The organism is Methylogaea oryzae, from assembly GCF_019669985.1.
GTDB lineage: Bacteria > Pseudomonadota > Gammaproteobacteria > Methylococcales > Methylococcaceae > Methylogaea > Methylogaea oryzae.
In genome coordinates this window covers 1,379,588-1,727,500 of sequence record NZ_AP019782.1, presented here as the reverse complement: position 1 = coordinate 1,727,500, position 347,913 = coordinate 1,379,588, and the positions used below count along the sequence as shown (strand labels likewise).

The following is a 347,913-nucleotide window of genomic DNA, read 5'->3' as shown; positions in this document are numbered from 1 at the left end:
GTTTCCCAGCTCAATTTTGGCTCGGCTATATCTAGCGCTTCTTTCAAAGCACTCTGCCGAATATTTCGGTTAAAACCCGATCTTCGACGCGAGCGCCCACACAAATTATTTGACCTGAATTCTTAAAGAACCCGCGAAGCTCTCTGCCCGCGTTAGACGAACCATTCTACAGCATCCCGGCTTCGTGTCAAGCATCCTTGATTAAAAAAGTGCTCACACGCCAATTACTACATTCATACAGACGCGGTTCCCGCCTAATTGGAACCTGCGAGCCCAAGGGGACGATAGCGAAGCCGTCCGCTCCTATATAGAGGGAGCGAGATGGCCGACCGAAACCAAGGGAAGCCGGGTGGCGGCTGTTCGGCGAATAAAACGCTCAAACCGCCGCGACAATGGAATTCAGCCTTCGGGCACCGTCAAAGCGCGCTGCAACATCGCACAACGCGCGCGGTGCAGCGCCTTGGCCGCCTGCGTCGCGGCTTCGCCATTCAAGGCATTGGCGTGGTAGTCGAGCAAATCGACCGCCGGAATGCCCACCTTGCCGCCAGGCAAGGCGATGCGCCGCACCGGTAAATCCGGGGTAGTGGCATAGGCGGAACCGACCACGCAAAGCTCGCCGCTTTCCGATCGGACAAAACGCAGAGGTCGGCTCATTGGGTCATCATTCGTAGCATTGGAAGGACTAGCGACGACAGCGAAGGGAACGGCTGCCCGTCGCTATTATAGAGGGTAAGCTCAAGCCGGCCACCCCAATCGGTCCTCAGCGCCCGCGTACCCCAAGGATCCGCGCCCCTGATCGCGGCACGGCACGTGCCGCCGCGCCCAGGCCATGCCGAAGCCGCGCGGCTGCCGGCCCAGCAACAGCACATCAACAGCCGCTGCTCTCCCGGCAACAATTCTGCGGGCCGGCTTGGTCCCGAAGCGCCCGCAATGCCATCGGCGGCGAGTGGCACAAAGCCTGCAGTCGGGCCGGAACGAGCCGTGCCCATCGAACGCGCGGCCATTACCCCCCCCAACCGTGCCTAACCGAGGAAACCCATGAAACGACTCCCTAGACTCCTAACCGCCGCGGCACTCGCCATGGCCGCCGCATTCCACGTCAACGCGGACACCCGCGTCGAGGTGGGGTACATCCCCATCTTGGCATCGACCCCGCTATTCCTGCTCGAAGCCGAAGGCTGGGCCAAGACCGAAGGGCTGGAATTGAACCTGACAAAATTCGAGGCGGGCACAGCCGCTATCCAGGCCTTGGCTGCCGGCAAAATCGACGTGTTGTACGCAGGCATCGGCCCGGTGCTGGTGGCGCGCGGCAAGGGTGTCGACGCCGTGGTGGTGGCCAATTCCGCTGTGGAAGAGCTAGCCTTGGTGGCACGGGGAGAACTGGCCGAATTGAGCCGCAAGGTGCCGGCGGCGGAAGCCGTGGCCCGGTTGGCCGAAAACCGTAGCGCCGCGGTCAAAATCGCCACCCAGCCGCCGGGCTCCGTGCCCGACGTGGTGCTACGGCATTGGATAAAGAAAGTCACGGCCGTCGACTCCGCCAAAGTCGAGCTGGTCAGCCAAGGGATCGAAAAAACGCAACAAGCGCTGTTGGCCGGCGTGATCGACGCGGCCATGGTGCGCGAACCGACCATCACCGTCATCACCAAAGCCGATCCCCAAGCGGCGGTGCTGGCCCTCGGCGGCGAGATGTTCCCGGGCCAACCGGGCACGGTGGTAGCCACCCGCAGCGCCTTCGTTCGCGATAACCGAGAAGCCGTCGCCAAGCTGGTGGCGCTGCACGTCAAGGCCGTCGATGCCGTTAGAAACGACAAGGCCCGCGCCGCCAAAGCCGCCTGGGAATTCATCGGCAAGGGTTTGATCGAGGAATCGGTGCTGACCGAGGCGCTGGCCTCCCCTTCCTCCAAGTTCATCTCGGATCCGCGCTATATCGTCGAGGCAGCCCAGCGCATGCAGGACTTCCAGACGGAACTGGGTATTCCCTCCTCCGCCGCGCCCGCCGCTCAGGCATTCGACTACAGCTTTTACGACGCGGTGATCGGCAAGGTCGCCGAGCTCAAATGATGGAGCGACACCTCAAGCTTTCGGCGCTGGGGCTGCTGCTATTCTTCGCCGCCTGGGAAACGCTGGCGCGCAGCGGTATCGCCCACGCCTTGCTGGTGCCGCCGCCGTCGCGAGTGCCCGAAGCGTTGATGACCGAAATCGACGCCGGCATTTGGTTCAAGATGATCGGCCGCAGCTTCGTGCACTACGCCTTTGGACTGCTGGCCGGATCGCTGCTGGGCATAGCCATGGGAACCACGGCGGCCATTTGGCCGCGCCTCGCCGCGGCGACCGAGTGGGTCGTACGGCTGCTCCGCCCCATTCCCGCCATCGCCTGGATTCCTTTCGCCATCATTTGGTTCGGCGTCACCGAAACGGCGGCCTCGTTCATCATCGCCATCACCGTATTCTGGCTGAATTTTTTCGCCAGCTATGCGGCGGTACGCTCGGTGGACAAGGATCTGCTGGAAATGGCGCGCGCTTTCGGCCAGGGCGACTTATGGCCGCGCCTGGCCAAAGTGCTGTTGCCTGCGGCCTCTCCCGGCATCCTGGCGGGATTCCGTTCCGGCTTGGGACAAGGCTGGATGTCGGTGGTCGCCGCCGAAATGTTCGGCATTCCCGGCGTCGGCCTGCGCATGATGGAAGCCTCCGGGCTGCTGGCCACCCACGTGGTGGTGCTCTACATGCTCACCATCGCCGCCCTCTACGGCCTGTCGGATTCTTGTTTCGTTTTGCTGCAAAAAAGGATGCTGGCATGGCAGCGTTGATTTCACTCACCGCCCTCGGCGTCGCTTTCGACCAAGAACGCGAGGGCGTGCCGGTGCTGGACGGCATCGATTTAAAGGTACAGAACGGTGAATTCGTCGCCCTGGTCGGGGCGTCCGGCAGCGGCAAGTCGACCCTGCTGCGCGTCGTGGCCGGCTTGCTGCCGGCTACCACGGGCAGCGTCGCCTTTGCGGGCGGCCAAGAAGCCGGGCGGCGGCGCTACGGACTGGTTTTCCAGGAGCCGCGCCTGCTGCCTTGGCGGCGAGTGCTGGGCAACGTGGAATTCGGCCTGGAAGGACACAAGCTCTCCCGTGTCGAGCGGCAACGGCTCGCGCGGCAAGCGCTGACGCTGGTGGGACTGGCCGACTACGCCGAACGCTGGCCCCACGAACTTTCCGGCGGCCAACGGCAACGGGTGGGCATCGCCCGCGCCCTGGCCATCGACCCGGACGTGCTGCTGATGGATGAACCCTTCGGCGCGCTGGACACCGTCACCCGCAGCACCCTCCAGGACGAATTGGTCCGCATCTGGCGACAAACGGGAAAAACCATCCTGTTCGTCACCCACGACCTGGACGAAGCCGTGTTTCTGGCGGACCGCATCGTCATGCTGGCCGGACGGCCGGCGCGCATCGTGCAAGACCATTACAATCTAGCCGCCCGCTTGCGCAAGACGCCGGCCGGCGCGAGGCTAGCCCAGAACCTGGCCGAGGCCCTGGCCGACAGCTACGTGATCTAAAAGCGGCGCCGGGCGTCAGCAACGACGCCCGGCGATCCCGCGACAGGCGCTACCGAAAACCGATAAACACCGGCGACGTCCACACTTTCGCATCGTCCGCCTGCCGTGCCAGCAGGTAGACGGGGCGGAAGCCGTGCGGACCGTTGACCGCGTCCACCACCAGGCTGCCGGACACCTCTCGCGGCAGCGGCGCGTCGCTGAGCCGCTCCACAGCCAGGAACAGCTCGGTGCCACCCAGTTCGCGGCGCAGGCGGCCCGCTTCCAGCAATTCGCGCCCGTCGATTTCCCAGCGGAAGACGGGGCAATGCTCGAACGGGTTGCCGGCCAGCGGATTCCCCACCTTGGCGTAGCCGTCGATGCGGCCTTCAATGACGAGCGTGGCGCCCTCCAGCCCGCTGGCATCGATTTCCAACGCATCGGCGTCGCCATAGGTATCGGAGCGAAAACCGATAACCGTGGCGCCTTCGCGCCAGGCGTTTTCTTCCCGATGCTCGAAGCCCTGCGCCGCGTAGCCATGGATGACGGCGTTGCGCAGGGTGACGGTGCCCCGCCACTCCGCCCAGCGGTAGCGGTCGCGCACCCGCGCGCCGCCCCAGCGCACGCGGAAACGCCGTTCGGAATAACCGCCTTCCTTCTGGAAGTCTCGCTCCCAAAAACATCCGGTGTGATCCCAGGCCGACAACGAGTCCCAGCCGCCCTCGCCGAGGAAGCGGTAGTCCAGCCTCGTCGGCCCGTCATGCTCGAAGGCGTCGCCTTGCACTTGGTCGCCGACGCTGATCAACCCCACCAAGCGTTCGCCGGTGGTGGCCCAAGTGTGGCGCGCGCGCAACGCCGCGGCGATGGACGAACGGGTCAGTTCCGGCGCCAACACCCCGGTCAATCCCCCCTTGGTACCGAACACCGCCGTGCCCGGCACACCGCCGCCGCAACGCCCCCGGTGCTCGTCGCCGGCGGCCGATGCGCCCAATTGGTAGCCGCGAGCCACCGCTTCCTGATAGAACCAGGGGAAATGGCCCCAACTGGATCCCACCTCGATCAGCCTCTCCAATTGCGGATGGTGCCAGGCCAGATTGGCGCGGCGCCCGCCGACGTGGGGGATGAGCAGATGGCCCTCCGGATCGTTGGCGTAACTGGCCCACAGTTCTTCCAGCGGCCAGGCGCCCGGCACGATGTTGTGCTCGCGCATCTCCTCGTTCCATTCGAAGGAACGCGCGACCCGGCCCTGCTCGTCAAACGGGAACGCCGGCCGCCGACCGTGCAGGAACACCACGTTGTGGTCGCCGCCGGCGCAGGAGTTGCCGCACCATTCCGTGCCGGGATAGCACACGAAGCTGCCGTCCCGATGCAGCGTGCGGATCAAGTCCACCGCCCGTTCCCAGCGATCCTGGGTGATGTTGAAGTCGTTGGCGGTGTAGCCGACCACGTCCAGGCCGGCCACGTCCCGCCCGTAGGTGAGGTTGTAGCGGGTGTCGTTGGTGCCGATGGTATCGTCGGAATGGACGTGCAAATCGGCGAACCAGGCGCGCGGCACGGCCAGCGCCTCGTCGATGGTGAGATAGGCCTTGGCCGCCGCGACCGGGGCTGAACCTTCCAGATGGGCGGTGATTTCCAGCTCTCCCGCAACGTCCACCGGCAGATCGTCGATCAGGGCCACCGCCCAACCGTCCCGCGCCAGAGCCACCCGGCGTTCGCCCGCCTGCGCCCCGTCGCGGCGCAGGGTCAGGGCCACCGATCCGCCATGGTCCCAACAAACGTTGCCCCAGGCGTCCTCCGCCCTAACCCGCAACGGAACGGGCTGGCCCCGCTTCGCCAACCTCGGGCCGGTCAGCTGTAAAGCCGCCGCCGGCCCCGGCACCACGTCGAGGCGCACGTCGCCCGGCACGGCGGCGAAGCGCGAAGTGCCGAGAGGGTCCACATAGGCGCGGAAAGCGAAGCCTTTCTCGACGAAGGTCTGCACGCGGGTGCCTGGACCGCCGAAGCGCCGGTCGCCCAGGCGCACCACGACGCGGTCGCCGGGGTTGAGATAGCCGTCCACCACGTCGACCAGGATCGCCTTCTGAAACGGCCGTTCGTGCCCTTTTTGGTCGAAGCGCACTTTCAGCGACTGAACCGTCGCCGGCGGCTGGCCCGGCGCCAGGGAGCCCGGTTGATATTCCGCCGTCAGGTAATTGGCCTGGGCCGGATCGCTGGTTTGGAACAGCGCCCAATCGGAATAGAACTTAAAGGCGATCTTGAACCAGGCGCCGTCGGCGATGCCGGAAGCGCCGACCTCGTATACCAGCTGCAGTTCATGCCAGCTGCCCGCCTCCAGCGCGGCAACCGGGCAGGACAGCCGTCCCAGGAAAGGCATGGCGGCCGTGCGCGCGTAGAGGCCCGTCGGCGCCGTATATTCGCCCAATCGGGACGCGATGGTTTCCGCGGAGCGGGAGAAATCGTCAGCCATGGCGATCCCGCCCCATGCCGCCTCGCGGACGGCCGATCAATCGTTCAATCATAGTGTCCCCTCGTTCGATCGCGCCAAACCGGATGGCGCGAGGACGCGGACCGATGCAAGTTCCCCGCCAGCGTGCCGGGGACGCCAAACGGGGAACGTTCCGCCCCGCCAGGCCGACGCCGGCCAGGCCCCGTGCTGATCGGCCAACAGTCATTCAGCAGCGGCTGCTGCGGAAGCAACAATTAAACGGGGTGAGGTGCCGCGATAGCGAGAAACGGCGGAGCATTCGACATGGCACGCTTCTTGTTTTAACGATGGCGTACTTCCGTACTCGGCAACCGCCGGTGTTGTTTTTGTCTACGAAGCACCTCATGGACACGCCTAGACGACCTGCCTTCGGGCGGGTCTTTTTTTCGAGTCCGGTCGGCAACGCTTCGTGGCCCCGGCCCTGCCCCGTTTACCCGATAGCGTGTGATCCAGCCGCCCCGTGCAACGCCGATTGGCGCGCCGAAGGGGTGATGGGCGCGGTCGATTGTCGGCGCCCGAACTCGGGCCGCCGCGACTGTTCCCCTGAGCCCGCGCGGCGCTTGGCCGTCGCCGGAGTCCAGGGCTTCCGTGACACGCCCCGCCGCCAACCCGAAGGGGCGGCACCTTCCAATCATTCAAGGGACTTATGCCAATCGATACCTCCAGCATCGGATTCAGGGTCATACTTTCCATCGCCGTTCTGGTGATCGGCATGGCCTTGCTGTTTTTCCTGCTTTACGCGTACCACTACAAAAGCGAAGCCATCAATCATGAAGTCGCCGCCGCGCGCAATATCGTCACCATGGCCGAATCCGTGCGGGGGAACATCGCCAGGCAGTGGGAATATGGACTGTTTTCTCCCGGCATCCTAAGAAATGTGCCCTATACCGGCGAAGAAGACTTAAAGCAGAAGGTTTTATCCGCCGCCCCCGTGGTGGCCGCCTGGGAGTCGGCCAAAGCCATCTCCAAAGCGGGCGGGTTCGAATTCAAAACACCGCGCCAGAATCCGAGAAACCCGTCGAACCAACCGGACGAGGTCGAAGCGGCGGCGCTGGAATATTTCAGCGCCCATCCGGAACAAACCGAGTTCTATACGCAGGACAAGAAGACCAACTCCCTGCGTTATTTCCACCCGATCCGCTTGACGCAGGAATGCCTTTATTGTCACGGCGACCCGGCCCAATCCCATGCGTTTTGGCGGCGTGACGACGGCCGCGACATTACCGGTTTCGCCATGGAAGGGAAAAAGGAAGGCGAATTGCACGGCGCGTTCGAAGTCGTCAAAAGCTTGGAGGAAACCGACGCACGGCTGGCGAAAACCCTGGGCGTTTCCGCCGCGTTGGTTATCGCCCTATTGATCTTGATGCTGGCGACCATGCACTGGATAGCCGACCGGATGGTGACGCAACCCATCAACAGCGCCCTCACCCGCCTATTGCACGCTCAGGAACGAGGGGATTTGGCGTTCCGTCTGGACGAAAGCGGCAAAGACGAAATCGGGCGTCTGGGCAACGGCTTCAACCGTTTCGTGGCACGGCTGCAAGCCATTTGCCGGCAGGTCAACCACTCCATCGCCGAGGTGACGTCGACCTCGGAGCAGCTGAGCCGTGTGAGCGATCAAACCACCGAGAGCATGCACGACCTGCAGACCAAAACCGAACGCGTCGTGGCGGCCATGAACGAAATGGGCGTCACGGTGGACGCGGTGTCCCGCCATGCCCGGGCCGGCGCCGAAGCCGCCAGCCTCGCCAAGGACGAAACGCACAACGGCAAGGCCGTCGTATTGGAGACCATCGAATCGATCCACCAGCTTTCCGCCGAAGTAGAAAAAGCCGCCGAGGCCATCACGCAAGTGAAGCGCGACAGCGAGCAAATCGGCGTCATCCTGGACGTGGTCAAAGGCATCGCCGACCAAACCAATCTGCTGGCCCTAAACGCCGCCATCGAGGCGGCCCGCGCCGGCGAACACGGACGCGGATTCGCCGTGGTGGCCGACGAGGTACGCACCCTGTCCATGCGCACCCAACAGTCCACCTTGCAGATTCAAAACATGATCGAGTGCCTGCAACAGGGAACCGAACAGGCGGCGACCGTCATGACCGAGGGCCAGCAGCGGGCTCGCGACGGCGTCGCGATCGCCGCCAAGGCGGGCGATTCCCTGGACACCATCGCGCAAGCGGTGTCGTCGATCAGCGCAATGAGCGACTTCATCGCCCGCGCCGCCGCCGAACAAGCCCTGGTCGTCGAGGAAATCCACCGCAACGTCGTCGCCATCAGCGAAGAAGGCGACAAAACCACCGAGCACGCGCAGGAAACCGCGCAGCGCTGCCGCGACATGGCCCTGCTGGCGACGGAATTGAAGAAGCAAATGGATACGTTCCAAGTCTGACGCGGGCGGCGCGGCCGGTGGCGAGCCCTTCCCGTTCAGGGCGGGGCGGTGCCCCGCTGACGGCGGATACCGCCGGGCCCCATGCCTCGGCTGCGCTTGAACGCTTTTCGAAACGCGGTTTCCGATGCGTAGCCCAAACGCTCGGCCACGGCGGCGACGCTGGCCCCCTCCTCGGCGAGCCAGCGCTCGGCCAACAGCATGCGCCAAACGCAGAGGTAGGAGAGCGGCGGCTGCCCGACCACGGCGGCGAAGCGCTGCGCAAACGCCGTGCGCGACATGCCTGCAACCGCTGCCAGGGTCGCCACCTGCCAAGCCCGTTCCGGCTCCCGATGCACGGCGGCCAGCGCCCGAGCAATGCGTTGATCGGCCAAGCCCGCGAGCACGCCCGGGCGTTCCGCCGCGCCTTCCAGGTACCGGCGCAGCATGAAGACCAGCAGCACCTCGGCCAACCGGTCCAGGGCGATGCGGCTCCCGGTCTGCAGCCTATCCGCCTCGGACAGCATCAGGGTGGAGAGGGACGCCAGCTGCGCCCCGCTGGAGGAGTCGCATTCGCCGGGCAAAACGATGAGGTCGGGCAAGGTGTCCAATATCGGATTGGAACCGCCGAGGCTGAACTCGAAATAACCGCACAGCAACGTGGTGAACGCGGCGCCTGCGTCGCCGGACAAGCGGTGCGGCGTATTGCGGGGCAGCAGGGCCAAATCGCCGGCAGCCAGCGAAACGCTTTGACCGGTAGCGGCCAGCTCCAGCCGGCATCGCCCCGAACCGACGATATGAAAGGAAGCGCGCCGCTCCTGCGGCGAATCCAACGCCCAGTCCCCGCAAAAACTCGCGTGGTGGTAAATCCGCGCCCGCAGCCGAATCGTGGCGAGGATGGCGGACAACACATCGTCTGAACGATCGATCATAAAATTTGGACGATATCGTCTATGGCGTTCCGTCAGAACACCTTAGCATAGGCCCGAACGCGCGGCCACCCTCGCCCCGCCGATCGCTCCTCCCTCCATGACCAAGGAAGACCATGACGACGTTCACTTTCCATAATGCCGCCGGCGCCCCCGTCGCCGCGCGCCCCATCCTGGCGCAGGTCGAGAAGACGCTCGGCTTCGTTCCCAACCTGTTGGCGGGCCTAGCCGAATCGCCCTGCGCGCTTAAGGCCTACCTGCTGCTCACCGACTTGCTGGACGAGTCAAGCTTGAACCCGGCCGAACGCCACATCGCGGCGCTGGCGGCCAGCCAGGAAAATCGTTGCGACTATTGCGTGCCGTTCCACTCCCACATGGCCCTTTCCGTGGCCGGCCTGGACGACGCCACCGTCGAAGCGGCGCGGGCCGGCCGCGAGCTGCCCGACGCGCGGCTCGACGCCTTGGCGGCTTTCACCCGAACCCTGGTCCAACAGCGCGGCTGGGCCGGCGACGACGACATCGCCGCCCTGCTCGCCGCCGGTTACAGCCGCGCCAATGCCTTGGACGTGGTGCTGGCAATCAGCTTGAAAACCTTGTCCAATTACAGCAACCGGATTATGCGGACGCCGCTGGACGAAGCCTTTGCCGCGGAGGCTTGGACGTCTTGATAGACAACGCCGGGTTTTGCGCTTAGGACAGAAACCGAGTTTAAGGAGAATAGAATGATCAGCGCCATCGGATCGTCGACGTTTCCATACCCCGCGCCCAAAACGCCGTCTCCCGCCTACCTGGATTCCCAGCTCAAAAAATACGAGGCGCAGCTGGCGGACTGGGTCGGTTGCCCGTCCTGCAAAACGCCCGAAGGCAAAGCGAAAATCGCCGAGATCTCCGACCAGATCAGTGCCGTCAAACGGCAGATCCAGTCCGTCTCGTCCAACTCGCCGGTATCGGCCGAGAACAATCCGGCCGCCGCTGCCGCGCCCCCCGGCGACAGCCATCGGCAGGCCACCGACGCAAACGACGGGATATACAACGATTCCGCGAGTTATCCGGGCCGCCGCCCGAACGCCGTCGGCGGTTTGCTGGACGTCTATGCATAAACGGCAAACCGCCCGGCGGATCGAATTGCGGCGGCACGGCGCGAAAGGTTTGCCAAGCGCGCGTTCGCGCCGCCTCTCGGGTCGCCTTGGTGGATAATGGCGATCCCGCTTCTGCGCTAGGCCCTCGGCATAGGTGAAAACATCGTGGTCAAAATCAGCATCCTCTACCCCAATACTCCCGGCGCCCGCTTCGACTTCGCCTATTACGCCGACACGCACATGCCGCGTTCCATCGAGCTGTTGAGCGCCCATCCCGGCTTCAAGGGCGTATCGGTCGAGCGCGGCGTCGGCGGCGCGACCCCCGGTTCGGCGCCGGCCTACTTGGCCATGTGCCATTTTCATTTCAGCACGGCGGACGACTTCCTCCAGGCTTTTATGCCCCATGCGCCGGAGTTGCAGGGGGACATGCCCAACTACACCGACATCGAGCCGATCGTTCAGATCAACGAAGTGCTCATATCGCGCTAAACGCGCGGCCGTCCGGCCGAGCCGAGCCTCTTGCGGTCAGGCGGTGCGGTCGTGAAATTCGCGCCCGGCGCCGACCGCCGCGACGTAGCCGGCGCGAATCGCGAAATCGCCGAAGCGTTCCCCCGCTTGCCGCTCCCGGGCATAACGTTCGATGATGGGAGCCAGCGCGGCGACGATTTCGTCTTCGCTCTGGCTCTCCCGGTATAACTTGTTCAAGCGACCGCCGTCGAAACCCGCGCCCAAATACAGGTTGTAGCGGCCCGGAGACTTGCCCACCAAGCCGATTTCGCCCAGGTAAGGCCGGCCGCAGCCGTTGGGGCAACCGGTCACGCGGAGGTTGACCGCCTCCTCTCCCAGCCCCGCTTGCCGCCACAAAGGCTCCAGGCGATCCAGCAGCGTCGGCAACCAGCGTTCGCTTTCCGCCATGGCCAGGCCGCAGGTGGGCAACGCCACGCAGGAAATGGCCTGGCGGCGCAGGCCGCTCCACTGGGCCGGGTCGGGAATGCGGTGCCGGTCGAGCAAGGCTTGGATGCGGGGTTTGTTGGCGGCGTCGATGCCGGCGATGACGAGGTTCTGGTTGGCGGTCAGCCGGAAATCGCCCTCGTGGATACGGGCGATTTCGCGCAAGCCGCTCAGCCAGGCGGTTTGTTCCGTGTCCCTCAAGCGGCCGCTGGGCACGGCCAGGGTCGTATGCCACAAGCCGCTCGGGTCCCGCATCCAGCCGTAGCGGTCGCCGACGCGCTCGAAACGGAACGGCCGCGCCGGCTCTAACGGCCAGCCCAACCGGGTTTGCAACTCCGCCTTGAACCAGTCCAGGCCGCGATCGTCCAGGGTGTATTTGAAACGCGCATGCTTGCGGTTGCTGCGATCGCCGAAGTCGCGCTGGATGGCGAGCACCGTTTCCACGAGCGCCAGCAACCGCTGGGGCGGGCAAAAGCCGACGACATCGGCCAAGCGGGGATAAGTCGCGGGGTCGCCGTGGGTCATTCCCATGCCGCCGCCGACCGCCACATTGAAACCCTGCAGCTCGGAACCCTCGGCGATGGCGATCAATCCCAGGTCCTGGGCGAACACGTCGATATCGTTGTCCGGCGGCAACGCCAAGCCGATCTTGAATTTGCGCGGCAAGTAGGTTTTGCCGTACAGGGGCTCTTCCTCCGGCTTTGCCAGCTTCTCGCCGTCCAGCCAGATTTCCTGATAGGCGCGGGTTTTCGGCAGCAAGTGTTCGCTGAGGCAGCGGCTCCAGCCGTGCAGCTGCTGATGCAGCGGCGACAGGTAGGGGTTGTTGTGGGCCACCACGTTGCGGTTGACGTCGCCGCAAGCGGCGATGCTGTCCAACAGGACCCGGTCCAGGCCGGCCATGACGGCCTTCAGGTGCCGTTTACGCACGCCGTGGAACTGGAAAGTCTGCCGCGTGGTAATGCGCAGGGACGGAGCGGCGTAACGGTGGGCCAGCTCGTCCAGTTGCAGCCATTGCTGGGGGCTGAGCACGCCGCCGGGAATGCGCAGGCGGATCAAATAGCCATAAGCCGGCTCGAGTTTCTGCCGCTGGCGTTCGTTGCGCAGATCCCGGTCGTCCTGTTGATAGCTGCCGTGGAATTTCAGCAGCTTGGCGTCCTGCGGCGCCATGGCGCCGGTGGCCGCGTCGGCCAGGCTTTGCGCGATGGTGCCGCGCAAGTAGTCGCTGCTTTCCTTCAAAGCCTCGTCTTCGCTGAGCGGAGCGGGTTTACTCGGCATGTCGTCTCGTCCTCACGTCAGTACACGTCGCGCTGGTAACGTTTAGCGGCGTGCAATTGCTGCACATAATCCTCGGCCGACCCGTTGCCTTGACCACCCTCTTTCCGCACCACGGCGAGCAAAGCCTCGTGCACGTCCGGCGCCATGCGTTCCGCATCGCCGCACACATAGAAATAGGCGCCCTCCTCCAGCCAAGCGTAGAGAAGACGGCTGTGCTCCAACATGCGCTGCTGCACGTAAACCCTGGACTCGTCGTCGCGGGAGAAGGCCACGTCCAAGCGCGTCAACAGTCCGCTGCGCCGGTATTCCAGCCACTCGCGCTGGTAGAGGAAATCGCTGTCGAAATTGCGGTCGCCGAAAAACAGCCAGTTGCGGCCGGCGGCGCCCAGCGCCTCCCGCTCGGCCATGAACGCGCGAAACGGCGCCACGCCGGTGCCCGGCCCGACCATGACGATGGGAGCGTTCGGATCGCTCGGCAAACGGAAGTGCGGATTGCTGTGCACGTAAACCGGCACCGTCTCGCCCTCGGCCACCCGATCGGCGAGAAAAGCGGACGCCACGCCCTGGCGCGCCAGGCCATGGCTCCGGTAACGCACCACGCCGACCGTCAAGTGCACTTCGTCGGGATCGGCCCGCTGGCTGGACGCGATGGAATAGAGTCGGGGCGGCAGCTTGCGCAACAGGCCGACGAACCGCTCCGGCGCCATGCCCGGCGTCGGATAATCGCGCACCACGTCGAGGATTTCCCGGCCGTAAACGAAGTCGCGCAAAGCGGTGCGGTTTTCCGGCTTAAGCAATTCGGTCAAATCCGCCGAGCCGCATAGCTCCGCGTACTTTTGCAGGAATGGGCGGGTCAGCGTGGTGATTTCGTAATCGCCCAACAGCGCCTGTCGCAAGGCGACGTCGACGCCGTCCGCGCCGGGCACGGCGGCTTCGGCGGAAAAACCGAGGGCAGCGATGAGCTGGTCGACCCGTTCCGGCCAATTGCGGGGCACGACCCCCAAGGCGTCGCCCGGCTCGTAGCTCAAGCCGGAATCGGCGAGGGACAATTCGATGTGCCGCACCTCCTTGCTGGAGCCGCGGCCGGTCAAACGGATATTCTCCAGCAAGCGTGCAGGAAACGGGCGTTGCTTTGAATAAGCCGGCGAGGCTTCCGCCGGCGCGGCGACGACCGGCGACCGCGCGCCAGCGGTGTCGCTCCGGCCCAGGCTCGCCAGCAGGCCATCGGCCCAGGCCGTCGCGGTTTCCTCGTAATCCAGGTCGCAATCGACTCGGGCGAGCAACGGCGCGGCCCCCAAACTCGCCAGGCGTTCGTCGAAATCGCGGCCGGTTTTGCAAAAATACTCGTAGCTGCTGTCGCCCAGGGCCAGCACCGCGTAGCGCAACCCCGCCAATTGGGGCGCCCTTTTGCCCAAAAGCCATTCGTGGAAGGCTTTGGCGCCGTCCGGCGGCTCCCCCTCGCCGTAGGTGCTGACGACCACGATCAGGCAGCGCTCGCGCTTGAGTTCGGCCGTCTTATAGCTGTCCATGGACACCGCCCGCGCGTCGAAGCCCGCCTCGGTGAGCCGGCTTCGCAGCGATCGGGCCAGCCGTTCGGCGTTGCCGGTCTGGGAACCGAACAACACGGTGACGGCCGGCGCCGCCTCCGCCGGCCGCGGCGCCGGGGCGGCTTGAAGCCGGCCCTGGTCGAGCCCGGCGAAATACCCGGCCAGCCAGAGGACTTGATCCGGAGAAATGCCTTCCAGCAAGCGGGCCAGCGCTTCCTGCTGCGCCGGACTCAACGGCCCAGGTGAACGGTTCAACGTTGCCTCCTTTCCAGCGGTGTGCCGCGGCTAACTCCCAGACAAGGCTAGACCGTTATCGTCGAACACGCCTTCAAAAAGCGCCGTGCTCAAATAACGCTCGCCGGAGTCGGGCAGCACCACCACCAGGGTTTTGCCGGCGTTTTCCGGCCGCTTGGCGAGGCGCACGGCGACGGCGGCGGCGGCCCCGCTGGAAATGCCCGACAGGATGCCTTCTTCCCGAGTGAGGCGGCGGGCGAATTCGATGGCCTCGTCGTTGCTCGCCTGCTCGATGGCGTCCACCAGCGAAAGATCGAGAATCTCCGGCACGAAACCGGCGCCGATCCCCTGGATTTTGTGCGGAGCGGGCTGGAGCGGCGCGCCCGCGCGCCGCTGGGTCAGGACCGGGCTGGCCTCCGGTTCCACCGCCACGGAAATCACGGCCTTCCCCTGCCGTTTCAGGTAACGGCTCACGCCGGTAATGGTGCCGCCGGTGCCGACGCCGGCAACGAAGATGTCCACTGCGCCGGCCGTGTCGTTCCAGATTTCCGGCCCCGTCGTCGCTTCGTGGATCGCCGGATTGGCGGGATTCTTGAATTGCTGGAGCAAAACGTAGCGGCCGGGATCGGACGCGGCGATTTCCTCGGCTTTCGCCACCGCGCCGCTCATGCCCTTGGCGCCCTCGGTGAGCACCACCTTGGCGCCGTATGCCGCCAGCAGTTTGCGCCGCTCGATGCTCATGGTTTCCGGCATGGTCAGCGTCAACGGAATGCCCCGAGCGGCGGCGACGAACGCCAAAGCGATGCCGGTGTTGCCGCTGGTCGGTTCCACCAGTTCCTTGCCCGGCCCCAGCAAGCCGCGCTTTTCCGCGTCCCAAACCAGGGCGGCGCCGATGCGGCATTTGACCGAATAAGCAGGATTGCGGCCCTCGATCTTGGCCAAAACCGTGGCCGCTGCGCCGTCGACGACGCGGTTGAGGCGAACCAGGGGCGTGTTGCCGATGGAAAGGGAGTTGTCATCGTACCAGTGCGACATAGGGATTCCTGTAAAAACGGTGGGGGCGGTATTCGCCTAATGGCCTTGGGCAAACGCTAAACAACGACGCACGCCGGACAGCTGTCTCATGACCTGAGCGTCGCAACCAAACGCTTGGGATTCCCCAGCAGCGCCAAGGCGTCGAGTATGTCGAACGATAGGATATCCGCATTCGCGGCGGCGACGGCCGCCCCGCCCTCCTTTTGGATCAAGGCGATGCCGATAGCCGCGGCGTCGAGCATCTTCCGGTCGTTGCGGCCGTTGCCGATGGCCGCCACGGAAGCAGCGCCGAGCGCTGTCACGAAGTCCCGCTTCGCATCGGCCTGGGCTCCGGCCGGAAGGATTGTCAGCTTGACCGGCAACCCGGCCAATTGACTCGCCGCCAAGCCGTAGGTATCCGCCGTCACCACATGGATTTGCAAGTCGCGGGACAGCGCCGCGAGCGCCTCGGCAACGCCCGGCAACCGCGTCCCGTCCAGCGCCAGCGTCCCGTTGTAATCCAAAACGAGATGGAACAATTGCAGGTCGCCAAACCCCGGGATATTGACTTCGATCATATCGTTTCCTTAAAGCGAATAAGTGGGCGCCATTGCGCGCTGGAGGCCGGCGCTCCCGACCTCGGTGGCATGAAGCCGTTACAACCGTCGTGCCAAAGGAAAAAACCAAGGCCCGTCCGAAACTTGCGCGGCGTTACGGCGACGGCGCTGCCGCCGGAGCAACAGGATCTGCTGAATCGCTGATCGCGACGCAACAGCGCCGACCACGTCCCCGCCGCCCCGGCGCCGCCGCAGTGGTAGCGGCAGCGGCGCGACCAGCGGCTGCCGCCCGACGAACCGCGCCAGTCCCGCGCCCATGCCGGCATCCCCAACCGCACCGCCTCTCCACTCTTGGCACGGCGGATGCTTGGGTATCAGCGCCCAAACCGGCGCTCGGCGCCGCCGATCCTTGCCGACACCCCGGTAGGACGGATTTCAGCTCAAAAGGAGTGCGCCAATATGCGAGTCAATTACGATAGGAACACCGACAGCCTGACTTTGATCCTGCAGGAGCGGCCCGTGCGCGAAACGGACAAAATCGGCCCCGGCGTGGTCGCCGATTTCGCCGCGGACGGCACCCTGATCGCCCTCAAGGTGGAGCGCGCCAGTTTGCGCGTCGACGCGCCGGGGCTGGTGGAGTTCGTCGACCACGGCCTCGCCGCGGCGCCGACGTACTCCGCCGCCGCATAGCCGCCGCCGGCAGGCGCTAGGCGAAGGATTCGACTTCGTCGCGTTCCCGCAGCGCCGCGCCCGGCAACAGGCCATAACGCTGCAAACGCGCCCGCAGGATATTGCGGCTAATGCCGAGCAGGCGCGCGGTGTGCACCTGGTTGCGTTCGCAATAGTCGTACGCGGTGCGCATCAGCACCTCCTCCACCGTGTCGTACAAATGCGGCGGCGCTTGCTCAAACAACCGGCGCAAGGCGAGCTCCAAGGAATCGTCCTCCTCCGCCGGCGCGGCTGGCGCCGAACGGTACAGGGCCTGCTGTCCGGCCAAATGGAGGTCTTCCGGCTGGATGAGTCCGCCGCTGCATACGAGCACGGCGTGATGGACGACGTTTTCCAGTTCGCGGATGTTCCCGGGCCACGGATATTTCAGCAGCGCTTCCCGTGCCGGGGCGGACAACTCCGCATGCCGCACGCCCAGGCGTTCGCTGTAAACCTGCAGGTAGTGCTGCGCCAGGGGCAGGATGTCCGCCGGCCGCTGGCGCAGGGGGCTGAGGCGCAACGGCACCACGTTGAGGCGGAAATACAGGTCTTCGCGAAAGTGTCCCGCCCGCACCGCTTCCGCCAAGTCGACGTTGGTGGCGGCCACCAGCCGCACGTCCACCGGAATCGGACGGCGCGAGCCCACCCGCACCACTTCCCTTTCCTGCAGCACGCGCAGCAGCTTCACCTGCATTCCCAGGGGCAAATCGCCGATTTCGTCCAAAAACAGCGTGCCGCCTTGCGCCGCTTCAAACCAGCCGGCTTTGGTGGCGACCGCGCCGGTGAAAGCGCCTTTTTCATGGCCGAACAATTCGCTTTCCACCAGGCTCTCCGGCAACGCGGCGCAGTTGACCGCCACGAACGGCCCCTCGGCGCGCCGGCTCAGGGCGTGGACATGGCGCGCGATCAACTCCTTGCCCGTGCCGGTGTCGCCGATGATGAGCGCCGTGGCCTCGCTGGGCGCGATTTGGCGGATACGGGCCAACAGGGCGCGCGACAGCGGATCCTCGAACACCAAGGCGGTGGCTCGAATGGACAGGGCCAATGCCCTGGGTTCGGGAAAAGTCAGTACGGTGGTGTTCTCGGTGTTGTCCATGGAAAACTCTTACTGGTCGGATCCGGCATGCGGCCCATGCCTGAGCTGGTAGTTTTTTCGCTGACAACCCCCGCCTTCGCGTGCGGCAGCGGCGGCTCGATGAAAAAACGCGCCGTCCCTGGCCTAACCTCCCGCTGTCGTCCTCCCCTGATTCAGCGAATTCATTGACGGCCCTCCGTAGGCGCCGACGGCGAAACCCGCCCGTGGAGATGCCCCTTGGGCAACAACGCTACGTCGGTTGGGGAACTGGGCGGCAAAGCCCCGCCCCTCTTGCCGATATGAGACACACTGTAATGCGCCGTGCGATCCAACAGAAAGACTAAAGAACAATGTGTTTATATTGATTTTGGAATAAGACGCCATACCTCCGGTGATCGCCTCGGCTCGATAAGCGCCGGCGCGACAGCGGACGGGAAGCCGTTGGCGCGAGCCCCGGGCCTAAGGTTTCGTCGCCACCGCATACACCACGTTCGCTTCGATGCGATCCACGCCGGCGGAACTCAAGCGCGACAGATTGGCTTGTTTCACCCGGCCCAGCTGCGCCGGATCGAGCAGATCGAGGGTGCCGCGATAGCCGCTGCCCATGGCCAGCGTCCACCAGTCGTCCGGATTCGACAACGGATGGCTGGCGGATTCCGCCACGATATCCGCTTGCGCCACGCCGCCTTCCGCCAGCATGGCGCGCAATCCGTCCGGCGTGGAGATGCGATCCCAGGGGTTGAAGTCCTTGTACAGATCGGGCCGCTCGGCCCGCACCGCGTCCCAGAAATGGCCGTTGGCCGGCTCGAACAAATTCGGCCCCCAAGTGGTGATGGCCAGCCGTCCGCCGGGACGCAACTGGCGCCACAGCTCCCGCACCGCGGCGGCCATGTCCGGCACGAAAAAAATGCCGAATACGCACACGGCCGCGTCGAAACTGGCGTCCGCATAGCCCAGCTGCAACAAGTCGCCGACGCGAAATTCGATGTTGTCCAGGCCTTGCGCCTGGGCCTTGGCTTGTGCCACCGCCAACAGGCGTTCGGCCAAGTCGGCGGCCACGACCCGCCCCCCCGGCCCGACCCGCTGGGCCGCCGGCAGCGCCGACGCGCCGGTGCCGGAACACACGTCCAGCACGTTCTCTCCCGGGTTGAGATTGAGCCGCTCCACCGTGGCGGTACCGAAGCGGTTCCAAAATGAGTTGGCGGGATGGTCGAACAACTCGGCCGCGGCGTTGTAGGCTCGGGCGGCCTTGGCTTTTGCCTCTTCATGGGCGTTCATCGCGATCTCCTATGGATTTGAAAAATTTGGCCGGGGCGGGTGTGCCGCCCGCCGCAGCGACAAGGTAGACCTTGCCATCGTGGCAAAGTCAAGCGACCGGCCCGAACCACGCCCGCTTGACCTTGCCATGACGGCAAGGTTTATTCTGGGAACGCCCATCACACCGACAGGAGTCCTCCATGGTTTGTTCCAGCGCCGAACGCCTCAACATCGGCCAGGCCGCCGCCCGCTCCGGCGTATCCGCCAAAATGATCCGCTATTACGAAAGCCTCGGCCTGCTGCCGAAAGTCGGCCGCACCGAATCCGGCTACCGCCAGTACGGCGCGGCCGAAGTGCACACCCTGCGCTTCATCCGCCGCGCCCGCACGCTAGGCTTCGGCATGGCTGAAATCGCCGCCTTGCTGCAACTGTGGCAGGATCGGGAGCGGGCCAGCAAGGAAGTGAAACGCATCGCCCTGGAACGCATCGAAGACCTGGAGAAAAAAATCGGCGAAATGCAGGCGATGAAAAACACCTTGGAAAACCTGGCCCTCGGCTGCCAGGGCGACGACCGACCCGATTGCCCCATACTCGACGATTTGGCGTCGCAACGCCCGGAACTACCGAAATCAAGGCCGCTCGATCAAATCCTTCCCTAGCGTTTTTGGGAATTCCGGCCGGGAGTTAAGGGCCCGGAACGATGAGGGGAAATCCGGCGCATCCCACGCGTTTGGTATCGCCGACAAAGCTTGGGGTATCATCGTGCCTCCATAAACTGTTGTGACAGCCGGAGCCTTGTGCCATGAGGAACCCACTACAAATACTAAAAACGTCCCTCAATTACTTCCTGCTGGGATTGCTGGCGGTCATACCGCTGGTGGTCGTCATGCAAATTTCCATCTGGCTGGCCCAGTTCCTGTTGAACACCGTGTTCGACGTGAGAAGCTGGGTCGGGCAATATTGGATCACCGCCGTGGTGTTCTTCGGCGTCTACGCCTTGCTGGTCTATATCGGCTACGAGCTGACCAAGCACCGCCAATCCTTGATCGTGTCGCTGATCGACCTGGTCATCGAGCGCTTGCCTTTCCTCCGCACCGTCTACCGGGTGAGCAAAAAAGTCATCGACATGTTCCGCGGCCGCGGCGAGGAAAAAGTCCGCGAAGTGGTGTACGTGGAATATCCCAAAGACGGCGTATGGGTACCGGCCTACGTCACCAACAAGGAAGGCGAGTGCTACGTGCTGTTCATTCCCACCTCGCCCAACCCCACCAGCGGTTTCACGGTGATCGTGCACGAATCGAAAGTGGTGAAATCCCAGCTCAGCTTCGAGGAGGTCAGCACCTTCATCATCAGCGTGGGAGCGGACTACCCCAAGGCCGCAGAAGCCTGCCGCCTGCCCCACTGACCCCAGGACGGCGCCGGCGGCAAGAGGGATCCGCCGGCCCGCTTCCCTAGTCGTCGCCCGCCAATTCCAACTGCAGCGCCACCAGCGACTTGTTCACGTCCAAAATCAGCAAAACGAGCGAACCGATCAGGGAAGCCAAGGACGCGATGAACAACGCGGCGATGAACCAAGCCAGGGGCATTTCCAGCCAAACCGTCACGAACAGCGCGATGATCAACAAAGCGCCGCACAGCGCGCTCAGGATCACCAGCTCGATGGCGTGACGCAGCAAGCGGGTGCGGCGCCACAGCACGACCACCTGCGCCTTCAAACGCGCCCTGCCCGGCTCGGCCGCGGCTTGGGCCTCTTTCGCCAAGCTCCTCACCCGGTCGGTGGCATGGGCCAGCCGGTTGTTCATGGTGAGCAGCAACAAGCCCACCGCGGAAATCAATATCGCCGGCCCGATGGCGATTTTCAGCAAGGGCACGATTTCGTGGGAAAACACGGAACCTAGCCTCCCGAGCGCTTGACGTTCCAGCCCAGCTTCTTCAGCTCTTCCATCACCAGCTCGCAGTGATCGCCCTGGATTTCGATGGTGCCATCCTTCACCGTGCCGCCGGAGCCGCACTTGGTCTTGAGCCGTTTGCCCAAATCGGCCAGACCGGCGGCATCCAAGGGCGCGCCGGCGATAACCGTCACGCCCTTGCCGGCCCGCCCCTTGGTTTCCCGCCGCACCCGCACCGGGCCGCCCGCCGCCGGCGGTCCGGCCTTGCGGCACGCGCACTGCGCCACCGGCTTGCGGCATTCGGGACACATGCGGCCGTGTTCGGTGGAATAAACCAAGCCGCCTTGCAAATCGACGCTTTTGCCGCTTCCCGTTTTACGCAAAACACTCACCCTTCATTGATTTGGTTAGCCAACCGGATTGCGACGCTGGGTCAATTGAAAACCACGCCGCCCGGCGCCTCTTCGTCGGCCATCGCCGATACCGCTCGCCCGCCGCCGCGCTCGACGGCTTGCGCCAACGCCGCCTCCGCCAAACGCAAAAGCTGCATCTCGTCGCGCACCGCCGTGGACCTAGCCGTGGCGCCGATGGCGACGCAGAGCGCCGCGCCGTCCGCCGTCGCGGGCATTTCCGCCAAGCGCACCAACAACCGCTCGCCGAAATGCATGGCCGTGGACAACACCGAGTGGGGGCTGACGATAAAAAACTGGCCCTCGCCGAAATGGCAGATCACGTCTTCGGCGCGCGAGGCTTCGCGCAACAACCTCGCGGCATGGGGCAACAACGTCTTGAGCTGCTCTGGATCGTGCCCTCCTTTCCAGCCTAGGCTGACTCTCAGGCAGCTAAACGGCACGTTGTTGCGCTCCGCCAAGGCCCACTGCTCTTTCAAGCGAATCATGGCGTAACGCCGGCTGGGCAGGCCGCTGATCCGGTCGAGCATTTCGCCCGCGCCCGCCGCATCCTCGCCGTGCAAACGGGCCTGCTCCGCTTCCAGCTTGGCCTGCAAGCGAACGATGCGGGTGCCCGCCGCCAAGCGGCCCAACAGCGCCGGCACCGTCACCGGCTTGATGACGAAATCGTCGGCCCCGGCTTGAAACGCCTCCACCAGATGGCCTTTTTCCTTATGCGCGGTCAGCAGGATGAAATAGACGCCCCGGCCCTCCAGCCTGCGCCGCAGGGTGCGGCAAAGCTCGATGCCGTCGATTTCCGGCATCAACACGTCGGACAGCACCATGTGCGGCGCATGGGCGGCGATTTGCTCCAGGGCTTGGCGGCCGTCGGCGGCGGTATAGACCGTATACCCCAGGCTGGCGATCTTCTTGCTCAGCAGCATCACCAGGGCGGCGTCGTCGTCGGCGATCAGCAAACGGATGCCGCGGGCGAAATCGGGATCGGCAAAGTCGTCATGGACGCCGCTGGACAAGGCGTCCAAGGAGGAAAACGGCTCGACGTCGTCGTGAATGTGCAATTGCAACAAGCGACTCCAATCGCGCCATTCGTCCAGCATCCGATCGCCCAGGCGCACCAGCTGCTCCGGCGTGATGCCGATTTTTTCCGCCGTGGCGAACAGCCGGGGCAATTGCGCGCTGCGTTCGTGATCCGCCATGAAACAGGATGCCGCCAGCCGCGACGCCAGATGCAACAAGTAAACCAGGCTGTAAGCGCGACTGCCCACGGCGAAACCGCAGTCGTCCGGCCCCTCGTGGAGCAGCACGGTTTCGCTGAACAGTTTGGGAATGCCCCAGTCCAGCATCATCGCCGCCGTCAGCTGGTTGTGGTCCAGGGAAAAAGTTCGCCGCTCCAGCTCAAGCAATCCGTCGTCGCCGCAACCGCGGCTGCGCGCCAGGAGATCGGAATAATCGTCCGGATAAACCGTCGCCAGCCCCAAGCGGCCGACGCCGCTCAACAAGCCGCAGGTGAACAGCTCGGCGTGGGGAGCCACCGGCACCAGCGCGCCGAGATTGTTCGCCGCCAGCGCGGTGGCGGCCGAGCGCGACCAGAACGCCTCGTAGTCGAACTCGCGGCATTCCCCTTTGCGGTTGGCGGAAATCAGCGAAAACGCCAGCACCATCTGGCGCAAGGTCTGGATGCCGATGCTGATGATGATGTCCGGCGACAAGGCCACCACCGGCCTGGGGCGGGCGTACACCGGCGAGTTGGCCAGTTTTATCACCTGGCCGGCCAGGCCGGGATCCGTATTGAGGGTGCGGACGATTTCCGTCAACGCGACATTCTCCTGCCGGCACAGCTCCATCACCCGCAAGGCGGCGCCCTTGGGAGAGGGCAAACGGTCGCTGCTCCTCATTTCGTCGTAACGTTTGGGATCCATCAGGTTCGCTCCGCCTGTCCGCCAAGTTGTAACAGCGCCATGGCCAGCGCCGAACGTTCGCCCTCGACCAACGCCATTCCCTCCCGCAACGCGGCCCACTGTCCCTGCTCGGCGTACGCGTGCAATGCCGCCAGCACTTGCGCCATGCGCATGGCGCCGAAACTCTCGCTGGACGCGTGGAAATCCTTCAGCAGCAGCGGCAGCCTTTCGTAATCTTCCGCCCCCAGGGCATCGCGCAAGCCGTCGGCTCGTTGCGGCACGCTGTCGACGAATACCCCGAGGGCCTCGCCGATCGCCGCCTCGTCGTCGCCGAGAAACTCCTGCAGACGCGTCCGGTCCAGCACCGGCCCTTGAATCACCGGGGCCGCGACGGGCGGCTTTTCCGGCCCGTTCGCGACCGGCAGCCACAAGTCCAGCACTTCTTTGACCCTGGCGACGTTGATCGGCTTGCTGACGTAGTCGTCCATGCCCGCCGCCAAACACCGCTCGCGGTCGCCGGCCATGGCGTTGGCCGTCATGGCGACGATGGGGATATGCCCGCCGCCGGCCGCTTCCGCCTGCCGAATGGCGCGGGTCGCCTCGAAGCCGTCCATCACAGGCATCTGCATGTCCATGAAAATCAGGCCGTAAGCCAAATGGGCCAGGGCATCCACCGCCTCCTGGCCGTTGCTCACCACGTGGGCGGAATAGCCCAGCTTTTTCAACACGCTGACCGCCACCACCTGATTGACCGGATTGTCCTCCGCCACCAGGATCAGCCGTCCGGCGTCCAAGGCGTCGGCCGAGGCGTGGCGGGGCGCCTCCGCGGCGGACTCGGTAGACGGCACGGCGGGGACCGACGTCGGCGCCAACAGCTCCGCCAACGCCCGCCGCGCGACCGGTTGAATCAACACGCGCACGCCCATGGCGCGGGCCGCCACCGCGGCTTCCTCATCCGGCGCCGCCAGCAACAGCGCGACGTCTAGCCGCCGCGAATTCTTGGCCTCCTCCAACCGCTGCCGCGCCACCACCCCGAAAGGGTGCTTCAGCACCAGCAGCAACGGCAGCGCCTTGGCCGTGGCCGACATTTCCAACGCCTGCTTCAGCGTGGCCGCCTCCTCCACTTGGGCGCCCCAGTGTTTCAAGTAGCCATGCAGGCTCTCCCGCAAGCTCCGCCCGCCGCCGATCAGGATGACGCCCCTGCCGGCCAGCGCGGGCGCCGCGGGGGCCGGCATATCGCCGGCCGCCCGGGCGAAAGGAAGCTCCACCCAGAAAGTCGAACCGTGCCCTTCCCGGCTGTCGGCCCCGATGCCGCCGTCCATCAGCTCCGCCAAGCGCTTGCAGATGGACAACCCCAGGCCGGTGCCGCCGTAGCGGCGCGTGGTGCTGGCGTCGGCCTGCATGAAGGGCATGAACAATCGATCCAGTTGCCGGGAGGAAATGCCGATGCCGCTATCGCTGACGGCGAAACGCAAAATGACGCCGCCGTCGTCGCCGGCCCGGCTCTCCACCCGCAGCACGACCTCGCCCTGGAAGGTGAACTTGACGGCATTGGTGAGGAAATTGACCAGGATCTGGGTCAGGCGGGTCGGGTCGCCCAACAGCTGCGGCGGCGTGTCGGCGTCGACGGATACCACCAGGGACAAGGCCTTTTCGTAGGCCCGCGGCGCCACCATGGCAGCGCAATTTTCCGCCAGCGCGCCGGGATCGAAAGGGATCCGCTCCAGCTCCATCTTGCCGGCTTCGATCTTGGAGAAGTCCAGGATGTCGTTGATGATCCCCAGCAACGCCTGGGCCGAACGCTCAATGGTTTGCACGTATCCCTGCTGCTCGTGATCCAGCGGCGTGTCCGCCAGCAACTCGGCGATGCCGATGATGCCGTTCATGGGCGAACGGATTTCGTGGGACATATTGGCCAGGAACTGGCTTTTCATGGCGCTGGCGCTCTCCGCCGCCAGCTGAGCCTCCTCGATGCGCTCCACCGCGTGCCGCTGCTGGGTGACGTCGCGCACCACGCCGACGACGAAACGGCTGCCGTCGGCGCGAAAACAAGGCGTGGCGCCGACTTGTATGTGATGGTGCTCGTCTTTCGCCGTCACATAAACGCCTTCGCGGACGCTCACCCGCGCGGTGTTGAGCGAGTCTTCGCCCAGCGCCTTGAGCAAATCGATGCCGTCATCGAAACCGATGTCGCCGCCGGCACTTCCCAGCAAATCTTCCCGGCGCCGGTGAAAAAAGCCGCAATAGGCGTCGTTAACCAGGACGATGCGGCCCTGACGATCCATGACGAAAATCGGGTCGGCGACGGCGTTGATGATCCGGTCGAGAAACGTGCGCTCGTCGTCCAGGGTTCGCTTGGCGCGCTCCAACTCCTGCGCCATGCAGAAATAGCGGTTGGCATAGGCGGCGATAATCACCACGCCGATCACCAGCAGCGTTACCGTAACGACCGCCATCGCCATCAAGGCAGCATCAAAAGCCACGTTGCTCTCCTCCGGCTCGCCGCTGCGCAGGAAATAAGCCGACGCCATGGCGGTATAGTGCATACCCGACATGGCCACGCCCATCACGGCGGCGCTGACCAGGCAAGCCCACTGGGGACGCTTCACCAAACGCTGCAACCCGAACCTGGCCCACAGGGCCAGCACCGAAAACACCACCGCCACCAACAGGGACAGCGCGAACAACCGGGGCTCGTAACGCAACAACGCACTCATGCGCATGGCCGCCATGCCGCCGTAATGCATGGCGCCGATGCCCGCGCCGAGCAACACGCCGCCCCCCAGCAAGCGCGCCGCGGAAATCTCCCGCCGGCTGATGGTCGCCAGCGCCAGCGCGCTGGCGAAAATGCCGGGGATCATGGAGGCGGCGGTGGCCGTCGCGTCGTAATGCACCACGCAGGGCAACTGGAAGGCGAGCATGCCGACGAAGTGCATGGACCACATGCCGCCGCCCATGGCCAGCGAACCGACCGCCAGCCAGGCCGCGCTTTCTAACGGACCGGCCGACGACTTGACCTGATCCGCCACATACACGGCCGCGTAGGAGGAGAAAATCGCGATCAATATCGACAACGCCACCAACGAGGCGTTGTAATGCCCCACCAAGGTCAGCGCCGGATCGGGAACGCCCGGTAAAAATTCAAGATAGTCGCTGATGCTCGCCATCGTGGTCGGGAATTTCGGGAGTTGCGGTAACCGCTACCACGCGGCGTCAAATCGTTAGACGAATTATGCAACGATTGCCGGCCCTATAATACCCTCGCCGCCGGTTCTCAAGAACGTTCGGAGCAGCGCACGGAATGGCCGCACGGTCCAAATATCCAACATTGATTCTTTGCCTCGCCCTCATCGGCGCGGCGCCGCCGCTTAACGCCGCGCCGAGCGACGAGAAATCGTCCAAAAAGCACAAAGGCCGCGTGCACAACACGCCGGATATAGAAATCACCCCATCCGGCCGCTGGCATGTTTCGGAAGAATTGAATTTCTACGCCGGCCAGGGCAGCAGCAACACCACGCTGGACTACGGCCTGCCGTGGGGAGTCAATGCCGGCTTCAGCGTGCTCAACGCCGGTTTTTATTCCGCCGCGCCCGCCACCTTGTGGATCGAGCCGGACGCGCTGTTCAACCTGGAGAAACACTGGGGGCTCGCCGACGGCTGGGAACTGATCGCCGGCACGCAAACCGGCGCGGCGTTTCACCATACCGGCCTCACCCGCTTGCTGGACTTCACCTACGTGGACAGCCAATGGGTGCACCCGAGCTGGGGCACTGAGCTGCACCTGGGCGGCTACTACGCCAATGCCGCCATGGCCGGCCGCAGGCGCGACGCTTTCGGCTGGCACGCCAACCTGGAAGTGCCGTTGATCGCCGACAGGCTGGTTCTGGAAGGCGATTATCTGTCGGGCCGCAACAACGTCGGCGGTTCCACCGTGAAACTCAGCTACAGCCCGACGCGGCACTGGACCATGAGTTTCGGCGTGCAGGTGCCGGCGGCGCGCAGCGGCAACGATTACAGCGGCCTGTTCGGCGTATACTGGAACAATTGAACTTGTCCCCGGCCATCCCGTCCGGGGACAATACTCCCTTTTTTCTTCCCGGCCCCCATGTCAGAACAGCCTTACGAACTGGAGAGGCGGCGCACTTTCGCCATCATCTCCCACCCCGACGCGGGTAAAACCACCCTCACCGAAAAGCTGCTGCTGTTCGGCGGCGCCATCCAGCTGGCCGGCACCGTCAAGGGCCGCAAGGCGGCGCGCCACGCCACCTCCGACTGGATGGAGATGGAAAAGGAACGCGGTATTTCCGTGACCACCTCGGTAATGCAGTTCGAGCACATGGGCCGCATCGTCAACCTGCTGGACACGCCGGGCCACGAGGACTTCTCGGAAGACACCTACCGCACCCTGACGGCGGTGGACTCCGCCCTCATGGTCATCGACTCGGCCAAGGGCGTGGAAGAGCGCACCATCAAATTGATGGAAGTGTGCCGGCTGCGCGACACCCCCATCCTCACCTTCATCAACAAGCTGGACCGGGAAGGCCGCGAGCCCATCGAGCTGCTGGACGAAGTGGAGTCGGTGCTCAACATCCAGTGCACTCCCATGACCTGGCCCATCGGCATGGGCAAGCGCTTCAAGGGCGTGTACAACCTGCGCGAGGACGCCATCCACCTGTTCAGCCCCACCCACGGCGGCAAGATCGTCAAGGGCGAGGTGATCCAGGGCCTGGACAATCCCAAGCTGGACGAAGTGCTGGGCGACATGGCGGACGAGCTGCGCGGCGAAATCGAGCTGGTGCAAGGCGCCAGCCACGAGTTCGACCTCCAGGCCTACTTGGCCGGCAAGCAAACGCCGGTGTTCTTCGGCTCGGCCATCAACAACTTCGGCATCCAGGAGTTGCTGGACGCTTTCGCCGAATTCGCCCCGTCGCCGTTCCCGCGCCAAGCGCGGCAACGGGTGGTACAGCCGGACGAGGAGAAATTCAGCGGCGTGGTGTTCAAGATCCAAGCCAACATGGACCCGCAGCACCGCGACCGCATCGCCTTCATGCGCGTCAATTCGGGCAAGTTCACCAAGGGCATGAAGCTGTACCACGTGCGCACCGGCAAGCAGATGCAGGTGAGCAACGCCATGACGTTCCAAGCCGACAGCCGCGAGCACGTGGACGAAGCCTGGCCCGGCGACATCATCGGCCTGCCCAACCACGGCACCATTCAGGTGGGGGACACTTTCACCCAGGGCGAGAACCTCAAGTTCGAGGGCATCCCCTACTTCGCCCCGGAATTGTTCCGCCGCGTGGTGCTGAAGGACCCGCTGCGTGCCAAAGCCCTGCAGAAAGGCTTGCAGCAGCTTTCCGAGGAAGGCGCCACCCAGTTGTTCAAGCCGATGAAGAACAACGACCTGATCCTCGGCGCCGTGGGCGTGTTGCAGTTCGACGTGACGGCGTTCCGCCTCAAGTCGGAATACAACGTGGACTGCGTCTACGACGGCATTTCCGTCACCACCGCCCGCTGGGTCAGCTGCGACGATCCGAAGAAACTGGAAGACTTCAAGAAGAAATGCTTCGACAACCTGGGCGAAGACGGCGGCGGTTATCTGGTTTATCTGGCGCCCAGCCGCGTCAATTTGCAACTGACCCAGGAGCGTTGGCCGGACATCCATTTCAGCGCTACCCGAGAGCTGTAAAGCGACGCCGGTTTGCCGGGATGCTATTAATCTGAAATAATTTCCGGCGAGCGTGTCGGTCGGATACCCGCTCCAGTGGGCAGGGATACGTACCGGACAGTCGCAACCATAACCCGTTTCACTTTGAAAGGTGTAATAACAATGAAATTCGCACAATGCCTGAAGGGCGTGATCCTGGCTTCCGGTGTGATGTTTGCCGGCGCCGCGATGGCTGAAGGTGACGCAGCAATCGGTGAAAAAATCTATCAGCGCGCACTGGGCAGCGGCTGCGGCAAGTGCCATGACTCCGCATCCAACCCGAACCTGTTCGAAAGCGTGAAGAAGCTGTCCCGCGACGAATTCAAGACGGTAATGGAAAAGGGCCGCGCGGGCATGCCGCCGATCCTGGCTGCCGGCGTGATGAACCTGCCGTTCGTCAAGAGCGCCAACCTGACCGAAGACCAGGCTGTCGACGCGCTGATCGCCTACCTGAAGAAAGGCAAGTAAGACCAGGGAGCGTCCCGCACGCTTCGCTGTCTTGAACGCCGGGCCCAGTGCCCGGCGTTTTCGTTTGGTTTCCCCGCCTCCCCGCCCCGCTCGGGAACTCTTCCCGATGTCCGCCGAAAAAGCCTCGTATAAAATAGTCCTGGGCGAATCCTGCCGGCGAATGTCCGGTTAGCGCCGTGCGCCGCCGACGGGAAGCCCGCCGACGAAGCCGTCGGCAACCATACACTCCATAAATCCAATATGTTGAGGTTATGCACATGATGAAAAAAGTACTGGCCGGCTTGGCCGGCGTGGTAGCGCTCGCATCTTCCAACGCCTTCGCCGCCAGCGTCGAAATCAAAGGCGCCGGCGTCGCATTCGCCCCCGCCGTGGTTTTCGCCAACGTGGGCGACACGCTGGCCTTCCGCAACATGGCCTCCCACTTCGTCGAGTCCTATCCCGGAATGATTCCGGAAGGCGCCGCCCCCATGAAATCCGACATGGGCGCCGATTACGACTACAACGCCGTCAAAGAAGGCATTTACGTCTACAAGTGCCCGCCGCACATCGGCGCGCGCATGGCCGGCGTAGCGGTGATCGGCAAGCCGGCCAACGCCGCCGCCACCATCGACAAGATGCTGGAATCGGCTTCGGGCGAACTGAAGAAAGTCTTGGGCCAAGTGAAGGAAGAACTGCCCAAGCACGGCTTGTAATTCCCGAGCGCGGATCGCCGAAAGCAGGGCCGGATCGCCATCCGGCCCTGCTTTCGTTTATGCCCGCCCCCAGCCGCGGCCGGCGCTTAGCGGTTGCATTCCCAGGCCGATTTCACTATAAAGCCACGTCCAAGCTTCACAATAACAATGCGAGCCCAGGACCGGGCTGTTCCGCAAGCTCACATCCCGCAAAAATTCGTTGAGGAGGAACCCATGAAAATTCGTTCGATGATTTCCGTGCTGCTGCTGACCGGCGCCACGGCCGCCGGCGCCGCCAGCGATTGGCAAGCGCTGCCCGATGCCGCGCCGTCCCCGGCCAACAACCCCACCACCGGCGCCAAAGTATTCTTGGGCAAAATGCTCTATCACGATCCGCGCCTGTCGGCGTCCGGCACCGTGGCCTGCGCTTCCTGCCACAACGTAATGGCCGGCGGTGAAGACAACCGCGCCGGCTCCGTCGGCATCCGCGGCCAAGTGGGCGGCCGCAGCGCCCCCACCGTGTGGAACTCCGCCTTCAACTCCGTGCAGTTCTGGGACGGCCGCGCCGACAGCCTTGAAGCCCAAGCCAAAGGCCCGGTCACCAACCCCATCGAAATGGGCATGAAGAGCTGGGACGACGCCATCCGCGTGCTGAACCAGATCCCCGGCTACAAGCCGTCCTTCAAGGCCGCCTTCGGCAGCGAAGAAATCAACCAGGAAAAAGTGGTGCAGGCCATCGCCGCCTACGAGCGCACCCTCATCACCCCCAACAGCCCCTACGACCGCTACGTGAAAGGCGACAAGAGCGCCCTCACCGACCAGCAGGTGCGCGGCATGAACACCTTCGCCGAAGTAGGTTGCAGCCACTGCCACAGCGGCCCGGCCTTCAACGGCCCGTCCCTGCCGCAAGGCCAAGGCTTCTACATGATGTTCCCGGCCCAGCAAGACGCCGACATCGACGCCAAATATAAATTCACCGCCGACACCGGCCGCGCCCAGGTAACCAAGAACGACGCCGACAAGCACATGTTCAAGGTGCCGACCCTGCGCAACATCGCCCTGACTGCCCCTTACTTCCACAACGGCGCCGTCAAGACGCTGGACGAAGCGGTGCGCGTCATGGCCAAGCTGCAATTGGGCAAGACCCTGGACGACAAGCAGGTGGGCGACATCACCGCCTTCCTGGAAGCCCTGAGCGGCGAATTCCCCCGCCAGGACATGCCGCGCCTGCCCGGCACGCCCGGCCACACCTTCCCGTTCGAATAAGCGGGCGGCCCGACATCCGGGCTGATCGAAACCAGGCCGTTGGGGAGCGCCGCTTCCCAACGGCCTTTTTCGTCGATAAGCACTAACCGCGCACCTTGCCGTCGCGCCGGCCGAACCCGACGCAGCGGCCGCGCCCGCGAAAAACGGCGAGCCGGCCCCGCCCTCGCTCGGCCTGCCAGTTAACAAGCCGCCGTCGATTGTGCTTTAATTGCACGCTTTATCAGCTTCGGCGCCCTTCGGACGGCGCGCCGGATTAGCCACCCTGCCCAACGAGCGCTGAATGCAAGAGTTCCAAAGAATCAAGCGGTTGCCGCCTTACGTCTTCAACATCGTCAACGACCTGAAGGCCAAGGAAAGGGCAAGGGGCGAGGACATCATCGACTTCGGCATGGGCAACCCGGACCGCCCCACGCCCCAGCACATCGTCGACAAGCTCATCGAAACCGTCCACCGCGGCGACACCCACCGCTACTCGGTATCCAAGGGCATTCCGCGCCTGCGCAAGGCCATCTGCGACTGGTACCAGCGGCGCTACCAGGTGGAACTGTGCCCGGATTCCCAAGCCATCGTCACCATCGGCTCCAAGGAAGGCCTGGCCCACTTGGCGCTGGCCACCTGCGGCCCCGGCGACACGGTGCTGGTGCCCAACCCGGCCTACCCTATCCATCCCTACGGCATCGTCCTGGCCGGCGCCGACGTGCGCCACGTGCCCATGGTGCCGGGCGGCGATTTTTTCGCCGAGCTGGAACAGGCCATTAAGAATTCCTGGCCGACGCCGAAGATGCTGATCCTCAACTTCCCGGCCAATCCCACCGCGCAATGCGTGGAGTTGGATTTCTTCGAAAAGGTCATCGAAATCGCCCGCGAATACAAAATTTGGGTGGTGCACGACCTGGCCTACGCCGACATCGTCTTCGACGGTTACGTCGCGCCCTCCATCCTGCAAGTACCCGGCGCGGCGGACGTGGCGGTGGAATTCTTCACGCTGTCCAAAAGTTACAACATGCCCGGCTGGCGCGTCGGCTTCATGTGCGGCAACCGGGAACTGGTGGCGGCGCTGGCGCGCATCAAGTCCTATCTGGACTACGGCACCTTCACCCCCATCCAGGTGGCCGCCATCGCCGCCCTGGAAGGCCCGCAGGACTGCGTCGGTGAGATCTGCGAAGTCTACCGTAAGCGCCGCGACGCCCTGTGCGACGGCCTGGACGCCGCCGGCTGGGAAGTGGAACGCCCCAAGGCCACCATGTTCGTCTGGGCGCCCATCCCGGAGCAGTACAAACATCTGAACTCACTGGATTTTTCGAAAAAACTGCTGTTGGACGCGAAAGTGGCCGTGGCACCGGGCATCGGCTTCGGCGAGTACGGCGACACCCACGTGCGCTTCGGCCTGATCGAAAACGAACACCGCACGCGCCAAGCCATGCGCGGCATCAAACAAATGTTCCGCAAAGACCACGCGGTCTGACACAAAAATACGAGGGGACACACATTGAAACCGGTAAAAGTCGGCTTATTGGGACTGGGGACCGTCGGCGGCGGCACCGTCAACGTGCTCAAGCGCAACGCCAGTGAAATCACCCGCCGCGCGGGCCGCGATATCCAAATCTGCTCCGCCTCGGCGCGCGACCTGACCCAGCCGCGTATTTGCGACACCCACGGCATCACCCTCACCACCGATCCCTTCGCGGTGGTGGAAGACCCCAACCTGGACATCATCGTCGAGCTGATCGGCGGCGTGTCGCCGGCCAAGGAGCTGGTGTTGAAGGCCTTGGAAAACGGCAAGCACGTGGTCACCGCCAACAAGGCGCTGATCGCCCTGCACGGCAACGAAATCTTCGCCCAGGCGCATAAATACGGCCGCATGGTGGCGTTCGAAGCGGCGGTGGCGGGCGGCATCCCCATCATCAAGACCCTGCGCGAAGGCCTGTCGGGCAACCGGGTGGAATGGCTGGCCGGCATCATCAACGGCACCAGCAACTTCATCCTGACGGAAATGCGCGACAAGGGCCGCGCCTTCGCCGACGTGCTGAAGGAAGCCCAGGCCCTGGGATACGCCGAGGCCGACCCCACATTCGACGTGGAAGGCATCGACGCCGGCCACAAGCTGACCATCCTCGCCTCCATCGCTTTCGGTATTCCGCTGCAATTCCCCAAGGTTTACACGGAAGGCATCAGCGGCATCACGCCGGAAGACGTGTCCTACGCGGAACAACTGGGCTACCGCATCAAATTGCTGGGCATCGCCCGCCGCGCCGACAAGGGCATCGAGCTGCGCGTGCATCCGACCCTGATCCCGGCCAAGCGCCTCATCGCCAACGTGGACGGCGTGATGAACGCCATCCTGGTGAAAGGCGACGCGGTGGGACCGATCCTGTCTTACGGCGCCGGCGCCGGCGCCGAACCGACGGCCTCGTCGGTGGTGGCGGACATCGTCGACGTGGTGCGCGCGCTGACCTCCGACCCGGAAAACCGCGTGCCGCACCTGGCCTTCCAGCCGGACGCCATTTCCGACATTCCGGTGCTGCCGGTGGACGACATCGAGACCTCCTACTACCTGCGCCTGTCCGCCGAGGACAAGCCCGGCGTGCTGGCGGACGTGACCCGCATCCTGGCCAGCCATCGCATCAGCATCGAAGCGCTGATCCAAAAAGAGCCGGCCGAAGGCGCCAGCAGCCTGCCGGTGATTTTGCTCACCCATAAAGTGGCGGAACGGGAAATGAACGCGGCCATCCGCGAAATCGAGGCGCTAGCCACCGTGACCGCTCCGGTCAAACGCATTCGCATGGAAACGCTTAAATAAGCCTAAAGTAATGTGACGAAGTGCCGATTTCTACGGGGACGGGAAATCGGCAGCCAGGGCTGGCATCGAGCGTATCCGACAGGTACGCAATACCGCTAGTCCCCAGCCCATGCCAAGCCTGCAGAGCCGTCTGGAAACGGAACAAATCAAGCAGTTGTTCCGCAACTGCGACATGGCGTTTTTCGGCTCGCTGATCTGCTTCCTCGCCATCTCCTACGTATTGGCGTCCCAGGCCTCCCCCTCCGCGGGTTGGAGTCTGTGGACCGGCGCCAACCTGGGTCTGTACGTCTTGCGCATGGCCCTGGTGCGCAGTTACCGCCGCCTTCCGTCCGACACGCCGGCGCCCGGGCTGCGGCTCTGGAAAAATCTCTTCCTGCTGACCACTTTCGCCTCCGGCGTCGGCTGGGGACTCGGCACCCTGATACTGCCGGGCGTATTTACCTTGGAAATGCTGTTCATCCTGGTCTTGTTGGCGCTGACCTCTTCCGTGACAACGGCCTACAGCGTCGTCCCCTGGGCCAGCGAAGCCTTTATCGTTCCGGTCATGTTGCTGCTGGCCATCCACTTCGCCGGCAAGGGCGGCGAAATCTACAGCGTCATGGCGGCGCTGAGCCTCGTTTACGGCATCGCCATGTGCATCACCGCACGGCGCAATCACGCCTCATTCAACGACAGCCGCCGCTATGGACTGGAAAACGAAAAGCTGGCGGAAAGCCTGGCGCAATCCGAGCATAAATACCGCCTGATTCTGGACAGTCTCCAGGATGTGCTTTACCAAACCGATCTGGACGGCCGCATCACTTACGTGTCGCCTTCCATCGAACAGCTGCTGGGCTACGCCCCGGAAACGGTGGTCGGCATGCAGCTGGGCGACTTGTACGCCGACGCCCAAGGCTACCCGAAACTCCTGGATGAACTCGCCGGCTCCACCGGCAGCGGCGCCGCCGGCCATCGGGCCGAATTTCGGCACCGGAACGGAAGCGCCATCTGGACCGCCACCAACGCCCACCTGTATCGGGACAAGGAGGGCAACATCGCCGGGGTCGAGGGAGCGGTGCGGGACATCAGCGAGAACAAGCGGCTGGAGGACGAGCTGTGGCAACTGGCCAATTTCGACGCGCTCACCGGCATTCCCGGCCGCCGGCTGTTTTACGACCGGCTGGAAGTCTGCCTGGCTCAGGCCGGACGTAGCGGCATTGGCGGCGCATTGATGTTCATAGACCTGGACGATTTCAAGATCATCAACGACGAGCTGGGGCACGACGCCGGCGACCAGTACCTGTGCGAGGTTGCCAATCGCTTGTTGGAAGCCGTGCGCCAATCCGATACCGTGGCGCGCATCGGCGGGGACGAATTCACCGTGCTTTTGCCGGATGTGGGCGGCGCGGCCAAGGCCGGCGTCGCCCTGCAAAAAATCCAGGACGCCCTCGCCCGGCCCATGCTGCTGGACGGCCGCCCCCGGCCCGTCGCCGCCTCCATCGGCGTGACGCTGTTTCCCGCCGAAGGCGGCACGGTGGACAGCCTGATGAAGGCGGCCGACCAGAAAATGTACGAAATGAAGCTGCGCCGCAAACGCGAACGCAGCGGCGTTGCGCCCAGCGCCACAGCGGCATTCGCCGCAACCGCCGCGGCGGAAGAGACGGAAGCGTCCGTCGCGCTGAGCCTCTAGCCGGCGATCACCGGAGCCACGCGCAGATTGAACGTGACCGGCCCGTCGTTGACCAGCGCCACCCGCATGTCGGCGCCGAAGCGGCCGGTAGCGATGCGGAGTCGGCTGCCGCGCGCCTGCTCCACGAAATAGTCGAACAAGCGCCGCCCTTCCTCCGGCGCGGCGGCCGGGGTGAAACTGGGACGGCTGCCGGAGCGGGTGTCGGCGGCCAGGGTGAATTGCGACACCAGCAGCAGTTCGCCGCCGATGTCCTTAACGCTGAGGTTCATGCGATCCTCGGCGTCGGGGAAAATCCGGTAGGCCAGCAGCTTCTCCGCCAGGCGCCGCGCTTCCTTCTCCGTATCGCCTTTTTCCACCGCCACCAGGGCCAGGATGCCCCGCCCGATGGCGCCGACCGTTTCGCCGTCCACGCGAACGCTGGCTTCCGTGACGCGCTGGATCAAAGCGATCATCAATATCTCGGCAAGTCGGCGTCCACGTCCATGGCCCAGGCGTCCACGCCGCCCTCCAGGTTGATGACCCGGTTGTAACCCTGTGCCTCCAGATAACGGGCCACTTGCAGGCTGCGTACGCCGTGGTGGCAAATCACCACGATGTCGCGCTGCGGATCCAGTTCGTTCAAGCGGGCCGGCACCTGATTCATGGGAATGTGCAGGCTGCCTTCCAGACGGCAATAAGCGAATTCGTGGGGTTCGCGCACATCCAGCAACAGCGGCGGCGTTTCGGCCTGCTCGCAAAACGCTTTCAATTCAACGGGGCTCAATTGGCGCATGGGTAACCGGTTGGTTGGAATCAGGACGGGCGCAAAGCATGGCACAGGCCGCGGGCTTTTTCACCGATTTTCCAGCGGCCGTAACGCCTCAGGCCGGACAGGGCGAACGGCAGGCTGGCGGTGGACAAGGACAGATAGCCGTTCCAAACGCGCTCCCAAGCGGGTTGCATAACCACCTCCCCGCCCAGGCTGCGCATCCGCTCTAAATACAGCTCGACGGCTTCACGCGCCAAGGCGGCGTGGCCGCAAGCCAGGTTGTCGATAGACAGGTGCAGCTGCACGATGGTGGGATCGATGCCGTGATAACGCAGGGCGTCCACCAGATGCATATAGGTCGCGCCCAGGCCGCTCAGTTCGATGGCGAGATTGAGCCCCAGCAACTCCGGGAAGAAACACTCCGGCCATTGGCCCACGGCCAGCAGATAGGCGGGGATGACGAAAGCCGAGTCGGACAAACGGCTATCTTGGATGAACGCCTGGCTGTCGATCGGGGCGAACGACATGTCCAGGCTCTCCAGCAAGCGCCGATAGACGTTGGGATGGTTCCACTCGATGCAGCCGGCGCCGGCTTCGTCGGCGAAAGTCCGCAACAAGCGCCGCCGCACGCCGTCCGCCATGGGCTCGTTCCCCGCCGCATGCTCCAACCAGCAACCGTCCGCCAGAATGGCCGGCGCCATTTGCCCGATACCCCACAGGTACATCTCCCGCGGCAGCTTGGGGCGGCCTCGCAACGGCCGGTAACGTTCCACTTCGCGCCGGTGAATAGCGTCCACCCGCTGCTTGAAGGCGCCCGGGCTGTAGGGAAAACGCCGGCGCAATCCCCTTTGCAGGGGCGCCGCCAGCCGCGTCCACGCCAGGACTTTATCGGCGTAACCGGCGGCGACGGACAAGCTGTCGGGATAGGCCGCGCGGTTGAGCAATTGATGATAAAGCTCGCGGGCGGACGGTCCGCCTACCGGAAGCAGCGGCCGCCGGCGCCGTTGCGCGGCGGGACGTTCGCGGTCGCGGCCGGGAGCCGTTTCGGCAAGCGCCGGCGGCTCGGCGCCATCGCCCCGCAGCCAGCAACGCAGCAGCGCCAAGTCTTCCGCGCTGAACACCCCGAACATGGAACCGCCGAACTCGGCGGCCTTGAATAAGCGGCTGTCGTCCAAGGCGTCCGCCCGCACATAGGGGGAATCGAGCAAAGCCCGCCGCAAGGCCGGCAAATCGCCCGCCCGCAGCCATTCGTCCAGGCTGCGCTGCTCCAGCATGATCGCGCCGTGATGGCCGACGGCGTAAGGCAGTTTTTCCCGCAACATCGCCTCGGCCCGCCGCTCCGGCGGCTGCGCCAAGGCGGCACGCAAAGCCGCCGCGCTGGCCCGGTGGGCCTGTTCGTACAGCGCCCAACCGGCGGCCACCCCCTGCCCCGCCCCGATGGCGGCCTCGTCCAGCCGCTCGGCATAACGCTGCAGCAACGCGCGGTGCCGCCGCACATACCCCAGGGGCAGGCCGTGACGCGACAGCTGGCGCTGCAGCCAGTCCAGCCATTCGCTCCCCTGGCGGCAATGAGCTTGGCTGAAGCCGAGAATGGCGTCGAAATCCTCCATCGGAAAGCAGGACAAGGACAAAGCCGCGCAAGGTACCAGAAACGCCTCTTCGGCCAACGCGGCGCCGTCGGGGACCGGGACGCCGGCGGCGCTCAACAAAGCCCGGTACTGGGCCGCCAGGGCCAAGGCCGGCTCGTCCAGCCCGACGGCGTCCAGATAGGCCCGGAACAGCAAGGCATTGACGGGCCGGTGGCCGCGGGCCGAATGGCCGATGTCGCGCAGCCAGTCCCATTGCAGCAACGCGGCAGGGGCATGCCAACCCAGGGCCGTGGCCAAATGCGGCGCATCGTCGAGATCCGGGAGTGCGACGAACGGCCCCTCGCCGCTTCTCCCGCGGGCGGCAGGGGGAATGCCGGCGGCCAAAAACTCACGCGCCGCCGCCAACGCCTCGGCGTCGATCTGCGGGCGCGACAAGCGCAGGAACAACTGGCGCGGCATGGTCATAGCGATAAATCGGCCAACTCCGGCTTGAGCAGCAAATAATCCCCCAGGGCCAACGCATCCACCCCGGCGGTGAGGAACACCGCCAGAGCGTCCTCCACGCTGTGGGCCATGGGCTTGCCCATGACGTTGTAGCTGGTGTTGAGCAGCAAGGGCACACCGGTAAGACCGTGGAAATGGCTCAGCAGTTCGTGCAACAGCGGATTCCATTCCCGCTTCACCGTCTGCAAGCGGCCGGTGCCGTCCACGTGCACCACCGCCGGCACCCGCTGCCGCACTTCCGGCTTGAAACGCAGGGTGCGCTCCATATAAGGCGACTCCTGGTAATGCTCGAACCAGTCCGGGCCGTGCTCGTGCAGGATGGACGGAGCGAAGGGCCGGTAGCTTTCCCGGTATTTAACCACTGCGTTGAGGCGTTCGGCCATGTCGGCCGGGCGCGGATCGGCCAGCAGGGAACGGTTGCCCAGGGCGCGCGGGCCGAACTCCGCCCGCCCCTGGATCCAGCCGACGATGCGGCCCTGGGCGAGGATTTGCGCCACCGTCACGGCGATGGAGCCGGGCAGGTGGCGCAGGCTCAGACCGCTGTGGCGGGCCAGGTTGGCGATGCCATCTTCCGACAGCGTCGAACCCAGGTAAGGCGACACCGGCGCCATCGGCAAGGGCGCATCCGGCTTATCGTCGCGCAACGCCAGCCAGGCGGCGCCCAGCGCCGTGCCGTCGTCGGCCGGGGCCGGCGGCACGTACAGGCTTTGGAACGGCGTGCGCTCCAATATCCGGCCGTTGTAGGAAGAATTGAGGGCGCAGCCGCCGCCCAGGGCCAGGTTGGCGCTGCCGGCCAGGCTGTGGAAATGGCCCAGTCCTTCGCTCAGCACATCGGCGAAAAAGCGCTGGCCGGTGTGGGCCAGGTTGGCCGCCGCCAGAGGCGGCGCATCGGCGGCGCGGCGGTAGTTCTCCAGCCGCTCCAGGGCGGCGAAAAAGCCGGCGCGGACATGTTGCAGCTTGAGGCCTTCGCGCCGCACCATGCCGTCCAGCAGGCGGTAGATGTCCTCGTCCAGCTGGCCATAGGGCGCCAGCCCCATCACCTTCCACTCCTCGCCGGCCATCCAGTCGAAGCCGCACAGCTCGGTGAGCTTCATGTAGAAAAAGCCGTGGCTCTCCACGCCCCGCGACAGATAAAGCGGGCGGACGCGGCCGCCTTGATAGCGGTACCAGCCCATGGAACCGTTTTCGCCGTAAGAATCCACCACCAGACAGCCGGCCTCAGGATAAGGGCTGCCGTAACAGGCCATGGCGGCGTGGCACAGGTGATGGTCGTAATGGCGGAAAGACAGCTTCACGCCGGGAAAAGCCCTGGGCACGACGCGAGCAAGGTTCACCCCCGCCCGCCGCAAGGCATTGCCGTTGCAGGCCAGCATATGGTGCAGGCTGGGCGTGTCCATGAAGGCCAGCAGCCGCTTGAAATCCGGTCGCAGCAGCCCGCGGGCGGAGAAATAGCCCAGCAGGCCCATGAGCCGCTCGTACAAGGGCCGCTGCCGCCGCCAGTTGAACGCCACCACCAACTCCTCGGCGTCGGGGCAATAACGGCGCAGCAAGCGCGGCAACAGGTAAAGGTTGTCCGGCTCGCAGTTGAGCGCCCGCTTGTATTGCAGCGGCCGTTCAGTGGCTTCGGCGTACAGCACGGCTCCGTCCGGCCCGACGATGGCCAAGGCCGGATCGTGGTAGGTGACGCACAGGCCGAGGTAATAGCGTTGAGTCATGGGGGATCAGCCAAATTTTCCAGCCCGCCCATTCTAGCCAATATCAGCCCGGCGGCTTGCGACCAATCAGAAATCCGGTTTGGACGCGGCCGATGCCCTTGACGTCCATGGGCTCGCGCGCCTCGCAAAGGTAATGGGGCTCCAATAACCGCATGGTCGCGGCGCTGATGTGGATGCGGCCGGGCGTGCCGTGGGACTCCATGCGGCTGGCCACGTTGACGGTATCGCCCCAGAGATCGTAGATGAATTTTTTCAGGCCGATGACGCCCGCCACCACCGGGCCGGAATTGATGCCGATACGGATGCTCAAGCCGGTGCCGTATTCGCGATTGTAGGCATCGACCGCCTGCAACATGCCGAAAGCCACTTCGGCGACCGCTTCGGCGTGGTCGGCGCGGGGTTGCGGCAAGCCGGCGCAAGCCATGTAGGCGTCGCCGATGGTTTTGATCTTTTCGACGCCGTACCGCTCGGCCACTTGGTCGAAAGCCGAAAACAGCCGGTTCAGCATAGCCACCAGTTCCGCCGGCGGCGTGTGCGCCGCCAGCTGGGTGAAGCCGACGATGTCGGAAAACAGTATCGTCGCTTCGGCGAAACCGTCGGCGATGGACCGCTCGCTGGCTTTGAGCCGTTCGGCGATGGGCGCCGGCAGGATGTTGAGCAGCAGGGCCTCCGAACGCGCCTGTTCCCGCCTCAGCAACTGATGCTCCGCCTCCAGCGCCTGACGGGCTTTTTCCCGTTCGATGGTCAGGTAACGCATGGCGATGAAAGCGATGCAGGTGACCAGCGACACGTTCTCCACGTACCACAGAACGCCGTCGGCGTCCGCCCCCGCCGCCAAGTCCAAGGCGCCAGCCCCGAACACCGCAATGCAGAAAGCGCCGTACCACAACTCCGCCGCGCGCGGGCCGGCGAACACCAAGACGCAAACGGGCGACAGGAACGACCACAACACCAGCGCGCCGGAACCGGAAAATCCCCCGGCATAGTACTGGAGCGCCGCCGGCACCACGAGCAAGGCCGTCGCTTGGAACCAGCGGCACACGCCGTCCGCCTTGCGCACCAGCAAATCCGCCAATGCGGCGAAGGACAGCAACGCATAGCCGCCGGCGACGGCGGCGGCGGCGGAACGCCCGTCGACGGCGAAACGCCATGCGCCCCAGGGCGCGATGCACAACGCCGCGACGGAGATGAAAATGAGCAAGGTTTTGCTCAGGCGCTGCTGCGGCGTATCGCCGTCCCGCGCCGCCGCGTTGTCGATGCGCTGGATGAGGCGAGCCAAAGCGTCCCTCACCACGCCGCGCCCTCGTCGAACGGCAGCCGGCCGGCCGCGGCCCGGCGCAACGCGGCAAAAGCGCGCCTAGCGCGGCGCTTGCCGGGATAGCTCAGTCCGAAGCTGTGCGCCTCCTCGGCCAACACCACCCGAAAGCCGTAGCGCGTCCGTTCGGGATGCCCCCATTGGGAAACGGTGTAGCGCTCCAACCGGACGCTTTTCACTTGGGCGAAATCGACCACTTGGCAGGCGTCGCCGGTAACGAACGCCAACTTGCCGGCCTTGCCGTCGACGCCGACATAAGCACCGCCCTCCCCCCACTTCACCCGCACCGCCGCGGCGGCGTCGAACCCCGCCTGTCGCAAAGCCCGCCATCGCCGCCGCGCCGCCCAAGCGCGCCGCCAGGCGTCCCCCAGCGCCAGCGCCGCCGGCAGCAAGGGCAGCGCGATGCCCAGCGCAGCCAACAGCAAGAACCCCGGGTGGGTGCCCGCCAGCGCAACGCCGGCGACGGCCAGCAGCACGCCGAGAATATTGAGCTCCAGCAACGTGCCGCGCTCCCGGCGCGGCGGAGGTAGGAAAGCACGCTTTGGCGAGGTGGCGTTGTTGGACATGTCGGATGCCGCACAGGAAAGGTTACGAAGGAAACCGCCGGCCGTAGCCGAGGAACGATCGCCCGGCGGCGTTAACTTTAGCGGCCCAGGCCAAGCACTGCCCGGCATACCATACTAAACTAACTACAGCGTTTGCCCATGGACGGGCTTTTTTAAGCCTCCCCTAAGGATTTCGCCGCGATTTTTCCGCAGACTTGCTTCCGCCATTAAGTTCGGCCGGCGACCGTCTTGCTCGCGTCGCCGACCCTATCGCCTGGGCAAGCGTTTTTAGTGCCCGCACATCGCTGACAAAAAGAGAGAATCATGAAGTCGTCCCCCCGATCCCCCGCTCGCCGCATCGCGGCAACCCTGCTGCTTTCCTTCGGTCTCGCCGCCGGCGCCATGGCCGAATCCGTCGATCCGAGAGATCCGTGGGAGGAATGGAACCGGGATGTGCAAAGCGTCAACGACCGCTTGGACGAATACGTCATGGAGCCCGTGGCGTCAGGCTACCGCTGGATCACGCCGCAGGTGGTGGATCGCGGAATCACCAACTTTTTCAGCAACGTCGACGATATCGGCGTGTTTCTCAACGACTTCCTCCAGTTCAAGCCGCTTCAAGGCGGGCAGGACCTGGGCAGGTTCATGATCAACACCACGGCGGGAATCGGCGGCTTCATCGATGTCGCGTCCTACCTGGACCTGTTCAAGCATAAGGAAGATTTCGACCAGACGTTGGCGGTGTGGGGCGTCCCGTCCGGCCCCTACCTCGTCCTGCCTTTCTTCGGCCCCGGCACCATGCGCGGCGTGGTCGGGCTGGTCGGCGACACCGCCACCAACCCCATCAATTACGTCGCCCCCATGTTCATCCCCATGGTGACCGGCGCCATCAACGTCGCCGACCTGCGCGCCGACCTGCAAAGCACGACCAAAATCATCGACGCCGCCGCCCAAGACCGCTACGCGTTCATCCGCAACGCCTATCTGCAGGATCGAATCGTCAAGATCCACGACGGCAACCCGCCCGAGGATGAAGAACAAGCGCAGCAGGAACGGGACATCGACGCGGAAATGAGAAAGGCCGCGCCGCTGGCCCCGAAAAATCCGCACTGACCGGACATCCGAACCGCGTAGCGCATCGGCAGAGCGGGTCGGGCCACAGGCCTCACCCGCCATGCGCAAACCTATCGGCTTTCCCGCCGACCCGCCCTAAGATCCCCCAGCCATGCAGAGTGCGAACCGCGTAGCCTAGCTTTCGCCATTCCCGCGACGCCCAACGCCTGGCGGCGATATTCCGATAGCTCTTCCGATATGACCGCCTCCACTCCCGATATTTCCCTCTCCGCCTCACTCATCTGCTGCGACCTGTGCAACATCGAAGCGGAATTGCGCAACCTGGAATCCGCCGGCGTCGACTACCTGCACGTGGACCTGATCGACGGCCACTTCAGCCCGTCCCTGCCCATGGGCGTCGAGGTGGTGCAGCAGGCACGGAAGAAAACCGCCCTGCCCTTCGACGTGCACCTGATGGTGGAGAACAACGAGTTTTTCATCGAGGAAATGCTGACCGTCGGCGTGCAGCGCGTTTGCTTCCATTACGAATCGGCGCGGCACGTGGACCGGCTGCTTTGCCTGATACGCGACGGCGGCGCCAAGGCCGGCGTCGCGCTGATGCCGACGACGCCATTCTCGGTGCTGGAATATTGCGTCGACCGGCTGGATTTCGTCTTGCTGATGCTCATCAATCCCGGTTATGCCGGCCGGAAGGGCGAAAACCAGGTGCCTTATGCCCTGCGCCGGGTGGCGGATTGCCGCCGGTTTCTCGCCGAGCGGGGGCTGGACATTCCCATCGAAGTGGACGGACGGGTGGCTTTCGGCAATATCCCGGACTTGATCGCCGCCGGCGCCACCGACTTGGTGGCGGGCAGCAGCAGCGCCTTCCACAAGGGCGGAACTTTGGCGGAAAATATCGCGCGGATGCGGGCGCTCATCGCCCAGGCCGGGCCATGAGGGCCGCGGTTTTTTAAACCCTCCCAACAACGTTTGCGTACGCCGACGCCAGACATCGATCCCAACGCCCCACCCCACTCCGCCGCCCCATGACCGACGCCGCGCCAGACCGAAAACAAGACATGCTGTGCCCTTGCAGCGGCACCCGCAAAAGCAAAATATTGGCCCTCTACCAACAGGGCGTTACCGATTTGGAGAGCATTTCGCTCCGAACCGGCGCCTGTTCCGGTTGCGGCGGATGCGAGGCGGACATGCTGGCCTTCCTGGCCGAATGCGCCGAGGCGGCCGCCGAAGCGCCCATTTCCGGCGCGGGCCGGGCATAATGTGCGCAGCCGATCCACCCGCTGAATGACCATGTCCGTTCCAGCCGACGCCTCCCACCCGCAAGCGACAACGATGCCGGCAACGGCCGAAGCGTGGTTGTGGTGGTCCGGCTATTTGCTCAGCCTGGTATTGCCCTTGACCTCGCTGGCGTTCCTGTCGGGCGGGCCTTGGCCCTGGTGGCAGGCGCTGGCCTGGACCCTGCCGGTGTGGCTGCTGATCGCCGCCGATTGGCACAGTCCCAGCCTGCGGCGCGCGCCGCCGGCCGGCCTGCCCCGCTGGCCGTTCGACGCGATCCTCGTCGCTCTCGGCCTGTTGCAACCCTTGAACATCTTCGCCATGGCGCGGCTGGTGTCCCTCACCCACTGGGGCGATGCGGCGGAGGTCGCCGAAACCTTGGCCAATTTGACGGCGGTGCGCATTCTCATGGGCACCACGTCCTGCAGCGCCGCCATCGCGCCGGCCCACGAGCTGATCCACCGCCGCGCGCTTTGGCAGCGCTTGCTGGGCCGCCTGCTGTTGTGCACCGTGTTGTACGACCATTTCGCCGTGTCCCACCGACGGCTGCACCATCGCCACGTCAACGGCGAGCAGGATCCGGCCAGCGCGCGGCCGGGAGAAACCTATGAGCATTTCTTCCGCCGCACCGCCCTGCTGCAATGGCGCGCGGCTTGGGCCTTGGACCGGCGCGACGCGGCGCTGGGCGCAACGGCGGAAGCGCTGTTGCTGGCCGCCATCGGCGCGCTGTACGGGCCGTTGGCCCTGGTGATGTTCGTCTACCAGGCCCTGGCGGCGGTGCGGCTGCTGGAAGCGGTCAATTATTTCCAGCACTGGGGCTTGCGCGGCCGCAATCCCGGCGCCTGGGTGTGCGACAGCGCCGTCAGCCTGTTCGTGTTCCTCGGCCTACCGCGCCACGCCGACCACCATCGCCACGCCCTCAAGCCCTACCAGACCCTGCGTTGCGACGACCAAGGCCCGAAGCTCTGGGCGGGCTATCTGTGCATGGCTTTGCTGGTGAAAAACCGCTGCCATGTGTTTCGCGCCAAGGCGGATGCACAATTAGCGGGCGGCCCCTGACGGCCTTCCCCGCCGTCGCCGGGCGCGGCGGAAGAATTCGGCCTCGATATCGAATCCCCTCACCCTAACCCTCACCCTAACCCTCTCCCGGAGGGAGAGGGAACCCGAAGCCTTAACAAAAATATTGCCTCATGCCCAACTACGCCGCGTCCGACAAACCGCTTTTCCTTGCCTGCGAGACGCCCGACCAGGCCGAACGCATCCAGGCGCTGAGCCAACGGACGGGGATTGCCGTTTTACGGGAGGAATGGGAAGGCTTTTGCCTGAGCCTGTCGGCGGCGGGGCTATTTGAACTTTACGCACTGAGCAATCCCGCCTTGCGCATGGGGGTGGACTTCACTTCCTCCGCGTTTCTGTACCGCCTCAAGACCAGCGGCAAGAACCAGCCCTTGGCGAAAGCCGTCGGCGTCGGCAAGGGATTGACGGGAGTGCTGGACGCCACGGGCGGGCTAGGCGGCGACGCCATGGTGCTCGCAAGCCTCGGCTGCCAAGTGACCGTGTGCGAACGCCATCCCTTGATCGCGTTGCTCTTGGAAAACGGCTTGGAACACGCGCGGCGGCAGCTGGCGTTCGCCGAGCAGATTCATTTGGTCAAGGACAGCGCTTTTACTTATTTGGCTGGCATAAAGGATTATCCCCAAGTCATTTATTTGGACCCCATGTATCCCGCCAAGGAAAAATCCGCGTTGCCCCGCAAGGAAATGCAAATACTCGAGGATTTGGTGGGAGCCGACGCCGACCAGTCGGCGCTTTTCGATTTGGCCCTGAGCAAGGCCGGCGAGCGGGTGGTGGTGAAACGACCGAAAAGCGCACCGCCTTTCGCCGCGCCCACCCACAGCTTCGCCGGCACCACCACCCGTTACGACATGTATGTCACCAAGCGGACCTGAACAAAGCGCCGCGCGCTATGCGGCGTCGCGTGATTGCGGCGCGCCGGCATCGGGGAAAACCCAGCAAATACGTCATATATATCCCGTATGACATATCGGTGACATAAATATGAAAGATTGGCGTATTGGAAGCGCGGCCCATACTTAGGTGTTATATTTGGGCTGGGATGTCCGCGAGCACAGCGCCATGGGCGCCATGGGTTTCGCCGCGCCGACCATAGCTCAAAACCAACAACAAGAAGGGCTGCCATGGACTCACAGCAAACCCGCGCATTGACCGCCAGCACGGTGGCCTTCACCGTCTGCTTCGCGGTATGGACCATCTTTTCCATCATCGGCCTGCAGATCAAGCAGGAACTCGGCCTTAGCGAAACGGAATTCGGGCTGCTGGTCGGCACCCCCATCCTCACCGGCTCCCTCATCCGATTGGCCCTGGGCATTTGGACCGACCAGTACGGCGGCCGCCTGACCTTCGCGGCGGTCATGCTGTCCGCCGCCGTCGCCACGCTGCTGCTGACCACGGTGGATACCTACGTCATGTATCTGGCGGCGGCGCTGGGCGTGGGCATCGCCGGCGGCTCGTTCGCCGTGGGCATCGCCTACGTTTCCCGCTGGTACCCCAAGGAGCGGCAAGGTTTCGCCTTAGGGATTTTCGGCCTGGGCAACGTCGGCGCGGCGGTGACCAAGTTCTGCGCGCCCTTCGTCATGGTGGCCCTGGGCTGGCACGCGGTGGCGCAAATCTGGGCCTTGGTCCTGATCGCCATGGCGGCCGTATTCTGGTTCACCACCGAGGACGACCCGGTGTTGCGGGCGCGCTTGCTGGCCGGCAAGCCGCCCGAACCTTTCATCAGGCAGCTGGAGCCGCTGAAAAACCTGCAAGTCTGGCGCTTCTCGCTGTATTACTTTTTCGTCTTCGGCGCTTTCGTCGCCCTCGCCCTGTGGTTGCCGCGCTACCTGGTGGGCGCGTACGGCTTCGACGTCAAGACCGCCGGCATGGTCGCCGCCCTGTACTCCATACCGGCCAGTTTATTCCGCGCTTTCGGCGGCTGGCTGTCGGACAAGGTCGGCGCGCGCATGGTGATGTATTGGACCTTCTCCGTCTCGGCGGTGTGCACCTTCCTGCTGTCCTACCCACCCACCGAATACGTGGTGCACGGCGCCCACGGCGACATCAACTTCAGCCTGGCCATGGGACCGGCGGCTTTCATGGCCGTGCTGATCGTCTTGGGCGTATTCATGTCCTTAGGAAAAGCGGCCGTCTACAAGCACATCCCGGTCTATTACCCCAACAATGTCGGCGCCGTGGGCGGCGTGGTGGGCATGATCGGCGGCCTGGGCGGCTTTTTGCTGCCGCTCACTTTCGGCATGCTGCTGGATTTGACCGGACTGTGGAGCAGTTGCTTCATGCTGCTGTTCGTACTGGTGACCGGCGCCCTGGCCTGGATGCACTTCGCCATCCTGCGCATGCAGCACCGCGTGGCACCGGAACTGGCGAGAACGTCGCGGGATTTGCCGGAACTGGCCCACCCTTCCCCCCTGCTGCTTACCGAGTGGAATCCGGAAGACCAAACCTTCTGGGAAAAATCCGGCGAGAAAATCGCCCGCCGCAACCTGTGGATCAGCATCCCGGCGCTGCTGTTGGCTTTCGCCGTGTGGATGGTGTGGAGCGTGGTGGTGACCAACCTGCCCAACGTCGGCTTCAAATACAGCACCAACGAGCTGTTCTGGCTGACGGCGCTGCCGGGCCTTTCCGGCGCCACGCTGCGGATTTTCTATTCCTTCATGGTGCCGATTTTCGGCGGCCGGCGCTGGACGGCCATGAGCACGGCGTCCTTGCTGATTCCCTCCGTGTGGATCGGCTATGCCGTGCAGAACCCGGACACGCCTTACCTTTTGATGCTGGTGCTGGCGCTGCTGTGCGGCTTGGGCGGCGGCAACTTCGCCTCTAGCATGGCCAACATCAGCTTCTTCTTCCCGCAGGCGAAGAAAGGCACGGCCCTGGGACTCAACGCCGGCCTGGGCAACCTGGGCGTCAGCACCGTGCAGTTCGTGGTGCCGCTGGTGATCACCGCCGGGGTGTTCGGCGGCCTGGGGGGCGAACCGCAAACCTGGCTCAAGGACGGCGTCAGCAAGGCCATGTGGCTGCAAAACGCCGGCTTCGTCTGGGTGCCGTTCATCGTCGCCGCCACGCTTGCCGCCTGGTTCGGCATGAACGACATCGCCTCGGCCAAGGCTTCCTTCAAGGAACAGGCGGTCATCTTCAAGCGCCGCCACAACTGGCTGATGTGCTGGCTCTACACCGGCACCTTCGGCTCCTTCATCGGCTATTCGGCCGGCCTGCCCATGCTGACCAAGACCCTCTTCCCGGAGGTCAACCCCACCCAATACGCCTTCCTCGGCCCCCTGGTGGGCGCCCTGATGCGGCCGGTGGGCGGCTGGCTGGCGGACCAGCTGGGCGGCGCCAGGGTGACGCTGTGGAACTTCGTCCTCATGGCGATGGCGGTGTTCGGCGTGCTGCACTTCATGCCCGCGAGCGGTGCCGGCGGCAATTTCTGGGGCTTCCTCGCCATGTTCCTGCTGCTGTTCCTCACCACCGGCATCGGCAACGGCTCCACTTTCCGCATGATCCCGGTGATCTTCCTCACCGAACGGCAGCGGGAAGCGGCCGGCGCCGATCCGGCCCAGGTGCGCCGCGACGCCGCCAAGGAATCGGCGGCGGTGCTGGGCTTCAGCTCGGCGGTGGCGGCCTATGGCGCCTTCTTCGTGCCGAAGAGCTACGGCACCGCGATTGCATTGACCGGCGGGCCGGAAGCGGCGCTGTATTGCTTCATTGCCTTCTACCTGAGCTGCATCGCCATCACCTGGTGGCATTACGCCAGGAAGGATGCGGACATGCCCTGCTGAGGAGGGCGTCGCGTAGAGCGAACCTCTGCGCTCTACGCCGCTGAATGTTGATGTAGCGAATTTCGCGCTAGAGGCCGGAAAGCCGGGACGCAAAGCGTTCCGAAAGGCATTCCCACGCGACGCGTGGGAACGATAAAAAAGAAAACGAGGTCCCCCATGAGCCACTTCCTCGACCGCCTGACCTTCTTCAAAAAGAAGGTGGACACTTTTTCCGGCGACCACGGCGTCGTCACCACGGAGGACCGCGGTTGGGAAGACGCCTACCGGCAACGCTGGCAACACGACAAGATCGTGCGTTCCACCCACGGGGTGAACTGCACCGGCTCCTGTAGCTGGAAGATTTACGTCAAGAACGGCCTGGTCACCTGGGAAACCCAGCAGACCGACTATCCCCGCACCCGCCCCGACCTGCCGGACCACGAGCCGCGCGGCTGCTCGCGGGGGGCCAGTTATTCCTGGTATTTGTACAGCGCCAACCGGCTCAAATACCCGCTGGTGCGCAGCCGTTTGGTGCAACTGTGGCGGGAAGCGCGCCAGACACTGGAGCCGGTGCAAGCTTGGGCCTCCATCGTGGAGGACACCGACAAGGCCAAGCAATACAAGTCCAAGCGCGGCCTGGGCGGTTTCGTGCGGGCCGAGTGGGAAGAGCTGAACGAAATCATCGCCGCTTCCAACGTCTACACGGCGAAAAAATACGGCCCGGACCGCATCATCGGCTTCTCGCCTATTCCCGCCATGTCCATGGTGTCCTACGCCGCCGGCAGCCGTTACCTGTCCCTCATCGGCGGCGTGTGCATGAGCTTCTACGATTGGTATTGCGACCTGCCGCCCGCTTCGCCGCAGACCTGGGGCGAGCAGACCGACGTGCCGGAGTCCGCCGACTGGTACAACGCCGGCTTCATCATGCTGTGGGGCTCCAACGTGCCGCAGACCCGCACGCCGGACGCCCATTTCATGACCGAGGCGCGCTACAAGGGCACGAAAATCGTCACCGTCTGCCCGGACTATTCGGAGGCGAGCAAATTCGCCGACCTGTGGCTGCACCCCAAGCAGGGCACCGACGCGGCGCTGGCCATGGCCTTCGGCCACGTCATCCTGAAAGAATTCCACATCGACCGGCAGAGCGAGTACTTCACCCGGTACGCGCGGGAAAACACCGACCTGCCCTTCCTGGTGCTGCTCAAGCAACAAAACGATTATTGGGTGCAGGACCGTTTCCTGCGCGCCTCGGATTTCGACGGCGCCCTGGGCCAGGCCAACAACCCGGACTGGAAGACCGTCGCCTACGACGACGCAACGGGCGACATCGTCGCTCCCAACGGCTCCATCGGCTTCCGCTGGGGCGAAACCGGCCGCTGGAACATCGCGCCGCAAGCGGACGACGGCAAAGCCCGGCAACTGCGCCTGAGCCTGATCGACGCCCGCGACGACGTGGCGGCGGTGGGCTTTCCCTACTTCGGCGGCAACCAGCACTTCCACTTCACCCACGCGCCGGCCGACGCCGTGCAGACGCGTAACGTGCCGGTGCGCAAAATCACCCTGGCCGACGGCACGCAAGCTCTCGCCGCCACGGTGTTCGACCTGCTGGTGACCAACTACGGCATCGACCGGGGGCTCGGCGGCGGCAATGTCGCGGCGTCCTACGACGACCTGGTTCCCTACACCCCCGCCTGGCAGGAAGCCGTCACCGGCGTCAAGCGCCAACAGGTCGTCGCCGTGGCGCGGCAGTTCGCCGAGAACGCCGAGAAAACCCAGGGCCGCTCCATGGTGATCCTCGGCGCCGGCTTGAACCACTGGTACCACATGGACATGAACTACCGGGGCATCATCAATATGCTGATGCTGTGCGGCTGCGTGGGCCAGTCCGGCGGCGGCTGGGCGCACTACGTGGGCCAGGAAAAGCTGCGCCCGCAGACCGGCTGGCTGCCCTTGGCCTTCGCGCTGGACTGGAAGCGCCCGCCCCGGCAAATGAACAGCACGTCCTTCTTCTACAACCACACCAGCCAGTGGCGCTACGAAAAGCTGGGGGTCAAGGAAATCCTCTCGCCCCTGGCCGATCCCAAGGACTGGGCCGGCAGCCTCATCGACTACAACGTGCGTGCCGAACGCATGGGCTGGCTGCCCTCGGCGCCGCAGCTGGGTGCCAACCCGCTGAATATCGCCAAGGCCGCCGAAAAAGCCGGCAAGGCCCCGGCCGATTACGTGGTGGAGCAACTGCGCAGCGGCAAGCTGAAATTCGCCAGCGAAGACCCGGACAACCCGCAGAACTTCCCGCGCAACCTGTTCGTGTGGCGCTCCAACCTGTTGGGTTCTTCCGGCAAAGGCCATGAGTATTTTCTCAAATACCTGCTGGGCACCCAGCACGGTGTGCAGGGCAAGGACCTGGGCGCGGAAGGCGGCGCCAAACCGCAAGAGGTAAAGTGGCGCAAAGAGGCGGCGGAGGGCAAGCTGGACCTGCTGGTGACCCTGGATTTCCGCCTGTCCACCACCTGTTTGTATTCGGACATCGTACTGCCCACCGCCACCTGGTACGAGAAAAACGACCTCAACACCTCGGACATGCATCCCTTCATCCATCCGCTGTCCAAGGCGGTGGACCCGGCTTGGCAGTCGCGCTCGGATTGGGAGATTTACAAAGGCATCGCCAAGAAATTCTCCGAGCTAGCGGCGGGCCACCTGGGCGTGGAAAAAGACGTCGTCACCGTGCCCATCCTGCACGACACCCCGGGCGAACTGGCCCAGCCCCTGGAGGTGCGGGATTGGAAGCGGGGCGAATGCGAGCCGGTTCCCGGCAAGACCCTGCCCAATATCGCCGTGGTGGAGCGCGATTACCCCAACGTCTACAAGATGTTCACCGCCCTGGGGCCGTTGATGACGAAAATCGGCAACGGCGGCAAGGGCATCGCCTGGAATACCGAGGCGGAGGTCAAGCAGCTGGCCGCCCTCAACCGCACCGTCACCGAAGAAGGCATCAGCCAAGGCCTGCCGCGCATCGAATCGGACATAGACGCCACCGAAGTCATCCTCATGCTGGCCCCGGAAACCAACGGCCAGGTGGCGGTCAAGGCCTGGGAAGCTTTGGGCAAGGCCACCGGCCGCGACCACGCCCACCTGGCCCTGCCGCGCGAGGACGACAAAATCCGCTTCCGCGACGTGCAGGCGCAGCCGCGCAAGATCATCTCCTCCCCCACCTGGAGCGGCGTGGAATCCGAGCACGTCTGCTACAACGCCGGCTACACCAATGTGCACGAACGCATCCCCTGGCGCACCCTCACCGGCCGCCAGCAGTTCTACCAGGACCACCCGTGGATGCGCGCCTTCGGCGAAACCCTGTGCGTCTACAAGCCGCCGGTGGATACCCGCAGCATCGCACCGGTGCTGGGGCAAAAACCCAACGGCAACCCGGAGCTGGTGCTGAACTTCATCACGCCGCACCAGAAATGGGGCATCCACAGCACCTACACCGACAACCTGCTATTGCTGACCCTGTCCCGCGGCGGCCCCATCGTCTGGCTCAGCGAAACCGACGCGGCCAAGGCCGGCATCGCCGACAACGACTGGATCGAAGCCTACAACGTCAACGGCGCCCTGGTGGCCCGCGCGGTGGTCAGCCAGCGCGTGCCAGAAGGCATGACCATGATGTACCACGCCCAGGAAAAAATCGTGAATATGCCCGGCGCGGAAACCACCGGCGGCCGGGGCGGCATCCACAACTCGGTGACCCGCGCCACGCTGAAACCCACCCACATGATCGGCGGCTACGCCCAGCAAAGCTACGGCTTCAACTACTACGGCACGGTGGGCTCCAACCGCGACGAGTTCGTCGTCGTGCGCAAGATGGGCAAGGTGGACTGGCTGGACGAGTCCGACAAAGCAACCGGCGCAGAGGAGGCAGTGTCATGAAAATCCGCGCGCAAATCGGCATGGTGCTGAACCTGGACAAATGCATCGGCTGCCATACCTGTTCCGTCACCTGCAAAAACGTCTGGACCTCCCGCGACGGCGTGGAATACGCCTGGTTCAACAACGTGGAAACCAAGCCCGGCATCGGCTATCCGAAAGAGTGGGAAAACCAGAAGAAGTGGAAAGGCGGTTGGAAGCTCAAGCCCGGCGGCAAGATCGTCCCTTTGCAGGGCGGCAAGCTGGAAACCCTGCGCAACATCTTCGCCAACCCCAACCTGCCGGAAATCGACGATTATTACGAGCCGTTCGATTACGACTACGGCCATTTGCAAAACGCGCCGGAATCCAAGGCCCCGCCCACCGCGCGGCCGCGCTCCCTCATCACCGGCCAGCCCATGGAGAAAATCGTCGGCGGCCCCAACTGGGAGGAAATCCTCGGCACCGAATTCGAATCGCGCAGCCGCGACGTCAACTTCGACCAAGTGCAGAAGGACATCTACGGCCAGTTCGAAAACACCTTCATGATGTATTTGCCGCGTTTGTGCGAGCACTGCCTAAATCCGGCCTGCGTCGCCTCCTGCCCCAGCGGCGCCATCTACAAGCGCGAGGAAGACGGCATCGTCCTCATCGACCAAGACAAATGCCGCGGCTGGCGCATGTGCGTGTCCGGCTGTCCCTACAAAAAAATCTATTACAACTGGCAGACCGGCAAGTCGGAAAAGTGCATCTTCTGTTATCCCCGCATCGAAGCGGGCGAACCGACCGTGTGCTCGGAAACCTGCGTGGGGCGCATCCGCTACCTGGGCGTGCTGCTGTACGACGCCGACCGCATCGAAGCCGCCGCCAGCGCGGAATCCGACCAGGATTTGTACCAGGCCCAGTTGGACATCTTCCTCGACCCCAACGACCCAGCCGTATTGGCCGAGGCGCGGGCGGCGGGCATCCCCGAGTCCTGGCTGGAAGCGGCGCGGGTCTCGCCGGTTTACAAGCTGGCCATGGACTGGAAAGTGGCTTTCCCTCTCCATCCCGAGTACCGCACCCTGCCCATGGTCTGGTACGTGCCGCCGCTCTCGCCCATCCAATCCGCAGCGGAGGCCGGCGAAATCGGTTTCGGCGAGACCATCCCCGACGTGCGTTCCCTGCGCATCCCGCTGCGTTATCTCGCCAACCTGCTCACCGCCGGCAAGGAAGAGCCGGTGGCGCTGGCGCTGGAGCGCCTGTTGTCCATGCGCGCCTACATGCGCGGAAAAACCGTGGACGGCACGGTTAACAGCGCCGTGCTGGAGAAAGTCGGCCTGAGCCAAGAACAAGTCGAGGACATGTACCGCTACCTAGCCCTGGCCAATTATGAGGATCGCTTCGTCATCCCCACCAGCCACAAGGAATACGCCACGGAAACCTTCGACGCCTTCACCGAGCGCGGCGGCTGCGGCTTCAGCTTCGGCAACGGCTGCCACGACGGCAGCGGAACGAACCTGTTCGGCGGCGCCAAACAGAGCCACAAGCGGACCTTCCCCATCAAGGTGGTGGCCGAATGAGTGCCATACCTGGGAACGCGGGCGTCTCGCCCGCCCGGTGCGGCCAGGATGGCCGCGCTCCCATATTGACGCTGAAAGTGCTGTCCGCCCTGCTCGGCTACCCGCAGGCGGAAACCCTGGCCGCCCTGGACGAAATGGCCGAGGCCGTCGAACGGGAACGACTGCTCGCGCCGCCGCAAGCCGGCGCCTTGCTCGCTTTCATCGACGCTTGGCGCAGCGCCGACCTGCTGGAACTGCAGGAAAACTACGTCGCCTTGTTCGACCGGGGCCGCAACCTGTCCCTGCACATATTCGAGCATGTGCACGGCGAATCCCGCGACCGCGGCCAAGCCATGGTGGACTTGCTGGCGCTGTACGAATCCCACGGTTTCGAGCTGGCCACGCGGGAGCTGCCGGATTACATCCCCTTGTTCCTGGAATACCTGTCCCAACAGTCCCACGCAGCCGCGGCCTCCCTGCTGCGGGACGCCATGCCGGTGCTGAGTCTGTTGGGCGCGCGGCTGGCCGAGCGCGGCAGCGCCTACCATGTCTTACTCGACGCCCTGGCCGGCATCGCCGGCCAACCGGCCGAGGCGGAAGGCATTCGCCGCCGCGCCGCCGCGGAAGAGCCGGACCAGACGCTGCTGCGCATGGACGAAATTTGGGAAGAAGAGGCGGTCAGCTTCCTGGGCAACCCCAATGCCTGCCAAAAACCCTCCGCCACCGAACACCCCATCGTCGTGGCGCCGCCCCGCGCCCCCCAGCCGCACGCTCAGCCGGAGAACCGCCCATGAACCACCTCAACACCCTGCTGTTCGGCTACTACCCCTACGTGGCCCTCACCGTTTTCCTGCTCGGCAGCCTGGCGCGTTTCGAGCGGGACCAATTCTCCTGGCGCAGCGGCTCCAGCCAAATGCTGCGCAGCAAAGACATGCGGTTGGGCAGCAACCTATTCCACATGGGCATCCTCATGCTGTTCGTCGGCCACACCGTCGGCCTGCTGACGCCGCCCGCGGTGTACCACGCACTCGGCCTTTCCACTTCCGCCAAGCAAGTGCTGGCCGTCGTCGCCGGCGGCCTTTTCGGCGGCATCTGCGCCGTGGGGCTGTTCCTCCTCATCCGCCGCCGCTGGACCGATCCGCGCATCCGCGCCACCAGCAGCCGCATGGATTTTTTCATCCTCGGCCTGATCGCCGCGCAGCTGGCCCTGGGCCTGTTGACCCTGCCCGTATCCCTGTTTCACCTGGACGGCAGCAATATGCTGCTGCTGGCGGACTGGGCGCAGCGCATCGTCACCTTCCGCGGAGGTGCGGCGGATGCCATCCTTGAGGTAAGCTTTATCTTCAAGCTGCACATATTCTTAGGCACCACCCTGTTCCTGGTTTTCCCCTTCAGCAGGCTGGTGCATATTTGGAGCGCGCCCGTGGCCTATGTGGCGAGGCCATATCAAGTCGTGCGCCGACGGACCTGACACAGGAGCATCTGCCGAATGAGTAACGCAAACGCCGACATCGGCCTGGTCGGCTTGGGGGTCATGGGACAAAACCTCGCATTGAACATCGCCGACCACGGCTACACCATCGCCGTTTACAACCGCCATCACGAAATCACCGACGCCTTCGTCGCGCACTGCCGGGAGAAAGAACCCAGCCACGAGCGCGTCCTCGGCTGCGCCGAGCTGGCCGAATTCGCCCGGTCCATCAAGCGCCCGCGCAAAATCGTGCTGCTGATCAAGGCCGGCGAAGCCACCGACAGCACCATCGCCGCCCTGTTGCCCCATCTGGAAGCCGGCGACATCCTCATCGACGGCGGCAACGCCTACTGGCTGGACACCATCCGCCGAGAGAAAGAGCTGACCGCCAAGGGCTTCGAGTTCATCGGCTCCGGCGTGTCCGGCGGCGAAACCGGCGCCCGTTTCGGACCGTCCCTCATGCCCGGCGGCAGCCGCGCGGCCTGGGCGCAACTGGAACCCATCTGGACCGCCATCGCCGCCAAAATCGACCCGGAAACCGGCCTGCCCCTGGAAGGCGCGGCCAAGGGCCGGCCGGTTTCCGGCGGCGTGCCGTGCACCGCCTACATCGGCGAGAACGGCGCCGGCCACTACGTGAAGATGGTGCACAACGGCATCGAATACATCGACATGCAGCTGATTTGCGAAGCCTATTGGCTGCTGAAGAACCTGCTGGATTTGGACGCCAAGGCCATCAGCGACATTTTCCGCCGATGGGAACAAGGCCCCCTGTCCAGCTACCTCATCGAAATCACCGCCGACATCCTGCAACAGGAAGATCGCGCCGGCGGCTACCTGGTGGACAAGGTGCTGGATACGGCCGGCCAGAAAGGCACCGGCGAATGGACCGCCGCCAGCGCCCTAGAACAGGCGGCCCCGGCCAACGCCATCGCCGAGGCGGTGTTCGCCCGCTCCCTGTCCGCCCTGAAAGAGGAGCGCGTCGCCGCCAGCACAGTGCTTCAGGGACCGCCGCTGCGCACGCAAGCGGATCGTACCGCCTTGATCGACGCCGTCCACGACGCGCTCTACTGCGCCAAAATCTGCGCCTACGCCCAGGGCTTCCAGTTGATGGAACGGGCGCAGCAAACCTACGGTTGGCAACTGGATTTCGGCACCATCGCGCAGATCTGGCGCGGCGGCTGCATCATCCGCGCCCGCTTCCTGCAGAAAATCACCGACGCTTACCGGCAAAATCCCGGCCTGCAAAACCTGATGCTCGATCCTTATTTCTCCCAGGCGCTGCACGAGGGACAGGGCCATTGGCGGGAAACCCTGGTGCTGGCGGTGCGCAACGGCTTGCCGGTGCCGGCCTTCTCCTCCGCCCTGGCCTACTTCGACGGTTACCGCAGCGCCAACCTACCGGCCAATTTGCTGCAAGCGCAACGGGATTACTTCGGCGCCCACACCTACGAAAGAGTGGACCAGCCCAGAGGAAAATTTTTCCACGTGGACTGGCCCGCGCCGGATCGCCCCGAACGCCCGATCTAAATCGCACGGGACGGACAATGGGGTCTTGCTCGACGAACTCGCCGGCAACCCGGCCAAGCGCCCGCCGCCGCGCGGGCGCTTGGCCGGTCGGGGACGGCCGGATATAGCATTAAAAAGGCTGATGCGTACGGCGGCGCAACACCGAATAAAATCGCCGAAAAGAACAAGAATAACGAGAATGCAAGCATGACTTCGCAACCAAACACGCGAGTACTCATCGACCGGCCGACCATGCTGCGGCTGGGCAAAGGGATCAAATCGTTCCTCACCTCCGAAGTCGGCGCCAAAGCCAAAACCCTGGGAGCATTGTTGATCGGACTTATGTTCGCCATCAACAGCTTGAACGTCATCAACAGCTATGTCGGCCGCGACTTCATCACCGCCATAGAAAACAAAAACCTGAAAGGCTTCGTGCTGCAAGCCGGCCTGTATATTCTGGTGTTTGTCGCCTCCACCGTGGTCGCCATCCTATTCCGCTACGTGGAAGAAACCCTCGGCATACTGTGGCGAGAATGGCTCACCAAACGCCTGCTGGAACGCTATCTGGATCGGAGAAATTACTACCGCCTCTACGCCAGCGGCGAAATCGCCAACCCGGACCAGCGCATCACCGACGACGTGAAGGCGTTCACCGTCACCACCCTGTCCTTCACGCTGATGTTTCTTAACGGATCGTTCACCGCCATCGCTTTTTCCGGCGTGTTGTGGTCCATCAGCCCCATGTTGTTCATCGCCGCCGTCTTGTATGCCGGCATAGGCTCCTACGCCAGCTACTACCTGGGACGCTCCCTGGTGGGGCTGAACTACAACCAATTCGACAAGGAAGCCAATTTCCGCACGGAGCTGATCCACGTGCGGGAACACGCCGAATCCATCGCCTTGCTGCATCGCGAAGAGCGCCTCAAAGTCGGCCTGCTGCATCGCCTGGACGAGCTGACGGCCAACTTCCGCACCATCATCAAGGTCAACCGCAATCTCGGGTACTTCACCACCTGGTACAACTACCTCGCGCAGATCGTGCCGGCCTTGATCGTTGCCCCCATGTTCATTTCCGGCAAGGTGGAATTCGGCGTGGTGACCCAGTCGGCCATGGCGTTCACCCACCTCCTCGGCGCCTTCTCGCTGATCGTCACCAACTTCCAATCCATCTCCTCTTTCACCGCGGTCATCGCCCGTCTGGGCTCGCTGGAAGAAGCCATCGACCGGGGCGACAGCTGCCCCATCCCGGCGATCGTGACGTCCGCCTCCACGGCGGCGGCGACCGCCGGGCAATCGGTGATGGTGGGCGGTCTGGAAGTGAGCGAGGAAAGGGATCAGGTGGCGTTCCAAGGCGTATCGCTGCAATCGCCCCACGACGGCCGTCCGCTCGTCACCGACCTCACTTTCTCCGTGCCTTTCGGCACCCGAGTGCTCATTTCCGGCTCCAACGAAGACGCCAAAGTCGCCCTGTTCCGCGCCACGGCCGGCATCTGGAGCGCCGGCAGCGGAAAAATCATACGCCCGCCGTTCGGCGAAATTTATTTCCTGCCGGAAAGGCCCTATCTGCCCCACGTCACCCTGCGAGAATTGCTGGTCAGAACCGGGCACGAGCACGAAATATCCGACGAACGCATCATCGCCGACCTGTGCGCCTTGAATCTGGAAGCGGTGCTGACGCGAGCGGGCGACTTGGACACGCCCCACGAGTGGAACGACATGCTGTCCCTGGGCGAGCAGCAGTTAATCGCTTTCGCCCGCTTGTTCCTGGCGTCGCCCCGATTCGCCTTCCTGGAAAGGATCGGCCACGCGCTTAGCCAGGAGGATGTGGACAAGGTGCTGGAGCTGCTGTCCCGCCGTTCGATCAGCTACCTCACCACCGGCCGGCACGGCAAGCGTGACCGCGACGACCGGCTGGAAAACTACGACGCGGTGCTGGAACTGGACGCGGTGCTGGAGCTGAAAAAAGACGGTTGCTGGCATTTGAGCTCCGTGCAAAACGGCACGTTGGTTCGCTATTAGCGATGGCGCCCCGGATAAGACCGTTGCGCGATAAGGAATTCGCCCTGCTCTGCGCCACGCTGGCCTTGGCGCTGGCCGGCGTGATAGACGACGCCGGCGGCGGCCAGTTGCACGTCGCCTATGTCTATGCCGCCGCGGTGGTCCTGGCCGCATGGCATGCCGGTTCCGTCTGGGGCATCGTTTTGTCCCTGGCGTCCGCAATCAGCGGCACCCTGGCGGGACTGACAGCGGCCCAGGCCAGCGGGCAACTGCCACTGCTGGCCGCCAATCAAGCCCTGGCCTTGGGATTTTTCCTCGGCGTCGTATTCCTCACCGCCAAATGGAAAACCGCGTCGCTGCGCCGCGCCCTGCTGCAACGCACCGACCGGCTCACCGGCTTGATGAGCGAATACGCTTTCAAGGAATACTTCGCCGATGAGATCGGCAAGCTGGGACGCACCAACGGGTCCCTGGTGGTGCTCTGCATCGAATGGGAACCCGAGGATAACGCCGCCGTCGGCCGGCGCGTGGCGGACGACCTGGACTACGGCGTGGCCCGCGCGGTCAGAATGGCTGTGCGCAAAACCGACCGGACGGCCCGCCTGGGGCGCGCGCGATTCGCCGTGCTGTTGTGGGATGTCGCCGCCGAATACGTGGTTCCGACCACGGAAAAAATCTACAAGCAAATCGCGCTTGGCGCCTGCGGCCTATCCAAGCCGCTGAAATTCGCCATCGGCGCGGTTCCCTACGCCCAGCCGGTCGAGACCCATCTGGCCGCCTTGACCGCCGCCACGCAAGCGCTGGAAAACGCTCAGGACCTGGCGCTCGCCGCCCGGCAAAGCGGCGGCCAGGTCCAGCTGGCCTGCGCGCCGGTCGCGGCGCCGCCGGCCGACCGGAAGGCGGCTTAATCGCCGTCCGCCTTGCCCCGGTACACCGCCAAGCCCTCCAGCAACACGCCGGCCAGCAGAACGCCGCCGCCGAACCAGCCGCCCGCTTCCGGCGCCAGAAACAGCAAAGCGCCGCCCAACGCCACCAAGCCGATGGACGCCTTGCGGCGATGGGGATGCTTCAACAATCTTTGCATGAACGCCCTCCTGCCTTTCTCAATCAAGCCTCGTCCGGACGGCGCAGCAAGCCCACCAACACCAGGCCCGCCAAAAAGCCGCCGATGTGCGCCCAAAACGCCACCCCGCCGCCCGCACCCGCCAGGGCCGGGATTCCACCGGCCAATTGCAGAAAAAACCAATATCCCAGCATGGCGATGGCCGGCAGTTCCAACTGGGTGAAATAAAAGCCGATGGGCACCAGGGTCACCACCCGCACCTGGGGATACAGCCGCGCATAAGCGCCCAGCACGCCGCCGATGGCGCCGGAAGCCCCCACCATGGGGATCAAGGCGTTGGAATCGGCCATGAGCTGGGTCACCGCCGCCGCCAAGCCGCACAGCAGATAGAAGACGATGAAACGCACGGGGCCCATGGCGTCTTCCACGTTGTCGCCGAAAATGTAGAGGAACCACATGTTGGTGATGATGTGGAACCAGCCGCCGTGCATGAACATATGGCTCAGCAAGGTGGGCAAAGGATGGGAGTTTTCCAGGGTGCAGGCCAGGTTTTCCGTCACCGGAATGGCGGCGTCCAACGGCGCCGTGCCGAACAGGTCCGCGGGAATCAGCCCGTAGCGGCAGAGGGACTCGGCCATGGGCGCGTCCATGCCCATGCCTTGGATGAACACCCACGCCAGCGCATTGAGCCCTATCACTCCCCAGGTGGCGACGGGAGTATGGATGGTCGGATTCAGATCGCGCAGGGGCAGCATGGCTTCACCTTGGGACTTGCGGTTTCGACGCCTTCCATCCTAGCACCGCGACAGGCAAAAGGCTCGCCGGAAATGGGGCCATAACTGGTATAGTTAATGCCTGATCAACTACACAAGCAGAGGAGGTCGACCATGGAAAACGAAGGCATGTCCCAAGTCACCAAGGTCTTATTGTTGTTCGGCGCCGTCATGGTGGTGGGCTTCGTCATCGTAGGATCATCCCGAGAAACCCCGGAAGAAAAGATGCAAGCCGCTTCCCAACAAGCGTCCATGATGAGCAAACTGGCCCTGGACAAGTGCAGCAACGCCATATACGCGCACGCCAAGGAACGGGTATACACCCCCGCGGCCACGTCCAGCGACAACATGAATTACGCCAATTTCACCTGGCGCTCCAGCGGCGCGGTGAAAGATGCCGAATGCCATTACGAAACCGGCAACGGCATCACCTTACTGAAGGTGAACGGCGAAACGGTGAACATCCACGCCATCGCCCAAACCGACTCCAGTTCCACCAGCCGCCCGGCTTCGGCGGCGGGCGGGCACGGATCCGCTGCTGCCGGCGGCGGACATTAATCCAAAGGCACATCGCTGATGGGAAAACGCTCCCAGCCTTCATAGTCGAAATGCCACCACTCGGTGGGCAAACCGGTGAAGCCGTGGCGCGCCATCACCTGCTCCAGCAGGGCGCGGTTGCGTAACGCCTCCTCCGGCAAATCCATGAAGTCGCGGTGGGCCTTTTCGGAAAACTCGTCGAACGCCGAGGGCATGGCCAACTCCCTGCCCTCGGCATCCACCAGCGTCAAATCTACCGCCGCGCCCCGATTGTGCCGCGAGCCCTTGGCCGGATCGGCCACGTAGCGCTCATCCGGCAGCACCTCCCACAGCAGCTTTTGCACCGACCAGGGCCGGTAGCCGTCGAACACTTTCAAAGCCAGGCCCATGCCGGCCAATTCCTTTTGCACTTCCGCCAAGCGCTCCGCCACCGGCCGGCGCAGCAGGCAGCGGGCCGCGGGATACAATCGCCGGCCGGCGAAGTTGTTGTCCGTGGCATAACGAATGTCCAGGCGCACGTCGGGAATCGCCGAGCTCAGATCCACCAGCGGCTCCTCCGCGTGGGGCGTTTGCCAGGCCAAACCGGCCGACAACCCCAACAACCCGCGCCCGCCAATGCGGCGCAGCGTTTTCCAAGCCTTGCGAACGCCCGCCCCCCAACGGCTGACCACAGCCACCGCCAGCGCGGAAAAAACAAAACCGGGCAACAGCTCGTACACATCGAACCAGCCGCCGTGCCAGCGCCCCCACAGCAGCACCGTCGCGCCGCCCACCGCCATGCCGGCCAGGGCGCCGTCGCGCGTCATGCCCCGCCAATACAACGACAGCAGCAAGGGCGGCCCGAACGCCGCGCCGAAACCGGCCCAGGCATGGCCCACCAGGGCCAGCACCGTGTTATGCGGGTCCAGTGCCACGCCGTAGGCCGCCACCGAGACGCCCACCAGCGAGCAGCGCCCCACCCACAGCAACTCCCTGTCCCGGCAGTCCGGCCGCAACCAGTCCTTGTACAAATCCTGGGCCACGGCGGAAGACGCCACCAGCAGCTTGGAAGCGGTTGATCCCAGCACCGCCGCCAATATGCCCGCCAGGCACAGCGCCGCCACGCCGGGCGAAAACAACTGCACGGCCATGTGGATGAACACCTCCTCCGTTTCCACGCCTTGCAGGGGCCGCCGCAGCACGCCGATACCTGTGTAGCCCACCAGCACCGCCGCGGCCAGCACCGTCACCAGCCACGTCATGGCCACACGCGTCGCCAGGGGAATTTCCTCGGCGCGGCGGATGGCCATGAAACGCGACAGGATCTGCGGCTGGCCGGGATACCCCAATCCCCAAGCCAGCAGCGAAGCGATGCCGATCCAGCCCAGCGATTCGCCGTCGGGCTGGAGCCAGGGCGACAACAACGCCGGATTGAAAGCGTCCAGGGTGTCGCGGATACCGCCGGGGCCGCCGTTCAAATAAACGCCCGCCGCCGCCGTCAGCAACAACACCAGGAACATCAGGCTGCCGTTGAGCAGGTCGGCCCAGGTGGCGGCCAAAAAACCGCCGCCGACGCTGTACAACACCACCGCGCCGGCCCCCAGCGCCAACGCCAGCGGATAATCCCAGCCGAACAGCGTTTGCAGCAAACGCCCGGCGGCGACGAAGCCGGAGCCGGCGTAAAAGGAGAGGAACAACAAGATGAAAAACGCCGCCGGCGTGCGCAAAATCCGGCTGCGGTCGTCGAAACGATGGGCGAAATAGTCCGGCAAGGTCAGGGCGTCGCCCAAGCGCTCCGTCTCCCGCCGCAAGGGAACCGCCACCAGCCGCCAGTTGCCGTAAGTGCCGATCAGCAACCCCAGAGTCAGCCACACCGACTGGAATCCGGCCGCATACGCCAGCCCCGGCAACCCCATCAGCAGCCAGCCGCTCATGTCCGCCGCTTCGGCGCTGAACGCCGTCAGCCATGGCCCGAGGGAGCGCCCGCCCAGGATGAAGTCCGATAGGCTGGCGGTGCGCCGGCCGGCGACGACGCCGATCAGCAGCACAGCGATCAAGTAAACGGCGAAAGTCAGGGCAACGAGGCCGGTATGCTCGGGCAAGGTTCAACTCCCATGGAATACGCCCCGGCATTGTAATGGCTGAATGCGGCGCTTGCCCGCGTCCCGTCGACGCATCGGCATTTCCCAGTTCCGCAAACGCCCGGCCTCGGCTACCCTTAACGCAAATTTCCACAAGAGTCCCGCCGATGAACCAGCAACCGCCCACCTCCGTTCCACCGTCCGTTCTGGGCGACGACCGCTACCGCGTGCACATTTCGGCCAGCGGCACCGGTTGGTCCGGCCAAGGCCCCCACGCACTGACCCGCGACAGCGCCGATCCGGTCCTCGACGCGCTGGGCTTTTTCGTCTACCTGCGCGACCTGGACGCCGGCCTCACCTGGTCGCCGACGCCGGCGCCCCTGGGACAAAGCGCGGAAGCCCGCGGCCACGCCGCCGACGACGACACGGTGGCGTTCCGACAGCGCCAAGCGGGACTGGAAACGCTGCTGGAGGTTTCCCTGTGCCCGAACGAAACGGCGGAATTGCGCCGGCTGAGACTGTCGAACGCCTCCGACCAGCCGCGCCGCATCGCCGTCACCGGCTACCTGGAACCGGTGCTGGCCCCCACGCCGGCCGACGCCGCCCACCCGGCCTTCGCCAAGCTGTTCCTGCAAACCGCATTCGACGCGGAGCGGCAAGTGCTGCTCGCCAGCCGCCGCCCGCGCGGCCACAACGAGGTATTTCCCTGGCTGGTGCACGGCCTCGTCGGCGCGGGAGCGCTGCAATACGAAACCGACCGTCGCCGTTTTATCGGCCGTAGCCGCGACCTGACCGCGCCGCAGGCGGTGGAGATGGAAAACCTGCCCGGCACCGTCGGCAATGTGCTGGACCCGGTGTTGAGCCTGCGCCGCGTCGTCACCCTGGCGCCGGGAGAATCCCTGGAGCTGGCCTTCTACCTGGGCGTCGCGCCCGACAAAGCCCAAGCCATGGCGCTGGCCGACCGTATCGCCGCCCAAATACAGCAACAGCCTTGGCAACCGGCTATTCCGGCTTGGAATGCAGCGCCTGCCCCCGCCGAGCCACCGCGCGCCCGCCCCCATACGGAAGCCGCCGCCACCGACCCGGCCTTGCTCGCCACCCTGCACCACTGGAACGGCTACGGCGGCTTCACCCGCGACGGCCGCGAATACGTCATTCCCCTGGCGCCGGACGGCAACGGCCGCCTGCAAGGCCCGCCCCTGCCCTGGACCAACGCGGTCGCCAATCCCACCACCGGTTTTCTGGCCAGCGAAACCGGCGCCGGCTACACCTGGAGCCGCAACAGCCGGCAGCACCGCTTGACGCCCTGGTCCAACGACCCGGTGCTGGACCCCCACGGCGAAGCCTTCTACATCCGCGACGAGGACGACGGCAACTACTGGTCGCCGCTGCCCGGCCCGGTGCCGGGCGGCGCCTACGAGGCCCGCCACGGCCACGGTTATAGCCACTATCACCACATCAGCCACGGCCTGGAACAGCAAGCTTGGCAATTCGTGCCCTGCGAGGATCCGGTCAAAATCACCCGCATCAAAATCGCCAACCGCAGCGGCCGCGTCCGCCGCCTGTCGCTGTTCGCCTACCAGCAAGTGGTGCTGGGCGTGCTGCCGCAAGAAACCCGCGACAACATCGTCAGCGAATGGCACGAGAATCCGGGCGTGTTGCTGGCGCAAAACCTCCAAGGCCACGAATTCGCCGGCGGAGTCGCCTTCGCCAGCTATGCCGGCCGAGCCGACAAGCTGCACCACAGCGCCGACCGAGCGGCGTTTATCGGCGCCGGCGGAAACCTGGCCATGCCGGCCGCCCTAACCCGGCACAGCCGGCTGGACGGCCGCGCCGGCCCCGGCCTGTCGCCCTGTTTCGCCCTGCAAGCCGAAGTGGAGCTGCAACCCAACGAAACCCTGGATTGCGCTTTCGTGCTGGGCGAAGCCCTGGGCCACGAGCAAACCCTGGCGCTAGCCAAGCGCTACCACTGGCCGCTCCAAGCCGAGGAGGCCCTGCAGCACGCCCAGGATTTCTGGCGCCGCACCCTGTCCGGCGTGCAAATCGAAACGCCCGTGCCGGCGCTGGATCTCATGGTCAACGGCTGGCTGCCCTACCAGAACCTGAGCTGCCGCATCTGGGGACGCTCGGCGTTCTACCAGTCCGGCGGCGCCTACGGCTACCGCGACCAGCTGCAGGACACCGCCGCCATGATCTACTTGCGGCCGGACATCACCCGAGCCCAGATCGTGCTGCACGCCGGCCACCAGTTCCTCGAAGGCGACGTGCTGCACTGGTGGCATCAAGCCCCCCTCGAGGTGGGCCTGCGCACCCGCTTCGCCGACGACCTGCTGTGGCTGCCCTACATCGCGGCGTTCTACGTCAAGGCCACCGGCGACTGGAGCGTGTTGGACGAACGCGCGGCATACCTCGAAGCGCGACAACTGGAGGCGGGCGAAGACGAGGCCTACCTGAAGCCGGAAAGCTCCGGCCAGTGGGGCGACGTATACGAGCATTGCTGCCGCGCCCTGGACCGTTCCCTCACCCTGGGCGCCCACGGCCTGCCCCTGTTCGGCACCGGCGACTGGAACGACGGCATGAGCCGCGTCGGCCGCGAAGGCAAGGGCGAAAGCGTGTGGATGGGCTTTTTCCTGCACAACGTGCTGGGCGAATTCCTCGCGGTGTGCGAGCATCGCGGCGATAAGGCGCGCGCCGCGCGTTACGAAGCGCACCGGACCAAGCTCGCGAACGCCCTCAACGACGCCGGCTGGGACGGGGAATGGTACCGCCGCGCCTATTACGACGACGGCGCCGTCATGGGCTCCAAGGACAGCGACGAATGCCGCATCGACGCCCTGGCGCAAGCATGGGCCGTCATTTCCGGCACCGCGTCCAAGGAACGCGCCAAACAGGCCATGGACGCCCTGGAAGAGCACCTCATCTCCGACCAGGACAAGCTCATCCGCCTGCTGACTCCGCCGTTCGAAAACACGCCCCACGATCCCGGCTACATCAAGGGCTACGTCAAAGGCGTGCGGGAAAACGGCGGCCAATACACCCACGCCGCCTGCTGGGTGGCCCGCGCCATGGCCGAAGCCGGCCGCCACGAACGCGCCGCCGAACTGCTGGAGATGCTCAGCCCCATGAGCCACGCCGCCACGCCGGAAGACGTCGCCGTCTACCAAGTGGAGCCTTACGTCATCGCCGCCGACGTGTACGGCGCCGATCCCCACGTCGGCCGGGGCGGCTGGACTTGGTACACCGGTTCCGCCGGCTGGTATTACCGGGTGGTGCTGGAATCCCTGCTGGGTTTCGAACTGGCGGGCGGAGAACATATCCGCCTCAAGCCGCGCATTCCCAAATCCTGGCCCGGCTTCCGCCTGGACTACCGCCTACCGGACAGCGACACCGTCTACCGCATCCGCGTGGAAAACGCCGGCGGCACGGCCAGCGCCGCCACACTGGACGGCAAACCGGTAACGGTCAGCGACGGCGCGGCGCATATTCCGCTGAGCCGCGACGGGGCCGAACACCAGGTCGAGATAAAACTGGGTTAGAGGCAGCCCGGATAAAGCGCAGCGAAATCCGGGCTACAAACGCACCGCCCTGTTTGCCGGGAGGAAACGGTCGCGCTATATCGCCGCGACCGCCCGGCGGACGGTCGGGAAAGGCTTGGCCGCTATCCAGCTACTCTATTTTGCCGGCCATTTTCTCCACCAGACTCTTGAACGCCTCCTGATCCTGCGCCGACAGAGACGCCAGCCCTCTCGCGATGCGAGGCCCCCACGGCCCCGCCGGGCCGCGAGGCCCCCAAGGTCCTTCGCCTTCCACCCCGCGTTTGCCCCAAAACTCGGCCCAGAAATCGAACGTACGGTCGTTCACCGTCGTCCCCAGGGAAGGCGACGGGCTATGGCCGTAGAACGCGAGGGCCAGCGCGGTTCTTTTCGCCGCCAAGGTAATCGTCTCGCTTGGCGGCGCGGAGATGACCGGCGTACCCCAAATCTTTTGCCAACGCTTGAAGCGCTTCGGCAACGTGCCTGGCACTTGATTGGGCGTGGGTTCGGGATAGAGCAAATGGTCCTTCGGCACCACCGTTACCCCGGAATCGGCGGTGTAGGCCCAGTGCGAGTTCGGCCCCGGCCAGGCATTGGCCGGCGTTACCGCAGAAACCGGCGTCTCTTTGCGGAATGCGTTCAGATCGATATCGAACGTGCGCGCGCGCAAGCCAGGTTTGCCGTTGCCGTCGCCCGGCGTGGCATACCATGCGGTGGCATAGATGACGGAAGCGGCAGGATGCAACGGAATGTTCAGCAGGCGGGCGGGGTCCGAATTCGGATAACCCGGCAGCGCGTCGACGCCGTCGGTAGCGTTCCAAAAAGCGAATTCGTAGTTCTTACCATTAAGCGGGATGGTCTTGAGCGCCTGCAAGTTCTTTACCGGATCGCTAACGCTTCCGAGATCGGCCAAGGTGATTTCATTAGGATCGTCGGCGCTGTTCTCGACACTCCAGACATCGGTATTGTCGTCTTCGTCCGGAGCACCCCAGGAAATACTCCTGAAATCGATATAAACGGTACCCATAATTTAATTCCATTAAAAAATACGGCGTATTTCGGTTTGGTGCTTCCCGCGCGGCCGTACCGGCGCATTGCCGTGGACGCAGCGGGCTCGGCCCAATCATAGGCACATCCAGCCCATTTCTTTGTAAGACAGAGATTAAAATACTGTCATCCCGGGATTAAATTTGCGTAGGAAATACGCATTACCGCCGCTGGCGTTGCCTTCCCTTGACGGCATCGAACGCCGAAAAGGCCGCTGCGTGCGATGCGCAGGTTGAAACGAGGATACGCGGCCCAACATCATACCGCCGAGCCGATGGCCGCCAAGGCGTCAACCCCCGCAGGGAGATCTGCCGCAAGCCTAAACCCGCTGCGCCGCAACGGGATCGGCGCGTCGCCAAGGGAACCTAGCGGGATGCCCGGCTGTCCCACTGAAAAATACAGCCGGGACGACCATGAACAAATCGAAATTCCTTTTGGCCGCGGTGGCCTGCCTCCTCTTGGCCGGCTGCCAGCAACCGGACGGGGCCTATGCCGCGGTACACCAAATCGTGCCCGATCCGGTGATCCTGCACCTGGGCGGAGCCCTCTACCTGGCGAAAGACCGGGAAAACAACCTGTTCCTGATTGAAGCCGACGACTTCGGCGAAGCGACCATCATCAGCCGGATTTATTGAGGATTAGCGCCGCTTGATGGCGTCGAAAGCAAGCAACGCCCGCCGGCGGCTATCGGCCAAGTCGACGATGGGCAGCGGATAGGTCTCTCCCAACCGCACGCCGGCCTGCGCCAAGACGTTTGCCGGCGCCTGCCAGGGCTGGTGAATCCAGCGCGCCGGCATGCGCGCCAGCGCCGGCACCCACTGCCGCACATAATCCCCCTGGGGATCGAATTTCTCCCCCTGCAACACCGGATTGAACACGCGAAAATAAGGCGCGGCATCCGCCCCGCAGCCGGCCACCCACTGCCAACCCAAGCCGTTGTTCGCCAAGTCGGCGTCCACCAGGGTGTCCCAGAACCAGCGCGCGCCTTCCTGCCAGGGCAGGAGCAGGTTTTTCGCCAACAGCGAAGCGGCGATCATGCGCACGCGGTTATGCATCCAACCGGTCCGCCACAGTTGCCGCATGCCGGCATCCACCAGGGGAAAGCCGGTCAGCCCGCGCTGCCAGGCCCGCAATCCCTCGGCGTCGCTCTCCCACGCCATATCGGCGAAGCGCTGGTCCAAGGGCTCGGTGACGGTGCGGGGGAAGTGATACAGCAGGTAGTGCGCGAATTCGCGCCAGCCTAATTCGTCGAGGAATTTATCCAGGCCCGCCGTCGCGCCCGCCCGGTCGCCCTCGTCCAGCAAGGCGTGCACAATCTGTCGCGGACCGATCTCGCCGAAATGCAAATGGGGTGAAAGCCTCGACGTGACGGGCTGTGCCGGCATGTCGCGCCCAACGGCGTAATGCGCAAGGGCGGTGTCGATGAAGCACCGCAAGGCGGCGATGGCGCCCTGCTCGCCCGGCGTCCAGCAATCGTAGAACTCCCGATCCCAGGCGATGCGCGGCAACAGCGCTAAAGCCGCCAGGGGTTCCGAGTCCAGCTCCGCCACCGCCGGCAAGGCCGACGGCGCGGCCGGGCCGGCGGCGGGCCAGCCCAGCGCCCGCGCCGCCTTCCAATAAGGCGTAAACACCTGATAAGGCCTGCCGGCGCGCTGAATCTCCCACGGCTCGCGCAGCAAGGCGCTGTTGCCGCTCCGCACGGTAAAGCCGGCGGCGCGCAAAGCGGTCTTGACGACGCTGTCGCGGGCGATGGCGGCCGGCTCGTAGCGACGGTTCCAATACACCGACGTGGCGCCGCACTCGGCCGCCAGTTTTTGCAAGACGGACAGGGCCGGCCCGCGCCGCAGGATCAACCGGCTGCCCAGGCCGCGCAAGCGGCCGTCCAAGGCCGCCAAGCTATGATGCAGCCACCAGCGGCTGGCGCCGCCTGGAGGCCAGTCCGCCTCTTCCTCGGGGGCATGGATATAAAGCGGGACGATTCGCTCCGCGCTCGCCAAGGCGAGTTCCAAGGCGGGGTTATCCGCCAGCCGAAAATCTCGGCGAAACCAAATGATGGCCGTGTGCATTAACGGAACCTATTAGCAATAAACGCCGGCTTTCGCCGCACCGATTGGCCTATGCCGGCAAACCGGACAAACCGGTTAATTCATTATATGAGGCTGTAAATCTTCGATCAGGGTATCGGGGATCGTATAGGCATCCCGCGGACGGGGGGCTCCCTTCCGATTTGCCGCCGGTAAACGCTCGAGTCGCCAAGTCCCTTGCACCCGTTTCCGCACGGCGTTGCTCGCGACCAAAGGCTTGGCGGCGGCTTGAGCCAACGCTTCCATACGCATGGCGCTTTTGACCGCGGCACCGGCAATCGTATAGTCCATTTTCAGCGACGAACCGATATTGCCCTCGATCACCGGCCCTATGTCGATACCAAAAGCGCCGTCAATCCGCTGAAAACGGGGATCATCCCGGCGCCTCAACTGCTGCAATCCCCGCAAGGCGTCGAGACAAGCGGCAATGGCCGCATCTCCCCCGGATTGGGAAAAGTGGGCGATGAAGCCATCGCCCAAGTATTTGGCCACCTGCCCCCCGTGCTCGACGATACAGGTGGAGCAAACCTCGAGATAGCTGTTGACGACTTCGGCCAAGCTTTGGGCCGGATATTGTTCCTGCAGTTGCTCCAGCCCCGTCATGGTTCCGACGACCACCGTTTTCTCCGTCGATTGGGCCGGAATACGCAGCGGATTTATGCCGTCGGTCAACAGCTTCAATACGGCGGGTTGCGTATAACAACCGATGATGTGATGGGATTGCGCAATGTTTTGCAGCATCATGCGTATCGCCTGCATCAGGATACCGCTTTCCTCGGTGAGGCAAATCGTTTTCATGCCCCAGTCGGTAAACAAGCGTTCCTCCAATCCGTATTCCACGCTGAGCACTGTCAAATCCCGATGGCGCGGATCGTTGCGTATTTTTTCCAGCAAGTCGTCCAGCGCATCCGCCTTTCCTTCCAATATTTGGAAAAAATATTCGTGGACGGAAATCAAAATACCGGTCAAACCGACTTTTTGATTATTCATGCTCGACTGTCTACCCAGCTCGATAATGTCCGTTTCGGAGAAAGGCGCATGCATGGTGCTGACGTACACAACGCGCTTGATGCCGCCCTCGCTGTCGGCGTCCGAGAGTTCGGAACGGTCATGGGCAAGCCGCTGCATGGCCTTGGTCATGAGCCCCGTTCCCTTGGTGAGCGCTCTGAAGTCGCTCTGGGAGAGCACGGTGAGTTCGCAGGGCGAGATACAGCGCACCGTTTCCGCTCTTCGGCTCAGATGCGCCATGGCGATTTCGCCGAAATAGTCTCCCACGCCCAGCTCGCCGACTTTTTGCCCGTCCTTGATGACTTCCAGGCGGCCTGACTCGACCACATAGGCCAGTTCGGCTTCTTCGCCCTGGTGGAAGATTTCCTCCCCTTTCTCGAAACGCACCCGTTGCAAACGGGCGGTCGGCGACGACGCGAGCACCGCGATGTCGCTGCGGAAAGGAATCACCAGCGCCCAGTCGATCATGATGCGCAGATTTTTTTCCAGGCCGGGCACGACCCACAGGTTGTCCAGTCTGGACACCAGCCAGGCGGCCACGCCGCTGAAGGTCGCAACGCCGATGCGGCACAGAGAGTAAAAGCCGATGCCGTAGGGCCGGATCAATCGCTCGCGGGCGCGGAAAGGGCGCGGACTGAAGCCTTGCGACACCGCCCAAGCGTTGTAGCCGACCGCGGCCCCGATGGCTTGCCACTGAGCCGCCGACGGGTAAGGCTGTCCTTCCCCCGTATGATTGGGGGCCGCCACCCAGAGATGGGGATGGCTTTCCAGAGCCAGTGTTTCGTCCAGGGCCAAGGGCCAGGTCAAGCTTTCGGCGTTTTGGAAGCGTACCGTGGGCGGGCTGAAACTGGCGTTGATCACCATGGCGCAGCTTCGGCACCCGCCGTCGGCCAGCGTGATTTCCTGCGGCGTGACGCTGGCGACCCGCTCGCCCGGATGCAAAGTAACGCCCGCCTTCGCCAGGCAGCGATCGCGCAACGGCATGATGTCGTTCTCGAAGTCGCTATAGCGATAATCGGCGTCCTCGTAGAGATGCACCGCCCAACCGTTGCGTGTCAGCGTCGGGTAAGAAGGCTCCGCCGCGCGCAACATCTGGCAAACTTCCGCGGCGATGCCGGACGCCAGTTCTCCCGAGCCGATGATGGCGATATCCAGCACGTGGCCGGCCTCCTTGGCCGCCGCGCAAAAGTCCGCCTCCTCCACCAGATCCAGCAAGCGCTTCCTGATATTCAACGCATCGCCCACCGAATCCAGCGGAATCCCATGGGACACGATGCCGGTCACGGCCGTCACATTCGGCTTGCTCGTTTGCGCCAAAACCAGTTGGTCGAACGGCAAGCGGATGCGCTCTCCGCTGGGTCGTCGCGCGATAACCTGCCGGTTGGACTCGTCGATGCACTCCAAGCGCCCGACCACCACCTGGGTTTGCGCAACGATACGCCGGATGGGGTTGATCACATTGTTGGGCTGCACGCTTCCGCCGATCACTTCGGGCAATAACGGCGTCAGCAGGAAATTGGAATTATCGTGCAGCAAGGTGACGCGGACATTGCTATAGGCGCCGGCCAAGCGCTCGACTTTTAAAGCCGCATGCAGCGCCGCGAATCCGCCGCCGACGATCAGAATTTGCGCCTCTTGGTCCCGCGGCCTGGGCATGCGCCAATGGCCGGCGGAATTGATCAGGCACGAGAGCATGACGCCGTAAAACAGAATGTGCGACGTCAAGGTTTCCGGCAACAGCAAGGCGAAAGACACGAAGGCGAACAACAGGAAAAGCGACAACGGCCGCAGCAGGATTCCGGCGATCAGCAAAACGCCGGCGGACACTTCCACCAAGGCCATCAAAAGCGAAAAGGCTTCCGGCGCGGCGGAGAGGATCGGCACGTGATAAGTGGTGATGATGGCCAGGGCCAAGTTGGGCTGCAGGATCTTATAGGCGATCCCGAGGTACACCATGGTGATGCCGGTCAAGATCCGCATGATCGCCTGCGCGCGCGCTCGCGGTTGCGCCGCCAGCCAGGCCTGCGCCCCTTGCAGGAAGGCCGGCGTCGGGAGCGGCGGATAATGCCTGCCGGGCCCCTGCAGCAGCAGGTAAATGGATGCCCCGAACAAGGCGCCGCCGTAGGCGAGGAAATCCACGCCGAACAGTCCGCCCGCCGACAGGCCGAGCAGCATCAGCGCCACGGCGCATAAGCGCACATAAACGCCGAAAAGGATGGCCAGCCCCAGCAGCAATTCGGCCCACGGCAGCCAACCCCAACGCGCGCCGAGTTCGCCGACTTGCAAATCGGGGGCGATGAGCGTCGGCGAAGTGAACGGCGCCACACCGATGCGAGGCTCCATCCCCAAGGCGGAGGAAATCAACATCCACGCGAGGCAGACGCGCAGGATACGCGGCACATGCTCGCCGTATGAAGCGAGCCGGGCTTGCAGGTCGGGAAACAGCTCCCGGGCGCCGGTGTAGCCGAGGCGGATCCAGCCCACGATGAACACCAGGAACAGCAACACCATCGACACATTGAGGAACGAGAGTTCCGAATACAGCGACGGCTTGGGCAAGGCGTTCCACCGGGCGATCTGGTCCGGGGTCAAAATCCAGCGTTCGTGGGCGGAACATGCGCCGGCGAAGAACAGCGCCGCGGCAGCGGCGAACAGCGCGGGAGAGAGGCTCGGCGCGGCCTTGATCGCTTTCATACCCATGCCGGAATCCCCCCTCGAAAATCCAGACGACTGCCTTACCGGTAAAACCCCTTCACTTTCGGTGCGTTAGGACTTCTCCGACGAGGCGGACGAAAACGCCGCGGCGACGCTCTTCCGCTTCGCTTTAGGCAGCAAACGGAACCCCAACAGCAGCAGCAGGGCCGCCAGATAGAACAAGGGCTCCGCCATGTCTCCCTTGAATTGCCACAAATAATGGAAACTGGCCGCCAGCGCGCAGGGATAAATCAGCCGATGCAATTTTTTCCATGACTTCCCCAAACGGATTTTCGCCTTTTTTGGCGAAGTCACCGCCAACATCAACAGGATCAAATACGCCGCCACCCCGAGCCAGATGTACCGGCTTTCCCATATGTCCATTGCGATCAAGCGCCAGTCGCCGGCATGGTCCACCACGAGGTAGCCTAGGACGTGCAGCGTGGCATAAAAAAAAGCCATCAAGCCGAACATTTGCCGATAGCGGGCCATACCGCCGACTCCCGTCAGCATTTGCAGCGGCGTCACCGCCAAGGTGACGAGGAGAAAGCGCAAGGACAGGTCGCCGAGACGGATATGGAGGCCTTGGATGGGATTGGCGCCCAATCTTTCGCCGGCGATATCGGCCACCAGCCAGATCGCCGGTATGAAACAGGCGGCCAGCACCAGCCAGAATCGGTCGAAAGACCCCATCATCAGAAAAACAGCCTCAGGTTCATGTCGCTGTATAGCGACGCCACTTGGTCGCCGTAGCCGTTGAACGGTTGCGTGGCGCGGCGAGGCGTGAAGAAGCCGCTCCCCAAGCTGCGCTCGCTGCTTTGGCTCCAACGGGGATGAGGCACGGCGGGATTCACATTGGCGTAAAACCCGTATTCCTGAGGGGCGTACTGACGCCAGGAAGTAAGCGGCATGTCGCTCACCAGTTCGATTTTGGTGATCCCCTTGATGCTCTTGAACCCGTATTTCCACGGAACGACCAGGCGCAACGGCGCGCCGTTTTGCTTAGGCAACGCTTCGCCGTACATCCCGGTGGCCAGTATGGTCAAAGGATGGACCGCTTCGTCGATGCGCAGCCCCTCCACGTAAGGCCATTGCAGCATCGCCCCCTTCCGCTGATTGGGCATCACGTCCGGAGCGAAAAGCGCCGTGAATTTAACGAACTTTGCGCTCGACAAAGGCTTGGCGGCCTTGATCAAGGCCGCCAAGGGAAAGCCGATCCACGGCACCACCATCGACCAGGCTTCCACGCAGCGGAAACGGTAAACGTATTCGCGCAGGTCCTGTGCGCGAAGAAGGTCTTCCAGCCCAAATACCCCCGGTCTTTCCACTTCGCCGGCGATTTCGACGGACCAAGGTTGCGTACTCAGCGATTGCGCGAGCTTCGCCACCTCGCCTTTGTCGAAAGAGAACTCGTAATAATTGTTGTAGGTTTCCACCAGGCCCTTGGGGGTCGCCACCAAATCGGGCTGCCGGGGCACGGCCGATCCGGCGGGCGGCGGCGACGCATCCGTGGCGTTGGCGACGGCGGAAACCGCAGCGGACTGCGCCACAGCCGATGCCAATACCAGCTTGAGAATTTTCCGCCGCTCGCGAAACGTCTTTTCGTCGGTAATCTCACCGGCGCTTATATCCCGCCCAGTTTTAATAATCATTACCTGACACCAATAGCAATAGCCGCGCCTGTTATTTCTTACCCTTAGGTATCCAACTCAACAATCGGCGGATCTTGTTTTCCGTGATGAACGCCAGGGAAAACAGCTGCACGAAATTGTTCGCTTCGATCAAATCCAATCCGATGTTTTCCGGAACCACGTCTTGTTGCGTCCCGAATAGCTTGTCCCAAGCCGATAGCACGATGCCGTAGTTACTGTCGTGCTCCTTGCGCAACGTCGAATGGTGGGCGCGATGCAGCGACGGCGTAATAATCACTTTCGATATCATCTCCTCGTTGGGAACCTTAATATTGACATGGTGGAAAAACACGAAAAACAGCTCGATGATTTCGATGCACAATATCAGGTAGGCGCTGGCCCCGACGATGACGACAAACAGGCATTTGTAGACGATCTCCAGCAGCAAGTCGATGACGTGAAAGCGAAAGCCGGTGGAAACATTAAGCGTTTTATCGCTGTGATGAACCTTGTGGAAGCGCCAGAGGAACTCGTACTTATGGCCCGCCACATGCCACACGTATATGGCGAAATCGAACAAGACAAAAGTGATGAGCCACTTCAGCGGACCTTCGTCCAGCCCGCTCAACAGGCCGTGGGACGAAAATTCCTGCGCGACGAAGAATAGCGACGAGGCCCTCAACACGGTGAGTATCAGGTTGTTCACCAGGAACGCGGTGGTATTGGTTACGACCGATTCCTTATACACATGGGTTGGAAACACCCGGTAAGGCCGAAATTTCTCCAACACCAACAGCGCCGCGAAAGCAATCAACGCCAAGCCGAACAATTGCTCGCTAAACAACAGCCCGCTATCGTTGCTCATGCCTCGATCCTCCATTGCTTGTCGTCGCAAAACGTCCGGTCAGCCGAATCATGACGCCGCGCCCAGCAAATCCGTCAGCTTCTGGATTTCGTCGTTGGCCTGAACCTGGCTGGTGATGTCGTATTGCACGCCGAGATAATAGATCACCCGCTTTTTTCGGTCGAACAGGGGAACGATTTTCAAACGGTTTAAAAACAACGATCCGTCTTTTTTATAATTGCGCAGCGTCACTTCGACGGCTTCATGTTTTTCCATGGCCTCGCGGATCTGGTAGCGTCCGGGCTGCTCCCGGTCGGCGCCCTGCAAAAACCGGCAATTGTGGCCGATGATTTCCTCTTGAGAATAGCCGGTAAGCCGCTCAAACGCCTTGTTCGCGTAGACAATCGGCGCATCTTCGATATCCGGGTCGGCCAGCGTCACGCCATTCACACATTCGTCCAAAATGGCGGCAAGCACTTGCGGTATCAATCCACTGTCTTTTTCTACAACGAATGCCATGTTATATCCTCGACATTTTTGGGTAATTCAGAGCACGATCATGGCAGCATCGATAATAAGCCAAGGGGAAAACCGACGCGCACGCGCCGCTCGTTCTCCCCCCTACCCGACGACTAACCGTTCAATAACGTTTTGATGTTTTCCGCGGTGGTTTCGGCGCCATCCTCGATCGCGGTTCGTATCAGCTTCTCGAAAGGACGCATGAAAACCTCCAGCTCCAGCAATTCGAATCGGAACGTCAATTGCGTCGCCTTGTCGCCGTCGCCGTTCATGAACACGTACGATTGCTTGTAAGGTTCCTCCACGCCCTGCAACGCCAGCCTTTCGCAAGGCTGGTATTCGGTGATCTCGAAAACCGATTCGACGGTAGCGCCGTTGTCGTGGCGAACTTGCTTGGCTTTGGCTCCCACAAACACTTGCTGTCCGTCCAGCGGCGTGAACTGCAGCACCTCTACCGCCCATTTCGGATAATTCTCGAAAAAGTTCTCGCCGATATAGCGAAATACCTGCGACAACGCCCGGTTGATATGGACGCTGGCTTCTCCGGCAACGGGTTTTTTCGAATCAAATGGCAGTTTGAGTTGCATAGCGCCTCGCGCCTGTCGCTTGGTTTAATCACTCAACGCCCTGCGCACCGGCATGGGCGGCTCACAAAGCGGTTCCCTCAACGAAACTCCAGAGGCGTATGGCTGTGCCGACGCAGAGCGGACGGGGCATGTCGCAGCGTCCTCGTCATGAGAATGGCTGAAATAATGCGTTTAAGGGCAGTCTAGTACACGGCCGTACAAAAACGTGCATGCAAAATTCTTATGGAACTTTCATCGGCGCCGCCCCAATTCGCCCATGTCGCATGACTCCTCCGGCCTTGAAAAATCCCCCGGGCGACCCAACGTCTAGCGGACAGGCGCACCGCACGTCCGAACGGCATAAGCGCCACGAATTCCACCCTTTCGATCGACCAAGGAGATAGCTCCCCCATGACCACCGAAGCCAATAAAGTCACCCACGGATTCCAAGCGGAAGTGAAGCAGCTGCTGCACTTGATGATCCACTCCCTCTACAGCAACAAGGAAATCGTGTTGCGCGAGCTGATTTCCAACGCTTCCGACGCCGCCGACAAACTGCGCTTCGCCGCCCTCTCCAACGACGGGCTGTACGAAGGCGACGCCGAGCTGAAAGTGCGCATCGAATTCGACAAGAACGCCCGCACCCTCAGCATCATCGACAACGGCATCGGCATGACCCGGGAGGAAGTGCAGGACAACATCGGCACCATCGCCAAGTCCGGCACCAAGGAGTTCTTCAGCAAGCTCAGCGGCGACGAAGCGAAAGACAGCCAACTCATCGGCCAGTTCGGGGTGGGCTTTTATTCCGCCTTCATCATCGCCGACAAAGTCACCCTCTACACCCGCAAAGCCGGCGCGCCCGCCGACCAGGGCGTGGTGTGGGAGTCCAACGGCGAAGGCGAATACACCCTGGAATCGGCCGAACTGCCCAAGCACGGCACCAAAGTCGTGCTGCATTTGCGTGAAGGCGAGAACGAATTCCTCGACGGCTGGAAAATCCGCTCCATCGTGCGCAAATACTCCGACCACATCGCCCTGCCCATCGTCATGGACAAGGAATCCCACGCCGAAGAAGGCGAGGAGAAAGAGGTGGGCGAGGAGGCCGTCAACCAGGCCTCGGCCCTGTGGACGCGCAACCGCGACGACATCACGCCCGAGCAATACGAAGAGTTTTACAAGCACGTCTCCCACGACTTCCAAGCCCCGCTGGCCCACGTCCACAGCCGGGTGGAAGGCACCAACGAATACACCCTGCTGCTCTATATGCCGGCCCGCGCCCCCTTCGACCTGTGGGAACGCGAATCCAAGCACGGCGTGAAGCTCTACGTGCGCAAGGTGTTCATCATGGAGGACGCGGAAAAGCTCATGCCGCGCTACCTGCGCTTCGTGCGCGGCGTCATCGACTCCGACTCCCTGCCGCTTAACGTCTCGCGCGAAATCCTCCAGGAGAACAAGCAGCTGTCCACCATCCGCGGCGGCGCGGTGAAAAAGGTATTGGGCTTGCTGGAGGACATGGCCAAGAACGAGCCGGAAAAATACACCACTTTCTGGAAGGAATTCGGCCAGGCCTTCAAGGAAGGCCCCATCGAGGACTTCAAGAATAAGGACCGCATCGCCAAGTTGCTGCGCTTCTCCTCCACCCACACCGATTCGGAAACCCAGGACATCACCCTGGACGACTACATCGCCCGCATGAAGGAAGGCCAGGAGAAGATTTACTACGTCACCGCCGAAAGCTTCGCCGCCGCCAAGCACAGCCCGCACCTGGAAGTGTTCCGCAAGAAAGGCATCGAAGTGCTGCTGCTGTCCGACCGCATCGACGAATGGTTGGTGAGCCACCTGACGGAATACGAAGGCAAGCACCTGGAGTCCGTGGCGCGCGGTGACCTGGACCTGGGCAAGCTGGAAGACGAGGCGGAAAAAGCCGAGCAGGAGCAGGTGGAGAAAGACTTTTCCGAGGTGGTGGAAAAGATCAAGAAAGCACTGGAAGGCCGCGTCAGCGAAGTGCGCGTCACCCACCGCCTGACCGAGTCGCCGGCCTGCCTGGTGAGCGATTCCTACGGCATGAGCCGCACCATGGAGCGCATCCTCAAGTCAGCCGGCCAATCCGGCATGGGCATCGGCAGCAAGCCCATCTTCGAGGTCAACCCCAGCCACGCCTTGCTGGCCAAGCTGAAAGGCGAAACCGACGAAACCCGCTTCGGCGACCTGACCCAGGTGCTGTTCGACCAAGCCGTGCTGGCCGAAGGCGGCCAGCTGGAAGACCCGGCAGCCTTCGTGCGGCGTTTGAACGGACTGCTGCAGCACGTGGCCTAACCCCCACCCGGCTCGGCGAACGGAGAAGGCGCTGCCGCTAGGCAGCGCCTTTTTTCCAAACCCTCTCCGCCATTGATCTAAGCCAGGGCAAGGGTTACCTTTGCGCCCATTCACCCCCTCGACCGGAGACAACCCCATGACAATCGACAACGAACTGGCCCGTTGCGCCGACAACGTCGGCATCGGCCGCATCCGCAAACACATCTTCCTCTGCTGCGACCAAAATAAGCCGCTCTGCTACGGCAAGGAAGAAAGCAACCAGGCTTGGGAATACCTCAAGCGCCGCATCAAGGAACTGAAGGCGGAAGGCCATACCGACATCGCCCGCACCAAGGCCAACTGCCTGCAAGTGTGCATGAAAGGCCCCATCGCCGTGGTCTACCCGGACGGCGTCTGGTACCACAGCTGCACGGAAGAAGTGCTGGAACGCATCATCCAGGAACACCTCATCGGCGGCCAGCCGGTGGAGGACTACCGCATCGTCGGCAGCGCCGGCTGATATGGCGGAATCCACTTCCGCCATCCGCCGCCGCTACGACCGGCTCGCGCCGTTTTTCGATCTGCTGGAAGGCGTGCTCGAACGCCTGGCCTTCGGCGCCTGGCGGCAGCGCCTGTGGAGCGAAGCGGGCGCCGGCCGCATACTGGAGGTGGGCGTGGGCACCGGCAAGAACTTTCCCTATCACCCGCCCGGCGCCGACATCACGGCCATCGACTTCAGCGCGGCCATGCTGAGCCGCGCCCGGAACAAGCTGGGACAAAGCCCGGCAGCGGTGGAGCTGCTGCCCATGGACGTGGAGCGGCTCGATTTTCCCGACAACAGTTTCGACACCGTGGCGGCGTCGTTCGTCTTCTGCTCGGTGCCGTTGCCGGTGAAAGGCCTGCGCGAAGTGCTGCGGGTGTGCAAGCCGGGCGGCCGGGTGCTGTTGCTGGAACACGTGCTCAGCGAGGATCCCCTGCGAGCGCGCATCATGAACTGGCTCAATCCGCTGGTGGTGAAGCTGGTCGGCGCCAATATCAACCGCCGCACGGTCGGCAACGTCGCCGCGTCCGGGCTAGCCATAGACAGCGTGGAAGACCTGGGCCACAGCGGCCTGGTCAAACTCATCAGGGCCCATAAGCCGGACGGCTATAATGAGCCCGTATTTCAACCCGCCATTAAGGAATAAAACATGTCCCAAATCGACAACATCAGCGTCGTGAAAAAAGCCAACGTCTATTTCGACGGCAAGTGCGTCAGCCACACCGTGCTGTTCGCCGACGGCACCCGCAAATCCGTGGGCGTGATCTTCCCTTCCACGCTCACCTTCAACACCGACGCGCCGGAAATCATGGAAATCGTCGACGGCGTGTGCAAAGTGCAATTGGCCGGGGAAAACGAGTGGAAAACCTATCGCGGCGGCGAATCCTTTCAAGTTCCAGGGAAAAGCAGTTTCCACATAGAAACCGTGGAATTAGTGAATTATGTCTGCCATTTCGGCTAAGTTTCGCACCAACTGTGTTAGCATAGCGGCCGGCTCGTAACGGATCACACGGGCACAACCCCAAAGGACCCGTGTTCGCCTCGGCGGCACCGAGGGTGGCACGAACGACCGGATGTCGGTCGGTGCCGGCTTATCGGCACACCAGTGCGGGAACCCTCTCGAAAATGCAAACGAGGCCTAAATGTCTTATAAAACCGTTATCGCCGCCTTCCTGGCCGGCGCCCTGACCCTGGTATCCGGCTTCGCTTCCGCACAAGGTCCGCTGTCCGTCGATTTCAGCAAGATGGAAGCCGCCACCAAGCAGGCTATCGCAGCAGGCAACGACAACGCCGCCCAAACCGCAGCCGCCGAAGAAGCGCTGAAGGAAGCCAAGGCGACCATGAAGGAGATCACCTCTCCTTCCGTGCAGAAAGTGGTTAGCCACCTGCGCGCCGCCGTTGCCAGCTCCAAGGCCGGCAACACCGCCGAAGCCGCCGAACACCTGAACGGCGCCCTCGGCGAAATGAAACAGCCGGGCAAGTAAGCCCCGCTGCCAAAGCAGGCCTCGCCGGACCGAGTGATTAAAGTCTGTAGGCCTGCAAGAAAATGCCCGTCACCTCCGTGACGGGCATTTTTGTTTGCATCAAGGCGCTGCGGCTTTAGGGATTCGCGCCCCCTGCCCTCCCTAGGCCGAGCCAGCGCAAGCGCTCATTCCGCCAAAGTGGGATACAACTTCACGGCGGTCATCAGCAACACCACGAGCGCGGCGAGCAACACGGCGAAATCCACGCCATAGCCGTGCACGCTCTCCCCACCCACGATCATGAGCCCGCGCAGCACATCCACCAGATAAGTGAGGGGATTGAGTTGGGCGACGATACGCAGCCACGGCGGCATGATATCCAAGGGATAGATCGCGTTGCTGGCGAAAAACATCGGCATCGTGAGCAATTGGCCGATCCCCATAAAGCGCTCGCGCGTCTTCACGATGCAGGCGATGATGAGCGAAAAAGTGGAAAACAGCCCCGACCCCAACAGCACAGCGGCCAGCACGCCGGCAATGGCGAGAGGGTCCAGGCGAATCCCTATGTGCAACGCGAGCGCGATGAGATAGATAACCGCCGCCTGCACGAACCCGCGAAAACCGGAAGCGATCGCCTTGCCGAAAACCAGCGAAATTCGCCGAGCCGGGCTAACCAGGAGCTTGTGCACGACACCCAGGTCGCGCTCCCAAATCACCGCGATACCGTAAAAAATAGCGCTGAACAAAACGCTCTGGGCAAGTATCCCTGGCGTGATGAATGCAAGATAACCGACCTCCCCCGTGTAGATGCCTCGAGCATGGGCGAACACCTGGCCGAACACCACCAACCACAGCAACGGCTGGATAGCGCGCGATAAAACCTCCGTGGGATCGCGGACGAGTTTGATAAGCTCGACCTCCGCGACTGCCGAGGTCTCTCGCAAAAATCGCTTCATGGCATTCCGCTCATCCCAAACGCTGGGCGGTCCTACGGGCCTGGGCGATGTCGCTGAATCGCCCGCCGTCGTATATTCCTCCGCCGGCGTAATGGGCAAACACGTCATCCATGCTGGCGTCGGCGCCAAGCCGAGAACGCAGTTCCGACGGCTTTCCCTCCACGGCAATTCGGCCCGTATGCAGAATGGCCAATTCGTCGCACAGCGCTTCAGCCTCCTCCATATCGTGCGTCGTGATCAGAACCGTCATGCCGTAATCGCGCCGTAGCTCCCGCAAGAGCCCCCACACGGCATGGCGCGCCATGGGATCTAGCCCGATCGTCGGCTCATCCAAAAACAGGATCGCCGGACGGTGCAGCATGGCCTGGGCTAACTCCAGCCTTCGGATCATGCCGCCGGAATAGGTTTTTACCAACTGCTGCGCCGATTCCGTAAGGCCCATGAAATTAAGCGCTTCACCGATGCGTACGCGTCTCTCCGAGCGAGGCAGGCCATAAAGCTTGGCCGATAGCCGCAAGTTCTCGTAGCCGGTCAAGACGCCGTCGGCCGACAGGAGCTGAGGCACGTAACCGATACGTCTCCTGACCTCGGCGGGAAACTCGATAATGCCGAAACCGCCAACCTCCGCATTACCCGATGTCGGCGCCAACAGGGTCGTCAGCATCTTGATCAAGGTTGTCTTGCCCGCACCGTTGGCGCCTAGCAGCCCAAAGATCCGGCCATACGGAATCGCCAGATTGAGATGATCCACCGCGATCAACCGGCCGAACTTGCGCGTCAGGCCGACCGTCTTTATTGCGAACTCGCCCTTGCGCCCTGGGAAGGGCATGCCGCTAGCACGATGCATACAAACCAAGCTCCACGTTTCGCCCTTTTCCCGAATTCCGACGGACCGAGCCACACCTTGCGCCAACCGCCCTTGCCGTCAGGTTAGCACGAGTCCCACAGGCCGGCGCCATCCGCGCATTCGCCTCGATGCGACATGCCGTCCTAAACAGTGGAGACAATTAGCGCCTGCGCAAACGCCGAAACGGTTCGGATCGGCTCACAGCGTTTGGCCAAACGCCGCTGGAAAGCCCTTCGCAAGCGATTTATTATGCCTTCCTGGTTCGGATTCCCACCCATCTCCCGCTGATTTGCCTACAATTCCCGACACGATCCGCCCATTTTTGCAAAACACCGTGCCCTCAGCCTGCGCTACCGCCCTGCCAGCCGAAAAAGCCAATGGCCGCATGTACATCGGCGCGTTTATTTTCGTGGCGCTCGGCGTGCTTTCCATGCTCTCCTACCAGGAGGAGCACAGCCGCGAGCTGGCCTTGGAAAAAGCCGCCGCCGACAGTTCTAACTTGGCCTGGGTGCTCGAAGCCAGCCTTAACGCCACGCTGCGCCGCCTCGACACCGACCTCGTCGAGATAGCGCGCACCGCCGTCTCCAACGACCTGCGGCAAACCGACTTGCCCGCGCAGCACACCCGCTGGACCGACTATCTCGAACGATTCAAAGCCAAGTTTCCCGAAGTCACCGACTTTTTCGTCTTCGATGCCGACGGCCAGATGCTGTTCGCCTCGAACGGGACGATAAAACCCTTCAATATCGCCGACCGGCGTCACTTTCAGAAATTACGCGACGACGCCACGGTGGGTCTGCTCCTATCCGACGTCGTTATCAGCCGGATCGACGACCGGCCGACGGCCATCTTCGGCCGCGCCCTTCGTGCCCCCGATGGCCGCTTCCTGGGAATCGCATCGGCGCTGCTCGATTTCCAGCACTGGCAAACTATCTTCAGCGCCCTGGACATCGGCGCCCACGGCGTAATCGCCTTACGCCGATCGGATACGCACCAGCTCATCCTCCGGCGTCCGGAACGCCCGGACGAATACAACAAATCCGTCGACATCGCGCTGACGCGCCGCGTTTCCGCCGGCGAAAGAGTCGGTGTGGAACGATTCGCCTCCCCGCTGGACGGCATTACCCGCGTGGTGTCTTATCGTGTGCTGGAGGACTACCCCATCTACGTGAACGTCGCCATCGCGGATCACGACGCCCTCGCCGCCTGGCGGCGCCAAGGGATAGTCGCCACCCTTTCCGTGGCGGGGATTCTGTTCGGCTTCGGGTTATTGCTGATGCGGCTATGGCGAGCCGAATTACGCCGCATCGCCTCCCTGGACGAATTGGCGAGAAGCGAACAGCAGGTCCGCGAGCTGGCCTACTACGATCCGCTGACCAATTTAGCCAACCGCCGGCTCTTGCTGGAGCGACTCACACTGGGCCTCTCGCAGGCGAAGCGCTTCCGGCGATCGCTTGCCCTCATGTTTCTCGATCTCGACGGCTTCAAAGTGATTAACGACACATTCGGCCATGAAGTCGGAGACGGATTGCTCAAGGAAGTCGCCGTACGACTTACCGGGTGCGTTCGAACCGGCGATACCATTTCGCGCCAGGGAGGCGACGAATTCATCGTCGTCTTGACCGAAATCGCCCAACCGTCCGACGCGTCCGGCGTGGCGGATAAGGTCCTCGAAGTGTTGGGAACCCCCTATCGCATCGCCGGCCAAGAGCTGCTCGTCACCACTAGCATCGGCATCGCCGTGTATCCGATCGATGGGGTGGACGACGTGCGGGAGCTCATGAAAAAGGCGGACCAAGCCATGTATGCGGCCAAAGCGGCCGGACGCAACGGCTACAAATTCTTCGAAGGCGACGACACCGCCGAATCCTAACGGCAAGCGCCCCCGAAAAGCGCCGAATGCCTCGCAGCCCTCGCGCGAGGGGCTCTAGCGATTACAATTTAGCCCGATAACCGGCCGGCGCTTCCCCCGCCATCGATGGCCGCACCCGGCCTTAGCCAAAGACATAGAAGCAGAGACACCATCATGATTCACAGAGTAGCCCGAGTTTTTTTTGCCGTGATCCCGCTACTTTTGCTGGCGGCCTGCTCCACGAACCCCGCAGCCCCCAAGGCGAACGGCACATCGCAAACGACGCTGCCGCGCCCGCCCATGCCGCAGGCCAGCGCGCCCCTGATCTTCCCCGAAGACGCGCAGGAACCGGTGCACCGCTCGTCGGAGCTGTTCCCCCGTCCCAGCGAAATCGAGCCCCAGGTACGATTCTGGAAAAAAGTCTACGCCACCTGGAATCGCGGCCAAGCCGCCATTCACGACAAGCGGCACATGAATGTGGTTTACGAAGTCGTGCAGATCCCGGGCGAAGCCGGCGACAGCCTCACCGCCGGCCAGAAGGAATTCGTCCAGGCTCGTCTCGATGACTGGAGGCGCCGCCTCGGCGATTTGGAAAGCAAGCTGGCGGCGGGGGCGGCCTTAAGCGGCGAGGAACAGGCGCTCGTGCAACGCATGGCGCAAATCAGCGGCGACAACGGCGCCATCTTCGGCGCCGCCCAGCGCCTCCGCTATCAACGCGGCCTGCGGGAACGCTTCAAGAGCGGACTGGCCATCGGCGCTCGTTACGACAACCAATACAAAGAGATCTTCCGCAACGCCGGCCTGCCCGAAGACTTGGCCTACCTTCCCCATGTGGAATCGTCGTTCCAGCACAACGCGCATTCATCGGCAGGCGCCCTGGGAATCTGGCAATTCACCGCGGGAGCGGCGCGCATGTTCATGGGCAACGCCAGCGCCGCCGCCCGCCTCGACCCCATCGCCTCGACTTACGGCGCAGCGAGGTACCTGAGCCACGCCTACGACAAACTCGGCAGCTGGCCGCTCGCCGTCACGTCCTACAATCACGGCATCAGCGGCATGCTGCGGGCAAAAGACCTTTTCGGCCACGATTTCCCCCGCATCGTCAAAGAATACGACCACCCGCTGTTCGGCTTCGCTTCGCGCAACTATTACGCCGAATTCCTCGCCGCCCGCGACATCGCCAGCCAGCCGGAACGGTTTTTCCCGGAAGGCCTGAGCAATTGACGGGAGGATGACCTCATCAAGATGGTGACTAGCGAACGCCGACAAAAAGCTTGCAAATCAACGCCAAGGCGCGGAAATCTAGGCGAGTTGCGCCAAACAATCGTCCAAATGGTTCAGGTAGGCGGAAAATGCCGCTAAGGCGGCGGAAGCCGCTCGTGGATAGTCCGTTGTTCGGCAATTCGTCTCGGCATGGCGACAGTAATTAGCCCAAGTCTCCTGCGCCTTGCCTTCGCGGAAGAAACCTTGAGATAAATTGCTAGGGAGGCTTTTCATCAAGCGTTGGGCGATCAGCTCGCCGCCTAAACGCGAACCCTCGGCGACATACAGCAGGCCTATCAATGTGGCGGGATGGTTTGCGACGGGTAGCTCTAGAGCAATCCGCAGAGGCAATGGGGAACGCTGCCAGAACGCCAGTTCCTGCTCCAGGTCGGGCAGACGGGGGCGGAAATCGTATGCGGTGCCATGTTCGGCCAATCCCGCTGTTATGGCGCCTTCAAGCGCTGCTTGCGCGCCATGCAGCGCCGCCAATGCCTTGAGATAGTCGGAAACGCTCAGCTCGGTTTCCAGCAAGGCCGCCAGCAGCGGATGCCGGTTTAAGCGATGGTGCGTGCTGCGGATTGATTCCCTCAAATGCGCGAGGAGTGTCGACGCCGATTTCTCCGTCATGGACGAAACTCGCGGTATAACAAATCGCGCAGTTTCAACGCCAGCAGCCGCGTCTCGTTATCCCAGCCGCGGCAATAACCCAAGCGCTTTTCCACCCACTTTTCGAACGATCGGCGAGGGGCGATGCCTACCTTGCCGTCGTGGTATTCCACCGGTTTGTCCGGATTGCCGCCCCAGGTCACTTCGCAGACGTGCTCCAAGCGGCACAGGTAGATGCGCAACCAGCTCCCGTCCCGAGACTTGAGCCGTAACGCAGCCACTCCGGCAATTTTGGACAGGGGGAAGTCCGGAACTTGCCTGGATAAGCTGTCGCCTATCCAGACAAAGTCACTTTGTTGATAGCAGAACCAATCGTCGAAAGCAGCCAGGGCGGGAGGTTCAAACCCCTCCCCTGCATGCGCCTGAATGCCATCCAGGCATAAGATGGCCCCGTCCGCTTGAAACGCTTCCATCAGCGTAACGGCGCTTTCCGGCCAAGCGTCGACGATGTTGCCATAGCGATGCAGCAACCCCTGGATCAGGTCGAAGTGTTGGTTCAAGCCGTCGAGTAGGCGCATACGCCGCTGCGAATGCCATGCCGTCAAGGCAAAAGCGTGGTTACGCACCAACATGGCAGCATATTCCAACAATGCCGGCGACAAATGCCGTACTTCCGAATGATGCGCCGCGATCAATGCCGCCAGGGAGCGTCCTACGATCACCGGAAACGACAGCGACGCGCGCACCCCCATGTTGGCGAGATACACTTGGTGTATCGGCGAAACGCTGCGTAAATCCGACCAAGTCAAGTCTGGAATAACGGCTTCCCGTCCCAAGACAGGTACGGAGTCGGCAGTCGCGTCGGGAATCAGCCGCCAGGGGTTCTTTAAATAAAGCGTGCGGGCGATTTGCGGTATATCGCTGGCCGGAAACCGTAATCCTAAATAACTGCCGTAGGCATTGCCTTGCCGTATTTCGCCCACCACCTCGCCATCGCCGTCATTGTGAAAACTGTAAAACATTACGCGCTGGAAACCGGTAAGGTCCGCGATACGCCGCAACAAATGCTCCTGCGCCACCAAAATATCGTTTGCCAAAGGCTCCGGCATCGACCATATGGCCGGTTGAGAAACGCCGGTGGCCAGGTGCTGCGTCAATTCCAGGATTATCCGATTCTGCTCGCCGCGGATGACAACAACATCCAGCGGTCCGTGCACGCCATCAATCGTCCTTTCGTTCAAACGGCGGCTACCGGGCGTGTCCCCGACCTCGACGGCGAGCGCGGCCAACTGGTCCGGCAATGGACGACCCAAGAGAGCCTCCGGCTTATAGCCGAGGAACGCCTCCACATTGGCGGCGACATGACTCAGCCTGCCTTGCCCATCCAACAGCAACAGCGTGCCATGCGGTTGAATGGCGCCGGACAGATGCAGCTGTTCGGACTCGCAACTGTCAAGAAAACGACTAAGCACGCTGCCTCCTCCTTTGCACCAACAGGTCTTCGAACGCGTGAGACTCCAACGGGTGCGACAGGTGATAGCCCTGCGCGATGTCGCAACCGTGCTGCTTCAGCCACACCAGCTGTTGATCCGTCTCCACGCCCTCTGCCACGCTTTGCAAATCCAAGGCTTTCGCCAAACCCAACACGGCGCGCGCGATCACTTCGTCCTCGTGATCCGTGCCTAGCCCGTCAACGAAACTTTTGTCGAGCTTCAATTCGGACAAAGGCAAACGTTTCAAATACGCCAAAGAGGAATAGCCGGTACCGAAATCGTCCACAGAAATTTTGAGGCGGGCGGCGTTCAATAGGGACAAGTTGTGCATCACCGCGCTGCTGTTGTCCAACAGCGCGCCTTCCGTGATTTCCACCTGGATAAAACGGGTGTCGATCCCATGAGTTTTGAGCTCAGCCAATAGATCGTTGGCGAATTCTGGCTCGCGCATGCTGCGGGTAGACACGTTGAAGGCGATCACGGGCGGTTCCAGCCCTAATTCGATCCACGCGACCAGTTGCGTGATCAGCAAATCGATCACGGCTTTGCCCAAGTCCAAAATCAGTCCCCCAGCCTCGATCACGGGAATAAACTCTCCAGGGGGAATATCTCCCAGCGTGGGGTCGCGCCAGCGCAACAGGGCTTCCGCCCCTACCAACTGACACTTGTCTTGCACGCTGAATTTAGGCTGGTATACCAACCGCAGGCGCCCCGGCTGGCGCAGCGCCTCACGCATCGCCCCTTCGATTGCCGTGCGCTTGAGCAAGTGCACATGCATGTCCGGCTTGAAAAACTCGACCCGGTTCCGCCCTAACTCCTTGGCCCGGTACATGGCAACGTCAGCGGCCTTGATCAAACCGGCGCTGTCGCCGCCGTCTTCGGGAAACATGGCCACGCCCAGACTGGCGGACAAGAACAGCGTACGCTCGGAAATCTCGAAGGACGCGGCGAGCCCGTCGATGATGCGACGCGACACCTGATCCACTTCCGCGGACGAGCTGTCCACCAGAATGGCGGTAAATTCATCGCCGCCCAAGCGGGCCACCGTGTCCACATCGCGCACCACCTCCCGCAAACGCTGCGCGGCTTGTTTCAGCAATTCGTCGCCGACATCGTGGCCCAAGGTGTCGTTGATGGTCTTGAAATTGTCCAAGTCGATAAACAACAAAGCCAAACGCTTGCCGTTTCGGCGAGCCTGCGCCATGGCATGGCGCAAGCGGTCCTGGAACAGGGCACGGTTGGGCAGACCTGTCAGCGGATCGTGGGTCGACAGATATTCCGCTTTGCGCTGCGAGTCCTTGATGCTGGATATATCCGAAAACACCGCCACAAAGTGCGCGACCTGGCCGTGCTCGTCGTCCACCCGATTGATGGAAAGCCATTCAGGATAGACTTCCCCGTTTTTTCGCTTATTCCAGATTTCGCCCTGCCAAAAACCGGTATCGCGCAAGGATCGCCACATGATTGCGTAGAAATCGGCGCTGTGCCGGCCCGATTTGAGCAACTGCCCGACACGGTGGCCGCACGCTTCTTCGACGGAATAGCCGGTAATCCGAGTAAAGGCAGCGTTGACGGTTTGTATAACCGTTTGCGCATCGGTGACGATTATCGCGTCCCCTGCCTGGTCGAAAACCTTGGCGGCGATACGCAACTGCTCCTCGGCCAACTTCCGTATCGTTATATCTTCCGCCTCCATAATAAAAGCATTCGGCTGCCCATCGACATCGAACAACACCTGGTGAACGCTACGCAGATAGCGTTTGGAATTCCTATGCTCGACGGTGTGTTCGCCATATACCCGACTCCGGGTTCGCAGCGCCTGCATATCCAGCTCCCAGAAGTCCGCGGTTAGCGTTGGCGGAAGCAAGTTGAAATCGTTTTTGCTCGCGCAATCTTTATCGTCTATGCCGAAAAAATTCAGGAAGCTGCGATTGGCATAGGTGTATTTGCCGGTGATGTCCTTCATGGCAAAAATCATCGTGGTGTGTTCCATTAACGATGACAAACGCGACTGCGATTGGGCCAAGGCGTTTCGCGCCTCCACCAGATCGGTCACGTCGATGAGGCTTACCACCAAGGTGACAACCTCCCCCGACTTGCCGACGCCCGGCGTGACGTTTAGCCGCAGCGTCCGATCGTCCTGTTTGATCAACGCCTCTTCGCCCACGCCGTTGTGGGCTAAAACGCGGCCGAAGCGCGTTTCCAAGTCATCCAGCAACAGAGGCAGGCGCAGTCGCGAAACATGCTGCAGCAAGGCGCTGGGCCGCAGGTCGAAGCGGCGTTCGGCGGGCGCGTTAAAACGGATCAGCTGGCAAGCCCGGTCGAAAACCAGGATAGGAAATTGCAACGCGTCGTATAGATGGGCATATTCTTCGGATAGGCGCGACAGCTCCTGGGTTTTGACGTTGAATTCCTCGTTCAGGCTGACCAGTTCCTCGTTGGTCGCCTGCAATTCCTCATTCGCCGCCTCCAGTTCTTCATTGGTCGCCTGCAATTCCTCGTTGGAAGCCTGCGCTTCTTCATTAAGCGCCTGCATTTCCTCGTTGGCGGTGGCCATTTCTTCCACCATGGTCTGCAGATGCTCCCGGGTGGCCAGCAGTTCATCTTCCAACTGGCGATTGGGTAAGGACGGTGCGTTTTCCTGCGTTTGCTCCTGTTTGGTGGATTTTTCCGGCACAAACAAAACCAACAGGAGTTGGCCGCCGCCTTCCTCCACCGGCTCCACTTGGATGCGCAGCCAATCCTTGTTCAATTTGCGGCGGCGTCCCCGTTGCTGTTTGCCGGACTGGGAACAACGGTGCAACAAGGTCAACAGCTCGCCCCGCAGTGCCGGCAGGCAGGTATCGGCGAGAGTCAGGCGCGACGTGCCGACCGGAAATTGGAGATAACGCTCGACATTGCCCACGGAATATTGGACGTCCCCGGCTTTGTCGCACAGAGCTGCGGCAATACCTAGCCGATTGACCAGGCCCGCGAGCATTAAATCCGCTTTGCGCTCCCGCCGTTGCGCCGGCGTGCGCATGACCGTGGGGGGGACCGCGGGCGGGGATAACGAGGATTCGCCGCTTTTATGGAAAAGCCGCTCCCGTCGATTCACAGGAACGAACAATTGCTCCGCCTGCGTTACGCTCTCCGATCGGCCTAAAAAGAGAATCCCGTCTTTGGCCAAGCCGAAATGGAACGTCTGCAAAACCTTGGCTTGCAAAGGCGCGTCAAAATAAATCAGCACATTACGGCAGGAAACCAGGTCCAATCGCAGAAATGGCGGGTCGCTAACCAAATTGTGGCGGGCGAACACGATCATGTCGCGCAGATGTTTGCCCGGCTCGAAAGCGTGATTGACCGGGTGGAAGTGGCGTTCCAATTGATCAACGGGCACTTCGCTCATGGCCGCGGCGGGATAAATGCCCCGCCTGGCGACGTTCAAGGCTTCCTCGTCGATGTCCGTGGCGAAAATCTGCACCCGATACTGCGGCAGCTTGTCGCCCAGTCCGTCGGCAAACAGCATGGCGATGGAATAGGCTTCTTCGCCACTGGCGCAGCCTGCGACCCAAACGCGGATTTCGCTACCGATCGCCTTACGGTTGCAAATATCCACAATGCCGCGGCGCAAAGACTCGAAAGCGTCGCGGTCGCGGAAAAAGGCCGTCACCGAAATCAAGATGTCCCGCGCCAGTAGCTCCAGCTCCCGGGGATTGGCTTCGACCCACGCCAGATAGCTTGCCAAATCGGCGTTGCCGGTAGCGATCTCGCGGCGGCGAATACGGCGCATCAAGGTACCGGTCTTGTAGCCGGAAAAGTCGAATTGCAGATTGTCCCGCAGGCGTGCCAGCAAACGCTCGAGCATGTCCGCCGGCGCGGCCTCGTGCTCATGCAGATGCAGGTCGAGAAACTGGGGCAGACGAAGCGCGATTTCCTCGGGGGCCAGCACATGATCGACCACCCCGGCATCGATAGCTGAACGCGGCATGCCGTCGTATTTGGCGGTTTCCGGCTTCTGGACAAAAGTGAATCCCCCAGCCGCCTGGATGGCGCGCAGTCCGGCCACGCCGTCGGAACCGGTGCCGGAAAGAATGATGCCGATCGCCGCATCGCCTTCCTCGGCCGCCAGTGAAATGAGAAATTGGTTGATGGATGGCTTGGGCACCACCTCGGGCTGCGCCGTAATCAGCTGTAAACGCCCATCTTTGAACAAGGCGTTGTAATTTGACGGCACGACATAAATCACCCCCGGTCGGGGAACATCCCCCTGGCCGGCCTCCTGCACCATCAGGGAGGTTTCCCGGCTGAGAATCTCAACCATCATGCTGCGATAGCTGGGCGAGAGGTGTTGCAGCACCACATAGGCAAACGGCAATTCGGGCTTGAGATGTCCTACTACCTGAGTGATGGCTTCCAGGCCACCGGCGGAAGCGCCAATGCCAACGATGTAAGTTTTTTGATCTTTGCGCATTGCTGTGACTGGCCGCACGATGGCCTTGGACTGTTATTCGGATTAACTCTAGCTGAGGTAAGCCCGAAGAAGTCTAGGTCATAACGCAGGCTCCGCAATGATTGCGGGATGTGGACCTGAACCGCCCCGGGTTTTGTGGAGGCTTACCAGTTCGACTGGAGCCATGAGGAAGTTGAGCTGGGAGGACTGGTACAGCGGATCAAGGTCGCGCATTTTCGCCTGACCTATAGCCGGCAGATGTTCGTAGCGGCGTGTCCTTGCGGATGGTTTGCCACAATCCCAAGACAGTGGTGGAAGCGATCTTTGCCGGCAAGGAACGGCAGTTCAACCGGCGCTTCCTGAGCCTGGCCAATCACTACCTGTTCGAGCCGGCGACCTGTACGCCGGCGTAGGCAGCGAGAAGGGGCAGGTGGAGAATCAGGTGGGAAACCCTCCGGGAGTGACTGTTTAGGCCCCGGCTGCGCTCTGCCGATTTGGCCGAACTCAACGCTTGGTTGGCGCTGCGTGGAGTTGGCCGGACGCCGTCATCCGGTAGAAACGGGGCGCACCGTGGCCGAGTGCTTCGCGGCGGAGTAACCGCTACAGCGTGCCGGCCGCCCATGCCGGCCAGGTGGTCTCGGTTCGCCTGGAGGCGGAACGGCTGCCGGTGGTCGCCGAGGGCCGGATCATCGCCGAGCATAACCGCCACCTCGGTCGAGACCGGCTGATCTGCGATCCCTGGCACTACCTGCCGATACTGGAGAAGAAGCCCGGTGTCTTGCGCCATAGCGCCCCCTTCCAGTCCTGGGAACTGCCCGTCGCCATCCGCGTGGTGCGTGACCGTCTCCTCAAACAATCCGAGGGCGACCAAGCCTTCGTCGATCTGTTGCTGCTGGCCCGCGAGGTCGGCTTAGAGGTGCCAGAGATCCCTTGCGAGTTGACCCTGGAAACCGGCGTCATCACCGCGTCTTTGGTACTCAATGCCATGCGCTGGTTATCCGAACCCCCACGTCAGCCACCCCTCGACGGTGCACCGACACCCAGCCTTCAAACCGAACCCTTGGCCGACTGTGGCCGCTATGACAGCCTGCGGGAGGTGCGCCATGTCCATTGACCGCAGCGACCAACTCAAGGCCCTCCACCTTTACGGCATGGCCGCCGCCTGGACGGAATGGCAAGCCGAAGCCGCCCGGCAGCCGGCGCTCCCCGAAACCTGGCTGGGTGGTCGGCTCATCGCTGCCGAACAAGCTGACCGACAGGTCCGAGGCGATGCCAAGATGACCACCGCACTACTGGATCGCATTACCCACCACTGCCATATCCTCGAAACCGGCAACGACTCTTATCGCTGCAAGCAACGCAAAAAGGCCGGTCGCGCCCACCGACCAGCCCCCTCAACTGGAAACATTTCCGTGATGATTGACAAATCGTAAGCAATACGAGCTACTGACGCCTCTGGATGCCAGCGGCGAATCCTATATGACGCTGGTTGTAGCGCCCTCCCATCGCACCACGGCGGTGGATACCCTACTGGAGGCCGTCGACCAGATACAAATCGACAGCGGCGACCCCCTGCATATGTTGGGGCTCGACGGCTGGAAAACACTGACGGCGGCGGAACAACAGGTGCTGGAGCAGTGAGCGAATGGATACGACCATGATTGCAACCCGAACGTTTTTTACGGTATTGCGAGCACGTTGGGTGAGATTGCTTGTCCTGAGGGCTCTGGCATGGCTTACGCCGGGATGCATCGAAGGAGCGTTTGCCGATTCGGCCGGCAGGATCGTGGTATTGAATTCCAACGGCGCCGTCAAAAAGTACGCCGTTATCGAAGAGGCGTTCAGGGCCAATATCGACAATCCCATCGTGCGCGTGGACTTGGCGACCGAACAAACGCCGCCCGATGCGCTCAAGGAGAGACTGAACAGCACCGGTGCGGACCTGATTTTTGCCATCGGTTCTAGCGCGTACCAGTGGGCATACCGGAACGCGCAACAGCCGGTGGTTTTCTCGTCCGTCCTGAATTGGCGCAGACAGCGCTTACGGGACGACGCCTACGGCATCGCCAATGAACTACCTTTGGGGATGCCTTTGTCAATGTTTCGCTATTTATTCCCCGAGCTGAAATCCGTCGGGGTGCTTTACAGCGAAACGTTCCATAAGGAATGGGTGGCTGAAGCAACTGCCGCGGCGGCCGATGTGCACATTGAACTGGTCGGTGCAAAAATCGACTCGTCCTCGGATATAGGCGATGCTTTGTCCAAGCTGCTTCCCCGTGTCGATGCACTATGGTTGATTTCCGATCCCATCGTGTTAGACAACGAACAAGCGGCTACCGAGTTATTCAAGCAGTGCGATGCCAGACGCAAACCGGTGTTTGCCTACGACGACGTTTACATGAAATTGGGGGCGGTGCTTGCCATCACTGCCGATAGCTCCACGATGGGAATCCAGGCAGCGAAGCTGGCGGAGGACGTATTATCCGCTAGCAATACGATTGCCGAACGGGTGGAAAGCCCGGCTGGCTCCAGTATCACTTTGAATTTGGGACGCTTGCAGCACTATTCCATCACATTGAATCGCCAGGCCCTCGGTTCAGTCAACAGGGTAATCGAGTAAAGCTCTCGGATATGGCTGCCTCTCCTTCGTTGCGTTCGCTCTCCATGGAGCCAGCAACCGCTGCTAAAGTTACCCCTACATAACCCGGCGGGGAGAGTGCGTTTTGAATACACCACACCGTTACAAGCGGAGTATACGCACCAAGCTGCTGGCAACCATGCTCAGCCTGCTGGCCGTGCTGGTATTGGTATCCACCTACGCGCAAATCACCTCGCAAAACAGCTTGCTGGTTGCAGAACTGGACAAGCGCATCGTTTTGATGAAAGAAAACCTGGCTAACCAGGCTTCGATTTTGACGGACCAACTGGTGCAGCAGGCGGAAAACGACATTGCCACCTACAACCTGTCCCAGCTTGACGATACCCTGCGCCGAGCGGCCACCGACGAAAAGTTGTATTACGCCATCTTGCAGAACAACGCCCGCGTGGCGCTGGTTCATACACTGCTACCGAATCTGCTATTGGAAACGCTGTCCTCCCACGAAGACATCTACGCCTCGGATCAACCGGCAAAAACGGTAGTAGAACGCAATGTCGATGGCCAACAGGCGCTGGAATTCATTTTGCCGCTTCACTCGGGAGCACAAAAGTGGGGGGTACTACGGCTCGGCTTCAGCATGGAGACGCTCAACAAGGAAATCGTCCGCTCCCGCCGTGAAATAGCCGAACAAATCAATGCCAGCGTGGTGGAATCGCTGGTCATGGCTCTGGGCGTATCGCTGCTCGGCACATTCATCATCCTGGCGGTGTCCAATCGTCTCTCCAAACCCATACACCGCTTGACCCGCCTGACCAATGAATTGGCCCAGGGCAATTTCGCCGCCAGCAACCGCATCAAGGGCGAGGGTGACGACGAAATCGGTATCTTGACCGATGCCTTCGTATCCATGTCCAAGGAGTTACAGTCTTCCTACGAACAGCTATCCGACTATAGCCGCACGCTGGAGGAAAAGGTTCGCAAACGCACAGCAGAACTGGCCGAAGCACGCGATCAGGCCATTACCGCCAACAACAGCAAGTCCGAATTTCTCTCCATCATGAGCCACGAAATTCGCACCCCCATGAATGCCATTATCGGCTTTACCCAGTTGGCATTACACACCACGCTCACGGAAAAGCAGCACAGTTACCTGACCCGCGTGCAGTCCGCCTCGCATACTCTTCTGGGCATCATCAACGACATTTTGGACTTTTCCAAAATCGAAGCCGATCGGTTGGAGTTGGAATACGTCGATTTCAGTTTGATCGACCTGTTGGACAACCTGTCTTCCTTTGTGAGCACATCCGCCGAACAAAAAGGGCTTGAGCTGCATTTTTCCATCGCCAACGACGTTCCATTGCCGTTAGTAGGCGATCCGTTACGCCTCAACCAAGTACTGCTCAATCTCACCAACAATGCGGTGAAATTCACCGAAAGGGGCGACATTGTAGTCAGCATCAGTATGGTGCGGTCTTTTCAAAACGAAACATCCTTGGGCAAGAAGGTCAAGCTGGAGTTTTCGATACAGGACACCGGCATCGGTTTGAGCCAGGAGCAAATTGAAAAACTGTTTCGCCCATTCACCCAGGCCGATAGTTCCATCACCCGACGTTATGGCGGTACGGGGCTAGGGCTGGCGATATGTAAACGACTGGTCACCATGATGGGTGGCGACATTAGCGTCAACAGCACACCGGGTGTCGGAAGCTGTTTTACTTTCACGGCGCAATTCGGTGTGCAAAGCCAGCAGCAGTCGTTCGACCTGGTTCCGCAGACATTGCAAGGCGCAAGAGTGCTGGTGGTGGACGATAGCACCACGTCACGAGAAATCCTGCAGGATTATTTGCAATCGTTCTCCCTGGAGGTGCTGATCGCCAAGTCCGGCATGGAAGCGTTGACGCTTTTGGAACAACAGCCTCAGGAGCGCCCCGTCGAACTGGCTTTGATCGACTGGCGCATGCCGGGTTTAAGCGGTGTTGCCACGGCGCGTAAAATCAAAAGCGACGCCAGAATTCCCCGTGCGCCCGCCATCATCATGGTGACAGCTTATTCCCGGGACGATGTGTTACGGGAAGCGCAGGATGTCGCCATCGATGGCATCTTGACCAAACCGGTGACTTCGTCCCAGCTCTATGACCTGATTGTCGAAAAACTCGGCTCGCCGCTTGCGTCGGCAACGGCGCAGCGGACCAAGCCGCAAAGCCAAGACTTACTGGCGGACATCCGTGGCGCCCGTTTGTTGCTGGTGGAAGACCAACCGATGAATCAGTTGGTGGCGGCTGAGCTGTTGCAGCGGGAAGGCTTTATTGTGGTGATCGCAAACAACGGGGCCGAAGCGGTCAATATGGTCAGGCAGCAGCCGTTCGATGCAGTATTGATGGATTTGCAGATGCCGGCGATGGATGGTTACGAAGCAGCTCGGCTCATCCGTAAGGAAAAGCGTTATGACGAACTGCCCATCATCGCCATGAGCGCCCATGTCATGGCCCATGAAAAAGACAAGTGCATCGACGTGGGAATGAACGGTCACGTCGGCAAACCCATCGATCTGAACAAACTGTTCAGCATGCTAGTGCAGTGGGTAAAACCTAAAGGGGCGGCGATTTGCAACGGAGATGTGCCGAGCGTCATCCATCCGCTTTTGCCGGATAGCCTGCCCGGATTGGACCTTCGCAAAGGTTTGCGCAACGTCGGCGGCAACTGTGCTCTGTACCGACAATTGCTGCGACGCTTTGTACACGACTTCCAAGGCTCATACGATCAGATACGGCGCATGCTGCAAGATGCAGACACGGCAGCGGCAACCAATCTATCCCATGCCATCAAGGGGCTGGCCGGCAATCTCGGCGCGGCGGAATTGCAGGCCTGTGCCGGCAATTTGATTGTGGCTATCCACCATAATAACGATGTGGAAGGCGCCTGTACCCGGTGGGGAGAGGCATTGCAGCAGGTGATCGCCTCCGTCGGCCAGTTGGAGGCTATGTCGGGCATCACGGCTCTGGTGGGTGAAAAGCCGCCGTCCGATCCGACAAAGTTCAACGAGCAATTGCGGGGATTGTATACCAGAGTGGCGGCCAATCGCCTGGATGCGGATGCGGCCTATCGTCAGTTGCTAGAGAATCATGACGCAGCTCCCGATGTACTGCAGGTGCTGGAGCGGGTAGGCGCGGCGCTAGAGGCGTTCGATTTTGCGGCGGCGCAGCACCTATTGCACGACATGGATTCAACCTTGGCTCCGGGAACCACGCCGTGTGCCGTGCTGCAGAGCAAGCCAAAGCTGCTCATCGCAGACGATCAGCCGGGCAACCTGAAGATTCTCGGCGAAGCCTTGCGGGAAGATTACGAAATTGCTGTTGCTACCCATGGCGATGAAGTGGTGCGTATCGCTGCTGGCAACGACGCACCCGACCTCATCTTGCTCGATATCGAGATGCCCGGAGATATGGACGGTTTCGAGGTGTGTCGCCTGCTTAAAGCAGAAGCGTCAACGCAAAATATCCCGGTGATTTTCATTACCGGCCGTGATGACGATTTCACCGAGTCCCTCGGTTTGGAATTAGGCGCCGTGGATTATATCGTCAAGCCGTTCCGCATGCCGGTGGTTAAAGCCCGTGTGCGCACCCATTTTAAACTGAAGCAGCAAAGCGATTTGTTGGCCAGTATGGCCTTCGTCGATGGTTTGACGAACATTCCCAATCGGCGCCATTTCGATGAAGTGCTGGAGAATGAGTGGCGTCGCGCCACCCGCAACGCTTCGCCGTTGTCGGTCATTCTGATAGACACCGACGATTTCAAGAACTATAACGACCACTACGGCCACGCTGCCGGCGACGACTGCTTGAGAACGGTGGCGGGCACCTTGGCCGGATCGCTGCGTCGGGCCACCGAATTCGTCGCCCGTTATGGCGGTGAGGAATTTGTCGCCGTGTTGCCCGGTGCAGACTTCGCTTCGGCCGTGGCCATGGCCGAAACCATGCGTAGCAATATCGAACAACTCCAGTTGCCGCATGCCTCTTCCAGTTTGGCAAAGAAGATGTTGACCGCCAGTTTCGGCTTGGCGACGGCCACACCGTCCCAGGAAATTTGCTGCGAACAATTAATGAAGTGGGCTGATGAGTCCCTTTATATCGCAAAAGAAAGCGGTAAAAACCGGGTGGTAGGACGCGACCCGCATAGCGGATTGAACGCGGATGCTCGGGGGGCGAATCAATGCCGGTAATAGGTGCAATAAAAATGAAAAAAACCTTGTGCGGTTTGGTCTGCAGTAGCGCCTTGCTGCCGCTGCAAGCGTTGGCGGAGGACACTACCTACGACATTACCGAACGCGTTCTACAAGAAGAGTTGAGTTGGTTGCAGGCCGAAGCCACCGTGTTTTCCGCATCGCGCCACGAGGAAAAAGTGTCGCGCACCGCCGCTGCGGTGTTCGTGTTGAGCGGGGAAGACATCAAGCGCTCCGGTGCCACTTCCATTCCCGATGCTCTGCGTTTGGTGCCTGGTTTGGACGTGGCGCAAATTAATTCCAATGTTTGGGCCATCAGCTCCCGCGGTTTCAACGATCGAACCGCCAACAAAATGCTGGTATTGATGGATGGGCGCACCCTCTATCACCCGGCATTTTCCGGCACGCTGTGGCGCACCAAGGATACCTTGCTGGAGGACGTGGAGCGCATCGAGGTCATCCGTGGCCCTGGCGCCGCCATGTGGGGTTCCAATGCCGTCAACGGCGTCATCAACATCATCACTAAAAAGGCCAAAGATAGCCAAGGTGTTTACGCGACCGCTGGCGTCGGAACCGAGGAAAACGGTTTTAGCGCGGTACGTTATGGCGGCCAGCTTGGCGAACATACCTATTACAAGGGCTACGTCAAATATTTCAGCCGGGATACATTTGCTTTGTCCGGTAACGGGAAAAACGCCAATGATGCCTGGGAAAACACCCAAGGTGGCTTCAAACTGGAGGGCGATCCCACACAGCAAGACTCCCTGACCTTACAAGGCGATGTCTATCAAGGTAACGCCAACAGTTTACAATACCTCTTCGCACCCTTGGCACCCTACAAGTTTTATAGCGGAATTCCGGAAAGGTATAGCGGCGGCAATGTGCAAGGGCGTTGGGATCACCGGTTTACAGATGCCTCGGATATGACATTGAAATTATATTTCGATCATACCGAGGATGCCACCCGTTTCAGCGCCATCAACGATCTGGCGGATACCCGCGTAGATACTTACGATGCCGATTGGCAACATCGACTTAAATGGGATGATACCCACGCTTGGACTTGGGGGTTGGGTTACCGCTATATCCACGAGCGCACCGTAACCGATGCCGGTTATTATTACTCCATGCGAAAACCGACACGGGACTTGCAGTGGATTAGCCTGTTCTTACAGGATGAAATCACTCTGGCTCCTGATCGTTGGAAGGTGATTTTCGGCACACGGGTGGAGCACAATGATTACACTGGCTTTGAGGTACAGCCCAACGGCCGTTTGGTTTTTACCCCGAGCAGTGATCAAACCGTTTGGGCGTCGATTTCCCGCGCGGTGCGGGTTCCAAGTCGTGCGTACCACGATATGCGGTCCACATATATGGGCCAAGTATCGTCTGACGTCTTCTTGATAGCGCAGGGTAATCCATCCCTCAAGTCGGAAGCGCTGATCGCCTACGAGTTGGGTTACCGTATTCAGCCCACAGATAAAACTTCACTGGATATTGCCACTTTCTACAACGAGTATCAGCGTTTGTACGGTATCGGGTTTGGCTCCCGATATACCGACGCCAATTTAACGCCTTTCTACGGGCTGCCCGTCACCTGGGAAAACAATATGCGTGGCAATACTTACGGCGCGGAAGTGATGGGGCAATGGAAAGTTACCGACGCATGGCGCCTACAAGCCAATTATACTTATTTGCAGATCCAGCTCAGTGGCAATAATCTAAACCAACAGGTTACAGAGAACAGCTCGCCCCACCATCAATTTAGCCTGTGGTCCTCCCACAATTTAGCGAAAGATCTGAGCGCCGATGCCATCTTGCGATATGTGGACGAGGTGCCGGGCCGCAATATAGGCAGCTATGTGACGATGGATTTACGTTTTAGTTGGCAAGCCAGCAAGAACATAGAGCTTGCGGTGGTAGGACGTAATCTGTTGGACGGGCGCCATCCTGAATTTTCCGACTCTGCGTTAACCACCCCGTTGGCGCAAATTCAACGTAGTGTCTATGGACAAATCAATTTGCGCTATTAAGTTGCCTGATTATTAACCCGGCAACAAAATACCCTTCGAAACATGTGCTCAACACCGCATGGCGCTTCGTTTGCACTGTACTGAACCGCCCCCCCGGGAATCGTGGAGGCTGTTTGGTTTAAGTCAGGCCGGTGTGGTGGCCTGATTGGCAAGTTGCCGAAGTAGTTTGCCTCAGCTTCTGCCGGCGGGATATAGCCGATGGGTTCGAGCAGGCGGCGGTGGTTGAACCAGGCCACCCATTCGAGGGTGGCCAGTTCCACGGTTTCCTTGGTCTTCCACGGTGCCCGGCGATGGATCAACTCGGCTTTGTACAAACCGTTGATGGTCTCGGCCAGTGCGTTGTCGTAACTGTCGCCACGGCTGCCCACCGACGGTTCGATGCCGGCTTCGGCCAAGCGCTCGCTGTAACGAATGCTCACATACTGCGAGCCCCGGTCCGAATGGTGGACCAGGGAACCGTCCCGTTCGGGCTGGCGGGCATACAGTGCTTGCTCCAGGGCACGCACGAAGTCCGTGTGCATGGAGCGGCTGACGCGCCAGCCGACGATGCGCCGGGCAAACACGTCGATGACGAAAGCCACATACAGCCAGCCCTGCCAGATCGAAACGTAGGGAAGTCGCTCACCCACAGCTGATTTGGACGATCGGCCTTGAACTGCCGATTGACCCGATCCCGGGGACAAGGCGCCTTCGCATCGCTGACTGTGGTCCGCACCACCTTGCCACGTACCACGCCACGCAGACCCAAACGGCGCATGAGCCGCTCGACCGTGCAGCGGGCAACAGCAACCCCTTCCCGATGCAACTGCCGCCAGACCTTGTGGGCGCCGTAGACTTGCAGGTTAGCTTGCCAGACACGTTCGATGTGCGGGATCAGGGCATCGTCACGCCGGGCGCGCTTACAGCGCAGCTCGGGGTTGCGCTGTCGTGCCGCGTGGCGCCGGTAGCCAGACGGGGCGATCTGCAACACCTGGCAAATCGGCTCGCCCCCGAAGGTCTCCCGATGAGCGCCGACGAAATCCCTCAGGACTTGAGCCGGCGGTCGAGCTCCGCCTGGGCGAAAAACGCGCTGGCCAGCTTCAGAATCTCATTGGCACGGCGCAACTCTTTGACCTCGCGTTCCAGCTCCTTGATCCGCTGCATGTCCGCTGTGGTGAGGCCGTCGCGCTGCCCAGCATCCCGTTCATGCTGGCGAACCCAGCTTAACAACGTCTGAGCGATACAACCGATCTTGGCCGCAATGGACTCAATGGCAGCCCATTGCGACGGATGATCGCCACGGCATTCGTTGACCATGCGAACAGCGCGTTCGCGTACTTCGGGGGAGAACTTCAATGGCTTCTTCTTCATGGCTCCATCTTCTCAAGAGTTGGAGCCTCCACAAAACCCGGGGCGGTTCAGAGGCGCCACCTGAAAAGATGGGGCCGTGAAGAAGTCAAGAAACAACAAAGGGCTGCATCTCTGCAGCCCTTCGATTTATTTGGTTGGAGCTGGCGATGGGATTCGAACCCGCGACCGGCTGATTACAAATCAGCTGCTCTACCAACTGAGCTACGCCAGCACGATGGTTGGCCCAGTATATTACTACGCCAACGAGCGGCTGGAAACCGCTTCCGCCGTCGCCTCACTCCGGCGGGCGCCGAATCATGGCCCAGCGGCTGTTGGGGGGCACAACGGAAAGGCGTCGTGCCCCTCTCCATCCTGGCATCGGCCCCGGCTATCGGGTATCGTTCCACCTCGTCTTTTTCCTCTTCACGAGTGCAACCGGGGTTCGCGGGATGAAGCTGCATAGCCGCTTGTTGCTGCTGACGGTATCGACAGCGGTCATCGCTGTCGCGATCGTTTTGGCGGTTTCGTTCAATCTGGCTCGCGTTGCGCTGGAGGATGGAGCGAAAGAGAAGCTCCTCGCCATGCAGGCGGCTCGTTATAACGCCCTGACGCGGTATTTGGGGGATTTCCGGGCGAAGCTGGGCATCCTGTCGCTGTCGCCGACCACCGCGGAGTCGTTGACCGAGTTCTCCCAGGCCTACGCCCACTTGGGAGACACGGCTCAGTACCAATTGCAGCAATCTTACGTCATCGCCGACCGCGACCGCAGCAAAGCCGTCGAACGCGCGGCGGTTCCCGACGGCCGCGACGCTTACGGGCAAGCCCATACCCGTTTTCACCCCCATTACCTCAACCGCTACAAGCTGTTCAACTGGGACGACATCCTGCTGATCGACGCCAAAGGCAATGTCGTCTATTCGGTATTGAAGAACGGCGACTTCGCCACCAACCTGTTGACCGGCCCTTGGAAAGACAGCGGCTTGGCGCGCGCGGTGACGCCGCTGCTGCACGACGCCGTGCCCGGCGTTGCCAGTTTCGCCGACTTCAGCCATTACCCGCCCAACGGCAACCAGCCGGCCGGTTTTCTCGCCTTGCCGGTCTTCCATCCGGCTACGCGGGCCTTTCTCGGCGTGGTCGCAACCCAACTGCCCGGCCGACCCATTAACCAGTTGATGCTGGAACAAACCGGCATGGGCGCCAGCGGCGAAACGTTCGTGGTCGGCAAGGACGGTTGGATGTTGACCGATTCCCGCTTCCACAAGGAAAGTTCGGTTTTGCAACGGCAGCTGCATACCGAGGCGGTCAAGCGGGTTTTGGCCGGGCAGGAAGGCGTCATCGCCGCCCCGGATTATCGGGGGGTCCCTGCCTATGTGGCGTTCAAGCCCATCGTCCCGTTCGGCGGAGAATTGGGCGACAAAGCGCAATGGGGGGTCATCGCCAAAATCGACCAGGCCGAAGCTTTAGCCGGCCTCGAATCCCTCATGTGGGCCTTGTTGTGGACGGGCGGCGGCATCGGCCTGGCGGCCGCGGTTGCCGGAACATTGGGCGCGCGCGCCATATCGCGGCCTTTGCTGGCTATCCAGTCGGCCCTGGTAAGGCTGGAAAAAGGCGACGCCACCAGCGTACCCGGCCAGGAGCGCCGCGACGAAATCGGCGCCATGGCTAAAGCCGCGGAGAACCTCCGCTTAATGGCGCTGCAAATCGAACATAACCACTGGATCAACGAGCACGTCGCCGGTTTGGCGACGGTGGTCTCCACGCAGTCGTCCCTGCAAGCCGCCCCGGACGCCATCCTGGGCTATCTCTGCGAACGGCTGGGATTGCCGGTGGCGGCCATGTATCTGGTGGACGCAAACGGGGCGTGCGTCCGCGCCGGAGCGCACGGCCTGATCCGGCGCAGCCAGACCGACGACCGTTTCGAAGCCGGATCCGGCTTGATCGGCCAGTGCGCCCGCGACAAGCAGCCGGTGGTGCTGTCGCCGGTGCCCGCGGGGGCCGCGATCGTCAGCGCCGGCCTGGCGGAATTCCCGGCACGGGAACTGGTGTTGTATCCGGTGCTGCACAAAGACCAGCCCCTGGCGGTATTGGAGCTGGCCGCGCTGGAACCGCTCGCGCCGCGCCAGCACGAGCTCTTGGCGGCCGCCTGCGCCGGCCTGGGACTGCACTTGGCCAACCTGCAAGGGGCGGAACACAACCGGCTGCTGCTAGAGGAAACCCGCCGCCAGGCGGCGGCCTTGGAGGAACGCAGCAGCCAAATCGAAGAGGCGTCGCTTTATTCCCGCAGCTTGCTGGAAGCCAGCCTGGATCCTTTGGTGACCATCAGCGCCGACGGCAAGATCATGGACGTCAACCGCGCCACCGAATCCGTCACCGGCGTAGCGCGGGACCAGTTGATCGGCAGCGATTTCTGCGACTATTTCACCGAACCGGAGCAAGCGCGAGCCGGCTATCGCCAGGTATTTTCCCAAGGATCCGTGGCCGACTACCCGCTGGCGATCCGCCACGCCTCGGGCAAAATCACCGACGTGCTCTACAACGCCTGCGTTTATAACGGCCGCGACGGCAAAGTGGCCGGCGTGTTCGCCGCCGCCCGCGACGTCACCGAACAAAAACGCCAGGCCATCGCCATGGAAGAAGCCTCGCGTTATACCCGCAGCCTCATCGAGGCCAGCCTGGACCCCTTGGTGACCATCAGCGTCGACGGCAAGATCATGGACGTCAACCGCGCCACCGAGGCCGTCACCGGCGTGGCGCGAGACCAGCTGATCGGCAGCGATTTCAGCGATTACTTCACCGAGCCGGAGCAAGCGCGGGCCGGCTACCGCCAGGTGTTTTCCCAGGGATCGGTGGCCGACTACCCGCTGGCGATCCGCCACGCCTCGGGCAAAATCACCGACGTGCTCTACAACGCCTGCGTTTACAACGACCGCGAAGGCAAAGTGGCCGGCGTATTCGCCGCCGCCCGCGACGTCACCGAACAAAAACGCCAAGCCATCGCCATGGAAGAAGCCTCGCGTTATACCCGCAGCCTCATCGAGGCCAGCCTGGACCCCTTGGTGACCATCAGCGTCGACGGCAAGATCATGGACGTCAACCACGCCACCGAAGCCGTCACCGGCGTGGCGCGGGAGCAGCTGATCGGCAGCGATTTCTGCGACTACTTCACCGAACCGGAGCAAGCGCGGGCCGGCTACCGCCAGGTGTTTTCCCAGGGATCGGTGGCCGACTATCCGCTGGCGATCCGCCACGCCTCGGGCAAAATCACCGACGTGCTCTACAACGCCTGCGTTTACAACGACCGCGAAGGCAAAGTGGCCGGCGTGTTCGCCGCCGCCCGCGACGTCACCGAGCAAAAGCGCCAACAGGAAGCCTTGCGGCAAAGCAGCGAGGAACTGAAATCCCTGGCCGAAGAGTTGCGCAGCCAATCGGAGGAGCTCAAGGCGCAAAACGAGGAACTCCGAGCCAATCAAGAAGAGTTGCGCGCCCAGCAGGAGGAAATGGCGCACAAGAACCAAGCGCTGGAACTGCAGGGGCAACAGCTGGAACAGGCCCGCCAAGAGGCGGAAGGCAAAGCGGCGGAACTGGAGCGGGCCAATCGCTACAAATCCGAATTCCTGGCCAATATGTCCCACGAACTGCGCACCCCCCTCAACAGCGTGCTGATCCTGGCCAAGGACCTGGCGGAAAACGCCGCGGGCAACTTGAGCACCGAACAGGTGGAATCGGCCTCGGTCATCCACGAAAGCGGCAACCAGTTGCTGACGCTAATCAACGACATCCTCGACCTGTCCAAAATCGAGGCCGGCCGTTTGGAAGTGCAATCGGAGGACTTCCTCCTGGCGGACGTGTTCGCCTATCTGCGCCGCGTGTTCACGCCCCTGGCGGAGAAAAAGGCCATCGCTTTCGAAATCGACGCGGCCCCTTCCCTGCCGGGCAATATTCGCGGCGACCAGCAACGGCTAATCCAGGTGCTGACCAATCTGCTGTCCAATGCCGTGAAATTCACCGAAGCCGGTTCGGTCAAATTGACCGCCTTGCCCGACGGCGACGCGCTACGCTTTGAAATACAGGACACCGGCATCGGCATTCCGCCGGACAAACTGGATTTGATCTTCGGCGCGTTCCAGCAAATGGACGGCAGCACCGCCCGCAAATACGGCGGCTCCGGCCTGGGACTGACCATCAGCCGCCGGCTGGCGGCGCTGATGGGCGGCGAAATCACCGTATCCAGCACGCCGGGGCGCGGCAGCACCTTCACGGTGAAACTGCCCTTCAACGCCGCCGCGCCGGCGCCGGTCCCCGCCGCGCCGGCCACTGCACCGACGTCGGGACGGCCGCCCGCCGAGCGCCCGGGCGCCCCCATTCTGGTGGTGGAAGACGATGCGCGCCTGGTGACGATACTGGAACGCCTCATCGACACCCTGGGGTTCGCCGTCATCAGCGCGAGCAGCGGCGAGCAAGCCTTGGCGCACCTGGAACGCGAACGCCCCATCGGCATACTGCTGGACCTGGGCCTGCCCGGCATACAGGGCATGGAAGTGCTGCGCCAGCTGAAAGACGCGCCCGCCACCGAGAATATCCCGGTCTATATCATGTCGGGCGCCGTCGACACCGGCGAAGCCAAGACCCTGGGCGCCCTCGGATTCCTGAAAAAACCGGTAACGCGGGACGCCATCGCCGTAGCCCTCCATGCCATGGTCGAGCAAAGCGCCAAAATCCACCGCCGGGTTTTGCTGGTGGAAGACAGCGACGCCGACGTGCTGGCCCTGCGCACCCTGTTCCGCGACGACCCGTTGGAATTGGTGCCGGCCAAAACCGGCGACGCGGCCCTGCAGCAGTTGCGGCAAGGCGGAATCGCCGCGGTCATTCTCGATCTCATGCTGCCGGACACCACCGGCTTCGACTGGCTGCGACGAGCTGCCGGCGAAGCCTTAACCCTGCCGCCGGTCGTGGTCTATTCGGCTCGGGAGCTCAGTTCCGAGGAGTTGTACCAACTGAGAGAACACGCCGACGCGGTGGTCACCAAGGGCAAGACCAACGAACGCCTGCGCGAGGAAGTGCTGCTCGCCCTGAACAGCGGCGGCCGCGCCGCCGAGCCGGCGCAACCCGCCGCACCTCCCCGACTGGGCCGACGCCTGTTGCTGGTGGACGACGACGTGCGCAACCTGTTCGCCTTGGCCAAAGCGCTGCGCGGGAAAGGCTATACCGTGGAAGTGGCGTCGGACGGCCCCAAAGCCTTGGAAGCCTTGGCCCAACAAAATTTCGATGCGGTGCTGTCGGACATCATGATGCCCGGCATGGACGGTTACGCACTGATCCGCCGTATCCGCGAACTGGGCCACCGGGACTTGCCCGTCATCGCCATCACCGCCAAGGCCATGCCCGGCGACGTGGAGCTCTGCCTCGCCGCCGGCGCCAACGATTACGTGGCTAAGCCGGTGGATACCAGCCATCTCCTCGCGGTGTTGTCCAAATGGTTTTAAGCGGCTGGCGCAATCACCGCGTCGAGGACGTGGAAGTGGGGCTGCTGTTGACGGCGCTGAAGGATCGCTACGGCTACGACTTCACCGGCTACGCCCGCGCCTCGCTGAAGCGGCGCCTCAAACTGCTAGGCGAGTACTATGAAGTGGAGCACCTCTCGCAGCTGCTGCCGCCCCTGCTTTACGACGAACGGGTGGCGCAAACCGTGGTCAACCGCATCGTCGTGGCGGCCTCGGAGTTTTTCCGCGACCCCCAGGTATGGCGCTGCATCCGCGCGGAAGTGCTGCCTCGCCTGGACAGTTTTCCCCACATCAACCTGTGGCAAGCGGGCTGCGGCCGAGGCGAGGAAACCTACACCCTCGCCATCCTGTTGCACGAGGCGGGATTGACGAAAAAAACCCGCCTGGTCGCCACCGACATCAATCCCGACCTGCTGGCGGAAGCCCGTGAAGGCCGATGGCCGCAACGCAATCTCGAACAATGGCGTCACAACTACGAAAAAGCCGGCGGCAGCGGCAATTTTGACGACTATTTCGAACACAACGGCGACGAAATCGCCATCCGCGAGGAATTCAAAACGTCCATCGAATTTCTCCAACACAATCTGGTCACCGACGACGACTTCCTGGAGGTTCAGTTCATCGTTTGCCGCAACGTGCTGATTTATTTCGACGAGAAGTTGCAAGAACGGGTGCTCGGCGTATTTTCGCGCAGCCTGCAAAGGGGCGGTTATTTGATGCTGGGCCGGGCGGAAAGCCCGATCGGTTCGACCGGCATATTGACTCTGGACGAGCACTGCCGCGTATACCGGAAAGCGTTCGGAGAAAACCATGTATAGGCTGCTGACCATCGGTTTCTCCGCCGGCGGCATCCCCCTGGCCCAGCACATATTCGCCGCCCTCCCCGCCTCCTACCCCATGCCGATCGCCGTGGTAGCCCATTTGCCGGCGGGCGAGGACTGCGATTTGGTGGAGGTATTGGCGTCCTCCACCGCGTTGCGGGTGGTCATGGCGGAGGATAAATCGCCGCTGGAACCGGGAATGGTGTATGTCGCGCCGCCCGATTACCACCTGCTGGTGGAAAAGTCCGGCCGCCTGGCCCTGTCCGTGGACCCGCCGGTGAAATCCGTGCGCCCCAGCATCGATGTTTTGTTCCAAAGCGCCGCCGAGGCGTTCGAGAAAGACCTCATCGCCGTGGCCTTGAGCGGCGCCAATTCCGACGGCGTGCAGGGCATGGCGGCGGTCAAGGAGCTGGGCGGGCTGACCATCGTATTGGACCCCTTGCAAACGGACATCCACACCCTGCCGGCGGCGGTGGTGGAAGCGGTGGACGTGGATTACGTCGCCAATATCGAGGAAATCGCCTCTTTGTTGCGCGCAGCGCTGGAGCAGGCATGATCAGCAGCCCCAAGATCCTGGTGGTCGACGACAACGCCAACAACCGCCTGGCGGTGCGCACGGTACTGAAAAACATCGACGCCGAAATCCACGAGGCCGCCAACGGCTTCGACGCCCTGTCCCTGTCGCTGGAAACCGATTACGCGCTGATCCTGCTCGACGTCAGCATGCCGGAAATGAACGGCTTCGAAGTGTGCGAACAACTGCGCGCCGATCCGCGCACCCGCGCCACGCCGGTGGTTTTCCTATCGGCCGCCTACAAGGCGCTGGAAGACAACATCCGCGGTTATGTGGCCGGCGCCACCGATTACCTCGCCAAGCCGGTCAGCGACCACATCCTTAGGGCCAAAGTCCAGGTATTCCTCCGCCTGTATCGCCAGCGGCAGGAGCTGAGCGAAGCCAACGCCGCGCTTCGCATCGCCGCCACCGCTTTCGACGCGCAAGTGGGCATCGTCGTCACCGACGCCACCGCGGTCATTTTGCGCGTCAATCGCGCCTTCACCGAACTTACCGGCTACAGCGCCGAAGAAGCCATCGGCCGCCCCCCGTCCATGCTCAAGTCCGGCCAGCACGACGCGGCGTTCTACCGCAATCTCTGGGAAGACCTGCTGCATAAACGCCATTGGCAGGGCGAAATCTGGAACCGACGCAAAAACGGCGACGTCTACCCGGAATGGCTCACCATCACCGCCGTCACCGAAGCCGAAGGCGCCGTCACCCATTACGTCGGCACTTTCACCGACATCACGTTGCGCAAGGCGGCGGAAAAGCGGATTTTCCAGTTGGCGTTTTACGATCCCCTGACCGCGCTGCCCAACCGCCGGCTGCTGCTGGATCGCCTCGAGCAGGCACGCGTCGTCGGCCACCGCATCCACAGTCATGGGGCCATCCTGTTCATCGACCTGGATCGTTTCAAGACCCTCAACGACAGCCAAGGCCACGACGTCGGCGACCTGATGCTGGTGGAAACCGCCCAGCGCCTGCGCGATTGCGTGCGCGAAAGCGATACCGTGGCGCGACTGGGGGGCGACGAATTCGTGGTCATGCTGGAGTCGCTGGGCGAGGAATCGGAACAGGCTATGACCCAGGCCCGCACGGTGGGAGAAAAAATACTCGACGCCCTCAGCCGGCCCTACTCCCTGAACGGCTACGAGCATCACGGCAGTTCCAGCATCGGCATCACCTTGTTCAAGGGCGACGACGCCAGCGTGGACGAACTGCTGAAACACGCGGACACCGCCATGTACGAAGCCAAGGACGCCGGCCGCAACACCTTGCGCTTCTTCGACCCGGCGATGCAGGCAGCCCTGGAAACCCGCATCGCCATGGAAACCGATTTGCGCCGCGCCCTAACGGACGGCCAACTGGTGCTTTATTACCAACCGCAGGTGGACAGCGCCCGCCGCGTCGTCGGCGCCGAAGCGCTGCTGCGCTGGCAACACCCCCAACGAGGCTTGGTCATGCCCGCCAGTTTCATTCCGTTGGCGGAGGAAACCGGCCTGATCGTGCCCATCGGCCTGTGGGTGCTGGAAACCGCCTGCGCCCAAATCAACGCCTGGTCCCAAGCCTGGCCGAACGAGCGCTTCGTGCTGGCGATCAACGTCAGCGCCCGCCAGTTCCGCCATCCGGACTTCGTCAGCCAGGTGCGCGAGCTGCTGCAACGCAGCGGCGTCGCCGCCGAACGGCTGAAGCTGGAATTGACCGAAAGCGTGATCCTGGACGACATCGACGACGCCATTCGCAAAATGTCCGCCCTGCGTAGCTTGGGCATCGGCTTCTCCATGGACGATTTCGGCACCGGCTATTCCTCCCTGTCCTATCTCAAGCGCCTGCCCCTGGACCAGCTGAAAATCGATCAATCCTTCGTCCGCGACATCGACACGGATCCCGGCGACAAGGTGATCGTGCAAACCATCATCGGCATGGGTTGCAACCTGGGCTTGCACGTGATTGCCGAAGGGGTGGAAAACGACGCGCAGGTCGAATTTCTCGAAAAGCAGGGCTGCCACGCCTTCCAGGGCTATTTATTCAGCCGCCCGCTGCCGGCGGACGAATTCGCCCGAAAGCTCCTCGCCGGCTGAATCCGGGCCGCCGCAGCGGCGGCAACCTTGAAGCAAAACGGGCGCTGTGGCATGATTTAAGCCATTCTCGCCCGTTTCGGGCCGCGATTCTGTCCGGCTTTCCAACCCCAGCCGACGACCCGAGATTCCGTTCACAACCCCATCAACCCACAAGGAAACCGAAATGCCTGGTCGCAATCATTTGTTCGTTCCCGGTCCGACCACCGTGCCCGATTCCGTCCTCAGCGCCATGCACGCGCAGATGGTGGACCACCGCAGCCCGGTGTTTCCCCAGCTGGTGACGCCGCTGCTGCAGGATTTGAAAAAGGTCTTCCGCACCGAACAAGGCCAGTGCTTCATCCTGCCCGCCACCGGCACCGCCGGCTGGGAAATCTCCCTGGCCAACACCCTGTCCCCCGGCGACAAGGTACTAGCGTTCCGCTTCGGCCAGTTCAGCCACTTGTGGATCGACATGGCCAAGCGCCTGGGCTTCAACGTGCAGTACGATGAAATCCCCTGGGGCCAGGGCATCGACCCGAACCGCGTGGAAGAACTGCTGAAGGCCGATGCGGGCCACGAAATCAAGGCCGTCCTGATCTGCCACAACGAAACCGCCACCGGCGTCACCAACGACCTGGCCGCCATCCGCAAGGCCATCGACGCCGCCGGCCACCCGGCGCTGTTCTTCACCGACGGCGTCAGCTCCGTCGCCAGCCTGGAATTCCGCATGGACGACTGGGGCGTGGACGTGGCCCTGGCCGGTTCGCAAAAAGGCTTCATGCTGCCGGCGGGCCTGGCCATGCTGTGCTTCAGCCAGAAAGCCCTGAAGGCGCGCGAAACCGCCAAGTGCCCGCGCTGCTTCCTGGACATCGCCGACCACATCAACGCCAACAAAGACGGCTACACCCCCTACACGCCGGCCATCTCCCTGCTGTACGGCTTGCGCAAGGCGCTGGACCTCTTGCTGGAAGAAGGCATGGAAAACGTCTACGCCCGCCATGCCCGCTTGGCGGAAGGCACCCGCCGCGCCGTCAAGGCGTGGGGCCTGGAGCTGTGCTGCCGCGACCCGCAGAAGTATTCCAACACCGTGTCGGCCATCGTCGTGCCGCAGGGCTTCGACGCCCGCGACGTGATGCACTACGCCTTCCACCGTTACAACCTGTCCCTGGGCGCCGGCCTGTCGGAACTGGCCGGCAAGGTGTTCCGCATCGGCCACCTGGGCGACCTGAACGAGCTGAGCCTGTCCAGCGCCATCGTCGGCGCGGAAATGGCCATGCTGGACGTGGGCATCCCGGTAACGCCGGGCAGCGGCATCGCCGCCGCCAGCAGCTACTGGCGCGAAACCGCCAAGCCCTTGGCGCCGCGCGGCTGATAGCCCCGCAGCTGCGGTAAACACCCCCCGGCGTTTCACGGCGTCCGGGGGGTTTTTGTAACGGCTGCAGAAAACTTGTGCCGTGGTGACCTACCCGGAGGAAACATGAGCAAACCGAAAATCCTCGTCACCCGCCGCTGGCCCGACGCCGTCGAGGCGGAACTGAGCCAACGCTACGACGCCCATTTCAACCGCGACGACCACCCTATGACGGTAGCGGAACTCCAAGCCGCCATGCGCGACTACGACGCCGTGCTGCCCACCGTCACCGACAGCGTCAACGCCGAAGTCATCGGTGTGGCCAACCCCCGCTGTAAAATCCTCGGCAATTTCGGCGTCGGCTACAACCACATCGACATCGCCGCCGCCAAGGCCGCCGGCATCACCGTCACCAACACGCCGGACGTACTCACCGACTGCACCGCCGACATCGCCATGCTGTTGATGCTGGAAATCGCCCGGCGCGGCGGCGAAGGCGAGCGCCATCTGCGCAGCGGCCAGTGGACCGGCTGGCGGCCCACCCACATGCTGGGCAGCAAAGTCACCGGCAAGACGCTGGGCCTGATCGGCTTCGGCCGCATCGCCCAGGCCATGGCCCACAAAGCCCACCACGGCTTCGACATGGACATCATTTTCTACAACCGCTCGCAGCCGCCCCGGGACAAGATCGACTACGTCAAGGCGCGCCAGTGCGCCAGCATCGAGGACGTGCTGCGGGAAGCCGACTTCGTCGCCCTGCACTGCCCCGGCAGCCAGGAGAACACCCACCTCATCAATGCCGAGCGTCTGGCCTTGATGAAACCCACGGCGTATCTGATCAACACGGCGCGCGGCAACGTGGTGGACAGCGAGGCGCTGATCGCCGCCCTCAAGGCGGGAACCATCATGGGCGCCGGCCTGGACGTGTACGAGGGCGAGCCGAACCTGCATCCCGGCTTCTTGGAGCTGGAAAACGCCGTGCTGCTGCCGCACCTGGGCAGCGCCACCAGCGACACCCGCATCGCCATGGGGCAGCGCGTGCTGGAAAACCTGGACGCTTTTTTCGCCGGCCAAACGCCGCGCGACAAGGTGTGCTGACCCTGCGCCATGCCGCACGCCCCTAGCCTTTGGCCGGAACCGGCGCCGCTCGGCGCAGCCGAACAAGCCGCGCTGGCGAAAAAGCTGCAGCCGGCGTTCCAGCACAAGCTGCAAGCGCTGCATATCGCCGCCGACTTGCTCACGCCCGCCCTGCAGCGCGTCTACCTGCCCCTGGCGGCGTGGGTAGCGCAACGCAAAGGCGACGAGCCGCTGGTGCTGGGCATCAACGGCGGCCAAGGCTCCGGCAAGTCCACCCTGTGCGAATTCCTGCGGCTGATCCTGGAACAAGGCTTCGGCCTGCGCGTAGCGGGCCTGTCCATCGACGACATCTACAAGACCCGCGCCGAACGGGAACAGCTGGCGAAAACCGTCCACCCCCTGCTGCTGACGCGCGGCGTCCCCGGAACCCACGACGTGGAGCTGGGACTGGGCGTTATCGACGCCTTGAAGCAAGCCGAAGCCGGCGACAGCGTCGCCATTCCTTCTTTCGACAAGGCCCGCGACGACCGCCGGCAGCTGGACGAATGGCCGCGCTTCCGCGGCAAGGCCGACGTCGTCGTCTTCGAAGGCTGGTGCGTGGCCGCCAAACCCCAGGATGAAATCGAATTGGCCCAGCCCGTCAACCGCCTGGAAGCCGAGGAAGACGCCGACGGCCGCTGGCGCCGCTACGTCAACCAGCAGCTGCAAGGCGCGTACACCGAGCTGTTCGGCCGGCTGGACGCCCTGGTCATGCTGAAAGTCCCCAGCATGGAACGCGTGTTCGACTGGCGCAGCCTGCAAGAAGAGAAGCTGGCCGCCTCCCTGGCCGGCAATCCGCAAGCCGCCAGCCGCATCATGGACGCCGCCGCCATCCGCCGCTTCGTCCAGCACTACGAGCGCGTCACTCGGCACATGTTGGCCGAAATGCCGGACCGGGCCGACGTGGTGCTGTTCGTCGACGACGAGCACCAGATTTGCCGGATACAATTAGCGACACAGCCACCCTAGGCGGAAAACCATGCCCACTATCAGCATGTTCTACGGAATCCTGATCCAAATGTATTTTCGCGATATGGGCCGACACCATCTGCCGCATATCCACGCCCGCTATCAAGGCCAAAAGGTGGCATTGGCAATCGAAGACGGCGCGGTGCTTGAAGGTGAATTTCCCGCCCGCCAGTTGCGCATGGTACAAGTGTGGATGGACATCCATCGAGACGAGTTACTGGCCGATTGGGAACTCGCCGTCAATGGCGAAGACCCCTACAAAATCGCCCCTTTGCAGTAAAGCCATGTTGCTCGACGTTATACACGTAGAAGCCTGCAATGACTTCTCCCTGCGCCTGCAATTCGAAAACGGCGAATGGCGCCGCTTCGATATGACGCCATGGCTTTCGCTCAAACCCTGGAGCCGCATCCAAAGCCTGGGGGAATTTCGCCGAGCTCGGGTGGATTACGGCACGGTGGTGTGGCCGGGTGAAATCGACATAGCCCCGGAAACGCTGTACGACCAATCCGAGCCACTGATCGAACTGTCGCAGAGCGACGGCTCAGCTAGGACATACCACAACACTGGAACCCATAAGGTGAAAAATCCATGAGCACCACCTACCTCGAAAACGTCTGGTACATGGCCCTGCCCTCCGCCGAGGTCCCCACCGGCGGCATGAAAGGCCACAAGATCGCCGACACGCCCATCCTGTTCATGCGCGACACCCAGGGCAAAATCGCCGCCATCCGCGACATCTGCCCGCACCGCGGCATCCCGTTCTCTTACGGCCGCATGGTGGGCGACACGGTGGAATGCCCCTACCACGGCTGGAAATTCAGCTGCGCCGGGGTGTGCACGGAAATCCCTTCCCTGTTGCCGGACCAGGACCTGGACTGCACCAAGATCAAGGTGAAAACCTATCCGGTGCAGGAGCGCAACGGCGCCATCTGGGTGTTCATCGGCGACAAGGAATTCGACACAGCCCAAGCGCCGTCCCTGCCCGTACTGGCGGAGCTGGCGCCCGACGCCCAGCCCAACCTCACCTTCACGGAAATCTTCCCCTGCCACATCGACCACGCCGTCATCGGCCTGATGGACCCGGCCCACGGCCCCTATGTGCACAAGAGCTGGTTCTGGCGCTCGGAAAAATCCATGCTGGAGAAGGCCAAGCACTTCGCGCCGGTGACCCACGGCTTCCAGATGGTGCGCCACCAGCCGTCGAAAAACTCCAAGGCCTACAAAATCTTCGGCGGCCCCACCACCACCGAAATCACCTTCCGCCTGCCCGGCGTGCGGCTGGAGCACATCAAGATCGGCGAGAAGTCCTTCTACTCCCTCACCGCCCTGGCACCCCTGGACGAAAAGCACACGCAGATCATCCAGATGGGCTTCTGGAACATCCCCTGGGTCAGTCTGCTGAAACCGGCCCTGCGCCAGTTCGGCAAGGTGTTCCTGCGCCAGGATTTGGAAGCGGTGAGGAAACAGCAGGAAGGCCTGGCCTACGACCCCAGCCTCATGCTGCTGCAAGACGCCGACACCCAGGCCAAGTGGTATTTCGCCCTGAAGAAGGAATGGGCCGCCCACCTGGCTGAGCAGCGGGAATTCGTCAATCCGGTGCAGGAAACCGTGCTGCGCTGGCGCAGCTGATAGCGCTCCCAACGTCTCGGCAACCGCCGGGAACGGCCGGGAGCCTTATCCCGGCCTCTATCGGCTAGCCCCGCCGACCCGGCGCGCTACCGCCTTCCTGCAAATGGTGCAAATACAGCGATTCCAGCTTGGCGCGCGCCCACGGCGTTTGTCGGAAAAAGCGCAAGCAGGATTTGATGCTGGGATCGTTGGAGAAACAGCGCACATCGATATGTTGCGCCAAGCCGTCCCAGCCGTAGCTTTCCGACAGCTCGACGAGCATCTTTTCCAAGGTGACGCCGTGCAGCGGATTATTCGGTTGCGGATGGCTCATGAGCCGGCCCGCCGAGTCCGGCGACCGCTCATCGACGCAGGCCGCCGGTGCATTTATCCGACACTTCGGCGTACTTGCCGCCGCCCTGCATGCCCGCCAGGGTGCATTGCCACTGCTCCGTGGTCCGCTCCTTCTGCGACATGTGGCAGGTGCCGATAAGGCGCTTGCGGTCGCGCTCGTGGGTGTTGGCTTCCTTGATGTAAAGCTTCATCACGTCTTGGCATATCGCTATGCGCTTGTCGATTTCGGCGTTTTCCGCCGACTGGCCGGTGCAACCGGCCAAGTTCGCGGCCAGGATCAGACCAAGGGGATAGGCGTATTTTTTTAGAGGCATGTGCAGCGTTCCGTTTCGTTATTGTTATTCGCGGGAATCCGGCGCACACGGAGAGAAAAAACGCTCAAGCAACGGCGGCCGAATTGACCCTACGCATTCCGGGGCTGAATTCTGTTCCTCAAACGGCGTCTTTTCAAGATAAATAGCCGCAACGCTCCACCTCACAAGCCGGGAATGCCGACGCCTTGAATACGAAGGGCGTTGTCTCCCTGCTCGTAACGGGGCAAAGCGCCTTCCGTGCGCCACAGGCGGGCCGCCAGGGCCGCCGTCAACACCCGAATGGGATAGTCGCGGGGAAGGTTCTGCAAATAAGGCTGGATGGTGGCGAAATCGCGGGCGCCGTATTGCTTCATAATGGACAGCAAACCACCGTTTTTCGGGCCGATGTTATAGGCCAGCAACCCCAGGAACAGGTCGCCGCGCATTTCGGCGAAATAATGGCGCAGGGTGGCGGCGGCGACGTGGGCGTTGTGGCGCGGGTCGTTCAAATCCAACTGCTCCACTCCCAGACGCTCCTTGGCCAGTTCCACCGCCGCCTTGGGCGGCGCCGTGATCTGGAACAAACCGCGGCCGCCGTCCTTGCTGTCGCGCGGCAAAAACGACGACTCCGTCGCCCCCACCCCCATCAGCACATCCGTATCGATGCCGTATGCGCCGGCCGCTTCCTGCACCGGCGGCAAATAGGGCCGCGCCCGCTCCAACAAGCGCTGCGCCTGGGACAAATCGGAACGACGGTAGGACGCATAGACCTGGTGGGCCAGCGTAACCCGCTCCGCCTCCTGCATGCCGCCGACCAGGGTGCGGAAATTGCCCAGGTCGCGGCCGTATTCGTCCTGCAAAGCGAACCACCCGGCCGCCAGCGCGATGCCAAGGGCGAGCAAGGCCGCGCCGGGGACGAAACGCGCCGTCAGCCAGCGCCGCAAGCGCAGCCATAGCCACAACAGGCCGGCGCCGACCACCACCAGTGCGAACACCGCGCCGGCGAACGGCAACAAGCTGGAGCCGAAATCGGTGCCGGCGAAACCGTTTGCGGAACGCCCCAGCACGGCGATGATCGCCACCAGCGCCGCCGCCGACAGGGCGATCAGTTCCACCCCCAAAGCCAAGGCCCGGTGCCGCAGCGGCACCGGGGGCGGCGGGGCGGGCTTGATGCGCTTGGTTCTCGGCTTGGCCGGACGCTTCGCCTGGGGTTGGTCAGCCGGGGGCTTTCTAGGTGCGGGCCGGGCGGCTGTTTTCGGGGGACGACTTTCCATGGGATCAGGAGTTGTTTGCCGGCGTCATGATACCGGCAAACGTCGGGCGCCGTGGTTTTGGACCGCCGTTTCGCCCGGTCCATCAGCATTTCGTAACGCAGCCAAGGCCGCTTTCTGGCATGATTTCACATCAAGCTCCCCCTGAGTTATCGCCGATGCTACAACGCTCCGCTTGGCTGCTGTCCATACTCTTCGCGTGGTCCGCTTGCGCCCTGGCGGAACCGCTTGCGCCGCTGTCCATCGGCTCGGCGGAACGGCTGCTGGTCTTCGCGCCCCATCCCGACGACGAAGTGCTCGGCGCCGGCGGCATCGCGCAACGCGTCCTGGCGCAAGGCGGCAGCGTGCGCATCGTCATCGCCACCGCCGGCGACGGCTTTGTGGAAGCCGTCCAGCGTGAAGCCCGCTACGCCCGCCCCAGCGTCCACGACTACCTGCGCTACGGCGCCACGCGCCTCACCGAAGCCCGCCACGCCGTGCGCATGCTGGGCAACGGCCGCGTGCAGCTGGACTTACTGGGGTTTCCCGACGGCGGCCTGCAGCCCCTGCTGCACGCCCATTGGCAGCGGGAACGACCCGAGCGATCCAACACCACGGGCGTTTCGGCCGTGCCCTACGGGGAAGCGGAATTCCCCAACCGAGGCTACAACGGCGCCGAACTGGCTGCCGAACTGGCGCACGAGCTCAGGCAAATCCGGCCGACGCTGGTGGCCCTGCCGGACCCTTTGGACAGCCATCCCGACCATTCCGCCCTCGGCCTGTTCGCCCTGATGGCGCTGCGCGACTGGCTGCATGAGCGGGGCCATGGCGAGGAAACCCCAAACGCGCCGCGCTGGCCGCGTTTGTTGACCTACCTGGTCCACTGGCCCGGCAATTGGCCGACGGGCGCCAACGCCGCCAAACCCCTGGACCTGCGCGCAACGCCATTGCCGCTGCCCGCAGACTGGCCCAGGCGCAACCGCCAACACCCCTGCCTGAGCCTGCAACCGCGCGAAGTGGAAATCAAACAGGCGGCGTTGGGGCAATACCAAACCCAGCAACGCGCCATGGGGCCGTTTCTCGCTGCGTTCGTGCGCTCCACGGAGTGCGTGAGCGTGCTGACGGAGCGGGATGTCGAATTCATCTGGGAAGGCTTGCCGCGGCGACGCGCGGTTTTGTCCCAATACGTCGGCAACGCCGCCGACGCATCGGCGCCGCATTAACCGACGGCCTGGGTGGGGGGCGCCGGCGCCGCGCCGGATCAACGCCGCAGCAAATCGTCCAACTTGCGTATGGTGTCGCGTATTTTGCGGCGGGAAACCTCGCTGACGCCGCCTTTGGCATCGGCGCCGGCCGTGCTCGGGACTTCCTTGGCGGGCTGGGTATCGGCCGGCGGAGATGCCGGCGCGGCGGCCGGCGTCTCGGCGGCAACGGCGGACTCGGCCGCCGGCTGAGGTGCCGCCGCTTCCGGCGCCGGCGGCTGGGATTTGTCCTGCGCCGGCGTCGCCGCCGGCTGGGCCTGCGCCTCCGCGGCGGAATCGGCATGCGCCGCGCCGCCCAGCGCCAGCAACAGCGCCCCCATGGCGGCCGTCATCCGCTTTGTCTCGCTCATCGCACCGCCCCCGTCCGCGCCGGCTCGTTCTGTTTGAGGCTGATGGTGATGCGCGGATATTCGCCCAGCCGGTACATGATGACCGGTTCGCCGGCCTGATTGAGTTCTTGCATCAGGTAATCCCGATCCGCACTGCTGCTGACCAGCGTCACCGGCACGTCGTACTTCAAGGCCAACTCGCCGGCCTTGCGCAGCAGCGTCGACAACTCCCCGTCCTTGTTTCTCAAGGCGTCGGAAGGCACGTCGAAATCCAGCACCGTCGCCGGCTGCGCGGCGCCGGCCGCGGGCGTCTTCGCTTGCGTGCCGCTGGATTCCGCCGTGCCGGCGGCCTTGTTGACCATGGCGCGTCCTACGGCGCTGATGACCATATCGGCGGCGGGCACGGCCGCCGCCATGCAACCGGCCAAAGCCAGGCAGGCCAGGCTGAGGAATAAGATTCTGATCATTGTGCAACCATGCCGTGATAAATACAGATAATGCCGCGATGGCCCACTAGCCGCGCTTTTCCCAAGCCAACTGGGTGCGCACGATAAAGTCCAGGTCGTTGTAACGCGGCGTCCAGTCTAGCAGGCCGCGAATGCGGTCGGCCACGGCCACCACTTCCGCTGGATCGCCGGGACGGCGCGGGCATTCCTCCACCGCCAAGGGCAGGCCTGCGGCCCGTTCCATGGCGTCCACCACCTGCCGCACGCTGTAGCCGCTGCCGTAGCCGACGTTGAGCACGGTGGAATCGCCGCCCCGGCGCAAATAGGCCAAGGCCTTGATGTGAGCGTCGGCCAGATCGGACACGTGCACGTAATCGCGGATGCCGGTGCCGTCGGCGGTGGGATAGTCCGTGCCGAAGATGCGCAGCTTGTCGCGCTTGCCGGCGGCCACTTCCGCCGCCACCTTGATGAGCACCGTGGCGTTGGGGGTGTTGTTGCCCAAGCGCCCCTCGGGATCGCAACCGGCCACGTTGAAGTAACGCAGGGCGACGTAACCCAGGCCGTAGGCGGCGGCGCAGTCGCGCAGCATCCACTCGGCGATGAGCTTGGACGTGCCGTAGGGATTGATGGGGCGGGTGGGGCTGTCCTCGGCGGCGCGGCCGTCGTCGCGCGTGCCGTACACGGACGCCGACGAGGAAAAGATAAAGTGCGGCACGCCGGCGTCCACGCAGCATTGCAGCAGGTTGCGGGTTTTGCAGGTGTTGTTGCCGTAGTATTTGAGGGGATCGGCCACCGATTCGGCGACGATGGTGCGGTCGGCGAAATGCAGCACGGCCCCCACCCGGTGACGGACTATCAGTTCGCCGACGAGGCGGCTGTCGCCCACGTCCCCTTCGACGAACTCGCCGTACAACACGGCGTCGCGCCGGCCAGTGGACAAATCGTCCAGCACCACCACGTTTTCGCCCGCCTCGCCCAGCAGCTTGACCACGTGGCTGCCGATATAGCCGGCGCCGCCGGTTACCAGGATCGCGTTATCCGTCATGCTCTTCGTCTATGTTCCTAAAATCTCTACCACGCCAAAGGTTCCACTTCCACCAGATCGCCTGCGGCCACGCCGGCGCATTCGGCCGGCAGCACGATGAGGCAATCGGCCCGGCTCATGCCGGTCAGCATGTGCGAGCCTTGGGCCGCCAAGCCGCTGACCCACCACTGGCCGTCCTGATCGCGCTCCAGCTCTCCCCGCTGGAACTCCAGCCGGCCGGCGGATTTTTTCATCGCCTGGCGGCTGCGCGCGCCGAAACGCAGGGGGGGCTTGGGCTCGGCACCTGCCAACCGGGCCAGCGCCGGCCTCACCACTTGGCGAAACCCCACCATCACCGCCACCGGGTTGCCCGGCAGGCCGAAAAACCAAGCGGCGCCGATGCGGCCGAAAGCGATGGGCTTGCCCGGCTTGACCGCCATTTTCCACAAGCGGATCCGCCCCACCTCCGCCAACGCGCCGGTGACGAAATCCGCCTCGCCGACGGAAACGCCGCCGGAGCTGATCACTAAGTCCGCTTGGGCGGACGCCTGCAGCAGCAAGGCTTTCAACGCGGCTGGATCGTCCGCCGCCACGCCCAAATCGATCGCCTCGGCCCCGGCCTCGCGCAACAGGCCGTCCAAGGCGTAGCGATTGCTGTCGTATATCTGTCCCGGCGCCAAGGGGTCGCCGACGCCGCGCAACTCGTCGCCGGTGGAGAAAAACGCCACGCGCGGCCTGGCCCGCACCGCCGCTTCACGCCGCCCCAGGGAGGCCAGCAAGGCGATATCGGCCGGTCCCAGGCGCTTGCCGGCCGCCAGAGCGATGTCGCCGGCGCGCAGCTCTTCGCCCGCCCGGCGCACGTTCTTGCCGGCTTTCAGCGGCCCTTGCAGGAAAACGCCGCCCTCCTCGGCGGTCACGTCCTCCTGCATCACCACCGTGTCGGCGCCTTCGGGCAACGCGGCGCCGGTGAAAATGCGCACGCACTGGCCCGCCGCCACCGCGCCTTGAAACGGCCGGCCCGCCCAACTGACGCCGACCAAGGCCAGACGGCTCCGGCCCTCGGCCGTATCGGCGGCCCGCAGGGCATAGCCGTCCATGGCGGAATTGGCGAAAGGCGGCAAATCCAGCGGGGACGGCACGTCCTCGGCCAGCACCCGCCCCAAAGCGGCTTTCAGCGGCAGGTTTTCCCGGCGCGGCAACGGATCGATGTCCGCCAATATCCGCCCCAGGGCCTCTTGCAGGGACAACAGCCCGGTTTCCGCCGTCACGCAGGCGTCTAGGCTCATAACGCGCAGAATCTCGTCAAAATAAAGTCGGCGATGGCTTCCGGCCGGTTGAGGTCCAACAGCGGCACCGTCGGCGCCGCCGGCAAAGGGCCGTCGCTGGCCACCGCCACCACCGTGTCGTCGCCGGGATAGAGCGGCGGCCTGCCCAGCGCCGGGCGGCACAACTCGATTTTGGGAAAACGCTCGTGCTTAAAGCCTTCCACCAGGATCAAATCCACCGCATCCTGATCGAAATAGGCCAGCTCCTCGTCCAAAACCGGATCCCTGGGCGTCGGCCTCTCGGTAATCATCGCCCGGCGCAGCGCCGAACACAGCATCACCGGACTGGCTCCGGCATGGCGCAGCTCATAGCTGTCCTTGCCGGGATGGTCGATGTCGGCGGTGTGATGGCTGTGCTTGATCAAGCCCACCCGCAAGCCCCTGGCCTTCAGCAACGGAATCAGCTTGCGCAGCAAGGTGGTTTTGCCGGTGCCGCTATGGGCGGCGAAACCGACGATGGGTACTCGGGCGTTCCTCAACGCGCCCTCCGAGCGAGAACGCGGCTGCGCCTGCCCCGCGGATTTCTCATTTGTAGCCGTAGTAATCCTTGAACCAGGCGACGAAATTGGCGACGCCGGTCTCGATGCGGGTTTGCGGCTGGTAGCCCGTATCGCGCATCAGATCGTCCACGTCGGCATAAGTGGCGGGCACGTCGCCCTGCTGCATGGGCAGGAAATTCTTCTGGGCTTTCTTGCCCAGGCAGTCTTCCAGCACTTCGATAAAGTGCATCAGCTCCACGGGCTGATGGCAACCGATGTTGTAAATCCGATAAGGCGCGCGGCTGGTGCCTGGGTCGGGGTGCGCGCCGTCCCAATCGGGGTTGCCGACCGCCACGCGATCCAACACGCGCACGATGCCTTCGACGATGTCGTCCACATAAGTGAAGTCGCGCTGGTGATTGCCGTAGTTGAACACGTCGATGGGACGGTCTTCCAGAATGGCGCGGGCGAACTGGAACGGGCTCATGTCCGGCCGCCCCCAGGGTCCGTAAACGGTGAAGAAGCGCAGGCCGGTGGTGGGCAGGCCGTACAGATGGCTATAAGTATGGGCCATCAGCTCGTTGGCTTTCTTGCTGGCGGCGTACAGGCTCAAGGGATGGTCCACGTTGTGGTGCACCGAGAACGGCATGGTGGTGTTGGCCCCGTACACCGAACTGCTGGAGGCGTAGACCAAATGCTCCACCCCGTTGTAGCGGCAGGCCTCCAGAATGTTGCAGAAGCCGACGATGTTGGAATCCATGTAGGCGTGGGGATTCTTCAGGGAATAGCGCACGCCGGCCTGGGCCGCCAGATTCACCACCCGCTCCGGCTTGTGCTGTTCGAACAAGCGGTTCAGCTCGTCCCGCTGCTCCAGCCCCATGCGCGCCTCGGTGAAAGCCGGATTGGCCTTGAGCGGCGCCAAACGGGCTTCCTTCAAGCTCACTTCGTAGTAGTCGTTGACGTTGTCCAGGCCGATAACCTGATCGCCCCGCGCCAGCAAGCGGTGGGACAGGGCGGAACCGATAAAGCCGGCGCTGCCGGTGACTAGGACTCGCATGCAGAGGACTCCGTGAAAGGCTGGGGCCGGCCGAACGGCGCGGCAAATGCGGCCATTTTACACCAAATGGCGACTCGCCCCGAGGACGCCTTAAAAACCCGGCGCGGCGGAGTCCCGGGATACGCCGGCCAGATAGCGCTCCATGCGTTTTACGCCTTCCTCCAAGCGCTCGAGCGATGTCGTATAGGCGAAACGCACATGGCGAGACGCGGCCGTCTCGCCGAAATCCCGCCCCGGCGTAATCGCCACGCCGGCCTGCTCCAACAGGTCGCGGGCGAAGGCGTCGCTGTCCTGGGTGAAACGGCTGCAATCGGCGTAAACGTAAAACGCCCCTTCGGGCGGCGCCGACAGGCCGAACCCCAGGCGAGCCAGCGCTTGCTGCAGATAATCCCGCCGCCGCTGGAACTCCAAACGCCGCTGCTCCAGCTCCGCTCGGGCCTGCGGATCGGCGAGCGCCGCCACGGCCGCATACTGGGAATGGGTGGGCGCGGAAATGAACAAATTCTGCGCCAGCCGCTCCACCGTTTCCACGTGGCTGTCGGGCGCCACCAGCCAACCCAGCCGCCAACCGGTCATGCAGAAATACTTGGAGAAGCTGTTGATGACAAAAGCTTGGCTGCCGAACTGCAAGGCGGTGGGACAACGCGGGCCGTATTCCAGGCCGTGGTAAATCTCGTCCGACACCAGGAAGCCGCCCTGCCCGGCCACGCCTTCGCACAACTCGCCCAGGGTCGGCTCGTCCAACACGACGCCGGTGGGATTGGCCGGCGACGCGACGATGGCGCCGGCCGTGCGGCCGCTCCAGGCAGCCCGCAGCTGCGGCCAGCCGAGGCGGTGGCCGTCCGACGCCCGCGTGGCGACCGACACGGGCTCGGCGCCGAACAACCGCACGAAGTTGCGATAGCAGGGATAACCGGGATCGGCCAACAGCACTTCGTCGCCGGCGTTGAGGCTGGCCGCCAGCGCCAGCAGCAAAGCGCCGGAAGCCCCCGGCGCGATGAAGATCCGCCGCTCCGGCAGGTCTACGCCGTAATGCTCGCCGTAATAACGCGCCAAGGCGCTGCGCAGCTCGGGCAAGCCGGCCGCCGCCGTATACTTGACCTGCCCGGCCCGCATGGCGCGGACGCCGGCCTCCACCACCGCCTCCGGCGCGGAGAAATCCGGCTCGCCGATTTCCATATGAACGATGTCGCGGCCCTGGTTTTCCAGCGCCTTGGCGCGGGCCAGCAATTCCATGACATAAAAGGGCGTGATGAGGGAAGCGTTGTCGGCCGGCTGCATGGGGAATGGCAAGGGACTTGCGTACGAAAATCGAAGAATAGCGGGCTATTCTTCGCTATTCGGCATTGATGTTGCAATTTTTTTCCTTTGTGTTGAAATGTGCCGCTTCCAAAATCCGGGTCAGGAGTGAAGGATGACCAACAGCCAAGCAAGCCAGACCGTCGCAACGCCGTTCAGCTACCAGCCGTATGTCGAAAAGGCCGGCGAAGAGTACATGAACGACGCGCATCTGGAGCATTTCAGAAAGATACTCAACAACTGGAAAGCCGAGTTGATGCAGGAGGTCGACCGCACCGTGCACCATATGCAGGACGAAGCGGCCAACTTCCCGGACCCCAACGACCGCGCCACCCAGGAGTCGGAGTTCAGCCTGGAATTGCGTACCCGCGACCGGGAACGCAAGCTGATCAAGAAAATCGAAGAAGCCTTGGAACACATCGAGTCGGGGGACTACGGCTACTGCGAAACCTGCGGCATCGAAATCGGCATCCGCCGCCTGGAAGCTCGTCCCACGGCGACCCAGTGCATCGACTGCAAAACGCTGGACGAGATCCGCGAACGGCAGATGGGCTAAGCCTTCGCCACGGCAACCGTCTACCGGGGCCGGTTCGCCCCCTCGCCTACCGGCCCGCTGCACCTGGGTTCGCTGCTGAGCGCCCTGGCCAGCTACTTGGACGCCAAAGCCCATCGGGGCGTTTGGCTGCTCCGCATCGAAGACATCGATCCCTACCGTTCAGATCCCCAGGCCGCCGACGCCATTCCGCGCACGCTGGAGCGCTTCGGCTTGCAGTGGGACGAAGCCGTCATCCGCCAAAGCGCGCGGCTGGAACGCTACCGCGAAGTGCTGGAACAATTGGACCGGCAAGGTTGGGTTTACGCCTGCACCTGTTCCCGCAAGCAACTGGCCGAACTGGGCTACGGCGGCGAGCGCTACCCCAACCTCTGCCGGCACCTCGAACGTCCCCGCAGCCAACCCCACAGCCTGCGCCTGATCACAGAAGACCGTCCCATCGCCTTCCGCGACCGCCTGCAAGGCGAGTACAGCCTGAACCTGCAACGGGAAGGCGGCGACTTCATCCTCTACCGCCGCGACCAAGCCTACGCCTATCACTTGGCGGTGGTGGTCGACGACCACGACCAACAAATCAACCACATCGTCCGCGGCGTCGATCTGCTGGACTCCACCCCGCGCCACATCCACCTGCAACGGCTGCTGGGCTACACCACGCCGCAATACCTGCATCTGCCCGTCATCCTTGCCGCCGACGGCCAAAAGCTCAGCAAACAAACCGGGGCCGAGCCGGTGGATCGCCTCGACCCTTCCGCAACGCTGTTCAGCTTGCTGGGCATGCTGGGACACGCGCCTCCGGCGGAATTGCGCAAGGCCGAGCCGGCCGTATTGCTGGCCTGGGCCGTGGACGCTTGGGATGCCGGCCGCCTGCCGGCGACCCAGGGAATTCCCGGCACGCCGCCCCGATAACCGGGACGACGCACCGGCGCGCGATCAACCGATAAAGTCGATGCCGCCCATATAGGGCTGCAAGGCGTCTGGCACGCGAATACGGCCTTCGGCGTCCTGGTAGTTTTCCATAACCGCCACCAGGGTGCGACCCACCGCCAGGCCGGAGCCGTTCAAGGTGTGCACCAGCTCGGGCTTGCCCGTCTCCGGGTTGCGCCAACGGGCCATCAGGCGACGGGCTTGGAAATCGCGGAAATTGCTGCACGACGAAATTTCCCGATACTTGCCCTGCCCCGGCAGCCACACTTCCAAGTCGTAAGTTTTGCTGGAGGAAAAACCGGTGTCGCCGGCGCACAGCAGCATGCGCCGGTAAGGCAAGCCCAGCAGTTCCAGCACGGTTTCGGCGTGGCGGGTCAGCGTCTCGTGGGCCTCGATGGATTCGTCCGGACGGGACACCCACACGATCTCCACTTTCTCGAATTGGTGCTGGCGGATCATGCCGCGCGTGTCCTTGCCGTAAGCGCCCGCTTCGGCGCGGAAGCAAGGCGTGTGGCAGGCGAATTTGAGCGGCAAACGGGCCGGGTCGACGATGTCGTCGCGCACGAGGTTGGTCACCGGCACTTCCGCCGTGGGAATCAAATAGAAATCCGGATCGTGGGCGACCTTGAACAGGTCCTCCTCGAACTTGGGCAACTGGCCGGTGCCGCGCAGGCTGTCGGCGTTGACCATGAACGGCACGTACATTTCGCTGTAGCCGTGCTCGCCCGTGTGCAAATCCAACATGAACTGGGTCAACGCCCGCTGCAGGCGCGCCAGCGGGCCTTGCAGGGTGACGAAACGCGAGCCGGTGAGCTTGGCCGCCGCCTCGAAATCCATCAAGCCCAAGCCCTCGCCCAGCGCCACGTGGTCCTTGGGCTCGAAATCGAATGACGTCGGTTCGCCCCAACGCTTGATCTCCACGTTGTCGTCTTCGCTGCGGCCGTCCGGCACGGACTCGTCGAGGATGTTGGGAATGCCCAGCAGCCAATCTTCCAGGGTTTGCTGCAGCACGTTCAGCTCCGCCTCCGCCGCGGCCAGATCGTCCCCCAGATGGGCCACTTCGGCCAGCAAGGGCGCGATGTCTTCGCCTTTGGCCTTGGCTTGGCCGATGGCCTTGGAGCGGGTGTTGCGTTCGTTCTGCAACGTCTGCGTGCGGGTCTGCACCTCCTTGCGCCGGCTTTCCAATTGCTGGAAAGCGTCTTTATCCAGTTGCAAGCCGCGCCGCGCCAGTTGAGCGGCCACATTGTCCAAGTCGGTACGGAAAAGACGGGGGTCTAGCATGAATGGAGTCGTCCTGAATGTGCGCGAAAGGCGTTAATTCTACAAAAAAACCGGCCCTCGGGCCGGTTTAAAGCGGAAGCGCGGACGCCGCCGGCCCCGAATCCGCTCACAGCCGCTGGCCGGACACCAAGCCGAACCACAAGCCGCCGCTCGCCAGCGCCGCACTGTATAGGAAGGTCAACAACAAAGCGCTCGCCTCGGCGGCGCCGGCGGCGCTCGCCAGATACCAAGCGCCTCCCGGCGCCAGCAAGGCAAGCCCCCCCAACACCAGCCAGGCCTGCTTATCGCCGCCCCATCCCATGTGCGTCGCCACGCCGGCCGTCGCCAGCCCCAGCCCATAAGCCAAGCCGGCCAGCACCACCAGCCGCGCGCCGTAAGACTCCATGGTCGCCCAGCGGCGCCATTCCTCCTCAAAGCCCCACCGCGCCAAATGCAGGCCTATCCAAACGGCCACCAGACACAGCAACACGCTGGCCAGGGCGTTGAGACCGGCCTTGGCGAACTCGCCCTCCTGCAGCAAAATCCAGGTATCCATGGAAAAGGTGGAGAACGTGGTGAAGCCGCCCAGGAAGCCCACCAACACCAGCAAGCGCCATTCCACCGCGACGGCATAGCGGGCCACCAGCAGCTCGGTCAAAAACCCCATGAGCAGGCCGCCGGCCACGTTCACCGCCAGGGTGCCGTAGGGAAAATCGCGGCCCAGCCATTGGTAGACGGCGAGCGAAGTCCAGTAGCGGGCCACCGAGCCCACCGCACCGCCCACGGCCACCGCCAAAGCCGGATGCATGGTCGCTAGCCCCTGATCGCCCGCATGGCGTCCACGGACGGATTCAGCACCACGCCCCGCTCGGTGACGATGGCGTCGATCAGGTGGGCCGGCGTCACGTCGAACACCGGGTTCCACCCCTTGATGACGCTGTCCTGCGCCAAATAACATTCCGGCAGCAGTTCGCGCGGATCGCGCTGTTCGATTTCGATGGCTTCCCCGTTGGCCGTGTTCCAGTCCACCGTGGACGTGGGCGCCACCACCATGAAGCGCACGCCGTGCTGGCGGGCCAAGACGGCCAAAGAGTAGGTGCCGATTTTATTGGCGGCGTCGCCGTTAGCGGCGATGCGGTCGGCGCCGACGATGACCCATTGCACGGCGCCGCTCTTCATCAGCCAGGCGGCGGCGGAATCGGCGATGAGGGTGGCGGGAATGCGGTCCTGGTTCAGCTCCCACACCGTCAGCCGCGCCCCTTGCAACCAGGGACGCGTTTCGCCGGCGTAGATGTTCTTGACGCCGCGCCGGTATGCGCTGCGCACCACACCCAGCGCCGTGCCGTAACCGCCGGTGGCGAGGGAGCCGGTGTTGCAATGGGTCAACAAGCCGCTGGAGCCTTGCACCAAGTCCGCGCCCAACTCCCCCATGCGGTGGTTGGCGGCCAAATCATCGTCGTGAATTTGCTGCGCCAGGGCCAGCAGCGGCGGATACGGGTCGCCTTGGATATCGTCCAGCGCCGCGCCCATGCGCTCCAACGCCCAGAACAGATTGACGGCGGTGGGACGGGAGGCGGCCAGGATTTTCATGTCCTGCTCCAGGGCCGCGCGCCAATCGGCGGGATTCTCCCGATAACGCACCCTCGCCCCCAACACGACGCCGAAAGCGGCGGCGATGCCGATGGCCGGCGCGCCGCGCACGCGCATGGTGGCGATGGCTTCCGCCACGCCGGCGGCGCTATCGAAAACCTCGTAGGCGACTTGGCCCGGCAACAAGCGCTGATCCAAAACCCGCAGGCCTTGCTCCGTCCAAAAAAACGGGGCCGCCGCGCTATTTACATCGTTAGGATTGGTAGACATAGGAAACACGATACTCGATTTGAAAATGATAGCCAAAACACCGCGCGCCCCTTGACTGGATCGGGCATCAACTTTTCAGCAAGCCGTTCTGGTAGGCCAGCCGAGCCATTTCCGCGGTGGTGCTGACGCCCAGCTTGCCGCGTATCGCCGTGGCGTAATTCGCGGCGGTTTTGTAGCCCATGCACAATTCGTCGGCGACCTGGCGCGTGGTGTGCCCTTGAGCCAACAAGCAAAACACATCGAATTCCCGCGCCGACAGATTGCCGAAACTCTCCGCCTGGGGCTCGCCGGGAGCGGATTGCCCTTCCAACCGGCGCGCCAGCTCGGGCTCCACGTAGATGCCGCCCTCGGCGATTTTCAGCACCGCCTCCAACAAGATGTCCGGCGCGCTCGCCTTGCTGATATAGCCCTTGGCGCCCGCCTCCAAGGCGCGGCTGACGTAAGCCAATTCGTCGTGGATGCTGAAAACCAGAATACGCGCGCCCTCGTCCCTGGCGCGGATACGGCGGATGGCGGCCAAGCCGCCGATGCCGGGCAAGGACAAATCCATCACCACCACGTCCGGTTGGTGCTCGACGTAGAACTGGCACGCCTGCTCGCCGCTTTCCGCCTCCACCGCCACCTCCAGGTGATCGGCCTGGGACAGCAGCACGCGATAGCCGGCGCGCACCACGGCGTGGTCGTCCACCAACATGACTCGAATGGGATGTTGCATCGCTCAAGAAGACGAAAGAAAAACGAAGGGACGCGACGATTGGTCGCGGAATTATACGGACAGGAAGCATAAAATAGGCGGCAGATTCCTACATTACAGCATGACTCCCTCCCTCAACCCCCAGCAATTAGCCGCCGTCCGCGCCATCGACCGTCCGTTGCTGGTGATCGCCGGCGCCGGCAGCGGCAAGACCCGCGTCATCACCGAGAAAATCGCCTACCTGATCCGCCAGGGCCTGCCGGCGCGCAATATCGCCGCCGTCACCTTTACCAACAAAGCGGCGCGGGAAATGAAGGCCCGCGTGAGCAAGCTCGCCTCCGGCAACGAGGCGAAGGGCCTGCGCGTATCCACTTTCCATGCCCTGGGCCTGGACATCCTGCGCCGCGAACACAAAGCGCTGGGCTTCAAGGCGGCCATTTCCATCTTCGACGAACACGACCGCCTCACCTTGCTGAAAGAGCTGCTCAAGCACAACAACGGCGACCCGGACATGGCCGACAGCTTTTCCCGCCAGATCAGCACCTGGAAAAACCTGTTCGTCACGCCGGAAAAGGCCATGGACACGGCCACGCCGGAAACCCTGCCGGCGGCCCAACTCTACGGCGACTTCATGCGCCAGATCAAAGCCTACAACGCGGTGGATTTCGACGACCTGATCCTGCTGCCGGTGCTGTTGTTCCAAAGCCAGCCGGAGGTGCTGGAGCAGTGGCGCAACCGCATCCGCTACCTGCTGGTGGACGAATACCAGGACACCAACGAAACCCAGTACCAGCTGGTGAAGCTGATCACCGGCAACCTGGGCAAATTCACCGTGGTGGGCGACGACGACCAGTCCATCTACGCCTGGCGCGGCGCCCAGCCGCAGAACCTGGTGCAGTTGCAAAAAGATTTCCCGCGCCTGCAGGTGGTGAAGCTGGAGCAGAACTACCGCTCCACCGGCCGCATCCTCAAAGCCGCCAACCGCCTCATCGCCAACAACCCCCACGTGTTCGACAAAAAGCTGTGGAGCCAACTCGGCCCGGGGGACGCGTTGCGGGTGCTCAAGCAAAAAGACGAACTGGCCGAGGCGCAGCAAGTGGCCGCCGACTTGGTGCACCACAAATTCCGCCACGGCGGCGAATTCCGCGACTACGCCATCCTTTACCGCGGCAACCACCAGTCGCGATTGTTCGAGCGCGCCCTGCGCGAACAGGGCATCCCCTACTTCATCAGCGGCGGCCCGTCGTTTTTCGGCTACGCGGAAGTAAAGGACATCATGGGCTATTTGCGCCTGTTGGTGAACCCGGACGACGACGCCGCCTTCCTGCGCGTCATCAACGTGCCGCGCCGGGAAATCGGCCCCGCCACCCTGGAAAAGCTGGGCGCCTACGCCAACCGCCGCCACATCAGCCTGTTCGCCGCCTGCTTCGAACTGGGCCTGGAACAGGAGCTGCAAGCCCAGGCCGTGCAGCGCATCCGCCGCTTCTGCGAATGGATCGTCGACGTGGCCGACCGCGCCCAACGCGGCGACACTTTCGCCGTCATCCGCAACTTCGTCGAGCAGCTGCGCTACGACGCCTGGCTGGAGGAAGTCAGCACCAGCCAGTCCAGCGCCGAACGGCGCCAGCGCAACGTGGTCGAACTGTTGGACTGGCTGGAGAAGCTGGCCCAGGAGGACGACGGCAAGACCCTGGCCGAAGTCATCGCCAAGCTCATGCTGCTGGACATCCTGGAACGCAACGAGGAAGAAAAAACCGGCGACCGCGTCAGCCTCATGACCCTGCACGCCGCCAAGGGCCTGGAGTTCCCTTACGTGTACCTGGTGGGCATGGAGGAAAACATCCTGCCCCACGAAACCAGCATCGAACAGGACATGCTGGAGGAAGAACGCCGCCTGGCCTACGTCGGCATCACCCGCGCGCAGAAAGCCATCACTTTCAGCTATTGCAGCCAGCGCAAACGCTACGGCGAAATGCTGGAATGCCTGCCCAGCCGCTTCCTGGACGAGCTGCCGGAGGAAGACTTGGAATGGGCCGACCGCAAGGAACTGCCGCCGGAAGAAAAGCTGGAACGGGGCAAGGCCGCCTTCAGCCACATGCGTAATTTGTTAAACACGCCGTAAAAAGCTACAATTACAGCTCAAATACGCGCCCGTAGCTCAGCTGGATAGAGTGTTGCCCTCCGAAGGCAAAGGTCGGACGTTCGAATCGTCTCGGGCGCGCCAGCATATCTCGTCGAACCCCCTGATCGAATCAGGGGGTTTTTCGTTTCCGGACGTCTAATTTCCTCGTGGCCGTCCCTTACCCAGGTTCCGGCGCGCCCGGATTGCTCCGCAACGCCTCGCGCGTTTCAGCCCCCTCGCCGGCGCGACAGCCTGCAAGAAACGAAGACTTTCTTTTCGGAAAACAATCCTGGTCGGTAAGTGGCACAAGCCTCACAATCGCAACCAACAACGCCGCCTACGCTTGATTTGACGCCACCACAAATCGAGGGTAACGGGCATGACGATAAATTATCCGGACTCCCAACACGAACTCAATCTTGAGGATATTCCCACGTTATTGTCGGTAATCAGCCAGCGGCTGGGCATGATCTTCGGCTCCATCGACCCACCCGACTTTTTCGTGCGCAAATACGGCGCCATCGGGCGCGCAGCGCCGTACGAACGGTATGCCCCTCGGGGATTCGGCAATAACGCGGACATGGACGAAACGTAAGGCCTCCTTGGACCGCCACGGCGTTAGCCGTTAGCGCACGCCGTGGCGGCGGAAGGCGCATCGCGGGCAACCGCTGGAAAAACCGACGCGGACGCTTAGTCCGCCCCGACCGTAGAAAAATACGTCACGCAGGTTTAAACAACATGTCCAATACCTCAGCCGACCCAGCCCTGCCCCCGGCGGCGACCCTGTTGATCGTCGACGACGAACCGGAAAACCTGGAAATCATCGCCGATATTCTTCAGCCGCTCTATCGAGTGCGGGTCGCCGCATCGGGACGGCGCGCCCTGGAGATCGCGGCGGCCGACCCCAAGCCCGACCTGATTTTGCTCGACGTGTTAATGCCGGACCTGAATGGCTACGCCGTGATGAAGCAATTGCGAAAGGACCCCGCAACCCGAGACACGCCGGTAATTTTCGTCACGGCCCTCGAGGACGGAAAAAACGAAGAACTCGGGCTGAACTTGGGAGCAGTGGATTACATTTCCAAACCGATCAACCCGGCGATTCTTTTGGCCCGCGTTCGGACCCAAATCGCATTGAGACGCTCCCACCAGGCCTTGCAGCAAAACAACCGCGAGCTGGAGCTGCGCGTGGCGGAGCGCACCCAGGCGCTCGAATCGGCTAAGTTGCTGGCCGAAAAGGCCAGCACCGCCAAAAGCGAGTTCCTCACCAACATGAGTCACGAACTGCATACGCCGATGAACGGCATCATCGGCCTGGCGGAGCTTCTGCTGGACACCGAGCTGGACCAGGAGCAGCGGCATTTGGTCGGCGTCCTGCAAAGCAGCGCCCGAGCCTTGGACGCGGTCCTAAACGATATGCTGGACTTCGCCGCAGCCGACACGGGCACGTTGCGCGTCTCGCAGGTGACGTTCCCTCTCGCCCCTCTATTGAGCGAACTGAAAGATTTGTTCGCGCCCCAGGTCGCGGAAAAACGTTTAGCTTTCCGCTGGGAAGTCGAACCGCAAGTCCCGACGACGTTGCAAGGCGATGCGGCCCGGCTACGGCAAATTTTGATCAAGCTGATCGACAACGCCATCAAATTCACCCCCGAGGGCGAAGTCGCGGTGCGCGTGTCCCTGGCGGAAAGCGGGGACAACGCGGTCCGGCTGCGATTCGCCATCGCGGACACCGGCATCGGCGTGACGCCGGAGCAAGCGGCGCGGCTGTTCCTGCCGTTCACCCAGGCGGACAGCTCCTTAACCCGTCGCCATGGCGGAACCGGCTTGGGTTTAGCCATTGCCCACCGGCTCGCCTCCCTGCTCCACGGCGATCTCGGCTACCAAGCACGGGCCGACGGCGGCTCGCTGTTCTGGCTGGAACTCCCTTTCGGCTTGCCCGTTTAACGCGACGCCGACCGACGTCCCCCGGGAAAAGATCGGAAAGCATCGGTCACCGGCCTTCCCGCATTAATGCGTGCCGGCACGGGAACAACCGAGGCGGATCGCAAGGCGAAGCCCAGCGCCGCCGCGGCCACACCTAGTTGCCGCCCAACTCGTCCTCATATTCCGCCCCGGGCTTGATAATGACGCTCGACGGTTTTGCGCTATGCCTGAACTTCCACGGCGAGGTGGGATCCGATTGCGCCCACAGGCCGGTCTTGGCGTCCCTGGCGGTCCGCTCGGCGGCGAAGTAGGAGGGATCCTTGGCGTACTGGGGATAGACCCAAGCCATGCCGCGCTTTACCTGTTCCAGGTTGGCATCGAGGTTGTCGACGTGGACCACGCCGATCAAGCGCCCGTACTGGTCCGTCTTCTCGACCGCCACTTGCACGCCTTTTCCATAGACGAGGTCGGACAACGATTGCTTGGAGCGTTGACCGAACGCTTGGGACGTTTCCGGCGCGTCGATTTGCGCCAGCCTGACTCTCGCTTGGCGGTCGCCTTGGGCGGTAACGATAATCAGCGTATCGCCATCGAGAATCTTGATCGCTTTACCGCTTAAAGACGAATCGGCGCCCGCCGGCACGGCCGACGCCAGCGACAACGCAAATAAAACCCACCGCGACATGATGCCCCTCCTCAGCCTAAAGCGTAGTTTTTGCGCCGCCGATAGGCCTGGCAGGGCGCGACGTGAAACGAAGGGCTCAAGCCGTGGAACGCACTCGCAATGATCCGCGCCTTAAGCGCCGAGGACATAACGGCTGCCTTCTCGCGGGCAAATGCAGACGACGCTGCTCTTCAAGTTTGCCAAATGCCACTCGGCTTGAGCCAGCTTACGGTCAATCGCCGCGTCGTCCTGGGCGGGATCGTGATGGAACAAGTGGAGCGCGCGCACGTTGGCGGCGTGAGCCAGGTGCGCCACTTCGCGAGTGCAGGAGTGTCCCCAGCCCATCTTGTCGGGATATTCTTCATCCAAATAGGTGCAATCGGTAATCAATATATCGGCATCGCGTATGAATTCGACCAACCCCTCGTTATATTCGGCGTTGTAATAGGCGTTATCCGCCGGATACAGTTCGTTGTCGGTTACATAACAAACGGAATAGCCATTATAGTTGACGCGATACCCCAAACACGCCCCCGGATGGTTCAGCAATATGCTTTTGACCTCGAAAGCGCCTATATTGATCGTTTCCTCGCGTATATCCCGGAAGTAAACCCGTGCGGCGAATTCGCGCACCGTTACCGGAAAATAAACGTCGTCCATCTGGGCCGAAACGATTTCGCCGAAACTCGTGTGACCGTGGGCCGGTCCAATGATTTCGATCTCGTTACCCTTGACGTACAAGGGGGTGAAAAACGGAATGGCGTTGATGTGGTCCCAATGGGGATGGGAAATCAGCAGCTTGGCGGTAACTCTCGACTTGGATTGGGCCATCAGATGATTGGCCAGCATGGTGATACCCGTGCCCGCGTCGAAAATGAGCAAAGGCTCGTTGTCCACCGCCAGCGAAACGCACGGTGTATTACCGCCGTAACCCAGCATTTTTTCGCTGGGCACGGGCAACGTTCCGCGCACGCCCCAGTAGGCCAGTTCGGCCTTTTTGGAGACCAGAGACATGACTTCCTGCAGGAATCTTTCCGGATCGGACAGTAATTCTTGCTTGACCAGAAAACCGTCCGCCCCTACCGACTTCGCTCTTCGTTTGTCGAAATCGTAAGACTTGGCCGACAGAACGATAATCTTCGTTCGATCCAACTGCGGATGCTTGCGGAACCGCACGCACAGTTCAAAACCGTCGATGTGCGGCATCATGAGGTCCAGCAAGACGGCGTCCGGCTGAAACGCGAGCACCGCCTCTTCCGCGCCCTGGGGAGTCAAAGCCGATTGCACCTCGTGTCCGGCGGCCTGAAGCACGGTGGTGGTGATGGCGGTGGTGGTTTTGCTATCGTCGATGACAAAAAAACGCAAGCGACTTCTCCGGTAACAACGCGAGTCCGTGGATTGGAAGATATAGCGTAACGTAGTTGGCCAGTTCTAGCGAAGCCGCGCGCGGGACCTCTGGCCAAAGCCATGGAGCAACAGTCGGCGATTCGCCGCGAGGACATTGTGCGAACCTGCACCGAACCCCATGCCTCCGTATCCGTAAGCCGCGAGGGGCGACGGCTACCGGCAAACGACGGCGCCGCAGGAATACGCGCTTTGGTCCGGCATCGAATGGCTCGTTGTAAAATTCCAGGCCGCGTTCGCATCCTGGCGAAGGACGCTTGACAACAGAAGGGAAGATGCGGAAATTCGTCAGCCGATGGTCGACTGTCAGCCGGCGCAGGAGCGTGGCCGGCCACGGCGAGATCGCCATACCGTAACCGCGTTCTAAGGCTTGTCCTTTAGCATGGCGCCGGTCGTCGCCCATGCGGCGTCCGACCCGCCGACAGGACGCGCAGCGACATGCCGTACGGGTTCCCAACATCCGACCGGCCATGCATAACAGGGAGGAAAACTGTCGATGACCAAAAAAAACCCGATCGCCATTTCTGAAGCCAGATTAGCCATTTTAATTTACGCCCTGGCGGCCGGTATTTTATTTGCCGGATTCTTCGTCGGCCGATACACGGCGCTGGCCTATTATAAAAAACAAATCAAATCCATCACCAGCGCCTACACATTAGGCCATCAGCTGAAAAACAAAAAAAACGGCGACGAACAAATCGCCGAGGTTCTTCCGGCCTACTATCCGGAGAGCCGCGACGCGGAAGCCATCAACAGCTATTCATGGTCGCCGCCCAACATGCCTACGCCCTTTGTCGGCAGCGCGCCCGTGCCGGGCGAACAAGACAACGCCGCGATCAACAAGCTGCAATTCCGCAGTAAAAAAGAAGTCGTTACGCCCAAGCCCAGCGGGGTCTACCGCATATTTCTCACCGGTGGCTCAACCGCTTACAGCAGCGGAGCGCCCAGCGAAGACCGAACGATAGGCGCTTATCTCGAACGGAAGCTAAACGAAAAGCTGGGGCAAAACGGAAAAACGGTCGAGGTTTTCACCGTGGCCAACCCCGCCTGGTCTTCGACCCATGAACGCACCGCCATCACGAATCTGCTGTCGGACCTCGAACCCGACTTAGTGATTTCGCTGACCGGCAACAACGACGTGCACTGGTCCTTCGAAGGCGCAAATATTTTGTGGTACCGCGCGCCGCAGGAGGCCAATCAATTCCATTTCTACCAACACCTGGTGGAGCAAACCACGGGGGAAGCGTTAAAGGACAACTTACCCGAACCGTCCGGCCCGATCGATCCGAACATTGTCGTCGCGCGAACGCTGAGAAACGTCGAGCTGAGCAAGTTCAGCCTAGGCGAAACACCGTATGTATACGTGCTTCAACCGACATTGGCCGCCACGTCGAAACCGTTGACGGCGAGAGAGCTCAAGATATTAACGAAACGGGCGGACGCGGCGAAACAAAACTACTTTAAAACCTGTTACAAAAAAATCGCCGAAACGCTCGCCGCCGTGAAAAAAGTTAAATTCATCGACCTAAAAGATGCCTTTCTCGACCACGCCAACGATGAGATATTTCTGGACTCCTATCATTTCGGCGATCTCGGCAACGAAATCATTGCGACTGAAATCGCCAAAGCGGTAGTCGACGATATATCGTCGCGCCTTTAATCAAACGCCATCGGGAGCGCATCATGAAACTGTATTACCATCCTTTATCCCCCTTCGCCCGCAAGGTATTCATCGTCGCGGAGCAGCTCGGCGTCAAGCTAGAAACCCAAATGGTGGATCTTTTGGCCGGCGGGGGACAAACGCCCGACTTTTTGCGGCTGAACCCGCAGGGCAAGGTTCCGACGTTGGTCGACGGCGATTTTTCCCTGTGGGAATCCAACGCCATTGTGCAATATCTGGCGGAAAAGGCGCCGGCCTCGTCGTTATTGCCGAACGATGCTCGCAGCCGCGCCGACATCCTGCGTTGGCAATTTTGGGAGTCTTCCAGTTGGGCGCCGGCCTGCATGGTTTTCGTCTACGAGCGTTTGCTCAAGCCGAAAATGGGCCAGGGCGAAATCGATCCGGGGAAACTGAAAAGAGGCGAAGAAAAATTCCGCCCTCTCGCCAAAATGCTGGACGATCATTTGTCGACCCATGCTTGGCTGGTGGGCGACGGACTAACCCTGGCGGATCTCTCCGTCGCACCGATACTGATGTATGCCGAGGCCGCCGCCTATCCCATGGAGGGATATCCCCATTTGGCCGGCTGGTTCGGAAAAATCCAGCAACTGCCGGCGTGGCTGGCTACCGCCCAGCCCCCCGCTTAGGACGTCCAGCGTAGCCGTCCGGTGTTCGGTGCCTAGACCGAGGGCACCGCTTACATCGTCGAACGCTTGTCGTGCATATGGGTGCGGTCGTGGGCTTCTTGGCAGACGATGCAACGGCGGGCGGTGGGATAAGCCTCCAAACGCGCCAGGGCGATGGGTTCGGCGCAATCGCTGCATTCGCCGTATCCGCCTTCGGCGATGCGCAGCAACGCCGCGTCGATATCGCGGATTTCCTGGACCTGGCGGGTGATCGAGGCAAGCTCGATATCCACCAGCAAATCGGCCAAGGCTTCATCGCCGGTGTCGTGCACGCGGCCGGCCAAGTCGCTGTACTGCTCTTGGTCCGCGCGAAGCAGGTCCGCGCTGATCTCCCGGCGCAGCTCCAAGTAACGCTGTTTCAGCCGGTTGTTGAACGCATTGATCTGTTGCTCGTTCAGTTGAACGGTCATTGGGTTTTTCCTTCGGATTGAATTGGCGAAACCGCCATAGGATAACCTTCCCCGTCGCCGCGCCGGCAATCGGACGCGGATCCCGAGGGGGTAGCGCGCAAGCGAGTGCCATGTGAAAGCCCCCGGGCGCGCATGAACGGCGTAGGGAGCTGCGTTGCACTGCAACGCAGCTCGTCGATCCCCGTCGGGAGACTCCTTCGCCGGAAGTCCCCGGATCGGGCGGAAAGCCTAGTTTCCAGTACCGGCGGCAACCGGCTTAGCCGGAGCCGGGGGAACGGCAGCGGGAGCCGACGGAGCCGGGGCCGCGCCGACCGCCGGTTTGGCCGCAGGAGCCGCAGGAGCCGGAACTGCCGGTGCGGCCGCTGCGGGCTGGGCCGCCGGGGTTGCGGCTGCAGGCGCGGCGGCGGCCGGAGGCGCTACCGGCGCTTCTGCCGGTTCAGGAGCCTTGGCGGCCTCCGGCTCGGCGTGGACATGGGATGCGGACGCGCTGGCCTCCAGCGTCACGGTCACGGAGTAGCCGGCGTTGTCCTTGAAGGCCACCGGCTGCGTCCCGCCGTTCTTCAAAGCAATGTCCGTGATACCGGCTCCCAGGTCGCCATGGTACAAGCACCATTGGCCCGGATTGGACAGGGCCTCCACGTACTCCAGATTAACCGGCGCCACGGCCGGAGCGACGCCCGCCAACAACACCAGCGGCATTTCCAGTTTTTTGCCGCAGGGCGCCTTCAACGCCACATGGCCGCGCACGCTGCTGAACGGCGTGATGTCCGCCAATAACTTGAAGTCGCCCGCCGCAAGCGTTCCGCTGAGGCCGATGCTTTCCGTGGTCACAAAAGTCGACGACGGGGCGGCCGGCTTGGCCGGAGCCGCTGCGGGAGCCGCAGCTTTGGCGGGTGCTGGTGCGGGGGCCGGTGCCGGTGCGGCCGCCTGTTGTGCCGGCGGCGGCACAACCGCAGGGGCGGGAGCGGAAGGAGCAGCCGGTGCGGCGGGCGGCGTAACGGCAGGGGCGGCCGGCTGAACCGCTTGAGCGGTTCCCATCACGGCCGTGCCCGCCACGGCGAACAGCGCGACGTACCTGGAATATTTTTTCAACGGCATAACTCCTCCTTTGGAGTTTTGTGACAATGAATTTGGAATGCGACAGCACCGAGCAGAACCCGGCATCCACCACACCGTCCGGCTTAAAATGGCGCGGCACGGTGTAAGCAGTATCTAGTCCAGGCTGCGGCAATTGTCAAACCGCTCCAGTACCAGTATCGTGCCGCTAGCCACACTCAGGAGCCATCCATTTGAACGCGATTCGAATCTCCGCGGCGACGCCGCCGGCCCCCAGCACCGACGGCTTAACCGTCCCGGCCTCCAGCGGCGCATCGCGGCGCGGAGCGGGGCTGCTGGCCTTGTTATGCCTCGCCGGCTTCTCGCCGCTTGCGTTCAGCGACGCGGCGCCCTGCGTGGAATCCCCGACCGCGGCCATTTGGGTTTCGCCGCGCGTCCCGGCGGTCGACCAGCCGGTGAAAATCATGGTGGTGTCTACCGATGCGCCCTTGCAAGGCTTGTCGGTAAAAGGCCCTGACGGCGCCGCCATACCGGTCAGCGCCGTCAGTCGGGGCGGGCCGCCCTGGAGCGTGAGCGCCGTGGTCGAACCCGGCCGCAACGGCGGCTATCGGCTGGAAGCGGTGCGGAACGGCGCCGGCGTGTCCTGCCGCACGGTGCAGGTGGGCGGTGCCGCGCAAGCCCGCCCCGTCGACGGCTGGAATCGCGACGCCGAAGCGTTTTACTCCGCCTGGATCGAGCAGTTGTTCGACGCGCCCCTGGAGGAAAACATGAGTTTCCCCTCCCTGGAACCGGTATTGCGCAACCCCGAACGTAACTTCCTGCACGATCACCTCGCCGCCGGGGAGGACGGCAAGTTCCCCGCCACGCCGGATTGCGCCGACCTGCCCTATTTCCTGCGCACCTATTTCGCTTGGAAAATCGGCCTGCCGGTAAGCTTCCGTCGATGCAGCCGCGGCTCGGCCAACAGTCCGCCCCGCTGCGAAGCGCCCAGCAAAATCGACGCCTTCCTGCATGGTCCGGCGCCCTTGGGCGCGTTTAAAGCGGCCCTGGTTCAAGTCAACAACGGCGTGCATTCCGGCAGCGCCCGCACCGGCCTGAAGGACGATGCCACGGATCTGTACCCCCTGCCCCTGAAACGGGACGCCCTGTGGCCCGGCACGGTCTATGCCGATCCCTACGGCCATACCTTGATGATCGCCCGATGGGTTCCGCAGATCGCCGGCCAAAGCGGCCTGCTTCTGGCGGTGGACGCCCAACCCGACAACTCCGTGGCGCGCAAGCGCTTCTGGGAAGGCACGTTCCTGTTCGCCGACGACGTGGCCGGCGCCGGCCCCGGCTTCAAGGCGTTCCGCCCCGCGCCCACCGCCCGCAACGCCGATTTGGCGGACTTGCCGCTGCGCCCTTATTCCGATGAGCAGGGTGAAATCAGCCGAGAGGAGTTTTACGCCCGCATGGGCAAGCTCATCAACCCGAACGGCCTGGATCCCCGCCAAGCCTACAGCGCGATGCTGGACGCCCTGGTCGAACAGTTGAACACGCGCGTCGTCTCCGTCGAAACCGGCGAGCGTTATATGCAAAGCCATCCCGGCACCGTGGCCGAAATGCCCCAGGGCGCGGCCATCTTCGAAACCATCGGCCCGTGGGAGGATTACTCCACGCCGTCCCGCGACATGCGGCTGATCATCGCCATGAACGTCCTCGAAGCCTTGCCGGAGCAAATCGTGCGGCACCCCGACCTGTTCGTGCTGAACGGACGGTCGCCGCAGGAAATGAAAAACGAAATGACCCAACTGCATGCCCAGCGCATCCAGGAACGCGAATTCACCTACACCCGCAGCGACGGCAGCCCTTGGCCGTTGAGCGTGGCGGAGGTGTTCGCGCGCAAAGCGGCGTTCGAAATGTCCTACAACCCCAACGACTGCGCCGAACTACGCTGGGGCGCTCAGCCGGGCACGCCGGAATACTCCACCTGCCGCCGCCATGCCCCGGCCGCGCAAAAAGCGCGCATGGAGCAATACCGGCCCTGGTTCCGCGACGCCAAGCGGCCCTCGCGTTAGAGACAGCGCCGTCCAGCTGCGGGACGCGCTCCCCCTTTCCACCGACACAGCCGGCGTTGAGCCGGCTTCGACCATGATCGACGACGACGATACACAACTCTTCCGCCGCACCGTCGGCCCGGTCAAACGGCTGACCCACGACCGGGCCGCCGCTCCCGCCAAGCGCCCCAAGCCGGTGCCGCGCGAGCACGACGCCATTCACACCGAATTGCAGGATCAATTGAGCGACGGCGGCGAACCGCTGGCGTTGGGGGATCTGCTGGAATTCCAACGTCCCGGCGTGCAGCACCGCCTTATGCTGCGGCTACGCCAAGGGCGCCTGGCGGTGGAGGGAGAACTGGATCTGCACGGCCAAACCGCCGAGCAGGCACGAATGCGGTTGCCGCAATTCCTTGCCCAAGCGCAAGCCGCCGGCCTGCGCTGCGTCTGCATCGTGCACGGCAAAGGCTACCGCTCGCCGGATCAACGCCCGGTACTGAAAAGCCTGCTCAACAACTGGCTGCCCCAATGCCCGCAGGTGCTGGCCTATTGCTCGGCCCTGCCGAAGGACGGCGGCACCGGGGCGGTTTACGTGCTGTTGCGCGGCGGCTGACGACGGCAAGACATACGGCGGCCTCAACCCGCCGTCGTCATTCGCAGGCCAAGATCTCCCGCACGACGGTGGTAGCGTATGCGCCCGCCGGCAGGAAAAACTCCAGCCACAAGGTATCGCCCTCGCGTTCCCAGCCCAAGCGCTCCGCCATCAGGCGATAAGGCCGCCGCCCCATTTCCACGTCATGGGTCAACAGGCCGTCGCACAGGTCGGCGTGTTGCGCGGCGATCGTCTGCTCCAGCGCCAACGCGGCGCCGGCCGCCGGCGACTCGCCCTTGCCCCACAACGGACCGGAGGGATGGATTTCACCGGACGCCAGACGTTCGACGATATCGGGAGTCAGTTCCGGCGCGGCAAAAAAACTGTGGCCGCGGCCGAACATGAACACGTCGCCGGGCAGGCCCTGATTCCAGGTGCCGTCCGCGACGCGCCGGGCCAGGATTTCGTTGAACAGGAAAGAGCGCACCGCGGACAAATACAGGCCGGTAAGATGGCGCTCCGGCCTGGGGCCGTCGCCGGCGAACCAGCGGCGCGCCGCCTCGACGTTGTCGCCGTCGCGGCCGAAGCGCTGCTCGCCGAAATAATTGGGTACGCCCTGGCTGGCCACCTGCTTGAGGCGCTCCAGCAAAACGTCTTCGTCCACTTCTCCCAAGCGCACGCCGAGCCGGAAGCGGTTGCCGGTCAAGGCGCCCTTGGGCAGCTTGCGGCGATGGCGCTCCGCCCGCAGCACCCGCACCGAGTCGCTGTTGAAAGCCTGCCAGTCGGGATCGGCCTTGCCCGGCAACTGCACGGTGAACCATTGACGGGTGACGGCGTGGCGATCCTTCAGGCCGGCGTAGCCGACGGAACGTGGCGGCACGTTGGCAAAGCGGGCCAGTTGCTTAGCCACCCACTCGGTGTTCTCGCCGCGCTTTTCCACCCACAGCATGACGTGCTCGCCCTGCCCCTCCGGCTCGAAACCGAGCACTTCCTCCACCTGGAACTCTTCCGGCACGGCGCGAATGACGCCATGGCCGGCCGGGCCGCCGTGGGCATATGGCAACGAGGTCACGGCCGCGCCAGCAGGGCCACGGCCATGGAGGAAATGCCCTCGCCGCGCCCCTCGAAGCCCATGCCTTCGGTGGTGGTGGCTTTGACGTTGACGGCGTCCACGTCCAACCCCAGGTCGGCGGCGATGTATTCGCGCATCTGCGGAATGTGCGGCGCCATTTTCGGCGCCTGGGCAATGATGGTCACGTCCACGTTGACCGCCTTGTAGCCTTTTTCCTGTACCTTGCCATACACATGGCGCAGCAGGATGCGGCTGTCCACGCCCTTGTACTGGGCGTCGGTGTCGGGGAAGTGCTTGCCGATGTCGCCCAGGGTGGCGGCGCCCAGCAGTGCGTCGCACAGGGCGTGCAGCGCCACGTCGCCGTCGGAGTGGGCGGCCAGGGATTTGCTGTAGGGAATCTTGACGCCGCCGATGATGATGGCGTCGCCGTCGGTGAAGCGGTGGGCGTCATAGCCTTGGCCGACTCGAATGTTCATAGCGCTGCTTGCTCCAGATAAAAGCAGGTAGGACGGGTTAGGCGTCAGCCGTAACCCGCCGAAATTCGCGCAAAGGCGGGTTACGCAAATGCTAACCCGCCCTACGACAGTTGTTTCAGGTAAAACTCCGCCAACGGCAAATCCTCCGGGCGGGTGATTTTCAGGTTGTCGGGACGGCCTTCGACGATTTTCGGCCGCCGGCCTTGCAGTTCCAGAGCGCTGGCTTCGTCGGTCACCACCGAGCCCTTGGCCGCCGCATCGCGCAACGCGTCGCGCAGGGCGCCGTAACGGAACATCTGCGGCGTCAGCGCGCGCCAGATGGCGCTGCGGTCGACGGTTTCGCTGATGCTGCCGTCGCTTACCCGCTTCAGCGTGTCGGCCACCGGCAAGGCCAGGATACCGCCCACGGCGTCGTCCTTCAGCGCATCGATGAGCTTGTGCACGTCGGCCGCGGCGATGCACGGCCGCGCCGCGTCGTGCACCAGCACCCAGTCCTCCTCGCCGGCCCGATCCTGCAGGTAATCCAACGCATTTAGCACCGAATCGGCGCGTTCCTTGCCGCCGGGAGCGGTATGAACCAAGGGATGGCGGGAGATGGCGAGTTCCGGCCAATAAGGATCTTCCGGGCTGATGGCCACGGCGACGCCGGCCCATATTTCGGCGGCCAGCAGGTGTTCGAGGGTGTGTTCGATGACCGTCTTGCCGGCCAGGGGGAGGTACTGTTTGGGGCGATCCGCCGCCATGCGCTTGCCGACACCGGCGGCGGGGACGATACCCCAGAACGTGTGTGTTGCCATATAGGGGCCATGAGGCAGGGGTTAGGACCAGGCACCGAGTGTTGTCTTTCCCTGGTCCCCACCAATCAATCTTCCGACGGCAAATCCAGCTTGTTCGTCGGCGGTTTGAGTTCGCGCTCCATGCGATCCTCGCGTGTCGGGGGAGGCGGCGGCCGTTGCTTGGCTTTGGCGTCGATGACCTGGATGAAGATCTCGTCCGTTTTGATCATGCCCAAATCCTGGCGGGCGCGTTCTTCCACGGCGTCCAGACCTTCCTTCAGGTCCACCACGTCGGCGTCCAGTTCCTGGTTGCGCTCACGCAGCTTGGCCGCCTCGGCCATCATGTCGTCGCGACGCAGCTTCAGCCGCCGCACCTCGGGAATATTGCCGTCGCCCAGCCACAGCCGATACTGCAACAGCGCCAACAGCACCAGCAGTATCGCGTTGATCGCTTTCACCCTTCGTCCTCTTCAGGAAACCCAGGAAAGCCCGGCTTGGCGACGGCTTAGCCGCTGTTACTTGATGTAGCGGCCGAACACCGACTTGCCGGCGTAACGGGCCTTGCCGCCCAGTTCCGCTTCGATCTTCAGCAAGCGGTTGTACTTGGCGACGCGGTCGGAACGGCTCAGGGAACCGGTCTTGATCTGGCCGGTGGAAGCGCCTACCGCCAAGTCAGCGATGGTGGTGTCTTCCGTTTCGCCGGAGCGGTGCGACATCACCGTGGTGTAGCCGGCGGCCTGAGCCATGCGGATGGCTTCCAGGGTTTCCGTCAGGGTGCCGATCTGGTTCACCTTGATGAGGATGGAGTTGGCGATGCCCTTGTCGATGCCTTCCTTGAGGATGGCCGGGTTGGTGACGAACAGATCGTCGCCCACCAGCTGCACGCGGTTGCCCAGCTTTTCGGTCTTCAGCTTCCAGCCGTCCCAGTCGTTTTCGGCCAGGCCGTCTTCGATGGTGATGATGGGGTACTTGTCCACCCAGGCGCTCAGGTAGTCGATGAATTCAGCGGAGCTGAACTTGCGGTTTTCCGACTCCAGGTGGTACACGCCGTCCTGGTAGAACTCGGAGCTGGCCACGTCCAGGCCCAGGAAGATGTCCACGCCCGGCTTGTAGCCGGCTTTTTCGATGGCGGTCAGGATGACGCTGATGGCTTCCTCGTTGGAGGACAGGTTCGGCGCGAAGCCGCCTTCGTCGCCCACGGTGGTGGCCAGGCCCTTGTCGGACAGCACTTTCTTCAGGCTGTGGAACACTTCCGTGCCGTAGCGGATGGCTTCGGCGAAAGTGGGAGCGCCCACCGGCAGGATCATGAATTCCTGCATATCGACGCTGTTGTCGGCGTGGGCGCCGCCGTTGATGATGTTCATCATCGGCACCGGCAGGATCAGGTCACCGCCCTGGTGGATGTTGGCGTACAGCGGCTTGCCAGCAGCCTGCGCAGCGGCGTGGGCGTTGGCCAGGGACACGGCCAACAGGGCGTTGGCGCCCAAGCGGGCCTTGTTGTGGGTGCCGTCCAGTTCCAGCATCTTGCGGTCCAGGGCGGTCTGGTCGGCGGAATCCATGCCCACCACAGCGGACTTGATGTCCGTCACCACGTTGTTGACGGCCTTCAGCACGCCCTTGCCCAGGTAACGGGCCTTGTCGCCGTCGCGCAGCTCGATGGCTTCGCGGGAACCGGTGGAGGCGCCGGACGGCACCATGGCGGAACCGACGATGCCGGAATCCAGGATCACTTCCGCGGCCACCGTGGGGTTGCCACGGGAATCCAGTACTTCGCGCGCTTGAATGTCGGCAATTTTCGCCATGCTCATAACTCCTGTGTTTGGTGTTTGATGGAGGGATTAAAGGGTGGTTTCAATGAACGGGCTGGACTTGACCGCCTGGTCGATAGCGACCAGCGTCTCCAGCAAGGCTTTCATGCGCTGCAGTGGCCAGGAATTGGGACCGTCGCTCAAGGCCTTTTCCGGATTGGGGTGGGTTTCCATGAAGAGGCCGGCGATGCCCGCCGCCACCGCCGCCCGCGCCAGCACCGGCACGTGTTCGCGCTGGCCGCCAGAGCAGGAGCCCTGCCCGCCCGGCAACTGCACGGAATGGGTGGCGTCGAACACCACCGGGCAGCCGGTGTCGCGCATCACCGCCAGGGAGCGCATATCGGACACCAGGTTGTTGTAGCCAAAGCTGACGCCGCGCTCGCACACCATGATCTGCTGGTTGCCGGTGGCGCGGGCCTTGTCCACCACGTTCTTCATGTCCCAGGGCGCCAGGAACTGGCCCTTCTTGATGTTGACCGGCTTGCCGGTGGCGGCCACGGCCTGGATGAAATTGGTCTGGCGGCACAGGAAAGCGGGGGTTTGCAGCACGTCCACCACGGCGGCCACCTCGTCGAACGGAGTGTCCTCATGCACGTCGGTGAGCACCGGCACGCCGACGGTCTGGCGCACCGTCTCCAGGATTTTCAGCCCGGTTTCCAGTCCCAGGCCGCGGAAGCTGGATTGGGAAGAACGGTTGGCCTTGTCGAACGACGCCTTGAAGATGTAGTGGATGCCCAGTTCCTGGGCGACTTCCTTCATGGTGCCGGCGACTTCCAGGCACAGCGCCTCGCTTTCTACCACGCAAGGTCCGGCGATGAGAAACAGCCGCTGGTCCAAGCCGACGGGAAAACCGCATAGATTCATATCAATCTTTCTCCGAACCGGCCGTGGCGTTGCGATGGGCCACCGCGCCGTTGACGAAACCGGTGAACAGGGCATGGCCGCCGCGCGGCGTGGAAGTGAACTCGGGATGGAATTGGCAGGCGATGAACCAGGGGTGATCAGGAATTTCCACCACTTCCACCAAGCGACCGTCCAGGGATTTGCCGGAAATGCGCATGCCGGCGTCTTCCAGGGCTTTCAAATAGCGGTTGTTGAACTCGTAGCGATGGCGGTGGCGTTCGGTGATCACGTCCTTGCCGTACAGTTCGCGCGCCCGGGAGTTCTCGATCAAGCGGCATTTCTGGCCGCCCAGGCGCATAGTGCCGCCCAGATCGGAGTCGTGGCTGCGGGTTTCCACCTGGCCGTCTTCGCTCTGCCATTCGGTAATCAAGGCGATCACCGGATGCGGCGTGGCTTGCAGGAATTCGGTGCTGTGCGCGCCTTCCAAGCCGGCCACGTTGCGGGCGAACTCGATCACCGCCACTTGCATGCCCAGGCAAATGCCCAGGTAGGGAATTTTGTGCTCGCGGGCGTATTTCACCGTGGCGATTTTGCCTTCCACGCCGCGCTCGCCGAACCCGCCGGGCACCAGGATGGCGTCCACGTTCTGCAACGGACCGGTGCCTTTATCCTCGATTTCCTCCGAGTCGATGTAGAGGATGCGCACCTTGGTGCCGGTATGGATGCCGGCGTGAATCAAGGCCTCGGCGATGGACTTGTAGGCGTCGGAATGGTTGACGTATTTGCCCACCATGGCGATGGTGGCTTCCTGGGTGGGATGTTCCAGGGCGTCGAGAACCTTGCGCCATTCGCTCAAATCCGCCGGCGGCACGTCCAACCGCAGTTTTTTGACGACGATTTCGTCCAATCCCTGCTCGTGCAGCATCATGGGGATGCGGTAAATGGTGTCCGCGTCGGCGGCGGAAATCACCGCCTCAACCTTGACGTTGGTGAACAGGGCGATTTTTTGGCGCTCGCTCTGCGGCAACGGCCGGTCGGTGCGGCAGATCAGCACGTCGGGCTGGACGCCGATGGTGCGCAGTTCCTTCACCGAATGCTGGGTCGGCTTGGTTTTCAACTCGCCGGCGGTGGCGATGTACGGCACCAGGGTCAAATGGATGAACAGGCTCTTGTCGTCGCCCAGCTCCACCCGCATCTGGCGGATGGCTTCCAGGAACGGCAGGGACTCGATATCGCCCACCGTGCCGCCGACTTCCACCAGGGCCACGTCGCAGCCGTCGGCGCTGAGGCGGATCAGCCGCTGGATTTCGTCGGTGATATGGGGAATCACCTGCACCGTGGCGCCCAGGTATTCGCCGCGCCGTTCCTTGCGGATGACGTTCTCGTACACCTGGCCGGTGGTGAAGTTGTTGGTCTTGCGCATGGTGGTGCGCACGAAACGCTCGTAGTGCCCCAGGTCCAAGTCGGTTTCCGCGCCGTCCTCGGTGACGAACACCTCGCCGTGCTGGAACGGGCTCATGGTGCCCGGATCGACGTTGATATAGGGATCCAGCTTGGTGAGCGTGACCTTGAGGCCGCGAGCTTCCAGGATCGCCGCCAGGGACGATGCGGCGATGCCTTTACCCAACGAGGATACGACACCGCCGGTGATGAATATGTATTTGGTCATGGAATGATCGAAAGAGTCTGGCCTTAAGCCGCCGCATAAACGGCGCGCGCAAACCGGAACGATTTAATGCCGCCATTGTAATGTATCCGGCCTTGGCCCGTCATCGGTTTATGCGGTCGCTGCCCACGGCGGCGGCGATTGGCGGCCGCCGCACAAAAAAAATGCAGGGAGCCGGAAAGCGCCCTGCACGTCGAGTATGAGGAGGAAGTAGAGCACGACTGTCGTGCATCTGGTCGCCAAAAGGACTAAATCCTGTTCAGCTGGGAAATAGATTAACGGGATATGAATTGTGTGGGAATGTGGCAAATTGTCGCGCCATACATCCCTGTATGGCGCCCTGCGGGCGGCTAAAGCCGCGCACAAATTCGTCGGGAACGAATTTGAACGTGCGCAGCACGGCCCGTCAGGGCGAGTCCCAGGGATGGGACGAGTAAAACGGCTTTCCTGCTGTTTTATCACACCGCGCTTCCATGTACAGCGCCCAAATATCTCCGCACAACGCCCCCGGCCTCCGTCTTTCACCCCTGCGCCAACGCCACCGCGCGGCGGAAGCGCATCAGCGCCCCCAGGAAGAACACCAGGCCGATACCGGCCACCGCCGCCAGGTCGCGCCAGACGAATTCCAGGCCGGCGCCCCGATACAGCACCGCCTGGGCGATGCCGACATAATGGGTGGACGGGGAAAAACGCATAATTTGCTGCACCGTCTCGGGCATGCTTTCGAAGGGCGTGGTATTGCCCGACAGCGTGCTCATGGGAAATATCACCAATATGGTCAGCAAACCCATCTGCGGCATGGAGCGCGCCACGGTGGCGAGGAAAATGCCGATGGAATTGGCGGAGAACAAATACAGCACCGTGGCGGCCATGAACAAGGCCATGGAACCTTGCAGCGGCACGCCCAACACGCCGTGCACCACCAGCAACAAGGAAAAAAACACCGCCGTCGCCACCACGGCGGCATTGGCCCACAGTTTGGCCACCATGATCTCGAAGGCCGACAAGGGCATCACCAGCAAATGGTCCAAGGTGCCCCGCTCCCGCTCGCGGATCAGCGCCGCGCCGGTGGTGACCACTGACAGCATATTGATGACGTTGAGCACCATCATCACGCCCAAATACCAGCTGTCGTGCAAGTTCGGATTGAACTTGGCCCGCACCACCAGCTTGGCCGCTTCCGGCGGTTCCACCCGATGGCCGTAAAGGAAGACGGCCACCTCGTCCTGCACGATGCGTTCGATGAAACCGGCGCCGATACCGGCGTGGCTCATGGCGGTGGCGTCGATGGTCAGCTGCAAGGCCGGGGCCCGCCCACGCTGGGCGTCGCGCTCGAAATTGGGCGGGATGTCGATGACGAAGGTATACGACGCGCTGTCCAAGCCTTGGTCCATGGCCGCCGGTGCGATGAAACGCGGCGGCAGGAACAGCGGCGGCCGCAAGGCATCGGCGATGCGGCGGGACAACGGCGAGCGGTCTTCGTCGACGATGGCCACCGAAGCGTTGCGCAGCTCCATCAAGCCATTGGCCGCGGGCACGTACACCAGCACCGTCAAGCCGTAGACCACCAGCAACATCAGCGCCTTGTCGTAGCGCGCCGAAATCAGCTCCTTGATGCCCAGGTGGTAGATGTTTTTCAAGCGGCGCATTATTCCCCCTGGGTCTTCAGCCGCCACAGGCTGAGGCCGAGAAACCCCAGCACGAAACCGGCGAGCGCGGCGTAATTCGGCCACAGGTCGCCGATATCCAGCGCTTTGGTGAAAACGCCCACGCAGACATTGTTGAAATAGGCGCCCGGCAAAGTGCGCGCCATGACGGCCGCCCCGCCGCTCAGGGAAGCGACCGGCGCCAGCAGGCCGGAGAAGTCGATGGCCGGCATGACGGTCAGCAGAAAGGCGCCGAACAGGGCGGCGATCTGCGTCCGGGTGAAGCTGGAAATCAGCAGACCGAAACCGGTGGCGGCCGCCACGTCCAATACCGCGCCGATCACGAAGGCGGCGAGGCTGCCTTTAAGCGGCACGCCGAACAGGAAAATCGCCATGGCCATCAGGGAGAAAGCGCTGGCGATGCCCACCAGCAGGTAAGGCGCCTGCTTGCCCAACAGGAATTCCAGGCGGGACACCGGCGTGGCGTAGAGATTGACGATGGAGCCCAGTTCCTTCTCCCGCACCACGCCCACGGCGGTGAGTATGGCGGGGATCACCATCATCATCATCGCCACCACGCCCGGCACCAGGGCGTATACGCTCTTGAAATCCTGGTTGTAGCGGTAGCGGGCTTCGACCGTGATCGGGTCCGCCGGGAGAGGCGGCACTTCGCCGGCACGGGCCGACTGGTCCAAATAAGCACGATGCAAGCGCTGCACGTAAGCGCGGATGTTCTCCGCGCGGAACGGCAGGCTGCCGTCCACCCAAGCCCCCACCTCCGGCGGCCGGCCCCGCTTGAGGTCCTTGCCGAATTCGGGAGGGATCTCCAAGCCCAGGCGCACAAAACCGCCGCGCAGCCATTGCTCCAATTCCGCCTGGGACGCGGCGACGCCGCGCTGCTTGAAATAACGGGAGTTGGCGAACTGGTCGATGTAGGCGCGGCTCTCCGGCGAGCGGTCGCCGTCCAACACGGCGAAGGCGACGTTTTCCACGTCCAGGGTAAAGCCGTAACCCAGCACGCCCATCAGCAACAGCGGCCCGAACAGGGCGAACGCCAAACGGATGGGATCGAACCACAGCTCCAGGGTCTCGCGCCGCAAATAGGCGATTAACCGCCCCAGGCTGAACGGGGCCGAGGCGGCCCTAGCTTGGCGCGACGGTTCCATCTCGGCGGCGGCCGGCGGCGGCGCGCCGGGCGCCTGAGCCGGGAGAGCGGCGCCCCGCGCATCCTCCAAGCAGCGCACGAACACGTCCTCCAGGCCGTTCAGGCCATAACGCCGCACCAAGTCCGCCGGAGCGCCCTCGGCCAGCACCTTGCCCGCCTCCATCAGCGACACCCGGTCGCAGCGGGCGGCTTCGTTCATGAAATGGGTGGACAAGAAAATCGTCACGCCTTGCCGGCGCGACAAGCCCAGCAGCAACTCCCAGAAACGGTCGCGCGCCACCGGGTCCACGCCGGACGTGGGCTCGTCCAGGATCAGCAGTTCCGGCTCGTGAATCACCGCCACCGCCAGGGACAATCGCTGGCGCAATCCCAGCGGCAATCCTTCGGCCCGCTGATCCATCGCCTCTTCCAAGCCCATGCGCGCCACCAGTTCGGCGATGCGCGGCTGGCGGCGTTCCTCCGGCAAATGATAGAGGTGGGCGTGCAGCTCCAGGTTCTGCCGCACCGTCAGCTCGGCATAAAGGGAAAAGCTCTGCGACATGAAGCCCACCCGCTTGCGGCTGGCGATGTCCTTGGCGTTCACCGGCTTGCCGAACAGCCGCGCCTCGCCGGAGGTGATGGGCAGCAGGCCGGTCAGCATTTTCATGGTGGTGGTCTTGCCGCAGCCGTTGGAGCCGAGGAAGCCGAAAATCTCGCCGCGGCGGATGGCGAAATCCACGTTGTCCACCGCCACGAACCGGCCGAAACGCTTGGTCAGCCCCCGCGCCTCGATGGCCGTATCGCGGATTTCCGCCGGCAGCGGCGGAATCGACAAACGGCTGTGGCCGGCGCGTTTCTCCTCCGGCAACAGGGCGACGAACGCCTCCTCCATGCTGGCCGCGCCGGTGCGGGCCTTGAGATCGGCGCTGGGCTCGCAGGCCAGCAGCCGGCCGGCGTCCATCGCCACCAGCCAGTCGAAACGCTCCGCTTCCTCCATGTAGGCGGTGGCCGCCAGCACCGTCATGCCGGCGCGGCGCCGGCGAATCCGCTCGATCAGCTCCCAGAACTGGCGGCGCGACAAAGGATCCACGCCGGTGGTGGGCTCGTCCAGAATCAGCAAATCGGGGTCGTGGACCAGGGCGCAGCACAGGGCCAGTTTTTGCTTCATGCCGCCGGACAGCTTGCCCGCCTGTCGCTCGGCGAAAGCCGACAAGCCGGTGGCGGCCAGCAGCTCTTGGATGCGGTCGCGGCGCTGGGCGGGCGGCAAGCCGAACAAGCGCGCGAAGAAATCGACGTTCTCGTAAACGCTGAGGGACGGGTACAGGTTTTGCCCCAGACCCTGCGGCATATAGGCCACCCGGCAATACATGAGGCGACGGTGGCCCGCATCCGCCATGCTGCCGCCGAACACCTCCACCCTGCCCCGCTGCAGCCGCCGCACGCCGGCGATCAACGCCAGCAGGGTGCTCTTGCCCACCCCGTCCGGCCCCACCAAGCCGATCATTCCGCCCGCCGGCAAGGTCAGGTCGATGCCCGATAACGCCGCGACCGCGCCATAGGAATGGCTGCAACCCTCGACCCGCACCACGGCCGCGGTCGAATCGAAATGAGCGGGCAACGGCATCGGATCGCCTAGCGCGGATGGGGCGAACCCGGCCTAAAGCAGGTTAACCAACACCCACAACACCAGCAGCCCCAGGCAGAACAACAGGGCTTTGAGGGTAAAGTCAGCCACCGCTTTCACCGCCCGATCGCGCGCTGCCAACAGCCGGGCCATGGTATCCAGCTCCGCTTCGGCGAGCGGCTCCAGCGGCAGCCCGTCGGCCCCCATCTCGACCAGGGATTCGTCCACCCGCCGATGCTTGAAGGCCGCCAGCCGCTCCACCGCTTGGCCGCAGCGGAAAACGAATTCCAGCGCGGCGCTATCGGGCGCATCCCCCTCCAGCGATTGTCCCTGCGCCACCAAAGCGCCTAGGAACGCCGCCAGTTCCTCCGGCAACATCGGCGCGACGCTGGCGCATTTGGCCGCCAAGTCGCCGCCTTCCGCGTAAAAATCCTCGGCCAGCAGGGCTTCCAGCTTGCGCCGGTATTCCTCCACGGCTGCGTGCATTTGCATTGCGATACCCTCGTCGTGTTCAAAATCGAAGCGGCGGCCCGCCCCCTACTCCAGCCACTCGATCACATGGTCTTCCAACAGCACGGCCTCCGACTCGGGCACGGCGAAATCCCGCACCGAGGCGCCGACCACGTGCACCAGCTCGGCGTTGCCGCACACCAACGGATGCCAACTGGGCAGTTCGCCGCCTTGCGCCAGCAGCCGATAGGCGCAGGTAACCGGCAGCCACTGCCACTGGTCGAAGCCGTGGCGCAAGTCCAGGCACTCGGGGATCAGCACGGCGCGCTCCGCATAACGGCTGCAGCGGCAGCGGCCGATGTCCAGCAGCCGGCACGCCACGTCGGTGAAGAGGATTTCCTCGGTGTCCTCGTCCTCGATCTTGTGCAAACAGCATTTGCCGCAGCCGTCGCAGAGGGACTCCCACTCCGTCTCGGTCATTTCGGCCAGGGATTTTGTCCGCCAGAACGGCGCTGGGGCGGATTCGGTCGTCATGGTAGCCACACCTCAGTAATGGGGCGGCCTTTCGTCGGCCGGCGCGCCGGCCTCCGCGCCGGAGGCCATGTCGCTGATGCGTTCGATGAGCAGCTTGCAGGTGGCCTCCAGCTGTTCGATGCGCTTTTCCTGGCTGCGCAAGGCGAGGGTCAGCTCGTAGACGGAGTCCTCCTGGTAGGCGAGTTTGGTTTCGATGTCCACTAAGCGGGATTCGGTCATGGCGGATTAACTCGGGTTGAATATCAACGGGCCGGCGCGGGCCAGGGAGCGGACGGCTCCAGGCGGACGTACCCCATGCCGGGCAGGCCCGGCTTGGCCAAATCGGCGTGGGCGGCGAGGAACGCGGCGTCCACCTGGGCTTTGACGCGAAACACCAATTTCTGCCGCTCGCGGAACGTTTCCACCTGTTTGGGGGTGAATTGCGCCTGGGGCGAAACGAAGGTCACCCGCGCCGGCACCGGCCGGTCGGGCATGGCGTCCAGCACGATGTGCGCCTCGGCGTTCATGGCGATTTTGCCCGCCTCGGCTTCCGGCAGGAACAGGGTCATGTAGACGTCGCCCATGTCCAGCAAGGTCAGCGCCTTGCCGCCCGCCGCCAACACCTCGCCCGGCTCCACCAGCCGGTACAACACCCGGCCGTCTTTCGGCGCCGCCAGGGTGCACTCGGCGATGCGCGCGCGCAGCTGCTCGATACGCGCCTGGCCCGCCGCCACCTCCGCCGCGCTTTCGCCAACGCTGGCCTGGAGCGCCTGGAGGCTGGCCTGGGCTTTTTGCCGGCGGGTCACGTCGGCGTCCAGCTTCTCCCGGGAAGCGTGATTCTGCTCCGCCAATCCCTGGGAGCGCGCCGCCGCGCGCTGGGAGTACCCCAGCTCGCTCAACGCCACCGCCACCTGCTCCTCCGCATAGCGCCGCCCCTGTTCGGCACGGCGCAAATCCGCCTCGGCGGCACGCAATTCCGCCTCCAGCTCGGCGGCGTCCAGGCGCACCAACACTTGGCCGGCTTTCACCGTCTCGCCCTCGCGCACCGCCACCTCCACCACTCTGCCGCCATACTTGGCCGCCAAATCGATTTCGATCGCCTCCAACCTGCCGTTGACGGCGGCGATGCCGGCCGGCATCGCAACACTCTGGCCCACGCGCCAATAGGCATAACCGCCGATGCTCAATGCCGCCGCGGCGGCCAGCCAAAGGATTTTTCGCATGAAGGATTTAGGGATGGACGCGGGTGCTTCATATTACCAGATCGCCCCCGGCCGGATCAGCGGCCGAGCGGCGATAACCGCCGATGTCCCCACGCAACCGGCAAAAAAACGGGCGGTGAAAACCGCCCGTCAAACATGAAGGAGAGATGCCTAGATGAAAGCCGGCTAAGGCAAGGGAAGCAAGCGATAGCCGTCTTTCTGGGTTTGCCAGGACAAATAAAACGCCTGGCCGTCGTTGAGAACGAAGGGCGCGTCGGCCGCGCCTTCCGTTTGTGCCGCCACTTCCGGTTCGCCGAAATAGGCGCCCCGGTTGGTGGAAGTTTGGGTTTTCACGACATTGCGCTGCCCGTCGAACTCCTGCCAAGCCACCACCACCTTGTCGCCCGAGACGGCCACGTGGGGATGGCTGGCGCCCTGGCCGCCGAAGCGCTGCGGCGGGGAGAAAGTCCGGCCGTGGTCTTCGGAATAAGCGTAGAACAGGCCGCCCCGCTGGGGTTCGCCGCTGAACCACACCGCGTGGTAGCGGCCCCAGGAATCCACCGCCAGGCCCGGTCCGTGGTGCGGGCAAGCGTCGATTTTCCAATCCTCGAAGCTGGTGCGCACCCAATCGCCCGGCTTGTCCCAGTCCTGGAACTTCACCAGCACGTGGTCGCGGATACCGCCTTCCAGGATGTGGCGCCACATGACGACGGGCAGGCCGTCCTTGTCCGCCACCGTCTGCAAACGGCAGCACTGGCAGGTGCCGGCGGCGATAGGCCGGTCCTTGCGGAAACTGCGCCCGCCGTTATCCGACCAGGTGTAATAGAGGGTGGAACCGTTGAAGGTCTTGCCCTCCTGCTTGGCCTTGGCCGCGTCGCGGCCGTCCAGCCAAGCGATGAGCAGCTTGCCGCCCTCGCCCACCATGAGGCTGTCGAAGGAATGGCCGATCACCTGCTTATCGTCGTTGACGATGCGCGGCTTGGAGTACGTCTTGCCGCCGTCGATGGAACGGCTGAACAGGATGTGGCTGGTGAAGCGCTGGCCCAAGCCCCGCGCCCAGGTGACATAAACGTTCCCTTCCGGCCCCACCGCCACCTTGGGGCGGCTTTCGCCGTGGGCCAGCACCGTTTCGTCCTCTTTGTTCACCGCCACCGGCGCGAACCAGGACCGGCCCTTGTCGGCGGATTGCTGCACGTAGACGTGGGCTTGGTCGGCCCAAGCCGCCCAAGCGACGCCTTTGCCGTCGAAGACCGCGCTCACCGTGTGAGAACACTCGATCAGCGGCGTTTTCGCCTCCTTGCACCGCTCCGACACGGGCGGGTGCGAAGACCCGCCGGGTTTGCCGGCCCCCTCGGAGGGACCGGCCTGGACCGCCGAACCGGCGGCGGCGAAAGTCGCCGCCAGCAGGCCCAGCTGGAGTTTACGCTTCAGCATGTTGCACCCTTAGTGGAAATCGATGGAGAAGCCACCGAAGATCTGACGATCATACCCCGGATTGTACAACTGCTGGTTGCTGCTGGAAGCCAGCGCGGTGGGAGCCACGTTGGACACCCAGTTCTCGTTGGTCAGGTTCTTGCCTTCGATGAATACCGACCAACCGGCTTTGTCCTTGTAGCCGGCGCGGGCGCCGATGAGGGAGAACGCCGGCGCCTTCCACTGCTTGGTATTGGAATAGTCGGCGTAATAGCTGTTGGCCATTTTCACGTTGGGACCGACGTAGAAACCCGTGGGGTGTTCGTACAACAACTCGCCCATACCGAAGTGGTTGGGAATACTCGGAATGTAGTTGTCGCCGTAGGTTTTGTCGTTCTTGAACAGGAAACGCGTGTAGTTATACGTCACGCTGGCCCGCAGCTTGTCGTCGCTGGCCAAAACCCCCAAGGGAATCAACGCCTGGGCGCCCGCCTCGATACCGCTGTGGGTGGTGTCCTTGGCGTTGATGGTGAGGTTCTTGGTGCTGTCGGTGAAGTCCGGCGCAGTCAGCAGCTCGTCGCGCAGCCAGGAATGATAGGCCGCCACGTCCCAGCTGAAGATGCCCTTCTCGCCGCGGACACCCAGTTCCACCGTAGTGGCTTCCTGGCCGTCCACCGTGGTGTAGTACTTGCCGCCCACCGGATTGGCGGTACGCGGCGAGAACTGGCTGGAATTGGGCGGCTCGTAGCTGCGGCTGGCGTTGCCGTACACTTCGACCTTTTCCACGGCTTTCCAGATCAACCCCACTTTGGGGCTCCAGCCGCCGTAGTCCTTCTGCGCGCTCTCGTCGTGCGCCGGCGCGGTGAGATAGTCGTCGTACCTTCTGCGCTTGGCGAACACGCCCTGGGCGCCGGCCACCACGTCGAACATGTCGTTCAGCTCGAAGCGGTCTTCCATGTAACCTTCGACGGTCATGGACTCGGCGAAGGTGCGGTCCTGCATAATGTGGCGGGACACGCCGGCCGCCCGGGCCGCCGCCACCGTGTTGCAGTTGTAGTTGGTGTTGGGGCAATGCACTTCGCCGTCGTTGTCGCCCCAGGCGAAGTAACCGCCGATAGTCAGGTGGTTGGCGTGGCCGAACACCACGTCGTTCTGCAAATAGCGGAAAGTGGCGCCGCTGTTGTTGTACTGCGAGTTGATGTTCTGCGGCGTGTGGTGGTCGAACCGCTTGTTTTCGTACCAAGCGCCGAAGTCCAAACGGTCGTCGTCGCCCAACAGCATGGTGTGCTTGACGTCCGTGCGCAGCAGGTCGAAGTTGCGGTTGCGGTCGTCGCCGTAGGCCTTATAGGAATCGAACGCCTGGGACGGTTTGGTTTGCCAGCCGTGCTGGAACACCCGCCGGTTGACGCCGTTGACGTTGTACGTATCGAATTGGTCCGTCATGCGCATCGTGCCGGGCAACTGCATGCGGTTTTGCGCGGCGGTGAAGTACACGCGGGTTTCGTTGCGGTCGTCCCAGCGATACCCCATGTTGCCGAAGAAGCGATGGATGTCTTCCTGGCTGTGCTCGCGGAATCCGTCGGTGAAAGAACCGGTGTAGGTGGCGTAGTAGTCCAGGTTCTCGTTGATCAGGCCACCCGCCTGCACTTGCGGACGGTAGTAATCGTGGGAGCCGAACACCATGTTCACGCCGTAGCCGTTGTAATTGCGGCCGGTCTTGGACACGAAGTTGACCGCGCCGCCCAAGGTGGCGGAGCCGTACTGCAGGGCGTTGGCGCCGCGGTAGACTTCCATATACTGGGCGGTCATGGGCTCGATCAATTCCGGGCTGCCGTAGCCGTCGGCGTTGATCAGTGGCAGGCCGTCGCGCAGGTAACGAATGCCGGCGCTGCCGAACGTCATGGTGACGCCCGAACCGCGGATGGAAATGCGCGATTCCTGGTTGCCGTAGCGGCTTTCGGAGAATACGCCGGGCGTGCGGGCCAGGATGTCGGCCATGCCGCCGGTATTGGCGCGGTTGTTGAAATCTTCCGCCTTGATCAAGGTCGTCGCACCGGGAACCTTGCTCAGTTTTTCCTTGGCCTGCTCCGCGCTGGGATTGGTGAAGGAAAAGTCCTGCAGGGAATCGGTCACCTGGATTTTTTCCAGATGTTCCGGCGTGTGCTCGGCCAGGGCCGTACCAGCCGCCAGGGTGCTGCCGCCCATGGCCAGCAGGCAATGGCATACGGCGCGCTTCAGCGTGTTGTTAGTCAAACTCGTCACTCCCGTCTCTTTTTTGTTTTATCAATCGATTTGGCCGGTCGCGCGGCAAGCCGGCGACGCCAAGTAACCGCACCACCAGGCACGATGCGTGCCATACCCTGCCCAGCCGGCCCGCGCCGGCTGGAAACGTTCAGCCCAAGGGTAAAACTGCGGCATATGCCGCACTGCCTGCGTGATATGCCGCACCCGGCCGTCTTAGGCGGTCTCGCCGCCGAGACCGGTCTTGATGGCCAAATGCAGGAAGTCGGTGGCGAAATACTCCAGCTCAGCTTCCTTCAGCTTCACCTGGCGCAAAAAGAAGTTGTAAGCCAGAACGGCGGGTATGGCGGCCGCGATACCGATAGCGGTGGCGATCAACGCCTCGCCGATGGGACCGGCCACCACGTCCAGGCTGGCGGAACCGCTGCGGCTGATATCCTGCAGGGCGTGCATGATGCCCCACACCGTGCCGAACAGGCCGACGAAGGGCGCGGTGCTGCCGATGCTCGCCAGCAAGGACAGCCCTTGCTCCAGGGCTTTGCGCTCTTTTTGGATCTGCTGGCGCAGGCAGCGCTCCAGCACCTCCTGGATATTGCCGCTCAGATGGAGGCGCAGATGGGTGGCCTGGCGCATGTCCTGCAGCAGGTTGAAACCGGACTCCGCCACCCGGCCCAAGGCGCTGCCGTCGCGATCCACGCCGGAAGCCGTGTCGAAATCGGGAGAGCTCCAAAAGGACTGCTGGTAATGGCGGTTGGCCCGGTTAAGCCGCCACTGCTCCCAAGCCTTGAGGAAAATCACGCTCCAGGTGAGCACGGAAAAAGTAATCAGCAAGCCCAAGGTCGCTTGGACGATATCGCAGGACAATAGCCAATTCACGGCGGTTTCAGCTCCTTAGTTTAAATTCGATGGGAACCAGCACGACGCTGGTAACGTTGTCCTCGCCCCGCTTGGCCGGCACGAAACGCCAGTGGCGGGCGGCCTCGGCGGCGGCTTCGTCGAGCACGTCGTGGCCGCTGCTCTGCTCCACGCTGACGCCGCCGCTGCTGCCGTCGGCCAAAACTTGCACTTTCAACACGACCAACCCCTCCCAGTGGCGCTCCTTGGCGAGCATGGGGTATTTGGGCGCGGGATTGTTCAAATAGGAAGCGCGGTAGCTGGCCTCGACGAATGGCGCGACGGGGGCGGCCGCCACCGGCGCCGGCTGCGAAACCGGCTCTGGCGCGCTGGCGGTTTCCTGCGGCGCGGGGTCCATCCGCGGCACCGGGCGCTTGACCGCGGTGTTGTGCTTGACCACCGGTTTCGGCTTGGGTTTCACCTCGGGCGGCGGCGGAGACGGCGCCGGCTGCACCACCGGCGCGGGCGCCACCAAGGCCACTTCTACCGAGTGCATGATGCGCGGCTCGGTGACCGGCGCAATGGGGGGCGACTGCCAAAACAGCCACACCGTGCAATGCAGCAGCACCGACACCGCGACGACCGGCCCGAAGCGCCGCCTCCCCTCGCCTTTGCCTTGAAAGTCGCCCAACATGCGCCGAGCTTCTCCGGCGAAGGCCGACTGCCATTCGGGCAGGCCGGAAACGTCGGCGAACAACGGCGAACGCCTGAAATCGTGGTTCCAATCGAGAATTGCGTTCATGGGCGCACTCAAAGGTAAGCTTTATTCTTCTTGTTGGCGCCGCCGAGGGGCGGCCCGGCCAGTCATGCAGCGGCTGTGCCAAGCCTTGATTTCCGCGCCATTCAGCGCGCCTGGACCGATTTTGCGGCTTCGGCACTGCGGCATATGCCGCAGTTTGGGCGCGTTTCATGGCATATCACGCAAATGGCCCTGTCCGTGCCGCGCGGGGAGCAAGGAGCAAGCGGAGGGAGCGGGAAACGTGGGTCGACGGCGTTTCCCGCCGCCTTCGATACGCCGGGCGAAACGCGGGAGCTATGCCGCGTCGTTCGCCGGCGCGACCAGCAGGATGGAGGGAACCGAGACCGGGTCGTGCAACCGCAAGTAGAAATGGCCGATGCCGGCCGTGCCCAGCATCAGATTGGGCGTTTCCCCGCCGCCGGCGATGCCGCAGGGCCAGGGAATTTCCGGCTGGGAATAATATTGGCAGCCCTCCCAGCCGACTTTTTCAGCGATGCGCATTAGGTCCGGGCGACCCAGTTTTTGGGCCGCCACGATGAGCAGTTCGGCGTTGCCGCCGGCGCCGTGGCAAAGGGAATAATTGCCCATGCCCGGCATCCACGGCGGCGACAACGCCGCCGCCGTGGTCTGTATGGCCGTTTCCAATTCGCGCAACACCTCGCTGTCGCCGTTCAACAACTCGTAATTGCGCAGCCGCGACAAGCCGATGCCCGGCGCGCCATGGCACCAAGCCATGTTGTAGACGGGCGGCTGCTCCGCGGCGCCGGGATTCATGATGCGCAAATCCGGCCAATTGCCCTGCTGCGGGCAAAACAAGCCGCGCTCGTAACGCAGGCCTTGCAACGCGCCGTCGAGAAAACGCTTTTCGCCGGTGGCTCGGTGCAGTTCCAGCAACGCCGTCGCCACGCCCGCCGCGCCATGGGAATGGCCGGTGAGCGGTTTTTGGCCGGGGATATGCATGGTGTCCCAGCACCAGCCCTGCTCGCCTTTGATGGCGTTGGCCAGCAGATGGTCGCCGTGCCGCGCCGCGATCTCGGTAAAGTCGCCGCGCCCATGGGCCTGCCCCAGCGCCAACAAAGCCGGGACGAGGCCGGCGCTGCCGTTGATGATGTCGATCAGCCGTTCATCCGGCGCGATAGCGGACAGGCCCGCCATTTCCTCCAGGCTTCTGGCGACCAGCGCTTCGTGGCCGAGGATCGTGCCGATGCGATGGAGGGCGAAAGCCATGCCGGCCACCCCCGAATAAAACCCGAGGCGCGCCGCTCCCTGCAAGCCGTCCATCAGGGAAAGGACTTGGTTGACGCCGCCTTCCAGCGCGCGCCGTTGCTGGGCATCGCCGGTGAAGCGGTACAGCTCCGCCAAAAAAAGCGCGATGCCGCTGCCGCCGCTATAAAGCTCGCCGGCAAAAGACCGGTAGGCCGGCGCCCAAGCATGGCCGACCGCCTCCATGGACCATCCCAGCCAAGCGCAGCGCCGGCCATCCCACACAGCGTCGCGGCACAGGACGCGGCCGATGCGGTCGGCGGTTTCCAGAAACGGCGTGGCTTGTTGACTCATAGGGTAATGCCTCCGGCGAAAATCTCGTTTCGAAACAGATCCATGGACTGGGCGTTCAAATAAGGCGCATCCAGCCTGATGCCGTTGGCGGCGAAGCGTTGCCGCACCGCTTCCAGGCGCGCGTCGACGGCTTGCGATCCGGCCAGCCAGGCGTCTATGACGCCTTCGGCCACCAAACGGCACCGGTGCATGCCGAAGCTTTCCCCGGTACCCGGCTCTTCCGCCAAGCCGATGCCGGGCCGCAAGGCATGGCAGAACATCGGCGTTTCCGGCCTTAAACAGGCTTGCAACGGTTCGGCGATGGCCGCCACCAGGGCCGCGGCGATGGCGTAGTAGCGCTTGGCCACATACAGCACGGCGGCGTCGGCCCGCGTGTAAGCGCAAGGGTCGGCAAGGGTTTTGTAGCGGAACGGGACGGCATAGTGGTTGAAGCGGGAAGACACCGCGCGCAGCCACTCCGCCGCCCCTTCCGCCTGGAGATTGAAATAAAAACGCAGCAGGGAGTAATCGTCGAACTGATCCGACAAGGTCGCGCCGAACGCGAAATAAAATCCCTGCTGCATGTCGCTGGATCCGGGGCATACCCGCAGGCTGACCTGGTCGCCCACTTGCGGCGGAACCCCCGGCGGCTTGTTGGTGGCGTATTCGCCGATCACGGCGGCGCGGCTGCGTTCGCCTTTTTGCACCAGGAGCCGGCCGTCGCCGCCCTGCTGGTAAATGGACCAAGCCGGATCCCAGCGATCCTGGGTCGAGTTGGCCGACATCAACTGCGCCAGCCAGGCCTGCGGAGTCGTCGCCGGAGGGAAATCCGGCGCCGTGCTACGGGTGTAACAGCCGCCGTACAGCACGTTGCGCAGGGTGTCCCGCAACGGCGCGTAGGCGTCGCCGTTCGGCCGCGCCGGGGTGGCCGGCATCGCGGCGACGTGGGCGTTGCCGCGGAACTCGAAAGCCTCCAGGGAATGCACGTGCAAGGCGGCGAAAATTTCCGCCAATTCTTGATGCAGGTCTTGCGCGGCCATTACGCGGCCTCCCGGCCGAAGCCATACAGCGCCGAAGCGGCTTCCTTGGGGTCGCGCAAAATATTCTGGCTGACTTGCAGCAGGGTGGCGCCCAGGCGGGTCATCTCCTTCGCGTAATACAGGCTCTCGAAAGCCGTTTGCACCATGCGCGCCGCGCCGTATTCGATGCTGCGCAGCAAATAGGGATAGGCGTGGCGGGCGTCGATGCCGCTGGTTTCCCGGTAGCTTTGCCAAAAGGCGCGAATGGCCGGATGCAAGCTTTCCAACCGGTAGGCGGCCTGCTCCACCCAACGGTCGGGGGAGGTTTCCCGCTCCAGCGGCATGGAAAGTATCCAATGGCTCAAGCAGGACTGCAGGATGCCGCCGATGTCCCAGCAGGCATCGCCGTAGTCCACCAGTTCCCAGTCGATGATCTTGAATCGCAGCGCATCGTCGGCGCCGGGATAAACGATGCAGTTATCCCATTTCATGTCGCCGTGGATGATGCTGTTGTATTGCCAATGCCCGCGCAAACGTTCCAGGTTGTATTGCAAGTCCGGATAGCGGCGCACGATTTCGCCCACTTGCATGGCCCCGCCGCTGACGCTGCCGGGCGCGACGTTGCCGCTGTGCTGATGGAAAGACAATATCCACGGCGGCTGGCGGGGAAAGTTGGCCAAGTCTTCCTGGCTCAACGGCTTGCCGCGCAAGATTTTGTGATAGCCGCCCAGCGCCTCCCCCAGCATCGTGCCGATTTCCGCGGGAAAGGTTTTGCGGCGCATGTGGTATTCGGACAAATTTTCGCTGGAAGGCAGCAACTCGACGATCAGGCAGTGCCGGTTAGCGTCGTGATCGATGAAAGACGGCATGATGGCCGCCAGATTGGCGTAATCGCCGTGTTGCCGAGCCAGGCGGTAGCAGGCCGCCTCGCGCTGCAGGGTGGAAATCGCCATGGCGTCGAATTGCTTGATTTGCTTAACGAACAGGCCGGCGCCGGTTTTGCGGATGACTTTGAAATTGCGGTTGCGCCGGCCGGCTTCGACCACCATGAAATCGCCGTCGACGATCGCCCCAGCCGCCAAGGTGCCGCGCGCCGCCAGGTAATGGGCTAGGTTTGATGCGGTTAAAAACATGCGGACTTCTCCAATACGGCATAACAAAACCCGGAACGGACTCGCATCCGCTCCGGGCTATGAAGGGCATCCTGCCCTAGGCGCCGGAAAGCCGTCCAGGCTTAACCGGCGCCCAAGCGTCCATGACCTTCCTTAGCAGCCGGCTCCCGCCACCGTCACCACCGGCCCCACCGTCCAGGGCAAGCACGTGTTTATGGGCGGACAGATCGGCATGTTGTGGGTCGGAATCACCGGTCCCACCGTCATCGGCAAACACGTGCAACCCAGCAGATGGGTCGGCGGCACGCAGCCCTGCCAGCCCGTTGGTCCGACGACGGTGCAGCCCAGCCAAGCCGTATGCCCGATGGGCGCGGCGGCTTGCGCCGGCGGGCAGGTGGACGTGCTGGGGCAACCGGGCATGGCCGTGCAGCCTTGCGTCCCCGTGGGACCGACGCATTGGGGCGGAACGGTGCAGCCCAGCGTGCCTGTCGGGCCGACTTGCGCCGGCGCGGCGGCAAACGCGGCCGGGCCCTGGCATGGCGGATACTGGGTGCACACCGTGGCGGCGGTGCCGGGGCAGCCGTGCCATGCGGTATGGCCGCAAACGTCGGGCGCCTGCGTGCAGTGCTGCACGCCGGTGGGACCGGCACAGGGTGGGAACTGGGTGCATACGGTCGCCATGGTGCCGCCCGCCGGCGCCGCCGCTGCGGCATTGGCCGGCGGGCAAGTGGACGTGCTCGGACAACCAGGCATGCTGGTCGCCGGCTGGCAGCCTTGCCATCCGGTCGGGCCGACCACGGTGCAACCCAGCCAGCCCGTATAGCCGATCTGGCAACCCGGCCACGCGGTATTGCCGCAAGCAGCCGGATATTGCGTGCAGTGCTGCACGCCGGTGGGGCCGACGACGTGGCATGCCGGCGGAATCGTGGGGCACTGCCAATGGGTTTGCGCACACACGGGCGGCACGGTCGGACACTGGGTATAGGCCGAATACACCGTACCGGCGTTTTGCTGTGCCGGCGGCGCGCATAAGGTGGTGGGCTGCGGACAGACCGTGGCGGGCGGGCAGTTGGTCGCCGCCACGTGCGTCTGCCCCGGACAATAGGGTATTTGCGTGGTCATATATCTCTCCTTGAGAGGTTAAACGTTTCGTAAAACGAACCCGAACATGGCCGCCTTAGGCCCGCGTCGAAAAACATGACGTCGGAAAGCGGCGATCCATGCCTCACCCGCCGTCATTCCGGCGTCATGAGCTTTTCGTCCTGGCGGAGAATGGGAAAAGCCGTCCCTGGCGGATGATCACCTGGAGGTAAGTTCCTGGTTTTTCCGGCGCTCCGCGTCAGTGAGGACAACCTTTCCAGGCCGTGTCGCCGCAGACCGGCGGCGCTTGGGTACAATCCTTTACGCCGGTGGGGCCCGCCGCCGCGGCGGCTGCAGCGTAGTTTTTTTGAATATCGCCCGAGAAAAATCTCGCCTTGGTTTCCGTGGTGGTTTTGCCTCTGCGGATCAACTCGGCGTCTCCTTTGATCCAAAGGCAGCTGACGCCGAACGGGCTTACGGATGCGGGAAGTCTTATGGAATGCAAGATGGCGTCGGTGGGAATCTCGTAGTATTCGCTCAAAACGACGTTCAAATACAAACGCGTGTGATCCGCCAGCGATGATTTGCCCACGAATCCGCTCAGCGACACCATCTCCGGAATGTTGTCCGGATCGGCCGCCAGAGTATCGACAAAATTCTCGTGTCGTTCCGCCATCGGGATGCTCCTGCTCTCGTTATGGATTGCCGCTGGGCGGACCACCGTCCGGCCCCATCGCCTTTTTTTAGGTTGTCACAGCGCGATCGGCGTTTATGCAGTCTTAGGATGATCTTTCCGTAAGCGGCGGCTGGCGCTTAAGGAATCCAGGGATTACAGGATGTAAGCGCAGGATCACGCCGGCGCCACGGCGCCGCGCGCGTCTAAAAGGCCGGGGGGCTTCGCGGCAAGGCCGCTGACGCGGGCCCGAGAAAACCCGCCGCAAAAAAATTCGCCGATCGGCGTAGGGTTTACCGAAACGGCCACGTATAAGATCAGCAAGTAACCAGCGCCGCGGCGAAACAACGCCGGCCGGTCGCCGGGACGAATCCCCCTGCGGCCTTGGGCGATCCCTATTCATGTTTTGCCAAGCGAATCCAAAAACCCCAGCGCCATGCTCCATGCACAACCCGCCGAAGCCACCGCCACGGACGAAAAACTCATGGGGCAAGTCGCGCAAGGCGACCGCGCCGCCTACGCCCAACTGGTGAGCCGGCACGTGAACCGTGCTTACGCCCTGGCGCGGCGTATCGGCAGCCGGCCAGCGGAGGCGGAAGAAGTCGCGCAGGAGGCGTTTTTGCGGGTGTGGACGCACGCGACGCAATGGTCGGAGGACAAGGGCCGCTTCAGCGCATGGCTGTCGCGCATCGTCACCAATTTGTGCATCGACCGCATGCGCCGCAGCGAGCATGCGGCCGTGGCGTGGGAGGAAGCGGCCGAAGCCGTCGCCGATCCGTCCGTGGACCTGGAAAGCGATTTGCACCGCCGCCAGCTGGCGCAACAGGTGGCGGCCGAGGTGGCGCGCCTGCCGGACCGGCAAAGGATGGCGCTGAGCTTGTGCCACTACGGCGGGGTGAGCAACGCCGACGCGGCGGACATTCTGGGCGTCAGCGTCGGCGCCGTGGAAGCGCTGCTGGTCAGAGCCCGGCGCACTTTGGCGCAGCGGCTGCAATCGTTGAATCGACTTTAGGAGCGTTGTTTATGTTGGCGACCTTGTTTAGACGTTGTTTTTTCCACCGCCCTCCTCTCGACCAACGGGCGTTGGATCGGGCGTTGGCGCTGTGGCAAGTGGAATCCCCCGGCCCCGAACTGGCGAGCCGCATCCTCGCCGAAACCGCTTCCCTGCCGCAATTGCCCCGACCGCCGGCGCCGATTGTCCCGAGGGAAGCGCGCGGCATCCCGCTGTGGCCCTCCCCGCTGCTGTGGCCGGGGGCCGCGGCGTTCGCCCTGGCAGTGCTGCTGGGATACATGGCGGCTTCCCACGGCCTGGAATTCGCCAACGACGATGCCTTGAACATGGCCGAAGCAGCCGCACTACAAGAGGATTTCGGCGACCTATGAAAAACATCACCCTGACGCCCCGCGCCGCCACGGCCATATTGTTCGCGTCGTTGACGCTCAACCTGTTTTTGCTCACCTGGGTGGGCGTCGGCCTGTTGCAGAAACGCCCGCACGCGCCGTGGCTATCGCTGGAATCCATCGAGGAGCGCTACGCCGCCCGCTTGAGCGATAACGACGCAGCCGTCTTCCGCCGCGCCTTGGAAGCGCACAAAGCCGAACTGGCCGCCCGTATCGACGCCAGCCGCGAGACCCGCGCCGCGGTGCGCCAGACGATGCAAGCCGAACCTTTCGACCCCACGCGCCTGGAAACCGCTTTCGCCGACAGCCGACGCGCCATGTCGGACTTCCAGCAGGCCTTGCAATCCCTGTTGCTGGACACGGCCGGCAAGCTGTCGGCCGACGGCAGAAAGCGCTTGTCCGAACACGCCCCGCATGCCGACAGCGGAAACGCCCGCCCCATCCCAACCCGCGCAGCCCCGAATGACGCTTCCGTACGCTGACCGAATGACGCCTCCTCTGCCGAAAAACCGCTTGCGCCCCTTGGGCTTGGCCGCCGGGCTGGCTTTGCTGGGCAATGCCGCCTGGGCGGACGAATCCTTTTGGCCGGCCGACCCGCTCGACGCCGGCGCAACCGTATCCGCCACGCCGGCGCGGGCCGGCGCCGGCGGCAACGAAACCTGCCTGTCCGCGCCGACCGCCGGCGGCCAGGCCTGGAGTTTGCTCGACGTGGTCAACCAAGCCCTGTGCCACAACCCGCAAACCCGCCAAGCCTGGGCCAACGCCCGCGCCCAAGCGGCGTTGCTGGGCACGGCCCTGGCCGCATACTCGCCGACGGTGACGGCATCCGGCAGCGTCTCCCACGGCAAGGGCAATATCGGCGGCAATTCGCAAAATTCGCTGCTGTCCGGCCAAAGCTCAAGCTTCGGTTTCAGCAGCAGCAGCAGCACCAGCAGCGCGGGCGGATCGCAGACGACGCAGACCCGCGCCACGCCCATGCTCAGCGTCAACTACCTGCTGTTCGACTTCGGCGGGCGCGACGCCAAGGCGGAAAACGCCCGCCAAGCGTTGGAAGCGGCCAACTGGAGCCACGCGGCGACGCTGCAAACGGTGCTGTTCACCGCCATCCAGGCGTATTACCAGGTATTCGCCACCCAGGAAGCGCTGGCGTCGGCGGAAACGGCGGAAAAATCCGCCGCCGCGGCGTTCGAAGCGGCCAAGTTCCGCCACGAAGTGGGGGCGGCGGCCCTGGCGGACCAGCTGCAAGCGCAAACCGCCTATGCGCAAACCAAGTTCAACCGGCAAAAAGCCTTCGGCGACGCGCAAAACGCCCTGGGCGTCCTGGCCAATACGCTGGGGCTGGACGCCGATACGCCCATCCGCGTCGAGCCGCCCGCCCAAGCGCAGCCGGACGACGGCTGGCAGCGCAACGTGCACGCCTTGATCGAGGAAGCCAAGGCCGCCCGGCCGGAACTGGCGGCGGCGGAAGCCCAGGTGAAAGCGGCCGAAGCCGGCGTCGCCAGCGCCAAGGCCGGCGCCATGCCCAGCGTGTCCTTGGTGGGCAACTACGGCTATACCGAATCCAGCGCCTATCAGGGCATGCAGACCTGGGCGGTGGGCGTGCAGCTGAGCGTGCCGCTGTTCACCGGTTTCGCCAATACTTATCAGATCCACAACGCGGAGCAGCAGGTGGCGGCGCAGGAAGCCAACCGGGACAAGATCCTGCAGTCGGTGGCGTTGGACGTGTGGCGCGCCTACCACGATCTCAACACGGCGCGGGAAACCTTCCGCAGCAGCGCCGACCTGCTGGCCAGCGCCACCCAATCGGAAAAAGTCGCCATGGGCCGTTACAAGGCCGGGGCCGGCAATTTCCTGGATTTGCTCAGCGCCCAGGCCAGCTTGGCGTCCGCCCGCTTCCAGCACATCCAGGCCCGCTACAACTGGCACATCGGCAAGGCCAAACTGGCTCAAGCCCTAGGCCACCTGGACCAGGCGGAAGCGGAAACCGCCGCGCCCCCCACCGTCAATTAAGCTAGCCCACGGTTTCAATAGCAAGGTTTTCCATGTCGCGATCCAAACTCGTCATCCTCGCCGTCCTGCTGCTCGTTCCGGCCGCCCTGGCCTTGTGGTTCTACCGGCAGCCGCCTTCGGCGGATTCGCGCTACCGCCTGGTTCGGGTCGAACGGGGCGACATCAAACAGACCGTGTCGGCCAACGGCACGTTGAACCCGGTGGTGCTTGTCAACGTCGGCACCCAGGTGTCCGGCACGGTCAAGGTGCTGAAAGCCGACTTCAACGATCGGGTGGAGGCCGGCCAGGTTTTGGCCGAACTGGATCCGCCGCTGTTCCAGGCCGCCCTGGCCCAAAGCCAGGCCAACGTCGCCAACGCCCAGGCGTTGCTGCGGCTGGCGCAAGCCAACGAAAAACGCATCCGCGCCCTGTTCCAGCAGGATTATGTCGCCCGCGCCGACCTGGACCAGGCCACCCAGGCACTGGACGCCGCCCGGGCGCAGGTGGCGCTGGCCGAGGCGCAGACCCGCCGCGACCAGACCAATATGCGCTACAGCGTCATCGTCTCGCCGGTATCCGGCGTAGTGGTGTCCCGCAACGTGGACATCGGCCAGACCGTCGCCGCCAGTTTCCAGACGCCGACCCTGTTCACCATCGCCCAGGACCTGAAGCGCATGCAGATCGACACCGCCGTGGCGGAAGCCGACGTGGGCGGGGTGCGGGTGAACCAGGCGGTGAGCTTCAGCGTGGACGCTTTCCCCGAACGCAATTTCCGCGGCGTGGTGCGGCAGATCCGCCTCAATTCGCAAGTGCAGCAAAACGTGGTGACCTACGACGTGGTGATCGACGTGGACAACCAGGACGAAGCGCTGCTGCCGGGCATGACCGCCTTCGTCAACATCGTGGTGGCGGAAAAACGCAACGTGCTGCGCCTGCCCCAGGCGGCCCTGCGCTACAAGCCGGCCGGCGAAGCGCCCGCGGGCGGCCGCAAGGAAGGCGGCGGGAAGAAGCCTCAGGGCGGCGAAAAAACCGTCTATCGCCTGCAAGACGGACAGCCGACGGCGGTGCCCGTGCGCCTCGGCATCGGCGACGGCAAATTCGTCGAGCTTACGGAAGGATCGTTGCAGGAAGGCGACAACCTGGTCGCCGAGGAACTGCAGCCACGCAAGCCAGGCGACGCTCCCGCCGCCGGAGGGCAGCCGGGCGGAGCCGGCGGCGCGTTCCGCATGAGGATGTTCTAACCGTGTCCCGCCACCTCATCCAGGTCGCCGACCTCAGCAAGCACTACGTGCTGGGCGACGGTCAGGCGGTGCCGGTGCTGCGCGGCCTCAACTTCACCATCGACGCCGGCGAATTCGTCGCCGTCATGGGGCCGTCCGGCTCGGGCAAGTCGACGCTGATGAACATTCTCGGCTGCCTGGACGTGGCGGCCGCAGGCGGCTATTACCTGAACGGCGCCGATACCGGACGGCTCGGCCCCGACCAGCTGGCGCAATTGCGCAACCGGCTCATCGGCTTCGTTTTCCAGGGATTCAATCTGCTGCCGCGCAAGAACATCCTCGACAATGTCGCCCTGCCCTTGCTGTACGCCGGCGTCGGCCGGGCCGAACGGCACGAGCGGGCCTTGGCGCTGCTGGAGCAGGTGGGCCTGGCCAACCGCGCCCACCACCGTCCCAACCAGCTGTCCGGCGGTCAGCAGCAGCGCGTAGCCATCGCCCGCGCCTTGGTCAACCGGCCCAAGCTGGTGCTGGCGGACGAACCCACCGGCAATCTGGACACCCACACCGGGGAGGAAATCATGGCGTTGTTTTGCGACCTCAACCGCGCCCAAGGCATCACCGTGGTGCTGGTGACCCACGAGCCGGACATCGCCCACCACGCCCAGCGCCTGATCCACGTGGTCGACGGCGTCATCGACGCCGACGGGCCGGTGGCGAGCATCCTGGGAGCGCCGCAGCCATGAACCTGAGCAGCGTATTGAGCGAAGCCCTGCAGGCCATGGGCGCCAACCGCCTGCGCACCGGCCTGACCATGCTGGGCATGATCATCGGCGTCGGCGCGGTGGTGCTGATGCTGGCGGTGGGCCAGGGCGCGCAGGCCATGGTCAGCGAATCCATCGCCAGCATGGGCAGCAACCTGTTCATCGTGCTGTCGGGGTCGTCCACCTCCTCCGGCGGCGTGCGCATGGGTTCCGGCACCACCCCCACCCTCACCCTCAACGACGCCCAGGCCATCGCCGAGCTCCCCGACGCGGCCGGCGTGGCGCCCAACCTATCCAACACCACCCAGCTGGTGTACGGCTCCAACAACTGGACCAGCGTGGTGGCGGGCACCACGCCCAGCTACATGGCGGTGCGCGATTGGCCGCTGGAGCAAGGCGAAGCCTTCAGCGACGCCGACGTGCGCTCCTCCACGCGCGTCGCTTTGCTCGGCCAGAGCGTGGCGAAAAACCTGTTCGGCGCGGAAAATCCGGTGGGCAAGACCCTGCGCATCAAGAACAGTCCGTTCCAAGTGTTGGGCGTGTTGTCCGCCAAAGGCCAAAGCCTGGACGGCCGCGACCAGGACGACACGGTTCTGGTGCCCGTGACCACCGCCCAACGGCAATTGTTCGGCAACCAATTCCCCGGCATGGTGCGGCATATCATGGTCAAGGCCGCATCGCCCGAAGCCATGCCACGGCTGGAGAAAGCCATGACGGAACTGCTGCGCATCCGCCACCGCATCCGCCAAGGACAGGAAGGCGACTTCACCATCCGCAACCTCACCGCCCAGGCCCAGGCCGCCGCCAGCACCACCAAGGCCATGTCCCTCATGCTCGGCGCCATCGCTTCGGTGTCCTTGCTGGTGGGCGGCATCGGCATCATGAACATCATGCTGGTGTCGGTGACGGAGCGCACCCGGGAAATCGGCATCCGCATGGCCATCGGCGCGCGCCGCAACGACATCCTGCTGCAATTCCTGCTGGAAGCCCTGCTCATCTCCCTGGCCGGCAGCCTGATCGGCGCGGGGCTGGGGGTGGCCGGCGCTTGGCTCGTCAGCCGCACGGCGGATACGACGGTGGTGGTGACCCTGTGGTCCATTTTGCTGGCCTTCGGCGTGGCCGCGACGGTGGGCGTCTTTTTCGGCTACTATCCCGCGCGCAAAGCGGCCTATTTGCGCCCGATCGAAGCCTTACGTTACCAATAAGCCGAGGATATCTTAGGAACTAAGCCACCGGTGCGCACGGCCATAATATTAGGCACTAATACCGCCGTCTTCGGCCTGAAACCCGCCTTAGGAACTAATAATTTTGCCTGTACAACCCGCCGGCCAGCGCGTATTAGCCACTAAGATATTCCGCCCTATGCCTAATCGTCGTCCTTGTAACCGGTGGAACGGCTCATGGCCCACAAAATCATCCGTTCGCGGTACTCCTCGTCCACATCGCTCAACGGCGACTCGGCGATTTTGCCGTCACCAGACCTCGAATTAGTCACTAAGGCGTCATCGGCGGACGGCGGCGCGTCCGAACGCCCGCCGTTGCGATGCAAATCCAACAAATACTCCACCGCCTGATTGAGGGTGTAACCCTTGTCCGCCGCCAACGCCATCAAGTCGCCGTATAGCGCTTTCTTAAGGCTAAGCCGCTGCAAACCTTGGGAACACTTGCGTTGATAGAGCGCGTTACGGCAGCGCAGCTGGGCGTCCTGGGAAGCGTATTCGTCCAGCCAAGCGTTGAGCGCCGTCGCGTCCGCGGCGTCCTGCAAAGCCGTGCTCGCCGCCGCCAGCCGATCCTGAGCAACTAAGGCCTGCCCGTGCCGATCCGGCTCCAGCAACAACCGCCGGAAATAGGCGTGGACCCAGGCGAAATTGTCGTCGTTTGCCAATTCCATCGGACTATCCCCTCACCCGCGGCCGATTAAGCGGACGCCTAGGCTCCGTCCGGCCAACTCGTCGCACACGCCGCTGGGGACGAAACCATTGAATAAAATAAGAACGAACTTATCCACTGATACCCTTGACAAGCCGCAAGGCGCTGAATTTCGCCCATGCCACCGGAGAAATCCATTCGCCAATCCGCGCGCGCGACATGTTTACCATGGTTTTTCAACACCTTAGAAAATCTTTCTACAAACCGTCCGATGTCTGGCAAGTTTCTGCTCAATCCAATGGAAGCCGCGCCACCACGCCATCCCGCGGCGGAACCCACAACCTTATCCACAGGTTCTTCCACTGTTTTTGTGGATGAATAACTCCCAGCGACAAACGCGCCGAGCAACGCACGACGCTCCCCGTCGCGGCGGCCTCAAACCATAACGCGCGATGAGGCCTGCGGCGGCTATCAGGCCCATGCGACGACCATGCAAGGCCCTCGCTGCCAATCGGCAAATTTCCGGCCAATCCGCCGGAGGCCGCGCCCCGTCTGGCCTCGAGCCAAAACCCACAACGTTATCCACAGACTCTTCCACGATTTTTGTGGATGAGCGTCGTTTCGATGGCGCCTGGCGCTATGGTCTCAGCGTCGCGGAGATAGCGCCGTCCCTCCCCCTTAAACCGATTTATCCACCGATGAACTTGACAAGCATCACATTAGCAAAAATTGCCAAAAAGCTAACGGGCCGCGACGGGGAGGATCCCTCGTTCGCACGCTTTTTTGCGCTGATTCAACAAGTTGAAAAAAGCTGTTTTAAAAAAACCTTCGTCCTGGCAACTTTCCGATCAATCCCTCCAAGGCCGCGCCAGCCTTGGCCTTGCTGCCGAACCCACAGTTTTATCCACAGCTTCATCCACGGTTTTTGTGGATGAATGAACCGGCGTCCCTTGAGGAAACCCTGAACAAGTCCTTCCTGAACTTGCCAGAGATCGGGGCGACACATCCCTGTATCGCAGGAAGCGCCGATTTAATCCGAGCTTCCTAAACAAAACGGCACGCCGAAGCGTGCCGTTGTTTGCCCATAGGACTGAAGCGGCGGCTTACAAGCCGTTGTCCTTCATGGCTTTCTGGATCACCTGGCCGATGTGGGCCGGATTGCGCGCCACATACAGTCCCAGGGCCTCCATGGCGTCCATTTTGGCGCTGGCGGTATCCGCCTCGCCGGAAATGATGGCGCCGGCGTGGCCCATGCGGCGGCCCGGCGGCGACGCGATGCCGGCGACGAAGCCGATCACCGGCTTCTTCATGTTCTCCTTGGCCCAGCGGGCCGCGGCCACTTCCTGCGGGCCGCCGATCTCGCCGATCATTACCACCACGTCGGTTTCCGGATCGTTTTCAAAGGCCTGCAACACGGAAACGAAGTCCATGCCGTTGACCGGATCGCCGCCGATACCGACGGCGGTGGTCACGCCCAGCCCCAGGGCCGACAACTGCTCGGTGGCCTCGTAGTTGAGGGTGCCGGAGCGCGACACCATGCCGACGCGGCCTTTCTTATAGATCTGCGACGGCATGATGCCGACCTTGCACTCGCCCGGCGTGATGATGCCCGGCGTGTTGGGGCCGATGATCAGCGCGTCCTTGCCGACGCGGTAGCGTTGCAGCTTGACCATGTCGTGCACGGGAACGCCGTCGGCGATGGTGACGGCCACTTTGATGCCGGCGTCGATGGCTTCCATCAAGGCGTCGGCGGTGAAGGGCGGCGGCACGAACACGCCGGATACGTCGGCGCCGGTGGCGGCCACGGCTTCGGCCACGGTGTCGAACACCGGCAGCCCCAGGTGGGTGGTGCCGCCCTTGCCCGGCGTAACGCCGCCGACCACGGTGGTGCCGTTTTTCATGGCGTCCTGGGCGTGGAAAGTGGCGTGCTCGCCGGTGAAGCCCTGGAAAATGACCTTGGAGTTTTTGTTAACGAATACGCTCATGGATGCTTACCCTTTTGCCGTTGCCACGGCCTTGGCGGCCGCGTCGTCCAGGTTTTCGGCGGTGATGAACTTGAGGCCGGATTCGTTGAGGATCTTTTTGCCTTCCTCCACGTTGGTGCCGGCCAGGCGCACGATCAGCGGCACCTGGATGTTCAGGTTGTTGCACGCCTGGATCAGGCCTTCGGCGATCCAGTCGCAGCGGTTGATGCCGGCGAAAATGTTCACCAGGATGCACTTGACGTTGGGATCTTCCAGCACGATGCGGCAGGCGTTGGTGACTTTCTGCGGCGAAGCCCCGCCGCCCACGTCGAGGAAGTTGGCCGGCTCGCCGCCGTGCAGGGTGATGGCGTCCATGGAAGCCATGGCCAGGCCCGCGCCGTTGACGATGCAGCCGATATTGCCGGACAAGGCGATGTAGTTGAGGCCGTGGCTGGTGGCTTCCACTTCCTTGGGGTCTTCTTCCGCCAGGTCGCGCAGGTCGACGATGGCTTTTTGGCGGTACAGACCGTTATCGTCGAAGTTGAGCTTGGCGTCCAGGGCGATGAGTTGGTCTTCCCCGCCGTTGTTGACCACCGCCATGGGGTTGATTTCCACTTGCAGGGCGTCGTGGGCCACCATGCAGTTGTAGGCGCCTTGCAGCAGCTTGACTGACTGGCTGACCAGCTTGCCTTTCAAGCCGATGGCCACCGCCACCTTGCGGCATTGGAACGGCATCAGGCCCACGGCCGGGTCGATGGTTTCCTTGATGATTTTTTCCGGCGTGGCCTTGGCCACCTCCTCGATATCCATGCCGCCTTCGCTGGAAGCCATGATGGTGACGCGCTGCGTGGCGCGGTCGATCACCATGCCCAGGTAGTATTCCTTGACGATATTGCTGGCCTGCTCCACCCAAACGCGCTGGATGATCTGGCCTTCCGGGCCGGTTTGATGGGTGACTAGGTGGGTGCCCAGCATGGCATCGGCGGTTTTCTTCACGTCGGACAGGGTATCGACCACCTTGACGCCGCCGGCCTTGCCGCGGCCACCGGCGTGAATCTGGGCTTTCACCACCCATTTGGAACCGCCGACTTCTTGCGCGGCCGCGCCGGCTTCCGCTTCGGAAAAGGCCACTTTGCCGGCCGGCACCGGCACGCCGAAGGACTTCAGCAATTCCTTGGCTTGATATTCATGAATATTCACGGATTCTCTCCTCGTTTTTCACTGTAGGGTGGGTTAGGCGCGCCTTCTCTAACCTTGCGGTTGCAAAAGCGTTGCCGCGCGCCGTAACCCACCGAATGCCTAGGCCGGCGGGTTACGGCCTGCGGCCTAACCCGCCCTACGCGTGGGCTGTCAGCCCGCCCGGCGCGACTCGATTTGCTTCATCTGCCGCACCACGTTCTCCGCCATGCGGATGGAAGCGGCGTCGATCAGGCGGCCGTCCAAAGACACGGCGCCCTTGCCTTCCTTCGCGGCCTTTTCCATTTCCTCCAGAATGCGCTGGGCGCGGGTCACTTCTTTTTCCGTGGGAGTGAACACCTCGTTGGCCAGGGCCACCTGGGACGGATGGATGGCCCACTTGCCTTCGCAGCCCAGGGCGGCGGCGCGGCGGGCGGCGGCCATGTAGCCTTCCGGGTCGTTGAAATCACCGTAAGGGCCGTCGATGGGGCGCAGGCCGTAGGCGCGGCAAGCCGCCACCATGCGGGAGATGATGAAATGCCACTGGTCGTTCCAGTGGTATTCGCGCTTGCCCGATTCGTCCGGGTCGCTCAGCATGACGTATTCCGGATTGGCGCCGCCAATGTTGGTGGTGCGGGCACGGACTGATGCGGCGTAGTCGGCCACGCCGAACACCATGGCTTCCATGCGTTCCGGGCAGGCGCGGGCGATTTCTTCCACGTTGGCGCCGCCCATGGCGGTTTCGATCAAGACGTGGATGTTAATTTGCTTGTAGCCCTTGTAGGCCTCGATCTGCGACAGCATGGTGGCGACGAAGTACACGTCGGCGGCGCTGCCCACTTTCGGGATGAGGATGGTGTCCAGCTTGTCGCCGCAAGCTTCGACCACGTCCACCAGGTCGCGGTAGGCGTAATGGGTGTCCAGGCCGTTCATGCGGATGGACACGGCGCATTTGGACCAATCGTAGTTTTTCAGCGCGTAGATGATGTTTTCACGCGCCTTTTCCTTGTCGTCCGGGGCGACGGCGTCTTCCAAATCCAGGAAAACGAGGTCGGCGCCGGCGTCCGGCGCTTTTTCCAGCATGCGGGCATTGCTGCCGGGTACGGCGAGTTCGCTACGATGTAATCGGTCTTTTACGGCCATTGTCTGCCTCTATGGTTGTCATTGCAGCAGCGCCGTGACCGGCTTTCTGCTCCCCACGTGAACGCACGCCGCCCCGGCGCTGCTGACAGCGCCCGGGCGGCCTATTCACGGCAAAGTCCCTAATTATACTGCAACAACGGCCCAATTCGATGCGTTTCCGTCGCAACAGGCGGGGAAAATGCTCCTTTTGCAAGCAATGGCGCGGCGCGACGGGGCGCCGCGGCGGGGGTGATTCAGGCCAAAAATCGGTCGATCGCAGTCAGAAAACTGCCGACGTGTATGGGTTTTTCCAGGTAATCGCGAAACCCGGCGGCCTTGGCCCGTTCGATGTCCCGCTGCATGGCATTGGCGCTGACGGCGATGACCGGAATGCCGGCGGTTTCCGGCGAAGCGGCGAGGACCTCGAGGATTTGGTAACCGTCCATGCCGGGCAACGAAATGTCCAGCAGAATCAAGTCCGGCCTGTGCCGACGCGCCAGCACCAGACCCGACTCGGCTTCGCCGGCCGTCAGCAAACGGTAGCTGGGGCGGCGCTTGGCGACGATGTGCTTGACCAAGGCCACATTGATGTCGTTGTCCTCGATATAAAGCAGCGTGCGCCGCGCATGCCCGCCGACAGCCGCGCCGGAATCGTCGCCGGGATTAACGCCGCCGCTCGGCGACGGCGCCCGCCCGCACGGGATATCCACCCAAAACGTGCTGCCGCGTCCAAGCTCGCTCTCCACGCCGATTTCGCCGCCCATCAAATCCACCAGGCGCTTGGTAATGGTCAAGCCGATGCCGGTGCCCTCGATGGCGCTGCCTTGCGCGCCCAGGCGGTTGAACGGCTCGAACAGCTGGCCTTTGCGTTCCGGCGGTATGCCCGGCCCCGTGTCCGTCACGCTCAAACGCAACATCCGCCCCGCGCCGGGACGGCAAGCGACGGTGACGCTGCCGCCGGAGTGGTTGTATTTGATGGCGTTGGAGACCAGGTTGAGCAGCACTTGCTTCAGCCGCATGCGGTCCGCGCGCACGAACACCGTCCCCGGCTCCAAAGACACGAAATGCAGCCCCACGCCGTGCCGGTTCGCCAGCGGCAGGGACAAGTCGCGGCAAATATCCAGTATGGCCTGCATGTCCAGGTTTTCTAAATCCATGTCCACGCGGCCGGCTTCGATCTTGGCGAAATCCAGCACTTCGTTTATCAGCCGCAGCAAATGCTCCCCGGCCTTGCCGATGGTGCCGATGTACTCGCGCTGTTCGTCGCTCAAGCTGGCGTCGTATTCCAACAACTGCGAAAAGCCGATGATGGCGTTCAAGGGCGTGCGCAATTCATGGCTCATGCTGGAGAGGAATTCCGACTTGGCCCGGTTGGCCCGCTCGGCCTCTTCCTTGGCCGCCATTAATTCGATTTCGGCCCGCTTGCGCGCGGTGATGTCTTCGGAAATTCCCAGCAAGAAACGCGGCCGGCCGCCGGCATCGGGCACGGCGGCTTTGATGGTGTGCAGCACCAGCGGCCCATGGGCGGGGGAATCCAGCGGCTCCTCGGCAATCTCCACATACCCGCCGGCCTGAATGACGGCCTCGTCCGCCGCGCGAAACCGGCCCGCCTGCTCGGCCGGGAAAAAATCGTAGTCGCCGCCCCCGATCACCTTTGCGGCGGGCAAGCCGAAGATCTTCTCGCTGCGGGCATTCCACAAAGTGAAGCGGAAACCGTCGTCGGCGTCCTTGCAAAACAGCGCCACCGGCAAGTGCTCCAACACCAAGCGCAGGAATTGCTCCTTTTCCCGCAGGGTCACGGTCATCCGGCTCGCCAACCGTTCGGCCCTCCCCCGCAGCGAAGTGAGCGACCAAGTGATCAAGAACAGCAAGACGCTGATGCCGATCCCGCCATTGCCGATCAAGACCGCTCTTTGATCCCGCTGGCTCGCCTCAAAGCCCGGCTTGGAACGCACCGTGAGCGTCCAGGCACGCCCGGCGAACTCGATCGACAAACTCCCGGCGAACTTGCCCCCCGGCTTATGCTCCTCTTGCTCCGGCGAACCAGCGCTGCTGAACATGAGATTTTGCGGGTCCGTTGCGCCGGCGTCGTAAACCGCGATAGACAAGTCCTCCGGCTGCTCGCCCAAAATACCGGCCATCAAGTCGTTCATGCGAAACGGCGCATAGACCCAGCCGAGCAGATTTTCGCGGCGAGCCTCGACGCCGTCGAGAAGCGGGCCGTGGCGATAAACCGGCAAATAGAGCAAAACACCCGCCTGCCCCGTTTGCTCCGTTTCCTGCACCAGCCGCACTTTGCCGGACATGGCGGCCACGCCGAAATCCCGCGCCCGCTCCATGGCGGCCCGCCTCGTCGGCTCGCTGTACATGTCGTAGCCGAAGGCGCGCAAATTGAGGTGCTCGAACGGCTCCAGATAGACGATGGAGGTATAAAGATCGCGTTCGCCGTCCGGACGGATGGCGTAGTCCGGATATCCCTCCCGCCGAACGGAGGCGATGTGGGCAGCTTTGTCCTGCGGCCTGACCAAAGCGGCGAACCCCACGCCCTGGATACCCGGATAACGCTCGGCCAGCTTCAGCGCGTCGATATAGCGGCGAAACTCCACCCGCTCCACCGTCCGCGAGGCGCTGAACAAGCCGTTGGTGCCGCGCAACACTTGCTCGTAAGTCTGCATGCGATGCACGAGGCGGGCGGCCAGATCGCGCACGCGGAAATCGAACACCGCCTGCGCCCGCTGAATTTCAGCCTTTTGCGCCCCTTGCCACAGCATCCACGTGATGCCCAAGCCGGCGCACAACACCAGGCAAGGCAAAGCCATGCCCCAACGCAAGCTGGGTGCGGAAGCCGACGGGGTCGCGGTGGGCGATGACAAAAGGGGGTTCCGGAACAACGCCATGGGGAAGCGGGTATTCTAAGCAAAAAAGGCGCGCCCCGCTGGCACGCCGGGAACGGCGCGGAATCTCGCTACGGCCTAGAAGAATCGCTGCACGTCCTCCAAGCGCCGGGTCACGGGCATGGGCGGCAGGCTGTTGAGAAACACCCGGCCGTAGGATTTGGTGCGCAGGCGCGGGTCGCACAGCATCAGCACGCCGCGATCGCCGACATCGCGAATCAGCCGTCCGGCTCCTTGCTTCAAGGCGATCACCGCCTGGGGCAGTTGCAAGGCGACGAAGGGCTCCACGCCGCGCCGCTTGAGGGCGTCGATGCGCGCCTTCAGCACCGGGTCGCCCGGGGAAGCGAACGGCAGCTTGTCGATGATGACGCAGGACAGCGCCTCGCCGCGCACGTCCACCCCTTCCCAGAAGCTGGCGGTGGCCAGCAGCACGGCGTTGCCGTCGCGCTTGAAGCGCTCCAGCAACGCCCCTTTCGGCTGCGTGCCCTGCACGTACACGGGATAAGGCAGCTGCCCCTCCAGCAATTCGGCCGCCTCGTTCATGGCCTGGTAGCTGGTGAACAGCAAAAACGCCCGGCCCCGGCTGGCTTGCAGCACCGGCAAAGCGGCCCGCACCACGGCCTGGGTGTAATTAGGGTCGGAGGTGTCCGGCATGCCGGCCGGCTGGTACAGCAAGGCTTGGCGCTGATAATCGAACGGGCTGTCCCAACTGTGGGCTTCGGCCTCCCCCAGTCCTAGGCTGTGCTGGAAATGCTCGAAGCGTTTGGCCACCGCCAGGGTGGCCGAAGTGAACACCCAAGCCCCGCCGAAACCCGCCATGAACTGGCGGAACTGGCTGGCGATCTCCAACGGCGTGCGGTGCAAAGCGAAGCTTTTCGGATAGGTCTCGAACCAGCGCACCCACTCGCTGTCCTCGTCGTGCAGCAGGGTTTGCAAATGCTCCATCAGCTCTTCGCAGCGACTCCAGCAGGACTCCAGTCCCTTGCTGCGCTCGGCCGCTTCGTGCAGCACCAGGCCCAGCCCTTCCAAGCGTTCCTGCAAACCGGCCAGGCCGTTCATGACGACCTCGTTGGCCTCCAGCTCCGACCACGGCCCGCGCCGCAACGCCGGCCCGAACGACGGACGCAGGTCGCGCACCCACTGCTCCAGTTGCTCCGCCTCCCGTTGCAGCTCGCCCATGTCGCCGGCGTTGTTGCGCTGTTCCAGCAGCACGTCGCGGGCCAATTCCACCAAGCGCCGGCCGCTGACGCTGATGCCGAGGAATTGCGTGGCGGTTTCCGCCAATTGGTGCGCCTCGTCCACGATCACCGCGTCGGCGCCGGACAGCAACTCGCCGAAGCCGGTCTGGCGCAAGCGCCACTCCGCGCACAACAAATGATGGTTGATGACCACCACCTGCGCCTCCTGGGCCTGGCGGCGAGCCTTGAGCAAGAAGCATTTGTCCAGCTCGGGACAATCCTGCCCCAGGCAGTTGTCGGCGGTGGAAGTGACGCTCAGCCACACCAGGGCGTTTTCCGCCACGCCGGTCACTTCGGCGATGTCGCCGCTGCGGGTGCGGCCCGCCCAGGCGCGCACGGTCTCGTAGTCGGCCAAATCGGAACGGTGGGCGTGCAGCTCATAGCCTTGGGAAACGGCCAGCCGGTGCGGACACAGGTAATTGGCGCGGCCTTTCAGCAAAGCCGCCTTGAACGGCTTGTGTAGCGCCTTGCGCAACAAGGGAATGTCTTTGTGGAACAGCTGGTCCTGCAAGTTTTTAGTGCCGGTGGACACCACCACCCGCTGGCCGGACAGTACGGCGGGAACCAGATAGGCCAAGGTCTTGCCCGTGCCGGTGCCGGCCTCCGCCACCAGCGTCCGGCGACTTTGGATAGCCGCCTCCACCGCCTGAGCCAGTTCCAGCTGCTGGGAACGGGGCGCATAGCCATCCAGCGCGGCGGACAAGGCTCCGCCGTCGGAAAAAATATCTTCCAGGGAACTCAAGGTTGGCCGGCCGCCCGACGCTCCGCCGCCGTTGCGCCCGCCTCGTCGCCCAAGCGGCGCTTGGCTTGGGCGATCAAGGCCCAGTTCTTCTGCACCAGCTCTTGGTCGGAACCGGCCAGCAGCTTGGATTTGAGCGCCAGGTCAACGGCCATCTGCGGCTTCTCCTGCTGCAAGCGCAGTTCGGCCAGGCGGTACCACAAAGTCGCATTGCGCGGCTGCATGCGCACGGCGCGTTCCAAGGTGGCCGCGGCCCCTTCCAGATTGCCCGCCTCCCGTGCCGTCTGGGCTTCGTCCATGAGCGCCACCACCGCCGACGAAGGCGCCGCCGCGGGTTTTTGCGCAGGCCGCACCGGCGGCGCTTTGGATGCCCCGGCCGGGGGTTTGGGCGGCTTCACCTCCGGCGCGGGCTGGGCCGGCGGCACCGGCGCCGTGCTGGTGCACCCCGCCAACAGCGCTGCGAGCAACCCAACGACAGCCGCTCGCCGAACCCAAACCGCACCGCCACCCCGCACAGCCATGCCTTAACCCCGTTTGTTGAAATCGCCGGCCGCGCCATAAGGCGCGGCAAACGGCCACTCTACCCCGCCACGGCAAAACAAGGCAACCGGGAAACGTCCGGAAAACACCGCAACCCGCGCCGTCGAACCTAAAAATCCCACTGCATCCTGGCTCTTACGGTATCGGGGGCAACGCGGCCCACGTCCGCGGCGTCCATCACTTTTTCGTAATCGGCGCTGAACCCCACGTTGGGCGCGGCTCGCCAACTCAAGCCCATGCCGACTTTGCGCAGCCGCTGCATCAGCGCCGCGTCGTTCAGGTCCCCCACCAGCGCCGCCCCGGCGCGGCGCTGGCCGGGCTCTTCCACTGGCGCCGCGCAGCGGCTTAGGCACAAATCGAAGGCGCGCTGCCCCGGCTTGCTCGGTTCGACCCGCGGCGCATCGTCCTTGGCCCGTTCCGGCGCCAGCGCCCCGAACGCCTGTAGAGACGACATCCGCCGATCCATTTCCGCTTGATAATCCCAACCGGTGCGCTCGGCCAGCGATAATTTTTGACGCCCGCCAAATTTCCGGCACTCCCCCGGGGCGGCGAACAGCGCCAAACCGACCAAGGCGAAAACCATAAACCCCATGCGCGTTTTCATGACCGTTACCCCGCAATGGCAGCCATTGGATAGGTCCGCGACGTTTTTGCGTCGCTCGCCCATTCGGAGCAAGGTCGGTGCCAAGCGCAGCGATACGGCGATAGGTCAGGAGCGGCGCGGGGGCAACGACGGGCCTAAAATCTCACCAAGGACTGCACGTAGAAATAATCCACATCCTGCTTATCCCGCGGCGCGGCCACGGCGGCGGCCGTGCGGGTGGCCGGAGAGGTGACGGCGTTGCGCGCGAACTCGCCCTTGATCAAGTGCGTCCAGCCGGTTTCCAGCGCCAGATTGGAACTGACGTCCCAGCGGGTGGACGCCTCGATCAAATGGCCGACGAAATCGCCGGATTTACCGGTGGCGTCGCGCAAGCCGGTCCCCACCCACTCGTCCTTGCGGTCCGCCAGCCACACCAGGCGATGGCCGACGAAAGCCGTCACGTCGTCGCGGGGCGCCAAGAACACGCGGTAGCCAGGCGAATTGACGTTGCCCCGCGCCACGGCGCCGAAAATGCCGGTGGGGTTGAAATCCGCCCGGCGCACGCCGTAGAGGGTGTCGAAACGGCCGTTGACGCCGTCCCGGCTGCTGTGGTCGCCGCTGGCATAGTCGTACATGGCCATGAAGCGGGGCGACCAGGGCAAATCGAAGGTGTAGCCGGCCTCGACGTGCTGGAACCAAGCCTGGTTGCTTAGCGTCTTGCGGTCGGTGGCCGCGGTGGTGGCGTGGGAGTTACCGACCTGGGCGATGGTTTCCGCCTCGAAGTCGAACTGATCCTTGGCCGGCTTGCGGTAGAAGCGCACGCCGGGGGTGAACAGCTCGCGGTCGGCGGTCAGCACGCCGGGACGGTCCGCCTCGTTGAGGTAATACAGGTAGGCTTCCGCGTTCACTTTGTAGGCCACGTCGAACCATTCCGCCATGCCGCCGCCCAAATAGGCGCGGTAGGCCTCTTCGTCGAAGCGGTGGCGGCCGTTCATCAGATCGGCGCTGGCGGTGGGGAAACGTTCCACCGGCTGCACGCCGAACAAGCGCAGCTGCCACTTATCCTTGTTGTCGCGGAAACGGAACAGCGCGCCGGTGAAGCTGTTGACGGCGTTGCGGAACACGTTGCGGCCGATCAAGCGGCGGCTGCCCATATCCAAGGTCTGGCGGCCCAGTTTCACCTCCATGTCCACGCCGGATTCGGCGACGTTTTCGCCGGACCAGGCGCCGTAGATTTGCAGGAAGTCCGCTTCGTTCACCTCGGTGTTGTTCAAGTTGACCGCCCTGCCCCCACTGAAGCCGATCTCGGAGCCGCTGTCGGACAGGAACTGGCGGGCGTCGAGAAATTCCACGCCGGCGCGGAAGCCGTTGTGGCGCAGCTCCAGCCACGCGTCGGTCTGCATGGGCAGGGCTTGGTCGCCGCCGACGCCGTTGGCGCGGAACTGGCCGTCCATGCTCTCGTAGCGCAGCCGGTTTTCCACGGAGAAAGACACCCAATCGGGTAGCCCCAAGGCGTCGTGGAGGTTGTATTCCGGCGCATAGGGGTTGCGCTTGCCGATCCAATCGTCCTGCACGGCCGCTGACGCGCCGAAAGCCGGCCGGACGGAAGGCTTGGGCTTGTCGGCCTCGGCCGCCGCAAGCGGGCCGCCGCTCAGCAGCAACAGCAACGCCGAAATTCCGGTCAGCCCGGCCGGAGCGAACCCGCCCGCCCCATCTTTGCACCCATTCAAAACCAACTGGCTAGGTAGTCTCGTTGTCATCGTTTCCCCCCACACAGGATTTCCAATCGAACCGCTCCGCTAAGCTTAGGCGCTGCCGACGCGTCGTCGTGTTAGCAACAGCCGCCCGACAATGTCGTACAGCGCACAAAGAAAAGTGCCCTTGAACGCCCTTCGCTATCACTATGGCGTTATAACGTAGAGCACCACAACGGCTTGAATACAACATTCGGGCCAACGCATCGCCGCTGGCCTGAATCATGCTGCGACTACGACGCTAGCGCAATATAGTGTACGTTATAGCGATACCCAACGGCATAACCGCCGTGCGCCGGCCCATTGACCTCGACACATTCACCGCAGGAGTCCATCCATGAAACACTTACAACTCGCCCTGTTCGCCCTGGTCGTCGGCCTGGCGCCCCAAGCCGCCGTCCAGGCCGCGGAAACCACCGTTTTCGCCGCCGCCAGCCTCACCAACGCCTTGACCGAAATCGCCAAAGCTTACGAAAGCGGCAGCGGCGACACGGTGAAAACCTCCTTCGCCGCCTCCTCCGCCCTGGCGAAGCAAATCGAAAACGGCGCCCCCGCCGGCCTGTTCATTTCCGCCGACCTGAAATGGATGGACTACCTGGACGGCAAAGCCAAAATCGACAGCAGCTCCCGCGTCAACCTGCTCGGCAATAGCCTGGTATTGGTTGCCCCCAAAGGCCGCGGCTTCCCGGTGAAACTGGAAAAAGGCGCCAACCTGGCCGCCGCCTTCGACGGCAAATTGTGCACCGGCGAAACCGCCTCGGTGCCGGTGGGCATTTACGCCAAGGAAGCTTTGCAGAACTTAGGACTATGGGACGGCATCCAGTCGCGCCTGGTGGGCACCGAGGACGTCCGGGCCGCGCTGGCCTTCGTCGAACGGGCCGAATGCGCCGCCGCCATCGTCTACGCCACCGACGCGGCCGCCAGCGGCAAAGTGGAAACCGTCGCCGAATTCCCCGCCGACAGCCACGCCCCCATCGTTTACCCGGCGGCGCTGCTCAACCAGACTCCGGCCAGCAAGGCGTTTTACGACTATCTGCGAGGGGATGCCGCGGCAGCGGTGTTCCGTAAATACGGCTTCACACTGTTGGGCGGAAAGTAACGGCGCCCCATAGGCGCGGCGTCATCGGCCGCCGCGCCCGACCTTATGACGACTAGGCGGCCACGCCGAGAATCACCGCCCCGGCCTTGAACACCGCGGTGGCGGCGCTGCCTTCCTTCAAGCCCAGGTCCTCCACCGCGTCGTTGGTGACGGTGGCGTAAACCGTATCGCCGCCCGGCAGTTGAATCACCACTTCCGCGTTCACCGCGCCTTTCTGCACGCGAACGACACTGCCCGTCAGCTGGTTGCGGGCGCTCAAGCGATACGGCCCCATGTCGGTGACGATGACCACCTGGGGCGCTTTCACCAGCGCCACCACATCCACGTCCGCCGCGATCCCCAGGGTTTGCAAAGACTCCATGGTAACGGCGGCCACCAGCGTATCGCCGCCCTTGAGGCTCACCACGACTTCGGCATTGACCGCGCCCGGCCTGACTTCCGCCACTTTTCCGAAAAACTGGTTACGCGCACTGGCTTTCATCAGCATTCTCCTGGCTAAAAACAAAAATTCCGGATCGGCCGCCAAATCGTCGTTGAGTCCGCGCAGGAATTGGCGATGTTCTTCCTGCAAACGCCGGTATAACCCCAGCAGGCTTTGCCCCGCCGCGGTGAGCGCCGTGCCGCCGCCGTGGCGGCCACCCACGGCGGTGGACACCAGCACCCGCGGCGACAGGTTGTTGGCCCGCTCCACCATTTCCCAAGCGCCTTTGTAACTGAGGCCGACGGCCTTGGCGGCCTGGTTGATGGAGCCGCTGGCGTCGATCGCGGCCAGCAGACGGAACAGCTTTTCGTTGAGGCCGCCCGCCAGGCGCAACTCGCCCTCCACCAAGCCGGGCGGCGCCGGGGGCTGTTTCGGTTCGCTCATGCATCGTTCTCCTGGCTGGATGGCGCGCCGGAAGATCCATCGCCGCCATCCCAGCCGTCGGTCAGATAATGGAACGAGCGCGCTTTGATCAGGCAATAGACTTGCGCGCCCTCCCGCAGATCCAGCTCGGCGCAAGCGTGGCGCGACACCTCGGCCAGCAAGGGCGCGCCGGCGTCGATGGCGATGCGCATGGCGCCGTTGAATTCGCGCACGCCGACGACGCGGCCGCCGATTTGGTTCTGGATGGAAGTGCCCGCCACGGCGTGGCGCGCCAGGGCAACGTCGCCAGCGGCCAAGGCCAGATAAGCCGTCTCGCCTGCCCGCCGCTGCGCCTGCATGGGCACGCGCAACACCTGCCCACCCACCGCCATCTCGGTGCATCCGCCTTCCGGATCGTGGCCGACCACCGACGCCGCCAGGATATTCTCCGGCACCGCCACTTTGGCTTCGGCCAGCCGTCCTTCCGCCACCAGCCGTTGCAAAACGCCGGCAGCGACCACCCGGCCTTCGGCCACCAAGGCCAGGCGGTCGGTGAGATGAAGAATTTCCGCCAGGCTGTGGGATACGTACACCATGGGCAGGCCCAGCTCGTCCTTGATGCGCTTGAGGAACGGCAATATCTGCGCCTTCAGTCCCTGGTCCAGGGAAGCCAGGGGCTCGTCCAGCAACAACAGGCGCGGCGCGGCCAAAAGCGACCGCCCCAACGCCACCCGCTGGCGCTCGCCACCGGACAGCTGGCGCGGCCGGGCTTGCAGCAACGGCGCCAGTTCCAGCAAATCGACAATGTCGTCGAAACGGAACACGCCGTTGCCGCCCGGCCGGCGACAGCCGTACAGCAGGTTGCCGCGCACCGAATAATGGGGAAACAGCTGGCTGTCCTGGAACACCAGCCCCACCCGGCGGCGATGGGCGGGCAGGCAAATGCCCCGCTCGCTGTCGAACAGCACCTCGCCGTCCAGCTCCACCCGGCCGCGCTGCGGCCGCGCCAGGCCGGCCGCGACAGCGAGCAAAGTGCTCTTGCCGGAACCGGAGCGGCCGAACAAACCGGTGACCGGTGCGTCCGCCTCCAATTGCGCCGCCAGGGTGAATCGCCCCCGGCTCAGCACCACGTCCAATCGCAACACGACGCCTACTCTCCCAACAGACGCTTGCTGCGCCTGCCCAGCAGATCGCTGGCCATCAGCGCGCCGAACGCCACCGCCATGGACAACCACACCAGCCGGTAGGCGGCGTCGTCGCCCCCGGGGGTTTGCGTCAAGGTGAAAAACGCCAGGGGCAACGTGCGGGTTTCCCCGAGGATATTGCCGACGAAGGTAATGGTGGCGCCGAATTCGCCCAGCCCCCGGGCGAAACCCAGCACCGTGCCGGCGATGATGCCCGGCAGCGACAAAGGCAAGGTAACGGTGAAAAACACCCGCCAAGGGCCCGAGCCCAAGGTACTGGCGGCCTGCTCCAAACGCGGCTCAATGGCGGCCATGGACAGGCGGATCGCCTGCACCATCAACGGGAACCCCATCACCCCGGCGGCGATGGCCGCGCCTTTCCAGGTGAAAGCGACGGTCACGCCGAACCAGTCGAACAAGCGGACGCCCAGCCAGCCGTTGCGGCCGAAGGTCAACAACAGCACGTAGCCCACCACCACCGGTGGCAGCACCAGCGGCAGGTGCAGCAAGGCCTCCAGCAAGGCCTTGCCGGGAAAAGCGCGGCGCGCCAACAGCCACGCCAACGCCACCGCCAACGGCAACGTGGCGGCGACCGAGCAAACGCTGACCTTTACCGACAGCAGCAACGCGGACTGCTCTTCCGGCGTCAGCATGCCGGCCTCCAGCCCGCGCACCGAGCCGGTGCCGCCGCACCGCGACGGACCTCGAAAACCGCCATTTTCAACGCCCCACCATCGTTATTTAGAGCCATATATTACGAAATTGCCCGGCACGCCGCCTGAAAACGGTTTGGTTGGGTTTTGGGGATACAAACATCGTGCCGGAGCTAGGCTTGGGGCGAAACGGTGAGATGAAGGCCGCCGATCCAGTCCCCTCTCCCTCCGGGAGAGGGTTAGGGTGAGGGGGGGGAGCGCAGCGAGGGGTTAGGAGCTTAACTTAACGGCATTGGGGTCAGGGTGAGGGAGATAAAAAAGCGCCCTGACCGGCTTGCCTAAACACCGACCCTGGCGCCCTCCCCCAACGCCGCCGCTTCCTCGTCGCTGAACAAGCGGGAACGGGTGAGGAATCGCACGCCTTCGGCGCTTTCCAGGGAAAACTGCCCACCCCGGCCCGGCACCACGTCGATGATGAGCTGGGTGTGTTTCCAATACTCGTACTGGGAAGCGCTGATATAGAACGGGCTGCCGCCGATGTCGCCCAGCAGCACGTCGTTATCGCCCACCAGCAGCTCCCCTTGCGGGTAGCACATGGGCGCGCTGCCGTCGCAGCAGCCGCCCGATTGGTGAAACATCAACGGGCCGTGCTTGGCCTTGAGGGTTTCCACCAAGGCCAGGGCGGCCTCGGTGGCGACGACCTTGCGGGTGTCCACCGGCCGGCTCAGAAAAAGCCCAGGGCTTTCGGGCTGTAGCTGACCAGCAGGTTCTTGGTCTGCTGGTAGTGATCCAGCATCATCTTGTGGGTTTCCCGGCCGATGCCCGATTGCTTGTAGCCGCCGAACGCCGCGTGGGCCGGATAGGCGTGGTAGCAGTTGGTCCATACGCGGCCCGCCTTGATCTCGCGGCCCATGCGATAAGCCAAGGTGCCGTCCCGGCTCCAAACGCCGGCCCCCAGGCCGTACAGCGTGTCGTTGGCCATGACCAGGGCTTCGTCCTTGTCCTTGAAGGTGGCGACCGACACCACCGGGCCGAAGATCTCCTCCTGGAAGATGCGCATTTTATTGTGGCCGCGAAACACCGTGGGCTTGATGTAATAGCCGTCCTGCAACTCCCCCGCCATTACGTTGCGCTCGCCGCCGATCAGGCACTGGGCGCCTTCCTGCTTGCCGATGTCGATGTAGGAGAGGATTTTCTCCAGCTGCTCGCTGGAGGTCTGCGCGGCGATCATGGTGTCCGGCTCGAAAGGATGGCCTTGCTTGATGGCCGCCACCCGCTTGAGCGCCTTCTCCATGAAGCGCTCGTAGATGGACTCCTGGATCAGGGCGCGGGACGGGCAGGTGCACACCTCGCCCTGGTTGAGGGCGAACATGACGAAGCCTTCCACCGCCTTGTCGAAAAAAGCGTCGTCCTGGGCGCACACGTCCTCGAAGAAGATGTTGGGCGACTTGCCGCCCAACTCCAGCGTCACCGGAATCAGGTTCTGCGAAGCGTACTGCATGATGAGCCGGCCGGTGGTGGTTTCGCCGGTGAAGGCGATCTTGGCGATGCGGCTGCTGGTAGCCAAGGGCTTGCCTGCCTCCAGGCCGAAACCGTTGACCACGTTGACCACGCCCGCCGGCAGCAGATCGGCGATCAGCTCGATCAGCACCAGGATGGAGGTGGGCGTCTGCTCGGCGGGCTTCAACACCACGCAGTTGCCGGCGGCCAAGGCCGGCGCCAGCTTCCAAACGGCCATGAGGATGGGGAAATTCCACGGGATGATCTGCCCCACCACGCCCAGCGGCTCGTGGAAATGGTAGGCCACCGTATCGTCGTCGATTTCCGACAGGCTGCCTTCCTGGGCGCGGACGCAGCCGGCGAAATAGCGGAAGTGGTCGATAGCCAGCGGGATGTCGGCCGCCAGGGTTTCGCGGATGGGCTTGCCGTTGTCCAGGGTTTCCGCCGCGGCCAGGGTCGCAAGGTTCGCCTCCATGCGGTCGGCGATCTTCAGCAGCAGATTGGCCCGCTCGGCGACCGGCGTGCGGCCCCAGGCGTCGCGGGCGGCATGGGCCGCGTCCAACGCCAGTTCGATGTCGTCGCTGCTGGACCTTGCCGCTTCGCAGTACACCTGACCGGTGATTGGGGTGATATTTTCGAAGTATCGGCCCTGGACCGGCGGCACCCAGCGTCCGCCGATGAAGTTGTCGTAGCGCTTTTTCAAGGGGACCGTGTAACCGAAACGGCTGGGATCGAATGTGCTCATGCCCTGCTCTCCTCAGTGATGCATTTTTGTGTTTTAGCCGCCCCCCATAAGGGCGCGGGGATGCGGCCCGTTTTTGCCCGTCGCTTAAGCGCTCGAAAATGGCGACAATAATAAAATAAGCGGATTGCGCCGCGTTGCACAGGAGACCACAACGCCCGGAAAGCGTTTTGCGGAACTCCCCCGGCGCCAGGATGCCCAAGTTAACATCGTTTTCCAACCACACACCCAAGCCTAGCGCAACTTCCCAGCCCAGGAGGACACCATGCAAGTCACACGACGCCAGTTTTTCAAGCTGAGCGCGACCACCCTGGGCGGCTCCTCCCTAGCGGCTCTGGGCTTTTCGCCCAGCGAGGCCCTGGCCGAAGTGCGCACTTTCAAGCTGGCGCGCACCACCGAAACCCGCAACACCTGCCCCTATTGCTCGGTGGCCTGCGGCCTCATCATGTACAGCCTGGGCGACAAGGCGAAGAACGCCAAGGCGGAAATCATCCACATCGAAGGCGACCCGGACCATCCGGTGAGCCGCGGCAGCCTGTGTCCCAAGGGGGCGGGCCTGCTGGATTTCGTCCGCAGTCCGACGCGCCTCAAATACCCGGAATACCGCGCCCCCGGCAGCAAGGAATGGAAGCGGGTGTCCTGGGAGTGGGCCATGCAGCGCGTCGCCCAGTTGCTGAAGGAAGACCGCGACCAGAACTTCATCGCCAAGAACGACCAGGGCCAGACCGTCAACCGCTGGACCTCCCTGGGCTTTTTGGCCGCTTCCGCCGCCTCCAACGAAACCGGCTACCTCACCAACAAGATCGCCCGCGCGCTGGGCATCGTCATGCTCGACAGCCAGGCGCGCATTTGCCACGCCCCGTCCGTGGCGGCCCTGGCTTCCAGCTTCGGCCGCGGCGCCATGACCAACACCTGGATGGACATCAAGAACGCCGACGTGATCCTGGTGATGGGCGGCAATCCAGCCGAGGCCCATCCGGTGGGCTTCAAGTGGGCGGTGGAAGCCAAGGCCAAGAACAAGGCCAAGCTGATCGTGGTAGACCCGCGCTTCAACCGCACGGCGGCGGTGGCCGATTTCTACGCGCCGATCCGCGCCGGCAGCGACATCGCCTTCCTCAACGGCGTCATGCGTTATCTGTTGGAAAACGAAGCCATCAACCGCGAGTACGTGACGGCTTACAGCAACGCCGCCTTCATCGTGCGCGAGGACTTCCGCTTCGAGGACGGTTTGTTCAGCGGCTACGACGCCGGCAAGAGCGAGCAGCAGTACGACCGTAGCAGCTGGAACTACGAGCTGGACGACCAAGGCTACGCCAAGGTGGACACCACCTTGCAGCACCCGCGCTGCGTGTTCCAATTGCTCAAGGCGCACGTGGAGCGCTACACGCCGGACAAGGTGACGGAGCTGACCGGCACGCCGAAAGACGCCTTCCTGAAAATCTGCGAGCTGATCGCATCCACCGCCGTGCCCAGCCGCACCCTGACGAGTTTGTACGCCCTGGGCTGGACCCACCACACCGTAGGCGTGCAGAACATCCGCGCCATGGCCATGATCCAGCTGTTGCTGGGCAACATGGGCGTCTCCGGCGGCGGCGTCAACGCCCTGCGCGGCCACTCCAACATCCAGGGGCTGAGCGATCTGGGCCTGCTCACCGACATGTTGCCCGGCTACATCACCTTGCCCAAGGACAGCGAAACCGGCCGCGCCGGCTATTTGGAAAAGCGCGCCTTCAAGCCGCTGCGGCCGGGCCAGCTCAGCTACTGGTCCAACCTGCCCAAGTTCCACACCAGTTTGATGAAGGCCTGGTACGGCAAGGCGGCGACCAAGGACAACGATTGGTGCTACGACTGGCTGCCCAAGCTGGACAAGCCCTACGACAGCCTGCGCATGTTCGACCTGATGGCGCAGGGCAAGGTCAACGGCTTTATCTGCCAAGGCTTCAACCCGCTGGCTTCCTACCCCAACAAGGCCAAGGTCGCCGCCGCCCTGGCCAAGCTCAAGTTCCTGGTGGTGATGGACCCCCTGGCGACGGACACCTCCGAATTCTGGCAGAACCACGGCGAGCACAACCCGGTGAATCCGGCCGATATCCAGACCGAAGTGCTGCGCCTGCCCACCACCTGCTTCGCCGAGGAGGACGGCTCCCTGGTCAACAGCTCGCGCTGGCTGCAATGGCACTGGAAAGGCGCGGAGCCGCCGGGCGAGGCGCGCAACGACGTGGAGATCATGTCCGATTTGTACCTGCGGCTGCGCGACGCTTACCGCAAGGACGGCGGCGCTTTCCCCGAGCCCATCCTCAACCTGCACTGGCCCTATCAGAAAGCCGAGGAACCCTCGCCGGAAGAACTGGCCAAGGAATACAGCGGCTACGCCCTAGCCGACATCGCCGATCCCAAAGACCCGGGCAAAATCCTGGTCAAGGCCGGCCAGCAGCTGGCCGGTTTTGCCCAGTTGCAGGACGACGGCAGCACCGCCTGCGGCAACTGGGTGTTCAGCGGCTCCTGGACCGAAGCCGGCAACCAGATGGCGCGCCGCGATACGTCCGACCCCACCGGTTTGGGTATCGCTCCCAACTGGGCCTGGGCCTGGCCGGCCAACCGGCGCATCCTCTACAACCGCGCTTCCTGCGACCCGGCCGGCAAGCCCTGGAACGAAAAGCGCCGCATCATCCAGTGGGACGGCAACAAGTGGAGCGGCCTGGACGTGCCCGATTACAAAGCGGACGTCGCGCCCGGCAACGACATGGCGCCCTTCATCATGAATCCGGAAGGCGTCGGCCGCTTATTCGCCGCCGACCGGCTGGCCGACGGCCCGTTCCCCGAGCACTACGAGCCCTACGAAACCCCGCTGGGCACCAATCCGCTGCACCCCAAAGTGGTCAGCAACCCGGCGGCGCGCGTGTTCCCCGGCGACAAGGCCATGCTGGGCGGCAAGGAGGATTTCCCCTATGTCGCCACCACCTACCGCCTGACCGAGCATTTCAACTGCTGGACCAGCCATGTGCGCATCAACGCCTCGCTGCAACCGGAACAGTTCGTGGAAATCGGCCAGGAGCTGGCGCGGGAGCTGAGCATCGCCAACGGCGAGATCGTCACCGTGCGCTCCAAGCGCGGCTTCATCAAGGCCGTGGCCATGGTCACCAAGCGCATCAAGCCGCTGTCCGTGGCCGGCCAGACCGTGCACCAGATCGGCGTGCCGGTGCACTGGGGTTTCCAGGGCCAGACCCGCAAGGGCTTTTTCGCCAACAACCTGACGCCGTATTTGGGCGACGCCAACACCCAGACGCCGGAGTTCAAAGCGTTTTTAGTCAACGTGGAGAAAGACCTGAGCGAACTCATGCCCCACACCCACAAGCCCGGCGAAGAACACGAGCACCAGCACCGCCACGGCGAGGACGAGGATAGCCGCGCGACGCAGAAGACGTCGCTGCTGATGCGGTTGCTCAAAGGCACTACGGAGGTATAAGCATGGCATTGCAATCCCTAGACATCCTGCGCCGCTCCGCCACCACCACGCCGTCGCCCAGCCAGCGGCAGATGACGGAAGTGGCCAAGCTCATCGACGTCAGCAAGTGCATCGGCTGCAAGGCTTGCCAATCGGCTTGCCAGGAGTGGAACGATCTGCGCGAGGAGGTGGGCGTCAACGTGGGCTCCTACCAGAATCCCCACGACCTCACCGCCAACAGCTGGACCCTGATGCGCTTCGCCGAAACCGAAGCCAACGGCCACCTGGAATGGCTGATCCGCAAGGACGGCTGCATGCACTGCGCCGATCCCGGCTGCCTCAAGGCCTGCCCCTCGCCCGGCGCCATCATCCAATACAGCAACGGCATCGTCGATTTCCACGAGGAAGCCTGCATCGGCTGCGGCTACTGCGTCGCCGGCTGCCCGTTCAACGTGCCGCGCATCTCGCAGAAGGACAGCAAGGCCTACAAGTGCACCCTCTGCTCGGATCGGGTCTCGGTCGGCCTGGAACCGGCCTGCATCAAGTCCTGCCCGACCCAGGCCCTGGTGTTCGGCAGCAAGGAGGACATGATCGAGCACGCCAACGAGCGCATCGCCGACTTGAAGGAACGGGGTTTCGACAACGCCGGCCTGTACAACCCGGAAGGGGTGGGCGGCACCCACGTCATGTACGTGCTGCACCACGCCGACAAGCCGGAACTGTACAACGGATTGCCGAAGAATCCCCACATCAGCGCCGTGGTGGGCTTCTGGAAAGGTCTGTTCAAGCCCTTCGCCACGGCGGCTCTGCTGCTCACCGGCCTGGCCGGCTTTTTCCACTACGTCACCGTCGGCCCCAACGAAGCGGAAGAAGAGGACAAGGAGAAAACGCCATGAAACCGATCAACCGCTACAGCGCGGCCGAGCGCCTCAATCACTGGCTCACCGCCGTCACCTTCCTGCTGCTGGCCTTCTCCGGCCTGGCCCTGTTCCACCCGTCCATGTTCTGGTTCAGCCAGTTGTTCGGCGGCGGCACTTGGACGCGCATCCTGCACCCTTACATCGGCGTAGCGATGTTCCTGTCCTTTTCCGGCCTGGCGCTGAAGTTCTGGCACCACAACCTCATCACCCGCAACGACGTCGCTTGGCTGCGCCGCATCAACGACGTGATGCACAACCGGGAAGAAGGCCTGCCGGAAGTGGATCGCTACAACGCCGGCCAGAAGCTGCTGTTCTGGACCATGACGCTCGCCATACCCACGTTGCTGATCACCGGCGTCGTCATCTGGCGCCCCTGGTTCGCCGGCAATTTCGCCATCGACACCCTGCGCTGGGCGGTGCTGATCCACGCCCTGGCGGCCTTCGTCATGATCGCCGGCATCATCGTCCACATCTACGCCGCCATCTGGATACGCGGCACCGTCGGCGCCATGGTCCGCGGCACCGTCACCCGCGCCTGGGCGGCCAAGCATCATCCGGGGTGGTATAAGCGGGTGATGAGAGGCGAGGAGCATTGAGAACCGCAACGTGAGCCAAGCGGACAACTCGTTTATGGGAACGAGCGAATGGCAACAGCTACACGTCGAACTCCAGCAACGCATGGGGCGCAACCTGATGCTGTTCCAAGCAATCGAGGGCGCATTAAAAATGCTGTTGCCATACATTCATCCCGATGGAAGCAAGAAAAGCGGCGTCGATTCCTTGCGTAGTTTTAGAGGTGCACTAAAGGGCCAAACCTTGGGCCAGTTGATCGGGGCATACAAACAATCCGTCGATATAACTGGCGAAGGACTAACCGATAACGAATGCCAAGACACTTTTGAGCGACAACTAAAAAAACTCCTCGACTCACGAAATACCCTGGTTCATGGTTTTTTCCGGCAACCCGGCATCTCAACGCTAACGAAGGAAGAAATGCAAAATGCACTGCGATTCCTGGACGACCAATACCGTCAAGCGCAATCCTTTTATCGCGACATAGCCCCGAGCCTTTGTTTCCTAACGAAGGCGCTACTGGAAAGCAGTAACGCTCAAAATGAGGACCTGCGTCAGTTGCACGACTTGCTGGCGAGACATATAGCATCGTACACCACGATAAATGTCCACACTGCCCCCCTGACTGGGCAGATACCGACATTATCAAGCTACTCAAGCTCGCCGAACGTGAAATGAAAGACACTGAAGGCTGGACGCATTTAGGACAAGCAGGAAAATTCATTAAAAATCAAAACCCAGCCATCACCCCGAAAATCTACGGACTCGCCTCCCTCAGAGAGGTGTTGGTTACCTCGGAAGCTTTCGATATTCGAGAGGAAGGAACAACCATTTTATACAGAAGCAAAGTTCGTTATGTCGAGGTGTTAATCAATGGGTGATCCTCTTTCGGGCTCCCAGGAAACGGCTCGGGAGCAAACGAATAACCTGATAAGGTTACCCGACGCAACAACCCTGTTCCATCACCGCGCAGCCCGCTTCCGCCAGTTGGCCTGCAAACAGCAGAGCATGGCCGGATACTTGTCGCTGCTAGCCGAACTGGCGGAAATCCAGCACTGCCTAGCTGAGCGCTTTACCGAGCTGCCGCCGCCGGCCAAAAACACGGGCCTGCCACTGGACATCGTTGCAGCAAACAGCGCCCCCGCTTGGCGGGAAGCGTTGCGCCATATCGCCATGCGCATGGAAGAGAAGCCAAGCGCCGTGGGCACCGCCCTGGTGCGCATCGGCCGCGCCAACGACGCCGAAATGGCTGGCTGGGCGGAGGCATTGCTGCTAGGCACATTCGACCGTATCGACACCGCCCTGGCACCTTTCGTCGCCGCGGCGCTGCAGGCCTTTTGGACAAGCCAGGCCGCCGGCCTTAACAGCACACAGCTGACTGCGCCGCAACAGCCGAACCTCTGCCCCGCCTGCGGCTCCCCCCCGGTCGCCAGCCTGCTGCACAGCGGCGGCGACCTGCACGGCCTGCGCTACCTGTGCTGCTCGCTATGCGCCACCCAATGGAACCGGCCTCGCATCCACTGCGCCCACTGCGGTTCGAACGAGAAAATGGCTTATTACGGCATCGAAGGCGCGGCCGACGCCGTCAAAGCCGAGGCCTGCGGTGGCTGCCGCGCCTACCTGAAAATCATGGACCGGGAAAAAGACACGCAAGTCGATCCCTTCGCCGACGACATCGCCACCTTGGCGCTGGACTTGCTGATGGCCGAGGAATCCTACCAGCGGCTCGGAGTTAATCTGCTGTTGCTGCCGGGGACATGATCCCGGCGCGCCGACGGGCCAGGCGTCTCGCGGCGAATCAGAACCTTGCGCTGAATCGGCGAAACGCCACCCACAGCGTCAAGTCGTAAGCGATCTTCAAAGCCCCGCAAGCCACCAACGGCACGTCGAGCCAGCCGGCGGCGATCAGGACACCCCCCAAGGTCGGGCTGACCGCCGACGCCAGGCTGCGCGGCACCGCGGTAAAGCTGGCCGCGGCGGCCCGCTCCTGCGGCGTGACCACGCTCATGACAAAGGCCCCTCGGGCCGGCACGTCCATTTGCGACAGCAGGGATCGCAGCAGCAGCAAACCGATGGCCGTTTCCAAACCGGGCGAAAGCGCCGCGCCGATCAGGCAAAGGTTGGCGGGAATGTGAGTGAAGACCATGGTGTTGAGCAAGCCGATGCGCCGGGCCAAGCGGGGCGCGGCCAGTTGGGAAGTGGCGGTGAGCAAGCCGGCCCAGAAGAAAAAACTCCCGGCGGCCGCCAGGGACAGGTCGAAACGCTTAAACAGCCACAACGCCAGCAGCGAATTGACCGCCAAACCGCCGGCGAAAGAATCCACCGAAAACAGCGCCGCCAGCTTCAGCACCACGGCACGGGACGGTCCCAGCGGCTGCGGCGGCGGCGACTTGTCTCCATGCAGCGCCGGCAAGCGCCGGTATAACAGCCACACCAAGCCGCCTTGCAAACCGTAAAGCGCGAACATCGCCCGGAGCGCATCGAGCCGGTCCAAGCCCGCCATGAGAACGAGACGATCGGGCCATGCGACGGCCAAGGCGCCGAGGGCGGCGAACAAGGACCCGAGCAGGCTGTAACGGGCGAACAGCGCCGTGCGCGCTTCGCCGTGGGCGGCCTCCGCCAGGCGGGCGTGTTCCAACGGCACGAACAGGCTGACGTCGCCGGAACTGGGATTGAGAGTGCCGAAGAAAGCGATCAGCAGCAGCGGCCAAAAGGCCGATTGGGCGGCGAAGGCGAAGCCGGTGAGGGCCATGAGCAAGGCCGCCGCGAGGAGCAAACGCCGATGCTGAAAACGATGGCCCCAGGCGCCCACCGCCAGGGTGGTCGCGGCGGTGCCCAGCAAAGTGGCGCTGGAGAGGAAGCCTACCTGCCAAGTATCGAAACCCAGCGCCAGCAAGTAGACCGGCAGCAGCACCGCCACGTAGCCGTCGGCGAAGGCCCGCAAAGCGCGCCCCACGAGGAGCGGCAACACATGCCCGTCCGCGCCTTTGGGAAGCAACAACCGGCGCATCATAAATTTCGTGACAAACGGTACGCCCCGGTCAAAATCGTGACGAAACAAAAAAAGACGCGACAACGGGCGCAAGCGATCGGCTCAATTGCGGCGGGTAGCGCCCTTCTCCGCCGGCAACCTGCTACTTTTGTGCTGTATGGCCTTGGCTGACCAGGCCGATACTCCCTGCCGCAACAGAATTCCGCGAGGCGACTCATGAACAATGATACCGTTCCCAGAAACTACGTGCTGCAAAAGAAGGAACATCAAGGGTTTATGGCGGCGGTCGAGGCCCTGGGCAAGACCGTCCGCGAGCAAGGCCCCATCGACGAAAAAACCGCCCACCTGATTCAAATGGCGGCGGCCGTCGCAATCCATTCCGAAGGATCGGTGCACAGCCACGTCAGGCGCGCTTTGGCGGCCGGCGCCAGCGCCGACGAAATCAACCACGCCATCATCTTGTTGACCAGCACCATCGGTTTTCCCACGGTCAGTGCCGCTTTGAGCTGGGCCAACGATATACTGGCGGAAGAATGACCGGGCGCTTCCCTACCCGGGCGATGCGCCCCTTTGCTTAACATCCCATCCAGCGAGGTTGCAACCATGCTCAAAACCCCCGCCTACGCCGCCCCTTCCGCCAACGCGCCGCTGGCGCCCTACGCCATCGAGCGCCGCCAGCCGGGGCCGCACGACGTGCTGATCGACATTCTCTACTGCGGCGTTTGCCATTCCGACATCCACCAGGCCCGCGACGAATGGGGCGGCTCCATCTTCCCCATGGTGCCCGGCCACGAAATCGTCGGCCGTATCGCCCAAGTCGGCAACCGGGTCGAACAATGGCGAGCGGGCGATACGGTGGGCGTCGGCTGCTTCGTCGACTCCTGCCGCGTTTGCGAAGCCTGCCGGGACGGCGAGGAGCAATACTGCGAGAACGGCGCCAATTTCACCTACAACAGCCGCGAGAAGGACGGCAAAACGCCCACTTACGGCGGCTACTCCAGCCGCATCACGGTGGACGAAGGCTATGTGCTGCGCATTCCCGCCGGCATTCCGCTGGACCGGGCGGCGCCGCTGCTCTGCGCCGGCATCACCACTTACTCGCCGCTGCGCCGCTTCGGCGTGCAAGCCGGCCAGCAAGTGGCCGTCGTGGGACTGGGGGGACTGGGCCACATGGGGGTGAAACTGGCCAAGGCCATGGGCGCCAAAGTGACCGTGCTCAGCCACTCGCCGAGCAAGCGCGACGACGCGCTGCGGCTGGGCGCGGACGATTTCGTCGCCACCCGCGATGCGGTGGCCTTCGCCGACCATGCCGGGCGCTTCGACTTTATCCTGGACACGGTGTCGGCCGGCCACGATTACAACGCTTATCTGGGCCTTTTGCGCCGCGACGGCACCATGGTGCTGGTGGGCATGCCGGAGCCGACGGCGCTGTCCGCCGGCGCGTTGATCATGGGCCGGCGCCGTTTGTCCGGGTCGTTGATCGGCGGCATCCGCGAAACGCAGGAGATGCTGGATTTCTGCGCCGAACACGGCGTGGCGGCGGACGTGGAATTGATAGCCATGCAGGACATCAACGACGCCTACGAGCGCATGCTGAAGAGCGACGTGCGCTATCGCTTCGTGATCGATATGGCGAGCTTGAAGGGCTGAGAAAGCCGCGAAGGCTCCCGCGCGAGTTCCGTGGGAGCCGGAAAGATGGGGACTACCCCAGCCGCTGCACGGCCTGCTGCACGATATCCTTCAGCCCCGCGCCGCCGGACTGCTGGAATTCGACGATCTGGCGGCGCATGCGCGGATCCCAGAATTTTTTCAGATGGTCGGCAACGCCGGCGATAGCCGTTTCGCTGTCGGTTTCCGCGGAAAAGAAAGTACCGATGTCATTGGCCATTTTGACCAGCTGTTCGATGTGCATGGCTTTGAGTGTCAGTGATAAAACAAACGTTGGGGATGGGAATAGACGTTGTGGTCCCGACCCCTGGCGAACCCCACCAGGGTCAGACCGCATGCCTCGGCCAACCGGATGGCCAAACCGGTGGGAGCGGAAACCGCCGCCAACAGCGCGATGCCGGCGGTAGCGGTTTTCTGCACCATTTCGTAACTGGCGCGGCTGGTGACGACCACGAAGCCGTTTTTCAAATCGACCGCGTGCTTAACAAGGGCGCCGATCAGCTTGTCCAAGGCATTGTGGCGGCCGACGTCCTCCCGAATGAACTGGATTTCGCCGTCGAGATTGGCCCAAGCCGCGCCGTGCACGGCCCCGGTAACGCCGTTGAGGGTCTGCCCCTCCTTCAGGCTTTCCAGGGCGCGGGCCACCGATTCGGTGGCAACCCGCACGCCGTCGCCCACCGGCGACGGCGTGCGCACCGCTTCGTCCAGGCTGTTGGTGCCGCACAGGCCGCAGCCGGTGCGGCCGGCCATGCTGCGGCCCCGCTGGGACAAGGCGCGAAAATTATCGCCGGGAATTTTCAGCCACACTTCCACGCCTTTTTCCTGCCGGCGGATTTCCCGCAGACTGATCTGGCCGGCGTCGGCGACGATGCCCTCGCTGAGGCTGAAGCCCACGGCGAAGTCCTCCAGATCGTCCGGCGTCGCCAACATGACGGTGTAAGGCACGCCGTTGTAAATCAGCGCCACGGGAACCTCCTCCGCCACGTAGTCCCGCGTCTGGGTCAGCAGGCCGTTGCGAAAACGCTGCACGGCGCTTTCGCTATAGTTGCCCGCCTCCCCCATCGGCAAGACTTCCGTCACGGTCAGGCGGCTCCCACGGGGGCGCGCTGCTCCAACAGCGACTGTTGCTGCTCGCTGAACTCCTGATACTGCTGCTGCCATTCGGACGGCTGGGTCACGGGCAACACCTGCACCGCCGTCACTTTGTATTCCGGGCAGTTGGTGGCCCAGTCGGAATTGTCGGTGGTGATGACGTTGGCGCCGGAGAACGGGTGGTGGAAGGTGGTGTACACCACGCCCGGCTGCATGCGCTCCGACACCAGGGCGCGCAGCACGGTTTCGCCGGAGCGGCTCTTGATGCCAACCCAAGCGCCGTCCTTGATGCCGCGATCCTCCGCGTCGTGGGGATGGATTTCCAGCCGGTCTTCCGGGTGCCAGGCGGTGTTGGCGGTGCGCCGGGTCTGGGCGCCCACGTTGTACTGCGACAGGATGCGGCCGGTGGTGAGGATCAGCGGGTATTTGCTGCTGGTGCGCTCCTCCGTCGGCACGTATTCGGTCACCTGGAACAAGCCCTTGCCGCGAACGAAGTGGTCCACGTGCATGAGCGGCGTGCCCTCCGGGGCTTCGTCGTTGCACGGCCACTGGATGCTGCCCTTCTCTTCCAGCTTGGCGTAGCTGACGCCGTGGAACTGCGGCGTCAAACGGGCGATTTCGTCCATGATTTCCGACGGATCTTTGTAGTTCATGGGATAACCCAACGCGTTGGACAACGCCTGGGTCACTTCCCAATCCGCCTTGCCGCCCAGCGGCGCCATCACTTTGCGCACGCGGGAAATGCGGCGTTCGGCATTGGTGAACGTGCCGTCCTTTTCCAGGAAGGAGGAGCCCGGCAGGAACACGTGGGCGAACTTGGCGGTTTCGTTGAGGAACAGGTCCTGCACCACGACGCATTCCATGGCGCTCAGGGCGGACAATACGTGCTGGGTGTCCGGATCGGACTGGGCGATATCCTCGCCTTCCACGTACAGCCCCAGGAACGTGCCGTCCAGGGCGGCGGAGAACATGTTGGGGATACGCAGGCCGGGCTCGCTTTCCAGCGTCACGCCCCATTCCTTCTCGAACAAGCCGCGGGTGGCCGGTTCGGACACGTGGCGGTACCCGGGCAGTTCGTGGGGGAAGGACCCCATGTCGCAGGAACCCTGCACGTTGTTCTGGCCGCGCAACGGATTGACGCCCACGCCTTCGCGGCCGACGTTGCCGGTGGCCATGGCCAGGTTGGCGATGCCGATGACGGTGGTGGAACCCTGGCTGTGCTCGGTCACGCCCAAGCCGTAGTAGATGGCGCCGTTGCCGCCGGTGGCGTACAAGCGCGCCGCTCCGCGCACGGCGTCAGCCGCCACGCCGGTGACGGCTTCCATGGCTTCCGGCGAATTGCGTTCCTCCGCCACGAAAGACTTCCACTTGGCGTAGGATTCCATATCGCAACGCTCGGCCACGTAGGCTTCGTTCAGCAGGCCTTCGGTGACGATGACGTGGGCGAGGGAGTTCACCAGGGCGACGTTGGTGCCGGGCTTGAGCTTCAAGTGGTACTCGGCCTGCACGTGGGGCGACTTCACCAGGTCGATGTTGCGCGGATCGGCCACGATCAGCTTGGCGCCCTGGCGCAAGCGCTTCTTCATCAGGGAACCGAACACCGGATGGCCGTCGGTGGGATTGGCGCCGATCACCAGGATCACGTCGCTTTTCATCACCGAATCGAAGTTCTGCGTGCCGGAGGATTCGCCCAAGGTGCGCTTCAGGCCGTAGCCGGTGGGCGAATGGCAGACGCGGGCGCAAGTATCCACGTTGTTGTTGCCGAAACCGGCGCGCACCAGCTTCTGCACCAAATAGGTTTCTTCGTTGGTGCAACGGCTGGAGGTGATACCGCCCACGGACTGGCGGCCGTATTTTTCCTGGATCGCTTTGAAGCGGCTGGCGGCATAGCCGATGGCCTCTTCCCAGCTCACTTCGCGCCACGCGTCCGTGATCTTCTCGCGGATCATGGGTTTGGTGATGCGGTCCTTATGGGTGGCATAGCCGAAAGCGAAGCGGCCTTTCACGCAGGAATGGCCGTGGTTGGCGCCGCCGTCCTTGTACGGGGTCATGCGCACCACTTCGCTGCCCTTCATTTCCGCCACGAAAGCGCAGCCCACGCCGCAATAGGCGCAGGTGGTGACGATGCCGTGTTCCGGCTGGCCCTGCTCGATGACGGACTTTTCCATCAGGGTGGCGGTGGGGCAAGCTTGCACGCAGGCACCGCAGGACACGCATTCGGAGTCCAGGAACGGCTGGTTCTGGCTCGGGGAGACTTTGGAATCGAAGCCGCGGCCTTCGATGGTCAAGGCGAACGTGCCCTGCACTTCCGAGCAGGCCCGCACGCAACGGGAACAGACGATGCACTTGCTGGGTTCGAAAGTGAAATACGGGTTGCTGGTGTCCTTCTCGGACTGGAGGTGGTTCTCGCCCTCGTAGCCGTAACGCACTTCGCGCAGGCCGACCTTGCCGGCCATGTCCTGCAATTCGCAGTTGCCGTTGGCGGAACAGGTGAGGCAGTCCAGCGGATGATCGGAGATGTACAGCTCCATGATGTTGCGGCGCAGTCCGCCCAAACGCTCGTTTTGGGTCACGACCTTCATGCCCTCGCCCACCGGCGTGGTACAGGAGGCCGGCAGACCGCGGCCGCCTTCGATCTGCACCACGCACAGGCGACAGGAACCGAACGGCTCCAAACTGTCGGTGGCGCACAGCTTGGGAATTTCGATGCCGATGCTGGCAGCGGCGCGCATGATGGAGGTGCCTTCCGGCACGGTAACGCTGAAGCCGTCGATTTCCAGGGTAACCGGTTTGGCCGACGTGCTGGCGGGAGTACCGTAATCTTTTTCGCGTAGGGACATGGTGTTCACCTCTACCGGATAGAGTCGCCAGTGGGATTGGACCACGCCGATGCCTCTTTGCAAGAGGCCGTCGGCACAATCCCGAGTATAGCTCTCGGGATTTCGTAGTCCAACCCTATCGGCTACAGGGGGTTTATGCCGCTTCGGGCTTGGCGGCGCCGAAATCCTCGGGGAAATGGTTCAAAGCGCTCAACACCGGGTACGGCGTCATGCCGCCCAGGGCGCACAAGGAACCACCCAGCATGGTGTCGCACAAATCGCGCAACAGCAGCAGGTTCTTGTCGTGTTCACGATTGGCGATGATGCGATCCATCACTTCCACGCCGCGGGTGGAGCCGATGCGGCAGGGAGTGCACTTGCCGCAGGATTCCGCCGCGCAGAACTCCATGGCGTAGCGGGCCATACGGGCCATGTCCACCGTATCGTCGAAAGCGACGATGCCGCCGTGGCCCAGCACCGCCCACAGGGCGGCGAAAGCCTCGTAGTCCAGCGGCGTGTCGAACTGGGATTCGGGAAGGAAAGCGCCCAAGGGACCGCCCACCTGCACGGCGCGAATCGGCCGGCCGGACGCGGAACCGCCGCCGTAGTCGTAGAGAATCTCCCGCAGCGTCACGCCGAAAGCTTTCTCGATCAGGCCCGGCCGCTTGATGTTGCCGGCCAACTGGATCGGCAAGGTGCCGCGGGAACGGCCCATGCCGAAATCGCGGTAATGGGTGCCGCCCTTGTCCAAGATGATGGGCACGGACGCCAGGGAAATGACGTTGTTGACGATGGTGGGCTTGCCGAACAGGCCGACAATGGCCGGCAGCGGCGGCTTGAAGCGCACCAAGCCGCGCTTGCCTTCCAGGCTTTCCAAAAGCGCCGTCTCCTCGCCGCACACATAAGCGCCGGCGCCCACGCGCACCTCGAGGTCGAAGGACTTGCCGCTGCCGCAGAGGCTCTGGCCCAGGTAGCCGGCCCGATAAGCGGCGGCGATGGCCTCGTTCAAGATGGTCAGGGCATTGGGGTATTCCACGCGCAGATAGATATAGCCCTGAGTGGCGCCCACCGCCAGGCCGGCGATGGTCATGCCTTCGATCAGCACGAAGGGATCGCCTTCCATGATCATGCGGTCGGAGAAAGTGCCGGAATCGCCTTCGTCGGCGTTGCAGACGATGTATTTCTGATCGCTGGGCGCGTTCAGCACCGTGTTCCACTTGATGCCGGTGGGGAAAGCCGCGCCGCCGCGGCCGCGCAGGCCGGAGTCGGTGACTTCCTTGACGATGTCGGCCGGCTGCATGGCCAGCGCGTTCTTCAAGCCCCGGTAGCCGTCGTGGGACAAATAATCTTCCAGGCTGACCGGGTCGGTGATGCCGACGCGGGCGTTGGTCAAACGCTCCTGGTTTTTCAAATACAGAATTTCCTCGGTGGCGCCCAAGCTCAACGCGTGGCTCTTGCCTTCGAGGAAACCGGCGTCGAACAGGCCGGGCACGTCCTGGGGCTGCACCGGGCCGTAAGCCACGCGGCCGGCGACGGTGGAGACCTCCACCATGGGCTCGGCCCAATACAGGCCGCGCGAGCCGTTGCGCACCAGTTTCAGTTCGACGCCGCGCTGGGCGGCTTCGCGGCGGATGGCCTCGGCCACCCGTTCGGCGCCCAGGGATACGGCGCTGGAATCACGAGGTACGTAGACGGTAGCCATCACGCGCCCTCCTTCAGGGTCTTCAGCAATGTGTCAAAACCCTCCGCCGTTACCCGGCCGAGCACTTCCTTATCGACCATCAGCGCGGGCGAGCAAGCGCAGTTGCCCAAGCAATACATGGGCTCCAGGCTGACGACGCCGTCGCTGGTGGTTTCGTGGTAGTCGATGCCTAAACGCTGCTTCACGTGGGCCTCCAAAGCAACGCCGCCCATGGATTGGCAGGACTCCGCCCGGCACAGGTAAACCGTGTGCTTGCCCGGCGGCGTGGTGCGGAAATAGTGGTAAAAGCTGATGACGCCATGAACGTCGGCGCGGGACAGATTCAACGCGTCGGCAATGGTCGGCACCGCGTCCGGCGGCACGTAACCCAGCTCATCCTGGATACCGTGCAAGATAGGCAGCAACGCCCCCGGCTGGTTGGCCATGCGGGAGGTTATGTCGCGCACAACGTTCTGTTGACTGTCAGTCGTGGAGTCGGTCATCACCACCTCGTGAATGCGGGGATTCGGTAGAATAATTGGGGTTAAAGCGTGAGTCCCTGAACGTCCTCGGCGTGCGGATTGGCTAGCCGTGGGAATGCCTTGCCTGGCGTGCTCTATAGCCGAATATAAGACCATACGGCGCCTAGTTTGACAACTTTTTACCGGTTACTATCCATTAACTTTTGATAGTAGAATCCCTTGAATTTTCTCGGCTTATTCGCTTCTTAAACGCCCCGTGCCCACCCCCTTACCCCTACCCGGCCACCCTCCCCACGGGATACGGTACAATCCGCTGGCACCGGCCAATTTCTCCCTGGATACCAGCGCTTTGAGCCCCGACGAAACCTTGCTGCACTTCGTGCGCCTGCTGCGGCAGCGCTACCAGGCGGTGCTCGCCCATACGCCGGCGGACGCGCCCCGCTCGCCGTTCCTGCGCAAGCAATTGCCCGCACTGGCCTTGGCGGAGGCGTTCCTGCGCCTCGGCGCCATGCCCTTGCGCAACGCCGGCCCTTTGCATATCGCCGTCGTCGGCCCCACCCAGGCGGGCAAAAGCTCCGTGGTCAATTGCCTCTGCCGGCAAGCGGCGGCCCAAGTCAGCCCCTTGGCCGGTTACACCGTGCACCCGCAAGGGTTCAGCCTAGGCGGACATACGGGCCTGGATTGGCTGGGCGACTATTACGCCGGCTTCCAGCGGCTGCCCCCCGAGCAACTGCCCCATGACCGCTACGATTGTTACTCCCTCACGGCCTTGACCGCGGCCCCCGAGCATCCGCTGGCACCGGCCGTGATATGGGACACCCCTGACTTCGACTCCATCGACGCAGAAGGCTACCGGGAAGGCGTGCTACGCACCGCCGCCCTGGCCGACGTGCTGCTGCTGGTGGTGAGCAAGGACAAATACGCCGACCAATCGGTGTGGGACATGCTGCAGCTGCTGGCCCCCCTCAACCAGCCCACGGTGTTGTGCCTCAACAAAACCACCGAGGACTCGCGGCAAGTGGTGGAAGGCTCGCTGCGCCAACGCTGGAAAGAATTGCGCGGCGACGCGCCGCCTCCCGTCGTTTCCCTGCCCTATCGCCAGGATTGGGGCCCCGCCTTATGGCCCGAAACGGGCAAGGCGCTCATCGACCAGTTGCGGCAAGCCGCGGCGAGCGCGCAACGAGCGCAACACAGCCGGCAAACGAAACGTCTTTTGGCGACCCATTGGCACACGTGGCTGGAGCCGGTGCAGGGCGAACAAAACGCCTTGGCGGATTGGAACAGGCACGTGGAACAGGCGATCGACGAGGCGGCGGCGCTGTACCAGCGCGACTACCTCAACCACCCTCAGCACTACGAAACCTTCCAGCGCGCCCTGGGCGAATTGCTTGCCATGCTGGAAATCCCCGGCCTGGCCAAACCCATGCATTACGCCCGCCAAGCGGTAACCTGGCCGTGGCGGCAAATGGCCAAACTGGGCAAGCTGGCCGGGGGCGGCAAAGCGCAGCCGGGCAGCGAGCAGCTGATCCTGGGCAAAATCGTGGACCATCTGCTGTTGCGGCTGGCGGAAGACGTTATGCAGCAACGGGAACAGGACGGCCGATTGCACGGCTGGTGGAGCGAAATGAGCCGCCTGCTGCAAAGCGGCCGCGAAGCCCAGCAACAATCCTTCGACACCGCCGTCCAACGTTACCAGTGGGAATTCCAGACGGAAATCGAAAGCGCGGCGCGCAGCCTGCTGGAACGACTGCAAGAACATCCCGGCGTACTCAACAGCCTGCGCGCCACCCGCGCCACGGCGGACGCCGCGGCCTTGGGCTTGGCGTTGCACACCGGCGGCATCGGCCTGCACGATTTCGTGCTGGCGCCGGCGGTGCTTTCCATCACCACGCTGCTGACGGAAAGCGCCTTGGGCCGCTACCTGCACAAAGTGGAGGCGGACCTGAAGCAGCGCCAGCGCCAAAGCGTCGAAAAACTGTTGCGAACACAGGCCGAGCAATTGTTGCTGCGCCTGCCGGAGCAATTGGACGGCGCCGACAAATTCAACATCCCCACGCAAACCGTCGCCACCGCGGAACTAGCGCTAGGCCATGACCACTGACTTGCAGACCTTGGCCCAGCAGGCCCGGCAATGGGCCGAGCAAGGCGTCGCCGCCGGCTGGCTGTCGGGCGAGGACGCCGAAAGCTTTCGCCATTTCGAAAACCATACGCCGGACACCTTGTTCGAACACGACGGCTCGCGCCCGCTGGTGGTGGCGTTTTTCGGCGGCACCGGCGTCGGCAAAAGCAGCCTGCTCAACCGGCTGGCCGGCCAGCCCATCGCCCGTACCGGGGTGGAGCGGCCGACCTCCCGGGAAGTCTCGGTATTCGTGCACGAATCGGTGCAGTTACAGCGCCTGCCCGGCGACTTCCCCCTGGAGAAGGTGAAAATCGCCCGCCACCAGGACGCCAGCCAACGCCACATTTTGTGGATCGACATGCCCGACATGGACAGCACCGAACAAGCCAACCGCGACCTGGTGCTGGCTTGGCTGCCCCATATCGACGTGCTGATTTACGTGGTCAGCCCGGAGCGCTACCGCGACGAAAAAGCCTGGAGGCTGCTGCTTTCCCATGGACAGGAGCATGCCTGGCTGTTCATCCTGAACCAGTGGGACCGCGCCCAGGCGATACAGTTGGAGGATTTCGGCCGGCAGTTGGCCTTAGCCGGTTTCGCCGACCCGGTCGTGCTCAAAACCGACAGCCGCGAACCCGCCGGCGACCGGCAAGCCGACGACTTTCCGCGCCTGGCGGAAATCATCCAATCGCTGTGCGACGGGCACACCGTCAGCCAGCTGGAGCACCGCGCCCGGCAAGTAAGGCAGGAACAATTGGCATCAGGCCTGGAGCGTTGCCTGGACCGACTGCAAAGCGGCGACGACCCGGCCCAGCTGCAACGGCGCTGGGAGACCCTGTGGGAGGAAACCGAGGACAACCTGCTGCAAGGCCTGCAATGGCCCATGCAGCAATACGCCCAAGCTTTCGTGGCGCGGGACGGCAACCCCTTGCGTCCCCAGGTTAAGCTAGCGCAACCGCCGGAAGCCGGCGACGGAGCCGCGCCGGCCGGCCGTTATGCCCTATGGGACGACTGGGCGCAAACCCTGGCCGAGGACGCTATCGACCGCTTGGTGCTGGAAGCCGCCCAAGCCGGCCTGTCGCACGCCGACCTCAAAGCCCGCACCGGCCAGATCAAACCGCAACTGCCGACGCTGGTAATGGCGCAAGCCCAACAGACGCTGCGGTTGGCCCTGGCCAATCCGGGCAACAGCCTGCAACGCTACGCCTTACGCTTCGCCGCCCTTTGCACCGCCGTGCTGCCGGTAACCGCCTTGAGCTGGGTCGGCTATCAAGCCCTCACCGCCTACCAAGCCAGCGCAGCCACCCACGATCACTACCTCGGCGCCGACTTCGCCATCCACAGCGTACTGCTGGTCGCCATCGCTTGGCTGTTGCCGTGGTTCTTGCACCGCCAATTGGCTCCTTCGGCGGAAAAAGCCGCTCTCAAGGGATTGCGCCAAGGCATCGTCGGCGGCCTGGCCGCCGCCGCCAGCCAAATCGCCGGCCTTATCGACGAAAGCCAACGCCAACGGCAGGCTTTTGTGACGGCAGGCCAAGACTTGGCGCAGCGCTGCCGCGCCGCCGAAACCTCAGCCCAGCCGCTGGATGGGGTGCTGTTGAACCGCCTGCTGCAAGGGCGGACTTAACGCCACGGCAGGCCACAACGAAAAATGCCGGCTGCGCCGTGGCGGCCGGCAAGAAAAACTCGCGGAAATCCGGGAATCGCCCGGAGCGCTACACCATCTCGTCCACTTGGCTGCCGACGCCCCGCGGCTCGATGCCGGACTCCCGCACCAAACCGGACAATGACGCCACGTACTGCAAGGGCACCGGATGGATCACCCCCGTATTGTTGATCACGCGGGCGCCTAACTTGCCTTCCCCCATATCCAACTCGATGCGCATATTGTGGGCCAAGCTTGGGGCGATGGTATCCAGCCCCTGTACGACGTTGGCAAGACCGGGGGTCGCAGTGGCGGCATCCTGAGCAGCGGCCTTCTCTTTGGCGATATTCCGCTCCGCGGAATACCGCATGGCCGCCAAGGGGGTGTTGACGCCGTTTAAGGAAGAAGTAGCCATGGAATTACCCTCCTTATGAGGAACCTTGCTGCTATCGAAAAACTCGCTACGGACCGATGGAAGCAACGCCCGCCTATCGACCCGTGATTCGCCTCACATTTTCAATATTAGCAAGCTTTTTCCCCCTGTTTGTGACGCCGGTCAAATCCGCGAGACACGCCCAACCGATACCGGCCATCGGCGCAAATCGCGGTTCGTTGAATAATCACCCGGCGAAAACCGGGGATAATTAGGCGGGCAGGTTACGGAGGAAAGGGGAAGAGGGCGAAAACGAACCGGGCTTCCCGCGGACGAACCGCCCTAAGCGATTTCGTCCACCCGGCCGCCGGCAGCGGCAGGCACAGCCCCGGATTGCCGCAGCAACGCGGCCAACTGCGCGACGTACTCCAACGGGATCGGGCGCTCCGTACCGGAATCGCTGACGATGCGGGCGCCCTGCTTCCCCCCGCCAAGATCCAGTTCCACATGCATGTCTTGCGCCGGACCGGTCACGGCATTGAGCTCGCCCACGACGTTGGCGAGGGCGGGATGCGCGGCGTTCGGCGCAGGATTGGCCTGCTGCTGAGCCGCGCCCTCCCTCGCCGCCGGATAACGGAGATATTGAGTAGCCCCGCCAATGCCGCCTAATGAAGTCACCATGGTGTCGCTCCCCTAGGGAGGGTTGTCGCCGAAGGATGTCCCTCCTGATTGCAGGGTATCAAGATTCGCCTATTTGTCTTGTATCGTAGCGCCCAACCAACGATACGCGCCCCTCGAGACGGCGCGCCCCTTATTTTTGCCGCCCACCCCACATCTCGTCCAAGCGTTTGGCCGATACCGGCACCGGGGTTTTCAGGTGTTGGGCGAATAAGGAAACCCGAAACTCCTCCAGCAGCCAACGGAAGGCGTCGTCTTCCGGCGCCGCGGCCAAAGGCTGCTTGGCGTAGTCCCAATAACGAGCCCAATACGGCTTGAGCAGATCCAACTGGCGGCGATCCCGGCCGGGATCTTGGCGCAGCTTATCTAGGCGATGCTGCAACGCCTTGAGGTAACGAGGATATTCCTTCAATCGCGCCAGGGAGGTCGTCCGAACAAAACCGGCGTAGACCAGGCAACGCAACTGCTCGCGCATATCCTGGGCGCAGGGATCGTTGGCGGGCCAAGCCGCCAGCGTTTTTTCCAGCGTCGCCGCGCCGTCCAGGATTCCGGCCGACAGGACCGATGCGGTATTGGCCTGCTCGATCAATTGGCCGCGATGCCGTTCCAAGCGATCGCGAAAAACCTTTTCGCTGCGAATATCCGGCTGGTCGTCCAGATATAGCGACTGCACCACCAATCCCAGCAAATCGTCGCGCAATGCGGCATTGTCGGCGGTTTGGCGAAACGGCAGGCCGGCCAGTTTGGCGTAAGCCAGTTCGTGGGGCGGCTTCACCGCCAGATTTTTACGCAGATATTTGATGTCTTTAGCCAACGCCAACTGGATCAAGCGACTCAAGCCGCAACGATGGCGCCAGCGGGCTTCCGCCTCCGTGTCGAAACTCTTCAATCCCACGGCGTCGCCTTCGTCCACCAGCGCCGCGTAGCCGGGGACGGTGGTCTTGCCCGTTTTCGTGTCGCTGCGGATGGGAATGTCGCCGAACTGCCAATCGGTGCAACCGCTGATGGACAGCGACTTGGCCGCCAAGCTCTGGAAAGTTTGCCCGGCCTGCGCGCCGTAACGGCGCTGCAGATCGCCCAGGTCGCGGGAAGTGACCAGCACTTTGCCCTTCTCGTCCATCACCCGGTAGTTCATGCGCAAATGCTCGGTGAGGGAGGCTTCGTCCCAAGCCCCGTCCGGAACCGTCAAACCGTAAGTGAATTTCAGCAACGCTCCCACCGACTGGGTCAGTACGCCCTCACCCACCGCCAGCTTGGGCAGCAGGCGATCCACCGTGTCGGGCACCGGCACCAGCTTGCGGCGCAGGTCCTTGGGCAGGGATTTGAGCAGGGCGATGAGCTTTTCCCGCAGCAATCCGGGCACCAGCCAGTCGAAGGGTTCCTTGCTGAGCTGGTTGAGCTGGTGCAAGGGCACGATGGCGGTGACGCCGTCTTCCGGGTCGCCCGGCGCGAAGCGGTATTCCAGCCGCACGCTGCCGTCGCCCACGTCTAGGTGATCCGGGTAGTTGACCGTATCCAGGCTCTCGTCTTCCCGACGAGTGACGTCGTCCTTGGTCAGCAACAACAGCTTGGGATCGGTCTTTTCTACCTCGCGCCGCCAGCGGTCGAAGCTGGCGCCGCTGCACACATGGGGCGGCAGGCGCTCGTCGTAGAAACGGTAGAGCCATTCCTCGTCCACCACCAAGTCCACCCGCCGGCCTTTCTGCTGCAGGTAGTCGGCCGATTGCAGCAGGGACTGGTTGTGGCGGAAGAACTCGGCGCGGCAGTCGTACTCCTGCTGCACCAGGGCTTCGCGGATGAAGATTTCCCGCGCTCCGGCCGGATTGATGTTTTCGTAAGGCACTTTACGGCCGGCCTGGACGATGAGGCCGTACAAGGCGCTGCGCTCGTGCACCGCGACGCGGGCCGGCTTGCGTTCCCAGTGCGGATCGTAATGGGTGCGCTTGACGAGGTGGCCGCCCACTTCCTCGATCCAGTCCGGCTCGATCTTGGCGACGGTGCGGGCATAAACCTTGGCGGTTTCCACCTGCTCGGCGCAGACGATCCACTGCGGCCGGCTCTTGAACAGGAAGGAGCCGGGAAAAATCTGAAACTTCAGGCCGCGGGCGCCGGAGTATTCCGACTGCTCGCCCTTCAGGCCGACGTTGCCCAACAGGCCGGTCAGCAGCGCCTTGTGGATTTCGGCATAGCCGGCCGGCACTTGGTTGGGCCGCCAGTTCAGTTCGCCTTTCACCAGCTGGTTGATCTGGTGGTGGATATCCTCCCATTCGCGCATGCGGATGTAGCTGAGGAAATTCTCCCGGCACCAGCCGCGCAGCTTGCTGTTGGATAGGTGCGGCTTCTGCTCGTGGTAGGCCACCCACAGGTTGTACAGGCCCAGGAAATCCGACTGCTCGTGCTTGAACTTGGCATGGGCCTGGTCCGCCGCCTGGGTCTTGTCCATGGGCCGCTCGCGCGGGTCCTGCAGGCTGAGGGCGGCGGCGATGGCCGCCACCTCCGTCAGGCAGTTGTACTTGGCGGCGGCCACCAGCATCCGGCCCAAACGCGGGTCCAGCGGCAGCTTGGCCAGTTGGCGGCCGACGGCGGTGAGGTTCTGCTGCTCGTCCAGCGCGCCCAGCTCTTGCAGGGTCTTGACGCCGTCGCGGATCAGACGCTCGTCGGGCGGCTCGATGAAGGGGAAGGCAGCTATGTCGCCCAGCCCCAGGGAGCGCATCTGCAATATCACCGCCGCCAGGTTGGTGCGGAGGATTTCCGGCTCGGTGAATTCCGGCCGCGCCCGGTAGTCCTCTTCCGAGTACAGGCGAATACAGATGCCCGGCCCGATACGGCCGCAACGGCCGGCGCGCTGATTGGCGGAAGCCTGGGAGACTTTCTCGATGGGCAGCCGTTGCAGCTTGCTGCGGTGGCTATAGCGGCTGATGCGGGCGTGGCCGGCGTCGATGACGCAGCGGATGCCCGGCACCGTCAGCGAGGTTTCCGCCACGTTGGTGGCCAGCACGATGCGGTCGCGGCCATGGGGCTTGAAGATTTTTTCCTGGTCGGCCACCGCCAGCTTGGAATACAGCGGCAGCACTTCCACGTGGGGCGGATGGTGCTTGCGCAGGGATTCCGCCGTCTCGCGAATTTCCCGCTCGCCGGACAGAAACACCAGGATGTCGCCGGCCCGCTCCCGGTGCAGTTCGTCCGCCGCGTCCAGGATGGCCTGCTGCAAATCGCGCTCGGTCTCATCCGACTCGTCCACCGAGCGTTTCTTCTTGCCGTCGTCCGGCAAGCGCGGCACCAGCACTTTGCCGGTGGCGGTAAGCTCCCCGCTCCCACCATCCTGATCCCTCGCCTCTCCTTCCGGCCCCCTCTCCCTCTGGGAGAGGGTTGGGGTGAGGGAAGACAAAGAGCCACGGCCTTTTAATCCCCTCACCCTACCCTCTCCCTGGGGGAGAGGGTTTCTTATTTCCAACTCGGCGCCAGCGATAGGCCGATAACGCATCTCCACCGGATAAGTCCGCCCCGACACGTTGATGATGGGCGCGCCGCCGAAGTGGCGGGAAAAACGCTCCGGGTCGATGGTGGCGGAGGTGATGATCACTTTCAAATCCGGCCGTTTGGGCAACACCCAGCGCAGATACCCCAGCAGGAAATCGATGTTGAGGCTGCGTTCGTGGGCCTCGTCGACGATCAGCGTGTCGTAGTGATCGAGAAAGCGGTCCTGCTGGGTTTCCGCCAGCAGGATGCCGTCGGTCATCAGCTTGACGTAGGCCTCCGGCGAGGTAGTGTCCTGGAAGCGGATCTTGTAACCCACCGCCTTGCCCAAAGGCTGGCCCAGCTCCTCGGCGATGCGCGCGGCGACGCTACGGGCGGCGATGCGGCGCGGCTGGGTATGGCCGATGTAGCCGGTCAGCCCCCTGCCCGCCTCCAAGCAGATTTTCGGCAACTGGGTAGTCTTGCCCGAACCGGTTTCGCCGCAGACGATCACCACCTGGTGGGCCTTGATCGCAGCGACGATTTCGTCCTTCTTGCCCGAAACCGGCAGCTCCTCCGGGTAACGCACGCGCGGCACAGCGGATTTACGCGCCTGCAACCCCCGTTGGGACACAGCGACTTTCTCCGCCAGCCGGGCCAACACCGCCTCGACGTCCGCCCCGCCCTGCTGGCGCAAGCGCTGCAACTGACGCCGCAAGCCCTGCTGATCGCGGCGCATGCATTCCTTGAGCTGCGACTCCAACTGGCGAAGCAAGGCGAATTGTTGGGACGACAAAGGAGAGGAAGCGGGACGTTGAGCGGAGGACATGGAACCTAGACGTAAAAACCACGGACCGGGAGGGCAACGACGATATTGGGACTCGCGTTGCGCACGGCGAGAAAGGGAGCTCACCGACGAAACATCGGCGCCTGTTATGATAACATTCGTTTAAAGCATCCGGGTGAAAACCGCTGGCTTTCCTACGCCAAATACTATCGGGGCATATATCGAACACGGATTGATCCAACGGCAAAACGGAACCATTGCGTAAGCCCAGACAATTCGATTCACCTGTAGAAACCATCGAGGCGTTGCCCGAGCAACCGCCTCTTTATCCTGAATCGCCCCGACCGGCGATTCAGCGGCGATCTACTCCCCGCGGACCAGCAACTTCACCCCCCATATCGCCACTCAGACAGCCGAGGCTCGCTTCCGTGACTCACAACGGCATGAATGCCTATAGCCTGGTGACTTTTCGCAACAGCCAGGGCGAGAAGGCTCGCGGCACGCTACTAAAACTCACACGATCGACGGTCGTTCTCGAAGTTTACAACCCTTACTCTATCGTACAATTAAGCGAAGTATTGCACGATTTGACGCTAAGACAATATGAGACTGTCGTATACCGAGGAAGAGCCATTGTCAGCAACCTCGTCAATACCGGCCTCATGCTCATTGTATCGATAACATTAATCGATGATTGGCTGCCCCTAACAACAGACGTAAACAACCTATCACCTGAAAAGCCAAATCCGTATAAGTTTCTTCATGCATGGAAGGAAACCAACAACCTACAACCAAGTTACCGGGTTGCCATAGGTCGAATACGATGTTTTCTTGCGGACACCCAGCGATGGCTGGAGCAAGCGCAAATACAAATTTGCTCGCAAGATCAAAATACTGAACTCAGCGTCATTGACGACTTTACGCAGGAGGTTGTTTCCGCCATCGGCCCCGAAGCGCTTGAATTACTCAGCACGTTCGAATCAGAGGCTAACTCCTTGCACAGAGACCAGGTTGATGCACATAAGTTTCATGCGCAACGCGAACTACACCCTCTAATCATGTGCGCACCCTTCGTGCATAGAGCATATAGCAAACCACTAGGGTATGCCGGCGATTATGAAATGGTAAACATGATGCTACGGGATCCGAAAGAAGGGGCAAGCGTATTCGCTAAAACAGTAAACGCCATCAACCTAAAAACCGGTCCAGTTTTAGCACACAGAAACCGGATAGACATCCTATGCAGCTACCTCTCTCGGGTAACATTTGAAAACGCCATAAAACATCAAGGATCAAAAATATTAAACATAGGCTGCGGCCCAGCCATTGAGATCCAACGCTTTATCCGAGACAGCCCCTTATCCAACGAATGCGACTTTACGCTACTGGATTTCAACGAGCAAACCATACACCACACAAAAAACCACCTAGACAAAATCCGCACGGAATACAATCGGTCAACATCCATCAACTTTCTTAACCTATCCGTAAACACCCTAGCAAAAAAAACCGCAAAAAACATAAAAGAACTACCAACATCATCATTCGACCTAGTATATTGCGCAGGCTTGTTCGACTACCTTTCAGATAAGCTATGCTCCCGCCTACTCACAATGTTTCATACATGGGTAAAACCCGGCGGCTCAGTACTGGTCACAAATGTCCACAAGAATAATACGTCGCTCCAATGGATGGAACACATACTGGAATGGTATTTAATTTACCGCGACAGTGACGACATGATAAAAATATCACCACCCGAAACGCCTTCAAGAACCTTCAACGACGCCAGCAACCAAAACATTTTTCTTGAGATTATCAAGCGCGACGAATAAACCACTATAACAGACAGAAAACAACTCGCTTTACGGGCTTACTCCAACGGACGACAAACAATGGATAGTGTCAGCGCAATCCAGCAAGCTTACAGAGACACAGACACGGCGTATCGAGTCGCAGAATCACGAGTTGGTTGCATAGTGGCACTTTTTCTTGTCCCGGCCGGCGTTACCCTGGACTACATAACTTATCATGAGAAATTTTACTTATTTTTCGCCATGAGAGTTATTTGCGACATCATAATAGCGGCAATCTATTTAATTCACTTCACCGCTTTTGGCGCACAAATCATCCGAGGATTAACCCTAGCGTGGCTTACGGCCATTCAGATCATGATTTGCGGCATGATCTACCTTACCGACGGGGTCTATTCATCCTATCACTCAGGACTAAACCTTGCCATAATAGCCGTAGGCCTACTGCTTCCAACATCAATCAGCGAAGCAATAATTTTTTGCGTGTTAACGGTTATATTATACTCTGCCGCCTGCCTCATCAGAGACACCCAGGAATTCGATCCCCTCGAATTCTACAAACATCAATACTTTATAATACTAACCAGTATCATCGCCATCACATCCGTCTACTTCAATACCAGACGTCGATTCAGTGAATTCAGAATCAGCTATGAGCTTGACGGAAAAAACAAACAACTTTCCGAACTAGACCGTCTCAAATCGCAATTTTTCGCCAACGTTTCCCACGAACTGCGCACCCCGCTGACACTGATTCTGGCGCCCACGGAGGACTTGCTCAATAAACCGGAACAGCTTCCGAGCAACGCGCTTCCCATACTCGCAACCATACGCAATAACGCTCTGCGTTTGCTCCGTTTGGTCAACGATTTGCTGGACCTGAACCGGCTGGAGGAAGGCGAAAGCAATCTGGAAAGCCGGCCTGTGGACATCAACCGGTTGGCAAGCGGACTGGGCGATTCCATGCGCCATTTGGCGGAAAGCCGCGGCTTGGCTTTCCGCCAAGCATTGGCGCCCACCCCGTTGATCGTGCACGGCGACCCCCATGCCCTGGAAAAAATCGTGCTCAACCTGCTGGGCAACGCCGTCAAATTCACCGAAACGGGCGGCACCGTGCAGTTGAGCACCGAGAGCAGCGGCGCGTCGGCACGCATCATCGTGCGCGACGACGGCATAGGCATCGGTAGCGGCGATCTGCCCTACATATTCGACCGCTTCCGCCAAGCCGACGGCTCCTCCACCCGCCGTTATCAAGGCACTGGGCTGGGATTGGCGTTGGCGAAGGAATTGGTGGAAAAACAAGGCGGCAGCATTCGCGCCGAAAGCCGCCCCGGCGCCGGCACGACCATGACGGTGCAACTGCCCCTGGCCGCCACCGAAGCCGTCGAGCCGGACCCTACGCCGGTCCGGGACACCGACCTTTTCGCGCGATTTTTTCGGTCGGCCGATTTTTATCTAGGTCCGGAAATCGAAGTCGCCGCCCCCCGGCACGGCGGCCGCGTCGAAACGGAGCCCTCGCCTCATTCCGCCCGCGAACGGGGGGCCGCCAGCCCCGCGGCCCAGTCCTCCCCGGATGCCGGCGCCAAGGCCACGTTGCTGATAGTCGACGACGAACCCGACATGCGCGGCTACTTGCGCGACGTGCTGACCGACGAATTCACCGTATGGCAAGCCGACGACGGCGCGGCGGGACTAGCCCTGATAAAGGCGCGGCGCCCCGATTTGGTGTTGCTGGACCTGATGATGCCGAAAATGGATGGGCTGGCCGTTTGCCGCGCAATTCGCGGCGACGCCGCCCTGGCCGATATCAAGGTGATCCTACTCACCGCCCGCGTGGACGAACAAGCCAAGCTGGCCGCGTTGGACTGCGGGGCGGACGACTTCCTCACCAAACCGTTCAGCCGTGTCGAAGTTTGCACACGGCTGCGCAACTTGGCGCGCTCGGCCGCTTTGCAGCGAGACGTGCGCCAGCGCAACCGAGAACTGGAAGCCGCCATGGCCGATCTCCGCCGCGCCCACGATCAATTGATCCAAAGCGAAAAACTCAATGCCATCGGCATGCTCACCGCCGGCCTGCTGCACGAAGTGAACAATCCGCTCAATTACGCTCACACCACTTTGCAAATCCTGCAGGAAGACCCGTCGATCCAGGGCGACGAACGGCTGGCCCGCGCTTTGGAGCGCATACGCCACGGCATGAACCGCATCCGGGACATCGTCGCCAATTTGCGCACCTTCGCCCGTCCCTCGCCCGCCGACAAGGCCACCCGCTTCAGCCTGGCCGCAGCGCTGGACACCGCCCTCACCCTCACCGCCCACGAGATGAAAGGCATCGAATGCCGCACCGACATCCCGGCGGATTGCCACGCCCTGGGCGCCCATGACCAGATCGAACAGATACTCATCAATCTGCTGAGCAACGCGGCCAAGGCGGTGGCGCAACGGGAGGCCGGCGTCATTCGCGTCACGGCGGAGCGCGACGGCGGCCGGATCGTGATACGGGTGCGAGACAACGGCAAAGGCATCGCCCCGGACGCTTTGGCGAAAGTTTTCGACCCCTTCTACACCACTGCCGACGTGGGCCACGGGATGGGACTGGGGCTGAGTATCTGCCATACTATCGCCGCCAACCATGGCGGAAACCTGCGGGTGGCCAGCGAGGAAGGCGAATGGACGGAATTTGCATTCGACTTGGCGGCGGCGTGAAACGCGCGCCGGCGGGCTCGACAGGAAAAGGAGGATAGCGATGCGGTTTTCGGAAAACATGGATAGGCAAGGCGGCGACCGCTACGCGGTGCTGTTCGTGGATGACGAGGCCATGGCCCTGGAAGCGTTCGACATGGCCTGCGGCGACAGCTTCCCTGTGCTGACCGCCTCCAATGCCGTAGAAGCGGCAAGAATCCTGGAGAGCCGAAGCAACGACATCGCCGTTCTGATCTCCGACCAGCGCATGCCGCAGACGACCGGTGTCGACCTGCTCAAGGAAACGCGCCGGCGCCACCCGCACATCACCCGCATGCTCACCACGGCTTACGCCGATTTCGACGCCACCGTCGCCGCACTGAACGAAGCCGAAATTTTCCGCTGCATTCCCAAGCCCTGGGACGTGGCGGCCTTGCGGCGTGAGCTGGCGGCGGCGATGGAGCATTTCCTCGCGCGTCGTCGCGCAGAAGGGGACCAGCCCGGCGACGAGCAAGACGCCGCGCTGCAGGTCGCGGCGCCGGTCGCCCACAAGCTTCGCGACACCCTGATCGCCATGACGTGGGGCGTAGACGGACTGCGGCGCCACTTGCCGCCGCTGCTGGAGGCCTATGACGACGCCGCCGACGGCCGGGAAAACCCTTCGGTTGCGCGGGCGAGCCGACGCGACGCCCTGGACACGATCCTGGACAAACTGGAACACCAGACGCGCGATGTCAGCCAACTAATGGAGCTGATGCTGGCGCAACGGCGCGGCGCCAAAGCGGCCAGCGCCGCGCACTCCATGGCCGAGGCCGTCGAACAGGCGCTGGAGCGCTTCCCCTTCGCTCCCGGCCAACGGGCCTTGGTCCGGACCGAGTTGCTGGACGACTTCCAATTTTCCGGCGCGATGCCGCTCATGACGCGCTTGATTTTCAACCTGCTGAGCAACGCCCTCCATGCCGTGGAAACCGCGAAAAAAGGGCGCATCGAAATCCGCCTGGAAACCCGCGCCGCCGGCAACCGCCTGTGCGTCTGGGACGGAGGCACCGGCATCGCGCCCGAGATCCTGCCGCGCCTGTTCGAAGAAGCGGTGACCACTCGCGCCGACACGGAAGGCCACGGCCTGGGCCTGGGGTTTTGCAGGCTCGTGGCGGAAACCATGGGCGGGTCCATCGCCTGCCGCTCCGTCGAAGGCGAATTCGCCGAATTCGTCGTAACGCTCCCGCCCAACACCCACTGACGCCGCGATGGAGCCAAACAGCGACGCCCAAGAATTCGCCGTGCTTTTCGTCGACGACGAAGGCCCGTCGTGCGACGTGTTATGCGACGCCCTCGCGGGACGGCTGCGGGTGATTACCGCCGATAGCGTCGACAAGGCGTTGGCCGTACTGGAGCGCCAAGGCCACGACATCGGCGTCCTGCTCACCGACCAGCGCATGCCGGGCCGCAGCGGGGTGGACTTGCTCAAACTGGTGCGGGAGCGCTGGCCGTCCATCGTCCGCTTGCTCACCACCGCCTATACCGATTACGACGACGCCATCGCCGCCGTCAATCGCGGCGAGATCCTGCGTTACATCCATAAGCCATGGGACATTCGCACCCTGCGCATGGAACTGGAACACGCCATGGAGTTGTTCGTGCTGCGGCAGGAACGGGAGCGGCTCATCGAGGAAAAACTGTCCACACGGCAACGTTTGGTGGAAGCCGGGCGGGCGCGCGACCTGCTGGTGCTCTGTGCCGCGCTCGGCTTGCGCGACACGGCGGCGGCCGTCGGCGACTTCCTGGCGCAAACAAGCGCCGGCAATCCGTCGGGCGGCCCGTCATCGCTCGGACGGCATCATTCGATGCAAGAGGAAGCCCTGCGCTCCATCGCCATTGCGCGAGAACTGCGGACGATGCTGAAGCGCGCGACCGAAGGCGACGACACGCCGGCGGCCCTGGCGGAATTGCTGACGACCACCGTATCGCGCAGCGGCGCGAAAATCGAAGGCTCGTGCGCGCTCGCCCGGCTGCCCGCCGTCCACCTGTCCCGCGCCGCCACGGCATGCCTGCTGGAATTGCTGCTGGAGAAGGCCGACGACCGGCCGGTCGAGCTCGCCGCGACCGGCGACGCATCGGCGCTGGCGCTCACGATCACCCGCCCCGCCCGGCGAAACCGCGAACCGGCGGCCGAGAGCGCCGCAGGGGCACGCGCCCCCGAGGCCCGCACCCTTGCCGCCTTTCTGCTCACCCGCCATCTGGGCGGCACGCTGAGCTTCCGCGACGATGGCGCCGCCGGCGTTTTCTCGTTAAGCCTGCCGCTCGACGCAAAAGCCGCCATGGCGAACGAAACGTCCCGCATCGAGCGGGTGTTCGCGTCGTTCGAATCGAACGACGCCTGGTAACCGCCGATCAGCGCAGCAATCTGCGGCGCAGGCGGGCAACGGCGATCGCCGCCGCCGCCGCGCCGTAAGCCGCCGGCACCGCCAAATGGCCGAACAGCGCCGCCGAGCATTCCAACTGGCCGGCCATCAGCGGCCGCACCACGTCCACGATATGGGACAACGGCAGCCAGGCCATCGCCTGCTGCACCGCTTCCGGCAAAGCGGACCGGGGAAAAAACACGCCGCTGAGCATAACCATGGGCGTCGTCAACAAAGTCGCGTAATACACGAAAAAGTCGTAGCTGCGGGAATAGGACGTCACCACGAGCGCCATGCTGCCGAAGCAAATCCCCGCCAGAAACGCCACCGGCAGTATCCACAACGCCTGCCAACCGTGCACCAGGCCGAATGCGGCGGCAACCAGCAAAATCGCGCCGTTGCTGATGACGCTTTTGCTGCCCATCCACAGGATCTCGCCCAGAACGACATCCTCCAACCCCAATGGAGCCGCCAGCATGCCATCCCAGATCCGCTGCACGTGCATGCGTGTGTAAGCCAAATACAAGCCTTCGAACGTGGAGGTGTTCATGGCGTTCATCACCAGGATACCGCCGCTGAGGAAAGCCAAATAGGACTGATGGTCCACCTCGCCGACCATGGCGCCCAGCCCCAAGCCTAGGCCGAACAACGTGGTCAGCGGCTCCATGAAGCTGCCCAGCAAGGAACGCAACGAACCCTTGCGCCAAACGGTGGCGTTGCGCCGCCATACCGCCACGCAACGGGGGGGAGCGACTTTAAACATCGCGCAGATCCCTGCCGGTGAGGCGCAAGAACACGTCCTCCAAATTGGCGGGCCGGTAGGAATAGCGCAGCCTGGGCCAAGCGTCCAGCGACGCCACCCAAGGCTGCAGCTGCTCGCCGTATAAATACAGGCTGTCCCCCACGCGCTCCCGCCGCACCGGCTCGTCGCAGACGAACGTTTCCCGCCACCGCGCCACGTCCTGGCCGTGCACTTCCAGCACGTGGGACTCGATGTGGCCGGCGATCAAGTCGCGGGGGGCGCCGTCGGCCAGGATGCGGCCGTGATCCATGAGAATAATGCGATCGCACAAGCGCTCGGCTTCGTCCATGTAGTGGGTGGTGAGGATCACCGTCAGGCCGTCCTGCTGCAATTGGCGCAGCAATTGCCAGATATTGTGGCGGATGTGGGGGTCCAGGCCGGTGGTGGGCTCGTCCAGAATGAGCAGCCGCGGCCGGTTGATCAGGGCGCGGGCAATGGACAAGCGCCGCTTCATGCCGCCGGACAAATTGCCGATGCGCTGATCCGCTTTATCCGGCAAGGCGGCATATTGCAGCAGCTGCGGAATACGGTCGCGCACCTCCGCCGAGCTCAAGCCGAAATAGCGGCCGTACACCTCGAGGTTTTCCCGCACCGTCAATTCCAAATCCAGATTGTCCTGCTGCGGCACGATGCCGACCAAGGCGCGCATGTCCTTGGCGCGCTTCGGCACAGGGAACCCCAGCACCGTCAACTCGCCGCCGTCGGGCGGAGCATGGCCGGCCAACATGCGCAGGGTGGTCGTTTTGCCGGCGCCATTGGGGCCGAGGATGCCGCAAAACTCGCCGCGCGGAATGGAGAAAGAAATCCCGTCCACCACGCGATGGCCGCCGTAGCGTTTGCTAAGCCCATCGGCCCGAACCACGGCGTCTTTCATTGCGATGCGTCCCGCAGGCTGGCGCTGGCCGGACCGCACGAAGACCGAGAAAACTGGGAGGAACTGAAGATCAAAGCGGCGCCTTGACGTGGCAAGGAATTGGGTAAAGGAAAGGAAGCGTTGATAGCGCCGCGGATTATACCGCAGCGCGCCCCCGAAAGGCCGCCGATTAGGAGAGGATCAAGCGGTATAGAAGGTGCGGGAGGAGGAAGCGATGCGGCCGCCGCCGTCCGGGCCGTAGGTATCGCTGATACTATCGCCGCCGAGCAGGATTTTCAGCGCGTCCTTGGTGCGCCGGCTCAAGAGGCCGATCTGCAAGCCGTTGGCCTCGTTCATCTGCTTGCAGCGATGCCCCAAATCCAAAATGGCTTGCCAAAGATTCCGCAAGTCGTGATCGGCGGGTAAACCGGCCAGCCAGCTTTCCACGCCGGCGCGGCCGGTCGCCAACCCCTGCTCCGCCAGCTGCCGGTCCACGCTTTGGACCAGGCCGTTGATTTCCATCACCAAAGCCTGCTTGCGCTGGGTAGCCAGCGCGATGGCTTCGGGATCGCTCAAGGCGGCGGCCAGCGCCTCGGACTCGGCCGTCAAAGCCTGTTCCAGAGCGCCGAGTCCTTGCAACATTTGCCGGAAGGTTTCACCGATTGCATGTTCCGCCATGGAGCTTCAGCCATTGCTGTATTTAGATATCGGGTTCCAAACGCAGGAATTTTTCCGCCACGCGCTTGGAGTCCACATGATAACGTCCGCTGGCGATAGCTTCCTTCAAAACCGCCACCTTAGCCGGGTCCACCGACGAGCCTTGCCGAGAGGTTTCCACTGCCGTCTGTATCAAAGACGCCGCTCCCGTCAGCTTGACGGAAACGCCGACGCTATCCTTCGCGTCCTGCTCGACCGCCTGGCTATTGGCAGCCCCTGCGCCGCTCGCCGCGGAATTTTGACTTTGGATGGCGGGCCGCGACCCGCTCAATTTTCGAATATCAATGTCCATCGTCGCATACCTACTGAAAATCGTTTGATATGCGTATCGGCAGCAGCCGCATGAACTTTAACGCCACCCGCCGCCGCAAGGTCGATACCAACAGGACCACCGCTTCATTATAACCACACGCGCCGACCGCGGCCCACAAAGCCCATAGGCGGGAACCCCGCCGACCGAATAAAATGGCCGTCCGTTACTGCACAGCCGCGACCATGCCCTCCACGCCGATCTCCGTCTTATCACCGCCCTTGGCCGCTGCGCCGGGCGGGCTTGCCACCTGGAAAAACTTGAGCGGCTGCGCCGACTCCCTGGCCCTGGCCGCTGCCGCGACCCGGTCGGACGGCCTGCTGGTGATCGTCACCGCCGACCAGAACGCCGCCCTGCGGCTGGAACAGGAGCTGGCGTTTTTCCTCGGCGATCAAGCGCCGGTGCTGCACTTCCCGGATTGGGAAACCCTGCCCTACGACGTGTTCTCGCCCCTGCCGGAAATCGTCTCGCAACGGCTGGAAATCCTTGCCCGCCTGCCCCAGTGCCGGCGCGGCGTGCTGGTGCTGGCCGCCGCCAGCCTGATGCAGCGCCTGGGGCCGCGCAGCCACATCGCCGGCAATACCTTCGCCCTCAAATTGGGCGACACGCTGGACATCGACGCCACCCGCTTGCGCCTGGAGGCGGTGGGCTACCAGTGCGTGTCCCAGGTGATGCAGCACGGCGAATACGCGGTGCGCGGCTCGATCCTGGACATCTTCCCCATGGGCAGCAAGCTGCCGTACCGCATCGAGCTGTTCGACGACGAAGTGGAGTCCATCCGCACCTTCGACGCGGAAAACCAGCGCTCCTTGGAAAAAGTCCAAGCAATCAACCTGTTCCCCGCCCGGGAATTCCCCTTCACCGACGAATCCATCAAGCATTTCCGCAAGGAATTCCGCGCCCAGTTTCCCGACATGGAGAAACTCAGCACGGTGTACCAGGACGTCAGCAAGGCCATCCCGCCCGGCGGCGTCGAATATTATTTGCCGCTGTTCGTCGACCACACGGAAACCCTGTTCGACTACCTGCCGCCGCAAACCGCTTTCGTGCTCTATGAAGGCGTGGCCACCGCCGCCGAAACATTCCACCACGACGTGGGCGAGCGCTACGCCGCGCGTCGCCAGGACATGCACCGGCCGGCCCTGCCGCCGGAAGCGCTGTACCTGACTCCCCAGGAGTTGTATCAACGCGTTGCCGCGCACCCCGCCATGCAGCTAGCCCAGCCCCCTCTCCCCCAGGGAGAAGGTTGGGGTGAGGGGAGTTCAAAAATGGCCGCCGCAACTATTTCAAATCCCCTCTCCCTGGGGGAGAGGGAACCGCAGTGCATCACCTTCGCCTGCCGCCCCCTGCCCGACCTGGCCCTGCAACCGGCCAACAAGCAGCCGGCGGAAGCCTTGCAGCGCTTCCTCGACGGCTACGCCGGCCGCGTGCTGTTCGTAGCGGAAACCGCCGGCCACCGGGAAGCCCTGCTGGACAGCCTGGCCAAGCACGGCCTCAAACCCAAGGTGGTGGAGTCCTGGCAACAGTTCCGCGCCCTAGAGCACACGCCCTGCGTGGTGGTGGCGCCCATGGACCAGGGCGTGCTGCTGGACGATCCGGCCATCGCCATCGTCACGGAAACCCAGCTGTCCGGCGACAAAGTGCGCCAGCGCCGCCGCCGGCGCCGCTCCGCCGAGCGGGAGCTGGAAAATATCTTCCGCAACCTGGAAGAGCTGGAAATCGGCTCCCCCGTCGTCCACCGCGACCACGGCGTCGGCCGCTACCTGGGCCTGCAAGTGCTGGAAATCGGCGGCAATCCCGGCGAATACCTGACCCTGGAATACGCCAACCAGGACAAAATCTACGTGCCGGTATCCTCCCTGCACCTGATCGGCCGCTACAGCGGCGCCAGCCCGGAAACCGCGCCGCTGCACAAGCTGGGCTCGGACCAGTGGGAAAAGGCCCGCAAGAAAGCCCTGGAGAAAATCCGCGACGTGGCGGCGGAACTGCTGGACATCCAGGCCAAGCGCGCCGCCCGCGCTCGCCCCACCTACGCCACGGTGGGCGAGGAATACGCCGCGTTCGCCGCCACCTTCCCCTTCGAGGAAACCCCGGACCAGGAAAACGCCATCCAAGACGTGCTGGGCGACCTGACCTCGCCCCGTCCCATGGACCGGGTGGTGTGCGGCGACGTGGGCTTCGGCAAGACCGAGGTGGCGATGCGCGCGGCATTTGTCGCAGCGCAAAGCGGCAAGCAGGTGGCGGTGCTGGTGCCCACCACCCTGCTGGCCCAGCAGCACTACCAGAACTTCCGCGACCGCTTCGCCGACTGGCCGATCCGCATCGAAACCATCTCCCGCTTCGTCACCCCCAAGCAGCAAAGCCAAATCCAGGAGCAGCTGGCCGAAGGCAAGGTGGACATCGTCATCGGCACCCATGCGCTGTTGCAAAAAGGCATCGATTACAAAAACCTGGGACTGGTCATCATTGACGAGGAACACCGCTTCGGCGTCAGGCAGAAAGAGCACTTCAAGAAGCTGCGCAGCGAGCTGGACCTGCTCACCCTCACCGCCACGCCGATCCCGCGCACCTTGAACATGGCGCTGTCCGGCCTGCGCGACATTTCCATCATCGCCAGCCCGCCGGCCAACCGCCACCCCATCAAGACCTTCGTCAGCGAATGGAGCGACGCCCTGGTGCAGGAGGCGTGCCTGCGCGAAATCCGCCGCGGCGGGCAGATTTATTTCCTGCACAACAAGATCGAGACCATGGAACGCACCGCCGAGCGCCTGGCCAAACTGGTGCCGGAAGCGCGCATCCGCATCGGCCACGGCCAGATGCCGGAGCGGGACCTGGAGCAGATCATGCTGGACTTCTACCACCAGCGCTTCAACCTGCTGCTGTGCACCACCATCGTCGAATCGGGCATCGACGTGCCCTCCGCCAACACCATCCTCATCGACCGGGCCGACACCCTGGGGCTGGCCCAGCTGCACCAGCTGCGCGGCCGGGTGGGACGCTCCCACCACCGCGCTTACGCCTATTTGCTGACACCGCCGAAAACCCTGATCACCGCCGACGCCGTCAAGCGCCTGGAAGCCATCGAGAAATCAGGCGAACTGGGCGCCGGCTTCATGCTGTCCTCCCACGACCTGGAAATCCGCGGCGCCGGCGAACTGCTGGGCGAAGGCCAGAGCGGCAACATGGAGGAAATCGGCTTCAGCCTGTACACGGAGCTGCTGGAACGGGCGGTCAACGCCATCAAATCCGGCAAGCAGCCGGAGCTGGAAGCGCCCCTGGAGTCCGGCCCGGAAATCGACCTGCAATGCCCGGCGCTGATCCCCGACGACTACCTGCCCGACGTGCACGTGCGCCTGGTGTTGTACAAGCGCATCGCCGGCGCCGACGACGCGGAAGCCTTAAGGGAATTGCAAGTGGAAATGATCGACCGCTTCGGCCTGCTGCCGGAGCCGGCGAAAAACCTGTTCGCCATCACCGAACTGAAGCTGGACGCGGAAAAACTGGGCGTGAAGAAAATCGAAGCCGGCCCCAACGGCGGCCGCATCCTGTTCAACCAACAGCCCAACGTCGACCCGCTGAAAATCATCCAGCTCATCCAGTCCCAGCCGAAAAGCTACAAGCTGGACGGGCCGGAAAAATTGCGCTTCTTCGCCCCGCTACCGGACGGGCCGGCGCGGTTGGAATTCATCGGCAAACTGATCGAAAGCGTGCGAACCTGAGCCATGCGAGTCAACCTCAAAACCCTGGGCTGCCGCCTCAACGAAGCGGAGCTGGAAAGCTGGGCGCGCCAGTTCCAGCAGGCCGGCCATGCCGTGGTGGCCGATAGCGGCGATGCCGACGTCATCGTGCTCAATTCCTGCGCCGTCACGGAGGACGCCGTGCGCAAGTCGCGCCAAACCTTGCGCCGGCTGCACCGGGAAAATCCCGAAGCCAAGCTGGTGGTGAGCGGCTGCTACGCCACCCTCCATCCGGAACAGGCTGGCCAAGCCCTGGGGGTGGATTTGCTGGTGCCCAATGCCGACAAGGACCGCCTGGTGGAACTGACCCAGCGCCAGCTCAACCAGGATTCCGCACCCGCCTTCGCCACGGAACCGGGCGAAAGCGTGCTGTTCCGCCTGGGCCGCCAGCGCGCTTTCGTCAAGGTGCAGGACGGCTGCCGCTACCGCTGCACCTTTTGCATCGTCACCGTGGCGCGCGGCGAGGAAAAGAGCCGTTCGGTGGCGGAGGTGGTGGAAGAGATCAACGCCCTGCACCGCCAAGGCATCCCAGAAGCGGTACTCACCGGCGTGCACCTGGGCGGCTACGGCGGCGATTTGGGGCTGGGGCTGGACGAGCTGATCCGCGCCGTGCTGGCTCAAACGGACATCCCGCGCCTGCGGCTGGGCTCCCTGGAACCCTGGGACTTGCCGGAAGGATTTTTCGATCTGTTCGACGCCCCGCGCCTCATGCCCCACCTACACCTGCCCCTGCAAAGCGGCAGCGACGCGGTGCTGCGGCGCATGGCGCGGCGCTGCAAAACCGACGAATTCGCCGCCCTGGTGGAGCAGGCCCGCGCCCGGGTGCCGGACATCAACATCAGCACCGACATCATCGTCGGCTTTCCCGGCGAAACCGAGGAAGAATGGGCGGAGACGCTGGCATTCGTCCGCCGCATCGGCTTCGGCCACATCCACATCTTCAGCTACTCGCCGCGCCAGGGCACCAAGGCCGCCGCCCTGCCCGACCACGTCGGCGACGCGGTGAAAAAAACCCGCTGCCGCGAGTTGCAAGCCTTGGCGCAAGACATGAAGCGGCAAGCCCTGCAAACGCGGGTCGGCAACACCTACCCCATCCTGTGGGAAGGCCAGCGCGACGAGCAGCCGGACGGTTCTATCCGCCAGTACGGCTACACGCCCAACTATCTGCGGGTGGCGGTGGACCTGCCCGCCGAACACGCCGATCTCAGCGCCACGGTTCGCTCGGCGAAAATCGAGCGGCTGGAAAACGGCGAGCTGTTGCTGGCGAGCCTGACGGATGACTGAGACGGCGCCCAAGCCCGGCATCGGCGTGGCCGCCGTGGTGTTCGACGGCCAGGGCCGCGTGCTGCTGATCCGCCGCGCCCAGCCGCCGGCCGCCGGTTTCTGGCATCCGCCCGGCGGCAAGCTGGAAGCGGGCGAAAGCCTGGTGGAGGCCTGCCGCCGCGAAGTGCGGGAGGAAACCGGACTGGAAGTGACGATCGGCCCTTTATTGGCGGTGGTGGAGCGGCGCATGGAAGGCTTCCACTACGTCATCCTCGACTTCCTCGCCACCGCGCTGGACCCCGACGCCCGGCCGCAAGCGGCCGACGACGTGTCCGAAGCGCGCTGGGTCGCCATGGATGAACTGCACGGCTACGCCATCGCCGACGGCTTCCTGCCCATCCTGAAACGGGCCGAGCGCGCCCGACGCGGCGAAACCCTGGGATTGCACGATATGACGGGCGGCGGCACGGATTTTCTGCCGCCATGACAACGAGCCGATTGAAGGAACTTGCCGGGATTTAGCCGCTCAAACCTCAGGGCGCTCAAAGCGCCTGAACCGCCATTTCTTGCTGACTCTGGAGAAACCCATGGCTAACGCACAAAGCAGCGAAGCTGTAAAAACCCTTCCCATCCGCCGCATCGACGGCAAATTCCGCGCCGCCGGCGCCGTGATCGTGGCACTCGGCCTGGTGGCCGCCCTAGCCGGCGCCTGGTGGGGCCCGGCCATGCTGTTCCCCGGCGCCGTCATCCTGTTCATGGGGCGCTCCTTCTAAGCTGCCCCCGCCAACGCCTATTCCTGAATCCCGCCTTCGGTCAGCTTGGCCGGATCGAGCAAGCGTTCCAGCTCGGCGCGTGGCAAGTCGGTCATTTCCGCCGCCACATCGACGATGGGGCGGCCGGCTTTATACGCCGCCTTGGCGATCTCCGCCGCCTTGGCGTAACCGATGATGGGATTCAGGGCGGTGATGAGAATGGGATTGCGCGCCAGGGCCGCCTGCAAATTGTCTTCCCGCACGGTAAAACCGGCGATGGCCTTGTCGGCCAGCAGGCGCGACACATTGGCCAGCAACTGGATGCTTTGCAACAGGTTGTAGGCCACCAACGGCAGCATCACGTTCAACTGGAAAGAACCGGACTGGCCGGCCACGGTGATGGTCGCGTCGTTGCCGATCACCTGCGCCGCCACCATGGCGGCGGCCTCCGGAATCACCGGGTTGACTTTGCCGGGCATGATGCTGGAACCCGGCTGCAACGCCGGCAATTCGATTTCCCCCAGACCGGCCAGGGGGCCGGAATTCATCCAGCGCAGATCGTTGGCGATTTTCATCAGGCCGACGGCCACCACCTTGAGCTGGCCGGACAGCTCCACCGCCGCGTCCTGGCAGCTCAGGCTCTCGAAAAAAGACGTATTGGGCACGAACGGCAGGCCGGTGTTCTCCGCCAGGGTCTGGGCGAAGCGCACGGCGAATTCCGGATGGGCGTTGATGCCGCTGCCCACCGCGGTGCCGCCCTGGGCCAGCCGGTAGACGCGCATCAGGGCGTCCTGCACCCTTTCGCCGCCGTTGCGGATTTGCAGGGCCCAGGCGTTCAACTCCTGGCCCAGGGTGATGGGCATGGCGTCCATCAAATGGGTGCGGCCGGTTTTCACCACCCCCTTCAGCGATTCCGCCTTGTGCTCCAGGGTCTCAGCCAGATATTCCAAGGCCGGCAGCAGCTGCCGATGCGCTTCCAGCGCCGCGCTGACGTGGATGGCGGAGGGAATGGTGTCGTTGCTGCTCTGCCCCATGTTGACGTGGTCGTTGGCGCTCACCGGCCGGCCCAGACGGCGCGAGGCCAAGGTCGCCAGCACCTCGTTGACGTTCATATTGGTGCTGGTGGCGGAACCGGTCTGGAACACGTCCAGGGGAAACTGGCCGGCGTGCTGTCCCGCCAGCACCTCGTCGGCGGCGGCGGCGATGGCCTCGGCCATGTCGGCATCCAGCACGCCCAGATCGCGGTTGACGCGGGCGGCAGTCTTCTTCACCAGGGCCACCGCCTGGATAAAGGCCGGCGGCAGCGTCAGGCCGCTGACCGGAAAGTTATCCACGGCGCGCTGGGTCTGGGCGGCATAAAGGGCATCGGCAGGCACTTGCAGCGCGCCCATGCTGTCTTTTTCGATGCGGAAGTTGTCTTGTTGCATGGCCTATCGCTTGTTTATGATCCAAGAAAACCGCCCCGGCGCATACAAGCGCCGCCGAGGTCGGGAAAGCGGTAATTATCCCAAGAAACGCCGCTTTAGGCTTGCATCCGCGCCGAATGCACGCGGATTTGCCGGTGCAGCCGAGGGAGCCGGCCGGGCGAAAGCGCGGCGGGAAACCCTTTCCATGCGCCGTAGCGCCGGTTCCGTCCGGCGGCCCGCATGCACGAGAGGCATCGCACGACGATCGCGCCATGGGCCACAGCGCCTCGCGGACAAAACGACCGCCCCGTCTCCGCGCAAAGCAAACGGGCACGTGCGGGTTCGATCCTTGGTTCCGGCTCAACGCTTATCCGTATATTATTGTGACGCGGGTCAAAAGCGCTTTTCGCGGGAGCGGCGCGGTCCTGGTCGATTTTTGACCTGGCCCCTCCCCCGCGCCGCCGAACCGAAGGAGCAAGCCAGCCGCGTCCATGGGAAGAATACCGACCCAGCCGCCTCTGCATTCATCCCCGTCGCCGGACCGCCCTAAAAGCCGCACACGATACCCCGTCGAAATTTCGGCATACACTCAACAAGGATCCCAAGCGTATGACATCCGCCCGCCAGGAAAACCTAGAGTCCATCCCGCTCCACACAACGCCCGCGTGCACGCTAAAAAAGATGCTGCAGACATATCCGGAAAGGAAATACTATCTCGTCTACCTGGCGGCGTTATTCGTTATCGTGCAAATCATCTCTCAGCTCACGCCCCCGTTTCAATCTCCCGACGAACCCAATCATTTGAAACGCGCATATCTTCTATATAAAGGGGAGATATTATTGCGGTCGCAGAACGACATTACGGGCGGTGCTATCGACACCGGCCTTCTTCGCTACATGGACGCTTTCAGCGACTTACGTTTTCATGCGAAAACCAAAGTATCGGCCGAAACCGTCAAGCTATCCAACGAGGAAAAATGGACGGGACAGCGGGAGTTCAGCGAGCTTCCCAACACCGCTTACTATTTCCCCCTCTCGTATACCCCTCAGGCACTGGCTCTCGCGATTGGGGAAGCGCTGGATCTGCGCATCAGCACATCCTATAAACTCGCCAGATTTTTTTCCCTAGCCGCAACGCTCGGGCTGCTTGGACTGGCTTTTCTGGCCGCCCCGGCCCCGCCGATGGTGTTGGCGTTATTCGCCATCCCCATGACGTTGTTCCAACTGGCCTCGGCCAGCCTTGACGCGGTTTCCTTCGCGTTAACGGCGTTTATCGCCGCCCTGTACGTAAGAGGCACGGACACGTCCGAAACCTACACTCGAAAGATGCACCTGGCGCTAACAATCGCATTATTCGCCCTGGTGACAACCCGAATAAACTTACTCCCCTTAACCTTACTGCCGCTGGCTGTCTACTGGAAACGACGCGACAAACTGCACGTCGTATCCACGCTATTATTAGTAGTCCTATCCGTGACCTGGGTGCTATATAACCTGAAAACCGTTCATGGCATGCCCGCCAGGCAACTGACCACATTCGAAATCATCCAATTCTACGCCGACCACCCGTCCCAGTTTTTTCATATCATAGCCGCCACGCTGACCAACTATCACATGCTGGGGGTTTACGCGGAAGGCTTTGTAGGGGTCCTTGGCTGGCTCGACGCGCCCTTGCCTATCGAGGGCTACCTGATTATTGCCGGCCTGTTGGTCTGGCTCGCGGTCATTACTTTCAACGCGAACGTCTTCCGCGCGCCAAACGCCAACGTCATCGTCCTTACCACGCTGGGACTAGCCTCGGCGGCGCTGATTTTCATCATGATGCTATTTACCTGGACAGAACACCCGGCGACGATAATCCAGGGCCCCCAGGGGAGGTATTTCACCCCCATCGCCATTATTTTGAGCTTTGCGGCGCTCAACAAAAAACTAAACGCCAAACAGTTTCGATTCACGGCGACACCGATCTATACGATCCTGTTTGTGTCGACCGTTTTTACGGTCACCACGCTAATATTTCGATATTACCTAAGCGTAACAACCGGCTGAGCCGGCCTACTCAAACCAGTAACCGGCGCGGGCGCGGCAGCAGGGCAAGGCGCCCGTGGTGTATCCTATAGCCCCTTTTGCAACCGCCGCGCACCGCTCTTCTGAGGACCATGAACGAGTCTCTTGCCCTTGCCCGTTTCCGCCGTATCGGCGCAGTCACCATTTTCGCCGTGTATTTCCTCATCCTGGTCGGCGCCGTCGTGCGCGCCAGCGGGGCCGGCATGGGATGCCCGGACTGGCCGACCTGCTTCGGCCAGTGGATTCCGCCCACCGACGAATCGCAGTTGCCGGCCAACTATCATGAAATCTACGCGGTGGGCTACAGCGATACCAGCTTCAACGCGCTGAAGACCTGGACGGAATACGTCAACCGGCTGGTAGGCGTGAGCATCGGCTTGCTGATCCTGACCACGGTGATCCGCTCCTGGGCGTTGCGTCACCTCGACAAAACCATTTTCCATCTGTGCTTGGGCGTGTTCTTCGCGGTGGCCTTCCAAGGCTGGCTGGGCAAGATGGTGGTCACCAGTCACCTCAAGCCTTGGCTGATCACGACGCATATGGTGCTGGCACAGGCCATCGTGGCGTCTTTGCTGTACGCCATCATGCGCTCGCAGAAGGAGAGCATCGCCAAGCTGGACACCGCCGGCCTGCCGGAAAAGTTCGGCCTCTGGCTGTCCATCGCCATGCTGTTGACGCTGCTGCAAATGACGCTGGGGATACAAGTCCGGGAAGGCGTGGACCTGATCATGGCGCTGCACCAATACACCGGCCGTGAGCTGTGGCGCGGCGAATTCCCGCTGATCTTCCTGGTGCACCGCTCGTTCTCCTCCATTGTGCTGTTCACCAACGCCTACCTGGTTTGGCGGCTTTGGAAAGCGCTGCCTGCCGGCAACTGGCTGCGGCGCTGCGGCGGCATTTTGATGGGCTTGATCGTCGGCGCGATCCTGGCCGGGGTGAGCATGGATCGGTTGAATATGCCGTTGCTGGCCCAGCCCCTGCACCTGGAGCTGGCGTCCCTGATCTTCGGCATGCAGTTCGTTATCTACGTGAGCTATCGCTATTCGCAACGGCGGCTGCGGGGCGATTAACCCGGCGCCAAGGCGCCGCCCGTTGTTTCGCCCCGGACGAATTCGCGCTGTTCCGCTTGCCGGGCGGGATAATCCTTGAGCATTCCCATGACGCCATCTCCCGCATGGCGCTGCGAGACAAGGCGAGCATAAGCCGTCCCCGCCCTATTCCTCCACGTCGCCGAAATCCCGCCGCACCTTGGGCAGTTCGCTGCGGTAACGCTCGCCGTCGCCGTAATCGAAAAACAGCTTGTAGCGGCTGTGGAGGGTTTTGACGCGCTTGGCGTGTTTGATCGGGCACCAGAACTGCTCGGTGCGCGCGCCGATTTCCTGAACATAAGCGATCAAGCCGTTGAAATAGCTGCAATACAGGCAATTGAGCTTTTCCACGGCGTTGAGGTATTTTAGGAACTGGTGGTCGAAAACGATGTAATCGAGCCGGCGCACCCGAGGAATGCCGTAAATGGGAAAGCATACCCATTGGTAGAGACTGGCCGTCGCATCCAGCAGCACGGCGGGGACGGCGCAGGACCACACCAGGGGCGCCGTAAGAACGTGCAAAGGATTGGCCCTGGCCAGGTAGCGACCCAAGGACAATAAATGCTGCCGTTGCTCGGCGATGCCCCGGCGAGTGAAGTAAACCCGTCTGCGCAGCACACGATAGGAAAAACGCTTTTGCTGGCGTTGCAGCTCTTCCAGCAGCTCGTCTTGCAGCTGGTGCATGCGCGCCAGCAATTCGTCGAGGCGATCGGCCATGGCTTACTCCGTCGGGTTCAACCCGGCAACGCCGATGGCGAGGCCTAAGCTATGGCGGCATTCTACTATGGAAGACCGCTTGCCCCGTCGGGAAACTCCAACGGCGCTTGCCGCAGCACCTTGGCCACCGGGGCGTAGGAGCGGCGATGGATGGGGGATGCCCCCAGCCGAGCCAGAGCGGAAATATGGATAGCCGTGGGGTAGCCTTTGTGGCCCGCCAATCCGTAACCGGGCCAAATCGCATCCAGCAGCCCCATTTCCCAGTCGCGCCAAACCTTGGCAAGAATAGAGGCCGCGGAAATTTCGGCGTACAGACCATCGCCGCCGACCACGGCTTCCCGCGCGCAAGGGATGGCCGGCACGAACTTTCCGTCCACCCGCGCCAAATCCGCCGCCACGCCCAGGCTACGGTAAGCGCGGGCCATGGCCAGCAACGTGGCGTGGTGGATGTTTAACCGGTCGATTTCCATCGCTTCCGCCCGGCCGATGGACCAAGCAACGGCGTGTTGGCGGATTTGCTCGGCCAGCGATTCGCGGCGCGCAGGCGTCAGTTTTTTCGAATCGTCCAAACCGGGAATGGGACGGCGCGGATCGAGGATCACCGCCGCCGCGATCACCGGACCGGCGATACAGCCGCGCCCCACTTCGTCGATGCCCACCACCCGCATGGCGGCAGTACCGCTCAACGAACGATACTGCGGCCGGTGTTGCGCAGGAATTCAACCATACAGGCCAGCTCCGGAGTACGGGTCGCCATGTCGGCCAGCAAGGCGATGGCTTCGTCGAGCTTGTGGTTGCTCTTGTAGATGATCTTGTAGGCGCGGCGGATTTCGCGGATGGCGTCGCTGCTGAAGCCGCGCCGTTCCAAGCCGACGGTATTGACGCCATGAGGCTCCGTGGGCGATCCCCCGACGATCACATAAGGCGGGATATCGCGGGATACAACGCTGCCCATGGCCGAGAAGCTGTATTTGCCGATCTTGCAGAACTGGTGGACCAAGGTAAAGCCGCCCAGGATGGCGTGATCGTTGACGTGCACGTGCCCCGCCAAGGACGCGGCGTTGGCCATGATGCAGCCATTGCCCACCACGCAGTCGTGCGCAACGTGGGTGTAGGCCATCAGCAGATTGTCGTTGCCGATGGACGTGACGCCCTTGTCCTGAATCGTGCCGCGATGGATGGTGACGAATTCGCGGATGACGTTACGGTCGCCGATCTCCAATCGGGTCGGCTCACCGGCGTACTTCTTGTCCTGGCAATCCTCGCCCACCGACGAAAATTGATAAATTCGATTGTTCCGGCCGATGCGGGTCGGCCCCTTGAGCACCACATGCGGACCGATGACGGTACCGGCACCTACCTCCACGCCCGGTCCGATAATGGTAAAAGGCCCGACGCTGACGTCGTCGGCCAGTACCGCATCGGCATCGATGAGGGCGCTGGGATGAATCAAGCGTCCGGCTCCGCTGCAGCGCACATAATTTCCGCGCTGGCTACAAAGTCGCCGTCCACTTCGGCTTTGCAGGAAAAGCTCCAAATATTCCGCTTGTGGCGCACGTATTCGGTGATCAGGGTGAGCTGATCTCCCGGCACCACCGGACGCTTGAAGCGAACTTTGTCGACGCCGACCAGGTAATACACTTTGCCCTCGCCGAGCACTTCCGGAGCGGTTTTGGCGGCCAGCAAACCGGTGGACTGGGCCATGGCCTCGATAATCAACACGCCGGGCAAAATCGGCTGGTGCGGAAAATGGCCGGTGAACTGCGGCTCGTTATAGGTGACATTCTTGATGGCCCGCAACCACTTGCCCGGCTCGCAATCGACCACGCGGTCGACCAGCAAAAACGGGTAGCGATGGGGCAAATAACGCATGATTTCGGTGACTTCCAAGGCGAATTCCTTGATCTACGATGAGAACTTGACGAAAACGGGTCGGCTCCTTCCCCTGCGGGGAAGGATTACCGTACCCGTTGATCTGCGAATGCCGGGCGTCGCTTGACGCAAGACGCTCCCGGCCGATGCCGCTTACTTGGCCGGCGTACCGGACAGCAGTTTCTTGGAAACCTTCTCGGTCACGTCGATTTGCTCGCTGGCGAACACCACACCGTCGGTCAGCAACAAATCGAAAGACTCTTCCTTGGCCAACGCCTGAATCGCCTCGAACACTTCACGCTGCAATTTGCCCAGCTCTTCGTTGCGGCGAATATTGAAGTCCTCGCGGAATTCGTCCTGCAGACGCTTACCTTCGCGCTTGCGGTTCATGACTTCCTTTTCCAGCTTCTGACGTTCGCCGTCGCTCATCACCGCGCCGTCCTTGGACAGCTTTTCTTCCAGCTGCTTAATTTCCTTTTGTTCGGAAACCAGGCGCTTGTCCCGGGGAGAAAACTCACGCTCCAACTCTTTCTTGGCCTTTTCCGCCTGGGGCGCCTTCTCCAGCAGCTTCGGCACGTTCACAAACCCGATTTTCAAATCGCCCGCCATGGCCGTTGTCGCCATGAATAGGCCCATGAACAAAAGCGCCGCCCGTTTCGTCGTCATAAAAATAGTTCTCGTTGAAGCGTTGATGATCCAATTCCCCGTGTATGCCGCTGCGGTCGAGCACCGAAATCACGGACGCAACACAGGGGGTTAATTGTACCTAGAATGGCCGCTAAAAATAAACGGCCGGTTTTGCGTCAGAAGCCCGATCCGAACTGGAACTGGAACGCCTGCGTCTTGTCGCCGGAAGCCGCGTTCAACGGCTGGCCGATGCTGACCTTGATCGCCCCGAAAGGCGACAACCATTTGCCGGTCAAACCCGCCGAGTAGCGCAGCTCGCCCAACTGGGGCATATCCTTGAAGACGTTGCCCGCATCCATGAATACGCCGAGCCGGAGGTTCTTGCTGTCCTCCACGAAGGGTACGGGGAAATACAATTCCGCCGTACCGACCAACTTGCTGGCGCCGCCGAACGGCAAGGGGCGATTCCCCGAGCCCGCCACCGGAGTATCTTTCGGGCCCAAGGTATTATCTTGATAACCGCGCACGCCGTTAAGTACACCACCGGCGTAATAATGTTCGAAAAACGGCAACTCGCCGGTCTTGCCGTAGCCACCGCCGTAATCCGCTTCGCCCTGGAAACCCAGGGTGAACGACTTGGACAGCGGGATATAGTATTGAAGCTTGTAGCTGAGCTTATAGTAATCCAAATCGCTGCCCGGCACGGTTGCCAACGCCGACAAAGCATGGGAACCGCCGCTGGTGGGCAACAAGGCCTTGTTCAGGGTATCGTGAGACCAGCCTAGCGACACGGGGAACAAGACGAAGTTGTCTCCGTTCGTAGCCAAATAGTCAATAATCGTCTGCGAGGTATACTGCGACGTATTGATCTTGATGCTTTCCCCTTCGACATTCAGCCGCAACCGGTCGTATTCGTTCAGCGGGATGCCGAGATTGGCCGATACCGAGCCGGCATTGGTGCTATAACGCGATACGTTGGCGCGATAGGCGTTGGTTTCCCGATAGCTGGCGTCGTAACCCAAGCTAACGCCATCCATGGTGAAATACGGATTCAAATAGCCGAATGAATAAATCGTGGAAATCTGGCTATTATTGAAAGCGGCGCTGACCCGCTTGCCGCTGCCGAAAATATTGTCCTGCGTAACGCTGGCGTTAAAAATGAACCCTTGCGTCTGGGAAAACCCGATACCGGCCATCAGGTTGCCCGAAGGCTTTTCCGTAACCGAGTAGTTCACATCGACCTGGTCCGTCGTGCCCGGCACCGCCGGCGTTTCTACGTTCACGTCCTGGAAATAACCGAGACGCTCCAGACGGGTCTTCGATCGCTCGATTTTCTGCGACGACGCCAGCGCCGCCTCCATCTGGCGCATTTCACGCCGCAACACCTCGTCACGGGTGCGAGTGTTGCCTTTGAAATTGATGCGTCGCGCGTAGACCTGCTTGCCCGGGTCGACGTAAAAACTGATCTTTACGGTTTTCTTGGCATCGTCGATATCCGGCACCATATTCACGTTGGCAAATATGTAACCGTCGTCGCCGAGGCGGTCGGAGATGGCTTTCGACGTTTCCGTGGCGGCTTTGCGCGAAAAAACCTCGCCGGGGCCGACGGCCACCAGCGGCAACAACTCGTCCGGGCTCACCAAGAGGTTGCCTTCGAGCTTCACTTCATCCAGCGTATAAACGTCGCCTTCCTTGACGTTGATGGTAACGTAAATATCCTTTTTATCCGGCGTGATGGAAACTTGCGTCGATTCGATTTCAAATTTTATATAGCCGCGGTCCATGTAATAGGAACGCAGCCGTTCCAAGTCGGCCGATAATTTTTGCTTGGAATACTGATCGTTCTTTGTATAAAAGGAGAGCAGATTCGGCGTGCTTAGCTCGAAAACATCGAGCAAATCTTTATCTTTGAACGCGGTGTTGCCGACGATATTGATCTGGCGAATCTTCGCCGCGCGGCCCTCGGAAATTTTCACCGTCACCGCGACACGGTTGCGGGACAGCGGGGTGACTTCTGAATCGATTTTCAGCGCATACTTACCCCGGCTGTAATATTGGCGGCGCAATTCCTGCTCGACCTTATCGAGTATCTGGCGATTGAACACCCGCCCCTCTGCCAAGCCGATATTTTTCAGCGCCTTGGTCAAATCTTCCGACTTGATATCCGAATTACCCTCGATTTTGATGCTGGATATGGCCTGACGCTCATCCACCACGACCACCAACACGCCGCCTTCCCGCTCCAAACGCACGTCCTTGAAAAAACCGGTCTTGAACAGGGCGCGGATCGCCTCGGCGACCCGGTGCTCATCCACCGTATCGCCCACTTTGATCGGCAAATAGCTGAAAACGGTACCGGCGGAAATGCGCTGCAAGCCGTCCACGCGGATGTCCTGCACCACGAACGGCTCGGCCGCTTGCACGGCAGCGGAACAAAAACCGGCGATGAGCGCGCAACGAGCGTAGGTACGAAGCATGTAGGGAGGCTTAACTGATTGGCTGGGCGCGGCCAGTATAGGGGAAGGCGCCCCCTCGTCTCAACCTGTCGACGCAAGCCCGCGCCAACCGTGGCCTGCAGCACGTTGTCCGCCGCTCTTGCCGACGCCGGACTGATTTCGGGCTTGCCATAACTTAAGATTTACTTAACATTGTACCCAGCAGCACTATAATATCGACACGATACCGTTAGCCAGACACCCAAGCCCGAGCGGCGTTTCACACGCAAAACCTCCACAAGGCCAAAGCCATGAACGACAACTCCTTTCGATACTACCTCACCCATTTACGCGAAGACGTGCCGGCGGGCATCGTCGTTTTCCTGGTCGCGTTGCCCCTGTGCCTGGGGATTGCGCTGGCCTCGGGCGCTCCATTGTTCTCCGGCCTCATTGCCGGCATGGTCGGAGGCTTGCTGGTAGCATGGCTAAGCGGCTCGCAATTGAGCGTCAGCGGCCCCGCGGCGGGCCTCACCGCCATCGTGGTCACCGCCCTCGACAAACTGGGCAACTTCGAAACCTTCTTGCTCAGCGTGACGGTGGCCGGCGTCTTCCAGCTGGCTCTGGGCTTCCTAAAAGCGGGCATCATCGGCGCGTATTTCCCCGCGGCGGTCATCAAAGGCATGCTCGCCGCCATCGGCCTGATCCTCATCATGAAGCAGATTCCCCATGCCGTCGGTTACGACGCCGATTTCGAAGGCGACGAAACCTACCTGCAAGCGGATACCCACACCACTTTTTCCGAGATCGCTTACTCGCTGCAAGCCGTCTCCCCCGGCGCGGTCATCGTCAGCGTTACCGCCATCGTCATCATGCTGTTGTGGGATACCGCGCTCATCAAGCGCACCCGCCTGCTCGGCACGCTTCCCGGCCCCCTGGTGGCGGTCGCCTGGGGCATTGCGTATCACCTGTTGAGCCAACAGTTTTGGCCCAATCTGGCCATCGCACCTGAGCACTTGGTCAACCTCCCCCTGCTGGCCGGACCGAGCGAGCTGCCCAGCCAGTTCATCCTGCCGGACTTCAGCCGATTCCTGAATCCGGACGTATACGTCGTGGCCGCCACCTTGGCCATCGTCGCCAGCCTGGAGACGCTGCTGAGCCTGGAAGCCGTGGACAAACTCGATCCGCTGAAACGGGTCGCGCCCACCAACCGCGAACTAAAAGCGCAAGGCATCGCCAACATCGTCAGCGGCCTGTTGGGCGGACTTCCCATCACGGCCGTCATCGTGCGTAGCGCCGCCAATGTCAATGCCGGCGGGCACAGCAAAATGTCCTGCTTCATCCACGGGATATTGCTGTTGTTCAGCGTGGTCTTCCTCGCGCGATACCTCAACTTGATCCCGCTGGCGTCCCTGGCGGCGATATTGCTGCTGACCGGCTACAAGCTGGCCAAGCCCGCGCTGTTTATCGAGATGTACCGCAAAGGCTTCAACCAACTCGCACCGTTCGCCATCACCGTCGTCGCCATCCTGCTGACGGACTTGCTGAAAGGCATGGCGATCGGCATGGCGGTCGGTTTGTATTTCGTCATCCGCACCAACTTCCATCGCGCGATTTCACTGACGCAGCACGACAAGCATTATTTGCTGCGCTTGCACAAAGACGTGTCCTTCCTCAACAAGGCCGTGCTGCGCGGCTATCTCGCCAGTATCCCGCCCGACAGCCACGTGGTGATCGACGGCACCCGCGCCCTGTTCATCGACCAGGACATAAGGGAAACCATCACCGACTTCATGCTCGCCGCCACCGAAACCAATACCACCGTGGAACTGGAAGGTTTCCATCTCACCCACGACACGTCCGCCATCCACTCAGCCCATTGAGGAAACGCCGCCATGACCAATATCGAACGCCTGTTGCTGGAAAACAAAGCCTGGGCCCAGGAAAAACTGCAACAAGACCCCGCCTTTTTCCAACGGCTCAGCCGCGTCCAAACTCCCGAATTCCTATGGATCGGCTGCTCGGACAGCCGCGTCGCCGCTGACCGGATCACCGCCAGCGACCCGGGCACCCTCTTCGTCCACCGCAACATCGCCAACCTGGTCGTCACCAGCGACATCAACATGCTCAGCGTGCTGCAATACGCCGTCGACGTACTCCAGGTCAAACACGTCATCGTCTGCGGCCATTACGGCTGCGGCGGCATCACCGCCGCCCTGAACAAACAGCAGCCGGATATCATGATCGCCAATAAGTGGCTCAAGCACATCAAGGACACCTATCGCCTGCACCGCATCGAAATCGCCCAGCTTCCCACCCAGGAAGAACGCGTGAACCGCTTAGTGGAGTTGAACGTGATCGAGCAAGTGCAAAACCTGGCCCACACCTCGATCGTTCAAAAAGCCTGGAAAACCCGCAACGGACCGCGTTTGCACGGTTGGGTCTACGGGCTCAACGACGGGATCATCAAAGAATTGGCGACGCTGGACGCCGATGCCGACCTCGACCCCTTATATCAATACGACTTTTGACGACAAAACCGCCGGCCGATTCGCCCCCTAAGCAGCGATGCATTAAAATGGGGGCAACGTCCGCCCGAGGTGGGTGGACTCCACTGTCCAGGTCGAACAGGCGCACACCACTATGCAAGTCCTTCGTACCGTTCTTTTCATCACGCTGCTCGGCGCAAGGCTTTGCGTCAACGCGGCTCCATCGGGTTCATCCATGTCAAACACCGCACCTACCGTCAAACTGCAAACCACCCAAGGCGATATCGTCATTCGGCTCGATAGCCAGCACGCGCCGGCGTCCACCGAAAATTTCCTGGCTTACGTGAAGGAAGGTTTTTACGACGGCACCATCTTCCACCGCATCATTTCCGGCTTCATGGCCCAGGGCGGCGGCTTCGACAGCGATTTCGAACAGAAAAAAACCCACGCCCCCATCAAGAACGAAGCCGACAACGGCTTGAAAAACAAGCGCGGCACCATCGCCATGGCCCGCACCTCCGACCCCCACTCGGCCACCGCCCAGTTCTTCATCAACCTGGTCGATAACGGCTTCCTGGACCACAAAAGCCCGACGCCGCAAGGCTGGGGTTATGCCGTATTCGGCGAAGTGGTGGAAGGCATGGACGTGGTAGACGCCATGGCGAAAATCCCCACCGGCCGCGGCGGCCCGTTCCCCACCGACGTGCCCAAGACCATGGTGCAGATCGAAAAAGCCAGCGTGGTCAGCGAGTAAGCTTTCCTTGCCGAAACGGAAAGAAAGCCTTTTCATTTCAGACCTGCATTTAAGCGCCGGCCGCCGTGCCACGGTCCGGCGCTTTCTGCAGTTCCTGCGACACCGCGCCCCGCAGGCTGAACGCCTGTACATCCTCGGCGACCTGTTCGACGCCTGGGTCGGCGACGACGACAACACCCCGCCCAACCGCGCCGTCAAGCGCGCTCTACGCGCCTTGAGCGATTCCGGCACGGAAATCTATTACCAGCACGGCAACCGCGACTTCCTCATCGGCGAGCGCTTCCTGCGGGAAACCGGCTGCCGCCCCCTGCCCGACCATGCCGTCATAGACCTGTACGGCACCCCCACCCTACTCATGCACGGCGACCTATTGTGCAGCGACGACCTGCCCTACCTGGCCTTCCGCGCCCTAAGCCGCACGGCGGAGTGGCGCGACAACATCCTGGGAAAGCCGCTTCTGCTGCGCCTGCTGGGCGCCCGCTGGTATCGCCTGCGCAGCTACTGGCACAAATCCAAAAAAAGCGGGGAAATCATGGACGTCAACCAGGACACAGTGCGGGAAACCATGCAACGGCACGGCGCCACCCGCCTCATCCACGGCCACACCCACCGCCCGGCGGTGCACGACTTCCAGCTGGATGGAGCCCCGGTCCAGCGTTTTGTATTGGCCGAATGGGACGACCAAGGATCCGTGTCGTGCTGGACGCCCGAAGGCTATCGCCTAGAAAACTGCTGAGCGCGCCCCGCCTTCGGGGGCACGGCGATGCCGCCCCTCGTTACCGCGGTGGATTTGCGCGAAAAAACCCGTCGGCCTTGCCGTAGGCGGCCGAGCAGCGGGGAAAAAGAGAAAGGGACGGATGAGGAGACTCGCCCCCTCAGCGGGGGCGAATCGGGTTGAACGTCGCGGAAGCGTTTACGAGCGCTTGTCTTTGGCGTCCGGCTTGCGGTTGGATTTTTCGTAAGCCAGCATCTTGGCCAGTTGCTTGGCGTTGACGTAGCCGGGGATGATTTCGCCGCCTTCGGTGACGATCATCGGCGTACCGTTAGCGCCCATGGCGATGCCCAGGGACATGTGCTCGTCCACCGGGTTGTCGCATTCCTTGCTCTCGACTTTTTCGTCGCGCTTGGCACGGGTCAAGGCCGCGTTACGGTCTTTGGCGCACCATACGGAGACGGCTTTGCGATACGAATCGGAATCGCGGCCCGCGCGCGGGAAGAACAGATAGCGAACGGTGATGCCTTCCGCCAAATATTGCTCGATTTCCGAATGCAGCTTGCGGCAATAACCGCAGTCGATGTCGGTGAAGATGGAGACAACGTATTTCGGCTGCTTGGCGGCAAACACGATCATGTTGCTTTCGCCGATTTTCGCCAGCGCGGCCACCCGCGCCGCCGCTTGCTTCGGCTCGCTGACGTCGGCGTGGCCTTCCACGTCGATCATCTTGCCCTGAATGAGGTAACGCCCGTCTCCGGACATGTAGAACACCGTCGGCCCGACCACCACTTCGTACAGACCGGGTATTTCGGACGGGGTGATGGACTCCGGCTTCGTGCCGGGGAACACCTTTTCCAGGGCGTCGGCGATGGCTTTGTCGTCGGCCCGCAACGGCGCGACAGCCACAGCCAACAAAGCGGCGAGCATCAATCTACTGAAAGTTTTCATCGGCATTAACAATCCATCACGCTAACAATCGTTGCAAGTCCAGCATCAAGGCCAGGCCCATGAGAAAAATCAAAAACGCCATGCCGATGCGCTGGCTGACAGCCATGGCTTGCTCGGACAACGGGCTGCCCTTGACGCCTTCGATCAGGAAGAAAAACAGATGGCCGCCGTCCAGCACAGGCACCGGCAATAAATTGAGCACCCCCAAACTGATGCTCACCACGGCGAGAAATTTGACGAACTGCAACCAACCCATGCTGGCGGATTGGCCGGCATATTGCGCGATGCTGATCGGGCCGCTGAGATTGTCCAAAGCCGCTTGCCCCACAAACATCCGGCTCACCATTTTCACCGTCAGCCAGGAATATTCCGCCGTACGCGCTATCGCCTCGCCCAAGGCGGAAACCGGGTTCAAACGGTATTCCACCTGCATTTGCTCGCTCAGCCCCGGAGGAATACGCACCGTCGCGCCGATTTTACCGACCTTCTCGCCTTCGCTGACGGTAGCGAAGGGGCGCACGGTCAAGGACAACTGCAAGCCTTCCCGGTCCACCGTCAACGCGATGGCCTGTTCCGGCCGTTGCCGCACGTACTCCACCCACTGGCGCCAGCTTTCCACCGGCTGTCCGTCGGCTTCCACCACCAGATCCCCCGGCTGCAGGCCGGCTTGCGCCGCCGCGCCGCCCGGCAGGACTTTGTCCAGTACCGGGGCCAATTTGGGCTCCCAAGGCCTGAAGCCCAGCTCCCGGCCCAGTTGCTCAGGATGCCCGGCCAGTTCAGGAGGAACAACCAGCACCCGCTCGGCCGTATCGCCATCGCCGGTGGTTACTTGAATGCGATAGCTGCCGCTATCGGTGGCTAACGATTGCAAACTGCCCCATACCTGGCTCCAGGTGGGCGTCGCGCGACTTTCCACCGACACGATCTCGTCGCCTTCGACAAAACCCGCCTGCGCCGCGAGGCTGGCCGGCGCCACCGGCCCCAGCACAGGCCGCATGCCGGTTTCGCCGGCCACGAACACCAGCCAATAAAGCAACACCGCCAATCCGAAATTGAACAGCGGACCGGCGGCCACGATGGACGAGCGAACCCACAGCGCCTGACGGTTGAAGGCGAACGGCAGATCGGCCTCCGCCACCGGCCCTTCGCGCTCATCCACCATTTTCACGTAGCCGCCCAACGGAATCGCCGACAAGGTGAATTCCGTATCCTCCGGCGACTTCCGGTACCGCCATAAAACCTTGCCGAACCCCAGCGAAAAGCGCAGTACCTTTACCCCTAGCCGCCGCGCCACCCAATAATGGCCGAACTCATGGAAGGCGACCAATATCGCCAAAGCGAGCAGGAAGAAAAATACGGTATGCATAGGGTTAGGCCCCAGGAACTTGGACTTATGACGGCAACTGCCCGATGTACTCCCGCGCCTTGGCTCTGGCGGCCGCGTCCGCCTGCAGCACCGTGTCGATGGAATCCGCGGCATCCGCGCTGAACAACCCCATAGTGTGCTCGATCACCGCCGGGATTTGGGTAAAGCGCAAACGGCCGTCGAGGAACCATTCCACCGCAATCTCGTTGGCGGCGTTGAGCACCGCCGGCATGATGCCGCCGGCGCGGGCGGCGTCGTAGGCCAGTCGCAAGCAGGGGAAACGCACGAAATCGGGCGCTTCGAAATTCAACTGTTTGACGGCGAACAAGTCCAACGGTTCCACGCCGGACTCGAAACGATCCGGCCACGCCATGGCGTGGGCGATGGGGACGCGCATATCGGGGTTGCCCATCTGCGCCAGCACCGTACCGTCCACATAATCCACCAGGGAGTGGATGATGCTTTGCGGGTGGATCACCACCTGCACGTCGTCCGGCTCCATATCGAACAGCAAGCAAGCCTCGATCAACTCCAGGCCCTTGTTCATCATGGTGGCGGAATCCACCGAAATCTTGCGCCCCATCTCCCACTTGGGATGAGCGCAGGCCTGATCCGGCGTCACGTCGTGCAACGCGTCCAGGGGCGTTTTGAGGAACGGGCCGCCGGAGGCGGTGAGCAAAATGCGCCGCGCCGACTTGGCGCGCACGCCGGCCCGGTAATTGGCCGGCATGCACTGAAAAATGGCGTTGTGCTCGCTGTCGATGGGCAACAACACGGCGTTGGAACGGGTCACTTCCTGCATGAACAACGGGCCGGACATGACCAAGGCCTCTTTATTGGCGAGCAACACATGCTTGCCGGCCTTGGCCGCCGCCAGCGTAGGAAGCAAGCCCGCGGCGCCGACGATGGCGGCCATGACACTATCCACCTGCGGCAAGGACGCCACTTCTTGCAGCGCGTCGGTGCCAGTCAGCACCTTCGTGCCGGTCACGCCGGCCGCTCGCAAGCGCTCGGCGAAATTCTCCGCCTGGGCGGGATCCAGCAACACCGCGTATTCCGGATGATGGCGCTGGCACTGCTCGAACAGCAGATCGCCGTTTTTATTGGCGGTTAGCGCCACCACGCGATACAGGCCGGGGTGGCGACCCACCACGTCCAGGGTGCTGACACCGATGGAGCCGGTGGAGCCGAGTATGCAAATGCCCTTCATTGGAAAAAGATCTCCCGCAGGTAACAGCCGGCATAAAACATCGGCACGGCGGCCAATAAACTATCGATACGGTCCAGCACGCCGCCGTGGCCGGGCAGCCAGGAGCCGCTGTCCTTGACGCCGCGCAGGCGTTTCACCAGGCTTTCGAACAAGTCGCCGCAAATCGAAGCCAGCACCGTCATGACGGACAATAACAAGAAGTCGGCAAACACCATGCCCGACCACTTTTCGGCGATGAGGTAGAAATACCCGCCGACCAGCAACGCCAGCAATGCGGCCGCGCCCAAAGCGCCGTACAGCCCTTCCACCGTCTTGCCCGGGCTGATTTCCGGCATCAACTTGCTGAAGCCGTAATTTTTGCCGACGAAATAAGCGCCCATATCGGCCACGGCGATCAGCACCAGCAAATACAGCACCTGGTAGGAGCCGAAATTCACGTGCAGCCAGACGAACATGATCCAGGCCGACAACAAAACGAAATACCCCACGGCCAATTTAACCGCGACGGGATACTTCCATTGCAACAGCTTGCCCGGCATTTGGCGCAAAGCGATAGCCAAGGCCACCCACCATGCCAACACCGGCCACATGAACCAGTCGAACAAATAACCCAGCCAATAATGGTAGCTGGCCATGGTCAACAGCAGGCTCCCACAGAACGCCAGCCGCCCGGAACGATTTTCCACGCCGGCCAAATTCGACCATTCCCAACCGGCCAGCACGGCGATCAAACCGAACGCGATGACGAAACCCAAGGTCGGCAGGAACAAAACCGCCGGGACGATCACCGCGGCGACGGCCAGGCCTGTAATGATCCGCAGTTTCGTCGCCGGCGTGGCTTCCGCTGAAGGCATGCTTTTATTGTTTTGATTTTTCGATACTTGCATGGGTGTTTGCCGTTTTTGAAAGGATAGGAATGCGAAGACGGCCAGGGTGAGGAATCAACGCCCGACGGCGCTTCCGGCCTGGATTTGCTCACCGGTACAACCGAAGCGGCGCTCCCGGGAGGCGAAATCCTGAAAAGCCAGCTCCAACTGGGACTCGTCGAAATCCGGCCACAAAGTTTCGGTGAAATACAGCTCGGTATAAGCCAGCTGCCAAAGCAGGAAGTTGCTGATGCGCCGCTCGCCGCCCGTGCGGATGAACAGGTCCGGCTCCGGCATATTGGCCGTCGAGAGGTTGGCTTCGATCAGCCGCTCGTCGATATCGGCCGGCGCCAACTCGCCCCGCTGCACGGCTTCGGCCACCCGCTGCGCCGCCCGCACCACGTCGCGGCGGCCGCCGTAATTGCCAGCCACCATCAGCGTCATGCCCGTGTTGCCCGCGGTGAGCGCTTCGGACTCGGCGATGCGCCGCCGCAAACGGCCGTCGAATGCCTCGGTGTCGCCGATGATGCGCAAACGTATGCCCTGCTCGTGCATTTGGCGCGTTTCCCTCGCCAGCGCCTCCACGAACAGGTCCATCAGCACGGAAACCTCGTCGGCCGGACGCCGCCAGTTTTCGCTGCTGAAGGCGAACAAGGTCAACACTTCAACGCCTTTATCGGCGCAGTAGCGAACGACTCTACGCACCACATTGATGCCCGCCGCGTGGCCCGCCGTGCGCGGCAATAGGCGCTGCTTGGCCCAGCGCCCGTTGCCGTCCATGATGATGGCAACGTGGCGGGGCAATCCGGCGGAAGGGGCGATGTCAGCCATGGAAACGCGTCTAATCCAACGCTTTAGACAGCCAGCAAGTCGGCTTCTTTTTCGTCCAACAGCTTGTCGATGTCTTTGACGTGCTTGTCCGTGACTTTTTGAATTTGCTCCTGGGCGCGCCGTTCCTCATCCTCGGAAATCAGCTTTTCCTTGAGCGCTTCCTTCAATTCCGACAACGCATCGCGGCGAATATTGCGCACCGCCACGCGGCCGTTTTCGCCCTCGTGACGCACCACCTTGACCAAATCGCGGCGGCGATCTTCCGTCAAAGCCGGCATGGGCACGCGAATCACCGTCCCGGAAGTCACCGGGTTGAGCCCCAAGTCCGATGTCATGATGGCCTTCTCGATGGCCGGAACCATGCCCTTATCCCAGGGCGTAATCATCAGGGTGCGGGAGTCTTCGACGTTGACGTTGGCCACTTTGGGCAAGGAGCTTTCCTGGCCGTAGTAGTTGACGGTGATGTGCTCCAACAAACTGGGATGGGCCCGGCCGGTGCGGATTTTCGCCAGTTCGTGCTTGAGCGACTCCACGCTTTTCGCCATGCGCGCGGTGGCGCTTTGCATAATATCGTCGATCATGGGTTTATCCTGCTTCAATCAGTGAACCGATCTCTTCGCCGTGCACCAAACGCATGACGGCACCATCTTCAAACACGTTCATCACCCGCAACGGGATGCGATGGTCGCGGCACAACACCAGAGCGGTGGCGTCCATCACGTTGAGCCGCTGATCCAAAGCCTGATCGAAAGTCAGGCGGCTGTAAAACGTGGCGTTGGCATCTTTTTTGGGGTCGGCGGAATAAACGCCGTCCACCTTGGTAGCCTTGATAAGGATATCGGCGTTGATTTCCACCGCGCGCAGGCTGGCCGCCGAATCCGTCGTGAAAAACGGATTGCCCGTGCCGGCGGCGAAAATCACCACCCGGCCTTTTTCCAAATGACGCACCGCGCGGCGGCGGATATAGTCTTCACATACTTGGTTGATCTTCAGCGCGGACATCACACGCACCGGCAGACCCAAATTCTCGATAGCATCCTGCATGGCCAAGGCGTTGATCACCGTGCCCAACATGCCCATATGATCGCTGGTAACGCGATCCAGGCCCTCCGCCGCTTTTTCCGCGCCGCGGATGATGTTGCCGCCGCCGATCACCACCGCCGTTTGCACACCTGCCCGGCACAGGTCGCAAATTTCCGCCGCAAGGCGTTGAAGTATCGCCGCGTCGATGCCGCAACGGCCGTCGCCCAACAGGGCTTCGCCGCTCAGCTTGAGCAAAATTCTGCGGTATTTCAGTTCCGACATGGATAAATCCGTAGCAAGCCGGTAGTAAACCGCTCCGAACGAATCGGAGCCCCCATCTATGCAAAAGGGCTTTGCGGCATCAGCCCAAGCCGATGCCACAAAGCCCCGGTGAGGATTAGGCTCCGCGAACCTGAGCCATTACTTCCTCGGCGAAATTGCTTTCTTCCTTCTCGATGCCTTCGCCTACTTCATAGCGCACGAAACGCGCCACGGACGCGCTCTTCTCCTTGAGCAAACCGGCCACGGTCACGTCCGGGTTCTTCACGAACGGTTGGCCGACCAGGGTGATTTCACCCAGGAATTTGTTGATGCGGCCCTGCACCATCTTTTCCACGATTTCGGCCGGCTTGCCGCTTTCCAGCGCCTGGGCGGAGAAAATTTCTTTCTCCTTGGCGATCAGCTCGGCCGGAACGCCGGACTCGTCCAAGCAAACGGGCTTGCTGGCGGCCACGTGCATGGCGATGTCGCGGCCCAGCTCGGCATTGCCGCCCTTCAGCTCGACCAGCACGCCGATGCGGCTGCCATGGCTGTAGCCGGCCAGCACGCCGTCGGCGCTGGTGTAGCGCTCGAAGCGGCGCAGATTGATGTTCTCGCCCAGCTTGGCAACCAGGGCGCGGCGAGTCTCGTCTACGGTGGAACCGTTCAAGGACAGTGCCGACACTTGCTCCAGGCTGGAGACATCGTTGGCGGCAACCAGGTCGGCCACGTCGTTGGCGAACTTGACGAAATCGTCCGCCTTGGCGACGAAGTCGGTTTCGCTGTTGATTTCGACCAGGGCGGCAACCTTGCCGTCGGCGCTCATCTTCACGCAAACGTAACCTTCGGCGGCGGTGCGGCCGGCTTTCTTGTCAGCTTTGGTCAAGCCGGTCTTACGCATCCATTCGATGGCCGCTTCCATGTCGCCGTTGGCTTCGGTCAAAGCCTTCTTGCATTCCATCATGCCGGAGCCGGTACGTTCGCGTAGCTCCTTCACCATTGCCGCAGTGATATTCATCTAATCAAAACCTCAATTAACTTTTTCCTAGAGTGCATTACGCGCATCGCCGAGGCGGACTCTTTCGGTTCCGCGCCGGCGTGTTGCAGCCTTTACGCCTCAACAACGGGGCAGCCCAACGCCGTCGTGCGGCGTTGGGCTGCCCCATGTGCGGCGGACGGATTATTCCGCGGCTTCTGCGCTGGAAGCGGCTTCCGCTTCCATTTCGACGAAATCGTCGCCCTTGCCGCCAGCCGCGCCCAAATCGGCGGCCTTGCCGCTGAGGATCGAAGCGGCTGCGCTCTGGGTGTAGAGCTGCACGGCGCGAATGGAGTCGTCGTTGCCCGGGATGATGTAGTCCACGCCATTGGGGCTGTTGTTGCTGTCCACCACGGCGATGACCGGGATGCCCAGCTTGACGGCTTCCGCCACAGCGTTCTTCTCGTGGCCCACGTCCAGCACGAACAACGCGTCCGGCAGGCGGTCCATGTTCTTGATGCCGCCCATGCTGCGCTCCAGCTTTTCCAGCTCGCGCATCATGCCCAGGGCTTCCTTTTTATGGAAACGGCTCAAGCTGCCGTCGTCGCGCATGGTTTCCAGCTGCTTGAGGCGGGAAACGGATTTCTTAATGGTGTTGAAGTTGGTCAACATGCCGCCCAACCAGCGGTAATTGACGAAGGGCATGCCGCAACGCGCAGCCTCTTCTTCTACCGTCTTACGGATGGCTTTTTTGGTGCCGACGAACAGGATGTTGCCCCGATTGGCCGCCAACTGCTCCATGTACTGCATGGCGTCGTTGAACAACGGCAGGGTTTTTTCCAGATTGATGATGTGAATCTGACTGCGCGCGCCGAAGATGTAGGGCGCCATTTTCGGATTCCAATAGCGGGTCTGGTGCCCGAAGTGTACGCCAGCTTCCAACATCTGACGCATCGTTACGTTTGCCATCATTACTCCAATTGCATAGGCCGGCCATAGCGAACCGGCTAAGGGTTTTGCCTCCACACGCCCCATCCGATAACCAAACTCTAGGATTCAATGGTAGAGTCCGGCACCCAACCGGATGTGCCGACGTGTGTGTGTTGTTGCTTAACGCATCCCTGCACTTCCCCTGGTACGGGTAAAAACAAATCGGCCATCCCGCCGACTTGCCATCTTGCCATCTTGCCAAAAACGGCGGTGATTTATACCATACCCGGCTTTCCTCAACAATCCGTGCGAGCAAAAAGCCGCGCGGGGCCTTGCCGATTCCCGCACAGTCCAACGGTCGCCCAACACCCCAATGAGCATCTCCATCAAGTCCAGTGACGAAATCGAAAAAATGCGCGTGGCCGGACGCCTAGCCGCGGAAGTGCTCGAGATGATCGCGCCCCACGTGCGGGCCGGTGTCACCACCGAACAGTTGGACAACATTTGCCACGACTACATGGTCAATGTGCAAAACGCGATCCCCGCGCCGCTCAATTACCGCGGGTTTCCCAAGTCCATCTGCACCTCGGTGAACCATCAGGTCTGCCACGGCATTCCGGGGCCGAAAAAGCTCAAGGACGGCGATATCGTCAACGTCGACATCACCGTCATCAAGGACGGCTTCCACGGCGACACCAGCGCCATGTTCCACATCGGCGAGCCATCCATACGCGCCAAAAGGCTTACGCAAATCACCTTGGAAGCGCTCTACCTGGGCATACAACAGGTGCGCCCCGGCGCGCGCCTGGGGGATATCGGCCACGTCATCCAAAAACACGCCGAAAGCCACGGCTTTACAGTGGTCCGCGAGTTTTGCGGACACGGCATCGGCCGTGCGTTTCACGAAGAGCCCCAGGTGCTGCACTATGGCAAACCCGGCACGGGGGAGCTGCTGGAAGCCGGCATGACTTTCACCATCGAGCCCATGATCAACGCCGGCAAAGCCGACGTCAAAGTGCTGCCCGACGGCTGGACCGCGGTGACGCGCGACCACAGCCTTTCGGCCCAATGGGAACACACCATTCTGGTAACCGACAACGGCTTTGAAATTCTCACCCTGCGCAATGACGAACGGGTAAGCCGTGACCATATCGACCCCGCCGCCTTTTGAAGCGCTGCTGGACGAGGCCGCCCCCCTCCAATCCTATAAGGACCACCTGGCGGCGGTCGCCGCCGACTTGATTCGCGGCTTCGACACGGGCGTCCCCGTCGCGGATTTGCTGCACGCCAAAGCGGCGGTGGTCGACCGGCTGTTGATCGCTTGCTGGAAACACTTTCTCGGAGACCGGGCCGACGGCCTTTGCCTGGTTGCGGTGGGCGGCTACGGCCGGCGGGAACTGCACCCCCACTCGGATGTCGACCTGCTGCTGCTCACGGCGCAACCCCTGGCGGACAACAAGTCCTGCGCCGACCCCGTCGCGGCCCTGTTCCGCTTTTTATGGGACATCGGCCTGAAGCCCGGCCAAAGCGTACGCACCGTGGAGGAATGCGAACAGGAAGCCGAACGCGACCAAACCGTCATCACCAACCTCATCGAATGCCGCCACCTCTGCGGCGACATCGCCCTGTTCCAGCAACTGGAAGCCCGCCTCGCTCCCGAGCGCTTGTGGCCGGCGCAGGCGTTCTTCACCGCCAAGCTGCAAGAGCAGGAAGCGCGCTATCACAAATACCACGACACCGCCTACAACCTAGAGCCCAACGTCAAGGACGGCCCAGGCGGCTTACGCGACATCCAAATCATCGGCTGGGTCACCCGGCGGCTCTACGGCGCCGCCGACCTGATCCAACTGGTCAGCCGCGGCATCCTCAGCCACAACGAATACCTGGAACTGAATCGCGCCCGCGATTTCTTGTGGACCATCCGTTTCGCCCTGCACAGCCTGGCCGGGCGCTGCGAGGACCGCTTGCTGTTCGAGTACCAGAAACAACTGGCGGACCGGTTCGGCTACCTGGCCACGGACGGCAACCAAGCCGTCGAGGAATTCATGCAGCAATATTTCCGCACCATCAAAGGTGTCGAAAGACTCAACGAAATGCTGCTGCAGCTGTTCCAGGAAGCCATGCCCAGCCGCCAGGCGAGCACGCCCCCCGTCCGCGTGGACGAATACTTTCACAGCGTCGGCGGCTACCTGGAGGCGGTCAACGAAGAGCTGTTCCGGCAGCGCCCCCTGGCCTTGCTGGAAATTTTCCTTGCCCTGCAAAAAAACCCGAGCCTGCTGGGGATCCGGGCCTCCACCATCCGCCTGATTCGGGGCAGCCTGGACATCATCGACGACGACTTCCGCCGCGACCCGGCCGCCTGCCGCCTGTTCATGCAAATCCTGCGCGAACCCCAGGGCATCGTCCACCAACTGCGGCGCATGAACCGCCACGGCGTGCTGGCGGCCTACCTGCCGGAATTCGCCAAGGTAGTGGGACGCATGCAGTTCGATTTATTCCACGTCTACACCGTGGACGAGCATTCGCTGTTCGTCGTGCGCAACCTGCGCCGCTTCACCCTGGAAAAGCACCGGGAGGAGCTGCCGTTCGCCTACGACCTGTCGCGGCAGATCGCCAAACCGGAACTACTGTATATCGCCGGGCTTCTGCACGACATCGCCAAAGGCAGCGGCGGCGACCACTCCGAAATGGGCGAGCGCATCGCCGGAGAATTCTGCCGCCGCCACGGCCTCGGCGACGACGACACCAAACTGGTCACTTGGCTGGTGCGGAATCACCTACTCATGTCCCTCACCGCCCAGCGCAAGGACATCGCCGATCCCGACGTGGTGCACGAATTCGCCTCCGCCGTGGGCAGCGAAGCCTACCTCAACCACATCTACCTGCTGACCCTGGCGGACATCCGCGCCACCAACCCCAACCTGTGGAACTCCTGGAAGGACGCCTTGTTCAAGGAGCTTTACGCCGTCGCGCGACGCGCCTTGCGACGGGGCCTGCACAACCCCATCGCCCAGGGAGAGATTTGCGCGGCGCGGCGCCATGACGCCCAACGCATCACGGAGCGCCTGGGCCTTCCGGCCGCGACCACGGAAATCGTCTGGGCCAATCTCGGCGACGAGTATTTCCTGCGCTTCGCCCCCGAGGAAATCGCCTGGCATACCATCGCCCTGGCGGGGTGTCGCGACGCCGACTTGCCGCTGGTCCTGCTGCGCCCGGAAAGCCGCTGGGGCAGTGCGGAGGCCTTCGTTTACATGGCCGACCGGGACTATATTTTCGCCTGCAGCACGGCGGTACTGGACCAGCTCAACCTGACCATTCTCGATGCCAGGCTCATCACCACCAGCCATGGCTACGTGCTGATCAGCTATCAAGTACTGGAGCAAAACAACGCTCCCATCGAAAACCCGCTGCGGCAAACGGAAATCGCCGACCGGCTACGCGCCAGCCTGCTGCATCCCACCGACCAAGCCATGCGGGTAGCCCGCCGGCAGCCGTCGCAGGTCAAGCACTTCGCCGTCCGCACCCAGGTTTACTTTCACGACGACGCCCAAGCCCGCCACACCGTCATGGAGCTGTTGGCCACCGACCAACCGGGCTTGCTGTCCAAAGTCGGGCAGGCGTTCACCCGCCACGGCATCCGCGTGCTCAACGCCAAAGTGAGCACCATCGGCAGCCGCGCCGAAGACGTTTTCCATATTACCGACCGGGACGGAAAGCCGCTGGCCACGGAAGCGGCGCGGCAGGCGCTGCACGCCAGCTTGCTGGCATTGATCGACGAGGGGTGAGCAAAAAGACGCGGACGGCCGGGCGCCCGCGCCACGGTCATTCGTAAACCCGGCCTTTCCAGCGGCTGCGCACGCCGCGCCAATAGCGGATGGCGGAAGTCCAGGTCATGGCCATATAGAGAGCGGCGATGAACGGCATGGCCCACGCCCACCAGGGGCTGCGCCCATAAAACGCCAGCGTCGGCCAATAGAGCAACGCCATCAGCCCGTAAGCCAGAAACGAGACCTTAGCGGTCGCGCCACCGGCCAGCAAGCCCAAAGGCGGCAGCCAGAACAGGACGAACATAAAAGCGGTACAGAGCAACAACAGCACCACCGAATAGCGCAACTGCGTATAAGCGGTCCGCGCCACCATGTCCCAGATTTCGCTTAAACGATCGTAACTGCGCAGGCTAACCACCGAGCGGGACAAACCGATCCAAGTGCGGTTGCCGGCCCCTTTGACGGTGCGGGCCAAGGAGCAATCGTCGATCAGCGCCTCGCGGATGACGCCGAAGCCGCCGATATCCTTGAGCAAGCGGGTTTCCAGCATGATGCAGCCGCCCGCTGCCGCCGCCACGCCCTTGAAGCGCGAATTGGACAAGGCGAACGGATAGAGGAATTTGAAGAAATAGACGAAAGCGGGCATCAGGAGCTTTTCCCACACGCCGTCCATGCGCAAGGTGGCCATGAGCGAAACAAAATGCACGCCTTCGCTGCGCATTTTGCGCCGCAGTGTCGGCAACATGCCGGGCTCCAGGCGGATATCGGCATCCAACAGCAACGTCAACGGCGTGGCCACCGAACCGCAGGCTTGCTCCAAAGCCCACAGCTTGCCGCTCCAGCCGGGCGGCAGGGGCTGGCTTTGCATCACGCGCAGATCGAGCCCCTGGACTTGCCGCGCGACCGCCGCGGTATCGTCGCTGGAGGCGTCGTCCACCACCACCACCTTGAGTCGGCGGCCTTGCGCCGCCAAAGCCCCCAAAGTGGTGGCAATCACCTCCGCCTCGTTGCGGGCGGGAATCACCACGGTGATGTCGGAGAGGTCGGCGTCGCCCTCCCCTGCCTCCGCCTCCAGCACTTCCCGGTTGCGCCAGGGCTGCCAAGGCAGCACGACGATGGCCAACCAAAAAAGGGCCGCCAACGCGGCCAGCATCGACAACCCTTCCGTCATGGCGAGCGCCCTTCTCCTCAGCAGCTATGGGGCGGCGTCTCAACCCGTCCCGAATCGATGGCGGCTCCCTCGACTGGAACCTCGTATTGCGGCACGGCCTGCTCCACCATGGCGCCTTCGGTGCGGGGACCGCGCATAGAAACCAGCAGGGCCTTGAGCGGATTGCTCATGGCGTCAGCCACGGCGGTGGCTTCATAACCGCAGTGGGCCATGCAATTGACGCACTTGGGATTGCGCACCGTGCCGTATTTTTGCCAGGGGGTTTCTTCCATCAAGCCCTTGAAGCTGGAGGCGTAACCTTCGTCGGACAACAAGTAGCAAGGCTTCTGCCAGCCGAACACGTTGCGCGTCGGGTTGCCCCACGGCGTGCAGTTGTAACCTTGGTTGCCGGCGAGGAAATCCAGGAACAGGCTGGAATGGTTCAGGCGCCACTTGCGGCCCTTGCCCAGGCGGAAAATGTCGCGGAACAGTTCTTTGGTTTCCACCGACTTGATGAAGATGCCCTGCTGCGGCGCCCTTTCGTAGCTGAAGCCGGGGGAGATGGTGATGCCCTCCACGCCCAGGTCGCGCACGTAATCCAGGAACTTGGCCACTTCCGGCGCCGTCTCACCCTGGAACAAGGTGCAGTTGATGGTGACGCGAAAGCCTTTGTCCAAAGCCAGCTTGATGGCTTCCACCGCCTTCTCGAACACGCCCTCTTGGCACACCGAGGTATCGTGACGCTCCCTTTCGCCGTCCAAATGCACGGAGAAGGTCAGATAAGGAGAGGGCTTGTAGTCGTCCATCTTCTTGCGCAGCAACAAGGCGTTGGTGCACAGATACACGTATTTCTTGCGAGCGATGATGCCGTCCACTACCTGGGGCAGCTCTTTGTGCAACAGGGGCTCGCCGCCGGCGATGGAAATGACCGGCGCGCCGCATTCGTCCACGGCCGCCAAACAATCTTCCACGCTCAAGCGCTTGTTGAGGATCTCGTCCGGATAGTCGATCTTGCCGCAACCGGCGCAGGCCAGATTGCAGCGAAACAACGGCTCCAGCATCAACACCAGCGGATATTTCTCCCGGCCTTTGAGCTTTTGCTTGACCAGATAGCTGGCGATACTGAACTGCTGACGTAATGGAACGCCCATCGACTTAACTCCTAAATCCAAGGATGCAAACCCGCCCCCGCTGGGGAAGTATGTTGAGCATTCTAATCAGGATTGCCTGAAGCGCCAAATTTTTTTGCAAAAATGCAACACCGCTCGCACGAACTCCGCCGCCCCGCCCCAAGCCAGAATAAATAAGCCATTGACGGACCTGACGGAATTGCTAGAATTGCCGCAAGTTAGACAGGCAACCCCGTTTTGTGACCATTTTACAACAACACGACAAACAGCCGCCGGCAGCCACGACATGTCGGCACTACCCGGCCCCACACCGGAGAGACTTCAGATCATGAATGGAACTCATGCAACAGTAGCCGACGCCATCGGCCAACTGAGCGACGACCAGCTGCAAGCCCAGCTGCTGGAAGGGGTTTCTCGCACTTTCGCCCTGACCATCCCGCAGCTGCCCCAAGCCCTGTACAAGGCGGTGGCCAATGCCTACCTGCTGTGCCGCATCGTCGACACCATCGAAGACGAGGTGGCACTCACCTCCGAACAAAAGCGGGCCTTCTGCCGCGACTTCGAAGCCGTGGTCAAAGGCCGCGCCGACGCCGCCTCCTTCAGCCGCCGCCTGGCGCCGCTGCTGTCGCAGCAAACCATACCGGCCGAACACGAACTGATCCGCTGCGTCCCCCGCGTCATCGCCATCACCCACAGCCTGGACCAGCCGCAGATCGACGCCTTGGCCGAGTGCGTGGAAATCATGGCCAAGGGCATGGCGGATTTTCAGGACAAAGACCTCAGCGCGGGCCTGGCGAATCTCGACGAAATGGACCGTTATTGCTACTACGTGGCCGGCGTGGTGGGGGAGATGCTCACCAAGTTGTTCTGCCACTACTCGCCGGAAATCGCCAAGAACCGCGACACCATGATGAAGCTGGCGGTTTCCTTCGGCCAAGGCCTGCAGATGACCAATATCCTCAAGGACGTGTGGGACGACCACCAGCGCGGCGTTTCTTGGCTGCCCAGAGACATTTTCGCCGCCTACGGCTACGACCTGGCGCAGCTCTCGCCGCAGAACAACAACGCCGCTTTCCGCGCCGCCTACGGCGAGGTGGTCGGCGTCGCCCACGGCCACCTGCGCAACGCGCTGGAGTACACCATGCTGATTCCCAGCCATGAAACAGGCATGCGCGAATTCTGCCTGTGGGCGCTAGGGATGGCCGTGCTCACCCTGCGCAAAATCAACGGCAACCTGGCATTCACCCAATCCAGCCAGGCCAAGATCACCCGCCGCAGCGTGAAGGCCACCATCGCGGCCTCCCGCTTAGCGCGGCGCTGCAACTTTCTGCTCAAGCTCCTGTTCAACCTGGCCGGCATCGGCCTACCCGCGCCCAAAGCCCCGCTGCTTGCGGCGCCCAATCGCACCGACAATCAACTGGACGCATAGACAAGGGGATATCCGAATATGCTGAACGCCAACGCCGCTTCGATCCGCATGGACAACCTGGACTTGCAATCCGTCCCCCTGGACGCCAAGCTGCCCGCTCACGCCGCCGCGCCCGAATCGCGGCTGGACGCCGCCATCGGCAGCGCCACCAACCATCTGCTGTCCCTGCAACACGCGGACGGCCACTGGGTATTCGAGCTGGAAGCCGACTGCACCATCCCGTCCGAGTACATCATGATGATGCACTTCATGGACGAGATCGATCTGGAGCTGCAAGCCAAGATCGCCAACTTCGTGCGCTCCCGCCAGAACGCCGACGGCAGCTGGCCGCTGTTCACCGGCGCGCCCGGCGACATCAGCTGCTCGGTGAAAGCCTACTACGCCCTGAAAATGGCCGGCGACAACATCGACGCGCCGCACATGGTCAAAGCCCGCCACTGGATTCACGACCAAGGCGGCGCAGCCAAGTCCAACGTGTTCACCCGCATCGCCCTGGCGATGTTCGAGCAGGTGCCCTGGCGCGCCACGCCGTTCATCCCGGTGGAAATCATGCACCTGCCCAAGTGGTTCCCCTTCCACCTGGACAAGGTCTCCTATTGGTCGCGCACCGTGATGGTGCCGCTGTTCATCCTGTGCAGCCTCAAGGTCAAGGCCCGCAACCCGCACGAAGTGCATATCCGCGAGCTGTTCATCACCAAACCGGAGCTGGAGCGCGGCTATTTCGACCACGTCAAGACACCGTTGGGCAAGGCCATTCTGGCCGTCGAGCGCTTCTTCCGTTTGTTCGAACCGCTGTTCGCCGCCACCCTGCGCAAATCCGCCATCGAAAAGGCCTTCGCCTGGTTCGAGCCGCGCCTCAACGGCGAAGACGGCCTGGGCGCCATTTTCCCCGCCATGGTCAACGCCTATGAAGCCATGGACGCCATCGGCATTCCCGAAAACGATCCGCGCCGCGTGACCGCCAAGAAGGCCATCGAAAAACTGCTGGTATTCCAAGGCGACAAGGTCTATTGCCAGCCCTGCGTATCCCCCATTTGGGACACCGGCCTCACCGCCCTGGCCCTGCAGGAAGTGCTGAAGGCCGACGACGACGCCCGCACCAAAGAAGCCGTCAGCCATAGCCTGCGCTGGCTCGCCAGCAAGCAAATCGCCGCGGACGCACCGGGCGACTGGCGCATCAATTGCGAGGAAGGCCAAGTCTGCGGCGGCTGGGCTTTCCAATACGGCAACGACTATTACCCGGACGTGGACGACACCGCCGTGGTGGCCGTCGCCATGAAACAGGCGCAAGACCCGCAATTCGCCGACAACCTGGAGCGCGCCGGCAGTTGGATCGCCGCCATGCAGTCCTCCAACGGCGGCTTCGGCGCTTTCGACGTGGACAACGACCACTACTACCTCAACCACATCCCCTTCGCCGACCACGGTGCGTTGCTGGATCCGCCCACTGCCGACGTATCCGGCCGTTGCGCCATGTACTTGGCCATGCTGGTGGACCAACAGCCTGAGCTGAAGCCGGCGCTGGATCGCGTGCTGGACTATTTGGGCAACGAGCAGGAAGCCGACGGCGCCTGGTTCGGCCGCTGGGGCACCAACTACATTTACGGCACCTGGTCGGTGCTGCTGGCATTCGAATACGCCGGCGTGCCGAAAGACGATCCGCGAGTACGCAAGGCGGTGGCTTGGCTGCACAGCGTGCAGCGCGAAGACGGCGGCTGGGGCGAGGACAACTGGAGCTATCACGACGCCTCCACCCGCGGCCAATTCGGCTACAGCACCGCGTTCCAAACGGCGTTCGCCCTCATCGCCCTGCTGGCGGCCGGCGAAGGCGACTCGCCGGCAGTGCGGCGCGGCGTGGAATTCCTGTTGAGCAAGCAGGAAGCCGACGGCGTATGGAACGACCCCTGCTTCACCGCGCCGGGCTTCCCCAAGGTGTTCTATTTGAAGTACCACGGCTACGACAAGTTCTTCCCGCTGTGGGCCCTGGCGAAATACCGTAACGCTCTGGCCGCGGCCCGGTGACATCGTCGGCACCGTTCACCATCGGCATCGTCGTCGCCCTGCCGGCGGAATGCCGTAGCTTGGGAGTGCGCTTAACCGGAAAGGGCGACGCCGCCCACCACTCCTCCGAGGTCCGGGTAATGCTGTCCGGCGCCGGGCCGCGCAACGCCGCCCGCGCCGCCGAAGCGCTGGCGGAACGCGGCGCTTCGGCCTTGTTGAGCTGGGGCTGCTGCGCCGCCTTGGCGCCGCAACTCTCTCCCGGCGCGCTGCTGCTGCCTGAAGCCTTGCTTGACCGGGAACGGCGCATTCACAGCGACCAAGCATGGCGCGAGAGGCTGCACGCCGCCCTGTCTCCCCACTTAACCGTGCGCGGCGGCGCGTTGACGCAAAGCGCCGACATCGTGGCGACCCCTGCGGACAAAGCCGCCTTGGCCCAGGCCAGCGGCGCGATCGGCGTCGACATGGAAAGCGCGGCGGTGGCTCACGTCGCCCACCACCGACGGATTCCCTTCGTCGCCATCCGCGCGGTGGCGGATCCCCTGGGGATGGCGCTGCCCCATGCCGTATTGGAAAATACCGACGAGGACGGCGACACCCGAATCGGCGGCTTGTTGTTGTCCCTGGCTCGCCGCCCCACCGAACTCCCGGCCCTGCTGAGCTTGGGGCGCCATTTTTCCGCCGCCATGGCCAGCCTGCGCCACACGGCCAAACTGGCCGGCCCGGATTTCCTACTTAAACCTTAAACACTGACTCGAAGAGCAGCGAAGCGGAACCACCCATGACCACTCCACACGGCAATCTTTTTCTGCGCTGCATGGCCTGGTGGGAAGCCGAAATCGTCAATCGTCCCTGGTGGTTGCTGGCGCTCACGGCCGTCGCCACCGTCTATTGCACCCTCTACACCATGGACCACCTGACGGTCGACACCGACACGGCGGACATGATCTCCATCGAATTGCCGTTCCAGCAAAATCGCTTGCGCCTGGAAAGGGCCTTCCCCCAGGACGTCAGCACCATTCTGCTGGTGGTGGAAGGCGACACCCCGGAACAAACCACCCAGGCGGTGGATTTCCTCGGCGAACAGCTGCGCCAGGAGCAGCAGTACGTGAAATCCGTCTACGTACCGGGCAGCGGCAACTTCTTCTCTAAACACGGCTTGCTGTTCCTGGATTTGCCGGAATTGGAAGACGTCAGCTCCCAATTGGCCAACGCCCAGCCCTTCATCGGCCGTATCGCGCAAAAGCCCAACCTGGACGGCTTCTTCGGCGTCCTGGGCGATGCGCTGAAAATGTCCGGCAACGACCTCCCCCTGGACCTGGCGCCGCTGTTGAACAAAATCGGCGCCAGCCTGGACAAGACCCTGGCCGGCGAACCCGCGCTGCTGTCCTGGCAACAGCTGATGATGAATCAGAAACCCGGTTTCGGCACCACCGAGCGTTTCGTCATCGTCACGCCCAAACTGGACTTTACCGCCCTGCTGCCGGCGGAGCAGCCCATCAACGCCGTCAAACGCGTCGCCGCCATGGCCGAGGACGGGCGCTTCGGCCGCATCCATACCCGCATGACCGGCGAGGTGGTGCTGGAACACGAGGAATTGGACAGCATCACCCAGGGCACGGCGGTAGCCAGTATCGCTTCCATGGTGCTGGTATTCCTTACCCTGCTGATCGGCTACCGCTCGCCGAAACTGGTGATTGCCACCGTGGTGACCCTGTCCATCGGCCTGGTGTTTTCCCTGTATTTCGCCACCGTCGCCATCGGCCATCTCAACTTGATTTCCATCGGCTTCGCCGTGCTGTTCATCGGCATGGGCGACGCCTACTCCTCCCATTTCTGCCTGCGCTACCGCGAACTGATGGAACGCGGCATGACCATGCGCGAATCGCTGCTGGAAACCCTCAGCTCCACCGGCTCGGCGTTGATCCTGTGCACCTTCACCGCCTCCATGGGCTTGTTCGCCTTCCTGCCCACCAATTACGTGGGCGTATCGGAACTGGGCATCATCGCTGGCGTCAGCATGTTCATCGCCCTGGGCACCACCTTCACCGTGCTGCCGGCGCTGTTGAAGGTCATGCCGCTGCGCCAGCCCGTGCGGCGCCATGAAACCAAGTTCCTGTCAAAAATCCTCGGCAATTGGCCCATCACCCACGCGCGCAAGGTTCGCTGGATCACCTACGTCACCGCCGCGGTCGCCGTGGTCATGCTGCAATGGCTGGAGGTGGATTTCAGCCCCATCAACCTGCGCGACCCCAACAGCGAGTCGGTCAAAACCTTCAAATACCTGCTGCAATCGGAGGATACCTCGCCGATGACGTTGGCGTCCCTCGCCCGCAGCGAGGAAGAAGTCCAAGCCAAACGGCAGGCCTTCGAGCATCTGTCCACCGTCAAGAAAGTCGTCACCTTGCTGGATTTCGTGCCGGCCGATCAAGCCCAGAAACTGTCCCTCATCGAAGACCTGGGGCCGATCCTGGGCGGCCAGCTGGACCACTTCCCCGCGCGTATCGACGGCACGCCGACGCTCGCCGGCATCAAGAGCCTGCTGGCCGCCGCCGAGGAAGGCGTAACGAAAGACCGTCCCGACGCCGACCGGGAAACCCTGACGGCCTTCCGCGACCGGATCAAGCGCGTGGACGAACGCTTGGCGAGCCTGGACCCCGCAGCCCAGCAAGCCCTGCTGCTGCAACTGCAAAACAGCCTGCTGGGCGCCCTGCCGCAAACCATCGGCTTGCTGCGCAACAACCTGAATGCGGAGGAAATCACCGTCGCCAACCTGCCTGCCGACATCCGGGAGCGCTGGCTCAGCCCGGACGGCTGGTATCGCTTGCAGATATTCCCGAAAAAAGACGGCAACGACCTGGACAACCTGCGCGAGTTCATCGCCGACGCGCAAACGGTGGACGCCAACGTCACCGACCTGCCGGTCACTTACCTGGAGTCCATGAACGAAGTGGTGCGGGCTTTCGTCCAGGCCTTCAGCATCGCCCTCATCACCATCACCGTGCTGCTGCTGCTGGTGCTGCGCAACGTCCGCGACACCCTGCTGGTGTTGCTGCCGCTGCTGCTGGCGGGACTCTACACCGCCGCCGCGACGGTCGTCCTGCACGTGCCCTTCAACTTCGCCAACATCATCGCCCTGCCCTTGCTGTTCGGCCTGGGCGTGGACAGCGGCGTGCACATGGCGCACCGCCTGCACTACCTGCACGCCGAAGAAGGCGAGGAAAACCTGCTGACCACCAGCGAAGCCAAGGGCGTGTTCTACGGCACCCTCACCACCGTGTTCAGCTTCAGCAGCTTGGCTTTCACCCCCCACGCCGGCACCGCCAGCATGGGTGAACTGCTCGCCATCGGGCTGCTATTCACGCTGATCTGCTCCCTGGTGATGCTGCCGGCGTTCAGCGTGTTGGGCGCCCGCAAGGCCCGTTAAACTATTTCCCACAGACACTTACGACTATCAGGTTAGGTTAAATGGCAAAGACCCTCGCAACTCTGCTCGCGGAACGGGCCGGCGAAAATTTCGAACTGCACGACAAGCACCTCAACGGCCAGATGGTGCGGGTGCTTAAGACCATCGGCTACGACCGCGTCTACACCAAGGCCAAGGGCCCCTACCTGTACGACAAGGACGACAACCAATACCTAGACCTGTTGAGCGGCTTCGGCGTGTTCGCCCTGGGCCGTAACCACCCCACGGTGGTGGCCGCGCTGCAGGAAGTGCTGACCGGCGAAATGCCCGACTTGGTGCAAATGGACGTCTCCTTGCTGTCGGGCCTGCTGGCGGAAAAAATCCTCTCCGTCTGCCCCGGCGACCTCAACCGAGTGTTCTTCTGCAACTCCGGCGCGGAAGCGGTGGAAGGCGCCATCAAGTTCGCCCGCTACACCACCAAGCGCCAGAAGATTCTCCACTGCGAGCACGCTTTCCACGGTCTGACCCTGGGCGCCCTGTCGCTCAACGGCGAGGAAGTGTTCAAGGAAGGCTTCGGCCCCTTGCTGCCCGGCTGCGCGGCGGTGCCCTTCAACGACTTGGCCGCCCTGGAAAAAGCCTTGGCCGGCAAGGACGTGGCGGCGTTCTTCGTCGAGCCGATCCAGGGCAAGGGCGTCAACATCCCCAGCGACGACTACCTGCCGGAAGCGGCGCGGCTGTGCAAAAAGTACGGCACGCTGTTCGTCGCCGACGAAATCCAGGCCGGCCTGGGCCGCACCGGCAAGATGTGGGCCGGCGACCACTGGGGCCTGGAACCGGACATGATCCTCATGGCCAAGGCCCTGTCCGGCGGCTTCGTGCCGGTGGGCGCGGTGGCCATGAAGCAGAACATCATGGACGCGGTGTTCAACCGCATGGACCGCGCCGTGGTGCACGGCTCCACCTTCTCCAAGAACAACATGGCCATGGCGGCGGGCCTTGCCTCCATGAACGTGCTCATCGAGGAAAAAGTGGTGGAAAACGCCGCCCGCGTCGGCGAAGCCTTGATCGCCGAACTGCGCGCCCTGCAGCCCAAGTACGAACTGCTGCACGAAGTGCGCGGCAAGGGCATGATGATCGCCATGGAATTCGGCGCGCCGAAAAGCCTAGGCCTCAAGGCTTCCTGGGGCTTGCTGGAAACCGCCAACAAAGGGCTGTTCAGCCAGACCGTCACCATTCCGCTGTTCAAAAACCATCGCATTCTCAGCCAGGTGGCCGGCCATGGGATGAACGTGGTCAAGTTCCTTCCGCCGCTGGTCATCACCGACCAAGACAAGGATTGGATCGTCCAGGCCATGGACGCCGTGATCGCCGACTGCCACAAGCCCGCCGCCATCCTGGATCTCGCCAAGAATCTGGCCAGCCATGCCATGAAAAGCAAGGCCGGCGATTAACCGTTAACTTCTCCCAAGGACTCCCTATGAAGCTTCGCCCCCTACTCGCGCCATGGCTGGCCCTGGCGCTCGCCGCCGCCGCGCCCGCCGCGCTGGCTCACGCCGTCATCACCGCCACCTCCTTGCAAGAGCAGCCGGTCAAGCCGAAATCGCCTGCCCACGTGGCGCTGTTCTTCAACAGCAACATCGAGTTCAAATTGTCCAAGGTACAGCTGGTGAGCAAGGGCGACGTGCACAGCCCGCTCAACATCAAGCCCGGCAAGAAACGGGGCGAACTGCTCATCGACCTGCCCGGCCTGGAAGAAGGCGAATACGTCATCAAATACAAGGTGTTCGCCGCCGACGGCCACCTCACCGACGACCAATTGCGCTTCCGCGTAGCGCCCTAACCATCCAAGCGCTTCACCCTCACCCCACCCCTCTCCCTAACAGGGAGCGGGGGTTTCGAAGGTTTTCGACATGCAAGATATCCAAGGCATAGCCAATTTTCTCGACGACTTCATGGGCGGCCTGCAGCTGATCGCCTACGCCATGGCCGTGGGCACGATGTTGTGGGCGCTGGTGGTGCTGCGCATCCCGCGCGGGCAAGACACCCCGGTCGCCGCTGCCGCCATCGCCGTGCGCCTGATGAAAATCGGCGCCTACAGCCTGGCTGTCACGCAGCTCATCGAAATCGCCATGAAAGGCGTCGTCATCGCCACGACCTTGGGCGAATTCGACTTCGCCGCCTACGCCGGCACCGTGCAATTCATCGCCGGCGCGGTGCGCATCGTGCTGGCCGCGGCTTTGGGCTGGTTCGCCGGACGCTTGCAGCAAAACCCGCTCGACGGCGGACGCTGGCTGCCGGTATACGCCCTGACCGTTCCCTTGATCATCGGCGGCGCCTGGCTGGTCCACGCCGTGGGCCGCTTCGAAAACCGCGAAGCCTTGATGCTGCTCACCGTGCTGCACCAATTGGCCGCCGCCGTGTGGTTCGCCGGCGTGGCCCAGCTGGTGGCGTTGTGGCGCATGCGCAGCCAGGACCCCTTGCTGGAAACGTTGTGGCCGCAAGCGATCCGGCGCTTCTCCGCACTGGGCATCGCCACCGTAGCGGTGCTGGTGGTCTCCGGCGGCATCCTCACCTGGGAATACGTCGGCAGCTGGGACGGCTTGGCCGGCACCGGCTACGGCAGCCTGGTCATCACCAAGCTGAGCCTGCTGGCCGTGGTGCTGGTCATGGCGTGGTACAACAAGCGTTCCGGCGAAAATTGGTTCAGCGGCCAGGACAAGGTGTCCATCACCGCCATCACACCCCACGTCGTCGAATCGGAAGCCTTCGTACTGATTAGCATCCTGTTCATCGCCGCCACCCTGTCCTCCCAGCCGCCGGCCGCGGACATCAGCAACCTTACCGCCACCGTGTCGGAAGTGGCGCACATGCTCGCGCCGAAGATCCCCAGCTTCCACTCTCCCAGCCACGCCGAACTCATGGCCGGCGAAGTGGGGCGCATCGCCATCGTCGACAAAGTGCCGTCGGTGGCCGGCGCCGAGTGGTCGGACTTCAACCACAACAGCGCAGGCTTGTTCCTCACCGTTATGGGCCTGATGGCGCTCACCTCCTACGCCGGACTGGGGCGCTGGGGACGTTATTGGCCGCTGGGCTTTGTCGGCTTAGGGATTTTCCTATTCTTCCGCAGCGACGCGGAAACCTGGCCGCTGGGCCCCATCGGCTTCTGGGAAAGCACTTTCGGCAACGGCGAGGTATTGCAGCACCGCATGGCGACCTTCCTGGTGCTGGGCCTGGGCATGATGGAAATGAAGGCGCGGGTGCACGAGGACCGCCACCCGCGCCTGCCCTACCTGTTCCCCATGCTGTGCGCCTTCGGCGGCATCCTGCTGCTGACCCACGCCCATTCGGAATTCGAGCTGAAGACCGAATACCTGATCCAGGTAACCCACACCACCATGGGCTTGTTCGCCGTGCTGATGGCCACCGGCCGCTGGCTGGAACTGCACCTCAAGCCGCCCGCCTCCAACCTGGTGGGAGCCCTATCCATGCTATGCATGGTGGCCATCGGCTTGTGTCTGCTGTTCTACAAAGAACCGCTCTACTAACCGCCGCCGAACAAAAAAAGCGCCGAATCGATCGGCGCTTTTTTTATGCCCGAGCGACCAGCGGCGCCCTACTCCGGATCGCCCCCCGTCACCCGGCAACCGTTCTCGACCCGCAAGGTGAACTCGCACGGCGCCGGCGACCTCACCTGCCTATCCAACCGCGCCGAGCAGCCGGCGTCTTCCATCAACGCCCGCTTGCCGTCTTTGCTGCACACCAGCAATACCGCATAGGGCTGTTGATACTGCGTCTTCAGCAGGTAGCGCTTGAATACCGGCGCCAGCAGCGTGGGATCGGGAGACGTGGCGTTTTTGAGGATGGTCGCGTCGTCGTCCGTCGGCGCGGCGGGCAAGGTGGAAAAATAGATATCCACCGCCGCGCTCAAGTTGACCAAATTCGTACCGAGTTTCCCCCGCTCCGCCGCCGCCAACGGGTCGGCCTCGACGCCCTCGCAAACGGAAAATGCCAGCGCCGACCATAAGGCAATCATTGCACGTTGTTTCATGGCTTTAGCTCCAGTAAGTCATGCGGCCGGCTTCGTCGATACCGGTATCCAGGCTCCAGCTTTTCAAGTCGTCCAAAGGCGAAGGCCGCCCCTGCAGGGACAGCGCCAAAGCGCCCCACAGCTCCAGCACGTTATTCTTGGCCTTGGCGAACAACTCGTCGAAATCCATGCGCCCGCCCGGCACCTCCAGGCCATGGATGTACTCGTCCTCAGGCGCGGCCGGATAAACCAGCCCTTGATTGGCCGCCACGTGGCGGGCGAACGCGAACAACACGTGGCCGCTTTCCGCCAACCGCATCATGCGACGCATGGCGCGATGCCAGCCGTGAATGTCCGGTTCCGGCCTGCCCGGATACACCGCCAGCAGGAGATCGCTCCACAGCTTCGCCACGCTGGGATCGAAACGATCGGAGTCCGCCACATCCGACGCACCGTCCACGTTGGAGGAAATCTGCCGATTGAAATCCAGCGCGCCCAGGTTGAGACGCGCGTGGCTGTGCACATCCTGGCTCATCTCGCAGCGCCGGTGATGGGTTTTGTTTTGCTCGTAGGGTCCAACCTTGAGGTTGACCACCGGATGGATGGTGCCGTCCGTGGCGACGTGGGAAGCGAAGCCGAACAACCACGCCATGCAACGGCGGCGGACGTTGTCGTCCGCAATGGCGCCCACCTGCGCCACGCCGCCGCGCAGGAACTCCACGGCGCGCCCCTTGTGCACGTCGTCGGCCCAAGCGGCCGAAACGCTGTCGGTGACATCGAGGTAGGGATAGTCGGGTGCGAGCGACCCGACGATGCAAAACTTCTTGAAATACCCCAAAGCCAAGCGCGCATCCTCGTGCAACAATCCCGGCCGGCGCTGCATTGCCTCTTCAATGGCGAATTGCGCCAAGGTGATGTGGGTGTATCCTCCGGACATGGCGTTCTCCTTGTATAAATCCGTTTTAACGCCAAGCTATGTTAAGCCTCCCGCCTAGCCCCCGCAATATAAGCCACCGCCCCCGCCACCGCCGCCGGCGGCATCAGCACGTTGAGCAGCGGCACGGCCAAACCCAAGGCGACCAGCACGCCGTAACCGGTCGCCCCGATGCGCGCCTTGCCCAGCAACCGGCGCTGCTCGGGGAAACCGCAGCCGTAACGCTCCAGCGGATAGGAAGTGTATTCCAGCATCAGGAACCAGCCGTTGAACACCAGCCAAACCAGCGGAGCCAACACGTTGACGCCGGGAATCACGAACAGCAGCAAAGCCGGCACCGCCCGCACCAGGTAATAACGCAAACGGGCCGACTCCGCCGCCAGGCTGAGCCAAGCCGCCCGCGTCCAAGACTGCTGCGCCTCGGCCGCCGCCGGCAGGCCCAGCAACACTGCCGTTTTTTCCGCCAAAATGCCGTAAAACGGCGCCCCCAGCAGGTTGGCCAACAGGGTAAAGCTGAAGAACATCAACGCGATAAAGCTCCCCGCCACCAACGGCCACAACAGCCAGCGCACCCAGTCCAGCCAGGCGGGCAGCAAATACGCCATGGCCGCGTCGAAATAATGCCGTATGGCCCACAGCCCCAGGGCATACAGGCACAGATTCAGCAACAGCGGCATCCACACGAAATGCCGCAACTCCGGCCGGGCCAGCAAGGCCAACCCCTGCCAGAGGCAGCGGGCGGCGTGGACGGGGTTGTTCAATTTGGTGGGGTCTAGGGTGGGGGTCATGGCGTCACCGGCAATGAAAATAAGGATGACTAATTATCGCCTGGAGCGGCGATTCGACATAGGGTGAAAACAAAATGCCATTGCGTCGTCCCGCAACCCGGCACTGATGAAGCGCCCTTTGCGGATTACGCCGAGGGCCAGACAAGTGGACCGCTCAATCAGCTACGAGCCAAGGAGACAGAAAATGCACACTTATTGATGAGTCGTTCAAGCGAAAATATTACACAGATTCCATCTCTTTAAGGGATTTTCCGAACGTATTTTTCCAAGCGGTTAAACCGTTTGCGGTGCCCCCATGAATTACCGCTGCGGCCGCGCTCGGACTCGAGAACTCAACATCCTTGACGAACTCGAGATAATCGTTATTTTGAATAAGCGAACTATCGTCTTTAAGCTTTTGCCGAAGGGTAATTACCCACGGATATTTTTGCGCAGACTCTCGCTCGGTTAGAACCGCCTGTGATCCAGACAATACAACCATACCATTCGGCGTCAAATAACCGATGGATTTCAATCCCTTAATTTCGCAGACCAATAGGTCTTTTTCAATTTCATCTTTTTGCAGCGCCGCCATGGGTACCAAGGCTTCAACACCAAGAGCAGGAAGAAGCTGCTGCATTTTTTCCAAAAAGACCTCCATATCTTCCCTATCGGACTCCGGAAGCTTCGCGCCACTTGACTGGCTATTCTTGAGTAGCGCTCTCCCCGAGCTTTTTGCCCCTTCGATCAGTCGCCCTTCGAGGTACCTGATATGGGCCTTCGTTAAATTCTCGTCCTTGCTAATAAAAAATACCACTTGATTCCAAAAATCTTTTTCGAGATGAACTTTGAGCCGATCTCTTATTGACTCGGCTTCTCCTATGTACAATGCCGTCTTTCCTGTTTCCGGGTCACTGCCTGTCAGGAAATAAACCCCAGCATTTAGCGCCTCGTCCCTGGCAATAATGCTATCAAACTCACTACGAGGACCAGCGACGGCCTTGCCAGTCCAATTAGAAAGTTCCGCGGTACGGAGCCGCTTTGGGTCGCCGTGAGAAAGAAAAATTTTTATCGTTGCGCTGGGCATTTTTTTCCGTAAAACGGTAATTGAAACAGAACTATCGAGAACACAGCCATACCGTTTAAGCGTTCAACAGGAAGTTAAATTGCATCGCTAGCGCAACGTAACCCGTTGATCTGCCTAGCGGCAATGACAAACAAACTTCACGCGAAGCACTTACATTTGGTACGCCACCCCTCCGAGCCAATCGGCGATTTTTGGCGGGAGGATACGCCAGATCATTCTACCGCTCATTCGTCGTGCAGGGTTTAATCCCCGTTTGCCGCGCCGAGCACCGCAGCTTGAGCCGGGAATAACCCGCAGGGCCGCCGCACGGAAGCGGCGGGTTGGGCGTCAGGCCAGGGATGGCCTGTCGGCCAACTCCCGGCACAAGGGAGGAGCGCAGGGCACCGCGTTAGCGGCGCGGCAATCGGGTGTCCTTTCTTTTGGTTACTTTTCTTTGGACAAGCAAAGAAAAGTAACCCGCCCGTGGGTGCGGCTAACCCACATTCAAACCACTCGCCGCAGGCGCTCCTTAAGCAACCACCCACCTCGACACGATATAAACCCTCAATTCCACCGACCTAGCCGGACAGAACCGTCACCCCGGCAGGGAATGCCGGGGTCCATGGCCATGGATGGTGCACAACTGAGGCCGGTAACATCCCTGTCCCTGGATTCCGGCAATCCATGCCGGAATGACGGCGCGAAAAAAACGGGATTTAGCTCTACCCACAGCCCGTTACTCAGGCGTTGACTCCCACAAATCCCCCAACGAAAACCTCACCGCCTCGAACGGCGGCGCAGCGATTTCGTCGTTTTCCTGCCAGGCGCCTTGCAGCAGCCATTGGCCTTCGTGCAGACGGAACACTTCCAGGGTGCGCACGTTCGGGTCGGCCAGCCACAGCCAGGGCACGCCCTGGGCGGCGTAAATGGGCATTTTCAGCACGCGGTCGGTACGGGCGGTGGCGGGCGACAGCACCTCGCACACCCAGTCGGGCGCCAAGGAGAAATAGGCGTCGTTGGGCAGGCTGGGCATCCGCTCCCGGCGCCAGCCGGCCAGGTCCGACACCAGGATATGGTGGTCCAAATGCAGTTCCGGTTCGTCCAGTATCCACCAGCCGCCGGGGCCGCCGCGGCCGTGCTGGTAGGGATTGAAAAAAACCCCACCCAACGCCGACGCCGCCAGGGCATGCCTGGGCGCCGGGCGCGGCTGGGTGATTAGCTGGCCATGGATGATTTCGCCGATCAGGTTGTCGGGTAGATCGAACAAATCCTGGTAGCCGGCAAGACGCTGGGCGGGTTGGTTCATGGCGATGCCTCGGACGATTGGCGTTCGGTTGCCGAGCATAGCAAGCGCGGCCCTGCCCCGCCATGCGCCGGCGCGGGTTACGGCAAGCGCCGCACGGCGTCGGCCAGCAACGGCGCCAGTTGCACCACGTTGCTGGGGTGGGGAATGCTGTCGCTGCTGCCGATGCGGCTCACGCCGGCCGATCTCAACACTTCGAGGGCGTCGCCGACGAACAAGGCATGGGTTATCAGAGCATCCACCTCGCTGACGCCGGCGGCGATCAATTGCCGGGCGATGGCGGCCAGGGTGTGGCCGGTGCTGGCCATGTCGTCCGCCAACACCACCTTACGGCCGGCCAACGCCGCCTCCGGCAACTGTATGACCACGTCCCTGTCGCCGTTGCGCTGCTTGCTGGCGATGACGTGTTCCAAACCGCTGGCCGCCGCCATGGCGCCCACCCACTGGGCCGACTCTTCGTCCGGGCCGATCAGCAAGGCGTCGCGCTCCGCGGCCAAATAGTCACCGAACAAGGGCGCGGCGGTGAGGCACACGGCGTTGCCGGCGGGGACGGCCTCCTCCAGCCGGCTGACGCGGTGCAAGTGGGGATCGACGGTGACGACGTCGTCGAACAATCCGGCCAAAAAACCGCCGACGATGCGCTGGCTCACGGCTTCACCGGGATGGAAAGCGATGTCCTGGCGCATATAACACAGGTAGGGAGCCACCAGCGTCAGCCGCCGGGCGCCCCCCTGGCGCAGCGTTTGCGCCGCCAGCAGCAATTCGACCAGTTTGTCGTTGGGATGGTCCAGGCTGCGAAACAGCAACACATGGCCGGCGGCGGGCTGCGGTACGCATACCCGGCTTTCGCCGTCGGGGAAGCGGTGCACCGCGACCTGGGCGTACGGCAGGTCCAGCGCAGCGGCCAGGGCTTGCGCCTGTAACGCGGATTCGGAAAACCCCAGGATCACGGCTCGAACTCCGTAAAGTTGGAGGGCATCTCCGTGGCCTCGCCGATGGTGTAGCCGCTGTGCGCCGCGGTGAAATCGCGGGCGAAATCGAAGTTGGACTGGAATTCCGCGTGCACGCGGTACAGCGGCTCGCCTTTCTTCACCGGCTGGCCCAATTTCACGAACATGTCCACGCCGGCCCCCTTCGCCATGGGCGCTCCGGCCAGGCGGGCGGTATTGGCGAGCAAATAGTTGTCCACGCCGGTCACGACGCCGTCGCGCTCGGCGTTGACCTCGAAGGTCAGCTGCCCCGGCGCCATCGCTTGCTCCTGCACGCCCTGGGCCTGGATGATGCGGTTCATCTTGGCCAGGGCGCGGCCCGATTCGAGAATTTCGCGGGCGATGGCGTAACCCTGCCCGCCACGCACGTCCGGGTCGAATTCGATAATACGGCCCGCCATGCGCAGGGCCTTCTCGCGCAAATCCAGCGGCGCTTCGGGATCGTTTTGCAGCACTTGCATCACGTCGCGCGCCTCCAACACCGGCCCGATTCCCCGGCCGATGGGCTGGCGGCCGTCGGTGATGACCACTTCCATGCGCAAGTTCAAGCGGTCGCCGACGAATTCGAACAACTTGCGTAGCGCCATGGCCTCGCGCATGCGGCGCACCTTGGCGGTGGGGCCGACGGGAATATCCAGCAGCAAATGGGTGGCGCCGGCCGCGACCTTCTTCGACAGGATGGAAGCCACCATCTGCCCTTGGGAGTCGATGCCCAGCGGCCGTTCCACCGAAATCAGCACGTCGTCCACCGGCGCCAGCTTGGTGGTGCCGCCCCAGGCCAGGCAGCCGCGCTCCAAACGCACCAGCTTGTTGAGGGCGTCGGGCGACAGGGAAATGTGGGACAACACTTCCATGGTGTCGGCGGTGCCCGCCGGCGAGGTAATGGCGCGGCTGGAAGTCTTGGGGATCAACATGCCGTGGGCGGCGACGATGGGCACGATGAGCATGGAAGTGCGGTTGCCGGGAATGCCGCCGATGCAGTGCTTATCCGCCACCAACGGCTCCCGCCAGTTGAGCCGTACGCCGGTTTCGATCATGGCGCGGGTCAGGGACAGCACTTCGTCCCGATCCAGGCCGTTTTGGCCGGTGGCGACCAGGAAAGCGGCCATCTCCATCTTCGAATAATGGCTTTGAGCGATGTCCTGGGTAATGTTGCGATAGTCGGCCAGGCCCAGGCGCTCGCCGCTGATTTTGCGCCTAACAGCATCCATGGAAGCGGGCGGCTCGGCCTGTGCCACCCGGACTTCGGCGCCCTCGTCCGCGCCCAATTGGGCGAAAGCTTGCTCCGACAGGCCGAGCTCCTCGCAGCCGACGATGCGGTCGTCGTCGACCACGTTGAGCACCGCTTGAATGTGGCGGCCGTTGCAGCTCACCTCCACCTTTGCCAGCGCCTGGAATCCCTCGGCCCGGTAAACCGAACAATCGCGGCTGAGATAGGCGACGTTTTCCTTGTAGGTGTCGATATCGACCCGGCGCAGGCCGAGGCGGCTAAAGTGATGCCCGTTTTTTGTCTTCATGGGTCGTGCGCGAATCCGGTCAAATGGAGTAGTCCGGAAATCCTTCCAGCCTGAGGAAAAATAATAACACTCGATACCGACAGGGAACGCCGCATCTGGGCGGAAGCGGCACGCCGCGCCCCAAACGCCGCCGCGACAGGCCGGCGGAACCGCGAAACGGCCACGGCTCTAGACCCAAGGGCGATCCCGCACTGCAGGCCGCCTATTCATTGCGGTTTTCTTATACACCAAATCGCCTTGGCGGCATCGCTAACGCCAAAACACCCGGCGCGCGGGCGCAACGGATCGCCCCACACCGGCGGCGACAAGCGGGATGCAAGCCCGGCAAGCCGTCTAACCGCCGGAGAACACCGTTCCCCGCGGCCTCCCGCATTGATCCGAAGCCCCGCGAAAAAGAAGCCCGGCCAAAAAATGCGCGAGCATCTTGCATAAAGAAAATCTATGGATTTTAATGATGTCCGACGGCCGGCCGGCGCTGCTGCGCGACACCGGCCGCCGGGCGCATGCCGTCTGGATGCGCGCATCGTTTTACAGGTTACAGGGAAGTAGCAATTGGAACGGATATCCACCCACCGCCCCGCCCGATCTCCAGCCAGCCGCGCCAACGCCGCAACGCGCCGCTCCGCCTCGCTCCGCGCCGGAGCAACGCTGCCATGATCGGCAACACGCTGGTTTTCCTAAAAAATCGCCTGAACAACCACTTCCGGACCTTGGCCGGCGGCAGCCTGAACGACGCCTGGGAAGACAAGGTGGTCTTCATCGACGGCGACCAAAAACCCGATTCGATCGCTTTCAAGCTCGGCGCCGTTTCCCTGGTGTTATTCCACATCGAGCAGGAAAACCTGCTGCGTCCGGCAGATCCCTATGTGCGCGTCTCCGCCGAAGGCGTCGCAACGAAAGTTCAGCCGGATATTTGCCTGAACCTTTGCCTATTGTTCGTCGCCAAGTTCAAGGATTACGAACAAGGCTTGCACTATCTCTCGTCGATTATCCAGTATTTCCAAGCCAATAAACGGCTCGACCGACAAAACGCGCCGGAGCTGGATAAAAGCATCGACCATCTCGTCGTCGAATTCACCAGTCTTTCGATTTCGCAACAAAACGAATTGTGGGGATTGCTGCGGGCCGGATACCTGCCCTCCTTAACGTATAAAGTACGCACCGTGATCTTCCGCCAGGAAGGCGGCGCGCCGACAACGGCGGTTTCCGAGCAAATCCGTCGAGGCCTCTCATGAGATACCTGCCTTTATTGACGGTGAACTTGACCCACGGCTATTACAGCGACGGACGCTGCCCCGACTTTGTCGTCACCCCCGACGCCGCGACGGCAAAACTATTCCGAAACCACCGCTGCGTGCTGCGCCCCCGAGCGGACGGCCTTGCCGTTTATGTGCCGGTCGAGTCCGATACCAGCGCCAAGCCTTTCATCGCCTTTGCGGACAATCGCGTTTTTTCTTTCAATCTCCGCTTGTGCAACACCGAATTCCCTCTTTACACCGATTACACGGACTTGCCGAATAACTACGGCTTCCGCCTGAACGCCGAAGAATCGGCCCCCAGCGCCCCATTCGCGACCATCGATATTCCAAACGATTTCAATCCTCCGGCCTCGCCGCCAGCGGACATCAAAATATCGTTCAACGCCCAGCAGCTACGTTGGGCCTATTACCTGGTCGCCGACCAAACCCATGGCAAGGACTTCGCGATTATCGACGGCTTAGGAAAAACAGCATTCCAGCAAAGCCAGCCCCAATCCGAAGACCGTGTTGCGGCGACGCTGGCCGGCCAATACCCCAACGCCACGGTGCTGCGTTTCATCTCCAACGAGGCGATCCCTTGCCGGGAAATCGGCACGGACAAAATCCAACTATGGCTGGGCAAAAACCAGATTATCGAAAGCCTGCCAAACCCATCCTATCGAAACTTTCTTCAACTGGATCCGGAGACGGGACCAAAAGCAGCGGATGCGATTTTTCAAATCGTTAATTACATTACCAATAGCACATTGATGAAAGGGTAAACACCATGGCGATTTACAATACTCCAGGCGTATATGTCGAAGAAATACCGACGCTGGCCCCGTCTGTCGCCCAGGTGGCGACGGCCATACCGGTGTTTATCGGTTATACCCAGCAAGGCCCCAAGCTGACGCCGACCAGAATCGATACGCTGCTGGATTACGAAAGCCTTTTCGGCAAAGCCAATCCCAGCGCCTTTACCGTCGCAACGACCACCGACGCCAATACCAAAATCAGCAGCATCAACACCGTCACGCGCACGGACAGCGGCACCAATAAATTCCTCATGCACTACGGCTTGAGCCTGTATTTCCGCAACGGCGGCGGCAGCTGCTACATCGTTTCGGTGGGCAATTACAGCGGACAGCCTTCCAAAACCGATCTGGAGGCCGGCCTCACGCTGCTGGAGAAGGAAGACGAACCGACGCTGATCGTGCTGCTGGATGCGGTGTCCCTGCCGACCACCGACTACTACGATCTCTGCGTAAAGGCCTTGGCGCAATGCCGTAAGCTGGGCGACCGTTTCCTCATCGCCGACATTCCCGACGGCAACACCGACACTTTCCGCAGCAAGATCGTCGGCAACGACCTGTGCTACGGCGCTGCCTACCACCCCTATCTGCAAAGCACGCTCACCTACCAATACGTCGAGGACAACATCAGCGTCACCGACAGCGGCGCCGTCGCCCCTACCTTGTACCAATGGTCGTCGGACGATAAAGGCCTCACGGTGAGCTATTCCGGCGACAGCACCACGCCGACCGTCAGCATCGTCCTAGACACCGCCGATCAGCCGATCACAGGGAAAGCCGTCTTCAATACCGATACGGTGGCAACGCTGGTCATCACCATATCGTCCAAGACGGCGCCCAGCGGCGCGGATGTGGCCGGCGCGTGGAGCACCTGGAAGACCGCCAACCCCGGCGCCACCGGCGGCTTCGACATCCAGAAGAACGGGGCCGGCACGGCCAAGCTCGCCGCCACGGACCCCACGGTTTTGACCGCCAAGAGCGGCGGTGCGGCCGCCAGCCAGTCGCTGGCATCGTTGCGCACCACCAACACCTCGCTCTACAACCAGATCAAAACCGCCCTCAACGACCAGCGGGTGCAACTGCCGCCCAGCCCCGCGATTGCCGGCATCTACGCCAGCGTGGACCGCGACCGAGGCGTGTGGAAAGCCCCCGCCAACGTGGCCGTCAAATCCATCATCGGCCCCACCGCCAAAATCTCCGACGCGGAACAGGATCGCCTCAACATCGACGCCACCGCCGGCAAATCCATCAACGCCATCCGCGACTTCACCGGCAAAGGCACCCTGGTGTGGGGCGCCCGCACCCTGGCCGGCAACGACAACGAATGGCGCTACGTGTCGGTGCGGCGCTTGTTCATCACCATCGAGGAATCCACCCGCAAAGCCACCGCTTTCGCCGTGTTCGAGCCCAACGACGCCACCACCTGGCTGAAGGTGAAAGCGATGATCGAAAGCTACCTCTACGGCCTGTGGCAACAAGGCGCCTTGGGCGGCTCCAAGCCGGAGTCGGCCTATTTCGTCAACGTGGGCCTGGGCAAAACCATGACGTCCCAGGACATCCTCGAAGGACGGATGATCGTGGAAATCGGCGTGGCCGCCGTGCGGCCGGCGGAATTCATCGTCTTGCGTTTCTCCCACAAGATGCAGGAAGCCTGATCGATCTCAACCGGCGGGCACAGTCCCGCCGCAATTAATCAATCTTTGGAGCAACAGTCATGGCATTGAGCGCAGACGACATCAAGACCGCCTATCCCCTGCCCGTCTACAACTACCGGGTGGAAATCGGCGGCGAAGCGATCGCCTTTTCCGAAGTTTCCGGCCTGAGCATCGGCTACGAAACCACCGTTTACAAAGAAAGCCCCGTGGCCAGCGGCTCGGCCGGCCCACGCGTCATGCGCATGCCGGCCCAGCCGAAGGACGCCGTGGTGACGCTGAAAAAAGGTGTCGTGCGCGGCACCAGCGTGAAGGCGTTTTTCAGCTGGATCAACTCGATCCAGATCAACCAGGTGGAAAAGCGCGACGTCTACGTGCGGCTGTGCGACGAAAAAGGCGACGCGGTCATCAGCTGGAAAGTCATCAACGCTTTTCCCACCAAGCTGGACGCGCCCACTTTCGACGCCAAGTCCAACGACGCCGCCATCGAGAGCATGGAGCTGATGGGCGATGCCATCGTCATCGAGGAAACCTAAGGCCTTATGCCGCTAAGCAAAGAAGCCATCAAATCCAGCTACCCGTTGCCCGTCTACAACTATCGGGTAACGGTGCTGGACGACGGCGAACCCAGCGTCATCGCCTTCAGCGAAGTCTCCGGCTTGACCGTGGAGGATCAGCCGGTGGTGTATCGCCATGGGTTCAGCTTTGCCATGGGCATCAACATCATTCCGGGCATGCGGCAACCCATCCGCCTGACCCTGAAAAAGGGACTGATACGCAACGGCAGTTACCTGCAGGAGTGGCTGGACCGGAGTCACTCCTCGCCTGCCGCATCCTCCAGCAAGCGCGACATCGTCATCGACCTGTGCGACGAAAGCGGCTTGCCGGCCATCCGCTGGAACGTGAAACAAGCGCTGCCGGTGAAACTGGAAGCGCCGACGTTGGCCGCCAACAGCAACGATGTGGCCATCGCCAGCCTGGAACTGATCGCCGCGGACCTGACCGTGGACTTCCAGCCCACCTGACCCGGAGCAACGCATCCCCATGTCCTATCCTAGCGATCTATTGGGAACCTTCGGCGCCGGCCCTCCCCTGGGCTTTCGCTTCGGCGTGTTCTTTTTTTTCGGCGGGGTGATTCCCAATCCGCTGGACATCCGCTTCAGCAAAGTTTCCGGGCTCACCTCCACGGTGAACACGCAGACCTTGCAGGAAGGCGGGCAAAACCTATACGCCCACCGCCTGCCGACCGGCATCCAGTACGACAACCTGGTACTGGAGCGGGGCTTGGCGGTAGGGTCGCTGCTGGTGACCGAATTCAACGCCACCATGTCTTTGTTCAAGTTCAATCCGTCCAATGTCCTGGTGTCCTTGCTGGACGAATCCGGCATCCCCCTCAGCAGCTGGCTGTTCATGACCGCCTATCCGGTCAAATGGAGCGTCTCGCCCTTGGATGCCGACAGCAATCAGGTGGTGATCGAAACCATGGAACTGTCCTATCAACGCATGCAGTCGATCCGGATCTGACGCCATGCCCGTGGAAATTCGAGAATTGGTCATCCGCGCCGTGGTGGCGGAGCCGTCGGAAGGCTCGCCACCCTCCCCTTCGGAACGGGAGCCGGAACCGGCGCTGGACCAGAGCGCCGTCGTGCAGGAGTGCGTCAAGCAAGTGTTGAAAATACTGCGGCGCGACAGGGAGCGGTGATATGGCGCTGATCTCGTTCAAGCTGGAGAAGCTGAAAATCCGCGCCTACAGCAATCGCCGCCGCGCCCTGGGCGATTTGATCGGCACCTTCGAGACCATGTTCAACCCGGAATCGTTCAGCCAGCAGTACGCCATCGTCTACGGCAAAAACCAGGGCATGAACGCCTCCAACAAGAAGGTGGACTACGCCCGCAGCAAACCGGCGGAACTCAAGCTGAAACTGCTGTTCGACGGCACCGGCGTCCAGCAGATGGGCGTGCAGAATCTTCTCGGCAACAAAACCGTATCGGCGCGGGTGCAGGAGTTTCTCGACCTGACTTTCCGCATGAACGGCGCCATCCACGAGCCGAACTTTCTCGTGGCGGAATGGGGCGACCTGATTTTTTCCTGCCGGCTGGGCAGTGTCGACATCAACTACACCACTTTCGACCGCAACGGCAAGCCGCTGCGGGCCGAGTTGGACATGGTGCTGGTGTCCGACATGGAGGTCAAAAAGCGCATGGCGGTGGAGAACAAAAGCTCCCCCGACCTGACCCACGCCCGCATCGTCCGCAACGGCGATACGCTGCCGCTGTTGAGCAAGGAAATCTACGGTTCGTCCGAGCACTACCTGTGGGTGGCGCGCAGCAACGGCCTGGACGATTTCAGGAATCTGACGCCCGGCCAGCGGATTTTTTTCCCGCCGCTGCCCGGCGACGAAACAACGGTCCAGTAGCGCGCCGGGCATGAGCGTCGTCACCGTCACCATCCTCAGCGAAGGGCAAACCCTGGACCCGGGCTACGAATTGCTGTCGGTGGATGTGGTCCGGGAGCTCAACCGCATTCCCTACGCCAGCCTCACCCTCATCGACGGCGACGCGGCGCAGCGGACGTTCGCCCTGAGCGACAGCGGCTTTTTCGATCCGGGCAAGAAAATCGAAATCAAACTGCGCTACGAAGGCACGCCCAGCACCGACAAAACCGTTTTCAAAGGCCTGGTGGTGACCCACAGCGTCGAAGCGGAAGGCGACACCTCCACCCTGAGCGTGCGCATGAAGGACGCCGCCGTAACGCTGACCCAGGTGCGCAACAATCAACTGTTCCTGGACCAAAGCGACGACCAAGTGGTCAAGCAGCTCATTCAGAACCGCGGATTGACAGCCGGCAACATCGCCGCCACCCCGGTCAAGCACGCCGAACTGGTGCAATACGGCTGCAGCGACTGGGATTTCCTGCTGGCCCGGGCGGAAAGCAACGGCCTGGTAGTCAAGGTGGTGGACGGCACCATTTCCCTGGCCAAGATAGAAAGCGGCGGCGCCGCCAAGCGCAGTTTCGAATACGGCATCGACGAGCTGTACAGCTTCGAAATGGAAGCCGAAGCGGACGGCCAGTATGCCGCCGTCAGCAGCGTCGCCTGGGACAGCAAAACCCAGAAAATGACCCAGGCCAAGCAAGCCAAAGATGTCCAGCCGAACCCCGGCGACTTGGCCGCGAGCAAGCTCGCCTCCGCCATGGGCGGAGAAACCTGCCAGTTGGTCAACTCCACCCAGATGCTGCCGGAAGAACTGCAAGCCTGGGCCGACGCCACCCTGGCGCGCAGCCGGCTAGGAATGCTGCGCGGCCGTATCGCAGCCCCCGGCAGCACCGACGTGGAATTGCTCGACGGCATTGAAATCAAGGGTGTCGGCAAGCGCTTCAACGGCACGGCGCTGGTGAGCGGACTGCGCCATCGCGTCACCGACGAAGGCTGGATCACCGACGTGCAATTCGGCCTGTCGCCCGAATGGCTGCTGTCCCGCCCCGGCGCCGCCGCCAACGCCCTGCCGGCGGGCGGCCTGCTGCCGGCCATCGGCGGCTTGCACATCGGCCTGGTCACCACCATCGAAAGCGACCCGGACAACGAGTTCCGCGTCCAGGTGCAAATCCCCACCCTCGGGGATCAGCAAAATACCCTGTGGGCGCGCATGGTGTCGCCCGATGCGGGCAAGGACCGCGGCTATTGCTTCCGGCCGGAAGTGGGCGACGAGGTGGTCATCGGCTTCATCAACCAGGACCCCCGCCAGCCCATCGTCCTAGGCGCCCTGTTCGGCTCGGTCAACAAGCCGCCGCAGCGCTTCGGCGAACCGAAGGACGCCAACACCGGCCGGGGGATCGCCAGCAAAAAAGGCTCGTTGTTCGGCTTCGACGACGAAAAAGTCAGGATCTATCTGGAAACGCCGGCCGGCAACAAAATCACCCTGGACGACGACGCGAAAAGCATCGTGCTGGCCGACCAGCACGGCAATACCGTCACCCTGGACCAAAACGGCATCAGCCTGAAAAGCGCCAAAGACTTGAAGCTGGAAGCCAGCGGCAACGTCACCATCAGCGGCGCCAAGGTGGACGTCCAGTAATCCCCATCAACGCTAACGAGACAAACCCAATGAATCAGCAGGCGATCCCCCTGACGATGCGCCCCGAAGAAATCGATCCGGTGCCGAAAAGCCTGAGCCCGTTGGCTTTGATCGGGCTTGGCAACCTCATCGGCACACGCCGGGGCCGGTGGGCGCCTCGATTTAACGGCAGCATTCACGGAGCGGTGGCTTAAAACCATGGCCGGCAACCCGAACAACTCCTTCCTCGGCCAAGGCTGGAGCTTCCCGCCCAGTTTCAGCCAGGGCGGGCGCGACGTGCATCAGGTGAAGGACGAGGAGGACATCCAGCAGAGCCTGCAAATCCTGCTGTCTACCGCCCAGGGCGAGCGCTTGATGCGGGAGGACTTCGGCTGCGATTTGCAGCGTTTTTTGTTCGAGGAAATCAGCCAGAGCCTGGTCAACAGCCTGACGGGCATGATCAGCGACGCCATCCTCTACTACGAACCGCGCATCGCCCTGAACCAGGTCAACATCGATGAAAGCGAGGCGATGCAGGGGCTGCTGCTCATCAGCATCGATTACACCATCCGAAGCACCAACTCCCGCTACAACATGGTCTACCCGTTCTATCTCAACGAAGCGGTTAATCCCGGAACCTAAACGCCATGGCCGACTTCATCCTCATCGACGGCGACAAAGCCACCTTCCTGCCCACCTTCGGCGCCGCCGTGGTCACCGTGCAGCCTGGGGATTTGAAAGCCAGCGGCCCGGCGACCCTGAACGGGAAAAAAGTCTGCGTGGACGGCGACGAAACCCAGGTGTCCGTCCCGGGATGCAGCTACCTGACGCCGCAATACTCCATCCCGGGCACCGGCACGTTGAAAATCGCCAGCCTGGCCGTAGACCAGAAGGCGACAAAAACCAACAGCGGCGGCAAGGCCGTATTGCTCAAAGGCGCGGCTACGTTCACCGCCAAATTCGAAGTGCAAAGCCCCGCACAACAGCCGCCGCCGGGCCCCGGCTCGCCCATTCCTGACCCGACGCCGCAGTACTCGGGATTCGGGATGTTCACGACCACCAACACGCTGTTCCAGGGAACCTAAAGCCGCGCCATGGCAAAATCCACCATCACCACCGCCGACCGCGACGGAACCAGCCAGTCCGGACGCCAACAGCAGGCCCTGCAGCCGGGCTACGTCGCCATGGACGAGCACACGCTGCAGGACTGGCTGCGCTTCGCCCAAGCCTATGCCAAGGAACTCAAGTACTACGGCCCGGACGACACGGCGGCAGGCGACTGGCAAGGCTTCCTCAATCCGGACGAACTGGACGAGTCCGACTTGGCCGCCTGGCTGCAACAAATGGCGGACTTCGCCGACCGGCCGGAAGCCTACGCCGATGCCGGCGACGACAATCTGCAACGGCCCCACTTGATCCTGTTTCTGGTGTTCCTGCAATTGCTGCGGCAAGTGCAAGGGCGCCTCAACGACATCACCCGCCGGCACCTGGACTTCTACTACCGGCGCTACTTGCAGCTACAGCGAAAGCCGGCCGAGCCCGATAGCGTGCACCTCTTGATCGAGCCCTCCAGCCGGGTGGCGCAGGTCCTGCTGCCGGCCGGCACCGCCGTGGATGCCGGCAAGGACAGCCAGGGAAACGCCCTGGTCTACCGCACCGACGGCGATTTGGTCGCCAATCACGCCCGCATCGAGCGGCTCAGCTCGGTGTACCTGCACCGCCAGATCACCGGCATCCGCGAAGCCCGCGAGCAATACGCCGGACCGAAAAACGAAGCGGTCGTGGAGATGCTGAAAATCCCCTTCGGCGTACCCGCACCGGGCGACGACATGCCAGCCTATCCGCCGCTGAACCAGGCGGTGGACTTCCCCTTCCTGCAACTCTTGCAGTCCATGCTGGCCTTCATCGACAGCGGCTTGTTCCTGTCGCTGGAGGAGTTCCGCAGCCTGGTGCAGCTCAAACAGCGGCGCGAGCAGGCGGACGGCGAATGGCAAGAAATCAACGACATCCTGGACGCGGCCGGCAAGCAACGCAGCGGCGCCGGCTTCACGCTGGCCCCGGCCGACCCGCGCGACTTCGACGCCAACCTGACCAAGGCGGTGGGCGTGCTGGACTTCAAAGGCCTGCCGGAAATCAAGAACGTCTACGAACTGTACGACCAGCGCACCCGCCAGGATGCCCAGCAGTTCATCGCCGACAATTTGTACATGTCTTACGACCAATTCGTGCGCATGATGCAGATCAAAGTCCGCATCGACAACGAATGGCGCGAAATCAACACGCTGCTGGAGCGGGCCGGCCAAAGAAAACGCAACGACCCGAAATACAGCCTGGGGCTGACGGACCCAGCCTCGCCGGCATTCTCCGCCAACTTCACCGCCGCCCTGGGTACGCCGGACTATACCCCGTTCCAGACCATCCGCCCCATCAGCGATCTGGACGAGCTGTATGCCACTTTGCTGGAACTGGAAGGCTATTTCTTCATGCCCGGCGAACAGTTTGCGGACATGATGGACACCGCCGGCCAGGAAGCGGCCCCGCCCCAGGACTGGGACGAGGTCTATGCCAACCTGGCCGGCGCCTATCAGCAAAAAGTCTACGCCGCCCGTCGCCAGGCGCTGCGGGCGCTGCTGCCGGACAATCCCACGCCGGACCAGCAAAAAGCGGCTTTCGAGAACATGCTGCGGCTGGTCCTGGCCGCCCCGCCGACGGAGGACGGCGCCCTGCTGTTCAACCGTCTGGCCGATTACCTGCCCCCGGACCAGGACATGGCCCTGCTGCAACAGGCCGCCGATGGCGTCCCCCTGTCAGCCGACGACTGGGACAAGGTCTACGCATTGCTGGAGCTGGCCTGGCGCAACCGGTTGGGCAGCGAGCCGGTGGCGCAGAAAGTGGAATGGCTCAATCTCTATGCCCAGGCCGACGCCACCAGCGTGTCTGTCGCCAGAGAGGGCGATTCGCCGCGCTGGCGCACCTTCGGCCAAGGCCAGAACAGCGACGCATCCGCTCCCGCTCCGGCGCCGACCTTGGGCTGGGCCGTCAGTTCGCCGCTGCTGTGCCTGAGCCAGGGCCAACGCACCGTCACCCTGACGCTGGGATTCAGCGCCGAACAGTACGATGCAAAAAAGATCGCCGCCGTGCTGACCCAGGCGTTTCTGGTCCAAGTCAGTTCGGCCAAAGGCTGGCTGACACCCGGCAAGGCGACCGCCCAGCTGGTCGATTATCCCGACTCGCCCAGCCAGCCGAAACTCCCGGCGCCCCTTAAAGCCTTGCAATGGCGTCTGGAATTCGATGAAAGCGCTCCACCGCTGGAGGCCTACGCCGACACCGGTATCGGCGGCAACCACTGGCCGACCCTGCGGCTGATGCTGCAGCCGCGGCTGGAAGCAGCCAACGGCGGCAGCCGCTACGTCACCGACTATCCGCTATTCCAACCGCTGGCGGTAGAGCAGGTCCTGCTGCAAGTGGACGTGGTCGGCATGACCCAACTGCCCATGCAAAACGACGAAGCGGCGCTGAATGCGGCCAAGCCCTTCGCCCCTTTCGGCAACCAGCCGGCGGCCGGCTCCCGCTTTTATTTCGGCCACCCGGAACTGTCCGCCAAGCCCTTGAGCAGCCTGACGGCCCACCTGCAATGGATGGGCTTGCCCAGCAGCGACCTCGGCAGCCATTACCAGGCTTACGACGCCGGCATCAAGGACAACACGTCGTTCAACGTCAAGGTCTGCCTGGTGGACCGCCGACTGGAGCTGGAGCTGGACGCCGCGGCCAAGCTGTTCGAAGCCACCGACGCCGGCCTCCCCCACGCCGTCGCCATCGCCGATGTCCCGGCCAGCATCCAGGGCAGCCGGCCCGGCTATGTCTACCGGGCCGACCTGTCGCCCGCAACGGAAAGCGACATCAAAAGCTGGAACCGTTATTTGCTGTGGGAACTGCAAGGGCCGGACTTCCAGCACCACACCTACCCCACCGTTGCCGGCGCCAAATCCATCGCACTGGCGGCGGCCATCGCCGCCGGCAGCAAAGACCTGCAAGCGGCCGCTTATCAGGTGAATCCACCCTATACGCCGAAACTGAAAAGCCTGAGCCTGGACTACACGGCCGCGGTGGAAATCGCCATGAACCGCCATCCGAGCGGCGGCGCCGACCAATTGTTCCACCTGCATCCCTTCGGCTACGCGGAAGTGCAGTCCGATCCGGCCAGCGGACGCTACCCGCTGCTGCCCGGCTACGACAACGAAGGGGAACTCTACGTCGGCTTGAGCGGCGTGGAACAGGGGCAAATTCTCTCCCTGTTGCTGCAAATGGCGGAAGGCAGCGCCGATCCGGATCTGCAACCGGCGCCGGTGCAATGGAGCTACCTGAGCGGCAATCAGTGGCGCAGCCTGCACGACGGGCATCTGCGCAGCGATGCCACGCGCGGCCTGCAAGGCTCGGGCATCGTGGAATTGCAAACGGTCGCTGCGGCCGCGCCCAACACACTGCTGCCGGGCCAGCTTTACTGGCTGCGGCTGACGGTGCAGCAAGGCTGCGACAGCGTGTGCGACGCCGTCGACTTCCACCCCCAGGCGGTGCGGGCGACCTTCGTCGACCAGGGCAACGCACCCGATCACTTGTGCCAGCCCTTGCCGGCGCGAACCATCCGCAAACCGTTGGAACCCATGGCGGATATCGCCGCCATCTCCCAACCCTATACCTCCTTCGGCGGCCGGCCGGCGGAAGAGGACGCCAGGTTCAACACCCGGGTGAGCGAACACCTGCGCCACAAGAACCGGGCGCTGAGCCCCTGGGACTATGAACGCCTGGTGCTGGAACGCTTCCCGCAAATCTACAAGGCCAAGTGTTTGCGGGGGGAGCCCACTTCCCTGGCGGACAACCTGGGACGGCTGGACGTGGTGGTGATTCCGGACATCCGCCATCACCTGCCGTTCGACCCGTTCGAACCGAAAGCGCCGGCCAGGCTGCTGGCGGAAATCCAGGACTTCCTGGCGCAACAGGCGCCGCCGTTCGCCGATTTGCGCGTCGCCAACGCCCACTACCTGCCGGTCAAACTGCGTTTCGCCGTGCGCTTCAGCGAAGGCTGCGATCCGGGCTTCTATAAACAGCGGCTCAACGAAGAGCTCAACCATTATCTGTCGCCCTGGGCCTACGACAAGGGCGAGGACGTGGTCATCGGCGGAAAAATCTACGCCAACGCCATCATCGATTTCATCGAACGCTGCGGCTACGTGGACTACGTGGCGCAGTTCAAGCTGTTCCTCGGCGACGAAAAAGGCGAGAACTTCAGCTGGATCGTACCGCCGCCGGAGGATTCCTACGAGGGCTACGCGGTGCAGGCCGAGCGGCCCGACAGCGTGCTGGTCGCCGCCCGCCAGCACGAAATCGATTTGATCACGGAAAACCGCTTCGTCGACCAGGAGTTCACCGGCATCGACTACATGAAAGTGGAACTGGACTTTATCGTCGGCTAACCCCAAAGCAACAACCGCCCAGCCATTACATCGCAACCCCGCTCAATCACGGCCGGAGACATCAGCATGGACATCAAAAAAAGAAACCGCTCGGAACTCAAATCCTATTTCGTCAAGAACAGCATTCCCACCGAGAGCAACTTCTCCGATCTCATCGACGCAGGTCTCAACCAGAAGGAAGACGGCATCGCCAAACCCGCCGGCGACCCGCTCAGTATCGAAGCGGCCGGCGATGCCAGCGGCCTGCAGAAGCTGGTCAATTTCTACGCCAGCTTCCAGGACGCCAACCCGGCCTGGACCTTCCAGCTCAACCCGCGCAGCGATGCCGGCAATCCCGCCACCGCCAAACCGGGGTTCTGCCTGAGCAACGGCCAGGGGCAAGCGCGGCTGTTTATCGACCAGAACACCGGGAATGTCGGTATCGGCACCATTACCCCCAGCCGATCGTTCGACGTCAAAGCCAACGCCATCAAACTGGGCCTGGAAGGCAACGGCGGCGGCCAACTGATCCTGGCCAACAACCGGGACGACAACTGCGTTTACATGGAGGCATTCAGCAAGGACGGCACCGGCCACGCCTCGGAATTCCTGTTGACCGGCAGAGCCGCCGAAAACGTCCCCAAACTCAGCCTGCGCGCGGATACCACGACCATAACCGGCAACCTGGGCGTCGGCACCCAAGTGCCGAAGTCGTCCCTGGAAATTCGCAAAGACGCCAGCGGCGCCCTGGGGCCGGTGCTCACCTTGTCCAACAATGCCGGCTCCGCCGGGGCCGGCACCGCCGTCGATTTCAACACCTACGACGTCGGCAACAACCCGCCCAGCGTCAGGATACAGACCCAAGACGACGGCAACTACTCCGGTCACCTCTTATTCCTGAGCAAGGAAAACGGGGCCGCCAACAAGCCGCTACGGGAAAGGCTGCGAATTCTATCCAACGGCAAAGTCGGCATCGGTACGACGGAACCGCGCACGGCGCTGGACACCGGCAGCGGCGTCATGAGCGGCGCGGCCAACGACTATCAGAAGGCCCAGTTCAGCCTGAGCGGCGGCGGACTGGTCACCTGGGGCGGCCCCGGCGGGCGCTTGAAATGGACGGCGCGTTTCATCGGCATTTCCATGGAACGAACCAAAACCTTCGCCAGCGGCTATGTGGACATCGTCTGCCCCACCAACCCGGCCTTGGTCACGGCCTTCGACGGCTCGCAACGGGTGGACGCCACCCTGGGCATCCAGTTGAATCATTGGGAGGCCCTCTACGCGGTGCATGAAGTCGGCGGCGACAACAGCAAAGTGACCTTCCAGATCGTCGTCTACAACTCCGGCGTGTTCCACGCCCCCAGCAACTGGATCCTGGTGGCGGTGGTCAACGGCGACGACAACAGCATCAAGCTGGGCACCGGCACGTCCATCGGCAAAGACAACAGCTATGCTGCTGCCGTGGGCAACGGCCTGCCGAAAGGGGCCATCATCATGTGGTCGGGCGATACCGCACCGGCAGGCTGGGCCCTGTGCGACGGCCAAAACGGCACGCCGGACCTGCGCGGCCGCTTCGTCCTGGCTGCCGGCGCGGCCAGCGGCTTGACGGCGCGCAAGCGCGGCGACGTGGGCGGCGAGGAAAAACACCTGCTGAGCCAGAACGAAATGCCCAGCCACACCCACGGCGTCAGCGACCCCGGCCACTACCACAACTGGACAGGCTCCCGGCAAGAAGCCGGAACCGACGACCACAACAATACCCAGGAATTCTCCAAGGGCGATGCAGGCCGCGCGGATACGGTCAGCAAAAATACCGATAGCAGAGCCACCGGCATCTCCATCAACGCGGCCGGCGGCGGCGCCGCACACGAGAACATGCCGCCGTTCTATGCGCTCGCCTTCATCATGAAACTGTAAGCACAGGGCAAATCCTATGGCATCGGACGATATGGCCGCCGGCCAGACCGCGACGCTCCCCGCGACAGCCGCCAGCCTGGACTATGCGTTCCTGCGCCAGCAAGGCATGCGCTGGCTGGAGCGCTTGGCGGCTAACTCGGACTGGACCGACTTCAACGCCCACGACCCAGGCATCACCATCCTGGAGCAGCTGTGCTATGCCCTGTCGGACTGGGCCTACCGCATCGATTACGACCTGCCCGACCTGCTCAGCCGCGACGGCGAGGACACCTATGCCAGTCTGTTCAGCGCCGACCTTATCCTGACCAGCCGCCCGGTCACCTTGCTGGACCTGCGCAAGCTGGCCATCGACGTGGACGGCGTCAAGAACGCCTGGGTGGAGACGCTGGCCCAGCCGCAGCCGCTGCTGTATTACCGGGAGCAGGACGCCCTGCAAGGCAACCGGCTCATCGGCTTGGACGACAGCAACGGCGCGCGAGCGGTCGGACTGAAAGGCTTATGCCGGGTGCTGCTGGAAAAATCCGAGGCGCTGGACAAGGACGGCAACGCCATCGTCGCAGACGTGACCAACCGGCTGCACGCGCAGCGGGGCTTGAGCATGGATTTCGAATCCATCCAGGTGCTGGACACCCAGGACATCCAGCTGCACGCCAGCATCGAAATCGCCCCGGACGCCGATGCGGAAGCGGTGTATGTAGGCGTGCTGCAGCGCATGACGGACTATATATCGCCCACCGTGCCGTTCCACAGCCTGTCGCAGTGCCTGGAGCAAGGCAAGTCCATCGACGAGATTTTCGACGGGCCGCTGCTGCGGCACGGTTTCATCGACGACGGCGCGCTGCGGGGCATGCAGCGCAGGACCGCCCTGCAAACGTCCGAACTGCTGCGGGAGATCATGGACGTGGCCGGCGTGCGCATGGTGGAACACCTGGCGTTCAAGACGCCCGCCGGCTTGAAGAATTGGTCGCTGGACCTGGAAGCGGACAAAACCCCCAAGCTGGATGCGCGCAACACCACCCTGCAGTTACGGCGCAAACAACTGCCGGTGGTGCTGGACGAGCCCGCCTTGCTGCAACAGCATCTGGACAATGTGCGCCGCTCGTCCGCCACTGGCCGGCCAAACGGCCAGCCAGGGCCACGGCCGGCCCCGGGCCGCGACCGCAACGTCGCCCGCCACTACTCGCTGCTGCACCAGTTTCCGGCGACCTACGGCATCGGGCCGGCCGGCTTGCCCGGGACGGCCGGCGCCGAGCGGCAAGCGCAAGTCAAACAACTGCAAGCCTATCTGCTGTTCTTCGACCAGCTGCTGGCAAACGGCTTTGCGCAACTGTCCCACGTGCGGGACTTGTTCGGTTTCGACGACCGGCTGCCGCAAACCTATTTCGCCGGCGCCATCGACGCCGCCGACCTGAACCTGGACAGTCTCTGGACGCAGCCTGACGCGCAAGCCCGCCAAAGCCGGTTGCAGCGCTTGCTCGAATCGCCCGCGGATGCCGCCCCCGTCGATTGGGAGCGCAAGAACCGCTTCCTCGATCACCTGCTGGCGCGCGTTGCCGAGCAATTGCCCGGCAACGCCTATGGACAGGCGGAAGACGGGCAGGACAACGCCGCGCCCATCACCGCGGATCAAAGCATGGCGCAAGCCAAGCAGGTGTTCCTGCGCCACTACCCCGAGGCCAGCAGCCGGCGCGGGAGCGGCTTCAACGCCCTCCTGGAATGGAACGAGGACAATGTTGCCGGCCTGGAACTGCGGTTGCGCTTCAAACTGGCCATCCCGGCCTGGTCCATGGACGACAGCCGCGCCGAAACCGAGCGCTTCTACTTGCTCGAACACCTCTTGTTGCGCCCCATCGAGGCCGACCGCCAGCAGCAAGGCCCGCTGCTCGCCGAAGCCGCGGCGCCCGATCCCTACTCCCTGCAGGTCAGCTGGGTATTCACCGCCGCGCCCGCCCGTTGCCAAACGCCGGAATTCCGCCAGTTCGTCGCGCAAACCGTGCTGGAGGAAACCCCGGCCCATCTGCGGCCACAGATTCTTTGGCTGGAAGACGCCGACATGCGCACATTCGAAAGCGCGTACCGCGACTGGACGCTGCGGCAGTTGGCGTTGCGCCAGTCCGGCAGCACGGACCAGGCGGCGGCCATCGGCCTGCGCGACGCCCGCGACCGCCTCATCGACCTGCTGGCTATCGGCTACACCTACCCCTTGCGGGATCTGCCCATTCCCGAACTGACGACGGTGGCCTACAACGTCACCGCGCAAATCGTGGTGGAATACAGCCAGATCGGCGTCAGCTACCGCTTGTGCGACAAGGAGCACAAGTCCCTCAGCCCGGAAGTCAAAGCGCTGGGCAACGGCGGCCCACTGACCCTCACCACGCCGCCCATCAAGGAAGACCGAACCTTCACCATCGAGGCCACCAAGCTGCACGGCAAGACGCCGGCGGTCTTCCTGCGCCAGTTGGCGGCCGTGAAAGTGGGCCTGGACACGACCCTGACGGCGCAAATCGTCGGCGCCGCCCTGCTTTCGCCCAGCGATACACCTGCGCCGGCCGATGCCCGCATCGTCGACTACGGCGCCGGCGTGCAGGTGGAAATCGAGCTCACCCAGGAAGGCGTGGATTACCAATTGGTTCGAGTGGACGGCAAGAAAGAAACCGTACTGTCCGCCAGCGCACGCGGCAACCTGGGCGCGATCCTGCTGCAAGCCGACGGCGTCACGGAGGATTTCGACATCCGCGTGCGCGCCACCAAAACCTTCGACCCGTCCGAGCACAAGCCCACCCAGACCAGCCTGCTGGATGCGGTGCTGCCGTTGAAAGTGCGGGCCAATCCGGCAGCGGCCGTGACGGTGGCGGCACCCATTCTGGTCTACGGCGGCAGCGCCAGCGTCGCCATCGACAAATCGCAAGCCTCGGCCAACTACCAGTTGCTGCAACGCGCTATCGCCGACGCGGAATTCATCCATGGCGGCACGGACCCCAAGGCGATCAAGGTTGCCGTTGCCGGCCAGGCGGACGTGCTGGTGCGCAGCCCGGCGACGTCGGACGGTTTTGCCGTGGTGGGCACGGCGCAGCCCGGCAACGGCGGCAAACTGACACTCGCTTGCGACGGACTGACGGCCGACACGCTGCTGGTGGTGCAGGCGCAAAAATCCCACGCAGTGGCCGACAAGCCGCCGGTAACATCCACCGTTACGCTGAACCAGGCAGCCGCCGCCCTGGTGCGCCCCGATCCGGCGGTGGCGTTGCGGCTGCACGCCCAAGCCGCCGACGGCGTGCTGGCGCAACCCATCGAAGTATCGGGCGGCCAACCGGGCGTGTTCTACTACTTCGCCGCCTCCGCCGACGGCAAGCCGCTGGCGGCGCCGGTCTATTTCCATCAGCACGACCGCCTCGACCCGGCGCAAAACAAGGGTATCGGCCAGCTGCAAGTGGGCGTGGACCTGGTAGTGACGCCGCCGCTGCAAGCGGCGCGGCAGCAAGCGCAGCCGGACCTGTCGCGCCTGCCGCCGGAAGCGCCGCAGCTGGATGCGAGCGGCCTGAAAACCGACGGCAAGCTGTGGATCCACGCCGTGAAGGCGCAAACCGGCCTCGATGCCGGTTTCGAACGCACCCTGGCCGAGCTGACGGCCTCGGGCTGACGCGGCGATGGCGGCACAAAGACACGTCATCAAGCGGCAGACGGTGGAACTCACAGTCGGCCGCCGCGAAGATGCCTGGCCGCTGCAGCAGGCTTGCAGCCGCATCCTGCGCCAGCGCCTGGCGCCCCTGCTGGACCGGCGCTGCTCCGAAGCCAGCTCGGCCGACCGCCTGCACCGCATCGAGCGACTGGAACTGGATCTCGGCCGCATCGACCCTGAGCAGTTGGAAACCCAGTTGCTGGAGCGCATCGACACCGCCCTGCGCCGCGCCCTGGCGGAGGAAATCGGCCACCTCGATTCCGCCGCCGCGACGCAGGAACCTGCGCCGTTCCAAGCCTCGCAATGGGAGCTGCTCAGCCGGTTTTTACGCGAGGGCGCCCTGCCCTGGTGGGCGGACACCAGCCGGAACGATCTGCCGCAACAGGCCCTGGACGCCTTGCTGCAGGACGCGCCCGATCTGCTGCGCCGCCGGTTACCGGCGCTGCTGGAGCACGACAACGCCGTCCAGCGCCTGATCCATCGCTTCGACGACCGCCAACTGGCCGCGGTTGCCACCCTGCCGGCCGGCTTGCCGGGCGGCACGCTCGCACCGCTCTATCACGCATTGCGGAACGCCGCCGCCGGCCTGCCGCAATTGCGCCACACCGCGCCAACCGCGCTGCGCCGCGAGGTCTGGCAGGCCATTCTGGACACCGCCTTCACCGTCGAACCGCCCGCGGCGGAGCTGCTGGAAACGGCCGCGCGCCGCTTCGCCGCGCGGCACAATCTGTCACCCCAGGCCCTGCGGCAAGAGCTGAACCCCATCGCACAGCGGTCGGCGGCGGCAGACCTCCCGCCCCATCGAGCAACGGCGGCACGAAGCGAACTGACTCCGCCTGCCGCCCCATCTGGCGGCGAGACGCACGAATCAAGCGCGGCCTCGCCTGCGGAGCAGCCGGCCGAAGCCATCGCACAAGGCGACGAAACGGCGTCGCAGGCAGCAATGGAACCCTCTTTCACCACCGTGCAGCAGACGCCACCCGTAACCCGCTCGTCCGGTGGCACACCAAGCGACGCAATACCCGCAGCGCAACGGCCGGATGCCCATGCCCTATCCCCGCTCCGGCAATCGCCACGGCCGGACACGCTCGCCGGCATCGGCGGCGCCGGCCAGGAAACCGCAACCGCAGCGGCGGTTGACGAACCGCTTCAAGCCGCTGCGGCGCCAGCCAACCGCCCCGCAGCGGCCGACGCCCCGGCCGCTGCGCCAAGAGCGCACCGCCGCGGCATGGCGCCTGCCGTAATCGGGCCCGACGCGCCGCTGGACGCCAACGACGAGTTCTACGTGGGCAACGCCGGTCTGCCCATCCTGTGGCCGTTCCTCGGCCATTTTTTCCGCCAGCTCGGCTTGGCCGAGGAAGGCCGGTTCCGCAGCCCCGCCGCCGCCCAGCGCGCTGTCGGCCTGCTGCAATACCTGATCGACGGCGAGCCGGAGCCGGCGGAATACCTGCTGCCACTCAACAAAGTGCTGTGCGGTCTGCGGCCGGCGCAGCTGTTCGCGCCGGACTCGCCGCCCACGGCTGTGGAAATGGCCGAGTGCCAAGCGCTGCTCGGCGCCGCCATCGCAAACGCACCGATCCTCAAGCAAATGTCCATCGCCGGCTTCCGCGGCAGTTTCCTGCTGCGGCGCGGTATCCTCAGCGTCCGGGACGGCGGCTGGCTGTTGCAGGTGGAGCGGGAAACCTACGACATCGTGCTGGAACGCTTTCCCTGGAGCTTCGACTGGATAAAGCTGCCGTGGATGGAAGCGCCGCTGCGAGTGGAGTGGTGATGGACCACGCCGCCGCCAACGCCCGCGACCTGGAGCTGGAACTGGCCTGGCTGGCCCAGTTGATCGACACCCGCTTCAAGCTGTACTTCGGCCAGGACTGCCCGTTTGGCGACATCCAAGCCGTGGCACCACCGGACCTGGCCGGTTCCGATTCGCCCTACGCCCAATGTATCCGCCAACACGGACTGGGATTCGCCGAACGCGGCGCCCTGGCCCTGGTCCTGGCGTCCCACATCCGTCCGCAATTGCTGGATGTGTTCTTTTTGAAAAACCAGATGTTCGACCGCCGCTTCAGCGAATTCGGCGGCATCCATAGCGGCCAGGAAACCGGCTTCACCCCCACCGGCGAAACGCTGCTGTTCCTGCTGGCGGCGGACGATTTGGCGCGGCGTTTCGCCTTGCACGCCCTGTTCGAGGCCGGCCATGTCTTTGCCCGCCAGCACATCCTGCGCCTGCAGCCGCAAAACAACGAGCCGCTGCTGCAAGCGCCGCTGCGCTTGAGCGAGGAACACCTGGCGCTGTTCACCAGCGGCAACCCCCACCGCCCGGAATTCGGCGCCCAGTTCCCCGCCCAGTTGATCGAAACGCGGCTCAACTGGGACGACCTGGTGCTGCATCCCGGCACCCGCAAACAGGTGGGCGAAATCGAAACCTGGATACGCCACGGCCAAACCCTGCTGGAGGATTGGGGCATGGGCGCCAAACTGCGCCCCGGCTACCGCGCCCTGTTCTACGGCCCGCCCGGCACCGGCAAAACCATGACCGCCTGCCTGCTGGGCAAAGCCACCGGCCGCGAGGTGTACAAGGTGGACCTGTCCCTGGTGGTATCCAAGTACATCGGCGAAACGGAAAAGAACCTGGCCAAAGTGTTCGACCAAGCGGAGCACCGCAACTGGATCTTGTTTTTCGACGAAGCCGACGCCCTGTTCGGCAAGCGCAGCGAAGTGCGCGACGCCCACGACCGCTACGCCAACCAGGAAACCGCCTTCCTGCTGCAGCGCCTGGAAAGTTTCGACGGCATCGCCATCCTCGCCTCCAACTTGCGCGACAACCTGGACGACGCCTTTGCCCGCCGCTTCGAAGCCATCATCTACTTCCCGCTGCCACGGCCGGAGGAAAGGCTGTTGCTGTGGCGCCAAGGCTTTCCCAGCAAGGCCCGGCTGGACGACGCCATCGACCTGGACAAAATCGCCCGCGAACACGAATTCTCCGGCAGCGCCATCCTCAACGCCATCCGCTACGCCTCGTTGCAGGCGCTGGAGCGGGGTGAGGCGGCTATCGGCCTGGAGGACGTGCAGCAAGGTATCCGCCGGGAATATGCGAAAGATAGAAAAGGCGGCTAAGGTTCCCGCCAGGCTTTTGATTAAGGACACAGCATGACGGCTCGCATAACCCAAGCCAAAATCCGCCGCGCCGACGGTACAGCCAACTCGCCCGCCAACGGTGCCAATACCGCAAGCGCCTCGGCGGCACCTCCGGCGTATGGCATCGACTTCCTCGACAATTCACGACAGCAACCGAACCGTACCGGCTTGCCCCACCAACTCAAAGCCGCGGTAGAAAATTTGTCCGGCGTGCCCCTAGACAACGTCCGCGTCCATTACAACTCGGCCAAGCCCGCCCAGTTGCAAGCCCTGGCTTACACCCAAGGAACCGACATCTACATCGGCCCTGGTCAGGAACGGCAAGTTGCCCACGAAGCCTGGCACGTGGTGCAGCAGGCGGAAGGACGGGTGCAGGCGACGCGGCAAATGAAAGGAAAGATTCCACTCAATGACGACCCCCGCTTGGAGCGAGAAGCCGACGAGATGGGCGCACGGCTACAGACAACCGACGCAGCGGCCGTGGCTAACCAACCATCTCCGGCGCAGCCCCATAGCACGCCCGCCTCATCGGCTGTCGTACAGCGCAGCGTGAAAAGCGTAACGATCAACACCTCCAACATCGTCAGCAACGTCGTCCTGGACAATTCCCGCGTAGGCGTGCATACCGGCGACCAGCACACCACATCCTATACCCTCATGGAATCCATGGTGCGCAACAATATCCTAGGGAAGAAACTCGACGACGCTTTCGAAACCCTGGCGGTTCTGGTGGAGCAGAATATGTTTCTGCCGACCTACCAAACCACCACATGGAAAGAAGACCCGAACACGGCCATTGCCCGTGTGGCCGGGGAAATCCGTGCACTAAAAGGCGGCAATGGCGACGTTAACGATCTACTTAAATATGCCAACGAAACCATTGCCTATCGCAACTCCCTGGATCGATCATCCTACAAAAACAAAAATCCGACCCATAGCGGAGTCAATGAAGGCAACGAAGCGGGAATTCTCGACAAAATAGAACTGGAATTGAGAAACGGCAATAAAGCGTTTGCATACAAACCGGACATCGATGTATTCCCCCACGTCTGGAACCTTTTCCACTTCGACCCGCAAAGCCAAACCTCGGAGGAGGAGCTTGCGGCGCAAATCATCCAGCATGCCTATACCATCATGCTCGCGTACCCCAACATACCGGAACTTTCCAGCCCGGTTGCCACCATCGCCAACGGCTTAAAAACCGGGGATATCGCCCTACGCGTGGTCGACTCGAAAAATTACGATTGGAAAAAGCTTGCGACACTGCTAAACAACTACGGCACCAAGAAGCATATCCCCCAGTATCTGAAAAAAGCCAGGAACGATTACGACAAAATCATCGGAAAATATGGATACTCTCTGGTATAACACGCCAAACAGGCTGGGAAAATCTCAATAGCCCAAAAGAAGAAAAAGACCGTCCAACTCAAACCAAAGGAATTAACACGCAGGAGAGCAGCCATGAGCCTTACCGAACGAGTCAAAGTCCCGACCGGCATCAACAGCGGCGTAAAAAACGCCAAACAGCAAACCATGCTGGATATTTTCGGCAACCCCCGCGACACCTATAACAGCGACTGCCAGCCGGTTAGCAACCAGTCGTTGCAAAAGATGATAGTTACTACGGACATCGGGCCGTTCCGGGTGACCGGACTGAAATCCGCCACAGAAGACCTCATCCAAATATTCGCCGAGGTAAAAGCGGCCGATACCGCGCTTTATGCCGCCCTGGGTACGGCCGGGATGCTGTGCGCCCGACTGGTGCGTGGCACCACAACCGGCGCCATCAGCAATCACGCCTGGGGAACGGCTATCGACATAAAGATAAACGGCATCCTGGACCCTCGCGGTGACGGCCTGGTGTTGGCAGGCTTGGTTCGGTTGGCACCCTACTTCAATCGCCACGGCTGGTTCTGGGGCGCCGGCTTTGGTACCGAAGACGGCATGCATTTTGAAGTGGGCGACGACCGGCTGCGGCAATGGCACGCCGACGGCACGGTGCCCGCACGGGGAGGCCCAACGCCCGCGGCCACCCTGCGCATGGGCGACCGGGGCCCCGAGGTGCGGCACTTGCAGGAAGCGTTGAACGCCAACGGCGCCGCATTGGCAACAGACGGCATTTTCGGCCGGGGAACGGAGAATGCCGTCGTCGCCTTTCAACATAAGCACGGCCTGAGCACCGATGGCGTAGTCGGCCCCGCGACCGCCGCAGCGTTGGGCCTTTAGAAGAATGCCGCTTTGCTTCGGCTGCCTAGGAACTTGGGTTTCCGGGCTTATTTACAACGGCGGTCAACACGGTTGATCCATGGGACAACAAAGGTTTTCCGGTGAAAGCGACGACCCTCCAAACCAAAGCCCCGGCATCGAGCCACGCCAACGCACAAAATAACGGTGCTGCCGCCAGCCCTCCCCGTTATGGCATCGATTTTCTCGACCGCCAAACGGAACAAACCACCTACCATACCGGCCTGCCGGATGAACTCAAGAGCGGCGTCGAAGCGCTGTCCGGCCTGTCCATGGCCAATGTGCAGGTCCATTACAACTCGTCCAAACCTGCACAATTACAGGCCTTGGCCTACACCCAGGGCAGCGACATACACGTAGCGCCAGGCCAGGAACGGCATCTGGCCCACGAAGCCTGGCACGTGGTGCAGCAGGCGCAGGGGCGGGTAAAGCCGACGATGCAGATGAAGCTTGGCGTACCGATCAACGACGACCAAGGACTGGAGCGGGAAGCAGACGCGATGGGAAAGCGGGTGCTGGAGCGAGGCAGAGAAACCAGCAATCCTGGGCTAGACGCTGCCGTTCAGCATAACCGGCAGCCGATCAATCCGACTACGCACAACGCACCGGCGCAAAGAGTCCGTGCGCGTTCGCTGTCCGACACACTGGCCACGCGCATTGGATACTCGGACAGGGCTCGCGGGGAAGTGGTTGGCGCCGTGCCCGCCGACGCATTACGGCTGAGAGTTTACCGGCTGGCGCGGGATCACAACTGGAACATCCGGGCTGCCGACTTGCAGGATCGATACAGGGCAGATGTGCCCAACGCGTTGGAGTTGCTGCAAATCATCGTAAGAGCTGCCGGCCAGGCAGACACAGAGGCGGAGCAGGCGCAAAGCTTTGAAGATAGTGTTGAATTCAATACCCGGAGTAACGACAACATCAGTGCAATCTTGCGGCACTACCAAAGAAAAGCCGCAAACCAAGGCAGCGCGGAGCTTTATGTCGCCAATTACCAGGAACAGGCGCGGAATTTCAACTTCGGCCTGAATGAAGACGAAGCGCCCCAATACCGGGCCGGCCGAGCGGGCTTGTTCGGCCCCGACCAATTGTCGCTCGACATCGGGGTGGATATCGCCAACCGGGTGCTGCGGGAAGCCTTCGCCCACGACGACCAAGTGGCTATCTTCTTCCATATCGCCAAAGCCATACAAGGCATACGGGAGTCCGGCAACGACAGCCTGAAAACGGCTTCGGCGGTGCTGCAGAGCTATCTCAAGCCGAAATTGATCGATTTCATCAACCGCCTGCCTTTGGCGCAGCAAATGGACGATGACGACATATGGAACGACCACAGTCTCAACGACGGCATCACCTACAGCGACGGCAGGGCCCTGGAGCAGAACGACACCTGGGTTCGCCCCAACGTGCGAACGGCGTGGAACAATATCCGCAATGTCGTCAGCCCGGCCGTGCTGAACCACGCCGGGCGCTGCCGAATTAGGGTGGACGGCGCGCTGGCCCGGCCGTTTTACAACAACGCCTTGATACACGTGGGCTGGATGCGTTGCAGCGTCGGCACCGTCATGCACGAGTTCGGCCATCACCTGGAAGACAACACCCAGGTGCCGCGCTGGATCAAGATTCAGCAATTGCTGCGCGAACGCTCACGGGGTGGTGAGCTGGCGCGCATCTTCCCCATCACCCTGCCCTATGTCGTTTCGCGGGACGAGATGCGTTACGACGCACCCATGCCGGCCAGCGGGGTCATGGGCGGCTATTTCCGCTACAACGCCAAATACTACCCTTACGGTTCCACCGAAGTGATCGCTACCTCGCTGGAAGTATTCCACGACAGGGAAAAGAGCTACCAGATCGCCATCCGCGATCCGGAGTTGTTCCTGGCGGTCATGGGCGTGTTGCGGGAATAAAACGGGACAGGCCGCGGCCTGTCCCGCTGCTGTGCAAGCGATATCAGGCGCGGGTATGGGGGAACGCCAACACCTCGTCGATATGCCCGGCATCGGCCAGCAACATCAACAAGCGGTCCAGGCCGATAGCCACACCGGAGCAGTCGGGCAAGCCATGCGTTAATGCCGCCAGCAGGCGGCCGTCGGCCTCGGGAACCGGTAATCGCTGCTCCCGCCGTGCCTGCCGTTCCGCTTCGAAACGGGCGGCTTGTTCGGCAGCGTCCGCCAGTTCATGGAAGCCGTTGGCCAGTTCCACGCCGCGCCAGAACAGTTCCACCCTTTCCACCCAGCGGCCGTCGCCCGGTTTGGCCCGCGCCAGGGAGGGCTGACAGGCAGGGTAGTCGTAGACGAAACACAGGCCGTCGCGGCCTAACTGGGGCTGGACGGCGACGCTGAACAGCAAATCCAGCCACAGGGAGCGGTCCTCGCCACACAACTCCGCCGCTTCGGGCACGCCGTGACGGACGGCGCAGGCAGCCAATTCCTCGAACGTGCCGTCGAGGGGCTCGACTCCCGCATATTCCAGAAACACTTCGCGGTAAGCGACGCGACGGGTGGTGGCGGCGTTCAGCCGGCCTTCGGCAATTCGGCCAAGCAGCGCTTCCATGTCGTCCATCAGGCCGTCCAAATCGCAGCCGACCCGGTACCACTCCAGAATGGTGAACTCAGGGTTGTGCAGCCGGCCGGACTCGTGGCCGCGGAAGGCTTTGCAGATTTGGTAGATGGAACCGCTGCCGGCGGCCAACAGCCGCTTCATGGCGAATTCGGGAGAGGTTTGCAGGTAGCGCGGTTCGCCCGAGGCTTGGGGAACCGGCAGGAATTCCAGGTGGGGGTCGGTGCCGATACCCTGGCACAGCAAGGGAGTTTCCACCTCCAGCACATCCTGAGCGGCGAAATAAGCCCGGATGGCGGCGAGCATCCTTGCCCGCCGGCGCAGCGTGTCCAGGGAACACGCCGGCCGCCAATCCTCGGCGGGATTACTCCTTGACACGGGACACGTATTCGCCGGTGCGCGTGTCCACTTTGATCAACTCGCCGGTCTGCAGGAACAGCGGTACGCGCACCACGGCGCCGGTTTCCAGGGTGGCCGGCTTGCCGCCGCCGCCGGAGGTGTCGCCGCGCAGGCCCGGATCGGTTTCGGTGATGGCCAGCACCACGAAGTTGGGCGGGGTGACGGACAGAGGCACGTCGTTGTACAGGGTAACGATGCACATGTCCTGCTCCTTCAGCCACTTCTTGGCCTCGGACACGGCGTTGGCGTCGGCGCCGTACTGTTCGAAGGTGTCGGGCACCATGAAGTGCCAGATTTCGCCGTCGTTGTAGAGGTACTGCATGTCGCGGTCCATGACGTCGGCGCCTTCCACCGTGTCGCCGGACTTGAAAGTGCGTTCGATGACGCGGCCGGTCTTCAGGTTGCGGACCTTCACGCGGTTGAACGCCTGGCCCTTGCCGGGCTTGACGAACTCGTTTTCAAGGATGGTCCAAGGGTCGCCATCCATCATGATTTTCAGGCCGCCCTTGAATTCGTTGGTGCTATAAGTTGCCATGCAGTCCTCTGGGTGTTTGCAAGCGGTACGGAAAACGGCCGTGGCGCAACTCGCCACGGCCGTTAGGCGAATAAATCCGGTACATTATAAAATAAACCGCTCCCTCCCATAAGCGCCGTCATTCCTTCCCTTGTCCAATTCCCCTTTGCCCTGGCAAGCCGAGCTGGCCTCGGCCTTTAGATCGCCGTCCGAACTGCTGGCCTATTTGGGGCTGGAAAACTCCCCGCACCCGGCTTGCGACGGCGCCGCCAAGGATTTTCCCTTTCTCGTCACCCGCGCCTATGCCGACCGGATGGCTAAGGGCGATCCGGCCGATCCGCTACTGCGCCAAGTGCTGCCGGCGGCTGAGGAAATGCTGGCTGTCCCCGGTTACGGCGACGATCCGGTCGGCGACGGGGCGGCCTTGGCAGCCCCCGGCGTGTTGCACAAATACCGCGGGCGGGCGCTGCTGATCACCACCGGCGCCTGCGCCATCCACTGCCGTTACTGCTTCCGCCGGGCATTTCCCTATGCCGACGCCCAGCTGCACAAAAGCCGGGAAGACGCCGCCTTGGACTATCTCGCTGCCGACGCCTCCATCGGCGAGGTGATTTTGAGCGGCGGCGATCCGCTTTTACTATCGGACGAAAGGCTGACGGCACTACTGTGCCGGCTGGCGGAGATACCCCACCTCAAGCGCATCCGCATTCACAGCCGCGTGCCGCTGGTGTTGCCTAGCCGCATCGGCGCGGGCTTGCCCTCCGTATTGAGCGGCACGCGCTTGCAGGCGGTGCTGGTGATCCACGCCAACCACGCCCAGGAACTGGACTCCACGGTCGACGCAGCCCTGTCCCGGCTGCGCGGCGAGGGCGTCACGCTGCTCAATCAGGCGGTGTTGCTGCGCGGCGTGAACGACAGCGTCCAAGCGTTGGCCGAACTCAGCGAAACCCTGTTCCTTCAAGGCGTCCTGCCCTATTACCTGCATCTGTTGGACAAAGCCGCCGGCACCTCCCACTTCGATCTGCCGCTGGCGCAGGCGCTGGCTTTGCACCGGGAACTGCGCGATACCCTACCCGGCTATCTGGTGCCGCGCCTGGTGCGTGAACAGGCCGGGCAAGCCGCCAAAACACCGGCCGAATTTCTCGCCGCCGACTCAAACTGAGACCCCGCGCCAAAACTGCTTCACAGTTTGCCGCGCCCCTTTTTCGCCCCGAAAAAATTGTGAGCCAGTCGGCACAGGAGGCCCCGCAGCCGATCTAAGCTTAGTTAAACGGCCAGCATCGGACGGCGGGGCCGCTTGCAACTTTCTTAGGAGACGACATCATGAGCAACGCAACCATCGCACCCGAAGTCTCCCGGACAGCATCAACGGCCGAACTCCGGCTCCCTTTCGAAGCGACCGCGCCCGCCGCGGAAGCATGGTTGCTGAGCCTTTCGACGCTCAGCTTCAGCGATTCCTGCCGCCACCTTTACCATGCCTTGCGAGCCGTCAACCGCTTGGATTTAGCGGCCCATCAGCGGCTCCAGTTGCTGGAGACCCTGCGCCCGCAAATACTCAACCGGAGCAGCCGTTTCGACCACTGCTTCTCGGCACAGACCTTTCCCCTCCCGGACAAGATCGCGAGGGCCGTGCGGCTTGCCATCCAGTTCCAGGCGGAGTTGGCCCTCGGCTACCAGCGCGTGCTTGAATCGTCTCAGTGCGCCACGACGTTCGGCCCCGACCAGCAAGCCACGACCGCGCATCGGGCGTTGAGCGCCTACGGCCTTTATCTGCTGCGCAGCGCCCAAAGTTATCTGCCCCCCGCCGCGGGCCTGTGGGGAAAAATTCATCAAGCCTACCGCTGCGCGGAAAGCTTGGGGGTAGCCCACCGAGCAGTCGTGGACCCGGACGGCCCCTACGCCTCCAGCGCTAGCGCCGACGAGTGCTTGAGAAAAATCGTCCTGTTCCAGCTGGCCCTGCCGACCCGCTTGCGGCAAAGCGAAATAGCGGAACTCTACGACTGGATCGACGCAAACATCCCTCTGGTCCGTTTGCAAAAAGAGCGGGCCTTCAACCTGCAAGAAGCGCAATTCTTTGTCGATCTCGCCAAGGACGGCAACCCGCAGCCTATCGGCGCGCTAGTGACCCCGCATGCCGACATTCGCTACCTGTTTCTCGAACCCTCGCTGCTGGTACAGCTGCGAACGGGCGCGGCCTGCTCGACTTTCGGAACCGACTTGGCCCAGCGTTTCGCGCCGTTGGACGACGAAGGGGAAGAAGCGCAATGCCGCACCGCACTGTTCGCCACCGGCGCCGAAGGCGGCGCGGCCCTGCTGGAAGCGGAATTGGCCAAGGTAAAACAGCGCCTCAAAACACCCGAGCGCGCCAATCTGGAGTTGCATCCCGGCCACGCGCCGGCGCGGTCGCCGCTGTCGGCCAGAGTAGCCCAGCGCTTCGGCGAATCCCGGCAGAATCCGCCCCACGTTTCGCGTGATGAGATTTGGGGTCGAACCGACCCGGACGCCTTAGCCGCCGCACACAGCAGCGAAGGTTTGCTGCGCTATCACCCCGAGCAAGGCCGGCTGTCGCTCTGCGGCGACCGCCGGCAATTGCGCATCGGGCAACTGGTTGTCGTTGCGGCGGAAAACATGAAGCCGCTGGCGGGAATCATCCGCAACGTCGCCGCGGCTTCCGATACGACCAGGGTTTGGGCCAATGTGGAACTGGTTCCCGGCTTGGTGAGCGCCGCCCGCGCCCACATCGAAGGCGAACACCGCCGTCGTTTGCCGGCGCTGCTGATAGTCGAAGATCCCGCCCGCCAGGACTCGGCCTCGGTGATGCTGCTACCGACAGTCTTTCCCAACGGCACCTGGATCACGCTGGAACAGAACGGTCTGTGGACCAATCAGCGTTTGGCGCGCCTGGTGGAGGCCACCGACGATTTTTGCCAATACCGAACCGTCGCGGCGGACTAGCCGGAAGCGGGGCGCCCGTCGTCGAGCAGCGCCGCGATTTGATCGAAACGGTAGTTGTCCAGCAATTGGCCCAACCCGCGCGCCAAAGCGGGGTCCTGCAATGCGATGTCCTCGACAATGCGGCGCGCCGCCTCCACATCCAGCACATCCGCCGCGCGCCGCAATGCCAAACGCAAACCGCCATCCAACCGCGCCACCCCCGCCGGATCGGGCCCCAGTTCCGTCGCAGCGGCGACGGCGGGCGGCTCCTCCGCATAGCGGTAGCGTAATCCCAAGCGCTGACGCATCGTTTCGAACACCTGCTCGGCCTGAAACGGTTTGCGCAACAAGCCGTCGCTGCCCGGAACGGCGACCGCCTCGGGGCTGTCCTCGAACAAAGTGGCGGTCAACAGCACGATGGGCGTCTTTTGGCCGCCGGGCAAAGCGCGAATGCGTCCTAGCGCCTCCAGCCCGTCCATCACCGGCATATGCCGATCGAGCCAGATGAAATGGGGATGCCATATCCGGAATAAATCCACCGCTTCCTCGCCATTGGCCGCCTGCTGCGCCTCGAACCCCGCCTGCTCCAGCAATTGCACCAGACATAAGCGGCTGCTTTCGTCGTCGTCGGCCACCAGAACGCGCCACACGGGCTGATCCAGCGCCAGACCCAATACCTTTTGGGATATCGCCGTGTCCTCGCCAGCGGGCTCGACCGTGCGCAGCGGCAAACCAAAGTGAAAACGGCTGCCCTGCCCCACGCGGCTCTCCACCGCCAACTCCCCTCCCATGAGCCGGACGTAATCGCGGCTGATGGCCAAACCCAAGCCGGAGCCTTCGCCTTTGGCGGCGCCGGTGGCCGTTTGATAGAAAGGATCGAAGATTTTGTCCAAATCGTCGGGGGAGATGCCCTGACCGGTATCGGTCACCTCGAACAAGGCCTGCCGGCCGTCCCAGCCGATGCTTAAGCGAACATCGCCTCGATCGGTGTATTTAACGGCGTTGTTCAACAGATTGATCAAAACCTGACGCAAGTGATGGCTGTCCCCCTCCACTCGCGGCGGAATATCGGCGGCGCATACGCACTCCACCGCCAGCCCCTTGGCTTGGGCCCGCAACTGCACCATTTCGGCCACGGTCGCCGCCAGGGCACGCAAGTCGAAGGGTTCCACGCGCAAAGTCAAATGACCGGCTTCCACCCGGCTCAATTCCAATATGTCGTTGATCAGCTCCATCAAATGTTGGCCGCTGTGCTCAATGGCGTGCAAACGGCGGCAGCCGTCCTGGTCCAGCGGGTTCTCCCGCACCATCAGCTGGGCGAAGCCGAGAATGGCGTTGAGCGGAGTGCGCAGCTCGTGGCTCATGTTGGCGAGAAACGCGCTTTTGGCGCGGCTGGCGGCCTCCGCCGCATCGCGCGCAACCGCCAGGCTGGCGTTGAGGCGCTTGAGTTCGTCGTAGGCCCGTTTCAACTGGGTATGGCCGAAGATGTCGTTCTTCAGCACCGCCGCCGCGTAGTTGAAGAAATTCGGCAGGAACTGCCGCATTTCCCGGGTGCCGACGTGAAGATTGTCGATCTTCAGCACCCCGACCGGCTCATCGCCCACCCGCAAGGGGTAAATCCAAGTCCAGGCGCTCGCCAACGCGGGGTTGAGAATCTGGCTATCGGCCACGTCGTGCTCCAATTCCAGCGGCGTCCCCGTGTCGAGGACTTGCCGAACGTAAGCATCGTCGATCGCCTCCGGCTGGCGGCGCTCGCCGTAGACATCGGCGTAGTGCAGCTGCCCGTCGACCCAGTAGTACAACATCACATTGGTGCCGCCGATGATATCGACGATGCTTTGCAGCATGTTGTCCAGCAGATTTTCCAGGCCCGGCAGGGCGCTGATGCGAGCCATGAGCTGGTTGACCAACTGCAGATAGGCTTTTTCCTGGGCGAGCTTGCGCGCGCGCCCTTCCAGCTTGGCCCGTTCGCTTTCGTCCAGGGGCGGCGCTTGACTCATCGGCAAGCCGCTTGCTTGCGAGCCATCGCCGCCGCCAGCACCGCTTGCAGCGATTCCAAGCCGACATCCATCCAACGCAGCGGCAGGTCTATGGACTGCGCGGCGCGCTCCGCGGCGGCGCTGAAGTCGCCGGAACAAGGCGTGCGGATGGCCAACAGATAACGACGGCTCTCGTGGAAAATGTCGCGCGCCACAGCCCAATTGCCGCCGAACGTGTCGGCAACGACGGACTCCCAATGGATTGCCCAATCCTCCAAAAGAAAATAGGCGCCGGCTTCCAGCTCCGCCATGAAACGCTCCCGCCCCAGCAACATTTCCACGCAATTCTGCCCATCGGTGCGAAAGGCGCCAACGGATTCCAGCATCGCGTCCATGCGGGGATGGCAGCAGCCGTAAAAGACAATGGGACGCTCGTCCCGGTGCCGCTCCAGGCAGGCGCCCAATTGATCGGACAAGCGCTTGAGGTTCACGTGCAAGGAGGCTTCGAGGAAGTCGGTGTCCAACAACCAATGGTTTTGCTCGATCAAGCGGGCGATTTCCTTACGAAGAACGCCGCACCCCACCAACGATAGCCGCCCGCTGTCCGCCATGGCCGTCAGAACTTGCCGTATTCGAACGCCGCGCCCAGCATGGCGCGGATTTTTCCTTCAGGAATAGCGTACGGCATCACCACCGTGCCGAACAAAAAGCGTCCGCCCGGCTTGCCGGCTTCGACGATGCGCCGCACCTCGGCGCAGATTTCGTCCGTGGACCAGCGCAGCAACTTGATATCGTTGATGACGCCGCAGGCCATGCCCTGCCCGCCGACCAGCCGCTTGCCTTCCGCCACGTCGTCCTCGGGACCCAGATAATAAACCCGGATACCCAAGCGCTCGCGCACTTGTTCGATGACGTTGTTGAACGGCGCGCTGCCGCAGTAATACACCACATCGTCCACGCCGTCCGGCAACAAATCCTTTTCCATCCACGGCAAGGACAAGGCCTGGAAGCGCTTCATGCCGACGAAATAGGTGGAGCCGAAGGGATTGGAGTAGAGCAACACGTCGGCGCCGGCGGCGCGATAGGCGGCGGCCTGGCGGCGGAAAAACAGCGAGCACTTCTCCAGCAGCAAATCGCGCAGCTCCACCGGCCCCGTGAGCAGCAGCTCCATCCACTTGTCCATGCCCATCAGCAGGGCCGGCAGGGTCATGGAAGCGGTCAAATAGGCGCATATGGGCACTTTTCCGCCCACTTCGGCCCGCAGGATGCGCAGGCATTCGGCGGTTTCGGCGAACGCCGGGAGGGCGGCGATGTCGTCGGGCACTTCCAGCCGCTCGATGTCGCCATAGTCCTGAATAACGAAGTGTTCGACGTTGGGCGGTCCGTCCTCGGCGAAAAGGATTTTTCGACAGCCCAGCAGCTCCGCTTCCTTGCCCACGTAAAACAAGCTCCAAACATTGTCGTAGCCGTATTTGCGCTGCATGCGCAACTGGCCTTCGGCCACGTTGGCGCCTTTGGCATAGTACTGTTCCAGGGACATGCCCAGTTCTTGGGCGCCCTGGTCCAGCAGGTTGCAGAACACCGGAATGCGGTCGGTGGGTTCGCCGTTCAGGGTGGCGGTCAGGCGTTGCAACGGCGTCATGACGCTTTCACCTCTTTGATAAGGTCTAGGATGGCCCTCCCGGCGGTGATTCCGTCCTCCGCCCAAGCGTCGGCCTGCACGGTTTTGTACAACTCCGGGTCGAAACGGTACGGCGCGCCGCCAACGGCGATCTTGATACGGCCCTCCAGCCCGCGCTCGCGCAGCAGTTGCCGCACTTTCAAGCAGCCGTTTTCGCCCTTGGCGGTATGCACCATCATGGAGGAGATGGCGATCACCTGGGCCTCGTGGGCCACGGCCTCGTCGACAAAGCGCTCCGGCGCCACGTTGACGCCCAGGTCGACGACTTCCACCATCAACGATTTGAGGCAACCGCTGACGATGCGTTTGCCGAGGGAATGCAAATCGCCGTGGGAGCTGCCGATCACCACCCGCCCGGCGCTGGCCGGCGGCTGCTTGAAGCGGACGATCATGCGTTCCGTGACTTCCGCGGCGATCTGGCCGGTCATGAAGTGCTGGGCCAGGTTGGCGTCGGGATCGCGGTTGATGGTTTGCATCATGTCCTCGATGGCGGGAATCACCACCTTGAAAACGATGTCCTCCGGCGTCACGCCGGCGGCGACGGCGTCTTCCACCACTTGCAAGGCACGCTCCTTGTCGGTGTCGAATATCGCCTCGTTATAGTCGGCGACGATCTGTTTCAGCATGGGCCACCTCGTCAGGCATCCAGGGCTAGGGGTCGCAAACGCAGGTTTTCGATGAAGCGGTCTTCGAATTCCGGCACCAGGGACAAATTCAGCAACACCGACCGCTCGCGCAGGTGCTCCAGCAGCGCCGGGCCTTGCGGCGCCAGCAACGCCAGCTCGCACCCCGTCAGCGCCGCATTGGCGTGCAACTCGATGCGTTCGGCGGCTATGCCCGGCAGCAAACCGATGGCCTGGGCGTGGGGCACGTGCAAATGGCGGCCGAAAGCGCCGCACAGGCATAGCCGCCGCACGTCGCGCCACTTCAGCCCGGCGCGCAACAACAGGCATTCGGCGGCGGCGGCCACGGCCGCTTTGGCACGCTGCAAGGCGTCCACATCGCGCTTTTGCAAAGCGATACCATCCGCCAAAGGATAGCCGCCATCGCCCGCGTCGCCGATAAATCGGCCCGAGGGATGCAAAACGCCCCCTTGCCGCAACACCGCCACGGCGTCCACCAATCCCGATCCGCACAAACCCAACGCCGGACCGCCGCCCAATACTTCGCCCCGCAGCGCCCCGTCTTCGCCGTCCCGCCGCAAGCGATACAAAGCGCCGGCCTCCGCCGACATGCCGCAGCTGATGCCCACGCCCTCGAAAGCCGGGCCACCCGGCGTGGCGGTCACCCACAAACGACTCCCGTCCCACAGGGCGAGCTCGGTGTTGGTGCCCACGTCGACCAGCAAGGCGGCCTCGCCTCCCCCGGCCAATCCCGTCGCTGCCACGTCGGCCAACAAATCGGAACCGACGAAACCGCCCAGGGGTTGGACCACCTGAATTTCCGCCGTTTCGGGCAGCCGCCAAACGCGCCGCCAAGCCGGCAAATCCGTGGCTCGACATTGCAGACGATGCTGCCATTCCAAGGGATCCAATAATTTCCCGGCCTCGCCTTCCGTGAGCAAAGCCAGCATGGCGGTATTGCCGACGATAACCAGGCGATCGGCGGCGATCGGCTCTCCCGCGAAATGCTCGCACGCCAATTGCCGCAGGGCGTCGCCGATGGCGTCCACCGCCATGGCCGCCAATCGGTGGGCGGACGCCGGGTCCGCAGCGGCGGCGGCCAGGCGGGACAGCACGTCCGTACCGATGGCCGTCTGCGGATTGCGGCCGCAACACGCCGCCAACCGCTGTCGCGTTCCCCGGCGCCACACGGACAGGCGGATATGGGTGGACCCCAAATCCACGGCCACGGCATCGGGATGCAACGGCCCCGGCGCGTCAAAGGACGGAGCGGCCTCCAGCTCGGCGGCCGGGATGTCGTCCCAGCCGGCGGCCGGTCGCCGATCCGATAACAAGATGTCCACGTCGCCCAGCAGCCGCGCCTGGCAAGCCAAGCGCCAACCAAGCGCCCGCCGCTCCTCGGACAATCGCAGCCGCTCCGCGTCGGTGGTCGGCGTCACCGCGCCGCTCAAAACCCGTAAAGCGCATTCGCCGCAAGCACCGCCGCCGCCGCAATTGGGCGCCAGCTCGACATCGCCGGCATTCAGGGCGTCTTTTAAGGTTTGCCCGGCGTGGGCCGGCACAATTCGTTGGTGGAGTCCTTGCCGCAGCAGCACCCTCGGCGCCGCAGGCTGGTCCATCAGTGCGCCGGCCCGATGCCGCCGCGCATCAGCATCTGCACCATATCGTCCCAAGGCAAGGGGCGGGAAAAATAATACCCTTGGAAATAGCGGCAGCCGGCGCCGTGCAGAAAAGCCAGCTCCTCCATGGTCTCCACCCCCTCGGCGATCGTTTCGATTTCCAGGTTGTGGGCCAAGCTCAAGATGGCGGCGATGATGGCGGCGTCCAGCGGATCGTTGTGGACGTCGCGAACGAACGACTGATCGATCTTCAGTTGTTGGATCGGCAGACGCTTCAAATAAGCCAGCGAGGAATAGCCGGTGCCGAAATCGTCTATGGAAAAACGAATACGCTGCACGCTCAAGTGCTGCATCATTTCCACCGTTTGGTCGACGTTGCCCATGAGCAAACCTTCCGTCACCTCGAGCTTGAGCCGCTCCGGCGGCAGACCGCTGTCCCGCAGCACGCTCTCGATAATCGCCAAAAACGCGGGATCACGGAATTGGCGCGGGCTGATATTGACTGCCAGGCTAATTTCGCCCGGCAGCGCGTGACGCCGCAGCAGCGCCGCGAAGCGCGTCGTCGCATCACGCAACGCCCATTCGCCGATCGGCAAAATCAAGCCGGTGTCCTCGGCTATGGGAATGAAATCCGCTGGGCACACCAAGCCGCCTTCGGGTTTGGGCCAGCGTATCAGCGCTTCCATGCCAACCAAGCGGCCCTGGAAATCGGTCTGCGGCTGAAAATGCAAAATGAACTCGCCGTTGGCGACGGCGCGGCGCAGATCGCGCTCCATGTCCAACACGCGCAGCGCCTGGTGCTGCATGGAGTGCTCGAAGAAATGCGTGTTGTTCCGCCCGCTTTGTTTGGCCTGATACATGGCGGTATCGGCGCGCTTGATCAAGTCCTGGGCGGAAACCCCTTCGGCCGGGAATAACGCCACGCCGATGCTGGCGCCGGCCCGAATTTCGTGGTCTCCGACGATAAAAGGCTGCTCCAGCGACTGGCGCAGTTTATTCGCCACCCGCACGACGTTTTGTGTGATATCCAGCACATTGGCGCCGACGTCGGACAGCAGCAGCAAAAATTCGTCGCCGCCCCAACGGGCCAGCGTGTCCTCCTTGCGCACATCCTCGCTCAACCGCGCGGCAACCTGTTGCAGCAAATCGTCGCCCACGGCGTGTCCCAAAACGTCGTTGACGTTTTTGAAATGGTCCAGATCGAGAAACAGGATGGCGCCGCCCCCGCCTTGCCGCTGAGAGCGGTTCAGCTCCATCTCCAGGCGATTTTCGAACAGGCGGCGATTGGGCAAGCCGGTCAATTCATCGTGGAAAGCCAGATACACCACCCGCTCGTCGGCTAAACGGCGCGCCACCCCCAGCGCCAGCATGTCGCCCAGGCGTTGGAGAAAGCTTTTATCCAGCTCCTCCTCCGCGTTGCCGTCCGACAAATAATGCACCATGGCGCCAAGCACCCGCTCTTGATCCAGCAAGGGAATCCAATAACGGCCGTGCTCGTGAACGCTAAGCTGTCCGAGCGTGTCGCAATCCCGAACGCTGCAATCGTGAAAAGCCGGTTGCCCGGAAAAAATGGCTCGCAGACAACGGCATTGGCCAAGCTGGATATGCCGGCAGCGATGCCGATCCTCCGGCGTGAGGCCCGTTCCCGCCACCAGCAGCATTTGCGCGTTCGGATCGTGCGCATCCGCCAGAAAGACCAGATTGCGGCTGGGCGCGCCGCTCCAATCCAGGCGCTTGTTCAGCAACGCGATGGCGTGGTTCAAATATTCGCGCATCTCGGTTTTGGCCAGAGACAACGCCATAATTTCGCTTAATGCCCGCTCCTGCATGGCGCGCAGCGTCAAGTTGGCATTGGCCGCTTGCAGCTCTCGGGTCCGCTCCTGGACGCGGTATTCCAAATCGGTGTTCATCTCCCGCAACGCTCGGCGCGCGGTCGCCAGTTCCAAGTGGATACGGATTCGGGAAATCACCTCTTCGGCTTGGAAAGGCTTGACCACATAGTCGACGCCGCCGGCCCGGAAGCCGTTGACCTTATCCTCAACCTCCTGCAAAGCGCTGATGAAGATCACGGGAATGTCGCACGTATCGGGATCTGCCTTGAGCCGGCGGCACACTTCGTAACCGTCCAAATCCGGCATGCGCACGTCGAGCAGGATGATGTCGGGCTTTTGCAAAGCGATGGCGCGCAACGCCATTTCGCCGCTCAAAGCCAGACGCACACGGCATTGGGCGTGTTTGACCACGCCTTCGAGCACACGCAAATTATCGGGATTGTCGTCGACGACCAGCACGTCCCCTTTGACGGGTGCCTGACCGGCAGAAGATCCTTCGGATTTCATCGACACCATGTCAAAAGTCCTGGGAAAAAACGCTATGCGATCCAACATCCCGCGTCAGGCGCATACGCGACGACGGCGGATGGTTTAGCCCGTTTCGTTGGCTACGCCATGGGGCACATGGCCGGTAGCGACGTGTCGGCTGGCCGACTCGCAGTGACCTTTTTGGTCGTCGAAAAAAATATCGGCGCCAAAAGCCCGGAGGAAATCGCCTTTATCCATGCCGCCGAGAAATAGCGCTTCATCGATACGGATATTCCACGCCCGCAACGTTCGCACCACGCGTTCATGGGCGGGAGCCGCCCGCGCCGTGACCAAAGCGGTGCGAATCGGCGAACGCTCGGGCCCAAGCTGGGTTTGAATATAGTGCAGAGCCGCGAGAAAAGCCTTGAAAGGGCCGCCGGACATGGGCGTTTTTGCCGCGGCCTTCTCATTTTCGGTAAATGCCGCCAAGCCGCGCGTTTTATAAATCCTTTCCGATTCGTCGGAAAACAGCACCGCATCGCCGTCGAAAGCGATGCGCAGCTGTTGTTCCGAGGCGGAGGACGCCGAGCCGGACGATATGATGGTGGCGGCGGCGATCCCCGCATCCAGCGCCTGCACCACGTCCTCCGCATTGGCGGATAAAAACAAATGGGCACCGAAAGCCGAGATGTACGCGAAGGGAGAATCGCCGCTGGTGAAGGCGGCACGGGTAATATCCAGCTTGTGGTGCTGGATGGAATTAAAAATGCGCAGCCCGGTATCGGCGCTATTGCGGGACAGCAAAATCACTTCGACCAATGGCGGACCAGCCAAGGTCGCATTGATGGACAACAGTTTGCGTACCAGGGAAAAGGCGACGCCGGGGGGTAAAGGCTCTTCCTCCCGCTCCATTTGGTAGCGGCAGTAGGCGTCTTTGCCTTCGGTCTCAAAAATGCGGTGGGATTCGTCCAGGTCGAACAGCGCCCGGGAGGAAATAGCAACGACCAGCTTACGATCTTGAGTCATGGGGCGGCGCGGCGGGGTCAGCCTAGCCTGAAAACAAAAAACCCACGTGCGCAGGCCTGAAGAGCAGCCGAACGCACGTGGGCGGCAGTCCTTTTATTTGGACTGGGGAGAGCTCGTCTGATACGACGCCAGCACGTCGTCATAACGCTTGATTTGTTCGCGGCCGTGCGCAACCAGCTGCATGCCGATATCCAGAACCAACTGCCACAGCGCCGGCATTTCCCATACTTTCTTGCCCAGCCAACCCAGCGCCGCGCCAGCACCCAGAAACGCCAACACCACCGGGAATCCCATGCCGTGTAACACGCGAGTTCCCTGGAACAGAATATCCAAAGGCACCAGCAAGAACACGCCTGCATATACCAATGCCGCGAAGATGAACAGGGCGAAAGTGATAAACTGCATTAAACGAATGAGAAAAACGTTGATGTTCATCTTGCTGGATTACTCCTTGGTCTGCTTATTCGGGATAGGCGCACACTAGAACAGTACAACTTAACCGCCAGAGCGGTCTTCAGATACATGGGCTCGCCATGAAGAAACGCCACTCCAACAGGAGCATAACATTGGAGGCTGAGGTCGGAATCGAACCGGCGTACACGGCTTTGCAGGCCGCTGCATGACCACTCTGCCACTCAGCCTAAAATTTAAAAATAAAAAGCCGCGATCAGGGCGCGGCTTTTAAAATTTGGAGCGGGAAACGAGACTCGAACTCGCGACCCCAACCTTGGCAAGGTTGTGCTCTACCAACTGAGCTATTCCCGCCTGACTACCCGGACTATTCTACGCGATTTATTCCGCCTGTCAACACTTCTTGCTGCTTATTAGCATAGGAAGTGCCACGCGCAGATAGTTGATCATGGACCACAGCGTCAACGCCGCGGAGATGTACAACAGAACATACCCCGACGCCCCCACCCAGGTCGCCGTCACATCGAACGCCAACAGCAGCACCACGATGGCGGCCATTTGCGCCGAGGTTTTGATTTTGCCCAACCAGCTGACCTCGACTTGCTTCCGTTGCCCGATTTCAGCCATCCATTCGCGTAAGGAAGCGATGGTGATTTCGCGGCCGATAATGACCGCCGCCGCCAAAGCCAACCAAGGGCTGGGCTGCGCTTGGACGATCAGCACCAAGGTGATCGCCACCATGAGCTTGTCCGCCACCGGATCCAGAAACGCGCCGAAGGCAGTGGTCTGTTCCAGCTTGCGGGCCAAGTAACCGTCCAACCAGTCGGTAAACGCCGCCACGGCGAATATGAACGCGCATAGGCTGCGAGCGCCGGCGAAGGGCAGATAAAAACACACGGCCAGCACGGGGATCAGCCCGATCCGTACCAGCGTGAGCGTCGTTGCCAAATTAAACCGCATTTATCCGTCCCTATCGTGTAACGCGTCGTGGATACGTTCCGCCAACTGCCGGCTGATGCCCTCCAGGGCGGCCAAATCCTCCACCCCGGCCTTGGCGATTTCTCCCAGCCCGCCGAACTGCTTGAGCAATTGCTGGCGTCGTTTTGGGCCTAGCCCCGGAATGTCATCCAAACGCGAGCGCTGGGCTGCTTTGCCGCGCCGTTGGCGGTGGCCGGTGATGGCGAAACGGTGCGCTTCATCCCTGATTTGCTGAATCAGCAGCAGAGCGGCCGAACCCGGCGGCAATTTCAACGGTCGGCAATCCGGCGGCACGAATAACGTCTCCATGCCCGGCCTGCGTTCCCGCCCCTTGGCGACGCCCACTATCATAACATCGCCCAGTCCCATCTCGCTCAGGGCCTGCGTCACAGCCCCGACCTGTCCCTTCCCGCCGTCGATGAACAAAACATCGGGAGCGGGATGCTCGCCTTTCTTCATGCGCGCGAAGCGCCGCCCCACCGCCTGCGCCAAGGCGGCATAGTCGTCGCCGGCTGTCTCCCCCTCGATATTGAAACGACGATAAGCCGACTTCAGCGGCCCGCTGCCGTCGAACACCACGCAAGACGCCACGGTCTGCCCCCCTTGCGTGTGGCTGATATCGAAGCACTCCAGCCGCTCCGGTATCGCGGGCAAGGCCAGCTCTTCCTTCAAACTGGCGTAACGCGCCGCCATGTTCATGCGCGCCGCCAACTGGCTGCGCAGCGCGTTTTCGGCGTTGCTTTGCGCCATTTGCAGCCAACGAGCTCGCTCGCCCCGCACCCGCCAGGTAATTTGAACGCCGTGTTTGGCCTGCTGCGCCAAGACTTCCGTCAACAACGCGCAATCCGTGGGCTCGTGGCTGGCCAATATTTCCGTGGGCACCGGCTTGTCCAGATAATACTGGCCGATAAAGGCCGCCAGGACGTTGCCGGGATCGTACGCCTCCTCCATTTTCGGAAAGAAGGTGCGATCCCCCAATTGCTGCCCTTTGCGGATGAAAAAGACCTGAACGCAGGCCACGCCGCCTTGCGAAGCGCAAGCGATCATGTCCAGGTCGCCCTTCTCCCCGGCCACGAACTGTTTCTGCAAAATTCCGCGCAGCGTCGCGATACGGTCGCGGTACCGAGCGGCCTTCTCGAAATCCAATTGCTGCGCCGCCGCGTCCATGGTTGCGCCCAGCTCCTCGATAACGCGCCCGCCCTCGCCTTCCAGCAACAGCAGCGTATGCTCCACGTCGCGCCGGTAGGCCTCGGCGGTAATCAAATTCACGCAGGGCGCTGTGCAGCGGTCTATTTGATGTTGCAGACAGGGCCGCGAGCGGTTGCTGAAATAGGAGTCCTCGCATTGGCGCACCCGAAAAGCTTTCTGCAACAGTTTCAAACTTTCCCGCACGGCGCCTGCGCTGGGATAGGGGCCGAAATACTTGCCGGGACGCTTGCGCGCGCCGCGATGGAAAGTCAGCTGGGGAAACTCCTGGTGGATGGAAACATAGATATGGGGATAGCTCTTGTCGTCACGCAGGCAAATGTTGTAGCGCGGCTTGTAGCGCTTGATAAACTGGTTTTCCAGCAGCAACGCCTCGCCCTCCGTGCGCGTCACCGTCACTTCGATGGCGTGGATGCGCGCCACCATGGCGATTTGCTTGGGCGTCGCCGAACTCTTGCTGAAATAGCTGGATACGCGCTTTTTCAGATTCTTCGCCTTGCCGACGTAGATCACTGCGCCCTGCGCGTCGAGCATTTTGTAAACGCCCGGCCGCTGGGTGAGCGTCGCCAGGAACGCCGGAATATCGAATGTCGAACCGCTCTCCATCGTCATGCTGCGTTAGACCGTTAATCAATCAAAAGTCACAATCTATAAAAAGCAGGCACAAAAAAAGGGCTCGAGAGCCCTTTTTTTGCGATGACATCCGCTTGTTAGGCTTCGATGCCTTTCATACTCAAGCGAATGCGGCCCTGCCGATCGATTTCCAACACCTTGACCTTGACCGTGTCGCCCTCGGACAACTTGTCGCTGACCTTTTCCACGTGCTCGTCGGAAATCTGCGAAATATGCACCAGTCCGTCCTTGCCGGGGAGAATCGTTACGAACGCGCCGAAATCCATCAGGCGCGCGACGCGGCCTTCGTAGATCTCGCCCACCACCACATCGGCGGTGATCAGTTCGATGCGGCGGCGCGCTTCCTCACCGGCCTGCCGGTCGACCGACGCGATCTTGATGACGCCGTCGTCGCTGATGTCGATGCTGGCACCGGTCTCTTCGGTGATGCCGCGAATGGTCACGCCGCCCTTGCCGATCACGTCGCGAATCTTCGACGGGTCGATGTTGAACGTCATGATGCGCGGTGCGTAATCGGACATTTCCTCGCGGGTGGCCGACAACGCTTCATTCATCTTGCCGAGGATGTGGAGACGACCGGCCTTGGCCTGCTCCAGGGCGTGGCCCATGATCTCGGAAGTAATGCCTTGGATTTTGATGTCCATCTGCAGCGCGGTGACGCCGTTGGCGGTGCCGGCCACCTTGAAGTCCATATCGCCGAGATGATCCTCGTCGCCCATGATGTCGGACAACACGGCGAAACTATCGCCTTCTTTGATCAAGCCCATGGCGATACCCGCCACCGGTGCCTTGATGGGAACCCCGGCGTCCATCAGCGCCAAGCTGCTGCCGCACACGGAAGCCATGGAGCTGGAACCGTTGGACTCGGTGATTTCCGACACCACGCGAATCACGTAGGGGAACTCCTCGCCGGGCATCACGGCCTGGATGCCGCGTTTCGCCAAACGGCCGTGGCCGATCTCGCGGCGCTTGGGGGAACCGATCATGCCGGTTTCGCCTACGCTGTACGGCGGGAAGTTGTAGTGCAGCATGAACGGCTCTTTGTACTCGCCGTCCAACGCATCGATGATCTGCGCGTCGCGGGAAGTCCCCAGCGTCGCGACCACCAGTGCCTGGGTTTCGCCCCGGGTGAACAGCGCCGAACCGTGGGTACGGGGCAGGACGCCGGTGCGAATGGTGATTGGGCGGATCGACGCCAACTCGCGGCCGTCGATACGGCGGCTATGGTTGAGGATGTTGCCGCGCACGATTTCCTCTTCCAGTTTCTCTAACTGTCCGCGAATAGCGCCCTCGGTGAACAACCCTTCCTGCAGCAGCTTCTCGACCACGTTGCTGCGAACGACCTTCAACTGTTCCTGACGCGGCAATTTTTCCGCGATCTCGTAGGCAGAGGAAATGGCCGCGCGAGCCAAATCCGCCACGGCCTGCTTCAGCGCCGTGTCCTCAGCCGCCGCCGTCCAGTGCCAGCGGGTCACGCCCACGGCCTCGGCCAGCTCGCGGATGGCGCGAATCACCACCTGCATTTGCTCGTGGCCGAACAACACAGCGCCCAACATGACGTCTTCCGGCAGCTCCTTGGCTTCCGACTCCACCATCAAAACGGCTTTGTCGGTACCCGCCACCACCAAATCCAACGCCGACTCTTTCAGAGCCGCGTTGGTGGGGTTGAGGAGATAACGGCCGTCCTTGTACCCCACCTTGGCGGCGCCAACCGGGCCATCGAAGGGGATGCCGGAGACGGCCAAGGCCGCCGAAGCGCCGATCAGCGAAGGAATATCCGGATCGACCTCGGGGTTGAGCGACATCACGGTGGCGACCACCTGAACATCGTTGTGGAATCCTTCCGGAAACAGCGGACGGATCGGCCTGTCGATCAAGCGCGCCGTCAGGGTTTCCTTTTCTGTCGGCCGCCCTTCGCGCTTGAAGAATCCGCCCGGAATGCGGCCTGCCGCATAGGCTTTTTCCTGGTAATTCACCGTCAGCGGGAAGAAATCCACGCCGGGGCTGGCTTGCTTCTTGCCCACCACGGTAACCAGCACCACAGTGCCCGCCATGTCGATCATGACGGCGCCGTCAGCCTGTCGAGCTATTTCGCCGGTTTCCATGGCGACCAGGTGATCGCCGTACTGAAAAGTTTTCCGAATCGGATTCACAACGATATTCCTTACTAGTTTGCCGCCGCGACGCCCGCTTACTTTCTCAGACCCAAACGCTCGATCAGTTGGCGATATTTCGGCGCATCGGTGCGCTTCAGGTAGTCCAGCAGCTTGCGGCGCTTGTTGACCATGCGCAGCAAACCCTGACGGGAGTGGTGGTCTTTCTTGTGTTCGCTGAAGTGCGGCGTCAGCTGAACGATGCGGGCGGTCAACAACGCGACCTGCACTTCCGGAGAACCGGTGTCGTTGGCTTGACGCTGATATTCCTTAACTACAGTACCTTTTTCTTCTGCGGTAAATGCCATAGGGGCTCCCAAAATTAAACCGTTTATAAAAAATAAAATTGTACCTTTACCCCCGTCCGCCCACAAGGCGAAAGAGGCTAAACCCTCAGGAGGCGTCGCGGCGCCACCTTGCCGTCATCGGCCACTTCGCCCACGCCCACCAACACGCCTAGCTTGTCGTACAAACGCAGCCAACTGGCAGCCGGCGGCACCTTCGGCACGAACACCGATTGTCCTTGGCGTATGAAAAAACACAACTCCTCGCTCAACGTGACCGACGGCATATCCTGCAAAGCATGGTCCACCGGCAGCAGACACGCCAAACGCTCCTCGTCGGACATGGATTGCAATTGAGTCACCGTCACCGCCTCGGCGACCGAGTAACTGCCACCCACCGCGGTGCGGCGCAAGGCGGCCACATGCGCGCCGCAGCCCAAAGCCGCGCCGATGTCCTCCGCCAAGGTGCGCACGTAGGTGCCTTTGCTGCAGTGCACTTCCAGACTCAGCGTATCGCCAGTCATCGCCAGCAAGCGCAAAGCGTGGATGGTGACCGGCCGCGCCGCCCGCTCCACCTCGACCCCCTGGCGGGCCAATTCGTAAAGGCGCTGCCCCTGGTGCTTGAGGGCCGAATACATGGGGGGGACTTGCTCGATATCGCCGCGAAAGCGCGCCAGCGCGCTTTCCACCAACCCCTCGTCCAGCGCCGGCACGGGCTTGCGCTCCAGCACCTCGCCCTCGGCATCCGCGGTGCTGGTGGTCACGCCCAAACGTATCAGCACTTCGTAGCGCTTGTCCTGATTCAAGAGGAAACCGGACAGTTTGGTCGCCTCGCCGAAGCAAATCGGCAGCAGGCCGCTGGCTAACGGATCCAAGCTACCGGTATGGCCGGCCTTTTTCGCCTGGAACAAGCGCTTCACGTCTTGCAGGGTGGTGTTGGACGTGACGGCTGGCGTCTTGTCCAACAAAAGAATCCCGTTGACCTCGCGGCCTTTGTTGCGTCTGCGCTGCGCCATGGCTTACTCCTCCGCGTCCGCGGATTCGTCCGGCTTGGCGGCAAAGCCGCCCAGCAGTTGGCTGATGCGCGCTCCGCGCTCCACGGAATCGTCGTAGATGAAGCGGATTTCCGGCACGCTGCGCAGCAGCATGCGGCGTCCCAGCTCTTTGCGCAAAAACGACGCGGCCCTGTTGAGGGCCGCCACGCTGGCGCGCGCCTCTTCGGCGCCGCCCAACATCAGGCCGACGTAGACCTTGGCCACGGACAGGTCGCGCGTCACTTCCACCTCGTGGATGCTCACCATGCCGACGCGCGGGTCTTTGACCTCGGTGCGCAGCAACTCGGCCAACTCCCGATGCATCTGGGAGCCGACGCGGTCGCTGCGGGTAAATTCTCTAGGCATAAATCTCTAATGTGAAAATCGCGGCCGCCTTGCCCCTCGGTTTCGGGACAAGGCTAGGCCGAGGGGACGATCGTGGCGTCCCGCCATCGACCGGCGGGACGCCATGATCGCACAGCCGACTATTGGGTCGGAGTGACCTCAATGCGCTCGAACACTTCGATCTGGTCGCCCGCCTTGACGTTGTTGTAATCCTTCACGCCGATACCGCACTCCATGCCCGACTTGACCTCGTTGACGTCGTCCTTGAAGCGGCGGAGGGACTCCAGCTGGCCTTCGAAGATCACCACGTTGTTGCGCAGCACGCGGATCGGCAAACTGCGCTTGACGTAGCCTTCCAGCACCAAGCAGCCGGCGATGTCGCCGAACTTGGGATGGCGGAATACCTCGCGCACCTCGGCGATACCGACGATTTGCTCCTTGTATTCCGGCGCCATCAGGCCGGTGATGGCTTTCTTGATCTCGTCGATGGCATGGTAGATCACACTGTAATAGTGCAGATCGATGCCCTTTTCCTCGATCAGCTTGCGGGCGCCGGCGTCGGCGCGCACGTTGAAGCCGATGACGATGGCGTTGGACGCCAGCGCCAGGTTGGCGTCCGATTCGGTGATGCCGCCCACGCCGCCGGAGATCACGCGCACCCGCACTTTGGCGCCGCTCAATTCGCTCAACGCGCCGCGCAAGGCCTCCAAACTGCCCTGCACGTCGGCCTTGACGATCAGATTCAAATCGACCGAACCCGCGGAGGCTTCCAGGCGCTCGAAAACGTCGCCCAACTTGGCCGCCTGCTGCGCCGCCAGGGCGCTGGCACGGCTGCGTTCTTCGCGCTGGGTGGCGATTTCGCGCGCCTTGCGCTCATCGGCCACGACGACGAATTCGTCGCCGGCATTGGGGGCGCCCGACAAGCCGAGGATTTCCACCGGCACGCAAGGTCCGGCGTCTTTGGCCGGCTTGCCGTTTTCGTCGAACATGGCGCGCACGCGGCCGAACTCCTTGCCGCACAACACGAAATCGCCTTTTTTCAGCAGGCCGCGCTGCACCAGCACGTCGGCCACCGGGCCGCGGCCTTTCTCCAGCTTGGATTCCAGCACCACGCCGCCGGCCGCGACGCTGACCGGGGCTTTCAGTTCCAATACTTCGGACTGGATGAGAATCGCCTCGATCAGATCGGGAACGCCCGAGCCGGTTTTGGCCGACACCGGCACGAACTGGGTATCGCCGCCCCACTCTTCCGGCACCACTTCCAGGGCAACCAGTTCCTGCTTGACCCGATCCGGATCGGCGCCTTGCTTATCCATCTTGTTGAGCGCCACCACCAGCGGCACGCCGGCGGCGCGGGCGTGTTCCACCGCTTCCTTGGTTTGCGGCATCACGCCGTCGTCGGCCGCCACCACCAACACCACGATGTCGGTGATTTTGGCGCCGCGGGCGCGCATGGCGGTGAATGCGGCATGGCCCGGCGTATCCAGGAAGGTCACCGCGCCGTGATCGGTTTTCACCTGATAGGCGCCGATGTGCTGGGTGATGCCGCCGGCCTCGCCCGCCGCCACGCGGCTCTTGCGGATGTAGTCCAGCAGGGAGGTCTTGCCGTGGTCGACGTGCCCCATGATGGTGACCACCGGAGCGCGCGGCAATTGTTCGGCGTCGGCCTCTTCGACGCCGGCGAAGATTTCCGCCTCCAGATCGTCCTCGCTTTGCAGCTTGGGCACGTGGCCCATTTCGGTCACGACGATAGCGGCGGTATCCTGGTCAATGGTTTGGTTGATGGTGGCCATCACGCCCATTTTCAGCAGCGCCTTCACCACTTCCACGCCCTTCACCGACATGCGCTGCGCCAAGTCCGCCACGGTAATGGCCTCGGGAACGTTGACCTCGTGCACCATGGGCGCGGTGGGCCTTTCGAAACCATGCCGCTGCTCGGGCAAGCCGGCGTCGGATCCCCGGCCTTTCTTTTTCTTGAGGCCGGCGCGCTTGCTGGCAAGCAAGGCCGATTCCGACTCGCGCAATTCCACCCGGGATTTGCCGTATTCCGCCGGCTTTTTCTTGCCGGGCCTGGCGGGCTCACTCTTACGCGGATCCGCTTCTTTCGGAGCGGCGGGAGCCGGCGCCGGCTGGCTTACCTTGGGCGGCGCGGCGGCAGGGGGAGGCGGAGCCACCGGTTCGACCGGCGGCGTCTCCACCACCGGCGGCGCGACTTCTTCGGCCTTGCTGGCAGCCTCGGACTGAGCAGCAGCCTCTTCCGCCTTCTTGGCGGCGGCGGCCGCCGCTTCCTGCTCGCGGCGACGCTGGGCTTCCTGGGCTTCCGCTTCCAGCGCGCGCTGTTTTTCTTCCAATTCTTGCTGGGCCTTTTCGATCTCGGCCAATTTATCGCCGGACTCGGGCAATTCGCTGCGCTTGACGTAAGTACGCTGCTTACGCACTTCGACGCTGACGACCTTGGCGCCCTGTCCAGGCGCTCCGCCCTGCTTCAATTCGCTGACGGTACGCCGTTTCAGCGTCACCTTTTTCGGCTCGGCGACCACGGCCTGTCCTTTTCCATGGCTCTGCCGCAAGTAACTCAGCAGCTGCATCTTCTCCGCATCGGCCAACTCATCGTCGGCGCCGGATTTTGGCAACCCAGCCTCTTCCAGCTGCGTGAGCAGACGGTCCACGGGTATACCGACTACTTCGGCCAATTGCCGCACTGTTAAGTTACTCATCGACTACGCCTCCTCTCCAATACTCTTACGCCTCAGCGTTAAACCACGGGGCGCGCGCCGCCATGATCAATTTGGCGGCCCTTTCCTCGTCCATGCCGTCTATCTCCATCAAATCGTCCACCGCCTGCTCCGCCAGGTCGTCCATGGTGGTGATGCCGCGACGCGCCAACGCCTGCGCCAGCTCGTCGTCCACCTCTTCCATGGCCAACAAGTCTTCCGCCGGCGGCTGGTATTCCAGCTTTTCCTCGCTGGCGATGGCCTTGATCAACAAGGCGTCACGGGCGCGATTGCGCACTTCCTCGACCAATTCCTCGTCGAATTCCTCGATTTCCAGCATTTCCTTCACCGGCACGTAAGCCAACTCCTCCACCGAGGAGAAACCTTCGCGCACCAGGATCTCAGCCACGTCTTCGTCGACGCTCAGTTCGTCCATGAAGGATTGCTTGAGCGCCTCGCTTTCCCGCTCGCTCTTTTCCTCGGCCTGAGCCGCGCCGACCACGTTCAGCTCCCAGCCGGTCAGTTCCGACGCCAGGCGCACGTTCTGGCCGCCGCGGCCGATGGCCTGGGACAGGTTTTCGTCCGCCACCGCCACGTCCATGCTGTGGGCGTCCTCGTCCACCACGATGGAGACGATTTCCGCCGGGGCCATGGCGTTGATGACGAACTGGGCGTCGTTCTCGTTCCACAGGATGATGTCGACGCGCTCGCCGGCCAATTCGTTGGAGACGGCTTGCACGCGGGAACCGCGCATACCGACGCAGGCGCCGATGGGATCCAAGCGCGGGTCGTTGCTCTTCACGGCGATCTTAGCGCGCGAGCCCGGGTCGCGGGCGGCGCCCTTGATCTCGATGACGCCCTCGCCCACTTCCGGCACTTCCAGGCGGAACAGGGCGATGAGCAGTTCCGGCGCGGTGCGGCTGACCCGCAATTGCGGGCCGCGGACTTCCGGATCCACCGACTTGAGATAGCCGCGCAGGCGGTCGCCGGCGCGCACCGGCTCCTTGGGAATCATTTCCTCGCGGGGAATAAAGGCCTCGACGTTGCCGCCCAAATCCAGGAACACATTGCCACGCTCGATGCGCTTGATGATGCCGGTCACCAGTTCGCCCACGCGATCCTGATAGGCGTCGGCCACCTTCTTGCGCTCCGCCTCGCGCACTTTTTGCACGATGACCTGTTTGGCGGTCTGGGCGGCAATGCGGCCGAATTCGATGGACTCGATGGGCTCTTCGATATAGTCGCCCACTTCGATCTTGGGATCGCGCTTGCGGGCGTCTTCCAGGGAAATCTGCGTATCGGGGAATTCGACGCCGACCGGGAAATCCTCGTCCGGCGCCACGACGATCCAGCGGCGGAAGGTTTCGTAATCGCCGTTTTTCCGATCGATAGCGACCCGCACGTCCATTTTGTCTTCATAGCGCTTCGCCGTCGCGGTGGCCAACGCCACTTCGATAGCCTCGAAAATCACTTCTTTCTCGATGTCCTTTTCATTGGACACCACGTCAACCACCAGCAAAATTTCTTTATTCGCCATGTCGCTTTCCTTTCGCAGCCGCTGAAAAATCCGGCACTAGCCGCGCAGTCTCTATGGAATCGTAAGGAATCACGAAGGATTCGCCATCCACCTCTACCGTTATCTGGTCGCCGTCCACGCCCCGCAGCGGCCCCTTGAAGTTGCGCCGCCCATTCAAGGCGCGCCGCAAATGCAGGCGCACGTCGCTGCCGACGAACCGGACGAAGTGCTCAAGCTTGAACAAGGGCCGATCCAGGCCGGGCGAGGACACCTCCAAACTGTATTGCCCGGTGACGGCGTCCTCCACATCCAGCACGCCGCCGACCTGGTAACTCACCGCCGAACAGTCGTCCGCCGTAACCCCTTCGGGCTTGTCGATATAGACACGCAAAATCCTGCGGTGTTGATCGAACTCGATCCCCACGCACTCGTACCCCATGCCGATCACGATGGGTTCGATCAAATTACTCAGCCGTTCAGATGCTTGCTTCATCCGCTTATCGTAAATTGCGCCCACAAAAAATGGGCCGAAGGCCCATTCTTGTTATCCGGGGGATTAGCCCCGTCTTTTGGGATTTGGTAGCGGGGGCAGGATTTGAACCTACGACCTTCGGGTTATGAGCCCGACGAGCTACCAGACTGCTCCACCCCGCGATTGAGCATTAAGTATAAGCGGGATCGCTTAAATAAGCAATTGCTTTGTAAGAAAAATATCACAGAGACGGCGAAAGCCATCCCGCATCCTGCAACAGACGCAGGCAAACAGCCGCCAATACACCGGCGGCCACGTCGTCCAACATGATCCCCAGGCCGCCGTGGATATGCTTATCCAGCCAACGGATCGGCCAGGGTTTGAGGATATCGAACAGGCGGAACAAGACAAAACCCGCGGTCACGGCCGGCCAGGACGGGGGGACCAAGGCCATGGCGATCAAAAAGCCGACCACCTCGTCCCAAACGATGGCGGGATGGTCGTGCACGCCCAGGCGTTCAGCCGCCGCGCCGCACCACTGCACGCCCAGGGCCGCCAGAGCCAACACCACTGCGGCATAACTCAACGACGGCAAGCCCATGAACAAGCCATAGACCGGTATCGCCGCCAGCGTGCCGAAAGTGCCCGGCGCCTTGGGGGCCATGCCGCTGCCGAAGCCGAGCGCCAAAAACACCGCCGGCTCTTTGAGCAAACGCCAGGGTATGGAGGGGGAAGATTTTTTTGCCATGATGCGCCGTTAAAAATGACGGTAGCCGGACTCGCCGAGCATTTCCACGCCAGCCTGCCGCCGCAACCGCAGGCCCGGCGCGGCCTCGACCCGGCCGATGCAAACGCAGGAGCAACCGGCATCGGCGACTCGCGCCAGCACGTCGGCTGAATCGCCCGGCGCAGTGAAACACAATTCGTAATCGTCGCCGCAGCCCAACGGAAAGCGCCAATCGCCGGTGGCGGCGACATAGCCCTCCACGGCGGCGCTTAAAGGCAGGCGCTCCCAATCCAGCGTCGCGCCCACGCCGCTGGCGGACAGGATATGCCCTAAGTCGGCCGCCAGGCCGTCGGATACGTCGATGCAGGCGTGGGCCAGACCGGGCAACGCCAACCCCATGGCGACCCGCGGCTCCGGCCGATGCAAGCGCCGCACCGCCTCTTCGCTGACAGCGGGCCAGGCGCCGGTGGCGATTTTCAACCCCAGGCCCGCGTCGCCCAAGCGGCCGGTCAGGTATATGCCGTCGCCCGGCTTCGCGCCGTCGCGGCGCAGCGCTTGCCCGGCCGGCAAGCGCCCCATGGCCTGCACGCTGATTACGACAGCCGCCCCCCGAGTGGTGTCGCCGCCGGCCAACTCCACGCCGTAACGCTCGGCCAAAGCGAAAAAACCGCCGGCGAACGCTTCCAGCCAGCGCTCGTCGGAGCGGGGCATGGTCAACGCCAACGTCACCGCCGCCGGCCGAGCGCCCATGGCGGCCAGGTCGCTGAGGTTGACCGCCAAGCATTTGTGGCCCAGATCGGCCGGATCGCCGTCGGCCAGGAAATGCACCCCTTCCACCATGGCGTCCACGGTGACGGCCCATTCATCGCCCGCCCCGCCGGCCAGCAAGGCGCAGTCGTCGCCGATCCCCAAGCGCACCGCTTCGTTGCGCGGCGTGCGCTCGGCGAAATAACGGCGGATCAAATCGAATTCGGCAACCGCCATCGTCGCACTCGTCGGGCTCAGCGGCCCGCCGCGCCCACTTCCACGGCGCGCCGCTTGCGGGCGACCTTATCCAGGATGCCGTTGACGTACTTGTGGCCGTCGGTGGCGCCGAAACGCTTGGCCAGGTTGATGCATTCGTTGATCACTACCCGGTAGGGCGTTTCCTGGCGAAACAGCAATTCGAAAGTGCCGAGGCGCAACACCGCCCGCTCCACCGGGTCCAACTCGTCCAAGGGGCGGGACGTGAATTCGGCGATGGCTTGGTCAATGGACGCCAAATTGGCGACCACGCCGTGCAACAGCTCTTTGAAATACTCGGGATCGGCCCGCCCCAATCCGTGCTCCTGCACGAATTGGCGCTCGATTTCCAGCGGCCCCTGGCCGCCCACCTGCATTTGGTACAGGGCCTGGACAGCGCTGCTGCGGGCAAAAGTACGGGATACGCTCATCGCTTATGCCAGGGCCCGCAGCAAGTTCACCATTTCCATGGCGCTCATGGCAGCCGACGCGCCGGCGTTGCCGGCCTTGGTGCCGGCGCGCTCGATGGCTTGCTCGATGGTGTCCACCGTCAACACGCCGAACGCCACGGGAATATCGTGCTGCAGGGACACCGTCGCCAGCCCCTTGACGCACTCGCCGGCAACGTAGTCGAAGTGGGGCGTGGCGCCGCGAATCACCGCGCCCACGGCGATGATGGCGTCGTATTTTTTCGAAGCGGCGGCCTTCTGCACCGCCAAGGGCAGCTCGTAAGCGCCGGGGGTCTTGGCAATGGCGATGTCCTCCGGCTTGGCGCCGTGGCGTACCAGGGTGTCCACAGCGCCGCCGACCAATTGCTCGACGATGAAGCTGTTGAAACGGGAAGCAACGATCAAGTAACGGCCGCCGGCGGCGTTCAGGTTGCCTTCGATGGTTGTGATGTTCAGCATGGGCATAGACTCGTGTCGTTATCGTAGTTGCAGTTGACGTATTCCACCACTTCCAGGTCGAAACCGGAAAGGCCGGGATATTTTTTCGGCGCTCCCAGCACCCGCAGCTTGCGTACGCCCAGATCGGCGAGAATCTGCGCGCCGGCGCCGGTGGTGCGCCAATCGTTGCTGGGCTCCTCGCGGGCGATGCCCACGCCATGGTCTTCCATTTCGTATTGATGGATGCGCTCCACCAAGGATTTGGTGTCCTCCTCGTTGCGGATCACCACCAGCACGCCGCGTCCCTCCTTGGCGATGCACTGCATGGCCGTGCGCAGCGGCAACCCGGCGCCGTGACGGCGGGCGCCGAACAGGTCGCACAGCAAAATGCGGCCGTGCACCCGCACCAGCACCGGCTCGCCGTCGCCCACCTCGCCCATGGTCAAGGCCAGGTGCAGCTTGTTGTCGATGCCGTCCTGGTAGGCGTGCAGGCGGAAGTGGCCGTATTCGGTGGGAAAGTCGCAGGTGCTGATGCGCTCCAGGGTTTTCTCGTTCTGGATGCGGTAGTGGATCAAATCGGCGATGGTGCCGATTTTGAGGTTGTGCTCCTGGGCGAAGCGTTCCAGATCGGGACGGCGCGCCATATTGCCGTCCTCGTTGAGGATTTCCACGATCACCGAGGCCGGCTCCAAGCCGGCCAGCCGCGCCAGGTCGCAGCCCGCTTCCGTGTGGCCGGCGCGGGTCAGCACCCCGCCCGGCTGGGCCATGAGGGGAAAGATATGGCCGGGCTGCACCAAATCTTCCGGCTTGGCGCCGCTCGCCACGGCGCACTGGATGGTGCGCGCCCGATCCGCCGCCGAAATGCCGGTGGTGACGCCCGTCGCCGCTTCGATGGAAACGGTGAAATTAGTGGAATGGGGGGTGCGGTTGTCGTTGACCATGAGCGGCAGGCGCAACTGCTGGCAGCGCTCGCGGGTCAAGGTCAGGCAGATCAGGCCGCGACCGTAGCGGGCCATGAAGTTGATGTCCTCGGGACGGGTGTGGCTCGCGGCCATCACCAGGTCGCCCTCGTTCTCCCTGTCCTCGTCGTCCATGATCACCACCATTTTGCCCTGGCGGATGTCTTCGATGATTTCGTCGATGGTATTCATGCTGTCTCGTGAAAAATGCGGGTCGGGCCGGGCTTGCGCCCGCCCAAATGGCGAATCAAGCGCCGACGAAGCCGCTCTGCTTGAGCAAATCCAGCGTCACGCCGCCGCTTGCGGCGGCCTTGTCGCCCAACAGCAGGCGTTCCAGGTAGCGGGCGATGATGTCCACCTCCAGATTCACTTTGTGCCCCGGCCGAATATCGCCCAGCGTGGTCTCCGCCAGCGTATGGGGCACGATATTCAAGCCGAAGCGGGCGCCGTCCACGCTGTTCACGGTCAGGCTGATGCCGTCGACGCAAATCGAGCCCTTCTCGGCGATGTATTTGGCGAGGCCGCCCGGCGCCTCCAATTCGAAACGCTCGGAACGGCCGTCCCCGCGGCGGGCGACCACCGTGCCGACGCCGTCCACGTGGCCGCTGACGATATGGCCGCCCAAGCGGGTGGTCGGCGTCAACGCCGGCTCCAGATTGACCGCCGTGCCCGCCTTGGCCAAGCCCAACGTGGTGCGGGACAGGGTTTCCCGCGACACGTCGGCGCAAAAAAAATCGGGGCCCAACTCCACCGCCGTCAAGCACACGCCGTTGACGGCGATGCTGTCGCCCAGTTGCGCATCGGCCAAGGGCAGCTTGCCGGTTTCCACGGTCAGGCGCACGTCGCCGCCTTTGGACTCTATGCTTTTTACCCGGCCTACGGCCAGGATGATGCCGGTGAACATGGCGTTAAATCTCGCAATTCGTTAGAAAAGCCGCACGGAGACGCCCGGCCCGACCTATGGCCGAATCGCGTCCGTAGCGAAACACAAGCGCAAATCCGCCCCGACCCGCCGCACGTCCAGCCACCGCAAGGCGTAACGCTCGTCCATGTTGCCCAAAGCCGGTATGGAGAACAAGCCGCGCGCGCCGTCCCCCATCAAACAGGGCGCCATATACGCCACCCATTCGTCCACCAGGCCCGATCGCAGCCAAGCGCCGTTCAAGGTCGGGCCGGCCTCCACCATCAATTCGTTGATCTCGCGCCGGCCCAGCTCGTCCAGCAGCGCCGCCAAATCCATGCGGCCTTCGCCGTCGACCGCCAATCGCATCACTTCGAAACCGGCTTGTTCCAGCGCCGCGCGCCGCGCCGCATCGTCGCAGGCCGTGGCAATAAGCGTCCGCCCCTCCTGCCGGGCCAGCTTGGCGGCAGGCGGCGTGCGCAAACGCGAGTCCAGCACCACCCTCAAGGGCTGCAAAATGTCTTCCCCTTCCAGCCGCGCCGTCATGGCAGGATCGTCGGCCAGCACCGTGCCGATGCCGGTAAGGATAGCGGAGCTGCGCGCCCGCAGGCGGTGCGCGTCGCGGCGGGCGTCCTCGCCGGTGATCCAGCGGCTGTCGCCGTTGGCCAGGGCGGTGCGGCCGTCCAAACTCATGGCCAGCTTGCCGGTGACATAGGGCCGGCCGGTTCGCATGCGTCGGACGAAGCCGCGATTCAGCCGTTCGGCTTGCTCTTCCAGCAAGCCGCAGGCCACGGCTATGCCCGCCTCGCGCAAGCGGGCGAGGCCGCCGCCCGCCACCCTGGGATTGGGATCCTGCATGGCGGCGACCACCCTGCCCACGCCCGCCGCCGTCAAGGCATCGGCGCATGGCGGCGTGCGGCCATGGTGGCTGCACGGCTCCAGGGTCACGTAAGCGGTGCAGCCCCGCGCCGCCTCGCCGGCCTGGGCCAAGGCCGCCGCCTCGGCGTGAGGCCCGCCGGCGCGCCGGTGCCAGCCCTCCCCCACCACCCGCCCGTCTTTGACGAGGACGCAGCCCACGCGGGGATTGGGGTCGGTGGTATACAAGCCCTGTTCAGCCAAGCGCAGGGCGCGCGCCATATATTCGCTGTCTTCGGCGGTGAAACCCGCGCTATTGCAATCGTGCATCTTAAGAGGCGGCGTCGAACGCCGAGGCCGGCTTAGGTCTCGGTCTCGCGCTGGTTTTCCAAACGGTCGATAACGTCGCGGAACTCCTTGACGTCCTGGAAACTACGGTAAACGGAGGCGAAACGCACATAGGCCACATGATCCAGCAAACTCAATTCCTGCATCACCAATTCGCCCACGTCGCGGCTGCTCACTTCGCGGTCGCCTCGGGTCATGAGGGCTTTCTTGATGCGGTTGATGGAGGCTTCGATGCGATTGGCGTCCACCGGCCGCTTTTCCAGCGCCCGCAGCATGCCGGCGCGCAGCTTGTCCTCGCGGAACGGCTCGCGGCTGCCGTTGCTCTTGATCATGCGCGGCAGCGTCAATTCCGCCACCTCGAAAGAGGTGAAGCGTTCCTTGCATTCGACGCACTCGCGCCGGCGGCGCACTTGGTCGCCGTCATGGGACAAGCGGGAATCCACCACCCGCGTGTCGGCCGCGCCGCAGAAAGGGCAGCGCATCAGCCGGCCCCCGCCCCGATGTCCACGCCTAATCCCTCAAGCCCGTTCTCCCTCATCGAAGTTCCTTAGCCGTAGACCGGGAACTTCCGGCACAACGCCGTCACTTCTTCCTTCACCCGATTGAGGGTGGCCTCGTTGTGCGGATCGTCCAGGATGTCGCAGATCCAGTCGGTCAGCGCCTCGCACTCGGCCTTGCCAAAGCCGCGCGTGGTCACCGCCGGCGTGCCGATGCGGATGCCGCTGGTCACGAAGGGCGACTGCGGATCGTTGGGCACGGCGTTTTTGTTGACGGTGATGTGGGCCAAGCCCAGCTTCTCGTCGGCCAGCTTGCCGGTGATGCCCTTGGCGATCAGGTCCACCAGGAACAGGTGGTTGTCGGTGCCGCCGGACACGATGTTGTAGCCGCGCGCGATGAAGCGCGCCGCCATGGCCTGGGCGTTGTCCTTCACCTGCTGTTGGTACTGCTTGAAATCCGGCTGCAGGGCTTCCAGCAGGGCCACCGCCTTGGCGGCGATGACGTGCATCAGCGGGCCGCCCTGGATGCCGGGGAACACCAGGGAGTTGAACTTCTTTTCCAGCTCCTCGTTTTTCTTCGCCAGGATCAGGCCGCCGCGGGGGCCGCGCAGGGTCTTGTGGGTGGTGGTGGTGGTCACGTCGGCGATCTGCACCGGATTGGGATACAGGCCGGCGGCGACCAAGCCGGCTACGTGGGCCATGTCCACCATCAGGTAGGCGCCCACCTCGTCGGCGATGGCGCGGAAACGTTGCCAATCCACCACGCGGGAATAGGCGGAGAAGCCGGCCACGATCATTTTCGGCTTGTGCTCGCGAGCCAGGGCTTCGACCTGCTCGTAGTCGATTTCGCCGCTGGCCGGGTTCAGGCCGTACTGCACGGCGTTGTAGATTTTGCCGGAGAAGTTCACTTTGGCGCCGTGGGTCAGGTGGCCGCCGTGGGCCAGGCTCATGCCCAGCACGGTATCGCCCGGATTGAGCAGGGCCATGTACACCGCCGCGTTGGCCTGGGAACCGGAATGGGGCTGGACGTTGGCGTAATCGGCGCCGAACAGCTGCTTGGCGCGGTCGATGGCCAGTTGCTCCACCACGTCCACGTGCTCGCAGCCGCCGTAGTAGCGCTTGCCCGGATAACCTTCCGCGTATTTGTTGGTGAGCACGGTGCCCTGCGCCTGCAACACCCTCGGCGAGGCGTAGTTTTCGGAGGCGATCAGCTCGACGTGGTCTTCCTGGCGCTTTTCCTCACTCTGAATCGCAGCCCACAGATCGTCGTCGAACCCGGCAATCTCCATACCCTTGCTAAACATAGCGAACCCTACAATGCGTGGAAATAAAGTACGCCATTTTGGCACAAACGCGCGCCGCACCAAAGCCTTTAGGCGGGGGACAGCCCCCCAACGGCGCGGCCGACCGACTACCGATCTGGCTCCCGCAACAGCCACATCATGTGCACCAGGCTCTCGCTGCGCTGCTCGCGCAGCGAATCCAGCAAGCACCGTAAATAAACGCTGTCGTGGGACGCCTTACGGGAAAACGACTGGAACAGCTTGACCACCAGAGCGTCGTTCAAGCCCCGATGCCGCCCGGCCATTCCCACCAGCAGCAGCTTGACGATGGCGTAATTGCACACCAGCTCTTGGTAGAGGCGGAAGGGGCTCTCGTTCATGAGGGGGAATATCTGGCGGAAAATCTCGTTGGCCAGGTAGTTTTCGAAAATGTATTCCCGCCCCTGGAAATACGGCCGATAGTAGTCGGCATAAGCCGCCTCGTAGCGGCCCAAAATATCGCCGCCTTCCGCGCCGCCCGCGTCGGCTTGGCCGAACAGCGCCGCCACGGCATCGGCAAGGCATTCGGAAAACCGCGCGTTCTCCTGGTCGGCCAGCGTGTTCCGCAACAGATTGCCCAGGGTTTTCAGCTTGAACGGCTGGTTGGCGGCCAGCTTCGCGAACTCCGCATTGAGCATTTCTGCGTGCTGCAACATCTGCTGGCCGAGCACGATCACCGGCTCCAAGTCGCCGGCATTCGTATAGGTGTCGGCGATGATGATCCGATCGGCGTTTTCCATCACCATGCCCAGCAGCATCAACCTGGCGTCGAGGGCCAGCGGCCGCAGTTGAACGATGGCGAGGCACAAGCTGCGCAGTTCGCGGAAAATGGCCATTTCCTCCGGCACGCCGTCATGGCCCTCCGGGAAGCGGCGCATCAGCGCTTGCGCATCCTGGAAGCGCGCCGCGCCGTCGATCGACGCAAACGCGATGGGCTGCGGCCGCAACAGCACCAGCCGGGCCGCCTCCGGACAGGAAATGTTCAAGGACTGCTCCGGCTGGCCGCCGAAACGGTTCACTTGGCGAGGATATAAAGCGCAGGTGTTGCACAATGCCTGGGCGCCCAACTCCTTTTGGATGGCGCAAAGCTTGTCGTCCCGCAAAAAACCGCAGGAGCCGTCCGGCTTCAACTCCATAAAGCCGTAATAGGCCTCCGTTTGCGTCGCCGTGTTCTTGTTCTTCCGCACGTACTCGCGGAACAACGGCGCCAGCACCGGGTTGCGGTGCTGCTTATAGCGATTGTAGGTGTCGCGGTTGATCGGCACGGTCCAGCCGGCGCAGCAGGAATCCTCGCACTCCGAACCGATGCAATGGAATTCCGCGTAATAATCGGGAACCAGGGCTTTCCGGGGGGCTTTCATCGTCACCAATCCTCCTAATCGCAACACCAGTCGGGGCCTCGCGCCCCGGGATTATCCGAAAAGCGCCGCAACCCCGTTAGGTTTTTTTGCCCTGCCGCTCCACCGCCGCCAGCAATGCGCTCAAGGAGTCCGCATCGGCCAGGCGGTGCTCGTGGCCGGTAACGATCAGGGACGATTCGGGCAAGCCGCTGTTGCGCAGCAGCTCCCGGGTATCGTCGAACGGAATCACGTCGTCCGCCGGCGTGTGCAGGATGAGCGCGCCGGGCTTAACGGCGTTGGCCGTGCCCCAGCGCTTCCAAGCCGGCGCCAGCAACACTAGCGGCGTCTCGCCGGATCGCATATTCACGGCGACCGAGCCGCCCCGGCTGGACCCCACCACCACGTCGAAAGGCTGGCTATCGAATGCTGCCTGGGCGATGCGCACCGCTTCCGGGAAATCGTCGTGGGGCAAGGCCGGTTCGACCAGCTGATGGCCGTGCTGGGCCAGATAAGTGGGTTTTACGCCGCCGGGGACGGAGTTCCAGCCGTGCAGATACAGGATTTTCATGCCTCACCTCAATAATTCAAGCTCACCCGCTCTTCGCCGAAGCGTTTTACCAAGCGATTCAGCAGCTCGTCCACCGGCCGTACGCGCCATTGCTCGCCCAAGCGCAGCATGGCCTTGGCGCCGGCGGCTTGGTATTCCACCCACAGGGGGCAACGACCGCCTTGATAAGGGAACACCAGGTCTTGCAGCTCGCGCACCAGGCCCAGGCCTTCCTCGCCCTGCGGCCAGCGGATCAGCAATTGCTTGGCGTGGCGCTCGCGGGCTTCGTCGATGCTGTAAACCCGCTCGGCCGACAAGCGCGGCTGGTTGGTGAAGTCGTCCAAGCCCAAACTCCCTTCCGCCACCACCAGGCAGTCGCGACCGAGGAAACTGTGGTATTTGTCGTAGACCTCGGCGAACACCGCCACCTCCACCCGGCCGGTGCGGTCGTCCAGGGTGGCGAAGGCCATGCGCTTGCCCTGCTTGTTCTGGCGGCTGCGCAAATCCACCACCAGGCCGGCCACCGTCGCCGGCGTTTCGTTGGCGCGGTTGCGGCCGTAACCGCCCCCTCCTCCGCCGCCGCCGGACTTGGATTCGGCCAGTTCGGCGATCTTGCCCAAGCGGGCGGTGACGAAATTGGCCAGCTCCTGCTCGTAGCGGGCGATGGGGTGGCCGGTGAGGTACAGCCCCAGGGTGGCCTTTTCCTCCGCCAGGCGCAGCTCTTCCGGCCAGGGCTCCACCGCCTCGCCGGCGGAAGGCTCGGCCGCCACGGCGGCGGCCGGCTCCAGCCCGAACAAATCGTTCTGGCCGCTCAGATCCATACGGCCGTGCTGCTCGGCCACTTTCAGCGCCGTGGGCAGCTCCGCCATGTGGCGGGCGCGGTTAGGGTCGACGCTGTCGAACGTGCCGGACTTGATGAGCGCTTCCAGCACGCGGCGGTTGGCCTTGCGGCCGTCCACCCGGCAGCACAGGTCGGTGAGGCTCTGGAACGGGCCGCCTTGCTTGCGCTCCTCGAGAATATCGTTTATGGCCGATTCGCCCACCCCCTTGACCGCGCCCAGGCCGTAAAGGATTTGGCCGTCGGCGAGCGCCGTGAAATGGAATTCGGAGCGGTTGATGTCCGGCGGCGCGACCTTCAGTTCCATGTCGCGGCACTCTTCGATGAGCACCACCACCTTGTCGGTGTTGTCCATATCGGCGGACATCACCGCCGCCATGAATTCGGCCGGATAATGGGCCTTGAGCCAGGCGGTCTGGTAGGCCACCAGGGCATAGGCGGCGGAGTGGGACTTGTTGAAGCCGTATTCGGCGAACTTCTCCATCAAGTCGAAAATGTAGGCGGCGGTGGCCTCCTGCACCCCCAGGCCGGTGGCGCCGGTGACGAAGATGTCGCGCTGCTTGGCCATCTCCTCCGGCTTTTTCTTGCCCATGGCGCGGCGCAGCATGTCGGCGCCGCCCAGGGTATAGCCGGCCAGCACCTGGGCGATCTGCATCACCTGTTCCTGGTAGACGATGACGCCGTAAGTGGGCTTGAGGATTTCCTCCAGGCTGGGGTGGGGGTAGTCCACCTTGGCCTTGCCGTGCTTACGGGCGACGAAATCGTCCACCATGCCCGACTGCAACGGGCCGGGGCGGAACAGCGCCACCAGGGCGATGATGTCTTCGAAGCAGTCCGGCTGCAATCGGCGGATCAAGTCCTTCATGCCGCGCGATTCCAGCTGGAACACTGCGGTGGTGGCATGGCGCTTGAGCAGGGCGTAACTGGCCGGATCGTCGCGAGGGATCTGGCTGATGTCCAGCAGTTCCTCGCCCGCCTCGGCTCTACGGCGGTTGATGGTCTGCACCGCCCAGTCGATGATGGTGAGGGTGCGCAGGCCGAGGAAGTCGAACTTCACGAGGCCCACGGCTTCCACGTCGTCCTTGTCGAACTGAGTCACCAGGTTGGCGCCGCCCGGTTCGCAGTAGAGCGGCGAAAAGTCCACCAGGCGCGAGGGCGCGATCACCACGCCGCCGGCGTGTTTGCCGGCGTTGCGGGAAACGCCTTCCAGCTGCATGGCCAGGTCGATGAGGGTATGCACCTCCTCGTCTTCCTCGTACAGCTTGCGCAGATCCTCGCTGTCCTTGAGGGCCTTTTCCAGGGTGATGCCCAGCTCGAAGGGAATCAGCTTGGCCAGCCTATCGACGAAACCGTAGGGGTGGCCCAGCACGCGGCCCACGTCGCGCACCACAGCCTTGGCCGCCATGCTGCCGTAGGTGATGATCTGCGACACCCGCTCGCGGCCGTATTTGCGGGCCACGTAGTCGATCACCTCGTCGCGCCGCTCCATGCAGAAGTCGATGTCGAAGTCGGGCATGGAGACGCGTTCCGGATTGAGGAAGCGTTCGAACAGCAGGTCGAATTCCAGCGGGTCCAGGTCGGTGATCTTCAGCGCGTAGGCCACCAGCGAGCCGGCGCCGGAACCGCGGCCCGGCCCCACCGGGATGCCGTTGGCTTTGCCCCACTGGATGAAGTCGGCGACGATGAGGAAGTAGCCGGGGAAGCCCATCTGCAGGATCACCGACAGCTCGATGTCCAACCGCTGCCAGTATTCCTCCACCGGCTTCTTGGGCGGGTGCTGCCGGAGGCGTTCCTCCAGGCCCTGTCTGGCCTGCTGGTCGAAAAACTGCTCCGGCGTCATGCCCTCCGGCACCGGGAAGTCGGGCAGCACCGGCTTGCCCAGAGTCAGCACCAGATTGCAGCGCTTGGCGATCTCGACGGTGTTTTCCAGGGCGGAAGGGATGTCGGCGAACAGCGCCAGCATTTCCTCCTCCGAACGCAGGTACTGCTGATCGCTGTAGGATTTGGGCCTGCGCGGGTCTTCCAGCACCCTGCCCTGGTGGATGCAAACCCGCGCCTCGTGGGCCTCGAACTCGTCGGACTGAAGAAAGCGCACGTCGTTGGTGGCCACCACCGGCACGTCGCAACGGGCCGCCAGCTCCACCGCCGCGTCTATGTACGCTTCTTCCTGCGGTCGGCCGGTGCGCTGCAGCTCCAGATAAAAGGCGTCGGGAAACAGCGCCCAGTAATGGCGCAACAGCGCCTCGGCCTCCTGCTCGCGGCCGGCGAGCAACGCTTGGCCCACCTGCCCTTCCCGGCCGCCGGACAGGACGATCAAGCCGCGATTGTGCTTTTCCAGCCACTCGGCGCGGATCATGGGCACGCCCTGATGCTGCCCCTCCATGTAGCCCAGGGACAGCAACTCGGTGAGATTGCCGTAGCCAGCGGCGTCCCGCACCAACAGGGTCAAGCGATAAGGCGCGGCGATGTCGGACTCATTGACCAGCCACAAATCGGCCCCGGCGATGGGCTTGAGCCCCGCGCCCAGGGCGGCTTTGTAGAATTTCACCAAAGCGAACAGGTTGCCTTGGTCGGTCACCGCGATGGCGGGCATCTTCAACGCGGCGGCGCGCTTCACCAGCGGCTTGATGCGCACCAAGCCGTCGGACAACGAGTACTCGGTATGCAGGCGCAGATGGACGAAACGGGGTTGCATGATTCAGCGAGGGAGATAGTGCGTCATTTCAAAAGCCCACGGCCAAACGTCCACGCGGACTGCCGGACGCGCGGGGAGAGGGGAACCGAGGAGCCCCAGGCCGCCGAGGCCTGAGGCCGAAACTCACGCGCTCTCGCCGTTGCGCTTGGCTCGGCGGGCGGAGATGTTGGAGTGGATGAATCCGGCCAGGGCGACCGCGCAAATGAGGCCCAACACCCAATACTCGTATTGTTTGGCGTTGTTCAGCGCCAGCTCCACGGCCTGGCCGAAATAGTAACCCAGCAGGCCGAACGTTACCGCCCAGGTGGCGGCGCCGAGGAAGTTCAAAACGAAAAACCGGATGGGCTTGAGCCCGCTGGCGCCGATGACGAAAGGCGTCACGTTGCGGATGCCGTAGAGAAAACGGAAGCCCAGAATCACCGGCACCTGGTGGCGGTGCAGCAGGTCGAAAGCTTTTTGCGACTTGAGCCGCCACGCTTCACGCTTTTCCAAAAACTTGATGCCCTTGGCGCGGCCAAGGAAGAAAAACGTCTGGTCGCCGGCGAACGTCCCCAAAAAAGCCGAGAGTATCGCCAAAGTCAGACCCAAATGTCCCTCGTGGGCCAAATAACCCGCAACCAGCAAAATGGTCTCCCCTTCCAGGAAAGTCCCGATGAACAGGGCGATATAGCCGTATTGGGAGATGATTTCGTGCAGTGTCATAGCATCGGTAACCGAGGGATGTAAAACAGGAAGCCTCGGAAGGCTAGCCTCGCTGGATTGCGGTTTCGTGACAACGGCAGCCCGCTTCTAAGGAAGGCCCAGCGATCAGCGTACTCCTAGAGTAAGCGCTGGAAAGCCGTCCGCCAAGTCCTTGCATTCATCGCAAGGATCGGCTAAGCGCATCAGCCGCCGCCTTCGAAGCGATGGGCGAAACCGTGCACCCAATAGATCAACAGCACGCCGGCGACGATCATGACCATTTGCTCCACGGTCGCCTTGGCGTGGGTGCGCTTGTGCAAGGTGGGAATCAGATCCGCCACAGCGATATAAATGAAACTCGACGCGGCCACCGCCAGAAAATACGGCAGCAGGCCGCGCACTTCGCCGAGGCTCATATAGCCCGCCAAGCCGCCCACCACCGTGGACAGGCTGGACATCAGGTTGTAAATGAACGCTTTGCGCCGGCCGTAGCCGCTTTGCAGCAGGATGGCGAAATCGCCCACTTCCTGGGGAATTTCGTGGGCCGCCACAGCCAAACTGGTGACGATGCCCAGTTCCGGGTCGATGAGAAAAGCCGCCGCGATCAACACGCCGTCGACGAAGTTGTGGATGGCGTCGCCCAGCACGATGAGGGTGCCGGCCGGCTGGTGCAGGTGCAAATGCTCTTCCATGTGGGTGTGGGCTTCGCAATCGTGGGAATGGCAGTGGCGCCACAGCAACAGCTTCTCCAACAGGAAAAAGCTCAGAATGCCCACCAGCACGGTCATGAACAAGCCATGGGCGTGCTCCAACCCCGCCTGTTCCACCGCGTGGGGCAACAACCCCCAAAACGCCACGCACAGCAACGCGCCGATGGCGAAACTCACCCCGTGCGGCAAAGCCACCGAACGCTGCCGCTCCGGCAGCAACAGCAGCAAAGACGCCGCCAGAATGCTTAACACGCCGCCCACCAGCGTGAAGACCACGATCAACAGCAATAAACTCATACCCACCTTAAAAATCTTACCTGCCGAGTCTCGCCCGACGTCGGCCGGCCATTTTACGCGACAGGCCCCGCTTGTAGCCGATTTTCCATCGCCGGCGACCGGCGCGGCATCGAGCGGCGACCGTTAAAATGTCGCCCAAACACGCTTCCGCCCGCGAAATGCGCCGACCCCAGCGAAAATCGTCCGTCCCCCTGTTCGCCTACGGTACCTTGCTGCTGCCGGAAGTGATGCGCGCCGTCACCGGCCGGCAACCCGTCGGGCAACCGGCACGGCTGGAGGGATATGCCTGTCGCCTGCTGCGCAAGCGGCCCTATCCCGGAATCAGGCCGTCGCCGGGAGCCGTTACCACGGGGCTGCTTTACTGGGGATTGGATCGCCGGGCTTGGCGGCGGTTGGACGCGTTCGAAGACGACGACTGCTACGGCAAGGCGATCGTGACGGTGTTGGACGGCGCCAGCCGGCGCCACCAGGCCGTCGCCTATGCCGTCAAAGCCAAACATTACGGCGCATTAAGCGCCCTGCCCTGGTCGGCGGAAAAATTCCGCCGCCAACGGCTATGCGTTTTCCTCGCCGCTCTCCGACGGGGCCGGCTCGGCTGTTGAGGAATCGGCCACCGGCGCTTGTTGCGCCGGATCCGGCTCGGCCGGCGCCGCCGCCGCGACGACAGGCGCTTCCGTTGTCGTTGTCGTTGCCGGGGCCGTTGCCGCCGCTACGTTGGTTGCGCCGACATCGTAATCTTCCAGCTGGCGGTAAATGGCCAGCACCTTATTGGCGTAGCGAGGATCCGTGGCATAACCGGCGCGCTGCAAGCCAGCAAAGAACGCGTGCGGATCGTCCCCCTGTTCGATCGCCTGGGCGTAGCGGGGATTGTCCCGCAAAAACGCCACATAATCGTGAAAGCAATCCTTGTAGCTATCGTAGGCGCGGAAATAATCGGTTTTGCGCACCGGCACGCCCTGCACATACTCCAAAGTCGTGGTCGCGACGCGCTGCCCTTCCCAATCCTTGCCGGCCTTGATGCCGAACAAGTTGTGGCTGTCGCTCCCGTCGGCCCCGCGCACCGTATGCCGGCCCCAGCCGGTTTCCAGGGCCGCTTGGGACAGCAGCATTTTGGGGTCGACGCCCAGCTCCTTGGCGGCCGCCTCGGCTTCGGGCAACAGGTCGCGCAAAAACTGCTCCTTGTCGACGACGGGAGCGGTGCGCTTCGCGGCGGCCACCTGTATGGAAGCCGATCCTTGCCCGTGCAACGGCATAAACGCCGGCTTGGCGGATCGTTCGCCGAGCGGCAGGAATTTATCCGCGGGCTTGTGCACCGGCATCATGCGAACCGGGCCGTGGCGATAGTCGTCCAGGGTCATGCCCTGGGGCGGCTTATCCGCGCCGTTGGGGGATTTGGGGCCCAATTGTTT

At 62.9% G+C, this 347,913-nt stretch carries 293 protein-coding genes, 5 tRNA genes, 3 pseudogenes and 1 other annotated feature (1 of these 302 running past the window's edge); of the genes and pseudogenes, 134 read left to right on the top strand and 167 right to left on the bottom strand.

Features of this window, described 5'->3' with window-relative positions:
- Positions 1-399 precede the first annotated feature (399 nt).
- Positions 400-654, bottom strand: a complete 255-nt coding sequence (locus tag K5607_RS07975) for a hypothetical protein (protein WP_221048747.1) — start codon at positions 652-654, stop codon at positions 400-402.
- Positions 655-1,038: 384 nt separating this feature from the next.
- Between K5607_RS07975 and K5607_RS07970 the strand changes: the two genes are divergently transcribed.
- From K5607_RS07970 to K5607_RS07960, 3 genes are read left to right on the top strand one after another with little or no spacing between them, the layout of a single operon-like run.
- Positions 1,039-2,061: an ABC transporter substrate-binding protein gene (locus K5607_RS07970; RefSeq protein ID WP_221048746.1), complete on the top strand. Its 1,023-nt coding sequence runs from the start codon at positions 1,039-1,041 to the stop codon at positions 2,059-2,061.
- Positions 2,058-2,807 carry an ABC transporter permease gene (locus tag K5607_RS07965; RefSeq protein WP_221048745.1) on the top strand — a complete coding sequence of 250 codons (750 nt, stop codon included), beginning with the start codon at positions 2,058-2,060 and terminating at the stop codon, positions 2,805-2,807. Before K5607_RS07970 ends, K5607_RS07965 begins: the two co-directional genes overlap by 4 nt.
- Complete coding sequence (locus K5607_RS07960; RefSeq protein WP_221048744.1) at positions 2,795-3,544, top strand: ABC transporter ATP-binding protein; 750 nt, start codon at positions 2,795-2,797, stop codon at positions 3,542-3,544. The genes K5607_RS07965 and K5607_RS07960 overlap by 13 nt, the downstream gene beginning before the upstream one ends.
- 49 nt (positions 3,545-3,593) lie before the next feature.
- Here K5607_RS07960 and K5607_RS07955 read toward each other — a convergent pair whose 3' ends face one another.
- On the bottom strand, positions 3,594-5,987 hold the full coding sequence (locus tag K5607_RS07955; RefSeq protein WP_221048743.1) for a DUF3604 domain-containing protein: 2,394 nt from the start codon (positions 5,985-5,987) through the stop codon (positions 3,594-3,596).
- 664 nt (positions 5,988-6,651) lie between these two features.
- Between K5607_RS07955 and K5607_RS07950 the strand changes: the two genes are divergently transcribed.
- On the top strand, positions 6,652-8,394 hold the full coding sequence (locus K5607_RS07950; protein ID WP_221048742.1) for a methyl-accepting chemotaxis protein: 1,743 nt from the start codon (positions 6,652-6,654) through the stop codon (positions 8,392-8,394).
- Between the two features lie 35 nt (positions 8,395-8,429).
- Here the strand turns inward: K5607_RS07950 and K5607_RS07945 are convergent, their stop codons facing one another.
- Positions 8,430-9,302, bottom strand: coding sequence for an AraC family transcriptional regulator (locus tag K5607_RS07945; protein WP_221048741.1), 873 nt, complete (start codon positions 9,300-9,302; stop codon positions 8,430-8,432).
- A gap of 113 nt (positions 9,303-9,415) precedes the next feature.
- Here K5607_RS07945 and K5607_RS07940 point away from each other — a divergent pair, with 113 nt between their 5' ends.
- From K5607_RS07940 to K5607_RS07930, 3 genes are all read left to right on the top strand, one after another.
- Complete coding sequence (locus tag K5607_RS07940) at positions 9,416-9,967, top strand: carboxymuconolactone decarboxylase family protein (RefSeq protein WP_221048740.1); 552 nt, start codon at positions 9,416-9,418, stop codon at positions 9,965-9,967.
- A 54-nt stretch (positions 9,968-10,021) separates the two neighbouring features.
- Positions 10,022-10,399 (top strand): hypothetical protein, encoded by a 378-nt coding sequence (locus K5607_RS07935; protein ID WP_054774458.1) that lies wholly within the window; start codon positions 10,022-10,024, stop codon positions 10,397-10,399.
- 144 nt (positions 10,400-10,543) lie between these two features.
- A complete protein-coding gene (locus tag K5607_RS07930) occupies positions 10,544-10,867 on the top strand; it encodes an EthD family reductase (RefSeq protein ID WP_221048739.1) in 324 nt (107 codons plus the stop codon).
- Positions 10,868-10,903: 36 nt separating this feature from the next.
- On the opposite strand, the gene cysI is transcribed toward K5607_RS07930, so the two are convergent.
- The 4 genes from cysI to K5607_RS07910 all read right to left on the bottom strand — a co-directional run bounded on the left by cysI (position 10,904) and on the right by K5607_RS07910 (position 15,977).
- Positions 10,904-12,604: an assimilatory sulfite reductase (NADPH) hemoprotein subunit gene (cysI, locus tag K5607_RS07925; protein WP_221048738.1), complete on the bottom strand. Its 1,701-nt coding sequence runs from the start codon at positions 12,602-12,604 to the stop codon at positions 10,904-10,906.
- 17 nt (positions 12,605-12,621) lie between these two features.
- A complete protein-coding gene (locus tag K5607_RS07920) occupies positions 12,622-14,406 on the bottom strand; it encodes an assimilatory sulfite reductase (NADPH) flavoprotein subunit (RefSeq protein ID WP_221048737.1) in 1,785 nt (594 codons plus the stop codon).
- Positions 14,407-14,436: 30 nt separating this feature from the next.
- On the bottom strand, positions 14,437-15,420 hold the full coding sequence (gene cysK / locus K5607_RS07915) for a cysteine synthase A (RefSeq protein ID WP_221048736.1): 984 nt from the start codon (positions 15,418-15,420) through the stop codon (positions 14,437-14,439).
- 86 nt (positions 15,421-15,506) lie between these two features.
- Positions 15,507-15,977 (bottom strand): HAD family hydrolase, encoded by a 471-nt coding sequence (locus K5607_RS07910; RefSeq protein ID WP_221048735.1) that lies wholly within the window; start codon positions 15,975-15,977, stop codon positions 15,507-15,509.
- Between the two features lie 438 nt (positions 15,978-16,415).
- On the opposite strand from K5607_RS07910, the gene K5607_RS07905 reads away from it, so the two are divergent.
- Positions 16,416-16,646 carry a DUF2283 domain-containing protein gene (locus tag K5607_RS07905; protein WP_221048734.1) on the top strand — a complete coding sequence of 77 codons (231 nt, stop codon included), beginning with the start codon at positions 16,416-16,418 and terminating at the stop codon, positions 16,644-16,646.
- A 16-nt stretch (positions 16,647-16,662) separates the two neighbouring features.
- Here the strand turns inward: K5607_RS07905 and K5607_RS07900 are convergent, their stop codons facing one another.
- A complete protein-coding gene (locus tag K5607_RS07900) occupies positions 16,663-17,760 on the bottom strand; it encodes a sigma-54 interaction domain-containing protein (RefSeq protein ID WP_221048733.1) in 1,098 nt (365 codons plus the stop codon).
- Positions 17,761-18,198: 438 nt separating this feature from the next.
- On the bottom strand, positions 18,199-19,017 hold the full coding sequence (locus K5607_RS07895) for a class I SAM-dependent methyltransferase (RefSeq protein WP_221048732.1): 819 nt from the start codon (positions 19,015-19,017) through the stop codon (positions 18,199-18,201).
- 179 nt (positions 19,018-19,196) lie between these two features.
- Here K5607_RS07895 and cueR point away from each other — a divergent pair, with 179 nt between their 5' ends.
- Entirely contained in the window at positions 19,197-19,655 is a 459-nt protein-coding gene (gene cueR / locus K5607_RS07890; RefSeq protein WP_221048731.1) for a Cu(I)-responsive transcriptional regulator, read from the top strand.
- A 143-nt stretch (positions 19,656-19,798) separates the two neighbouring features.
- The gene (locus tag K5607_RS07885; protein ID WP_054774828.1) at positions 19,799-20,401 is read left to right on the top strand and encodes a DUF502 domain-containing protein; all 603 of its coding nucleotides are present in this window, start codon (positions 19,799-19,801) and stop codon (positions 20,399-20,401) included.
- Between the two features lie 46 nt (positions 20,402-20,447).
- Here the strand turns inward: K5607_RS07885 and K5607_RS07880 are convergent, their stop codons facing one another.
- The 4 genes from K5607_RS07880 to K5607_RS07865 are packed head-to-tail and all read right to left on the bottom strand — an operon-like array spanning position 20,448 to position 26,360.
- Positions 20,448-20,885, bottom strand: a complete 438-nt coding sequence (locus K5607_RS07880; protein ID WP_221048730.1) for a DUF2721 domain-containing protein — start codon at positions 20,883-20,885, stop codon at positions 20,448-20,450.
- 5 nt (positions 20,886-20,890) lie between these two features.
- A complete protein-coding gene (locus K5607_RS07875) occupies positions 20,891-21,268 on the bottom strand; it encodes a translation initiation factor Sui1 (RefSeq protein ID WP_221048729.1) in 378 nt (125 codons plus the stop codon).
- A gap of 50 nt (positions 21,269-21,318) precedes the next feature.
- Positions 21,319-23,214, bottom strand: a complete 1,896-nt coding sequence (locus K5607_RS07870) for an HDOD domain-containing protein (protein ID WP_221048728.1) — start codon at positions 23,212-23,214, stop codon at positions 21,319-21,321.
- Complete coding sequence (locus tag K5607_RS07865) at positions 23,214-26,360, bottom strand: MHYT domain-containing protein (RefSeq protein WP_221048727.1); 3,147 nt, start codon at positions 26,358-26,360, stop codon at positions 23,214-23,216. The genes K5607_RS07870 and K5607_RS07865 overlap by 1 nt, the downstream gene beginning before the upstream one ends.
- A gap of 134 nt (positions 26,361-26,494) precedes the next feature.
- On the opposite strand from K5607_RS07865, the gene K5607_RS07860 reads away from it, so the two are divergent.
- The 8 genes from K5607_RS07860 (at position 26,495) to K5607_RS07825 (ending at position 35,771) form a co-directional block, all read left to right on the top strand.
- Positions 26,495-27,241 carry a hypothetical protein gene (locus tag K5607_RS07860; RefSeq protein ID WP_221048726.1) on the top strand — a complete coding sequence of 249 codons (747 nt, stop codon included), beginning with the start codon at positions 26,495-26,497 and terminating at the stop codon, positions 27,239-27,241.
- Between the two features lie 57 nt (positions 27,242-27,298).
- Positions 27,299-28,879: a peptide chain release factor 3 gene (locus K5607_RS07855; RefSeq protein WP_221048725.1), complete on the top strand. Its 1,581-nt coding sequence runs from the start codon at positions 27,299-27,301 to the stop codon at positions 28,877-28,879.
- Between the two features lie 141 nt (positions 28,880-29,020).
- Positions 29,021-29,365 (top strand): c-type cytochrome, encoded by a 345-nt coding sequence (locus K5607_RS07850; RefSeq protein WP_246598990.1) that lies wholly within the window; start codon positions 29,021-29,023, stop codon positions 29,363-29,365.
- A 257-nt stretch (positions 29,366-29,622) separates the two neighbouring features.
- A complete protein-coding gene (locus K5607_RS07845; protein ID WP_221048724.1) occupies positions 29,623-30,057 on the top strand; it encodes a plastocyanin/azurin family copper-binding protein in 435 nt (144 codons plus the stop codon).
- A 213-nt stretch (positions 30,058-30,270) separates the two neighbouring features.
- Positions 30,271-31,302, top strand: a complete 1,032-nt coding sequence (locus K5607_RS07840; protein ID WP_246598989.1) for a cytochrome-c peroxidase — start codon at positions 30,271-30,273, stop codon at positions 31,300-31,302.
- A 280-nt stretch (positions 31,303-31,582) separates the two neighbouring features.
- Complete coding sequence (alaC, locus tag K5607_RS07835) at positions 31,583-32,767, top strand: alanine transaminase (RefSeq protein ID WP_221048723.1); 1,185 nt, start codon at positions 31,583-31,585, stop codon at positions 32,765-32,767.
- Positions 32,768-32,791: 24 nt separating this feature from the next.
- Positions 32,792-34,102: a homoserine dehydrogenase gene (locus K5607_RS07830; RefSeq protein WP_221048722.1), complete on the top strand. Its 1,311-nt coding sequence runs from the start codon at positions 32,792-32,794 to the stop codon at positions 34,100-34,102.
- A 109-nt stretch (positions 34,103-34,211) separates the two neighbouring features.
- Positions 34,212-35,771, top strand: a complete 1,560-nt coding sequence (locus K5607_RS07825) for a sensor domain-containing diguanylate cyclase (RefSeq protein ID WP_221048721.1) — start codon at positions 34,212-34,214, stop codon at positions 35,769-35,771.
- On the opposite strand, the gene dtd is transcribed toward K5607_RS07825, so the two are convergent.
- Genes dtd through K5607_RS07795 form a run of 6 tightly spaced genes read right to left on the bottom strand, consistent with a single transcriptional unit; the run spans position 35,768 to position 42,208 of the window.
- Positions 35,768-36,223, bottom strand: a complete 456-nt coding sequence (gene dtd / locus K5607_RS07820) for a D-aminoacyl-tRNA deacylase (RefSeq protein WP_054774805.1) — start codon at positions 36,221-36,223, stop codon at positions 35,768-35,770. The genes K5607_RS07825 and dtd overlap by 4 nt on opposite strands.
- Positions 36,223-36,543 (bottom strand): rhodanese-like domain-containing protein, encoded by a 321-nt coding sequence (locus tag K5607_RS07815; RefSeq protein WP_221048720.1) that lies wholly within the window; start codon positions 36,541-36,543, stop codon positions 36,223-36,225. The genes dtd and K5607_RS07815 overlap by 1 nt, the downstream gene beginning before the upstream one ends.
- Positions 36,544-36,563: 20 nt before the next feature.
- Positions 36,564-38,567: an iron-containing redox enzyme family protein gene (locus K5607_RS07810; RefSeq protein WP_221048719.1), complete on the bottom strand. Its 2,004-nt coding sequence runs from the start codon at positions 38,565-38,567 to the stop codon at positions 36,564-36,566.
- A gap of 2 nt (positions 38,568-38,569) precedes the next feature.
- Positions 38,570-40,327, bottom strand: coding sequence for a carbamoyltransferase family protein (locus tag K5607_RS07805; protein WP_221048718.1), 1,758 nt, complete (start codon positions 40,325-40,327; stop codon positions 38,570-38,572).
- 43 nt (positions 40,328-40,370) lie between these two features.
- Complete coding sequence (locus K5607_RS07800) at positions 40,371-41,606, bottom strand: adenylate/guanylate cyclase domain-containing protein (protein ID WP_221048717.1); 1,236 nt, start codon at positions 41,604-41,606, stop codon at positions 40,371-40,373.
- Between the two features lie 8 nt (positions 41,607-41,614).
- Entirely contained in the window at positions 41,615-42,208 is a 594-nt protein-coding gene (locus K5607_RS07795) for a hypothetical protein (protein WP_221048716.1), read from the bottom strand.
- A 303-nt stretch (positions 42,209-42,511) separates the two neighbouring features.
- Between K5607_RS07795 and K5607_RS07790 the strand changes: the two genes are divergently transcribed.
- The 13 genes from K5607_RS07790 (at position 42,512) to K5607_RS07730 (ending at position 60,692) form a co-directional block, all read left to right on the top strand.
- Complete coding sequence (locus tag K5607_RS07790; protein ID WP_221048715.1) at positions 42,512-43,300, top strand: MlaA family lipoprotein; 789 nt, start codon at positions 42,512-42,514, stop codon at positions 43,298-43,300.
- Positions 43,301-43,498: 198 nt separating this feature from the next.
- Complete coding sequence (locus K5607_RS07785; protein ID WP_221048714.1) at positions 43,499-44,197, top strand: ribulose-phosphate 3-epimerase; 699 nt, start codon at positions 43,499-43,501, stop codon at positions 44,195-44,197.
- Between the two features lie 89 nt (positions 44,198-44,286).
- Positions 44,287-44,520, top strand: a complete 234-nt coding sequence (locus K5607_RS07780) for a (2Fe-2S)-binding protein (RefSeq protein WP_082411754.1) — start codon at positions 44,287-44,289, stop codon at positions 44,518-44,520.
- A 31-nt stretch (positions 44,521-44,551) separates the two neighbouring features.
- Positions 44,552-45,595 (top strand): fatty acid desaturase, encoded by a 1,044-nt coding sequence (locus K5607_RS07775; RefSeq protein ID WP_221048713.1) that lies wholly within the window; start codon positions 44,552-44,554, stop codon positions 45,593-45,595.
- Positions 45,596-45,726: 131 nt separating this feature from the next.
- Positions 45,727-46,485, top strand: a complete 759-nt coding sequence (locus K5607_RS07770; RefSeq protein ID WP_054773396.1) for a class I SAM-dependent methyltransferase — start codon at positions 45,727-45,729, stop codon at positions 46,483-46,485.
- A 249-nt stretch (positions 46,486-46,734) separates the two neighbouring features.
- Positions 46,735-49,389, top strand: coding sequence for a nitrate/nitrite transporter (locus K5607_RS07765; RefSeq protein WP_221048712.1), 2,655 nt, complete (start codon positions 46,735-46,737; stop codon positions 49,387-49,389).
- A 156-nt stretch (positions 49,390-49,545) separates the two neighbouring features.
- Entirely contained in the window at positions 49,546-53,292 is a 3,747-nt protein-coding gene (locus tag K5607_RS07760; RefSeq protein ID WP_221048711.1) for a nitrate reductase subunit alpha, read from the top strand.
- Positions 53,289-54,830 (top strand): nitrate reductase subunit beta, encoded by a 1,542-nt coding sequence (narH, locus tag K5607_RS07755; RefSeq protein WP_054773395.1) that lies wholly within the window; start codon positions 53,289-53,291, stop codon positions 54,828-54,830. Before K5607_RS07760 ends, narH begins: the two co-directional genes overlap by 4 nt.
- Complete coding sequence (gene narJ, locus K5607_RS07750; protein WP_246598988.1) at positions 54,827-55,603, top strand: nitrate reductase molybdenum cofactor assembly chaperone; 777 nt, start codon at positions 54,827-54,829, stop codon at positions 55,601-55,603. Before narH ends, narJ begins: the two co-directional genes overlap by 4 nt.
- Complete coding sequence (gene narI, locus K5607_RS07745; RefSeq protein ID WP_221048710.1) at positions 55,600-56,280, top strand: respiratory nitrate reductase subunit gamma; 681 nt, start codon at positions 55,600-55,602, stop codon at positions 56,278-56,280. Before narJ ends, narI begins: the two co-directional genes overlap by 4 nt.
- Before the next feature lie 18 nt (positions 56,281-56,298).
- Complete coding sequence (gene gnd / locus K5607_RS07740; RefSeq protein ID WP_221048709.1) at positions 56,299-57,807, top strand: decarboxylating NADP(+)-dependent phosphogluconate dehydrogenase; 1,509 nt, start codon at positions 56,299-56,301, stop codon at positions 57,805-57,807.
- Positions 57,808-57,993: 186 nt separating this feature from the next.
- Positions 57,994-59,805: an ABC transporter ATP-binding protein/permease gene (locus K5607_RS07735; RefSeq protein WP_246598987.1), complete on the top strand. Its 1,812-nt coding sequence runs from the start codon at positions 57,994-57,996 to the stop codon at positions 59,803-59,805.
- A gap of 23 nt (positions 59,806-59,828) precedes the next feature.
- Entirely contained in the window at positions 59,829-60,692 is an 864-nt protein-coding gene (locus tag K5607_RS07730) for a GGDEF domain-containing protein (RefSeq protein ID WP_221048708.1), read from the top strand.
- On the opposite strand, the gene K5607_RS07725 is transcribed toward K5607_RS07730, so the two are convergent.
- The gene (locus K5607_RS07725; RefSeq protein WP_221048707.1) at positions 60,689-60,868 is read right to left on the bottom strand and encodes a hypothetical protein; all 180 of its coding nucleotides are present in this window, start codon (positions 60,866-60,868) and stop codon (positions 60,689-60,691) included. The genes K5607_RS07730 and K5607_RS07725 overlap by 4 nt on opposite strands.
- A gap of 23 nt (positions 60,869-60,891) precedes the next feature.
- A complete protein-coding gene (locus K5607_RS07720) occupies positions 60,892-61,602 on the bottom strand; it encodes a rhomboid family intramembrane serine protease (protein ID WP_221048706.1) in 711 nt (236 codons plus the stop codon).
- A 132-nt stretch (positions 61,603-61,734) separates the two neighbouring features.
- Between K5607_RS07720 and K5607_RS07715 the strand changes: the two genes are divergently transcribed.
- Positions 61,735-62,178 (top strand): hypothetical protein, encoded by a 444-nt coding sequence (locus K5607_RS07715; protein ID WP_054774749.1) that lies wholly within the window; start codon positions 61,735-61,737, stop codon positions 62,176-62,178.
- Here the strand turns inward: K5607_RS07715 and putP are convergent.
- Positions 62,175-64,238, bottom strand: a complete 2,064-nt coding sequence (gene putP, locus K5607_RS07710) for a sodium/proline symporter PutP (RefSeq protein ID WP_221048705.1) — start codon at positions 64,236-64,238, stop codon at positions 62,175-62,177. The two genes, K5607_RS07715 and putP, sit on opposite strands and share 4 nt — an antisense overlap.
- Before the next feature lie 146 nt (positions 64,239-64,384).
- Between putP and K5607_RS07705 the strand changes: the two genes are divergently transcribed.
- Positions 64,385-67,753 (top strand): GH36-type glycosyl hydrolase domain-containing protein, encoded by a 3,369-nt coding sequence (locus K5607_RS07705; RefSeq protein ID WP_221048704.1) that lies wholly within the window; start codon positions 64,385-64,387, stop codon positions 67,751-67,753.
- Positions 67,754-67,883: 130 nt separating this feature from the next.
- On the opposite strand, the gene K5607_RS07700 is transcribed toward K5607_RS07705, so the two are convergent.
- Entirely contained in the window at positions 67,884-68,777 is an 894-nt protein-coding gene (locus K5607_RS07700; RefSeq protein WP_054774252.1) for a hypothetical protein, read from the bottom strand.
- A gap of 433 nt (positions 68,778-69,210) precedes the next feature.
- On the opposite strand from K5607_RS07700, the gene K5607_RS07695 reads away from it, so the two are divergent.
- A complete protein-coding gene (locus K5607_RS07695) occupies positions 69,211-69,432 on the top strand; it encodes a hypothetical protein (RefSeq protein WP_221048703.1) in 222 nt (73 codons plus the stop codon).
- A gap of 3 nt (positions 69,433-69,435) precedes the next feature.
- Here K5607_RS07695 and K5607_RS07690 read toward each other — a convergent pair whose 3' ends face one another.
- The 7 genes from K5607_RS07690 to K5607_RS07660 form a co-directional block, all read right to left on the bottom strand.
- Positions 69,436-70,863: a cryptochrome/photolyase family protein gene (locus K5607_RS07690; RefSeq protein ID WP_221048702.1), complete on the bottom strand. Its 1,428-nt coding sequence runs from the start codon at positions 70,861-70,863 to the stop codon at positions 69,436-69,438.
- A gap of 75 nt (positions 70,864-70,938) precedes the next feature.
- Positions 70,939-74,589: a BLUF domain-containing protein gene (locus tag K5607_RS07685; RefSeq protein WP_221048701.1), complete on the bottom strand. Its 3,651-nt coding sequence runs from the start codon at positions 74,587-74,589 to the stop codon at positions 70,939-70,941.
- 66 nt (positions 74,590-74,655) lie between these two features.
- Positions 74,656-75,279 carry a protein-methionine-sulfoxide reductase heme-binding subunit MsrQ gene (locus K5607_RS07680; protein WP_054772482.1) on the bottom strand — a complete coding sequence of 208 codons (624 nt, stop codon included), beginning with the start codon at positions 75,277-75,279 and terminating at the stop codon, positions 74,656-74,658.
- Positions 75,279-76,235, bottom strand: a complete 957-nt coding sequence (msrP, locus tag K5607_RS07675; protein WP_221048700.1) for a protein-methionine-sulfoxide reductase catalytic subunit MsrP — start codon at positions 76,233-76,235, stop codon at positions 75,279-75,281. Before msrP ends, K5607_RS07680 begins: the two co-directional genes overlap by 1 nt.
- Positions 76,236-76,266: 31 nt before the next feature.
- Positions 76,267-77,079, bottom strand: coding sequence for a sterol desaturase family protein (locus K5607_RS07670; protein ID WP_246598985.1), 813 nt, complete (start codon positions 77,077-77,079; stop codon positions 76,267-76,269).
- 48 nt (positions 77,080-77,127) lie between these two features.
- The gene (locus K5607_RS07665; protein WP_343222979.1) at positions 77,128-77,535 is read right to left on the bottom strand and encodes a PAS domain-containing protein; all 408 of its coding nucleotides are present in this window, start codon (positions 77,533-77,535) and stop codon (positions 77,128-77,130) included.
- 155 nt (positions 77,536-77,690) lie between these two features.
- Complete coding sequence (locus K5607_RS07660; RefSeq protein WP_054772479.1) at positions 77,691-78,164, bottom strand: SRPBCC family protein; 474 nt, start codon at positions 78,162-78,164, stop codon at positions 77,691-77,693.
- 390 nt (positions 78,165-78,554) lie between these two features.
- On the opposite strand from K5607_RS07660, the gene htpG reads away from it, so the two are divergent.
- From htpG to K5607_RS07635, 5 genes are all read left to right on the top strand, one after another.
- Positions 78,555-80,459 carry a molecular chaperone HtpG gene (htpG, locus tag K5607_RS07655; RefSeq protein WP_221048699.1) on the top strand — a complete coding sequence of 635 codons (1,905 nt, stop codon included), beginning with the start codon at positions 78,555-78,557 and terminating at the stop codon, positions 80,457-80,459.
- 136 nt (positions 80,460-80,595) lie between these two features.
- Positions 80,596-80,958, top strand: coding sequence for a (2Fe-2S) ferredoxin domain-containing protein (locus tag K5607_RS07650; RefSeq protein ID WP_221048698.1), 363 nt, complete (start codon positions 80,596-80,598; stop codon positions 80,956-80,958).
- 1 nt (position 80,959) lies between these two features.
- Positions 80,960-81,625, top strand: a complete 666-nt coding sequence (locus tag K5607_RS07645; protein ID WP_221048697.1) for a class I SAM-dependent methyltransferase — start codon at positions 80,960-80,962, stop codon at positions 81,623-81,625.
- A 3-nt stretch (positions 81,626-81,628) separates the two neighbouring features.
- On the top strand, positions 81,629-81,940 hold the full coding sequence (gene ppnP, locus K5607_RS07640) for a pyrimidine/purine nucleoside phosphorylase (RefSeq protein WP_054772478.1): 312 nt from the start codon (positions 81,629-81,631) through the stop codon (positions 81,938-81,940).
- Positions 81,941-82,121: 181 nt separating this feature from the next.
- On the top strand, positions 82,122-82,463 hold the full coding sequence (locus K5607_RS07635; RefSeq protein ID WP_054772477.1) for a small metal-binding protein SmbP: 342 nt from the start codon (positions 82,122-82,124) through the stop codon (positions 82,461-82,463).
- Positions 82,464-82,627: 164 nt separating this feature from the next.
- On the opposite strand, the gene K5607_RS07630 is transcribed toward K5607_RS07635, so the two are convergent.
- Positions 82,628-83,398 carry an ABC transporter permease gene (locus K5607_RS07630; protein ID WP_054772476.1) on the bottom strand — a complete coding sequence of 257 codons (771 nt, stop codon included), beginning with the start codon at positions 83,396-83,398 and terminating at the stop codon, positions 82,628-82,630.
- 10 nt (positions 83,399-83,408) lie between these two features.
- Positions 83,409-84,245, bottom strand: a complete 837-nt coding sequence (locus K5607_RS07625; protein ID WP_217994792.1) for an ABC transporter ATP-binding protein — start codon at positions 84,243-84,245, stop codon at positions 83,409-83,411.
- 409 nt (positions 84,246-84,654) lie between these two features.
- On the opposite strand from K5607_RS07625, the gene K5607_RS07620 reads away from it, so the two are divergent.
- Positions 84,655-86,118, top strand: coding sequence for a diguanylate cyclase domain-containing protein (locus K5607_RS07620; protein WP_221048696.1), 1,464 nt, complete (start codon positions 84,655-84,657; stop codon positions 86,116-86,118).
- A 186-nt stretch (positions 86,119-86,304) separates the two neighbouring features.
- Entirely contained in the window at positions 86,305-87,321 is a 1,017-nt protein-coding gene (locus K5607_RS07615; RefSeq protein ID WP_246598984.1) for a lytic transglycosylase domain-containing protein, read from the top strand.
- Positions 87,322-87,399: 78 nt separating this feature from the next.
- On the opposite strand, the gene K5607_RS07610 is transcribed toward K5607_RS07615, so the two are convergent.
- Genes K5607_RS07610 through K5607_RS07600 form a run of 3 tightly spaced genes read right to left on the bottom strand, consistent with a single transcriptional unit; the run spans position 87,400 to position 93,912 of the window.
- Positions 87,400-87,987, bottom strand: coding sequence for a biliverdin-producing heme oxygenase (locus K5607_RS07610; RefSeq protein ID WP_082411270.1), 588 nt, complete (start codon positions 87,985-87,987; stop codon positions 87,400-87,402).
- Complete coding sequence (locus K5607_RS07605) at positions 87,984-89,438, bottom strand: GAF domain-containing protein (RefSeq protein ID WP_221048694.1); 1,455 nt, start codon at positions 89,436-89,438, stop codon at positions 87,984-87,986. Before K5607_RS07605 ends, K5607_RS07610 begins: the two co-directional genes overlap by 4 nt.
- Positions 89,431-93,912 carry an EAL domain-containing protein gene (locus K5607_RS07600; RefSeq protein WP_221048693.1) on the bottom strand — a complete coding sequence of 1,494 codons (4,482 nt, stop codon included), beginning with the start codon at positions 93,910-93,912 and terminating at the stop codon, positions 89,431-89,433. The genes K5607_RS07605 and K5607_RS07600 overlap by 8 nt, the downstream gene beginning before the upstream one ends.
- Before the next feature lie 586 nt (positions 93,913-94,498).
- On the opposite strand from K5607_RS07600, the gene K5607_RS07595 reads away from it, so the two are divergent.
- From K5607_RS07595 to K5607_RS07570, 6 genes and pseudogenes are all read left to right on the top strand, one after another.
- Positions 94,499-95,005: a Mu transposase domain-containing protein gene (locus K5607_RS07595; RefSeq protein WP_221048692.1), complete on the top strand. Its 507-nt coding sequence runs from the start codon at positions 94,499-94,501 to the stop codon at positions 95,003-95,005.
- Between the two features lie 145 nt (positions 95,006-95,150).
- Positions 95,151-95,324, top strand: a pseudogene (locus K5607_RS18050) (ATP-binding protein); the annotation flags it as partial.
- A 46-nt stretch (positions 95,325-95,370) separates the two neighbouring features.
- On the top strand, positions 95,371-95,532 hold the full coding sequence (locus K5607_RS07585) for a hypothetical protein (protein ID WP_156302212.1): 162 nt from the start codon (positions 95,371-95,373) through the stop codon (positions 95,530-95,532).
- Between the two features lie 4 nt (positions 95,533-95,536).
- Positions 95,537-96,511, top strand: coding sequence for an ABC transporter substrate-binding protein (locus tag K5607_RS07580; protein WP_221048691.1), 975 nt, complete (start codon positions 95,537-95,539; stop codon positions 96,509-96,511).
- Positions 96,512-96,668: 157 nt separating this feature from the next.
- Positions 96,669-100,709: a response regulator gene (locus K5607_RS07575; protein WP_221048690.1), complete on the top strand. Its 4,041-nt coding sequence runs from the start codon at positions 96,669-96,671 to the stop codon at positions 100,707-100,709.
- Positions 100,710-100,723: 14 nt separating this feature from the next.
- Positions 100,724-102,742 (top strand): TonB-dependent receptor plug domain-containing protein, encoded by a 2,019-nt coding sequence (locus tag K5607_RS07570; RefSeq protein ID WP_054772461.1) that lies wholly within the window; start codon positions 100,724-100,726, stop codon positions 102,740-102,742.
- Between the two features lie 149 nt (positions 102,743-102,891).
- On the opposite strand, the pseudogene K5607_RS07565 reads toward K5607_RS07570, so the two are convergent.
- Positions 102,892-104,092 (bottom strand): annotated as a pseudogene (locus tag K5607_RS07565) (IS3 family transposase); the annotation flags it as partial.
- Positions 103,695-103,811 (bottom strand) — a sequence feature (AL1L pseudoknot). (Overlaps the previous pseudogene by 117 nt.)
- 135 nt (positions 104,093-104,227) lie before the next feature.
- Positions 104,228-104,303, bottom strand: a tRNA-Thr gene (locus K5607_RS07560).
- Positions 104,304-104,520: 217 nt separating this feature from the next.
- On the opposite strand from K5607_RS07560, the gene K5607_RS07555 reads away from it, so the two are divergent.
- The 10 genes from K5607_RS07555 (at position 104,521) to K5607_RS07510 (ending at position 118,075) form a co-directional block, all read left to right on the top strand.
- Positions 104,521-109,554: a response regulator gene (locus K5607_RS07555; protein ID WP_221048689.1), complete on the top strand. Its 5,034-nt coding sequence runs from the start codon at positions 104,521-104,523 to the stop codon at positions 109,552-109,554.
- A complete protein-coding gene (locus tag K5607_RS07550; protein ID WP_054773269.1) occupies positions 109,545-110,390 on the top strand; it encodes a CheR family methyltransferase in 846 nt (281 codons plus the stop codon). Before K5607_RS07555 ends, K5607_RS07550 begins: the two co-directional genes overlap by 10 nt.
- A complete protein-coding gene (locus tag K5607_RS07545) occupies positions 110,383-110,949 on the top strand; it encodes a chemotaxis protein CheB (RefSeq protein ID WP_054773270.1) in 567 nt (188 codons plus the stop codon). Before K5607_RS07550 ends, K5607_RS07545 begins: the two co-directional genes overlap by 8 nt.
- Positions 110,946-113,030, top strand: a complete 2,085-nt coding sequence (locus K5607_RS07540; protein ID WP_246598983.1) for a putative bifunctional diguanylate cyclase/phosphodiesterase — start codon at positions 110,946-110,948, stop codon at positions 113,028-113,030. The genes K5607_RS07545 and K5607_RS07540 overlap by 4 nt, the downstream gene beginning before the upstream one ends.
- A gap of 163 nt (positions 113,031-113,193) precedes the next feature.
- Positions 113,194-114,381 carry an aminotransferase class V-fold PLP-dependent enzyme gene (locus K5607_RS07535; protein ID WP_221048688.1) on the top strand — a complete coding sequence of 396 codons (1,188 nt, stop codon included), beginning with the start codon at positions 113,194-113,196 and terminating at the stop codon, positions 114,379-114,381.
- 105 nt (positions 114,382-114,486) lie between these two features.
- The gene (locus K5607_RS07530; RefSeq protein ID WP_221048687.1) at positions 114,487-115,458 is read left to right on the top strand and encodes a 2-hydroxyacid dehydrogenase; all 972 of its coding nucleotides are present in this window, start codon (positions 114,487-114,489) and stop codon (positions 115,456-115,458) included.
- A 9-nt stretch (positions 115,459-115,467) separates the two neighbouring features.
- Positions 115,468-116,445 (top strand): hypothetical protein, encoded by a 978-nt coding sequence (locus tag K5607_RS07525; RefSeq protein WP_246598982.1) that lies wholly within the window; start codon positions 115,468-115,470, stop codon positions 116,443-116,445.
- Positions 116,446-116,455: 10 nt separating this feature from the next.
- Positions 116,456-116,725 carry a DUF4160 domain-containing protein gene (locus tag K5607_RS07520; RefSeq protein WP_054773271.1) on the top strand — a complete coding sequence of 90 codons (270 nt, stop codon included), beginning with the start codon at positions 116,456-116,458 and terminating at the stop codon, positions 116,723-116,725.
- 4 nt (positions 116,726-116,729) lie between these two features.
- Positions 116,730-117,038, top strand: a complete 309-nt coding sequence (locus K5607_RS07515; protein ID WP_082411452.1) for a DUF2442 domain-containing protein — start codon at positions 116,730-116,732, stop codon at positions 117,036-117,038.
- Positions 117,035-118,075: an aromatic ring-hydroxylating oxygenase subunit alpha gene (locus K5607_RS07510; protein WP_221048686.1), complete on the top strand. Its 1,041-nt coding sequence runs from the start codon at positions 117,035-117,037 to the stop codon at positions 118,073-118,075. The genes K5607_RS07515 and K5607_RS07510 overlap by 4 nt, the downstream gene beginning before the upstream one ends.
- Before the next feature lie 64 nt (positions 118,076-118,139).
- Here K5607_RS07510 and K5607_RS07505 read toward each other — a convergent pair whose 3' ends face one another.
- From K5607_RS07505 to K5607_RS07495, 3 genes are all read right to left on the bottom strand, one after another.
- Complete coding sequence (locus K5607_RS07505) at positions 118,140-118,388, bottom strand: VF530 family protein (RefSeq protein ID WP_054773272.1); 249 nt, start codon at positions 118,386-118,388, stop codon at positions 118,140-118,142.
- 28 nt (positions 118,389-118,416) lie between these two features.
- Positions 118,417-118,722 (bottom strand): hypothetical protein, encoded by a 306-nt coding sequence (locus tag K5607_RS07500; protein ID WP_054773273.1) that lies wholly within the window; start codon positions 118,720-118,722, stop codon positions 118,417-118,419.
- A 161-nt stretch (positions 118,723-118,883) separates the two neighbouring features.
- Positions 118,884-119,975: a transglycosylase SLT domain-containing protein gene (locus K5607_RS07495; protein ID WP_221048685.1), complete on the bottom strand. Its 1,092-nt coding sequence runs from the start codon at positions 119,973-119,975 to the stop codon at positions 118,884-118,886.
- A 155-nt stretch (positions 119,976-120,130) separates the two neighbouring features.
- Between K5607_RS07495 and K5607_RS07490 the strand changes: the two genes are divergently transcribed.
- Complete coding sequence (locus tag K5607_RS07490; protein ID WP_221048684.1) at positions 120,131-121,174, top strand: PIG-L deacetylase family protein; 1,044 nt, start codon at positions 120,131-120,133, stop codon at positions 121,172-121,174.
- Positions 121,175-121,212: 38 nt separating this feature from the next.
- Here the strand turns inward: K5607_RS07490 and K5607_RS07485 are convergent, their stop codons facing one another.
- The 7 genes from K5607_RS07485 to K5607_RS07455 all read right to left on the bottom strand — a co-directional run bounded on the left by K5607_RS07485 (position 121,213) and on the right by K5607_RS07455 (position 127,166).
- Entirely contained in the window at positions 121,213-121,563 is a 351-nt protein-coding gene (locus K5607_RS07485) for a hypothetical protein (RefSeq protein WP_221048683.1), read from the bottom strand.
- The gene (locus K5607_RS07480; protein WP_221048682.1) at positions 121,560-122,009 is read right to left on the bottom strand and encodes a hypothetical protein; all 450 of its coding nucleotides are present in this window, start codon (positions 122,007-122,009) and stop codon (positions 121,560-121,562) included. The genes K5607_RS07485 and K5607_RS07480 overlap by 4 nt, the downstream gene beginning before the upstream one ends.
- A gap of 46 nt (positions 122,010-122,055) precedes the next feature.
- Complete coding sequence (galE, locus tag K5607_RS07475) at positions 122,056-123,033, bottom strand: UDP-glucose 4-epimerase GalE (RefSeq protein ID WP_054774825.1); 978 nt, start codon at positions 123,031-123,033, stop codon at positions 122,056-122,058.
- A 26-nt stretch (positions 123,034-123,059) separates the two neighbouring features.
- Positions 123,060-124,298 carry a molybdopterin molybdotransferase MoeA gene (gene moeA, locus K5607_RS07470; protein WP_221048681.1) on the bottom strand — a complete coding sequence of 413 codons (1,239 nt, stop codon included), beginning with the start codon at positions 124,296-124,298 and terminating at the stop codon, positions 123,060-123,062.
- Complete coding sequence (mobB, locus tag K5607_RS07465) at positions 124,295-124,816, bottom strand: molybdopterin-guanine dinucleotide biosynthesis protein B (RefSeq protein WP_054774647.1); 522 nt, start codon at positions 124,814-124,816, stop codon at positions 124,295-124,297. The genes moeA and mobB overlap by 4 nt, the downstream gene beginning before the upstream one ends.
- Before the next feature lie 46 nt (positions 124,817-124,862).
- Entirely contained in the window at positions 124,863-125,873 is a 1,011-nt protein-coding gene (locus K5607_RS07460) for an NAD-dependent epimerase (RefSeq protein ID WP_221048680.1), read from the bottom strand.
- A 90-nt stretch (positions 125,874-125,963) separates the two neighbouring features.
- Positions 125,964-127,166, bottom strand: coding sequence for an aminotransferase class I/II-fold pyridoxal phosphate-dependent enzyme (locus K5607_RS07455; RefSeq protein WP_246598981.1), 1,203 nt, complete (start codon positions 127,164-127,166; stop codon positions 125,964-125,966).
- A 121-nt stretch (positions 127,167-127,287) separates the two neighbouring features.
- Between K5607_RS07455 and dksA the strand changes: the two genes are divergently transcribed.
- Positions 127,288-127,728 (top strand): RNA polymerase-binding protein DksA, encoded by a 441-nt coding sequence (gene dksA, locus K5607_RS07450; RefSeq protein ID WP_054774507.1) that lies wholly within the window; start codon positions 127,288-127,290, stop codon positions 127,726-127,728.
- Between the two features lie 24 nt (positions 127,729-127,752).
- Positions 127,753-128,634 (top strand): annotated as a pseudogene (gene gluQRS, locus K5607_RS07445) (tRNA glutamyl-Q(34) synthetase GluQRS); the annotation flags it as partial.
- Between the two features lie 24 nt (positions 128,635-128,658).
- Here the strand turns inward: gluQRS and serS are convergent.
- From serS to K5607_RS07425, 4 genes are all read right to left on the bottom strand, one after another.
- Positions 128,659-129,933 (bottom strand): serine--tRNA ligase, encoded by a 1,275-nt coding sequence (gene serS / locus K5607_RS07440; protein ID WP_221048679.1) that lies wholly within the window; start codon positions 129,931-129,933, stop codon positions 128,659-128,661.
- A 106-nt stretch (positions 129,934-130,039) separates the two neighbouring features.
- On the bottom strand, positions 130,040-130,720 hold the full coding sequence (gene crcB, locus K5607_RS07435; protein WP_221048678.1) for a fluoride efflux transporter CrcB: 681 nt from the start codon (positions 130,718-130,720) through the stop codon (positions 130,040-130,042).
- A gap of 5 nt (positions 130,721-130,725) precedes the next feature.
- Complete coding sequence (mtnA, locus tag K5607_RS07430) at positions 130,726-131,772, bottom strand: S-methyl-5-thioribose-1-phosphate isomerase (RefSeq protein ID WP_221048677.1); 1,047 nt, start codon at positions 131,770-131,772, stop codon at positions 130,726-130,728.
- A gap of 67 nt (positions 131,773-131,839) precedes the next feature.
- Entirely contained in the window at positions 131,840-132,487 is a 648-nt protein-coding gene (locus K5607_RS07425) for a response regulator transcription factor (protein WP_054773398.1), read from the bottom strand.
- A 100-nt stretch (positions 132,488-132,587) separates the two neighbouring features.
- On the opposite strand from K5607_RS07425, the gene rep reads away from it, so the two are divergent.
- The 4 genes from rep to K5607_RS07405 all read left to right on the top strand — a co-directional run bounded on the left by rep (position 132,588) and on the right by K5607_RS07405 (position 136,532).
- Positions 132,588-134,588 (top strand): DNA helicase Rep, encoded by a 2,001-nt coding sequence (gene rep / locus K5607_RS07420; protein ID WP_221048676.1) that lies wholly within the window; start codon positions 132,588-132,590, stop codon positions 134,586-134,588.
- A gap of 25 nt (positions 134,589-134,613) precedes the next feature.
- Positions 134,614-134,690, top strand: a tRNA-Arg gene (locus K5607_RS07415).
- A gap of 277 nt (positions 134,691-134,967) precedes the next feature.
- A complete protein-coding gene (locus tag K5607_RS07410; RefSeq protein WP_054773399.1) occupies positions 134,968-135,183 on the top strand; it encodes a hypothetical protein in 216 nt (71 codons plus the stop codon).
- A gap of 143 nt (positions 135,184-135,326) precedes the next feature.
- A complete protein-coding gene (locus K5607_RS07405; RefSeq protein WP_221048675.1) occupies positions 135,327-136,532 on the top strand; it encodes an ATP-binding protein in 1,206 nt (401 codons plus the stop codon).
- A 133-nt stretch (positions 136,533-136,665) separates the two neighbouring features.
- Here the strand turns inward: K5607_RS07405 and K5607_RS07400 are convergent, their stop codons facing one another.
- Entirely contained in the window at positions 136,666-137,196 is a 531-nt protein-coding gene (locus K5607_RS07400; protein WP_054773401.1) for a thermonuclease family protein, read from the bottom strand.
- 111 nt (positions 137,197-137,307) lie between these two features.
- On the bottom strand, positions 137,308-138,540 hold the full coding sequence (locus K5607_RS07395) for a response regulator (protein WP_221048674.1): 1,233 nt from the start codon (positions 138,538-138,540) through the stop codon (positions 137,308-137,310).
- 535 nt (positions 138,541-139,075) lie between these two features.
- On the opposite strand from K5607_RS07395, the gene K5607_RS07390 reads away from it, so the two are divergent.
- Together K5607_RS07390 and K5607_RS07385 are read left to right on the top strand one after the other, a co-directional pair.
- Positions 139,076-140,239, top strand: coding sequence for an SGNH/GDSL hydrolase family protein (locus K5607_RS07390; RefSeq protein ID WP_221048673.1), 1,164 nt, complete (start codon positions 139,076-139,078; stop codon positions 140,237-140,239).
- A gap of 23 nt (positions 140,240-140,262) precedes the next feature.
- Positions 140,263-140,886, top strand: coding sequence for a glutathione S-transferase family protein (locus K5607_RS07385; protein ID WP_221048672.1), 624 nt, complete (start codon positions 140,263-140,265; stop codon positions 140,884-140,886).
- A gap of 50 nt (positions 140,887-140,936) precedes the next feature.
- Here K5607_RS07385 and K5607_RS07380 read toward each other — a convergent pair whose 3' ends face one another.
- The 3 genes from K5607_RS07380 to K5607_RS07370 all read right to left on the bottom strand — a co-directional run bounded on the left by K5607_RS07380 (position 140,937) and on the right by K5607_RS07370 (position 142,857).
- On the bottom strand, positions 140,937-141,335 hold the full coding sequence (locus K5607_RS07380; protein WP_054773407.1) for a TraR/DksA family transcriptional regulator: 399 nt from the start codon (positions 141,333-141,335) through the stop codon (positions 140,937-140,939).
- A 228-nt stretch (positions 141,336-141,563) separates the two neighbouring features.
- Entirely contained in the window at positions 141,564-142,433 is an 870-nt protein-coding gene (locus K5607_RS07375) for a hypothetical protein (protein WP_221048671.1), read from the bottom strand.
- 166 nt (positions 142,434-142,599) lie between these two features.
- A complete protein-coding gene (locus K5607_RS07370) occupies positions 142,600-142,857 on the bottom strand; it encodes a hypothetical protein (RefSeq protein WP_221048670.1) in 258 nt (85 codons plus the stop codon).
- Here K5607_RS07370 and K5607_RS07365 point away from each other — a divergent pair.
- Positions 142,856-144,448 (top strand): hypothetical protein, encoded by a 1,593-nt coding sequence (locus K5607_RS07365; protein ID WP_221048669.1) that lies wholly within the window; start codon positions 142,856-142,858, stop codon positions 144,446-144,448. The two genes, K5607_RS07370 and K5607_RS07365, sit on opposite strands and share 2 nt — an antisense overlap.
- Before the next feature lie 73 nt (positions 144,449-144,521).
- Positions 144,522-145,040 (top strand): Smr/MutS family protein, encoded by a 519-nt coding sequence (locus tag K5607_RS07360; protein ID WP_054773989.1) that lies wholly within the window; start codon positions 144,522-144,524, stop codon positions 145,038-145,040.
- 37 nt (positions 145,041-145,077) lie between these two features.
- Here K5607_RS07360 and truD read toward each other — a convergent pair whose 3' ends face one another.
- From truD to K5607_RS07250, 22 genes are all read right to left on the bottom strand, one after another.
- On the bottom strand, positions 145,078-146,091 hold the full coding sequence (gene truD / locus K5607_RS07355; protein ID WP_221048668.1) for a tRNA pseudouridine(13) synthase TruD: 1,014 nt from the start codon (positions 146,089-146,091) through the stop codon (positions 145,078-145,080).
- On the bottom strand, positions 146,088-146,567 hold the full coding sequence (ispF, locus tag K5607_RS07350) for a 2-C-methyl-D-erythritol 2,4-cyclodiphosphate synthase (protein ID WP_054773988.1): 480 nt from the start codon (positions 146,565-146,567) through the stop codon (positions 146,088-146,090). The genes truD and ispF overlap by 4 nt, the downstream gene beginning before the upstream one ends.
- Positions 146,568-146,668: 101 nt before the next feature.
- Positions 146,669-147,364, bottom strand: coding sequence for a 2-C-methyl-D-erythritol 4-phosphate cytidylyltransferase (gene ispD / locus K5607_RS07345; RefSeq protein ID WP_221048667.1), 696 nt, complete (start codon positions 147,362-147,364; stop codon positions 146,669-146,671).
- Between the two features lie 65 nt (positions 147,365-147,429).
- Positions 147,430-147,801, bottom strand: a complete 372-nt coding sequence (ftsB, locus tag K5607_RS07340) for a cell division protein FtsB (protein WP_082411605.1) — start codon at positions 147,799-147,801, stop codon at positions 147,430-147,432.
- 57 nt (positions 147,802-147,858) lie between these two features.
- Positions 147,859-149,145, bottom strand: coding sequence for a phosphopyruvate hydratase (eno, locus tag K5607_RS07335; protein ID WP_221048666.1), 1,287 nt, complete (start codon positions 149,143-149,145; stop codon positions 147,859-147,861).
- Between the two features lie 36 nt (positions 149,146-149,181).
- Positions 149,182-150,015 (bottom strand): 3-deoxy-8-phosphooctulonate synthase, encoded by an 834-nt coding sequence (kdsA, locus tag K5607_RS07330; RefSeq protein WP_221048665.1) that lies wholly within the window; start codon positions 150,013-150,015, stop codon positions 149,182-149,184.
- A 1-nt stretch (position 150,016) separates the two neighbouring features.
- Complete coding sequence (gene pyrG / locus K5607_RS07325; protein WP_221048664.1) at positions 150,017-151,663, bottom strand: CTP synthase; 1,647 nt, start codon at positions 151,661-151,663, stop codon at positions 150,017-150,019.
- Between the two features lie 518 nt (positions 151,664-152,181).
- On the bottom strand, positions 152,182-153,309 hold the full coding sequence (locus K5607_RS07320; protein WP_054774078.1) for an ABC transporter permease: 1,128 nt from the start codon (positions 153,307-153,309) through the stop codon (positions 152,182-152,184).
- Positions 153,309-156,074 carry a ribosome-associated ATPase/putative transporter RbbA gene (rbbA, locus tag K5607_RS07315; protein WP_221048663.1) on the bottom strand — a complete coding sequence of 922 codons (2,766 nt, stop codon included), beginning with the start codon at positions 156,072-156,074 and terminating at the stop codon, positions 153,309-153,311. Before rbbA ends, K5607_RS07320 begins: the two co-directional genes overlap by 1 nt.
- A gap of 33 nt (positions 156,075-156,107) precedes the next feature.
- Positions 156,108-156,566, bottom strand: a complete 459-nt coding sequence (locus K5607_RS07310; RefSeq protein WP_054774523.1) for a hypothetical protein — start codon at positions 156,564-156,566, stop codon at positions 156,108-156,110.
- A 45-nt stretch (positions 156,567-156,611) separates the two neighbouring features.
- Positions 156,612-157,058, bottom strand: a complete 447-nt coding sequence (locus K5607_RS07305) for a YcgN family cysteine cluster protein (RefSeq protein WP_054774522.1) — start codon at positions 157,056-157,058, stop codon at positions 156,612-156,614.
- Positions 157,059-157,070: 12 nt separating this feature from the next.
- Positions 157,071-157,277 (bottom strand): SlyX family protein, encoded by a 207-nt coding sequence (locus tag K5607_RS07300; protein ID WP_054774521.1) that lies wholly within the window; start codon positions 157,275-157,277, stop codon positions 157,071-157,073.
- Positions 157,278-157,300: 23 nt separating this feature from the next.
- Positions 157,301-158,260, bottom strand: a complete 960-nt coding sequence (locus K5607_RS07295) for an HlyD family secretion protein (protein WP_221048662.1) — start codon at positions 158,258-158,260, stop codon at positions 157,301-157,303.
- Positions 158,261-158,425: 165 nt separating this feature from the next.
- A complete protein-coding gene (locus K5607_RS07290) occupies positions 158,426-159,673 on the bottom strand; it encodes a sialidase family protein (RefSeq protein ID WP_221048661.1) in 1,248 nt (415 codons plus the stop codon).
- Positions 159,674-159,682: 9 nt separating this feature from the next.
- Positions 159,683-161,914: a TonB-dependent receptor family protein gene (locus K5607_RS07285; RefSeq protein WP_221048660.1), complete on the bottom strand. Its 2,232-nt coding sequence runs from the start codon at positions 161,912-161,914 to the stop codon at positions 159,683-159,685.
- Between the two features lie 195 nt (positions 161,915-162,109).
- Positions 162,110-162,769, bottom strand: a complete 660-nt coding sequence (locus tag K5607_RS07280; protein WP_054774048.1) for a MotA/TolQ/ExbB proton channel family protein — start codon at positions 162,767-162,769, stop codon at positions 162,110-162,112.
- 7 nt (positions 162,770-162,776) lie between these two features.
- Entirely contained in the window at positions 162,777-163,529 is a 753-nt protein-coding gene (locus tag K5607_RS07275) for an energy transducer TonB (RefSeq protein ID WP_221048659.1), read from the bottom strand.
- A 291-nt stretch (positions 163,530-163,820) separates the two neighbouring features.
- Positions 163,821-165,083: a lanthionine synthetase LanC family protein gene (locus K5607_RS07270; RefSeq protein WP_054774644.1), complete on the bottom strand. Its 1,263-nt coding sequence runs from the start codon at positions 165,081-165,083 to the stop codon at positions 163,821-163,823.
- Positions 165,080-166,102: a T3SS effector HopA1 family protein gene (locus tag K5607_RS07265; RefSeq protein ID WP_221048658.1), complete on the bottom strand. Its 1,023-nt coding sequence runs from the start codon at positions 166,100-166,102 to the stop codon at positions 165,080-165,082. Before K5607_RS07265 ends, K5607_RS07270 begins: the two co-directional genes overlap by 4 nt.
- On the bottom strand, positions 166,102-167,214 hold the full coding sequence (locus K5607_RS07260; protein ID WP_054774898.1) for a phosphotransferase: 1,113 nt from the start codon (positions 167,212-167,214) through the stop codon (positions 166,102-166,104). The genes K5607_RS07265 and K5607_RS07260 overlap by 1 nt, the downstream gene beginning before the upstream one ends.
- Before the next feature lie 132 nt (positions 167,215-167,346).
- Entirely contained in the window at positions 167,347-168,315 is a 969-nt protein-coding gene (locus tag K5607_RS07255) for a hypothetical protein (protein WP_221048657.1), read from the bottom strand.
- A 217-nt stretch (positions 168,316-168,532) separates the two neighbouring features.
- Positions 168,533-168,949: a hypothetical protein gene (locus K5607_RS07250; RefSeq protein ID WP_054774754.1), complete on the bottom strand. Its 417-nt coding sequence runs from the start codon at positions 168,947-168,949 to the stop codon at positions 168,533-168,535.
- A gap of 433 nt (positions 168,950-169,382) precedes the next feature.
- On the opposite strand from K5607_RS07250, the gene K5607_RS07245 reads away from it, so the two are divergent.
- The 7 genes from K5607_RS07245 to K5607_RS07215 are packed head-to-tail and all read left to right on the top strand — an operon-like array spanning position 169,383 to position 175,522.
- Complete coding sequence (locus tag K5607_RS07245) at positions 169,383-169,958, top strand: sigma-70 family RNA polymerase sigma factor (protein ID WP_054774755.1); 576 nt, start codon at positions 169,383-169,385, stop codon at positions 169,956-169,958.
- Between the two features lie 11 nt (positions 169,959-169,969).
- Positions 169,970-170,329, top strand: a complete 360-nt coding sequence (locus K5607_RS07240; protein ID WP_221048656.1) for a hypothetical protein — start codon at positions 169,970-169,972, stop codon at positions 170,327-170,329.
- Positions 170,326-170,829, top strand: coding sequence for a periplasmic heavy metal sensor (locus K5607_RS07235; RefSeq protein ID WP_221048655.1), 504 nt, complete (start codon positions 170,326-170,328; stop codon positions 170,827-170,829). Before K5607_RS07240 ends, K5607_RS07235 begins: the two co-directional genes overlap by 4 nt.
- A gap of 4 nt (positions 170,830-170,833) precedes the next feature.
- A complete protein-coding gene (locus tag K5607_RS07230; RefSeq protein ID WP_221048654.1) occupies positions 170,834-172,357 on the top strand; it encodes a TolC family protein in 1,524 nt (507 codons plus the stop codon).
- A 32-nt stretch (positions 172,358-172,389) separates the two neighbouring features.
- Positions 172,390-173,577: an efflux RND transporter periplasmic adaptor subunit gene (locus K5607_RS07225; RefSeq protein WP_246598980.1), complete on the top strand. Its 1,188-nt coding sequence runs from the start codon at positions 172,390-172,392 to the stop codon at positions 173,575-173,577.
- 2 nt (positions 173,578-173,579) lie between these two features.
- Positions 173,580-174,299 (top strand): ABC transporter ATP-binding protein, encoded by a 720-nt coding sequence (locus K5607_RS07220; protein ID WP_221048653.1) that lies wholly within the window; start codon positions 173,580-173,582, stop codon positions 174,297-174,299.
- Positions 174,296-175,522 carry an ABC transporter permease gene (locus K5607_RS07215; RefSeq protein WP_054773785.1) on the top strand — a complete coding sequence of 409 codons (1,227 nt, stop codon included), beginning with the start codon at positions 174,296-174,298 and terminating at the stop codon, positions 175,520-175,522. The genes K5607_RS07220 and K5607_RS07215 overlap by 4 nt, the downstream gene beginning before the upstream one ends.
- A gap of 161 nt (positions 175,523-175,683) precedes the next feature.
- On the opposite strand, the gene K5607_RS07210 is transcribed toward K5607_RS07215, so the two are convergent.
- Positions 175,684-176,208, bottom strand: a complete 525-nt coding sequence (locus K5607_RS07210) for a hypothetical protein (RefSeq protein WP_054773784.1) — start codon at positions 176,206-176,208, stop codon at positions 175,684-175,686.
- Between the two features lie 125 nt (positions 176,209-176,333).
- On the opposite strand from K5607_RS07210, the gene K5607_RS07205 reads away from it, so the two are divergent.
- Positions 176,334-176,564 carry a hypothetical protein gene (locus K5607_RS07205; protein ID WP_156302543.1) on the top strand — a complete coding sequence of 77 codons (231 nt, stop codon included), beginning with the start codon at positions 176,334-176,336 and terminating at the stop codon, positions 176,562-176,564.
- Positions 176,565-176,791: 227 nt separating this feature from the next.
- Entirely contained in the window at positions 176,792-177,121 is a 330-nt protein-coding gene (locus K5607_RS07200) for a hypothetical protein (protein WP_221048652.1), read from the top strand.
- A 168-nt stretch (positions 177,122-177,289) separates the two neighbouring features.
- Here K5607_RS07200 and sucD read toward each other — a convergent pair whose 3' ends face one another.
- The 8 genes from sucD to K5607_RS07160 form a co-directional block, all read right to left on the bottom strand.
- Positions 177,290-178,171: a succinate--CoA ligase subunit alpha gene (gene sucD, locus K5607_RS07195; protein ID WP_054773783.1), complete on the bottom strand. Its 882-nt coding sequence runs from the start codon at positions 178,169-178,171 to the stop codon at positions 177,290-177,292.
- A 6-nt stretch (positions 178,172-178,177) separates the two neighbouring features.
- Positions 178,178-179,350 carry an ADP-forming succinate--CoA ligase subunit beta gene (sucC, locus tag K5607_RS07190; RefSeq protein ID WP_221048651.1) on the bottom strand — a complete coding sequence of 391 codons (1,173 nt, stop codon included), beginning with the start codon at positions 179,348-179,350 and terminating at the stop codon, positions 178,178-178,180.
- Between the two features lie 150 nt (positions 179,351-179,500).
- The gene (locus tag K5607_RS07185; protein ID WP_054773782.1) at positions 179,501-180,469 is read right to left on the bottom strand and encodes an HpcH/HpaI aldolase/citrate lyase family protein; all 969 of its coding nucleotides are present in this window, start codon (positions 180,467-180,469) and stop codon (positions 179,501-179,503) included.
- A 233-nt stretch (positions 180,470-180,702) separates the two neighbouring features.
- Entirely contained in the window at positions 180,703-183,267 is a 2,565-nt protein-coding gene (locus K5607_RS07180) for a CHASE domain-containing protein (protein ID WP_221048650.1), read from the bottom strand.
- A 153-nt stretch (positions 183,268-183,420) separates the two neighbouring features.
- The gene (gene yoaA / locus K5607_RS07175; protein WP_221048649.1) at positions 183,421-185,322 is read right to left on the bottom strand and encodes a DNA repair helicase YoaA; all 1,902 of its coding nucleotides are present in this window, start codon (positions 185,320-185,322) and stop codon (positions 183,421-183,423) included.
- On the bottom strand, positions 185,319-185,786 hold the full coding sequence (locus tag K5607_RS07170; RefSeq protein WP_221048648.1) for a tetratricopeptide repeat protein: 468 nt from the start codon (positions 185,784-185,786) through the stop codon (positions 185,319-185,321). The genes yoaA and K5607_RS07170 overlap by 4 nt, the downstream gene beginning before the upstream one ends.
- Before the next feature lie 182 nt (positions 185,787-185,968).
- The gene (locus K5607_RS07165) at positions 185,969-186,463 is read right to left on the bottom strand and encodes a hypothetical protein (protein WP_221048647.1); all 495 of its coding nucleotides are present in this window, start codon (positions 186,461-186,463) and stop codon (positions 185,969-185,971) included.
- A 134-nt stretch (positions 186,464-186,597) separates the two neighbouring features.
- Positions 186,598-188,202 carry an alginate export family protein gene (locus tag K5607_RS07160; RefSeq protein WP_082411689.1) on the bottom strand — a complete coding sequence of 535 codons (1,605 nt, stop codon included), beginning with the start codon at positions 188,200-188,202 and terminating at the stop codon, positions 186,598-186,600.
- Positions 188,203-188,533: 331 nt separating this feature from the next.
- Between K5607_RS07160 and modA the strand changes: the two genes are divergently transcribed.
- Positions 188,534-189,295, top strand: coding sequence for a molybdate ABC transporter substrate-binding protein (gene modA / locus K5607_RS07155; protein WP_054774383.1), 762 nt, complete (start codon positions 188,534-188,536; stop codon positions 189,293-189,295).
- Positions 189,296-189,347: 52 nt separating this feature from the next.
- Here the strand turns inward: modA and K5607_RS07150 are convergent, their stop codons facing one another.
- The 5 genes from K5607_RS07150 to adh form a co-directional block, all read right to left on the bottom strand.
- Positions 189,348-190,160: a TOBE domain-containing protein gene (locus K5607_RS07150; RefSeq protein WP_221048646.1), complete on the bottom strand. Its 813-nt coding sequence runs from the start codon at positions 190,158-190,160 to the stop codon at positions 189,348-189,350.
- Complete coding sequence (modC, locus tag K5607_RS07145) at positions 190,157-191,284, bottom strand: molybdenum ABC transporter ATP-binding protein (RefSeq protein WP_221048645.1); 1,128 nt, start codon at positions 191,282-191,284, stop codon at positions 190,157-190,159. Before modC ends, K5607_RS07150 begins: the two co-directional genes overlap by 4 nt.
- Positions 191,285-191,289: 5 nt before the next feature.
- Positions 191,290-191,976 carry a molybdate ABC transporter permease subunit gene (modB, locus tag K5607_RS07140; RefSeq protein WP_221048644.1) on the bottom strand — a complete coding sequence of 229 codons (687 nt, stop codon included), beginning with the start codon at positions 191,974-191,976 and terminating at the stop codon, positions 191,290-191,292.
- Positions 191,977-192,314: 338 nt separating this feature from the next.
- Positions 192,315-192,692 carry a DUF779 domain-containing protein gene (locus tag K5607_RS07135; RefSeq protein ID WP_054773416.1) on the bottom strand — a complete coding sequence of 126 codons (378 nt, stop codon included), beginning with the start codon at positions 192,690-192,692 and terminating at the stop codon, positions 192,315-192,317.
- Positions 192,693-192,700: 8 nt separating this feature from the next.
- Positions 192,701-194,221 carry an aldehyde dehydrogenase gene (gene adh / locus K5607_RS07130; RefSeq protein WP_221048643.1) on the bottom strand — a complete coding sequence of 507 codons (1,521 nt, stop codon included), beginning with the start codon at positions 194,219-194,221 and terminating at the stop codon, positions 192,701-192,703.
- 262 nt (positions 194,222-194,483) lie between these two features.
- Here adh and fdnG point away from each other — a divergent pair, with 262 nt between their 5' ends.
- Genes fdnG through fdhE form a run of 6 tightly spaced genes read left to right on the top strand, consistent with a single transcriptional unit; the run spans position 194,484 to position 200,917 of the window.
- Positions 194,484-197,684, top strand: coding sequence for a formate dehydrogenase-N subunit alpha (gene fdnG / locus K5607_RS07125; protein WP_221048642.1), 3,201 nt, complete (start codon positions 194,484-194,486; stop codon positions 197,682-197,684).
- A gap of 2 nt (positions 197,685-197,686) precedes the next feature.
- A complete protein-coding gene (gene fdxH, locus K5607_RS07120) occupies positions 197,687-198,559 on the top strand; it encodes a formate dehydrogenase subunit beta (RefSeq protein ID WP_054773418.1) in 873 nt (290 codons plus the stop codon).
- Positions 198,556-199,179, top strand: a complete 624-nt coding sequence (locus tag K5607_RS07115) for a formate dehydrogenase subunit gamma (RefSeq protein WP_221048641.1) — start codon at positions 198,556-198,558, stop codon at positions 199,177-199,179. The genes fdxH and K5607_RS07115 overlap by 4 nt, the downstream gene beginning before the upstream one ends.
- Positions 199,180-199,189: 10 nt before the next feature.
- A complete protein-coding gene (locus tag K5607_RS07110) occupies positions 199,190-199,834 on the top strand; it encodes a hypothetical protein (RefSeq protein WP_054773420.1) in 645 nt (214 codons plus the stop codon).
- Positions 199,831-200,037 (top strand): OST-HTH/LOTUS domain-containing protein, encoded by a 207-nt coding sequence (locus tag K5607_RS07105; protein ID WP_246598979.1) that lies wholly within the window; start codon positions 199,831-199,833, stop codon positions 200,035-200,037. Before K5607_RS07110 ends, K5607_RS07105 begins: the two co-directional genes overlap by 4 nt.
- A complete protein-coding gene (gene fdhE / locus K5607_RS07100; protein WP_082411477.1) occupies positions 200,030-200,917 on the top strand; it encodes a formate dehydrogenase accessory protein FdhE in 888 nt (295 codons plus the stop codon). Before K5607_RS07105 ends, fdhE begins: the two co-directional genes overlap by 8 nt.
- A gap of 37 nt (positions 200,918-200,954) precedes the next feature.
- Here the strand turns inward: fdhE and K5607_RS07095 are convergent, their stop codons facing one another.
- Positions 200,955-202,127 (bottom strand): MFS transporter, encoded by a 1,173-nt coding sequence (locus tag K5607_RS07095; protein ID WP_246598978.1) that lies wholly within the window; start codon positions 202,125-202,127, stop codon positions 200,955-200,957.
- Positions 202,128-202,364: 237 nt separating this feature from the next.
- Between K5607_RS07095 and K5607_RS07090 the strand changes: the two genes are divergently transcribed.
- Entirely contained in the window at positions 202,365-202,685 is a 321-nt protein-coding gene (locus K5607_RS07090; RefSeq protein WP_221048640.1) for a carboxymuconolactone decarboxylase family protein, read from the top strand.
- A 66-nt stretch (positions 202,686-202,751) separates the two neighbouring features.
- Positions 202,752-203,798, top strand: coding sequence for an NAD(P)-dependent alcohol dehydrogenase (locus K5607_RS07085; protein WP_221048639.1), 1,047 nt, complete (start codon positions 202,752-202,754; stop codon positions 203,796-203,798).
- Between the two features lie 52 nt (positions 203,799-203,850).
- On the opposite strand, the gene K5607_RS07080 is transcribed toward K5607_RS07085, so the two are convergent.
- The 5 genes from K5607_RS07080 to K5607_RS07060 form a co-directional block, all read right to left on the bottom strand.
- Positions 203,851-204,060 (bottom strand): formate dehydrogenase subunit delta, encoded by a 210-nt coding sequence (locus K5607_RS07080; protein WP_221048638.1) that lies wholly within the window; start codon positions 204,058-204,060, stop codon positions 203,851-203,853.
- Between the two features lie 11 nt (positions 204,061-204,071).
- Entirely contained in the window at positions 204,072-204,896 is an 825-nt protein-coding gene (gene fdhD / locus K5607_RS07075) for a formate dehydrogenase accessory sulfurtransferase FdhD (protein ID WP_246598977.1), read from the bottom strand.
- A gap of 2 nt (positions 204,897-204,898) precedes the next feature.
- Positions 204,899-207,748 (bottom strand): formate dehydrogenase subunit alpha, encoded by a 2,850-nt coding sequence (gene fdhF, locus K5607_RS07070; protein ID WP_221048637.1) that lies wholly within the window; start codon positions 207,746-207,748, stop codon positions 204,899-204,901.
- Between the two features lie 133 nt (positions 207,749-207,881).
- Positions 207,882-209,429 (bottom strand): formate dehydrogenase beta subunit, encoded by a 1,548-nt coding sequence (locus tag K5607_RS07065; RefSeq protein WP_054773953.1) that lies wholly within the window; start codon positions 209,427-209,429, stop codon positions 207,882-207,884.
- The gene (locus tag K5607_RS07060) at positions 209,429-209,911 is read right to left on the bottom strand and encodes a formate dehydrogenase subunit gamma (RefSeq protein WP_054773952.1); all 483 of its coding nucleotides are present in this window, start codon (positions 209,909-209,911) and stop codon (positions 209,429-209,431) included. The genes K5607_RS07065 and K5607_RS07060 overlap by 1 nt, the downstream gene beginning before the upstream one ends.
- A gap of 235 nt (positions 209,912-210,146) precedes the next feature.
- On the opposite strand from K5607_RS07060, the gene K5607_RS07055 reads away from it, so the two are divergent.
- A complete protein-coding gene (locus K5607_RS07055; protein WP_221048636.1) occupies positions 210,147-211,991 on the top strand; it encodes a GTPase in 1,845 nt (614 codons plus the stop codon).
- The gene (locus tag K5607_RS07050; protein WP_221048635.1) at positions 211,981-213,633 is read left to right on the top strand and encodes a GTPase; all 1,653 of its coding nucleotides are present in this window, start codon (positions 211,981-211,983) and stop codon (positions 213,631-213,633) included. The genes K5607_RS07055 and K5607_RS07050 overlap by 11 nt, the downstream gene beginning before the upstream one ends.
- 88 nt (positions 213,634-213,721) lie before the next feature.
- Here K5607_RS07050 and K5607_RS07045 read toward each other — a convergent pair whose 3' ends face one another.
- From K5607_RS07045 to hrpA, 3 genes are all read right to left on the bottom strand, one after another.
- Positions 213,722-214,066: a hypothetical protein gene (locus K5607_RS07045; RefSeq protein WP_156302350.1), complete on the bottom strand. Its 345-nt coding sequence runs from the start codon at positions 214,064-214,066 to the stop codon at positions 213,722-213,724.
- Positions 214,067-214,366: 300 nt separating this feature from the next.
- A complete protein-coding gene (locus K5607_RS07040; protein ID WP_221048634.1) occupies positions 214,367-214,705 on the bottom strand; it encodes a hypothetical protein in 339 nt (112 codons plus the stop codon).
- A gap of 130 nt (positions 214,706-214,835) precedes the next feature.
- Positions 214,836-218,987: an ATP-dependent RNA helicase HrpA gene (gene hrpA, locus K5607_RS07035; RefSeq protein ID WP_246598976.1), complete on the bottom strand. Its 4,152-nt coding sequence runs from the start codon at positions 218,985-218,987 to the stop codon at positions 214,836-214,838.
- A gap of 386 nt (positions 218,988-219,373) precedes the next feature.
- On the opposite strand from hrpA, the gene K5607_RS07030 reads away from it, so the two are divergent.
- From K5607_RS07030 to K5607_RS07015, 4 genes are read left to right on the top strand one after another with little or no spacing between them, the layout of a single operon-like run.
- Positions 219,374-220,780 carry a class I SAM-dependent methyltransferase gene (locus K5607_RS07030; protein ID WP_156302351.1) on the top strand — a complete coding sequence of 469 codons (1,407 nt, stop codon included), beginning with the start codon at positions 219,374-219,376 and terminating at the stop codon, positions 220,778-220,780.
- Between the two features lie 60 nt (positions 220,781-220,840).
- Positions 220,841-223,465, top strand: coding sequence for an ATP-binding protein (locus tag K5607_RS07025; protein ID WP_343222978.1), 2,625 nt, complete (start codon positions 220,841-220,843; stop codon positions 223,463-223,465).
- A gap of 40 nt (positions 223,466-223,505) precedes the next feature.
- On the top strand, positions 223,506-224,681 hold the full coding sequence (locus K5607_RS07020; protein ID WP_221048632.1) for a hybrid sensor histidine kinase/response regulator: 1,176 nt from the start codon (positions 223,506-223,508) through the stop codon (positions 224,679-224,681).
- Between the two features lie 7 nt (positions 224,682-224,688).
- Positions 224,689-225,825 (top strand): response regulator, encoded by a 1,137-nt coding sequence (locus K5607_RS07015; protein ID WP_221048631.1) that lies wholly within the window; start codon positions 224,689-224,691, stop codon positions 225,823-225,825.
- Between the two features lie 7 nt (positions 225,826-225,832).
- Here the strand turns inward: K5607_RS07015 and K5607_RS07010 are convergent, their stop codons facing one another.
- From K5607_RS07010 to flgM, 4 genes are all read right to left on the bottom strand, one after another.
- Positions 225,833-226,606, bottom strand: a complete 774-nt coding sequence (locus tag K5607_RS07010; RefSeq protein WP_221048630.1) for an ABC transporter permease — start codon at positions 226,604-226,606, stop codon at positions 225,833-225,835.
- The gene (locus K5607_RS07005) at positions 226,599-227,519 is read right to left on the bottom strand and encodes an ATP-binding cassette domain-containing protein (protein WP_221048629.1); all 921 of its coding nucleotides are present in this window, start codon (positions 227,517-227,519) and stop codon (positions 226,599-226,601) included. Before K5607_RS07005 ends, K5607_RS07010 begins: the two co-directional genes overlap by 8 nt.
- Before the next feature lie 180 nt (positions 227,520-227,699).
- Positions 227,700-228,176, bottom strand: coding sequence for a flagella synthesis protein FlgN (locus tag K5607_RS07000; RefSeq protein ID WP_082411725.1), 477 nt, complete (start codon positions 228,174-228,176; stop codon positions 227,700-227,702).
- Positions 228,177-228,198: 22 nt separating this feature from the next.
- Positions 228,199-228,507 carry a flagellar biosynthesis anti-sigma factor FlgM gene (flgM, locus tag K5607_RS06995; protein ID WP_054774533.1) on the bottom strand — a complete coding sequence of 103 codons (309 nt, stop codon included), beginning with the start codon at positions 228,505-228,507 and terminating at the stop codon, positions 228,199-228,201.
- 203 nt (positions 228,508-228,710) lie between these two features.
- Between flgM and mfd the strand changes: the two genes are divergently transcribed.
- The 4 genes from mfd to K5607_RS06975 all read left to right on the top strand — a co-directional run bounded on the left by mfd (position 228,711) and on the right by K5607_RS06975 (position 234,298).
- Positions 228,711-232,244, top strand: a complete 3,534-nt coding sequence (gene mfd / locus K5607_RS06990; RefSeq protein WP_221048628.1) for a transcription-repair coupling factor — start codon at positions 228,711-228,713, stop codon at positions 232,242-232,244.
- Positions 232,245-232,247: 3 nt separating this feature from the next.
- Entirely contained in the window at positions 232,248-233,546 is a 1,299-nt protein-coding gene (gene mtaB / locus K5607_RS06985; protein ID WP_221048627.1) for a tRNA (N(6)-L-threonylcarbamoyladenosine(37)-C(2))-methylthiotransferase MtaB, read from the top strand.
- Positions 233,539-234,012: an NUDIX hydrolase gene (locus K5607_RS06980; RefSeq protein WP_221048626.1), complete on the top strand. Its 474-nt coding sequence runs from the start codon at positions 233,539-233,541 to the stop codon at positions 234,010-234,012. The genes mtaB and K5607_RS06980 overlap by 8 nt, the downstream gene beginning before the upstream one ends.
- 100 nt (positions 234,013-234,112) lie before the next feature.
- A complete protein-coding gene (locus K5607_RS06975; protein WP_221048625.1) occupies positions 234,113-234,298 on the top strand; it encodes a hypothetical protein in 186 nt (61 codons plus the stop codon).
- 17 nt (positions 234,299-234,315) lie between these two features.
- Here the strand turns inward: K5607_RS06975 and K5607_RS06970 are convergent, their stop codons facing one another.
- Positions 234,316-235,704, bottom strand: coding sequence for a class II fumarate hydratase (locus K5607_RS06970; RefSeq protein WP_221048624.1), 1,389 nt, complete (start codon positions 235,702-235,704; stop codon positions 234,316-234,318).
- Positions 235,705-236,292: 588 nt separating this feature from the next.
- On the opposite strand from K5607_RS06970, the gene K5607_RS06965 reads away from it, so the two are divergent.
- Together K5607_RS06965 and K5607_RS06960 are read left to right on the top strand one after the other, a co-directional pair.
- Positions 236,293-237,732, top strand: a complete 1,440-nt coding sequence (locus K5607_RS06965; RefSeq protein ID WP_221048623.1) for a DUF2142 domain-containing protein — start codon at positions 236,293-236,295, stop codon at positions 237,730-237,732.
- 110 nt (positions 237,733-237,842) lie between these two features.
- Positions 237,843-238,820 carry a COX15/CtaA family protein gene (locus K5607_RS06960; protein WP_054772827.1) on the top strand — a complete coding sequence of 326 codons (978 nt, stop codon included), beginning with the start codon at positions 237,843-237,845 and terminating at the stop codon, positions 238,818-238,820.
- A 144-nt stretch (positions 238,821-238,964) separates the two neighbouring features.
- On the opposite strand, the gene K5607_RS06955 is transcribed toward K5607_RS06960, so the two are convergent.
- The 6 genes from K5607_RS06955 to bamA form a co-directional block, all read right to left on the bottom strand.
- The gene (locus tag K5607_RS06955; RefSeq protein ID WP_221048622.1) at positions 238,965-239,555 is read right to left on the bottom strand and encodes a hypothetical protein; all 591 of its coding nucleotides are present in this window, start codon (positions 239,553-239,555) and stop codon (positions 238,965-238,967) included.
- Positions 239,556-239,620: 65 nt separating this feature from the next.
- Positions 239,621-240,223 (bottom strand): ribonuclease HII, encoded by a 603-nt coding sequence (gene rnhB / locus K5607_RS06950; RefSeq protein ID WP_054772828.1) that lies wholly within the window; start codon positions 240,221-240,223, stop codon positions 239,621-239,623.
- Between the two features lie 14 nt (positions 240,224-240,237).
- Positions 240,238-241,008, bottom strand: a complete 771-nt coding sequence (lpxA, locus tag K5607_RS06945) for an acyl-ACP--UDP-N-acetylglucosamine O-acyltransferase (RefSeq protein WP_221048621.1) — start codon at positions 241,006-241,008, stop codon at positions 240,238-240,240.
- Entirely contained in the window at positions 241,005-241,427 is a 423-nt protein-coding gene (gene fabZ, locus K5607_RS06940) for a 3-hydroxyacyl-ACP dehydratase FabZ (protein WP_054772835.1), read from the bottom strand. Before fabZ ends, lpxA begins: the two co-directional genes overlap by 4 nt.
- A gap of 153 nt (positions 241,428-241,580) precedes the next feature.
- Entirely contained in the window at positions 241,581-242,093 is a 513-nt protein-coding gene (locus tag K5607_RS06935; protein ID WP_054772829.1) for an OmpH/Skp family outer membrane protein, read from the bottom strand.
- Positions 242,094-242,230: 137 nt separating this feature from the next.
- Positions 242,231-244,531 carry an outer membrane protein assembly factor BamA gene (gene bamA, locus K5607_RS06930; RefSeq protein ID WP_221048620.1) on the bottom strand — a complete coding sequence of 767 codons (2,301 nt, stop codon included), beginning with the start codon at positions 244,529-244,531 and terminating at the stop codon, positions 242,231-242,233.
- A gap of 269 nt (positions 244,532-244,800) precedes the next feature.
- Between bamA and K5607_RS06925 the strand changes: the two genes are divergently transcribed.
- The 4 genes from K5607_RS06925 to K5607_RS06910 all read left to right on the top strand — a co-directional run bounded on the left by K5607_RS06925 (position 244,801) and on the right by K5607_RS06910 (position 248,465).
- Positions 244,801-246,369 carry a SulP family inorganic anion transporter gene (locus tag K5607_RS06925; RefSeq protein ID WP_221048619.1) on the top strand — a complete coding sequence of 523 codons (1,569 nt, stop codon included), beginning with the start codon at positions 244,801-244,803 and terminating at the stop codon, positions 246,367-246,369.
- Positions 246,370-246,381: 12 nt separating this feature from the next.
- Positions 246,382-247,017, top strand: coding sequence for a carbonate dehydratase (can, locus tag K5607_RS06920; protein ID WP_054772830.1), 636 nt, complete (start codon positions 246,382-246,384; stop codon positions 247,015-247,017).
- 193 nt (positions 247,018-247,210) lie between these two features.
- Positions 247,211-247,729, top strand: a complete 519-nt coding sequence (locus K5607_RS06915; protein WP_082411347.1) for a peptidylprolyl isomerase — start codon at positions 247,211-247,213, stop codon at positions 247,727-247,729.
- A gap of 7 nt (positions 247,730-247,736) precedes the next feature.
- A complete protein-coding gene (locus K5607_RS06910; RefSeq protein ID WP_221048618.1) occupies positions 247,737-248,465 on the top strand; it encodes a UDP-2,3-diacylglucosamine diphosphatase in 729 nt (242 codons plus the stop codon).
- Between the two features lie 177 nt (positions 248,466-248,642).
- Here K5607_RS06910 and K5607_RS06905 read toward each other — a convergent pair whose 3' ends face one another.
- The 9 genes from K5607_RS06905 to rpsB all read right to left on the bottom strand — a co-directional run bounded on the left by K5607_RS06905 (position 248,643) and on the right by rpsB (position 256,891).
- Positions 248,643-249,371 (bottom strand): DsbC family protein, encoded by a 729-nt coding sequence (locus K5607_RS06905; RefSeq protein WP_246598974.1) that lies wholly within the window; start codon positions 249,369-249,371, stop codon positions 248,643-248,645.
- A 37-nt stretch (positions 249,372-249,408) separates the two neighbouring features.
- Positions 249,409-250,758, bottom strand: coding sequence for an RIP metalloprotease RseP (gene rseP, locus K5607_RS06900; RefSeq protein ID WP_054772833.1), 1,350 nt, complete (start codon positions 250,756-250,758; stop codon positions 249,409-249,411).
- Positions 250,759-250,783: 25 nt separating this feature from the next.
- Positions 250,784-251,968, bottom strand: a complete 1,185-nt coding sequence (gene ispC, locus K5607_RS06895) for a 1-deoxy-D-xylulose-5-phosphate reductoisomerase (RefSeq protein ID WP_221048616.1) — start codon at positions 251,966-251,968, stop codon at positions 250,784-250,786.
- A complete protein-coding gene (locus tag K5607_RS06890; protein WP_082411350.1) occupies positions 251,965-252,822 on the bottom strand; it encodes a phosphatidate cytidylyltransferase in 858 nt (285 codons plus the stop codon). Before K5607_RS06890 ends, ispC begins: the two co-directional genes overlap by 4 nt.
- A gap of 87 nt (positions 252,823-252,909) precedes the next feature.
- Entirely contained in the window at positions 252,910-253,665 is a 756-nt protein-coding gene (uppS, locus tag K5607_RS06885; RefSeq protein ID WP_221048615.1) for an undecaprenyl pyrophosphate synthase, read from the bottom strand.
- A gap of 23 nt (positions 253,666-253,688) precedes the next feature.
- Positions 253,689-254,246 (bottom strand): ribosome recycling factor, encoded by a 558-nt coding sequence (gene frr, locus K5607_RS06880; protein WP_221048614.1) that lies wholly within the window; start codon positions 254,244-254,246, stop codon positions 253,689-253,691.
- A gap of 4 nt (positions 254,247-254,250) precedes the next feature.
- The gene (gene pyrH, locus K5607_RS06875) at positions 254,251-254,970 is read right to left on the bottom strand and encodes a UMP kinase (RefSeq protein WP_054773116.1); all 720 of its coding nucleotides are present in this window, start codon (positions 254,968-254,970) and stop codon (positions 254,251-254,253) included.
- Between the two features lie 115 nt (positions 254,971-255,085).
- Positions 255,086-255,964 (bottom strand): translation elongation factor Ts, encoded by an 879-nt coding sequence (gene tsf, locus K5607_RS06870; RefSeq protein ID WP_054773115.1) that lies wholly within the window; start codon positions 255,962-255,964, stop codon positions 255,086-255,088.
- Positions 255,965-256,126: 162 nt separating this feature from the next.
- Positions 256,127-256,891, bottom strand: coding sequence for a 30S ribosomal protein S2 (gene rpsB, locus K5607_RS06865; protein ID WP_221048613.1), 765 nt, complete (start codon positions 256,889-256,891; stop codon positions 256,127-256,129).
- Between the two features lie 334 nt (positions 256,892-257,225).
- Between rpsB and map the strand changes: the two genes are divergently transcribed.
- Together map and glnD are read left to right on the top strand one after the other, a co-directional pair.
- Positions 257,226-258,023: a type I methionyl aminopeptidase gene (gene map, locus K5607_RS06860; RefSeq protein ID WP_221048612.1), complete on the top strand. Its 798-nt coding sequence runs from the start codon at positions 257,226-257,228 to the stop codon at positions 258,021-258,023.
- Complete coding sequence (gene glnD, locus K5607_RS06855; RefSeq protein WP_246598973.1) at positions 257,995-260,637, top strand: [protein-PII] uridylyltransferase; 2,643 nt, start codon at positions 257,995-257,997, stop codon at positions 260,635-260,637. The genes map and glnD overlap by 29 nt, the downstream gene beginning before the upstream one ends.
- 37 nt (positions 260,638-260,674) lie before the next feature.
- On the opposite strand, the gene K5607_RS06850 is transcribed toward glnD, so the two are convergent.
- Together K5607_RS06850 and hpnH are read right to left on the bottom strand one after the other, a co-directional pair.
- Positions 260,675-261,790, bottom strand: coding sequence for a glycosyltransferase (locus K5607_RS06850; RefSeq protein WP_054773113.1), 1,116 nt, complete (start codon positions 261,788-261,790; stop codon positions 260,675-260,677).
- 17 nt (positions 261,791-261,807) lie between these two features.
- Positions 261,808-262,920: an adenosyl-hopene transferase HpnH gene (gene hpnH, locus K5607_RS06845; RefSeq protein ID WP_054773112.1), complete on the bottom strand. Its 1,113-nt coding sequence runs from the start codon at positions 262,918-262,920 to the stop codon at positions 261,808-261,810.
- A 307-nt stretch (positions 262,921-263,227) separates the two neighbouring features.
- Between hpnH and K5607_RS06840 the strand changes: the two genes are divergently transcribed.
- The 7 genes from K5607_RS06840 to K5607_RS06810 all read left to right on the top strand — a co-directional run bounded on the left by K5607_RS06840 (position 263,228) and on the right by K5607_RS06810 (position 273,277).
- Positions 263,228-264,328, top strand: coding sequence for a phytoene/squalene synthase family protein (locus K5607_RS06840; RefSeq protein ID WP_221048611.1), 1,101 nt, complete (start codon positions 263,228-263,230; stop codon positions 264,326-264,328).
- A 48-nt stretch (positions 264,329-264,376) separates the two neighbouring features.
- Positions 264,377-266,350 (top strand): squalene--hopene cyclase, encoded by a 1,974-nt coding sequence (shc, locus tag K5607_RS06835; protein ID WP_054773117.1) that lies wholly within the window; start codon positions 264,377-264,379, stop codon positions 266,348-266,350.
- Positions 266,347-267,072: a phosphorylase family protein gene (locus tag K5607_RS06830; protein WP_221048610.1), complete on the top strand. Its 726-nt coding sequence runs from the start codon at positions 266,347-266,349 to the stop codon at positions 267,070-267,072. The genes shc and K5607_RS06830 overlap by 4 nt, the downstream gene beginning before the upstream one ends.
- A 35-nt stretch (positions 267,073-267,107) precedes the next feature.
- Positions 267,108-269,753, top strand: a complete 2,646-nt coding sequence (locus tag K5607_RS06825; protein WP_221048609.1) for an MMPL family transporter — start codon at positions 267,108-267,110, stop codon at positions 269,751-269,753.
- 41 nt (positions 269,754-269,794) lie between these two features.
- A complete protein-coding gene (locus K5607_RS06820) occupies positions 269,795-271,183 on the top strand; it encodes an aspartate aminotransferase family protein (protein ID WP_221048608.1) in 1,389 nt (462 codons plus the stop codon).
- Positions 271,184-271,209: 26 nt separating this feature from the next.
- The gene (locus K5607_RS06815; RefSeq protein WP_221048607.1) at positions 271,210-271,572 is read left to right on the top strand and encodes a copper resistance CopC family protein; all 363 of its coding nucleotides are present in this window, start codon (positions 271,210-271,212) and stop codon (positions 271,570-271,572) included.
- Between the two features lie 70 nt (positions 271,573-271,642).
- Positions 271,643-273,277, top strand: coding sequence for a copper resistance D family protein (locus K5607_RS06810; protein WP_054773450.1), 1,635 nt, complete (start codon positions 271,643-271,645; stop codon positions 273,275-273,277).
- Between the two features lie 68 nt (positions 273,278-273,345).
- On the opposite strand, the gene K5607_RS06805 is transcribed toward K5607_RS06810, so the two are convergent.
- From K5607_RS06805 to K5607_RS06775, 7 genes are all read right to left on the bottom strand, one after another.
- Complete coding sequence (locus tag K5607_RS06805; protein WP_054773451.1) at positions 273,346-273,780, bottom strand: hypothetical protein; 435 nt, start codon at positions 273,778-273,780, stop codon at positions 273,346-273,348.
- Positions 273,781-273,784: 4 nt separating this feature from the next.
- Positions 273,785-274,696 (bottom strand): zinc dependent phospholipase C family protein, encoded by a 912-nt coding sequence (locus K5607_RS06800; RefSeq protein ID WP_221048606.1) that lies wholly within the window; start codon positions 274,694-274,696, stop codon positions 273,785-273,787.
- A 41-nt stretch (positions 274,697-274,737) separates the two neighbouring features.
- Complete coding sequence (gene cysZ / locus K5607_RS06795; protein WP_221048605.1) at positions 274,738-275,481, bottom strand: sulfate transporter CysZ; 744 nt, start codon at positions 275,479-275,481, stop codon at positions 274,738-274,740.
- A gap of 220 nt (positions 275,482-275,701) precedes the next feature.
- The gene (locus K5607_RS06790) at positions 275,702-276,547 is read right to left on the bottom strand and encodes a GIY-YIG nuclease family protein (RefSeq protein WP_054773455.1); all 846 of its coding nucleotides are present in this window, start codon (positions 276,545-276,547) and stop codon (positions 275,702-275,704) included.
- Positions 276,548-277,262: 715 nt separating this feature from the next.
- The gene (locus tag K5607_RS06785) at positions 277,263-277,832 is read right to left on the bottom strand and encodes a Uma2 family endonuclease (protein WP_054773456.1); all 570 of its coding nucleotides are present in this window, start codon (positions 277,830-277,832) and stop codon (positions 277,263-277,265) included.
- A 77-nt stretch (positions 277,833-277,909) separates the two neighbouring features.
- A complete protein-coding gene (locus tag K5607_RS06780; RefSeq protein ID WP_343222977.1) occupies positions 277,910-278,779 on the bottom strand; it encodes a ribose-phosphate diphosphokinase in 870 nt (289 codons plus the stop codon).
- Positions 278,776-280,335 (bottom strand): thymidine phosphorylase family protein, encoded by a 1,560-nt coding sequence (locus K5607_RS06775; protein ID WP_221048604.1) that lies wholly within the window; start codon positions 280,333-280,335, stop codon positions 278,776-278,778. Before K5607_RS06775 ends, K5607_RS06780 begins: the two co-directional genes overlap by 4 nt.
- Before the next feature lie 653 nt (positions 280,336-280,988).
- On the opposite strand from K5607_RS06775, the gene K5607_RS06770 reads away from it, so the two are divergent.
- From K5607_RS06770 to K5607_RS06675, 20 genes are all read left to right on the top strand, one after another.
- A complete protein-coding gene (locus tag K5607_RS06770) occupies positions 280,989-281,570 on the top strand; it encodes a Pvc16 family protein (protein ID WP_054773828.1) in 582 nt (193 codons plus the stop codon).
- The gene (locus tag K5607_RS06765; RefSeq protein ID WP_054773827.1) at positions 281,567-282,355 is read left to right on the top strand and encodes a hypothetical protein; all 789 of its coding nucleotides are present in this window, start codon (positions 281,567-281,569) and stop codon (positions 282,353-282,355) included. Before K5607_RS06770 ends, K5607_RS06765 begins: the two co-directional genes overlap by 4 nt.
- A 5-nt stretch (positions 282,356-282,360) precedes the next feature.
- The gene (locus tag K5607_RS06760) at positions 282,361-284,040 is read left to right on the top strand and encodes a phage tail sheath family protein (RefSeq protein WP_246598972.1); all 1,680 of its coding nucleotides are present in this window, start codon (positions 282,361-282,363) and stop codon (positions 284,038-284,040) included.
- A gap of 59 nt (positions 284,041-284,099) precedes the next feature.
- Positions 284,100-284,573, top strand: coding sequence for a phage tail protein (locus K5607_RS06755; RefSeq protein WP_054773826.1), 474 nt, complete (start codon positions 284,100-284,102; stop codon positions 284,571-284,573).
- Between the two features lie 6 nt (positions 284,574-284,579).
- Positions 284,580-285,062, top strand: coding sequence for a phage tail protein (locus tag K5607_RS06750; protein WP_054773825.1), 483 nt, complete (start codon positions 284,580-284,582; stop codon positions 285,060-285,062).
- 19 nt (positions 285,063-285,081) lie between these two features.
- Positions 285,082-285,561 carry a phage tail protein gene (locus K5607_RS06745; RefSeq protein ID WP_054773824.1) on the top strand — a complete coding sequence of 160 codons (480 nt, stop codon included), beginning with the start codon at positions 285,082-285,084 and terminating at the stop codon, positions 285,559-285,561.
- Positions 285,562-285,571: 10 nt separating this feature from the next.
- Entirely contained in the window at positions 285,572-285,739 is a 168-nt protein-coding gene (locus K5607_RS06740) for a DUF5908 family protein (protein ID WP_217995003.1), read from the top strand.
- A 1-nt stretch (position 285,740) separates the two neighbouring features.
- Positions 285,741-286,454 (top strand): CIS tube protein, encoded by a 714-nt coding sequence (locus K5607_RS06735; protein WP_054773823.1) that lies wholly within the window; start codon positions 285,741-285,743, stop codon positions 286,452-286,454.
- Between the two features lie 10 nt (positions 286,455-286,464).
- On the top strand, positions 286,465-288,111 hold the full coding sequence (gene vgrG, locus K5607_RS06730) for a type VI secretion system tip protein VgrG (protein ID WP_221048603.1): 1,647 nt from the start codon (positions 286,465-286,467) through the stop codon (positions 288,109-288,111).
- Between the two features lie 29 nt (positions 288,112-288,140).
- Positions 288,141-288,305, top strand: a complete 165-nt coding sequence (locus K5607_RS06725) for a hypothetical protein (RefSeq protein WP_156302498.1) — start codon at positions 288,141-288,143, stop codon at positions 288,303-288,305.
- Between the two features lie 4 nt (positions 288,306-288,309).
- Entirely contained in the window at positions 288,310-288,732 is a 423-nt protein-coding gene (locus K5607_RS06720; RefSeq protein WP_054773727.1) for a GPW/gp25 family protein, read from the top strand.
- Positions 288,733-288,737: 5 nt separating this feature from the next.
- Positions 288,738-289,175 carry a hypothetical protein gene (locus K5607_RS06715; protein ID WP_221048602.1) on the top strand — a complete coding sequence of 146 codons (438 nt, stop codon included), beginning with the start codon at positions 288,738-288,740 and terminating at the stop codon, positions 289,173-289,175.
- Between the two features lie 9 nt (positions 289,176-289,184).
- The gene (locus K5607_RS06710) at positions 289,185-293,561 is read left to right on the top strand and encodes a baseplate J/gp47 family protein (RefSeq protein ID WP_221048601.1); all 4,377 of its coding nucleotides are present in this window, start codon (positions 289,185-289,187) and stop codon (positions 293,559-293,561) included.
- A gap of 66 nt (positions 293,562-293,627) precedes the next feature.
- Complete coding sequence (locus K5607_RS06705) at positions 293,628-295,457, top strand: tail fiber protein (RefSeq protein ID WP_221048600.1); 1,830 nt, start codon at positions 293,628-293,630, stop codon at positions 295,455-295,457.
- Between the two features lie 16 nt (positions 295,458-295,473).
- Positions 295,474-299,097, top strand: coding sequence for a hypothetical protein (locus K5607_RS06700; RefSeq protein WP_221048599.1), 3,624 nt, complete (start codon positions 295,474-295,476; stop codon positions 299,095-299,097).
- 7 nt (positions 299,098-299,104) lie between these two features.
- Positions 299,105-300,907, top strand: a complete 1,803-nt coding sequence (locus tag K5607_RS06695) for a contractile injection system tape measure protein (RefSeq protein ID WP_221048598.1) — start codon at positions 299,105-299,107, stop codon at positions 300,905-300,907.
- Positions 300,907-302,250 (top strand): ATP-binding protein, encoded by a 1,344-nt coding sequence (locus K5607_RS06690; RefSeq protein ID WP_054774337.1) that lies wholly within the window; start codon positions 300,907-300,909, stop codon positions 302,248-302,250. The genes K5607_RS06695 and K5607_RS06690 overlap by 1 nt, the downstream gene beginning before the upstream one ends.
- A 33-nt stretch (positions 302,251-302,283) precedes the next feature.
- Positions 302,284-303,639 (top strand): eCIS core domain-containing protein, encoded by a 1,356-nt coding sequence (locus K5607_RS06685; RefSeq protein WP_221048597.1) that lies wholly within the window; start codon positions 302,284-302,286, stop codon positions 303,637-303,639.
- 93 nt (positions 303,640-303,732) lie between these two features.
- Positions 303,733-304,497: a peptidoglycan-binding protein gene (locus tag K5607_RS06680; protein ID WP_221048596.1), complete on the top strand. Its 765-nt coding sequence runs from the start codon at positions 303,733-303,735 to the stop codon at positions 304,495-304,497.
- Positions 304,498-304,598: 101 nt separating this feature from the next.
- On the top strand, positions 304,599-306,425 hold the full coding sequence (locus tag K5607_RS06675) for an eCIS core domain-containing protein (protein WP_221048595.1): 1,827 nt from the start codon (positions 304,599-304,601) through the stop codon (positions 306,423-306,425).
- Positions 306,426-306,468: 43 nt separating this feature from the next.
- Here K5607_RS06675 and epmA read toward each other — a convergent pair whose 3' ends face one another.
- Both epmA and efp read right to left on the bottom strand, forming a co-directional pair.
- Positions 306,469-307,455 (bottom strand): EF-P lysine aminoacylase EpmA, encoded by a 987-nt coding sequence (epmA, locus tag K5607_RS06670; RefSeq protein ID WP_054773309.1) that lies wholly within the window; start codon positions 307,453-307,455, stop codon positions 306,469-306,471.
- A complete protein-coding gene (gene efp, locus K5607_RS06665) occupies positions 307,442-308,011 on the bottom strand; it encodes an elongation factor P (protein WP_054773308.1) in 570 nt (189 codons plus the stop codon). The genes epmA and efp overlap by 14 nt, the downstream gene beginning before the upstream one ends.
- A 130-nt stretch (positions 308,012-308,141) precedes the next feature.
- Between efp and epmB the strand changes: the two genes are divergently transcribed.
- Positions 308,142-309,152, top strand: coding sequence for an EF-P beta-lysylation protein EpmB (epmB, locus tag K5607_RS06660; protein WP_221048594.1), 1,011 nt, complete (start codon positions 308,142-308,144; stop codon positions 309,150-309,152).
- A 161-nt stretch (positions 309,153-309,313) separates the two neighbouring features.
- Positions 309,314-310,945, top strand: coding sequence for a hypothetical protein (locus K5607_RS06655; protein WP_221048593.1), 1,632 nt, complete (start codon positions 309,314-309,316; stop codon positions 310,943-310,945).
- Here the strand turns inward: K5607_RS06655 and K5607_RS06650 are convergent.
- The 34 genes from K5607_RS06650 to K5607_RS06485 all read right to left on the bottom strand — a co-directional run bounded on the left by K5607_RS06650 (position 310,942) and on the right by K5607_RS06485 (position 346,504).
- Positions 310,942-312,924, bottom strand: a complete 1,983-nt coding sequence (locus K5607_RS06650; RefSeq protein WP_221048592.1) for an ATP-binding response regulator — start codon at positions 312,922-312,924, stop codon at positions 310,942-310,944. The genes K5607_RS06655 and K5607_RS06650 overlap by 4 nt on opposite strands.
- Positions 312,921-313,514, bottom strand: coding sequence for a DUF1638 domain-containing protein (locus K5607_RS06645; RefSeq protein WP_054773303.1), 594 nt, complete (start codon positions 313,512-313,514; stop codon positions 312,921-312,923). The genes K5607_RS06650 and K5607_RS06645 overlap by 4 nt, the downstream gene beginning before the upstream one ends.
- A gap of 5 nt (positions 313,515-313,519) precedes the next feature.
- The gene (locus tag K5607_RS06640) at positions 313,520-314,545 is read right to left on the bottom strand and encodes a uroporphyrinogen decarboxylase family protein (RefSeq protein ID WP_221048591.1); all 1,026 of its coding nucleotides are present in this window, start codon (positions 314,543-314,545) and stop codon (positions 313,520-313,522) included.
- On the bottom strand, positions 314,542-315,210 hold the full coding sequence (locus K5607_RS06635) for a cobalamin B12-binding domain-containing protein (protein WP_221048590.1): 669 nt from the start codon (positions 315,208-315,210) through the stop codon (positions 314,542-314,544). Before K5607_RS06635 ends, K5607_RS06640 begins: the two co-directional genes overlap by 4 nt.
- Positions 315,211-315,221: 11 nt before the next feature.
- A complete protein-coding gene (locus tag K5607_RS06630) occupies positions 315,222-316,826 on the bottom strand; it encodes an ASKHA domain-containing protein (RefSeq protein ID WP_221048589.1) in 1,605 nt (534 codons plus the stop codon).
- A complete protein-coding gene (locus tag K5607_RS06625) occupies positions 316,826-319,174 on the bottom strand; it encodes a two-component system response regulator (RefSeq protein WP_221048588.1) in 2,349 nt (782 codons plus the stop codon). Before K5607_RS06625 ends, K5607_RS06630 begins: the two co-directional genes overlap by 1 nt.
- A 75-nt stretch (positions 319,175-319,249) precedes the next feature.
- Positions 319,250-320,152 (bottom strand): 5'-nucleotidase, encoded by a 903-nt coding sequence (locus K5607_RS06620; RefSeq protein WP_221048587.1) that lies wholly within the window; start codon positions 320,150-320,152, stop codon positions 319,250-319,252.
- 93 nt (positions 320,153-320,245) lie between these two features.
- Positions 320,246-320,587, bottom strand: a complete 342-nt coding sequence (locus tag K5607_RS06615) for a hypothetical protein (protein WP_054773139.1) — start codon at positions 320,585-320,587, stop codon at positions 320,246-320,248.
- A 132-nt stretch (positions 320,588-320,719) separates the two neighbouring features.
- Positions 320,720-320,793: transfer RNA gene (locus K5607_RS06610), tRNA-Cys, on the bottom strand.
- 48 nt (positions 320,794-320,841) lie between these two features.
- Positions 320,842-320,917, bottom strand: a tRNA-Gly gene (locus tag K5607_RS06605).
- Positions 320,918-320,956: 39 nt separating this feature from the next.
- The gene (pgsA, locus tag K5607_RS06600) at positions 320,957-321,523 is read right to left on the bottom strand and encodes a CDP-diacylglycerol--glycerol-3-phosphate 3-phosphatidyltransferase (RefSeq protein ID WP_221048586.1); all 567 of its coding nucleotides are present in this window, start codon (positions 321,521-321,523) and stop codon (positions 320,957-320,959) included.
- Positions 321,524-323,359 carry an excinuclease ABC subunit UvrC gene (uvrC, locus tag K5607_RS06595; protein ID WP_054773138.1) on the bottom strand — a complete coding sequence of 612 codons (1,836 nt, stop codon included), beginning with the start codon at positions 323,357-323,359 and terminating at the stop codon, positions 321,524-321,526.
- A gap of 98 nt (positions 323,360-323,457) precedes the next feature.
- Positions 323,458-325,533 carry a polyribonucleotide nucleotidyltransferase gene (pnp, locus tag K5607_RS06590; RefSeq protein ID WP_221048585.1) on the bottom strand — a complete coding sequence of 692 codons (2,076 nt, stop codon included), beginning with the start codon at positions 325,531-325,533 and terminating at the stop codon, positions 323,458-323,460.
- 38 nt (positions 325,534-325,571) lie between these two features.
- Positions 325,572-325,841 (bottom strand): 30S ribosomal protein S15, encoded by a 270-nt coding sequence (rpsO, locus tag K5607_RS06585; RefSeq protein ID WP_054773137.1) that lies wholly within the window; start codon positions 325,839-325,841, stop codon positions 325,572-325,574.
- A 77-nt stretch (positions 325,842-325,918) separates the two neighbouring features.
- On the bottom strand, positions 325,919-326,833 hold the full coding sequence (truB, locus tag K5607_RS06580) for a tRNA pseudouridine(55) synthase TruB (protein ID WP_221048584.1): 915 nt from the start codon (positions 326,831-326,833) through the stop codon (positions 325,919-325,921).
- Positions 326,834-326,836: 3 nt separating this feature from the next.
- On the bottom strand, positions 326,837-327,217 hold the full coding sequence (gene rbfA / locus K5607_RS06575) for a 30S ribosome-binding factor RbfA (protein ID WP_082411420.1): 381 nt from the start codon (positions 327,215-327,217) through the stop codon (positions 326,837-326,839).
- Positions 327,218-327,336: 119 nt separating this feature from the next.
- Positions 327,337-329,913, bottom strand: a complete 2,577-nt coding sequence (gene infB / locus K5607_RS06570; protein WP_221048583.1) for a translation initiation factor IF-2 — start codon at positions 329,911-329,913, stop codon at positions 327,337-327,339.
- A gap of 25 nt (positions 329,914-329,938) precedes the next feature.
- Complete coding sequence (gene nusA / locus K5607_RS06565) at positions 329,939-331,447, bottom strand: transcription termination factor NusA (RefSeq protein WP_054774391.1); 1,509 nt, start codon at positions 331,445-331,447, stop codon at positions 329,939-329,941.
- Positions 331,437-331,919 carry a ribosome maturation factor RimP gene (gene rimP, locus K5607_RS06560; protein ID WP_221048582.1) on the bottom strand — a complete coding sequence of 161 codons (483 nt, stop codon included), beginning with the start codon at positions 331,917-331,919 and terminating at the stop codon, positions 331,437-331,439. Before rimP ends, nusA begins: the two co-directional genes overlap by 11 nt.
- A gap of 84 nt (positions 331,920-332,003) precedes the next feature.
- Positions 332,004-332,080, bottom strand: a tRNA-Met gene (locus K5607_RS06555).
- 59 nt (positions 332,081-332,139) lie between these two features.
- On the bottom strand, positions 332,140-332,646 hold the full coding sequence (locus tag K5607_RS06550) for a phosphatidylglycerophosphatase A family protein (RefSeq protein ID WP_054774390.1): 507 nt from the start codon (positions 332,644-332,646) through the stop codon (positions 332,140-332,142).
- A 9-nt stretch (positions 332,647-332,655) separates the two neighbouring features.
- Positions 332,656-333,609 carry a thiamine-phosphate kinase gene (gene thiL / locus K5607_RS06545; protein WP_221048581.1) on the bottom strand — a complete coding sequence of 318 codons (954 nt, stop codon included), beginning with the start codon at positions 333,607-333,609 and terminating at the stop codon, positions 332,656-332,658.
- 17 nt (positions 333,610-333,626) lie between these two features.
- The gene (nusB, locus tag K5607_RS06540) at positions 333,627-334,058 is read right to left on the bottom strand and encodes a transcription antitermination factor NusB (RefSeq protein ID WP_054774867.1); all 432 of its coding nucleotides are present in this window, start codon (positions 334,056-334,058) and stop codon (positions 333,627-333,629) included.
- A gap of 3 nt (positions 334,059-334,061) precedes the next feature.
- Positions 334,062-334,535, bottom strand: coding sequence for a 6,7-dimethyl-8-ribityllumazine synthase (gene ribH, locus K5607_RS06535; RefSeq protein WP_054774869.1), 474 nt, complete (start codon positions 334,533-334,535; stop codon positions 334,062-334,064).
- Entirely contained in the window at positions 334,529-335,665 is a 1,137-nt protein-coding gene (ribBA, locus tag K5607_RS06530; RefSeq protein WP_221048580.1) for a bifunctional 3,4-dihydroxy-2-butanone-4-phosphate synthase/GTP cyclohydrolase II, read from the bottom strand. The genes ribH and ribBA overlap by 7 nt, the downstream gene beginning before the upstream one ends.
- Positions 335,666-335,720: 55 nt before the next feature.
- On the bottom strand, positions 335,721-336,377 hold the full coding sequence (locus K5607_RS06525) for a riboflavin synthase (RefSeq protein ID WP_221048579.1): 657 nt from the start codon (positions 336,375-336,377) through the stop codon (positions 335,721-335,723).
- 54 nt (positions 336,378-336,431) lie between these two features.
- Positions 336,432-337,559 carry a bifunctional diaminohydroxyphosphoribosylaminopyrimidine deaminase/5-amino-6-(5-phosphoribosylamino)uracil reductase RibD gene (gene ribD, locus K5607_RS06520; RefSeq protein WP_221048578.1) on the bottom strand — a complete coding sequence of 376 codons (1,128 nt, stop codon included), beginning with the start codon at positions 337,557-337,559 and terminating at the stop codon, positions 336,432-336,434.
- A gap of 32 nt (positions 337,560-337,591) precedes the next feature.
- A complete protein-coding gene (gene nrdR / locus K5607_RS06515) occupies positions 337,592-338,059 on the bottom strand; it encodes a transcriptional regulator NrdR (protein ID WP_221048577.1) in 468 nt (155 codons plus the stop codon).
- 65 nt (positions 338,060-338,124) lie between these two features.
- Positions 338,125-339,378 carry a serine hydroxymethyltransferase gene (glyA, locus tag K5607_RS06510; protein WP_221048576.1) on the bottom strand — a complete coding sequence of 418 codons (1,254 nt, stop codon included), beginning with the start codon at positions 339,376-339,378 and terminating at the stop codon, positions 338,125-338,127.
- 107 nt (positions 339,379-339,485) lie between these two features.
- A complete protein-coding gene (gene fliB / locus K5607_RS06505; RefSeq protein ID WP_054774183.1) occupies positions 339,486-340,757 on the bottom strand; it encodes a flagellin lysine-N-methylase in 1,272 nt (423 codons plus the stop codon).
- A 76-nt stretch (positions 340,758-340,833) separates the two neighbouring features.
- A complete protein-coding gene (locus K5607_RS06500; RefSeq protein ID WP_054774184.1) occupies positions 340,834-341,304 on the bottom strand; it encodes an alpha/beta hydrolase family protein in 471 nt (156 codons plus the stop codon).
- Between the two features lie 8 nt (positions 341,305-341,312).
- Complete coding sequence (gene dnaE / locus K5607_RS06495; protein WP_221048575.1) at positions 341,313-344,816, bottom strand: DNA polymerase III subunit alpha; 3,504 nt, start codon at positions 344,814-344,816, stop codon at positions 341,313-341,315.
- 123 nt (positions 344,817-344,939) lie between these two features.
- A complete protein-coding gene (locus K5607_RS06490; protein WP_221048574.1) occupies positions 344,940-345,518 on the bottom strand; it encodes a DedA family protein in 579 nt (192 codons plus the stop codon).
- Positions 345,519-345,700: 182 nt separating this feature from the next.
- The gene (locus K5607_RS06485; RefSeq protein ID WP_054772721.1) at positions 345,701-346,504 is read right to left on the bottom strand and encodes a ZIP family metal transporter; all 804 of its coding nucleotides are present in this window, start codon (positions 346,502-346,504) and stop codon (positions 345,701-345,703) included.
- 128 nt (positions 346,505-346,632) lie between these two features.
- Between K5607_RS06485 and K5607_RS06480 the strand changes: the two genes are divergently transcribed.
- The gene (locus K5607_RS06480) at positions 346,633-347,106 is read left to right on the top strand and encodes a gamma-glutamylcyclotransferase family protein (RefSeq protein ID WP_221048573.1); all 474 of its coding nucleotides are present in this window, start codon (positions 346,633-346,635) and stop codon (positions 347,104-347,106) included.
- Here K5607_RS06480 and flgJ read toward each other — a convergent pair.
- Positions 347,059-347,913, bottom strand: partial view of a flagellar assembly peptidoglycan hydrolase FlgJ gene (gene flgJ / locus K5607_RS06475; protein WP_221048572.1) — the 3' portion only. 291 nt of this gene lie beyond the right edge of the window; 855 of the gene's 1,146 nt are visible here — the last part of the coding sequence; its start codon lies beyond the right edge, outside the window — the gene reads right to left on this strand; it ends in the stop codon at positions 347,059-347,061. The genes K5607_RS06480 and flgJ overlap by 48 nt on opposite strands.

Bases quoted from the DNA above. Each gene is read 5' to 3' on its own strand.
- K5607_RS07260 (WP_054774898.1), bottom strand. From the start codon at position 167,214: ATGTTTTTAACCGCATCAAACCTAGCCCATTACCTGGCGGCGCGCGGC.
- K5607_RS06480 (WP_221048573.1), top strand. From the start codon at position 346,633: ATGTCGCCCAAACACGCTTCCGCCCGCGAAATGCGCCGACCCCAGCGA.
- mtaB (WP_221048627.1), top strand. From the start codon at position 232,248: ATGCGAGTCAACCTCAAAACCCTGGGCTGCCGCCTCAACGAAGCGGAG.
- K5607_RS07495 (WP_221048685.1), bottom strand. From the start codon at position 119,975: ATGGAAAGTCGTCCCCCGAAAACAGCCGCCCGGCCCGCACCTAGAAAG.
- K5607_RS07720 (WP_221048706.1), bottom strand. From the start codon at position 61,602: ATGCTGCCCCTGCGCGATCTGAATCCGACCATCCATACTCCCGTCGCC.
- map (WP_221048612.1), top strand. From the start codon at position 257,226: ATGAGCATCTCCATCAAGTCCAGTGACGAAATCGAAAAAATGCGCGTG.
- K5607_RS07940 (WP_221048740.1), top strand. From the start codon at position 9,416: ATGACGACGTTCACTTTCCATAATGCCGCCGGCGCCCCCGTCGCCGCG.
- K5607_RS07610 (WP_082411270.1), bottom strand. From the start codon at position 87,987: ATGACGGAGAAATCGGCGTCGACACTCCTCGCGCATTTGAGGGAATCA.
- K5607_RS07180 (WP_221048650.1), bottom strand. From the start codon at position 183,267: ATGGCTTTGCCTTGCCTGGTGTTGTGCGCCGGCTTGGGCATCACGTGG.
- K5607_RS07310 (WP_054774523.1), bottom strand. From the start codon at position 156,566: ATGCAAATGCACGCAGCCGTGGAGGAATACCGGCGCAAGCTGGAAGCC.
- K5607_RS07860 (WP_221048726.1), top strand. From the start codon at position 26,495: ATGGCCGCACGGTCCAAATATCCAACATTGATTCTTTGCCTCGCCCTC.
- K5607_RS06825 (WP_221048609.1), top strand. From the start codon at position 267,108: ATGACCACTCCACACGGCAATCTTTTTCTGCGCTGCATGGCCTGGTGG.
- K5607_RS07715 (WP_054774749.1), top strand. From the start codon at position 61,735: ATGGAAAACGAAGGCATGTCCCAAGTCACCAAGGTCTTATTGTTGTTC.
- K5607_RS07160 (WP_082411689.1), bottom strand. From the start codon at position 188,202: ATGACAACGAGACTACCTAGCCAGTTGGTTTTGAATGGGTGCAAAGAT.
- K5607_RS07295 (WP_221048662.1), bottom strand. From the start codon at position 158,260: ATGCGAAAAATCCTTTGGCTGGCCGCCGCGGCGGCATTGAGCATCGGC.
- eno (WP_221048666.1), bottom strand. From the start codon at position 149,145: ATGGCGAAAATTGCCGACATTCAAGCGCGCGAAGTACTGGATTCCCGT.
- pyrH (WP_054773116.1), bottom strand. From the start codon at position 254,970: ATGTCGGAACTGAAATACCGCAGAATTTTGCTCAAGCTGAGCGGCGAA.
- K5607_RS07935 (WP_054774458.1), top strand. From the start codon at position 10,022: ATGATCAGCGCCATCGGATCGTCGACGTTTCCATACCCCGCGCCCAAA.
- K5607_RS07385 (WP_221048672.1), top strand. From the start codon at position 140,263: ATGAAACTGTATTACCATCCTTTATCCCCCTTCGCCCGCAAGGTATTC.
- K5607_RS06925 (WP_221048619.1), top strand. From the start codon at position 244,801: ATGAACGACAACTCCTTTCGATACTACCTCACCCATTTACGCGAAGAC.
- K5607_RS07410 (WP_054773399.1), top strand. From the start codon at position 134,968: ATGACGATAAATTATCCGGACTCCCAACACGAACTCAATCTTGAGGAT.
- galE (WP_054774825.1), bottom strand. From the start codon at position 123,033: ATGACGGATAACGCGATCCTGGTAACCGGCGGCGCCGGCTATATCGGC.
- ispF (WP_054773988.1), bottom strand. From the start codon at position 146,567: ATGAACATTCGAGTCGGCCAAGGCTATGACGCCCACCGCTTCACCGAC.
- K5607_RS07065 (WP_054773953.1), bottom strand. From the start codon at position 209,429: ATGGCTACCGTCTACGTACCTCGTGATTCCAGCGCCGTATCCCTGGGC.
- K5607_RS07250 (WP_054774754.1), bottom strand. From the start codon at position 168,949: ATGGCGGAACGACACGAGAATTTTGTCGATACTCTGGCGGCCGATCCG.
- K5607_RS07370 (WP_221048670.1), bottom strand. From the start codon at position 142,857: ATGATTTTCACCGGCTGGTCGACCGCCGGGACGCGCGGCGAAACCCAA.
- glyA (WP_221048576.1), bottom strand. From the start codon at position 339,378: ATGTTTAGCAAGGGTATGGAGATTGCCGGGTTCGACGACGATCTGTGG.
- K5607_RS06700 (WP_221048599.1), top strand. From the start codon at position 295,474: ATGGCATCGGACGATATGGCCGCCGGCCAGACCGCGACGCTCCCCGCG.
- rpsO (WP_054773137.1), bottom strand. From the start codon at position 325,841: ATGGCATTTACCGCAGAAGAAAAAGGTACTGTAGTTAAGGAATATCAG.
- K5607_RS06635 (WP_221048590.1), bottom strand. From the start codon at position 315,210: ATGCTGAAACAGATCGTCGCCGACTATAACGAGGCGATATTCGACACC.
- uppS (WP_221048615.1), bottom strand. From the start codon at position 253,665: ATGGCTGACATCGCCCCTTCCGCCGGATTGCCCCGCCACGTTGCCATC.
- K5607_RS07895 (WP_221048732.1), bottom strand. From the start codon at position 19,017: ATGAACGCCCATGAAGAGGCAAAAGCCAAGGCCGCCCGAGCCTACAAC.
- K5607_RS06715 (WP_221048602.1), top strand. From the start codon at position 288,738: ATGGCCGACTTCATCCTCATCGACGGCGACAAAGCCACCTTCCTGCCC.
- alaC (WP_221048723.1), top strand. From the start codon at position 31,583: ATGCAAGAGTTCCAAAGAATCAAGCGGTTGCCGCCTTACGTCTTCAAC.
- K5607_RS07500 (WP_054773273.1), bottom strand. From the start codon at position 118,722: ATGCCTCTAAAAAAATACGCCTATCCCCTTGGTCTGATCCTGGCCGCG.
- K5607_RS06970 (WP_221048624.1), bottom strand. From the start codon at position 235,704: ATGCAACAAGACAACTTCCGCATCGAAAAAGACAGCATGGGCGCGCTG.
- K5607_RS07600 (WP_221048693.1), bottom strand. From the start codon at position 93,912: ATGCGCAAAGATCAAAAAACTTACATCGTTGGCATTGGCGCTTCCGCC.
- K5607_RS07760 (WP_221048711.1), top strand. From the start codon at position 49,546: ATGAGCCACTTCCTCGACCGCCTGACCTTCTTCAAAAAGAAGGTGGAC.
- K5607_RS06960 (WP_054772827.1), top strand. From the start codon at position 237,843: ATGAACGAGTCTCTTGCCCTTGCCCGTTTCCGCCGTATCGGCGCAGTC.
- K5607_RS06980 (WP_221048626.1), top strand. From the start codon at position 233,539: ATGACTGAGACGGCGCCCAAGCCCGGCATCGGCGTGGCCGCCGTGGTG.
- K5607_RS07725 (WP_221048707.1), bottom strand. From the start codon at position 60,868: ATGCAAAGATTGTTGAAGCATCCCCATCGCCGCAAGGCGTCCATCGGC.
- K5607_RS07365 (WP_221048669.1), top strand. From the start codon at position 142,856: ATGGTGGTGTCTACCGATGCGCCCTTGCAAGGCTTGTCGGTAAAAGGC.
- ribBA (WP_221048580.1), bottom strand. From the start codon at position 335,665: ATGAATACCATCGACGAAATCATCGAAGACATCCGCCAGGGCAAAATG.
- narJ (WP_246598988.1), top strand. From the start codon at position 54,827: ATGAGTGCCATACCTGGGAACGCGGGCGTCTCGCCCGCCCGGTGCGGC.
- nusB (WP_054774867.1), bottom strand. From the start codon at position 334,058: ATGAGCGTATCCCGTACTTTTGCCCGCAGCAGCGCTGTCCAGGCCCTG.
- K5607_RS07150 (WP_221048646.1), bottom strand. From the start codon at position 190,160: ATGAGCGAACCGAAACAGCCCCCGGCGCCGCCCGGCTTGGTGGAGGGC.
- K5607_RS07045 (WP_156302350.1), bottom strand. From the start codon at position 214,066: ATGGCTACTTCTTCCTTAAACGGCGTCAACACCCCCTTGGCGGCCATG.
- K5607_RS07245 (WP_054774755.1), top strand. From the start codon at position 169,383: ATGCTCCATGCACAACCCGCCGAAGCCACCGCCACGGACGAAAAACTC.
- K5607_RS06755 (WP_054773826.1), top strand. From the start codon at position 284,100: ATGGCATTGAGCGCAGACGACATCAAGACCGCCTATCCCCTGCCCGTC.
- K5607_RS06935 (WP_054772829.1), bottom strand. From the start codon at position 242,093: ATGACGACGAAACGGGCGGCGCTTTTGTTCATGGGCCTATTCATGGCG.
- can (WP_054772830.1), top strand. From the start codon at position 246,382: ATGACCAATATCGAACGCCTGTTGCTGGAAAACAAAGCCTGGGCCCAG.
- ispC (WP_221048616.1), bottom strand. From the start codon at position 251,968: ATGAAGGGCATTTGCATACTCGGCTCCACCGGCTCCATCGGTGTCAGC.
- K5607_RS07060 (WP_054773952.1), bottom strand. From the start codon at position 209,911: ATGACCGACTCCACGACTGACAGTCAACAGAACGTTGTGCGCGACATA.
- dksA (WP_054774507.1), top strand. From the start codon at position 127,288: ATGACCAACAGCCAAGCAAGCCAGACCGTCGCAACGCCGTTCAGCTAC.
- K5607_RS07580 (WP_221048691.1), top strand. From the start codon at position 95,537: ATGGATACGACCATGATTGCAACCCGAACGTTTTTTACGGTATTGCGA.
- K5607_RS07515 (WP_082411452.1), top strand. From the start codon at position 116,730: ATGTTGCTCGACGTTATACACGTAGAAGCCTGCAATGACTTCTCCCTG.
- K5607_RS06490 (WP_221048574.1), bottom strand. From the start codon at position 345,518: ATGACACTGCACGAAATCATCTCCCAATACGGCTATATCGCCCTGTTC.
- K5607_RS07695 (WP_221048703.1), top strand. From the start codon at position 69,211: ATGAACAAATCGAAATTCCTTTTGGCCGCGGTGGCCTGCCTCCTCTTG.
- K5607_RS07490 (WP_221048684.1), top strand. From the start codon at position 120,131: ATGCTACAACGCTCCGCTTGGCTGCTGTCCATACTCTTCGCGTGGTCC.
- K5607_RS07910 (WP_221048735.1), bottom strand. From the start codon at position 15,977: ATGATCGAAGTCAATATCCCGGGGTTTGGCGACCTGCAATTGTTCCAT.
- K5607_RS06745 (WP_054773824.1), top strand. From the start codon at position 285,082: ATGTCCTATCCTAGCGATCTATTGGGAACCTTCGGCGCCGGCCCTCCC.
- pyrG (WP_221048664.1), bottom strand. From the start codon at position 151,663: ATGACCAAATACATATTCATCACCGGCGGTGTCGTATCCTCGTTGGGT.
- sucD (WP_054773783.1), bottom strand. From the start codon at position 178,171: ATGAGCGTATTCGTTAACAAAAACTCCAAGGTCATTTTCCAGGGCTTC.
- mtnA (WP_221048677.1), bottom strand. From the start codon at position 131,772: ATGTCTACCAATCCTAACGATGTAAATAGCGCGGCGGCCCCGTTTTTT.
- serS (WP_221048679.1), bottom strand. From the start codon at position 129,933: ATGCTAGACCCCCGTCTTTTCCGTACCGACTTGGACAATGTGGCCGCT.
- K5607_RS07265 (WP_221048658.1), bottom strand. From the start codon at position 166,102: ATGGCCGCGCAAGACCTGCATCAAGAATTGGCGGAAATTTTCGCCGCC.
- pgsA (WP_221048586.1), bottom strand. From the start codon at position 321,523: ATGCGGTTTAATTTGGCAACGACGCTCACGCTGGTACGGATCGGGCTG.
- K5607_RS07115 (WP_221048641.1), top strand. From the start codon at position 198,556: ATGAAACCGATCAACCGCTACAGCGCGGCCGAGCGCCTCAATCACTGG.
- K5607_RS07185 (WP_054773782.1), bottom strand. From the start codon at position 180,469: ATGGCCGTAAAAGACCGATTACATCGTAGCGAACTCGCCGTACCCGGC.
- K5607_RS06620 (WP_221048587.1), bottom strand. From the start codon at position 320,152: ATGACTCAAGATCGTAAGCTGGTCGTTGCTATTTCCTCCCGGGCGCTG.
- K5607_RS06735 (WP_054773823.1), top strand. From the start codon at position 285,741: ATGGCGCTGATCTCGTTCAAGCTGGAGAAGCTGAAAATCCGCGCCTAC.
- K5607_RS07900 (WP_221048733.1), bottom strand. From the start codon at position 17,760: ATGGACAACACCGAGAACACCACCGTACTGACTTTTCCCGAACCCAGG.
- K5607_RS07215 (WP_054773785.1), top strand. From the start codon at position 174,296: ATGAACCTGAGCAGCGTATTGAGCGAAGCCCTGCAGGCCATGGGCGCC.
- K5607_RS07825 (WP_221048721.1), top strand. From the start codon at position 34,212: ATGCCAAGCCTGCAGAGCCGTCTGGAAACGGAACAAATCAAGCAGTTG.
- K5607_RS07015 (WP_221048631.1), top strand. From the start codon at position 224,689: ATGGAGCCAAACAGCGACGCCCAAGAATTCGCCGTGCTTTTCGTCGAC.
- K5607_RS07080 (WP_221048638.1), bottom strand. From the start codon at position 204,060: ATGCACATCGAACAGCTGGTCAAAATGGCCAATGACATCGGTACTTTC.
- K5607_RS07845 (WP_221048724.1), top strand. From the start codon at position 29,623: ATGATGAAAAAAGTACTGGCCGGCTTGGCCGGCGTGGTAGCGCTCGCA.
- cysI (WP_221048738.1), bottom strand. From the start codon at position 12,604: ATGCCGAGTAAACCCGCTCCGCTCAGCGAAGACGAGGCTTTGAAGGAA.
- K5607_RS07240 (WP_221048656.1), top strand. From the start codon at position 169,970: ATGTTGGCGACCTTGTTTAGACGTTGTTTTTTCCACCGCCCTCCTCTC.
- K5607_RS07585 (WP_156302212.1), top strand. From the start codon at position 95,371: ATGACGCTGGTTGTAGCGCCCTCCCATCGCACCACGGCGGTGGATACC.
- K5607_RS07105 (WP_246598979.1), top strand. From the start codon at position 199,831: ATGAAAGACACTGAAGGCTGGACGCATTTAGGACAAGCAGGAAAATTC.
- K5607_RS07960 (WP_221048744.1), top strand. From the start codon at position 2,795: ATGGCAGCGTTGATTTCACTCACCGCCCTCGGCGTCGCTTTCGACCAA.
- K5607_RS06810 (WP_054773450.1), top strand. From the start codon at position 271,643: ATGCAAGATATCCAAGGCATAGCCAATTTTCTCGACGACTTCATGGGC.
- ppnP (WP_054772478.1), top strand. From the start codon at position 81,629: ATGTCCCAAATCGACAACATCAGCGTCGTGAAAAAAGCCAACGTCTAT.
- K5607_RS06750 (WP_054773825.1), top strand. From the start codon at position 284,580: ATGCCGCTAAGCAAAGAAGCCATCAAATCCAGCTACCCGTTGCCCGTC.
- K5607_RS07570 (WP_054772461.1), top strand. From the start codon at position 100,724: ATGAAAAAAACCTTGTGCGGTTTGGTCTGCAGTAGCGCCTTGCTGCCG.
- K5607_RS07840 (WP_246598989.1), top strand. From the start codon at position 30,271: ATGAAAATTCGTTCGATGATTTCCGTGCTGCTGCTGACCGGCGCCACG.
- rbfA (WP_082411420.1), bottom strand. From the start codon at position 327,217: ATGCCTAGAGAATTTACCCGCAGCGACCGCGTCGGCTCCCAGATGCAT.
- dnaE (WP_221048575.1), bottom strand. From the start codon at position 344,816: ATGCAACCCCGTTTCGTCCATCTGCGCCTGCATACCGAGTACTCGTTG.
- msrP (WP_221048700.1), bottom strand. From the start codon at position 76,235: ATGATTATTAAAACTGGGCGGGATATAAGCGCCGGTGAGATTACCGAC.
- K5607_RS06915 (WP_082411347.1), top strand. From the start codon at position 247,211: ATGTCAAACACCGCACCTACCGTCAAACTGCAAACCACCCAAGGCGAT.
- K5607_RS06820 (WP_221048608.1), top strand. From the start codon at position 269,795: ATGGCAAAGACCCTCGCAACTCTGCTCGCGGAACGGGCCGGCGAAAAT.
- K5607_RS07885 (WP_054774828.1), top strand. From the start codon at position 19,799: ATGAGGAACCCACTACAAATACTAAAAACGTCCCTCAATTACTTCCTG.
- K5607_RS07405 (WP_221048675.1), top strand. From the start codon at position 135,327: ATGTCCAATACCTCAGCCGACCCAGCCCTGCCCCCGGCGGCGACCCTG.
- shc (WP_054773117.1), top strand. From the start codon at position 264,377: ATGGACAACCTGGACTTGCAATCCGTCCCCCTGGACGCCAAGCTGCCC.
- K5607_RS06770 (WP_054773828.1), top strand. From the start codon at position 280,989: ATGATCGGCAACACGCTGGTTTTCCTAAAAAATCGCCTGAACAACCAC.
- rseP (WP_054772833.1), bottom strand. From the start codon at position 250,758: ATGCATACCGTATTTTTCTTCCTGCTCGCTTTGGCGATATTGGTCGCC.
- moeA (WP_221048681.1), bottom strand. From the start codon at position 124,298: ATGAGCCTAGACGCCTGCGTGACGGCGGAAACCGGGCTGTTGTCCCTG.
- K5607_RS06710 (WP_221048601.1), top strand. From the start codon at position 289,185: ATGGCAAAATCCACCATCACCACCGCCGACCGCGACGGAACCAGCCAG.
- fdnG (WP_221048642.1), top strand. From the start codon at position 194,484: ATGCAAGTCACACGACGCCAGTTTTTCAAGCTGAGCGCGACCACCCTG.
- htpG (WP_221048699.1), top strand. From the start codon at position 78,555: ATGACCACCGAAGCCAATAAAGTCACCCACGGATTCCAAGCGGAAGTG.
- K5607_RS07955 (WP_221048743.1), bottom strand. From the start codon at position 5,987: ATGGCTGACGATTTCTCCCGCTCCGCGGAAACCATCGCGTCCCGATTG.
- cysZ (WP_221048605.1), bottom strand. From the start codon at position 275,481: ATGACCCCCACCCTAGACCCCACCAAATTGAACAACCCCGTCCACGCC.
- K5607_RS07680 (WP_054772482.1), bottom strand. From the start codon at position 75,279: ATGATGGGGTCTTTCGACCGATTCTGGCTGGTGCTGGCCGCCTGTTTC.
- K5607_RS07270 (WP_054774644.1), bottom strand. From the start codon at position 165,083: ATGAGTCAACAAGCCACGCCGTTTCTGGAAACCGCCGACCGCATCGGC.
- K5607_RS07085 (WP_221048639.1), top strand. From the start codon at position 202,752: ATGCTCAAAACCCCCGCCTACGCCGCCCCTTCCGCCAACGCGCCGCTG.
- K5607_RS07050 (WP_221048635.1), top strand. From the start codon at position 211,981: ATGACCACTGACTTGCAGACCTTGGCCCAGCAGGCCCGGCAATGGGCC.
- narI (WP_221048710.1), top strand. From the start codon at position 55,600: ATGAACCACCTCAACACCCTGCTGTTCGGCTACTACCCCTACGTGGCC.
- K5607_RS07300 (WP_054774521.1), bottom strand. From the start codon at position 157,277: ATGACCGAATCCCGCTTAGTGGACATCGAAACCAAACTCGCCTACCAG.
- K5607_RS07290 (WP_221048661.1), bottom strand. From the start codon at position 159,673: ATGCTGAAGCGTAAACTCCAGCTGGGCCTGCTGGCGGCGACTTTCGCC.
- K5607_RS06550 (WP_054774390.1), bottom strand. From the start codon at position 332,646: ATGGCAAAAAAATCTTCCCCCTCCATACCCTGGCGTTTGCTCAAAGAG.
- mfd (WP_221048628.1), top strand. From the start codon at position 228,711: ATGCCCTCCACGCCGATCTCCGTCTTATCACCGCCCTTGGCCGCTGCG.
- K5607_RS07780 (WP_082411754.1), top strand. From the start codon at position 44,287: ATGACCGACGCCGCGCCAGACCGAAAACAAGACATGCTGTGCCCTTGC.
- uvrC (WP_054773138.1), bottom strand. From the start codon at position 323,359: ATGACGATGGAGAGCGGTTCGACATTCGATATTCCGGCGTTCCTGGCG.
- K5607_RS07545 (WP_054773270.1), top strand. From the start codon at position 110,383: ATGTATAGGCTGCTGACCATCGGTTTCTCCGCCGGCGGCATCCCCCTG.
- K5607_RS07700 (WP_054774252.1), bottom strand. From the start codon at position 68,777: ATGGGTACCGTTTATATCGATTTCAGGAGTATTTCCTGGGGTGCTCCG.
- K5607_RS07635 (WP_054772477.1), top strand. From the start codon at position 82,122: ATGTCTTATAAAACCGTTATCGCCGCCTTCCTGGCCGGCGCCCTGACC.
- K5607_RS06685 (WP_221048597.1), top strand. From the start codon at position 302,284: ATGACGGCTCGCATAACCCAAGCCAAAATCCGCCGCGCCGACGGTACA.
- dtd (WP_054774805.1), bottom strand. From the start codon at position 36,223: ATGATCGCTTTGATCCAGCGCGTCACGGAAGCCAGCGTTCGCGTGGAC.
- K5607_RS07705 (WP_221048704.1), top strand. From the start codon at position 64,385: ATGAACCAGCAACCGCCCACCTCCGTTCCACCGTCCGTTCTGGGCGAC.
- K5607_RS06525 (WP_221048579.1), bottom strand. From the start codon at position 336,377: ATGTTCACCGGCATCATCCTGGCCGTAGGCCGGGTAAAAAGCATAGAG.
- K5607_RS06955 (WP_221048622.1), bottom strand. From the start codon at position 239,555: ATGGCCGATCGCCTCGACGAATTGCTGGCGCGCATGCACCAGCTGCAA.
- K5607_RS07235 (WP_221048655.1), top strand. From the start codon at position 170,326: ATGAAAAACATCACCCTGACGCCCCGCGCCGCCACGGCCATATTGTTC.
- K5607_RS07380 (WP_054773407.1), bottom strand. From the start codon at position 141,335: ATGACCGTTCAACTGAACGAGCAACAGATCAATGCGTTCAACAACCGG.
- K5607_RS07020 (WP_221048632.1), top strand. From the start codon at position 223,506: ATGCGGTTTTCGGAAAACATGGATAGGCAAGGCGGCGACCGCTACGCG.
- K5607_RS07790 (WP_221048715.1), top strand. From the start codon at position 42,512: ATGAAGTCGTCCCCCCGATCCCCCGCTCGCCGCATCGCGGCAACCCTG.
- K5607_RS06905 (WP_246598974.1), bottom strand. From the start codon at position 249,371: ATGCTCGCCGCTTTGTTGGCTGTGGCTGTCGCGCCGTTGCGGGCCGAC.
- rpsB (WP_221048613.1), bottom strand. From the start codon at position 256,891: ATGGCAAACGTAACGATGCGTCAGATGTTGGAAGCTGGCGTACACTTC.
- K5607_RS07505 (WP_054773272.1), bottom strand. From the start codon at position 118,388: ATGAGCCATCCGCAACCGAATAATCCGCTGCACGGCGTCACCTTGGAA.
- fdhF (WP_221048637.1), bottom strand. From the start codon at position 207,748: ATGTCCCTACGCGAAAAAGATTACGGTACTCCCGCCAGCACGTCGGCC.
- K5607_RS07460 (WP_221048680.1), bottom strand. From the start codon at position 125,873: ATGCGAGTCCTAGTCACCGGCAGCGCCGGCTTTATCGGTTCCGCCCTG.
- K5607_RS06840 (WP_221048611.1), top strand. From the start codon at position 263,228: ATGAATGGAACTCATGCAACAGTAGCCGACGCCATCGGCCAACTGAGC.
- K5607_RS07555 (WP_221048689.1), top strand. From the start codon at position 104,521: ATGAAGCTGCATAGCCGCTTGTTGCTGCTGACGGTATCGACAGCGGTC.
- K5607_RS07815 (WP_221048720.1), bottom strand. From the start codon at position 36,543: ATGCGCCAATTGAGCCCCGTTGAATTGAAAGCGTTTTGCGAGCAGGCC.
- narH (WP_054773395.1), top strand. From the start codon at position 53,289: ATGAAAATCCGCGCGCAAATCGGCATGGTGCTGAACCTGGACAAATGC.
- K5607_RS07530 (WP_221048687.1), top strand. From the start codon at position 114,487: ATGAGCAAACCGAAAATCCTCGTCACCCGCCGCTGGCCCGACGCCGTC.
- K5607_RS07375 (WP_221048671.1), bottom strand. From the start codon at position 142,433: ATGCCGTTGAAAAAATATTCCAGGTACGTCGCGCTGTTCGCCGTGGCG.
- K5607_RS07950 (WP_221048742.1), top strand. From the start codon at position 6,652: ATGCCAATCGATACCTCCAGCATCGGATTCAGGGTCATACTTTCCATC.
- K5607_RS07165 (WP_221048647.1), bottom strand. From the start codon at position 186,463: ATGAAAACGCGCATGGGGTTTATGGTTTTCGCCTTGGTCGGTTTGGCG.
- K5607_RS07305 (WP_054774522.1), bottom strand. From the start codon at position 157,058: ATGACGACCGAATCCGCCCCAGCGCCGTTCTGGCGGACAAAATCCCTG.
- nrdR (WP_221048577.1), bottom strand. From the start codon at position 338,059: ATGCGCTGCCCTTTCTGCGGCGCGGCCGACACGCGGGTGGTGGATTCC.
- rnhB (WP_054772828.1), bottom strand. From the start codon at position 240,223: ATGCGGGTGGTGGGCATCGACGAAGTGGGGCGCGGCTGTATCGCCGGT.
- K5607_RS07390 (WP_221048673.1), top strand. From the start codon at position 139,076: ATGACCAAAAAAAACCCGATCGCCATTTCTGAAGCCAGATTAGCCATT.
- K5607_RS06790 (WP_054773455.1), bottom strand. From the start codon at position 276,547: ATGCCCAGCGCAACGATAAAAATTTTTCTTTCTCACGGCGACCCAAAG.
- efp (WP_054773308.1), bottom strand. From the start codon at position 308,011: ATGGCAACTTATAGCACCAACGAATTCAAGGGCGGCCTGAAAATCATG.
- fdhE (WP_082411477.1), top strand. From the start codon at position 200,030: ATGGGTGATCCTCTTTCGGGCTCCCAGGAAACGGCTCGGGAGCAAACG.
- K5607_RS07970 (WP_221048746.1), top strand. From the start codon at position 1,039: ATGAAACGACTCCCTAGACTCCTAACCGCCGCGGCACTCGCCATGGCC.
- K5607_RS07850 (WP_246598990.1), top strand. From the start codon at position 29,021: ATGAAATTCGCACAATGCCTGAAGGGCGTGATCCTGGCTTCCGGTGTG.
- ispD (WP_221048667.1), bottom strand. From the start codon at position 147,364: ATGGCAACACACACGTTCTGGGGTATCGTCCCCGCCGCCGGTGTCGGC.
- fdxH (WP_054773418.1), top strand. From the start codon at position 197,687: ATGGCATTGCAATCCCTAGACATCCTGCGCCGCTCCGCCACCACCACG.
- K5607_RS07865 (WP_221048727.1), bottom strand. From the start codon at position 26,360: ATGGCGAGCATCAGCGACTATCTTGAATTTTTACCGGGCGTTCCCGAT.
- nusA (WP_054774391.1), bottom strand. From the start codon at position 331,447: ATGGCGAATAAAGAAATTTTGCTGGTGGTTGACGTGGTGTCCAATGAA.
- K5607_RS07255 (WP_221048657.1), bottom strand. From the start codon at position 168,315: ATGACCACGCAAATACCCTATTGTCCGGGGCAGACGCACGTGGCGGCG.
- K5607_RS07510 (WP_221048686.1), top strand. From the start codon at position 117,035: ATGAGCACCACCTACCTCGAAAACGTCTGGTACATGGCCCTGCCCTCC.
- K5607_RS06690 (WP_054774337.1), top strand. From the start codon at position 300,907: ATGGACCACGCCGCCGCCAACGCCCGCGACCTGGAGCTGGAACTGGCC.
- K5607_RS06645 (WP_054773303.1), bottom strand. From the start codon at position 313,514: ATGGCGGACAGCGGGCGGCTATCGTTGGTGGGGTGCGGCGTTCTTCGT.
- adh (WP_221048643.1), bottom strand. From the start codon at position 194,221: ATGAGCACATTCGATCCCAGCCGTTTCGGTTACACGGTCCCCTTGAAA.
- flgM (WP_054774533.1), bottom strand. From the start codon at position 228,507: ATGGACATTGATATTCGAAAATTGAGCGGGTCGCGGCCCGCCATCCAA.
- K5607_RS07540 (WP_246598983.1), top strand. From the start codon at position 110,946: ATGATCAGCAGCCCCAAGATCCTGGTGGTCGACGACAACGCCAACAAC.
- K5607_RS07485 (WP_221048683.1), bottom strand. From the start codon at position 121,563: ATGAGCGAGACAAAGCGGATGACGGCCGCCATGGGGGCGCTGTTGCTG.
- cysK (WP_221048736.1), bottom strand. From the start codon at position 15,420: ATGTCGCACTGGTACGATGACAACTCCCTTTCCATCGGCAACACGCCC.
- K5607_RS07000 (WP_082411725.1), bottom strand. From the start codon at position 228,176: ATGGCGGAACATGCAATCGGTGAAACCTTCCGGCAAATGTTGCAAGGA.
- K5607_RS06890 (WP_082411350.1), bottom strand. From the start codon at position 252,822: ATGCCTTCAGCGGAAGCCACGCCGGCGACGAAACTGCGGATCATTACA.
- K5607_RS06805 (WP_054773451.1), bottom strand. From the start codon at position 273,780: ATGAAACAACGTGCAATGATTGCCTTATGGTCGGCGCTGGCATTTTCC.
- hpnH (WP_054773112.1), bottom strand. From the start codon at position 262,920: ATGGGCGTTCCATTACGTCAGCAGTTCAGTATCGCCAGCTATCTGGTC.
- K5607_RS06500 (WP_054774184.1), bottom strand. From the start codon at position 341,304: ATGAAAATCCTGTATCTGCACGGCTGGAACTCCGTCCCCGGCGGCGTA.
- K5607_RS06680 (WP_221048596.1), top strand. From the start codon at position 303,733: ATGAGCCTTACCGAACGAGTCAAAGTCCCGACCGGCATCAACAGCGGC.
- K5607_RS06615 (WP_054773139.1), bottom strand. From the start codon at position 320,587: ATGAACATCAACGTTTTTCTCATTCGTTTAATGCAGTTTATCACTTTC.
- K5607_RS07670 (WP_246598985.1), bottom strand. From the start codon at position 77,079: ATGAGCAACGATAGCGGGCTGTTGTTTAGCGAGCAATTGTTCGGCTTG.
- K5607_RS07400 (WP_054773401.1), bottom strand. From the start codon at position 137,196: ATGTCGCGGTGGGTTTTATTTGCGTTGTCGCTGGCGTCGGCCGTGCCG.
- K5607_RS07870 (WP_221048728.1), bottom strand. From the start codon at position 23,214: ATGGATCCCAAACGTTACGACGAAATGAGGAGCAGCGACCGTTTGCCC.
- K5607_RS07320 (WP_054774078.1), bottom strand. From the start codon at position 153,309: ATGCGCCGCTTGAAAAACATCTACCACCTGGGCATCAAGGAGCTGATT.
- tsf (WP_054773115.1), bottom strand. From the start codon at position 255,964: ATGAATATCACTGCGGCAATGGTGAAGGAGCTACGCGAACGTACCGGC.
- modB (WP_221048644.1), bottom strand. From the start codon at position 191,976: ATGCTGACGCCGGAAGAGCAGTCCGCGTTGCTGCTGTCGGTAAAGGTC.
- K5607_RS06625 (WP_221048588.1), bottom strand. From the start codon at position 319,174: ATGGTGTCGATGAAATCCGAAGGATCTTCTGCCGGTCAGGCACCCGTC.
- K5607_RS06975 (WP_221048625.1), top strand. From the start codon at position 234,113: ATGGCTAACGCACAAAGCAGCGAAGCTGTAAAAACCCTTCCCATCCGC.
- K5607_RS06485 (WP_054772721.1), bottom strand. From the start codon at position 346,504: ATGAGTTTATTGCTGTTGATCGTGGTCTTCACGCTGGTGGGCGGCGTG.
- vgrG (WP_221048603.1), top strand. From the start codon at position 286,465: ATGAGCGTCGTCACCGTCACCATCCTCAGCGAAGGGCAAACCCTGGAC.
- K5607_RS07775 (WP_221048713.1), top strand. From the start codon at position 44,552: ATGTCCGTTCCAGCCGACGCCTCCCACCCGCAAGCGACAACGATGCCG.
- K5607_RS07685 (WP_221048701.1), bottom strand. From the start codon at position 74,589: ATGGGTATGAAAGCGATCAAGGCCGCGCCGAGCCTCTCTCCCGCGCTG.
- K5607_RS07650 (WP_221048698.1), top strand. From the start codon at position 80,596: ATGACAATCGACAACGAACTGGCCCGTTGCGCCGACAACGTCGGCATC.
- K5607_RS07575 (WP_221048690.1), top strand. From the start codon at position 96,669: ATGCTCAGCCTGCTGGCCGTGCTGGTATTGGTATCCACCTACGCGCAA.
- K5607_RS07965 (WP_221048745.1), top strand. From the start codon at position 2,058: ATGATGGAGCGACACCTCAAGCTTTCGGCGCTGGGGCTGCTGCTATTC.
- infB (WP_221048583.1), bottom strand. From the start codon at position 329,913: ATGAGTAACTTAACAGTGCGGCAATTGGCCGAAGTAGTCGGTATACCC.
- K5607_RS07225 (WP_246598980.1), top strand. From the start codon at position 172,390: ATGTCGCGATCCAAACTCGTCATCCTCGCCGTCCTGCTGCTCGTTCCG.
- frr (WP_221048614.1), bottom strand. From the start codon at position 254,246: ATGATCGACGATATTATGCAAAGCGCCACCGCGCGCATGGCGAAAAGC.
- truB (WP_221048584.1), bottom strand. From the start codon at position 326,833: ATGGCGCAGCGCAGACGCAACAAAGGCCGCGAGGTCAACGGGATTCTT.
- kdsA (WP_221048665.1), bottom strand. From the start codon at position 150,015: ATGAATCTATGCGGTTTTCCCGTCGGCTTGGACCAGCGGCTGTTTCTC.
- modA (WP_054774383.1), top strand. From the start codon at position 188,534: ATGAAACACTTACAACTCGCCCTGTTCGCCCTGGTCGTCGGCCTGGCG.
- K5607_RS06725 (WP_156302498.1), top strand. From the start codon at position 288,141: ATGAATCAGCAGGCGATCCCCCTGACGATGCGCCCCGAAGAAATCGAT.
- K5607_RS07625 (WP_217994792.1), bottom strand. From the start codon at position 84,245: ATGCATCGTGCTAGCGGCATGCCCTTCCCAGGGCGCAAGGGCGAGTTC.
- K5607_RS06815 (WP_221048607.1), top strand. From the start codon at position 271,210: ATGAAGCTTCGCCCCCTACTCGCGCCATGGCTGGCCCTGGCGCTCGCC.
- K5607_RS07855 (WP_221048725.1), top strand. From the start codon at position 27,299: ATGTCAGAACAGCCTTACGAACTGGAGAGGCGGCGCACTTTCGCCATC.
- rep (WP_221048676.1), top strand. From the start codon at position 132,588: ATGACTCCCTCCCTCAACCCCCAGCAATTAGCCGCCGTCCGCGCCATC.
- K5607_RS06640 (WP_221048591.1), bottom strand. From the start codon at position 314,545: ATGACGCCGTTGCAACGCCTGACCGCCACCCTGAACGGCGAACCCACC.
- K5607_RS07425 (WP_054773398.1), bottom strand. From the start codon at position 132,487: ATGCAACATCCCATTCGAGTCATGTTGGTGGACGACCACGCCGTGGTG.
- K5607_RS07975 (WP_221048747.1), bottom strand. From the start codon at position 654: ATGAGCCGACCTCTGCGTTTTGTCCGATCGGAAAGCGGCGAGCTTTGC.
- K5607_RS07810 (WP_221048719.1), bottom strand. From the start codon at position 38,567: ATGCCGCGCCAGTTGTTCCTGCGCTTGTCGCGCCCGCAGATCGACGCC.
- K5607_RS06800 (WP_221048606.1), bottom strand. From the start codon at position 274,696: ATGTCCGGAGGATACACCCACATCACCTTGGCGCAATTCGCCATTGAA.
- K5607_RS06720 (WP_054773727.1), top strand. From the start codon at position 288,310: ATGGCCGGCAACCCGAACAACTCCTTCCTCGGCCAAGGCTGGAGCTTC.
- K5607_RS06655 (WP_221048593.1), top strand. From the start codon at position 309,314: ATGAGCAACGCAACCATCGCACCCGAAGTCTCCCGGACAGCATCAACG.
- K5607_RS07025 (WP_343222978.1), top strand. From the start codon at position 220,841: ATGGATAGTGTCAGCGCAATCCAGCAAGCTTACAGAGACACAGACACG.
- K5607_RS06650 (WP_221048592.1), bottom strand. From the start codon at position 312,924: ATGAGTCAAGCGCCGCCCCTGGACGAAAGCGAACGGGCCAAGCTGGAA.
- cueR (WP_221048731.1), top strand. From the start codon at position 19,197: ATGGTTTGTTCCAGCGCCGAACGCCTCAACATCGGCCAGGCCGCCGCC.
- hrpA (WP_246598976.1), bottom strand. From the start codon at position 218,987: ATGTCCTCCGCTCAACGTCCCGCTTCCTCTCCTTTGTCGTCCCAACAA.
- ribD (WP_221048578.1), bottom strand. From the start codon at position 337,559: ATGCACGATTGCAATAGCGCGGGTTTCACCGCCGAAGACAGCGAATAT.
- K5607_RS06775 (WP_221048604.1), bottom strand. From the start codon at position 280,335: ATGAAGACAAAAAACGGGCATCACTTTAGCCGCCTCGGCCTGCGCCGG.
- K5607_RS07660 (WP_054772479.1), bottom strand. From the start codon at position 78,164: ATGCAACTCAAACTGCCATTTGATTCGAAAAAACCCGTTGCCGGAGAA.
- rbbA (WP_221048663.1), bottom strand. From the start codon at position 156,074: ATGCCGTTGCCCGCTCATTTCGATTCGACCGCGGCCGTGGTGCGGGTC.
- K5607_RS07690 (WP_221048702.1), bottom strand. From the start codon at position 70,863: ATGCACACGGCCATCATTTGGTTTCGCCGAGATTTTCGGCTGGCGGAT.
- K5607_RS07785 (WP_221048714.1), top strand. From the start codon at position 43,499: ATGACCGCCTCCACTCCCGATATTTCCCTCTCCGCCTCACTCATCTGC.
- crcB (WP_221048678.1), bottom strand. From the start codon at position 130,720: ATGCATCCGGCTTTGGCGGTGGCCGTGGGCGGTGCGGTGGGCTCGGTG.
- K5607_RS07275 (WP_221048659.1), bottom strand. From the start codon at position 163,529: ATGAACGCAATTCTCGATTGGAACCACGATTTCAGGCGTTCGCCGTTG.
- K5607_RS07735 (WP_246598987.1), top strand. From the start codon at position 57,994: ATGACTTCGCAACCAAACACGCGAGTACTCATCGACCGGCCGACCATG.
- K5607_RS07945 (WP_221048741.1), bottom strand. From the start codon at position 9,302: ATGATCGATCGTTCAGACGATGTGTTGTCCGCCATCCTCGCCACGATT.
- gnd (WP_221048709.1), top strand. From the start codon at position 56,299: ATGAGTAACGCAAACGCCGACATCGGCCTGGTCGGCTTGGGGGTCATG.
- rimP (WP_221048582.1), bottom strand. From the start codon at position 331,919: ATGAAGCAAGCATCTGAACGGCTGAGTAATTTGATCGAACCCATCGTG.
- K5607_RS07770 (WP_054773396.1), top strand. From the start codon at position 45,727: ATGCCCAACTACGCCGCGTCCGACAAACCGCTTTTCCTTGCCTGCGAG.
- K5607_RS07550 (WP_054773269.1), top strand. From the start codon at position 109,545: ATGGTTTTAAGCGGCTGGCGCAATCACCGCGTCGAGGACGTGGAAGTG.
- K5607_RS06695 (WP_221048598.1), top strand. From the start codon at position 299,105: ATGGCGGCACAAAGACACGTCATCAAGCGGCAGACGGTGGAACTCACA.
- K5607_RS06785 (WP_054773456.1), bottom strand. From the start codon at position 277,832: ATGAACCAACCCGCCCAGCGTCTTGCCGGCTACCAGGATTTGTTCGAT.
- K5607_RS07005 (WP_221048629.1), bottom strand. From the start codon at position 227,519: ATGAAAGACGCCGTGGTTCGGGCCGATGGGCTTAGCAAACGCTACGGC.
- K5607_RS07535 (WP_221048688.1), top strand. From the start codon at position 113,194: ATGCCTGGTCGCAATCATTTGTTCGTTCCCGGTCCGACCACCGTGCCC.
- bamA (WP_221048620.1), bottom strand. From the start codon at position 244,531: ATGCTTCGTACCTACGCTCGTTGCGCGCTCATCGCCGGTTTTTGTTCC.
- ribH (WP_054774869.1), bottom strand. From the start codon at position 334,535: ATGCTGAACATCACAACCATCGAAGGCAACCTGAACGCCGCCGGCGGC.
- K5607_RS07210 (WP_054773784.1), bottom strand. From the start codon at position 176,208: ATGGAATTGGCAAACGACGACAATTTCGCCTGGGTCCACGCCTATTTC.
- K5607_RS07230 (WP_221048654.1), top strand. From the start codon at position 170,834: ATGACGCCTCCTCTGCCGAAAAACCGCTTGCGCCCCTTGGGCTTGGCC.
- K5607_RS06760 (WP_246598972.1), top strand. From the start codon at position 282,361: ATGGCGATTTACAATACTCCAGGCGTATATGTCGAAGAAATACCGACG.
- K5607_RS06705 (WP_221048600.1), top strand. From the start codon at position 293,628: ATGGACATCAAAAAAAGAAACCGCTCGGAACTCAAATCCTATTTCGTC.
- K5607_RS07765 (WP_221048712.1), top strand. From the start codon at position 46,735: ATGGACTCACAGCAAACCCGCGCATTGACCGCCAGCACGGTGGCCTTC.
- K5607_RS06965 (WP_221048623.1), top strand. From the start codon at position 236,293: ATGACATCCGCCCGCCAGGAAAACCTAGAGTCCATCCCGCTCCACACA.
- K5607_RS07520 (WP_054773271.1), top strand. From the start codon at position 116,456: ATGCCCACTATCAGCATGTTCTACGGAATCCTGATCCAAATGTATTTT.
- fliB (WP_054774183.1), bottom strand. From the start codon at position 340,757: ATGAAAGCCCCCCGGAAAGCCCTGGTTCCCGATTATTACGCGGAATTC.
- K5607_RS07480 (WP_221048682.1), bottom strand. From the start codon at position 122,009: ATGATCAGAATCTTATTCCTCAGCCTGGCCTGCCTGGCTTTGGCCGGT.
- thiL (WP_221048581.1), bottom strand. From the start codon at position 333,609: ATGGCGGTTGCCGAATTCGATTTGATCCGCCGTTATTTCGCCGAGCGC.
- K5607_RS07090 (WP_221048640.1), top strand. From the start codon at position 202,365: ATGAACAATGATACCGTTCCCAGAAACTACGTGCTGCAAAAGAAGGAA.
- K5607_RS07905 (WP_221048734.1), top strand. From the start codon at position 16,416: ATGCGAGTCAATTACGATAGGAACACCGACAGCCTGACTTTGATCCTG.
- K5607_RS07630 (WP_054772476.1), bottom strand. From the start codon at position 83,398: ATGAAGCGATTTTTGCGAGAGACCTCGGCAGTCGCGGAGGTCGAGCTT.
- K5607_RS07525 (WP_246598982.1), top strand. From the start codon at position 115,468: ATGCCGCACGCCCCTAGCCTTTGGCCGGAACCGGCGCCGCTCGGCGCA.
- K5607_RS07360 (WP_054773989.1), top strand. From the start codon at position 144,522: ATGATCGACGACGACGATACACAACTCTTCCGCCGCACCGTCGGCCCG.
- K5607_RS06630 (WP_221048589.1), bottom strand. From the start codon at position 316,826: ATGGACCAGCCTGCGGCGCCGAGGGTGCTGCTGCGGCAAGGACTCCAC.
- K5607_RS06765 (WP_054773827.1), top strand. From the start codon at position 281,567: ATGAGATACCTGCCTTTATTGACGGTGAACTTGACCCACGGCTATTAC.
- K5607_RS06850 (WP_054773113.1), bottom strand. From the start codon at position 261,790: ATGACGGAAGGGTTGTCGATGCTGGCCGCGTTGGCGGCCCTTTTTTGG.
- K5607_RS07040 (WP_221048634.1), bottom strand. From the start codon at position 214,705: ATGGTGACTTCATTAGGCGGCATTGGCGGGGCTACTCAATATCTCCGT.
- K5607_RS07645 (WP_221048697.1), top strand. From the start codon at position 80,960: ATGGCGGAATCCACTTCCGCCATCCGCCGCCGCTACGACCGGCTCGCG.
- K5607_RS07805 (WP_221048718.1), bottom strand. From the start codon at position 40,327: ATGACTCAACGCTATTACCTCGGCCTGTGCGTCACCTACCACGATCCG.
- K5607_RS07795 (WP_221048716.1), bottom strand. From the start codon at position 42,208: ATGTCCAACAACGCCACCTCGCCAAAGCGTGCTTTCCTACCTCCGCCG.
- fabZ (WP_054772835.1), bottom strand. From the start codon at position 241,427: ATGCGTTATTTGCCCCATCGCTACCCGTTTTTGCTGGTCGACCGCGTG.
- K5607_RS07010 (WP_221048630.1), bottom strand. From the start codon at position 226,606: ATGTTTAAAGTCGCTCCCCCCCGTTGCGTGGCGGTATGGCGGCGCAAC.